409 protein-coding genes, 4 pseudogenes and 1 riboswitch (2 of these 414 running past the window's edge) are annotated in these 454,610 nt (G+C 71.9%); of the genes and pseudogenes, 208 read left to right on the forward strand and 205 right to left on the reverse strand.

All coding sequences use genetic code 11. The features are described from left to right. Both gnd and HD596_RS37895 read right to left on the reverse strand, forming a co-directional pair. Positions 1-820: the 5' portion of an NADP-dependent phosphogluconate dehydrogenase gene (gene gnd, locus HD596_RS37890; RefSeq protein ID WP_185074279.1), read on the reverse strand. The gene continues 605 nt to the left of window position 1, outside the view; 820 of the gene's 1,425 nt are visible here — the first part of the coding sequence; its start codon is at positions 818-820; its stop codon lies beyond the left edge, outside the window. 63 nt (positions 821-883) lie between these two features. Next, the gene (locus HD596_RS37895) at positions 884-1,576 is read right to left on the reverse strand and encodes an HAD family hydrolase (protein WP_185074280.1); all 693 of its coding nucleotides are present in this window, start codon (positions 1,574-1,576) and stop codon (positions 884-886) included. A 24-nt stretch (positions 1,577-1,600) separates the two neighbouring features. Here HD596_RS37895 and HD596_RS37900 point away from each other — a divergent pair, with 24 nt between their 5' ends. The 3 genes from HD596_RS37900 to HD596_RS37910 all read left to right on the forward strand — a co-directional run bounded on the left by HD596_RS37900 (position 1,601) and on the right by HD596_RS37910 (position 5,845). Further along, positions 1,601-2,239: an SDR family oxidoreductase gene (locus HD596_RS37900; protein ID WP_185074281.1), complete on the forward strand. Its 639-nt coding sequence runs from the start codon at positions 1,601-1,603 to the stop codon at positions 2,237-2,239. Between the two features lie 5 nt (positions 2,240-2,244). Continuing rightward, the gene (locus tag HD596_RS37905) at positions 2,245-3,279 is read left to right on the forward strand and encodes an aldo/keto reductase (protein WP_185074282.1); all 1,035 of its coding nucleotides are present in this window, start codon (positions 2,245-2,247) and stop codon (positions 3,277-3,279) included. Between the two features lie 82 nt (positions 3,280-3,361). Beyond that, complete coding sequence (locus HD596_RS37910; RefSeq protein WP_185074283.1) at positions 3,362-5,845, forward strand: ATP-dependent Clp protease ATP-binding subunit; 2,484 nt, start codon at positions 3,362-3,364, stop codon at positions 5,843-5,845. A gap of 59 nt (positions 5,846-5,904) precedes the next feature. On the opposite strand, the gene ptsP is transcribed toward HD596_RS37910, so the two are convergent. From ptsP to HD596_RS37945, 8 genes are read right to left on the reverse strand one after another with little or no spacing between them, the layout of a single operon-like run. Further along, positions 5,905-7,515 carry a phosphoenolpyruvate--protein phosphotransferase gene (gene ptsP, locus HD596_RS37915; protein ID WP_185074284.1) on the reverse strand — a complete coding sequence of 537 codons (1,611 nt, stop codon included), beginning with the start codon at positions 7,513-7,515 and terminating at the stop codon, positions 5,905-5,907. Beyond that, positions 7,508-7,789: an HPr family phosphocarrier protein gene (locus HD596_RS37920; RefSeq protein WP_185074285.1), complete on the reverse strand. Its 282-nt coding sequence runs from the start codon at positions 7,787-7,789 to the stop codon at positions 7,508-7,510. The genes ptsP and HD596_RS37920 overlap by 8 nt, the downstream gene beginning before the upstream one ends. A 10-nt stretch (positions 7,790-7,799) precedes the next feature. Next, positions 7,800-8,804 (reverse strand): zinc-dependent dehydrogenase, encoded by a 1,005-nt coding sequence (locus HD596_RS37925; RefSeq protein ID WP_185074286.1) that lies wholly within the window; start codon positions 8,802-8,804, stop codon positions 7,800-7,802. Further along, a complete protein-coding gene (locus HD596_RS37930; RefSeq protein ID WP_185074287.1) occupies positions 8,801-9,229 on the reverse strand; it encodes a PTS mannitol transporter subunit IIA in 429 nt (142 codons plus the stop codon). The genes HD596_RS37925 and HD596_RS37930 overlap by 4 nt, the downstream gene beginning before the upstream one ends. Further along, on the reverse strand, positions 9,222-9,530 hold the full coding sequence (locus tag HD596_RS60635; protein WP_221519691.1) for a PTS sugar transporter subunit IIBC family protein: 309 nt from the start codon (positions 9,528-9,530) through the stop codon (positions 9,222-9,224). Before HD596_RS60635 ends, HD596_RS37930 begins: the two co-directional genes overlap by 8 nt. Positions 9,531-9,533: 3 nt before the next feature. Then, positions 9,534-10,661, reverse strand: a complete 1,128-nt coding sequence (gene mtlA, locus HD596_RS37935) for a mannitol-specific PTS transporter subunit IIC (RefSeq protein ID WP_221519692.1) — start codon at positions 10,659-10,661, stop codon at positions 9,534-9,536. A gap of 32 nt (positions 10,662-10,693) precedes the next feature. Next, a complete protein-coding gene (gene pfkB, locus HD596_RS37940) occupies positions 10,694-11,650 on the reverse strand; it encodes a 1-phosphofructokinase (RefSeq protein ID WP_185074288.1) in 957 nt (318 codons plus the stop codon). After that, positions 11,647-12,408 carry a DeoR/GlpR family DNA-binding transcription regulator gene (locus HD596_RS37945; RefSeq protein ID WP_185074289.1) on the reverse strand — a complete coding sequence of 254 codons (762 nt, stop codon included), beginning with the start codon at positions 12,406-12,408 and terminating at the stop codon, positions 11,647-11,649. Before HD596_RS37945 ends, pfkB begins: the two co-directional genes overlap by 4 nt. Positions 12,409-12,496: 88 nt before the next feature. Between HD596_RS37945 and HD596_RS37950 the strand changes: the two genes are divergently transcribed. Further along, positions 12,497-13,351, forward strand: coding sequence for a D-alanyl-D-alanine carboxypeptidase family protein (locus HD596_RS37950; RefSeq protein WP_185074290.1), 855 nt, complete (start codon positions 12,497-12,499; stop codon positions 13,349-13,351). After that, positions 13,351-13,524, forward strand: a complete 174-nt coding sequence (locus tag HD596_RS37955) for a hypothetical protein (RefSeq protein WP_185074291.1) — start codon at positions 13,351-13,353, stop codon at positions 13,522-13,524. The genes HD596_RS37950 and HD596_RS37955 overlap by 1 nt, the downstream gene beginning before the upstream one ends. Before the next feature lie 131 nt (positions 13,525-13,655). On the opposite strand, the gene HD596_RS37960 is transcribed toward HD596_RS37955, so the two are convergent. Continuing rightward, positions 13,656-14,258 carry an SAM-dependent methyltransferase gene (locus tag HD596_RS37960; protein WP_185074292.1) on the reverse strand — a complete coding sequence of 201 codons (603 nt, stop codon included), beginning with the start codon at positions 14,256-14,258 and terminating at the stop codon, positions 13,656-13,658. A 92-nt stretch (positions 14,259-14,350) separates the two neighbouring features. Between HD596_RS37960 and HD596_RS37965 the strand changes: the two genes are divergently transcribed. Further along, positions 14,351-14,578, forward strand: coding sequence for a tautomerase family protein (locus tag HD596_RS37965; RefSeq protein ID WP_185074293.1), 228 nt, complete (start codon positions 14,351-14,353; stop codon positions 14,576-14,578). Between the two features lies 1 nt (position 14,579). On the opposite strand, the gene HD596_RS37970 is transcribed toward HD596_RS37965, so the two are convergent. From HD596_RS37970 to def, 5 genes are all read right to left on the reverse strand, one after another. Further along, positions 14,580-14,927: an MmcQ/YjbR family DNA-binding protein gene (locus HD596_RS37970; RefSeq protein ID WP_185074294.1), complete on the reverse strand. Its 348-nt coding sequence runs from the start codon at positions 14,925-14,927 to the stop codon at positions 14,580-14,582. Between the two features lie 10 nt (positions 14,928-14,937). Then, positions 14,938-15,354: a CBS domain-containing protein gene (locus HD596_RS37975; RefSeq protein ID WP_185074295.1), complete on the reverse strand. Its 417-nt coding sequence runs from the start codon at positions 15,352-15,354 to the stop codon at positions 14,938-14,940. Positions 15,355-15,440: 86 nt separating this feature from the next. Beyond that, positions 15,441-16,847 (reverse strand): pyridoxal phosphate-dependent decarboxylase family protein, encoded by a 1,407-nt coding sequence (locus HD596_RS37980; RefSeq protein WP_185074296.1) that lies wholly within the window; start codon positions 16,845-16,847, stop codon positions 15,441-15,443. Further along, positions 16,840-17,460, reverse strand: a complete 621-nt coding sequence (locus HD596_RS37985; protein ID WP_185074297.1) for a helix-turn-helix domain-containing protein — start codon at positions 17,458-17,460, stop codon at positions 16,840-16,842. The genes HD596_RS37980 and HD596_RS37985 overlap by 8 nt, the downstream gene beginning before the upstream one ends. Positions 17,461-17,467: 7 nt before the next feature. Next, positions 17,468-18,007 carry a peptide deformylase gene (def, locus tag HD596_RS37990; protein WP_185074298.1) on the reverse strand — a complete coding sequence of 180 codons (540 nt, stop codon included), beginning with the start codon at positions 18,005-18,007 and terminating at the stop codon, positions 17,468-17,470. A gap of 145 nt (positions 18,008-18,152) precedes the next feature. Here def and HD596_RS37995 point away from each other — a divergent pair, with 145 nt between their 5' ends. Next, positions 18,153-18,947 carry a class I SAM-dependent methyltransferase gene (locus tag HD596_RS37995; RefSeq protein ID WP_185074299.1) on the forward strand — a complete coding sequence of 265 codons (795 nt, stop codon included), beginning with the start codon at positions 18,153-18,155 and terminating at the stop codon, positions 18,945-18,947. A gap of 45 nt (positions 18,948-18,992) precedes the next feature. On the opposite strand, the gene HD596_RS38000 is transcribed toward HD596_RS37995, so the two are convergent. Beyond that, positions 18,993-19,508 (reverse strand): hypothetical protein, encoded by a 516-nt coding sequence (locus HD596_RS38000; RefSeq protein WP_185074300.1) that lies wholly within the window; start codon positions 19,506-19,508, stop codon positions 18,993-18,995. 89 nt (positions 19,509-19,597) lie between these two features. Further along, complete coding sequence (locus HD596_RS38005) at positions 19,598-20,524, reverse strand: hypothetical protein (protein ID WP_185074301.1); 927 nt, start codon at positions 20,522-20,524, stop codon at positions 19,598-19,600. A 130-nt stretch (positions 20,525-20,654) separates the two neighbouring features. Here HD596_RS38005 and HD596_RS65110 point away from each other — a divergent pair, with 130 nt between their 5' ends. Both HD596_RS65110 and HD596_RS38015 read left to right on the forward strand, forming a co-directional pair. After that, positions 20,655-21,590: a GNAT family N-acetyltransferase gene (locus HD596_RS65110; protein ID WP_185074302.1), complete on the forward strand. Its 936-nt coding sequence runs from the start codon at positions 20,655-20,657 to the stop codon at positions 21,588-21,590. 36 nt (positions 21,591-21,626) lie between these two features. After that, a complete protein-coding gene (locus HD596_RS38015; protein ID WP_185074303.1) occupies positions 21,627-22,388 on the forward strand; it encodes an arylamine N-acetyltransferase family protein in 762 nt (253 codons plus the stop codon). Positions 22,389-22,402: 14 nt separating this feature from the next. Here the strand turns inward: HD596_RS38015 and HD596_RS38020 are convergent, their stop codons facing one another. The 3 genes from HD596_RS38020 to HD596_RS38030 are packed head-to-tail and all read right to left on the reverse strand — an operon-like array spanning position 22,403 to position 26,693. After that, entirely contained in the window at positions 22,403-25,327 is a 2,925-nt protein-coding gene (locus HD596_RS38020) for a helix-turn-helix transcriptional regulator (RefSeq protein ID WP_185074304.1), read from the reverse strand. Then, complete coding sequence (locus tag HD596_RS38025; protein WP_185074305.1) at positions 25,309-26,058, reverse strand: nucleotidyltransferase domain-containing protein; 750 nt, start codon at positions 26,056-26,058, stop codon at positions 25,309-25,311. Before HD596_RS38025 ends, HD596_RS38020 begins: the two co-directional genes overlap by 19 nt. Then, positions 26,055-26,693: a nucleotidyltransferase domain-containing protein gene (locus HD596_RS38030; RefSeq protein ID WP_313045923.1), complete on the reverse strand. Its 639-nt coding sequence runs from the start codon at positions 26,691-26,693 to the stop codon at positions 26,055-26,057. The genes HD596_RS38025 and HD596_RS38030 overlap by 4 nt, the downstream gene beginning before the upstream one ends. Before the next feature lie 45 nt (positions 26,694-26,738). Between HD596_RS38030 and HD596_RS38035 the strand changes: the two genes are divergently transcribed. Both HD596_RS38035 and HD596_RS38040 read left to right on the forward strand, forming a co-directional pair. Next, positions 26,739-28,604 carry a propionyl-CoA synthetase gene (locus HD596_RS38035; RefSeq protein WP_185074307.1) on the forward strand — a complete coding sequence of 622 codons (1,866 nt, stop codon included), beginning with the start codon at positions 26,739-26,741 and terminating at the stop codon, positions 28,602-28,604. 74 nt (positions 28,605-28,678) lie between these two features. Continuing rightward, positions 28,679-31,516 carry an NACHT domain-containing protein gene (locus HD596_RS38040; RefSeq protein ID WP_185074308.1) on the forward strand — a complete coding sequence of 946 codons (2,838 nt, stop codon included), beginning with the start codon at positions 28,679-28,681 and terminating at the stop codon, positions 31,514-31,516. Here the strand turns inward: HD596_RS38040 and HD596_RS38045 are convergent, their stop codons facing one another. Together HD596_RS38045 and HD596_RS38050 are read right to left on the reverse strand one after the other, a co-directional pair. After that, positions 31,517-32,677: a sensor histidine kinase gene (locus HD596_RS38045; RefSeq protein ID WP_221519694.1), complete on the reverse strand. Its 1,161-nt coding sequence runs from the start codon at positions 32,675-32,677 to the stop codon at positions 31,517-31,519. Positions 32,678-32,679: 2 nt separating this feature from the next. Continuing rightward, on the reverse strand, positions 32,680-33,336 hold the full coding sequence (locus tag HD596_RS38050; protein WP_185074310.1) for a response regulator transcription factor: 657 nt from the start codon (positions 33,334-33,336) through the stop codon (positions 32,680-32,682). Positions 33,337-33,488: 152 nt separating this feature from the next. Here HD596_RS38050 and HD596_RS38055 point away from each other — a divergent pair, with 152 nt between their 5' ends. The 4 genes from HD596_RS38055 to HD596_RS38070 all read left to right on the forward strand — a co-directional run bounded on the left by HD596_RS38055 (position 33,489) and on the right by HD596_RS38070 (position 37,831). After that, the gene (locus HD596_RS38055) at positions 33,489-34,916 is read left to right on the forward strand and encodes a hypothetical protein (protein WP_246555136.1); all 1,428 of its coding nucleotides are present in this window, start codon (positions 33,489-33,491) and stop codon (positions 34,914-34,916) included. Positions 34,917-35,102: 186 nt separating this feature from the next. Then, the gene (locus HD596_RS38060) at positions 35,103-35,990 is read left to right on the forward strand and encodes a hypothetical protein (protein WP_313045930.1); all 888 of its coding nucleotides are present in this window, start codon (positions 35,103-35,105) and stop codon (positions 35,988-35,990) included. 23 nt (positions 35,991-36,013) lie between these two features. Next, on the forward strand, positions 36,014-36,922 hold the full coding sequence (locus tag HD596_RS38065) for a hypothetical protein (RefSeq protein ID WP_246555138.1): 909 nt from the start codon (positions 36,014-36,016) through the stop codon (positions 36,920-36,922). Positions 36,923-36,952: 30 nt separating this feature from the next. Continuing rightward, the gene (locus HD596_RS38070) at positions 36,953-37,831 is read left to right on the forward strand and encodes a hypothetical protein (protein ID WP_185074311.1); all 879 of its coding nucleotides are present in this window, start codon (positions 36,953-36,955) and stop codon (positions 37,829-37,831) included. Between the two features lie 229 nt (positions 37,832-38,060). On the opposite strand, the gene HD596_RS38075 is transcribed toward HD596_RS38070, so the two are convergent. Beyond that, on the reverse strand, positions 38,061-39,191 hold the full coding sequence (locus tag HD596_RS38075; RefSeq protein WP_185074312.1) for a UDP-N-acetylglucosamine--N-acetylmuramyl-(pentapeptide) pyrophosphoryl-undecaprenol N-acetylglucosamine transferase: 1,131 nt from the start codon (positions 39,189-39,191) through the stop codon (positions 38,061-38,063). A gap of 4 nt (positions 39,192-39,195) precedes the next feature. After that, a complete protein-coding gene (locus HD596_RS38080) occupies positions 39,196-40,035 on the reverse strand; it encodes a formylglycine-generating enzyme family protein (RefSeq protein ID WP_512699282.1) in 840 nt (279 codons plus the stop codon). A 190-nt stretch (positions 40,036-40,225) separates the two neighbouring features. On the opposite strand from HD596_RS38080, the gene HD596_RS38085 reads away from it, so the two are divergent. The 3 genes from HD596_RS38085 to HD596_RS38095 are packed head-to-tail and all read left to right on the forward strand — an operon-like array spanning position 40,226 to position 42,854. Then, positions 40,226-41,434, forward strand: coding sequence for a cytochrome P450 family protein (locus HD596_RS38085; protein WP_185074313.1), 1,209 nt, complete (start codon positions 40,226-40,228; stop codon positions 41,432-41,434). Between the two features lie 15 nt (positions 41,435-41,449). Further along, entirely contained in the window at positions 41,450-42,412 is a 963-nt protein-coding gene (locus HD596_RS38090) for a Ppx/GppA family phosphatase (protein ID WP_185074314.1), read from the forward strand. Positions 42,413-42,470: 58 nt separating this feature from the next. Further along, complete coding sequence (locus tag HD596_RS38095) at positions 42,471-42,854, forward strand: hypothetical protein (RefSeq protein ID WP_185074315.1); 384 nt, start codon at positions 42,471-42,473, stop codon at positions 42,852-42,854. Positions 42,855-42,886: 32 nt separating this feature from the next. On the opposite strand, the gene HD596_RS38100 is transcribed toward HD596_RS38095, so the two are convergent. Both HD596_RS38100 and HD596_RS38105 read right to left on the reverse strand, forming a co-directional pair. Further along, complete coding sequence (locus HD596_RS38100) at positions 42,887-43,318, reverse strand: ATP-binding protein (protein ID WP_185074316.1); 432 nt, start codon at positions 43,316-43,318, stop codon at positions 42,887-42,889. A gap of 90 nt (positions 43,319-43,408) precedes the next feature. Beyond that, positions 43,409-43,954, reverse strand: coding sequence for a TetR/AcrR family transcriptional regulator (locus HD596_RS38105; protein ID WP_185074317.1), 546 nt, complete (start codon positions 43,952-43,954; stop codon positions 43,409-43,411). Positions 43,955-44,004: 50 nt separating this feature from the next. Here HD596_RS38105 and HD596_RS38110 point away from each other — a divergent pair, with 50 nt between their 5' ends. Both HD596_RS38110 and HD596_RS38115 read left to right on the forward strand, forming a co-directional pair. Further along, on the forward strand, positions 44,005-45,639 hold the full coding sequence (locus HD596_RS38110; RefSeq protein ID WP_185074318.1) for an MDR family MFS transporter: 1,635 nt from the start codon (positions 44,005-44,007) through the stop codon (positions 45,637-45,639). Between the two features lie 94 nt (positions 45,640-45,733). Continuing rightward, positions 45,734-46,672 carry a GNAT family N-acetyltransferase gene (locus tag HD596_RS38115; RefSeq protein ID WP_185074319.1) on the forward strand — a complete coding sequence of 313 codons (939 nt, stop codon included), beginning with the start codon at positions 45,734-45,736 and terminating at the stop codon, positions 46,670-46,672. Positions 46,673-46,839: 167 nt separating this feature from the next. On the opposite strand, the gene HD596_RS38120 is transcribed toward HD596_RS38115, so the two are convergent. Genes HD596_RS38120 through HD596_RS38135 form a run of 4 tightly spaced genes read right to left on the reverse strand, consistent with a single transcriptional unit; the run spans position 46,840 to position 51,435 of the window. Next, on the reverse strand, positions 46,840-48,117 hold the full coding sequence (locus tag HD596_RS38120; protein ID WP_313045938.1) for an AAA family ATPase: 1,278 nt from the start codon (positions 48,115-48,117) through the stop codon (positions 46,840-46,842). Beyond that, positions 48,114-49,535, reverse strand: a complete 1,422-nt coding sequence (locus HD596_RS38125) for a hypothetical protein (protein WP_221520993.1) — start codon at positions 49,533-49,535, stop codon at positions 48,114-48,116. Before HD596_RS38125 ends, HD596_RS38120 begins: the two co-directional genes overlap by 4 nt. Before the next feature lie 2 nt (positions 49,536-49,537). Then, positions 49,538-50,668: a hypothetical protein gene (locus HD596_RS38130; protein WP_185074322.1), complete on the reverse strand. Its 1,131-nt coding sequence runs from the start codon at positions 50,666-50,668 to the stop codon at positions 49,538-49,540. Further along, positions 50,665-51,435: a hypothetical protein gene (locus HD596_RS38135; protein WP_185074323.1), complete on the reverse strand. Its 771-nt coding sequence runs from the start codon at positions 51,433-51,435 to the stop codon at positions 50,665-50,667. Before HD596_RS38135 ends, HD596_RS38130 begins: the two co-directional genes overlap by 4 nt. A 61-nt stretch (positions 51,436-51,496) precedes the next feature. Here HD596_RS38135 and HD596_RS38140 point away from each other — a divergent pair, with 61 nt between their 5' ends. Together HD596_RS38140 and HD596_RS38145 are read left to right on the forward strand one after the other, a co-directional pair. Next, on the forward strand, positions 51,497-52,042 hold the full coding sequence (locus HD596_RS38140; RefSeq protein WP_221519698.1) for a hypothetical protein: 546 nt from the start codon (positions 51,497-51,499) through the stop codon (positions 52,040-52,042). Between the two features lie 33 nt (positions 52,043-52,075). After that, positions 52,076-52,702, forward strand: coding sequence for a TetR/AcrR family transcriptional regulator (locus tag HD596_RS38145; RefSeq protein ID WP_185074325.1), 627 nt, complete (start codon positions 52,076-52,078; stop codon positions 52,700-52,702). Here the strand turns inward: HD596_RS38145 and HD596_RS38150 are convergent. The 5 genes from HD596_RS38150 to HD596_RS38170 are packed head-to-tail and all read right to left on the reverse strand — an operon-like array spanning position 52,656 to position 57,258. Continuing rightward, positions 52,656-53,489, reverse strand: a complete 834-nt coding sequence (locus tag HD596_RS38150; protein WP_185074326.1) for an ABC transporter permease — start codon at positions 53,487-53,489, stop codon at positions 52,656-52,658. The genes HD596_RS38145 and HD596_RS38150 overlap by 47 nt on opposite strands. Continuing rightward, positions 53,486-54,205: an ABC transporter ATP-binding protein gene (locus tag HD596_RS38155; protein ID WP_185074327.1), complete on the reverse strand. Its 720-nt coding sequence runs from the start codon at positions 54,203-54,205 to the stop codon at positions 53,486-53,488. Before HD596_RS38155 ends, HD596_RS38150 begins: the two co-directional genes overlap by 4 nt. Positions 54,206-54,227: 22 nt before the next feature. Then, on the reverse strand, positions 54,228-55,235 hold the full coding sequence (locus tag HD596_RS38160; protein WP_185074328.1) for a phosphotransferase family protein: 1,008 nt from the start codon (positions 55,233-55,235) through the stop codon (positions 54,228-54,230). Continuing rightward, complete coding sequence (locus HD596_RS38165) at positions 55,232-56,422, reverse strand: acyl-CoA dehydrogenase family protein (RefSeq protein WP_185074329.1); 1,191 nt, start codon at positions 56,420-56,422, stop codon at positions 55,232-55,234. Before HD596_RS38165 ends, HD596_RS38160 begins: the two co-directional genes overlap by 4 nt. A gap of 41 nt (positions 56,423-56,463) precedes the next feature. Continuing rightward, positions 56,464-57,258, reverse strand: a complete 795-nt coding sequence (locus HD596_RS38170) for a CPBP family intramembrane glutamic endopeptidase (RefSeq protein WP_185074330.1) — start codon at positions 57,256-57,258, stop codon at positions 56,464-56,466. 60 nt (positions 57,259-57,318) lie between these two features. Between HD596_RS38170 and HD596_RS38175 the strand changes: the two genes are divergently transcribed. Next, positions 57,319-57,663 carry a DUF6285 domain-containing protein gene (locus tag HD596_RS38175; protein ID WP_185074331.1) on the forward strand — a complete coding sequence of 115 codons (345 nt, stop codon included), beginning with the start codon at positions 57,319-57,321 and terminating at the stop codon, positions 57,661-57,663. Positions 57,664-57,705: 42 nt separating this feature from the next. Here HD596_RS38175 and mctP read toward each other — a convergent pair whose 3' ends face one another. After that, the gene (mctP, locus tag HD596_RS38180; RefSeq protein ID WP_313045947.1) at positions 57,706-59,313 is read right to left on the reverse strand and encodes a monocarboxylate uptake permease MctP; all 1,608 of its coding nucleotides are present in this window, start codon (positions 59,311-59,313) and stop codon (positions 57,706-57,708) included. Further along, entirely contained in the window at positions 59,310-59,519 is a 210-nt protein-coding gene (locus HD596_RS38185; protein WP_185074332.1) for a DUF3311 domain-containing protein, read from the reverse strand. The genes mctP and HD596_RS38185 overlap by 4 nt, the downstream gene beginning before the upstream one ends. 1,230 nt (positions 59,520-60,749) lie before the next feature. Here HD596_RS38185 and HD596_RS38190 point away from each other — a divergent pair. Beyond that, entirely contained in the window at positions 60,750-61,640 is an 891-nt protein-coding gene (locus tag HD596_RS38190) for an SDR family oxidoreductase (protein ID WP_221519699.1), read from the forward strand. 30 nt (positions 61,641-61,670) lie between these two features. Here the strand turns inward: HD596_RS38190 and HD596_RS38195 are convergent, their stop codons facing one another. The 6 genes from HD596_RS38195 to HD596_RS38220 all read right to left on the reverse strand — a co-directional run bounded on the left by HD596_RS38195 (position 61,671) and on the right by HD596_RS38220 (position 70,530). Then, positions 61,671-62,615, reverse strand: a complete 945-nt coding sequence (locus HD596_RS38195) for a helix-turn-helix transcriptional regulator (protein WP_185074334.1) — start codon at positions 62,613-62,615, stop codon at positions 61,671-61,673. Then, positions 62,597-64,183 (reverse strand): CocE/NonD family hydrolase, encoded by a 1,587-nt coding sequence (locus HD596_RS38200; protein ID WP_185074335.1) that lies wholly within the window; start codon positions 64,181-64,183, stop codon positions 62,597-62,599. The genes HD596_RS38195 and HD596_RS38200 overlap by 19 nt, the downstream gene beginning before the upstream one ends. A gap of 58 nt (positions 64,184-64,241) precedes the next feature. Further along, the gene (locus tag HD596_RS38205) at positions 64,242-67,763 is read right to left on the reverse strand and encodes an NIDO-like domain-containing protein (RefSeq protein ID WP_185074336.1); all 3,522 of its coding nucleotides are present in this window, start codon (positions 67,761-67,763) and stop codon (positions 64,242-64,244) included. Positions 67,764-67,892: 129 nt separating this feature from the next. Then, positions 67,893-68,516, reverse strand: coding sequence for a TetR/AcrR family transcriptional regulator (locus HD596_RS38210; RefSeq protein ID WP_221519700.1), 624 nt, complete (start codon positions 68,514-68,516; stop codon positions 67,893-67,895). Further along, positions 68,513-69,343 carry an oxidoreductase gene (locus HD596_RS38215; RefSeq protein ID WP_185074337.1) on the reverse strand — a complete coding sequence of 277 codons (831 nt, stop codon included), beginning with the start codon at positions 69,341-69,343 and terminating at the stop codon, positions 68,513-68,515. The genes HD596_RS38210 and HD596_RS38215 overlap by 4 nt, the downstream gene beginning before the upstream one ends. Next, the gene (locus HD596_RS38220) at positions 69,340-70,530 is read right to left on the reverse strand and encodes a cytochrome P450 (RefSeq protein ID WP_185074338.1); all 1,191 of its coding nucleotides are present in this window, start codon (positions 70,528-70,530) and stop codon (positions 69,340-69,342) included. Before HD596_RS38220 ends, HD596_RS38215 begins: the two co-directional genes overlap by 4 nt. A gap of 257 nt (positions 70,531-70,787) precedes the next feature. Between HD596_RS38220 and HD596_RS38225 the strand changes: the two genes are divergently transcribed. The 5 genes from HD596_RS38225 to HD596_RS38245 all read left to right on the forward strand — a co-directional run bounded on the left by HD596_RS38225 (position 70,788) and on the right by HD596_RS38245 (position 78,291). After that, positions 70,788-72,914 (forward strand): anthranilate synthase component I, encoded by a 2,127-nt coding sequence (locus HD596_RS38225; protein WP_185074339.1) that lies wholly within the window; start codon positions 70,788-70,790, stop codon positions 72,912-72,914. Positions 72,915-72,964: 50 nt separating this feature from the next. Further along, positions 72,965-74,155, forward strand: a complete 1,191-nt coding sequence (locus HD596_RS38230; RefSeq protein WP_185074340.1) for an amidohydrolase family protein — start codon at positions 72,965-72,967, stop codon at positions 74,153-74,155. Between the two features lie 85 nt (positions 74,156-74,240). Then, positions 74,241-74,975 (forward strand): FAD-dependent thymidylate synthase, encoded by a 735-nt coding sequence (gene thyX / locus HD596_RS38235; RefSeq protein ID WP_185074341.1) that lies wholly within the window; start codon positions 74,241-74,243, stop codon positions 74,973-74,975. A gap of 631 nt (positions 74,976-75,606) precedes the next feature. Continuing rightward, complete coding sequence (locus tag HD596_RS38240; RefSeq protein WP_185074342.1) at positions 75,607-76,725, forward strand: globin domain-containing protein; 1,119 nt, start codon at positions 75,607-75,609, stop codon at positions 76,723-76,725. A gap of 66 nt (positions 76,726-76,791) precedes the next feature. After that, entirely contained in the window at positions 76,792-78,291 is a 1,500-nt protein-coding gene (locus HD596_RS38245) for a sialidase family protein (RefSeq protein WP_185074343.1), read from the forward strand. Positions 78,292-78,360: 69 nt separating this feature from the next. Here HD596_RS38245 and HD596_RS38250 read toward each other — a convergent pair whose 3' ends face one another. Further along, positions 78,361-79,167, reverse strand: coding sequence for a helix-turn-helix domain-containing protein (locus HD596_RS38250; protein ID WP_185074344.1), 807 nt, complete (start codon positions 79,165-79,167; stop codon positions 78,361-78,363). A 131-nt stretch (positions 79,168-79,298) separates the two neighbouring features. Between HD596_RS38250 and HD596_RS38255 the strand changes: the two genes are divergently transcribed. The 5 genes from HD596_RS38255 to HD596_RS38275 all read left to right on the forward strand — a co-directional run bounded on the left by HD596_RS38255 (position 79,299) and on the right by HD596_RS38275 (position 84,083). Next, a complete protein-coding gene (locus HD596_RS38255; RefSeq protein ID WP_185074345.1) occupies positions 79,299-80,378 on the forward strand; it encodes a WD40/YVTN/BNR-like repeat-containing protein in 1,080 nt (359 codons plus the stop codon). Between the two features lie 3 nt (positions 80,379-80,381). After that, complete coding sequence (locus HD596_RS38260) at positions 80,382-80,681, forward strand: ubiquitin family protein (RefSeq protein ID WP_185074346.1); 300 nt, start codon at positions 80,382-80,384, stop codon at positions 80,679-80,681. Positions 80,682-81,693: 1,012 nt separating this feature from the next. After that, on the forward strand, positions 81,694-82,380 hold the full coding sequence (locus HD596_RS38265) for a gamma-glutamyl-gamma-aminobutyrate hydrolase family protein (RefSeq protein WP_185074347.1): 687 nt from the start codon (positions 81,694-81,696) through the stop codon (positions 82,378-82,380). 9 nt (positions 82,381-82,389) lie between these two features. Further along, positions 82,390-83,307 carry an alpha/beta hydrolase gene (locus HD596_RS38270; RefSeq protein ID WP_185074348.1) on the forward strand — a complete coding sequence of 306 codons (918 nt, stop codon included), beginning with the start codon at positions 82,390-82,392 and terminating at the stop codon, positions 83,305-83,307. After that, positions 83,301-84,083, forward strand: a complete 783-nt coding sequence (locus tag HD596_RS38275) for an enoyl-CoA hydratase/isomerase family protein (RefSeq protein WP_185074349.1) — start codon at positions 83,301-83,303, stop codon at positions 84,081-84,083. Before HD596_RS38270 ends, HD596_RS38275 begins: the two co-directional genes overlap by 7 nt. A 201-nt stretch (positions 84,084-84,284) precedes the next feature. On the opposite strand, the gene HD596_RS38280 is transcribed toward HD596_RS38275, so the two are convergent. Continuing rightward, on the reverse strand, positions 84,285-84,875 hold the full coding sequence (locus HD596_RS38280; RefSeq protein WP_185074350.1) for a class I SAM-dependent methyltransferase: 591 nt from the start codon (positions 84,873-84,875) through the stop codon (positions 84,285-84,287). A 127-nt stretch (positions 84,876-85,002) separates the two neighbouring features. Between HD596_RS38280 and HD596_RS38285 the strand changes: the two genes are divergently transcribed. The 12 genes from HD596_RS38285 to HD596_RS38340 all read left to right on the forward strand — a co-directional run bounded on the left by HD596_RS38285 (position 85,003) and on the right by HD596_RS38340 (position 99,135). Further along, entirely contained in the window at positions 85,003-86,595 is a 1,593-nt protein-coding gene (locus tag HD596_RS38285) for a sensor histidine kinase (RefSeq protein WP_246555143.1), read from the forward strand. Further along, on the forward strand, positions 86,592-87,266 hold the full coding sequence (locus HD596_RS38290; RefSeq protein ID WP_185074351.1) for a response regulator: 675 nt from the start codon (positions 86,592-86,594) through the stop codon (positions 87,264-87,266). The genes HD596_RS38285 and HD596_RS38290 overlap by 4 nt, the downstream gene beginning before the upstream one ends. 156 nt (positions 87,267-87,422) lie before the next feature. After that, entirely contained in the window at positions 87,423-88,019 is a 597-nt protein-coding gene (locus HD596_RS38295; RefSeq protein WP_313045959.1) for a phosphoribosylanthranilate isomerase, read from the forward strand. Beyond that, a complete protein-coding gene (locus HD596_RS65115; RefSeq protein ID WP_185074352.1) occupies positions 88,009-88,800 on the forward strand; it encodes a GNAT family N-acetyltransferase in 792 nt (263 codons plus the stop codon). The genes HD596_RS38295 and HD596_RS65115 overlap by 11 nt, the downstream gene beginning before the upstream one ends. Positions 88,801-88,900: 100 nt before the next feature. Continuing rightward, positions 88,901-89,482 carry a cardiolipin synthase ClsA gene (gene clsA / locus HD596_RS38305; RefSeq protein WP_185074353.1) on the forward strand — a complete coding sequence of 194 codons (582 nt, stop codon included), beginning with the start codon at positions 88,901-88,903 and terminating at the stop codon, positions 89,480-89,482. Positions 89,483-89,486: 4 nt separating this feature from the next. Then, a complete protein-coding gene (locus HD596_RS38310; protein WP_185074354.1) occupies positions 89,487-91,991 on the forward strand; it encodes a mannose-1-phosphate guanyltransferase in 2,505 nt (834 codons plus the stop codon). 270 nt (positions 91,992-92,261) lie between these two features. Further along, complete coding sequence (locus HD596_RS38315; RefSeq protein ID WP_185074355.1) at positions 92,262-92,774, forward strand: double zinc ribbon and FHA domain-containing protein; 513 nt, start codon at positions 92,262-92,264, stop codon at positions 92,772-92,774. A 67-nt stretch (positions 92,775-92,841) separates the two neighbouring features. Further along, positions 92,842-93,468, forward strand: coding sequence for a transcriptional regulator FtsR (ftsR, locus tag HD596_RS38320; protein WP_246555152.1), 627 nt, complete (start codon positions 92,842-92,844; stop codon positions 93,466-93,468). Between the two features lie 132 nt (positions 93,469-93,600). Then, on the forward strand, positions 93,601-94,071 hold the full coding sequence (locus HD596_RS38325) for a bifunctional nuclease family protein (RefSeq protein ID WP_090771501.1): 471 nt from the start codon (positions 93,601-93,603) through the stop codon (positions 94,069-94,071). A gap of 148 nt (positions 94,072-94,219) precedes the next feature. After that, the gene (locus HD596_RS38330; RefSeq protein WP_185074357.1) at positions 94,220-94,840 is read left to right on the forward strand and encodes a MerR family transcriptional regulator; all 621 of its coding nucleotides are present in this window, start codon (positions 94,220-94,222) and stop codon (positions 94,838-94,840) included. A 118-nt stretch (positions 94,841-94,958) separates the two neighbouring features. After that, positions 94,959-95,059: riboswitch (glycine riboswitch) on the forward strand. Positions 95,060-95,227: 168 nt separating this feature from the next. Then, the gene (gcvP, locus tag HD596_RS38335) at positions 95,228-98,053 is read left to right on the forward strand and encodes an aminomethyl-transferring glycine dehydrogenase (protein ID WP_185074358.1); all 2,826 of its coding nucleotides are present in this window, start codon (positions 95,228-95,230) and stop codon (positions 98,051-98,053) included. A 284-nt stretch (positions 98,054-98,337) separates the two neighbouring features. Next, a complete protein-coding gene (locus HD596_RS38340; protein WP_185074359.1) occupies positions 98,338-99,135 on the forward strand; it encodes a tetratricopeptide repeat protein in 798 nt (265 codons plus the stop codon). A 199-nt stretch (positions 99,136-99,334) separates the two neighbouring features. Here HD596_RS38340 and HD596_RS38345 read toward each other — a convergent pair whose 3' ends face one another. Beyond that, positions 99,335-99,685, reverse strand: a complete 351-nt coding sequence (locus HD596_RS38345; protein WP_185074360.1) for a hypothetical protein — start codon at positions 99,683-99,685, stop codon at positions 99,335-99,337. An 82-nt stretch (positions 99,686-99,767) separates the two neighbouring features. Here HD596_RS38345 and HD596_RS38350 point away from each other — a divergent pair, with 82 nt between their 5' ends. Next, positions 99,768-100,358: an alpha/beta hydrolase family protein gene (locus HD596_RS38350; protein WP_185074361.1), complete on the forward strand. Its 591-nt coding sequence runs from the start codon at positions 99,768-99,770 to the stop codon at positions 100,356-100,358. 1 nt (position 100,359) lies between these two features. Here HD596_RS38350 and HD596_RS38355 read toward each other — a convergent pair whose 3' ends face one another. Next, entirely contained in the window at positions 100,360-100,551 is a 192-nt protein-coding gene (locus HD596_RS38355; protein WP_185074362.1) for a DUF5999 family protein, read from the reverse strand. Between the two features lie 200 nt (positions 100,552-100,751). After that, complete coding sequence (locus HD596_RS38360) at positions 100,752-101,312, reverse strand: TetR/AcrR family transcriptional regulator C-terminal domain-containing protein (protein WP_185074363.1); 561 nt, start codon at positions 101,310-101,312, stop codon at positions 100,752-100,754. 114 nt (positions 101,313-101,426) lie between these two features. Between HD596_RS38360 and HD596_RS38365 the strand changes: the two genes are divergently transcribed. Further along, on the forward strand, positions 101,427-101,825 hold the full coding sequence (locus HD596_RS38365) for a hypothetical protein (RefSeq protein WP_185074364.1): 399 nt from the start codon (positions 101,427-101,429) through the stop codon (positions 101,823-101,825). A 90-nt stretch (positions 101,826-101,915) separates the two neighbouring features. Here HD596_RS38365 and HD596_RS38370 read toward each other — a convergent pair whose 3' ends face one another. The 3 genes from HD596_RS38370 to HD596_RS38380 form a co-directional block, all read right to left on the reverse strand. Continuing rightward, on the reverse strand, positions 101,916-103,304 hold the full coding sequence (locus HD596_RS38370; RefSeq protein ID WP_185074365.1) for an RNA polymerase sigma factor: 1,389 nt from the start codon (positions 103,302-103,304) through the stop codon (positions 101,916-101,918). A gap of 167 nt (positions 103,305-103,471) precedes the next feature. Then, positions 103,472-103,786: a hypothetical protein gene (locus tag HD596_RS38375; RefSeq protein WP_185074366.1), complete on the reverse strand. Its 315-nt coding sequence runs from the start codon at positions 103,784-103,786 to the stop codon at positions 103,472-103,474. A 44-nt stretch (positions 103,787-103,830) separates the two neighbouring features. Next, positions 103,831-104,976: an AMP-binding protein gene (locus HD596_RS38380; protein WP_185074367.1), complete on the reverse strand. Its 1,146-nt coding sequence runs from the start codon at positions 104,974-104,976 to the stop codon at positions 103,831-103,833. 81 nt (positions 104,977-105,057) lie between these two features. On the opposite strand from HD596_RS38380, the gene HD596_RS38385 reads away from it, so the two are divergent. Next, a complete protein-coding gene (locus HD596_RS38385; RefSeq protein WP_221521000.1) occupies positions 105,058-105,951 on the forward strand; it encodes an o-succinylbenzoate synthase in 894 nt (297 codons plus the stop codon). After that, a complete protein-coding gene (gene menD / locus HD596_RS38390) occupies positions 105,948-107,609 on the forward strand; it encodes a 2-succinyl-5-enolpyruvyl-6-hydroxy-3-cyclohexene-1-carboxylic-acid synthase (RefSeq protein ID WP_185074368.1) in 1,662 nt (553 codons plus the stop codon). The genes HD596_RS38385 and menD overlap by 4 nt, the downstream gene beginning before the upstream one ends. Here the strand turns inward: menD and HD596_RS38395 are convergent. Continuing rightward, positions 107,606-108,499, reverse strand: a complete 894-nt coding sequence (locus HD596_RS38395; RefSeq protein WP_185078974.1) for a 5'-3' exonuclease — start codon at positions 108,497-108,499, stop codon at positions 107,606-107,608. The two genes, menD and HD596_RS38395, sit on opposite strands and share 4 nt — an antisense overlap. Next, positions 108,499-109,761 carry a PP2C family protein-serine/threonine phosphatase gene (locus HD596_RS38400; RefSeq protein ID WP_185074369.1) on the reverse strand — a complete coding sequence of 421 codons (1,263 nt, stop codon included), beginning with the start codon at positions 109,759-109,761 and terminating at the stop codon, positions 108,499-108,501. The genes HD596_RS38395 and HD596_RS38400 overlap by 1 nt, the downstream gene beginning before the upstream one ends. Positions 109,762-109,894: 133 nt before the next feature. Here HD596_RS38400 and HD596_RS38405 point away from each other — a divergent pair, with 133 nt between their 5' ends. Together HD596_RS38405 and HD596_RS38410 are read left to right on the forward strand one after the other, a co-directional pair. Continuing rightward, complete coding sequence (locus HD596_RS38405) at positions 109,895-111,004, forward strand: M24 family metallopeptidase (RefSeq protein WP_313045980.1); 1,110 nt, start codon at positions 109,895-109,897, stop codon at positions 111,002-111,004. A 3-nt stretch (positions 111,005-111,007) separates the two neighbouring features. Then, positions 111,008-111,769 (forward strand): protein phosphatase 2C domain-containing protein, encoded by a 762-nt coding sequence (locus tag HD596_RS38410; RefSeq protein ID WP_185074370.1) that lies wholly within the window; start codon positions 111,008-111,010, stop codon positions 111,767-111,769. A gap of 18 nt (positions 111,770-111,787) precedes the next feature. Here HD596_RS38410 and HD596_RS38415 read toward each other — a convergent pair whose 3' ends face one another. The 3 genes from HD596_RS38415 to HD596_RS38425 all read right to left on the reverse strand — a co-directional run bounded on the left by HD596_RS38415 (position 111,788) and on the right by HD596_RS38425 (position 114,262). Then, positions 111,788-112,264 (reverse strand): hypothetical protein, encoded by a 477-nt coding sequence (locus tag HD596_RS38415; RefSeq protein ID WP_221519701.1) that lies wholly within the window; start codon positions 112,262-112,264, stop codon positions 111,788-111,790. A gap of 5 nt (positions 112,265-112,269) precedes the next feature. Then, positions 112,270-112,851, reverse strand: coding sequence for an RNA polymerase sigma factor (locus HD596_RS38420; RefSeq protein ID WP_185074371.1), 582 nt, complete (start codon positions 112,849-112,851; stop codon positions 112,270-112,272). Between the two features lie 73 nt (positions 112,852-112,924). Next, positions 112,925-114,262 carry a S8/S53 family peptidase gene (locus HD596_RS38425; protein WP_185074372.1) on the reverse strand — a complete coding sequence of 446 codons (1,338 nt, stop codon included), beginning with the start codon at positions 114,260-114,262 and terminating at the stop codon, positions 112,925-112,927. An 80-nt stretch (positions 114,263-114,342) separates the two neighbouring features. On the opposite strand from HD596_RS38425, the gene HD596_RS65120 reads away from it, so the two are divergent. The 4 genes from HD596_RS65120 to HD596_RS38445 all read left to right on the forward strand — a co-directional run bounded on the left by HD596_RS65120 (position 114,343) and on the right by HD596_RS38445 (position 119,291). Continuing rightward, the gene (locus HD596_RS65120) at positions 114,343-116,967 is read left to right on the forward strand and encodes a CHAT domain-containing protein (RefSeq protein WP_185074373.1); all 2,625 of its coding nucleotides are present in this window, start codon (positions 114,343-114,345) and stop codon (positions 116,965-116,967) included. Positions 116,968-117,077: 110 nt separating this feature from the next. Further along, positions 117,078-117,929, forward strand: a complete 852-nt coding sequence (locus tag HD596_RS38435; RefSeq protein WP_185074374.1) for a terpene synthase family protein — start codon at positions 117,078-117,080, stop codon at positions 117,927-117,929. A 273-nt stretch (positions 117,930-118,202) separates the two neighbouring features. Then, entirely contained in the window at positions 118,203-118,796 is a 594-nt protein-coding gene (locus tag HD596_RS38440; RefSeq protein ID WP_185074375.1) for a GTP-binding protein, read from the forward strand. Between the two features lie 24 nt (positions 118,797-118,820). After that, positions 118,821-119,291, forward strand: a complete 471-nt coding sequence (locus tag HD596_RS38445; RefSeq protein ID WP_185074376.1) for an Lrp/AsnC family transcriptional regulator — start codon at positions 118,821-118,823, stop codon at positions 119,289-119,291. Positions 119,292-119,332: 41 nt separating this feature from the next. Here the strand turns inward: HD596_RS38445 and HD596_RS38450 are convergent, their stop codons facing one another. From HD596_RS38450 to HD596_RS38475, 6 genes are read right to left on the reverse strand one after another with little or no spacing between them, the layout of a single operon-like run. After that, positions 119,333-120,319: an N-acetylglucosamine kinase gene (locus HD596_RS38450; RefSeq protein WP_185074377.1), complete on the reverse strand. Its 987-nt coding sequence runs from the start codon at positions 120,317-120,319 to the stop codon at positions 119,333-119,335. Further along, positions 120,319-121,578, reverse strand: coding sequence for a family 4 glycosyl hydrolase (locus HD596_RS38455; protein ID WP_185074378.1), 1,260 nt, complete (start codon positions 121,576-121,578; stop codon positions 120,319-120,321). Before HD596_RS38455 ends, HD596_RS38450 begins: the two co-directional genes overlap by 1 nt. Continuing rightward, positions 121,575-122,480 (reverse strand): carbohydrate ABC transporter permease, encoded by a 906-nt coding sequence (locus HD596_RS38460; RefSeq protein ID WP_185074379.1) that lies wholly within the window; start codon positions 122,478-122,480, stop codon positions 121,575-121,577. Before HD596_RS38460 ends, HD596_RS38455 begins: the two co-directional genes overlap by 4 nt. After that, complete coding sequence (locus tag HD596_RS38465) at positions 122,477-123,406, reverse strand: carbohydrate ABC transporter permease (protein ID WP_185074380.1); 930 nt, start codon at positions 123,404-123,406, stop codon at positions 122,477-122,479. Before HD596_RS38465 ends, HD596_RS38460 begins: the two co-directional genes overlap by 4 nt. Before the next feature lies 1 nt (position 123,407). After that, positions 123,408-124,754: an ABC transporter substrate-binding protein gene (locus HD596_RS38470; RefSeq protein WP_185074381.1), complete on the reverse strand. Its 1,347-nt coding sequence runs from the start codon at positions 124,752-124,754 to the stop codon at positions 123,408-123,410. 25 nt (positions 124,755-124,779) lie between these two features. Then, positions 124,780-125,976 (reverse strand): ROK family transcriptional regulator, encoded by a 1,197-nt coding sequence (locus tag HD596_RS38475; RefSeq protein WP_185074382.1) that lies wholly within the window; start codon positions 125,974-125,976, stop codon positions 124,780-124,782. 203 nt (positions 125,977-126,179) lie between these two features. Between HD596_RS38475 and HD596_RS38480 the strand changes: the two genes are divergently transcribed. The 6 genes from HD596_RS38480 (at position 126,180) to HD596_RS38505 (ending at position 135,489) form a co-directional block, all read left to right on the forward strand. Continuing rightward, on the forward strand, positions 126,180-128,648 hold the full coding sequence (locus HD596_RS38480) for a HelD family protein (protein WP_512699283.1): 2,469 nt from the start codon (positions 126,180-126,182) through the stop codon (positions 128,646-128,648). A gap of 985 nt (positions 128,649-129,633) precedes the next feature. Continuing rightward, positions 129,634-131,184 carry an apolipoprotein N-acyltransferase gene (gene lnt, locus HD596_RS38485; protein ID WP_313045993.1) on the forward strand — a complete coding sequence of 517 codons (1,551 nt, stop codon included), beginning with the start codon at positions 129,634-129,636 and terminating at the stop codon, positions 131,182-131,184. Beyond that, entirely contained in the window at positions 131,184-131,933 is a 750-nt protein-coding gene (locus tag HD596_RS38490; protein ID WP_185074383.1) for a polyprenol monophosphomannose synthase, read from the forward strand. Before lnt ends, HD596_RS38490 begins: the two co-directional genes overlap by 1 nt. Positions 131,934-132,024: 91 nt before the next feature. After that, positions 132,025-132,504 carry an FxsA family protein gene (locus HD596_RS38495; RefSeq protein WP_185074384.1) on the forward strand — a complete coding sequence of 160 codons (480 nt, stop codon included), beginning with the start codon at positions 132,025-132,027 and terminating at the stop codon, positions 132,502-132,504. A 52-nt stretch (positions 132,505-132,556) separates the two neighbouring features. Further along, positions 132,557-135,001, forward strand: a complete 2,445-nt coding sequence (locus tag HD596_RS38500; RefSeq protein ID WP_185074385.1) for a molybdopterin oxidoreductase family protein — start codon at positions 132,557-132,559, stop codon at positions 134,999-135,001. After that, complete coding sequence (locus HD596_RS38505; RefSeq protein ID WP_185074386.1) at positions 135,001-135,489, forward strand: hypothetical protein; 489 nt, start codon at positions 135,001-135,003, stop codon at positions 135,487-135,489. Before HD596_RS38500 ends, HD596_RS38505 begins: the two co-directional genes overlap by 1 nt. A 61-nt stretch (positions 135,490-135,550) precedes the next feature. On the opposite strand, the gene HD596_RS38510 is transcribed toward HD596_RS38505, so the two are convergent. Together HD596_RS38510 and HD596_RS38515 are read right to left on the reverse strand one after the other, a co-directional pair. After that, entirely contained in the window at positions 135,551-135,895 is a 345-nt protein-coding gene (locus HD596_RS38510; protein WP_185074387.1) for an RNA polymerase-binding protein RbpA, read from the reverse strand. Between the two features lie 124 nt (positions 135,896-136,019). Further along, positions 136,020-136,637 (reverse strand): hypothetical protein, encoded by a 618-nt coding sequence (locus HD596_RS38515; protein ID WP_185074388.1) that lies wholly within the window; start codon positions 136,635-136,637, stop codon positions 136,020-136,022. A 365-nt stretch (positions 136,638-137,002) separates the two neighbouring features. Here HD596_RS38515 and HD596_RS38520 point away from each other — a divergent pair, with 365 nt between their 5' ends. Continuing rightward, positions 137,003-137,746 carry a polysaccharide deacetylase family protein gene (locus tag HD596_RS38520; protein WP_185074389.1) on the forward strand — a complete coding sequence of 248 codons (744 nt, stop codon included), beginning with the start codon at positions 137,003-137,005 and terminating at the stop codon, positions 137,744-137,746. Between the two features lie 289 nt (positions 137,747-138,035). On the opposite strand, the gene HD596_RS60640 is transcribed toward HD596_RS38520, so the two are convergent. From HD596_RS60640 to HD596_RS38535, 4 genes are all read right to left on the reverse strand, one after another. Beyond that, on the reverse strand, positions 138,036-138,461 hold the full coding sequence (locus tag HD596_RS60640) for a hypothetical protein (protein ID WP_221519703.1): 426 nt from the start codon (positions 138,459-138,461) through the stop codon (positions 138,036-138,038). After that, complete coding sequence (locus HD596_RS60645) at positions 138,449-138,715, reverse strand: MerR family transcriptional regulator (RefSeq protein WP_221519704.1); 267 nt, start codon at positions 138,713-138,715, stop codon at positions 138,449-138,451. Before HD596_RS60645 ends, HD596_RS60640 begins: the two co-directional genes overlap by 13 nt. Before the next feature lie 566 nt (positions 138,716-139,281). After that, complete coding sequence (locus HD596_RS38530) at positions 139,282-139,797, reverse strand: Clp protease N-terminal domain-containing protein (RefSeq protein WP_376775969.1); 516 nt, start codon at positions 139,795-139,797, stop codon at positions 139,282-139,284. Positions 139,798-140,219: 422 nt separating this feature from the next. After that, complete coding sequence (locus tag HD596_RS38535) at positions 140,220-140,729, reverse strand: nuclear transport factor 2 family protein (RefSeq protein WP_185074390.1); 510 nt, start codon at positions 140,727-140,729, stop codon at positions 140,220-140,222. Between the two features lie 33 nt (positions 140,730-140,762). On the opposite strand from HD596_RS38535, the gene HD596_RS38540 reads away from it, so the two are divergent. Both HD596_RS38540 and HD596_RS38545 read left to right on the forward strand, forming a co-directional pair. Further along, entirely contained in the window at positions 140,763-141,302 is a 540-nt protein-coding gene (locus tag HD596_RS38540; RefSeq protein ID WP_221519705.1) for a winged helix-turn-helix transcriptional regulator, read from the forward strand. 1,120 nt (positions 141,303-142,422) lie between these two features. Further along, positions 142,423-142,602, forward strand: coding sequence for a hypothetical protein (locus HD596_RS38545; protein ID WP_185074391.1), 180 nt, complete (start codon positions 142,423-142,425; stop codon positions 142,600-142,602). Positions 142,603-143,744: 1,142 nt separating this feature from the next. Here HD596_RS38545 and HD596_RS38550 read toward each other — a convergent pair. The 6 genes from HD596_RS38550 to HD596_RS38575 all read right to left on the reverse strand — a co-directional run bounded on the left by HD596_RS38550 (position 143,745) and on the right by HD596_RS38575 (position 149,072). Continuing rightward, a complete protein-coding gene (locus HD596_RS38550) occupies positions 143,745-145,178 on the reverse strand; it encodes an MFS transporter (RefSeq protein ID WP_185074392.1) in 1,434 nt (477 codons plus the stop codon). Between the two features lie 131 nt (positions 145,179-145,309). Beyond that, entirely contained in the window at positions 145,310-146,107 is a 798-nt protein-coding gene (locus HD596_RS38555) for a glycerophosphodiester phosphodiesterase family protein (RefSeq protein ID WP_221521007.1), read from the reverse strand. Positions 146,108-146,145: 38 nt separating this feature from the next. Then, positions 146,146-146,685 (reverse strand): TrmH family RNA methyltransferase, encoded by a 540-nt coding sequence (locus HD596_RS38560; protein WP_185074394.1) that lies wholly within the window; start codon positions 146,683-146,685, stop codon positions 146,146-146,148. Beyond that, positions 146,682-147,272, reverse strand: coding sequence for a class I SAM-dependent methyltransferase (locus HD596_RS38565; protein WP_185074395.1), 591 nt, complete (start codon positions 147,270-147,272; stop codon positions 146,682-146,684). Before HD596_RS38565 ends, HD596_RS38560 begins: the two co-directional genes overlap by 4 nt. Before the next feature lie 144 nt (positions 147,273-147,416). After that, positions 147,417-148,313 carry a helix-turn-helix transcriptional regulator gene (locus HD596_RS38570; protein WP_185074396.1) on the reverse strand — a complete coding sequence of 299 codons (897 nt, stop codon included), beginning with the start codon at positions 148,311-148,313 and terminating at the stop codon, positions 147,417-147,419. Between the two features lie 312 nt (positions 148,314-148,625). Further along, positions 148,626-149,072 carry a VOC family protein gene (locus HD596_RS38575; RefSeq protein WP_246555154.1) on the reverse strand — a complete coding sequence of 149 codons (447 nt, stop codon included), beginning with the start codon at positions 149,070-149,072 and terminating at the stop codon, positions 148,626-148,628. Positions 149,073-149,119: 47 nt separating this feature from the next. Between HD596_RS38575 and HD596_RS38580 the strand changes: the two genes are divergently transcribed. Next, complete coding sequence (locus HD596_RS38580; protein WP_185074397.1) at positions 149,120-149,758, forward strand: TetR/AcrR family transcriptional regulator; 639 nt, start codon at positions 149,120-149,122, stop codon at positions 149,756-149,758. Between the two features lie 329 nt (positions 149,759-150,087). After that, positions 150,088-150,942: a hypothetical protein gene (locus HD596_RS38585; protein ID WP_185074398.1), complete on the forward strand. Its 855-nt coding sequence runs from the start codon at positions 150,088-150,090 to the stop codon at positions 150,940-150,942. Here the strand turns inward: HD596_RS38585 and HD596_RS38590 are convergent. Together HD596_RS38590 and HD596_RS38595 are read right to left on the reverse strand one after the other, a co-directional pair. Further along, entirely contained in the window at positions 150,935-152,131 is a 1,197-nt protein-coding gene (locus tag HD596_RS38590) for a chymotrypsin family serine protease (RefSeq protein ID WP_185074399.1), read from the reverse strand. The genes HD596_RS38585 and HD596_RS38590 overlap by 8 nt on opposite strands. 564 nt (positions 152,132-152,695) lie before the next feature. Beyond that, positions 152,696-153,325 (reverse strand): hypothetical protein, encoded by a 630-nt coding sequence (locus HD596_RS38595; protein WP_185074400.1) that lies wholly within the window; start codon positions 153,323-153,325, stop codon positions 152,696-152,698. Between the two features lie 650 nt (positions 153,326-153,975). Between HD596_RS38595 and HD596_RS38600 the strand changes: the two genes are divergently transcribed. The 3 genes from HD596_RS38600 to HD596_RS38610 all read left to right on the forward strand — a co-directional run bounded on the left by HD596_RS38600 (position 153,976) and on the right by HD596_RS38610 (position 156,848). Continuing rightward, a complete protein-coding gene (locus HD596_RS38600; RefSeq protein ID WP_185074401.1) occupies positions 153,976-155,379 on the forward strand; it encodes a DHA2 family efflux MFS transporter permease subunit in 1,404 nt (467 codons plus the stop codon). A gap of 63 nt (positions 155,380-155,442) precedes the next feature. After that, positions 155,443-156,432 (forward strand): aldo/keto reductase, encoded by a 990-nt coding sequence (locus HD596_RS38605; RefSeq protein WP_185074402.1) that lies wholly within the window; start codon positions 155,443-155,445, stop codon positions 156,430-156,432. A 35-nt stretch (positions 156,433-156,467) separates the two neighbouring features. Beyond that, a complete protein-coding gene (locus HD596_RS38610) occupies positions 156,468-156,848 on the forward strand; it encodes a DUF2255 family protein (protein ID WP_185074403.1) in 381 nt (126 codons plus the stop codon). Between the two features lie 258 nt (positions 156,849-157,106). On the opposite strand, the gene HD596_RS38615 is transcribed toward HD596_RS38610, so the two are convergent. Beyond that, entirely contained in the window at positions 157,107-158,129 is a 1,023-nt protein-coding gene (locus HD596_RS38615; protein WP_185074404.1) for a zinc-dependent alcohol dehydrogenase family protein, read from the reverse strand. A 298-nt stretch (positions 158,130-158,427) separates the two neighbouring features. Between HD596_RS38615 and HD596_RS38620 the strand changes: the two genes are divergently transcribed. After that, entirely contained in the window at positions 158,428-159,324 is an 897-nt protein-coding gene (locus HD596_RS38620) for a helix-turn-helix transcriptional regulator (RefSeq protein WP_185074405.1), read from the forward strand. A 250-nt stretch (positions 159,325-159,574) separates the two neighbouring features. On the opposite strand, the gene HD596_RS38625 is transcribed toward HD596_RS38620, so the two are convergent. Together HD596_RS38625 and HD596_RS38630 are read right to left on the reverse strand one after the other, a co-directional pair. After that, positions 159,575-160,192, reverse strand: a complete 618-nt coding sequence (locus tag HD596_RS38625) for an ATP-dependent Clp protease proteolytic subunit (RefSeq protein WP_185074406.1) — start codon at positions 160,190-160,192, stop codon at positions 159,575-159,577. Position 160,193: 1 nt separating this feature from the next. Beyond that, a complete protein-coding gene (locus HD596_RS38630) occupies positions 160,194-160,757 on the reverse strand; it encodes a ClpP family protease (protein ID WP_185074407.1) in 564 nt (187 codons plus the stop codon). 146 nt (positions 160,758-160,903) lie between these two features. On the opposite strand from HD596_RS38630, the gene HD596_RS38635 reads away from it, so the two are divergent. After that, entirely contained in the window at positions 160,904-162,115 is a 1,212-nt protein-coding gene (locus HD596_RS38635; RefSeq protein ID WP_313046015.1) for a sensor histidine kinase, read from the forward strand. Beyond that, on the forward strand, positions 162,112-162,756 hold the full coding sequence (locus tag HD596_RS38640) for a response regulator (protein ID WP_185074408.1): 645 nt from the start codon (positions 162,112-162,114) through the stop codon (positions 162,754-162,756). Before HD596_RS38635 ends, HD596_RS38640 begins: the two co-directional genes overlap by 4 nt. 14 nt (positions 162,757-162,770) lie before the next feature. Here HD596_RS38640 and HD596_RS38645 read toward each other — a convergent pair whose 3' ends face one another. After that, complete coding sequence (locus tag HD596_RS38645; protein ID WP_185074409.1) at positions 162,771-163,547, reverse strand: hypothetical protein; 777 nt, start codon at positions 163,545-163,547, stop codon at positions 162,771-162,773. A gap of 55 nt (positions 163,548-163,602) precedes the next feature. Here HD596_RS38645 and HD596_RS38650 point away from each other — a divergent pair, with 55 nt between their 5' ends. The 4 genes from HD596_RS38650 to HD596_RS38665 all read left to right on the forward strand — a co-directional run bounded on the left by HD596_RS38650 (position 163,603) and on the right by HD596_RS38665 (position 167,331). After that, positions 163,603-164,604 carry an AAA family ATPase gene (locus HD596_RS38650; RefSeq protein ID WP_185074410.1) on the forward strand — a complete coding sequence of 334 codons (1,002 nt, stop codon included), beginning with the start codon at positions 163,603-163,605 and terminating at the stop codon, positions 164,602-164,604. Between the two features lie 7 nt (positions 164,605-164,611). Beyond that, complete coding sequence (locus HD596_RS38655) at positions 164,612-165,544, forward strand: DUF58 domain-containing protein (RefSeq protein WP_185074411.1); 933 nt, start codon at positions 164,612-164,614, stop codon at positions 165,542-165,544. Next, entirely contained in the window at positions 165,541-166,488 is a 948-nt protein-coding gene (locus HD596_RS38660) for a VWA domain-containing protein (RefSeq protein ID WP_185074412.1), read from the forward strand. Before HD596_RS38655 ends, HD596_RS38660 begins: the two co-directional genes overlap by 4 nt. Positions 166,489-166,566: 78 nt before the next feature. Next, the gene (locus tag HD596_RS38665) at positions 166,567-167,331 is read left to right on the forward strand and encodes a sulfite exporter TauE/SafE family protein (RefSeq protein ID WP_185074413.1); all 765 of its coding nucleotides are present in this window, start codon (positions 166,567-166,569) and stop codon (positions 167,329-167,331) included. A 4-nt stretch (positions 167,332-167,335) separates the two neighbouring features. Here HD596_RS38665 and HD596_RS38670 read toward each other — a convergent pair whose 3' ends face one another. After that, a complete protein-coding gene (locus tag HD596_RS38670) occupies positions 167,336-168,172 on the reverse strand; it encodes an SDR family oxidoreductase (protein ID WP_185074414.1) in 837 nt (278 codons plus the stop codon). A 79-nt stretch (positions 168,173-168,251) separates the two neighbouring features. On the opposite strand from HD596_RS38670, the gene HD596_RS38675 reads away from it, so the two are divergent. Genes HD596_RS38675 through HD596_RS38695 form a run of 5 tightly spaced genes read left to right on the forward strand, consistent with a single transcriptional unit; the run spans position 168,252 to position 171,266 of the window. Next, a complete protein-coding gene (locus HD596_RS38675; protein ID WP_185074415.1) occupies positions 168,252-168,623 on the forward strand; it encodes a winged helix-turn-helix transcriptional regulator in 372 nt (123 codons plus the stop codon). 51 nt (positions 168,624-168,674) lie between these two features. Further along, entirely contained in the window at positions 168,675-169,646 is a 972-nt protein-coding gene (locus tag HD596_RS38680) for a helix-turn-helix transcriptional regulator (protein WP_185074416.1), read from the forward strand. 49 nt (positions 169,647-169,695) lie between these two features. Beyond that, complete coding sequence (locus tag HD596_RS38685; protein ID WP_185074417.1) at positions 169,696-170,319, forward strand: LysE family translocator; 624 nt, start codon at positions 169,696-169,698, stop codon at positions 170,317-170,319. Further along, entirely contained in the window at positions 170,316-171,050 is a 735-nt protein-coding gene (locus HD596_RS38690) for an alpha/beta fold hydrolase (protein ID WP_185074418.1), read from the forward strand. Before HD596_RS38685 ends, HD596_RS38690 begins: the two co-directional genes overlap by 4 nt. Before the next feature lie 3 nt (positions 171,051-171,053). Then, positions 171,054-171,266, forward strand: coding sequence for a hypothetical protein (locus HD596_RS38695; RefSeq protein WP_185074419.1), 213 nt, complete (start codon positions 171,054-171,056; stop codon positions 171,264-171,266). Here HD596_RS38695 and HD596_RS38700 read toward each other — a convergent pair. Together HD596_RS38700 and HD596_RS38705 are read right to left on the reverse strand one after the other, a co-directional pair. Further along, positions 171,263-171,685, reverse strand: a complete 423-nt coding sequence (locus HD596_RS38700) for an SRPBCC domain-containing protein (RefSeq protein ID WP_185074420.1) — start codon at positions 171,683-171,685, stop codon at positions 171,263-171,265. The two genes, HD596_RS38695 and HD596_RS38700, sit on opposite strands and share 4 nt — an antisense overlap. Continuing rightward, the gene (locus HD596_RS38705; protein ID WP_185078982.1) at positions 171,682-172,017 is read right to left on the reverse strand and encodes an ArsR/SmtB family transcription factor; all 336 of its coding nucleotides are present in this window, start codon (positions 172,015-172,017) and stop codon (positions 171,682-171,684) included. Before HD596_RS38705 ends, HD596_RS38700 begins: the two co-directional genes overlap by 4 nt. 65 nt (positions 172,018-172,082) lie before the next feature. Here HD596_RS38705 and HD596_RS38710 point away from each other — a divergent pair, with 65 nt between their 5' ends. Continuing rightward, positions 172,083-172,424 (forward strand): VOC family protein, encoded by a 342-nt coding sequence (locus tag HD596_RS38710; RefSeq protein WP_185074421.1) that lies wholly within the window; start codon positions 172,083-172,085, stop codon positions 172,422-172,424. Between the two features lie 12 nt (positions 172,425-172,436). On the opposite strand, the gene HD596_RS38715 is transcribed toward HD596_RS38710, so the two are convergent. Further along, positions 172,437-173,315 (reverse strand): SCO6745 family protein, encoded by an 879-nt coding sequence (locus HD596_RS38715; RefSeq protein WP_185074422.1) that lies wholly within the window; start codon positions 173,313-173,315, stop codon positions 172,437-172,439. Between the two features lie 33 nt (positions 173,316-173,348). Between HD596_RS38715 and HD596_RS38720 the strand changes: the two genes are divergently transcribed. Both HD596_RS38720 and HD596_RS38725 read left to right on the forward strand, forming a co-directional pair. Continuing rightward, entirely contained in the window at positions 173,349-173,918 is a 570-nt protein-coding gene (locus HD596_RS38720; protein WP_313046024.1) for a CGNR zinc finger domain-containing protein, read from the forward strand. A 72-nt stretch (positions 173,919-173,990) separates the two neighbouring features. Beyond that, positions 173,991-174,461 (forward strand): pyridoxamine 5'-phosphate oxidase family protein, encoded by a 471-nt coding sequence (locus HD596_RS38725; RefSeq protein WP_185074423.1) that lies wholly within the window; start codon positions 173,991-173,993, stop codon positions 174,459-174,461. Between the two features lie 10 nt (positions 174,462-174,471). Here the strand turns inward: HD596_RS38725 and HD596_RS38730 are convergent, their stop codons facing one another. Then, on the reverse strand, positions 174,472-175,236 hold the full coding sequence (locus tag HD596_RS38730; RefSeq protein ID WP_246555155.1) for an SDR family NAD(P)-dependent oxidoreductase: 765 nt from the start codon (positions 175,234-175,236) through the stop codon (positions 174,472-174,474). Positions 175,237-175,482: 246 nt separating this feature from the next. On the opposite strand from HD596_RS38730, the gene HD596_RS38735 reads away from it, so the two are divergent. After that, positions 175,483-176,784, forward strand: a complete 1,302-nt coding sequence (locus HD596_RS38735; RefSeq protein WP_185074425.1) for a lanthionine synthetase LanC family protein — start codon at positions 175,483-175,485, stop codon at positions 176,782-176,784. A gap of 92 nt (positions 176,785-176,876) precedes the next feature. Next, entirely contained in the window at positions 176,877-179,162 is a 2,286-nt protein-coding gene (locus HD596_RS38740) for a HelD family protein (RefSeq protein ID WP_185074426.1), read from the forward strand. 48 nt (positions 179,163-179,210) lie between these two features. Here HD596_RS38740 and HD596_RS38745 read toward each other — a convergent pair whose 3' ends face one another. Beyond that, a complete protein-coding gene (locus tag HD596_RS38745; RefSeq protein WP_246555156.1) occupies positions 179,211-179,597 on the reverse strand; it encodes a MarR family winged helix-turn-helix transcriptional regulator in 387 nt (128 codons plus the stop codon). 168 nt (positions 179,598-179,765) lie between these two features. Here HD596_RS38745 and HD596_RS38750 point away from each other — a divergent pair, with 168 nt between their 5' ends. Continuing rightward, positions 179,766-183,005, forward strand: a complete 3,240-nt coding sequence (locus tag HD596_RS38750; RefSeq protein WP_185074427.1) for an efflux RND transporter permease subunit — start codon at positions 179,766-179,768, stop codon at positions 183,003-183,005. A 99-nt stretch (positions 183,006-183,104) separates the two neighbouring features. Here the strand turns inward: HD596_RS38750 and HD596_RS38755 are convergent, their stop codons facing one another. Together HD596_RS38755 and HD596_RS38760 are read right to left on the reverse strand one after the other, a co-directional pair. Further along, on the reverse strand, positions 183,105-183,260 hold the full coding sequence (locus HD596_RS38755; RefSeq protein ID WP_185074428.1) for a hypothetical protein: 156 nt from the start codon (positions 183,258-183,260) through the stop codon (positions 183,105-183,107). Positions 183,261-183,967: 707 nt separating this feature from the next. Next, positions 183,968-184,174: a hypothetical protein gene (locus HD596_RS38760; protein ID WP_185074429.1), complete on the reverse strand. Its 207-nt coding sequence runs from the start codon at positions 184,172-184,174 to the stop codon at positions 183,968-183,970. Between the two features lie 71 nt (positions 184,175-184,245). Here HD596_RS38760 and HD596_RS38765 point away from each other — a divergent pair, with 71 nt between their 5' ends. Beyond that, the gene (locus HD596_RS38765) at positions 184,246-184,716 is read left to right on the forward strand and encodes a hypothetical protein (protein ID WP_185074430.1); all 471 of its coding nucleotides are present in this window, start codon (positions 184,246-184,248) and stop codon (positions 184,714-184,716) included. A gap of 66 nt (positions 184,717-184,782) precedes the next feature. On the opposite strand, the gene HD596_RS38770 is transcribed toward HD596_RS38765, so the two are convergent. Continuing rightward, positions 184,783-185,088 carry a hypothetical protein gene (locus HD596_RS38770; protein ID WP_185074431.1) on the reverse strand — a complete coding sequence of 102 codons (306 nt, stop codon included), beginning with the start codon at positions 185,086-185,088 and terminating at the stop codon, positions 184,783-184,785. A 219-nt stretch (positions 185,089-185,307) separates the two neighbouring features. Between HD596_RS38770 and HD596_RS38775 the strand changes: the two genes are divergently transcribed. The 3 genes from HD596_RS38775 to HD596_RS38785 are packed head-to-tail and all read left to right on the forward strand — an operon-like array spanning position 185,308 to position 186,723. Continuing rightward, positions 185,308-185,976, forward strand: a complete 669-nt coding sequence (locus HD596_RS38775) for a hypothetical protein (RefSeq protein ID WP_185074432.1) — start codon at positions 185,308-185,310, stop codon at positions 185,974-185,976. Beyond that, positions 185,958-186,479 (forward strand): hypothetical protein, encoded by a 522-nt coding sequence (locus HD596_RS38780; RefSeq protein ID WP_185074433.1) that lies wholly within the window; start codon positions 185,958-185,960, stop codon positions 186,477-186,479. Before HD596_RS38775 ends, HD596_RS38780 begins: the two co-directional genes overlap by 19 nt. After that, positions 186,454-186,723: a hypothetical protein gene (locus tag HD596_RS38785; protein ID WP_185074434.1), complete on the forward strand. Its 270-nt coding sequence runs from the start codon at positions 186,454-186,456 to the stop codon at positions 186,721-186,723. Before HD596_RS38780 ends, HD596_RS38785 begins: the two co-directional genes overlap by 26 nt. Before the next feature lie 154 nt (positions 186,724-186,877). On the opposite strand, the gene HD596_RS38790 is transcribed toward HD596_RS38785, so the two are convergent. Continuing rightward, complete coding sequence (locus HD596_RS38790; RefSeq protein WP_185074435.1) at positions 186,878-187,738, reverse strand: LLM class flavin-dependent oxidoreductase; 861 nt, start codon at positions 187,736-187,738, stop codon at positions 186,878-186,880. Between the two features lie 75 nt (positions 187,739-187,813). Here HD596_RS38790 and HD596_RS38795 point away from each other — a divergent pair, with 75 nt between their 5' ends. The 3 genes from HD596_RS38795 to HD596_RS38805 all read left to right on the forward strand — a co-directional run bounded on the left by HD596_RS38795 (position 187,814) and on the right by HD596_RS38805 (position 189,836). Continuing rightward, positions 187,814-188,305 (forward strand): MarR family winged helix-turn-helix transcriptional regulator, encoded by a 492-nt coding sequence (locus HD596_RS38795; protein WP_221519708.1) that lies wholly within the window; start codon positions 187,814-187,816, stop codon positions 188,303-188,305. Positions 188,306-188,652: 347 nt separating this feature from the next. Then, complete coding sequence (locus HD596_RS60650; protein ID WP_221519709.1) at positions 188,653-188,886, forward strand: MerR family transcriptional regulator; 234 nt, start codon at positions 188,653-188,655, stop codon at positions 188,884-188,886. A 392-nt stretch (positions 188,887-189,278) separates the two neighbouring features. Further along, positions 189,279-189,836 carry a nuclear transport factor 2 family protein gene (locus HD596_RS38805; protein ID WP_185074436.1) on the forward strand — a complete coding sequence of 186 codons (558 nt, stop codon included), beginning with the start codon at positions 189,279-189,281 and terminating at the stop codon, positions 189,834-189,836. 148 nt (positions 189,837-189,984) lie between these two features. Here the strand turns inward: HD596_RS38805 and HD596_RS38810 are convergent. The 3 genes and pseudogenes from HD596_RS38810 to HD596_RS38820 form a co-directional block, all read right to left on the reverse strand. After that, a pseudogene (locus HD596_RS38810) lies at positions 189,985-190,388 on the reverse strand (transposase); the annotation flags it as partial. Positions 190,389-190,686: 298 nt separating this feature from the next. Next, complete coding sequence (locus HD596_RS38815) at positions 190,687-190,887, reverse strand: DUF4236 domain-containing protein (RefSeq protein ID WP_225963178.1); 201 nt, start codon at positions 190,885-190,887, stop codon at positions 190,687-190,689. A gap of 372 nt (positions 190,888-191,259) precedes the next feature. Next, positions 191,260-191,424 (reverse strand): hypothetical protein, encoded by a 165-nt coding sequence (locus tag HD596_RS38820; protein WP_185074438.1) that lies wholly within the window; start codon positions 191,422-191,424, stop codon positions 191,260-191,262. On the opposite strand from HD596_RS38820, the gene HD596_RS38825 reads away from it, so the two are divergent. After that, positions 191,405-191,968: a hypothetical protein gene (locus HD596_RS38825; protein WP_185074439.1), complete on the forward strand. Its 564-nt coding sequence runs from the start codon at positions 191,405-191,407 to the stop codon at positions 191,966-191,968. The two genes, HD596_RS38820 and HD596_RS38825, sit on opposite strands and share 20 nt — an antisense overlap. A gap of 437 nt (positions 191,969-192,405) precedes the next feature. Here the strand turns inward: HD596_RS38825 and HD596_RS38830 are convergent, their stop codons facing one another. After that, positions 192,406-193,353, reverse strand: a complete 948-nt coding sequence (locus tag HD596_RS38830; protein WP_185074440.1) for a helix-turn-helix domain-containing protein — start codon at positions 193,351-193,353, stop codon at positions 192,406-192,408. Between the two features lie 764 nt (positions 193,354-194,117). Between HD596_RS38830 and HD596_RS38835 the strand changes: the two genes are divergently transcribed. Then, entirely contained in the window at positions 194,118-194,771 is a 654-nt protein-coding gene (locus tag HD596_RS38835; RefSeq protein ID WP_185074441.1) for a class I SAM-dependent methyltransferase, read from the forward strand. A gap of 15 nt (positions 194,772-194,786) precedes the next feature. On the opposite strand, the gene HD596_RS38840 is transcribed toward HD596_RS38835, so the two are convergent. Continuing rightward, positions 194,787-196,850: an AfsR/SARP family transcriptional regulator gene (locus tag HD596_RS38840; protein WP_185074442.1), complete on the reverse strand. Its 2,064-nt coding sequence runs from the start codon at positions 196,848-196,850 to the stop codon at positions 194,787-194,789. 441 nt (positions 196,851-197,291) lie between these two features. On the opposite strand from HD596_RS38840, the gene HD596_RS38845 reads away from it, so the two are divergent. Beyond that, positions 197,292-198,164: an alpha/beta fold hydrolase gene (locus HD596_RS38845; protein WP_185074443.1), complete on the forward strand. Its 873-nt coding sequence runs from the start codon at positions 197,292-197,294 to the stop codon at positions 198,162-198,164. Positions 198,165-198,307: 143 nt separating this feature from the next. After that, complete coding sequence (locus HD596_RS38850) at positions 198,308-199,504, forward strand: cytochrome P450 (RefSeq protein WP_185074444.1); 1,197 nt, start codon at positions 198,308-198,310, stop codon at positions 199,502-199,504. Between the two features lie 27 nt (positions 199,505-199,531). Here the strand turns inward: HD596_RS38850 and HD596_RS38855 are convergent, their stop codons facing one another. Beyond that, the gene (locus HD596_RS38855; RefSeq protein ID WP_185074445.1) at positions 199,532-200,782 is read right to left on the reverse strand and encodes an alpha/beta hydrolase; all 1,251 of its coding nucleotides are present in this window, start codon (positions 200,780-200,782) and stop codon (positions 199,532-199,534) included. A gap of 104 nt (positions 200,783-200,886) precedes the next feature. Here HD596_RS38855 and kstD point away from each other — a divergent pair, with 104 nt between their 5' ends. From kstD to HD596_RS38870, 3 genes are all read left to right on the forward strand, one after another. Continuing rightward, positions 200,887-202,644, forward strand: coding sequence for a 3-oxosteroid 1-dehydrogenase (kstD, locus tag HD596_RS38860; RefSeq protein WP_185074446.1), 1,758 nt, complete (start codon positions 200,887-200,889; stop codon positions 202,642-202,644). Between the two features lie 41 nt (positions 202,645-202,685). Then, the gene (locus tag HD596_RS38865) at positions 202,686-203,546 is read left to right on the forward strand and encodes an LLM class flavin-dependent oxidoreductase (protein ID WP_185074447.1); all 861 of its coding nucleotides are present in this window, start codon (positions 202,686-202,688) and stop codon (positions 203,544-203,546) included. A 71-nt stretch (positions 203,547-203,617) separates the two neighbouring features. Then, positions 203,618-205,456 carry a serine hydrolase domain-containing protein gene (locus HD596_RS38870; protein ID WP_185074448.1) on the forward strand — a complete coding sequence of 613 codons (1,839 nt, stop codon included), beginning with the start codon at positions 203,618-203,620 and terminating at the stop codon, positions 205,454-205,456. 8 nt (positions 205,457-205,464) lie between these two features. Here the strand turns inward: HD596_RS38870 and HD596_RS38875 are convergent, their stop codons facing one another. Together HD596_RS38875 and HD596_RS38880 are read right to left on the reverse strand one after the other, a co-directional pair. Further along, positions 205,465-206,367: a hypothetical protein gene (locus HD596_RS38875; protein ID WP_185074449.1), complete on the reverse strand. Its 903-nt coding sequence runs from the start codon at positions 206,365-206,367 to the stop codon at positions 205,465-205,467. A gap of 123 nt (positions 206,368-206,490) precedes the next feature. After that, positions 206,491-208,065, reverse strand: coding sequence for an MDR family MFS transporter (locus HD596_RS38880; protein WP_185074450.1), 1,575 nt, complete (start codon positions 208,063-208,065; stop codon positions 206,491-206,493). Positions 208,066-208,169: 104 nt separating this feature from the next. Between HD596_RS38880 and HD596_RS38885 the strand changes: the two genes are divergently transcribed. The 6 genes from HD596_RS38885 to HD596_RS38910 all read left to right on the forward strand — a co-directional run bounded on the left by HD596_RS38885 (position 208,170) and on the right by HD596_RS38910 (position 214,298). Further along, positions 208,170-208,751, forward strand: a complete 582-nt coding sequence (locus HD596_RS38885; protein ID WP_185074451.1) for a TetR/AcrR family transcriptional regulator — start codon at positions 208,170-208,172, stop codon at positions 208,749-208,751. A gap of 111 nt (positions 208,752-208,862) precedes the next feature. Beyond that, positions 208,863-209,708, forward strand: a complete 846-nt coding sequence (locus HD596_RS38890; RefSeq protein ID WP_185074452.1) for a shikimate dehydrogenase — start codon at positions 208,863-208,865, stop codon at positions 209,706-209,708. 9 nt (positions 209,709-209,717) lie between these two features. Beyond that, complete coding sequence (locus tag HD596_RS38895; protein WP_185074453.1) at positions 209,718-211,460, forward strand: bifunctional sugar phosphate isomerase/epimerase/4-hydroxyphenylpyruvate dioxygenase family protein; 1,743 nt, start codon at positions 209,718-209,720, stop codon at positions 211,458-211,460. A 9-nt stretch (positions 211,461-211,469) separates the two neighbouring features. Next, positions 211,470-212,117, forward strand: a complete 648-nt coding sequence (locus HD596_RS38900) for a TetR/AcrR family transcriptional regulator (protein WP_185074454.1) — start codon at positions 211,470-211,472, stop codon at positions 212,115-212,117. 112 nt (positions 212,118-212,229) lie between these two features. Further along, positions 212,230-213,525 carry an MFS transporter gene (locus HD596_RS38905; RefSeq protein WP_376775970.1) on the forward strand — a complete coding sequence of 432 codons (1,296 nt, stop codon included), beginning with the start codon at positions 212,230-212,232 and terminating at the stop codon, positions 213,523-213,525. Further along, on the forward strand, positions 213,522-214,298 hold the full coding sequence (locus HD596_RS38910; protein ID WP_185074456.1) for an N-acyl homoserine lactonase family protein: 777 nt from the start codon (positions 213,522-213,524) through the stop codon (positions 214,296-214,298). Before HD596_RS38905 ends, HD596_RS38910 begins: the two co-directional genes overlap by 4 nt. Before the next feature lie 524 nt (positions 214,299-214,822). On the opposite strand, the gene HD596_RS38915 is transcribed toward HD596_RS38910, so the two are convergent. The 3 genes from HD596_RS38915 to HD596_RS38925 form a co-directional block, all read right to left on the reverse strand. Next, on the reverse strand, positions 214,823-215,968 hold the full coding sequence (locus tag HD596_RS38915) for an RNA-guided endonuclease InsQ/TnpB family protein (RefSeq protein WP_313046049.1): 1,146 nt from the start codon (positions 215,966-215,968) through the stop codon (positions 214,823-214,825). Positions 215,969-216,106: 138 nt separating this feature from the next. Beyond that, positions 216,107-217,303 (reverse strand): cytochrome P450, encoded by a 1,197-nt coding sequence (locus HD596_RS38920; RefSeq protein WP_185074457.1) that lies wholly within the window; start codon positions 217,301-217,303, stop codon positions 216,107-216,109. Next, on the reverse strand, positions 217,300-217,986 hold the full coding sequence (locus tag HD596_RS38925; protein ID WP_185074458.1) for a TetR/AcrR family transcriptional regulator: 687 nt from the start codon (positions 217,984-217,986) through the stop codon (positions 217,300-217,302). The genes HD596_RS38920 and HD596_RS38925 overlap by 4 nt, the downstream gene beginning before the upstream one ends. 164 nt (positions 217,987-218,150) lie before the next feature. Between HD596_RS38925 and HD596_RS38930 the strand changes: the two genes are divergently transcribed. Further along, a complete protein-coding gene (locus HD596_RS38930) occupies positions 218,151-220,715 on the forward strand; it encodes a DUF7824 domain-containing protein (RefSeq protein ID WP_185074459.1) in 2,565 nt (854 codons plus the stop codon). Between the two features lie 664 nt (positions 220,716-221,379). On the opposite strand, the gene HD596_RS38935 is transcribed toward HD596_RS38930, so the two are convergent. Further along, a complete protein-coding gene (locus HD596_RS38935; protein ID WP_185074460.1) occupies positions 221,380-222,279 on the reverse strand; it encodes a hypothetical protein in 900 nt (299 codons plus the stop codon). A 341-nt stretch (positions 222,280-222,620) separates the two neighbouring features. On the opposite strand from HD596_RS38935, the gene HD596_RS38940 reads away from it, so the two are divergent. Further along, complete coding sequence (locus tag HD596_RS38940) at positions 222,621-223,808, forward strand: PucR family transcriptional regulator (protein WP_185074461.1); 1,188 nt, start codon at positions 222,621-222,623, stop codon at positions 223,806-223,808. Positions 223,809-223,833: 25 nt separating this feature from the next. On the opposite strand, the gene HD596_RS38945 is transcribed toward HD596_RS38940, so the two are convergent. From HD596_RS38945 to HD596_RS38960, 4 genes are all read right to left on the reverse strand, one after another. Next, a complete protein-coding gene (locus HD596_RS38945) occupies positions 223,834-224,697 on the reverse strand; it encodes a hypothetical protein (RefSeq protein ID WP_185074462.1) in 864 nt (287 codons plus the stop codon). 58 nt (positions 224,698-224,755) lie between these two features. Next, positions 224,756-225,199: a peptidase inhibitor family I36 protein gene (locus HD596_RS38950; RefSeq protein ID WP_185074463.1), complete on the reverse strand. Its 444-nt coding sequence runs from the start codon at positions 225,197-225,199 to the stop codon at positions 224,756-224,758. Between the two features lie 10 nt (positions 225,200-225,209). Further along, positions 225,210-225,584: a hypothetical protein gene (locus HD596_RS38955; RefSeq protein WP_185074464.1), complete on the reverse strand. Its 375-nt coding sequence runs from the start codon at positions 225,582-225,584 to the stop codon at positions 225,210-225,212. 355 nt (positions 225,585-225,939) lie between these two features. Beyond that, positions 225,940-226,272: an ArsR/SmtB family transcription factor gene (locus HD596_RS38960; RefSeq protein ID WP_185074465.1), complete on the reverse strand. Its 333-nt coding sequence runs from the start codon at positions 226,270-226,272 to the stop codon at positions 225,940-225,942. A 90-nt stretch (positions 226,273-226,362) separates the two neighbouring features. On the opposite strand from HD596_RS38960, the gene HD596_RS38965 reads away from it, so the two are divergent. Genes HD596_RS38965 through HD596_RS38980 form a run of 4 tightly spaced genes read left to right on the forward strand, consistent with a single transcriptional unit; the run spans position 226,363 to position 228,710 of the window. Next, positions 226,363-227,355, forward strand: a complete 993-nt coding sequence (locus tag HD596_RS38965; protein WP_185074466.1) for a zinc-dependent alcohol dehydrogenase family protein — start codon at positions 226,363-226,365, stop codon at positions 227,353-227,355. Between the two features lie 42 nt (positions 227,356-227,397). Beyond that, a complete protein-coding gene (locus HD596_RS38970; protein WP_246555160.1) occupies positions 227,398-227,955 on the forward strand; it encodes a TetR/AcrR family transcriptional regulator in 558 nt (185 codons plus the stop codon). Positions 227,956-227,972: 17 nt separating this feature from the next. Further along, complete coding sequence (locus HD596_RS38975) at positions 227,973-228,308, forward strand: cupin domain-containing protein (RefSeq protein ID WP_185074468.1); 336 nt, start codon at positions 227,973-227,975, stop codon at positions 228,306-228,308. A 12-nt stretch (positions 228,309-228,320) separates the two neighbouring features. Beyond that, on the forward strand, positions 228,321-228,710 hold the full coding sequence (locus tag HD596_RS38980; RefSeq protein WP_185074469.1) for a tautomerase family protein: 390 nt from the start codon (positions 228,321-228,323) through the stop codon (positions 228,708-228,710). Here HD596_RS38980 and HD596_RS38985 read toward each other — a convergent pair whose 3' ends face one another. Both HD596_RS38985 and dnaE read right to left on the reverse strand, forming a co-directional pair. Then, positions 228,711-229,031: a DUF6300 family protein gene (locus HD596_RS38985; protein WP_185074470.1), complete on the reverse strand. Its 321-nt coding sequence runs from the start codon at positions 229,029-229,031 to the stop codon at positions 228,711-228,713. It lies immediately after the preceding gene. Continuing rightward, a complete protein-coding gene (dnaE, locus tag HD596_RS38990) occupies positions 229,028-232,576 on the reverse strand; it encodes a DNA polymerase III subunit alpha (RefSeq protein WP_376776160.1) in 3,549 nt (1,182 codons plus the stop codon). Before dnaE ends, HD596_RS38985 begins: the two co-directional genes overlap by 4 nt. A gap of 58 nt (positions 232,577-232,634) precedes the next feature. On the opposite strand from dnaE, the gene HD596_RS38995 reads away from it, so the two are divergent. Next, positions 232,635-233,636 (forward strand): LysR family transcriptional regulator, encoded by a 1,002-nt coding sequence (locus HD596_RS38995; protein ID WP_185079473.1) that lies wholly within the window; start codon positions 232,635-232,637, stop codon positions 233,634-233,636. Between the two features lie 186 nt (positions 233,637-233,822). On the opposite strand, the gene HD596_RS39000 is transcribed toward HD596_RS38995, so the two are convergent. The 6 genes from HD596_RS39000 to HD596_RS39025 form a co-directional block, all read right to left on the reverse strand. After that, positions 233,823-236,822: a GH92 family glycosyl hydrolase gene (locus HD596_RS39000; protein WP_313046063.1), complete on the reverse strand. Its 3,000-nt coding sequence runs from the start codon at positions 236,820-236,822 to the stop codon at positions 233,823-233,825. Between the two features lie 69 nt (positions 236,823-236,891). Further along, a complete protein-coding gene (locus HD596_RS39005) occupies positions 236,892-238,496 on the reverse strand; it encodes an FAD-dependent oxidoreductase (RefSeq protein WP_185074472.1) in 1,605 nt (534 codons plus the stop codon). Next, positions 238,493-240,331 carry an MGH1-like glycoside hydrolase domain-containing protein gene (locus HD596_RS39010; protein WP_185074473.1) on the reverse strand — a complete coding sequence of 613 codons (1,839 nt, stop codon included), beginning with the start codon at positions 240,329-240,331 and terminating at the stop codon, positions 238,493-238,495. Before HD596_RS39010 ends, HD596_RS39005 begins: the two co-directional genes overlap by 4 nt. Further along, positions 240,328-242,208: a glycoside hydrolase family 127 protein gene (locus HD596_RS39015; RefSeq protein ID WP_185074474.1), complete on the reverse strand. Its 1,881-nt coding sequence runs from the start codon at positions 242,206-242,208 to the stop codon at positions 240,328-240,330. The genes HD596_RS39010 and HD596_RS39015 overlap by 4 nt, the downstream gene beginning before the upstream one ends. Further along, positions 242,205-244,289: a golvesin C-terminal-like domain-containing protein gene (locus HD596_RS39020; protein ID WP_185074475.1), complete on the reverse strand. Its 2,085-nt coding sequence runs from the start codon at positions 244,287-244,289 to the stop codon at positions 242,205-242,207. Before HD596_RS39020 ends, HD596_RS39015 begins: the two co-directional genes overlap by 4 nt. A 38-nt stretch (positions 244,290-244,327) precedes the next feature. Then, on the reverse strand, positions 244,328-245,263 hold the full coding sequence (locus HD596_RS39025) for a dihydrodipicolinate synthase family protein (protein WP_185074476.1): 936 nt from the start codon (positions 245,261-245,263) through the stop codon (positions 244,328-244,330). Between the two features lie 186 nt (positions 245,264-245,449). Here HD596_RS39025 and HD596_RS39030 point away from each other — a divergent pair, with 186 nt between their 5' ends. The 6 genes from HD596_RS39030 to HD596_RS39055 all read left to right on the forward strand — a co-directional run bounded on the left by HD596_RS39030 (position 245,450) and on the right by HD596_RS39055 (position 251,771). Further along, positions 245,450-246,499, forward strand: a complete 1,050-nt coding sequence (locus HD596_RS39030) for a LacI family DNA-binding transcriptional regulator (RefSeq protein ID WP_185074477.1) — start codon at positions 245,450-245,452, stop codon at positions 246,497-246,499. A 19-nt stretch (positions 246,500-246,518) separates the two neighbouring features. Further along, complete coding sequence (locus HD596_RS39035; RefSeq protein WP_185074478.1) at positions 246,519-247,448, forward strand: ABC transporter permease; 930 nt, start codon at positions 246,519-246,521, stop codon at positions 247,446-247,448. Further along, on the forward strand, positions 247,445-248,308 hold the full coding sequence (locus tag HD596_RS39040) for an ABC transporter permease (RefSeq protein ID WP_185074479.1): 864 nt from the start codon (positions 247,445-247,447) through the stop codon (positions 248,306-248,308). Before HD596_RS39035 ends, HD596_RS39040 begins: the two co-directional genes overlap by 4 nt. 87 nt (positions 248,309-248,395) lie before the next feature. Next, positions 248,396-249,946, forward strand: a complete 1,551-nt coding sequence (locus tag HD596_RS39045) for an ABC transporter substrate-binding protein (RefSeq protein WP_185074480.1) — start codon at positions 248,396-248,398, stop codon at positions 249,944-249,946. Next, the gene (locus HD596_RS39050) at positions 249,943-250,953 is read left to right on the forward strand and encodes an ABC transporter ATP-binding protein (protein WP_185074481.1); all 1,011 of its coding nucleotides are present in this window, start codon (positions 249,943-249,945) and stop codon (positions 250,951-250,953) included. The genes HD596_RS39045 and HD596_RS39050 overlap by 4 nt, the downstream gene beginning before the upstream one ends. Continuing rightward, positions 250,950-251,771 carry an ATP-binding cassette domain-containing protein gene (locus tag HD596_RS39055; RefSeq protein ID WP_185074482.1) on the forward strand — a complete coding sequence of 274 codons (822 nt, stop codon included), beginning with the start codon at positions 250,950-250,952 and terminating at the stop codon, positions 251,769-251,771. Before HD596_RS39050 ends, HD596_RS39055 begins: the two co-directional genes overlap by 4 nt. Before the next feature lie 20 nt (positions 251,772-251,791). On the opposite strand, the gene HD596_RS39060 is transcribed toward HD596_RS39055, so the two are convergent. The 6 genes from HD596_RS39060 to HD596_RS39085 form a co-directional block, all read right to left on the reverse strand. Then, positions 251,792-254,536 (reverse strand): helix-turn-helix transcriptional regulator, encoded by a 2,745-nt coding sequence (locus HD596_RS39060; protein WP_185074483.1) that lies wholly within the window; start codon positions 254,534-254,536, stop codon positions 251,792-251,794. A gap of 40 nt (positions 254,537-254,576) precedes the next feature. Beyond that, positions 254,577-255,788 (reverse strand): S1 family peptidase, encoded by a 1,212-nt coding sequence (locus HD596_RS39065; protein WP_185074484.1) that lies wholly within the window; start codon positions 255,786-255,788, stop codon positions 254,577-254,579. A 271-nt stretch (positions 255,789-256,059) separates the two neighbouring features. Beyond that, positions 256,060-257,367, reverse strand: coding sequence for a vanadium-dependent haloperoxidase (locus HD596_RS39070; protein WP_185074485.1), 1,308 nt, complete (start codon positions 257,365-257,367; stop codon positions 256,060-256,062). 79 nt (positions 257,368-257,446) lie between these two features. After that, complete coding sequence (locus tag HD596_RS39075; protein ID WP_185074486.1) at positions 257,447-258,334, reverse strand: phosphotransferase family protein; 888 nt, start codon at positions 258,332-258,334, stop codon at positions 257,447-257,449. A gap of 10 nt (positions 258,335-258,344) precedes the next feature. After that, the gene (locus HD596_RS39080) at positions 258,345-259,100 is read right to left on the reverse strand and encodes a maleylpyruvate isomerase family mycothiol-dependent enzyme (RefSeq protein WP_185074487.1); all 756 of its coding nucleotides are present in this window, start codon (positions 259,098-259,100) and stop codon (positions 258,345-258,347) included. Between the two features lie 120 nt (positions 259,101-259,220). Further along, the gene (locus tag HD596_RS39085; protein WP_185074488.1) at positions 259,221-260,468 is read right to left on the reverse strand and encodes an MFS transporter; all 1,248 of its coding nucleotides are present in this window, start codon (positions 260,466-260,468) and stop codon (positions 259,221-259,223) included. 323 nt (positions 260,469-260,791) lie between these two features. On the opposite strand from HD596_RS39085, the gene HD596_RS39090 reads away from it, so the two are divergent. Both HD596_RS39090 and HD596_RS39095 read left to right on the forward strand, forming a co-directional pair. Further along, positions 260,792-261,067: a hypothetical protein gene (locus HD596_RS39090; RefSeq protein WP_185074489.1), complete on the forward strand. Its 276-nt coding sequence runs from the start codon at positions 260,792-260,794 to the stop codon at positions 261,065-261,067. A gap of 108 nt (positions 261,068-261,175) precedes the next feature. Continuing rightward, the gene (locus tag HD596_RS39095) at positions 261,176-262,378 is read left to right on the forward strand and encodes a hypothetical protein (protein WP_185074490.1); all 1,203 of its coding nucleotides are present in this window, start codon (positions 261,176-261,178) and stop codon (positions 262,376-262,378) included. A 543-nt stretch (positions 262,379-262,921) separates the two neighbouring features. Here HD596_RS39095 and HD596_RS39100 read toward each other — a convergent pair. After that, the gene (locus tag HD596_RS39100; RefSeq protein WP_185074491.1) at positions 262,922-263,323 is read right to left on the reverse strand and encodes a hypothetical protein; all 402 of its coding nucleotides are present in this window, start codon (positions 263,321-263,323) and stop codon (positions 262,922-262,924) included. Between the two features lie 639 nt (positions 263,324-263,962). Then, the gene (locus HD596_RS39105) at positions 263,963-264,784 is read right to left on the reverse strand and encodes an aminoglycoside phosphotransferase (RefSeq protein ID WP_185074492.1); all 822 of its coding nucleotides are present in this window, start codon (positions 264,782-264,784) and stop codon (positions 263,963-263,965) included. 69 nt (positions 264,785-264,853) lie between these two features. Here HD596_RS39105 and HD596_RS39110 point away from each other — a divergent pair, with 69 nt between their 5' ends. Then, on the forward strand, positions 264,854-265,573 hold the full coding sequence (locus HD596_RS39110) for an aminoglycoside phosphotransferase family protein (RefSeq protein ID WP_185074493.1): 720 nt from the start codon (positions 264,854-264,856) through the stop codon (positions 265,571-265,573). A 462-nt stretch (positions 265,574-266,035) separates the two neighbouring features. Here HD596_RS39110 and HD596_RS66270 read toward each other — a convergent pair. Together HD596_RS66270 and HD596_RS39115 are read right to left on the reverse strand one after the other, a co-directional pair. Beyond that, positions 266,036-266,143, reverse strand: a pseudogene (locus HD596_RS66270) (YdeI/OmpD-associated family protein); the annotation flags it as partial. Next, positions 266,143-267,048, reverse strand: coding sequence for a LysR family transcriptional regulator (locus HD596_RS39115; RefSeq protein WP_185074494.1), 906 nt, complete (start codon positions 267,046-267,048; stop codon positions 266,143-266,145). The pseudogene HD596_RS66270 and the gene HD596_RS39115, both read right to left, overlap by 1 nt. A 168-nt stretch (positions 267,049-267,216) precedes the next feature. Between HD596_RS39115 and HD596_RS39120 the strand changes: the two genes are divergently transcribed. Further along, the gene (locus HD596_RS39120) at positions 267,217-268,500 is read left to right on the forward strand and encodes an MFS transporter (protein WP_221519713.1); all 1,284 of its coding nucleotides are present in this window, start codon (positions 267,217-267,219) and stop codon (positions 268,498-268,500) included. A 40-nt stretch (positions 268,501-268,540) separates the two neighbouring features. Here the strand turns inward: HD596_RS39120 and HD596_RS65125 are convergent, their stop codons facing one another. Together HD596_RS65125 and HD596_RS39130 are read right to left on the reverse strand one after the other, a co-directional pair. After that, a complete protein-coding gene (locus HD596_RS65125) occupies positions 268,541-271,711 on the reverse strand; it encodes a CARDB domain-containing protein (RefSeq protein WP_185074496.1) in 3,171 nt (1,056 codons plus the stop codon). Between the two features lie 246 nt (positions 271,712-271,957). Beyond that, positions 271,958-272,971 (reverse strand): zinc-dependent alcohol dehydrogenase, encoded by a 1,014-nt coding sequence (locus HD596_RS39130; protein ID WP_185074497.1) that lies wholly within the window; start codon positions 272,969-272,971, stop codon positions 271,958-271,960. 191 nt (positions 272,972-273,162) lie between these two features. On the opposite strand from HD596_RS39130, the gene HD596_RS39135 reads away from it, so the two are divergent. After that, positions 273,163-274,074 (forward strand): LysR family transcriptional regulator, encoded by a 912-nt coding sequence (locus tag HD596_RS39135; RefSeq protein WP_313046084.1) that lies wholly within the window; start codon positions 273,163-273,165, stop codon positions 274,072-274,074. Here HD596_RS39135 and HD596_RS39140 read toward each other — a convergent pair. Beyond that, complete coding sequence (locus tag HD596_RS39140; protein WP_185074498.1) at positions 274,044-274,835, reverse strand: aminotransferase class IV family protein; 792 nt, start codon at positions 274,833-274,835, stop codon at positions 274,044-274,046. The genes HD596_RS39135 and HD596_RS39140 overlap by 31 nt on opposite strands. A 149-nt stretch (positions 274,836-274,984) precedes the next feature. Between HD596_RS39140 and HD596_RS39145 the strand changes: the two genes are divergently transcribed. Then, positions 274,985-275,824 (forward strand): helix-turn-helix transcriptional regulator, encoded by an 840-nt coding sequence (locus HD596_RS39145; protein WP_246555163.1) that lies wholly within the window; start codon positions 274,985-274,987, stop codon positions 275,822-275,824. An 18-nt stretch (positions 275,825-275,842) separates the two neighbouring features. Here HD596_RS39145 and HD596_RS39150 read toward each other — a convergent pair whose 3' ends face one another. The 10 genes from HD596_RS39150 to HD596_RS39190 all read right to left on the reverse strand — a co-directional run bounded on the left by HD596_RS39150 (position 275,843) and on the right by HD596_RS39190 (position 290,022). After that, the gene (locus HD596_RS39150; protein WP_185074500.1) at positions 275,843-276,382 is read right to left on the reverse strand and encodes a sarcosine oxidase subunit gamma; all 540 of its coding nucleotides are present in this window, start codon (positions 276,380-276,382) and stop codon (positions 275,843-275,845) included. Then, complete coding sequence (locus HD596_RS39155) at positions 276,375-279,182, reverse strand: 2Fe-2S iron-sulfur cluster-binding protein (protein ID WP_221519714.1); 2,808 nt, start codon at positions 279,180-279,182, stop codon at positions 276,375-276,377. The genes HD596_RS39150 and HD596_RS39155 overlap by 8 nt, the downstream gene beginning before the upstream one ends. Then, positions 279,179-279,427 (reverse strand): sarcosine oxidase subunit delta, encoded by a 249-nt coding sequence (locus HD596_RS60655; RefSeq protein WP_221519715.1) that lies wholly within the window; start codon positions 279,425-279,427, stop codon positions 279,179-279,181. The genes HD596_RS39155 and HD596_RS60655 overlap by 4 nt, the downstream gene beginning before the upstream one ends. Before the next feature lie 10 nt (positions 279,428-279,437). Then, the gene (locus tag HD596_RS39160) at positions 279,438-280,649 is read right to left on the reverse strand and encodes a sarcosine oxidase subunit beta family protein (protein ID WP_185074501.1); all 1,212 of its coding nucleotides are present in this window, start codon (positions 280,647-280,649) and stop codon (positions 279,438-279,440) included. Next, entirely contained in the window at positions 280,646-281,902 is a 1,257-nt protein-coding gene (glyA, locus tag HD596_RS39165; RefSeq protein WP_185074502.1) for a serine hydroxymethyltransferase, read from the reverse strand. The genes HD596_RS39160 and glyA overlap by 4 nt, the downstream gene beginning before the upstream one ends. A gap of 14 nt (positions 281,903-281,916) precedes the next feature. Beyond that, positions 281,917-284,319 carry a GcvT family protein gene (locus HD596_RS39170; RefSeq protein ID WP_185074503.1) on the reverse strand — a complete coding sequence of 801 codons (2,403 nt, stop codon included), beginning with the start codon at positions 284,317-284,319 and terminating at the stop codon, positions 281,917-281,919. 163 nt (positions 284,320-284,482) lie between these two features. After that, entirely contained in the window at positions 284,483-285,454 is a 972-nt protein-coding gene (locus HD596_RS39175) for an ABC transporter substrate-binding protein (protein WP_185078988.1), read from the reverse strand. A 27-nt stretch (positions 285,455-285,481) separates the two neighbouring features. Continuing rightward, positions 285,482-287,479, reverse strand: a complete 1,998-nt coding sequence (locus HD596_RS39180) for an ABC transporter permease subunit (RefSeq protein WP_185074504.1) — start codon at positions 287,477-287,479, stop codon at positions 285,482-285,484. Then, entirely contained in the window at positions 287,479-288,537 is a 1,059-nt protein-coding gene (locus HD596_RS39185; RefSeq protein WP_185074505.1) for a quaternary amine ABC transporter ATP-binding protein, read from the reverse strand. Before HD596_RS39185 ends, HD596_RS39180 begins: the two co-directional genes overlap by 1 nt. A gap of 24 nt (positions 288,538-288,561) precedes the next feature. Beyond that, on the reverse strand, positions 288,562-290,022 hold the full coding sequence (locus tag HD596_RS39190; protein ID WP_185074506.1) for an aldehyde dehydrogenase family protein: 1,461 nt from the start codon (positions 290,020-290,022) through the stop codon (positions 288,562-288,564). Between the two features lie 222 nt (positions 290,023-290,244). Between HD596_RS39190 and purU the strand changes: the two genes are divergently transcribed. Then, complete coding sequence (purU, locus tag HD596_RS39195) at positions 290,245-291,108, forward strand: formyltetrahydrofolate deformylase (RefSeq protein ID WP_185074507.1); 864 nt, start codon at positions 290,245-290,247, stop codon at positions 291,106-291,108. 49 nt (positions 291,109-291,157) lie between these two features. Here purU and betA read toward each other — a convergent pair whose 3' ends face one another. Next, on the reverse strand, positions 291,158-292,795 hold the full coding sequence (gene betA / locus HD596_RS39200) for a choline dehydrogenase (protein WP_185074508.1): 1,638 nt from the start codon (positions 292,793-292,795) through the stop codon (positions 291,158-291,160). Between the two features lie 126 nt (positions 292,796-292,921). Here betA and HD596_RS39205 point away from each other — a divergent pair, with 126 nt between their 5' ends. After that, positions 292,922-293,695: an IclR family transcriptional regulator gene (locus HD596_RS39205; protein WP_185074509.1), complete on the forward strand. Its 774-nt coding sequence runs from the start codon at positions 292,922-292,924 to the stop codon at positions 293,693-293,695. Here HD596_RS39205 and HD596_RS39210 read toward each other — a convergent pair. The 8 genes from HD596_RS39210 to HD596_RS39245 form a co-directional block, all read right to left on the reverse strand. Then, positions 293,667-295,883: an FdhF/YdeP family oxidoreductase gene (locus HD596_RS39210; protein ID WP_185074510.1), complete on the reverse strand. Its 2,217-nt coding sequence runs from the start codon at positions 295,881-295,883 to the stop codon at positions 293,667-293,669. The genes HD596_RS39205 and HD596_RS39210 overlap by 29 nt on opposite strands. Further along, positions 295,880-296,992 carry an aromatic ring-hydroxylating oxygenase subunit alpha gene (locus tag HD596_RS39215; protein WP_313046100.1) on the reverse strand — a complete coding sequence of 371 codons (1,113 nt, stop codon included), beginning with the start codon at positions 296,990-296,992 and terminating at the stop codon, positions 295,880-295,882. The genes HD596_RS39210 and HD596_RS39215 overlap by 4 nt, the downstream gene beginning before the upstream one ends. 31 nt (positions 296,993-297,023) lie before the next feature. Continuing rightward, positions 297,024-297,647 (reverse strand): MBL fold metallo-hydrolase, encoded by a 624-nt coding sequence (locus tag HD596_RS39220; protein WP_185074511.1) that lies wholly within the window; start codon positions 297,645-297,647, stop codon positions 297,024-297,026. Between the two features lie 70 nt (positions 297,648-297,717). Then, entirely contained in the window at positions 297,718-298,803 is a 1,086-nt protein-coding gene (locus HD596_RS39225; RefSeq protein ID WP_185074512.1) for an S-(hydroxymethyl)mycothiol dehydrogenase, read from the reverse strand. Between the two features lie 14 nt (positions 298,804-298,817). After that, positions 298,818-299,990: an NAD(P)/FAD-dependent oxidoreductase gene (locus tag HD596_RS39230; RefSeq protein WP_185074513.1), complete on the reverse strand. Its 1,173-nt coding sequence runs from the start codon at positions 299,988-299,990 to the stop codon at positions 298,818-298,820. Further along, on the reverse strand, positions 299,987-300,337 hold the full coding sequence (locus tag HD596_RS39235) for a bifunctional 3-phenylpropionate/cinnamic acid dioxygenase ferredoxin subunit (RefSeq protein WP_185074514.1): 351 nt from the start codon (positions 300,335-300,337) through the stop codon (positions 299,987-299,989). The genes HD596_RS39230 and HD596_RS39235 overlap by 4 nt, the downstream gene beginning before the upstream one ends. A gap of 363 nt (positions 300,338-300,700) precedes the next feature. Then, positions 300,701-301,771 (reverse strand): DUF6348 family protein, encoded by a 1,071-nt coding sequence (locus HD596_RS39240; protein WP_185074515.1) that lies wholly within the window; start codon positions 301,769-301,771, stop codon positions 300,701-300,703. 295 nt (positions 301,772-302,066) lie between these two features. After that, positions 302,067-303,362: an alpha/beta hydrolase family protein gene (locus HD596_RS39245; protein WP_246555165.1), complete on the reverse strand. Its 1,296-nt coding sequence runs from the start codon at positions 303,360-303,362 to the stop codon at positions 302,067-302,069. Positions 303,363-303,521: 159 nt separating this feature from the next. On the opposite strand from HD596_RS39245, the gene HD596_RS39250 reads away from it, so the two are divergent. The 4 genes from HD596_RS39250 to HD596_RS39265 all read left to right on the forward strand — a co-directional run bounded on the left by HD596_RS39250 (position 303,522) and on the right by HD596_RS39265 (position 307,122). After that, positions 303,522-304,685, forward strand: a complete 1,164-nt coding sequence (locus HD596_RS39250; RefSeq protein ID WP_221519717.1) for a sensor histidine kinase — start codon at positions 303,522-303,524, stop codon at positions 304,683-304,685. Then, positions 304,682-305,350 carry a response regulator gene (locus HD596_RS39255; protein ID WP_185074516.1) on the forward strand — a complete coding sequence of 223 codons (669 nt, stop codon included), beginning with the start codon at positions 304,682-304,684 and terminating at the stop codon, positions 305,348-305,350. Before HD596_RS39250 ends, HD596_RS39255 begins: the two co-directional genes overlap by 4 nt. 236 nt (positions 305,351-305,586) lie before the next feature. After that, on the forward strand, positions 305,587-306,252 hold the full coding sequence (locus HD596_RS39260) for a maltokinase N-terminal cap-like domain-containing protein (protein WP_185074517.1): 666 nt from the start codon (positions 305,587-305,589) through the stop codon (positions 306,250-306,252). A gap of 54 nt (positions 306,253-306,306) precedes the next feature. Further along, a complete protein-coding gene (locus HD596_RS39265) occupies positions 306,307-307,122 on the forward strand; it encodes an alpha/beta fold hydrolase (RefSeq protein ID WP_313047625.1) in 816 nt (271 codons plus the stop codon). Positions 307,123-307,184: 62 nt separating this feature from the next. Here the strand turns inward: HD596_RS39265 and HD596_RS39270 are convergent, their stop codons facing one another. Continuing rightward, positions 307,185-307,568 (reverse strand): PPOX class F420-dependent oxidoreductase, encoded by a 384-nt coding sequence (locus tag HD596_RS39270; protein ID WP_185074519.1) that lies wholly within the window; start codon positions 307,566-307,568, stop codon positions 307,185-307,187. 179 nt (positions 307,569-307,747) lie between these two features. On the opposite strand from HD596_RS39270, the gene HD596_RS39275 reads away from it, so the two are divergent. Together HD596_RS39275 and HD596_RS39280 are read left to right on the forward strand one after the other, a co-directional pair. Then, positions 307,748-308,170, forward strand: coding sequence for a BP74-related protein (locus HD596_RS39275; protein ID WP_185074520.1), 423 nt, complete (start codon positions 307,748-307,750; stop codon positions 308,168-308,170). Positions 308,171-308,619: 449 nt separating this feature from the next. Further along, a complete protein-coding gene (locus HD596_RS39280) occupies positions 308,620-309,141 on the forward strand; it encodes a hypothetical protein (protein ID WP_185074521.1) in 522 nt (173 codons plus the stop codon). Between the two features lie 199 nt (positions 309,142-309,340). Here HD596_RS39280 and HD596_RS39285 read toward each other — a convergent pair whose 3' ends face one another. Beyond that, a complete protein-coding gene (locus HD596_RS39285; RefSeq protein ID WP_185074522.1) occupies positions 309,341-310,525 on the reverse strand; it encodes an MFS transporter in 1,185 nt (394 codons plus the stop codon). A gap of 263 nt (positions 310,526-310,788) precedes the next feature. After that, positions 310,789-314,415 carry a serine/threonine-protein kinase gene (locus HD596_RS39290; RefSeq protein ID WP_185074523.1) on the reverse strand — a complete coding sequence of 1,209 codons (3,627 nt, stop codon included), beginning with the start codon at positions 314,413-314,415 and terminating at the stop codon, positions 310,789-310,791. A 97-nt stretch (positions 314,416-314,512) separates the two neighbouring features. Here HD596_RS39290 and HD596_RS39295 point away from each other — a divergent pair, with 97 nt between their 5' ends. Beyond that, positions 314,513-315,661, forward strand: coding sequence for an acyl-CoA dehydrogenase family protein (locus HD596_RS39295; protein ID WP_185074524.1), 1,149 nt, complete (start codon positions 314,513-314,515; stop codon positions 315,659-315,661). An 8-nt stretch (positions 315,662-315,669) separates the two neighbouring features. On the opposite strand, the gene HD596_RS39300 is transcribed toward HD596_RS39295, so the two are convergent. Continuing rightward, positions 315,670-316,077 carry a DUF6010 family protein gene (locus tag HD596_RS39300; RefSeq protein ID WP_185074525.1) on the reverse strand — a complete coding sequence of 136 codons (408 nt, stop codon included), beginning with the start codon at positions 316,075-316,077 and terminating at the stop codon, positions 315,670-315,672. Between the two features lie 150 nt (positions 316,078-316,227). Between HD596_RS39300 and HD596_RS39305 the strand changes: the two genes are divergently transcribed. Further along, positions 316,228-317,178, forward strand: coding sequence for a GlxA family transcriptional regulator (locus tag HD596_RS39305; protein ID WP_185074526.1), 951 nt, complete (start codon positions 316,228-316,230; stop codon positions 317,176-317,178). Here HD596_RS39305 and HD596_RS39310 read toward each other — a convergent pair. Next, positions 317,145-317,423, reverse strand: a complete 279-nt coding sequence (locus tag HD596_RS39310) for a MarR family transcriptional regulator (protein ID WP_185074527.1) — start codon at positions 317,421-317,423, stop codon at positions 317,145-317,147. The two genes, HD596_RS39305 and HD596_RS39310, sit on opposite strands and share 34 nt — an antisense overlap. A gap of 63 nt (positions 317,424-317,486) precedes the next feature. Here HD596_RS39310 and HD596_RS39315 point away from each other — a divergent pair, with 63 nt between their 5' ends. Further along, positions 317,487-317,957: a nitroreductase/quinone reductase family protein gene (locus tag HD596_RS39315; protein WP_185074528.1), complete on the forward strand. Its 471-nt coding sequence runs from the start codon at positions 317,487-317,489 to the stop codon at positions 317,955-317,957. A gap of 93 nt (positions 317,958-318,050) precedes the next feature. Here the strand turns inward: HD596_RS39315 and HD596_RS39320 are convergent, their stop codons facing one another. After that, entirely contained in the window at positions 318,051-318,653 is a 603-nt protein-coding gene (locus tag HD596_RS39320) for a DUF6069 family protein (RefSeq protein ID WP_185074529.1), read from the reverse strand. 129 nt (positions 318,654-318,782) lie between these two features. Then, positions 318,783-320,291, reverse strand: coding sequence for a helicase HerA-like domain-containing protein (locus HD596_RS39325; protein WP_185074530.1), 1,509 nt, complete (start codon positions 320,289-320,291; stop codon positions 318,783-318,785). Between the two features lie 125 nt (positions 320,292-320,416). On the opposite strand from HD596_RS39325, the gene HD596_RS39330 reads away from it, so the two are divergent. Further along, positions 320,417-320,662 carry a hypothetical protein gene (locus HD596_RS39330; protein WP_185074531.1) on the forward strand — a complete coding sequence of 82 codons (246 nt, stop codon included), beginning with the start codon at positions 320,417-320,419 and terminating at the stop codon, positions 320,660-320,662. Then, positions 320,656-321,636 (forward strand): site-specific integrase, encoded by a 981-nt coding sequence (locus HD596_RS39335; RefSeq protein WP_185074532.1) that lies wholly within the window; start codon positions 320,656-320,658, stop codon positions 321,634-321,636. The genes HD596_RS39330 and HD596_RS39335 overlap by 7 nt, the downstream gene beginning before the upstream one ends. A gap of 16 nt (positions 321,637-321,652) precedes the next feature. Here HD596_RS39335 and HD596_RS39340 read toward each other — a convergent pair whose 3' ends face one another. From HD596_RS39340 to HD596_RS39360, 5 genes are all read right to left on the reverse strand, one after another. After that, complete coding sequence (locus HD596_RS39340) at positions 321,653-321,967, reverse strand: PepSY-associated transmembrane domain-containing protein (RefSeq protein ID WP_185074533.1); 315 nt, start codon at positions 321,965-321,967, stop codon at positions 321,653-321,655. 8 nt (positions 321,968-321,975) lie between these two features. Then, on the reverse strand, positions 321,976-322,305 hold the full coding sequence (locus HD596_RS39345) for a hypothetical protein (protein WP_221519718.1): 330 nt from the start codon (positions 322,303-322,305) through the stop codon (positions 321,976-321,978). A 74-nt stretch (positions 322,306-322,379) separates the two neighbouring features. Next, positions 322,380-323,039 (reverse strand): type II CAAX endopeptidase family protein, encoded by a 660-nt coding sequence (locus HD596_RS65130; RefSeq protein ID WP_185074535.1) that lies wholly within the window; start codon positions 323,037-323,039, stop codon positions 322,380-322,382. Continuing rightward, positions 323,036-323,755 carry an RDD family protein gene (locus tag HD596_RS39355; RefSeq protein ID WP_185074536.1) on the reverse strand — a complete coding sequence of 240 codons (720 nt, stop codon included), beginning with the start codon at positions 323,753-323,755 and terminating at the stop codon, positions 323,036-323,038. The genes HD596_RS65130 and HD596_RS39355 overlap by 4 nt, the downstream gene beginning before the upstream one ends. Continuing rightward, entirely contained in the window at positions 323,752-324,138 is a 387-nt protein-coding gene (locus tag HD596_RS39360; protein WP_185074537.1) for a PadR family transcriptional regulator, read from the reverse strand. The genes HD596_RS39355 and HD596_RS39360 overlap by 4 nt, the downstream gene beginning before the upstream one ends. Before the next feature lie 197 nt (positions 324,139-324,335). Between HD596_RS39360 and HD596_RS39365 the strand changes: the two genes are divergently transcribed. After that, complete coding sequence (locus HD596_RS39365; RefSeq protein WP_246555167.1) at positions 324,336-326,021, forward strand: HAL/PAL/TAL family ammonia-lyase; 1,686 nt, start codon at positions 324,336-324,338, stop codon at positions 326,019-326,021. A gap of 6 nt (positions 326,022-326,027) precedes the next feature. Here the strand turns inward: HD596_RS39365 and HD596_RS39370 are convergent, their stop codons facing one another. Further along, the gene (locus HD596_RS39370) at positions 326,028-326,201 is read right to left on the reverse strand and encodes a hypothetical protein (protein WP_185074538.1); all 174 of its coding nucleotides are present in this window, start codon (positions 326,199-326,201) and stop codon (positions 326,028-326,030) included. A 241-nt stretch (positions 326,202-326,442) separates the two neighbouring features. On the opposite strand from HD596_RS39370, the gene HD596_RS39375 reads away from it, so the two are divergent. After that, positions 326,443-327,639, forward strand: coding sequence for an RNA-guided endonuclease InsQ/TnpB family protein (locus tag HD596_RS39375; protein WP_185074539.1), 1,197 nt, complete (start codon positions 326,443-326,445; stop codon positions 327,637-327,639). 32 nt (positions 327,640-327,671) lie between these two features. Here HD596_RS39375 and HD596_RS39380 read toward each other — a convergent pair whose 3' ends face one another. Further along, the gene (locus HD596_RS39380; protein WP_185074540.1) at positions 327,672-328,424 is read right to left on the reverse strand and encodes a nitronate monooxygenase; all 753 of its coding nucleotides are present in this window, start codon (positions 328,422-328,424) and stop codon (positions 327,672-327,674) included. Between HD596_RS39380 and HD596_RS39385 the strand changes: the two genes are divergently transcribed. Together HD596_RS39385 and HD596_RS39390 are read left to right on the forward strand one after the other, a co-directional pair. After that, on the forward strand, positions 328,423-328,593 hold the full coding sequence (locus HD596_RS39385) for a hypothetical protein (RefSeq protein ID WP_185074541.1): 171 nt from the start codon (positions 328,423-328,425) through the stop codon (positions 328,591-328,593). The two genes, HD596_RS39380 and HD596_RS39385, sit on opposite strands and share 2 nt — an antisense overlap. A 105-nt stretch (positions 328,594-328,698) precedes the next feature. Further along, positions 328,699-329,154 carry an SMI1/KNR4 family protein gene (locus HD596_RS39390; RefSeq protein ID WP_313047626.1) on the forward strand — a complete coding sequence of 152 codons (456 nt, stop codon included), beginning with the start codon at positions 328,699-328,701 and terminating at the stop codon, positions 329,152-329,154. A gap of 42 nt (positions 329,155-329,196) precedes the next feature. Here the strand turns inward: HD596_RS39390 and HD596_RS39395 are convergent, their stop codons facing one another. Continuing rightward, positions 329,197-329,817: an L-threonylcarbamoyladenylate synthase gene (locus tag HD596_RS39395; RefSeq protein WP_185074543.1), complete on the reverse strand. Its 621-nt coding sequence runs from the start codon at positions 329,815-329,817 to the stop codon at positions 329,197-329,199. A gap of 162 nt (positions 329,818-329,979) precedes the next feature. Here HD596_RS39395 and HD596_RS39400 point away from each other — a divergent pair, with 162 nt between their 5' ends. Continuing rightward, positions 329,980-330,777, forward strand: a complete 798-nt coding sequence (locus HD596_RS39400) for a hypothetical protein (RefSeq protein ID WP_185074544.1) — start codon at positions 329,980-329,982, stop codon at positions 330,775-330,777. A 123-nt stretch (positions 330,778-330,900) separates the two neighbouring features. On the opposite strand, the gene HD596_RS39405 is transcribed toward HD596_RS39400, so the two are convergent. Further along, a complete protein-coding gene (locus tag HD596_RS39405; RefSeq protein ID WP_185074545.1) occupies positions 330,901-331,806 on the reverse strand; it encodes a LysR family transcriptional regulator in 906 nt (301 codons plus the stop codon). A 95-nt stretch (positions 331,807-331,901) separates the two neighbouring features. Between HD596_RS39405 and HD596_RS39410 the strand changes: the two genes are divergently transcribed. Together HD596_RS39410 and HD596_RS39415 are read left to right on the forward strand one after the other, a co-directional pair. Next, positions 331,902-332,792 (forward strand): alpha/beta fold hydrolase, encoded by an 891-nt coding sequence (locus HD596_RS39410; RefSeq protein ID WP_185074546.1) that lies wholly within the window; start codon positions 331,902-331,904, stop codon positions 332,790-332,792. A 69-nt stretch (positions 332,793-332,861) separates the two neighbouring features. Further along, positions 332,862-333,686: an LLM class flavin-dependent oxidoreductase gene (locus HD596_RS39415; RefSeq protein ID WP_185074547.1), complete on the forward strand. Its 825-nt coding sequence runs from the start codon at positions 332,862-332,864 to the stop codon at positions 333,684-333,686. A 337-nt stretch (positions 333,687-334,023) separates the two neighbouring features. On the opposite strand, the gene HD596_RS39420 is transcribed toward HD596_RS39415, so the two are convergent. From HD596_RS39420 to HD596_RS39440, 5 genes are all read right to left on the reverse strand, one after another. After that, complete coding sequence (locus HD596_RS39420) at positions 334,024-334,848, reverse strand: carbohydrate deacetylase (RefSeq protein ID WP_185074548.1); 825 nt, start codon at positions 334,846-334,848, stop codon at positions 334,024-334,026. Beyond that, positions 334,845-336,227, reverse strand: coding sequence for an MFS transporter (locus tag HD596_RS39425; RefSeq protein WP_185074549.1), 1,383 nt, complete (start codon positions 336,225-336,227; stop codon positions 334,845-334,847). Before HD596_RS39425 ends, HD596_RS39420 begins: the two co-directional genes overlap by 4 nt. Before the next feature lie 211 nt (positions 336,228-336,438). Next, the gene (locus HD596_RS39430) at positions 336,439-337,941 is read right to left on the reverse strand and encodes a CYTH and CHAD domain-containing protein (RefSeq protein WP_185074550.1); all 1,503 of its coding nucleotides are present in this window, start codon (positions 337,939-337,941) and stop codon (positions 336,439-336,441) included. 86 nt (positions 337,942-338,027) lie between these two features. Then, positions 338,028-338,459: a maleylpyruvate isomerase N-terminal domain-containing protein gene (locus HD596_RS39435; RefSeq protein WP_185074551.1), complete on the reverse strand. Its 432-nt coding sequence runs from the start codon at positions 338,457-338,459 to the stop codon at positions 338,028-338,030. Then, positions 338,447-339,130 carry a GAP family protein gene (locus tag HD596_RS39440; RefSeq protein WP_185074552.1) on the reverse strand — a complete coding sequence of 228 codons (684 nt, stop codon included), beginning with the start codon at positions 339,128-339,130 and terminating at the stop codon, positions 338,447-338,449. Before HD596_RS39440 ends, HD596_RS39435 begins: the two co-directional genes overlap by 13 nt. A gap of 81 nt (positions 339,131-339,211) precedes the next feature. Between HD596_RS39440 and HD596_RS65135 the strand changes: the two genes are divergently transcribed. Together HD596_RS65135 and HD596_RS39450 are read left to right on the forward strand one after the other, a co-directional pair. Continuing rightward, on the forward strand, positions 339,212-339,883 hold the full coding sequence (locus HD596_RS65135; protein WP_185074553.1) for a TetR/AcrR family transcriptional regulator: 672 nt from the start codon (positions 339,212-339,214) through the stop codon (positions 339,881-339,883). Between the two features lie 65 nt (positions 339,884-339,948). Further along, positions 339,949-340,602 carry a CAP domain-containing protein gene (locus HD596_RS39450; RefSeq protein ID WP_185074554.1) on the forward strand — a complete coding sequence of 218 codons (654 nt, stop codon included), beginning with the start codon at positions 339,949-339,951 and terminating at the stop codon, positions 340,600-340,602. Between the two features lie 127 nt (positions 340,603-340,729). Here HD596_RS39450 and HD596_RS39455 read toward each other — a convergent pair whose 3' ends face one another. Further along, a complete protein-coding gene (locus HD596_RS39455) occupies positions 340,730-341,485 on the reverse strand; it encodes a hypothetical protein (protein WP_313046137.1) in 756 nt (251 codons plus the stop codon). Positions 341,486-341,886: 401 nt separating this feature from the next. Continuing rightward, complete coding sequence (locus tag HD596_RS39460) at positions 341,887-342,630, reverse strand: beta/gamma crystallin family protein (RefSeq protein ID WP_185074556.1); 744 nt, start codon at positions 342,628-342,630, stop codon at positions 341,887-341,889. Between the two features lie 186 nt (positions 342,631-342,816). On the opposite strand from HD596_RS39460, the gene HD596_RS39465 reads away from it, so the two are divergent. The 6 genes from HD596_RS39465 to HD596_RS39490 all read left to right on the forward strand — a co-directional run bounded on the left by HD596_RS39465 (position 342,817) and on the right by HD596_RS39490 (position 348,887). After that, a complete protein-coding gene (locus tag HD596_RS39465) occupies positions 342,817-343,278 on the forward strand; it encodes a hypothetical protein (RefSeq protein ID WP_185074557.1) in 462 nt (153 codons plus the stop codon). A gap of 126 nt (positions 343,279-343,404) precedes the next feature. Next, a complete protein-coding gene (locus HD596_RS39470; RefSeq protein ID WP_313046141.1) occupies positions 343,405-344,991 on the forward strand; it encodes a flavin monoamine oxidase family protein in 1,587 nt (528 codons plus the stop codon). 14 nt (positions 344,992-345,005) lie between these two features. After that, positions 345,006-345,635, forward strand: a complete 630-nt coding sequence (locus tag HD596_RS39475; RefSeq protein ID WP_185074558.1) for a Rid family hydrolase — start codon at positions 345,006-345,008, stop codon at positions 345,633-345,635. A gap of 167 nt (positions 345,636-345,802) precedes the next feature. Beyond that, a complete protein-coding gene (locus tag HD596_RS39480; protein ID WP_185074559.1) occupies positions 345,803-346,432 on the forward strand; it encodes a TetR/AcrR family transcriptional regulator in 630 nt (209 codons plus the stop codon). Continuing rightward, the gene (locus tag HD596_RS39485; protein ID WP_185074560.1) at positions 346,429-347,319 is read left to right on the forward strand and encodes an ABC transporter ATP-binding protein; all 891 of its coding nucleotides are present in this window, start codon (positions 346,429-346,431) and stop codon (positions 347,317-347,319) included. The genes HD596_RS39480 and HD596_RS39485 overlap by 4 nt, the downstream gene beginning before the upstream one ends. Next, entirely contained in the window at positions 347,316-348,887 is a 1,572-nt protein-coding gene (locus HD596_RS39490; RefSeq protein ID WP_185074561.1) for an ABC transporter permease, read from the forward strand. Before HD596_RS39485 ends, HD596_RS39490 begins: the two co-directional genes overlap by 4 nt. Positions 348,888-348,894: 7 nt before the next feature. On the opposite strand, the gene HD596_RS39495 is transcribed toward HD596_RS39490, so the two are convergent. Then, entirely contained in the window at positions 348,895-349,353 is a 459-nt protein-coding gene (locus tag HD596_RS39495; protein ID WP_185074562.1) for a hypothetical protein, read from the reverse strand. Positions 349,354-349,504: 151 nt separating this feature from the next. Here HD596_RS39495 and HD596_RS39500 point away from each other — a divergent pair, with 151 nt between their 5' ends. The 3 genes from HD596_RS39500 to HD596_RS39510 all read left to right on the forward strand — a co-directional run bounded on the left by HD596_RS39500 (position 349,505) and on the right by HD596_RS39510 (position 353,333). Next, positions 349,505-349,711: a hypothetical protein gene (locus HD596_RS39500; protein WP_185074563.1), complete on the forward strand. Its 207-nt coding sequence runs from the start codon at positions 349,505-349,507 to the stop codon at positions 349,709-349,711. A 70-nt stretch (positions 349,712-349,781) separates the two neighbouring features. Beyond that, positions 349,782-352,445, forward strand: a complete 2,664-nt coding sequence (locus HD596_RS39505; protein WP_185074564.1) for a helix-turn-helix transcriptional regulator — start codon at positions 349,782-349,784, stop codon at positions 352,443-352,445. Positions 352,446-352,448: 3 nt separating this feature from the next. Next, positions 352,449-353,333, forward strand: coding sequence for an alpha/beta fold hydrolase (locus HD596_RS39510; protein ID WP_185074565.1), 885 nt, complete (start codon positions 352,449-352,451; stop codon positions 353,331-353,333). Here HD596_RS39510 and HD596_RS39515 read toward each other — a convergent pair. From HD596_RS39515 to HD596_RS39525, 3 genes are all read right to left on the reverse strand, one after another. Beyond that, positions 353,330-354,574 (reverse strand): aldehyde dehydrogenase family protein, encoded by a 1,245-nt coding sequence (locus tag HD596_RS39515; RefSeq protein ID WP_185074566.1) that lies wholly within the window; start codon positions 354,572-354,574, stop codon positions 353,330-353,332. The two genes, HD596_RS39510 and HD596_RS39515, sit on opposite strands and share 4 nt — an antisense overlap. Positions 354,575-354,711: 137 nt before the next feature. Beyond that, positions 354,712-355,362 (reverse strand): response regulator, encoded by a 651-nt coding sequence (locus HD596_RS39520; protein WP_185074567.1) that lies wholly within the window; start codon positions 355,360-355,362, stop codon positions 354,712-354,714. Next, the gene (locus HD596_RS39525; RefSeq protein WP_185074568.1) at positions 355,359-356,414 is read right to left on the reverse strand and encodes a sensor histidine kinase; all 1,056 of its coding nucleotides are present in this window, start codon (positions 356,412-356,414) and stop codon (positions 355,359-355,361) included. The genes HD596_RS39520 and HD596_RS39525 overlap by 4 nt, the downstream gene beginning before the upstream one ends. Positions 356,415-356,577: 163 nt before the next feature. On the opposite strand from HD596_RS39525, the gene HD596_RS39530 reads away from it, so the two are divergent. Genes HD596_RS39530 through HD596_RS39550 form a run of 5 tightly spaced genes read left to right on the forward strand, consistent with a single transcriptional unit; the run spans position 356,578 to position 361,121 of the window. Then, positions 356,578-357,078, forward strand: a complete 501-nt coding sequence (locus tag HD596_RS39530; RefSeq protein ID WP_185074569.1) for an EF-hand domain-containing protein — start codon at positions 356,578-356,580, stop codon at positions 357,076-357,078. Positions 357,079-357,113: 35 nt separating this feature from the next. Next, positions 357,114-358,547 (forward strand): class I adenylate-forming enzyme family protein, encoded by a 1,434-nt coding sequence (locus tag HD596_RS39535; protein WP_185074570.1) that lies wholly within the window; start codon positions 357,114-357,116, stop codon positions 358,545-358,547. After that, positions 358,534-359,364, forward strand: coding sequence for an SDR family NAD(P)-dependent oxidoreductase (locus HD596_RS62500; protein WP_185074571.1), 831 nt, complete (start codon positions 358,534-358,536; stop codon positions 359,362-359,364). Before HD596_RS39535 ends, HD596_RS62500 begins: the two co-directional genes overlap by 14 nt. Next, positions 359,361-360,545: an FAD-dependent oxidoreductase gene (locus tag HD596_RS39545; RefSeq protein ID WP_313046153.1), complete on the forward strand. Its 1,185-nt coding sequence runs from the start codon at positions 359,361-359,363 to the stop codon at positions 360,543-360,545. Before HD596_RS62500 ends, HD596_RS39545 begins: the two co-directional genes overlap by 4 nt. Before the next feature lie 24 nt (positions 360,546-360,569). Then, positions 360,570-361,121, forward strand: coding sequence for a hypothetical protein (locus HD596_RS39550; protein ID WP_185074572.1), 552 nt, complete (start codon positions 360,570-360,572; stop codon positions 361,119-361,121). On the opposite strand, the gene mltG is transcribed toward HD596_RS39550, so the two are convergent. The 5 genes from mltG to HD596_RS39575 all read right to left on the reverse strand — a co-directional run bounded on the left by mltG (position 361,108) and on the right by HD596_RS39575 (position 369,657). Beyond that, positions 361,108-362,040: an endolytic transglycosylase MltG gene (mltG, locus tag HD596_RS39555; RefSeq protein WP_185074573.1), complete on the reverse strand. Its 933-nt coding sequence runs from the start codon at positions 362,038-362,040 to the stop codon at positions 361,108-361,110. The two genes, HD596_RS39550 and mltG, sit on opposite strands and share 14 nt — an antisense overlap. Continuing rightward, complete coding sequence (locus HD596_RS39560; protein WP_185074574.1) at positions 362,037-362,549, reverse strand: SigE family RNA polymerase sigma factor; 513 nt, start codon at positions 362,547-362,549, stop codon at positions 362,037-362,039. The genes mltG and HD596_RS39560 overlap by 4 nt, the downstream gene beginning before the upstream one ends. A gap of 140 nt (positions 362,550-362,689) precedes the next feature. After that, positions 362,690-365,863 carry a S8 family serine peptidase gene (locus tag HD596_RS39565; protein WP_185074575.1) on the reverse strand — a complete coding sequence of 1,058 codons (3,174 nt, stop codon included), beginning with the start codon at positions 365,861-365,863 and terminating at the stop codon, positions 362,690-362,692. A 100-nt stretch (positions 365,864-365,963) separates the two neighbouring features. Continuing rightward, complete coding sequence (locus HD596_RS39570; RefSeq protein ID WP_185074576.1) at positions 365,964-369,053, reverse strand: TIM-barrel domain-containing protein; 3,090 nt, start codon at positions 369,051-369,053, stop codon at positions 365,964-365,966. 115 nt (positions 369,054-369,168) lie between these two features. Further along, positions 369,169-369,657, reverse strand: a complete 489-nt coding sequence (locus HD596_RS39575) for a hypothetical protein (protein WP_185074577.1) — start codon at positions 369,655-369,657, stop codon at positions 369,169-369,171. A 196-nt stretch (positions 369,658-369,853) separates the two neighbouring features. On the opposite strand from HD596_RS39575, the gene HD596_RS64110 reads away from it, so the two are divergent. After that, positions 369,854-373,690, forward strand: a complete 3,837-nt coding sequence (locus tag HD596_RS64110; RefSeq protein ID WP_281398297.1) for an AfsR/SARP family transcriptional regulator — start codon at positions 369,854-369,856, stop codon at positions 373,688-373,690. Positions 373,691-373,726: 36 nt separating this feature from the next. Here HD596_RS64110 and HD596_RS62510 read toward each other — a convergent pair. Further along, positions 373,727-374,068: pseudogene (locus tag HD596_RS62510) on the reverse strand (TetR-like C-terminal domain-containing protein); the annotation flags it as partial. A gap of 56 nt (positions 374,069-374,124) precedes the next feature. Between HD596_RS62510 and HD596_RS39585 the strand changes: the two are divergent. From HD596_RS39585 to HD596_RS62520, 3 genes are all read left to right on the forward strand, one after another. Continuing rightward, on the forward strand, positions 374,125-374,703 hold the full coding sequence (locus HD596_RS39585; RefSeq protein ID WP_313046158.1) for an erythromycin esterase family protein: 579 nt from the start codon (positions 374,125-374,127) through the stop codon (positions 374,701-374,703). 20 nt (positions 374,704-374,723) lie between these two features. Beyond that, positions 374,724-374,906, forward strand: a complete 183-nt coding sequence (locus HD596_RS62515; RefSeq protein ID WP_246555168.1) for an FAD-dependent monooxygenase — start codon at positions 374,724-374,726, stop codon at positions 374,904-374,906. Positions 374,907-375,037: 131 nt separating this feature from the next. After that, positions 375,038-375,244, forward strand: coding sequence for an aromatic-ring hydroxylase C-terminal domain-containing protein (locus HD596_RS62520; RefSeq protein WP_246555170.1), 207 nt, complete (start codon positions 375,038-375,040; stop codon positions 375,242-375,244). Positions 375,245-375,369: 125 nt separating this feature from the next. On the opposite strand, the gene HD596_RS39595 is transcribed toward HD596_RS62520, so the two are convergent. Further along, positions 375,370-376,629: a sensor histidine kinase gene (locus HD596_RS39595; RefSeq protein WP_185074579.1), complete on the reverse strand. Its 1,260-nt coding sequence runs from the start codon at positions 376,627-376,629 to the stop codon at positions 375,370-375,372. A 305-nt stretch (positions 376,630-376,934) separates the two neighbouring features. Here HD596_RS39595 and HD596_RS39600 point away from each other — a divergent pair, with 305 nt between their 5' ends. After that, positions 376,935-377,486: a hypothetical protein gene (locus HD596_RS39600; RefSeq protein ID WP_185074580.1), complete on the forward strand. Its 552-nt coding sequence runs from the start codon at positions 376,935-376,937 to the stop codon at positions 377,484-377,486. Between the two features lie 39 nt (positions 377,487-377,525). Here the strand turns inward: HD596_RS39600 and HD596_RS39605 are convergent, their stop codons facing one another. Beyond that, positions 377,526-377,957 (reverse strand): STAS domain-containing protein, encoded by a 432-nt coding sequence (locus HD596_RS39605; RefSeq protein WP_246557757.1) that lies wholly within the window; start codon positions 377,955-377,957, stop codon positions 377,526-377,528. Between the two features lie 142 nt (positions 377,958-378,099). Here HD596_RS39605 and HD596_RS39610 point away from each other — a divergent pair, with 142 nt between their 5' ends. Further along, positions 378,100-378,426: a helix-turn-helix transcriptional regulator gene (locus HD596_RS39610; protein WP_185074582.1), complete on the forward strand. Its 327-nt coding sequence runs from the start codon at positions 378,100-378,102 to the stop codon at positions 378,424-378,426. A gap of 90 nt (positions 378,427-378,516) precedes the next feature. After that, positions 378,517-379,437 carry an aminoglycoside phosphotransferase/kinase family protein gene (locus tag HD596_RS39615; RefSeq protein WP_185074583.1) on the forward strand — a complete coding sequence of 307 codons (921 nt, stop codon included), beginning with the start codon at positions 378,517-378,519 and terminating at the stop codon, positions 379,435-379,437. A gap of 100 nt (positions 379,438-379,537) precedes the next feature. Here the strand turns inward: HD596_RS39615 and HD596_RS39620 are convergent, their stop codons facing one another. After that, entirely contained in the window at positions 379,538-380,410 is an 873-nt protein-coding gene (locus HD596_RS39620; RefSeq protein ID WP_185074584.1) for a class I SAM-dependent methyltransferase, read from the reverse strand. A 69-nt stretch (positions 380,411-380,479) separates the two neighbouring features. Further along, positions 380,480-381,388 carry a helix-turn-helix domain-containing protein gene (locus HD596_RS39625; RefSeq protein WP_185074585.1) on the reverse strand — a complete coding sequence of 303 codons (909 nt, stop codon included), beginning with the start codon at positions 381,386-381,388 and terminating at the stop codon, positions 380,480-380,482. A gap of 384 nt (positions 381,389-381,772) precedes the next feature. Between HD596_RS39625 and HD596_RS39630 the strand changes: the two genes are divergently transcribed. The 7 genes from HD596_RS39630 to HD596_RS39660 all read left to right on the forward strand — a co-directional run bounded on the left by HD596_RS39630 (position 381,773) and on the right by HD596_RS39660 (position 386,840). Then, the gene (locus tag HD596_RS39630; protein WP_185074586.1) at positions 381,773-382,780 is read left to right on the forward strand and encodes a hypothetical protein; all 1,008 of its coding nucleotides are present in this window, start codon (positions 381,773-381,775) and stop codon (positions 382,778-382,780) included. 173 nt (positions 382,781-382,953) lie between these two features. Next, positions 382,954-383,499, forward strand: coding sequence for an RNA polymerase sigma factor (locus HD596_RS39635; protein WP_313046165.1), 546 nt, complete (start codon positions 382,954-382,956; stop codon positions 383,497-383,499). Beyond that, complete coding sequence (locus HD596_RS39640; protein ID WP_185074588.1) at positions 383,496-384,410, forward strand: hypothetical protein; 915 nt, start codon at positions 383,496-383,498, stop codon at positions 384,408-384,410. Before HD596_RS39635 ends, HD596_RS39640 begins: the two co-directional genes overlap by 4 nt. An 89-nt stretch (positions 384,411-384,499) precedes the next feature. After that, the gene (locus HD596_RS39645; RefSeq protein WP_246555171.1) at positions 384,500-385,132 is read left to right on the forward strand and encodes a TetR/AcrR family transcriptional regulator; all 633 of its coding nucleotides are present in this window, start codon (positions 384,500-384,502) and stop codon (positions 385,130-385,132) included. Positions 385,133-385,499: 367 nt separating this feature from the next. Continuing rightward, positions 385,500-385,982, forward strand: coding sequence for a hypothetical protein (locus HD596_RS39650; protein ID WP_185074589.1), 483 nt, complete (start codon positions 385,500-385,502; stop codon positions 385,980-385,982). Positions 385,983-386,061: 79 nt separating this feature from the next. Further along, positions 386,062-386,277 (forward strand): hypothetical protein, encoded by a 216-nt coding sequence (locus HD596_RS39655; protein ID WP_185074590.1) that lies wholly within the window; start codon positions 386,062-386,064, stop codon positions 386,275-386,277. A gap of 104 nt (positions 386,278-386,381) precedes the next feature. Next, complete coding sequence (locus HD596_RS39660; protein WP_185074591.1) at positions 386,382-386,840, forward strand: hypothetical protein; 459 nt, start codon at positions 386,382-386,384, stop codon at positions 386,838-386,840. A gap of 39 nt (positions 386,841-386,879) precedes the next feature. Here HD596_RS39660 and HD596_RS39665 read toward each other — a convergent pair whose 3' ends face one another. Continuing rightward, entirely contained in the window at positions 386,880-387,671 is a 792-nt protein-coding gene (locus tag HD596_RS39665; protein ID WP_185074592.1) for an SDR family NAD(P)-dependent oxidoreductase, read from the reverse strand. 86 nt (positions 387,672-387,757) lie between these two features. Between HD596_RS39665 and HD596_RS39670 the strand changes: the two genes are divergently transcribed. From HD596_RS39670 to HD596_RS39680, 3 genes are all read left to right on the forward strand, one after another. Next, positions 387,758-388,609, forward strand: coding sequence for a helix-turn-helix transcriptional regulator (locus HD596_RS39670; RefSeq protein WP_185074593.1), 852 nt, complete (start codon positions 387,758-387,760; stop codon positions 388,607-388,609). Positions 388,610-388,798: 189 nt separating this feature from the next. Next, entirely contained in the window at positions 388,799-389,461 is a 663-nt protein-coding gene (locus tag HD596_RS39675) for a DUF4097 family beta strand repeat-containing protein (protein ID WP_185074594.1), read from the forward strand. Positions 389,462-389,843: 382 nt separating this feature from the next. Beyond that, positions 389,844-390,857, forward strand: coding sequence for an MASE1 domain-containing protein (locus HD596_RS39680; protein ID WP_185074595.1), 1,014 nt, complete (start codon positions 389,844-389,846; stop codon positions 390,855-390,857). 117 nt (positions 390,858-390,974) lie between these two features. On the opposite strand, the gene HD596_RS39685 is transcribed toward HD596_RS39680, so the two are convergent. Beyond that, positions 390,975-404,279 (reverse strand): hemopexin repeat-containing protein, encoded by a 13,305-nt coding sequence (locus HD596_RS39685; protein ID WP_185074596.1) that lies wholly within the window; start codon positions 404,277-404,279, stop codon positions 390,975-390,977. A 331-nt stretch (positions 404,280-404,610) separates the two neighbouring features. Between HD596_RS39685 and HD596_RS39690 the strand changes: the two genes are divergently transcribed. Beyond that, complete coding sequence (locus tag HD596_RS39690; RefSeq protein WP_185074597.1) at positions 404,611-407,472, forward strand: hypothetical protein; 2,862 nt, start codon at positions 404,611-404,613, stop codon at positions 407,470-407,472. A 62-nt stretch (positions 407,473-407,534) separates the two neighbouring features. Here the strand turns inward: HD596_RS39690 and HD596_RS39695 are convergent, their stop codons facing one another. Then, positions 407,535-408,974 carry an AAA family ATPase gene (locus tag HD596_RS39695; RefSeq protein ID WP_221519721.1) on the reverse strand — a complete coding sequence of 480 codons (1,440 nt, stop codon included), beginning with the start codon at positions 408,972-408,974 and terminating at the stop codon, positions 407,535-407,537. Positions 408,975-409,275: 301 nt separating this feature from the next. Here HD596_RS39695 and HD596_RS39700 point away from each other — a divergent pair, with 301 nt between their 5' ends. Both HD596_RS39700 and HD596_RS39705 read left to right on the forward strand, forming a co-directional pair. Further along, the gene (locus HD596_RS39700) at positions 409,276-410,019 is read left to right on the forward strand and encodes a hypothetical protein (protein WP_185074598.1); all 744 of its coding nucleotides are present in this window, start codon (positions 409,276-409,278) and stop codon (positions 410,017-410,019) included. Positions 410,020-410,209: 190 nt separating this feature from the next. Then, on the forward strand, positions 410,210-411,424 hold the full coding sequence (locus HD596_RS39705) for a glycosyltransferase (protein ID WP_185074599.1): 1,215 nt from the start codon (positions 410,210-410,212) through the stop codon (positions 411,422-411,424). A 268-nt stretch (positions 411,425-411,692) separates the two neighbouring features. Here HD596_RS39705 and HD596_RS39710 read toward each other — a convergent pair whose 3' ends face one another. Further along, a complete protein-coding gene (locus tag HD596_RS39710; protein ID WP_185074600.1) occupies positions 411,693-412,859 on the reverse strand; it encodes a TolB family protein in 1,167 nt (388 codons plus the stop codon). A 161-nt stretch (positions 412,860-413,020) separates the two neighbouring features. Then, the gene (locus tag HD596_RS39715) at positions 413,021-414,421 is read right to left on the reverse strand and encodes an MFS transporter (RefSeq protein ID WP_221519722.1); all 1,401 of its coding nucleotides are present in this window, start codon (positions 414,419-414,421) and stop codon (positions 413,021-413,023) included. 84 nt (positions 414,422-414,505) lie between these two features. Between HD596_RS39715 and HD596_RS39720 the strand changes: the two genes are divergently transcribed. Next, complete coding sequence (locus tag HD596_RS39720; protein ID WP_185074601.1) at positions 414,506-414,898, forward strand: PASTA domain-containing protein; 393 nt, start codon at positions 414,506-414,508, stop codon at positions 414,896-414,898. Between the two features lie 20 nt (positions 414,899-414,918). Here HD596_RS39720 and HD596_RS39725 read toward each other — a convergent pair whose 3' ends face one another. Then, on the reverse strand, positions 414,919-415,335 hold the full coding sequence (locus HD596_RS39725; protein ID WP_185074602.1) for a RidA family protein: 417 nt from the start codon (positions 415,333-415,335) through the stop codon (positions 414,919-414,921). A 20-nt stretch (positions 415,336-415,355) separates the two neighbouring features. Further along, positions 415,356-415,967, reverse strand: coding sequence for a TIGR03086 family metal-binding protein (locus HD596_RS39730; RefSeq protein ID WP_221519723.1), 612 nt, complete (start codon positions 415,965-415,967; stop codon positions 415,356-415,358). 52 nt (positions 415,968-416,019) lie between these two features. Here HD596_RS39730 and HD596_RS39735 point away from each other — a divergent pair, with 52 nt between their 5' ends. After that, complete coding sequence (locus HD596_RS39735) at positions 416,020-416,532, forward strand: MarR family winged helix-turn-helix transcriptional regulator (RefSeq protein WP_313046182.1); 513 nt, start codon at positions 416,020-416,022, stop codon at positions 416,530-416,532. Here the strand turns inward: HD596_RS39735 and HD596_RS39740 are convergent. Further along, entirely contained in the window at positions 416,520-417,296 is a 777-nt protein-coding gene (locus HD596_RS39740) for an SDR family oxidoreductase (protein ID WP_185074604.1), read from the reverse strand. The genes HD596_RS39735 and HD596_RS39740 overlap by 13 nt on opposite strands. Before the next feature lie 199 nt (positions 417,297-417,495). Here HD596_RS39740 and HD596_RS39745 point away from each other — a divergent pair, with 199 nt between their 5' ends. Then, positions 417,496-418,386 carry a helix-turn-helix transcriptional regulator gene (locus tag HD596_RS39745; protein ID WP_185074605.1) on the forward strand — a complete coding sequence of 297 codons (891 nt, stop codon included), beginning with the start codon at positions 417,496-417,498 and terminating at the stop codon, positions 418,384-418,386. Positions 418,387-418,426: 40 nt separating this feature from the next. On the opposite strand, the gene HD596_RS39750 is transcribed toward HD596_RS39745, so the two are convergent. Together HD596_RS39750 and HD596_RS39755 are read right to left on the reverse strand one after the other, a co-directional pair. Next, positions 418,427-419,419 (reverse strand): alpha/beta fold hydrolase, encoded by a 993-nt coding sequence (locus tag HD596_RS39750; protein ID WP_246555172.1) that lies wholly within the window; start codon positions 419,417-419,419, stop codon positions 418,427-418,429. Further along, entirely contained in the window at positions 419,416-420,339 is a 924-nt protein-coding gene (locus tag HD596_RS39755; RefSeq protein WP_185074606.1) for a zinc-binding dehydrogenase, read from the reverse strand. The genes HD596_RS39750 and HD596_RS39755 overlap by 4 nt, the downstream gene beginning before the upstream one ends. An 88-nt stretch (positions 420,340-420,427) precedes the next feature. Here HD596_RS39755 and HD596_RS39760 point away from each other — a divergent pair, with 88 nt between their 5' ends. Continuing rightward, positions 420,428-421,372, forward strand: coding sequence for a LysR family transcriptional regulator (locus tag HD596_RS39760; RefSeq protein WP_185074607.1), 945 nt, complete (start codon positions 420,428-420,430; stop codon positions 421,370-421,372). On the opposite strand, the gene HD596_RS39765 is transcribed toward HD596_RS39760, so the two are convergent. Further along, entirely contained in the window at positions 421,355-422,053 is a 699-nt protein-coding gene (locus tag HD596_RS39765; RefSeq protein WP_185074608.1) for a GntR family transcriptional regulator, read from the reverse strand. The two genes, HD596_RS39760 and HD596_RS39765, sit on opposite strands and share 18 nt — an antisense overlap. A gap of 239 nt (positions 422,054-422,292) precedes the next feature. Between HD596_RS39765 and HD596_RS39770 the strand changes: the two genes are divergently transcribed. From HD596_RS39770 to acnA, 9 genes are read left to right on the forward strand one after another with little or no spacing between them, the layout of a single operon-like run. After that, positions 422,293-423,450, forward strand: coding sequence for an ABC transporter substrate-binding protein (locus tag HD596_RS39770; RefSeq protein ID WP_185074609.1), 1,158 nt, complete (start codon positions 422,293-422,295; stop codon positions 423,448-423,450). Positions 423,451-423,460: 10 nt separating this feature from the next. Next, the gene (locus HD596_RS39775; protein ID WP_185074610.1) at positions 423,461-425,209 is read left to right on the forward strand and encodes an ABC transporter permease; all 1,749 of its coding nucleotides are present in this window, start codon (positions 423,461-423,463) and stop codon (positions 425,207-425,209) included. Beyond that, entirely contained in the window at positions 425,202-426,302 is a 1,101-nt protein-coding gene (locus HD596_RS39780) for an ABC transporter ATP-binding protein (RefSeq protein ID WP_185074611.1), read from the forward strand. Before HD596_RS39775 ends, HD596_RS39780 begins: the two co-directional genes overlap by 8 nt. A 5-nt stretch (positions 426,303-426,307) precedes the next feature. After that, on the forward strand, positions 426,308-427,378 hold the full coding sequence (locus HD596_RS39785; protein WP_185074612.1) for an isocitrate/isopropylmalate dehydrogenase family protein: 1,071 nt from the start codon (positions 426,308-426,310) through the stop codon (positions 427,376-427,378). Next, positions 427,375-428,022, forward strand: coding sequence for an aspartate/glutamate racemase family protein (locus HD596_RS39790; protein WP_185074613.1), 648 nt, complete (start codon positions 427,375-427,377; stop codon positions 428,020-428,022). Before HD596_RS39785 ends, HD596_RS39790 begins: the two co-directional genes overlap by 4 nt. Next, positions 428,019-429,224: a 3-oxo-tetronate kinase gene (otnK, locus tag HD596_RS39795; RefSeq protein ID WP_185074614.1), complete on the forward strand. Its 1,206-nt coding sequence runs from the start codon at positions 428,019-428,021 to the stop codon at positions 429,222-429,224. Before HD596_RS39790 ends, otnK begins: the two co-directional genes overlap by 4 nt. Continuing rightward, the gene (gene otnC / locus HD596_RS39800; RefSeq protein ID WP_185074615.1) at positions 429,221-429,832 is read left to right on the forward strand and encodes a 3-oxo-tetronate 4-phosphate decarboxylase; all 612 of its coding nucleotides are present in this window, start codon (positions 429,221-429,223) and stop codon (positions 429,830-429,832) included. Before otnK ends, otnC begins: the two co-directional genes overlap by 4 nt. Next, positions 429,829-430,884, forward strand: a complete 1,056-nt coding sequence (locus HD596_RS39805) for an Ldh family oxidoreductase (protein ID WP_185074616.1) — start codon at positions 429,829-429,831, stop codon at positions 430,882-430,884. Before otnC ends, HD596_RS39805 begins: the two co-directional genes overlap by 4 nt. A gap of 52 nt (positions 430,885-430,936) precedes the next feature. After that, on the forward strand, positions 430,937-433,516 hold the full coding sequence (gene acnA / locus HD596_RS39810; protein ID WP_376775976.1) for an aconitate hydratase AcnA: 2,580 nt from the start codon (positions 430,937-430,939) through the stop codon (positions 433,514-433,516). On the opposite strand, the gene HD596_RS39815 is transcribed toward acnA, so the two are convergent. Continuing rightward, positions 433,464-434,216, reverse strand: a complete 753-nt coding sequence (locus HD596_RS39815) for a TetR/AcrR family transcriptional regulator (protein ID WP_185074617.1) — start codon at positions 434,214-434,216, stop codon at positions 433,464-433,466. The two genes, acnA and HD596_RS39815, sit on opposite strands and share 53 nt — an antisense overlap. A gap of 85 nt (positions 434,217-434,301) precedes the next feature. Here HD596_RS39815 and HD596_RS39820 point away from each other — a divergent pair, with 85 nt between their 5' ends. The 3 genes from HD596_RS39820 (at position 434,302) to HD596_RS39830 (ending at position 436,588) form a co-directional block, all read left to right on the forward strand. After that, positions 434,302-435,048 carry an SDR family oxidoreductase gene (locus HD596_RS39820; protein ID WP_246555173.1) on the forward strand — a complete coding sequence of 249 codons (747 nt, stop codon included), beginning with the start codon at positions 434,302-434,304 and terminating at the stop codon, positions 435,046-435,048. Between the two features lie 80 nt (positions 435,049-435,128). Then, positions 435,129-435,647: a pyridoxamine 5'-phosphate oxidase family protein gene (locus HD596_RS39825; protein ID WP_185074619.1), complete on the forward strand. Its 519-nt coding sequence runs from the start codon at positions 435,129-435,131 to the stop codon at positions 435,645-435,647. A gap of 41 nt (positions 435,648-435,688) precedes the next feature. Next, positions 435,689-436,588: a GIY-YIG nuclease family protein gene (locus tag HD596_RS39830; RefSeq protein ID WP_185074620.1), complete on the forward strand. Its 900-nt coding sequence runs from the start codon at positions 435,689-435,691 to the stop codon at positions 436,586-436,588. A 373-nt stretch (positions 436,589-436,961) separates the two neighbouring features. Here the strand turns inward: HD596_RS39830 and HD596_RS39835 are convergent, their stop codons facing one another. After that, a complete protein-coding gene (locus HD596_RS39835; protein ID WP_185074621.1) occupies positions 436,962-437,534 on the reverse strand; it encodes a dienelactone hydrolase family protein in 573 nt (190 codons plus the stop codon). Positions 437,535-437,780: 246 nt separating this feature from the next. Between HD596_RS39835 and HD596_RS39840 the strand changes: the two genes are divergently transcribed. Then, positions 437,781-438,704, forward strand: coding sequence for a phosphotransferase enzyme family protein (locus HD596_RS39840; RefSeq protein ID WP_185074622.1), 924 nt, complete (start codon positions 437,781-437,783; stop codon positions 438,702-438,704). Positions 438,705-438,736: 32 nt separating this feature from the next. Here the strand turns inward: HD596_RS39840 and HD596_RS39845 are convergent, their stop codons facing one another. Continuing rightward, positions 438,737-439,390 (reverse strand): TetR/AcrR family transcriptional regulator, encoded by a 654-nt coding sequence (locus tag HD596_RS39845; protein WP_221519725.1) that lies wholly within the window; start codon positions 439,388-439,390, stop codon positions 438,737-438,739. Between the two features lie 93 nt (positions 439,391-439,483). Here HD596_RS39845 and HD596_RS39850 point away from each other — a divergent pair, with 93 nt between their 5' ends. The 6 genes and pseudogenes from HD596_RS39850 to HD596_RS39875 all read left to right on the forward strand — a co-directional run bounded on the left by HD596_RS39850 (position 439,484) and on the right by HD596_RS39875 (position 445,000). Further along, a complete protein-coding gene (locus HD596_RS39850) occupies positions 439,484-440,713 on the forward strand; it encodes a metal-dependent hydrolase family protein (RefSeq protein ID WP_185074623.1) in 1,230 nt (409 codons plus the stop codon). Next, complete coding sequence (locus tag HD596_RS39855) at positions 440,710-441,564, forward strand: alpha/beta hydrolase (RefSeq protein WP_185074624.1); 855 nt, start codon at positions 440,710-440,712, stop codon at positions 441,562-441,564. Before HD596_RS39850 ends, HD596_RS39855 begins: the two co-directional genes overlap by 4 nt. A 13-nt stretch (positions 441,565-441,577) precedes the next feature. Continuing rightward, positions 441,578-442,873: an NAD(P)/FAD-dependent oxidoreductase gene (locus HD596_RS39860; RefSeq protein ID WP_221519726.1), complete on the forward strand. Its 1,296-nt coding sequence runs from the start codon at positions 441,578-441,580 to the stop codon at positions 442,871-442,873. A gap of 212 nt (positions 442,874-443,085) precedes the next feature. Next, positions 443,086-443,724: a hypothetical protein gene (locus HD596_RS39865; RefSeq protein WP_185074626.1), complete on the forward strand. Its 639-nt coding sequence runs from the start codon at positions 443,086-443,088 to the stop codon at positions 443,722-443,724. A gap of 155 nt (positions 443,725-443,879) precedes the next feature. Next, positions 443,880-444,276 (forward strand): annotated as a pseudogene (locus tag HD596_RS60660) (DUF2278 family protein). A gap of 286 nt (positions 444,277-444,562) precedes the next feature. Then, the gene (locus HD596_RS39875) at positions 444,563-445,000 is read left to right on the forward strand and encodes a DNA-binding protein (RefSeq protein ID WP_185074627.1); all 438 of its coding nucleotides are present in this window, start codon (positions 444,563-444,565) and stop codon (positions 444,998-445,000) included. Between the two features lie 160 nt (positions 445,001-445,160). On the opposite strand, the gene HD596_RS62525 is transcribed toward HD596_RS39875, so the two are convergent. Then, complete coding sequence (locus tag HD596_RS62525) at positions 445,161-445,430, reverse strand: hypothetical protein (protein WP_246555174.1); 270 nt, start codon at positions 445,428-445,430, stop codon at positions 445,161-445,163. Here HD596_RS62525 and HD596_RS39885 point away from each other — a divergent pair. After that, the gene (locus HD596_RS39885; RefSeq protein WP_313046205.1) at positions 445,411-445,878 is read left to right on the forward strand and encodes an SDR family NAD(P)-dependent oxidoreductase; all 468 of its coding nucleotides are present in this window, start codon (positions 445,411-445,413) and stop codon (positions 445,876-445,878) included. The two genes, HD596_RS62525 and HD596_RS39885, sit on opposite strands and share 20 nt — an antisense overlap. Before the next feature lie 313 nt (positions 445,879-446,191). After that, complete coding sequence (locus HD596_RS39890) at positions 446,192-446,584, forward strand: nuclear transport factor 2 family protein (protein ID WP_185074628.1); 393 nt, start codon at positions 446,192-446,194, stop codon at positions 446,582-446,584. A 257-nt stretch (positions 446,585-446,841) separates the two neighbouring features. Here HD596_RS39890 and HD596_RS39895 read toward each other — a convergent pair whose 3' ends face one another. From HD596_RS39895 to HD596_RS39920, 6 genes are all read right to left on the reverse strand, one after another. Continuing rightward, the gene (locus tag HD596_RS39895; RefSeq protein ID WP_185074629.1) at positions 446,842-447,630 is read right to left on the reverse strand and encodes a class I SAM-dependent DNA methyltransferase; all 789 of its coding nucleotides are present in this window, start codon (positions 447,628-447,630) and stop codon (positions 446,842-446,844) included. A 180-nt stretch (positions 447,631-447,810) separates the two neighbouring features. Further along, a complete protein-coding gene (locus HD596_RS39900; protein ID WP_185074630.1) occupies positions 447,811-449,001 on the reverse strand; it encodes a cytochrome P450 in 1,191 nt (396 codons plus the stop codon). A 250-nt stretch (positions 449,002-449,251) separates the two neighbouring features. Beyond that, positions 449,252-452,215, reverse strand: coding sequence for a S8 family serine peptidase (locus tag HD596_RS39905; protein ID WP_185074631.1), 2,964 nt, complete (start codon positions 452,213-452,215; stop codon positions 449,252-449,254). A gap of 172 nt (positions 452,216-452,387) precedes the next feature. Next, positions 452,388-453,266 (reverse strand): hypothetical protein, encoded by an 879-nt coding sequence (locus HD596_RS39910; RefSeq protein ID WP_185074632.1) that lies wholly within the window; start codon positions 453,264-453,266, stop codon positions 452,388-452,390. 76 nt (positions 453,267-453,342) lie between these two features. After that, positions 453,343-454,398 (reverse strand): CU044_5270 family protein, encoded by a 1,056-nt coding sequence (locus tag HD596_RS39915; RefSeq protein ID WP_185074633.1) that lies wholly within the window; start codon positions 454,396-454,398, stop codon positions 453,343-453,345. After that, positions 454,398-454,610: the final stretch of an RNA polymerase sigma factor gene (locus HD596_RS39920; RefSeq protein ID WP_221519728.1), read on the reverse strand. Its footprint extends 372 nt past the window's final position; only the last 213 of its 585 coding nucleotides appear in the window; its start codon lies beyond the right edge, outside the window — the gene reads right to left on this strand; it ends in the stop codon at positions 454,398-454,400. Before HD596_RS39920 ends, HD596_RS39915 begins: the two co-directional genes overlap by 1 nt.

The following is a 454,610-nucleotide window of genomic DNA, read 5'->3' on the forward strand; positions in this document are numbered from 1 at the left end:
GGTCGAGCGCGCTCTGCACGGTCCACCGGCCGGTGCCCTTCTGCTCGGCCTGGTCCACGACGACGTCCACGAACGGCTTGCCCGTCTCGGCGTCCACCTGGTCGAGCACCTCGGCGGTGATCTCGATCAGGTACGAGTCCAGCTCGCCCCGGTTCCACTCGCGGAACACCGAGGCCAGCTCGGCCGGAGTCGCGCCCAGGGCCTGGCGCAGCAGGTCGTACGACTCGGCGATGAGCTGCATGTCCGAATACTCGATGCCGTTGTGGACCATTTTCACGAAATGTCCGGCACCGTCGGGGCCGACGTGGACGCAGCACGGCACCCCGTCCACCTTGGCCGAGATGTCCTGCAGGATCGGGCCGAGCGCCTCCCACGACTCCTTCGAGCCGCCCGGCATGATGCTGGGCCCGTTCAGCGCGCCTTCCTCGCCGCCCGAGATGCCGGTGCCGACGAAGTGCAGGCCGCGCTCGCGCAGCGCCGCCTCGCGCCGCCGGGTGTCGTCGAAGTGGGCGTTGCCGCCGTCGACGATCATGTCGCCCGGCTCCATCAGGTCGGCGAGCTGGTCGATCACCGCGTCGGTGCCCGCCCCCGCCTTCACCATGATGATCGCCCGCCGTGGCCGCTTCAGCGAGGCCACGAAGGCGGCCAGGTCCTCGGACGGGACGAACGTGCCCTCCCCGCCGAACTCCTTGACCAGCTGCTGGGTGCGCCCATATGTGCGGTTGTGCACGGCTACCGCGTATCCGTGCCTGGCCAGGTTGCGGGCCAGGTTGCGCCCCATGGTGGCCAGGCCGGTGACGCCGATGTCTGCCAAGTCCATCTCAAGCTCCTTTGTGGGGGATACGCATGATCCAGCTCGGTGGTTCCAGGGGATATTCCAACATCAGTCGGACTGCCGGACGCCGAGTTCGTCGAGCCTGTCCAGCATGTCTGCCGGATCGGCGTAGACCCTGAAGGCGCCGGCGCGTTCGAGCTCGTCCCTGCCGTACCCACCGGACTGCAACCCGATGCCCAGCGCGCCGGCCCGGCGGGCGGCGAGCAGGTCCCAGACGCTGTCGCCCACCACCATGGCATGCGCCGGGTCCACCTGGACCAGTGCCGCACCGGCCAGGAACAGGTCGGGGTCCGGCTTCGCCCGGCGCACCATGTCACGCGTGATCATCGGGGTGTCGTCCGGCAGGCCCAGCATGCCCAGCGCGAGCCGCGCCGTGCGGGCGTACCCGCTGGTGGCGATCGCCCACGGCACGCCGCGCGAGGTCAGCTCCGACAGCAGCTCCGCCGCGCCGGGCAGCGGCCGGACGGAGTGGACCTGCTGCTCGTACGCCTCCATGTGGGTGGTCTGCAACTGGTCGATCTGCTCCCGCGTCAGCTTCAGCCCGGTCTCGCGCAGCAGCGCGCTGACGAACAGCCCGCCGCTCATGCCGATGCGCCGGTGGATCCGCCACACCGACAGGTCGATCCCCATGCTCGACAACGCCTGCCGCCACGCGATGACGTGCTGGTAAACGCTGTCTATCAGGGTGCCGTCCAGGTCGAACAGGAAGGCGGGCGTCGGGGCCTCCGGAAACTCGCTCATGGGTCCATGACACCATGAGGGACTATGCGGATCATCATCGCGGGTGGTCACGGGAAGATCGCCCTGCGCCTGGAGGAACGGCTCAAGTCCGGCGCGGCCGGCATCGTGCGCAATCCCGCGCATGTCGCCGACATCGAGGCCACCGGGGCCGAGGCCGTGGTGTGCGACCTGGAGCGGGCGAGCGTCGAAGAGGTGGCGGCGATCGTCGAGGGCGCCGACGCGGTGGTCTTCGCGGCCGGGGCCGGTCCCGGCAGCGGCGCGGCCCGCAAGGACACCGTGGACCGGGCCGCGTCCGTGCTGCTGGCCGACGCCGCCGAGCGCGCGGGGGTGCGGCGGTTCATCCAGGTCTCGTCCATGGGCGCGGGCAGGCCGCCGCAGGGTGGCGACGAGGTCTGGGCCGCGTACATCAAGGCCAAGACCGAGGCCGAGGAGGACCTGCGCGCCCGCGACCTCGACTGGACGATCCTGCGGCCCGGCCGGCTGACCGACGAGCCCGGCACTGGGCTGGTGCGGCTGGCCGCCGAGGTCCCGCCGGGGTCGGTGCCGCGTGACGACGTGGCCGCCGTCATCGTGGCCCTGCTCGAGGCCCCCGGTACGGCGCGCAGAACCCTGGAACTCGTCTCCGGGGACACCCCCATCAAGACCGTCGTTGGGACAGAGTGATTTCTGTGACTGAATACCGCGTACTTGGACGTACTGGACTCAAGGTCAGCCCGCTCTGCCTGGGGGCGATGATGTTCGGCGGGTGGGGCGAATCCGACCCCGCCGAGTGCGCCAGGATCATCGACCGGGCGCTCGACTCGGGGATCAACTTCATCGACACCGCCGACGTCTACGCCCAGGGCCAGTCGGAGGAGTTCGTCGGCCAGGCGCTCGCCAAGTCGGGCAGACGCGACGACGTGGTGCTGGCCACCAAGGTCCACGGCGCCATGGGCGAGGGCCCCAACGAGCGGGGCAACTCCCGCCGCTGGATCATCCAGGAGGTCGAGAACAGCCTGCGCCGCCTCGGCACCGACTGGATCGACCTCTACCAGATCCACCGGCCCGACCCGGCCACCGACATCGAGGAGACCCTCGGCGCGCTCACCGACCTCGTACGGCAGGGCAAGGTCCGCTACATCGGCAGCTCCACCTTCCCCGCGCACCAGATCGTCGAGGCCCAGTGGGCCGCCGAGCGGCGCTCGCTGGAGCGGTTCGTCTGCGAGCAGCCGCCGTACTCGCTGCTCGCCCGTGGCATCGAGGCCGACATGCTGCCCGTGGCCGAGAAGTACGGCATGGGCGTCATCGTGTGGAGCCCGCTGGCCGGCGGCTGGCTGAGCGGCCGCTACCGCAAGGGGCAGGAGCAGCCGCAGACGCGCAGGGCGTCCCGGCTGCCCGAGCGCTACGACCTGACCAAGGAGGTCAACCAGCGCAAGCTGGACGCCGTCGAGCAGCTCGCCGTGCTGGCCGAGGAGGCGGGCATCACGCTGGTCGAGCTGGCGATCGCGTTCACGATCAGGCACCGGGCGGTGACCTCGGCCATCATCGGGCCGCGCACCATGGAACACCTGGAGGGCCAGCTCACGGCCGCCGACGTGCGCCTGACCGACGACGTGCTCGACCGGATCGACGAGATCGTCCCGCCGGGCGTCACGCTCAACCCCGCCGACCGGGGCTGGCAGCCGCCGGAGCTGGGCGACGCGGGCCTGCGCAGACGTCCCTGAGCGAGCCCCAGGCTTTGCCTGGCGCTGGGCGTGACTTCCGGCATACGCGGTAGGGGTCCCCCGAATCGAGGGGGGACACGCTATGTCGTTTTTCGGTGGGGACCCGTTCAGAGGGTTCGAAGAGCTCACGGGCCGGGTGTTCGGTGGCATGGAGTCCTGGCCGCCGGCCCGGCCCGGCGTGCAGCGGGTGGACGTCGGCAGGCTGCTGTCCGCCTCGGCGAGGGAGGTCCTGGCGCGGGCCATGGACGCCGCCGGTCAGCGCGGCGCCCCGGACCTGGACGTGATCGACATCCTCGACGCCCTGACGGAGGACGACGCCATCCGCAACACGCTGCGCACGGCCGGGGTGGACGTGGGCCGGGTACGCGACCGCATCGACGAGGTGGCTGGGCCCGGCGAGGCCGGCGAGGCGCCCACCACGCTCTCACCGGCCGCCAAGAGAGCGATCCTCGACGCCCAGCGGATCTCGCGTGCCCTGCGGTCGTCGTACATCGGGCCCGAACACCTGCTGCTGGCGATCGCCGCGCGCCCCGACTCCCGCGCCGCCCGGATCCTTCAGGACCAGGGCGTCTCCGCGAACGAGCTGCAGCAGGCCATGATGGCCGCCCCACGCCGGACCGACGGCGAGGCGCGCCGCCAGAGCGACACGCCGACGCTCGACGAGTACGGCAGGGACATGACCGAGGAGGCCCGGCAGGGCCGGCTCGACCCGGTCGTCGGCCGCGAGGAGGAGATCGAGCAGGCCATCGAGGTGCTCTCGCGCCGCACCAAGAACAACCCGTGCCTGATCGGCGAGCCGGGCGTCGGCAAGACCGCGATCGTCGAGGGCATCGCCCAGCGCATCGTGAACAACAGCGTCCCCGACACGCTGAAGGACCGGCGCGTCGTCGGCCTCGACCTGACCGGCATGGTGGCCGGGACGAAGTACCGTGGCGAGTTCGAGGAGCGCATCAAGAAGGTCATCGACGAGGTGCGCGCGCACTCCGACGAGATCATCGTCTTCATCGACGAGGTCCACAACCTGGTCGGCGCGGGCGCCGCCGAGGGCGCCATGGACGCGGCCAACATCCTCAAGCCCGCCCTGGCCCGCGGCGAGCTGCATGTCATCGCGGCCACCACGATCGACGAGTACCGCAAGAACATCGAGAAGGACGCCGCGCTCGAACGCCGCTTCCAGCCCATCCTGGTCTCCGAGCCGAGCGTGGCGGAGACGGTCGAGATCCTGGCCGGGCTGCGGGACGCGTACGAGGCGCACCACCAGGTCCGCATCACCGACGAGGCGCTCGACGCGGCCGCGACGCTGTCCGACCGCTACGTCTCCGACCGGTTCCTGCCCGACAAGGCCATCGACCTCATGGACCAGGCCGCCGCCCGGGTGCGGCTGCGCTCGCGCACGCCCGGCGCCGACGTACGGGAGCTGGAGGAACGGCTCGACGCGCTGCGCCGGGACAAGGACCAGGCCGTCTCCGCCGAGGACTTCGACCGCGCCAAGGACCTCACCACGCAGATCGAGAAGATCAGGCCGGAGGTCGAACGCGCCAGGCACGGCACGGACAGCGTGCCCCTGGTCACGGTCGAGGACATCGCCGAGATCGTCTCCCGGCGCACCGGCATCCCGGTCACGCAGCTCACCCAGCAGGAGCGCGAGCGCCTGATGCGCCTGGAGGAGCACCTGCACGAGCGCGTGATCGGCCAGGACGAGGCCGTCATCGCCATCGCCGAGGCCGTACGCAGGGCGCGGGCGGGCCTGAAGGACCCCAACCGCCCGATCGGCAGCTTCCTGTTCCTCGGGCCGACGGGCGTCGGCAAGACGGAGCTGGCCAGGGCGCTCGCCGCGGCGCTGTTCGGCGGCGAGGACCACATGGTGCGCATCGACATGAGCGAGTTCCAGGAGCGGCACACGGTCTCCCGCCTCATCGGCGCGCCGCCCGGATACGTCGGGTACGAGGAGGCCGGCCAGCTCACCGAGGCCGTCCGCCGCCGCCCGCACGGCGTGATCCTGCTGGACGAGATCGAGAAGGCCCACCCGGACGTCATGAACATCCTGCTGCAGATGCTCGACGACGGCCGCCTCACCGACGGCCAGGGCCGCACGGTGGACTTCACCAACACGATCGTCATCATGACCAGCAACCTCGGCGCCCAGCTCATCCTGGACTCGCCGGGCGACGTCAAGGACCTCGAGGACCGGCTCATGGACCTGCTGCGGCACTCGCTCCGGCCGGAGCTGCTCAACCGCATCGACGAGACGATCGTCTTCAAGCGGCTGGAGAAGGAGCAGCTGCGCCAGATCGTGGACCTGATGCTGGAGCGCACCCGGCAGCGGCTGCGCGGGCAGGGCGTCACGCTGGAGGTCACGGACGCGGCCAAGGACTGGCTGGCCGAGCGCGGCTACCAGCCGGAGTTCGGGGCCCGGCCGCTGCGGCGCACGGTGCAGCGGGAGGTGGACAACCGGCTGGCCACGATGCTGCTGACCGGGGAGGTCGAGGAGGGGGGCAGGGTGACGGCGGGCGTCGAGGGCGACCACCTCACCTTCCGCGCCACCGCCCCCCAGCCCACCCCCTGAACCCTGACCGCCGCCCGTGGCCGGCGCCCCTTGGAGGAGACCGGAGGACGCGGGCGGGGTCAGGCGAGGGCCGTCGCGGCGCGTTCGCGGCAGTCGGCCAGCGTGAGGCCGGCCAGGGCCTCGCGTACGGCGGGGACGCACACGGGGGCCATGGACAGGCTGGTCACGCCGAGTCCCACCAGCAGGGGCGCGACCAGCGGGTCTCCGGCCGCCTCCCCGCACACCCCGACCGGCTTGCCCGCCTCCCGCCCCGCCTGGGCGCACATGGCGATCAGCTCCAGGAGCGCGGGCTGGCGCGGGTCGAGCAGGTCGGCGAGGGCGGAGTGCTGGCGGTCGGCGGCGAAGGTGTACTGGGCCAGGTCGTTGGTGCCGATGCTGAGGAAGTCCAGCTCCCGCAGCAGCTGCGCGGCCCGCAGCGCCGCCGCCGGGACCTCGATCATCGCGCCCACCCTGGCGATGCCCCTGGCGCGGGCGCGCCGCGCGAACCCGGCCGCCTCCTCCGTCGTGGTGACCATGGGCGCCATCACCCACGCCTCGGCGCCCGTCTTGCGGGCCGCCTCGGCGATGGCGTCGAGCTGGGTGTCCAGGACGTCCGGCAGCAGCCGGTCCACGCGCAGGCCGCGCACGCCGAGGGCCGGGTTCGGCTCGCCGGGCAGGCCGAGGAAGGGCAGGGGCTTGTCGGTGCCCGCGTCGAGCGTCCGCACGATCACGCTCTCCGCCTGCGCGAACACCTCCGCGTACGCGGCCACCTGCTCCTCGAAGGACGGCGCCGTCGTACGGTCCAGGAACAGGAACTCCGTCCTGAACAGCCCGACCCCCTCCGCGCCCGGCCGCAGGTCCTCGGCCGAGCCGATGTTGAGCAGCAGCTTCACCGGGTGGCCGTCCGCCGTCCGGCCCGGGCCCCGGCCGGCCGCCAGCCTGGCCCGCTCCGCGCGGTCGGCCTCCTGGACCTCGGCCGCCTCCTGCTCGGTGAGGCCGACGGCGAGCTCGCCGGTGCGGCCGTCCACGCCGACCACGGTGCCGTCCGGGACGTCCATGATCCCCTTGCAGGCCACCACGGCGGGCAGTCCCCGGCCGCGCGCCAGGATCGCGGTGTGGCTCGTCGGCCCGCCCCGCTCGGTCACCAGCGCCAGCACGTCCGGGCCCAGGCCCGCGGTGTCAGCGGGGGAGAGGTCCTCGGCCACCAGCACGTACGGGTGGCCAGGGGAGGGGAGCCCCGGCATGGGCAGGCCGAGCGCGAACGCCACGGCCCGATGCTTGAGGTCGTCGAGGTCGGCGGCCCGCTCGGCCAGGTAGCCGCCGAGCGCGGCCAGCGTGTCCCGGTGCTGCGCGAAGGCAGCGTCCAGGGCGTGGGCGGCATCCATGCCCTCCTGGGCCCGGCCCTGGGCGTCCTCCAGCAGCATCGGGTCGTCGGCGATCATGGCCAGCGCCTCGAGGATGTCCGCCGCCTCCCCCGAGGCGCCGGCGGCGCGCCGGGCGAGGTCGGCGGCGACCGCCTCCAGGGCGCCCGCGACGGCGGACGACTCGGCGGCGGGGTCGGAGACCGGGCGTGGCGGGGGCAGCGTCGGAGGGGCGGCCATCCGCATCGTCGGCCCCGCCGCCCGACCCTGGCTGACCCCGAGGCCGCTCAGAACCCCGCCCGAACCGGAGAAGGCGGGCCGGTCAGGCATCGAGGGCCTCTTCCGCGTCGAGGTCGCGCGAGAGCAGCGCCACCAGCGAGTCCAGCGCCTCCTCCGCTCCCGGCCCGTCCGCCTCCAGCGTCACCTCCGTGCCGCGTACGGCCCCCAGCGACAGCACGCCGAGCATGCTCTTGGCCGGGACCGCCTTGTCCCCGAGCCGCACCGTCACCGGCACCCCCAGCCGCGCCGCCGCCTGCACGAACAGCTTGGCGGGCCGCGCGTGCAGGCCGCTGGCAGAGGCCACGATCACCGTTCGCTGTGCCATCTCGAACCTCCTAGGGCTCAATAGTGACCTTGATGGCCGCGCCCCTGCTGACGAGGTCGATCCCGTCGAGCACCTGGGGCAGCGGCAGCCGGTGGGTGATGAGGTCGGACACCACCACGTCCCCCGAGGCTACGAGCCGCAGCGCCTCGGCGTTGTGCGCCGGGCTGGAGCCGTTGGCGCCGACGATGGTCAGCTCGCGGTAGTGCACGAGGTTGGAGTCGATGGTGACGAGCGGGTCGTCCTTGGGCAGGCCGCCGAAGAAGCTGATGCGCCCCTGCCGGGCCGCCATCCGTACCGCCTGCTCCTGCGCCGCCCCCGAGGCCGCCGCCGTGATCACCACGTCGGCGCCGCGCCCGCCGGTCAGCTTGAGCACCTGCTCGACCGGGTCGGCGTCGATCGCCGCGTCCGGGCGTACCAGCTCGGCGGCCATCGCCAGGCGCTGCGGGTTGACGTCCACGAGGAAGACGCGGGCGGCGCCGCGGGCCCGCGCGAGGCGTACGTGCAGGCAGCCGATCGGGCCCGCGCCCATCACCACCACGTCGTCGCCCGCCCCCACGCGCGCCAGCGACTGCCCGTTGAGCACGCAGGCGAGGGGCTCGGCCACCGACGCCTCGGCGAAGCCGACGCCCGGCGGGATGGCGTTGACGCCGTTCACGGCCAGCACCTTGGCCGGGATCACCATGTACTCGGCGAAGCCGCCGTCGTAGTGGTAGCCCATCGACTCCTGGTTCGGGCAGACGGTCAGGCGGCCGCGCAGGCACTCCGGGCAGGCGCCGCACGGGATCGCGGCGATCACCTGCACCCGCTCGCCCGTGTCCACGACCTCGCCGGCGATCTCGTGGCCCATCACGCGCGGCGGCCTGATGTGGTGGTGCCCGAACTTGAGGATCTTGGCGTCGGTGCCGCAGGTCGAGCAGTTCCGTACGCGGATCTTCAGCTCGCCGGGCCCGGCGACGGGCTCCGGCGCGTCCTCGATCCGGATGTCGCCGGGAGCGTGGAATCTGGCGACTTTCACGCTGTGAGCTCCTTCATCACTTGTGAGACTTCGGTGGCCTCGCGCAGCGTCCTGGCGCGGTCGGGGTCGAGCAGAATCTCGGCCAGCGCCGCCAGCAGCGGCACGTGCCCGTCGTCCTTGGCCGCGATGCCGACGCAGAGCGTGACCTGCTCGCCGTCCCAGTCGACGCCGCCGGGGAAGCGCACCACGCAGATGGCGTCGCGCTTGACGTCCTCCTTGGAGGCGTTGGTCCCGTGGGGGATGGCCACGCCCTCGCCGACGTACGTGGAGATCGTTAGCTCCCGTTCGAGCATCGCCTCGATGTACGGCTCCGCGACCGCCCCCACCTCGACCAGCACCTGCCCGCACCGGCGGATGGCCGCGGCGCGGTCGGGGGCGCTCTCGTGCAGCAGCACGGCCCGCGGGTCGAGCAGGCCGTCACGCATCGACGGTGCCGCCGTTCTTGATGGTGTTCACCAGCCGGGTCACCGCCGGGTCGCCGAGGAAGATCTGGAACGAGACCAGGACCTTCCCGGGGGCGGCGGCCCTGGCGCGGGCGGCCAGCCCGGCGTGGCACAGGACCACGTCGGCGTCGTCGGGGATGGAGTTGACGGGCGTGTGCTCCACGGTGACGCCGGTGTCCTTGAGCTGCTTGCGCAGCGTGGAGGCGAGCATCACGCTGCTGCCCATGCCCGCGTCGCAGGCCACGATGATCTTGTGGATGTCCTTGCTGTCGATGCCGGCCATGGCTCAGGCCTCCCTGTTGGCGGGTTCGGTGGCGGGTTCAGTGGGGGTGACGGCTTCCTGCGAGCCCTCCGGCTCGTCCTTCTTCTCGCCCCTGCCGAAGCCGAGCAGGATCGCGGCGACCGCGAACGACACGGCCGTGGCCACGAGGATCCCCAGGCTGGAGCCTAGCCAGCCGCCCTTCGGCGTGACCGCGATGTAGGCGAAGATGCTGCCGGGCGACGGCGTGGCCACCAGGCCCGCCCCGGTGACCATGAACGTGAACACGCCGGCCGCGCCGCCCGCGATGACCGCGAGGATGAGGCGGGGCTTCATGAGCACGTACGGGAAGTAGATCTCGTGGATGCCGCCGAAGAAGTGGATGATCATGGCGGCGGGCGTGCTCGGGCGCAGCTCGCGCGGGCCGAACAGCAGGTACGCCAGCAGCAGCCCGAGGCCGGGCCCCGGGTTCGACTCCAGCATGAACAGGATCGACTTGCCCGTCTCCGCCGCCTGGGCGACGCCGAGCGGGCCGAGCACTCCGTGGTTGATGGCGTTGTTGAGGAACAGGACCTTGGCCGGCTCGATCAGCACGGAGGCGACGGGGAGCAGGTTGTGGCCGATGAGCCAGCTCACCGCGTTGCCCGCGGCCGTGGTGACCGTCTGGACGATCGGGCCGATGCCGAACATCCCGACCACGGCCATCGCGCCGCCCACGATGCCGGCGGAGAAGTTGTCCACGAGCATCTCGAAGCCGGCCTTGGTCCGCTGCTCGGTGAACTTGTCCACATATTTCAGGATCAAGGCGGTGAGCGGGCCGATGATCATGGCGCCGAGGAACATCGGAGACTCCGTGCCCACCACGACGCCCATCACCGCCACCGCGCCCACGACCGCGCCGCGCTGCCCGTGCACCATCCGGCCGCCGGTGTAGGCGATGAGGATCGGCAGCAGGGTCGAGATGATCGGGCCGACCATCTTCGCGAGCGTCTCGTTGGGCAGCCAGCCGGTCGGGATGAACAGCGCGGTGATCAGGCCCCAGGCGATGAACGCGCCGATGTTCGGCATGATCATGCCGGCCAGGTGGCCGCCGATGCGCTGGATGGTGGCCTTGACACCGGTTCCGGTGACCGGGGGAGTGTAACTGTCGGCCATGGACTTGCTCCTTCGGGGGGATGAGCAGTTGATCAGCCGCTGTGCGGGACAAGGGGGGAGGCGAGGGGGCGGGACGGGTCGGGCGGGTGGACGGCGACGACGACGGGGTCGATGTCGGCGGGGCCGGGCATGCGGCTGCCGGGCAGGCGGACCGCCGCGGCGCCCCAGGCCAGCGCCCGCGCCAGGGCGTCCGGGCCGCGCCCGCCGCCGGCCAGGAAACCGGCCAGCATGGCGTCGCCGGCGCCGACGGAGCTGCGCGGCTCGGTGACGGCGGCCTCGCCGTACCAGATGCCCTGCTCCTCGACGAGCACCGCGCCGTCGGCGCCCAGGCTGGCCAGCACGGTACGCGCGCCCGCGGCCCGCAGCTTGCCCGCCGCCTCGACCACGTCGCCCAGGCAGCGGATGAGCATGCCGGTGGCGGCGGACAGCTCCTCGAGGTTCGGCTTGACCAGCGCGGGCGCGGCGCCGAGCGCGCAGGCCAGCGCCGGGCCGCTGGTGTCGACGGCCACGTGGATGCCCGCCCCGGCGAACCTGCGGCACAGCCGGGCGTAGACGTCGGCCGGGACCTCGGGCGGCAGGCTGCCCGAGGCGACCACCCAGTCGGCCTCGTGGGCGGCGTCGAGCACGGCGTCGGCGATCGTGTCCAGCTCCCCGGCCGACAGCGCCGTGCCGGGCTCGTTGATCTTGGTGATGGTGCCGTCGGGCTCGGCCAGGGTGACGTTGGACCTGGTCGGGCCGGCCACCGGGACGGTGACCATGTCGAGCCCCTCGGCCGCGAGGAGTCGTACGAGCTGCCTGCCCTCGTCGCCGCCGAACGGCACCACCGCCCGGCTCGCCACGGCGTTGGCCAGCAGGGCGCGTGAGACGTTGACGCCCTTGCCGCCCGGGTCGAGGTGGGCGGCGGCGGCGCGGATGACGGCGCCCCGGTCGAGCGCGGCGATCTCGATGGTGCGGTCGAGGCTGGGGTTCAGGGTCAGGGTGAGGATCACGCCCGGATCACCTCCGGGCCCGCCGCCGCCAGGTCGGCGGCGAGGGCGAGGTCCAGCCCGGTGTCGGTGATGAGCACGTCGATCTCGTCCAGGCCGGCGAACCTGGCCAGGTACGTGTTCGTGAACTTCGTGTGGTCGGCCAGCAGCACGCTGCGCTGCGCGGCCTTGACCATGGCCCGCTTGATCGCCGCCTCGGCCGGGTCGGGCGTGGTCAGGCCCCTGGTGAGCGAGCAGCCGTTGGCCGCCATGAAGGCCACGTCCACGTTGAGGTCGGCCAGCGGGCGCAGCGCCCAGTCGTCGACCGTGGCGAGCGTCTTGCCGCGCACCCGGCCGCCCAGCATGATCACGTGCAGGTTGGGGCGGGCGGCCAGGGCGGTGGCCAGCGGCGGCGAGTTCACCACGACGGTGAGCTCGCGGTCGGCGGGCAGCACCTTGACCAGCCGGCCCGTCGTGGTGCCCGCGTCGATGATCACGGAACCGTCCTCGGGCAGCTCGGCCAGCGCGGCCTTGGCGATGCGCTCCTTCTCGGCCGTCAGCACCTCGTCGCGGGCGGCCAGCGCGGGCTCGAAGCCGAGGCGCTCGACGGGGATCGCGCCCCCGTGCACCCGGCGCAGCACGCCCGCCCGCTCCAGCGACGTCAGGTCGCGGCGGATCGTCTCGGTGGTCACGTCGAGCTCGGCGGCCAGCGTCACCACGTCGACGCGGCCCGCGGCGCGCGCCCTCCGCAGGATCTCCTGCTGCCGTTCCTCGGCGTACATGATGTTGGTTCACCGCCGTTTCGGGTTGGTTTCATCTTTGTTTATACCCGCTTTGTTGGGCGGGTCAAGGCTTGGTAGGTATAGGCGAATGCGAAGCAAGCCCCTGGCCGCCGCGATGGCCGCCGTCCCCCTCGTCGTCGGGCTCGCCACGCCCGCCCAGGCCGCCCCGCGGGTGCCCCCGGGCACCACGGCGTCGTGGCTGGTGTTCGACCGGCAGGCGGGCAGGTTCGTGGCCACGCGCAACGCGCACCGGAAGTTCCGCTCGGCCTCGGTCGTCAAGATCCTCATCGCCATCGACTACCTGGAGCGGCGCAAGAGCGTGCCGGCCGCCGACGCCCGGCTGCTGAAGGTCATGCTGCGCTCCAGCGACGACGACGCGGCCTCGGCCTTCTGGGACCGCGCCGGCAAGGGGCAGATCATCGTGCGGATGGCGCGCAAGCTCGGCCTGTCCGACACCGCGCCGCCGCCCGCCTCCAAGCCCGGCTTCTGGGGCTACACCTCGCTGAGCGCGTACGACGTCGTGCGCACGTACCGCTACCTGCTCGACAGGGCCGAGCCCAGGGTCCGCGACACGATCCTGGGGCACCTGCGGCAGTCCACGCCGTGCGGCACCGACGGCTTCGACCAGAGGTTCGGCATCCCCGGCGCGGTGCCCCGGTCGTGGGCGGTCAAGCAGGGCTGGTCGGGGTTCGGCGACACGCCGCCCACGCGGTGCTCCGGCGCCCGGGCGATCGGCGCGCCCATCTCGTGGATCGCCCAGCGCGCCACCGGCTCGGGCGTGCCCGACTACGGCCGCCCGGTGCTGCACACGACGGGCCTGGTGGGCAAGGACGAGCGGTACGTCATGGCGGTGCTGACGGCGCACCCGGCGGGCGGCACGTGGGCCTCCTCGGTCACCCGCATCACCAAGCTGACGGGCGAGCTGTACCGAAGCCTGTCCTGATGGCGGGCCTGCCGCCCGCGACCGGAGGCCACCGCATCACCTGGGCCGAGGTGCCCGCCGGGGTGCGGACGGCGATCGAGGAGCTGCTCGGCGCCGAGGTGGTCGGCGCGGCCGGCCGGCCGGCCGGGCGGTTTCTCCGAGGGCCTGGCCGCCCGGCTGCTCCATGCCCATGACGACGGCACGTGGGTGGCCCTGGTGTTCGAGGACGTCGAGGGACGCCTGCCGGCGCCGGACGGCTCGCCCCGCTGTCGCGGTGGGCGGGCGATCATCTCGACGCGCTGATCGCGCTGGAGGAGGGGCCGCCTCAGAGGAACGTGAACATGCGCGCGGCCGGTTCGAGCGCGACCGGCGGCCCCGCGTAACGGTGGACGCCGACGCCGTACCCGTCGCTCTCCACCGTTACGCGGTCGAACCCGCCTTCCTCGAACCACTCGCAGATCCGCGGCACCAGGTCGGGCTCGCGCCGGTGCCGGGTCCAGATCACGGTGGCCTCGGGGGCGCAGAGCTGCGGCAGCAGGCCGACCGTGCGCCGGACGTCGTCGTCGCTCACGTTCCCGAACACGCCGCACACCAGCACCAGGTCCGCGGGCACCGCGCCGGCGTACGCGCCGAGCAGCGCCGCGTCCCCCCGCACCACCTCGACGCCCGCAGGGGCGGCCCGCCGGGCGGCGGCGACGTTGTGCTCGTCCAGCTCCACGAGCCGGGCCCGCACCTCCTCGCGCCTGGGATGCGCGGCGAGCACCGGGAGCAGGTCCCGGCCCTGGCCGGCGCACAGGCTCACCACCCGCGCGGCCCCCGCGTCGAGCGCGGTCCCGATCCACTTCCGCACCACCTGGAGCCGCCGTTCCAGGGGCGAGCCCGGCACGTCGTACGCGTCATGCCAGCCCGCCCAGTCCTTCTCCGTCATGATCGTCATGCTGACGGGTGGGCGGCCCGGCGGGCAAGCCGGGTTTGCCCCGGAGGGGCGGGGGCAGGTCCGCCGGAAGGAGGGGATAGTCCATGCCACTCATCAACGTGAAGGTCATCGAGGGCGTGTTCAGCGACGCGCAGAAGGCCGAAATGGTGGAGAAGCTGACCGACGTGATGGTCTCCATCGAGGGCGAGAACCTGCGCCCCCTTACCGTGGTCATCGTGGAGGAGGTCAAGAGCGGCGACTGGGGCGTCGGCGGGAAGCCGGTGACGGCCGCGGAGGCGAGGGCGCTGGCCGCCGGCCTGCGGCCCCGATGACCTATCGGGCCTGGGCCTGCTGTTCCAGGCGCACCTTCTTCGGCACGCACATCCGCCACGCCTCCAGGACCAGCTCCCGCATCTCGGCCGGGTCGAGGGCGTCCACGCGCGCCACCACCCAGTTGAAGCGCAGGTCGGACTCCCGCGGCATGAGAAACTTGTCCGGCTCGGCCGCCACCAGCGCCGCGCGCTCCTCCTTGGGGAACCCGAAGCCCATCAGCGTCTCGTCGCGCGAGAACGCCACGTAAACGATCTTGCCTACGCGGAACTTGACCCGGTCCCGGATGAGGTGCTCCGACGAGCGGGGGAGCGTGCGGGCGAACTGCCGTACATCGTCGACTGTGAACACGCGGCAAACGTTACTGGTTGCCCTCCGCGGCCGAAATGTCGGCGAGGGCCGAGTGCGGGTCGCGCTCCAGAGCCAGGTCGCCGAGGCTGACGATGCCGACCGCGCGGCCGTCCTCGAGCACCGGCAGGCGGCGGACGGCGTGCGAGCGCATGATCCGCACCGCCTGGTCGATCGTGGTGTCGGGATCGATGGCCTCGACGTACGGGCTGCACGCCTCGCGTACCGGCGTCTGGGGGGACTTCTCGGCCGCGACGACGCGCACCGCGATGTCCCGGTCGGTGATGATGCCCTGGATCCGGCCGTTCTCGTTGACGATCACGGCACCCGTGTCGTGGTCGCGCATCAGCGCGGCCGCCGCGCACACCGGCTGGTCGGCCTCGACCGCCGCCGGATGGTACGTCATGACCTCTGCCACGGTGTCGGCCATGGGAACCCTCCTGCAGATCCGTCAGGCCGACCTCCTACCCGGGCGGACGCGCGGCTCACCTGCCTTTGCCGGGTCTCTGCCTCCGGCTAGAGCGTCTTGGCCGCCAGGCGGATCTCCTCCAGCAGGACGGCCAGGTCGCGCTCGGTGGTGTCCGGGTGCAGGAAGCAGGCGCGCAGCGCGTCGCGGCCGCCCAGCCGGGTGCCGGTGATGAACGCGTTCCCGCGCGCCTGCACCACGCCCGGGATAGCCCGGTTGAGCGCGTCCAGCCCGTCGGGGCGCGGCCGGTACCGGAAGGCGGTGATCGAGGTGGTGACCGGCGCCAGCAGCTCGAAGTCGCCGGACTCCTCGACCATGGCGGCGAGCGTGCGGGCCAGCCCGGTCGTGTGGTTCACCAGGCGCTCGACGCCGGAGCGGCCCAGATGCGACAGCGTGGCCCAGGTCTTCAGCGCCCGGAACGGGCGGGTCTGCTCGGGCCCGTACTCGGAGAACCACCCCAGATCGCCCGCGTTCTCGTCGATCAGGTACGACGGCACCAGGCTGAACGCGGCCCGCGCCGCCCCCGGGTCGCGCAGCAGGGCACAGCCGCAGCCCACCGGGACGCCGAGCCACTTGTGCGGGTCGAGGGCCAGCGAGTCGGCCCGCTCCAGGCCCGCATAGTGCGGCGCGGCGCCGTCGGCCAGAACGCCGAGCGCGCCGTAGGCGCCGTCCACGTGGAACCAGAGCCCGTGCTCGGCGGCCACGTCGGCGATCTCGTCGAGCGGGTCGACCGCGCCGGAGTTGACGGTGCCCGCGCTGCCCGCCACGCAGAACGGCCGCAGGCCCGCCCGCAGGTCCTCCTCGACCATGACGCGGAGCGCGCCCACGTCCATCCGGTACGCGCCGTCCACCGGGACCACGCGGACCTGCCGCGATCCGAGGCCGAGGAGCTGGGCGGCCTTGTGCAGGCAGCTGTGGCCCTCCTCGGTGACGTACATGACCATGGGCGGCCGCCCGGACAGGCCCTCCTCGCGGGCGTCCCAGCCGTCGGCGAGCGCGGCCCGCTGGCGGGCGGTGGCCAGGCAGATCACGGTGGCCATGGAGGCGCCGCTGGTCAGCAGCCCGCCGCCCGGCGGGTGCGGGAACCCGACCAGCTCGGCCAGCCACCGCACCACCGCCCGCTCCAGGTGCGGGCCGGCGTGGTCGCCGCCGGCGCAGCTCGGGTTGAGGGCGGCGGCCAGCGGCTCGACGAGCACGCCCGCGGGGTTGGGCGGGGAGTTGACCCAGCCGAAGAAGCGCGGGTGGCCGTTGCCCATGGGGTACGGCAGCACCCGCGTACGGGCGTCCTCGAGCAGCTCGCCGAGGGGCCGCCCGCGCTCGGGCAGTTCCTGGCCGCTCAGCCAGGCCCGCTCGGCCTCCGGCACGGGCCGCCACACGGGCCGCTCGCCCAGCCCCGCCAGGTGCTCGGCGGCGATCCGCGCGGCCGCGGCCAGGTCGGTGGGGTCGAGATCAGCCATCGGAGGGTTCCTTCCAGGGGTCGTGCTGTCCGGCGCCACCCAGCTCCATGGCCAGGTAATAGACGCAGTCGACGGCGCCGTCGTTGGCGAAGGCGTGGCGGCAGTCGCCCGGGTAGTAGGCCGAGTCGCCGGCCGCCAGCTCGTACGGCCTGCCGTTGATCGTCAGCCGCAGGCTGCCGAGCTCGACCGCGAGGTACTCCCGCGACCCCGGCGCGTGCGGCGCGAACTCGCCCGCGTCCACGCCGGGCCCGAGGGTCGTCCGCATGAACTCGAACTCCACGTCCCCCAGCACCGGCGACAGCACGCGGCGCTCCCAGCCGGAGGGGTCGCGCAGGACCCGCTGCTCGGCGTGGCGCAGCACGCGCATCGCCGAGTGCGCCGGCTCGTCGAGCAGCCGGGCGATCGACGTGCCGAGCGCCGTGGCCAGCCGGTCGAGCACCAGCACCGTCGGGGTCTTGGCGCCCCGCTCGACCTCCGAGACCATGCTCCGGCTGATGCCGCTCAGGGCGGCCAGCCGCTCGACGGTCAGCCCGCGCGCCCGCCGCTCCGTGCGGATCCGCAGCCCGAGCTCGGCCATCGACAGGCCGCTCGACAGGACCCCTTCGCCTTCCATTCCTCCACTATAGCGATGCTTTGTCCGCGATAGTGGAGCGGGACTCCTCGTAGGCGGCCAGCACCCGCTTGCGGCGCTTGGCGGGCAGGCGGTCGATGTACAGGTAGCCGTCGAGGTGGTCGGTCTCGTGCTGGAGGCAGCGGGCCAGCAGTCCCGTCCCCTCGACCGTGACCGGCTCGCCGGCGGCGTCGAAGCCGTGCACGGTGGCGTGGTCGGGGCGGGGGAGCGGCGCGTACTGGCCGGGCACCGACAGGCAGCCCTCGTCGCTCGCGTCGAGATGGCGCTCGCCCACCTCCGGGAGCTCCAGGGTGGGGTTGACGACGACGCCCTTGTGGTGCTCCCCGTCCTCGTCTGGGCAGTCGTAGACGAACACGCGCAGGGCCACGCCGATCTGGTTGGCGGCCAGGCCCACGCCCTCCGCCGCGTACATGCTCGCGAACATGTCCTCCACCAGCGCCGCCAGCGCGTCGTCGAACCGGGTGACCGGCTCGCACGGGTGATGCAGCACCGGGTCACCGACGTGCACGATCGGCCGGACCTCTCCCACGACCAACGCCTCTCTCCGAATTTGCGAACGTTTCGCAAGAAAGTTTACGGTCTCTCCAGCGTCTCGCTATTCAAGACGTTTCTTCTTGGATGATGAGACAAGCGCTAGAGTGATCGGCGTCGGAGCGAAACGAAGGAGTTTGCCGATGAACGCCGTCTACACGCATGGCCACCACGAGTCCGTGCTGCGCTCGCACCGCTGGCGCACCGCCGCGAACTCGGCCGCGTACCTGCTGCCCCACCTCAAGCCGCACATGAAGGTGCTGGACGTGGGCAGCGGCCCCGGCACGATCGCCGCCGACCTGGCGGGCCTGGTCGGCCACCTGACGGCGTCGGAGGTGACCGAGGAGGCGCTCGAACTGTCCAGGGCCGAGATCACCGCCAGGGGGCTGGACAACGTCGACTTCGCCGTCGCGGACGCGCACGCCCTGGACTTCCCCGACGACACGTTCTGCGTGGTCCACGCGCACCAGGTGCTGCAGCACGTCGGCGACCCGGTGCGGGCGCTGCGGGAGATGGGCCGGGTGACCAAGCCGACCGGCTACGTGGCGGCGCGCGACAGCGACTACGCGGCGTTCGCCTGGTATCCGCTGCTCCCTGAGCTGGACGAGTGGATGGCGCTGTACCAGAAGCTCGCGCGGGCCAACGGCGGCGAGCCGGACGCGGGGCGGCGGCTGCTGTCGTGGGCCAGGGCGGCGGGCTTCACCGACGTCACCGCCACCTCCTCGACGTGGTGCTTCGCCACGCCGGAGGACCGGGCCTGGTGGGGCGGGATGTGGGCGGACCGGATCCTCGGCTCCGCCATGGCGGAGCAGGCCCTGTCGACCGGCGCGGCCACGGAGGCCGATCTGCGGTGGATCTCGCAGGGATGGCTGAAGTGGGCGGAGGCCGAGGACGGCTGGATCTCCATCACCCACGGGGAGATCATCTGCCGCGCCTGACGACGTCCGGCGCCGTGGCGCGCGTCCCCGGCACGCGGGGGCGGGTCACATGCCCAGGGTGTGGGCCCGCTGCCACTGGGGGTCGCGGTAGAGGACCATGTCCGAGCCGATCATCTCGTCCGGCGCCGACAGCATGGTGATCTCGCTCGCGGCCTGCATCTCCAGCAGCAGGTCGCGCACCCGCGGGCCGACCGGCAGCCGCCCGGCGGGCAGCCCCATCCCGGCCCGCACCGCGTCGGCGGCCTCCGACAGGTGGAACGGCCCGTCGAAGTTCGCCACGATCCCGCGTACGACGGTGATCGTGATGAGGTGCTCGGCCTCGGCGTAGGCGAGCTGCCAGATGACCTGCTCCTTGCGGCCCCCGGTGGCCGCGCACGCCGTGCAGCCGTGGGTCAGCCCGGGCGCCATCTCCTCCTGGCCGGATCCGAGGCAGACCGAGCACAGGCCGTTCTCGGCGGCGTGCAGCTCGGCCGTCATCCGCCCGGCGAGCACGGCGCCGCACTCGCAGGCGAACGCGTCACCCAGGATGCCGGTCTGCGGGAAGATCGCATGCGTCGTCACCGGGCCGACTCTACCGCCGCCCGCCGCCGTCCCGGGCACCCGGCGGCCTCCAGGACGGACCCGGCGGCCTCCAGGACGGCACCCGCACGTCAGCCGCGCATGTCCGCGAGCCCGTGCAGCCGGCGCAGGGCCTTGCGGGCCGCGGCGGAGACGCGCTCGTCGGGGTGGTGGTCGATGAGCACCCGCAGCACCTGCCCCGTCCACGGGTGGTCCCCGAACGCCAGGATCGCGATCGTCCCCGCCTGCTCGTCCGCGTCCATCCCCAAGGCGATCGACTCGATCACCTCGCCCGCCTCGCCCCCGAACTCCAGCAGCGCCGCCGCCATGTCCACGAACACCCAGGCGATCTCGTCCGGGGCGGCCGGGCGGTCCTCCCGCTCCGTCCTGGTGGCGATCACCGCCCCGAGCCCCGGCTCCTCCAGCAGCCCGGCCAGCGCCCGCCTGCCCTCCTCGCCGAAGTCCGACGACAGCAGCTCCACGCCGACCGCCCGGCTCAGCGGGCTCACCGTGGCCAGCGCCGAGGCGATCTCGGCCACCGCCGCGTCCGTGTCCCGGCCCTTGAGCCAGCCGGCCAGCTCCTCGCCGCGTTCGGCCTCCGGGTAGGAGCGCAGGCCGTGCAGCAGCGTGGCGGCGTCGGCGCCGGCGAGCGACCCGATGACCGGCACCTCCTGCCCGGTGGTCTCCGCGATGATCAGCCGCGCCGCCCACAGGCCGAGCCAGCTCAGCGTGTACGGCTCCGCCTGGCGTACCAGGCCCAGCCCGGTCAGCTCCTCGGGCACCTTGCCCGGATGCGGCTCGCGCGACAGGAACATCCTGATGAGCTCCAGCAGCAGCCTCTCGTCGGCGGCCAGCCGTTCGCGGCAGTGGTCCGCCCACAAGGCGAGCACCTCCGCGTCGGAGCCCTCCGGCTTCAGCTCCTCGGCCAGGGGCGCGGCACGGACGGCCGCCGCGAGCGTGGCCTCCTCGGGCAGCCGGATCGGGGGCTGCAGGGGCAGGGTGTCGTCGTAGGACCTCACGAGCCCATCCTGTCGCGATATTTCCGCTACAGTGCCCCGTGACGCCGAAAAGTCGGAAGAAAGGAGGCGCTGAGATGTTCGACACTACTTCGGGCGCTCACCGCGCCCGCTTCTACTTCTCGGAGGAAACGTGCTTTTCCGCACCGCGGTCGAGGATGATCTAGACCGCCTGCTCGGCTGCGTCGTAGACGAGTCCATCAGCTGGGCGCATCCCGAACGCCTGCTGTCGTTCCTGGAGAGCGGCAACTACCGCTACGACCGCATCTGGCTCGCCGTCGCCGACGACGGTGAGATCCTGGCCCGCGCCGTCTGGTGGGGCTTCCCCGACGGCGACAGCCCCCTCGCGCTCGACTGCCTCTACGTCCACCCGTCGGTGGACGATCGCGTGGGCCTGGCCGCCGAGCTGCTGCGCCGCGCCCACGACGCGTACGGGCAGGCGATCGAGTACCACGTGTTCGTCACCAACGGCTGGCGCGAGCACCCGAAGGCCGCGGCGGCCATCGCCTGGCGCTGGGAGGCGGCCGGCCGCGCCGGGCTGACCGAGGAGCTGGAACGGCTCCGGTACGAATGGACGGCCGGGCCCGTCCCCGAGCCGTCGGACCGGCTCGTCTTCCGCGGGGAGGACGACGACGAGGTGTTCGTGGAGGCGTTCCGCCGGGTGGCCGTCGGGACGCTCGACTTCCACACCCGCCAGGCCCTGGCCACGATGGACCCCCTGGAGCAGGCGCGCGAGGACGTCCGCGACAACCGGTCCATGCGGGGCGACCGGTCGTGGTGGCGGCTGGCGTACGACAAGAGCGGGGACCTCGTCGGGGTCGCCCTGCCGTCGGCCAACGACGGCGGGCCCGTGGTCGGCTACCTCGGCGTGGTGCCCGAGCACCGGGGCCACGGGTACGTGGACGACCTGCTCGGCGAGATCACCCGCGTCCATGCCGAGCGCGGGGTCCAGCGGATCGTCGCGGACACCGACTCCGGCAACGTGCCGATGGCCAGGGCGTTCGAACGCGCCGGCTACCGCAACTTCGCCATCAGGCTCGTCCTGTCGGCGAATCCCGTGAACGCGTGATGCGGGCGGGCCGTCGCGTACGCGATCGTCTTTCCTATGACATGGGACATCGACAAGCTCGATCTCGAGGCGTACCTGGCCAGGATCGGACACGACGGCCCGCTCGCGCCGACATATGAGACGCTGCGCGCGCTGCACCTCGCGCACGTGCGCTCCATTCCCTTCGAGAACCTCGACGTGGTCCTCGGCCGGGGCATCGCCATCGACGTGGGCAGCCTCCAGGACAAGCTCGTCACGGGCGGGCGCGGCGGCTACTGCCACGAGCAGAACCTGCTGTTCGCCGCCGCGCTCGAACGCCTCGGCTTCGTCCTTACCCGGCACCTGGCCAGGATCCGGCTGGGCCGCCGCCACCTGCCGCGCTCGCACGCCACGCTCACCGTCGAGGCGGACGGCCGCACGTGGCTGGCCGACGTGGGCTTCGGCGGGGAGGGGCTGGTGGTGCCGATCGCCTGCGAGGACGGGGCGACGGCGCGGTCCGGCCCGTGGGAGTGGCGGCTGGGCCGCGACGGCGACTTCTGGGTGCTGCACGCGGGCCCGACTGAGCTGTACGCGTTCCGGCCGGACGAGCCGCACTATCCCAGCGACTTCGAGGTGGCCAACTTCTACGTCGCCAACAGCCCGCGCTCGCCGTTCGTCCGCCACGTGCTGGCTCAGCGCACGACGGCCGACGCCCGCCTCCGCGCCGAGGACCTGGCGGCGGGCACGGCCGCGGAGCTGGCCGAGGGGCTGCGCGAGCGCCTCGGGATCGAGATCACCGAGGAGGACGCCCGCGAGCTGCTGCCGAGGCTCCGGGACTGATCGCGCGGGCCGGCTCATCGGCCGGGCTCATGCGCGAGCACCTGCCTGGTCAGCTCCACCCGGCTGTTCACTCCCAGCTTGGCGAACGCGTGGCGGAGGTGGCTGTCGATCGTGTGCGGCGACAGGAACAGGGCGGCCGCCGCCTCCCGGTTCGTCATGCCCCGGGCGACGAGCCGGACGACGCGCAGCTCGGAGGCCGTCAGCGCCGCCCACCCCTGCCCGGTCACCTCTCGCCGCGCCCTGCCCGCCGCGGCCCCGCACGACCGGTAGACCTCCAGGGCCTCCTCCCGCCGCCCCGCGTCCTCCAGGGCCGCCGCCAGCCCGAGCGGCCGCGGGGCGTTCCGGTACAGCTCGACGGCCTCCTCCAGCCTGCCCTCCGCATGCGCGAGCCCGGCCGCCAGGGACGTGACGCCGGGGTTGCGGCGGGCGAGGTCCCGCGCGCACGCGACCACCCGCGGATCCCTCCGCCACCGCGCCGCCGTCCACGGCTCCTGAACGATCAGGTACGCCAGCGCCCCGCCGAAGGACGGGCCCTCCTGCGGGGCGCCACCCGGGCCGGTCGCCCAGCCGAAGGGCGGGCCTTGCCGCGGGGCGCCGCCCGGGGCCGTCGCCTCGTCGAGGAGCTCGCGCCGCCACCGCAGCTCCTCGGCCACCAGGCCGGGCCCATCCCCGGCCAGCTCGCGGCCCCGGTCCAGGTATTCACGCGCCGCCTGCGTCTCGTCCCGCAGGAGCGCCACATGGCCGAGCACGCCGAGCAGCGCCGGGGCCAGCGCCATCGCCGAGAGCTGCCCGGCCACCCGCAGCCCCGCCTCGGCCTCGGCCGCCGCGTCGTCGAGCCGCCCCCGGGCCAGCAGCAGCTCGGACCTGAACCGGTGCAGCAGCGGCAGCGCCCACGCCGTGCCCAGCCGTCCGGCCTCCCGTTCGACCACGGCGTACAGGCTCTCGGCCTCCTCGAACCGGTCCAGCGCCACCATCGCCGCGCCCAGCCACAACCGCGGATGCCGGTGGGCCGCCTCGCCGCCCGCCGCGTCGGCCAGCTCCACCGACCGTTCGGCGTGCCGCAGCGCGCCGTCGAGGTCGCCCCGGAACAGCGCCACGGTGGATCGCGCCTGCAACCCCACCACCTGCGCGAACACCTCGCCCTCCGCGACCGCGCCGGCCGCCGCCTCCGCGGCCGCGTCGACCTCGCCCGTCATCATCAGCGCGTGGGCCCGTACGGCCAGCAGCCGCGCCCGCTCCCGCCCCGGCACGCCCGACCGGCCCAGCACCCGGCCGGTCCGCCGGATGACGCCCCGGTCGTCGCCGAGGTGCTTGAGCGCCTCGGCCAGTCCGAGCGCGACCTGCGCCTCCTCGGCCGCCGTGAGCGGGACGCCGAGGCCGTCGGCGAGCTCCCTGGCCTCACCCAGCCGCCCCGCCGAAGCCAGCAACCGCACGGCCCCCGCCACCAGCGGCGCGGTGCTGTGCTCGGTGTCGCGGGGGCGGGCCAGTTCGAGGGCGCGCAGCATCAGGTCGGCGGCGGCCGAGGGGGCGGCGGCCGTCATCTCCTCGGCCGCCGCCCGCAGCTCCCGGATCGCCGCCGCGTCCCCCGGCCGGGCGCCGTGCCTCAGGTGCTCGGCCAGCTCGGCGGGCGGCCGGCCTTCGGCCCGCAGCACGGACGCCGCCTCCCGGTGCAGCGCCGTCCTGATGGGCGCCCCGAGCCCGCCGTAGACGGCCTCCCGGATGAGGTCGTGCCGGAACGCCAGCCGATCCCCCTCACCGACGAGCGCGCCCGCCCCCACGGCCTCCTCCACGCGCCCGAACAGCGCCCCCGCCGGCACCCCCAGCACCCCCGCCGCCTCGTGCACCGAGAACGGCCGCCGCAGCACGGAGGCCGCCTCCAGCAGCCGCCGCGCCTCGGCGGACAGGTCGCGCAGCCGCCTCTCGACCGCCGCCACGAACCCAGCGGGCAACTCCACCCCGCCACCTGCCGCACCCACGACCGGGTCCGCGCCGCCGGCCGCTTCCACGACCGGGTCCGCGCGGCCCGCCACGCCCACGGCCGGTTTTACGCCGCCCGCCACGACCTCGGCCACGCCGCCGCGCACAGAAATCCGGCCCTCGGCGCGCAGCCCCGTCAGCACCTCCTCCAGCAGGAACGGGTTGCCGCCGCTGCCGCGTACCAGCTCCAGCACCGACGGGCCGGGCGCGGCGCCGAGCAGGCGCGCGCCCAGTTCGGCCGCCTCCTCCGGGCCGAGCGGAGACAGCGGCACGCGCCGGGCGCCCTCCTCGATGAGCCGGTCGATCGCCTCCTGCTCGGGCAGCGGCCGCCGGCCCAGCAGCCACACCACGGGGGACCCGGCCAGCCCCGGGACGAGCTGCCGCAGCGCCAGGCAGGTCAGCTCGTCCGCCCATTGCACGTCGTCCAGGACGATCGCCAGCGGCCGGGAGCGGGTGAAGCGCTCGACCGCCTCGCCGACCCGCTCGATCACCCGGAACCCGCCGCCCCCAAGCCCCGCGTCCCCGAGCCCCGCGTCCCCGAACCCCGCGTCCCCGAACCCCGCGCCCAGCGGTCCGTCACCGGAGGTGAGCGCGCGCAGCAGGGTGGACAGGGGAGCCACCCGGTCCAGCTCGGTGGCGCGGCCGAGCACCACCGCCGTCCCGCGCGCCCGCGCCCGCGCCGCGGCCTCCTCCAGCAGGCGGCTCTTGCCGATGCCCGCCGGCCCCTCCACCACCACGCACCCCGACCCCGCCGCCAGCACCCCGCCGACGACCCCGAATGCGTCCGCCCTGCCCACCAGCTCCCGGCCGACGCCCGCGAGCGCGTCCGGCCTGCCCGCCAAGTCCCCGCCGACGCCCGCGAGCGCGTCCGGCCTGCCCGCCAAGTCCCCGCCGACGCCCCCGGGTGCGTCCGCCCTGCCCGCTAGTTCCCCGCCTGCCGACGTCACGTCAGGGAGTCCCACCCGCGCACCCGCGCCCGCACCACCAGGTCGTGCAGTGCCGCCTCCGCCGTGGCCCGCTCGGGCAGGGCGGAGGAGTCACGCGCCGCCTCCAGCGCCGCAGTCATCCGCTCCACGTCCGCCTCCAGGCCGAGGGTGGAGGGCGCGCGCCCGTGCTCGGCCTCCGCCTTGGCCGCGACCAGGTCCGGCAGGTACGCCGGCCCGTACGCGTACAGGCGCGTCAGGTCCGCCTCCAGCTCGCCGGTCCGCATGAGGTGCGTCCCGGTGGCCAGCACGCGGAAGGTGTAGAGCAGCGGCTTGAGCTCCAGCCGCTTGGCGAACAGCCGCCACTGCGTCCGCGCGAACCCCAGGTAGTGGTGGGCGTGGTGCCGCGTCAGGCAGCCCGGGGCCAGCGCCACCAGCTCCTCGTGCACCGGCGACGACGTCACGACCAGCGGCGACAGCAGCTGCTCCAGCACATAGCCGTTGCGCCCCAGCAGTAACCGGCAGAACTTGGCCAGGTCGTGCGTCACCAGGTCGACCTCGACGCCGTCGCGCGTCCACATCCGCTCCAGTGTCTGCGGCCCGTGCCGCAGCCCCGCCACCTCCTCCACCGGCAGCACGTGCACGCCGCGCAGGTCCACGTCCGAGTCCATCGAGGGGAACCCGTACAGGTGCGCCCCGCTCACCGTCGAGAACACCAGCGGGTACGGCTGCTCGCCGGGGATCTCGGGCAGCCATCCGGGCAGCTTCACAGGTGCTCCTTCCGCACGCCGACCAGGAACTCCTCCACCCGCTCGCGGTCCGGCCGTCCGGGCAGCACGCTGCCGGCCGTGTCCACCTCGGCGGCCAGCTCGGCCCGCCAGGCGTCCACCGCCGCCCACGGCACCTCGCCGCGCCGGATCGCCAGCAGCCGGTCCCGATAGGGTCCCACCTGGACCAGGGGTTCGCCGTGGCGGATCAGGTGCAGGCCGCTGAGCAGCAGCCGGATCATGTGCATGGCCTGCTTCCACTTGGGCGCGTCCGGGTCGAGCCGGCGGAACTGCGAGTCGGCGTACCCGGCGAACGACTGCCGCGCCCGTTCCGAAAGGAAGGCCCGGCGCAGCTCGCGCAGCCGCCGCCCGGCAGGCGTGATCGCCTCCACCATGGGGGACCACAGGCACTCCAGCGCGGTGGGGTTCGCCTCGAGGGCGAGGACGCAGAAACGCTCCACCTCCCACGAGAACTGCTCGGGCAGCGGCCCGTCCCGGTGCGTCGCCGGTTTCTCCAGCCGCCAGAACGCGGCCGTCGGCGCCACGAAGACGCCCCGCCGGTCGGTGTCGGAGGCTTCCGTCTCGAGCCCGTACGCCCTCGACCCCATGACGACAGTAAGGATCATGTCATCGGTCACCCGGATATCTTGCGCCATGGGCCCGGGGACTGGTCTGATCGATAAGTGAGCGGTTATGACGAGGCTTACCGGCGCAGCATCGGGCGACCCGACGAGTTCTGGTCCGAGGCGGCACAGGGGATCTCCTGGGACGTGGCTCCGGCGACCGTGACGGCCGGCGGCCGGTGGTTCCCCGACGGGCGGCTCAACACCTGCTTCAACGCGGTCGACCGGCACGTGGCGGCCGGGCGCGGCGACCAGGCGGCGCTCATCCACGACAGCCCGGTGACCGGGGCGGCCCGCACGTACACCTACGCCGAGCTGCTCGACCAGGTGGCCAGGACGGCCGGCCTGCTGCGCGACCTCGGCGTGACGGCGGGCGACACCGTGGTGATCTACATGCCGATGGTGCCGGAGGCCGTGGTCGCGATGCTGGCCTGCGCGCGGCTCGGGGCGGTGCACTCGGTGGTGTTCGGCGGGTTCGCGGCCAGGGAGCTGGCCGTGCGGATCGACCACGCCAGGCCCAAGGTGGTGCTCTCGGCGTCCTGCGGCATCGAGCCGTCGCGGGTGGTGGCGTACAAGCCGCTGCTGGACGCCGCGCTGGAGCAGGCCGAGCACCGGCCCGCCAGGTGCGTCGTCCTGCAGCGGCCGCAGGCCGTGGCCGAGCTCGACGAGGGCCGCGACCTCGACTGGGCGCGGGCGGTGCGCGACGCCGAGCCGGCCGGCTGCGTCAGCGTGGCCGCCACCGACCCGCTCTACATCCTCTACACCTCGGGCACCACCGGCCTGCCCAAGGGCGTGGTGCGCGACAACGGCGGGCACGCGGTCGCGCTGCACTGGAGCATGTCCCACGTGTACGGCGCCGCCCCGGGCGAGGTCTACTGGGCGGCCTCCGACGTGGGCTGGGTGGTCGGGCACTCCTACATCGTGTACGGTCCGCTGCTGGCCGGCTGCACGAGCGTGCTGTACGAGGGCAAACCGGTCGGCACCCCCGACCCGGGCGCGTTCTGGCGGGTGGTGTCCACGTACGGGGTGCGCACGCTGTTCACGGCGCCGACCGCGATCAGGGCCATCAAGAAAGAGGATCCATCCGGCATTTTCGCGAAAAAGTGGGACCTGTCGGGGCTGCGTTACCTCTTCCTCGCCGGCGAACGCCTCGACCCCGACACCTACCACTGGGCCTCCGACCTGCTCGGCATCCCCGTCATCGACCACTGGTGGCAGACCGAGACCGGCTGGCCCATCGCCGCCAACTGCGTCGGCATCGAGCCGCTGCCGCTCAAGCCCGGCTCGCCCACCAAGCCCGTCCCCGGCTGGGACGTGCGCATCCTCGGCCCCGACGGCGAGGAGTGCCCGCCGGGCGTGGACGGCGCCGTCACGGTCAAGCTGCCGCTCCCGCCCGGCGCGCTGCCCACCCTCTACCGCGACGAGGCCCGCTTCACCCGCTCCTACCTGGAGCGCTACCCCGGCCACTACCTCACCGGCGACGGCGGCCACGTGGACGCCGACGGCTACCTCTACGTCATGGGCCGCATCGACGACGTCATCAACGTCGCCGGGCACCGCCTGTCGACCGGCGCGATGGAGGAGGTCATCGCCGCCCACCCCGACGTGGCCGAGTGCGCGGTGATCGGCGTGGCCGACGAGCTGAAGGGCCAGCTCCCCGTCGGGTTCGTGGTGCTGAAGGCGGGCGCCGAGCGGGACCCGGCCGAGATCGAGCGCGAGCTGACCGCCCTGGTGCGCGAGCGCATCGGCCCCGTCGCCGCCTTCCGCCGCGCCGTCGTGGTGGGCCGGCTGCCGAAGACGCGTTCGGGCAAGATCCTGCGCGCGACCATGCGGGACATCGCCGACGGCAACCCGTACACCACGCCCTCCACGATCGAGGATCCCGCGGCGCTGCCGGAGATCGAGGAGGCCGTGAAGCGAACATGACGGCCCGGTAACTTCCGCCGAAAGACCCGGTCGTACAGCGCATGATGGGACTCCCAGTCCCCGGGAGAAGGTACATGATCGAGACCCCCAGCTACGCCGACGCCCTGAGGATCCTCGGGTGCAAGGACGCCCGGCTCGTCAAGGTGGTCGGGTTCGCCGCGGCGGCGGCGCGTACCGGCTGGGCGCTGGCCGGGGCGGGGCAGCTCGTGACGGGCCTGGCCGACATGCGCAACAGCATCGTCGGCTACGGCGAGGACGTCGTGCGGCGCATGCCCGAGCTGAAGAGCGGCGTCGACCGGTTCACCCGCACCCAGCGGCTGGCCTCCGCACACGCGGTGATCGTCATCTCGGCCTACTTCGAGGCGCTCGGCGAGGCGAAGCTGCCGTTCACGCTCGACCAGCTCGACCGCGGCGGCAAGATCTCGCACGGCGTGCCGACCGCCGAGCGCTTCGCCCGGCTGGTGGCGAGCCTGCTGCTGGAGCGGCTGCCCACGCCCGAGCCGCACCTGCCCTACTCCGAGACCCGCCTCGCCGTGGAACGTGCCTACCAGCGCATGTCAGAGGCCATGGCCGGATACGTGGGCGGGCTGAGCGTCTGGGACGAGCTGACGGTCGACGACCAGCTCCTGCTGCCCCGCATGCTGGCCGAGGGCCCGCCCGCCCGCGCGCTGCGCATCTACGACGAGGACTACCGGTCGCTGGCGCTCGACAGCCACGAGTTCGGGGTGCGCAGCCTCGTCACCGAGAAGCCGCCGCCCGCCACGGCGCTGTCGCGGGTGGCCTGGCTGCTGGCCGAGCTGGCCCCGCCCCGGGTGGGCGACCGCCCGATGATCCACCGGGCCAGGATGGCCGCCAACGCGCTCGACCAGCCCCTCCTGCACGCCGGCAAGCTGCCCGAGGACGTCTGGCTCCCGCTGCTCGGCGAGGGCTACCTCAGCCCCCGCTTCCGGGTCGCCGAGCTGACCCAGGACGCCACGCCCGCGCAGCTGGACTGGTGGGCGGACCGGCGGCCGGTGCCCGACCCCGAGGCGTTCCTGGTGGGCCACCTGACCTCGCTGCGCGCCACCCAGGCGCCCCTGCTCGTGCTGGGCGAGCCCGGCTCGGGCAAGACCAAGCTCACCGAGGTGCTCGCCGCGCGGCTGGCCAGGTCGGAGTTCCTGCCGATCCGGGTCGAGCTGGCCGGGGTGTCCGCGCGGGCGAGCATCACCGAGCAGGTCGAACAGGCCCTCGGCACGGTGCTGGGGGAGGAGGTGGACTACGCCCGGCTGGTGACGGCCGCCGACGGGGCGATGCCGGTGATCCTCCTCGACGGGTTCGACGAGCTGGTCCAGGGTGGGGCCGACCGCCACGACTACCTCGAACGGGTGCGGGAGTTCCAGGCCGGGGAGGCGGAGCTGGGCCGCCCGGTGGCGGTGATCGTGACCAGCCGCACGGTGGTGGCCGACCGGATCAGGTTCCCCAAGGGACTGCTCGGGCTGCAGCTCCAGCCGTTCGACGACGACCAGGTGCGGCAGTGGCTGAACATCTGGGACCAGCGCAACCGCGGCCTGCTCGCCCGCCGCGACCTGAAGCCCCTGCCCGCCGAGGCGGCGCTCGTCCACGGCGAGATGGCCAGGCAGCCGCTGCTCCTGCTGCTGCTGGCCCTCTACGACGCGGGCAGCAACGCCCTCCAGCGCGACCACGGGCCGCTCGGGCGCGCCCGCCTGTACGAGGTGCTGCTGCGCGACTACACCGAACGCGAGACCGGCGGCGTGCGCCGGGTGGCCATCGACCAGGAGCTGGTCCTGCTCGGCGCGGTGGCCCTGTCCATGCTGGCGCGCGGCCGCCAGGTCATCACCGACGAGGCGCTCAACCGCGACCTGCCCGCCCTCTGCCAGGGCGGCGAGGACGACCTCGACGATGACGAGGCCCGCGTCGACTGGGCGCGCAAGGCCACCGAGCGCTTCTTCTTCGTGCGCAGGAACGGCCACGCCTTCCTGCACGCCACGTTCGGCGAGTTCCTGGTGGCCTGGCTGACCATGTACGCGCTGCGCGACCTCGACCGGCGCCGCCGCCTGGCCGGCGACGAGCCGCTCGCGCTGGTGCAGGCCGTGGACGACGACCTGCTGTACGCGGTCACGTCACACTCGTGCCTGGCCGAGCGCGGGCCGACCGTCGGGTTCGTCCTGGAGCTGCTGGACGAGGTGCCCTCCGCCGTCCGCGAGCGCTGCGTGGAGCTGCTGGCCGGGCTGCTGCGCCGGTCGCTGCACGAGCGGCCCCGCCGCCACTTCACCGGATTCCGGCCGGTACGCCACACGATGACCCGCCGCCTGGCCGCCTACTCGGCCAACCTCACCCTGCTCATCGTCTGCGCGTCCGAGCAGCCGGTCCGCGTGTCGTCGATCCTGCGCGGGCCCGACCACCTGGAGCAGTGGTCCTCGCTCAGCCACCTGTGGAAGGGGCAGCTCGGGCACGAGGGCTGGACCGGGCTGGTGAACGCCCTGTCGGCGCACCGCGTGATCGAGGACGGCCAGGAGGACGTCGTGCTCGGCGGCACCGGGACCGGCCCCGGGACCGGCACTGAGACCGGCGGCATGGGCGACGTCGTCGTCGCGGTCGCCACCGGCCACTCGGCCCGGCACCGGCGCCTGCTGGACCTGCTGGTCGCGGCGCTGGGGGAGGGCCGCTTCCTGCCGTACCGGGACCGCCTGGCCATCCTGGAGGAGCTGGTGCGGACCGTGGCCGTCCGGTCGCCGGCCATGCACCGGGCCCTGGGCGCGATGTGGACCGAGGACGGCGCCGACCACGCGCTGCTGAGGCCGCTGCTGCGCGCCATGCTCGCCGACCCGGCCGACCGGGTGGGCACCTGGGAGCAGCTCGTCAAGGCGGGCGTCCCGGAGACGGCGCTCTGGGAGATCCAGGGCCTGGACTGATCAGGACGTCCCGGCGGCGACGGGCAGCTCCACGCTGATGGTCAGGCCGCCTTCGTCCCTGGGCGTGGCCGTGACCGTGCCGTCGTGCGCCTCGGTGATCACCCGGACGATCGACAGCCCCAGCCCGCTGCCCCGGTCCGAGCGCAGCCGGTCGCCGTGCAGCCGCCGGAACGGCTCGAAGATCGTCTCGATCTCGTACGACGGCACCTGCAGCCCCGAGTTGGCCACGACCAGCTCCACCCGATCGGCCCGCCGCCGCGTGGTCACCCACACCTCGCCCTTGGCGTGGTTGTGCCGGATGGCGTTCTCCACGAGGTTCTGCACCAGCCGCTCCACCAGCACCGCCTCGCCGGCCGTCGGCGCGGGGTCGAGCAGCCGGTGCATGGTCACCTCACGCTCGGCCGCCTCGGCCGCCGCCTGGTCGAGCACGTGCTCGGCCACGTCCGCCAGGTCGAACGGCCGCCGGTCCAGCACCGCCTGCTCGCCCTCGGTCAGCGCCAGCAGGCCGTCGATCAGGCGTTCGTGGCGGGCGTTGACCAGCAGCAGCGACTCGCCGAGCCGCTTGACGTCCTCGGTCGCGTCCGGCCGCCGCACGGCCACGTCCACGAGCGTCCTGTTGATCGTGAGCGGGGTGCGCAGCTCGTGCGAGGCGTTCGCGACGAACCTGCGCTGGCCGTCGAACGAGCGCGCCAGCCGGCCGAGCATGGTGTCGTAGACGTCGGTCAGCTCCTTGATCTCGTCCTGGGGGCCGTCGTAGCCGATCCGCTCGCTCAGATTGTGACTCTGGGCGACCCGGCGGGCGGTGTCGGTGACGTTCCTGAGCGGGCGCAGCACCATGCCCGCCGCCCGCCAGCCGATCCCGAACGCCACGCCGGTGCCGGCGAGCACCGCGAGCCCGCCGGCGGTGCGCATGTTGGCCAGGACGCTGTCCTGGTAGGTGAGGTGCGTCTTGAGCGCGAACCCCCTGGCTATCTCGTACCCGTCCTGGTAGCGCGCGGAGTAGAGGCTGTAGCCGTCCCGCTCCACCCGGATCTCGTCGGGGGTGAACACGGAGGCCCGGTACTGCAGGCTCGTCTGGACGACGAAGTAGACGGCGGCCAGGCCGAGGGCGGCGACCACGAAGAACACGCCCCCGCTGACCAGGGCGAAACGCAGGCGCATGCTCATGGGATGCGGTACCCCGATCCCGGCACGGTCTCGATGACCTGCGGCTCGCCGAGCTTCTTGCGCAGCTTCATCATCGTGGTGCGGACCGTGTTCGTGAACGGGTCGATGTGCTCGTCCCACACCTTCTCCAGCAACGTCTCCGCCGAGACCACCGCTCCCTGGGCCCGCAGCAGCTCGGCCAGCACGCCGAACTCCTTGCGGGCCAGCGGCACGTACCGGCCCTCCCTGAACACCTGCCGGTGCGCCCAGTCCAGGCGCACCCCGGCGCGCTCCAGCATGGGCGGGTCGGCCCGCCTGGCCCGCCGCCCGAGCGCGTGCACCCGGGCCACCAGCTCCTCGAACGCGAACGGCTTGGGCAGGTAGTCGTCGGCCCCCAGCGACAACCCCGCCACCCGGGAGCGCACGTCGCTCGCGGCGGTCAGCATGAGCACCCGCACCAGCCAGCCCCGCTCGACCACGGCCCTGCACACCTCGTCGCCGTGCACCTGCGGCAGGTCACGGTCGAGGATCAGCACGTCGTAGTCGTGCACGCCGAGCCGTTCGAGCGCCGCGTCCCCGTCGTAGGCGACGTCGACGGCCAGCGCCTCCCCGCGTAACCCCTCGGCGATCGAGTCGGCGAGCATCCGCTCATCCTCAGCGACCAAAACGCGCACCCTGCCCCCAAAAAGATGTAAATGCCCGCCAGTCTGCTCTGGCCGGCATAACGCGCGCATAACCAGATTCGGTGACGTTCAGGTTATAGGTGGCGCACTGGACTGGCCCCCTTGAAGCCGGGATCCGCCCGGCTGTCTCGGGGGAGAACATCATGGCGCCCACGCTCGCGGGGCCACGTGACCACGGGCTGTTCGGGTGCGTGCTCGCCCTCGCCGCCGCGCTGCGCGTGCTGGTCATGCTGGGGTACGACACGGCGCGGCTCTACTGGTACGACTCGTTCACCTACCTCAACACGGCCGTGCACCTGCGGCCGCAGGGCGCGTTCCACCCGGCGGGCTACTCGTGGTTCCTGTGGGCGCTGCGGCCCTTCCGGAGCGTGGAGCTCGTCGCCGGGGTGCAGCACGCCATGGGGCTGGCCGTCGGGGTGATGATCTACCTGCTGCTGCGCCGCCGGTCGCTGCCCGCCTGGGGAGCGGCGCTGGCGGCGGCGCCGGTGCTGTTCGACCCGGCGTTCGTGCGCCTGGAGCACGCCGTGCTGTCGGACACGCAGGTGATCTTCCTCCTCGTGGCCGCGCTGCTGGTGCTCATGTGGCGCGGGGAGGTGTCCACGCGGGCGGCGGCGGTGGCGGGCGCGCTCCTCGCGCTGGCCGGTCTGACCCGTACCGCCACCGTGCCGCTGCTCGGCCTGGCCGCCCTCTACCTCCTGCTGCGGCGGACCGCGTGGCAGGCACGGTGGCGCGCGACCCTCGCCCTGGTGGCGGCGGGGGCGCTGCCGCTGGCCGCCTATGCCGGCTGGTACGCCCAGCACCACGGCAGGTTCGCGCTGAGCGGCTCGGACGGCGTCGCCCTGTGGGCCCGCACCATGACCTTCGCCGACTGCTCGGTCATCAAGCCGCCCGCGGACCAGGCCGCGCTCTGCCCGAACGGCACCGTCCTGGACGCCGCCTCCGAGTACGTCTGGGACCCGCGGGCCTCGCTCAACCGCCTGCCCGGCGACCGGTTCACCCACAACGACCTGGCCAGGGCGTTCGCGCTCAGGGCCATCGCCGCGCAGCCCCTGGACTACCTGCGCGAGGTCGTCCGGGACACCTCCCTCGCCTTCACCTGGGAGCCCGTCGCCCACCCGAAGCGCATGAGCCCCACCACGGCCTTCCAGCGGGGCTCCTGGCCGCTCCCGTCCGGCCAGCCCCTCGTGGAGCAGGTCAGGAAGGAGTACGACCCCGACATCCGGGGCATGCGGTCCGTCGAGCCGTTCGCCTCGATCCTGGCCGCCTACCCGTACCCGTGGTTCCTGCACGGCACGCTGTTCGGCGTCCTGCTGCTGGCCGGCGGGGCCGGCGTGGTGCTGCGCCCGCGCCCGGCGCTGCTGCCGTGGTCGTTCGCGGTGTTCCTGCTCGTGGCGCCGGTGGCCGCGCTCGACTTCGACCACCGCTACGTGCTGCCCGCCATCCCGGTCGCCTGCGTGGCCGCCGCCCTGGCCGTGCGGCGGCCGGCGCCGCGACGGGGGAGTGGTTACCCCCGTGGCTACGATCATGTCGCGCGCACGGAAGCATCGGTGAACGGCTCCCGCGCGTCCTGAAGGGGCGCGGCGGCCGCCGCGGTGCTGGTCGAGGCCGCCCTGACGGGCCCGGCCGGCCATGGAAGCGCTCCCGGATCGCCCCACCGATCTGCCCGGCTGACCTATTTGAGGCTGACACTCCATCGGAATGTTACGTAATATCCGTACATCACGAGCGTTGGGGGCGCCAGGGTGCCAGGACAGAGCGTGGGTGTGGTCATCGATCCCGGAGTGCCTCCGGAAGTAGCCGGACTGCTGCGTGCCAACGCCCCGCTGCTGTCCAGGATCAGGGCCGGGTGGGTGCCGCCCGCCGAGCCGCCTCCGTCCAACCGCAAGAGCCCCTCCAGCGCCATGCTCCTGGCCGCCACCCCCTTCGTGGTCGCGCTCATGGGCCTCCTGCTGGCCTCGCGGTTCGCGCCGGCCGGGTTCGTGCTGCTCGGCACGTACGTCTTCATCGTCCTCGTCAAGATCGCCTCCATGAGCGAGGTGCCCGAGGACGACCGGCCGCAGGAGCGCGGCGTGTACGAGCAGGCCCGCTGGTACGACGGCCGCTACCTGCTGCCCGAGGACTTCGACCAGGAGGCCAGGGCCGTCCTGACCCGGGCGCAGAAGGCCATCGGGTCCGTGCTGCGCTCCCACGTCAACGCCGAAGGACTGCTCGACGACGCCCGCAACGCCGTGATGCTGCCCGCCCAGGAGTGGGAGATCGCCCGCCTGCTCGCCAAGCTGTCGGCGCTGCGCCTGGAACACCGGGAGCTGCTGGCCAGGGGCATCGCGCCCGAGGTGGCCGCGGTCATCGAGCCGCTCGAACGGGCCCTGGTCAACAGCGAGGCCGCCGTCGTCGCCCGCGTGGAGGCGCTGGAACGTTACGCCGGCCACGTGGCCGAGGCCGAGCGCGCCTACCACGCCCGCGGCCAGATCGAGGAGCTGCGCGCCCGGCTGCCGCGCTACGAGGAACTGCTGGCGGAGTCCGGCGCGGACAAGCTCGCCGTGCCCGAGATCGAGCGCCTGGCCGAGGACGCCGACGTGCTCGAACGCACCTTACGGCGCAGCGTCCGGTCCGCCCACGAGGCGTTCCGCTATCTCGAAGGCTGACACTCGGACATAGGATCAAAAACGTGCCCGGACGTCATGCGAAGGTGATAGTCGATCCGGCGGTGGCCGACGACGTCGCGGCCCTCTTACGTGACAACCGCAAGCTCCTCCTGCGCATCCACTCCGGCTGGGTGCCCGCGCACAAGCGCCACCGCCCGCTGGTCGGCGTCGTGACCAGGCTGGCGGCCACCGGGACCGCCGCCGTCGCGGCCGTCTACGGCCTGGCCCTCTTCGTCGCCGGGCGCTACACCCCCTTCGCCGTGATCATGACCGGCGCCGCCCTGCTCGTCGTCAGCGTCCTGCTCAGGCCCAGGCCCGACGCCGAGGTGGAACGCGCGCACGCGCTGGAGCTGGCCGTCTACGACAGCGCCCGCAGGCACGAGGGCCGTTACGTCGTGCGCGAACACCTCGACGAACCCGCCAAAGCCCTCATGATCCGCGCCCAGACCGCCATCGACCAGGTCATGGGCTCCAGCGTCAACGCCGAGGGCCTCCTGGACGACGTGCGCAACGCCGTGATGCTGCCCGCCCAGGAGTGGGAGATCGCCCGGCTGCTGGCCAAGCTGTCGGAGCTGCGGGCCGAGCACGAGGACGTCGTCTCCGAAGGACTCACCCCCGAGGTGGCCGCCGTCGCCGAACCCCTCGCCCAGGCCCTCGACAGCAGCCAGCAGGCCGTGATCGCCCGCGTCGAGGCGCTGGAACGTTACGCCGGCCACGTCGCCGACGCCGAGCGCGCCTACCGGGCCCGGCACCAGATCGAACGCCTCAGCGCCAAGCTGCCCCGCTACGAGGAGCTCCTGGCCGAATCGGGCGCCGACGGGTCGTCCGTGCCGGAGCTGAGCCGGTTGTCCGACGACGCCGACCGCCTCGAACAGGCGCTGCGCGACAGCGTCAGCTCCGCGCACGAAGCTTTTCGCCACCTGAGGGGGTGATTTCGCTTAGGATCCGATTTCGTGGCGGATATGGTGGTAGACCCCGAGGTGCCGCCGGATGACGCGCAGTTGCTCAGGGAGAGCCGGCGGGTGCTGCTCAAGATGCGCCAGGGCTGGGTCCCCGAGTCGAGGCGGGCCATATCGATCGCGCAGTACCGGGTCATGGCGGCGTTCGGATCAGCGGCGCTCTTCGGCATGATGGTCGGCGGCAGCCTGGTCGGCCGGGGCCTCGGCCTGCTGATGATCGTCCTCCTGGGCATCCCCCTGATGATCGTGCTGTTCGTCCGCAACGACCTGTCCTTCGACGGCGAGGAGGAGGAGCACGAGCGGAAGGTCTACGAGCAGCTGCGCTGGTACGAGGGCCGCTACGTGCTCATCGACGACCTCGACGAGTCCTCCGCCCGCCTGCTCGCCCGCGCCCAGCGCGCCATCGCCGCCGTCACCGAGTCCCGGATCAACGCCGAGGGCCTGCTCGACGACGTGCGCAACGCGGTGATGCTGCCCGCCCAGGAATGGGAGATCGCCCGCCTGCTGGCCAAGCTGTCCGCGCTGCGCACCAAGCACAGGGAGACCGTGTCCAAGGGGCTCACGCCCGAGGTGGAGGCCGTGGCCGAACCACTCGCGCGGGCCCTCGACAACAGCGAGGCGGCCGTGCTGGCCCGCGTGGAGGCGCTGGAACGTTACGCGTCCAACGTCGCCGACGCCGAGCGCGCGTACCAGGCCCACCACCAGATCGAGGAGCTGAGAGGGCGGCTGCACCAGTACGAGGAGCTGGTGGCCGAGACGGGGGCCGACGGGTTCGCGGTGCCGGAGCTGGAGCGGCTGGCGCAGGACGCGGACCGGCTGGAGCAGGCGCTGCGGCGGAGCGTCACCTCCGCCCACGAGGCCTTCCGCTACCTCGACCCCTGACCCCTTCCACCGCGGAAGGACCTCAGCCGAAGCACGGGCCGTACTCCGGCTCGGGTCCTTCGGGGTGGGCGGCTCCGCGCCGGCGCCCCCCAGGGGGAGCGGGCACCCCTCCGGCCCCAACGCGGCGCACTCCGGCCGGTGCCCTTCGGGCCGTAGGAGGAGCGTTCGCGCGGGCGGCGACCCCCGCCTCGAAGGGATCCAGGCCGGCCTTCGGACGGGGGCGCAGGAGCTAGGCGGGGCGGGCGGTTTCCAGGAGGAGGTCGCACAGGGCGTCGGCGGCGTCCACGCGGCCCAGCTTGGCCGACGCCTGCCCCATCGTCTGGCGCAGCCCCGGGTCGGCCAGCAACGGCATCAGCTCGGCCAGCAGCTGCTCGGCCGTGGGATGCGGCTCCAGCAGGGCCCGGGCCGCCCCCGCCGAGACCAGGTACGCGGCGTTCTTGCGCTGCTCGTCCCCTCCGGTGGGGATCAGCGGCACCAGCACGGAGGGTTTGCCGATGGCGGTCAGCTCCGACACCGTCCCCGCCCCGCTGCGGGAGATCACCACGTCGGCGGCGGCGAACAGGTCGGCCAGCTCCCCGCCCACGTACGGCACCGGATGGTAGCGATCGGCCAGGTCCGCGGGCAGCGCCACTGCCCGCATCTGGTCGATCCATGCCGGCCCGCACTGGTGCACGACCTGCGCGTGCGGCAGCAGCCGCGGCAGGATCTCCGCGATCAGGGTGTTGACCTGCTTGCTGCCCTGCGCGCCGCCCGTCACGTAGATCAGCGGCACCTCGAACGTCAGCCCGAACAGGTCGTACGCCGCCGCCCGGTTGCCCTGCAGCAGCTCGGGCCTGATCGGGTTTCCGGTCACCACGGCCTTCGAGCGCGCGGAGGCGGGCAAATACTCCAGCGACGACTCGTGCGACAGCGCGATCCTGGTCGCCAGCCTGGCCAGGATGCGGTTGGCCAGCCCCACGACCGTCGTCTGCTCGTGCATCACCAGCGGCCGGCGGATCAGCTTGGCCGCCACCCCGATGGGCACCGCCACGTACCCCCCGGTCGACAGCACCACGTCCGGCAGGTAGCGGGCCGCGTGCCCCACCGCCTGCAGCACCCCGATCGGGATGCGGAAGACGTCGGCGATGTTGGTGCCCAGCTCCTTGAGGTTCGGACGGCGGCGCAGCTTACCCGTGGTGATCGCCTTGAACGGGATGCCGTGCTCGGACGTGATCCGCGCCTCCAGGCCGTTGGCGGTGCCCACCCAGAGCACGTCGTGGGGCACCTGGCGCCGCTGGACGGCCGCCAGGGTGGTCAGAGCCGGATAGGTGTGACCACCGGTGCCGCCGCCGGTGATCAACAGTCGCAGGGTTCGTGACATGCGATCAGACTAGGGCCGCACAGCGGAAACCCGTGTGCCCGGTGGAGGAGTCAGGCGTGTTGGAGGTCCGGGCGGCCACGCGGTAGCGGTTGCAGTAGGAATCGTGGCACATGTACGAGCCGCCGCGGATCACCTTCGCCGTGCCGTGCTCGGGACCGGCCGGGTTGTCGGCGGACGCCTCCCAGGTCGTGCCCCACCAGTCGGCCGTCCACTCCCAGACGTTGCCGGAGACGTTGTACAGGCCGTACCCGTTGGGCTGGAACGACTTGACCGGCACCGTCCCCTTGCTCGGCGCCGTCGGGAAGCGGCCCTGCCAGATGTTGCACCGCTGCCGCCCCTTGGGCGCCAGCTCGTCGCCCCATGGGTAGCGCTTGCGCTCCAGGCCGCCGCGGGCGGCCATCTCCCACTCCGCCTCCGTGGGCAGCCGCTTGCCCGCCCACGCGGCGTACGCGGTCGCGTCGTTCCAGGACACGTGGACGACGGGGTGGTTCTGCCGGTCGCCGGCCGACGACCCCGGGCCCTCCGGCGAGCGCCACGAGGCGCCCTCGACGCCCACCCACCAGGGCGCGCCGGGCACGCCGGCGTCCATCACCCCGCCCGTGGCGAACTGGGCGAACACGAATGACCAGCCGATCCGCTCGGCCTCCGTGACGTAGCCGGTCTCCTTGACGAACGTGGCGAACTGCGCGTTCGTCACGCACGTCGGATCGATCAGGAACGGGTCCAGCCGCACCTCGCGCACCGGCCCCTCGCCGTCCTCGGGCCGCCCGTCGGGGTCGTCGCCACCCATCAGGAACGTTCCGCCGGGCACGCGCACCATCCCGCGCGGCGCCTCCCGCCGCACGGCGACCACCGGCCCCGCGTCCGGCCCCGCGTCCGGCCCCGCGTCCGGCCCCGCGTCCGGCCCCGCATACGGCCCCGCATACGGCTGCGCGTGCGGCTGCGCGGCGGCGCCGTCTCTGCTCGGCCCACAGCAAGCGCTCAAAAGTCCCCCAAACGTGTCCGCGACACCATGGAAGGGTAGTCCCTGGAGCATGTCCACGATCACGCGGCTGCCACGGGCCACGGCCGCAGAGACCCTGGCCCTGGCCGCCGTGGTGGCGCTGCCGTCGATCGCGCAGGGCCCCGTCGCGCGCCGCCCGTACGCGGTGCGGCTGGCGGAGCTCGCCGACGCCGACGGCCGGGCGATCCGGCTGCTCGCCCGGCTGCGCGCCGAGCACGGCGAGGGCCCGCTGCTGGTCCGGGCGCCCGGACGCGGCTGGGTGATGCTGCCGCTGGCCCCGCGCGACGTGCGCGCGGTGCTCGACGACCGGGACTTCACCCCGGCGACCAGGGCGAAACGCGGCGCGCTCGGCCACTTCCAGCCCGACGGCGTGCTGATCACCCGCGACCCCGGCCTGCGCGAGCGCCGGCGCGCCCTGAACGACCAGGTGCTCGGCTCCGGATTCGCCCCCTTCGCCCGGGTCGTCGAGGAGGAGGCCGCCACGCTGCCCCGCCATGGGCTGCTGACCTGGCCGCGTTTCCACGCCACGCACTGGCGGATCGTGCGGCGCATCGTGCTCGGCGACGGCGCGCGGGACGACGTGATCCTCACCCGGCAGCTCGACCGGCTGCGCGTCGACGCCAACTGGTCGGATCTGCGCGGGCGCCGTACCGACGTGTTCAACGCCTTCCGGCGCCGGCTGGCCGGGCACCTGGCCCGGGCCGAGCCGGGCAGCCTGGCGGCCGGGCTGGCCCGCGCGCACGCCTCGGCCGACGTGCACCCCGAGGGGCAGGTGCCGCACTGGCTGTTCGCCTTCGACGGGGCCGGTGCCGCGGCCTACCGGGCGCTCGCGCTGGCCGCCGCCCACCAGGGGCCGGCGGATCCGAGGGCCACCATGCTGGAGTCGGTGCGGCTCTGGCCCACCACGACCGCCATCGTGCGCGAGGCCGTCGGCCCGACCGACTGGGACGTCCCCGACGGCACGACCGCGGTGATCTACAGCCCGTACGTGAACAGGGCCGAGCCCGGCGACACCTACCGCCCCGAGCTGTGGCGCGACGGCGGCGGCGAGTGGGCCGGCGTGCCGTTCAGCGCCGGGTTCGCGCGCTGCGCGGGGGAGGACCTCGTGCTGTTCACCGCCGCCACCCACCTGGACGCCGTCCTGCGTGAGCGCTCAGTCAGACCGTCCGTACGCTTGGAGGGGGCGCTGCCGGCCATGCTCAACCACTTCCGGCTCAACTTCGCTGTAAAAGCCGCATAACGGTAGCGTTTTCCCATGCGACTCGGCGTGCTGGACATCGGTTCGAATACTGTCCATTTACTGGTCGTCGACGCCCACAGGGGCGCCCGGCCCATGCCCGCCTACTCCCACAAGGAGGGGCTCCGCCTCACGGAGTACCTGGACGAGGAGAACCGGCTCCGTGCGGAGGGCGTCGAGCGGCTCGCCGCCTTCGTGGAGGGGGCCGTGCACCTGGCGGAGGACAAGGGGGTGGAGGACCTGCTGGCCTTCGCCACCTCGGCCGTGCGCGAGGCGGCCAACGGCTTGGAGGTCCTGGCACAGGTCGAGGAGCGCAGCGGCGTGCACATCGAGGTGCTGTCCGGCCGTGACGAGGCCAGGCTGACGTTCCTGGCGGTGCGCCGGTGGTACGGGTGGTCGTCGGGGCGGCTGCTGGTCTTCGACATAGGCGGTGGCTCGCTGGAGATCGCCTCCGGCGTGGACGAGGAGCCCGACGTGGCCGTCTCGCTGCCGCTGGGCGCCGGGCGGCTGACGCGTGACTGGTTCACCGCCGACCCGCCGTCCGCCGAGGAGGTCCGCAAGCTGCGCAGGCATGTACGCACCGAGATCGCCCGCACGGTCGGCGACGTCGTCAGGAACGGCGAGGCCGACCGCGCGGTGGCCACGTCCAAGACGTTCAAGCAGCTCGCCAGGATCGCCGGCGCGGCGCCCTCCAGTGACGGCCCGTACGTCTCCCGCCCGCTGTCCAGGCACGCCATGGCCGACTGGGCGGTCAAGCTGACCACCATGGGCGGCGCCGAGCGGGCCCAGCTGCCCGGCGTGTCAGAGGGACGGGCGGCGCAGCTCGCGGCCGGGGCGCTGGTCGCCGACGCGGCCATGGACCTGTTCGAGGTGGACCGGCTGGAGGTGTGCCCGTGGGCGCTGCGCGAGGGTGTGATACTGCGCCGGCTCGACATCCTGCCCGGGCGTTTCGACCTGCGCACCGACAGCGCGCTGGAGTAAGGACGATCTATCTCGGAAAAATGGCATAAACCGCTGGGTGCCGGGCATTCTCCGCCGAATGATGGAGGTGCTCGGCACGATCGGCTCTCTCGCCGTCGTGATCCTGCTTATCGTCCTGTCCGTGCTGGCCGTCGCGGTGGTCGCGCTGGTCGTCTTCGGCTGCATGGCCGGTGCGCTGCTGGCCGACTGGCGCGGCCTGTGGCGGCGGCTGACCAGGCTGGCCCGGGGCGGGCCGAGGCTGACGCTCAAGCGCAGCGGGGACGCCGTCCCCGCCCGGCTGCGGGCGCAGCTGAGCGGGAGCACGTCAGGGACACGCCGCCGCTTCCTGCTCGGCGCTCCCCGGCCCGGGGAGCGGGAGTCCAGGGAACACGGACCCGGCAGGGGATTCAGCGGTGCGCGGATCCGCGGGCATCGCCCGGTGGATCGGCACACGCGCCTTTGAACGAGAGAGGGGGGTGGGCCCGGGTGGGCCGGTCACATGGCCATGAGATAGAGCCCGGCCGCTCCCGGCGCGTACCGCAGCCGCTTCTCCAGGCAGACCACCGCGCCGTGCTCGTGCCTGTTGACGAATCGGATGTCGTCGGCGAGCGCGCGCATGATCAGCAGCCCGCGTCCGTGCTCGGCGCCCGGCTCGGGGTTGACGATCTGGTTGGGGTCGAAGCCTTCTCCGTTGTCGATGACCTTGATGACGCACCGGTCGTCGAGGACGGACGTGCTCACCGTGTAGTCGTCGCTCGGTTCGGCGTGCCTGATCACGTTGGAACACGCCTCGGTGAGCATGAGTTCGATGTCGTCTCGGATCTGCGGATCGACGCCGAGGGAACGCAGCGTACCGTCCAGCATCTGTCTTATCAGGGGGACGCTCGCCGCATCCCGGGGCAGTCGGAGCGCTATCGTGGCCTCCACCGGGCCTCCTCCTTCCGTCTGGATGCGTGTCCATCCCCTTCCCTCGTTACAGTGCGTCAATCGTCCCGTTAGAGGTTCGGAGTCCGAAAGCTATGGCTCCAGCAGGCGCATGGCGACCTCCAGGGAGGCCTTTTCCACCTCGTCCTCGGACAGCTTGCCCTCGTCGATCATCCATTTCCCGGCGTGTATCGCGAACAGCGCCGTCGCGCGGCTGACGCGCTCGACGGGCGTGGCTCCGGGCTCGTTCAGCTCGTTCACCAGCTCCATCATCAGCTCGCGGGTCTTGGTGAGCGTCGGATGGTCACGCAGAGCGGTCTGGTTGCGCTCCAGGAACCTGGCCACCCCGATGTGCTGGGTGCGCCGGATCCCCGCGGCGTAGCGCTCGACCAGCTCGCGCCGCGTCTGCGGCGTCTTCGGCTGGCTCCGGGCCCACGCGAGGAGCTCCTCCAGCTCGACCAGCCGGTTGCCGACCAGGCTCGTGACGATGTCGTCCTTGGTCTTGAAGTGGTAGTACAGGGCGGCCTTCGTCACTCCGAGCTCCTCGGCGATCTCCCGCAGAGACGTCGCCTCGTATCCCTGCTCGGTGAACAGCCGGAGCGCGATCTCCTGAATCCGGGTCCGAGTGTCTTCCCGCACTTCACACCTTTTCGACTTGACGGCCGGCAAGTAAGTATCTACTTTATTCTATGCTTGCCGGGCGGCAAGTAAGCAAGATCCAAATCGTAAGTGGGGGGTGTCTGGTGGCGGAGGCAGTCGGACGACGCCGCGAGGTCATGGTCGTTCTGCCGGGACTGATGTTAGCCATGGTCCTGGCGATGCTCGACAACATGATCGTGGGCACGGCCATGCCGCGCATCGTCGGGGAGCTCGGCGGTCTGACGCATCTGTCCTGGGTCGTCACGGCGTACGTGCTGGGCACGACCGTCTCGACGCCGATCTGGGGCAAGATCGGCGACCTGTACGGTCGCAAGACCATCTTCATCATCTCGATCGTCATCTTCATGGTCGGCTCCGCGCTCTGCGGCATGGCGGGTTCGTCGCTGCTCGGCGGGGCGGACGGCGGCATGGCCGAGCTGATCGCCTTCCGCGCGATCCAGGGGCTCGGGGCGGGCGGCCTGATCGTGAACGTCATGGCGATCATCGGCGACCTGGTGCCGCCGCGCGAGCGCGGCCAGTACCAGGGCATCATGGCCGGCGTCATGTCGCTGGCGATGATCGCGGGCCCGCTGGTCGGCGGCTTCATCACCGACCACCTCGACTGGCGCTGGGCCTTCTACGTGAACCTGCCGATCGGCGCCATCGCGCTGGCCATGATCGTGACGCAGCTGCACCTGCCGAAGCTGCGCCACGCCGGCGGCACCGTGCGTATCGACTGGGCGGGCGCGGGCCTGCTGTCCGTCGGCATCACCGCCCTGGTGCTCATCACGACCTGGGGCGGCAACGAGTACGCCTGGGGCTCCTGGCAGATCCTCACCCTCGTCGCGATCGCCGCGGTCACGCTGGCGCTGTTCGTCGCGGTCGAGCGGAAGGTCGTGGAGCCGATCATGCCGCTGCAGCTGTTCGCCAACCGCAACTTCACGCTGATCTCGATCATCGGCTTCCTGCTGGGCTTCGCCATGTTCGGCGCGATCAACTTCCTGCCGCTGTTCCAGCAGATGGTGCAGGGCTCGACGGCCACCAACTCCGGCCTGCTGATGCTGCCGATGATGGGCGCCGCCATGGTCGTGTCGCTGTTCGTGGGCAAGGCGATCACCGTCACGGGCAAGTACAAGATCTACCCGGTGCTCGGCGGGATCGGCATGGCCGTGGGCATGTGGCTGCTGTCCACGATGGACGTCCACACGTCCTCCTGGGTCACCGGCATCTACATCGCCGTGCTCGGCCTCGGCATGGGCTTCCTCATGCAGACCACGATGCTCATCGCGCAGAACAGCGTCGAGCAGAAGGACCTGGGCGTCTCCAGCAGCGCCACCACGTTCTTCAGGTCGATCGGCGGCTCGTTCGGCGTCTCGCTGTTCGGTGCGATCTTCAACAACCACCTCCTGTCGGAGCTGACCTCCCGCTTCGGCGAGCAGGCGGCCGAGCGGGTGGCCAAGAGCGGCGGCAGGATGGACCCCAGCGCGGTCGCCCAGATGCCCGCGCAGATGCGCACCGGGCTGGTGGAGTCGCTGGCGACCTCGATCTCCGGCGTCTTCTGGTGGGCCATCCTGTTCGCGGTCGTCGTGCCCGTGCTGGCCGCGTTCGTCAAGGAGATCCCGCTGCGCGGCGGCGCCCCGGCGCCCGCCGAGGACGAGCAGGCCGTCAGCCCCGCGGCGGGCTGAGCACCCGGCCGAGCGCGCCTCCGGTTCTGGCCTCGGGTTCAACCTCGGGAAAAATGGGAGGCGCGCGGCCGGTGTTTTGTGGACAATCCCCGCTATGCACCACACCCTCGGCCGGCCGCGCCTGGCAGACGCCCCGGCCATCCACGAGCTGATCGCCGCCTACGACACCGCGGTGATCGGCTCTCCCGACATGACGCTCGACGACGTCGCCGACGAGCTGGCCGAGCTCGGCTTCGACCGCGACAGGGACGGCTGGCTGGCCCGCGACGGCGACGGCCGCCTCGACGGCTGGGCCTGGGCGTGCCGCGTCGGCGACAGCGACACGGTGAACGTCGAGGTGATCGTACGGCCCGGCGTGACGGGCCTGGACGACCGGCTCTGGCCCCTGGTGATCGGCCGGGCCGGCGAGCTGGCCGCCGAGGCCGGCCACGACGGCGCCACCCTGCACATCGGCGTCTACCGCGCCGACACCGCCAAGCGGGCCACGGCCCAGGCGCGCGGTTTCGAGCCCGGCACCAGCTTCCACCGCATGCGCATCGACCACAGCACCGGGGGGTCAGCGGAGCCGCTCGCTCCGCTCGCCGGGCTGACCCTGCACACGGGGGAGAGCGAGGACGCGCGGCGCGAGGCGCACCGGGTGCACCAGGAGGGCTTCGCCGAGCACTTCGGGTTCGTACCGGTCGACTATGACGCGTGGTATTCGCGCCGGCAGTCGCAGTCCACGACGGACTGGTCCCAGCTCACCCTGGCCCGCCTCGACGGCCGCCCCGCCGGGGTGCTGATCGCCAACAACCAGTTCGTCCCGGACGAGGGCTGCGGCTACGTGGCCACGCTCGCGGTCGTCCCCGAGTTCCGCGGCCGGGGCCTGGGGCGCTTCCTGCTCCGCCACGCCTTCGCCGCCGACGCGGCGCGCGGCCGCAAGGGCACGATCCTGCACGTCGACTCCAACAACACCACCCCGGCGCTGGGGCTGTACGAGTCGGCCGGCATGCGCCCCGTCCTGGTCATCGACGTCTGGCAGCGCCGCGTCTGACGGCCCAGTCCGACGGCCCAGTCTGGCGGCCCGGTCTGACGGCCCAGTCTGGCGGCCCGGTCTGACGGCCCAGTCTGGCGGCACAGTCTGGCGGCCGCGTCTCGACGAGCTCGCGTCGCTGCCGGTCCACCTCGCCGAGGTCGGCGGTCAATGGCCCGTGCGGGGCGTCAGACGCGGTGGTGGGACAGGTGGTCGAGGATCGACTGGTTGGCCTCCCAGCCGTCGGGGAACTTGACCGGCACCCCCAGCTGCACCGGCTCCGCCGACGGGTGGGCGTCCAGGAGCTCGGCGATGCCCGCCCGGGCCACCACGACGCAGGCGTGCCGGTGCCGCGACGCCAGCACGCACAGCCGCCCCGACTCCAGGTGAAAGGCCGTGGCGTCGCGGCGGCCGGACAGCGGGTGCAGGACGATCGTCACGTCGTACTCGCGCCCCTGCAGGCGGTTGGCCGTGTCGACGGTGATCTCCGCCGGCACCCCGGCGGCCCGGATGGCGGCCACCTGGTCGCGGTGGGCGGCCCCGACCGCGATGCGGTCGGCCGTCACCGGCCGCTCGCCCTGCTCGGAGGAGGCCACGGCGCCGCGCTGCAGCAGGCGCTCGGCCAGCAGCGCCACCGCCTGCACCGCCTCCCCGTCGGTACGCACGGTGTGCCGGTTGGGCAGCTCCAGCAGCGCCCACCCCGACCGGGCGGCCTCCTCCAGCGCCCGGTCGTGCACGGTCCCCATGCCGCCGGTCACCAGCTCCAGCCGCCGGTCACCGTGCGACGTCCCCGACCGGAACCCGGTGAACGGGTAGAACGCCTGCGACACCACCGGCGCGGCCGAGGCCGGCAGGCGCCACGACACCGGCAGCCGGTGCACCGGGAGGTCCGGGTTGTGGCGCAGCAGCACCGACACCGCGCTCTGCAGCGGATCCCACGACAGCCCCGACCATCGGTCCCCGTCCACGATCGAGAACGGGTCGAGCTGCCCCGGATCGCCCACGAACAGCGCCCGCTCGAACAGCCCCGCGATCCGCAGCAGCTTGTCCGAGCGCATCTGGTACGCCTCGTCCACGATCGCCCACGGCCACACCCGGCCGCCGATCCAGGCCCACTTGTCGGCGGTCGCGATGACGATGTCCGGGTCGCCGAGATCCTGGATCCGGGTGCCGACCCGGACGCCGGCCAGCTCCAGCAGCCGCAGCGGCGGCACGTAGCCGCCGGCCGACAGCCGGCCCACGGTCAGGTGGGGGTGCTTCTCGGAGATGCGGGTCACCAGGTCGTCGACCTGCTCGTTCGTCTGGGCGACGATCATCAGGGGCTCGCCGGTCGCCGCGATGTGCGCCGCCGCCCGCACCACCAGCGTGGACTTGCCCGCGCCGGGCGGCGAGTCGACCACGACGCCGCGGTGCCGGGGCAGGTCGGCGAGGACGTTCCTGATGACCTGCTCCGGGCTGTCGGTCACGACCACTCCTCCTGGGCGTCCTCGTCGTCGGGCACGTACTCCTGCGGCGGCCCGCCGTGCGTCCACGGCGTGGCCTCCGAGTCGGGCAGGTTGGGGGAGCCCTGGAAGTCGTCGGTCAGCGAGGTGTAGCAGACCCGCTCGCCGATCTCGGGCACCGCCCCGGGCGCGGCCGTCTTGCCCCGGCCCATGCCCTTGGTGATCTTCAGGGTGACCAGGCCCTGGCCGGCCTCCACGAGCTCGGCGCCCTGGCCGCGGCGCTGCGGGGTGCCCAGCGAGGTGCCGGGCGCCAGGCGTACCGGGTCGTCGGTCTTGATCACCACCAGCGGGCGGAGCTTGCGGGAGCGGCCCTCGCCCTCGGTGTTGTCGGGGACGGTCTCGATCACCTCGCCCGCGAACGCCTCCCCGGTCAGCCGGTACTCGGCCATGACCAGGGGGTCGTCGTAGGCGCGCTGCACGTCGTACGCGGCCTGGGCCCGCTCCATGCGGGCCAGCTTGGCCGCGGCGGCCACCGCCCCGTCGCGCCTGGCCTGCGGCGGCGCGCCCTCGGCGATGTGCACCGCCATGCCGCTGAACGAGCCGCGGTCCTGCTCCCACCGCTGCGCGACGCTCGAGCCCGCCTCCAGCCCGGCCAGCAGGTCGACGGCCTGCCACATGAGCCGCCACGTGGGCTCGAGCTGGGTGCGCAGCGCCTCGGTGATGCGCTCGGGCGACTCGCTGTCCATCGCCGGCGCCAGCACCTCCGCGTCGAACCCCGGATCGGTCGCGGGCCCGGCCGGCGGCCAGATCAGCGGGTCCTCGGCCTCGTCGTCCGGCCCCCTGGTGATCCACGCCAGCAGCGCGGCCAGGTTGGCGTCCTCCAGCGAGCTCTGCCCGCTCGCCCAGTGCCGGCCCAGCTCCTCGGTCGCGGCCAGCATCATCGACGAGCCCGGGTAGGCGGCCCGCTCCGCGAAGTACGTCAGCCACCGCCCCAGCAGCGGCACCGCCTCGGGCACCGGATAGGGCCCGTCGGCCCGGCGGAACCGCGTGGAACGGCCGAGCAGCCTGGTGAAAGCCACCCCGGTCTGGTTGGGCACGATGAGCTGCGGCGCGTCCAGCACCCGCTCGTAGGGGTCGGCGTTCTTGCGCTCCACCGTCTCGGTGTCGGCCATGAAGCCCTCGACGTACGGCAGCAGCACCCCGGCCAGCTCGGCGGCCCAGGCGAAGCGCAGGTCGCGGTTGCGCGGCTGGGTCACCACGAGCAGGCGCGGCCGGTCCCGGTCGGTGCCGAGCATGGCGGCCAGCGGCGCGGCGGCCTCGCCCGACAGCTTGAGCGGGATGAACACCATCGGCCGGTCCGACAGGTGGCAGTGCCTGACGGTCGCGACGGGCTGCGCGATGCCCTCCTCCAGGGCCCGCAGCCGCGCGAGCGAGGTCAGCATGCTCACGTGAGGCACTCCCTGCGCAGGCGTTCGGCGTTGCGGAGCAGCCGGGCGATCTCCTCCTGGCCCTCGGCGGGGTCGCGGGTGCCGTCGGCCAGCCCGAGCGCCTCCGCCACCGAGGCCACCCCGCCCAGCTCGTCGCGCACCTGCCGGCCGAGCAGGTCGGAGGCGCCCTCCTGGCGGGCCTCGTCGCGGCAGAAGAAGCACAGGTCGCACGCGGACATGCAGTCGGGCGCGTAGCGGGCGGTCGCCCTGCGCAGCGCGTCGGCCAGCTCGGCCACGGGCCGGGTGGGCCGCCCGTCCTCGCCGGGCCGCAGGTCGAACGTGAGGTCGTCGGGCAGCCCTTCGAGCAGCCGGTCGAGCGTGGTCATCCGGGTGAGCTGGCGGCGCAGCACGGCCAGCTGCTTGCGCACGTCGACGAGGGTCGCGACGGGCCGGTTGGCGAAGTTCTCCGGGCAGACCAGGACCACGTCGTGCGAGACCTTCGCCGGGTCGTGGCCCAGCTCCTCCAGGAGCGTGCGCAGCGCCAGCACGTACACCGCCGCCTGCCGCGCGGCCGCGGCCACCGCCGCCGGGTCGGCCTGGCCGTCGATCACCGCGAACGACTTGACCTCCACGATGTGGAAGCGGCCGCCGAGCTGGAAGGCCACCACGTCGGGCTCCAGGTAGGCGGTGTGGCCGGCGATCTCCAGGGTGAGCAGCGGGTGGTCGTACAGCGTGCCCGCGTCCTGGCCCTCGCGGGCCGCGCGGTCGATCAGCGCGCGGGTGTGGGCGTGGCGCAGGTGGGCGCCGACGTTCTCGACGTCGTGGTAGGCGACCTCGGCGACAGGCAGGCGCAGCAGCTCGCGCAGCATCCGCAGCAGCTCCGCGCACCCGTCGGCCTTGACCAGCGCCTCGAACATGTTGCCGCGCGTGATCGCGAACGGCGACTGGCCGAACGGCGCGGGGAAGCCGAGGTGCCGGGCGGCGGCGTCCTTGTCGATGCCGGCGCCGTCGAGCAGGGCCCGGCGGGTGCAGCCGGGGTTGGCGGCCAGGGCCGCGATGGCGCGGGCGTCGTGCGGGCGGGGCGGCGTCGTGCCGCGCAACGCGTCAAGCCGCTGGATGTGTTCGCCTTCGCGCTTCAAGCCGCTCACTTCGCGTTCTCCTTCTTGATCGTGCTCAGCGTAGCGGCGCCGAACAGGCGGGCGGCGTCACCGAGCTGCGCCGCGGCGCGTTCTGCCAGCTCGGCGCGATCCCGCGTGTCGCGGTCGCCGTGCACGCGCAGCTCGGCGCGGGCCGCCTCGATCACCCGGTCCGGGTCGGGCGGGCCCAGCGTGCCGTCAGTGGCGCCGGGGATGTTCCTGGCCATCCGCAGGAGTAACCGGTCGGCCCGCCCGTCGGGCGACTCGTGCGAGGCCACCGCGATGGCGCAGGTCAGGAAGTCGACGCGGGGGCTGAGCGGGCCGACCACGCGCCGCTCCAGCGGCCAGGTGCTGAGCGTGAGCAGCCCGCGGGCGGGGGAGAGGCGGTCGGTCAGCGCGGCGCACAGGTAGTACGGCCGCCCGTGCGGCGACGACCGGAACGAGCGCTCCTCGTCCCTGCGCAGGCTGGTGAGCTGGGCACTGCGGATCGTGCCGCCGAAGAACGCGTCGCTGACGGCCACGACGAGCCGCGGCTGGGCGGCCGCGCCGAGCAGCCGCAGCCCCTGGTGCACCTGCTCGCGCACGGTCACCAGGCGCGGCGGCTCCGGCTTGGTCTGCGAGGGCTCGCCGCTCACGAGGGCGTCCCATTCGCGCTCCGCGGTACGCAGCTCGGCGCGCAGGGCGCGGGCCGTGGCGCCGTCCCTGACCCGCATCGCCTTGCGCACGCCCGCCCGGAGCTCGTCGATCCGCCGCTCGAGATCGTCCAGCCGGTCACTCATGGCGCGAGCGTACCAACAGTCCCAGTATTTTCCAGTAATTTCGCGATTTCGAGGCGAACGTGTGATCTACGACGTAAAGGCCGTCGCCCTGCCCGGGGACAGCGGCCTGACGTGCGTAATCGGCGTACGAGGCGGGGACGAAGGCGGTGTGACCCGTGAGAACCGACATCTGGTGGGAGCCGCCGCAGGCGTGGCCGCCCTCGTGCCCGTCTACTACCTGACCGAGGCGGCCGCCAGAGCCCTGCGTACGAGCAGCGCCACGTTCGGCCCGGCGCCCGCGGCGCTCGGCTACCTTGCCGCGGTGGCCGTCATCGTCACCCTCCTGACCGCCTGGCCCGCCGCGGCCCTCGGCTGCGGCATCCCGCTGGCGGCGGCGGGGGCCGTGTTCGCCCTCGACCTGAACGCCGCGCTCGGCGTGGCGGGCAGCCTGCCCTGGGCGCGGGAGGGCGGCCTGCCGTGGTCTCAGCCGGACGGCGTCCCCTGGGCCGAGCTGACCGAGCCGCCCGGCACGATGGCCGGGATGACCGGCCTCTACACGATCATCGGCGCGCTGCTGGTGCTCTCGGCGCTGCTGCCCGGCCGGCTGCGGTCCGTCCTGGGCAGGTGAGAGGCGGATTCCGGGGCGGCCTATCCTGGGCGGGTGAGTGGACGGGACCCCGACCGGCGCAGGGCGCTGCTCGACGCGGCCGACCGGGTCATCCTGGCCCAGGGCCCCGAGGTCTCGATGGCGGCCATCGCCGCCGAGGCCGGCATCACCAAGCCCATCCTCTACCGCCACTTCGGCGACAAGAGCGGCCTCTACCAGGCGCTGGCCGACCGCCACGTGCGTACGGTCATCGCCCAGCTGCGTCCCCAGCTCGTCGCCCCCGGGGCCGACCTGCGGGGCCGGGCGCGGGCGACCATCGGCGTCTACCTCGACCTGATCTCGGCCAACCGCAACCTCTACCGGTTCCTGTTCCACCGGGCCAGCGCCGAGGACTCCAGGATCCGCTCCCACATGACCGCGCTCGTGCGGGGGCTGGGCGAGGAGCTCGGCGGCCTGCTGGCCGGCGAGCGCGCGGTGGCCGACCCGGTGCGGGCGCAGGTGCTGGGGCACGCGTTCGTCGGCATGGTGCAGACGACCGGCGACTGGTGGCTGGAGCATCCCGAGGTGGACCGCGTACAGGTGGTCGAGGGCCTGGTGGACGTGATCGTCGCCGCGCTTGCCCCGCAGGCCGCCGTCAGTCCCCGAAACGGGAGAGCTTCCCGTGCCGCCGGGCGTATCTGAGCGCCCAGGCGAACAACCCCACCGTGCCGGCCAGGTAGACCACGTTGAGCGCGCCCGCCCAGGCCAGCCGGTCCCACGGCACCGCGCCGCCGCCCATGACCGCGCGCATGCCCTCGAACACGTGCGAGGCCGGCAGCAGCCACGAGATCGCCCGTAGCGGCTCCGGCAGCACCGAGATCGGGTAGAAGATCCCGGCCAGTGGCTGCACCACGAACACCAGCGACCAGGCGATCACCTGCGCGTTCTCGCCGAAGCGGAGCACCGCCGCGATGCCGACCAGGCCCAGCGACCAGCCGAGGACGAGCAGCACCGCCATGAACGGCACCAGCCCCACGCCCAGGCTCGTCAGCCCGAACCCGTACAGGCCGAAGGCCAGCCCGGCCATCACCGCGACCGCGAACGCCACCTTGCCCAGCGAGAACAGCACGAGCCCGGTCAGGTATTCGACGCTCGACAGCGGGCTGACCTGCACGTTGAGCAGGTTGCGCGACCAGACGTCCTCCAGGAACGCGATCGAGATCTCGTTGCTGGCCTTCTGCAGCACCTGCCAGAGCAGCACCGCCCCGAGCAGGAACGCCACCACGAACGGCACCCGCTGCGCCTGCAGGAACAGCGTCACGAAGCCCCACAGCACCAGCTCGACCGTCGGCCAGAACAGGATCTCGAACATCCTGATCGGGCTGCGCCGCAGCGCCGCGAAGTCGCGCCGGACCACGCCCAGGACGCGCGTGCGCCGGGCGGCCAGGCTCAACGGGGGCAGGGTCACGGGCAGGGTCACAGGGGTCATCCGCGTGCCACCTTCAGGAACACCTCTTCCAGGTCCTCGGCCCCGTAGCGGCCGGCCAGCTCCTTGGCGCTGCCGGCGGCCACGACGACGCCGTCCGACATGAAGTGGATCCGGTCGCACATGCGCTCGACCTCGCGCATGTTGTGCGAGGTGATCAGCATGGCGCTGCCGTTCTCCCTGGCCAGGCCGGACAGCAGGCCGCGGATGCGGTCGCCGGCGTCGGGGTCGAGGTTGGCCGTGGGCTCGTCGAGCACCAGCAGCCTGGGCGCGTTGAGCAGCGCCTTGGCGAGGTGCACGCGGGTGCGCTGGCCCGACGACAGGTCCATCACCTTGCGCCTGCGCAGCGGGCCCAGCTCGAACAGCTCGATCATCTCCGCCACCCGGCGGCGCGGGTGGCGCAGCGCGTAGAGCCGGGCGAACGCGTCGAGCACCTCGTGCACGTGCAGCACGCCGGGCAGGTCCACGTAGCTGGCGGCGAAGTTGACCTGGCTGAGCGTCTCGGTGCGGTGGCGGGCCAGCTCGAGGCCGAACAGCCGGATCGTGCCCGCGTCGGGGGTGATCAGGCCGAGCAGCATGTGGAGCGTGGTCGACTTGCCCGCGCCGTTGGGGCCGAGCAGGCCGACGACCTCGCCCTCGCCCACGGTGAGGCTGAGGTCGCGCACGGCGGTGACGCCGCCGAACCGCTTGACCAGATGGGACGCTTCCAGGATGGCCACCGGTCAAGCGTGCGGCCCGGGGTCACGCCGGGGCAACGGGTTTTCCGCGCAGCATGCGGAGCAGGTCCCACTCGTTCTCGCACGCGCGCCGGCCGATCGCGGCCAGCTCCACCGACCGGGCGCCGCCGCGCAGGTGCCGCATGGTCTGCATGACGCAGATGATCCCCCACTTGAGCACGCCGAACGTCTCCCACCAGCGCAGCGCGTCCCGGTCCACCGGGTGCCCGCCGGCGGCCTCGTACGCGTCGATCAGCTCGTCGTAGCCGCCGAAGCCGCCCACCGGCAGCGGTGAGCCGAACCGCCACGCCTTCACGCAGAGCCAGCCGAGGTCTTCGAGGGGGTCGCCGAGGTGGGCGAGCTCCCAGTCGAGCACCGCCCTGAGGCCGTCGGGCCCCACGACGAGGTTGCCGTTGCGGAAGTCGCCGTGCACGACCGTGCGGCGCGGGCCTGTAGACGGGCTGGCAGAGTGGCCGGGAGAGTGGCCCGCGGGGCGGTCGGCGGCCAGCCGGCGCAGCGCCAGCTCGAACACCGGGTGCGGCTCGCCCAGCAGGTCCAGCACGTCCCGCCAGCGCCGCAGCGGATCCGCCGCCTCCTCCCGCGCCTCCTGCGCCAGGCAGGAGGGCGGCATGCGGTGGATCGCGGCGAGGGCCCGCCCGCACTGCGCGGCCAGCAGGGGCCGGGCCGCGGCGTAGGCGTCGTCGCGCAGGATCTTGCGCGGGATGGTCTCCCCGGCCACGCGGGTCATGAGGATGTACGACTCCCCGGCGGCGACGATCGCGGGCACCGGCACCCCGGCGCCGGACGCGGCCCGCATGAGCGTGGCCTCCGACGCGAGCGGGGCGCCCGCCTCCAGCGCGACCCCAGGGGAGTCGAGCCGCAGGACCAGCTCGTGCCGCTCGTGCCGCTCGGGGCCCGTGACGACGTCGAGGGCCCAGGTCTCCCGGGACGCCCCGCCGGGCAGCCGGACGCTGAAGGGCACCGACGCGCCTGCCCCGAACACCTCGCCGACGATCTCGTGGAGCCGGGTCATCGCAGGCCGAACTCCCAGTTGCCGCCCGCCGCGTACTCGCCCAGGATGCGCCGCCCCACCGCGTCGACGTGCACCTCGTCGGGCCCGTCGTAGATCCGGCCGGCCCGCGCGTGCCGGTACATCCGATCCAGCGGCGTGTCGGGGGTGAGCCCGGCGGCGCCGTACACCTGGATGGCCCGGTCGATCACGTTGTGCAGCATGCGCGCCCCCACCACCTTGATCGCGCCGATCTCCACCCGGGCCTGCGAGCCGGCGTCCACCGCCTCGGCGGCGTGGAGGGTGAGCAGCCGGGCGGCCTGGATCTCGGCATAGGAGTCGAACACGTGCTGGCGCATGAGCTGCTTATTGGCCAGCGGCTCGCCGAACGCGGTCCGCTCCAGCAACCTGCGGCACATCAGGTCGAACGCCCGCTGCGCCTGCCCGAGCCAGCGCATGCAGTGGAAGATCCGTCCGGGCCCGAGCCGCCGCTGCGCGATGACGAACCCGTGGCCGCGCGGGCCGAGCAGGTTGGCGGCGGGCACGCGGACGTCCTCGTACCGGACCTCGCAGTGCGCCCCGTCGAGCCCCAGCACGGGCGTCTCGCGGACGATGCGGTAGCCGGGCGTGTCCGTCGGCACGAGGATCATGGAGAAGGCCAGATGCGGCGGCGCGTCCTGCTCGGTCCGGCACATGACGGTCGTGTACGCGGCCCGCGACGCCCCAGTAGTGAACCACTTGTGCCCGTTGATCACCCATTCGTCCCCGTCGAGCACCGCGGCGGTCCTGATCTGGGTGGGGTCGCTGCTGGAGATCGACGGCTCGGTCATGGCGAAGCTGGGCCAGATGTCACCCCGCACCAGCGGCTCGAGGTAGCGCTCGCGCTGCTCGGGGGAGGCGTGCTCGTGCAGCATCAGCGAGTCCTGCAGCGTGAACGTGCCCAGCGCGAGCTGCCCGTACTCGCTGCGCCCCTGCACCTCGTTGACGTAGACGTAGTCGAGGAACGGCAGGCCACCGCCGCCCAGCTCACGCGGGTGGCCGAGCGCCCACAGGCCCGCCTTCCTGGCCTCGGCCCGCAGCTCGTCCAGCGCCGCCGCGGCCTCGGGCCCGCCCGCGTGCAGCACCGGCTCGGCCGGCTCCACCCGCTCGGTCATGAACGCGTGGACGGCGTCGCGGATCGGCCGGACACCGTCGGGCACGGCGAAGCTCATGCAAGGATCTCATCCCGGAACCAGTTGCCCGGTCAATCACTTCACGGCAGCCAGCTCACGCGGCCGTGCAGGAAGGCGTACCCGACGAAGGCGACGGCGTCGATCAGCGTGTGCGCCACCACCAGCGGCATCGCGCGCCCCCAGCGCTGGTAGAGCCGCCCGAACACCACGCCCATCACGACGTTCCCGACGAACCCCCCGAAGCCCTGGTACAGGTGGTACGACCCCCGCAGCAGCGCCGACACCGCGACCGCCTTCCACGGCGTCCACCCGGCCTGCCCGAGCCGGTGCAGCAGGTATCCGGCGACGATCACCTCCTCCAGCACCCCGTTCTGCGCCGCCGCGAGCAGCAGCACCGGGACCTGCCACCACACCTGGGGGAGCTGGCCGGCGACGACGGTCAGGTTCACGCCCGTGGCCCACACGACGAGGTAGAACGCCAGCCCGGTGCCGCCGATCGCGGCCGCCAGCACCGCCCCGCGCACCGTGTCGCGGCCCTTCTCCCGGAAGTCCACGCCGATCGTGCGCAGCGACTCGCCGGAGCGCACCATCAGGTACGCCACCAGCGCGACCGGCGCCACGCTGATGGCGATGTCGGCCAGCTGCAGCGCCAGGTCCAGCCACGGCCGCCCGGGCGCCATCGACCGGACCAGCACGGCCTGCTGGCCCTTCAGCTGCTCGGGCGCCGTGAGCGAGCCGATCAGGCGCAGCAGCGCCAGCAGGCCGCTGGCGCCGAGCGAGACCGAGAACACGACGAACAGCTCGGCCCGGATGAGCCGGGGCCCGAGCGCCGGGGGCGGTCCCAGGGGAGAGGCGGTGGGAGACTCTGTGCGCATGGCCGCAGGCTAGCCGTTCATCGATCGGATGCGGGTAAATAGCGACTTGAGGGGAAATCGATGGAATCTGCTCCGCACGACGTGCCCACGGCGGCCCAGCTCGTGGCCGCCGTCCGCGACTTCCTCCAGAGCGACGTGCTCCCGGCCGTGGACGGGCGGGTGCGCTTCCACGCGCGGGTGGCGATCAACGTGCTCGGCATGGTGGAACGGGAGATCACGCTCGGGCCGGAGCAGGCGCGCGAGCACGCGGCGCGGCTGGCCGCGCTGGGCATGGCCGACGACGCCGAGCTGGCCGCCGCCATCCGCGAGGGCCGGATCGAGGACGACCACGCCCTCGTCACCGCCCTGGAGCAGGCCGTACGGGCGAAGCTGGCGGTCGCCAACCCCGCCTACCCGCAAGACTGACGGCCCGCCCCGCGCGTGGCGGGACGGGCCGTCAGCGGGGGATCAGTGCGAGCCGGTCAGGTCCAGGTCCTTGACCTTCGGGTCACCCTCGTCGGCGAAGTACTCGTCGCGGGCCGTCGCGTCCTTGCCGTCGGCCACCTTGGCCGCCCGGAACAGCAGCGTGGCCAGCGCCGCCACCACCACGTTCACGGCCAGCGCCACGAATCCGGGGTAGATCGTCATCTTGGTGTCGAAGCCGAAGTTCGACAGCGCGAACGCCGAGCCGCCGAAGTGCAGCTTGCCGCTGACGGGATTCGGGATGAGGTACAGCATCCACATGCCCGCCACCAGGCCGGCCGCCCAGCCCGCGATCAGCCCGCCCTTGTGGAACCAGCGCGTGTACAGGCCCAGCGCCACCGCCGGCAGCGTCTGCAGGATGATCACGCCACCGATGAGCTGCAGGTCGATCGAGAACTGCGGGTCGAGCGCCAGGATGCACAGCACCGCGCCCACCTTGACGAGCAGCGACACGATCTTGGAGACGTTGGCCTCCTCGCGGTCGCTGGCGTTCTTGTTGAAGTACTCGCGGTAGATGTTGCGGGTGAACAGGTTCGCCGCCGCGATCGACATGATCGCCGCGGGGACGAGCGCGCCGATGCCGACGGCCGCGTACGCGACGCCCGTGAACCAGTCGGGGAACATCTTGTCGAACAGCAGGGGCACGATCGTGTTGTTGTCGGCCTTGCCGTTGGTCATCACCGGCTTGACGCCGGCCGCGATGGCCATGAAGCCGAGCAGCGCGATCAGGCCGAGCACGAAGCTGTAGGCGGGCAGCGCGGACATGTTCCGCTTGATGACGTTGCGGTTCTTCGAGGCCAGCACGCCGGTGAGGCTGTGCGGGTAGAGGAACAGCGCCAGCGCCGAGCCGAAGGCCAGCGTCACGTACTGGAGCTGGTTGTTGGCGTTCAGCAGGATGCCGTCGCCCGGCGCCGGGCTGGCGTCGAACTTGGCCTTGGCAGCGTCGAAGATCGAGTCCCAGCCGCCCAGCTTGGCCGGGATGTAGATGACGGCCGCCAGGATCACGATGTAGATCAGCGTGTCCTTGACGAACGCGATCAGCGCGGGCGCCCGCAGGCCCGACTGGTAGGTGTACGCGGCCAGGATCGCGAACGCGATCACGATCGGCAGGTGCCCGGTGATGCCCATCGCCTTCAGCACCGACTCGATGCCGATGAGCTGGAGCGCGATGTACGGCATCGTCGCCACCAGCCCGGTGATCGCGATCACCAGCGCCAGGGTCGGCGACCCGAAGCGGGCCCGTACGAAGTCGGCGGGGGTGACGAACCCGTGCACGTGCGACACCGACCACATCCGGGCCAGCACCAGGAACACCAGCGGGTACACCACGACCGTGTACGGCAGCGCGTAGAACCCGATCGCGCCGGAGCCGAACACCAGCGCCGGCACCGCCACGAACGTGTAGGCGGTGTAGAGGTCGCCGCCCACCAGGAACCACGTGATCCAGGACCCGAAGCTGCGACCGCCGAGCCCCCACTCGTTGAGGCTGGCCAGGTCGGTCGGCCGCCGCCACCGCGCCGCCACGAACCCCATGACGGTGACCAGGAGGAACAGCAGCACGAAGACGACCAGCTCGGTCGTGTGCCCGCTCACTTGGTCATCCTGTAGACGATGGTCGTGGACACGACGCCGACGGCGATGAAGGCCAGCTGGAGCCAGTAAAAGAGCGGGAAGCCCAGCAGGCGGGGCTCGTCGGCGTTGAACAGGAACGTCAGCAGCGGCAGCACGATGGGCAGGATCAGCAGCCAGTTCCAGGGGCTGCGGTCGGTGCGTGGCTGCCCGGGTTCCCCGGTAGTCATCAACCCTCCGATGAGTGGATCTGGAGCCGGCTGTGACCGGTTCCTGACGGGTAGTCAATGGAGGGAGAGTAGCTTTACGGTGGTATTAATCCAAATGTCGGCAATATTACGGTTTGGCCTAAATCTTCATTCTTTGCCGACTGGTCACACGCGCCACCCCAGAAACCATAAACACCAGCCCGCCGCACGCCTCCCCCTGATCGCCGAATGGTCCCTTCCCCGCGACGAACGGTCCCGCACCCTTCGCCCACCGCCCCGCCGCCACCCGGCCGGCACCTAGCGCGACGCGCCGCGTGCCAACGCCCGAGCGTGGGGCGGCTCCGCCGCGACGTGGCGGGTGGCGACGTCCGGGCGTGGGGCGGCTCCGCGGCGACGTGGCGGGTGCCGACGTCGGGCTGTGGGGCGGCGCCTTCGTGGCGGCGTGGCGGGTGGCGACGTCGGGTTGTGGTGCGGTGGCTCCGTGGCGATGTGGCGGGTGGCGACGTCCGGGCGTGGTGCGGTGGCTCCGTGGCGGCGTGGCGCGTGCCGACGTCGGGGCGTAGTGCGCGGCGCTCCCGGGGCGTCGTGAGGCGGCGCTGCCGGGCGGCGGTGGGGGAGTTTGGAGGCGCCGCGTCGGCGGGCCGGGGTGCGGCGGGCTCCGGCGCCGTCGACGGTGCCCGGCCTTGTGGGGCGCGCTTTTCTGGGCAGTGCGCCGCGTGCTCGGGCGTTGCGGAGGGGCCGGTGCCGGACGGCGGGGTGGGTCGTCGTCGGACGGCGCTTGGGCGGCGGCGTGGGGCCATCATCGGGTGGCACGTGGCGACCGCTTGGCGTAGGGCCGTCGTGGGAGGGTTGGGCGGCGTTCGGGTGGCGGCGTGAGGTCGTCACCGGGCGGCACGTGGCGGGCTTACGCGGCGTGGGGCCGTCGTGGGGCGGCGCGTCGCGGGGGCGCGCCTCCGAGGGGCGAGCCTCGAGGAGCGCCTCGAGGCGCGCATCGAGGAGCGCGTGGAGGGCGCGCGTCGAGAGCGCGCGTCGCGGGTTCCGTGGCGTGGGGCGGTCGTGCGGGATCGCGCCGCGGGCCAGACGGTGTGGTCGGCGGCGGTTCCAAACGCGTGGCAGACGTCCCCCGGCTGGCCCACCAGGCGCGTCCAGGCCGCGAAGCCCACCCACGGTTCTACGGAAAGGCCGCGAAGCCCACCCACGTACGGAAAAACATGACACGAGATGTCGGCTATTCGAGGAACGATCGCCCACATGATTGCTTTGGTGGCGGGAGCGACCCGCGGAACAGGACGGGGCATCGCGGTCGCGCTGGGTGCGGCGGGCGCGACGGTCTACTGCACGGGCAGGAGCACGCGCGAGCGGCGCTCGGAGATCAACCGGCCGGAGACCATCGAGGAGACGGCGGAGCTGGTGACCGCGGCCGGCGGCACGGGCATCGCGGTCCAGGTCGACCACCTGGACCCCGGCCAGGTGGAGGCGCTGGCCGAGCGGGTGGAGCGCGAGCAGGGCAGGCTCGACGTGCTGGTCAACGACGTGTGGGGCAGCGACCACCTCTGGGAGTGGGACACCCCGGTCTGGAAGCACGACATGGACAAGGGCTTGCGGCTGCTGCGGCTGGCGGTGGACACGCACATCATCAGCAGCCGCCACATGCTCCCGCTGCTGATCAGGAACGAGGGCGGCCTGGTCGTCGAGGTCACCGACGGCACCTGGGCCTTCAACGAGACCCGCTACCGCGAGAACGTCTACTACGACCTGGCCAAGGTCTCGGTCAACCGGCTGGCCTTCGCCTGGTCGCGCGAGCTGCGCCCGTACGGGGGGACCGCGGTGGCGGTGACGCCGGGGTTCCTGCGCTCGGAGGCCATGCTCGACAACTTCGGCGTCACCGAGGACAACTGGCGCGAGGCGAAGGTGGACGTCACCTGGATGGTCTCCGAGACCCCCGCGTACGTCGGCCGGGGCGTGGCCGCCCTCGCCACCGACCCCGACCGGCAGCGCTGGTCCGGCAGGTCGGTCTCCAGCGAGGACCTGGCCGTCGCGTACGGCTTCACGGACGTGGACGGCAGCCGCCCGCGGGTGTGGAGCTTCATCACGGAGGTACGGGAGCCGGGCAAGGACACCGACCCGGCGGAATACCGCTGACGGGCCCCGCGCGCATTCCCCGGCCCTGGCTCAGGGCCGGTAGAGGGCCGCCATGCGGGCGGCGGCGTCGGCGACCAGCTCCCGCAGCTCGGGCGGGTCCAGCACCTCCGCCTCCGGCCCGAACCGCAGCACCTGCGAGAACGCCACCGGCACCGACTCCACCGCCAGCCGCACCGTCCCGTCCGGCCGGAGCGAGGCGAGCGCGTCGTCGAGCGCGGCCGGGTCGGCGATGTGCCGCAGCATCCGCACGCCCTGCTCGCTGAGCCGCAGCGTGACCACGTCCCGCAGCAGCGACCGGGAGAACTCCGCCGACCGCTCCGCCCAGAAGGCGGCCAGGTCGAAGGAGGGCTCCCGGTCGAACGGCTCGGCGAGCACGGACACCGCGCCGAACCGGTGCACCCGGAAGATCAGGAACCGGGTCCCGAGCCGCGCGGCCAGATACCAGGCGCCCGCCTTGAGCACCAGCCCGTAAGGCTCCAGCGTGCGCACGTTCCCCTTGTAGACGGCCGAGACGCGGCGGTCGTTCCACACGGCCCTGGCCAGCGGAGCGAGCGCCTCCGGCGGCGGGACGTCGCCGGCGAACCAGCCGGGCGCGTCCAGGTGGAAGCGCTGCGCCGCGACGGCCGGCGCGTCCCGCAGCGCGGGGGAGAGCGCGGCGGCGGCCTTCAGCCGGGCCGTGGCCGCCACCTCCTCCAGCCCCATCTCCCGCAGCGCCGCCGGCACGCCCGACAGGAACAAAGCCTCCGCCTCGGCCCGGTCCAGCCCGGTCAGCCGCGTCCGGTAGCCGTCCAGCAGCCGGTAGCCGCCGCCCCGCCCCCGGTCGGCGTAGACGGGCACGCCCGCCTCCGACAGCGCGAGCACGTCCCGGTGCACGGTCCGCTCGGAGACCTCCAGCTCCTTGGCCAGCTCCGCCGCCGTCATCCCGCCCCGGCCCTGCAGCAGCAGGACCAGCGACATCAACCGCGAGGCGCGCACAGCGGCAGCACCACGGCGGAGGGACGGTCAGGGGAGTGGAACACCTCGACGTCGGCGGGCACCATCGCGCCGTCGCCCCCGCCGAGGGGGTCGCCGTTGCCGGGGTTGCGGGCGATCGTCGGGTACGCCCCGGCCGCCACGTGGACCCTGATCCGGTGGTCGCGCCCGAACCGGTGCGCGATCGGCCACAGGTCCACGGAGACCCGCCGTACCCCGTCGAGGGAGTCCGACGCCGTAAGGCGGCGCACGCCCTCGCACACGTTGAACGAGCGCCCGTCCGGGTGCACGTCGCACACCCGCACCACCACGTCCACGTACGGCGTGCTCGATCGCACGAACAGCTCGCCCCGCACCGGCCCGATCATCTCCACGTCCGACTCCAGTGCCGCCGAACTGTACACCAGCACGTCGCGCCGCTGTTCCAGCCGCCGCTGATCGCGCGGCCGGGAGTCGCCGAGCAGGACCGGCCCGCCGATCACCGGCGTCGGATGGGAGGGGTGGTAGCGGAACCGGTCGGGCGGGGCGTCCTGGGGCCCGTCCGTCCCCAGCCCGAACCCGTGCTGCAGGTGCCAGCGCTGCTCCCGCATCCCCGGCACCGGCCAGTCGGGGAAGTCGCGCCACTGCTCGGCCCCCGTCACGTACAGGCGTACGGGGTCGGGCCGCAGCCCGGAGCGGTCGCCCAGCAGGTGCGCGCGGAACCAGGCCAGCGCCTCGGCCATGGCGGGCCGCCCATGCCGGGTGTCGATGTGGTACCAGGGCCCGATCGTCAGGTACGGCCGCCGCCCCGCGGCCCGCATCGCCGTGTAGTCCTTGAGCTGCCACGGCAGGAAGACGTCGTACCAGCCGCCCAGCATGGTGACGGCCGCGTCCACCTCGCCCACCTTCGGCGAGAAGTCACGTTTGTCCCAGTAGGGGACGTCCGGGTGGGCGTGGTGCATGAGCAGGTCCTGGTAGAACCGGAGCGGCCGCCCGGCCGAGGCCAGGTCCAGCTCGGCCACGGGGCGGCCCGACAGGACCGCCCTGCGGGTCAGCCGGGGCGCGGTCAGCACGGCGGCGCCGCCGAACCGGCGCGACATGCCGTCGGTGAGCGTGGTCCAGCTCAGCGCCGACTCCAGCGCGAACGCGCCGCCCACGTACGCCGCGTCCCTGAACTGGGAGGCGGTGATCTGCGTGGCCATGGCCTTCAGCTCGGGCCCGGCGTAGGGCGCGACGGCCCACTGCGTGTAGCCGAGGTAGGAGGGGCCGAACATCGCGAACGAGCCGCCGTACCAGGGCTGCTTGCGCAGCCAGGCGATGGTGGCCAGGCCGTCGTCGTGCTCGTCGCCGAGCGGGTCGAGCAGCCCGCCGGAGCCGAAGCCGCCACGGCAGCTCTGGATGACGACGTGGAAGCCCTGCCGCGCGAAGCCGCGGCCGAAGTACCAGCCGAACAGGCCGCGCCGGCCGTACGGGGAGCGCATCAGGATGGCGGGGGCCCGCTCGCCTCCGGCCGGGGCGTAATGGTCGGCCAGGAGTGTCACGCCGTCGGGCATCGGAACGGGAAGATCCCGCTGGAGCCGCACGCGTCTCATGTACTAACCAGTAACAGATGCCCCCGGGCCGTGACAGCCCGGGGGCACCCGTGGGCCGCTACGGGGTCGCCCGGTCCGGGCGCTCCGAGATGCGGACGGCGTTCACGATCGTGGCGCCCTGCCGGGTGGCGAAGCGCACGTTGAGCTGGCCGTCGGTGACCTTCACCGTGTACTGCCTGCTCACCGCCGTGTACGTGCCCGCCTCCAGGGCCAGGTCGAGCGCCGGGATCGCCAGCTGCCCCTCGACGAGGACGTCGAAGACCCGCTTGCCCGGCTGCGTGCTCTTCAGATCGGCGAAGTCCAGCTCGACGGTGTACGTGCCGGCGGGCACGTTGTCGAAGCGGTACTCCAGCATCTTCTCCCTGGCGGTCCTGAACAGCGCCTGGTCGGCGGTGCCCGCGATGGCCTTGGACGTGCTCGACGTGCCGGTGGAGGTGGCCACGTAGCCGTAGCTCCCCGCGGCGTACTTCTTGTCCGGCGTCCAGGTGTCACCGGCGCTGTCGACCACGTTCTTCGTGGCGCCCGTGTCGATGGCGACCTGCAGCTTCGGCACCACGACCGACACCTTGATCTCGATGGTCGGCTGCCGGCCGCTGGCCGACCGGACCAGCAGCGTGCCGGTCTTGACCGTGCCGGGCGCGACGCCGGCGCTGGAGAGCGTGGCCTTCAGCGTCACCTTCTGCCCCTTGGCCAGCTCGCCCGAGGCCGGCGTCGTGGCGAACCACGGCTCCGAGACCACCGTGTACGGCGTCGGCGAGCCCAGGTTCGTCAGCTCCAGCGTCCTCGTGCGGGTGGACCCGGCCGGCATCACCACGGTCAGCTCGCCCGCCGACGCGCTCACCTGGCCGGTGACCAGCGCCGTGTCGATCCGCGTCACCGTGGCGGGCGCGACCGTGACGGCCTTGGTGAAGGTGCCGTAGTGCTCCTTGGACACCACGACGTCGTAGTCACCGGCCAGCACCTGCCCGTAGAACGAGCCGTCCTCGCCGGTCGTGAACGTGGCCACGTCGCCCACCTTGACCGTCGCCCCGGCCAGCGGCCTGCCGTCGTTGGCGTCGGTGACCGCGCCGATGACCAGGCCGTGCCGGCTGGCCGTGAACGTCAGGCCCTGCCCCGTGGACAGCACCGGCTCCTCGTAGGAGTAGAGCATGGCGTCGGTGCCGCCCGCGTTCTCGATGCCGATGGTGGCGCTGGAGCCCTGCTCGCGCTCGCTGTCGATGTCCTTGTACCGGAAGGCGATCGAGCCGTCCTCGCCCAGCAGCGCCGAGAACGACACCCGCAGGCCGGAGGCGTTGTAGAAGGCGGCGTTGCGCCACTCCACCACGAACGTCCGGTGCGGCGCCGTGCCCGTCACCCCGGTGTAGACCCCGGCCTGGGCGTCCATGATGAGGTCGTCCCAGTACGGGTAGACCGCGTTGTTGGGCGTGGTCGTGGTCGGCAGCCGGCCGTTGCTGCCGGTGGTGACCCGGTCGGTGGCGAACGAGACGTACCCGTTCGTGCCGATCCACGCCTTGCCGTACCCCGTGCCGTAGAAGGGCACCTGGAACGGCAGCGTCACCTGCACGGCCTCGTCGTCGCCGCTCAGCGCCAGCTTCTCGGTGCCCGCCACGTACGCCTGGGCGCCGCTCTTGCAGGTGTAGCCGAAGTTGTCGCCGCGCAGCGGCAGCTCGATGTCCTTGGTCACCTCACCGGCCACCGAGACGGACGCCGTCGTGCCGCTGGAGCAGCGGGACACCGGCGTGACCTTCAGCTCGTAGTCGCCCTGCGGCAGCGTCAGGCTGTAGCGGCCCGAGGCGTCGGTCACGGCGCTCACCGGCGTGCCGGTGGCCTCCACCGTCGCGCCCGCCTCCGGCGCGCCCGCGGTGCTGACCGTGCCGGACACCACGCCGGACTGCAGCCTGGTCATGGACACGTCCGCGGTCGCGGCCTGCCCGGCCGCGATCGTGGCCGTCGCGCCCGCCTTCTCGTAGCCGAACTTCTCCGCGCTGACCTGGTAGTCGCCCGGCAGCAGGCGCGGCACGGCGTACGTGCCGTCCTGGCCGGTCGTCACCGTGCGGCTCAGCGGCCCCGAGACCGTGATCGTCACGCCCGCCACGGGCGCGCCGGCCGAGGTGACGGTGCCGCGCAGGTCGCCGAGGTCGTCGTGCGGCGCGGCCTGCACGGCGGCGTAGGTGTCGAGCCGGCCCTCGCCCCAGACGTTGTTGTCGGCCGCGGTGCCGCCGCAGCTGGTGTCGCTGACGTCGACGGCGGTGCTGTCGAGCAGCGGCCGGGTGGCCGCCACCTTGCCCTGCAGGCCGGGCGAGCCCGACCAGATCAGCGCGACCGTGGCCGCCACGTGCGGCGAGGCCATCGAGGTGCCGGTGAAGCTGCTGTAGGTGTTGCCCGGGGTCGAGGAGCGCACGTTGACGGCCGGGGCCGCGATGTTCGGCTTGATCTCGCCGTTCTCGCCCTCGCCCTTGCTGGAGCGGTTGTACAGCGCGTTGTTGATGTCGAAGCCGCCCGCGCTGTAGCTCTCGACGTACTGGCCGGGCGAGCCGCTGGTGCGGCAGGCGGGGCCCTCGTTGCCGTTGGCGAACGCCGGGAAGATCCCGGCCGCGACCCACGCCTCGACCGTCTCCTTGTACCAGGGGTCGTAGCCGTCGCCGCCCCAGGAGTTGTTGACGATGTCGGGGGCCAGGTCGGGCCGCGGGTTCTGGCCGTTCAGGTCGGTCGGCGCCAGCACCCACTGCCCGGCCGCCAGCAGGGAGGCGTCGGTGCAGGTGTTGACCTCGCAGCCCTTGGCGGCGATCCACTTGGCGCCGGGCGCGACGCCGATGCCGTTCGCGCCGACCATCGTGCCCATGGTGTGCGTGCCGTGGCCGTTGTTGTCGCACGGCGCGGCCGTCGGGCAGACATGCGCCGGGTCGAACCAGTTGTAGTCGTGCGTGAACGTGCCGTCCTGGTTCCTGCCCCGGTAGCTCTGGACCAGGTCGGGGTGGTCGAACTGGGCGCCGGAGTCGATGTGGGCGATCACGATGCCCTCGCCGCGGTTGCCCAGCTCGCTCCAGACGCGCGGGGCGTTGACCCGGTCGATGTTCCACTCGACCGCGACTTCTGATGTCGCCGAGTCCGCGACCTTGACCTTCGCCTCGGCCTTGCCGGGCGTCGGGTCCGGCAGCTTGACGGTGCGGACCGGCCGGATGCTCTCGACCTCGGCCAGCTTGGCGATCTCGCCCGCGAGCTTCGCGTCGGCGGTCACCCGTACGGCGTTGACGATCCAGTACGGCGTGTAGTCGGTGTGGCGGGAGTCGAGCAGCTTGCGCAGGCCCGCCTGGGAGGCGGCGGCCCGCTCGGTCTTGGCCTCGAAGACCAGCTCGGCCTTCGTGTCCTTGGCGACGGCCCGGCGGGCGCCGCTCAGGTCGGCCGCCCCTTTCATCCGGACCCAGAAGGTGGCCTTGTCGTCCTTGTCGAGCTGCGCCTGGACGGCAGCGTCGATCTTCGCAGGCTCCGGCGCGGCCAGCGCCGGGGCCTGCGGGACGCATAAGCCTGCGACGACGGCGATCCCGGCCAGGACCGCACGCCAGCGGGGGGTGTTGAGCACGCGACTCTCCTTCGAGTCCCTCGAGACAAGAGGTGATCTTTACGCCTCTGTCGAGAAGCGTGAAGAGATCGTGTCGGGAAAGCAAGAGGTGTCGCGAAATGTAACGTGACTGCCTGAAATGTAATCTGGTCAGCTGGTTTGTCGCCGGTAACCGACCTGCCGCATGATCGCAAGGAAGTACGCCTTGATCTCCTCGGCGCCCTCGTCGTCGGGACGGCCGATCAGATGGCCCGTCACCGCGCTGCTCAGCAGCTCCTGCACCACGTCCACGTCGAGCCCGGAGGGCAGCTCCCCGCGCTCGCGGGCCGCGGCCAGCGCCTCGCGCACCACCGCCGCCCGCCGCCCGCCGTTGGTCTCCCGGTACGTCCGCACCAGCTCGGGATAGTCGTCGACCGTGCCGAAGACCCGCCGCAGCAGCACCCGGTTGCGCGGCTCGGCGAGGTGCAGCGCCCATTCCTCGAACATGTGGTCCAGGTCGCGCCAGCCGGTGAACGCCGGGTCGTTGTCGTGCAGCGCCCACTGCAGGGTGCGCACCAGCAGCGCCGTCTTGTCGGCGTACCTGCGGTAGACCGTCGCCCTGGTCACGCCGGCCCGCTTGGCGACCTGCTCGATGCTGGTCTGCTGGGCGCCGTACTCGATGAGCAGGTCGAGCGCGGCCGCCAGGATGGCCGTGTCGGCCTCCTGGTTGCGCGGCCGTCCGGCCGGTCGCGCGGCTCGCGTGCCGGTCGTGCCGAGGTCGTCGGTGGTCATCATGCGCGGCGGGTCACCATCTTGTCGTAGAGGCGGTCCGGCAGGAGTCTATTGACCCACAGCAGCAGCCCGGCCAGGTAGCCGACGGCGTAGCGGGGCTTCGGGTCGCGCGCGGCCACGATCCGCAGGACGGCCCGGCCCACCACGCGCGGGTCCGACGCCCTGCTGCCCGGCCCGAACCCCGCCTCGGCCCGCCGCGCCATCCACTCGGCGTCGTCCGCGTACGCCCCGTGCCCCGAGATCTCCCGCAGCTCGCGCGGCGTGTCGTCGCCGAACTCGGTTTTGATGATCCCGGGCTGCACCACCACGACCCGCACCCCGAACCGCCCCACCTCCTCCCGGAGCGAGTCGGAATACCCCTCCAGCGCGTGCTTGGAGGCGTGGTACCAGGCGCCCAGCGGCAGGGCGATCTCGCCGCCGATCGAGGAGACGTTGACGATCGTGCCGGAGCGGCGCTCGCGCATGTGCGGCAGGACGAGCTGGGTCAGCCGGGCCAGGCCGAACAGGTTGACCTCGAACACCTGCCGCGCCCGCTCCATCGGCACGTCCTCGGCGGCGCCGTACACGGACGTGCCCGCGTTGTTCACCAGCACGTCGATGCGCCCCTGCGCGTCGACGACCGTCCGCACGGCCCGCTGCAGGTCGGCGTCGCTGGTCACGTCCGCGCCGATCGCGTGGCCGCCGGCGTCGCGGAGCACGTCCATCCGCTCCACGCGGCGCGCCAGGCCGTAGACGGTGTGGCCGGCGCGCAGCAGCTCCAGCGCGGTGGCGCGGCCGATGCCGGACGACGCGCCGGTGACGAGGCAGACCCTGCCCTTGACGCCGCTCATCCCTGCCCGTCCCAGGTCACCGGGAGGCTGTGGACCCCGTAGATGAGCATGTCGGTACGGAGCGGCACCTGCTCCGGCTCGACCGCCAGCCGCAGCGACGGGAAGCGCCTGAACAGCGCCGGATAGCCGGCCCGCATCTCCACCCTGGCCAGCTGCTGGCCCAGGCACTGGTGCACGCCGTGGCCGAAGCCCACGTGCCCGCTGGTGTCGCGGCGCAGGTCGAGGGCGTCGGGGTCGGGGAAGCGGTCCGGGTCGCGGTTGGCGGCCGGGGTCGAGATCGTGACCGTCTCGCTGGCCCTGACCAGCTCGCCGCCCAGCTCGACGTCCTCCAGCGCGGTACGAACCAGGAAGGGGATGATCGTGAGGTAGCGCAGCAGCTCCTCCACCACCTGGTCCACCCGGCCGGGCTCCTCGCGCAGGATCGCCAGCTGGCCGGGGTGGCGCAGCAGCGCGAACGTCCCCAGGGCGAGCATGTTGGCGGTGGTGTCGAGCCCGGCCCCCAGGAGCATGAAGCCGATGTTGGCCAGCTCCTCGTCGGTGAGGTCGCTCCTGGTCAGGCCGCTGAGCATGTCGTCGGTGGGCTCGGCCCGCTTGGCCACGACGAGGTCGCGCATGCGCGCCTGCATCGACAGGAAAGTGGAGATCTTCTGCTCCTGCGTGGCGTCCGGCCGCCCGAGGGCGGCGGCCTCGGCCATGAAGTCCGCCCTCTCCTCTCCGGGAACGCCGAGCAGCTCGCAGATCACCACCGCCGGAACGGGCGCCGCGAACGCCTCCACCAGATCGGCCGGCGGTCCCTGCCGCTCCATGAGGTCGAGCCGGTGCTCGGTGATCTCCTCGATGCGCTCGGCCAGCAGCCGCATCCTGCGCACCGTGAACTCGCCGGTGAGCAGGTGGCGGTAGCGGGTCTGCTCGGGCGGGTCCATCCCGATGAACATCCCGGGCGGGCTCGGCCGGCCCGGGCTCGTGCTCTCGATGGGGACGTGCCGCAGCTCGGAGCGCGCGCTGAAGCGGCGGTCGGCCAGCACCTCGCGCACGAGCGCGTGGCTGGTAACCAGCCAGCCCAGGTGGCCGTCCGGGTAGGCCAGGCGGGTGATGGGGGCGCTGGCGCGCAGCTCGGCGAGGCCGTCGGGAGGGTCGAACGGGTTCGGCCGCGCGGTGGGGAGGGTGATCGCCTCGATCTCGGACATCCTGGGTCTCCTCTCGATCACATGAATACAGTACAGGTCTGTATTCAAACTCCCGCACTCGGGGGGTGGGTCGGCGTTGCGCGATCATGGTCCGCCGGTTAACCTGTTCGCATGCGAAGTCACGCTCAGCTCCAGAGGTGGCGCCGCTCCTAGGCGGCGCGTGTTTCGCATTCCTCAACGGACGGCCGCCCCGGATGGCGGCCTTTCGCGTGTCCGCCCCCGGGGCTCGATCATTTGACGTGGTAAAGGGGCAGGAAGTGGAGACGAGCGGATATACCACCGCCGGGGGCATCGGTGTCGAGCGCGAGGCGCGCGAGGTGGACGAGGCCGCACTCGAAGAGATCGTGACCGCGCTCGGGCACAGGCGCGGTGGCGCGTTCTCCTCGGGCATGGACTACCCGGGCCGTTACAGCCGATGGGCCTTCGGCTACGTCGACCCGTGCCTGGAGCTGGTCGCCAAGGGCCGCGTCATCTCGGCGACCGCGCTGAACGAGCGCGGCAGGGTCGTGCTGCCCGCCGTCGCCTCCTGCCTGCTGGCCGCCGGCAAGCCGGTCGCCGAGCCGACGCCGGACCACGTCGAGGTCTACGTCCCCGAGTCGGAGGACCTGCTGCCGGAGGAGATGCGCAGCCGCCGGCCCACCGTGTTCACCGCGATCCGCGAGGTCATCGCCGCCTTCAAGGGCGACGACGCGCACCTCGGCCTGTACGGCGCGTTCGGCTACGACCTGGCCTTCCAGTTCGAGCCCATCAGGCAGGAGCTCGTCCGCCCCGACGACCAGCGAGACCTCGTCCTCCACCTGCCCGACCGCATCGTCGTGATCGACCGGCAGCGCGAGTCCAGCATCGAATACCGCTACGAGTTCACCGTCGACGGCGCCACCACCCGCGGCCTGGAGCGCACCGGCGCCACCGCCGAGCCCGTCACCCCCGGCGAGCTGCCCGACAACCCCGTGAAGGGCACCTACGCCAAGGTCGTGGCGGCCGCCAAGGAGCGGTTCAAGCGCGGCGACCTGTTCGAGGTCGTGCCCGGCCAGGTCTTCCACGCCGCCTGCGCCGACCCGTCGGCCTTCTACCGCAGCCTGCGCCAGAGCAACCCGGCGCCGTACGAGTTCATCATCAGCCTCGGCGAGGGCGAGCACCTGGTCGGCGCCTCGCCCGAGATGTACGTCCGGGTCAGCGGCGACCGCGTCGAGACCTGCCCCATCTCCGGCACCATCGCCCGCGGCAGCAACCCGGTCGAGGACGCCGAGGCCATCCGCACCCTCCTGTCCAGCGTCAAGGAGGAGTCGGAGCTGACCATGTGCACCGACGTCGACCGCAACGACAAGTCGCGCATCTGCGTCCCGGGCACGGTCAAGGTCATCGGGCGCCGCCAGATCGAGCTCTACTCCCGCCTGATCCACACGGTCGACCACATCGAGGGGCGGCTGCGGCCGGAGTTCGACGCGCTCGACGCGTTCCTCACCCACATGTGGGCCGTGACGGTCACCGGCGCGCCCAAGACGTGGGCCATGCAGTTCATCGAGGACCACGAGGCCACGACCCGCAGGTGGTACGGCGGCGCCATCGGCTTCATCGGCTTCGACGGCTCCATGAACACCGGCCTGACCCTGCGTACCGCCCAGATCAAGAACGGCGTGGCGACGGTCAGGGCCGGGGCGACGCTGCTGTTCGACTCCGACCCCGAGTCGGAGGAGCGCGAGACCGAGCTCAAGGCCAGCGCCCTGCTCGGCGCCCTGGCCGCGGTCAACCGGCCGGGCACCGTCCCGGTCCCCGAGCCCAGGCCGCAGCCGGGCCAGGGCATGAAGGTGCTGCTCGTCGACCACGAGGACTCCTTCGTCAACACGCTGGCCGACTACTTCCGCCAGGAAGGCGCCGACGTGGTGACGCTGCGCCACGGCTTCCCGAACCACATGATCGACGACATCGCGCCCGACCTGGTGGTGCTCTCGCCGGGGCCCGGCTGGCCGTCCGACTTCGGCATGTCGGCGCTGATCGACCAGATCTACGCCCGCGACCTGCCGGTCTTCGGCGTCTGCCTGGGCCTGCAGGCCATGGTCGAGCAGGCCGGGGGCACGCTGGAGCTGCTCGGCTACCCCGAGCACGGCAAGCGCGGCCAGGTCTCGCGGATCGCCGACAGCGCGCTGCTGGAGGGGCTGCCCGACGAGTTCACCGCGGCCCGCTACCACTCGCTGCACGCCAAGCAGCCCGGCGTCGTCGGCTTCGCCGCGACCGCGCTCACGCCCGACGGCAACGTCATGGCGATCGAGGACGTCGAGCGGCGCCGCTTCGCCGTGCAGTTCCACCCCGAGTCGATCCTCACGCAGGAGGGCGGCGCGGGCGCGAAGATCATCGCTAACGTGCTGCGCCTGTCCCGCAGATAACTACGGTAAAACCGCCGCGGGAGCGTGCGGAGCTCCCCTAGAGTCTCCGCATGCTCCCCGTAGACCTGCCCGGCACGGTGCGTGACGCGCTGCTCGCCCCGCTCGTCGACCACCACTGTCACGGGGTGCGGCGCGACGACCTGAGCAGAGCCGAGTTCGAGCTGCTCATCAACGACGGCGGCAGCCCGGCGCCGCCCGGCACCACCCACTTCGACGCGCCGCTCGGGGTGGCCGTGCGCCGCTGGTGCGCGCCGCTGCTCGACCTGGAGCCGCACACCCCGCCGGCCGTCTACGTCTCGCGCCGGGAGGAGCTGGGCGCGCCCGAGGTCAACCGGCGGCTGCTGGCCGGGGCCGGGGTGGTGGCGTTCCTGGTGGACACCGCGCCGGCGAGCATGAGCCCGGCAGATATGAGCCCGGCAGATATGAGCAGGGCGGACATCGACCTGCTGACCGCCACCGAGATGGGCCGCCACGGCGGGGCCGCCGCCGACGAGCTCGTACGGATCGAGCAGATCGAGCGGGACGTGGCCGAGGACGCGCCGCTGGCCGTGGACTACCTGGACGGCGTCGGCGAGCAGCTGACCGCCAGGGCCGCCCGGGCGGTCGGGCTGAAGACCGTCATCGCGTCGCTGTACGGCCTCGACTTCGACCCGGCCAGGCCCACCAGGGGAGCGGTGATCGCGGCGGCCAACCGGCGGCTGGCGGACCCCAAGCAGCCGCTGACGGACGAGGTCCTGCTGCGCCACCTGCTCTGGAGCGCGATCGACGTGGCCAGGGAGCGGGGGCTGCCCGTGCAGTTCCACACCGGTTTCGGCGGCTCGGGGCCCGACCTGCACCGCACCGACCCGGGCCGGCTGGGCGCGTTCGCCAGGATGCTGCAGCCGGCCGGCGTGCCGCTCATCCTGCTGCACTGCTACCCGTACCACCGCCAGGCCGCCTACCTCGCCGGCGTCCACCCGCACGTCTACGTGGACGTCGGCCTCGCGCTCCCGCACACCGCCGCCGCCTCGGCCAGGGTCGTGGAGGAGCTGCTGGAGCTGGCGCCGTTCCACAAGCTGCTGTTCAGCTCCGGCTGCCACGGCGTGGCCGAGACGTGCTACCTGGGCGCGCTCTACTACCGGCAGGCGCTCGGCGCGGCGCTCGGGTCGCGCCTGGCGGCGGGGGAGTGGAGCGCCGCGGACGCCGCCCGGATCGCCCACATGATCGGCTCGGGGAACGCCCGGCGCGTCTACCGCCTCTGACTCCCGGGGGGCGACTCGCGCCCGGCGGCCTCGACCTGGTTTGCTGGGGGCCGTCACAACACCCGACCTGAGCAGGGGGCTCTCCGTGGGAACTGTCGAACCCGAGGCCGAGATCACGTTCCGCAGCGACGTGGACGTGGAGCTGGTGAAGGCCGCCGCGTCGGACGCCGACGTGCTGTGGGCCGCGCGCGTCTCCACGAAGGGTGAGAGCTCTCTGGAGGAGATCGAAGCCGATCCCCAGCGTTCCAAGGGCCTCATCAACTACCTGATGCGCGACAGGCACGGCACGCCTTTCGAGCACTCTTCCATGACCTTCTACGTCAGCGCCCCGATCTTCGTTTTCCGCGAATTCATGCGGCACCGGACCTTTTCCTATAACGAGGAGTCCGGCAGGTACCGGAAGTTGACGCCGGTTTTCTACGTGCCCGGGCCCGACCGGAAGCTGGTGCAGGAAGGAAAGCCCGGCAAGTACGTGTTCCTGGACGGCACCGCCGAGCAGCACAAGCTGGTGACCGAGGCGACCCAGGAAAGCTACCGGCAGTCCTATCAGGCCTATCTGGAAATGCTGGAGGCGGGGGTGGCGCGCGAGGTGGCCCGTACGGTGCTGCCGGTGGGCCTCTACTCCTCGATGTACGCCACCTGCAACGCCCGCGCCCTGATGAACTTCCTGTCGCTGCGGGTCAAGCGCGAGGACTCCACGTTCCCGTCGTTCCCGCAGCGTGAGATCGAGATGGTCGCCGAGAAGATGGAGGCCCTGTGGGCGGAGCTCATGCCGCTGACCCACGCGGCGTTCGAGGCCAACGGGCGGGTCTGCCCCTGACCTCGGCTCAGGGCAGGCGGGACGTGGTCTCGCTGATCAGCTGAGCGAGGATCGACGCGGTCGCGGGGTGGGCGTCGAGGAGTTCGTCCAGGCGGGCCCGCCACGCGCCCGCCTCGGCGTAGATCGCGTCCGCCGCCGTGGCTGCCGCCGTGGCCGCCTCCGTGGCCGCCTGCAGCCGCCTGCAGCCGCCTGCGCGTCTCGCTCAGCCGCAACTGGTACATGCGCCCCAGGTGGTGGCCGACGGTGTCGCTGAGCCACCAGTAGGCGTCCGTGTTCGCCGCGGAGACGAAGGTCCGGGCGCCTTCCCAGGCCACGCGCCGGGGATGGAGGACTGCCATGGCGGGATGGTACGCCCCTCGCACCGGGACGGGAATGACCCGAGCGATACTCCACCGGCAAATACGATTTTTCCTCGCATTTTCCGTCCGAAATTCGCATCCAAAGAGTGATGAGGTGGTTCGCTTCGCACCGTATTGAGGAGAAACGGTTGTGACGCGTCATCAGTGGTGTAAGACTCAATTTTGAGCGCATCGGCTGTCCGGGGAGGGGCCGCGCGCTCAAGACCCGGAGCCGTCAGGGAGGTGAACGACACGACCGGAACCCGATTCCGGTCCATAGGTGGGGTTGGTAAATGTCGTTGAATCCGCGCCTGGTAAAAGAGAGTTTCTCCGTCATCGAACCGGTGGCCGACAAGGCGACGGCCTACTTCTACGGCCGGCTGTTCGCCGAGAGCCCGCATCTGCGGGGCATGTTCCCGCCCGCGATGGACGTCCAGCGGGACCGCCTGTTCAGCGCGTTGACGCGCATCGTGTGGAGCCTGGACAGCCCGGACAGCCTCGCGGCGTACCTGGGCCAGCTGGGGAGGGACCACCGCAAGTACGGCGTGATCGCCGAGCACTACACAGCCGTCGGCAACGCCCTGCTCGCCACCATCCGCCGCTTCGCCGCCGAGATCTGGAACCACGAGATTGAGGCCGCCTGGGTCGCCGCCTACACGGCGGCCGCCAATCTCATGATCGAGTCGGCCGAGTCCGACTCCGGGGTCTCGCCCGCCTGGTGGCCGGCCGAGGTCATCGACCATGAGCTGCGCCACCGCGACATCGCGGTCCTCACGTTGCGGCCGGTGGAGCGGCTGCCGTACACGCCGGGCCAGTACGTCAACGTGCAGACCGCGCGCTGGCCGCGCGTCTGGCGCACGTTCTCCATCGCGAACGCGCCGCGCGCCGACAACACGCTCAGGCTGCACGTCCGCTCGGTCCCCGGCGGCTGGGTGTCCACCACGCTCATCAGGCACACCCGCATCGGCGACACGCTCCTGCTGGGCCCGCCGATGGGGACGATGGCGCCGTGCGAGAGCAGCCTGCGCGACGTGCTGTGCGTGGCGGGCGGCACCGGCCTGGCCCCGCTGAAGGCGATCATCGAGCACATCATCGCCTCGGGCCGCCGGCCCAACATCCACCTGCTGTACGGCGCGCGCACGGTCGAGGAGCTCTACGACCTGCCCGACCTGATCAGGATGGAGTCGTCGTTCCCCTGGCTGCGGGTGCTGCCCGTGGTGTCCGGCCAGCCCGGCTACGACGGGATGCGCGGCCACCTGCCCGAGGTCGTGCAGCGCTTCCACTCCTGGGCCGAGCACGACGTGTACGTGTGCGGCCCGCCCGGCATGGTCAACGAGACCGTACGCCGCCTCCAGATCGACGGCGTGCCCCTGTCGCGCATCCACCGGGACATCGTCCAGGCCGAACGCTGACAGATCTTGACACTTCGGGTCGAAAGGTGCGAGGTGGAGGATGACACGCCAACGTGGAGGTGGACTGTGCCATCCCCCGCCAGGCGCCGAGGAATCGGCGGGCTGCTGACCCTGGTGCTCCTCCTGGCCCCGCTGCCCGCCCTGGCGTCGTCGGAGGCGGCCGTCCCGCTGACCGAGCTGGGCACCGGCGCCCGCACGGGCACTCAGGCTGGTCCTGACACCTTCCACGCGGGCACGACGGTCGTGGCCGCCCAGCAGATCGGCAGGTTCTTCGACGGCGGGGCGTCCGGCATCGCGTACGCGACCTCGCCCGACAACGGCGCGACCTGGGCCAGGGGCGTGCTGCCGGGGCTCACCACGTCCGGCGGCGGTGCGTACGGGCGGGTCAGCGACCCGTCGGTGGCCTACGACGCCCGGCACGGCGTCTGGCTGATCTCCTCGCTGGCCCTCACCGACGAGGACGGGGTCAAGGGGGCGGCGGTACTCACCAGCCGCTCCACCGACGGCGGCCTGACCTGGGGCGATCCCGTCACGACCGCCGTCGCGGGCGGGGGCGACCTGGACAAGAGCTGGGTCGTCTGCGACAACGGCGTCCGCAGCCCGTACTACGGCCGCTGCTACGCGGTCTACGACGACGTCACGGCGGGCAACGCGATCAAGGTGGCCCGCTCCTCCGACGGCGGCCTGACCTGGTCCCAGACCGACCCGTCCGCGAGCGGACAGGACGTGGCCGGGACCCGCACCTCCACGAGCGGAGAGGGCGTGGCCGGGACCGGCACATCCGCGAGTGGGCAGGGCGGGCAGCCGGTCGTGCGGCAGGACGGCGCCCTCGTCGTGCCGTACCTGAGCAACGAGGGGCAGATCCGCTCCCTGCGCTCCCGCGACGGCGGTGAGAGCTGGGGCCGCAGCGTGCTCGTCGCCACCGTGCAGCGGCACAGGGTCGCGGGCGGGCTGCGGGCCGCGCCGCTGCCCTCGGCGGAGGTGGACGCCGCCGGCACCGTGTACGTCGCCTGGTCCGACTGCCGCTTCCAGCTCAGCTGCGGCGGCAACGACATCGTCATGAGCACCTCGGCCACCGGCGCGGAGTGGAGCCACATCCTGCGCGTCACGGACGACGGCGGCGACCACTTCATCCCCGGCCTCGGCGTCGACCCCGCAGGCGCGGGCGAGACGGCCAGGCTGGCGCTCGCCTACTACCGCTACCCGACCGCCGCCTGCACGGCCGCCACCTGCCGCCTCACGGTCGGCTACACCTCCTCCACCAACGGCGGCGCGAGCTGGTCGGCCCCCGTCGAGCTGCACGGGCCGATGGAGCTCGGCTGGCTCGCCGGCTCCGCACAGGGCCGCATGGCGGGCGACTACATCTCCACCTCGGTCGTCCCCGGCGGCAACGCCCATGTGGCCTTCACCGCCGCGGCGGCACCGGCGCACGGGGCGTTCGACATGCGCACCTACACCGTCACGGGCGGGCTGCCGATCACCGGCGGCGGCCGCCCCACGCTCGCCATCGAGGCGCCGATCGCCGCCGGCGAGGAAATCCCCGGCCCACCCACCCCCGCCCGCTGAAGCGCCCGGCCCGCTCGTTGAGGCGTCCGGCCCGCCCGCTGCCCCGCCGGTGCGGAGGCGGCCGGCCCGCTAACCTCCCATGCCCTGGTGGAACGCGGCCGCGGTCTCCTCGTCGTTCGGCCAGAACGTCTCGATGGCCAGCTCGGAGACCGTCACGTCCACCGGCGTCCCGAACGTCGCGATCGTCGTGAACATCGACAGCACCCGGTCACCGGCCGCGATCCGCAGCGGCACCAGGATGTCGGCGGGGCCCGGCACGTGCGCCACGTTCAGATCCACCCCCGGATACTCGTACGAGGCCAGCTCGTCGTGGAGCGCGGCCAGCCGCGCGTCGCCCGACCCCTCGGCCTGCCTGCGCAGCTGGTAGAGCAGGTGCGCCCGGACCTCGGCCAGGTTCAGCAGCCGGCCGCCCATCGCGTCGGGGTGCAGCGAGAGCCGCATCACGTTGATCGGCTCCTTCAGCAGCTCAGCGGGCACCCCGTCCATGAACATCGCGGCCGCCGAGTTGGCCGCCACCAGGTTCCAGGCCGCGTCCACCACGACCGCCGGGTACGGCTCGTGCCCGGCCAGGATCTTGTCCAGCGCCTGCCGTACGACCTCCATCTCCGGGGCACGGACCTCGCGCTCCGGATAAACCGGAGCGAACCCGGCGGACATCAGCAGCCTGTTGCGCTGCCGCAGCGGCACGTCCAGCTCCTCGGCCAGCTTCATCACCATCTCGCGGCTCGGCCGGGCGCGCCCGGTCTCCAGGAAACTGATGTGGCGGGCCGAAACGTCGGCCTCGATGGCCAGGTCCAGCTGGCTCACCCGCCGCCGCTGCCGCCACGAACGCAACAACTCACCAAATGTCTCTTCATTGACGGCTACTGCTCCCATGCCCGGCACAGTAGCCGCTGGAGGGAAGCGTCACGATTACCTGCCGGGTAATGCGGCTTCGCGGACGGAAACTCCCCGAGACTGTCGGTCCTGCGTGGCACGATGGCCGCAGACCAACAAGGGAGCACGCCATGAGTGACACACTGCTCGCGATCGGCACCCGCAAGGGCCTCTTCCTCGCCCGTTCCACCGGCGGCGGTCCGTTCGACGTCGAGCCGATCCAGTTCTCGACGGTCGGGGTCCACTCGGTGGCGATCGACACGCGAGGCCCCTCGCCCCGGCTCCTGGCCGGGATCGAATACGGTCATTTCGGTCCGTCCGTCATGTATTCGGACGACCTCGGGAAGACCTGGAAGGAGGCGGAGCAGCCGCCCATCGCCTTCCCGGAGAAGACCGAGGCGACCCTGACCAGGGTGTGGCAGCTCGCGCCCTCGCCGTCCGAGCCGGGCGTGGTGTGGGCCGGGGTCGAGCCGGGCGCGCTGTTCCGCTCGGAGGACGGCGGCGTCACCTACCGGCTGGTCGAGGGCCTGTGGGAGCACCCGCACCGGCCGCAGTGGCAGCCGGGCGGCGGCGGCCTGTGCCTGCACACCATCGTCCCGCACCCTACCGACCCGCAGATCATGGGCGTCGCGATCTCCACCGGCGGCTTCTACCGCTCCTTCGACGGCGGGCTGTCGTGGGAGGCCGCCAACCGCAACATCCGGGCCGCGTTCCTGCCCGAGGGGGCGCAATATCCGGAGTTCGGGCAGTGCGTGCACAAGGTCGCCATGCACCCCTCCCGGCCCGAGCGGCTCTACCTCCAGCACCACTTCGGCGTCTACCGCAGCGACGACTTCGGCGGGGCCTGGCACGACATCGGCGCCGGCCTGCCGTCCGACTTCGGCTTCCCGATCGCGGTCCACCCGTCACGGCCCGACACGGTCTTCGTGCTGCCCCTGACGGCCGACATCGACCGCACCCCGGTCGGCCACCGCTACCGCGTCTTCCGCAGCGACGACGCGGGCGGCACGTGGCAGCCGTTCGGCTCGGGCCTGCCCGAGGGCCCCGTGCACGCGGCCGTGCTGCGTGACGCGATGACGGCCTCGGAGGCGGGGGTGTTCTTCGGCACGCGCGACGGCGAGGTCCACGGCTCGCGCGACGGCGGCGAGACCTGGTCACCGGTCGTCCGCCACCTGCCCGACGTGCTCACCGTGCGCGCGGCGGTGCTCTAGCCGATGGTCACCATGGTGGTCTTCGTGCTGCCGGGCATGCTGCGGCGATGGGTGAGCGGGCGCTCGGAGGTCAAGGTCTTCGCCGTGGCCGCCGACCGCGACTCACCGCCCACCCTGGGGGCGGCCCTCGACATGCTCCGGCGTACGCATCCGCTGCTGGAGGAGCGGCTGCGCGACGAATACGGGCGGATCCGCCGGCACATCAACATGATCGTGTGCGGCGAGGACGCCCAGGGGCTCGGCTACCTCGACTGCGCCCTCCCCCCGGGCGCCGAAATCTACGTCACCCCCACCCTCACCTGACCCACCCGGGCTCACCCCGGTACGCCGGCCCCACCCCCCTCATCACCCCACACCCGCTCTGGCCCACACCCGCTCTGGCCCACACCCGCCCTGGCCCGCACCCGCCCTGGCCCGCACCCGCCCTGCCTACACCTAGGTACACCGGCCCCGCCCAGGTGCGCCGTCCCTGCCCGGGGCCCCACTCAGGTGCGCCGTCACTGCACTCCAGCCGTGGCCCGCCGCTCCGCAACTCAGCGCTCCACCGCCGCACCGCCTTCGAGGGAGCGCCGCCAGAGCGCCGGGGCGGGGCGGCTGGAAGCGAGGAGGGCGCTCGAGCGCGGCCGCCGGCCGGCGCACCCCCAGGTGCTCGGATCTTGTTGTGACACGCCGTGCCGTCCCGCCGCGCCGCCGTGCCGTGTCGCCGTGCTGTCCCGTCGTGCCGTCCCGTCGCGATGCCGTGCTGCGCCGCCGTCCCGCCGCCTCACACCCGCGCTGCCGCCCCGCTCCGCGCTGCCGGGCCGCGCCGCCTCACACCCCGCACCGCCGTGCCCGCCGCCCCGCGCCGCCCGGCAGCCCCGCCGTCTCGCCGCCCCGCGCCCCACGCCCCGCGCCCACGCCGCCGTGCCGTGCCGTCGCACCGCGTCCCCCGCCTCGCCCCGCGCTGCCGCCCCGCCGTGCCGTCCCGTGCTGCGCCGCCATGCTGCGCCGCCGGTCCGTGCCGTCCCGCCGCCTCACGCCCGAGCTGCCGCCCCGCCGTGCCGCCGCTTCGCCCCGTCGCGTGCCGTCCCGCCGCTTCGTCGTGCCGCCCCGCCGCCCCACCATTGCGCTGGGCCGTGCATCTCCGCTTCGTGCATCCCCCCGTCGTGGGTGGAGGGGTGGGGCGGAGGGGTGGGGCGGCGGGGTGGGGACAGAAGTGGTAGATCTTTGGGAGACCTGACATATCGGAAAGACCTTGCGCCATGATGGGGGCGTGCGGCCGTCATCTTGACAGGCTGATGGCGGCACGGACTCCACCTTGCCCCCTGGAGATCGCATGTCCCGACCGCTGATCGGCATCACCGCCTACTTCGAAGCCGCCCGCTGGAGCGACTACGTACGCGAGGCCGTACTGTCGCCCCCCACCTACGCCAGGGCGGTCGGGCGGGCAGGGGGCGCCCCCGTGGTGCTCCCGCCGATCGGCACCCCCGCCATCGAGGACTACATCAGCGGCCTGCGGGGCATCGTCCTGGCCGGCGGCGTGGAGGTCGGCGCGGGCAACTACGGGGGCGAGCCCGACGAGCGGGTGGCCGAGCCGCAGCAGCACCGCGACCGGTTCGAGTTGGCGCTGGCCAGGGCCGCCGTCCGCGCCGACCTGCCGATCCTGGCCATCGCCAGGGGCATGCACGTGCTCAACGTCGCCCAGGGCGGCACGCTGATCCCCTGGCTGCCCGAGGTGCTCGACAGCGACCGCCACGGCGAGCCGGGCGCGACCCACACGATCCAGGTCAGCGTCTCCAGCAAGCTCGGCAAGGCCGTGGGCGATCGGGTCGAGGTCAGCGCCCCCCACCACCAGTCCGTACGCCGCCTCGGCACCGGCCTGCTGGCCGTCGCCTGGGCCGAGGACCAGATCGTCGAGGGGATCGAGTTGCAGGGGCACAGGTTCGGCGTGGGTGTTCAGTGGCATCCGGAGCGTGACGGAGATGCGCGGATCTTCGATGCGTTCATCGAGGCGGCCCGATAGGCTGCGATCATGCCGCTGCATCCTCAGGCGCGGGACTATCTCGCCCGCTACGTGCCGGACGCGGGCACCGACTTCGACGCGTTCGGCCCGGAAGAGATCCAGGAGACGCGCGCGCAGCCCGACCGGGTGGCGATCCACCGCGGCCCGCTCACCAAGCTTCCCTTCGTCCGTGACGAGCAGGCCGAGGGCGTGCCCATCAGGATCTACCGCGCCGACCCCGGCGACGGCGCGCTGCCCGTCGTGGTCTTCTTCCATGGCGGCGGCTGGGTCTACGGCGGCGTCAAACGGAGCGACCGGCTCTGCCGCGACCTGGCGATCCGCACCGGTGCGGTGGTGGTGTCCGTGGACTACCGGCTCGCCCCCGAGCACCCGTTCCCGGCCGCCGCCGACGACGCGTGGACGGTCGTGCTCGACCTGTTCGCCCGGCCGGCCTTCTACCAGGGCAACGGCGGCGTCGCGGTCGTCGGCGAGGGCGCGGGCGGCAACCTGGCCGCGGTCGCCGCCTGGCAGGCCCGTGAAGCCGGGCTGGGCCTCACCCACCAGGCGCTCGTCTGCCCGGTGCTCGACCTGGCCATGGACCTGCCCAGCCACAGCGAATACGCCAAGGGCTACGGGCTCGAGGCCACCGAGCTGGCGTGGTACGCCCGGCAGTACGCCGGTGACGCCGATCCCGCCGACCCGCGGCTGTCGCCGCTGCGGCTGCCCGACGTGGCAGGCCTGGCGCCCGCGACCGTGGTGACGGCCGAGTACGACGTGCTGAGGGACGAGGGCGAGCACTACGCCCGGCGCCTGGCGGAGTCGGGCGTGCCCGCGGACAGCCGCAGGTGGGACGGCGTCGTGCACGGCTTCTTCGGCCTGCCCGGCCTGTTCGACCAGGCCGTCGAGGCCCGCGAGTACGTCGCGGAGCGGCTGCGGGGATCATGGTGACGTACGACAAGCTCAAGCTCGACACCCCGGCCGACGGCGTCCTGCGGGTCACGATCAGCGAGCCGGGCCGGCTCAACGCCGTGGACGCGACCGCCCACCGCGAGCTGGGCGAGATCTGGCGCGACGCCGACCGGGACGACAGCGTCAGGGCCGTCGTCGTCAGGGGAGAGGGCGGGGCGTTCTCCGCGGGCGGCGACCTGTCCATGATCGAGGACATGACCCGCGACCACGCGACCAGGCTGCGCGTGTTCGCCGAGGCCCGCGACATCGTCTACAACGTGCTCAACTGCTCCAAGCCGATCGTCTCGGCCATCCAGGGGCCGGCGGTCGGCGCGGGGCTCGCCGTGGCCCTGCTGGCCGACATCTCCGTCGCGGGCCGCACGGCGCGGATCATCGACGGGCACACCAGGCTCGGCGTCGCGGCCGGCGATCACGCGGCCATCGTGTGGCCGCTGCTGTGCGGCCTGGCCAAGGCGAAATACCACCTGCTGCTGTGCGAGCCCGTCACGGGCGAGCAGGCCGAGCGGATGGGGCTGGTCAGCCTGTGCGTGGACGACGACCAGGTGCATGACAGGGCCATGGAGATCGCGGTCAGGCTCGCCTCGGGCGCTCAGGAGGCGATCAGGCTGACCAAATACTCGCTCAACAACTGGCTGCGCCTGGCCGGGCCGTCGTTCGACGCGTCACTGGCCATGGAGTTCCTCGGCTTCACCGGCCCCGACGTGGTCGAGGGCGTGCGCGCGGTGCGGGAGAAGCGGCCGCCGTCGTTCGGCTGATCCGGGGGTGTGCTTCCCCCGAGCCCGGGTAGCGGGACCTGGACGGGGCGGCCTGGTAGCCGCGCGGATGCCGAGGGCTTGTTCACCGAGGCCGAGAACGTTGCTCCGGGGACGAGGCAGAGACTCACCCCGGCTTGCGCGCACCACGGCCGCCTCCGCCGAATCTTTGCCAGGAACTTACGGGCCCCTTTATGGGCCCTTTTACGGGCGGGGCCGGCGGGCGTTGAAGACGAAGGCCGGCGGAGTGTTGCGCCACACCGTACGCCCCGCCACGACCTCCTCGAACCGCTCGGCCAGCAGCGCCCGGAACCGGCGCGCCGAGCTCAGCGGGATGGCATGAATGTAGGAGAACGTCGTGAACGCCGCACCGGGGCTCATCACCGACGTCACCGCACTCAGCAGCGCATGCTGCAACTCCTGCGGGAACGCCGCCCACGGCAACCCGCTCACCACCACGTCCGCCTGCTGCAACCCGCGCTCGGCCAGCAGCTCGCCCAGCCGCGCCGCATCGGCGTTCACCACGTCCACGGCCGGGAACCGGGCCTTCAGGAGCCGCGCCATGGGCTCGTTGACCTCCACGGCCAGGTGGTGGCCGCGGCCTCCCAGCCGCTGCTGGATCTCCTCCGTGAACGGGCCCGTGCCCGGGCCGAGCTCGACCACGGTCGGTTCGCCGCGCTCGGGGATCGGGGCGCAGACAGCCGAGGCCAGCCGCCGCGAACTGGGCGCGACCGCCCCGATCGTGGCCGGCGCCCGGAGAAACTGGCCGAGAAAAAGTGCGGTGTCGTTGGGCATGCCCCGAACCTAAGGCAAGATCGCGGGTGGACGCTCCGTCCTCCGGGCGGATCTCCGGCCACTTGGAGGAGGCGGGGTCCTCCGCGAGGAGGACCCCGCCGGCAAGCTCCATGGATACCGTGTGTCCATGCGTTGGCGTGGTGTGCCGCTGGATGTCCTGCTCGCGGTCTCAGGTGTGGGCCTGGACCTGTTGACGACGGCGCACGCGGGCGACACCAGATACCTGCCCGCCGAGATGAACCTCCCGATGGCGCTGCTGGTGGGCCTGCCCATGGGGCTCGTCCGGCGCCGGCCGGTGCCCGTCGCGCTCTACCTGGCCGGGCTGCTGGTGGTGACCGACCAGCTCGAGTCGTTCACGTCCAACACGGCGCAGATCCTGGTCTGCGTGGCGCTCGGAGTCGTGGGATACCGCTCCGGCTGGCGGGGCACTCTGCTCGCCGTGGCCGCCGCGATGGGCGCGACCGCGCTGAACATCGTCGACCCCGGCATCCCGGTCGTCATGAACACCTGGGTGTACTCGATCTTCCTGGCGGTCTTCCCGGCCGTGCTCGGGGCGTACCTGCGCGGCTCGGCGGGGCCGCTGGAGGAGCGGGACGTCACACCCGACGCGCTGCTGGCGGCCGGCGGGGTGGCGATCACCGTGCTCAGCACCTGGACCTCCTGGCACGCGGGCACCCAGCCCGTCTGGGTGGTCGGCCTGCTCGCCGTGGTCGGCGGCCTGTCGCTGGGCATCGCCCGGCGGCTGCCCGGGGTGGTGTTCCTGCTGCAGGGCGCGCTGCTCGTCTCCGCCGACACCTATCTCAACCAGGTCGTCAACACCTGCGTGATCCTCACGCTCATCGCGATCGGCGTGTTCGCGATGCGGGTGACCTCCTGGGCGTGGACGATCGTCGCCTACGCCGCCGGCTGCATGCTGACCGCGATCGCCGTCGTCGGCGAGCAGACCCAGACCACGCCGTTCCGCGTCGGGATCCTCATGACGCTGGTGGCCACGCCCATCGCCATCGGCCGCTACCTCGGCATGCGGCAGGCCGCGGCCGCCGCCGAGCGGCTGCGCGCCGAGGAGGCGGCCCGCGCGGCCGTCGCCCAGGTACGCGCCGACCAGCTCGCCGAACGCGAGCGCATCGCCCGCGACGTGCACGACATCGTGGCCCACCACGTGGGCGCCATGGTCCTGCGGGCCAGCGCCGCCCGCTACACCGCCCCCGACGGCCCCGTCGCCGACGCGCTCAGCGACATCCGCGAGACGGGACACCAGGTGCTGCAGGACCTGCGTGACCTGCTCGACCTGCTGCGCGACCCCGAACGCCAGCCCGACCTGCTGGCCAACCCCGCCGACGTGGTCCGCGAGTCCGCCGAACGCATGGCCGCCGCCGGGCTCGTCGTCGACCTCGAACTCGACCCCGCCACCGACCGGGCGCCCCTCATCGCCCGGGCCTCCGCCGCCCGCATCGTCCAGGAAGGACTCACGAACGTGCTCAAACACGCCGGCCCCGGCACCCGGGTCCGGGTCAGCGTCACCCCCTCGGCGGAGGGGCTGTCCGTACGGATCCGCAACGGCCGCCCGCCCACCGTGGTCGAGCGCCTGCCCTCGTCCGGGCGCGGCCTGGCCGGCATGCGCGAACGCGTCCGCACCCTCGGCGGCACCCTCTCCGCCGGGCCCGACGGCGAGGGCGGCTGGCTCCTGGCCGCCAGCCTCCCGGCCAGGAGCGTCGCATGATCCGCGTGCTGGTGGCCGACGACCAGGCGCTGGTACGGGCGGGCGTGCGGATGCTGCTGCAGGCCACCGGCGACATGGAGGTCGTGGGGGAGGCCGTGGACGGGGCCGAGGCGGTCCGCCTGGCCGAGCGCCACCTGCCCGACGTGATCCTCATGGACCTGCGCATGCCCAGGGTCGACGGGCTGGAGGCGATCAAACGCGTGCTCGCGGGCCGGCCGGGCGCCCGGATCGTGGTGCTGACGACGTTCGCGGACGACGCCAACGTGTACGCGGCGCTGCGGGCCGGCGCGGTCGGATTCCTGGTCAAGGACGACGAACCGGAGCGCATGGTCGACGCCGTACGCCGGGCGGCGGCCGGGGAGCAGCTCCTGGCGCCGTCGGTGCTGCGGCGGGTCGTGGAGCGGTTCCTGGACGCCGAGGAGCAGGCCGCCGCGCCCCCGCCCGCCGGGTTGACCGAACGCGAGCTGGAGGTGCTCGCCCTGGTCGGCACCGGGCTGTCCAACGCGGAGATCGCGGAGGAACTGCACGTGGGCGTGACGACGGTCAAGACCCACATCGCGGCGGCCATGGAGAAGCTGGGCCTGCGTAACCGCATCCAGGCCGCCGTCGTGGCCCACCGCACCGGCCTCGTGGACGCCTCCTTCCGCCCGGTACGCCTGCCGCGCCCCTGACCCCGCCCCCTGACCCCGCGCCCCTGACCCCGCCCCCTGACCCCGCCCCCTGACCCCGCCTCACTCGTCCGCCGGACGGGGGACGGCCGCTCATCCTCCGGGCGGACCGGCCCTGCCTGGTCACCGCCGGCCCCCGCCGCCGCTAGGGTCGGGGGTGTGGTGTATGTGAAGATCTGCGGGTTGAGCGAGCCCGAGCATGTGACCACCGCCGTGGAGGCGGGCGCGGACGCGATCGGGTTCGTCATGACCCGCAGCCCGCGCAGGATCGCGCCCGAGCGGGCCGCCGAGCTGGCCGCGCTGGTGCCCGACCACGTGCTGACCGTGGGGGTGTTCCGCGGCGAGGACCCCGACACGGTGCGGGCGGCGGCGCTGGCGTCCGGCGTGCGGGCCATCCAGCTGCACGGCAGGCACCCGCACGGCGACTTCACCGCGCTCAAGGACCTCGGCCTCCGGCTGATCAGGGCCGTCGACGCGGAGGCCGACCTGCGCTGCGGGGCCTACGACGAGGACCTGCTCCTCGTGGACGCGCCGCACGCCGGCTCCGGGCAGGCGTGGGACTGGGCCGCCGTCCGCGGCCGCGCGTCGGGCCAGTGGCTGCTGGCCGGCGGGCTCACCCCCGCGAACGTGGCGGAGGCGATCGCGGCGGCCGCCCCATGGGGCGTCGACGTCTCCAGCGGCGTGGAGACCGCGCCCGGGGTGAAGGACCCGGCGCTCATCCGGGCGTTCCTCGAGACGGTACGGCGTGCCGGCTGAGCCCTCCGCCGACCTGGCTCGCGCGGTGGGCTTCCAGCACGCCTTCGCCCGCCGCAGGACGCCCCGGGAGGTGACCGTGCCGGGCGGGTTCGCGGTGCTCGACGAGCGCTATCCCGGCTCCCACGACGACAACAAGCTCATCGCCGGCCCCGGGCCGGTCCCGCGGACGCCGCGGGAGGCCCGGCAGGCGGCGGAGCGGCTGCTGCGGGCGGCCGACGAGGTGCTCGCCGAGCGGGGGCACCGGCTGGTGTGCGTGGACGACGACCGGCTCGGTACGGTGCTCGCGCCCGCGTTCCTCGCCGCCGGCTATGAGCACGAGACGAACCTGGTCATGGCCTTCCGCGGCACGACCCCGCCCGCCTCCGCGGCGGCCGAGCGGCTCTCGCCGGCCGAGCTGCTGCCGGTGCTGCGGCGCGACTGGCGCCACACGCTGCCGCAGGCGCCGGACGAGGTGATCGACGGGCTCGCCCGGCGCGTGGAGGCCCGGCTGCGGGGCGCCGACGCGGTGAGCTTCTGGGGCGTACGCGCCCCGGACGGGGAGATCGCCGCCCGGGCCGACCTGTACGAGCACGGCGGCGTCGCGCAGATCGAGAGCGTCTTCACCGGCGCGGACCACCGGGGCAAGGGGCACGCGCGCGCCCTCATGACCGCGCTGCTCGCCCGGGCGGCGGAGGCCGAGCTGATCTTCCTGGTGGCCGACGCGGCCGACTGGCCGAAGGACTTCTACGCCGAGCTCGGCTTCGAGGAGCTGGGCCGCACCCACGCCTTCCTCCGCACCTGACCCACCGCCCGTGAGCCGTCCGGGGTGGGCGGGAAGGGCGGAAATGTGAGCGCCCGATGCGGGGCCGCTGTGTCAGAGTTCCACGCAGTAGGGTCTGCTCGTGAGCGAAACTTCCGCCGAGGACCGGATCTGGACGGTTCCCAACCTGCTGAGCTTCCTGCGACTCCTCGGCGTCCCCGTCTTCCTCTGGCTGGTCCTCGGGCCCAAGGAAGATGGATGGGCCATCGCGATCCTCGCGGTGGCCGGTTTCACCGACTGGCTCGACGGAAAGATCGCCCGCGCCTTCAACCAGACCAGCCGGCTCGGCCGGATCATCGACCCCGCCGCCGACAAGCTCTACGTCTTCGCCACCATCGTCGGCCTGCTGCTACGCGACGTGATCCCATGGTGGCTGGTCGTGGTCATCCTGGGACGGGAACTCTTCGTCGCCTGTTTCATCCCCGTACTTCGCAAACATGGCTACAAGGCACTTCAGGTGCATTACCTGGGCAAGGCTGCCATGTTCAACCTCATGTACGCCTTCCCTCTCCTCTTCCTTGCCTCCCACACGGGGTGGTATGCCGATATAGCACGAATTGTCGGGTGGGCATTCGCGCTTTGGGGAACGGGTCTGTACTGGTGGGCAGGCGTGTTGTATGTGGTACAGGTGCTGCAACTCGTAACCTCGGCCAAAAAGGAGTGATCGGGTGAAGGCGGTCGTCATGGCAGGCGGAGAGGGAACTCGGCTGCGTCCCATGACCGCCAACCAGCCCAAGCCCCTGCTACCCGTGGCCAACCGCCCGATCATGGAGCACGTGCTGCGCCTGCTGAAGCGCCACGGCATCACCGAGACGGTGGTCACGCTCCAGTTCCTGGCGGCGCTCGTGCGCAACTACTTCGGCGACGGCGACGAGCTGGGCATGAGCCTCCAGTACGCCACCGAGGACGTGCCTCTCGGCACGGCGGGCAGCGTCAAGAACGCCGAGGACCGGCTCCGCGACGACCGTTTCCTGGTGATCTCCGGCGACGCCCTGACAGATATCGATTTAACCGACATGATCCGGTTTCACCGTGAAAATTCGGCACTTGTGACAATCGGTCTCAAGCGCGTGCCGAACCCCCTCGAATTCGGGATCATCATCGTGGACGACGAGGGACGCGTACAGCGCTTCCTCGAGAAGCCCACCTGGGGCCAGGTCTTCTCCGACACCGTCAACACCGGCATCTACATCATGGAGCCCGAGGTCCTCGACGCCGTCGCCGCCGGGGAGCCCGTCGACTGGTCCTCCGACGTCTTCCCCGCCCTCCTCGACCGCGGCGCCGCCATCTACGGCTACGTGGCCGACGGCTACTGGGAGGACGTCGGCACCCACGACAGCTACTTCAAGGCCCAGGCCGACGCCCTGTCCGGCCGGGTCAACCTGGAGATCGGGGGGTTCGAGCTCTCGCCGGGCGTCTGGGTCGCCGACTCGGCCTCGGTCGACCCCGACGCCGTGCTCAAGGGCCCGCTGCTCATCGGCGACTACGCCAAGGTCGAGGCGGGCGCGGAGCTGCGCGAGTACACCGTGCTGGGCAACAACGCCGTCGTCCGCGAGGGCGCCTTCCTGCACCGCGCGGTCGTCCACGACAACGTCTACCTCGGCCCCGGCGCCCACCTGCGCGGCTGCGTCGTCGGCAAGAGCACCGACATCATGGCCGGCGCCCGCATCGAGGAGAACGTCGTCATCGGCGACGAGTGCGTCATCGAACCCGAGGCGTACGTCACCAGCGGCGTCAAGGTCTACCCGTTCAAGACCATCGAGGCCGGCGCGGTCGTCAACACGAGCGTCATCTGGGAGTCGCGCGGCCAGCGCAACCTGTTCGGCCCGAGAGGCGTCAGCGGCCTGGTCAACGTCGAGATCACCGCCGAGCTGTGCGTCCGGCTGGCCAGCGCGTACGCCACCACCCTCAAGAAGGGCGAGTACGTCGTCACCTCCCGCGACTGCTCCCTGGCCGCCAGGGCGCTCAAGCGGGCCGTCATCGGCGCGCTCACCGCGGGCGCGATCAACGTCCTGGACCTGGAGGCCGCCCCGCTGCCGGTCACCCGCTTCCACACCGCCCGCGAGTCGGCCGCGGGCGGCATCACGCTGCGCACCACCCCGGGCGACCCGCAGAGCGTGGACATCGTGATCATGGACGGCCGCGGCGCCGACCTGCCCCCGGCCGCCCAGCGCAAGCTGGAGCGGGTCTTCTCCCGGCAGGAGTTCCGGCGCGCGTTCCCCGGGGAGATCGCCGAGCTCACCTATCCGGCCAGGGCCGTCGAGGACTACACCCACGAGCTCCTGCGCCACGTGGACGTGGGCGACGTCAGGGACATGAAGGTCGTCGTGGACTGCGCGGGGGGCACCTCCTCGCTGGTGCTGCCCACGCTGCTCGGCCGCGTCGGGGTCGAGGTGCTCACCGTCAACGCCCGCCTCGACGACGTCTCGCCCACCGAGACGCTCGCCGAGCGCCGCCGCGACCTGCAGCGCCTGTCGGAGCTGGTCAGCTCGTCGCGGGCGGCGTTCGGGGTCCGGTTCGACCCGGTCGGCGAGCGCATCGCCCTCGTGGACGAGATGGGCCAGCTCATCAACGACGAACGCTCCCTGCTCGTCGTGCTCGACCTCGTCGCCGCCGAGCGCAGGGGCGGCCAGGTGGCCCTGCCGGTCACCACGACCAGGGTCGCCGAGCAGGTCTGCCGCTTCCACGGCGTACAGGTGCAGTGGACCTCCACCGCGCTCGACGCCCTCACCTCGGCCGCCGCCGGCCCCGACATGATCTTCGCGGCGGACGGGCGCGGCGGCTTCGTGGTGCCGGAGTTCAGCCCGGCCATCGACGGGCTGGCCTCGTTCATGCGCCTGCTCGGGCTGGTGGCCCGCACCCGCCTGTCGCTCAGCCAGATCGACGCCAGGATCCCCGAGGCCAAGATGCTCAAGCGCACGATCCCCACGCCGTGGGCGGCCAAGGGGGCGGTCATGCGCTCGGTCATCGAGGCGGCGGAGGCCGAGCACGAGGGCCGGCGCATCGACACCACCGACGGCGTGCGGGTGGCCCACGACGACGGGAGCTGGGTGCTCGTGCTGCCCGCCGCCACCGAGCCCGTGACCGATCTGTGGGCCGAGGCGGGCGACATGGACGGCGCCCAGGCCCTGCTGGAACGGTGGGCCCGCATCGTGGAGCAGGCCGCCATGTGAACAATGGTCACGGAGAGTGACGAAAAAGCCATTGCGGTTGACGCGCCCAGACAGTGCGGCAAGATCGTAATGTAGAAACGCGCGGCGGCATGGACCACGGGGCGGAAGCGGCGGTAACTTTGTCTGCGTCCAAACCGCAGTCCAGTGCCCCGCCTTGACCTTTGCCGCTGATCAGCGTATGTTGCGGCATTCGCAAACTTGAAAAAGCGAAGCGAGGCGCGTCTTTGAGCACCGTCGCCGCGTCTTCGCGGTAGGAGGCCGAGCCGATCGATGCCGAGCGTCTACTGCACGCAGTGCGGGCACGCCAACCCCGAGGATGCCCGTTTCTGTTCCCGCTGTGGGTCACCGCTGACCAGACCCGAGGTCTCCGGGGACACCACGTCGACGATCTCCATCGCGGGAATCGAGGCATACGAGGCTGAGGCAGGCGACATGCTCCTGGCGGAGCGGGCCCTGGTCGAGCAGCTGCCGCCCGGCACAGCGCTGCTCACGGTGACCAGGGGCCCCAACCAGGGGAGCCGTTTCCGGCTGGACAAGAACCTCACCACGACCGGGCGCCATCCGGAGAGTGACATCTTCCTCGACGACATCACGGTCTCCCGCCGCCACGTCGAGTTCTACCGCCATCCCGGCGGCCAGTTCTCCGTGCGCGACGTGGGCAGCCTCAATGGCACCTACGTCAACAGGGAGCGCATCGAGGAGGTTCCCCTGCACTCCGGAGACGAGGTGCAGATCGGCAAGTTCCGCCTCGTCTTCCTGATGCGGACCCACGCCGGCGCATGATCGGGCCGAGCGAGCGACTCGTGGACGCCTGGGAGGTCACATGACCTCCCAGGCGGCACGCTCTCACATGAGCATCGGGGAGGTGCTCGCGCTCCTTCAGGGCGAGTTCCCCGATGTGACGATCTCCAAGATCCGTTTCCTGGAGGGTGAGGGGCTGATCGAGCCCGAGCGCAGCCCGTCCGGCTACCGTAAGTTCACTCACCTGCACGTGGAGCAGCTGCGCTTCATCCTGCGCGAGCAGCGCGACCATTACCTGCCGCTGCGGGTGATCAAGGACAGGATGGCCGAGAGCTTCGGCCGCCCGCGCGCCGTACAGGAGAACAAGGAGGTCCGGCTCAGCCGGGCCGAGCTGCTCGAGGCGGCGGAGATCGACGACGAGACGCTCACCGAGCTGGAGGACTACGGCCTGCTCGCCCCGGTGGCCAGGCGCTACGACGAGGAGGCCCTCAACGTGGCCCGCAGCGTCGGCGCGCTGGCCCGCTTCGGCCTGCGCGCCCGCCACCTGCGGGCGGTCAAGGCCGCGGCCGAGCGCGAGTGCGGGCTCGTCGAGCAGACCGTCGCCCCCATACTCAAACGGCGGGCCCCCGGCGCCATCGGGGAGGCCGACGAGGTCGCCAGGGAGCTTTCCACACTCCTGCTCGACCTGCACGCATCCCTTGTGCGGTCGGGGATCCGGTCCGTACTGGGGCGCTGAGACCCTGGCGAGCTGGGAGGCGGAGGCGCATTCCATGCCCGCCGGGTGTTACGTTGAATTGCAGTAGCCAGTCAGCAGTAGCGACCCGCAAATAGCTGTGCCGGGTGACCGGTCAGGAATACGGAGCAGCCCGTGTTGCAGATGGAGGTCGTGGGCGTTCGAGTTGAAATGCCCACAAATCAGCCGATCGTCTTGCTCAAGGAGGCACACGGGGAGCGGTTCCTTCCTATATGGATTGGCATGACCGAGGCGACCGCCATCGCCCTGGCCCAGGCGGAGGAGCCACCGCCGCGGCCGCTCACCCACGACCTCTTCCGAGACGTGCTGAGCGCTCTGGGCGTCGGCCTGCGAGCGGTCAACATCGTCGCCCTGCGCGACGGCATCTTCTTCGCCGACCTGGTGTTCTCCAACGGCGTGGAGGTGAGCGCGCGGCCGTCCGACTCGATCGCGCTCGCCCTGCGCACCGGAGCACGCATCTTCGCCAGCGAGGAGGTCGTCCAGGAGGCCGGGGTGATCATCCCGGACGACCAGGAAGACGAGGTGGAGAAGTTCAGGGAGTTCCTTGACACGATCACTCCCGAAGACTTCGGCAGGGCGGGGTAGGTATTTCGGTGCATTTACGCTTCACGACGCGCCGAGCCGGATCGTTGACTGAGCATGGTCACGGTCCTACGGTGCAAGTGAAACCCGTGGTCGCCCTTTTACGAACCCCCAGATCAGGCCACGGGATGAGAGAAAGCCGGAGGTCCGCGTGGCGGTCAGCAGCGGCGAGGGAAAGACGGCCGGCCAGGAAGATCCGGTTCGGCGCGAGAGCGCGCGGCAGCGTGCCGGGGAGCAGGGCCTGCTCTTCGACGAACAGCCGGCGTCGCTGCCGGCGGACATCGGATACCGCGGGCCCACGGCCTGCGCGGCGGCCGGCATCACCTACAGGCAGCTCGACTACTGGGCGCGCACGGGCCTCGTGGAGCCCACGATAAGAGCCGCGCAGGGCTCGGGCTCGCAGCGGCTCTACAGCTTCCGCGACATCCTGGTGCTCAAGGTCGTCAAGCGGCTCCTCGACACCGGGGTGTCGCTGCAGCAGATTCGTACGGCCGTGCAGCATCTGCGTGACCGCGGGGTCGCCGACCTCGCGCAGATCACGCTCATGAGCGACGGCGTCAGCGTCTACGAGTGCACCTCGGCCGACGAGGTGATAGACCTGCTCCAGGGCGGTCAGGGCGTGTTCGGCATCGCGCTCGGCCGGGTCTGGCGAGAGGTCGAGGGTTCCCTCGCGGAGCTGCCGGGGGAACGAGCGGCGGTCGAGGACACCGTCCCGGCCGACCACCCCGCTGACGAGCTCGCCCGCCGCCGCCGTGCGCGGCGCCTCAGCTAGCACACCCCCTCCTGCCGTGGGCCGCCGGACGCGGCCCACCGGGCAATCCGCACATAACGCATCACCGGGGAAATTCATGCGTAACGCGGAGGGTTGTAATCTAGGACAGCAAGGCTGACGACCCCGTGCGGGAGAGTCCTTGAGACCGCCGTGGTCTCAGGGCGCCGAAGGAGCAACCCTCCCCGGAATCTCTCAGGCACCCTGTACCGCTCGGGTGAGGCAACTCTGGAAAGCAGGCGCACCCGCCAGGCGCGCCTCACCGACGGTGCAAGCCCCAGTCCCGGGGTGAAGCTCTCAGGTCGCGGTGTCGCCGCGCTGACAGAGGGGGAGATCCGGCACTCGCCCGCGCCACGGCGCCGGTCTCCATAGCCTCGGGAGGCACTGTCCATGACCGACCTGTCAGCTCCGCCGTTCTCGTCCAGGCACATCGGCCCATCCGCTGCCGAGCAGCAGCGCATGCTCGAGGCCGTGGGCTTCGAATCCGTGGCGGATCTGGTGGCCGTGGCCGTCCCGGAGGCCATCAGGGCCAAGGACCGGCTCCAGCTGCCCGCCGCCGTCGGCGAGGCCGAGGCCATCGCCGAGCTGCGCGCCCTGGCCGGGCGCAACCGCGTGCTCACCTCCATGATCGGCCTGGGCTACCACGACACGATCACGCCCGCCGTCATCCGGCGCAACCTGCTGGAGAACCCGGGCTGGTACACCGCCTACACCCCGTACCAGCCGGAGATCTCGCAGGGCCGCCTCGAGGCGCTGCTGAACTTCCAGACCGTCGTCTCCGACCTGACGGGCCTGCCCGTCGCGGGCGCCTCCCTCCTCGACGAGGCCACGGCCGCCGCCGAGGCGATGACGCTGGCCCGCCGCTCGGGCAAGTCCAAGAGCAGCGTGTTCGTGGTGGACGCCGACGCGCTGCCGCAGACCAAGGCCGTGCTCGCCACCAGGGCCGAGCCCCTGGGCATCACGCTGGTGGAGCACCCCCTCGACGGCGAGCTGCCCGAGTGCTTCGGCGTGCTCGTCCAGTACCCGGGCGCGTCCGGCCGGCTGCGCGACTTCCGCGCCGTGGCCGCCGCCGCGCACGAGGCGGGCGCGCTCGTGGTGGCCGCCGCCGACCTGCTGGCCCTCACCCTCGTGGCCGCGCCCGGCGAGCTGGGCGCCGACATCGCGATCGGGTCCTCGCAGCGGTTCGGGGTGCCGTTCGGGTTCGGCGGGCCGCACGCGGCCTACATGTCCGTACGCGAGGGCCTGCAGCGCCAGCTCCCCGGCCGCCTGGTGGGCGTGTCGGTGGACGCCGACGGCGACCCCGCGTACCGGCTGGCCCTGCAGACCCGCGAGCAGCACATCCGCCGCGAGAAGGCCACCAGCAACATCTGCACCGCGCAGGTGCTGCTCGCCGTCATCGCCAGCATGTACGCCGTCTACCACGGCCCCGAGGGGCTGCGCCGGATCGGCCACCGGGTGCACCGGCACGCCGTGGCCCTGGCCGACGGGCTGCGCCAGGCGGGCCTGGAGGTCGTGCACCGCGAGTTCTTCGACACCGTGCTCGTACGCGTGCCCGGCCGGGCCGCCGAGGTGGTCGCCGCCGCCGTCGAGCAGGGCGTGAACCTCTGGCGGGTCGACGACGACCACGTGTCGATCTCCTGCGACGAGAAGACCGGCGCCGCCGAGGTCGCCAAGGTGTGGGCCGCCTTCGGGGTGGACCGCACGGACGTGACCCTCGAGAGCGACGCGCTGCCCGCCTCGCTGGCGCGCGAGTCCGCCTACCTGACCCACCCGGTCTTCCACAGCCACCGCTCCGAGACCGCCATGCTGCGCTACCTGCGCAAGCTGCAGGACAAGGACATCGCGCTCGACCGCTCCATGATCCCGCTCGGCTCCTGCACCATGAAGCTGAACGCGACCACCGAGATGGAGCCGATCACCTGGCCCGAGTTCGCCGCGATCCACCCGTACGCGCCGGACGACCAGGCCGAGGGCTACCGCGAGCTGATCGGCACGCTGGAGGGCTGGCTGGCCGAGGTCACCGGCTACGACCGCGTCTCCATCCAGCCGAACGCCGGCTCGCAGGGCGAGTTCGCCGGGCTGCTGGCCATCCGCGCCTACCACCGCGCGGGCGGCCACGGCGAGCGCGACGTCTGCCTCATCCCGTCCTCCGCCCACGGCACCAACGCCGCCAGCGCGGTCATGGCGGGCATGCGGGTCGTGGTCGTGGCCTGCGACTCCGACGGCAACGTGGACCTGGCCGACCTCGACGCCAAGATCGACAAGCACCGTGACCGGCTGGCCGCGATCATGGTGACGTACCCCTCGACGCACGGCGTGTACGAGGAGACGATCACCGAGGTGTGCGCCAAGGTGCATGAGGCCGGCGGCCAGGTCTACGTGGACGGGGCCAACCTCAACGCGCTGGTCGGGCTGGCCAAGCCGGGCGAGTTCGGGGCCGACGTGTCCCACCTCAACCTGCACAAGACGTTCTGCATCCCGCACGGCGGCGGCGGCCCGGGCGTCGGACCCGTCGCGGTCCGCGGCCACCTGGCGGCCTTCCTGCCCGGCCACCCGCTGCACGACGGCACGCCGGTGGGTCCCGTCTCGGCGGCCCCGTACGGCTCGGCCGGGATCCTGCCGATCTCGTGGGCCTACATCCGGATGATGGGCTCCGAGGGGCTCACGGCGGCCACCGAGCAGGCCATCCTGTCGGCCAACTACCTGGCCAGGCGCCTCGCCCCCTACTACCCCGTGCTCTACACGGGGCGCGGCGGGCTGGTGGCCCACGAGTGCATCGTCGACCTGCGGCAGATCACCAAGGAGACCGGGGTCACCGTGGACGACGTGGCCAAGCGGCTCATCGACTACGGCTTCCACGCGCCGACCATGTCGTTCCCCGTGGCGGGGACGCTGATGATCGAGCCGACCGAGAGCGAGGACCTCGGGGAGCTCGACCGGTTCGTGGAGGCGATGATCGCCATCCGCGGCGAGATCGACAAGGTGGCGTCGGGGGCCTACGACCCGGCGGACAACCCGCTGCGGAACGCGCCCCACACGGCCGAGTCGGTCAGTGCCGACGAGTGGGCCCACCCGTACACGCGGAGCGAGGCCGCCTATCCGCTGTCGTCGCTGCGGGACGGGAAGTACTGGGTGCCGGTGCGCCGGATCGACCAGGCCTACGGGGACCGGAACCTGGTGTGCTCCTGCCCGCCGCTGGAGGCGTACGAGGACTAGGAGCCTGGCGGCGGGGGTCCTCGTCGCTTCGCGCACGAGGACTAGAAGCCTGGCGGCGGGGGTCCTCGTCGCTTCGCGTACGAGGACTAGGAGCCTGGCGGGCGCGGCTCCATCACCGCGCCCGCCCGCACCGATCGCGCGCTCCCGATGGCGTGGGGGAGCGGAAGGGCGTGCGGATCGCGGGCGCAGGCGTCCGAAGCCGGTCAGTCCTTCCGCGTCAACTGAGCAGACATGATCGCCAGAAATGGTTAGGCTCGGTGCGACCGTCGCCAGAAGGAGCTCTCTTGACGTCCTCAGAGCTGGAGACCCCGCCCCTCGACGCCGCCCGCCGCCTGGCCGAACGCGGTGATCTCGATGGCGCCGCCGCCATACTCGCCGAGCTGGTCGCCGACCCCCACGGTCCGGACCGGGCCCAGGCCGCGGTGGGGCTCGCCGTGGTGCTGGAGGAGCGCGGCGACGTGGAGGCCGCCAGGGCCGCCGCCAGGACCGCGCTGGCCACCGGGCACCCCGAGTACGCCGCCCAGGCCGCCTGCCACCTGGCGCAGGGGTTCGAACGGGAGGGCCGCGCCGAGCAGGCCAGGGCCGCCTGGCAGGCCGTCCTGGGGGTCGGCACGGCCGCGTACGTGCCGCTGGCCCACCTCGCGCTGGCCCGGCTGGCGACGGCCGCCGGCAACCTGGACGAGGTCGAGCAGGAACTGCGGGCCGCCATGGAGAGCGGCGACCCGGGCGTCGGCGCGCGGGCGGCACAGGAGCTGGCCGATCTGCTGCTGGAGCACGGGGAGCCGGGGGCGGCGGCGGACGTGCTCCTGGACGCGCTGGAGGAGGCCCCGGCCGAGGAGGTGCCGGGGCTGCGGGTCCAGCTCGGGATCGCGCACCTGGAGCTGGCCTGCGCGGAGTTCGCGGAGAGCGTCGAGTACGGGGCCGATCCCCAGACCAGCGCCCTGGCCATCGAGCTCCTGGCCCGTACCCTGCCGCTGCGGGGGCGCGCCGACGACGCGGGGCGGGTGTGGTCGTACGGGCTGGAGCACGAGGACCAGACCCTCGCCGCCGAGGTCCGCCTCCGCTACCACCGCGACGCCTGACACGCCCGACGCGCCTGACGCCTGCTCGAATGGGCGACGGCGGGCGCGAGACGCCTGACGCACGCGCGAATGACGCCCTGGCCCACCTGCGTCCGCTTGACGCGCCCTCGGCGGCCCCCGACGGGGAGAGAGGCGGCCGGGCAGGGGAAGGGGCGGGGGCGCTCCCGTAGGCCTCCGCCGTGTGCATATCCGCCCGGCGTCAGTTGCGGCGCATGATGGCCGCGGCCGAGGCCACGTTGATGACCACGATCGCGATCCAGGTGATCGTCAACCCCACCAGCCCCGCGTTCCCGGCCGCGATGGCCGTCAACGGGATGCCGATCCCCATGGAACCCAGCGCGATCGGGATCATCGCCGCGCCCGGAGGGCTCTTCTGCCGGTGCGGCGCGGCGCCGTGGTGGTCCAGCTCGGCCCGTACGCGGGCGGAGATCGTGGCGTCGAGCCGCTCCACGAACGACTCGACGAGCGCGGCTTCGTACTCGGGACCGAGGTCCCGGCGGGCGTCCAGGGTGGCCTGGAGATCATCCCGGATGGGGCGCTTATCTGGCATGACAGCAATCATCCATCGCCCGCGCCACGCCGTCATCCAACCTGAGAGCTAGGGCGCGATCCTCCCCAGGTACGGTGCTGGCATGGAGGTCATGACCCCGCGAGGGCCCGCGCTCGTCCAGGTGGACGAGGTGGCGGACCCGCGGCTGCTGCTGGTGCTCACCCACGGTTCGGCCGGGGGAGTGGACGCTCCCGACCTGCTCGCCGTACGGGACGCCGCGCTCAAAGCGGGGGCCGTCGTGGCCATGGTGACGCAGGCGTTCAGGGCGGCGGGGGCGCGGGCGCCGGGGTCGCCGGTCAGACAGGACGAGGCGTGGGAGATCGTCCTCAAGGAGGTGCGCACGCTCTGGCCGGGGCTGCCGCTGGTGCAGGGAGGGCGGAGCAACGGGGCGCGGGTCGCCTGCCGTACGGCCGGGGCGGTCGGCGCGGCGGCCGTGGTGGCGCTGGCCTTTCCGCTGCACCCGCCGGGGAAGCCGGAACGCTCCAGGGCCGACGAGCTACGCGGCGCCGGAGTGGACGTGCTGGTGGTCAACGGGGACCGGGATCCGTTCGGCGTGCCGGACGCCGCTGACGCGGCACGCCTGGTGGTGCTGCCGGGGGAGGGACACGACCTCAAGAAGGACCCCGCCCGAGTGGGCGAGGTCGTGGCGGAGTGGATAGCCCACTACGCCTAGTTCACGCCGCGCCGACCACGGGGCGGTGTGGTGCGATGGCGGCACCGCTGGGAAGCAGCTCCCCGGTGTCCTCGAACAGGACGACACCGTTGCAGAGCAGGCTCCACCCCTGTTCGGGGTGGCAGGCGAGAGTGCGTGCCTTCTCGCGGTCGGGCGCCTCGGCATCCGGACAGGCCGGGTCGTGCGGGCACATCGGCGTGCCTCCGATATCTCGTGGGATGCTCCCGTTTGGAGGGTCGGGAGCCGGCTCGGGTAATTGTTCTGGCAAGTGTGCGACGGATGTCACACTCCCGGACATAGTCCATCAGGACTGTTACAGAAGGGATCCCCGTTCGTGTGACCTTCGACACAGCGTGCCGTATGCAGGATAACGGTCCAAGCGCGACACGCGCACTACGTTTGCAATCCCTTGAGCAGAGCGTCGAGTCCGCGCTCGAAATCGATATCGGCTCTTTCGTCCCTCCTGACCCATTCGTCAACTTCGGGATCGGCCCAGCCCGACTGCTGCACCTCGACGGCCACGCTGCCGAACACGAAGGCCCTCAGCGCCCGCACGGCCTCCGCCGCGTCGGGCATCCCGCCGTCGGCGAGCTGCTCGGTCTGCTCCTTGATGGCCAGGGCCGTGGCGCCCTTGGGGGGCTTGGTCAGGGCCAGCGCCAGCACGCCCGGATGCTCGCGCAGCAGCTCCCGCCCCGCCCGGCACCAGGCCCTGGCCGTCTCCTGCCAGGTGGCCGCCTGCTCGACGCGGACCGCGGTGACGTGCTCGGCCAGGGCGTCCATCAGCGCCTCCTTGCCCCTGGGCAGGTGATGGTAGATGGCCATGGCCTCCACCTCCAGGGCGTCGCCCAGCCGACGCATGGTGAGCCGGCGCAGGCCCTGGCTGTCGGCGATGTGCAGGGCAGCCTCGATGATGCGCTCGCGGGAGAGCGGGACGGGCGGTCTCTTGGCGGGCATGGAGATCATCTTACTTCGTAAAGCCGGTCGCGCCGGGTCGATTTCCCGCTGTGTCGTACGACGGCGTAACCTTGGCGGTTGAACGAGTACCGGCTGCGTGAAAGGGCAGGGTCGATGGCGTTTTTTCGTCCGAGGGTGAGCCGGGAGGCCGAGGTTCGCTACCACGCGGACCAGGAGATCTCCAAGAGCTTCCCCGAGTTGCTCGACAAAGCCCGGCAGGCCGAGGAGACGCTGCGTGAGCTGCGCGCCGCGGCGGCGGACGAGATCGAGCTGTTGGCGGCCGGGCGGGCCTTCGACCGCGCGCTGACCGACGCCCTGCGCGCCGCCGAGGCGGGGCAGCGGGCCACGTTCGGGGTCAAGGCCTACGACGACCGGATCGCGCGCCGCAAGGCCAAGGCGACGCCCGCCGGGTCGATGTGGACGGCCGAGGTCGACCGGCTGCGCACGCTGCGCGAGGAGAACCGGATGTGGGGGATCCCGCGCGTGCCGCGCCCGGTGCCCGCGACCCTCTGACGTCCTGCCTCCTACGGGCCTGAAAGCCCCGGCAACGGGCATGAAGAAGCCCCGGCACAGCCTCCCTCGTTGTGCCGGGGCTTCGGGTTCTCAGCTCGCCCAGTCCAGCAGCGGGCGGGTGTTGCTGGGGTGGCGGAGCTTGGAGAGCGACTCCTTCTCCAGCTGGCGGATCCGCTCCCGGGTCAGCCCCAGGTGCTTGCCGATCTCGTCCAGCGTGTGGGGCTTGCCGTCCACCAGGCCGAAGCGGAGCGCCATGATCTTCGACTCGCGGGGCGAGAGGTTGTTCAGGACGCCGCGCAGCTGGTCGCCCAGCAGCTGACGGTCCACGATCTCCGAGGCCTCGGGCGAGTCGACGTCCTCGATGAGGTCGCCGATCGTGGTCTCCCCGTCCTCGCCGATCGTGGCGTTGAGCGAGATCGGCTGGCGGCTGGTGCGCAGCAGCTCCTCGATCTGGTCGGGGGTCTTGTCCAGCTCGACGGCCAGCTCCTCGGGCGTGGGCTCGCGCCCCAGGCGCTGGTGCATGTCACGCTCGATGCGCGACAGCTTGGACAGCATCTCCAGCACGTGCACGGGCAGCCGGATCGTACGGGCCGAGTCGGCGAAACCGCGCTGGATGGCCTGCCTGATCCACCACATGGCGTACGTGGAGAACTTGAAGCCCTTGGTGTAGTCGAACTTCTCCACGGCCCTGATCAGCCCCAGGTTGCCCTCCTGGACCACGTCCAGCAGGGACATGCCGCGGTCGGTGTACTTCTTGGCGACCGACACCACGAGCCGGAGGTTGGCCTCCAGCATGTGGTCCTTGGCCCGCTTGCCGTCCTCGACCACCATGAGGAGGTCGTCCTGGACGGAGACGGGCAGGTCGGGCTCGATCTCCAGCTTGTACTCGGCGTACAGGCCCGCCTCGATCCGCCGGGCCAGCTCGACCTCCTGCGCCGCGGTGAGCAGCGTGCGGCGGCCGATGGACTTGAGGTAGGTGTGCACGGAGTCGCCCATGGCCGACTGGGTGTCGTCCAGGTCGATCTGCTCGTTCTCGATCTCGGCGTCCTCGGCGCTCAGCGCGAGGTCCTCCGGCACGTCCTCCTCGTGCTCCGGCTTGGGCTCGGGGCGGGTCACGGCCCTGGCGGCCGCCTCCGTGGCGTTGACCGCGCCGTTCTTGGCCGGGCCGTTCTTCGCCGCGCCGTTCCTGGACGGGCCGGTTTTTGCCTCCCCGGCCTTGCGGCCGGTAGTGTTTGCACGCGCAGGCTTCCTGGAGGTCTTCTTCGCGGCGGTCTTGCTGAGAGACGGCTCGTTCTCGGCGGCCAGGCTCACACCGCTCTCCGAGAGCTCGCGCAGGATCGTGCGGCCTTCAGAGGGGCTGATACCCGCGTCGGCGAACGCGTCGCGCAGCTCCGCGAGAGAAAGGTGACCCTGGGCTCGCCCTCGTTCAATGAGTTGGTCGAGAGTCGCAGATGGGGTCGCTACGGCGGTTCTGGGCATGAGGACACCTCCTCCGTACGGAGTCGAAGCGATCAGGCAGGTTGTGGTGGGGCGGCTTCTGTCCGCACGGCGCACCAGTATCAATAACGCCAATCGCTGTCATTTGTTCCCGGTGAGACAAAAAAGGGGCGGATCGCCCAATGGACGAACCGCCCCTCCCGTCAGTCCTATTCCCGGATCTTGATCTCCCCAGGCGACACCTCGGGCATGGGCATCGGCTGGGCGTCCTGCAGACGCTGGTCCGTCCAGTAGTCGACGACCGCGTCGGGGTCCGGGTTGACATCGCGGGAGACCACGGTGCCATCGTCGCTGGTCGTGGGCGTCGGGGCCGACGTCGGCGGCAGCTTCTCCACCACGGCTCGGGTCTCCTTCGCGACCTGGTCGAGCTTGCCCGCCGAGGCGGCCGCCGCGACTGAGGCGCCCCCGACGACGATGACGCCGACGACGGCCGCGGATGCCCACATCTTGCGGGTCTGATCCATGAAGGCTCCCTCCCTCTCCCCAACTAAGACGCAGCCGCAACTCATCAGGTTCCTGCCCGGAGCCGGACGAAGTCGGTCTTCCCGTTCGGCAGCAGCGGTAGCTGGGACACCAGGCGCAGGCTGCGCGGGGCAGCGTGAGGGGGAAGCCTATCGCGGCAGAACGCCCTCAATTGAGGAAGCGTGAGTGGCGTGTCGGGATTGGCGGGCACCACGATGGCAGTGACCAGTTCGCCCCACTCGGCGTCGGGCGTGCCGATCACGGCCACGTCGGCCACCTCCGGGTGGGTGCCGAGCACCTGGGCCACGGCGGCGGCCACCACCTTCTCGCCGCCGGTGTTGATCACGTCGTCGGCCCGGCCCAGCACGCGCAGCCGGCCACCGGCCATGTCGCCCAGGTCGGAGGTGCGGAACCAGTCGCCGTCGAACGGGTCGGCGGAGCCGAAGCGGTAGCCGGAGAACAGCACGGCCCCGGCGATCCTGATCAGCCCGTCCTCGCCGATCTTGACCTCCACGTTGTCCAGGGGCCGGCCGTCGTAGACGCAGCCGCCGCACGTCTCGCTCATCCCGTACGTCGTCACGATCCGGGCGCCGAGGTCGCGGGCCCGCTCCAGCAGCCCCGGCCGGGGCGCGGCGCCGCCGAGCAGGATCGTGCGGAACCCCGACAGGTCCGCCCCCAGCTCGACCAGCCGGTGCAGCTGGGTGGGGACGAGGGAGACGTGGTCGGCCCCGGAGCCGAGCACCTCGTGCGGGTCGAACCGGGCGTGGATGATCGGCTCGCTCTCCGACAGCAGGGCGCGTACCAGGACCTGGAGGCCGGCGATGTGGGCCACGGGCAGGCAGCACAGCCAGCGCTCGCCCTTGGCGGCCGCCACGCGGCGCAGGGAGGCGGCGGCCGAGGCGCGCAGGGCGGTGGCCGACAGCAGCACGCCCTTGGGGGCGCCGGTGCTGCCGCTGGTGGCGATCACGACCGCCACGCCGGAGGGGACGCCCTCGCCGTCGCTCCGCGGCTCGCCGTCCACGTGCGTGGGGCGCAGCGCGGCCACGGCCGCTTCGGACTGGCCCGGGGCCAGGGGGAGCACGGCGGGGCCCGCGCCGCTGAGCGCGTCGCGGATCGCCGTGTACAGGGCGGGTCCCGGAGGCTGCACAATGGCATGCAGCGGACGGTCCGGATGCGACGGGTTCCTCCACATGCTCGTAAGGTTAGTGGCGACAGGTCGGACAGAGGCGCAGGGAGGGTCGTGACGCGTTCTCCCGTGGTCTTCCGCATCCCCATGCGCACCCGCTTCCGTGGACAGACCGTCAGGGAAGGCGTGCTGCTGCACGGTCCCGCCGGCTGGGGGGAGTTCTCTCCCTTTCCGGAGTACGGCCCGCGCGAGTGCGCCCGCTGGCTGGCGTGCGCCCGCGAGGCGGCCTTCGAGGGCTGGCCGGCGCCGGTGCGCGACAGCGTCCCCGTCAACGCGACCGTGCCCGGCGTGGGGCCCGAGCAGGCCCATGACATCGTCCGGCGCTCGGGCTGCGGCACGGCCAAGGTCAAGGTGGCCGAGCGGGGCCAGACCTTCGACGACGACGTGGCCAGGGTGGAGGCCGTACGCGACGCGCTCGGGCCGGCCGGCCGCCTGCGGGTCGACGCCAACGGCGCCTGGGACGTGGACGAGGCGGTGCGGCGGCTGAAGCGGCTCGACCGGTTCGACCTGGAATACGCCGAGCAGCCGTGCGCCACGCTGGAGGAGCTGGCGGCGGTGCGGCGGGCCTGCGACGTGCCGATCGCGGCCGACGAGTCCATCCGCAGGGCGGAGGACCCGCTGCGGGTGCGCGCGGCCGAGGCGGCCGACATCGCGGTGGTCAAGGTGCAGCCGCTCGGCGGGGTCCGCGAGGCGCTCAAGGTCGTGGAGGCCTGCGGGCTGCCCGCCGTGGTCTCCAGCGCCGTGGAGACGTCCGTCGGGCTGGCCGCGGGGCTGGCGCTGGCGGCGGCGCTGCCGGCGCTGCCGTACGCGTGCGGGCTGGGCACGATGGCGCTGCTGGCGGGCGACGTGGTGGACGACTCCCTGGTGCCGGTGGAGGGCTCGCTCACGGTACGGCGTCCCTCGGTGGATTTTCAGCATTTGTCGGCTTTTGAGATTGAATCTCCCCAGTGGCTTCGCCGGATGCAGGAGGCGTCACGTTGAACCCCGCTACCGCACTGGCCACGGTCCTGGTCGACGAGCTGGTGCGCTGCGGCCTCACCGACGTGGTGCTGGCCCCCGGCTCGCGCTCCGCCCCCCTGGCGCTGGCGCTGCACGCCGAGTCGCGGGTGCGCCTGCACGTGCGCATCGACGAGCGGTCGGCGTCGTACCTGGCCCTGGGGCTGGCCAAGCGCGGCGAGCGGCCGGTGGCGCTGATCTGCTCGTCCGGCACGGCCGTGGCGAACTTCCACCCCGCGGTGATCGAGGCCAGCGAGTCGGGCGTGCCGCTGCTGCTGCTGACCGCCGACCGGCCGCCCGAGCTGCGCGGCACGGGCGCCAACCAGACGATCGACCAGATCAAGCTGTTCGGCTCGGCGACCCGCTGGTTCGCCGAGGTGGGGGTGCCGGAGGACCGTCCCGGCCAGGTCGCCTACTGGCGCTCGCTGGCCTGCCGCGCCTACCAGCGCGCGTCGGGCCCGTCCGACCCGGGGCCCGTGCACCTCAACCTGGCCTTCAGGGAGCCGCTGATCCCCGACGGCGACACCTCCTGGTCCGAGCCGCTCGACGGCGGCGGCAACGGCCCGTGGGTGCGGGCCAGGGTCGCGCCCCCGCCCGTCGCCCTGCACATCGCGCCGACCAGGCGCGGCGTGCTGGTGGTCGGCGACGGCGCCGCCAACGTGCGCCGGTACGTGGCGGCGGCGGGCATGGCGGGCTGGCCGGTGCTGTCGGAGCCCAACGGCGGCGGCCGCTACGGCGACCACGCGATCTCCACCTACCACTACCTGCTGGGCACGCCGGAGTTCGCCGACACCCACCGGCCCGACGTGATCGTGACACTGGGGCGGCCGGGGCTGTCCAGGCCGCTGCTGTCGTGGCTGAAGCGGGCCGGGGAGCACATCGTGGTGGCGCCCGACCTGGGCCGCTGGCCCGACCCGACCCGTTCGGCCACGCAGGTGGCGCAGGCCGTGGAGATCCCGGTGGCGGCCGGCGACGACTCGTGGCTGCACGCCTGGCGGCAGGCGGACGCGGTGGTCAGGTCGGCCACGGACGCGGTGCTGGACGCCTCGGGCACGAGCGAGCCGCGCCTGGCCAGGGACCTGGTGGACGCGCTGCCCAACGGCGCGCTGCTGTTCTGCGGCTCCTCGATGCCGATCCGCGACCTGGACCAGGCGATGCGGCCGCGGCGCGGCATCAGGCTGATGGCCAGCAGGGGCGCCTCCGGCATCGACGGCGTGGTGTCCGCGGCGATGGGCGCGGCGCTGGCGCACAACGGCCCCTCCTACGCGCTGATCGGCGACCTGTCGTTCCTGCACGACCAGAACGGGCTGATCCTCGGGCCCCGCGAGCCCCGGCCCGACCTGTGCTTCGTGGTCGTCAACAACGACGGGGGCGGGATCTTCTCGCTGCTGCCCCAGGCGGCGGTGCGCGACCCGTTCGAGCGGGTGTTCGGCACGCCGCACGGGGTGGACCTCGCGTACGTGGCGGCGGCCACGCGGACGCCGTACACGCTGGTGGAGGACATCTCCGACCTGTCCAAGGCGCTGCGCGGCGAGGGGCCGCGCGTGGTGGAGGTGCGCACCGACCGCGAGGAGAACGTCCTCGTGCACGCCCGCCTGCGCGAGGCCGCGCAGGAGGCCGTCCGCTCCTACCTGGAGAGCTAGCGGCTCAGCACGTCGAGCAGGCGGTTGAGCGGGCCGTCGATGCCGTGGCGGTCGGCGAGGGCCACGAGGGCCTCGGGGTCGCGCGGCTTGGCCGGCAGGGTGAGGTCGGTGTCGGGCAGCGGCGCGTCGTGGGCAACCTTGACGACGGCGGGGGCGGCGCTCAGGTAGTCGCGGGCGGCGTCCAGCTTGGTGCGGGCGCCCGCGGGGAAGCCGGCCGTGACGCCCGCGTCGAGGGCCTGGAGCAGGGCGTCGAGCGAGCCGAAGCGGGTGATGAGGGCGGCGGCGGTCTTCTCGCCGACGCCGGCCACGCCGGGCAGGCCGTCGCTGGGGTCGCCGCGCAGGGTGGCGAAGTCGGCGTAGGAGCGGCCGGGGATGCCGTACTTGGCGGTGACGAACGCCTCGTCCACGATCTGCAGGTTGCGGATGCCGCGGGCGGTGTAGAGCACGCGTACGGGGCGGGCGTCGTCGACGAGCTGGAACAGGTCGCGGTCGCCGGTCACGATGTCCACGGCGCCCGGGGCCCTGTGGGTGAGGGTGCCGATGACGTCGTCGGCCTCGTAGCCGGGCGACTCCAGGCGGGCGATGCCGAGCGCGTCGAGCACGTCCTGGATGACGGCGATCTGCGGGACGAGCGCCTCGGGGACCTCCTCGGTGTCGCCGTGGGCGACGCGGTGCGCCTTGTACGTCGGGATCGCCTGGACGCGGAAGGCGGGCCGCCAGTCGGCGTCCATCGTGGCCGCGAGCTCGGTGGGGGAGTGCTGGCGGACGAGAGTGGCGATCATGTCGATGAGTCCGCGCACGGCGTTGACCGGGGAGCCGTCCGGGCCCTTGATCGACTCCGGCACGCCGAAGAAGGCGCGGAAGTAGAGCGACGGGGTGTCGAGAAGCATCAGCACGGGTCTATGGTCGCACCCCTGACGAGCGGTTCCGTGCTCTGTGCCGGTATGGAGACCGCCAGCAGGCAGGCGTCGTCCTCGGGGTTCGGGCCGCCGATGTCGGCCAGGAGGTGGTCGAGCCCGGCGTCCAGCTCGCGGGCGGGCACGTCGCGGGCGGCGGCCAGGACCAGGTCGAGGCCGACGTCGATGTCGCGGGTGCGCCGCTCGACCAGCCCGTCGGTGAACAGCAGCAGCAGGTCCCCGGGCAGCAGCCGGGTGGTGGCCAGCTCGTACGGGCGGCCCGAGGTGGCGCCGAGCAGCACGCCGCGGGGCTGGTCGAGCTGGCGGGCGACCCCGTCGCGCACGAGGATGGGCGCCAGGTTGCCCGCCTGGCCCCAGGCGAACACCCGGGTCTCCGGGTCCAGATGGCCGATGATCGCCGTGGCGGTGGTCTCCTTGAGCTGGTGCAGGACGAGGTCGTTCAGCAGGGTGAGCAGCCGGTGGGCGGGCAGGCCGGTCATGGCCAGGCCGACGAGGGCGTGGCGGAGCTGGGCCATGTGGGCGATGGCGGGCAGGCCGTGGCCGGAGACGTCGCCGATGGCCAGCAGCAGCCGGCCGTCGGGGGCGGGCGCGGCCTCGAACCAGTCGCCGCCCAGGCTCGCGGTCTTCTCGGCGGGCACGTACCGGACCGCGATCGTGGTGTGCGGCAGGTCGAGGCATCCGACATGCTCGGGGAGTATGGCCTCGCGCAGGGCCAGCATGACGTGGCGCTCCTCGGCGGCCTGCTCGCGGGCCTCGAGGAGCTGGCGGCGCGACTCCGACATCATGCGCTCGGCGCGGCGGCGGCCGGTGATGTCCTGGATGACGCCGTGCAGGCCGATGGGGCCGCCGGGGGCCATGAGGGGTTCGAGGACGACGCGCAGGTCGCGCAGCTCGCCGCGGCGCCGGATGCGGAACTCGGCCTGGACCGGCTCGACGCTCTCCACGGCCGACCACAGGAGCCGGTCGAGCGTGCCCATGTCCGCCTGCTCGACGTGCTTGGCCAGGTCGGGCAGGGCGATCGGGCCGTCGGCCGGGTCGCGGCCGAAGATCAGGTAGACCTGGTCGGACCAGATCGTCTCGCCGCTGTGCATGTGCCATTCCGCCCAGCCCATGTTGCCGAGCCGCTGGGCGTGCGCCAACCGTGCGGCGAGCATCTCGGCGTCGTTCTCGGAGCCAGTGTGGCCTTTGTTGCTGTTGTGGCCGAGCGGCTCGGCCGCGCCTGCGACGTCGACCATGGTCCCACTTTCAAAGATGGACAATTGACCCTACACTACGTGATCAATCTTGAACGGAGTGTAGCGGGGGCTTGCCGTGTTGTGAGAGCTTTTCGCGGATTTTAGGCGGCGCGGTCCGAGTAGATTATGGGCTGTGACGTCCTCAGATCTGTATCCCGTGTCCCGTCTCACCGCCGTCCAGGAGGCCACCGCCAAGGCCGGTCTCGACGCCCTTTTGCTGACGCCCGGCCCCGACTTGCGCTACGTGAGCGGCTACGAGGCCAAGCCGCTGGAGCGGCTGACGTGTCTCGTGGTGCCCGCCTCCGGCGAGCCGTACATGATGGTGCCCCGGCTGGAGCTGCCCGCGGCGCAGGCGTCGCCCGCCTCGCGGCTGGGGCTGGAGTTCGTGGCGTGGGACGAGACCGACGACCCGTACGCCATCGCGGCGGCGCGGCTCGGGCAGGTCGGGAAGGTGGGCCTGGCCGACCGGATGTGGGCCATGTCGTCGCTGCGCTTCCGCGAGGTGCTGCCGGGCGCGGAGCAGGTGCTGGCCGGGACCGTGCTGAGGGAGCTGCGCATGCGCAAGTCGGCCGCCGAGGTGGCGGCGCTGCGCGAGGCGGGGGAGGCGATCGACGCGGTGCACCGGCGGGTGCCGGAGTTCCTGCGTGCCGGGCGCACCGAGCGCGAGGTGGGCCGGGACATCGCCGAGGCGATCCTGGCGACCGGCCACTCGACCGTCGACTTCGTCATCGTCGCCTCCGGGCCCAACGGGGCCAGCCCCCACCACGACGTCTCCGACCGGGTGATCCAGGCCGGGGAGCCGGTCGTGGTGGACATCGGCGGGCAGCTGCACAACGGCTACTGCTCCGACTCGACGCGCACGTACAGCGTCGGCGAGCCGCCCGCGGACTTCGCCGCGTACTACGAGGTGCTGCGGCGGGCCCAGGACGCGGCCTGCGCGGCGGTGCGGCCGGGCGTCTCCTGCGAGTCGATCGACGCGGCCGCCCGCGACATCATCGCCGAGGCGGGCTACGGCGAGTACTTCATTCACCGCACCGGCCACGGCATCGGGATCGAGACGCACGAGGAGCCGTACATCGTCTCCGGCAACGGCGAGCCGATGGAGCCCGGCTTCGCGTTCTCCGTGGAGCCCGGGATCTACCTGCCCGGCAGCCACGGGGCGCGGATCGAGGACATCGTGGTCTGCACCGACACGGGCGCCGAGCGGCTCAACAACACCCCGCGCGACCTCGTCATCGTGTAGACGGTGTTCGCGAAGGTCACCTGGGCCAGCAGGCCCGGGTCCGGGCGGCCCAACGAGGACCTGGTGCTCGCGGGGCCGTCGTGGATCGTCGTCCTCGACGGGGCGACCGCCGCGCCCGGGGTCGCCGGCGGGTGCGCGCACGACGTGCCGTGGCTGGTGGGGCGGCTCGGGGACGCGCTGGCGGCGGGGCTGAGCGCCGATCACGACCGGCCGCTGGCGGAGATCCTGGAGGCGGCCATCGAGACGACGATGGCCGCCCATTCCGGCACCTGCGACCTGGACGATCCCGACTCGCCGTCCTCGACGGTGGCCATGGTGCGCGCAGGCCGGAACGGGGTCGAATATCTCGTGCTGGGCGATTCGCCCGTCGTCTTCTCGCTGGCGGGCGGCGGGGTCCGGGTGGTGAGCGACGACCGGGTCGAGGGCCTGCCGGGCGGGCGGCCGTACACGGTGGAGCTGGTGCGGCGGATGCGCAACGCGCCCGGCGGGTTCTGGGTGGCGGGCAGCCGCCCGGAGGCGGCCCGGCAGGGGCTGTGCGGCGTCGTGGCGGACGCGCGCGGCGTGGGCGTGCTCACCGACGGGGTGTCGCGGCTCGTCGAGTGGTACGGGTGGAGCTGGCGCGACCTCGTGACGGCGCTGGACGGGCAGGGGCCCGAGGCGGTGATCGCGGCGGTCAGGGAGCGGGAGCGGCGCCGGGGGCCCGTACGCGGGAAGCGGCACGACGACGCCACCGCGGCCTGGACCCGGGTCGGCGCCCGGCACTGAGGTGTGGGGGCCAGGCGGTCAGATGAGGATCCAGGTGGTCACCACGGGGCCGCCGTGACCGGGGCTGACCCGCAGCCGCAGCGGGCCGGGCGCGAGCTCGCCCGTGGTGAACCGGCCCAGCTCGTCCGCGCACACCGGCGTGCCACCGTCCCGCCGCTGCACCACGATCTCGGCGGGCCTGCCGCCCGACACCCGCCCCACCAGCCGCCGGCCGGTCACCTCCAGCTCCACGACGACCTCCCCGGCGGCGAACGACAGCAGCCGCGCCCGGCCCCCGCCGCGCACCCGGGTGGCCGACAGCTCCTCCCACGAGTCGAACGTCAGCTCGGCCAGCTCCGCGTCCAGGGACCTGAGCGCGTAGGCCAGCATCGCCTCCTCGAACAGCCCGGCCGGGACCGGGTCCAGCCGCTCGGCCGCGGCCCGCAGCCGCTCCTCCAGCTCCAGGTCCCCGTCATCCATGGAGCCGTCCATGGCGCCGTCCATGGCGTCGTCCACGCCGTTCACCCCCGGATGCCGTTCACGCCGCGCCGGTTCATCAGGGCGGCCAGCCGCTTGAGGCACCGGCCCCTGTTGGGGCCGATGCTGCCGACCGGCATGTCCAGCCCGTCCGCGATCTCCTGATAGCTCGGCCGCGGCTCGGCGATGAGGACGCGCAGCAGCCGCCTGCAGCGCTCCGGCAGCTCCTCGAACGCGCTCCACAGCTCCTGCTCGCGCGCGGCCTGCTCGCTCGCCTCCTCGGCCTCCAGCAGCAGGAGCTCGGGCGAGCGCTCGTCGGCGTGGAGGCCCATCAGCTCCAGGTCGCCGACCGGCAGGGCCCGGCCGCTGGTGCGCAGGACCCGCAGCGCCTCGTGCCTGGCGGTGCTGGCCAGCCAGGAGCCGGCCCGCTCGGGCTCCCGGAGCCTGGTCAGGTGCTCGGCGAAGCGGTACCACGTCGTCTGGCACACGTCCTGGGCGTCGGAGTCGTTCACGAGGTAGCCCCGCGCCACGGCCCACACCAGCCCGCTGTAGCGCTGGTAGAGCTCCTTCCACGCCCCAGCGTCGCCGTCCGCGGCAGCCGCGACCAGGGTTGCGGTGTCGTCCACTGCGGCGGCTCCCTATATCTGGGCGGGAAGCCCAATATATTTCGCATACCGCCGCCGGGCTGGCAACTCGCCATCATCGGAGAAAACCGCTCAGATCCGGTACGGACAGCCGCCCCGCGAGGAGCTGCGCCGCGGCCACCCGCGAGGACACCTGCTCCTGCGACATGCGGGCCGCGATCATCCCGGCCACGATCGGCGTGGCGAACGACGTGCCGCTCCAGGCCGCCAGGCCGGTGAAGGTGGCCTTGTCGCCCTCCTGCAGCGTGGCCAGGCAGGTGCAGCCGGGGTAGTGGGCCGGGTCGGCGAAGCGGCAGGTGGTGCGGTGCGGGTAGCCGTACTGGTAGGGGCCGGAGGTGAAGGCGTTGACCAGGCGCTCGCCCGGCGCGTACACCGTGACCCAGTCTCCGTGGTTGCTGAAGCAGGCCCGGCCGAGCCCGTCCTCGCGCAGCGCGCCCACCGACAGCACCGCGTCGCCGGAGGCGTTGACCGGCTCCGTGGCGAACGCGGCCGGCCAGAACGGCAGCGTCTCGCCGTCGTTGCCCGCCGCGGCCACCAGGAGCGTGCCGGGGTGGGCGGCCAGCTCGTCCACGAAGTCGGCCAGGCCGAGCAGCGCGCTCGCGTCGGCGGTCCTGGTGCCGGCCGACAGGGAGACGATGTCCGGCCAGCCGTGCTCGTCCAGGATCCCCAGCAGGGTCTGGCCCAGCTCGTCCTCCAGGGCGGCGCCCGCGTACGGGAAGGCGTTGTAGACGCGCACGTCGGCGGCGGGCGCCACGCAGCGCAGCACGCCGGCGATGAACGTGCCGTGGCCCACGTACGGCTTGATGAGGCCGTCGGGGTCGAGCTCGTCGCCCGGGGCGGTGACGTCGCCGTCCACCTTGGGAATGTTCGGGATGCCCGAGCTCCCGGCCAGCCACTGGTGGTCGAGGTAGTCGTGGACGAGGCCGGTGTCGAGGACGGCGACGCTCACCCCCGCGCCGCGGTCGCGGCCGGACAGGGGCGGGTTGAGCGGCCCGGCGCTCGGGACCGGCTCGTCGCCGGGGCACAGGTTGACGCCCGCGACGGTGACGAAGTGGACCAGGCTCGACGCGATGTCCTCGCGGGCGAGCTGCTCGACGGTCCGGTGCAGGTCCCTGGAGCCGACGGCGAGCCGGCGCGTGGAAATCCGACCGGCGCTTCTCGCCCCGGCCACGCGGACCGCGTCGGGGCCCGGCTGCAGGCGCTGGACGGCGGCGGCGGCCCGGCCCGCGTCGGCGTCGCGCACCAGGACGTGCCCGGCGAGGTGGGCGAACCGCGGCTGCACCGCGGATCCCGGCGCGGCCCCTTCGGGACCCGCGACCGCGCGCATGCCGTCCGGCAGCGCCGCGTTGAGTATCTCCAGCTGCTCCCAGAACCGGGTGTCCGACGGTGTCATCCCCACCTCTTTCCTCCTGGCGTACGTATGTATGAGGCATCACCGGGCCTGCTGATACAGCAGGGGTCTACGATCGTTCCGTGTCCCGGGAAGATCCGCATGACCTGCTGGCCATGGTCTTCGCGAGACCCCGGGAGGCCCTGGCGGCCGCCAGGGCGCTGCTGGCCGACGGGAGCGGGCCGTACGAGTCCTCGATCGCCAGGCAGGCGCTCGGGATCCTGCACCGCGAGTTCGGCGACCTCGAGGCGGCCATCGGGGAGCTGCGGCATGCCGTGCGCCTGGCACGGCGCTCCGGCTCGGCCGACCGCGAGACCGACGTGCTGGCCACGCTGGGCATCGCGCTGCTGCAGTCCGGACGTACGCGGGCGGGCCTGTCGGCGCTCGACCGGGCCGCGACACGGGCGGACGGCACGCGGGCGGACGGAACGACGAGGGCGCGGGTGCTGTTCCGCCGCGCGGGCGCCCGGTGGATCCTGGGCCGGCACGGGCCGGCCCTCGACGACCTGCGCGACGCGGTGCCCGCGCTGCTGGCGGCCCGCGACACGGTGTGGGCGGCGCGGGCGCTGACCCTGCGCGGGCACGTCCAGCTCGCCCTCGGCGCCGTCCAGCCCGCCGACGCCGACTTCCGCACGGCGCAGGACATGCTGGGCCCTACCAGGCAGGAGCACGACTCGGCGGTGGCCGTCCAGAACCGCGGGGTCGCCGCGTTCCGCACGGGCGATCTGCCCGCGGCGCTCGCCCTGCTGGACGAGGCGGAGCGGCGCTTCCACGCGCTCGGCACGCCGATGTTCGACCTGGTCGGCGACCGGTGCGCGGTCCTGCTCGCCGCCGGGCTGGCCCGCGACGCGCTGGAGCACGCGGACGGAGGGCTGCGGCTGCTGGCCCGGCTGCGCGGCCAGGCGACCCGGCGCGCCGAGCTGCTGCTCATCGCCGCCCGCGCCGCCCTGCAGAGCGGCGACCCGGCCACCGCCGGCGAGCGGGCGGGGGAGGCCCGCCGGCTGTTCGCCCGCCAGCACCGCGCGTGGTGGTCCGAGCACGCCCGCCTGATCGTCCTGCAGGCCGAGCACGCCACCCCGGGCGCCCCGGCGCGGCGGGCCGCGCTGGGCGAGGCCCGGCGGCTCGCCGCGCGGCTGGCCGGGCTGGGGTCACCGGAGGTGTGGCAGGCCCACCTGGTGGCGGGACGGATCGCGCTCGCCCTGGGCGAACCGGGCGTGGCCGAGCGGCACCTCGCCAGGGCCGCCGACGTCCGGCACAAGGGCCCCGCCACCTCCCGGGCGGGCGGCTGGCTGGCCGAGGCGCTCCGGGCGGAGGCGGCCGGGGAGCCGCGCCGCCTGCTGCACGCCTGCCGGGCCGGTCTGGCGCTCATCGAGGAGCACCGGCTCACGTTCGGCTCCTCGGAGCTGCACGCGCTGGCCACCGCCCAGGGCGCGGAGCTGGTCACGCTCGCCCAGCGGCACCTGCTGCGCATGGGGCGGCCCCGCCGGCTCCTGGCCTGGACGGAGCGCTGGCGGGCCACCTCGCTCGCCGTGCCGGCCGTGAGCCCGCCCGAGGACGGCGAGCTCCTGGCCCGGCTCGCCGCCCTGCGGCAGGCCGAGCACCTGCTGGCCCAGGCCCGCCAGGACGGCGCCGCCTCCGCCGCGGCCCTGGAGCGCGACCGCAGCCGCCTGGAGTCCCGCGTGCGGTCCGCCACGCTCCAGGCCAAGGGGCGTTCGCGCGGCGAGCGCGAGCGCCGCGACGACGACCGGACCGGGCGGCTCCTCGACGCCCTCGGCGGGGGCCGGCTGGCCGAGCTGGTCGCGGTGGACGGCACGCTGCACGTCCTGCTCTGTGGCGACGGCACCGTGCGCCGCCACACCGCAGGCCCCATGGACCGGGCCGTCGCGGAGGTCGAGTTCGCCCGCTCCAGGCTGCGCCGCCTCGCCTACGAACGCGACCCCGACCGGGGCGAGCTCCACGACCTGGGCGCCCGGCTGGAGCGGGCGGTGCTCGGCCCGGTCGCGGACCTGCTCGGCGGTCTGTCCGGCGGGGCGGCGCCGCTGGTCGTGGTTCCCCCCAGCACCCTGCACACCATCCCCTGGGGTCTGCTGCCGTCCCTGCGCCGCCGGCCCTTCACCGTCGCCCCCTCCGCGGGCGCATGGCTGCGCGCCAGGTCCGCGCCGCGCCCCGACGGCGGCCGCATCGTCCTCGTACGCGGCCCGGGCGTCGCCCACGCCGACCGCGAGGTACGCGAGATCGCCCGCCTGTACGCCCAGGACGACCGCGAGGTGTCCCTCCTGGAGGCGGGGCGCTCCACCGCGCCCGCGGTGCTTTCGGCCATCGACGGCAGCCTGCTCGCCCACCTGGCCGCGCACGGCACGTTCCGGGCCGACAGCCCGCTGTTCTCCTCGCTCCACCTCGACGACGGCCCCCTGACCGGCTACGACCTCGAACGCCTGCGCCGCGCCCCCCACCACCTCGTCCTGTCCAGCTGCGACTCCGGCCAGATGGCGGCCGTCGGCGCCGACGAGCTGCTGGGCCTGGCCACCGCCCTGCTCCGCCTCGGCACCGCCGGGATCGTCGCCAGCGTCGTCCCCGTGAACGACGAGACCGCCGTGCCCGTCATGCTCGGCCTGCACGACGGCCTGCGCCGCGGGCTCGGCCTGGCCGAGGCGCTCTGCCGGGCCAGGGGCGACGACGTGTCGTTCATCGCCATCGGGGCAGGCTGATCGGGCCATTGATGGGAAGCGCGCGATCATGAAACAATTCCCTAACAGATGGGTATCGGGGTTTGGGGGACGGTCGCCCATGATCCGCGAGCTGATCGAGCGGCCCTAGGATGGCGGACGACGGGCTGGACGAGGCGTTCGAGCTCGGCAGGACCTGCGCGCTGGCCGCCGAATGCGGCCGGGACCTGCGGCGCTGCGCCCAGATGTACGGCGGGCTGTTCCCCGCGGCGGCCTTCGGCGCCGAGTCCTACGCCGCCCTGACCCTCTCCACGGCCTTCAGCGCCCCCTGGGCCAGCGCCGAGCGCCTGAAGGTGGCCAACCGGGCCGCCCTGTGGGTCCTGGCCGTGGACCGCCTCGTGGACCACACCGCCACCACCCGCGAGCAGGTCGACCGGCTGATCCGCGAATGCCTGTCGGTCGCCGACGGCGCCGTGCCCCGCACGGCGGCCACCCGCTTCCTGGCCGACCTGCGCGACGAGCTGGACACCGTCAAGGAGTTCGGCGAGCTGCGGTGGATCTGGCGTGACCAGCTCGCCGAGACGCTGACCGGAATGGGCCGGGCGTGGGTGTGGCGGGACACGCGGGCCGTCCTGACGCTGGAGCGCTTTCTCGACAACGCCGACAGCCGCGGCTCCTGCTTCGTGGACGTCTCGCACTGGATCTACACCGCCGACGACTGGGCCAGGACCCACCTGGAGGACCTGCGGGCGGTCAGCAGGCAGGTCCAGCGCTACCTGCACCTGCTCGGCGACATGGCCTCCTACCGCAGGGACATGAGCTGGGGCGACCTGAACGTCCTGGCGCTCGGCGTCAGCCGCGCCGAGGTCACCGAGGCGATGGCCGCCCTGGCCCGCCAGGCCGCCGGGCTCATCGAGCCGGTACGGGCCGGCAGCCCCCGCACCGCCGCCTACCTGCGCCGACAGATCGGCTTCAACGCGGGTTTCGTCGGTATTTCGGGCTGAGGACGGGCACGCTAATGTGCCTGTCGGATTCCCTGACAGACCGGCTTGACAGATTGACCGTCAGATCTACGAATAAGGGCGCGCCGGGCGACAAAACGTGACATTTTGATTCTTGTAAAAGATTGCGGCTTGAGTGGAAAATGTGGCGTTGCTAGGGTGTCTGGATGCCAGGCATGTGGAGCGACCTTCTCAACACACCTTGACAGGTACCACTGACCACGGCACCTCAGGGGCGGGGTTGCGCATGCGCGGGAGAGGTACAGGCGGTGCTGGATGGAATTCGGTCGCTCTGACCGTTGGCGGCTGCCGACCGCGATCAAGATCTTGATCGCGGGGGGTTTCGGTGCGGGCAAGACCACCATGGTCGGCGCCGTGTCCGAGACCCGGCCATTGCGTACGGAAGAGGCGCTCACCCAGGTAGGGAGCCACATCGACGACCTGTCGGGCGTCGAGAGGAAGCTCACCACCACCGTCGCCATGGACTTCGGCCGCATCACCATCGCCAACGACTACATGCTCTACCTGTTCGGCACGCCCGGCCAGGAGCGGTTCTGGTTCGTGTGGGACGAACTGGCCATGGGCGCTCTCGGCGCCGTCGTGCTGGCCGACACCCGCCGCCTCGACGACTGCTTCCCGGCCGTCGACTACTTCGAGAAGCGCGAGCAGCCGTTCATCGTGGCGCTCAACTGCTTCGACGGCTCGACGCCGTTCACGGTCGGCGAGGTGCGCTCGGCGATCGGCCTGGAGCCGGAGATCCCCATCGTGCGCTGCGACGCCCGCAAGAAGGACTCGGGCCGGGAAGTGCTCATCACGCTCGTCGAGCACGCGATGCGCATGGGGGCCTCGCCCGTCGGGACCATGTCGTGACCATGACCGGCTAACCTTTTGGCGATGGAGGAGATCGACCGCCGGATCGTCACGCTGCTCGCCCGCGACGGCCGCATGAGCTTCACCGACCTGGCCAGGGAGACCGGGCTCTCGGTCTCGGCGGTGCACCAGCGCGTACGCCGCCTGGAAAAGCGCGGGGTCGTGCGCGGCTACGCCGCGATCATCGACCATGAGGCGGTCGGGCTGCCGCTGACCGCGTTCGTGTCGATCAAGCCGATCGACCCGGCCGCGCCCGACGACGCCCCCGAGCGGCTGGCCCACCTGACGGCCATCGAGGCGTGCCACAGCGTGGCGGGCGACGAGAGCTACATCCTCAAGGTCCGCGTGGCCTCCCCGACGGCGCTGGAGGACCTGCTGCAGCAGATCCGCGCCTCGGCCAACGTCTCGACCCGCACCACGGTGGTGCTGAGCACCCCGTACGAGCACCGGGCCCCCGAGGTGGACGGCGAGCTCCCTTCCGGCCCGGACGCCTGACCACCCACCCCGGCATCGCCACGACCCGATCAGGGGGCGCCTCAGCCCCGGCCAGGCGGCTCGTAGCGGGCGCGCAGGCGGGCCTTGGCACCCTCGGCCGCCCCCAGGTGCTCCAGGCCGAGCAGGCCCGCGCCCACGATCGGGGGCAGGTCGGCCAGCACCGGCTTCGCCCGCGGCGTCCGCACCGCGAAGGACGAGTCCAGCAGCGACGTCAGCAGCGGATCGCGGGCCGTCAGCATGCCCCCGCCCAGCACCACCTCGGTCGGCGTCTCCAGCAGGCCGAGGCGGCGCAGGCACACCTCCGCCATCACCGTCACCTCATCCGCCTGCCGCTCCACCAGCGACCTGGCCACCGCGTCCCCGTCCCCGGCCGCCGCGAGCACGCCCGGCGACAGCTCGTGCAGCAGCTCCTCGCTCACGCGGCCGAAGTGCACCTCCAGCACGAGCTCCGCGACCGTCGCCGTGCCGAAGTGGGAGGTGATCAGCCCGGTCAGCGTGGTCGGCACGCCGCGCCCGTCCTCGGCGCGGACCGCGTGCCACAGCGCCTCCTCCGCCAGGCCCTGGCCGCCGCCCCAGTCGCCGCTGATGCGCCCGAGGGCGGGGAAGCGGGCCACCGCGCCCGTGGGGGAGACGCCGACCGCGTTGATGCCGGCCCCGCACACCACCGCCACCCCCCACGCGGCCGACGCCCCGGCCCGCAGGAGCGCGAAGGTGTCGTTGCGCACCACCACGTCCGGGCCGAACCCCCTGGCCGCGAACTCCCGCGCCAGTGCCTCCTCCTCGACCGGCAGGTCCGCCCCCGCCAGGCACGCCGACACGTGGTCGAACCCGCCCTCGGGCACCACCTCCGGATCCAGCGCGTCGAGAGCGCTCCGCACCACGCCCACCGCCGCCGCCACCCCGTCGCGCTGCGGCGCGAACGGCCCCGAGCGGCCCGTGGCGAGCACCTCGCCGTGCTCCGAGACCACCGCCACGTCGGTCTTGCTGTTGCCGCCGTCCACCGCCAGCACGAGCCGCGGGCGCCCCACTAGCCCACCGCCCACGGCAGATGCGCGCGGTTCGCCTCGAGGAGCAGGCCAGTCAGCTCCTCGGCGATCTCGTCCTGCCCGACCAGCGGATGGGCGAGCAGGGCGTCCCGCACCCGGTCCGCGCCGCCGTGCAGCGCCGCGTCCAGGGCCAGGCGCTCGTACGCGGACACGTGCGCGATCAGCCCGGCGTACAGCGGCTCGACCGGCGGCACCGGCAGCGGCACCGCGCCCCCGGCGCCGACGGCCGCGGGCACCTCGATGACCGCCGCGTCGTCGAGGAACGGCAGCGTGCCGCCGTTGCGAACGTTCACAATCTGGACGTCGCCCCGGTCCCCGAGCAGCGAGGCGATCAGCGCCACCGCCGCCTCCGAGTAGAACGCCCCGCCGCGCTCCGACAGCAGCTCCGGCTTGGTCACCACGGCCGGGTCGGCGTACATCTCCAGCAGCCGCCGCTCCAGCGCCGCCACCTCGGCCGCCCGCGACGGCTTGGCGCGCTGCTCGCGCACCACGGCGTCGTGCGCGTAGAAGTAGCGCAGGTAGTAGGAGGGGACCGAGCGCAGCCGCTCCAGCAGCCCGAGCCGCAGCCCCAGGCTGTCGGCGATCTCCTGCCCGTGCGAGCGCAGGATGGCCGGCAGGACGTCCTCGCCGTCCAGATGGACCGACCGCTCCCAGGTCAGGTGGTTCAGCCCGACGTGGCCGAGCGAGACCCGCGCGGGCTCCACCCCCAGCCAGCCGGCGAAGCTGCGCTGGAAGCCGATCGCCACGTTGCACAGCCCGATCGCCCGGTGCCCGGCGTCCAAGAGGGCGCGGGTGACGATGCCGACGGGGTTCGTGAAGTCCACGATCCACGCCTGCGGCGCGAGCGCGCGTACCACCGAGGCGATCTCCAGCACGACCGGCACCGTGCGCAGCGCCTTGGCCAGCCCGCCCGCGCCCGTCGTCTCCTGCCCCACGCAGCCGCAGCGCAGCGGCAGCGTCTCGTCCACCTCCCGCGCCGCCTGCCCGCCCACCCTGAGCTGGAACAGCACCACCTGCGCCCCCGCGACCCCCTCCTCCACCGAGGAGGTGGCCAGCACGCGCGCCGGGTGCCCCGCGTGCGCCAGCATCCGCCGCGACACGCCCGCCACCAGCTCCAGGCGCGCGGCGTCGGGATCTATCAGGGCGATCTCCGTCACCGGCAGCTCGTCGCGCAATCGCGCGAAGCCGTCGACCAGCTCAGGCGTGTACGTCGAGCCGCCCCCGACCACGGCCAGTTTCAACCCTTCACTCCCGTCAAAGTCACGCCCTCGATGAACACTCGCTGGGCGAAGAAGAACACGATGATCACCGGTGCGGTCACCAGCAGCGTGGCGGCCATGGTGAGGTTCCACTGCACGCTGTGGAACGCCTTGAACGTGGCCAGGCCGAGCGACAGCGTCAGGTGGTCCTGCTCGACGCCGGCGTACAGCAGCGGCCCGTAGTAGTCGTTCCAGCAGTAGAAGAACTGGAACAGGGCGACCGCCGCGATGGCCGGGCGGGCCATCGGCAGGACCACCCTGACGAGGGTCGTGAAGTCGGAGCAGCCGTCCACCCTGGCCGCGTCGGTGTAGTCGCGCGGGATCGTGACCAGGAACTGCCGCAGCAGGAAGATCGAGAACGCGTCCCCGAGCAGCATCGGCAGGATCAGCGGCCACAGGCTGTCCGTCAGCCCCAGCCGCGCCCACACCAGGTAGATCGGCACGGCGATGACCTGCGGCGGCAGCATCATCGCGGTGATCACCAGCAGGAACGCCAGCCGCCGCCCCGGGAAGCGGAACTTCGCCAGCGCGTACGCCACCGGCACCGACGACACCACCGTGAACACCGTCCCGAGCACCGCGTACATGAGCGTGTTGGCCGTCCACCGCAGCAACATCGACTTCTCGAACACCGTGGCGAAGTTGTCCCAGTTCCAGCTGCGCGGCCACAGGTCGCTGGTGAGCGCCTGCTGGTCGGTCATCAGCGCGGTCAGCCCGATGAACACCACCGGCGCCAGGAACATCAGCGCCAGCGCGACGGCCAGGGCGTGCGTGGCGATCCACACCAGCACCCGCCGCCTGCGGGCCCGGACGCCGTCCCGCCGGGCGTGCGCCGCCACCGGGCGGGGCGGCGCTGTGCCCGGGTCGACGATCGTGGCACTCATGACGCCTCCTCGGCCCTGCGGAACTGCCGCAGCAGGATCAGCGTGAAGATCATCGAGGTGGCGAACAGGAGCAGCGCGAGCACGCACGCGTACCCCATGGAGTAGTCGCGGAAGCCGACCTGGAACAGCCACTGCGGCAGCGTCAGCAGCGACTCGTCCGGATAGCCGGGCGAGAACGAGCTGCCCGGCGAGTCCGTCTCGCCCGAGGCCACCCGGGAGGCGATCATCGCCTGCGTGAAGTACTGCAGGGCGTAGATGACGTTCGTGACCAGGGAGAACATCAGCACGGGCGCGATCGCGGGCAGCGTCACGCTGCGGAACTGCCGCCACGGGCCGGCCCCGTCGATGGCCGCGGCCTCGTACAGGTGCCTGGGCACGTCCAGGAGCGCCGCCATGAAGATCACGACGAGCTGGCCGCAGCTCCACAGCGACAGCAGCGTCAGGCTCGGCTTCGACCAGGCCGGATCGCCGAACCAGTCCGGCCCCCGGACGCCGAACAGGGCCAGGAACTGGTTCCACGGTCCGGTCGCCGGGTTCATCAGGAAGACGAACGTGATCGTGCCGGCCGCCATCGGCACCAGCGACGGCAGGTAGAAGATCGTGCGGAACAGCCCGACGCCGGCCTTGAGCCGCACCACGAGCTGCGCCAGCGCCAGCGAGCACAGCACGGTCGCCGGCACCATGATGACCACCAGCCACAGCGTGTTCTTCGCCGAGGTCAGCACCCTGGGGTCCTGGAGCAGGTAACGGTAGTTGTCCAGGCCGGCGAACTCGAGGGTGTACATGTCGTAGCGGTGGAAGGAGAAGTAGACCGTGGACAGCAGCGGGTAGACGAAGAAGACCGACACCCCGGCGATCCACGGCGACAGCCACACGAGGGCCCGCAGGCCCTCGCGGCGCCGCCACACGTCAGCGAGCGCGGCCACCTCAGCCCCCGGACAGCTTCAGCTTGTCGTCGATCTGCTTGTCCACGCCCTTCAGCCCGGCGTCCAGATCCGGTACGGAGCCCTTCTCCCACTTGGTCATGAACGTGCTCATGACCTCCTGGTTGAAGACGCTGTTCACGCTGGCCGGGATGGTCGAGGTCTTCGGGTGGGCGAAGATGTTGAGGAACGTCGTGAAATTGGCGTCCTTGGCCAGGTCGGGGGACTCCATCGACGCCTTCGTCGTGGGCACGTTGCGCAGCGCGTTCGACAGCGTCACCAGCGAGGCGGTGTCGGTGGTGAGGTGCTTGACCAGCTCCCACGCCTGCTGCGGGTGCTTGGCGCCCTTCGGCACGCCGATCACGGTGCCGGCGGTGAAGCCGCTGCCGTACAGGTCGGGCCGGTCGTCGGCGACGGGCAGGGGAGCGGTGCCGTAGTCGAGGTCCTTCGCCTCGTTGGCGATCATGGCGTTACGCCACTCGCCGTCCAGGACCATGGCCACCTTGCCCTGGTAGAACGGGTGCTTGGCGCTCCACTCGTCGCCCAGGCTCTTGCGGAACTTCTCCAGGTTGGCGTAGCCGTACCAGTCGACGAGCTCCTTCTGCCAGGTCAGCAGCCGCTTCCAGGCCGGATCGGAGCCGATCGCCGAGGTGCCGTCGTCGTTGTACCACTTGGCGCCCACCATGGGGGCCAGGTGGGTCGGGCTGTTCTCGTAGTACTGGACGCTCGGGATGAACCCGGCCACCTTGATCGTGCCGTCGGCGTCGCGCACGGTGAGCTTCTTGGCCAGCGCGGTCAGCTCGCTCAGCGTCTTGGGCGGCTGCTCGCCCTTCATCAGCGCCTTGTTGTAGTAGAGCCCGTACGCGTCCGCCAGCAGCGGCAGCGTGCACTGCCTGCCCTCGAAGCCCGAGTACGAGCGCGCCACCTCGGGCAGCACCGACAGGTCGATCCCGTCCTGCTTGATCACCGGGGTGAGATCCTGGAACGATCCCGACCTGCACCATTGGGCCACGCTGTCGGTGGTGAAGGACGCCGCCACGTCGGGCGCGTTCCCGCCCCGGATGGCCTGGGTGATCTGGTCGTCCTGCACGTTCTTGACGGCCTTGACGGTGATCTGCGGAAATTTCTTGTTGAAGCCCGCGATGGCCTCCTCGAACGCCTTGACCTCGGCGTCCGTGGAGAATCCGTGCCACAGTTCCAGCGTGGCCGCCGGGAGCGCCTGCGAGGCCGAGCCCGAGGGCCTGGGCTGGGCGCCGAGCGAGGGCCCTGCCTGTTTGTTGGCTGTGCACCCGGTCAGAGTGCTTGCGGCCAGCGCGAGAACCGCGGCGACCGACAGAGGGACGAAGCGCACGGGGGGTGCCTCCTGCCGTGGTGGATCATGTCGGAACGGTTGAGCTGAAGACCTCTTCACGTACGGTGGCAAGAGCCAGATCCAGGGCGCCGGCGAGGACGGGGTTGCCCTCGACGCTCGACAGCCGGACCCGGGGCTGCGGGATGGTGAGCGCGTGCAGCTCGTGTTCGACCAGCTCGCGCAGGGTCTCGCCGCCCGACAGCACGACGCCGCCGGTCAGCACGATCAGCCCGGGGTCCACGACGGACGTGATCGCGGCCAGGCCCACCGCCAGCCGGGCGGCGATGTCGCGCAGCCCCGCCCTGGCGTCGTCGGCCTTCTGGCCCTTCCCCCCGGCCGCCCGCACGGCGTTGGCGACCGCGTGCCGGAAGTCGCCGCCGCGCACGCCGTACGAGCGCAGCAGCTTCAGCACCGCCGGGCCGCCGGTGAGCGCCTGGTAGCCGTGGTTGGCGTAGCGGCCGGCCTCGCGGGCCGTCTGCGCGCCCGGGGTCGGCATGTAGCCCACCTCGCCCGCGCCGCCCGTGGCCCCCCTGTGCATCCGGCCGCCCAGCACGATGGCCGAGCCGATGCCCTCGTCGGCCCACAGCAGCACGAAGTCCTGGTGGCCCTGGGCCGCCCCGTGCGCCTGCTCGGCCACCGCGACCAGGTTGACGTTGTTCTCCACGTCCACCGGCACGCCCAGGCCCGCGCTGAGCGTCGGCACCAGGTCGGGGATCTGCCAGCCCGGCACGTCCTTGGCGGCCGCGTACCCGAGCGTGCCGGTGGACGGGTCGATCGCGGCCTGCACCCCGATCACCACCCGGCGCAGCTTGTCCGGCGGGCTCGCGCCCTCCAGGGCCGCGTTCAGGCGGTCCACCAGCTCGCCGTGGGGCCGGCGCGGGGTCGGGAGCGTGTGCTCGCCGACGATCGCGCCGGTGATGTCGGCCACCTTGGCCTCGATCCGGTCGGGCGTGACGTCCAGCGCGGCCACGTACGCCGCCGCCGGGTTGATCCGGTAGACCTCCGCCGTACGCCCCGGCAGGCCCTCCCTGATGCCGTCGAGCACGACCAGCCCGGCCTCCTGCAGCCGGGCCAGGAGCTGCGACGCCGTCGGCTTGGACAGCCCCGTGAGGGTGCCGATCTCGGGGCGGGTCAGCGGACCGCGTTCGAGGAGTGCCTGCAGGGCGGCGCGATCGTTGATGGCACGTAGCAGACTGGGGGTCCCCGGTACCGGACCGCTCACGGATGGGCTCCTTGCGAGTTAGGAAACTTTCCTAACTCGGAACATAGGGAGTCGGGCCCCGCGGGTCAAGAGCGGGGTGCAGGTGAAACCAAGCCGTAACAAGGAAAGAGATCGGGGGGGAAGAAAGGAGGTGGGAGTGCCTCAACAGGCGTGCTAATGTCGTCGTTTGTCGTAACAACAAGCAGAATGGCCCGGAGTGTCCCATTAACCACAATAACGGTCAGGCGGCAACTCGTCAAACAGAGCTCGCCAGGGAGCAGGCGTACGTCACCCGACTCTACGACCGCCTCGACGAGCTGCGCGAACGTACCCAGCGGCAGCTCAAGGAGGTGCTGGCCACGGGCGCCGTCGGCACGATGCAGAACAGGTCGGAGCGCGACACGTTCGCCGACATGTACGCCTCCAGGCTCGCCCGGCTCTGGGCGGTCGAGCGCGGCCTGGCTTTCGGTCGCCTCGATCACGTCGACGAGGGCCGGCTCTACATCGGCAAGCTCGGCATGACCGACGACGAGCAGCTGCGCCTGCTCATCGACTGGCGCGCGCCGGTCGCGCAGCCGTTCTACCGCGCCACCCCGGCCGCTCCGATGGGCGTGACCAGGCGCCGCCACCTGCAGACCAAGGGCCGCGCCGTGATCGGCGTCGACGACGACCTGCTCGACCTCGACTCGCTCACCGACGACGACCGCGCCACGCTCAACGGCGAGGCGGCCCTGCTGGCCGCGCTCGACGAGCGGCGCACCGGCCGCATGCGCGACATCGTGGCGACCATCCAGGCCGAGCAGGACCGCGTCATCCGCAGCGACCTGAACGGCGTGCTGGTCGTGCAGGGCGGCCCCGGCACCGGCAAGACGGTCGTCGCGCTGCACCGCGCCGCGTACCTGCTCTACACCCACCGCGAACGGCTCGAGCGGCGCGGCGTGCTCATCCTCGGGCCCAACCTCACCTTCCTGCGCTACATCGAGCAGGTGCTGCCCTCGCTCGGCGAGACGGACGTGCTGCTGTCCACGGTCGGGGAGCTGTACCCGGGCGTGACCGCCACCGCCAGGGAGCGGCCCGAGGTGGCCGCGCTCAAGGGCGACGCGCGCATGGCCGAGGTGATCGCCAAGGCCGTACGCGACCGGCAGCGGGTGCCGCGCAAGCCCGTCGAGCTCACTATCGGGCGCATCACGCTCACCATCGACCGTCCCATGCTCGACGCCGCGCGCAACAAGGCCACCCGCTCCCGCCGGCCGCACAACCAGGCGCGCGCCGTGTTCGTCCGGTCGTTGCTGAACGCCCTGGCCAGGCAGCAGGCCCGCAAGATCGGCAAGGGGCTCATCGACGACGACGAGCTGGCCGACCTGCGTGAGGAGCTGCGTACCGAGCCGGTGGTCAAGTCCGCGCTCAACCGGCTGTGGCCGTACCTGACGCCGCAGCGGCTGCTGCTCGGCCTGTACGGCTCGCCCGAGCGCCTCGGCTACGCCGCCTCCGAGCTGAGCCCGCAGGAACGCGCCCTGCTGCGGCGCGACGGCGGGGAGTGGACCGAGTCGGACGTGCCGCTGCTGGACGAGGCCGCCGACCTGCTCGGCGAGATCGACGAGCAGGTGCTGCGGGCCAGCGCGATGCAGGCCGAGGAGGAGCTGGCCGCCGCCAGGCAGGCCGAGGAGCGCGAGCGCGAGGCCGAGCTCGCCTACGCGCGCGAGGTCCTGGAGCTGACCGGGCTGTCCGACGTCATGGAGGCCGAGCGCCTGGCCGAGCGCCAGCGCGGCGAGGGCCCCTACCTCACCACCGCCGAACGCGCGGCGGCTGACCGCACCTGGGCCTACGGGCACGTGATCGTGGACGAGGCGCAGGAGCTGTCGCACATGGCGTGGCGGGCGGTCATGCGGCGGTGCCCGACGCGGTCGATGACGATCGTCGGGGACATCGCGCAGACCGGGTCGGCGGCCGGGGCGCGGTCGTGGGAGGAGGTCCTCGACCCGTACGTGGCCGGGCGGTGGCGGCAGGAGCGGCTCACCGTCAACTACCGCACGCCGGTGGAGCTGATGGCGGTGGCCGCCCGGGTGCTGGCCACCATCGACCCCGCCCTGCAGGCGCCCACGTCCGTGCGCGAGCTCGGCGTGGAGCCGTGGTCGGCGCCGCTGACGGCGCTGGCGGAGCTGGTCAAGGCCGAGGTGGGGGAGGGCGGCAAGGTCGCCGTGGTGGTGCCGGACGCGCTGCTGGAGTCGCTGGGGGCGGAGGTGGCCGCCACGGTGGCGGGCGCGGTGGTGGTGACGCTCGGCTCGGGCCGGACCGGGAACGCCGGATCCGGGTCGGGACGTACGGCGGCGCGGTCCGGCGCGGACCCGGCCGGTGCGGGCACGTCCGGCGCGGACCCGGCCGGTGGGGGCACGTCCGGTGCGGGCCCGGCCGGGGTGGCGGTGACGACGGGCGTGGGGCGGGCCGGGGCGGCGGCGGCGCTCGACGCGCCGGTGGCCGTGATGGGGGTGGCCGACGCGAAGGGGCTGGAGTTCGACTCGGTGATCGTGGCCGAGCCGGACCTCATCGCCGCCCAGTCGCCACGAGGCCCGAGCGACCTGTATGTTGCTCTCACCCGCGCCACGCAACGGCTCGGAGTGGTGCACGAGCGGCCGCTGTCGCAGGCTCTGAGAGGCTTGCCGAGCCGCTCCCCGGCGTCCGCAAATGACCTTTGACCGGCTTACGCGCCATGTCCTACCTGCGAAAACTTGATGTTTCTGCTGATCGGGACACGGTTGACATCTGAGGTGGAGTCGGTAGTTTGCTGCGCAGTCCAGCACGGGACTTGGCCGGTTGGCCGTCTCTGACATCGTCGGATCCTGCGTCCGTGACGGAGTGTGACTCCGTCCACACAGCCAGGTGCAGGGCCGTCGGTCCGTCGAGTCGGGGCACCCCAACCGGGCGGGGGGTTGGACCCGGGACGGGTCCGGGAGCCCAGTAGACAACGGAATTCCGAGCTCGCCGCCGACGAGACGGGTCCGGTCCGAAGGGTTTCCGGGCCCTCTTCCCGCTCTCGTGCGCAGGACCGACATGTGCGCCGGGTGGTCCCGTAGGCCGCGGGATCACCCTGCCGCCTCCCGGCGGGAAACGCCGTTTCTTTCGATCTTCCGGTGCTGCGCTGGCTTCGGGCGCCCCTGCGGGGCGGTAGCGTTTTCGCAAGCAGGCGTGCGATTCGGCGGAGGAGACCCCGGAGTGGTTCAGGAGAGAGCGAGCCTACCGCCCGTCCCCGGGCGTGAGCCGGCTCGCGCCGACACCCCGGACGCGACGCTCGCGAACGCGGCGCTTTCGGACGCGGTGCTTTCGGACGCGGTGCCTGCGGATGCGGTGCCTGCGGACGGCCCCGAGCCCACCGCCGCCCCTGCCCCCGAAGCCTCACCCGAAGGGTCACCTTCACCCGACGCCGCATCCCCCACCGACTCGACGCCCGAGCCCGCCGCGACGTCCGCTGCCGCGCCAGCCGCCGCCGTGCCGTCCGATGCCGTGCCTGCCCCCGACGCTGCACCCGCGTCCGAAGGGGCGTCCCTGGCCGATGCGACGCCTGCGTCCGATGCGACGTCCCCCACCGCCCCCGGGCCCGTACCGCCAGTCGCTCCCGATGCCGTACCTGCCCCCGACGCTGCACCGGCGTCCGATGCCGCACCCGTGACCGGGAGGGCGGCTGTGCCCAAGACGGCGAGGCCCGACGGGGTGGAGCCGGGGCGGGTGCTGTGGGCCCGAGTCGTGGCGGGTGTGGTCGGCGGGGTGGCGTTGTACACCGCGTTCCCGTCGCTCAACTGGTGGCCGGCCGCCCCGATCGGCGTCGGGCTGATCGTCGCCTCCCTCTACGGCACCCGCCCCAGGAGAGCCGCCTGGCTCGGCTACCTGATCGCCCTGGTGTTCCTGCTGCCCACCCTCGCCTGGGTGCGGCCCATCGGCGACGACGTCTGGCTGATGCTGGTCGCCACGGAGAGCGTGTTCTACGCCGCCATGGCCGCCCTGGCCGCGCTGGTGTTCAGGCTGCGCGCGTGGCCGTTGTGGTTCGGCGGGCTGTGGGTGGCCATGGAGTGGGCCCGCAGCCAGGTGCCCATCGGCGGGTTCCCGTGGGCGAGGCTGGCGTTCAGCCAGAGCGAGTCCCTGTTCACGCAGTACGCCGCGCTGGGCGGCGCGCCGCTGGTGTCGTTCGCCGTGGCCGTGTGCGGCGCCCTGCTGGCCTACGCGGCCCTGGTGCGGCCCAGGGCCGAGGGCGTGTGGCGCAGGGCCGTGCCGGCGGTCCTGGCGCTGGCCGTGCCGGTGCTGACGCTGGCGCTGCCCAGGCCGGGCGACGAGGGGCGGACCGTCAACGTCGGCATCGTCCAGGGGAACGTCCCGGGAAGGGGCATGGGCTTCCTGGGGGACGAACCCGCCGTTGTCCTGAAAAATCATGCCAACGAGACGAAGCGCCTGGCCCAGGCCGTACGCGAAGGAAAACTCCCCAGACCCGACGCGGTCGTCCTCCCCGAGAACTCCACCGACATCGACCCCTACCAGGACCCGTACGCCCGCGAGATCATCCAGGACTCCGTCCGAGACGTCGGCGTCCCGACGCTGATCGGAGCGGTGGTCGCGATCGGCGAGGACTCCCGCGCCACCCGCAGCCTCGTCTGGGACCCGGTGACCGGCCCCGGCGCCTACTACGACAAGCAGCACCTGGTGCCGTTCGGGGAGTACACGCCGTTCAAGGAGATCGTCCTGGCCCTGTGGGAGCGGGCGAGCCTGGTCGGACGGCAGTCGGTCCCGGGGGACAAGCCGGGCGACCTGAAGCTGGGCCCGATCACGATCGGCGCGGTCAACTGCTACGAGGTGGCGTACGACGACACCGTGCGCGGCACCGTACGCGCCGGAGGCACGGTCCTGGCGATGCAGGCCAACAACGCCACGTACGCGCTGTCGAACCTGCCGACGCAGCAGCTGGCCATGTACAAGCTGCGGGCCGTCGAGCACAACAGGGCGGTCGTGGCCGCCGCCACCACGGGGATCTCCGCCTACATCCGACCTGACGGTAAGGTCTCCTGGCAGACCCGCGAACTGGTCGCGGACATGAACGTGGTCAAGGTGCCCGTACGCACCCAGGAAACGATCGCCACCGCGGTGGGGGCGCTTCCTGAGTGGGCATTGATGGTGATGGGAGCGGCGGCGGCAGGAGCCGCCGCGTGGCGGGGCAGGCGGCGAGGCGATCGGATGAGGAACGAGTGATGGTGGAGACTCTCGGCCGGGTGCTCGTCGTCGTACCGACCTACAACGAGCGCGACAATCTGCCCATGATCGTGGAGCGGATCCGGGCGGCGCTGCCGGAGGTCCACGTGCTCGTGGCCGACGACAACAGCCCCGACGGCACCGGCGAGGTGGCCGACGGGCTGGCCGACGGCGACGACCACGTCCACGTCCTGCACCGGGAGACCAAGCAGGGCCTCGGCGCGGCGTACATCGCCGGGTTCCGGTGGGGGCTGCGGGAGGGCTACGACGTCCTGGTCGAGATGGACGCCGACGGCTCCCACCAGCCCGAGGAGCTGCCCAAGCTGCTCGAGGCGCTGGCCGACGGCGCCGACCTGGCGATCGGGTCGCGTTACGTGCCCGGCGGCAAGGTCGTCAACTGGCCGCACCGGCGCGAGCTGCTGTCCAAGGGCGCCAACCTCTACACTCGCGTGATGCTCGGCCTGCCCGTCCGCGACGCGACCGCCGGGTTCCGCGCCTACCGCGCCGCCACCCTGGAGAAGGTGGGCCTGTCCGGCGTGGAGTCGCAGGGTTACTGCTTCCAGGTCGACCTCACGCTGCGCACGTCCAGGAACGGGCTGCGGGTGGTGGAGGTGCCCATCACGTTCGTGGAGCGTACGGTGGGCAAGAGCAAGATGAGCGGCAAGATCATGTCCGAGGCGCTGTGGCGCATCGGCCTGTGGGGCGTCACGGGCCTGCCCAAACGGCTGCGCGGCGGCGGCCACCACTAGCGGCGGCCACCACTAGGCGGCCGGGCGGAACGCTTTGCGGCCGTCGGCCGTTGTCCCTGGTGTAACGCGCTGGTGCGGAATCGAGGAAACGATGCGGCTGCTGCTCTTCCTGGCCTTCCTGGTCGTCCCCGTCCTGGAGATCTGGCTGCTCATCCAGGTCGGCTCGGTGATCGGCGGGCCCGCCACCGTGGCCCTGCTCATCGCCGACAGCCTGCTCGGCGCCTGGCTGGTACGCCGCGAGGGGCGCAGGGCCTGGCGGGCGCTCCAGGAGGCGATCGGCTCCGGCCGGATGCCCGAGCGCGAGCTGGCCGACGGCGGCCTGGTCCTGGTGGGCGGCGCGCTGCTGCTGACGCCGGGCTTCTTCACCGACGTCTTCGGGTTCCTGTGCATCCTGCCGTTCACGCGGCCCATGATGCGCCGCCTGGGCTCCTGGTTCTTCGAGCGCCGGGTCAAGCGGCTGGCCGCGAGCTCCCCGTACGCGAACCTCTTCCCGCCCCAGCAGCAGGACGTGAGGGTGCCGGACGGCGGCCGGGTGGTGCACGGCGAGGTCATCCGCGAGGACCGCGACTGACCGTCCCGGTACGGGGCATGCGTCCGGGATCTGACGACCCCCGGGAGGACGCATGCCGTACGTGGACAGGATCGCCGAGCCATGGGGGACGCGGACGCCGTACGGGCCGGGAGAGCCCTGGCCGGTCCGCGTCGACTCCTTTCTCGAGAGCGGGCTGCGCGCGCAGGACGTGGAGCGCTGGGTGCAGAGCGCGACGATCCTGCACAGCAACGGTGACGGCCTGGACATCGCGGTCAAGGACGGACGTGTCGTCGGGGTGCGCGGGCGCGCCCAGGACCGCGTCAACCACGGCCGCCTCGGGCCGAAGGACCTGTACGGCTGGCAGGCCGCCAACGCGCCCGACCGGCTCGTACGCCCCCTCGTACGCGAGAACGGGCGCCTGGTCGAGACCGACTGGGACACCGCGATGGACCGCGTGGCCGGCCACGCACGGGAGCTCCTCGACGAGCACGGCCCCAGCGCGATCGGCTTCTACACCACCGGCCAGCTGTTCCTGGAGGAGTACTACACGCTCGCGCTGATCGCGCACGGCGGCATCGGCACCAACCACCTGGACGGCAACACCCGGCTGTGCACGGCGACGGCGGCGGCCGCACTCAAGGAGTCGTTCGGCTGCGACGGGCAGCCCGGCTCCTACACCGACGTCGACCATGCCGACGTCATCGCCCTTTACGGGCACAACGTCGCCGAGACGCAGACCGTCCTGTGGGCGCGGATCCTCGACCGGCTCGCCGGCCCGAACCCGCCCGCCCTCGTCTGCGTGGACCCGCGCGAGACCCCGGTCAGCCGGGCCGCCGCCGTGCACCTGGCCAACCGCCCCGGCACCAACGTCGCCCTGATGAACGGCCTGCTCCACGAGATCCTGGCCAACGGCTGGATCGACGAGCGGTACGTGCGCGAGCACGTGGTCGGGTTCGAGGAGCTGGAGAAGCGGGTGCGCGACTTCACGGTGGAGGAGGCCGCGCGGATCTGCGACGTGCCCGCGGACGCGCTGCGCGAGGCCGCCCGCCTGATCGGCACGGCGCGGCGCCTGCTGTCCACCGTCCTGCAGGGCTTCTACCAGGCGCACCAGGCGACCGCCGCCGCCGTGCAGGTGAACAACGTCCATCTCGTACGCGGCATGCTCGGCCGGCCCGGCTGCGGCGTGCTGCAGATGAACGGCCAGCCCACCGCCCAGAACACCCGCGAATGCGGCGCCGACGGCGACCTGCCGGGTTTCCGCAACTGGTCGAACGACGCCCACGTGCGCGACCTCGCCCGCGTCTGGAACGTCGATCCCATGGACATCCCGCACTACGCGCCGCCGACCCACGCCATGCAGATGTTCCGTTACGCGGAGGAGGGCTCGATCCGCTTCCTGTACGTGACGGGGACGAACCCGGCGGTGTCGCTGCCGGAGCTGGCGCGGATCCGGTCGATCCTGTCCCAGGAGCGGCTGTTCCTCGTCGTACAGGACATCTTCCTGACCGAGACCGCGCAGCTGGCCGACGTGGTGCTGCCCGCCGCGACCTGGGCGGAGAAGACCGGCACGTTCACGAACGCCGACCGCACCGTGCACCTGTCGGACAAGGCCGTCGAACCGCCCGGCGAGGCCCGCCCCGATCTGGACATCTTCCTCGATCTCGCGCGCCGGCTGGACCTTCGCGACAAGGACGGCGCGCCGCTGGTGAAGTGGAGCGACGCCGAGGGGGCGTTCGAGGCCTGGAAGGAGTGCTCGCGCGGCCGTCCGTGCGACTACAGCGGCCTGTCCTACGCGCGGCTGCGCGGGAGCGGCGGCGTCCAGTGGCCGTGCGACGACGGCCACCCGGAAGGGACCGAGCGCCTGTACGCCGGCGGCCGGTTCTGGAGCGCCCCAGACTACTGCGAGGGCTACGGACGCGACCTGGTCACGGGGGCGCCGCTGTCGGACATCGAGTACAAGGCGCTCAACCCCGACGGCAAGGCGATCATCAAGGCCGCCGAATACGTGCCGCCGCACGAGGAGCCGGACGGCGACTTCCCGTTCTGGCTGACGACCGGGCGTACCATCTACCACTTCCACACCAGGACCAAGACCGCGCGGGCGCCCCAGCTCCAGCGGGCCGCCCCGGAGCCGTGGGTGGAGATGTCCCCGGGCGACGCCGCGCGCCTGGGCTTCGCCGAGGGCGACCTGCTGGAGGTGGCCACGGCCCGGGGCGCGGTACGGGCGCGGCTGCGGGTCACCTCGATGCGCGACGGGGTGATCTTCCTGCCGTTCCACTACGGCTACTGGGACCGCCCGGACGGGGCCGGTCCCGGGGACTCGCCCGGGCGGGCCGCCAACGAGCTGACGATCACGGACTGGGATCCGGCCTCCAAGCAGCCCGTCTTCAAGACCGCGGCGGCCCGGGTCTCGCTGGTGATGGCCTCCTCCGGCACCCCGTCCCCGGCGCCGACCACCGCGGCCTCCCGCCCCGTCTCCGCCGACGTCCCCGCGACGGCCGGAGGCGCCGACGCGCAGGCCGAGGAGGTCATGTGATGAAGCTCGACCTGGTGATCCGCGAGCTGCACCGGTCGGAGAGCGAGCTGGCCCACCTGCTGCTGCGGATGTCGGAACGGCACAAGAGCGACCACGAGACGTACCACGTCGCCCGCGACCTGGCGGGCTGGTGCCACGACCACGTCCGCGAGCTGGCCGAGGCGGGCAAGGAGCACGGCCTGGACCTGGACCCCTCCCATGACGTCTCCGTGGCGGCACGCCTGCGCGAGAAGGCCCGCGAGAAGGCCTCGGAGTGGCTCGGCCGCCGCTCCGAGCCCGGCCTGCTCCTGCTGGCCGACCTGCGTCACCTGTACCTGGCGGCGTCGGAGGTGTCCCTGGACTGGGAGCTCCTGGCGCAGGCCGCCCAGGCGGCGAAACAGCGGGAACTGCTCGCGCTGGCGCAACGGTGCCATCCGCAGACGCTCCGGCAACTGCGGTGGGCGAACGCCCGCCTCAAGGACTCGGCCCCCCAGGCCCTGCTGTCCTGACGGGCGCGGGCATGAAGAAACCCCCGGGCGGGTAGCCCGGGGGTTTCACCGTGAGAGGAGGTCAGGCGCTCTTACGACGCTGGGCCCGCAGAACCGCGAGCCGCTCGTTGAGCACCTCCTCAAGATCTTCGATCGACCGCCGCTCCAGGAGCATGTCCCAGTGTGTCCGCGGGGGCTTCACCTTCTTGGACTCCGGCTGCTCGCCGTCCACCCGTACCGCGGTCGCGCCGCACATGCGGCACTCCCAGGTCGCGGGGATCTCAGCCTCGGCTGCAAGCGGAACCTCGAAGCGATGGCCCTTAGGACAGGTGTAGGACACCTCCTGGCGCGGGGCCAGATCCGTGTTACGGTCGTTCTCGTAGCTGGTTGCCCCGAGCCGGGTGCCACGAAGCGCGCGCTCGCCCATGTCTAAATGCCTCCTACAGGGCCCCCTTGCGTGGGGGGTCTGTCTCCCACGGTGTCTAACGCTTGGTACCGTGATGGGATTCCCATCCACGGGGTGATCCAATCGCGCTTGGGGCGTCGGTTCTTCACACAGTCGCCGATCGGGCCCGCGTCCCCCCTGTGACCAGGGCCGCCGCCAGCCAGAGCGCGCCAATCATGATCAGCGCGCCGTGCGCGATCCGCAGCGGGTACGGGCCGAAGAACTGCGGGATGAACAGCACGAACCCCATCGCCAGAGCCGTCCCGCTCCACTTGGGCAGCGTTCCGGACCGCCAGACGGCGATCGCGGCCATCACCGCGCCGACGGCCAGAACCAGCAGCCCCACGGCGAACATGGTGATCGCGACGGGCCCGTACCTGAACTCCTCGGCCAGTTCCATCAGCGCGGGCGCCTGGTCGTGGAGGGAGCGCCGGGCGATCACGTTCAGGCCGAAGTCCTCGGCGCCGTAGTACGGGAGCGTCAGCCCCGCACCCACCCAGGTCACGGCGGCGGCGCGCAGGGAGAGGCGGTCGCCGAGCACCTGGTGCAGCCCGAGCACGGCCAGGCCGAGCAGCACGAAGCCGAGCATGGCGGCCGCGTGGCCGGCGACCCACGCCGTGGAGGCCATGGCGGTGGCGTCGTCGCCGGAGGGGCGGATGGCGGGATAGGCGAGGAAGAGGATGCCGGCGGCGGCGAAGGCCAGGGAGGTGAGCCTGGGGGCCATCAATGCTCCTTGAAGAGGGCGTTGCTCTTTAGCGAGAGCAATGCTCTCTCTTTGAGAAGGTGATGTCAAGAGCAGTGCTCTCTCTTCGGATCGGTGAACCTCCAGGGCGCGGCCTGGTGTGGGCTCCCGTGCGGCCTGGTCGGGCTTCCTGGGCCCGGCAAGCGCTGGCGGACCGCCCCACTTGTAGAAGGAAGCGACGGCGGCACGCTTGCGCTTAAGGGTGGCCGGCGACAGATCGACGAGCTCGGCCGGGAACGCGCGAACCGGCGCGGCGGACAGTTCGCCGATCTACCGACGGCCACGTGAAGTTCCGGCTCCGCACGCCGCTTCGACACGGCGGCCCGGTCATGGTTCCATGACCTTCCATGATCGCCCACTCGTCCGGCAAGAGCAGCTCCCCGGCGACCCCGCGCCGCAGATGGCGGATCGTGCTCCCGGCTGTCATGGCAGTGCTCCTGCTGGCCGCCTTCGGCCTCTACCGGCTGGCCAACGCCCGCACCTTCCAGCTGGCCGGACAGCTCACCGCCCGGGTCGAGACCTCGGAGAAGGTCGTCGCCCTCACCTTCGACGACGGTCCGGACGAACACACCCAGGAGATCCTCGACGTCCTCCGGAAGGAGAAAGTGCGCGCCACCTTCTTCGTCGTGGGCTCCCACCTGCAGGCGCGGCCCCAGGACGGCAGAGCGCTCGTGACGGCCGGGCACGAACTGGCCAACCACACCTACACCCACCGCCGGATGGTGTTCGTCGCTCCCGGCACGGTCGCCGACGAGATCGAGCGGACCGACGCCCTCATCCGGGCCGCCGGCCAGCGGGGCACCGTCTACTTCCGGCCCCCGACGGGCAAGAAGCTGCTGACGCTCCCCCTCTACCTCGCCGACCACGACCGGCACACCGTCATGTGGGACATCGAGCCCGACTCGGGCCGCACCCCCACCCCCGCCGAGCTCGTGACCGAGGTCCGCGCGCAGGCCAGGCCGGGCTCGATCATCCTGCTCCATCCCTGGTACGCCAGCGGCGCGAACACCCGCGCGGCGATCGGACAGCTCATCGCCGCCCTGCGCGGCGACGGCTACCGTTTCGTCACCGTCTCCGAGCTGCTCGGCTGAGCCCGACGTCGCCGTCCCGACCGTGAATCCCGCCTCCACCCACGACGCGCCGTCCGCCCTTCCGGCGAACGCATTTGGAGGGGAAAGCACACACCCGAGCGGGAGGTGGGCCATTCTTCGCGGGTTATGCCCTCACGTTCTTCCCCGGCGTACGCGCTGCCGCCGAACGCCTCAGGCGAGACGAACGAGCCGCCCCGATCAAGCAAGGCGAGCCGGGGATACAGCCGCCGGGCTCAATCAGGCGGAGTCTGGTGCGCGATGTCGATACCGGCCGAGCCGCAGATGCGCCTCAACCGACGCGTTCAGCGAGCTCAGGCCGGCTTCTGCTGCGCTCCATAGCGTGGGCGATCAGGCTGTGCCGGATGGCACCGTCGGTGCGGTCCTGAAGCGCGGCCGGTACGGGCAGCAGCGAGGGGTGGGCGAGATAGTGGTCGGCCCATGCTGTGGCGAGTTCGTCGACCCGGTGGTCCTCCGGTTCCCACTCGACGGCGCGCGACATGCGTCTGATCAAAGACAGGTACCGCGGGTCGTCGGGGCCGCGCTTGACCCGGGAGATGTGGTCGTCGAAGCCCCCCGGCCATGCGCACTTCGTCCTGGGTGAAGCCGAGTTCGGCGGCCACCTTGTCAGCTTCGCGAGAACGCGGTCGGGCAGCATGGCGCGGTCGCCGGTGGCGAGCCGGTGCAGCGTGTCACGCTGTGCAATCAACTCGTCCATCCGGTCGTTGAGGCGCCGTTCAACGTCGACGAGCGCGGCGGTGAAGCGGTCAGGTCGGCGTCGCGGATCGCCCCGATCTCGGCCGGCGGCCGGACCTGGACCAGCCGCAGCAGGTCGGCTGATCCGGAGCACCGGTAGCCAGAGTTGTCGCGGCGCGGCTCGTTGATCAGGCCGTGCTCGTGGTAGTGCCGCGCGGTCTTCCCCGTGACGCCGGCGAAGGCCGCCGCTTGGCCGATCGTGACGCCGTCCGTCATCCGCTCTGCCAGCCTCGTGATCGTGGGGCGCTCGACAGCTCGCGAACCGCGTCAGCAACGGTACGGAAGTCCTTGCGCAGCATGTTGCCATGGTTACTGGCGACCTGCGCTCACGCCTCGAACGAAGCAGGTGCAGTCGAACGCCTCGATCGGCCGCGGCCCGCCGTCGTAGGTGATATGCCGGTAGCCACTACCGGGTTCGGCGATGAGCCGCCGGCCAGTATCGCTGACTGGCGAACTGGCCGTTGAGGTAGAGCACAGAAGGGCCGGGTTCGCCATGTCGTCACGGCCAGCGCGGTGTCGTCGATCGGCACCATGCCAGTCCAGGCGTTCAAGTGGACACCCGTTCAGCGTGCGCCCTGACCTAAGGTCAGCCCCAGGGCGACCCACGCTCACCAGCGCAGGTCAGTCACCCAGTCCGCTCGAGGCATCGCACGTTGCGGTGCCTCGCACCTCGGAGACTGCTGAGGATGGTCGGCAGGTCCCTCGCGCCATCGGTCCCTCAACCCAGGGTGTCGTCTGGCGGCAACCGCCCCACCTGCGAGCCTCTGATCGCTTCCGAGCGCCTATTTGGCCACGTGCTGCTGGACGAGTTCGTCTGCGGCGGGCCCGACATGTTCAAGGTCGACCCCGAGCTCGACCAGCACCTGGGCTGCCACACTCGCACCATCCCGGATGAGCCCGAGCAGGAGGTGCTCGGTGCCGATGTAGTCGAGGCCCCGCTGCAAGGACTCCTGGTTCGACAGCTGGAGGGCTTCGCTGGCCGACGGGGTGAACGGAAGGTATCCCGACGCAACGGATTGGCCTCGGCCCTGGCTCTCCTCCACCTGCCGGCGCAGGTCTTCAAGGCTCAGGCCCATGTTCTTGAGGACCGTGGCGCCAACGCCCTCACCTTCACGGATCAATCCGAGGAGAAGATGCTCGGTACCGATGTAGTCGTGGTTGAGCATTTTGGCCTCGTCCTGAGACAGGACGACGACACGCCGCGCCCGATCGGTCAACTTCTCAAACATGCTGCCACTCCCCGCGAAGCAGTTGGTCAGGGCCATCGTCCCCGCCAGAGCGAGCGGGGCAAACGACATTCCAGCCATTCTCGCGGACACCCACCATCGGTGGCACGGGCAAGGCGCGTCGGCGGGGGCATGGCGGAGTGGGGGAGGCGGCGGGGGCAGACGGAGCGGGGGAGGCGGCGGGGCAGGCGGCATTCCGGCCCTTCCCGCGGGTGCCCGCCATTGGCGGCGCGGGAGGGGCGGAGTGGGGGAGCCGGGGGCAGGCGGAGCGGGGGAGACGGCGTGGCGGGCGGCATTTTCACCTTTCCCGCGGGTGCCTGCCATCGGTGGCGCGGGCAAACCGGCGCAGCGTGGCAGCGCCGTGGGAAGGGGCCGTCGGAAGGGGCGGCGTCAGCGTGGGAGGGGATGCCTGTGGGAACGGCATGGAAGGGGACAGCGTGGGAGAGGGTGCCCGTGGAAGCGGCGGCGCTGCCAGGGCACCTGTGGTGGGGCGTCTAGCGGGGACGCTTGCGGGTCAGGAGCGGGACCAGGGTCCTGTCGCCGAAGCGGGTCATCACCGCCAGCGGCTTGACGGCGGCGGCGACCAGCCAAGGGAGGCCCGGTCTGCCGGTGGCGCGCGCCAGCCCGGGACCGAGCGCGGCCATCATCGCCGTCAGCCCCGGCAGGGGCCGGATCCACATGGTGATCTCCTCGATCAGCCCGTCCTCACCCACCTCGACCACCGCCGCCTCGTGGATCTCCTGACGTCCCAGCCGGGCGGTCGCGGTCAGGGCCCGCGTACGTTCGTCGCCGACGTCCTTCTGGTACCGCAGGTCCGACAGCACGCCGAACACGACCGAGAACAGCTCCCGTACCTGCTCCTTGCCCTTAAAGGCGGCATTGGCGCTGAGCGGCGAGCGGAAGACCACGTCGTCGGCGAGCGTGGCGACGAGGGCGTCGACGTCGTGAGCCTCGCCGGCCCGGCGGTAGGCGGCGGCAGGTGAGTCCTGAATGTGAACTATCATGAGTTCACTTTATCAACCCCCTATCCTGGGTCCATGAACAGGTTCGGTGAGATGCACTGCTCCATCGCCCAGGCCGTCAGCGTGGTCGCCGAGCCGTGGACACCGCTGATCCTGCGCGACCTGTTCCTGGGCCTGCACAGATTCGACGACCTGGCAGAGGACCTCGGCATCTCGCGCAACCTCCTGACCCGCCGCCTGGAACATCTGGTGGCCGCCGGCGTGGTGGAGAAGCGGCCGTACCAGGAACGTCCTGTGCGCCACGAGTACGTCCTCACCGAGGCGGGCCGCGACATCGTGCCCGCCCTGCTGACGTTGATGGCTTGGGGCGACCGCTGGTCCACGCCGCCGGGCGGCCCGCCCGCACTCCTGGTGCACTCCTGCGGCGAGCGCTTCACCCCTGTCGTCACCTGCCCACACTGCGGCGGCGAGGCCACCGCGGACACAGTCTCAGCCGTACGCGGCCCAGGCGCGGCCCAGGGCCCCGGCACCATGCTCCTCGCAGCACATCATCACCGAAGCACCCCGCCGTCTCCCGCAACCAGCCCACCGGCCGCACCGCCGCGACTGAACTGAGCCCCCGGACCTCGTAGTGAGGGCGTCGGCCGCACCGCTGCAACTGGACTGAGCCCCTGGGCGTCGTTGTTATGGGCGCCGGCCGCACCGTTGCGGCCCGAGGGCGTCCCTGGCCGTCGCGACCAGATCGCCGACCGCGCCGTCGCGGCCACAGGTAGTCCCTTTGAGGGCGCTGGCCGTACCGTCGCGGTCTGAGGGCGTCCCTGGCCGTCGTGAACAGGTCGCCCGCCGCGCCGTCGTGGCCGCAGGTGATGGGGGCACTGGTTGCTGCGCCGACGGGATCAACGAGTCCGGCTGTGCTGCCGTGGTCCAGCATCGCGGACGGTCGTGACCGGAGTGCCGCCCTGGACGGCTTCCGGGATTGGGGCGTCCGCCTCCTGATGAGAGACCTCTCATCCGCCGCTAACGAAGGCGCCATCGTAGGCCCGCAGGCTGAGAACCGGCAGCGTACGGGACTACCGACGGGAGACGCCGATGAGACGGGGACCACGATGGCTCCTGCTGGCCGTCACCGTCGCGCTCGCCCTGGCCGTCACGGCGGCGCCACCAGGGCGGCGGGAGGCCCGGGCGGCGACGCCGCTCGGCACGGTCCAGTTCGCCGCCGCCTCCCCGGATGACGACGGAGGCGATGACGATGACAGGGAGGGCGACGATGGGGACGGCAAGGCGGCGCGCACGGGTCCGGCAAGGGACCGCCCAGGCGTCGGATCAGGCGAGGGCTCAGGACCAGGCAAGGGTTCGCACTCTCCCTCCGACAGCGGGCGATCAAAGGCGGGCCCACGAGTACGACCGTCCCCCTCCAACGGTTCGAGGAGCGGCGAGGGGCAGAGTGCCTCGCCTGGCCCCGGGCCCGCGGGCACCGGTGACGCGACACACACCTCCCGCGGCACCGCAGGCCCGCCTGCACCGCGCACCAGCGGAGACCCGCGGGCGCACGACGGAGGCTCACCGGCGCGAGGCGGGCCGGATCTGCACCCCCATGGTGGACCGGATTCTCCTGCGTCGGGCGGCGCCGCTTCACCGCCCTGGAAAGGCGAAAACGGACCCGCGCTACGAGGCGTCGGCGGCTCGCAGATGCCGCACAACGGGGTTCCGCTCTCCAGGAGGGCCTCGCCGGCTGGTGGCGCCGCCATGCTTCCCCAAGGGCCTGGTGGCGCCGCCATGCTTCCCCAAGGGCCTGGTGGCGCCGCCATGCTTCCCCAAGGGCCTGGTGGCGCCGCCATGCTTCCCCAAGGGCCTGGTGGCGCCGCCATGCTTCCCCAAGGGCCTGGTGGCGCCGCCGTGCTTCCCCAAGGGCTAGGCCATTCCGACAGCTCGACCGCGCGGCCCGGTACAGGCTCGCCACCTGCCGCGGCAGGCTGGTCGTCTGGTGGCGCCAGCTCGCCACCTGGCGGCGTGGGTTCGTCGTCTGGTGGTGTCGGTTGGCAAGTTGGCGCCGCGGGTCGGTCGCTTGGTGGTGCCGGCTCGCCGTCTGGCACCGTGGGCCGGTCGACTGATGGGCCGGGTTCGCCGTCTGGCGGCGTGGGCTTGTCGCCTGACGGGGCAGGTTCGACGCCTGGCGCCGCAGGCTGGTTGCCCGGTGGAAGAGGTTCGCTGCCTGGCGGCGTGGGCTGGTCGCCTGACGGTGGGAACGGGCCGTCAGAATCTGGGGCTTGGGGGTCGCTGGAAGGTCATGGAGGCTGGTCGTCCCTCGATGGTGCCGAGGGGTGGCCGCCCTCGCACGACGTCGACGGCGCGGCGGCTCGACCCGGCGACGGTGGCTCGTCCGTTCTGCCCGATAGTGGCGGTTGGCCTGGCGACGACAGCTCGCCGACCCCGGAGGAATCCTCGTCTCCCGGTACTAGCGTGCCTGGTGTTCCCGGCGCGCCCGATGGTACGGGTGCGCCGGGTCCCGATGCCGAGCGCACCACCGGCAACTCGTACGGCAACGGCCATGGGGGGTGGTGGGTGCTGTTCGCCATCGTGGGCACGGCCGCCCTCGCAGGGACGGCGTTCTGGATCGCCCACAAGCTCGGCCCCCGCCCCGCCCCTCCCGCCGACTCGAGTTCTGAACCCCCGCCTGACCCCAGCCCCGATCCGCCACATGGCCCAAGCGACTGAACCCTCCTACCCAGCCGCCCGCCGTCCAGTTCGCCCGCCGTCCAGTTCGCCCGCCGTCCAGTTCGCCCGCCGTCCAGTTCGCCCGCCGTCCAGTTCGCCCGCCGTCCAGTTCGCCCGCCGTCCAGTTCGCCCGCCGTCCAGTTCGCCCGCCGTCCAGACCACCCAGCCGCCCGCTGTCCGGCCGCCCGCTGGAGGCCGCCGAACGCCGGGGATGACCCCGGAGGCCGGTTGCTCATGGGGGCAGGAGGGTGTGGACTGGCCCGGGGCGCGTCCACGTGTGATGACGCCTCGGGTCACCGCTTCCCTGGGAGCGGGTGCGAGGGGTTCGCCCGGTGGCCGGGGTCAGATGCGGTCGGGGACCTCGTTGCCGGCTTGGCGGATCGCCTTGGGGAGGTTGGTCAGGGCCAGGAGGACGAAGCCGATGACAAAGAAGATGATCATGGACAGGATGGCGATCCGGTAGCTGTTGGTCTGCTGGAGCGCGATCGTGACCGTCAGGGAGCCGATGAACGCCGAGCCCTTGTCGCTGATCTGCAGCAGGCTGAAATACTCGGCCTCCCGCCCCTTCGGGATCACCTGCGAGAACAGCGAGCGCGACAGCGCCTGCGTGCCCCCCAGCACGATCGCGATCGCGAACGCCATCAGATAGAACTGCAGCTCCTGCCCCTCCTCGACGAACAGCGCCGCCACCACGATCGCCGTCCACAGCACCAGGCTGGCGAGCACCGTGCGCTTGGTGCCGATGCCGCGGGCCAGCCAGCCCAGCAGCAGCGCGCCGAAGAACGCCACGAACTGCACCATCAGGATGGCCGTGATCTGCACCGTCTTGTCGAGCTTGAGGGCCTCGGAGGCGAAGGCCGCGCTGTTGCCGATCACCGTCTGCACGCCGTCGTTGTAGATCAGGTACGCCACCAGGAACAGCACCGTCAGCGGATAGCGGCGCATCTCGCCCAGGGTGCGGGCGAGCTGGCGGAAGCTGCCGCCGACCGAGCGCATGGCCGTGGTCTCGTGGACGGGCACGGGACGGTTGCGCAGCCGCAGCAGCGGGATGATCGTGAAGATCGCCCACCACAGGCCGGCCGACATCATGCTGATGCGCACCGCCATGCCCTCGGCGACCCCGAGGCTTTCATGCTGCGTGTAGAGGACGAGGTTGAGGGCCAGCAGCAGGCCGCCGCCCAGATAGCCGATGGCCCAGCCACGCGAGGACACCCTGTCGCGCTCGGCGGCGGTGGAGATCTGCGGCAGGAACGAGTCGTAGATCACGACCGAGGAGCCGTAGGCGAGGTTGGCCAGGATGAACAGCACCCCGCCCAGCATGTAGCGGTCGCCCTCGACGAAGTACAGGGCCATCGTGGCCAGCGCCCCGACGTAGGCGAAACCGCCGAGCATCTCCCGCTTGCGCCCGGTGTGGTCGGCCAGCGCGCCCACCGCGGGCAGCACCACGATCTGCAGGAACACCGCGATCGTCAGCGTCAGCCCGAAGAACGCGGCCGGCCTGATGTCGGCGCCGAGCACGTCGACGAACCCCAGATCCGGGTAGCGCTCGACCAGCGCGTCGAAGCCGGCCATGCACGTGTCGGGGGCGATGTTCGGGAAGTCCTTGGCGCAGGCCGCGGTCTTGGCGACCGGGATGAGGTACGGGCCGAGGAAGACCGAGATGATCGTGGTGTAGAAGGCGGAGTTGGCCCAGTCGTAGAAGTACCAGCCGCGCTGCTCGCGCCTGCGGGCTGCGGGGGAGTCGTCGAGGGCCGCGGGGGGTGCGGGTACGGGCATGGTGTCGAGTCGCTCCTATGCGGCCGGGTGGTCCGGCCTGCAGGCTTATGGGGCTTTCTTGGCTTCTTGCGGCTGGTGCGCCGTGCTCCCGATGCTCGCTCGTGCTGCGGAGCCCGGGCGGTCCGGCCGGGTTACGCGGCCAGGCTGCCGGGATGCCACTGGCCGCGGCGCTCCAGGACGGTGCGCAGGCCGGAGACGTTGTCGGTCATGAGGCCGTCCACGCCCAGGTCGAGCAGGTGTTCCATGCGTACGGGGTCGTTGACGGTCCATACGTGCACCTGCATGCCGATGGCGTGCGCCGTACGTACCAGACTCCGGGTGGTCACCCGCAGCCCGCGGAAGCCCACCGGCACCTGCGCGCACGGGACGCCGGCGCGCGACAGGCGGGCCAGCAGGCGGCCGTAGCCGGAGGTGGACGCGGCGGCGCGCAGCGCGGCGACGCCGCGGGGGCCGAGCGCCGAGCACACCTCCCTGCCCATCGCCACCCTGGCCAGCGTCAGCCGCTCGTCGGAGAAGGAGGTCAGGCAGATACGGTCATAGGAGTTGGTACGCCGGATCGCCTCGGCCAGCGGCGCGATGGCGGCGGCCTCCTTGACGTCGATGTTGAAGCGGATCTCGGGCCAGGTGCCCAGCAGGTCCTCCAGCAGCGGGATCTCGTGAACGCCGCCGATGCGGGCCTGCCTGACCGCCCGGTAGGGCAGCTCCGAGATGCGGCCCCGCTGGTCGGTCACCCGGTCGAGCGTGTGGTCGTGGAAGGCGAGCAGCACGCCGTCGGAGGTGGCGTGCGCGTCGGTCTCCAGATAGGTGTAGCCGAGCCCGACCGCCCGCTCGAAGGCCGCGACGGAGTTTTCCGCGCCCTCGGCGGCGCCTCCGCGATGCGCGAAGGCCAGCGGGCCCGGATGGTCGAGAAAGGCGAATCGACGACTCAGCACGTCCTGAGTATGCCTTCCGTGGGTGAACGGTTCGGTTACGGTTCGAGGAGATTCTCCCACTCCTGGCGGCGAGCCTCGGACAGCGCGATGGCGGCGGCCACCGCCACGTTGAACGACCCGACCCGCCCGACCTGCGGGATGTAGCAGACGCCGTCCACGGCGTCGAGCAGCGCGGGGGAGCAGCCGTGGTCCTCGCTGCCGACCACCAGGCACACGTCGCGGCCCAGGCCGGCGCGGTGCAGCGGCACGGCCTCGGCGGTCAGCTCGATGGCGTGCACGGTGTAGCCCTCCGCCTTGGCGGCCTTGACCGCCTCGGTGGCCGGGATCGGCTCGTGCCACTTGACCAGGCGTTCGGTGCCGAGCGCGGTCTTGCCCGCTTTGGGGTTGGTCGGCGGGGTGGCGTTGCCGGCGAGCCAGATCTCGTCCACGCCGAACGCGGCGGCGCTGCGGAAGATCGAGCCGATGTTGAACGGGCCGGTGACCGACTCGATGATCATGGCGAGGCGGTTCTGGGTGTTCCTGCGCCAGGTGCGGTTGAGCCGCTTGACGTCGGTGGGGCGCAGTTGCCTTCTCATCGGGTCACCTTCAGGATCCGGTAGGCGGCCCGGCTGGCCTCTCGGGAGGCCAGCCAGCCCTGCTCGCCGAGCCAGCGCTGCAGGGAGTCCGAGCCGAGGTGTTTCTGGACGACCAGGTAGGCGACGCCGTCGGGAGTGAGCCGCGTCAGCCATCTGGTGAGCATTTCGTGGAGGGCCTGCTTCCCAATACGGATCGCAGGATTAGACCAGATTGCCCGAAATTTCACGTCATCTGGTACTTCATCGATATGTGCTGACCGTACTTTGTAAAGGCCTGCAGTCTCGGCGTTCCTGGCGGTCAGCTCCAGGCTGCGCCGGTTCACATCGACGGCCCATACAGTCGCCTCGGGCGCCCGGGACGCCATGGTCAGCGCGATCGGCCCGTACCCGCAGCCCAGGTCGAGCAGATCGCCCTCCTGTGGCGGCGGCGGGACGGTCTCCAGCAGGATGCGCGTGCCCACGTCGACCCGTTCCGGCGAGAACACGCCGCTGTCGGTCTCCAGCCGCAGGTGCAGATCGGGCAGGACCAGGTCGACGGAGCCCGGCTTGCTCGCTGCCTTCGGCTGTTCGGAGAAGTAGTGGGCCACGTCGCAAAACGTTACCGGACCGGCCCGGATCCCCGACCCACGCGGCCGCTCCGGCCGTCGCGGCGGTCCGGAACACTATGGACACCACCCGGGGCCGATGAGCCGCGGCGCGCAAGCACGTATCCGGGTCGCGGCCGGCGCGGATCAGGCGTCCGCGATGCGGGTCTGGTCGCTTTGCCGGGCTGGTTCGGGCTGTTCGACTGTGGAGGCCCAGCTGGCGAGGAGGGTGAGCGCGTCGTGGGCCGCGGTGCCGGGTTCGGCGCTGAAGGCGGTGAGGGTCAGGCCGGGGTCGGCGGGCAGGGGCATGGCCTCGAAGGGGAGGCTGATGTCGCCGACGACGGGGTGGTGGAAGTTCTTGACGCCGGTGAGGTGCAGGCGGACGTTGTGGGCGGCCCACAGGGCGCGGAATTCTTCGCTGCGCGTGGCGAGTTCGCCGACGAGGTCGGTCAGCGCCCGGTCGTAGGGGTCACGGCCGGCTTCGGTACGCAGCAGGGCCACGGTCGTGTGGGCGGATTCGTCCCAGTCAGGGTAGAAGTCGTGGGCGCGGGGGTTGAGGAAGCGGAACCGGGCGAGGTTGACGGGCCGGACCGGGTCGTCGAAGACGGGTGCGTACAGGGCCCGGCCGAGCCGGTTGGCGGCCACGATGTCCAGGCGTCCGTTGCGGACGTAGGCGGCCGCCTCGGTCATGGAGTCCAGGAGGCGCTGGATGCCGGGCCGGATCTGCTGCTGGGTGGGGCGGCGGCGGGTGCGGGGGCCGGCGTTGGCGGTTCGGGCCAGGTCGAACAGGTGGGCGCGTTCGGCTTCGTCCAGCTTCAGGGCGCGGGAGAGGGATTCCAGGACGCTTTCGGACACGCCGCTCAGGTTGCCTCTTTCCAGGCGGGCGTAGTATTCGGCGCTGACGCCGGCGAGCATGGCGACCTCCTCCCGGCGCAGCCCAGGGACGCGCCGGTGGCCGCCATAGGCGGGCAGCCCGGCCTGCCGCGGGGTGATCTTGGCTCGCCGCGAGACCAGGAACTCGCGGACCTCACTGCGGTTGTCCATGTCTTCGCAGAGTAGGCCGGATTCCGATGTTGTGGGGTGTTCTGCCAGTACAGGGAACAGCAGGAACTCTTTGCGGCCCCCCGTTGGGGCGGCCATCGGCCGGGGCGCCCGGTCCACGTGCCACCCGAACCCGACCCTTCGCCGACCGAACTGCGCAAGGTGGTTGTGAACCGTCCTGAAGGGGATGCGGTGGTACGAGCGGGGTGCACGAAGTGGTCATTGACTGTCCGGCTTTGCGTGGTCCAGCAGGTGGCCTGCAGGCACGCCGGTCGCTGCGCAGCACCTCAAGGACATGGCCCCCGGGATCGAACGTTATGGCCGAGGTTCTTGCTGTTCGGAACCCTGGCCGGGTTGCGGGTGGGGGCTGTAGAGGCGGATCTCGATGCCGTCGGGGTCGTGCAGCCCGACCAGTACGTGGCCGACGGCGCCGGTGACGATGCCGCCGTGCGGCTCGCCCAGTTCCTCCAGCCGGCCGTGCCACGCCGCCAGCTCGGCCCGGCCGGGCACGCATAGCGCGATCGGGTCGAAGCCGGCCAGGGCGGCGGCGCGGGCCGGGTCGCACCGCAGGGCCAGCTCAACCGTCCCGGACGGATCCTTCAGGGCGACGCCCATGAGCGTGCCCTCCTCGACGAACTCCAGATGCACCGCCAAGCCGAGCACTCGCTCGTACCAGTCCCGGCTGAGTGCGAGGTCGCTCACCGGGAGCTTGATGTGGTGGAAGCCGGTCAACGCCATGTCCATGGCCACCTCCAAGGTCATTCGCTAGAGCCAACTCTAGTGAGACTCTTTAGAGTAGGCTCTAGCGAATGAGCGATGGTGTCAAGAGTGCCCCCGGAACTCGCCGGGCCGCCCAGGCGCGGGCGACCCAGCGCCGGATCGTCGAGCAGGCCCGGGAACTGTTCGCGGCGAAGGGCTACACGTCGACCACGCTGGAGGAGATCGCCGCCGCGGCCGGGGTCGCGGTGCAGACCGTCTACTTCCACTTCGGCAACAAGGCCACCGTGCTCAAACAGGTCGTCGACACCCTCGCGGTCGGGGACGACGAGCCGATCCCGGTTCTGGACCGCCCCTGGGTCCAGCAGGCCCGCGAAGCCGTCGACGGACGACAGGCCCTGGCGATCTGGCTGGGCGGCAGCCGTACCATCTTCACCCGCCTCGCACCCATCATGAAGATCGTCCGCGACGCCGCCGGCAGCGACCCCGAGATGGCCGCCCAATGGGCTACCAACCAGCAGCAGCGCTACATCGCCCACCAGGCACTGGCCGACCTGCTGGCCGACAAACACGCACTACGCCCACAGCTCACCCGGCGCCAGGCCGCCGACATCATCTACGCCCTCATCAGCCACGAAGTCTTCTACCTGCTCACCATCGAGCGCGGCTGGTCCTCCGAACAATGGCAGACGTGGGCCACCGAAACCCTCGCCACCACACTCCTGGCCTGACCAGGCAAACGGCTCGGACGAGTGGCCCTGTGTCAAGCAGCCGCCGGTTGATCTTGTTTGCGACAACCCTCTCGCCCGCTGGTTCGGCAAGCCCGCCGACTGATTTCGCCTGAGCAACCGAAAAGGCCTGGAAGCACGCGATAGCGCCACCCCAGTCGTCGGAACCCGCCCGGTAGGCGGACGCGTGCATCCACGACATCCACCCGTCGATGCCTCCGCGACGCCCCGGATGCCCCTACAGAAACGCCTGATCAACACAGGCGTGAATGGATACGCCTGATTCTCCCAGCCGTTGTACGGCACTGCAGCCGGTCGCTATGTTGGAGGGTATGGGTAAAGTCCGAGGAAGGGCGATATTAGCGCTCCTGCTGGTGTTTTCGGCGGCATGCGGAAATGCCCCGCAGGCGATGACCCAAAAGCGTATGCCAGCCGATATCCCCCCGAAGGTCCTTGACGATTGGGCGACCTTTCCGGTTGATCGGGCTCCACGGCCACTGCTGATCATCGGCGATCTCCCGGCAGTCGGCGGGCCGGAGCATATGTCGGATGGGCTGAAGACCATAATTCGGAATCGGGCGTTCACCCGTAAATTCGGCCCCGTTGAAACGCCTCCGGGAAGGGCCCGGGTGGAGCTTCCGGACGGCCCGGCCGAGTTGCCGCTGGTCTCAGCCGAGGAGGCGTTCGCGGCAATGACCAGGCCGGCCTCGGATGCCGCGGAGGTTGTTCGGGCAGAGCTGGGTGCGGCTTCGTTCGGCACCGACAGGGGCGGTGTGAAGCTGCCGGCCTGGCTGTTCTTCGTGCGGGGATCCGACGTTCCGGTGGCCTGGCCGGCGATCGGAGTGGCCGCGCTCTGGAAGCCGGGTGAAATTCGAGCGACCGCGGTGGCGGCGGATGCCAGGCTGGCATCGGATGGGCGCTCGTTGGCGGTGAGCCTGCCCGGCCCGCCCCCACCGTGCCCAGGCCAGGAACCGGTCACGTACCAGACGCAGGTGATCGAATCGGAGCGAACGGTCGCCGTTGGTGTGCGGGCCGACGGCGTCCCCGCCGAGGACTGCGTCAGGCCCGCACTCGGCCGGATGATCCGTTACGACTTCGTACTGAAGAGCGCGCTTGGCGGCCGTGTTCTGCTCGACCTGCAGGGCGGCGTCATCCCCGTCACCTGGCCGCCGTCGGCCATCAGGTGATCGGTGTCACGCCGAAATCGCGCCAGGCGGTGCCGAAGTCCTGATAGGTCATCGCGTTTCCGCCGCAGCCCGTGATCGTTCCCTTGGCGATGACGTCGGACGACCCGGACAGCGTGAACACCGGGCCGCCGCTGTCGCCGCCCTGGCAGGCGGGCGATCCGTTGGTGCGTTCGGAGTAGATGAGGTCGGTGTAGCACTCATAGTTGCCGTACACGTCGTTGCCGCAGGTGGTGGCGGTGAAGTTGCCGGAGTTCTGAATGCTGCAGACGGCTCCGCTGCGCGAGCCCGAGTGGCAGACGTACTCGCCGGAGTAGGCCCAGTCCCAGCCGACCACGCCCTTGGTGAATTCGCCACCGGTGTTGAGGCCGCCAGGAACCCCGCCGTCCCAAATCCGGCTGCCGGCGTCGGTGGAGATCAGCAACAGGTCGTGCGAGACCTGTTCCTGGGTCGCGGTGCCGACGAAGCGGCTGTCGTTGCCGTTGTTGAAACCACCGTTGGTTCTCCCGCAGTGGCCGGCCGTGAGGAGATATTCGGCGCCGCCGGCCACGACGCCGAAGCCGGCGGTGCAGAAGCTGTTGTTGTCGTTGTTGTTGATGCGCATTCCGCCGTAGAAGGGCGCGGTGTCGTCGAGCCGGCCGGCCGGGGTGATCCGCTCGTGCTGCACGACGCGCACGGGGACGGCGATGTCCTGGAGGATGGAGGCCTTGTCCGCCTGGTTCGATTCCGTCTGCACGACCAGGCCGCTGCCGTCGACAGGGATCACCACGGTGTGGAACGGCGAGGCGGGGTTGGCCCGCATGCGCGCGACCACGGCGGCTGAAGCGGCTTCGAGCTCGGCGAGCGAGTGCGGCGCGCGCCTGGTCTGAATGGGCGCTTCCTGTCTCGCGGAGGCGATGGCGGTTTGGACGGCGGCGGGCGGCGAGCCCTTCCACCAGAGGACGACCTGGCCGTCCTGGAGCGCGATACCGGCGAATCCGGGGGCCTTGGTGCGTTCGACGGCCCAGCGGATCCTGCTCGCGGCCTGCTGGAGGGGTATTTGGGCGATGAGTTTGTCGCGGTCGCCCGGGGAGATGTAGCTGAACGGGGTGGACTCCTTTTGGACTCCCGGCTTTTCGTCATCGGCGGACGCCGCCGAGCCGAAACCGAAAGTCAGCGTGCCGGCGAGGATGATTGCGAATAATCGCTTCACTTTCCGGACCTCCGATGGTCATGGCACATTACTGGTTCATATGACCCCTAGAGATGGTGCACATAAAGAAATAACTCGTCAACTCTTGTCTTATTGCTTGGCGTGTGCTGTCGTGGCCGGTGTGCCGAACCCCGATTTTGTGCGATCTTGGGCGATGGTCGGCGGATGGTGCTGCCAGAGGAGTGCGGTGGTTCTAAGAAACAGCCCCTGAGTTTCCGGCTGAAGGTCAGGGTCCATAACGGGCCGCAGGTGAAGAGGTACGGGGAGCGGCCGAGACGGCCTGTGGGCACGCGTGGATGATCCGGGACGCCTACGGCTGATCAACATTGACACCGGCCCGTAGCCCGAGGTCGTCACGACCCACCAGGCGTCCGATTCGGACACCGTGTTCGGCATCTTCTCCATGCTCGGCTACCGCTTCGCTGACCTGGGCGACCGGCGGTTCTGGCGCGCTGACCTGCCCGACGGGACGGGGTCGTCGTACGGGCCGCTGGAGGTGATCGCCCTCTCCCATCAGCGGGGCACCTGCTCCGACGGATCCTGCGCCATTACTCCGGCCCGGCCTCAGACTGCGGTCGGTGCGGGGGTGAGGCGGCGGGAGCGCCAGAAGGGATAGCCGACCGCCGTGAGGAGGAAGAAGAGCGGGGCCGGGTGGCCGAAGACGAAGAAGGCGAGCGCGAAGTCGGCCACGGGCACCGCGAGGACGAAGTACGGGAACCAGGCGGGCGGGGTGGGCGACGGCACGGGCTTCGCAGTCCATGGGGTGCGCTTCCACGGCTTGGCGATCGAGAGCCAGCCCTGGAAGGCGATGGCCGAGGCCATGAGCAGCGTGCCCACGGGCATCGCCAGGGTGGCGACGGCCTCGCCCTCGGCGAGCGCGGTCAGCGCGGGGCTGAGCACGAAGATGGCGACGTTGAGCTGGATCAGCGAGATGACGGCCTTCAACAGCACCCACCAGTACTGGAAGTAGCCCCACCGGGTGAGCGCCGAGAGCATGAAGCCGGTGAAGAGGGACCCGTTGGCCAGGTGCACCAGCACGTTCTCGTCGAGCAACTCCGCCATCACGTATGCGTCGCGGTCGCCGGTCGCCATGCCGTACACGTTCAGGGTGAACAGGGCGAGCGCCTGGCTCATCCAGCCCACCGATGTCAGCACGTGCAGCCACACCAGCAGGTTCCGGTTCGTTCGACCCATCGCTCACCTTAAGAGTAGACAGCCTATATGTAGACAGCCTACTCTTCACTGGCCTTTTATGGTCGCCGCAACGGTCCTCGCGGGACCAGGGCGCTCGGTCTGGGCTACGTTGTCGATGGGCTTCCGGTCCAGGTGGACTGGTACATCCATCCCGCCTGCGATAAGGAGCAGGCGGCCGCCATGGTGGACACGACGGTGTAAAGACCTTGCTGGACGTGGCGTTCGGCAAGGTGGGCAGCCAGGCCCCGCCCTGTGGCGCGTCCGGTGAGCCGGGTGAAAGGGCAGGTGAATCTTGACCTTGACCGGCCGGTGCCGTCCCCGGCGGATGCCCCGCCGAAGTGCTGCGGTCGTCCGGGCCGCGTGACCGGGCGTCGGGGCTCGCCGTCGAACGCGATGCATCCGCCCCGGTCCAAACCCGGTGTGGGGTGGTCTGCCAGTACAGGCAACGACAGGGACTCCCTCGCCACGCCCACCTGCGGTTTCCTGGTTGATGCCCAGGTCCTGAGGAGCGGCTGCCCGCCTCCCGCCAGGCCGGCGAGACGTGCCGCGCCATGAACGTACGGCGCGCCCGTCACCGTGTGTCCCCAGCCAGAGCAGCCCGTCCGTCTGTCCGCTCCGCGTTGCGAAGAGTTGCGAAGAGATCACCGCTGATGCCCACCACCCGCACTGTATGCCCCACCGTCGCCGCCGACGCCGACCGGCCGCATGCCTCGGCCGGTCGCGCGCTGGTCGCCGCCGTGCTCGGATTCTTCGTCATCACCCTCGACGCGGTCATCGTCAACGTCGCCCTGCCATCGATCCGGAACGACGTCGGCGGTGGCATCACCGGGCTGCAGTGGGTCGTCGACGGCTACACGCTGATGTTCGCCGCGCTGCTGCTGTCCTCCGGTTCTCTGGCCGACCGCGTCGGAGCGCGCCGGGCCTTCGGCGTCGGGGTAGCGATCTTCGCCCTCGCCTCGGTGGCCTGCGGCCTGGCGCCGAATCTGGGCGCGCTGGTGGCCGCCCGCCTCTTCCAGGGCGCGGCGGCCGCGGTGATGATGCCCTCCTCGATGGCGCTGATCGGGCACGCCTACCCGGACCCGGTCCGGCGGGGTCGGGCGGTCGCGGTGTGGGCGATGGGCGGCGCCGTCGCCTCCTCGTGCGGTCCCGTCCTGGGCGGGCTGCTGACCATGCTCAGCTGGCGGCTGATCTTCTTCATCAACCTGCCCGTCGCCGTGGCGGCCCTGATCCTGCTCGCCCGCACGCGGCGCTCGCCCCACCGGCGCGTCCCCTTCGACTGGCCGGGCCAGGTCAGCGCGGTCCTGGCGATGGGCGGGCTGACTTACGGCGCGATCGAGGCCGGTGCCGCCGGGTTCGCCGCGCCCCGGGTGATCGCCGCGTTCGCGGTGGCGGGCGTGGCGCTCGCCGCCTTCCTCGCGGTCCAGGCGCTCCGCACCCACCCGATGGTGCCGCTGGACCTGTTCGCCTCCCGCGCCGCGACGGTCAGCGTCGTCGTCGGCTTCGCGTTCGTCGTCGGTTACTACGGGCTGCCGTTCGTGATGAGCCTCTACCTCCAGCAGGTGCGGGGTCTGTCCGCCCTGGCCGTCGGAGCGGCGTTCGTCCCGATGATGGTCATCGGCGCCATCGTGACCCCCTTCAGCGCGCGCATCACCGAAAGGATCGGTACGCGGGCACTCATCAGCACCGGGCTGGCCCTCATGGCGGCGGGCCTGTCGATCCTCGCCCTCGCGCCCGCCTCGACACCGGTCTGGGCCCTGGCCGCCCTGATGGTCCCGATCGGACTGAGCGGTCCGCTCGTGATGCCGCCGATGACCGCCGCCCTGCTGGACGCCGTCCCGTCCCACCGTGCCGGGGTCGCCGGCGGCGTGTTCAACACCAGCCGGCAGGTCGGTGGTGCCCTGGCCGTCGCGGTCTTCGGCGCGCTGCTCGCGCAACCGAGCGGCTTCCCGCACGGCCTGCGTACCAGCCTGCTCATCGCCGCCGCGGCCGCGCTGGCCGCCGCGGCCGCGAGCCGGCTGCTCAGAGCCGCCCTCACAGCCACGCATCCGGACTGACCGTGAACGCCACCAATCCAGGCCATCACGATCAGTGGTGAACGATCGACTAAGGAGCTGACCATGGAGAAGCGAACTCTCGGACATGATCTCGAGGTCTCGGCGCTCGGCCTCGGCTGCATGGGCATGAGCCAGAGCTACGGCCCCAACCCCGGCACCCGGCAGGAGATGATCGCGCTCATCCGGGCAGCGGTGGAGCGCGGCGTCACGTTCTTCGACACCGCCGAGGTCTACGGGCCGTTCGTCAACGAGCGACTGGTGGGCGAGGCCCTCGCTCCCGTCCGCGAGCAGGTCGTGATCGCCACCAAGTTCGGGTTCGCGTTCGACGCCGAGGGCCGCCAGAGGGGGCTGTCCAGCCGGCCCGAGCACATCCGGCAGGCCGTCGACGGCTCGCTCCAGCGGCTCGGCGTCGACGTGATCGACCTGTACTACCAGCACCGCGTCGACCCGCAGGTGCCGATCGAGGACGTCGCGGGAGCGGTCAAAGGGCTCATCCAGGACGGCAAGGTCCGGCACTTCGGCATGTCCGAGGCAGCCGCCGGCACCATCCGCCGCGCCCACGCCGTCCAGCCCGTGACCGCCGTGCAGAGCGAGTACTCCCTGTGGTGGCGCAGGCCCGAACAGGAGGTCCTGCCGGTCCTGGCGGAACTCGGCATCGGCTTCGTCCCCTACAGCCCGCTCGGCAAGGGGTTCCTCACCGGCACCGTCAATGACGCCACCACCTTCGACCGCAGCGACATCCGCGCGAGCATCCCGCGCTTCACCGCCGAGGCGAGGAAGGCGAACCAGACGCTCGTCGATCTCCTGGGCGCCATCGCCCAGGAGAAGGGCGCCACACCCGCGCAGATCGCGCTGGCCTGGCTGCTGGCCCAGCACCCGTGGATCGTCCCGATCCCCGGCACCCGCCGGCTGGAGCGACTGGCGGAGAACATCGCCGCCGCCCACGTCGAGCTCACCACCGACGACCTCGAACACATCGGCGGCACCGCCGCGAAGATCGACATCCAGGGCGCCCGCTACCCCGAACACCTCGAACGCATGACCGGCCTGTGACCTCGCCATCACCATCAGGGGGAAGGACATCTGTCATGGCTTCATGGACCAGGGACGAGCTCGCCCGTATCGGCGCGGCGGAGGAGCTGCAGATCGCGCCCGTCCGCGACGACGGCACGCCGCGCGCACCGGTGCCCATCTGGGTCGTCCGTGACGGCGACGACCTCTACGTCCGCTCCTACCGAGGCAGCGACGGCGCCTGGTACCGGACGGCCAGAGCCGGCCACCACGCCCACATCGCCGCCGGCGGCATCGACAAGGACGTCGCCCTGGCCGAGGAGAACGATCCCGGCATCAACGACCGGATCGACGCGGCGTACCGCACCAAGTACCAGCGCTACGGCAACACGTACGTCATCCCCATGGTCGCCGCCAAGGCCCGAGCCACCACCCTGAAGCTCCTGCCGCGATCATGACCCCCGGCCGTCGGCCGCCCCGCCGCCGGCGAGGACCCGGACGCGGCCAAGCGGCCGGCGTTCGGTCGTCCGTGCGCTTTCGGCCGACAACTGTGACGGCTAAGCCTTCGAGGCGCTTGAGCTGTTCGAGCGGTGCGTCGTAGGTGCCGATATGGAGGGTGCGAGCCTCACAGCAGGGCTTCGGCGGTGGCGCGGGCTCTTCTCCGGAAGCCCGCCCTCGCCACGTCGCGGGGGGCTTCCGGAGGAGGGCGCCCGGGCTCACGGCTGCAGGAGGGTCTTGATGGCGCGGCGTTCGTCCATCGCCTTGTACCCCTCGGCCGCCTGCTCCAGGGGCAGGGTGAGGTCGAAGACCTTGCCGGGGTCGATGGCGCGGTCGCCGATCAGCCCGATCAGCTCGGGCAGGTACTGGCGCACCGGGGCCGGGCCGCCGTGCAGGTGCACGTGGGAGAAGAACAGCTCCTCGCCGGGCAGCGCGACGTCGTGGGCGACGCCGACGTAGCCGACGTGCCCGCCGGGGCGGGCGGAGCGGATGGCCTGCATCATCGACTCCTGGGTGCCGACCGCCTCGATCACCGAGTGCGCGCCCAGACCGCCGGTCAGCTCCTTGACGCGGGCCACGCCCTCGTCGCCGCGCTCCGTGACGAGGTCCGTGGCGCCGAACTCCGGAGCCAGCTTCTGCCGGGGCTCGTGCCGGCTCATCGCGATGATCCGCTCCGCGCCGAGCTGCCTGGCGGCCAGTACGGCGAGCAGGCCGACCGCGCCGTCACCGACCACGGCCACCGTCTTGCCCGGGCCCACCTCGGCGGCGACGGCGCCGAACCAGCCGGTGCCCAGCACGTCGGAGGCGGCCAGCAGGCTCGGGATCAGGTCCGGGTCCGGCAGGCCGGGGGTGGCCACGAGGGTCCCGTCGGCCAGCGCGATGCGCGCGTACTGGGCCTGCGCGCCGGTGGCGGCGGCGAACTCCCGATGGACGCAGGACGTCTGGTAGCCGGCCCGGCAGAGCTCGCAGGTGTTGTCGGAGGCGAAGAACGAGCCGACCACGAACTGCCCCGGCTTGATCGTGCGGACCTCGCTGCCGACTTCCTCGACGATGCCGACGTACTCGTGGCCCATCGGGGTGGGCTGGTTCACCGGTTCGATGCCGCGGTAGGGCCACAGGTCCGAGCCGCACACGCAGGTGGCGGCCAAGTGGATCACCGCGTCGGTGGGCTGCTCGATCCTCGGGTCGGGGCGGTCCTCGACGCGTACGTCGCCCGGGGCGTACAGAACTGTTCCACGCATGGTGGATCTCCTTGCTGTGACGTGCTGTGCGTGCTCAGGTCGTGAGCCGGATGGCGGCGCCGGCCCTGGCCGGGCGCCCACTGGACGAGCCGTCCCCGGTGCCGCCGGGCGGAAGGCGCGCATGATCACTCTGCTGCGGCTCCGGTGAACACAGGCGGCCCATCAGGGAACGGCGCAACGCCATCTCTCATGACAACGTCCAGGAAACCGGCTGTATCGCGCGGGCGGGAGGTCGCGTTTATCGGGGGGACAACCTCTACCCCCCTTCCGCCCCCGGCCGCTGCCTACAGTGAGAGACGTGCACGACAATCGAGACGAGATCCGCGCCTTCCTCGCCAGCCGGCGCGCCAAGATCACGCCGGAGCAGGCGGGGCTGGCCCCCGGCGGGCGCCGCCGGGTGCCCGGCCTGCGCCGCGAGGAAGTCGCCGTGCTGGCCGGCGTGAGCACCGACTGGTACACCCGTCTCGAAAGAGGCCACATCAGCGGCGTCTCCGACGACGTCCTGAACGCTGTCGCCCGCGCCCTGCAGCTCGACGAGGCCGAACGCGCCCACCTGTTCGACCTGGCCCGCGCCGCCGGCACCGGGCACCGCCCCCGCCGCCCCGCCCGCAAGGTCCGGCCCGGGCTGCAGCGGATGCTGGACGCCATGAGCGACGCCCCCGCGATCATCCGCAACGGCCGCATGGACATCCTGGCCGCCAATCACCTCGGGCGCGCCATGTACTGGCCGGTCTACCAGAGCCCGCGCCCCGCCACCGCCCAACCGCCGAACATCGCCCGCTTCCAGTTCCTCGACCCCGCCGGGCCCGACTTCTTCCCCGACTGGGAGACCGCCGCCGACATCACGGTCGCCCTGCTGCGTACCGAAGCCGGCCGCGACCCCTTCGACAAGGGCCTCACCGACCTGATCGGCGGGCTGTGCACCCGCAGCGCGGACTTCCGCACCCGCTGGGCCCAGCACAACGTCCGCCTGCACCACTCCGGCGCCAAGACCTTCCACCACCCCGCCGTCGGCGACCTCACCCTCGACTACGAGTCCATGGACCTGCAAGCCGACCCCGGCCTGAACCTGACCGTCTACACCGCCGCCGCCGGCACCCCCTCCCACGACGCCCTGCGCCTCCTGGCGAGCTGGGCCGCCACCCTCGCCGACCACCCGCAGGACACCGGACCCTCACCCATCAAACGCAGCTGACACACCCGCACCGCCCCGGCCGGGCCACCACCGGTGCCGAGTCGTGCTCCCACGCCGTCCGGCGGCGACGCCGGCCCATTGCGGGGAGGCGACGGCTGCGCCATGGAGCGGTGGACGCTCACGCGTGCCAACAGCCGCTTGCCGGTCGCAAGGTCAGGACCACTCGTCCGCGGAGGTCGCCGGCGTCGATGAGCCCGCCGCCGTCGGGCCCCCCGGCCCGGCCTCCAACCCGGGGCCGGGGGAGGGGTGGTCAGCGGGCGGGGGTCAGGGTGCGCTTTCTGGAGGCGAAGATGTCGTCCACCAGCCTGTACGTGCGCGCCTGCTCCGCCGTGAAGATCCGATCCCGCTCGATGTCCTTCCTGATCTCCAGGATCCCCCGCCCCGTGTGCCGGGCCAGGATCTCCTCCTGCTGGTCGCGCATGCGCAGGATCTCCCTGGCGTGGATCTCCAGGTCGCTGCCCTGCCCGCGGCCGCCCTCGGTGTGGGGCTGGTGCAGCAGGACGCGGGCGTGCGGCAGGGCGGCGCGCTTGCCGGGCGAGCCCGCCGCCAGCAGGACCGCCGCGGCCGAGGCCGCCTCGCCGATGCAGACGGTCTGGACCTCCGGCCGGATGAACTGCATGGTGTCGTAGATGGCCGTCATGGCGGTGAACGAGCCGCCGGGGGAGTTGATGTAGAGGCTGACGTCCTGGTCCGGATCGAGCGACTCGAGCGTGAGCAGCTGCGCCATCACGTCGTTGGCCACGGTGTCGTCGATGGGGGCGCCGATGAAGACGATCCGGTCCTCGAAGAGCTTGTTGTACGGGTTCATCTCCTTGATGCCGTACGACGTGCGCTCCGTGAACGAGGGCAGCACATAGCGGCCGCTCATATCAGTTCATCCCTTCTGCGATGTGGTCGACGATGCCGTAGTCGAGCGCCTCCTGGGCGGTGAACCACCGGTCGCGGTCGGAGTCGGCCTGGATGCGCTCCAGCGGCTGGCCCGTGTGGTGGGCGATGATCTCGGCCATCCGGCGCTTGGTGTAGAGCATGTTGTCGGCCTGGATCTGGATGTCGCTGGCCGAGCCGCCGATGCCGCCGAGCGGCTGGTGCATGACGATGCGGGAGTTGGGCAGGGCGTAGCGCTTGCCCTTGGCGCCCGCCGTCAGCAGCACCTGCCCCATGGACGCGGCGAACCCCATGGCCACCGTCGCCACGTCACACGGAATGAACTGCATCATGTCGTAGAGCGCCATCCCGGCGGTCACGGATCCGCCCGGCGAATTGATGTAAAGCGTTATGTCGCGGTGTGGGTCTTCGGCCGCCAGCAATAGGAGCTCCCCGCAGAGCCGGTTGCAAATCTCGTCGTCGACCTCCTGGCCGAGGACCACGATCCGCTCCTTGAGCAGGCGCTGGCTGAGCTGGTCGGGCCAGGCCGCACGCTGGGTCTCCGTCATGACGCGGTCGCCTTTCTGCGCTGGGTATTTCCGAGAAAAACGCTAGACCCGGCGGCTCTGAATTCCGCGCTCATTTCGCTGGGGGCGCATTTTTCTAAGGGCGCATTCCACCGAGAGCGAATAACCATCGACATACAATCGCGGATGTGAGAAGGAACCTGCCCCGCCGATGGGCGTGCCTCATCCTGGGCGGCGCGCTGCTGATGCCGTACATGATGGTCGGCGTCCTGATCGCGGCCCAGTCGCAGGGCCAGAGCGCCAACCTGCTGCTGCCCATTCAGATCGGCGTGTTCGTGGCGGTGCTGCCGGTGGTGGCCGTCACCGGGCTGTTCCTGCCGATCCGGGCGCTGGAGGTGAACGCGGCGCAGGGGCTGCTCGGGGCGCACGTCGAGACCCCGCCCAGGCAGGCGGGCCGCACCTGGCAGGAGCGGCGCCGGACCGCCGCGTGGTTCACCCTGCACCTGGCGATCGGCGGGCTGCTCAGCGGCTCCACGCTGGCCATCGTGCCGTTCACGCTGGTCACGCTCGCGCTGCCGTTCGCCGGGCGGGCGACCCCGGTCATCGGCGTCGTCGTGGAGCCGGGATGGCCCGCGCTGCTGTGGCCGCTGGGCGGGCTGGCGCTGCTGGGGGCGCTGGTGGCGACGGTGGCGGGCGCGGGCGAGCTGCTGGCCAGGCTGGCTCCCGTCCTGCTCGGCCCCACCCCGGCCGAACGCCTGGCCGCCGCCGAGCACCACGCCCGTACGCTCGCCGAACGCAACCGGCTGGCCCGCGAGCTGCACGACTCGGTCGGGCACGCGCTCAGCGTCGTCACCCTGCAGGCCGCCGCCGCGGGACGGGTCCTCGACCGCGACCCGGAGACCGCCAGAAAGGCCCTGGCCGCGATCGAGCAGTCGGCCCGCACCGCCCTGGAGGACCTCGACCACGTCCTGGGCGTCCTGCGTGAAGACGACAGCACGGACGTTCCCGCCGAAGGCGGAAGGGACAGGGCGCCGCAGGCCACGCTGGCCGACCTGGACGAGCTCGTGGCCGCCTCGGGCGCTCAGGTGCGGCAGGAGGTGGGCGACCTGTCCGCCGTGCCCGCCGTGGTCTCCCGGGAGGCGTACCGCATTCTCCAGGAGGCGCTCACCAACGCCATCAAGCACGGCCACGGCCCCGTACGTCTGGCCGCCGCCGTTCAGGACGACGACCTGAGGCTCGAGGTCACGAACCCGGGACGGGTGAGCGGCGGCGGTCCCGGAGGCAGGGGCGTGACGGGGATGCGCGAGCGCGTCCGGCTGCTGCGCGGCGACCTGGACGCGGGTCCCACGGAGGCCGGATGGAGCGTCACGGTACGCCTGCCGCTACGGTCGAGCCCATGACGCTCAGAGTCGTGATCGCCGACGACGAGGACCTCATCCGCACCGGACTGCGGATCATCATCGACGCCGAGCCGGACCTGACCGTGGTCGGCGAGGCCGCGGACGGTGCCGCCGTCCTGCCCCTGGTCCGCCGCGAGCGGCCCGACGTCGTCCTCATGGACGTACGCATGCCCGCGCTCGACGGCATCCAGGCCACCGAGCGCCTGCTGGCCCTGGACGCGCCGCCGAAGGTGCTGGTGGTGACCACGTTCGAGAACGACGACCACGTCTACGACGCGCTGCGGGCCGGGGCCAGCGGGTTCCTGCTCAAGCGCACCAGGCCGGACGATCTGATCAAGGCGGTCAAGCTGGTCGCGGCGGGGGAGTCGCTGCTGTTCCCGGCCGCGATCCGGGCGCTGGCCGGGCGCCGGCCCCCGGGCCCGGGACGGGTGGCCGGGATCGACCGGCTGACCGGGCGTGAGGGCGATGTGCTGCGGCTGATGACCAAGGGGCTGTCCAACAACGAGATCGCCGCCGAGCTGGTCGTCAGCCAGGAGACGGTCAAGACGCACGTGGGGAACGTGCTGGCCAAGCTGGGCGCCCGCGACCGGACCCAGGCCGTGATCGCCGCCTACGAGTCGGGCTTCGTCTCACCGCGCTGAGCCGGCCCGCGCGGCTAACGGAAGAGCGGGGACTCCTCGCCCATCTCGTCGCCGGGTGTCTGCCCGGGCGTGACCTGCCCGCTCTCCGACGGGGAGGGCGACGTCGACGGCGAGGGCCGCGGCTCGGGGCTGGCCGGCGTCGGCGGCGGCGTCGGCACGAACACCGTCGGCGGCAGCTGCCGGGGCTGCGGCTCGCTGTCGCGCCGGCCCAGCAACATCAGCAGCAGGATCGCCGTCACCAGCATCAGCAGCAGCAGCAGCGCCAGCGCGGCCATCAGGACCCGCTTGCGGGTCTCGGTGAGCGGCCTGCGCTGCCGCGTCGGCCCCGGCAGCGCCGGCGCGCGGTCGGTCAGCCAGTACGGCACGAAGTCGGGCCCGTGCGCCTCGCCGATGAACGTCCCGCCCACCATGACGGGGTCGAGGAAACGCTCGGCCCCGGGCCGGCCGGGCACGTACGGGACCGCCACCCAGGGCGCGTGCCCGCCGTCGAAGGCGAGCACCTCGGGCGTGTCGTCCAGCACCGCGCCCCGCGACCGCCCGGAACGCCCGAGCCAGCCGCGCAATCCGGACCGTTCGCCCCTGGCCTCCCTGACCGCGGTCACGAACCGGTCACGGGCGGCGGCGTCGAGCGCGGCCCCTCGCGTGAGCACGGCGAGCGACACCGCTCGCCCGTCGGGTCCCTGGCCGAGGTACACGAACCCGGCCGGGGCAGTGTGCAGGCGGGCCTGGACCACGTAGGGTCCCAGCCGGGGTGGATCGCCGAACTGCAGGGGACTTGCCACGTTTGCCATGAAAGCACAGACGTGGCGTCGTGCACGTTTGCGGCGCGTTTGGTGGAATGGCGTCATGAGCGTCGCCGAAGAGTTGCCAGGCGGAAACGACGCGGCACTGCTGCGTCAAAGTCTCGACGAGGTCCGGCGTGTCATCGTCGGCCAGGACCACATGGTCGAAAGGCTCATCGTGGCCCTGCTGGCCCGCGGGCACTGCCTGCTCGAAGGAGTCCCAGGCGTCGCCAAGACCCTCGCCGCCTCCACCCTGGCCACTGTCGTGGGCGGCACGTTCGCCCGTATCCAGTTCACCCCCGACCTCGTGCCGAGCGACATCATCGGCACCCGCGTCTTCCACCCCTCCAACGAGAAGTTCGATGTCGAGCTCGGCCCCGTGTTCGTCAACTTCCTGCTGGCCGACGAGATCAACCGCGCCCCCGCCAAGGTCCAGTCCGCGCTGCTGGAGGTGATGGCCGAGCGGCAGGTCACGCTCGCCGGCGTCACCCACCCGCTGCCCAAGCCGTTCATCGTGCTCGCCACCCAGAACCCGATCGAGTCCGAGGGCGTCTATCCGCTGCCGGAGGTGCAGCGCGACCGGTTCCTGTTCCGGGTACGGGTGCCGCACCCCAGCGCGCACGAGGAGCTGGAGATCCTCCACCGGATGAGCGTCAAGCCGCCGGTCCCCGAGCGGGTGCTCGACCCGGACAAGCTGCTGGCCCTGCAGGAGGCGGCCGAGCAGGTCTCGGTGCACCAGCTCGTCGCCGACTACGTGGTGCGGCTGGTCATGTCCACCCGCAGCCCTGCCGACTACGGCCTGCCCGACCTCATCGACACCATCGAGATCGGCGTCAGCCCCCGGGCCACGCTGGGCCTGGTCTCGGCCGGGCGGGCGCTCGCCCTGCTGCGCGGCCGCGACTACCTGCTGCCCGACGACGTACGCGACGTGGCGGTGGACGTCATGTCGCACCGGCTCATGCTCACCTTCGACGCCCTGGCCGACGGCGTCGACCCGGAGCAGGTCGTCAAACAGATCCTGCAGGCCGTGCCCCCGCCCCTCGTCGTCTGGAACCAGAACCGGTGAGCGGCCTGTGAACACGGCGGAACAGGCGCTCAGGCGGCTGGAGCTGACGGTCACCCGGCGGCTGGACGGGCTGCTGCACGGCGCCCACCAGGGGCTGCTGCCGGGGCCGGGCAGCGAGGCCGGCGACAGCCGCGTGTACGTGCCCGGCGAGGACGACGTGCGCCGCATGGACTGGGCGGTCACCGCGCGCACGACCGTCCCGCACGTACGCGACCTGATCGCCGACCGGGAGCTGGAGACCTGGGCGCTGGCCGACCTGTCGCCCAGCATGGACTTCGGCACCGCCGACACCGACAAACGCGACCTGGTGGTGGCGGCGGTCGGCGCGATCGGGTTCCTGTCGAGCAGGATGGGCGACCGGTTCGGCGCGCTGGTGCTGCACGACGAGTACGTGCACCGCATGCCCGCGCGCACCGGCCGCCCGGCCCTCTACGGGCTGCTGCACTCGCTCATGGACGCCCCGCGCGGCCGGATCGTGCCCGACCCGCCCGACCTGGCCGAGGCCATCGAGGTGCTGTCGGCCAGCCGCAGGCGGCGCGGCGTGCGGCTGATCGTCTCCGACTTCCTCGACGCCCGCCCCAGCCTCGACCCCGACGCCGAACGCCCCTGGGAGCGCCCCATCAGGCGGCTGGCGGCCCGTCACCAGGTGCTGGCGGTCGAGGTGATCGACCCGCGCGAGCTGGAGCTCCCCGACGTGGGGAGGGTAGCGTTCACCGACCCCGAGAGCGGGAAGGTACGCGAAGTGCATCTTTCACCCAAGGTTCGGCAAGCGTACGCGGAGGCGGCCGCCCTGCAGCGCGAGGGCACCCGCGTGGCGCTGCGCCGCGCCGGCATCGCGCACCTCGTGCTGCGTACCGACCGGGACTGGGTGTTCGACATCGCGCAGTTCGTCCTCCGCCAGCGCCGCATGAGCCACCTCGCCCACAGGAGACCTACGTGACATTCTTGGCCCCCGGCTGGCTCTGGCTGTTCCTGCTGGTGGGGCTGCTGGTGGCCGGGTACATCGTCTCGATGTTCGCCCGGCGCCGCTACACCGTGCGCTTCACGAACCTGGCCCTGCTCGACCTCGTCGCCCCCGCCGGCCCCGGCTGGCGCCGCCACGTCGGCCCCGCGCTGTTCCTCCTCATGATGGCGCTCCTGGTCGTCGGCGCCGCCAAACCCGCCGACCAGGTACGCGTGCCGCGCGACCGCGCCACCATCATGATCGCGCTGGACGTGTCGCTGTCCATGGACGCCGACGACGTCCAGCCCAACCGGATCAACGCCGCCAAGGCCGCGGCGCAGGCGTTCGTCAGGGAGCTGCCGGACCGCTTCAACGTCGGCGTGGTGTCCTTCGCCCGCTCCGCCAACGTCGTCATCTCGCCCACCACCGACCACCAGGCCGTGGGCACCGCCATCGGCACCCTCACCACCCGCCCGGGCACCGCGATCGGCGAGGCCGTCTTCAACTCGCTCGACTCGCTGCGCTCGTTCGACCAGCAGGCCGCCACCGACCCGCCGCCGGCGGCGATCGTGCTGCTGTCCGACGGCGACAACACCTCGGGCAGGTCCGTGAACGAGGCCATCGACGCCGCCCAGCAGGCCCGCGTGCCGGTCTCCACGATCGCGTACGGCACCCAGGAGGGCACCGTCAACATCGACGGCCGCCCGGTGAACGTGCCGGTCAACAAGCAGACCCTGCAGTCGCTGTCCGACGGGACCAGCGGCCGGGCCTACACGGCCGAGTCCGGCAGCGAGCTGCGCGAGGTCTACGAGCAGATCGGCACCTCGCTCGGCTACAAGCTGGTCAACCAGGAGATCACCCAGTGGTTCATCGTGGCCGCGATCCTGGCCGGGCTGCTGGTGGCGGGCGCGGCGGTGCTGTTCGGCTCCCGGATCCCCTGACGTCACCCCTGCCTCGAAACCGCTTGCTGTACGACTTGTACACTCTTGGGGTTTCTTGGGGGAAATCGGGGGAGTGGCGTGCCGCTGGAGCAGGTCCTGGTGTTGCTGGTCGCGGCGGCAGGGGCGGGATGGGTCGACGCCGTCGTGGGCGGGGGCGGGCTGGTGCAGCTCCCCGCGATCTTGATGACGGGGCTGCCCACGGTCGAGGCGATGGCCACCAACAAGCTGTCGTCGGTCTTCGGCACCACCTCGGCGGCCGTCGCCTACGCCCGCTCCACCAAGATCGACCGGGAGGTCGCGCTCCCCGGCGCGTGGCTGGCCGTGCTGAGCGCCGGGCTCGGGGCGTCGGCCGCGGCGGCGATCTCGGCCGAGGTGCTGCGGCCCCTCGTCATGGTGGTGCTGCTCGGGGTGGCCGCGTTCGTGACGCTGCGGCCCGCGCTCGGGGCCGTTCCGGTGCCGCACCTTCGGACCCGCGGCCGGGTGCTGGCCGCGGTGGCGGTGGCCGGGGTGGGGATCGCCTTCTACGACGGCATCATGGGGCCGGGCACGGGGACGTTCCTCATCATCGCCTTCACCGCCATCCTCGGGCTGGACTTCGTCTCGGCCTCCGCGTCCGCCAAGATCATCAACGTGGGGACGAACCTCGGGGCGCTACTGGTCTTCGGGCTCCAGGGGCACCTGAACTGGGGGCTCGGGCTCGGCATGGCCGTGTGCAACGTGGCCGGCGCCCAGCTCGGCGCGCGGATGGCGCTCAAGCGGGGCACCGGCTTCGTGCGGATCGTGCTGCTGTGCGTCGTGGTGGCCCTGGTGGCCAGGCTGGCATGGCAGCAGTTCGCAGCCTGACGGGCTAGGCCAGGAGCGAGCGGACGTACTCGCCGATCGGCTGGGTGGGGCGGCCGGTGAGGTCGCGCAGCGTGCCGGGGGTCTTGGAGAGCCAGCCGCGGGCGATGTTGACGTCCACGTCCGCCATGATCTCGGCGAACGGCGCGGGCAGGCCGGCGCCGGTCAGCACGCGCGCGTACTCGTCCTTCGGCAGGTCCTGGTAGACGACCTCCTTGCCGGTGACCGCGGCGATCTCGGCGGCCAGGTCGGCCCGGCTCCAGGTCGTGTCGCCGGACAGCTCGTACACCTTCCCGTCGTGGCCCTCGCCGGTCAGCACGGCGGCCGCGGCGGCGGCGTAGTCGGCGCGGGAGGCGGAGGCGACCCGGCCGTCGCCGGCGGCGCCGTGCACGGCGCCGAGCTGCGGGGCGGCCGTGATCGTCGCCTCGTAGACCTCGTTGTACCAGTTGTTGCGCAGGATCGTGTACGTCACCCCGGACGCCTTGATGTACTCCTCGGTCGCCCGGTGGTCGGCGGCCAGCAGGGCCTCGGTGGTGTCGGCGGCGGGCGCGCTGGTGTAGACGAGCGTGGCCCCGGCCTCCTTGGCGGCGTCCACGACGGTCGAGTGCTGCTGCAGGCGGTTGGGGTCCAGGCCGGAGATGAGCAGCACCCTGGTGGCGCCCCGCAGCGCGCTCCTGACGGTCTCGGGCCGGTCGTAGTCGGCCTGGCGCACCTCGACGCCGAGGTCGGCGCCCTTCTCCGGGGTGCGCGCGGCGGCGACGATCTGCTCGGCGGGGACGCGCTTCCTGAGCTCCTCGACCACCAGCCGGCCCAGCTGCCCGGTGGCTCCGGTCACCACGATCATGATTTCTCCCTGTTCAGTACCAGCGGTTTGGTTAGTACTTTCTATCAGAAAGTACCCACGAACGCGTACGCTGGTTTTCATGGAGGAGTTCGAAGAGCTGGTGGCCGATGTCTTCTCGCGCCGGTGCACCTCTCGCTCAGTGCTGGAGACGATCACCGGCCGCTGGGCGATCCTGGCGCTGGTGGCCCTGTACGAGGGGCCCTACCGCTTCAACGCGCTGCGCCGCCGGGTCGACGGGGTGAGCGAGAAGATGTTGTCCCAGACCCTCCACGCGCTCGAACGCGACGGCATGGTGCTGCGCGTGGCCGAGTCCTCGATCCCGCCCAAGGTCGAGTACAGCCTCACCGAGCTGGGCCGGGAGGCCGCCGAGCGGCTCATCCCCCTCCTGGAGTGGGTGGAGGATCGCATGCCCCAGGTGGTGTCCTCCCGGGAGGAGTACGCCGCCCGCTGAACGCCCGCTCGCCCGCAGGCCGCTTCCCTACGGCTTTCCTACAATGGGGCCATGCGTGCCAGCCGCCTGCTCTCGCTGCTCCTGCTCCTGCAGTCGCGCGGCCGCATGACCGCGCCTGAGCTGGCCGAGGAGCTGGAGGTGTCGGTCCGCACGGTCTACCGCGACGTGGAGGCGCTGTCGGCGGCCGGCGTGCCGGTCTACGCCGACCGGGGCCCCGCGGGCGGCTACCAGCTGCTCGACGGCTACCGCACCAGGCTCAACGGGCTGACCGCCGAGGAGGCCTCCTCGCTGTTCCTGGCGGGGCTGCCCGGTCCGGCGGCCGAGCTGGGGCTGGGCGAGGTGGCCGCCGCCGCGGAGCTGAAGCTGCTGGCCGCGCTGCCGCCCGAGCCGCGCTCGCACGCCTCGCGGATGCGCGAGCGGTTCCTGCTCGACGTGCCGAGCTGGTACCGCTCGGCCGACGACGTGCCGCATCTGAGCGAGGTGGCCGAGGCGGTGTGGGACCAGCGGCCGCTGCACATGACCTACCGGCGCTGGGGGCAGCAGGAGGTCGACCGGGTGATCCACCCGTACGGGCTGGTGCTCAAGGGCGGCTCCTGGTACATGGTGGCCGCGCCGCCGGGCGGCAGCGCCCGCACCTACCGGGTGGCGCGGATCCTGACCGTGGAGACGCTGCCCGGCCGCTTCCCCTGGCCCGAGGGGTTCGACCTGGGCGGGTTCTGGCAGGGCTACGCCAAGGAGTTCCGCGAGCGGATGTACACCGCCGAGGCCGTCATCAGGCTCGCCCCCGGCCGGGGTGAGCTGCTGGCGTACACGATGGGCTCCGACGTGGTGGGCGCCGCGCTGGCCGCGGCCGACGGGCCCGATCCGGAGGGCTGGCTGACGCTGACGGTGCCGATCGAGTCGATCACGCACGCGCGCTGGCTGCTGCTGCGGATGGGGGCGGACGTCGAGGTGCTGGGGCCGCCGGAGCTGCGGGCGCTGATGTGCGAGGCGGTCGCCGAGCTGCGCAAGCTGTACGAGTAGGCCGATAACCAGGCGACTCACCGGCATGGTTTCTGGGAACATGCCGCCCATGTATCTACTCGCTTTCGTGGGCGCGTGCGTCCTGGTCGCCATGGCGCCCGGGGTCAGCACGGCCATCATCCTGCGCCAGACGCTGCGCGCGGGCCGCGGCTCCGGCATGGCCGCCACCCTGGGCAACGAGACCGGCATCCTGCTGTGGGGGCTGGCGGCCGCCTTCGGCCTGTCGGCGCTGCTGGTGGCCTCGCAGCTGGCCTATGACGTGATGCGCGTGGCCGGCGCCGTCGTGCTGGTCGTGATGGGCGCCCAGGCGCTGTGGCAGGCCCGCAAGGGCGTCCCGGCGACCGGCACGGAGGCCGAGGAGGTGGCGGTGCCGGGCCGGCGCGGGCCGTACCTGGCGGGCCTCGGGACGTGCCTGGCCAACCCGAAGGCGGCGGTGTTCGCGATGTCGTTCCTGCCGCAGTTCGTCGCGCCCGGGCAGAACGTGCCGGTCACGCTCGCGACGCTGGCCGTCGTGTGGGTGCTGGTCGACCTGGCCTGGTACGGGCTGCTCATCTGGACGGTGGCCAAGGCCAAGGCGGTGCTGGGACGGCCCGCGGTGCGCCGGCGGCTGGAGCAGATCTCCGGCGTGGTGCTGATCGGGCTGGGCGTGCGGCTGGCGGTGGAGTCGCGATGACGATCTGGCACTCCGAGCGGGGCACGGGCGAGCCCGTCGTGCTGCTGCATTCGACGGCGGTCGACTCGGGCATGTGGGACGCGCAGGTGGAGGCCCTGTCCGAGCGCTTCCGGGTGATCACGGTGGACTTCCGGGGCTACGGGCGCAGCCCCTACCGGTCGGACGGCCCGTACAGCGACAGTGACGACGTGGCGCGGCTGCTGGCCGCGCTGGAGGTGAGCCGGGCGGCGCTGGTCGGCTCGTCGGGCGGGGGCCGGGTCGCGCTGGAGCTGGCGGCGGCCGGGCTCGCCGGCCGGCTCGTGCTGCTGAACCCCGTCTCCGACCTGGCGCCCACGCCGGACCTGCGGGCCTACTGGGACGAGGAGGGGCGCCTGCTGGAGGCGGGCGACGTCGAGGGGGCGGCGGAGCTGAACGCGCGCACCCTGCTCGGGCCCGAGGCGTCGCGGGAGACGTTCGGGCGCGTGGTGGCGATGCAGCGGCACGCGTTCGAGGTGCAGCTGGCCGCCGATCCGGAGCCGTCGCAGGTCGAGAAGGAGGTCGTGCCGGCGGAGATCGACGTGCCGGCGCTGGTCGTGGCCGGCGCGCACGACCTGCCGTACTTCCAGGACAGCGCCCGCCACCTGGCCGGCGCGCTGCCCCGGGCGCGGTTGGTCGAGCTGGAGTGGGCCGGGCACCTGCCCGCCCTCGAACGTCCCGAGGAGATCAACCGGCTGCTCCTGGACTACCTTTAGGGCATGACGAACGACCTGGCGACCCTCCTTCGGCAGGCGCAGGACGACGACCCGCTGCTGGCCCTGCACGCCACGACCGCCCTGCGCCGCGAGATCGAGCGTCTGGAGGCGGTCCAGGTGCGGCGGGCCAGGGTGGCGGGGCTGGCCTGGGCGCAGATCGCCGACGCGATCGGGGTGAGCAAGCAGGCCGTGCACAAGAAGTACGGCCGCCGCTAGCCCGTCCACCGGCCGGCGAACCAGCGCAGCACGATGTTCCAGGAGTAGCCGCGCCGGATGCGCCCGGCCACGTCCGGGGGCAGCGTGTCCAGGCCGCGGTGCTCCAGCAGCACCTCGGTGCCGCCCTCGACCGGGCTGAAGGCCACCTCGATCTCCATCCGGCCGCCCTCGTTGAGCAGGTCGGCCCAGACCAGGCGGCGCGGCGGCTCCCAGGCCACGATCCTGCCGGTGTCGACGTGGCCGCCGTCGGACCACAGCTCGCGCAGGAAGCCGTCCTCGAAGCGGATGGCGACCGCGCGGGCCGGGTCGACCCAGCTGTGGCGGCCGCGCACGTACCAGCTGTCGATCTCGTCGGTGAAGATCCGGAACGCGGTCGCCGGGTCGACGGGCACGGTGACGCTGGCCTGGACGGAGTTCACCGGCTGCGCTCCACGTGGTCCTTGAACGAGCCGAGCTGCTCGGCCCAGAACGCCTGCACCTGGTCCAGCCACGCCTGCAGCGCCGCGAACGGCTCCTGGCGCAGCGTGTACAGGCGCAGGCGGGCGTCGCTGCCCCCCGCCTCCGCCTGCACGAGACCGCCCGCCCGCAGCACGCGCAGGTGCCTGCTGAGGGCGGGGGCGCTCATCTGGACGGCCTGCGCCAGCTCGCCGGCCGGGCGCGGGCCTTCGCGCAGCAGGTCGATGACCTTGCGCCGGGTGGGATCGGCGAGCGCGGCCAGCGTCGCGTCGATTTCGTTAACGTTGGTGTTAATTGTTGCCTGCTTCCGTTAGGCTGTTAACCCTTAACGCTAGAGGCAATTATTGCGGAGGTGCATACATGAGTGTCGAGCTGGGCTACTACACGCTGTCCGTGGCGGACCTGGACCGGGCGGCCGCCTTCTACGGGGCGCTGTTCGGCTGGCAGTTCAGGCGCGAGCACGAGACGTACCTGCACGTCACGAACACGGCCGTGCCGATGGGCCTCGTCGCGCGCGGGCCCTCCTCGCAGCCGAACCTCTACTACCACGTCACCGACATCGACGCGGCCGTCGAGCGGGTGCGGGAGCTGGGCGGCGGCACCGGCGAGATGTACGACAGCAAGTCGGGGCGCGGCTGCACCTGCACCGACGACCAGGGCACGGAGATCAGCCTCTGGCAGCCCGCCCCCGGCTTCGAGTAGGCCGGGTTCTCCTTAGTCCGGGGCCTTGACGGTGGCGATGCCGAGGGTGCTGGTCATCGGTAGCAGCCCGGCCTCGAAGACCGCGCCGAGGAACGGCGAGGCCAGCTGGGCCAGCCGTTCGGCGCGCTCCTCGCCGAGCAGCCGCCACGGCTCGGCGGCCAGCCGGTCGGTCATCCGCTCGACCTGGTCGCGCAGCGCCCGCCCCCGCTCGGTGGCCTGCCCGTCGGGGCCGACGAGGCCGCGGGCGGCCAGCCGCTCCTGGGCGGCGTCCCACTCCTGCTCGCTCCAGCCGCGCCCGGCGAAGTTCGGCACGGGGGCGGCGCCGATCGTGGCGAACGACACCAGCGCCTCGCAACCGTCCAGCTCCGCGGCCTGCAGCGCCGCCAGGTGGCCGTCACCCCGGTGCTCGCGCAGCACGGTGGCGGCCTGCCAGAGCACCAGGTGCGGCTCGTCGGGCCAGCGCAGGTCCAGGTTGGCCGCGGCGAACGGCCGCCCGGCCACGCTCACGCTCTCGGCGGCCCGCCTGACCAGCTCCGCCGCCTCCAGCGCCGCATCCACCGTCACCTTGTCGCCCAGCAGATCGCGGTACGTGCGGTCGACGGCGGCCATCCGGGCCTCGAGCACCCGCTCGGGCGAGGCGACCTCCCACACGGCCGGCACGTGCTCGGCGATCATCCGCGGGCTGAAGCTGTAGTACGCGGCGGTGGCCAGCCGGCTGCCGGCCCGCCCGAGCGGGGCCGTGCGGTAGGCGAAATAGCTCGGCCAGCGCGACTCCACGTCGTAACCGAGCGCGCCGGCCTCCGCGAACGCCTGGGGCGAGAAGTACAGCACCGCGTGGATCGGCTCGAGCTGGTGCCACATGCGGCGGGCAAGTCTGGACGCTGCGCTCATCACAATCCCTCACTGTCTAGGTAAGCTATGCCAGTGACGATAGAGGCTTGGCGCATCACTGGTCAATCGCAAATAGACAGTTATGTCGGGAGGTGGGCGGAGCTGGCCGTCCTGCTGGTGAACGAGCTGGCCGTCACCCGGGCCCGCGGCCGCCCCGTGGACCCGCCCGCCGACCGCCGGGCCGCGCTGGAGGCGGCGTTCGCCCAGCAGGGCCGGCCCACCGGCCGGGCGCTGACCGGCGCGGACGCCGACCGGCTCGCGGGCGTGGCCGCCGAGCTCCACCCGGCCTTCACCGGCGACGTCGCCGCCCTCAACGCGGCCCTGGTGCGCCACGCGGCCGTGCCCAACCTGCACGGCGACCCGCCCGTCCTGGCCTTCCACGCCCCCGGCGCGGACCTGGTCGACGCCTGGGCCGCCGACGCCGGCACGGCCCTGGCCATGGTGATCGGCGTCGGCCAGGGCCGGCGGCTGCGGACCTGCGAGGCGGACGGGTGCGAGCTGGTCTTCTTCGACGTCACCAGGAACGCCTCGCGCAGGTTCTGCGGCCTGTCCTGCCAGAACCGCGCCAAGGCCAGCGCCTACCGCGCCCGCCGCCGCACCTGATCCCGGACCCTGATCACGGGCCCGGGGCACGCGCTCCGCGTTCTGTCGGTGGCGGCGGGCATGATGGCGGCCATGGCTTCATGGCAGGAGTTCGAGCAGCAGGCGGCGGAGCTGGCCGGGGTGGCGCGGCGGCTGATGGCGGCGTACCGGCACAAGGTGCTGGCCACGCTGCGCAAGGACGGCTCGCCCCGGGTCAGCGGCATCGAGACCAGCTTCCGGGACGGCGAGCTGTGGACGGGGTCGATGCCCGGGGCCGTCAAGGCGGCCGACCTGCGCCGTGACCCGCGGATGGCGATCCACGTCACCTCCAGCGCCCCCGAGGGGGACGACCCGTCGTCGTGGGAGGGCGACGTGAAGCTGGCCGGGCGGGCGGTGGAGATCACCGATCGGGAGGTGCTGGCGTCGTTCGGGCTGCCGAGCGAGGAGTCGCACCTGTTCCGGATCGAGCTGACGGAGGTGGTGCGGACACGGGTCGAGGGCGACGAGATCGTCATGGACTCCTGGCGCGAAGGGGTGGGGCTGCGCCAGATCCGCCGCAAGTGACCGTTTCCGGCTAGTGGACGGAGAAGCCGCCGTCCACGAAGAGCATCTGCCCCGTGACGAACGCGGAGGCGTCACCGGCCAGGAAGACGGCCGCGCCCGCGAAGTCCCCGGGCAGGCCGTTGCGGCCGACCATGTGGCGGGCGGCGAGCGCTTCGACGCGGCCCGGGAGGGCCTGGGCGGGTTCGGTCAGCGGGGTCAGCACGAAGCCGGGGATGATCGTGTTGACGCACACCCCGCGCGGCGACCACGCCTCGGCCTGGGAGCGGGTCAGGCCGGCGATGGCGGCCTTGGCCGTGCCGTACGCGCCGCTGTCGCCGAAGGCGCTGATGGACTGCTGGGAGCCGAGGTTGATGATACGGCCCCAGCCGCGGGCGGCCATCCTCGGGCCGAAGTGCTGGCCGAGGAGGTAGGGGGCGGTGAGGTTGACGGCGATGGTGCGCTCGTAGTCCTCGACGGTGAGCTCGGCCATGGGCTTGCGGATGTTGTTGCCGGCGTCGTTGACGAGGATGTCGACGTCGCCCGCCGTGGCGCACACCCGCCGGACGTCGTCGCGGTCGGCGAGGTCGGCGCTGATCCAGGAGGCGGAGACGCCGTGCTCGCGCAGGCGGGTGACGGCCTTGCCGAGCTCGTTCTCCCTGCGGGCGACCAGCACGACCTCGGCTCCGGCCCGGCCGATCGCCTCGGCGATGACGTACCCGATGCCGGAGCTGCCGCCGGTCACCAGGGCGCGCCGGCCGTCGAGGGAGAACAGCTCCCGCAGATAGTCAGACATCATCGGACAAGCTAGCACCCCGAGGCAGGGTGAAGGCCGGGTCCCGCGACGCGGGGCCCGTGGCGGGGTACCACAACAGGCGAGAACACCATCGACCGGCGGTTGCGCGGGCTGGGCGAGGGGCGTGGTGGCGCGTACCGCGTGACCCGCCCCGTCCGGCGCGGCCACGGCCGGGCCGATTGGCGGGCGGCGTGGGATGGGGGAGAATGTGAGGTCGTCCACTGACCGGGAAGAGCCCTCGGGTGCGTCATGAGCCTGGATCCGCGCCGCGCGTCCGCCGGCGACCCGCTGAGTGCCGCGATCGGGGCCGCGCGGTGGATCAGGACGGCGGCCGCGGGCGACGCGCGGGCACGCCACTGGGTGGCCAACCCTGACCCGCGGGGCCGCTCCGCGCTGACGCCCGAGCCCGCCTCCCTGTACGGCGGCGCGGCCGGCATCGTGCTCTTCTTCCTGGAGCTGGCCGCCGCGACCGGGCGGGAGGAGTACCTGGAGGACGCCCGGGCGGGCGTGCGCTACCTGGTCGAAGCCGGCCCCGGGGTGGGCGACGTGACCTTCCACCATGGCCTGGGCGGGATCGCGGTCGCGTTGTGCGAGGCCGGGTGGGTGCTGGGCGACGGCCTGGCCGAGGAGGCGGCCGCGGCGGCGCTGGACCGGGTGGCGCGGGCGGCGCGGCCGATGGACGGCGGTCCCGGCTGGTCGGGGGACCCGGCGCAACGGGGCGACGGCGGTGTCGTGCTGGCGCTGCTGCACGGCGCCGCGATGCTGAGGATGCCGTCGTACGCGGAGCTGGCGGCCGAGGCCGGGCTGCGGGCGGCGCGGCTGGCGGTGCCGGGGCACCGCTTCGGCGACTGCGAGGGCCTGCCGGCGGACGCGGTCACGCCGGGGTTCCTGGCCGGTACGGCGGGGACGGCGTTCCTGCTGGCCCGCCTGTACGGGGTGAGCGGGGACGGCCGGTTCCTGGAGGCGGCGCACAGGGGCGCGGATTTCGTACGCTCGGTCAGCGCGCTGAGCGGCCGGCGCGCGCTGGTGCCGCACCATCTGCCGCAGGGGCGGGGGCTGCACTACCTGGGGTTCTGCTCGGGCTCCGCGGGCGTGGCGCGGATGTTCGTGGAGCTGTACCGGGCCGGGGGCGACCCGGCCGATCTGGAGTGGGCCGAGCGGCTGGCCACCGGGATCGTCACGAGCGGGGTCCCGGGCCGGCGGGTGCCCGGGCTGTGGGACACGGCCTGCCAGTGCTGCGGGCTGGCGGGGCTGGTGGAGCTGTTCGTCGGGTTGTGGGCGGTGACGGGGCGGGAGGCGTACCTGACCTTCGCCCGGACGCTGGGCGAGCACCTGGCGGGCAGGGCGAGCGGCGACGGCGGGGGCCTGCGGTGGTATCAGGCTTTTGAGCGGGTACGTCCCGGCGTGGTGAGCGCGGACACCGGGTACATGGCGGGCGCGGCGGGCATCGGCGCGGCGCTGCTGCACCTGGAGGCGGCGGGGCGGGGACGGCGGGTGATCCTGCTGCCGGACAATCCGTTCCCGGCGATCCCGGGCATGCTGCCCGAATAAAGGAGATTGCGCGCACGCTCGCGCGGCGTTAAGCTCGATTGCCCAATTTAGGCAAAGGCTCGACAATCCTCCTGTTAGGAGTATACCAGCGAATGGCTAATCGTCAAGATGGTCTTGCGGAAGCCCTTGACAGCGAACAGCGCACTGTGTCGTCGCTGTACGGCAGGCTCGACGTCGCCAGGGAGCGGGCCCAGGCGGCGCTGCGGGAGGTGTACGCCAGGGCCGGCGGCAGCCGCCAGGCGATGGTCGAACGCGAGGCGATGGCCTCGGAGCAGGCCAGGAGGCTGGCCCAGCTGAACGCGGTCGAGCGGGGCCTGTGCTTCGGCCGCATCGACGACGGCGCGGGGCGGAGCACGTACGTCGGCAGGATCGGGCTGCGCGACGAGGAGCACGAATCGGTCCTCATCGACTGGCGGGCGCCGGCCGCGCGGCCGTTCTACGTGGCCACGGCCACCGACCCGGGCGGGCTGGTACGCCGCAGGCACCTGCACCTGAAGGACCGCACGGTGGTCGGCATCGACGACGAGGTGTTCGACCTGGAGGGGATGAGCGACGGCGACCGGCGCACGCTCGTCGGCGAGGCGGCGCTGCTGGCGGCGCTGCGCCGGGGCAGGACGGGCCGGATGGGCGACGTGGTGGCCACCATCCAGACCGAGCAGGACCGGGTGATCCGCGCCTCGCTGCAGGGCGCGCTGGTGGTGCAGGGCGGCCCGGGCACCGGCAAGACCGTGGCGGCGCTGCACCGGGCGGCGTACCTGCTCTACACCCACCGCGCCACGCTCGAGCGGCGCGGCGTGCTGGTGGTGGGGCCCAACTCGATGTTCCTGCGCTACATCAGCCAGGTGCTGCCGGCGCTGGGGGAGACGCAGGTGGTGATGACCACGGTCGGGGAGATGTTCCCGGGGGTGCGGGCGAGCGCGTCCGACGGGCCGGCGACGGCGGTGGTCAAGGGTGACCCGCGGATGGCCGACGTGGTCGCCCGCGCGCTGGAGCTGCGCCAGCGCGCGCCCGAGGGCGATCTGGTGGTCGAGCTGGACGGGCTGAACCTGCGGGTTCCGCACGAGACGTGCGTGCGGCTGCGCGACCGGGCGCGGGCGGTGCGGCTGCCGCACAACATGGCGCGCAAGCTGTACGTCACCGAGCTGCTCAAGGAGCTCGCCAAGGCCGAGGCGCGGGCGCTGGAGGAGTCGCTGCACATCGAGGAGCTGGTCATCGAGGGCGAACCGGAGCTCGCGCAGCCGCTCGACCTGGAAGGCGACCTGGACGAGCTGGACCTGGAGCTGGCCTCGCGGCGGCTGTGGGGCGAGCCGGAGATCCGGCGGGCGGTGGACGACCTGTGGCCGGAGCTGACGCCGCAGCGGCTGATCTCGGAGATGCTGGCCTCGCCGGAGACGCTGTGGTCGGTGGCGCCGTCGGGGCTGGACTGGCAGGAGCTGCTCCGCCCGGTGGACGCGCCGTGGACGGCCGGGGACGTGCCGCTGCTGGACGAGGCGGCCGAGCTGCTGGGCGAGGACGACTCGGAGCGCCGGGTGGCGTCCAGGCGGGCGTCGCAGGAGCAGGCGTCGGAGGAGCTGTACGCGCGGGAGGTGCTGCAGGTCACGGGGGTGCTGGAGGAGGGCATCTTCGAGCGGGCCGACGTGCTGGCCGAGCGGCACGCCGACGAGGGGCTCGGGCTGACGACGGCCGACCGGGCGGCGGCGGACCGGACGTGGGCGTACGGGCACGTGATCGTGGACGAGGCGCAGGAGCTGTCGGCGATGGCCTGGCGGATGATCATGCGGCGGGTGCCGGCGAAGTCGCTGACCGTCGTGGGCGACCTGGCCCAGACGGGGTCGGCGGCCGGGGCGCGGTCGTGGGGAGAGGTGCTGGACCCGTACCTGGAAGGACGCTGGCGCGAGGAGCGGCTGCTGGTCAACTACCGCACGCCGGTGGAGATCATGACGGTCGCGGCGGACGTGCTGCGGGCCTTCGCGCCCGACCAGGAACCGCCCGAGTCGGTGCGTGAGGGCGGCTCGCGGCCCCGCGCGGCGCGCCTGCCGGTGGCGGCGCTGCCGGGGCTGGTGGCCGCGGAGCTGACCTCGATCGGCGAGGGCCGGGTGGGCGTGGTGACCTCGGACGCGCGGCATGCGGAGGTGGCCGCGCTGTTCCCGGAGGGTGACCTGGACGCGCCGGTGGTGGTGCTGACGGTGCGGCAGGCCAAGGGGCTGGAGTTCGACGCGGTCGTGGTGGTGGATCCGGCGGGGATCCTGAGCCAGTCGCCGATGGGGGGTCAGGACCTGTACGTGGCGGTGACGCGGGCCACCCGGCGGCTGACGGTGGTGTACGAGGGGGAGCTGCCGGAGGTGCTGTCCCGGCTGACTTCCGAATCTACAACGTAAAGGCGCCGGCCTTCGGCTCCCGGTCGACGGGGAAACCGGGAGCGCGGGTCAGTCGTTGTAGAGCTTGTCGGCCACCGCGCGGATCGTGCGGGTGATCTGGTCGAGGGAGCGCAGGGTCTCGGTGTCGAGGTGGTCCAGGATGCGGCGATAGTGTTCGAGCCCGGAGTTGTGGATCTCCTCGATCAGGGCGGTGCCGGCGGGGGAGAGCTCGACGCGGCGGACGCGGCGGTCGTGGGGGTCCTCGTGGCGGGTGACGAGCCCGTGGGCGACGAGCCGGTCGACGAGGCCGGTGACGGTGCCGAGGCTGACGCCGAGGTGGTGGGCGAGCTCCTGGCCGGAGGCGGAGCCGTTGAAGGCCAGGAGCATGATGACGTGGAGTTGCCGCATGGTCAGGTTGGAGGTGAACAGCGGGGACTGCTGATGCTGGGCGAACATCCGCCCCATGCCACGCTGTGTTTCGCTGATTCGACGGATCAGGTCTTCGCGTTCGTCGCTCACACTCACCTCTCGCTTCCTGAGAAGGTTATCAGGAAAGCTCAATCTGTCTAAATATTCGTTCGAGGCGAAGTGTTAGTCTGGGGCGAACTCTTGGAGGGGACGCCTATGACCGCATTCGCCCGGTTGAGCCTGGTCAACCGCAGCCTCGTGATATTGGTGGCGCTCGTGCTCAGCGCGTTCGGCGCGTTCACGATTCCGCAGTTGAAGCAGCAGTTGCTGCCGTCTTTGAGCTTCCCCGGCGCGTTCGTGGTCGCGGCCTACCCGGGTGCCTCGCCCGAGATCGTCGAGGACCAGGTGACGAAGCCGATCGAGGACTCGTTCCAGGGCCTGGACGGCATGGAGCAGATGACCTCGACGTCGAAGGAGGGCCTGGCGCAGATCCAGGTGGCCTTCGAGTACGGCACGGACGTCGAGTCCTCGCTGAACAAGATGCAGCAGGCCGTCAGCCGGCTCTCCCTCCCGGACGGGGTGGACCCGCAGGTCGTGGCGGGCAACACCGACGACATCCCGGTGGTGGTGCTCGCGGTGGGCGACGGCGGCGACGAGCGGGCGATGGCCGACAAGCTGCGCCGGATCATGGTGCCGGAGCTGCAGAGCGTGGAGGGCGTACGGGAGGCGTCGGTCACGGGCACCCGCGACGAGGTCGTCACGATCGAGCCGGACACCGAGAAGATGGCGAAGGCCGGGGTGTCGGCCTCGCAGATCCCCGACGTACTGAAGGCGAACGGCACGCCGATCCCGGCGGGCACGCTGACCGCTGACGGCAAGTCGCTCACGGTGCAGGTGGGCGCGCGGGTCGACTCGGTCGCCAAGCTCAAGGACCTGTACCTGACCCCGGCCCAGCCGGCGGCCACCCAGCCACAGCAGCAGCCGAGCCAGGCCCAGGCGCGCCCGCAGACCGGGCAGCCCGGCCGTCCGGGCCAGTCCCCGGCGGCCCTCGCGCAGCAGCAGGCGCCCAAGCCCAAGCCGCTCAAGCCGGTCAAGCTGGGCGACGTCGCCGAGATCAAGCAGGGGCTGGCGGACGCGACGACGATCACCCGTACGGACGGCAAGACGAGCCTGGGCGTGTCGGTGACGATGGTGCCCGACGGCAACGCGGTGTCGATCTCGCACGACATCAGCGAGAAGCTGCCCGAGCTGACCAGGGCGCTGGGCGACAGCTCGGACACGGCGGTGTCGGTGGTGTTCGATCAGGCGCCGTACGTGGAGGAGTCGATCCGGAGCCTGACCACCGAGGGCCTGCTGGGTCTGGCGTTCGCGGTGCTGGTCATCCTGGTGTTCCTGCTGTCGGTGCGTTCGACGCTGGTGACGGCCGTGTCGATCCCGCTGTCGGTGGTGATCGCGCTGATCGTGTTGTGGGCGGGCGACTATTCGCTGAACATGCTGACCCTGGGCGCGCTGACGATCGCCGTGGGCCGGGTGGTCGACGACTCGATCGTGGTGCTGGAGAACATCAAGCGACATCTCGCGTACGGCGAGGCCAAGCTGCAGGCGATCCTGACGGCGGTACGCGAGGTGTCGGGCGCGGTGACGGCCTCGACGCTGACGACGGTGGCGGTGTTCGCGCCGATCGCGATCGTGGGCGGCATGGTGGGCGAGCTGTTCCGCCCGTTCGCGATCACGGTGGCGGTGGCGCTGCTGGCCTCGCTGGTCGTGTCGCTGACGGTGGTGCCGGTGCTGGCGTACTGGTTCCTCAAGGCGCCGAACCTGACGCCGGAGCAGGCGCGCAAGCAGCGCGAGGAGGCCGAGGCCAAGGAGCTGCGCTCGCCGCTGCAGCGGGCCTACCTGCCGGTGCTGCGGTTCGCGACGCGGTTCAAGCTGGTGACGATCCTCATCGGCGTGGCGGTGTTCATCGGCACGATGGGCCTGGCCGGCGGGCTGCAGACGAACTTCCTGGACTCCTCGGGCCAGAACACGATCTCCCTGTCGCAGAAGATGCCGGTCGGTACGGACCTGGCGACCACGGACAAGGCCGCCCAGCAGGTCGAGGGCGTGCTGAAGGACCTGGACGGCGTGGAGACGTACCAGGTGAACGTGGGCGGCGGCAACGCCATGCAGGGTGGCGCGGTCGGCGGCGGCGCGGACCGGGCGTCGTACTCGGTGACGGTCAAGGACAGCGCCGACCCCGACAAGGTGCAGCAGGAGCTGCGCGAGCGGATCGACGGCCTGTCGGGCGTCGGCGAGGTCACGGTGGGCGGCGCCGGCGGAGGCGGGTTCTCCTCCGACACGATCGATGTGATCGTGCAGGCGCCCGACGCCGAGACGCTGCGCACGGCGACCGACACGGTCAAGACCGCGATGGGCGAGGTGTCGGGGCTCACCGAGGTGTCCTCCAACATGGAGACCAGCGCGCCGCGGGTCGAGGTCGTGGTGGACCGGCAGGAGGCCGCGGAGCGGGGCCTGTCGGAGGCACAGGTGGGGCAGGCGGTGGCGCAGGCCTTCCGCGGCGCGCCGCTGGGCCAGATCACCCTCGACGGCCGCTCCAGCGACCTGGTGCTGCGCGGCGCGGACGCGCCGGACGACATCAAGGCGATCAAGGACCTGAAGCTGCCGACGGCGGCGGGCATGGTGAAGCTGTCGACGGTCGCGGACGTCAAGGAGGTGGCCGGGCCGACGCAGGTGACGCGGATCGACGGCGAGCGTTCGGCCACGGTGTCGGCCAAGGCGGCCGACGCCGGCAACCTCGGCGCCGTGACGCAGTCGCTGACGACCAAGCTGAGCGGCCTGTCGCTGGCCGCGGGCGCCACCTACGAGATCGGCGGCGTGTCGGCCCAGCAGTCGGACGCGTTCTCCGACCTGGGGATCGCGATGCTGGCGGCGATCGCGATCGTCTTCCTGATCATGGTGGCGACGTTCCGCAGCTTCGTCCAGCCGCTGATCCTGCTGGTGTCGATCCCGTTCGCGGCCACGGGCGCGATCGGGCTGCTGGTGGCCACCGACACCGCCCTGGGCGTGCCGGCGCTGATCGGCATGCTGATGCTGATCGGCATCGTGGTGACCAACGCCATCGTCCTCATCGACCTGATCAACCAGTATCGCGAGCAGGGCATGGGCGTGGTGGAAGCGGTCATCGAGGGCGGGCGGCGCAGGCTGCGGCCGATCCTGATGACGGCGGTGGCCACGATCTGCGCGCTGACGCCGATGGCGCTGGGGGTGACCGGCTCGGGCGGGTTCATCTCGCAGCCGCTGGCGATCGTGGTGATCGGTGGTCTGATCAGCTCGACGCTGCTGACCCTGGTGCTGGTGCCGACGCTATACACGATGGTGGAGCGGGCGAAGGAGCGGATGCGGCGCAAGCCGGCCGAGCCCAAGCACGAGGCGAAGGTCCTCACCCCGACCTCCTGACAGAGGCGGCGCTCTTTGCCCGGCGGGGTCACCACACCCCGCCGGGCCTTCGGCGTTGTCCGGCAGGAACTTCCAGCGCACGATCATGGCGGCCGTCTCTCAGGTGGAGAAGGGCGTGGCCAGAGCGATCCTCGTGTGGAAGTACTCGCGGTTCGGCCGTAACCGGATGACCAGCTCAACCTGGCCAGGCTCGAAGCGGCGGGCGGCGAACTGGTCTCGGCCACGGAAGAGGTAGCCGTGCCGGCGCCGCCGCACGGAACCCTTTCCTCGACATGGAGCGCACGCAGCCCTCGTCCACCGAGACCACGCGCGGCCTGCCGAAGGCCGAAGTGGACCGCATGCTCGCTCGCTCCAAGGCCGAGGCCGAGGCCGACAAGACAGCGGTCGCGCACGACGACGGTCGGGCCGCCGCGGCGAGGGTACGTGACACCGCACGGGCCTACGCGACGCTGTGCCTGATCGTCGTGACGGCCTGCCGAGTCGGCGGCGTGATCGAGTACCGCCTATCGTCCCTTGGATGGGACGCCGGCCACCATGTGATCGACCTACCCGTGAAGGGCCCAGCAGGGGAGACGCAGCGCCTTGCCGTCCCGCCGTACGCCAGCGCCGCCCTCGACCGGTACATCGCGCTGCGCGGCGACGACGAAGGCGCACTCGTTCCGTACGGACACCGGCAAGCCACTTCATGCCCGGGACCGGCACAAACTTCGCTCGCATCTGGCCCGACAGCGACGCGTCCATCCGCCTGCACTCCGGTACCAGCCCGGACGGGACCCCGCCGCAGCGAGGTGATCCAGCGCGGCGACGCGTGGCGCATGCACATGGTGCAGACCTCGGACGGCCTCGCCGGGTGGCGGCTACCTGTTCGCGCAGCCCGAGCAGGCGGAGGTTGGCTACAACGACATCCAGGACCGGTTGAACCGGTTCCTGTTCCACCACGGCGGTGCTGGGAGCGCGACGGGCTACACAACGTTCCGCGGCACGTGGTCGTACGAGAACGGCGCGGGCATGGTGATGTTCACTCGCAACCTCATCACGGCGGCGGCCTCGCATTTCGTGGCGTTCAACGTGACGATCGCGTCCACGCCGCGTGTGGTGATCACCGCGGACAACCCGAGCCCGGCCCGGCTGGTGCTGCACGTGGCCTCGCCCGGTACGACCGGTTTCACCTTGCGATCAGACGAGACCTCGACGCGACGCTGCTGTACGTGCGGACCTGGCGACAACATGGAGTGGCGTGATGAGCGTGCGCACGTGGCGGGTCACCCGTGTCGAAGAAGGACCGGACGCGTGGGCGTTCCTGTACGACCCGGTGGACGGCGACGGCGGCACGTTCGCCTTCGGCATCCCGAAGGACGCCTTCGAGAACCGCATGGCCGAACACGGCCTGGAGTCCCTGGACGAGGTGATCGAGGCGCTGCTGTATGAGCCGCTGCTGTCGTGGATGCACGCCGGGGGAGACCCCCGGCGCGCAGGTCAAGCTGGAAGGGGACGCGGCCTCGGCACGGGCCCGGCTGCAGCAGCAGATCGCCGCCTGCCGGCAGAAGTACGGCCAGGTCATCACGAGTCCGCCCGCGGCCGCATCCGGCCAGTCGGCCCGAGCGGCGGCCGATCCGGTGCGGAGAACGCGGTCCTGTCCGCTGCCGTGGACCAGCTACAGGCGCGTGTCAATCAGCCGAACGACGACGTAGCCACCACCGCCAGCGACTGACCGGAACGAGAGCCGCCGTCATGCCATATCTGGCCTCCGGCAAATCTCGTGGGAGGCGGATCAAGCTCAGAAGCCGCCGTAGTCCCCACCGCCGTAGTCCCCACCGTCATCACCGCCGCGGCTGTCGTCACCGCCGCTGTTGTCTCGATCCCGGTCGTCATCCTGGTCGTGCTTGCGCTTCTGATGTTCATCGAGAGCGTGGTGGGCGTGGCTGAACCCTTCACGAATGCCAGCCTGAGTGGCGGCGTCCCGTACCGTAGTTCCGTAAGTGCTCTTCTTCTTTTTCTTCTTGGACTGCTGCTCTCTGGCCTGCCGAACAGTGACGTCTGCCGCCACCTTCGCGGCCTTTGCGGCGATGAAGAGTTCAAGCATCAGGTCACCCACTTTGTGAGCTGCTAGCACCGAGATGGCGCTGATGTCAGCGTGCGGGGACACCGATCCGTTGCACAAGGACGCCTCGGCTAGCTATGCCTAACCACTCTCACGAATGGGATCCGGGACAGAGGGTCACACAGGCGGCTGATCCAGCCGCGCTTCATCCAGATTGGCCACGCCCCTCATCACACCACAACATGACAAGGGGGCTTCGTCGTGCAGGTCGCCATTCCAGGCGAGCCTATGCAGTACGGGCTGCGTCTGGTCGCCCACCAGGCTAACGGACCACGTCTCGGCGTGCTTGGGCAGCACCTCGGATTTGAGGCCGGGATGCCCCACAACGACGTGTCGTCGCTGCGGCTGTCGTATCCATCCGGGGCGGCCGGCGGGAGCCGGCTGGAATCTCCGGTGGAGATCGCGCTCGAGTACGCGGCGTCGGCCGGGTGGGTCGAGCCTGCGAACGCCCGCTTCTTTAGGATCAAGCGGGGCGGGGACATCGCCGACCGGACAGGGACCCGCGCCTTCGAGTGCCCGGGGTATGCATGGATGACGCGCAAGTTGGTGCTCTACCTGGGGGTGCAGCCGCTGGTGGAGAGAAAGAGGCCGTTCAACGGGGTGAGCGCGGGCGCGATCCTGCGGACCATGGTGAATGAGGCCCACGCCAGGGGGACCTTGCCGGGCCTGGCGATGGATTTCACACCGACGCACGACGGCGCCGGTGATCCGTGGGACAAGGTGCTGACGATCGCGCTCGAACCGGGCGCGGACCTGCTGGCGCTGCTGCTGAACTTGTCCGAGCAGGGCATGATCGACTGGCAGATGAGAGGGATATCGATCAGGCGCCCGATGACGTCACCTTGGAGGGCATGTCGTCGGCGATTCTGATCGCGGGCGAGAACAGTCTGTCGGTTGAGGTGACCAACCCGACCGCGACCGTGCCGTGGGGGCGCTGGGAGACCTATCAGAAGCAAGGCGGCGTGTCCGATCAAGGGACGGCGATCCTGCTCGGCCAGGCCGCGCTGGAACGGGCGTCGGAGGAGCGGGTACAGCTCACCCGCCAGATCAGGCCGTACGCGGCCCGCTGGCTGCCGTTCGAGGATTACCGCGTCGGCGATTTCGTGCTCGCACCTGGCGACGGCGCGGCCATGGAGAGCCTGCGCGTCCGCCAGATCACGCTGTCGTCCGGAGCGGACGGCGTGATCGGCGGGAATCTGGTGCGCAATGACAGGTTCTTGGAGACCGACTCAAGTTGGCCCGTCAGGCCGCGGGCATCCTCAACGGCGGCATCGCCTCTGGCGGGTCCGGCGCCGACCCGGCCCCTGAGACGTCGGGCCGCGTCCCGGCCGCGCGACGGGCCTCATCGTGGAGCCGCTGGCCCATGTCGATGAGCACGGTTTCGCCCGCGCGCAGGTGACCGCTTCGTGGGGCGCGGTCGGCACCGTCGTGGCCGCAGTCGCCCTGGACGTGGACGGTTACGAACTGTACGGCCGCTTCAACGCGGCCGGGCAGGTGTGGCGGCAGGTCACTGCTATCCAGGGGGGCGATACTACCGCCACGTTCTCCCCGCTGCCGGTCAATCAGCAGTGGGTTTTCAAGGTTTCGTGCAGGCATCTGGCGCCGGTTTCCGCCTGATGCCGCCGGCCGGCAGACGGGACCTGATCGTGGCCACCCACCGGCACCTGGGCGCGCCACTGGTTATCGTCTGGTTACCTGCCTACGCGCCTGAGCTCAATCCCGTCGAGGGCGTCTGACCGCCGGCCGTAGCCACGCCAACTTCGACGTGCGCTCAGGCGGAAGATGCGGAGGACGAGGTGGTAGCGGCGCGTAGAGCCGGGAGGACATTCGTGGCCAAGCGTTCCGCCTGTTCGCGCGGGTTCGGGCCGATCGGCGTGAAGTTCATTGAGGTGAAGCCCAGGTCGACGAAGCCGGCGAGCCGGTCGGTCACCTCCTGCGCCGAGCCCGCCACCACCGCCCCCTCATCCGCGCGGCCGCCGATGTGGAAGGAAACGTTGTAGACGCACTCCACGGCACGTCCGTGGGACAGGACGCGCTCCCTCATGCGGGCCGCCTGCTCCGGTGGGGCGAAGCCGAGGGACGGGATCCAGCCGTCGGCCAGCCGGCCGGTCGCCTCCAGTGCCCGCTTGCCGTACGTGCCGAGCCAGATCGGGATGGGGCTGTCGGGCTTCGGCTCCATCGCGGCATCGTACGTGTGGTATCGGGTGCCCTCGAACGTAAAGCGTGGTTCTGACCAGAGGCCCCGGATGATGTGGATCGCCTCTACCATGCCGTCGACCTTCTCCCGGGCTGTGGGCACCCCCAACCCGAACGCCCGGAACTCCTCGTCCGAGTAACCGCCCCCGAGCCCCAGGATCAGCCGGCCGCCGGAGAGCCGGTGCAGGGTCTCGGCCATTTTGGCCACCATCGCGGGCGATCGGTACGGCACTCCCAACACCCGCGTGGCGACCCTGATCCTTGAGGTGGCGACCGCGATCCAGGTCAGCATTGTCCACACCTCGTACGATGGCTCGCTCCCGCAGGGATGGTCCGAGGCCGAGACGAAGTCGAATCCGAGCTCCTCGGCCGCCCGCGCGTCACCTGCCGGGTCGGCCCCCGGCGCCGCCGAGGTCGAGATGTTCAATCCGAACACGATCACTCCCAGGTCTATGGTTTACATGTAAACCTAGACTTGGAGTTGGTTACACGTCAACTAAACTCGGCCGGCATGGAGCCACGCTGGTTGGATGACGCCGAGTTCGCGGCCTGGATCGGTTACCGGAGGATGCGGCTGCTCCTGGACGCGCAGGTCAGCCGGGATCTCATGCGTGACACAGGGTTGTCGGCCCCCGACTACGACGTCCTTTCGGCGCTGACGTCCATCGAGGATCATCGGTGGCGGCTCACCAAACTGGCCGATCGCATGCTCTGGTCGAAGAGCCGCCTGTCACGGCACATCTCCCGGATGGAGCAGCGAGGGCTGGTCAGGAGGGAGGAGTTCGAGGGGGACGCGCGAGGAGCGATGATCGTGCTGACTGAGGGCGGGCTGCGCGCCATCCAGGAGGCCGCTCCGGCTCACGTCGAGTCTGTCCGCCGCCATTTCATCGACCTGCTTTCCGCCGAGCAGATCCAGGCGCTGGGGACGATCGCCGCGACCGTCCTCGCTCACCTGTCGGAAGCCGGGACGATTCCAGAGGCTCGAGGCGAAGATCCCGTGTGATGTATGTCCGCGATATCCGCTTTACCGGCGCTCACCATCGAGCAGCCACATCCTCACGGCTTTACGCCCAAAGCAAGGACCTGCTCGGCCTGACCCAATACCGCGTCCGCGAGTGGACACCCTGGCATCGGCAACGTCACCACCGTCATGCTCGCCCTGGCCTTCCTCGCCGTCACCCAGGCCGCCTTCCCGACGACAACAACGCCCCTGCCGACCAGGGAAAGACCGACAGGCACCGCCACAATCACCATGAGCAGCGCTCCCGAGCCCATGCCCCCTACCCTCGCTGGCGGAGATCCGACGCGTCCTGGCCCGGCAGTTCATCCCCGCCACCAACACCATCGAGCATGTCCTGGCTTGGCCGGCCTTCCGCCGCCGCCACCAGGCGCGCGCCCGGCTCAGCCACTACCGCCGACGGGAAGATCCACTACCTCAAGTGTTGCCTGCGCGAAGGTCTGCTCCCACCCGGCGAGCGCACCGGCAGGAACCAAGCGCTCTTGGAGGTCGGCGGGCTGTCCGTCGCCAGTGTGCAGGCGACGCTGGTCGCGATCGACGAGCAAGTCTCCACCCACACGTCCTGAGCCTCGCGCAGCATGGCCTGCCGACCGCCAAGAGCAGCGGGGACGAGAGGGCCGGGGAGTGGGCGTCGGTGCCGGTGCGGCGGGTGGTCGAGGAGCGCGGCCGGCGACTCAGCCCGGGCATCCCCTGGTGGAGGCGTTGGTCAGCGCCCCTATGCGCATATGACGAGTTGGAAAGGCTCGAGCTGATCCGAGCATGAACTGGAGATCACCGGGCTGTCGTTCCGGGATTCGAAGCAGGCCTGCGCCTCCTCGCCCTCCATACGCTGTGGCCGTTGTCCACGGATGCCCGGCCATCCGGTTGTGCAGCGCGGCCATCTCCTCGGTCACACGGCGAACTCGACTGGCATGGCATTTACAGCATCTTTCGGTTACCTCTGCTCTAATCCCATTTCATGATCGACAGACAGCACATGTGGATGTCCAATGGCCCTTCCGCGCAGAGGCGTGAGGCCGAGACTCGACGGGTCCTGCTCGGGGCCGCCGTCAGCGCCCTCGCGGGCGCAGCCGTACTGGCCACTCCGACACGCGCTTCGGCGAGCGTCTCCGCACAGGGCACCGGTAGTGCACGGCGCGTGGCCGATCGGGCGATGGACCGCTTCGACCACGGCTGGCGCACCGGGGAATGGGACCCGTTCCTGGCCATGTTGACGCCCCGCTTTTCCTTCTGGTTCCCAGAAGGCCAGTGGCGAGGGCGCCACGAGGGCGAGGCCGGGCGGCGCGCTGTCGAAGCATGGGCGCGGTTCCACGCGGACAACGGCAATCGTGTTCACGGCCGGCGAAGCAACGTGACGACCATGGGCGACCGAGTCCTGTACGAGTACGACTCCCGCGGCGCTTCGCCCTCCACGGCCGGCTATCTGAATTGGGAAACGATCATCGTCGGGGTGACGGGTGAGCGTATCAGCGCTTTTCACGAATACTGGGGGAATATTCCGCCGACTGGTGAGTGAGATCCCGATGTCCGCCTCGGGCGTTCGAGATTGATCCAAGGCACTGCGGCCCCCGCCGGACTGACCCTGTGAAGGGAGCGGAACCGGCGGGCGGGCGCCGTCAGTTGTCGAGCGGATGCGTGGGTGCTCACCGAACCCATGGTCTGTATCTGGGCCGTAGGTGACTGACCGGTTCGCTGCCGCCGCGTACGGCGATCAGTGGCAGGTCGACCGGGACGGCCAGCACGTAGCCGAGCTGCTGATCGCGGCAGCAGGCCCGCGGGTCGGGCGCCCGTAACCGGAGTCGCCGCACAGGTGGCGAAACGGGGTGTCGGCCGCGATCTCCTCCTTCATCATCTCGATCATCAGGTGCGGCTTGATGGCGAAGACCACCTCGTCAGGAACCCCAGCTTGGCTACGCCGTTCCGGATCTGCCGCCCAGGCATCGGGGAGGTGCAGCCGCCGATTGACGAAGGCGCCCCTGGCCGCGGAGGCGTAGGTGAGCATGGGTATGACCTGGCAGTTCTCGACCTGTCCGGTCAGCCCGCAGTACTGGTGGGCCACCCCTGCCGAGGGGAAGCGCAGTGACGCGCGAGCCGCCGATGTGGAGACGGTCGGTCCGTTGTGGCAGGAAGTGACCAAAGCGCCCTATCTCCCCGCCAGGGAGATGGGGCGCTCTGTCGTTGGCGGTCCCTGACCTGGAACGAAACCGTTCACGATCAGCGGCAGTGAGGCATCCAGGCCTGCCACATTCAGCACACCATCGTCCTGTGACCGCCTGCGGCGGCCATCGACGCCATGACGATGCGAGCGTCACAGGTGACCATGCGCCGGTAAGCGTCGATACTCGGTTCTTTGCCGCCCGAGGCGGTCAGTGGCGGGTACTGGTCTTGCGCCAGGTGAAGCCGCCGGGCAGGTTGATCGACAGCGTACGGCGGCCGTCGGCTGTGCGGGTCACCCGGAACAGCCGGTTGCCCCAGCTGTGGCCGACGCCGCGGCGGGACAGGTTCAGCCGGAAGGGGCCGAATTTGATCGACTTGCGGTAGCTCCAGCCCATATCGCTTTCCTCCATCGGTCTCGCATGTAGCCCTCCAGCTACCCGATCAAAGCGCGATATATCGGCTTTGGTAAGGATTCGGCAATGGCGGCACGGGGGTATGGGGCTCCGGCCGAGTGCCTAGCCGACCTGGGAGCCGGCCGTACGAGAGGGCGGTCGGAAGGGGTCGAACCTCTCCCTGTGTGGCAATCGACCAGATTCGACCCGTGCCTTCGTGATCACCTGCTGGAGGGCGTGATGGTCGGCTCGCCGAGCCGGTTCGGGAATGCGCCGATGTGGAAGCGGCATTCGGCCGTGACCCAGGTGATGCGGATAATCTCGTGCATGACGTGGCCGTGTTCCTGGCCCAGGGCGTTGAACCCGCCTGCAGTTCGTCAGTGATCTGCTTCAGTTGTCGCCCTCGGACTGGCCGCGGAGCCGGAGCTCCGCCTGGGTGAACTGGCGGTGCTGCCGCAGCCGGACGGGGAACGTTTCGCCGAAATCAGTACGTGAAATCGTGACAATCGTGTGCGGCGTGCTGAAAACTGAGTAGGTGGCCACCTTCATCGCCATTGCGGGCCTTATGTTTGCCGCAGGCAGCTTTGTGTACGACGCATTGGGCTACCACCGCAAAGATCGAAAAGGCCCGACGACCACGGCGACACAACCGTCTCACCTCGCCCCGCCCTCTTACTCCACAGATCCACCGGTGCACAATCATCCACAGCAGCCGGCGCAAGGCATCTCTTGGCCCGAAGCTGCATATCCGCCGCAGCGGTCACCCAGGCCTCGATCGTTGGGCTTCAATAAGCAGCCGCCACGGTGGGTGTTTGTCAGCTCCTGGGTCATGGCCGGGTTGATCGTAGTTGGAGAGGTGGTGGGTTACCTGAATCGGGGCCACGATCTCGGCTGGCTGGGCCTCTCGGCCGCCGGTGCCTGCCTTGCTGTCGCCGTCCCCTTGGTCATTCGTCTCGGCAGAACTGCTGACGACGATTACATCGGTCCGGTCATCGGGGTTCTGTTCTGGGTGCTTGTCGTGCTCAGCGTCGCATCCTTTTTCCCGGAGTGGACACTTCTGGAGTTCACCTGGGAGGGTGGTCATCTCCGGATTCTGTAAGTAGAAGTCTCCCGACGACGGCGTATCTCGCTCGCCTGCTCGCCGAGGCGGTTCAGGAACACCGAGGGATGCCCGGAAAGCAGCGCTATCCCTGGCGTTCGGAGGCCGACCCTACGGGATGCGAAAGAAGTCGCTGTGGGATGGTCGGTGGCCACTACAACCCGTCGCGTCGAGGCGGCCAAGGAGGCAGCCGGGGTGGAAACCGTTCCGTCCGGCCCGAGCACCACCGTCGGCGTGTCGTGCTCGGCGCGGCGCTTGCGGGACCGACCAGCGCAACCGCGGCGACCGTTGGCAATGCCAGCACTGCGAACTTTCTCAGAAACTTCATCGTGCCCTTCCTGCCAGGCGAACCTGCGCTCCTTGTGTGGTTTTTGGCTTCTTCGCTCAAGGGTGCGGGCTGTGGTCGGGCCTGTCGTTACGGGTGAGCGCACAGCTCTTTAGTCTGAGTGCACTGTCGCGGACTGCTCGCGGAATTGGCGTGGCGGCAGCCCGTACGCGCTGCGGAAGGCCTGGCTGAAATGCGCATGGCTGGTGAATCCCCACCGGGCTGCGATCGCGTTGATCGGGCGGGTGGCCAGACGGGGATCGGCGAGATCGCGCCGACATTGTTCCAGGCGGCGTTCGCGGATCCAGCCGGCGACGGTGTGTCCCTCCTGCTGGAACAGTTTGTGCAGATAGCGCAGGGAAATGTGATGGGCGGCGGCGATCGCGTCCGGGGTCAGGTGGGGGTCGCCCAGGTGATTCTGGATGAAGGCGTGGATCTGGGCCGTCAGCGCGCGCCGCCGGGTGTGGGGTGGCACCCCGCTCTCGGCGTCGAGCGCGTTCGCCAGCACCAGGGTCAGCACATCGAGGGTGAGGGTGGACAGCCGGGAGGTCTCCGACGGGCTGAGGTCGGGCATGTGCCGGGCGAGTTGCAGCAGGAACTGTGACGACAGCGCACCGATGGCCTGGGTGCCGGGGATGCGCACGGCACTGAGGCGCCGCAAGTCTCGAGCAGGCAAAGGCAGCAGCGAACGCGGGAAATGCAGGAGCATCACCTGGCTCACCGGAATATGCGCCGCATGCTCGACCTGGTAGGGACGCGAGGCGTCGACCAGGACCAGATCCCCCGAGCCGAGGTCCGTGTGCCGGCCGTTCTGCGTCACCGTGCTGCCGCCGCTCACGGTGCAGGCGAGCTCGAACAGTTCGGGGTCGGCCTGCTGGATGAGCTTGGGCGTGCGGTGGGCAGCGGGCGTCCTCTCCTTCGCGGTGCGACCGGCCAGGTCACCGCCTCGGTCGTTCGTGCGGATGGCACGGCGATCGTCGTTGTCGCCGCCCGCATGGCGCTGCCGCCGGCCGTCCCCCGGCGCGTGGACCCAGGGCGCCGTCTCGCCGGGGGACAGCACTCGCTCCCGCTGTCGGCCTGGTCGCGGCCCCACCGGGCGGTCGGACTCAGCACCCCGGGCCGCCGAAGGTCCGACCGGTCGGATGGCGGATGTGGGAAGGAGGGCGGATATGGGTGTGCCGACCGGATCATGACCGGAGCTCTACCGCTGAGCTTTGCGCGCCAGAGCCGCGCAGCGGGGACTTGAACCCCGCGACCGCCGGTGCCGGGAGATAACCGAACGACTTCGACCCGCCCTCCCCCCCTGATCGTCCGCTCTGCCGGAGGCACGGATATGGGACTCCGGCCGGGTGCCCAGCCGATCTGGGCGCCGGCCGCACGGGAGAGCGGCCGGAAGGAGTCGAACCTCAGGTAACCGACCAGATTCGACCCGTGCCACCGGCAAAGCTGACGAGGGGACCGGTGAGGTCCGGAGAAGGCACGGATATGGGATGTTCACCGGTATTAGGTGCTCTGCCCAACTGAGCTACCGGAACATTGCCCCGGGCAGGACTCGAACCTGCGACCGCCCCATTGTGAGTGGTAACCGACGAACTTCGACCCGTACTCGCACCAGGCCCCACGGACGTGAGGGACTAGCGAGGTAAGACGCTAGCGAAGTCCGCGGCCGATCTCGATCCATTTTCATCCGATCGTGGTCATCCGTCGCGGCTCGCCAAGCCGGTCCAGGAACGTGTCGATCTCGGTCGGGCGGGTGGTGTCGTCGGTCGTCAGCAGCGGGTAGCCGGCCGCGGCCGTGAATGATGATCGCTAGGGTTGGTCGTCATGGCGCTGCTGTCTCACCTTGACCGTTTCAACAAGCGGCATCCGTGGAGCCACAACGACCACTACGGTGGCTGGGTCGTCGGCCAGGTGGTCGCGTCGGGGGCCGGTCACGTTCTTGACGTCGGGTGCGGGACGGGCAACCTTGCCGCCCTGCTCCGCCGCCGCGTCGCTACCGTCACCGGGCTCGAACCCGACCCCGCGACCGCCCGCGCCGCGGCGGAGCGCTTCGCCGACGATCCTGCGGTCACCATTGTCCAGACCGATTTCGCCGGGCGTGACCCGCAGCGGCGCTGGGACGCCGTCACCCTCGTCGCCGTCCTGCACCATCTTCCGCTGGTGCCCACGCTGCGGGAACTGCGCGGCTGTCTGGCCCCGGGCGGGCGTCTCGTGGTCGTCGGCTGCTACCGCGAGGCGGGGCCCGCCGATCTGCTCGCCGCCCTGCCCGCCATGGTCGCCAACCCGGTCATGGGGCTGGTCAAGCACCCAGCCCGCGCCGACGTGCCGCCCCTGCACATGACGGCGCCGACCGCCGAGGCGCAGGAGACGCTGGCCGACATCAGGGCCGCGGCCGCGCGGGAGCTGCCCGGCGCTCGGGTCCGGCGTCGCCTGTTCTGGCGGTACACCCTGGTCTACGACGCCCCCGCCGGGGCCTGAGGGTTTGGGGAGCACTCAGCGGAGGAGATCGAGGTGCTGGGAGACCGGGCCCAGGGTGAGGAGGCCGCTGCCCGCTCCGGCCAGCTCCGCCGCCGCGGGTGTGAGCGCGGTCCGGGCGCGCGCCATCGTCTCCCTGTCGCCGACGGCCGCGGCGGCCCGCGCGACCAGGCACCACATGGCCTCCAAGAGCAGGTCGCGCGGTGGGTCGGGTACGTCACGCAGCTTCGCCGCAGCCTCGCGGCGGTGTCCGAGCCTGAGGAGGAGCAGCGGGCGCGTCCACGGCTCGTACGGGCCGAAGTCGGCGCTGTCGTCGGCCGAGGCGGGTGAGGGGTGGCGCAGGCGCAGGCACAGGAGGACGAGCGGCAGGAGACCGTGCTCCAGGCCGGGCATGCCGGCGCCGTCCAGCCGGGAGGCGGCGGATCGGTAGGCCGCCTCGACCTCCTGCGGCGGGGCCTGGCCGGTCGCGTCGAGGCGCAGCGCCCGATACCACTGGGTGAAGACGCTCACCAGCGGCAGCTCGTGCCGCGCGGCCAGCTGATCGGCGGCGGCCGCGTGGGCGTCGGCTCCGGCGAAGTCCGCGAGCGCGCTGCGGGCTTGGAGGCGGATGAGGTGGCCGAGGACCTCGTAGGTGGCAAGGCCGTGCCGGGCCGACAGCGCGATCAGCTCGGTGCCGATGGCGTCCCGGTGGGGTGCCAGGCCCGTACGGTGGAACGTCTGCATGAAGACGCCGTTGAGCGCGAACGCCAGCAGGCCCGGATCGTCCAGGCGGCGGGCGAGCAGCTCCGCCTCCCTTGCGGTGGCGGGGCCGCGCGGTGAGTTCGTACCGCGGGATTCCAGCGCGATGGTGGCCAGCAGGCGGGCTCGCACCGCGTCACGTGCCCCCAGCGGGGAACGCACGCCGTTCGCGGGGGTGACAGCGGCGCCGTGTGAGGCCGCAGCCGCATGCTCCGGGACAGGGGGCGTGACCGCCCGGGTAGCGGCCTTGCCTGGTGGGAGTGCGCACGATGGGAGGGCGGCGAGGGTGCGTTCGGCGGCTGCGATCACGTGGGTCGCCTGGTCGGGGTCGTCGAGGCGGGTCCAGATCGCCGGTACGTCGTAGGCGCCGATGACGCGGGCCGTCAGCTCCACGTCCCCCAGTTCCTCGGCCGCCGCGATGGCCGCCACCCGGTGTTCGCGGGCCGCCCGCAGGCCGCCGCCACCCGTCACCGCGAGGTCGCGCATCAGCCCCACCGTCGACTCCAGCCGGGCGCGCGCACCCGTTGGCACGCTGCGGTCGTAGGCGGCGGCGGCCCGCGCCCACACCGTGTCCGCCGGGCCCTGACCGCCGGGGGCGAGGTGCGGGGCGTGATGGAGGATGTCCGCCTCCAGACGGCTCAGCCCGGGGCCGGGGTCCACGCCCAGGTGCTCGACCAGCAGGTCCCGTGCCCGGCGCAGCACCGCGAGCGCGTCGCCCTGGCGGCCGGTACGGTACAGCGCCAGAGCAAGCAGCCGCCAGCCCTCCTCCCGCCAAGGATGTTCGGCGACGTGCGTGTCCAGGTCGGGGACCGCTTCCCCGGCCAGTCCCAGGTCCAGCCGGGCCTCGGCCTGGCGTTCGACGGCGTGCAGCCGCAGCTCCGTCAGCCGGGAGCGTTCGGTACGGGCCCAGGGCTCGTCGGAGAAGTCGGCGTAGGCGGGCCCGCGCCACCATCCCAGCGCCTCCTCGACCCGGGGGAGCACGTCCGCGGGCGTCCCCGCGGTGGTCACCGCCCGTTCGAAGCGCCAGGCGTCCACCGCGTCCGGCTCGGCGCGCAACGCGTACCCCGGCCCCTCGGTGACCAGCAGCCGGGCCGGGGACCTGGGCGGGCGCTGCGGCTCCAGCGCCCGGCGCAGCGCCGCCACGAACGTGCGCAGCGCGCCCACCGCGTCCGGCGGCGGGTCCTCCCACAGGTCCGTCACCAGGTGGGCGACCGGTACGACGCGCCGGCGGGCGACGATGAGCCGGGCCAGCACCGCGCGATGGCGCGGCCCCTTCAAGGCGATCGCGTCCCCGGCGCCGTCCCAGGCGGCCACCGGCCCCAGCACGCCGAACCTCACCTGCACCGCTCCCGTCACCCCCTTCTACTGGTCATGCTGACGGACCGATCCGTCGGCCACCGGCCGCGCTTGTGGCAGGTGGCCCTTTGCGTCCCGGCCGCGTCCCGGCTGCGTCTCGGCGTCGAGCGGGCAGGCGCCCGAGCGGGCTCGCGCCGCCTCGGCCCAGCCGTGCCAGGCGGGTGGCCCGCTCCCGGTCGCGGGCCCAGTCATGGGTCGCATCCGGGTACGGCCGCGTCGCACCCCTCTCAGAGAGGACGACGTTCCGGCGGCCTGGTCGCGTAGCCCGCGTCAGGCGGCAAGCCCCGCACACCGGTAGCGCCGCTCCACGCAAGAGCAGCCGGTCAGATGACCTCAGGCCACGGTAGCGCGCTGATCGGATGCTCATTCACACCCGGCACGCTGGAGCCCGCCCCCACCGGAACCAACTGACCGAAAGAGAGCGCCATCGTGGTCATCGAAGGCTTCACCTATCACCGCGTCCCCGTCGCCGACGGCGTGTCGCTCAGTGCGGCCGTCGCGGGGGAGGGCAGCCCGATCGTGCTGCTGCACGGCTTCCCGCAGACGCACCTCATGTGGCGGCATGTCGCCGCCGACCTGGCCGCCGACCATATGGTCATCTGCCCCGACCTGCGTGGTTACGGCGCCAGCGACAAACCCGCCGAGACCGGGCCCGGCACCTACGCCAAGCGCACCATGGCCGCCGACGTCGTGGCGCTGGCCCGCGCGTTCGGGCACGAGCGGTTCGCCCTGGCCGGGCACGACCGCGGCGCCCTGGTGGCCTTCCGCGCCGGGCTCGACCACCCGGCGGCGATCAGCCACCTGGCCTGCCTGGACGTGCTGCCGACCGTGGACATGTGGGACGTGATGCGCGGGGCGTCGGCGGCGGTCGGCTTCCACCTCTACCTGATGGCGCAGCCGCCCGGGCTGCCGGAGGCGATGATCGCGGCCAGTCCGGACGTGTTCTTCGGCCACTTCCTCGACGGCTGGACGGGCGACGCGGGGGCGATCCCCGCCGAGGTACGTGCCGCGTACCTGGAGGCCTGCCGCGAGGCGATCCCCTCGATCGTGGCCGACTACCGCGCCTCGGCCGGTATCGACGCCGACCACGACCGGGCCGACCGCGAGGCGGGCAGGCGCCTGGAGATGCCGGTGACGGTGCTGCAGCAGGACTGGGGCGCCGCCCTCGGCTACGACGCGGCGGCGCTGTGGCGGGCGTGGGCGCCACGGCTGCGGCACCTCACCGTCGGCCACGGCCACTTCATGGCGGAGGAGGCGCCCGCCGAGGTCGCCAAGGTACTGCGGGAGCTGCTGGCTCGCTGAGACCCGGCTGGACCGGCCAGGGCAAGGACTCGAACGCCGGAGGTGACTACAACACCCTGCCGTGGAGGTCGGCCCTGCTCCGGGCCTGAAATCGATAGACTTCTATCGTTTTCAGGCCACGGTCGATCCCCTGAGGAGCTGGCATGAGCGAGCCTGTAACCCTGCCCCTGTACATGCGCCGCAACGCGTTCGACCCCGATCCCGAGGTCGCGGTGGCGCGGGACAAGGACGGCGTCCGGCGGGAGAAGACCCCGTTCGGCCTCGACATCTGGATGGTCAGCCGCTTCGCGGACGTCAGGGAGGTCCTCGGGGACTCCGGGCGCTTCAGCAACGCCCAGCGCAACGTCTTCAGGGCCCCGGGCATGCCGGCGGTGAGCCCCGAGGAGATCGAGCGGCTGCGGGCGGGCAACCTGCTCGCCTTCGACCCTCCCGAGCACACCCGGCTGCGCCGGATGCTGACGCCCGAGTTCACCATGCGCCGGATGCGCCGCCTGGAGCCGCGCATCCGGGACATCGTCACCGAGCACCTCGACGCCATGGAGGCCGCCGGGCCGCCCGCCGACCTGGTCTCGGCCTTCGCCCTGCCGGTCCCGTCGCTGGTGATCTGCGAGCTGCTCGGCGTCCCGTACGCCGACCGGGGCGACTTCCAGCGCCGTTCCGGGAAGATGCTCGACGTCTCGCTGCCCGTGCAGGAGCGGGCCGCCGCCCAGCTCGAGTCGCGGGCCTACATGGCCGAGCTGGTCGCCCGCACCCGGGCCGAGCCGGGCGAGGACCTGCTCGGCATGCTCGTACGCGAGCACGGCGACGACCTGAGCACCGACGAGCTGGCCGGCATCGCCACGCTGCTCCTGCTGGCCGGCCACGAGACCACCTCCAACATGCTCGGCATCGGCACCCTGGCCCTGCTGCGCCACCCCGAACAGCTGGAGCTTCTCAGGCGGGAGCCCGAGCGGATCAACGCCGCCGTGGAGGAGCTGCTGCGCTGGCTCAGCATCGTCCACACGGGCACGTTCAAGGTCGCCACCGCCGACACCGTGCTGGCCGGGCAGCCGATCGCGGCGGGAGACCTGGTGATGTGCGCCCTGCCCGCGGCCAACCGCGACCCGGCCTACATCGCCGACCCCGACCGGCTCGACATCGGCCGCGGCGACATGGGGCACGTGGCCTTCGGCCACGGCGTGCACCACTGCCTGGGCGCGCCGCTGGCCAGGATGGAGATGCAGATCGCCTTCCCCGCCCTCTTCGAGCGCTTCCCAGGGCTGCGGGAGGCGGGGGAGCCGGCCGAGTTCCGCGCCTTCAACGTGGTGTACGGGCTGCGCTCCTTCATGGTGGCCTGGTGATCGGGGGCGCCGTGGGTCCCCGGCGCGTCAGGCGTTGGGGCAGCGGGGCGGGGCCGTGCCGTAGGCGTACTGGAGGAAGTCGACCAGCATGGCGGGCCAGGAGTTCCAGTCGTGGCCGCCCGTCCCGTAGCAGTAGCGGTGGCCGACGCCCAGGCCGGTCAGGGTCTGGTCGAAGACGCTCGCGTACGACCCGAGTATGGCCTCGTTCACCGAGAGGGCCTCGGTGTTCGCCGGGGACGTGGTGCTGTAGGCGCACTCCGCGGGTGCCGGGCCGTGGCCGTCGCCGAGGATGTACTGGCCCGAGGAGTCGCGCGGCAGCGACCGGCAGCCGCCCGCGTACAGGCCCAGCTTGCCGCTGAAGGGCGCGTACTTGCCCTGCGTCACGAGCACCGCCGGGTTGGCGGCGGGCCAGTCGAGGTCTCCCGAGGCGCTGGTGGTGTGCGGCCCGAACAGGGTGTCCAGCCGATAGACGAGCTGCTGCTGCTGGTCGAGCACGGGCAGCGCGCCGTCGTACTTGTTGACCCGGTACGGCCCCAGGTCCAGCAGGGTGATCGCGGCCCCGGCCTGCCACATCGAGTCGGAGATCGTCCGCTGGGCGGGCTTGCCGCGCAGGTCGATGCCCGGCGAGAAGGCGCCGATGACGGAGAACACGTCGGGGTGCGCGGCGGCGTACTTCAGCGTGCCGAACCCGCCCATCGACAGCCCCGCGAGGCCCCGCCCCGACCGGTTGGCGATGGTGTTGAAGTTGGCGTCGATCCACGGGATGAGCTGGGAGATGTGGTACGTCTCCCACTTCGGCGCGAAATATCCGTCCGTACGCCCGGCCCAGTCGCTGTACCAGCCGGTCATGCCACCGGTCGGCATCACCACGATGCCGTCGTAGGGACGGCCGGGCGTGTTGCGGATCAGCGACACGAGGTCGGTCTTGGTCGTCCACTCGTCGTAGTTGTCGCCGCCGCCGTTGATGAGGTAGAGGGAGCGGTAGCGGGTGCTCCTGGCGGGGTCGTACCCGGGGGGCAGGTAGACGCGCACGCTGATCTCGTGGGCGAGCGGGTCGATCGCGGGGGTGCCGCCGGCCGCCTGGAAGATCGCCGTGGAGGTCATGACGACGTCGCGCAGCTCGGAGCCGTCGTTCTGGAGATGTCGCTCGACCCGCAGGCAGGTGATGCCGTGGCCGCTGGGCTGGGGGAGCGTGGTGGAGCACGTCTCGGCGTACGCCGTCGTCGCGGGCGCCACGAGCGCCGCGGCGAACAGGAGCACGGCGGCTAACCGTCGCATCGCATCTCCTCTACGGGACCGCCCCGATCATCACCAGGCTTTGGCGGTCACGTCAACACCCTGTCGCATTGACAGTGAAAACAACCAAGCGCATGCTTGCCGACATGGTCGAATCCAGCCTCACCCCCCAGGGCCAGAGCCGGCGCGCCCTGTTACGCGGGGCCGCCGTGGCGGGCGGCGCAATGGTCGCGGGCGCCGCGCTGGGCAGCGCGCCGGCCCGTGCCGAGGTCGAGTACGACGTCGTGGTGGTCGGCGCCGGAGCCGCCGGGATGACCGCGGCACTGACGGCGGCCAAACGCGGGCTGCGCACCGTCGTGGTGGAGAAGGCCCCGACGTTCGGCGGCTCGGCCGCCCGATCGGGCGCCGGCATCTGGATCCCGTGCAACGAGGTCATCCTCGCCGCCGGCGTCCAGGACACCCCCGCCAAGGCCGCCGCCTACCTGGCCCGCGTCGTCGGCGACACCGTGCCGATCGAGCGGCAGCGGGCCTTCCTGTCGGCGGGGCCGGCGATGATCTCGTTCGTGATGCGCAACAGCCCGCTGCGCTTCCGGTTCATGGAGGGCTACTCCGACTACTATCCGGAGTTCCCCGGCGGCATGCCGAACGGGCGCTCCATCGAGCCCGCCCAGCTCGACGGCAACATCCTCGGCGCCGAGCTGGCCCGCCTGAACGGCCCGTACATCCAGACCCCAGCGGGCCTGGTGGTCTACAGCGCCGACTACAAGTGGCTGACGCTGGCCGCCGTCAACCCCAAGGGCCTCGAGGTGAGCGCCGCGTGCCTGCTGCGCGGCACCGAGGCCGCGCTGCGCGGCGAGAAACCGCTGACCATGGGCCAGTCCCTGGCCGCCGGCCTGCGCGCGGGGCTGCTCTCGGCCGGCGTGCCGGTGCTGCTGAACACCCCGCTGCTCGACCTCAAGGTCGAGTCCGGCCGCGTCACCGGCGTCGTCACGCCCGGCGGCCTGGTCAGAGCCAAGCGCGGCGTGATCGTCGGCTCGGGCGGGTTCGAGCACAGCGCGGCCATGCGCACGGAGTTCCAGCGCCAGCCCATCGGCACGAGCTGGACCGTCGGCGCCAAGGAGAACACCGGCGACGGCATCGAGGCCGGCGAACGGGTCGGCGCCGCGCTGGACCTGATGGACGACGCCTGGTGGGGCCCGGCCATCCCGCTGCCCGGCCAGCCGTACTTCTGCCTGGCCGAGCGCACCCTGCCGGGCTGCGTCCTGGTCAACGGCAACGGCGTGCGCTTCGTCAACGAGGGCGCCCCCTACAGCGACGTCGTCCACGTCATGTACGACCGCAACGGCCCGGGCCAGCCGCACATCCCCGCCTGGCTCATCGTCGACCAGAACTACCGCAACAAGTACCTGTTCCGGGACGTCGCGCCGCTGCTGCCGCTGCCCGACGAATGGTTCGCCGGCGGCGCCGCGTACAAGGCGTGGACGATCGAGCAGCTGGCCCAGAAGATCGGCGTCCCGCAGGCGGCGCTGCGCGGCACCATCGACCGCTTCAACGGGTTCGCCACGACCGGCAAGGACCTCGACTTCCACCGCGGCGACAGCGCCTACGACCGCTACTACGCCGACCCGCTGGTCAAGCCGAACCCGTGCCTCGCGCCGCTGTGGCTGCCGCCCTTCTACGCGTTCAAGATCGTCCCAGGGGACCTCGGCACCAAGGGCGGGATGCGCACCGACGCCCGCGCGCGCGTGCTGCGGGCCGACGGGTCGGTCATCCCCGGCCTGTACGCCGCCGGCAACGCCAGCGGAGCCGTCATGGGCCACAGCTACGCCGGCTCCGGCTCGACCATCGGCCCCGCCATGACCTTCGGGTACGTGGCCGCCAACGACATCGCCGACACGCCTTAAAACGATTGCCGTCCCCCGCCGCGGAGCAGCAGCATGGCGGGATGCGCTTCTCGATCAACATTCCGAACTTCGGCGACTTCGCCGACCCCAGGACCGTCGCCTCGGTGGCCGTCGCCGCCGAACAGGCGGGCTGGGAAGCGCTGTTCGTCTGGGATCACGTCGTCCACGTCAAGAGCAGGCGCCGGGCGTTCGGCGACCCCTGGATGCTGCTGACGGCGGCGGCGCTGGCGACCACCCGGATCAGGCTCGGCACCCTGGTCACCCCGGTCGCCCGGCGCCGGCCGCAGCAGCTGGCCCGCCAGGTCGCCACGCTCGACGCGCTCAGCGGCGGCCGGGTGATCTTCGGCGCGGGGCTGGGCGGGCCGATCGAGGACGAGTACGGCAGCTTCGGCGAGCCCACCGACCCGGTCGTGCTCGCCGAGCGCCTCGACGAGGGCCTGGACCTGCTGGCCCGCTACTGGAGCGGCGAGCCGGTCACCCATCACGGGCGGCACTTCCGGGCCGAGGACGTGGCCCTGCTGCCGCCGACCGTACAGCGCCCCCGCCCGCCGGTCTGGGTCGCCGGGTTCTGGCCCAACCGCAGGCCGATGCGCCGCGCCGCACGCTGGGACGGCGCGGTCCCGCTGTTCGGGCCGGGCTCGCACGGCTACGGCCCGCCCGTCGACCAGGTGCGGGAGCTGGCCGCGTACGTACGCGAGCAGCGCCGCGACGACGGCCCCTTCGAGCTCGTCGTCGGCGGCGTCAGCCCCACCGGCGCCGCCCAGGCCCGCGACCTGCTCGGCCCGCTCATGGACGCGGGCGCCACCTGGTGGGACGAGCGCCAGCCGATCGACGGCGCCGACCTGGACCGGCTCGCGCCCGTGCTGCGCCGCATCGAGCAGGGCCCGCCCACCGTGCGGTGAATCGATGACTCTCTGCGGTCTGCCATGATTCAAACGCACTTTGTCACCATTGCCCCTGAGGAGTTTCCCCCTTGGACCGCAGACATTTCCTCACCCTGACCGGCGCCGCGGGCCTGGCCGCCGTGGACCTCGCCCGGCCGGCGCTGGCGGCGAGCTACCCGTTCGGCGACGCGGGCGTTCCGGATGAGCTGCATGCCAAGATGGGGGAGCTGACGCCGTACGGCGTCACCACCGTTGCGTTCACGCCGTCCGGCGGCTGGGTGATCGTCACCCAGGACGGCCGCTATTTCGCCCGTGGCGTGCCCGACGCGTGTTTCGCCGAGCTCGGCAAGATGGTCAAAGCCGGCGCGAAGATCCACTGCGTGGCCTTCCCGCCGGAGGGCGGCGACCGCTGGGTGATCACGAGCGACAAGGGGATGGCGGCCCGCGGCCTGCCGCAGGCGTGCCACCAGCGCGTCAGCGACTCCTACACCGCCGGCCGGCAGGTCGTGCACGTCGCGTTCCCGCCGGGCGGCGGCGACCGCTGGGTGGTGGCCGACACCACGGGCTTCTACGCCCGGGGCGTCGACGACGAGTGCTACCAGATGATGCGCAACCTGACGCAGGGCGGGCGCCGCCTGACCCGCGTCGCCTTCCCCAAGGGCGGCGGGTGGGTGGCCGTCGCGCAGGACGAGTTCCACGCGCGCGCCATCGACGACGCCTGCTTCAAGAAGCTGAACGAGCTGGCCGCCGGCGGCTGGCAGCTGCACAACGTCGCCTTCTCCGCGGCCGGCGGCTGGGTGGCGAGCACGCGCGGCAAGGTGCCGGCGCTGCCCGCCGACCGGGTGTGGCAGGTCGAGAACGCGGTGGGCGGCGCGACCATCTGGCAGCGGATGAACGCGTGGAAGACGCCCGGGGTGGCCGTCGCGGTGGTGGTCGGCAACAAGATCGCCTGGTCCACCGGGTACGGCTGGCTGGAGGCCGGCAGCGGCGCCGCCGCGCACCCCGAGACCGCCTTCCAGGCCGCCTCCATCAGCAAGGCCGTGGCCGCGGTCGGCGTCATGCGCCTGACACAGACGCTCAAGCAGCCCCTGACCGGCGACATCCGGCCCCACCTGGGCTGGACCCTGCCGCTGCGCTCCTGCGTCACCTCGACGGCGGTGCCGACCATCGACCGCGTGCTCACGCACCGGGCCGGCGTCATCGGCCGCGGCTCCACCTCCCCGGCCGACGCCTGCACCGGCTTCGACGCCGGCGGCGGCGGCTTCGCCGGCTACGGCCCCGGCGCGACCGTGCCCTCGCTGCTGCAGGTCATGAACGGCGCGGGCAACTCCCCGAAGATCGAGCTCACCACGGCCCCCGGGGCCGAGTTCCACTACTCGGGCGCCGGGTACGTGCTGCTGCAGCGGATGGTGGAGCAGAAGAGCGGCCTGTCGCTGGCGGCGTACATGGACAAGGAGGTGTTCGGGCCGCTCGGCATGAAGAACAGCTCCTACGCGCTCTCGCCCGGCTTCGAGCTGGCCGCCGGCCACACCGCCACCGGCACGGTGATCCCCGGCAAGCGCAACCGCTACCCGGAGTCGGCCGCCGCCGGCCTCTACACGAACGTCCTCGACCTGTGCCGCATGGTGTGCTACCTCAACAAGGCGTGGACCGCCTCCGGCGACATCGCCGGGCCGCTCACCAGGACCTCGGTCCGCACGCTGCTCACCGCGGGGCCCGAGCCCACCATGGGGCGGGGGTTCTTCATCGCCGGCTCGGGGACGAAGAACTTCTCCTACACCCACGACGGGTCCAACTACGGTTTCAAGTCCGTGTTCAAGGGTTATCCGGAGCTGGGCGCGGGGTACGCGATCCTGGCCAACGGCAACAACATGAGCCTGGTCAACGAGATCGCCGCCGCGGTCCGCTCGGTCTACGGCTGGGCCTGACGCGGTCCTCAGCGACCCTTGGGGCAGGACTGCTTCCTCGGGACGTTCAAGGTCTCAAGCCTGATCGACCCGTCGGCCGGAAGGGCGATGGCCCGGGCTTCGGGGGCGGTGCCCCAGCAGTAGGGCACGACGAAATACTGCTGGTTGGACTCGATCAGGAGGCGCAGGCCGGTGTACTGGTAGGGGAACTCCGCATTCGGGTCCTTGAGCGAGGCCTCCTTGATTCCCGGGGCATACAGATTCAGCCGCTGTGACGCGTAGACCACCACGGCCACCAGTCTTTGTTCCGGGTGTTCCCGGATCTCCTTGGCCTCCGCCCTTCCTATTGTCCGTGCGCGGTCGTCCATGTACCAGAGCGTCGGGAGCAGCAAGAGGGCCACGAGGGCGGTGCGCTGGACGATCTGACCCGCGGAGGAAATCACCAGGCCGGAGCTGAGCCTGGTGTACAGGTAAAGGCTGTAGACCAGCAAGATCGCGCCGAGGCTCAGGAAGAAGGGCTTGGCGAAGGGGGGCGGATTCAAAGATCTGGGCCAATGATCCGCAATGGCCACCAAGGCCACTACGAGGCTGACGGCTCCGAGCGTGACGAGGACCCAGACGGTCCGCATCAGAGCGGTGCGATGCCAGGCGGTGAACCGGATCAGTATCCCGTGCACCAAGGGCGCCGCCAGGAGCACCATGAGGGCCACCGCCAGTGGCTCGTCAGCCACCGGGATGCTACGAATCACGTACTCCTGGAAGGTGAAGCTCAGCATGCTGGTGTTGACCCCGAGCTCCGTGTACATGGTGTTGAGGCGGATATTCCCGATATACATCAGGAGCGACCCGATGAAGGTGGTCGGCCCGACGATCTGGGCGATTATGCGACCCACCCTGGTGATGTCCTGGCCGAGCCTGTCGTCGTCGCCCACATCCGCCACTGGACCCTCCCCTCGATCCTCGCCGACCTCCTCTTACCGCGCCGGGATCCGCCCCACTCCGGAGCAACCCGCGGATGACCGTGAACTGGCGAACAATTGCCGCGGAACCGCAGGTCAGGCGTTCGCCGGGGCCTGCTCCTTGGCGGGCTCGGGCAGGTCCAGGCTGTCACGCAGCCTGGCCGGCTTGAGGAACGCCGCGGCCACGAGGCCGACGACGGCGATGGCGGCCGAGATGAGGAAGATGTGGCCGGTGGCGTCGCCGTACGCGGACCTGACGATCACCTTGATCGGCTCGGGCAGCGCGGCGAGGTTGAGGCTGCCGCCCGCCGCCTGACCGCCCGCCGGGATGCCGGCCTTGGCCAGGCCCTCGGCGATGTTGGACGCCACCCGGTTGGCCAGGACGGCGCCGAGCACCGACACGCCGACGGTGCCGCCGAGCGAGCGGAAGAAGGTGATCGCGCCGCTGGCCGCGCCGATCTCGCGCAGGTGGACGGTGTTCTGGATGACGAGGACGAGGTTCTGCATCGACATGCCCACGCCGACGCCCACGGCCAGCATGTACGCCGAGATCAGCACCATGGAGGTCTGGTGGTCGATCGTGGCCAGCCCGGCGAAGCCCAGCGTCAGGACGACCAGGCCGGCCAGGATGTACGGCTTGGTCTGGCCGCTCCTGGAGACCATCCGGCCGCTGATCGTCGAGGAGAGCAGCACGCCGGCCATCATCGGGATGGTCAGCAGGCCCGCGGCGGTCGGGCCGTACCCGCGCCCGATCTGGAAGTACTGGCCCAGGAAGACCGAGCCGCCGAACATCGCCATGCCGACCGCGAGGCTGGCCAGGATGGCCAGAGCGGGGGTGCGCCTGCTGATGACGTGCAGCGGCACGACCGGCTCGGTGACCCGGGACTCGACCCAGGTGGCCAGGGCGAGCAGGAGGACGCCGCCGCCCGCCATGGCCGCGGTCTGCCAGGACAGCCAGTCGAACTCGTTGCCGACGAAGGTGACCCAGATGAGCAGGGCGCTGACGCCGGCGGCGATGAGGGTGGCGCCCCAGTAGTCGATGCTCACGTCCGAGCGCCGTACGGTCTGCACGCGCAGGGTCTTGGTCAGCAGCGCGAAGGCGACGACGGTGAACGGCACGGCGATGAAGAAGCACCAGCGCCAGCCCAGCCAGGAGGTGTCGGCGATGAGGCCGCCGAGCAGCGGGCCGCCGACGGTGGCCACGGCCATGACCGCGCCGAGGTAGCCGTTGTAGCGGCCGCGCTCCTTGGGAGTGATCATCGCGGCGATGATCACCTGGGTGAGGATCTGCAGGGCGCCCATGCCCAGGCCCTGGATCGCGCGGAAGGTGATGAGCTGCCCGGTGTTCTGGGCGAAGCCGCAGGCCAGCGAGCTGACCATGAAGATCACGATGGAGATCTGCAGGAGCAGCTTCTTGTTGAACAGGTCGGCCAGCTTGCCCCAGATGGGGGTCGAGGCGGTCGAGGCCAGCAGGGAGGCCGTGACCACCCACGTGTACTGCGACTGGCTGCCGTCGAGCGCGCCGATGATCTGGGGGAGCGCGACCGAGACGACCGTGCCGCTGATCATCGCGACGAACAGGACGAGCAACAGGCCGCTGAGGGCCTCCAGAACCTGGCGGTGGGCCATCGGCTCCGCCGCCGGCGACGGCGCTGCCGTCTGTGCGCTCATGCGCGAACCTCCAAATGTGTACGTGGGACCGGGACACCATACATGCTCAATGGGAAACTTTGCGCACTGGGCATCTATTCCCGCCGGGTAAGCTTGCCTGCGTCATGGACAGCACAATGGGCTTGCGCGAGCGCAAGAAGGCCGAGACCCGCAGGGCGGTGCACGAGGCCACGCTGCGGCTGGCGATCGAGCATGGCCTGGACAACGTCACGGTCGAGGCCATCGCCGACGCCGCCAACATCTCGCGGCGTACGTTCTCCAACTACTTCGACGGCAAGGAGGAGGCGCTGCTCTACGGCGACGAGCAGCGCCTCCTCGAGCTGGTGCGGCGGGTGCGCGAGCAGCCGCCCGAGCTGTCGGCCTGGCAGGCGCTGCGCAGCGCGCTCGACATCTTCGAGGTCGAGACCGTCGCCTCCGACCGGGAGTGGCAGGTGCGTACGAGGCTCGTCATGCGCCACCCCTCGCTGCTGGCCAGGCAGCTGACCAGCCGGATGCGGCTGGAGCGGGAGCTGGGCGAGGCGGTGGCCGGGCGTGAGCAGGCCGGGGGCGTCGGACCCGCGGTGATCGCCGCCGCCTTCCTGGTCGCGATGCGCATCGCCACGCAGAAGTGGCTCGACGACGAGACCCGGACGATGCGGGAGATCACCGAAGAGGTGCTGGACCAGATGGCCCAGCCGTTCGCCTGACCCCGGGCCGGGTAAGGGCCGGTGGCGACCCTCGTGTAGCCAGCTAACTCACTAGTACGTACATTAGGAGGCGTCCACGCACCTGTCCCATCCGCCGGAGAGGAAGAACTGATGGCCTCGTTCCTGACCGGGCTGGTCGGCTCGGGCATCGGCCCCTCGCTCAGCCCGCCGCTGCACGAGCGGGAGGCCGTCCACCACGGGCTGCACTACGTCTACCGCCTGCTCGACACGGACGTGCTCGGGCTCGACGTGGGGGAGCTGGTACGCACCGCCCGCCGCCTCGGCTACGACGGGCTCAACATCACCCACCCGTGCAAGCAGAGCGTCATCCCGCACCTGGACGACCTGTCGCCGGACGCCCGCATGCTCGGCGCCGTCAACACCGTCGTGTTCGACGGCGAGCGCGCCATCGGGCACAACACCGACTGGACGGGGTTCGCCGAGTCGTTCGCCCGCGGCCTGCCCGACGCGCCCACCCGCCGGGTCGTGCAGCTCGGCGCGGGCGGCGCGGGGGCGGCGGTCGGGCACGCGCTGCTCACCCTGGGCGCCGACCGGGTCACCCTCGTCGACGCCGATCACGGCCGGGCGGTGCGGCTGGCGGCGGAGCTGAGCTCCCGCTTCGGCGCCGGCCGGGCCCGCGCTGCCACCCGCGACGAGCTGCCCGGACTGCTCGCCGAAGCCGACGGGCTGGCGCACGCCACGCCGACCGGCATGGCCCACCACCCGGGGCTGCCGCTGCCCGCGGCGCTGCTGCGCCCCGGCCTGTGGGTGGCCGACATCGTGTACCGGCCGCTGGAGACGGAGCTGCTCAAGCAGGCCCGGGCGGCGGGCTGCCGGACGCTGGACGGCGGCGGCATGGTCGTCTTCCAGGCCGCGCACGCCTTCCGCCTGTTCACCGGCAGCGAGCCCGACACCGAGCGCATGCTCGCCCACCTGACCGACCTGGTGACCGTCTGAGGAGAAGTCATGCGCAAGTCCATCGCCACCGTGTCGGTGAGCGGCACGCTGACCGAGAAGCTGGACGCCATCGCCGCCGCCGGGTTCGACGGCGTGGAGATCTTCGAGAACGACCTGCTGGTCTGCCCGCTGCCGCCCGAGGAGATCCGGGCCCGCGCCGCCGACCTGGGCCTCTCCATCGACCTCTACCAGCCCTTCCGCGACTTCGAGGCCGTGCCCGCCGACCTGCTGGCCCGCAACCTGCGCCGCGCCGAGCACAAGTTCCGGACCATGGAGCGGCTGGGCGCCGACCTGCTGCTGGTCTGCTCCAACGTCTCGCCCGAGGCGATCGGCGACGACGAGCTGGCCGCCTCACAGCTGCGGCTGCTCGCCGAACGGGCCGCCGAGCACGGGATCCGCATCGCGTACGAGGCGCTGGCCTGGGGCCGGCACGTCAACGAGTATCTGCACGCCTGGCGCCTGGTGCGCCTGGCCGACCACCCGAACCTGGGCACCTGCCTGGACAGCTTCCACATCCTCTCGCGCGGCTCCGACCCGATCGGCATCGAGGCGATCCCCGGCGAGAAGATCTTCTTTCTCCAGCTCGCCGACGCGCCGCTGCTGGCCATGGACGTGCTGCAGTGGAGCCGCCACTACCGCTGCTTCCCCGGCCAGGGCAACTTCGACGTGGCGGGGCTGGTCCGGCACGTCCTCGCCGCCGGATACACCGGCCCGCTCTCGCTGGAGGTGTTCAACGACCACTTCCGCCAGGCCGGCACCGCCCGCACGGCCCGCGACGGCATGCGCTCGCTCATCGCCCTGGAGGACACCCTGTACGGGGCCGCCCACCCGGCCGTCCCCACCGGGTTCGCCTTCGCCGAGCTGGCCCACCCAGAGCTCGAGGACGCGGGGGCGCTCGGCGGGGTGCTGGCCGCGCTCGGCTTCCAACGTACCGGGACGCATCCCACCAAACCCGTCGAGCTGTGGGAGCAGGGCGGGGCGCGGCTGCTGCTGAACGCCACCGGCGGGGATCCCGCGCTGGTCGCCATCGGGCTCGACAGCCCCGACCCCGGCGCGGCGGTCAAGCACGCCGAGTCGCTGCTGTCGCCGGTCCTGCCGCGCGAGCGCGCGCCCAGGGAGGCGCGCCTGGACGCCGTCGCCGCCCCCGACGGCACCGAGATCTTCTTCTGCGGCACGGACTGGCTCGACGACTTCCGTCCCTCGGGGCCGGTCGCCGGCGAGATCACCCGCATCGACCACGTGGCCCTCACCCAGCCGGTCCACTATTTCGACGAGGCCGAGCTGTTCTACCGCACCGTGCTCGGCCTGCGGCCCCAGGAGAGCCTGGAACTGCCCGACCCGTACGGGCTGCTGCGCAGCAAGGCGATGTCGGCCGCCGAGGGCGCGGTCCGGATGGTCATCAACCTCGCCCAGGTCGGCACCAGGGACCTGCCGTGGCAGCACGTCGCGCTCGCCTGCGACGACGTCGTGGCCGTGGCCCGCCGCCTGCGGGCCGGGCACCCGGAGCTGCTGCTGCCCATCCCCGCCAACTACTACGACGACCTGGAGGCCCGCTACGACAACGTCGACCCCGAGCTCAGGGAGCTGGGCGTGCTGTACGACCGGGACGCCCACGGCGAGTTCCTGCACCTGTACACCGTCACCGTGGGCCGCGTCTTCTTCGAGCTCGTCCAGCGCGCGGGCGGCTACCAGGGGTACGGCGCAGGGAACGCCCCGATCCGGCTCTCCGTGCAGCACGCCCGACCTCACTAAGATGACCGAATGACCACGCAACCCGTCGCCTCCGAACGCCAGCGGGACGCCGAGCGCACCAAGGCGGAGATCCTCAAGGTCGCCCAGCAGGAGTTCGCCCGGCACGGGTACGCGGGCGCGCGCGTGGACGAGATCGCCGAGCGCATGCGCACGACCAAGCGCATGATCTACTACTACTTCGGCAGCAAGGAGCGCCTCTACATCGCGGTCCTGGAGAAGGCCTACACCGAGGTCCGGGCGATGGAGCGGACGATCGACGTCGAGCACCTGGCCCCGGTGGAGGCGATCCGCACCCTGGCGGAGCTGACCTTCGACCACCACGACCTGCACCGCGACTTCATCAAGCTCGTCGCCATCGAGAACGTCCACCAGGCCGAGCACATCCGCAAGTCGGAGGTGCTGGCCAACCTCGGCACGCCGGTGCTCGACGTCATCTCGCGCATCCTGGACGCGGGGCAGGCCTCGGGCGAGTTCGTGACCGACGCCGACGCGATCGACGTGCACATGATGATCAGCTCGTTCTGCTTCTTCCGGGTGGCCAACCAGCACACGTTCGGGGCGCTGTTCGGGCGCGACATGACGGCGCCGGAGCACCGCGACCGGCTGCGGCGGATGGTGGGCGAGATGGTCGTCGCCTACCTCCGCGGTCAGGCCTGACCCACCGTCGTGCAGGTAACCGTCTGGTAACGCCCTTGTAATGTACGAACCGGTGAGTTAGTTTCCTGCCACTGCGCTACGCCATCCCCCCGTGAGGAGCATAATCGTGACGGTGCAGGGCAAACCTCGCAAAGCGGCTATAGCTGCCTGGATCGGTAGTGCCTTGGAGTACTACGACTTCTTCATCTACGGCACCGCGGCCGCGCTGGTCTTCAGCAAGATCTTCTTTCCGTCCAGCTCCCCCGCCACGGGCACGCTCCTGGCCCTGGCCACCTTCGGCGTCGGCTACCTGGCCAGGCCGGTCGGCGCGTTCGTGCTCGGGCACGTGGGCGACAGGTTCGGCCGCAAGAAGGTCCTGGTCAGCACCCTGGTCATGATGGGCGCCTCGACGTTCCTGGTGGGCTGCCTGCCCACCTACGACCAGGTCGGAGTGCTCGCCCCGGTCCTGCTCGTGGTGCTGCGCCTGCTCCAGGGCTTCTCCGTCTCCGGCGAGCAGGCCGGCGCCAACTCGATGACGCTCGAACACGCCCCCGAGAACCGCCGGGCCTACTACACCAGCTTCACGCTCAACGGCACCCAGGCCGGGCAGATCATCGCCACCGCGATCTTCCTGCCGATCGCCGCGCTGCCCGAGGACCAGCTGCTGACCTGGGGCTGGCGGGTGCCGTTCTGGCTGAGCATCGGGGTGGCCGCGGTCGGGCTGGTCATCCGCCGCACGCTGGAGGAGACGCCCGCCTTCGAGCAGGAGGTCGCCACCGACAACGTGGCCAAGATGCCCCTGGCCGTGCTCTTCCGCGAGCAGTGGCGGGACGTGCTGCGCGTGGTCGTGGCCGCGGTCATCGCCTCGGTGAGCACGATCTTCACCGTCCACGCCCTGTCGTACGCCGTCAACACCATGCACCTGGAACGCGGCCCCATGCTGTGGGTGGGCGTGCTGGCCAACGTCGCCGCCGTGATCACAATCCCGCTGTGGGGGCGGCTGTCGGACCGGATCGGCCGCAAGCCCGTCTTCATCGGCGGCTCGCTGGGGTGCGCGGTGCTGATGTTCGCCTACCTGTGGTCGATCTCCACCGGCGGCTACGCCCTGATCTTCGTCGTGGGCATCCTGATGTTCGGCGTCGTGCACAGCGCTACCAGCGGCGTCTGGCCGTCGTTCTACGGCGAGATGTTCACCACCAGGGTCCGCCTGTCGGGCATGGCGATCGGCACCCAGCTCGGCTTCGCGATCGCCGGCTTCGCGCCGACCCTGGCCACGGCGCTGGCGGGCACCGGCCCGGACAGCTGGCTCGGCGTGTCGGTCATCACCGCCGTCCTGTGCCTGGTCAACGTGGCCGCCGTGGCCACGGCCCGGGAGACCTACCGCGTCCCCACCGAGCAGCTCGGGCTCAAGGGACCGGTGCGGGTGTGACCGGTTTCCGCGTGTACGCCCTGCGCTACGCCGAGCGCGACGCCCGGCGTGGCGAGCACTTCCACGGCTACGACACCCGGGGAGCCGAGCCGCACCCCACCGCCTACTACGTCTGGCTGGCCGTCAACGACGAGCACACGGTCGTCATCGACACCGGCATCGGCCGGGCCCGCGCCGAGCGGGCCGCGGGCCTGCGCTACCTGGCCTCGCCGGTGGAGGCGCTGGCCCGGCTGGACGTGGCGGCGGGCACCGTCGATCACGTGGTGCTGACCCACCTGCACTACGACCACACCGGCACCGCCAGGGAGTTCACCTCCGCCCGCTACGTCCTGCAGCAGGCCGAACTGGACTACTGGACGGGGCCGTGGGCCGAGCGCGTCACGGGCGAGCGCTGGCTGCTGAACGACGACGACCTCGCCCACCTCCAGGCCGCCCGCCGGGACGGCCGCGTGTCCCTGCCCGACGGCGACGCGACCGTGGTGCCCGGCCTGAGCGTGCACCTGGTGGGCGGCCACACGGCGGGCATGCAGGTGGTACGCGTGCGCACCGCCCGCGGGCACGTCGTGCTGGCCTCCGACGCGAGCCACTTCTACGAGAACATCGAGGGCGACCGGCCGTTCCCGATCCTGCACAGCATGACCGGCATGTACGGCGCCTTCGACCGGATCAAGGAGCTGGCCGACGGGCCCCACCTGGTGGTCGCCGGCCACGACCCGGAGGTGCTCAAGCGCTTCCCCCTGCTGGAGCCGGACATCGCGGAGATCACCGGCTGACCCGCCCCCCGCTCGCGGCGCGGCGGCTTACGGCCCCCGGACCCCGCCCGCGAGCACGCCGACAGCGCCTAGCCGCGCTCGCTACGCCGCGTCGCTGAAGGCGGCGCGTGGGGCGGAGCTGTGCCTTTGGAGCGGCGGCCCCGGGTGGCGGCGGCGGGCAGGCGGGGTCACAGGCCGAGGTAGATGCGGCGGACCTGCGGGTCGTCGCGGAGCTCGGCCGAGGCGTGCGCTTCCAGCTCTGGGTGTAGGCCCCGAGCAGGAGGTTCTTCTCGACGCTCAGGCCGGGGAAGTCGTGCCGCCCCTCGGGCACGTAGCCGATGCCGTGCCGCACCAGGGTGTGCATGGGCGCGCGCAGCAGGTCGTGCCCGCCGAAGCGGATCGCCGGCCCGCGGTCCTTCGGTGAGCCACTGGCCGGCGACCAGGCAGCCGGTGTCGTGGATTGCGTTCGTGACTCCTCCGCTCCCTGAAGGGAGCGGCTTCTCGCTAAGCCGCTTGCACAGCCTCACGAAGGGCAAGCCCTGCCCTCAAGATGTTGATCGCGCGTTCACGTCGGCGTGCGCCTCGTGCCAGCACCCCGTACATCGGAAGACGGCCTGGCTGACGCGGTTGTCCTTCGCGCAGTGCCCGCAGCGCGAGCACGTACGGGAGGTGTTGGCCGGGTTCACCGCGATCAGCTGTCGACCGGCGCTTTCAGCCTTGTGCGACAGGATCGTCAAGAACGCCGACCAGCCCGCGTCGAGAATGCTCTTGTTCAGCCCGGATTTAGCCGACTGGCCGTTGGGCAGGTAGCCGCCTTCGCCGTCCGGTTTCGGCGCGGCACGCCGGGTCATGCCCGCCACGTTCAGCGCTTCATGCACGATCACGTCGTAGCCGCGAACCAGCGCGAGCGCGGCCTTGTGCGCCGAGTCGAGGCGTTGCCGCCGCACCTTGGCGTGCAGGGCCGCCACCCGTGCGACGGCCTTCCTGCGCCGCGTGGATCCTCGTTTCTTACCGGCGAGGTCCCGCTGGGCTGCTGCCAGACGGCTCGCGGAGGTGGCGAGGTGGCGCTGGTTGTCGAGGTGGTCGCCGTCGCTGGTCGTGGCCAGCCAGGCGACACCCATGTCAATACCCGCGACCGCGCCCGTGGCGGGAAGGGGGTGTGCGGGCACCTCATCGCACGACAGCACGACGAACCAGCGGGCGCCTTCCCGCTTGACGCTGATCGTCTTGACGGTGCCGAGCACCCGGCGGTGCTGGTGGACCCGCACATGCCCGATGCCCTGCAGACGGACGTAGGTCGCTGTCGGGTGCTCGGGTTGGGAGTGCCACCGGCAGCCGTCGCCGTCCTTGGGCCACTCGACGGTGTCGAACGAGCCCCGGCCCTTGAAACGCGGGAATCCTGGCGTGCGGCCTGCTTTGACGCGGTCGAAGAACGCCCGGTACGCCTTGTCCAGCCTGCGCAGGGTGGCCTGCTGGGAGGAGAACGACCACCGGCCCTGACCGCCGGGGTCGTCGGCGCGGATGTGCTTCAGATCGGCCGACTGCTCGCCGTAACGCACCGCCACCCCGGCTTTACGGTAGGCCGTACGGCGGTGTTCGAGAGCCGCGTTGTACAGCGTGCGGTGCTCTTCCAGGCAGGCGGCCAGTGCGGCGGCCTGCTTTGCGGTGGAGCACAGGAAAAACTTGAACACGCTTGGTAACGAGACCACCACGATATCGGCCGGCACCGACAAACCCGGAAGGACAAGCACTTCGTCCGGCACCTGCTCGGCGGCGTGAAGTCCGTCATGGGCATGGCGCCCTTCTGCCGCTGAGCGGGTGCCGGCGGGTCACCAGGTGACGGGGAGCTCGTAGACGCCGTAGACCTGGCCGTCGTGCTTGAAGGGGATCTGCTCCAGCTCCGCCGCCAGGCGCAGGGTCGGGACGCGCCGGTACAGCGTGCTGTAGGCGACCTGCAGCTCCATCCGCGCCAGCGGCTGGCCCAGGCACTGGTGGACGCCGAAGCCGAAGGCCACGTGACGGCGGGCGTCGCGGCGGATGTCCAGCTCGTCGGGGTCGGGGAAGATCGAGGGGTCGCGGTTGGCGATGTCGTTGGCCATGATCATGCCCTCGCCCGCGCGGATGACCTGGCCGCCGATCTCGATGTCCGCCAGCGCGACCCGGCGGCGGCCGCTGTGGGTGATGTTGAGGTAGCGCAGCAGCTCCTCCACCGCGCTGGCGACCAGCCGCGGGTCGTCGTTGTGGCGCAGCAGGGCTAGCTGGCCTGGGTGCCGTAGGAGGGCGAGCGTGCCGAGGGCGATCATGTTGGCGGTGGTCTCGTGCCCGGCGATCAGCAGCAGCACGCCCATCTGGGCGGCCTCACGCCGGGTCAGCTCGCCGGCCCTGACCCGCTCGGCCAGCTTCGACAGCAGATCGTCCGCCGGGTCGGCGAGCTTCTCGCCCATCAGGGAGTCCAGGTACTCGAACAGCCTCGCACTGGCGGCGGCCCGCTCCTCGGGCGTCGCGCTGCGCCTGATAACCGTCTTGCTGTTCTCCTGGAAGAAGTCGTGGTCGGCGTACGGCACGCCGAGCAGCGCGCAGATCACCAGCGAGGGCACCGGCAGGGCGAACGCCTCCACCAGGTCCACCGGGTTCGGGCCGGCCAGCAGCTCGTCGATCAGGTCGTCGACGATCTTCTGCACGGCCGGGCGCAGGGACTCCGTCCGCCTGACGGTGAACTGGGCCTGCACCATCCGCCGCAGCCGGGCGTGCTCGGGGTCGTCCATCATGATGAAGCTGATCGTGCCGCCGGCGCCGATGCGGGGCGCCTGGATCGGGTAGCCGGGGCGGGTGACGTCGGCGCTGACCCTGGGGTCGGCCAGCAGCGCCCGCTGCTCGGCGTACCTGGTCACCAGCCACGGGGTGCTGCCGTCCCACAGCCTGACCTTGGCCAGCGGCCCCTCCTCCTGCAGGGTGCGCAGGGGCGGCGGCGGGTCGAACGGGCAGCCCGCCGCTCTGGCCATGGGAAACTCGTGGATCTCGGTCATCGCCGGCTTCCTTTGCGTGAGGTGGTCCGGCCGCCGGGCCCCATGATGGGTGCTGTGACAGGTGCTGTCCACAGTCCGACGGTCGCGTCGATCAGCCCGGTCGCCGCGTCGTGCCAGCTGGCACGGGGCGTGGGCGTGTCCTCGGCCAGCGCGCGTTCGCGCTCGGCGCACACGTGCGCCATGAGGTGGCTCGTCATGTCCCTGCGCTCGGCCCGCACCTCGGGCGGCAGCTCGGGCAGGCACCGTCTCAGCTCGCCGAGGATCTCGACGAGCGCGGGGGAGGTCAGCGCGGTGTCGATCATGATGTCGCGCAGGACGGGGTCGGTCATCACCTGCGCGCCGAACCGGGCGAACCACGTGGGGTTGCCCATCTCGTCCAGATGCTCGGTGACCGGGCGCACCAGGCACGCCACCCAGTCGCGTACCTCGCCGGACCCGGCGGTCTCGGCCAGCATGCGGCGGCGGATGCGCTCGATCCGCTCGGTGTGCTTGCGCACGATGGCGCGTACGAGGTCGGTTTTCGTGCCGAAGTGGTAGCCGACGGCGGCGTTGTTGCCCTGCCCGGCGGCCTCGCTGACCTGCCGGTTGGACACGGCGAACACCCCGTGCTCGGCGAACAGCCGCTCGGCCGCCGTCAGGATCTGCTCGCGGGTCGCGCCGGCCCGCTCAGCCCGCACCGTCATAGCCGCCCCGGCCCGGAGATTCGGCTCTCACCGCATCCTTGACTCACCATGACCTCCCCGAGTCGGCCCCCTCCTGTCAGCCAATCAGGTGCGGGTAGGTAAGTCAAGCGACTGATTTAATACTCTGGCCGAAAGTGTCGGCGGCGCTGGTTAATGTCCCCGCTGTGGATCACTGGGGAGAGATCGAGAAGCTGATCGTGGCCCGCCGGGCCGACCGGCTCGCCGAGCGGGTCAAGGCGCTGGACGAGCAGGGGCGCAAGGAGGTCGCCGCCCGATTACCGGAGCTGCTGAAGGAGCTGCGCGGCCGGTTCGACCGGTGGGACGACGGCCTGGTCGACTACGGCAGCGCCTTGCGGGTGGCGGGCGCGGGCACCTTCGGCGGGGCGGCGGCCGTGGCGTCCTGGCTCTACCGGCGCGACTTCGCGCCGCAGTGGGACGGCCCCGACACCGACGTCGCCCTCGTCCTCGCGGTGCTCGCCGACCGGCCCGCCGCCTGGCGCGCCGATCTGGCCGAGCGGCTGGTGCTGCGCATGCGCGTACCCGACGACCGCGGCATGGAGCTCGCCCTGGCCCTGCTCCGCGAGACCGGCATCGAGCCGCCGCCGCACGAACCGCTGGTGGCCGGCTGGGTGAGCCGTGAGCCGCCGCGGTCCCTGTCCGACGACCCGCTGCTCGACCACCTGCTGCCGCGCCTGTTCGAGGCGCAGGGCGTGGGCCGGGCGCTCCAGTGGGAGAAGCAGCCGCAGCGGGGCTGGCTGGGGGCGCTGCTGCGGGCGGCCGAGTCGGGCCGGGCGAAGCGCGAGTCGCTGATCGACGGCTGCGTGCGCCGCTTCCTGCTCGGCGGCACGGCCATCGACCTGCGGTTCTTCGTACGCCTGCACGAGGCGCTGGATCCCTCGCCCGCCGAGGCGGCCGCCCGCGCCCGCGACTACCTGCGCCTGCTGCCTGCCTCCCCGGGCCCGGTCGCCGAGCTGGCCGTGAAGCGCTTGCGCGCCTGCGGCGAGCTCGGCGCCGACGACCTGGCCGAGGCGTGGGAGTCGCTGCTGTTCCGCCCCGAGCGCAAGCTGGTGCGGGCCGGGATGTCGTGGCTCGACCGTTCCGTGCGGCGTGCGCCCGAGCTCGCCGGCCTGATCGCCGCGCCGCTGGCCAGCGCGTTCGCCGCCGACTCGGCCGAGCTGCAGGAGAAGGCCGTCGAGCTGGCCGTCGCCCACGCCGCCCGCATGACCGAGGAGGGGCGCGCCACCCTACGCGAGGCGATCGAGCTGCTCCCGCCCCACCTCGGCCGGCGGGCCGCCACCGCCTTCGCGGGCGGCAGCGTCGCCGAGGCCGAGCCCGCGTTCGTGCCCCCGCCGCTGCCCGCGGCGCCCGAACGCGCCGTCGCCTTCGCACCGCCGATCGAGTCCGTCGAGGAGCTGGTGAGGGACGGGACCCGCTCCTGGCAGGCCTGGGAACGGCGGCTGGCCGGGTTCGTCGCGCTCGCCGCCCGCGACCGGGCGGGTGTGGTGGCGGAGCTGCGCCCCCGGCTGATCGGCGGGCCGCACTGGACGTACCACCTGGAGAGCTGGGATCAGGTCGACCAGTGGTTCGAGGGCGCCACGCGTTCCCTGACCGGAACCGCGGCCGCCCAGCGCGCCTGGCTGCGCTACATGCCGAAGTCCCGGTTGGCCGCCCCGCTCCGGCTGCTGCTGCATCGCGCGGCCGAGATCCTGCGGGCCGTCGAGGAGGACACCCTCCCGCCGCTGCTGCTGGCCACGCCCACGCACAGCACCGGGCACGTGGCGGCGGCCGAGCTCGTCCGGCGGCTGGAGGTGATCGAGGCGGCCGGGGCCAAGCCGCTGGCCGCCGACCTCCAGCAGGCGCTGCTGCGCCTGCCGCGCACCCCGGATCCCGAGGCCATGCGGCGGGCCGCGCGCCTGACGTCCGGCGCGGGCCGCATCGTCGCCGCGTGGACCTGCCCGGAGGTCGCGATCGAGCTCGAGTGGAGGTGCAGCCACGGAGGCGAAGACCACGACTGGCACGATCGGAGCCACCACCACGACGTACGCCTGGTGCCCTCGGCCACCGCCGCCCCCACCGGGCTGCCGCTGGTCGACCTGATGCTCAGCGTCCCGGAGCACTCCGGCGACGCCGAGCACCGGGCGTGGTGGCCCTCGATGCTGCCCTCCCACCGCGAGGTCGCCGCCGCGTACCTCACGTCCCACGTGCTCAGGCGCTACTGGGTGGAGGACACCGTCGGGCCGGAGCAGGCCCGCGAGCTCGCCCGCGCCGAGGGGCCGGTCGGGACGGCGTTCGCGGTCGTCCTCGCCCGGGTCCTGGGCGACCCGCGGCTGCCCGAGTCGGTCGACGTCCTGCTGGAGACCGCCGCGCGGGACGAGCTGCCCGCGGCGGAGGTCGGCCGCCAGACCGGGCTCCTCGTGGCCGGCGGCGAGGTCCGGATGATCGACATGATCGCCGGGCTGGAGGCCGCGGCCCGGCGCGGCGCCCACGCGCACGTGTGGCGGATCGCCGCCACCGCCCTGCCCACCCTGCTGCCCGCGCCGGGCGAGCGCCCCCGCAACGGCCTGGCCGCCTTCGTCGCCCTCGCCGCCGCGGCGGCCGAGTGGTCCGGGGCGCGCGGCGAGATCCCCGAGGTACGCGCCATGGCGGCCCGCAGGGGCGGCAGCGGCCTGCTGCGCGAGATCCGCCGGCTGCACGACCTGCTCACCGGCGACGACGGCCAGGAAGGATGACCATGGCCAGACGATCCCGAAAGACCGGACACTGGCGCACCCGGCACGACGAGGGCCACGCCCTGCGGTTGGAGCTCGGCGACCTCGCCCGCGCCGCCGCCGAGCCGGGCTGGGCGCGGCTGGAGGTCCGCCGCGCCCAGGTCGGCCCGTACGCGCGGACCACGCTCACCCGCGACGGCCGCGAGATCGCCGCCGAGGGGCTGGACGAGCCGTTCCAGCGCCTGCGCGAGCTCTCCTACAAGGCCGATTCCGGCACCTGGTTCACCTGCGAGCTGACGTTGTCGTCCGGCAGCCGGGGCTACACCTGCCGCGTCGACTCCTCCGTGGCGCCGTTCGAGGACGTGCCCGCGCCGGCGGCGCTGGCGGAGCTGACCACGTTCCCCCGCACGGAGCCGCCCGGCTGGCTGCTGGCCGCGCTTCCGACCGCCGCGCCGATCGGCATGCCCACGACGTACGGCGCACACCACGACTGGTGGGGCGACGACCGCTCCGACCGCCGTCCGCCGCCGCCGATCCACGGGGACGTCGCCTACGTCCCGGCCGCGGGCATGACCTGCCGCGACTTCGGCCACAGCGACGAGCACCGCCAGCGCGCGGTCTTCCTGGCGGAGTCGGCCGGCGACGACGAGTCCGAGCACCTCTACGTGATGAGCTACGAGGAGGTCTACATGGTGGCCCGGCACGGCTTCCGCGGCACCGACGCGGGCATGCGCTCCATCACCCTGGACGGGGCGGCGCTCCGGTTCGAGCTGACCCCCGAGGCCGCCGACGCCCTGGGCACCGAGACCACCTTCGAGGCCCGCCTCGAACTGCCGCCGGAGACGATCGCCGAACTGCGCACCGCCCTGCGCGCCGTCCTCGGCCCCGTCGCGCAGGCGCCGGAGCTCATCGGCTTCTGAGGGAGGGAAACCCCTCGAAGGGCCGGGCGCCGCACGCCCGCCGCGCCGGTCAGGATCGCCTCCGCGCCGGCCAGCCCGGCGACGATGTTGACCCGCCGGCCCGAGGGCGCCGCCGCCGGGCGGTCGCAGTAGTGGTCCTGGGGGAAGTACGGGAAGTGCCGCGCAATCCAGAGCAGCCGTCTGCCGTTGCGCGTCGCGTCGAACGCCTGGACGTGCCGGACGAGCTCGGTGTGTCCGTCGGGGTAGCGGCAGCGGAAGCATCCCTCGTGCTCGTCCCACAGCTCCCGGGCGATCGCGTTTCTGATGGTGCGGGCACGGGAGCGCAGGTCGCCGACCGGCAGCCGCGCGCCGGACACCTCGGACAGCTCGGCCAGCCGGTCGAGGCACCAGGCGCGTTCGGCGTTGGGGCTGGCGACCACGTGCTCCCAGCCGCTGCTGCGCATCTCCAGCAGGTTGTACTGGTCGCCGTAGTCGCGTAGTGCCCCCGCCGGGGCGGATCGGGCGTCCAGCCCCTCGACGAGGGCGTGGAGCTGGGTGACCAGGGCGGGGGAGATGCCGTGGTGAGCGGCGACGGCGGTAGCGAGGGTGACCAGCGACCGGCCGCTGTAGGCGTACGGGACGCCGAGGCCCGTGCCGTCGGGGGCGATCGCGTAGTTGCCGGTCACCCTCTCCGGTGGGGAACGGGATTGAGCGGGGTGCCCGGGACCACCATCGCGGTGATCGCGTCCGCCCGCAATTGTTCCTCCGGGGGCAGTTTTCCCGCGCCCGCATCCCGCGCAGCATCGGTTGAGCACATCCCGCGACAGGATGACGATCGCAAGGGAGCGCTCAATGGCACCACCGCAAGAAGATCAGCGCCGGCGGCCGACACCCAGCTCGTGCTCGTCGGGGTGCACGCCTTCACCCCGAACGTGATCCCGGCCTCGGTGGCTCAGCTTGTGGTGCCGTACGCGCGGGCGCCCGATGGAACGGCGCGGATGGCGGCCGGATGCGAAGGAGATCCGATTTGGGCAACCTGTTCCGGACCTTACGCAGCAGCCTGGATGCCAATGCCCGGCGTGCGGTCGAGGTGTACACCCGCGAGCTCGCGGATTACCGCAGCCTGGCCGCTGAGGCCCGGGGGTCCGCCGCGATGCTGGACTTCGCGGTGATTCTGCGGCACCGCACCATCGAGCTGGCCGCGGAGGACCAGCCGTACACCGGGCAGGACGAGGCGTACATGGCCTCGGTCGGCGCGGCGCGGGGCGAGGTGGGCGTCTCGCTGGCATCCCAGCGGCAGGTTCTGCTGCTGCACGCCAATCTCACGCTGCGCGAGATCCACGAGGCGGCGGGCCCCAACGACCTCGGCGACGTCATGCGCATCCTCGGGTGGATCGCCCACCACGGCCTCACCGCGCAGAACGCCTACACGCGCGGATACCTCAAAGGCCAGGAGCGCTTCCTGCCTGCCGTGGCCAGGATCCAGATGCTCGCCCGGATGCTCCTCTCCGACGACCTCGCCGCGCCCCAATTGGCCTGCGAACTCGACCTGCCGATGCAGGACCACTACCTGGTGACGATCGCCCGGATCCCCGGCGGCCGGCACGACAACCTGCGGCGCGACGAGGTCGTCAAGACGCTGCTGACCCGCCACCGCTTCCCGCTGACCTGGCACAGGCCGGATGAGTTCGCGGCGCTGGTGCCGTGCGGCGGCGACGACCCGATCGACGGGCAGGCGGCGGCGCGCTCCCAGGCGCTGTCCCTGATCCGCGACTTCGCCGAGCTGTCCGGGCCCTGTTCGGCCGGCGTGGCCCCGGGCCGGGCGCACGCGCTGGCGGACGCGCTCTCGCTGGCCCGCAAGGTCTGCGAGGCGGCACCCGTGGAGAGCGTCCCCCGCCAGGTGTACAGCGTGGCCGACGTGTTCGCGGAGTTGGGGGCGGCCCAGATGCCGCAGGTCGACCAGTGGCTGCGCGAGCTGACGGGGCGGCTGGCGAGCGGTCCCGACCTGGTGGCTACGCTCGACGCCTACTACCGCAACGACATGAACCGGATGTCCACCGCGATAGCGCTTCGCGTGCACCCCCGCACCCTCGACTACCGGCTCAGACGGGTTCGCGAGCTGGTCGGGATCGAGCCCGGCTCAACCCGCGGCGTACGGGTGCTGAGCACCGCCGTCACCCGCATCCTCGCGGAGGCCTGGGACAGCCGGCCCTGACGTCGGCGCGGGCCCGTTCACGCTGTCAATCGGCCGGGGAACCGCTGCTCGGGACCCGCATCTCGGCGGCGAGCGTCTCCTGGGCGAGACGCAGGGTGGTCTGGTTCGCCCGCCTGGCTCGCTGGAGGGCGGCGGCGTTCCGGTCGATCATCGTGCGCTGGTAGGCGCTTTCGACGGAGAGCCAGACGCCCACCAGGTTGGTCCGTTTCTTGCAGGCGAGGTCGGTCCGGGTGGTCGCGAGCTCCCTCTCGGACGTTCCGTCGCGGAAGGCCGGGTCGGCTATGGGGTCGAAGGGGGTGGCGTAGGAGTGGCCGGCGGCACGCATGCAGGCCGACCACTCCTTGACGGCGGCTTGGACGCGGCGATCGGCGCGGGAGCGCTGGAAGCTGAGCATGGACAGGTGCTGGGGAAGCGAAGGGTCGGCGTCCGCGGGAGCCATGGCGAGGGCCTTGCGCGCCTGCTCCTGGCAGCCGCCCGGCGGGGCCTGGTCACCGGTGCCGGTGATGACGGCGATGGTGGCGGGGTCCAGGTCCGGGGTCTCGGGCGGGTGCCGGGCCGGGTCGCGGGGACCGAGGCCGTAGCCGTAGGAGGCGGCGTCGGCCGCGTCGGTGAGGCCGTAGCGGCGTTCCATCCACGTTCGGGGGCCGACCAGGGGGCGGGGGGAGGAAGTGATGGGAAGGGCCCGGCCGTGGCGCCGCGCGCAGCGGATGAGGAGGACGCGGTAGGCGTTGGTCACCGTGAGGATCTGGGTGGGGGAATGCTGGTAGTCGTCCAGCGGGAGGCGAAGGGCGGCGCCGTCCGGAGCGATGGTGTCGCTCGGGCGGGCCTGGGCGCACGATGCGGTGAGGGCCGTGGCGGCTGCCAGCAGGGCGGCGAGGTGGGGGCGCATGGTGTCTCCCAGCAGGGCGGCGGCCGCGGGCACGTGCCCGCGGCCGCCGGGAACGGGGTCAGTTCCAGTAGTGCGATTCGGAATTGTTCGCGAACGTGGGCGCGGTGTTACCGTAACCGCCCGGTATGAGTTGTCCGCACTGGCCGGACTGGTAGGTGTTGGTGCAGATGTAAGCGTTCAGGAACAGGTGCGCGTTGATGGCGGACTCGTCATTGTTGGCGATGAATCCGTTTGCTGTGCTGGCGGACCAGTCAGGGTGCCCGGTCGTGTCCATGTACGTGAAGTCCGCCATGCGGCCGGTCAGGTTCTGGTTTTCCCAGACGCACAGGTCGTACCAATTGCAGACGCCGTCCTCCATGGTCCCGGAGATGGCCGGCTTCTGGAGTTCGGTGGAAACTTTGGACTTTTCGAAGTAGGACGGCTCCGGCGCCGCTTTCGCCGGGAGGGAGAACAGGGCGAGGGTGCAGAACGTCAGGAGCATTCCGATGACGGCGCGTCGCATCGTGATCCTCTCAGCAGGCGAGGGTGACTTGGGGGGTGGTGCCGTTCATGACCAGTGGGGACCCGGCGTAGCCGGCCTTGGTGAACACGGCGGTGCCGCCGGCGAAGTACGTGTTCGTGGTGCCCTGGCAGGGCGCGCTGGAGTAGTGGATCCCGTAGTTGGCCGGGTTGTAGCGCTTGGTGGTCGTGGTGGTGGACCCGTCCTTGTAGAGGTTGAGGTACAGGTCGATCGAGTCGACGACGGCGGTGCACTGCACCTCGATCTCGGTACGTACGTCGTTGTACAGGGTGTTGACGTACGGGATGCTGAGATAACCGCCGCAGTAAATGGTGTCCGCCGGCGCGTTGACGCCCTTCGGGGTGTCGGCCTTTCTCGTGAGGGTCATCGTGAACGACTGGGTGGCGCCGCCTTTGAGGGGAACGGACGGCCTTTCCGGAGCGGCGTGGGCCGCGTTTCCCATAAGGGCGACTGATAACGCGAGAGCGACGGACAAAACAAGTGCGCGAAGACGTGTGGACATTTCTGTGCCTCCCAGGGAAAAGGGGATTCGAACTGCCTCCCCTATGGTGATCGACTGCCCTGGATGCGTCTTCGTGATATTGCGTAAAACTTCCTGTCAAGCTTTGCCTGGATTTGTAACAGGGGGTGAAGTGCCGTGTCGGAGCTACCGTCCCCGGGGAAGCCGATCACCGCCCGGGAGGCGTCCTCGGGCGGCGGGGTGCGTGGCGGAGGTAGTGGGTTCAGCCGGCGAGAGGATGGGCGGCGCGGGCCTGGGGGGTGGTGAGGGCGGCGAGGAGTCCGGGGAACGCCTGGTCCATCTCGTCCCGGCGCAGGGTGTTCATCCGTGCGGTCCCGACGTAGTACTGCCGGATCAGGCCCGCCTCGCGCAGCACGTTGAAGTGGTGGGTGGCGGTGGACTTGCTGACCGGTATGTCGAAGTCGCCGCACTTGATGTCCTCGCCGGCGGCGTCGAGCTGCAGGACGATGCTCCGGCGTACCGGATCGACGAGGGCCTCCAGCACCTGCTGGAGGCCGAACTGCGACACCTCGGGGTGCGGCGGTGTACGTCCCATGGAGCAATAGTACGACAGACATCGAAGTTTGACGACGATCGTACTTCTCTCTACAGTGAGCCGCATTCACAGGGAGAGAGGGACGGTGTCATGACGAGGACTGTGCGGTTCCACGAGGTCGGCGGGCCCGAGGTGATGCGGCTGGAGGACGTGGAGCCGGGCGAGCCGGGGCCGGGCGAGGTGCGGATCCGGGTGGACGCGATCGGGGTCAACAGGGCGGAGGCGCTGTTCCGGAGCGGCCGGTACATCGAGCCGGTCAAGCGGTTCCCGGCCGGGCTCGGCTCCGAGGCCGCGGGCGTGATCGAGGCGGTCGGCCCGGGGGTGACCGGGTTCGAGGAGGGGCAGGCGGTCAGCGTCGTGCCCAACTTCTCCTACAACGACTACGGCATGTACGCCGAACGGGCGATCGCGCCGGCGAGCTCGCTCGTGCCGCGCCCCGACGGGGTGGACGCGGTCTCCGGCGCGGCGGTGTGGATGCCCTACCTGACGGCCTACGGCGCGATGGTGGAGGTCGGCGGGATGCGGGCGGGCGACGTGGCGGTGGTGAACGCGGCCTCCAGCAGCGTCGGCCTGGCCGCGATCCACACGGCCAACCGCCTGGGCGCCACGCCGATCGCCGTCACCCGCACCGATGCCAAGAGGCAGCGGCTGATCGAGGAGGGCGCGGCCGAGGTGATCGTCTCGGACGAGGAGGACGTGGCGGGCCGCATCCTGGCGCTGACCGGCGGCCGGGGCGCCGAGTACGTCTTCGACGCCGTCGCCGGACCGGGCGTGACGGAGCTGGCCAGAGCCGTGGCGGCGGACGGGACGCTGTTCCTGTGGGGCGCGCAGAGCGGGCAGCCGACGCCCTATCCGGGGTTCGACCTGGGCATGCCGGCGCTGAACCTGCGCACGTACACGGTGCATGAGATCACCAGGGATCCGCGGCGGATGTGCCGCGCCGCGGCGTTCGTCGCCTCGGGGCTGCGTACCGGGGCCTTCCGCGCGGTGGTGGACCGCCTGTTCCCGCTGGAGGAGATCGTTCAGGCGCACCGGCACATGGAGTCCAACACCCAGTTCGGCAAGATCGTCGTCACGACCTAGTTGCCGTCTGTACCTACTAGTATGTACGCTCGTGGTGTGGACATGAGGGAACAGCTGATCGAGAGCACCCGCGAGCTGCTGTGGGAGCGCGGATACGTGGGCACCTCGCCGAAGGCGATCCAGCAGCGGTCCGGGGCGGGCCAGGGCAGTATGTATCACCACTTCCGTGGCAAGCCCGACCTGGCGCTGGCCGCGATCACCCGCAGCGCCGAGGAGATGCGCGCCCGCGCGGAGGCGGAGCTGTCCGGGCCGGGCAGCCCGATCCGGCGGATCACCGCCTACCTGAGCCGGGAGCGCGACGCGCTGCGGGGCTGCCCGGTCGGCCGCCTGACCCAGGACCCGGACGTGATGGCCGATCCCGAGCTGCGCCGCCCGGTCGAGGAGACCTTCTCCTGGCTGCGGGCCCGGCTCGCCGCCGTCCTCGCCGAAGCACGGGCCGGGGGCGAGCTCGCCGCCGGGCCCGACCCGGCGGCCACCGCCACCGCGCTGGTCGCGGTGCTGCAGGGCGGATACGTGCTGGCCCGCGCCGCCGCCGACGCGGAGGTGTACGCGCAGGCCGTCGACGGCGCCCTCGGCCTGCTCGCCGGGCACGTCCGGTGAACGAAGGGAGCACCCCCATGAGCGCCATCAACCGCGAGCACCTGGTGACCGGCGACCTGACCGGCCGGCCCGGGCGGATCGACCGGGTGGAGACGCACCGGGTCACCCTGCCGCCGGGGGCGGCGAGCGGCCCGCACACCCACCCCGGCGGCGTCGCCGGTTACGTCACCGCCGGCCGGATCGTGTACGAGCTCGACGGGCACCCCGCCCAGGAGCTCCGCGCCGGGAGCGCCTTCTTCGAGCCCGCGGGCGCGACCGTCCGCCGCTTCGACAACCTCTCGGCCACCGAGCCGGCCACGTTCGTGGCCAGTTACCTGCTCACCGGCGACCAGCCGCTGATCGAATCGCTGTGAAAGAAGGAACCCATGCCCTTTGTCCGTATCGACGCCCTCCGCGCGGACCGGCAGCGGCTGGAGGCCCTGGGCCGGGCCGTGCACGACGCCCTCGTGGAGGCCATCGGCATCCCGAAGGACGACCTGTTCCAGGTGCTCACCAGCCATGACGGCACGCGGGGCACGTTCCGCTACGACGACGGCTACCTCGGCATCCACCGGGACGACGACCTCGTGTTCGTGGCCGTCACCATGCGCGCGGGACGCACCGCCGAGCAGAAGCAGGCCCTCTACCGCAGGATCGCCGAGCTGGCCGAGGAGTACGCGGGCACCGAGCCGCGCAACGTGTTCGTCACGGTCACCGAGAACTCGCTGCTCGACTGGTCGTTCGGCGAGGGCGTGGCGCAGTACGCCGGCAGCTGACTACAGCTCGCCGCGGTACCAGGCTTCGGTCTCGTCCGCCAGCGCGTTCTCGTCCGGCCGCGGGGGCCGGGCCCGCTCGGCCCAGTGGCGCAGCCCCCGCGCCACCTGGGTGGCGTGCTCCGGCCGCACGGATCCGTACACGGTGAAGTACGTGACGATCGGTCCGGCGGCGGGATCGCCGGCGTCGCAGCGGGCGCACAGGAGGACCTCGCTGACGCCCCGGACCTCGTTCCCCGCCGCGTTCGTCCAGGTGTGCGGCAGGCGCAGCACGGCGAGGACGCTGTCGGCGCGGCAGCGGGGGCAGGGCCGGTCGCCGGTCACGCTCCGCCGATCGCGTCCGCGCCGAGCAGCGCCTTGACGTCGCCGTAGAGCGCCGGTTCGGCGGTGACCCGGAACGGCTGGAGGTTCAGCAGCACGCTCCTGGCGCCGGGGCGGTGCAGGCGCACGTGTACGGGCGCGCGGCCGGGATGGGTGGTCAGGATGTGCTTGAACTCCTGGACGAGCCGTGGGCTCAGCTGGGTCTCCTGGATCGAGATCACCACGGGAGGCTCGGTGTCCGCCCGGGAGACGTCGAGGAGGGTGATCTCCTCGCCGTACACGCTCATCGTCTCGTCGCGGACGTTGATCCGGCCCCGCACGGAGATCACGCGGTCCTGGGCCAGCGCCTCGCCGTACAGCGTGTAGGTCTTGGGGAAGACGAGCACCTCCATGGCGGCGTCGTGGTCCTCGAGGGTGACGATCGCCCACGGGCTGCCCTGTTTGGTGACCTTGCGCTGCAGGCCCGAGATGATGCCGCTGATGCGGGTCGCCCCCTCCTGCCGCCCCGAGGCCAGCAGGTCGGCGAGGGTGGTGTCGCGGTGGGCGTCCAGGACGCGTTCGGCGCCGTCGAGCGGGTGGCTGGAGACGTACAGGCCGAGCATCTCGCGCTCGAAGGCCAGCAGGGTGACGCCGTCCCACTCGCCCTCGGGGATCGCGATGGAGAAGGCGTCGCTCTGGCTCGGCTCCCCGAACAGCGAGTCCTGGCCGCGGGCCTCGTTCCGCTTGACGTCGATGATCGCGTCCACGGCCTGTTCGTGGACGGCGACCAGGGCCTTGCGGTGATGCTCCAGGCTGTCGAACGCGCCGGCCTTGGCCAGCGACTCGATGACGCGCTTGTTGCACACGGCCGTCGGGACCTTGGCGAGGAAGTCGTTGAAGTCGGTGTAGGGGCCCTGGGCCTCGCGGGCGGCGACGATGGCGTCCACGACGCCGGCCCCGACGTTGCGTACGGCGCCCAGTCCGAAGCGGATGTCGGTCCCGACGGCGGCGAAGTCGAGCCGGCTGGCGTTGACGTCCGGGGGCAGCACTTTGATGCCCAGGCGGCGGCAGTCCGACAGATAGATGGCCATCTTGTCCTTGTCGTCGCCGACGGAGGTGAGCAGCGCGGCGAGGTACTCCTGGGGGTGGTTGGCCTTGAGGTAGGCGGTCCAGTAGGAGACCAGGCCGTACCCGGCGGTGTGGGACTTGTTGAAGCCGTAGCCGCTGAAGGGGACGAGGACATCCCAGACCGCCTTGATCGCCTCGGCGGAGAAGCCGCGCCCGCTCATGCCGGCGGAGAAGCGGTCCCATTCGGCGTCCAGGACCTCCTTCTTCTTCTTGCCCATGGCCCGGCGCAGCATGTCGGCGGCGCCGAGGGAGTAGCCGGCCAGCTGCTGCGCGATGGCCATGACCTGCTCCTGGAAGACCACCAGGTGGTAGGTGTCGCCCAGGATGGGCTCCAGCGCCTCCTCCAGCTCGGGGTGGATCGGCTCGACCGGCTGCTTGCCGGTCTTGCGCAGGGCGTAGTTGGTGTGGGCGTTCATCTCCATCGGCCCGGGCCGGTAGAGCGCGTTCACCGCGGCGATGTCGGTGAACGTGGTGGGCTGCATGAGCTTCAGCAGGACCCGCATGCCGCCGCCGTCCAGCTGGAACACCCCGAGCGTGTCGCCGCGCGCCAGCAGCCGGTACGTGGTGGCGTCGTCGAGCGGGATGTCGAGGATGTCGATGTCGACGCCCTTGTTGGCCCGGACGTTGGCGATCGCGTCGCCGATCACCGTGAGGTTGCGCAGGCCGAGGAAGTCCATCTTCAGCAGGCCCATGTCCTCGGCCTGGGTGAAGGGGAAGCCGGTCACGACCGGGCCGTCGGCCTTGGGCTTGACCAGCGGGATCACGTCGATCAGGGGCTCGCTGGACAGGATCACGCCCGCGGCGTGGATGCCGGTGCCGCGGGTGAGGCCCTCGATGCCGGCCGCGGTGTCGAGCACCCGTTTGACGTCGGGGTCCTGCTCGTACATCTGGCGCAGCTCGGCCGCCTCGCCGTGCCGGGGGTGGCCCTTGTCGTGGATGGCGGCCAGCGGGATCTCCTTGCCGCCGACCGCCGCCGGGAACGCCTTGGTGATGCGGTCGCCCAAGGCGTACGGCAGGCCCAGCACGCGGCAGGAGTCCTTGACGGCGGCCTTGGCCTTGATGGTGCCGAAGGTGACGATCTGGCAGACGCGGTCGTCGCCGTACTTGCGGGTGACGTAGTCGATCATCTCGTCGCGCCGCCGGTCGTCGAAGTCGAGGTCGACGTCCGGCATGGAGATGCGCTCGGGGTTGAGGAAGCGTTCGAAGATCAGTTTGTGCTCGATCGGGTCGAGCTGGGTGATCCCCGTGCAGTACGCCACGATCGACCCGGTGGCCGAGCCGCGCCCGGGGCCCAGGCCGATGCCGCGCTCCCGGGCATGGCGGCAGATGTCGGCCACCACCAGGAAGTAGCCGGGGAATCCCATGGCCTCGATGACCGACAGCTCGTAGTCGATGCGGTCGAGCACCTCCTGCGACGGCCGGCCGTAGCGGCGGCGGGCGCCCTCGAGGGTCTCCTTGCGCAGCCAGCTGGCCTCGCTCTCGCCCTCGGGCACGGGGAAGCGCGGCGTCAGGTCCCGGTGGGCGAACACCTCGCCGTAGTCGCCGACCCGCTCGGCGATCAGCAGCGTGTTGTCGCAGGCCCCCGGCACCTCGGCGTCCCACAGCGCGCGCATCTCGGCGGCGGACTTGACGTAGTAGCCGCTGCCGCCGAACCGGAACCGGTCGGCGTCGGCCAGCCGCTTGCCGGTGCCCACGCACAGCAGCGCGTCGTGCGCCGGGGCCTGGCTCTCGGTGACGTAGTGCGAGTCGTTGGTGGCCAGGGGCGGCAGGCCGAGCTCCTTGCCGAGCTTGAGCAGCTCGTCGCGGACCCGGCGCTCGATGGGCAGGCCGTGATCCATCAGCTCCAGGAAATAGTTGTCCCTGCCGAAGATGTCGCGGTAGCGGGCGGCGGCCTCGACGGCCTGGGCGTACTGGCCGAGTCGCAGCCTGGTCTGCACCTCGCCGGACGGGCAGCCGGTCGTGGCGACGATGCCCTGACCGTACTCGGCCAGCAATTCATCATCCATGCGCGGATATTTCTGGACATGGCCTTCCAGCCAGGCCCGGGACTGCAGCCGGAACAGGTTCCGCAGGCCCTGCGCCCCCGTCGCCCACATCGTCATGTGCGTGTACAGGCCGCGCCCGGAGACGTCGCCGCCCTCGCCGGTCTCGTCGTTGGAGCGGCGCAGCGCGAGGTTGTCGCTGTAGTACACCGGCTGCCGGTGGCGCCGCGAGAGCGGGGCGACGTAGCTCTCGATGCCGATGATCGGTTTGATCCCCGCCTTGCGCGCGGCCTGGTAGAACTCGTACGCGCCGTGCACGTTCCCGTGGTCGCTCATCGCCACCGCCGGCATCCCCTGCCGGGCGACCTCATCCATCAACAGCCCGACCTTGGCCGCGCCGTCCAGCATGCTGTATTCCGTATGCACATGGAGATGCACGAAAGATCCCACCGAGACCACGCCCCCTGGTTGTAGGCTCACCCGCGAACCCGAGCATTCGACCCGAGAGCAGGCCCGGTTGTCCAACAAGCGACACACCGAAGAACCACAACCAGCAGTGGTCGATGAGGCGGCGTACGACCTGGACCTCGCCACCGTCCGCGCCTTCGTCGTCATCACCGAGGACCGCTACTTCAGCGAGGCCGCCGCCAGGCTGGGCATCAGCCAGCAGGCCGTCTCCAAGCGGATCGCCAAGCTCGAGGCCGACCTCGGCGTACGGCTGTTCTCCCGCACCCGCACGGGGGCCGACCTCACCGAGGACGGCAAGGCGTTCCTGCATCACGCCCGCGCCCTCGTCGGCATCGCCGACCAGGCACGCGAAGTCCTGCGCGGCCGGAACCGCTCGCTGCGGGTCGACGTCATGGACACCCGGATGCACTCCAGCGACCTGATCCGCAAGTTCCACGAGACCGTCGAGAACGCGGACGTCGAGGTCATCACCTCCAACGGGCTCAGATCGGCACGCGGCGCGCTCGCCCGCGGGGCCGTCGACGCCGCCTTCGCCCGCGTCAGCGGGACGCTGGAGGACGACCTCCGGCACGTGCCGGCCTACCTCGACCCCGTGCACCTGCTGGTCGGCCGCGACCATCCGCTCGCCGGCCTGCGGGAGGTGGAGGTCGAACGCCTGTCCGGGGTGACCGTGTGGATGCCCGGCAACGTCCCGGGCAGCGAGTGGGCCGAGTTCTACGGTTTCCTGAGCGCCGCGTTCGACATCCCGCTCGACACGGCGGGGCCGGATTTCGGGTGGGAGTATTTCACCGAGGAGATCGCCTCCGGGGGACGCGTCGGGTTCGTCGGGGGGCGGCTGCGGATGCCCTGGCACCCGGGCACCGTCCAGGTCCCGGTCGTGGCGCCCGCCCCTGTGTACCCGTGCTCGCTGATCTTCCACCGGCACAGCCATCACCCGGTGCTGGCGCGGCTCGTGCGGTATGTCACGGACAACTACCAGCCGTTCGACCCGCGCCGCCAATGGCTCCCGGACCCCGACCGCGCGGCCTTCACCACGGCCGCCGGCCGCTGAGGGGAGCGCCTCGCCGTCCCAGCACGACCGCCGGGGTCACGGTGCTGCTCGGCGGGCTCAAGGCGGCCCTGAGTGCGGATCGCGGGTGTCGCCGCCGTGCGGGTGCGCGACGTCCGGCGCCTGACCCACACCTGCGAGTGCCCGCCCGAGCCGTGCCCGGTCGGGTGGGGCGGGCACGGTGAGGGGTCAGTGGCGTGTCGTGAGGGCGAAGAGCTTGACGTTGGGCGTCGCCGCGCTGGTGAACGAGACCGCCTCCCGGGCCGGGTCCGCCGGCACGGACACCCGCCAGATGCTCACCCTGCGCCCGTCGGCGGTGTTGTTGACGTTGTACCGGGTGTCGGCCGTGATCGCCGCCTCCTCGCCGAAGTGCGGTGACGCGCTCGCCCAGTCGGTCACCTTCAGCGGGGCCGTGGCGGTCGTGCCGTCCGCGTAGGTGATCGTGAGCTCGGTCTGCTGGTCCCCGTTCACGGCCGTGACCAGCAGGTCGAGGGCCTGGTAGCGGCCCGGCGTGAGGTAGGTGCGCTGGCCGCGCAGGCTGTGGAAGTTGCCCGCCGTGCCCCTGGTCTCCGGGATCAGGTAGGCGCCGCCCGACACGGTGCGCAGGCCCGGCTCGGGCAGCTGCTCGGCCGGGAAGCTCCAGCCCTTGCCGTCCAGGTTGCCCTGGGGCTTGGCGTCCGTGGTGGCCACGCCGTCCACGTCGTACTGGAGCCTCTGGGCGCAGGAGGAGCCGGACGGCTCGCACGCGGCGGGCAGGTTCGGGATCGGGGCGCCGGCGGCGGGGACGCGGTCGACGGGGAGGTCGCCGGGCGCGGTCGCCCACGAGGTGTCGGGGGTGGCGCCGACGGTGACCACGACGTCGCCGCCCTGGTTCAGCAGGGACTCGGGCAGCCAGGAGCGCGTGTACGCCCGGCCGTTGACCCGCACGTCCTGGACATAGACGGCGTCGGGGCCGGCCTGCGGGGCGCTCACCGTGATCGTGCGGCCGTTGCCGCGCTTGATCCACGCCTTCGGGAACATGGGGCTGGACAGCAGCATCTCGGCCCGGCTCGGCGTCTGGGGGTACATGCCGAGCGCGGCGAAGACGTACCAGGCGGACATGGTGCCGAGGTCGTCGTTGCCGGGCAGCCCGCCGGGGCCGGTCCGGTACACCAGGGACGCCATCGCGCGCACCGTCTCCTGGGTCTTCCACGGCCGGCCGAGCGCGTTGTAGAGCCACGGGACGTGGATGCCGGGCTCGTTCGTCGGGTCGTAGCGGAAGCCGTCGCCGCCGGTCGCCCACGAGCCGTCGGCGCGGTGGAAGAACGTGTCGAGCCGCTTGGCCGCCTGCTCCCGGCCGCCCATGGCGGCGGCCAGCCCCGAGACGTCGTGCTGGACCATCCAGGTGTAGGTGGCGCTGGTGCCCTGCGCGAAACCGGCGTCGGAGGTCGCCGAGAACGGCCACAGCCAGGTGCCGTCGGCCTTGCGCGCCTGCTGGTAACCGCCCTCCGGCCCGGCCGACGGGTTGAACGTGTTACGCCACCAGCTCGCCCGCGGCATCAGCAGGTCACGCTCGGCGGTGCGGCCGAGCCGGCCCGCCCAGTCCGCGAGCGCGAAGTCGGCGGTCGCGTCCTCCAGCGTCTCCGCCGCGCCGCCCCAGCAGTGGCAGGTGTCCTGGGGCGCGTAGCCGAGCCGCAGGTATTCGGCCAGGTTCGGGCGCTGGCCCTCGCACTGCCCCGGGCACCCCTTGTCCGACAGGCCGGACGGGTGCGGCACGGTCGCCTGCGCGAGCAGGGAGTCGAAGGCGCCGCGCACGTCGAAGTTGCGCACGCCGAGCGCGTAGAAGCCGGCGAGCGCGGGGGCCGACGGGTCGCCGGTCATCACGTGGGTGGGGCCGTTGACGTGCACCCAGCGGTCCCAGACGCCGCCGTTCTGCCGCGCCAGGTTGTACAGGGACTGGGCGTAGTCGCCGGCGACCCGCGGTTCGAGCAGGGCCAGGAGCTGGGTGTGCGCGCGGTACTGGTCCCAGCCGGAGAAGTTGCCGTACTGGACGCCCTGCCCGCGGGCCAGCCGGTGCACCTTTCCGTCGCTGCCGAGGTAGGTGCCCGCGACGTCGCTGGTCACGTTGGGCTGCAGGTAGGCGTGGTACATCGCCGTGTAGAACGTGGTCAGCAGGTCCGCCGAGCCGCCGGCCACCTCGACCGAGCGCAGCCGCTCGTTCCAGGCGCGGGTGGCGCGGGCGGCCACGGACGCGACGTCGTCCCGCCCGGAGATCTCCTCGGCCAGGTTCTGCCTGGCCGCCGCCAGGCTGGTGTAGGAGATGCCGACCTTCATGCGGACGTCGGTGCCGTCGAAGGTGACGTACCCGCCGGAGCCGCGGCCCGCGCGGTCGGCGCCCGTGGCGTAGCCCTCGCCGCCGCTCGCCGTCGTCGTGCCGGGGCGCAGCTCGCCGTTGACCCAGGTGCCGGTGGCGGCGAAGGCGCGGTCGAAGGAGGCGGCGAAGTGCAGCCGGTAGTAGCTCTTGCGGTTGTTGACGCCGCCGTTGGCGCGGCGGCCGCAGAACGCGCCGGTCAGCACCGAGCCGGTGACCGTACGGGTGGCCGGGTCGATGGCGATCTCGGCGTCCTCGCTGCCGTTGAGCGAGTTGGACACCCGGAACAGCAGGCTGGCCGGCGAGCCCTCCGGGAAGGTGAACTGGCCCACGCCCGCGCGGGTCGTGACCGCGAGGTCGGTCCTGACGCCGGAGTCCAGCGTGACCGTGTACCGGCCGGGCCGCGCGCTCTCCTTGTCGTGGCTGAACGTGCTCGCGTAGATCGCGTCGGTGGTGTCCGCGGTCGGCGAGGAGGTGACCTGTCCGGCGAACGGCATGATCGGAACGTCACCGGCGGCACCCGGATGGCAGCCCGCCCCGTTGACGTGCGTGAGCGCGAAGCCCCGCACGCGGGGCGTGTTGTAGGAGTAGCCGTTGGCGCCCGCGGCGTTGGTCTGGTCGCCCGCCGTGTTGGTCGGGCTCCACGAGATCATCCCGAACGGCAGGACGGCGCCGGGATAGGTGTTGCCGCCGTTGGCCGATCCGATCAGCGGGTCGACGTGGCGTACCGGATCGGTGACCTTGGCGGGGGAGTGGGCTGCGGCTGCCGGGACGGCGACGGCCGTGCCGAGCACCGTGCCGATGATCGCGGCGGCGAGCCACGAGCGGGGAGAGAACACGTCGTGATCACACCGGCTCACATTAACTGAGCCATGAACACGTACGTAAGACCAAAAGTCCGGAAGTGGTCAGTATCCCCTCACCTGAGGCCAGGCCAGCTCGAACCCGTCGGCGACCAGCTCGGCCTGGAACCGTTCGAGAGCGGCGGGATCCTCGTGGACCTGCGCCGGTTCGAGCCGGTTGTCCAGGCAGTGCGCCGCCAGCGCGCCGGCCGCCTCGCCGGCGTTCCACTCCACCGGGTGCAGGCGGTAGCAGCCGTTGGTGATGTGGGTGGTGCCGAGGTTCTTCCCGGCGGCCAGCACGTTGCGCACGCGGACCGGCAGCAGCGCGCCCAGGGGGATCTGGAACGGGCAGCTCGCCACGTCGATGTAGTTGTCGCCGCCGGTGGAGGGGTGCAGGTCGATGCGGTACATCCCGACGCCCACGGTGTCGTGGTAGGCGACCGCGCCGTGCTCGCCGCGCACCGCCAGCGACAGGTCGTGCTCCACGATCGTGCGGCGGGCGCGGATGCGCCGCGACTCGCGGATGTAGGGGCTCTTGGCCAGGCCGTCGGCGGTGCCCATGACGTCGGGGCGCAGCCGCAGCCCCGGCCAGCCGGTGCCGCCGTCGGGCCGCGGCGCCTCGGTCTGCAGCCAGTACAGCATGCTGAGCGCCTGGTCCCGCGCGCCCTGGAGATGCCGGGCCCGCTCGTCCTCGGTGACGCCGATCAGCGGTCCGGGGAGGTAGTCGATCTGCGGCCAGTTGACGACGACGACGTCGCTGACCGCGAACCCGGGCTCGAACACCTCGCGGCACAGGATGCGCCGGAACACCCACAGATCCGTGTCGCCCGGGTCGCGGCTCTGGTCCGCGACGACCGGCTCCGACGAGGCGTGCGGCACGAACACGCGCGGCTTCGGCTCCAGCGTGCGCGGGTCGGGCGCGACGAGGCTGAGCAGCCGGTCCGGCCAGAACGGCGGCCGGTAGTCGCGCCAGAAGGCGTAGTCCTTGGGCCGGTCGACGGTGTGGTCCTCGCCGGCGCGGTGCTCGACGGCGAAGACCCAGGAGAACGCCTGCATGTTGCCCGGCTGGGCCTGCGCGGGGGCGCTGGGCTCGCCGGTCTCCGCGGCCGACTCGAAGCCGGTGACGTGCTCGATCCCCGCCAGGGGCAGCAGGTCACCCAGCTCGGTGGCGTCGAGCACGTACGCCGCGCGCACGTGGAACGGTTCGCCGTCCGGGCCGGCGAAGGTCACCCCGGTCACCCGGTCGCCGTCCACGTCGGCGGCCACCGGCCGGTGCAGGTAGCGGATCGTCAGCCGCCCGGCGGACAGGTACGGGCCGACCATGCCGGCCAGCACCGCGGCGGCCACCCGCGGCTCGCAGCAGAGCCTGCTGACCGTGCCGCGCCCCGGGTTGAGGTCGGTCGCCTCCCGGGACTCCCGGGTCAGCGGGTACCAGGTGCGGTAATGGTCGCGGATGGCCGTGCGCAACCTGCGGTAGGAGCGGGTCGCGCCGAACTGCTCGATCCACGGATGCTCGTCCGGCGGCACGCCCTGGCTGGTGAGCTGCCCGCCCAGCCAGTCGGTCTCCTCGGTGAGCACGACGGTCCGGCCGCGCCGCAGCGCCGCCAGCGCCGCGGCGACCCCGCCCATCCCGCCCCCGACCACCAGGACGTCCGCCTCGGCGCCGCTCAAATCACATCACCCTTCTCGAAGAAGTCGACCTCGCCGCGTTCCATGAGGACGATGAGGCTCAGCAGTGCCCCCCAGGTCTGGAACGGCTCGCTGTTGGGCTTGTCGCAGGCGCCGCCGTGGACGCTGGAGTAGTTCTCGTGGACGTGGCGGTGCTCGTTCCATTCCTTCAGCACGAGCCGGGAGCTGCCTTCGGCGAGCCACGCGGCCGCGGGCCGTTCCCCGGCGCGCAGCAGCCCCAGGTAGACGAGGAAGTTCACCGGCGGCCACGCCCGTCCCGCCCAGTAGCTGCCTTCGCCGACGTCCACGGGCTCGTCGCGGGGCGAGGTGGGCAGCAGCCATTCGCCGCCGAAGCCGTCGTCGGTCATCAGGAGCCCGGACACCATGCGCCGGGTCCGTTCCCCCGCGCCGACGCCGGCCAGCAGGGGATAGAAGCTCATCGTGGACAGCCGCTCGGTCGGCAGCCCGGTGTCGGTGCGCCTGCTGCGGTAGACGCCGCTCGGCTCGTCCCACAGGGACTCCATCGCCGCCACGACGACCGCGTGCCGCTCGCGCAGCTCCGCCGCGGCCTGCCGGTCGCCGAGGGCGTCGGCGAGGTCGGCCAGCGCCTCGCAGTCGGCCGCGTACAGGCTGTTCAGCCCCACGTCGTGAGCGGCGAGCAGGCTCTTGGCCTGGTCGAAGGGCACGTCCTCGAAGACCGGGTGGTTGTCCCAGCCGGTCTCGCAGGTCGCGCCGAAGTGCTGGTGGATGCGGGGGATGTCCTGCGGTGAGGGGAACTCGGGGTCGAAGTACGTCGAGCCGGCGCACAGCAGGTCACCGTCCCGGCGCACCCGCCACCACCAGCGGTTCCAGGACAGCAGCGGCTCGAAGCACTCCTCCAGGAACCACCGGTCGCCGAACCGGCGATAGAGCTCCCGGACCACCAGCGAGCCCACCGGCGGCTGGGAGCCGTCGTGGGTCTTGCGGCCGGTGCCCTGCTCGACGTTGGGGACGAAGCCCTCCGGGGTCAGGGCCCGCAGCATCTCGACGGTGTTGACGTAGGCGAGCTCCTTGCTCGACACGGCCGCCAGCAGCGCGTTGAAGAAGGCGTCCCAGCAGAACAGGGCGTAGCCGCCGCGCTTGCCCACGTTCCAGAGCCGGCTGACGGTCGTGATCACGCGGGAGCGCGCCGGTTCGTAGATGGTGTTCCAGGAGATGGCGTCCCTGACGATCTCGCGGTGCTGCGCCAGGGGGTCGGTGCCGGCCGCCCCGATCGCGGCCGAGGCGCCGGCGACGATCCGCGCGATCTCCGGCAGGTCGCGGGCGCGGCCGGTGCTGATCCCGACCGCGCCGGTCAGCTCCATCGCCAGGTACGGCCCGTCCACGTCGGTGTAGGGGTCCTCGACGTGCGGGGCCGTGCAGAAGACCTGGACGGCCCCGCCGGGCCCCTCGGCGGTGATCCGGCCGCCCGCGCGGGTGACGGAGCCGGGCCGGTTCCACAGATAGGCGACGCCGACGGTCAGCAGCGCGCTCTTGCGCTGGTTGGCGGTGGGCGTCACGAGCACGACCAGGTCGTCGCCCGCGTGCGCGGTCTGCACCCGGATCGTGATGCCCGCCCACGTCACGGTCGTCTCGGTGTAGCCGCCGTCGTAGGCGTGCCGGCCCAGGGTGACCGTCTCCGCGCCCTCGGTGCGGCGGCCGATCTGGGCGGCACGCAGCGACGTGCCCCGGTAGTACTCCTTCAGGCCGAGGGACAGGCCCAGCGCGTCGGGGAGGAGCACCTGGGTGAGCACGCTGCGCGTGTCCCAGGTGTTCCACCCTCGGGCGAGCGAGGCCTGCACATGGGCGTAGTTCGTCATGTGTTCCTTCGGGTGGGAATCCATACGCGCATGGCGTGCGGGCCGCGGTTGGCCCAGGCGTAGTAGGGGATCAGCGTGAGTTCCGCAGGCCGCGCCGCCGGGGCCGGCTGCCCAAGGGGCCGGTAGGGGGACTCGGCGGGCCCGCTTTCGAGCACGCCATCGGCTCGGAGCACGGTCACGCCGTCGAGGAGGTCCGGCCGGTGCTCGGGCCGGGGCGGCGTGGCGGTGTCGATGCGCAGGTCCTCCAGGACGACGCCGGACGGCTGGTCGGGCTGCTCGATCGCGTAGACCAGCGGTCCACGGGTGACGGCGACGCACCCCCGGGTGGCGTCCATGCGGTCGTCGGCCACCATGAACCGGGCGGGCATGGGCATCGCCAGCACCACCCGATCGCCGGGCCGGAACACCCTGCGGACGCGGGCGTAACCGCCGCACTCCACCGGCTTGCCGTCCACGGTGGCGCCCTCGGCCCAGTCCGGTACGCGCAGCGCCAGCTCCATCTCGCGCGACGGCGCCTCGCGCACGGTCACCGTGACCAGGCCGTCCCACGGATACTCGGTGTCGACGTCCACGGCGAGCCCACCCGAGGCCAGCGCGCTCCGGGCGTACAGGTGCACCTGGAGGCCGTCCTGCGTGCCGGTCGCCAGGTACGTGGGCAGGGCGGCCAGCGTACGCATGACGTTGGGCGGGCAGCACGCGCAGTTGAACCAGGGACGGCGGCCGTGCGCCGGCGAGCGCTGCACGTCTGCCCGCGCGCCGGTCCGCCGGTGCAGCGTGTTGACGTAGAAGTAGTCCGCCTCGGCCAGCGACACCGCGGGCAGGACGGCGTTGTACAGCAGCAGCTCGATCTGGTCGGCGTAGACGGACTCGCCCGTGGCCAGCAGCAGCCGCCACGCCCACTGCATCGCCCCGATCCCGGCGCAGGTCTCCGCGTACGCCCGGTCGGGCGGCAGCTCGTACGCCTCGCCGAACGCCTCGCCGTCCCAGCGTGCGCCGACGGCGCCGGTGACGTGCTGCTTGCGGCGGCGCATCACGTCGTACTGCCGGCGCATCACGGCCAGCAGCTCGGTGTCGCCGGTCTCGATGGCGACGTCGGTGGCGCCCGCCGCAAAGTAGACGGCGCGCACGGCGTGCCCCTCCACCGTCTCCGCCTCGCGCACGGGCAGCCGGTCGGAGTAGTGGGCGGGGTCGCCGTAGTGCGAGGGGTCGAAGCCCGGTTTGGCGGCCCGGCCGTGCCCGCGGGCCTCGACGAAGTGGCGAGCCAGGTCCAGGTACCGTCGCTCACCCGTCTGCCGGTACAGCTCGACGAGCGCCATCTCCACCACGGGATGGCCGTCCAGCTCCTCGCGCAGGCCGGGGCCGAACGTGCCGGCGAGATGGTCGGCCAGCCGGGTGGCGACCCGCAGCAGCTCCGTCTCGCCGGTCGCCCGGGCCGCCGCCACGGCCGCCTGCATCAGGTGGCCGGCGCAGTAGTGCTCGTGGCTCGTCCACAGCCGCGCGTACGGCTCCTCGCCGCGGACCTGGATGGCGGAGTTGAGGTACCCGTCCTCTCGCTGCGCGGTCGCGATCGTCCGGCCGAGCGTCCGCAGGCGGTCCAGGAGCGCCTCGTCGGGGCTGCGCGCGTACTCCCAGGCGACCGCCTCCAGCCATTTGTAGACGTCGGAGTCGCGGAAGCTCGCACCCTGGGCTTCACCGGCGGCCTCACCCGCGGCGATGCGGAGATTGCCGATGTTGCCCGCTTCGACCAGCCGTTCGTGTCCGAGGGGGATCGCGGCCCGGTTGGCCTCCAGCCGGCGGGCCCAGAACCCGCCGGTCACCTGGCTTGCCGGGAGCGGCCGCAGGACCACCGCGGCGGCCGGACTCGGGACGGCCGTCATAGGGGCGCCTGCCGCCGGAACCGGACGGCGTCGGCGATGACGTAGCCGTCGGCCGCGTCGCTGAGCTCGACGTATCCGGCGAGGCCGGCCTTGAAGGAGAAGGTGCCCAAGGACGTCCACTCGCCGGTGCGGGGGTCCGGCACGCCGCGGTTTTGCTGGTTGACGGTCACCGAGGTGGTGCCCGCGGCGTGGTGGACGACGTACGTGGCGTTGGTCGCCCGGTTGGGGTCGGCCGTGTAGGAGACGAGAACCTCGTACCGGTCGTCGCCCGGGAGCGCCGGCCGCCACCGCGCCACGTTCGCGCCGGTGCCCTTGGCGTGCGTCACGTAGTTGAACCCGTAATAGCCGGGGACGCTTCTGCCGCTCGGCCAGGTGCCGGTGACCTCGAAGCCGAGCCCGCCGTTGTCGACGGTGACCTCGTCGCGGACGTCCGGCGAGGCGGACGCCCGGACGAGGCTGAGCTGGTCGAGCGAGAGGGTCGTGCCGCCGCCCCGGCCGGGGCCGGCCAGCGTGAAGCGGATGGTGTGCCGGCCGGGCCGCAACGACATCCGGCCCAGCAGCGCGACGTCGTAGCCGTCGCCGCGGTAGGCCGTCAGGTCCAGCGTGGACGTGCGTGGCTTCTTCCCGTCCACGGTCACCGTCATGAGTCCACCGCCCGCTGACCGGTAGTAGCGCAGCCATAATTCGTGCGTACCGTCGTGGGCGACGGTGAAGGGATACTCGATGTAGTCGCCGGTCGCGGCGGGGACGAAGAGCGCGCGGGCGCCGCCGCGCGCGGTGGCCTCGAGCACCACCGACACCTGCCCGCCTGACCGGCGGGCGCGCACCGCGGGGACACCCAGGTCGTGCGTGCTCTCGGTCAGCTTGGGGCCGGTGGCCAGGCTGTCGCGGCCCCGCGTCAGCCACTCCAGGTTGAAGCGGGCGGCGGCCACGCGGCGCGGGGTGCCGTCGAGGTCGCCGTCGCAGCCGTACAGGAGCACGATGGTGCCGTCGGACAGGGACGCCAGGTCCGAGTAGTACCCCCGGCCCGGGTTGATCGACCGGCTGTACCTGAAGGAGTGGCCTTCGTCGTAGCTCACCGCGACGGTCATGTTCCAGCGCATCGGCGCGTCCGGCCGGCTGAACAGCACGCGGTTGACGTCCTGGCTGCCCGGCCCGCCCGTGTGGCGGACGAAGCCGGTGTCGACGCCGTTGAAGAGGCCGGGGCTGAAGTCCATCCTGGGCGGCGACCAGGTCAGGCCGCCGTCACCGCTGACCGCGATGTCCCGGGGCCAGTCGTTGCCCGAACCGGGCCGGCTGCTCATCACCACCGTGCCGTCGTCGCGCTGCACCAGCCGGGCCTCCCCGACGACGGGGTAGCCCTCGCCCATCGGCACCTCGCCGCCGGACTGCCAGGTGCGGCCGTGGTCGTCGCTGTAGACGGTCGAGACGCCGTAGTGGCGCTCCGCCGTGGGGACGCCCGTGATGATGGTCCGGTGCGAGACCGTCAGGAGCAGCCGGCCCGAGTCGAGCTGGATGCCGTGACCCGGCCCCGGACCGTGCATCGCCCAGTCGTACGTGAAGTGGTCGAAGAGGCTGGTCAGCTCGCGCCGCTCGCTCCAGGTGGCGCCGCCGTCCGTGCTGGAGATGACGTAGAAGGTGCTGGAGTCGGCGGAGCAGCTGGTGTTCTCCGGCAGCCGCACGCAGAGCCCGTGGAAGAGGAAGACCTCGCCCGTCACCCGGTCCACCACGAAGGTGGGGTTGGACCAGCACTGGCCCTCATCGGCGAGCGCCACCGCCTGGGACGGGCTCCAGGTCTGTCCCTTGTCGGTGCTGCGGCGGACGAGCAGGTCGTGCGGTCCGGCGTCGCAGTTCTCGTGCCGGCCCTCGGTGCAGGCCAGGATCGTGTCGTCGGGCAGTACGGCCAGGCCGTACACGTGATAGCTGGCCAGCGGATCCACGGCGGAGTCCCACAAGGTGGCCTCCGCGAAGAACGGCTCGGCCGCGGCCGGCGCGGCCGCGGCGGGGGAGGGCAGGGCGGCCGCGGCGGCGCCTGCGGCGAGCCCGAGGGCGAAGGCCCGCCGGCTGATGGGCATGGTCATGCGACTCTCCTCGGCAGGAGCTTGGGGGGTGTTCAGGTCTATCGCGGGTCGAGTGGTCCTACGAGGTCGTGGATGCGGGCCAGCGCGGCGCGCAGCTCGGTGAGCTCGGTGTCGGTGAGAGGCAAGAACGGCGCAGCGGCGTGCGGCGGGCAGAGCCCCAGCAGGTGGAGCGCGGTCTTGATCACGACCACCCCGCTGACCCCGGGGCGGACCCCGAAGAGCGCGGCCAGCCGGTCGACGTCGTGCTGCAGCGCCGCCGCGGTGGCGTGGTCGCCGCCACGGCCGGCCTTGAGCAGGTCGGCGCAGAGCGCGGGCGCGAGCATGCCCACCCCCGGCACCAGCCCGGCGGCCCCCATGCGGAGCCCGTCGGCCAGCCGCCGTTCGGCACCCTGGGCCACCTGGAAACCGGGACGCTCCCCGGCCAGGGCGCAGAACCCGGCGAACAGGGCGGCGTCCCCCGAGCTGTCCTTCAACCCGATGATCGCCGGCTCGTCGAGCAGGCGGCGCATCACGGACATGGGGACGGGGTTGCCGGTGTACCCGGGGCTGTTGTAGACGACGACGGGGCGGCCGTGGCGGGCGATGTCGCGAAAGTGCGCGTACAGCTCGTCCTCGGTGTGCCGGAAGTAGGACGGCGCGAGCACGACCACGGCGTCCAGGTCGAGCTCCGCCAGGCGGTCCATGCGCCGCAAGGTCTCCCTGGTGCCCGTGCCGGCGGCGGCCACCATGACCCGGGCGGGCGCCCCGGCCAGGTCGCGCCACATGGCGGACACCTCGACCGCGTACGCCCGGACGTCGCCGGCCGGCAGCAGCGGGCCCTCGCCGTTGGTGCCGGCCAGCATCAGCGTGGTGACGCCGCCGGCCGCGAGGTGGGCCAGCAGCGGCCGGACGGCCGGCGGGTCGGGCCGCCCGGACGGGTCGAGCGCGGTGACGAGCGGGATGATCAGTCCGGAGACCGGATGGTCGGTATCCATGGCACCTCCCTCGGCAAACGCTCCGGACGGTATCCTGCGATCCCCGCGGGACGCCAGATGCTAATGGGTATTAGTAATTCTCTCCGGTTTCCAGCGTTCTTTTTCGCCTAGGTACATTGACGCCTCACAGGAGTGAGAGACACACTTTGCGTTCATCGGGTTAGGCGCATTAGCAGGAGGCCCCGGATGAGTCGCGGACCAGTGCGGAGGCCGACCCAGGCCGACATCGCGCGCCTCGCGGGGGTGAGCCAGGCCACCGTCTCGCTCGTGCTGAACGAGCGTGACTCCGACGTCCGGATCAGCCAGGCGACCCGGGAGCGGGTGCTGGCGGCGATCCGCGAGTGGGGCTACGTCGCCAACGCCTCGGCGAGATCCCTCGCCGGCGGCCAGAACAAGATCATCGGAGTGTTCACCTTCGAGCCGGTCTTCCCGACGACCAGCGTCGACTTCTACTTCCCGTTCCTGCTCGGCATGGAGCAGGCGGCGGCGGAGCTCGGCTACGACCTCCTGCTGTTCACCAGCCTCGGCGGCGAGCGGCAGGTCTTCCGCGACGGGTCGACCCGGCTGTCGCTCGCGGACGGCGCGCTGCTGCTCGGGCGCGACCCGAACGTCGAGGAGATCCAGCGGCTGCGCGACACCGGCTTCCCCTTCGTCTACGTGGGGCACCGGGAAGTGTCGGGGGCGCCGGTCTCCTATGTGGCGGCCGACTACGCCACGGCGACGCAGCAGCTCACCGAACGGCTCTTCGAGCTCGGGCACAGGCGCGTCGCCTACGCCCGGATCGGTGACGGCGACGCCCAGCCCAGCCGGGACCGGGAGAAGGGGTTCCGGCGGGCGATGCCCGCCGGTGAGGCCCGGCGGCTCACCGGCCCGGTGTGGACGCTGGAGTCCGCCGACGACGTGGCGGGCCTCCTGGCGGAGATCCGGCACGGCGGCATCACCGCCGTGGTCGCCGAGCAGGTCCTGCTGGCGGAGGAGCTCCTGGCGTGCGCGGAGCGGCACGAGCTGTCGGTCCCGGACGATCTGAGCATCGTCGTGCTGGGCGACTCCACCGGCGCGCGCCGCACCGGCACGCCCTGGACCGGCCTGGTGGTCCCCCGGGAGCAGATGGGCCGGCAGGCCACCCACCTGCTGGCGCGGCTGCTGGAAGCGACCGAGCCGGATGCCCGCAGAGAGAACGTCGAGTGCCCCCTCACGCCGGGCGCGACCGTGGCCCCACCAAGGAGACAGCAGTGACCGAACCAGGAAAGCCCACATGATTAGGGTCATCGTCAAACGACTGCTGGTGGGCGTGCTGGTGATGTGGGGCGCCGCCTCGCTCATCTTCCTCATCGTCCGGGTCGCCCCGGGCGATCCGGCCACGATCCTGCTGGGCCCGGACGCGAGCCGGGAGCAGGTGGCCGAGCTCACCGGGAAGCTCGGGCTCGACCGGCCGGTGTTCAGCCAGTACCTCGGCTACCTCGGCGAGGTGGCCCGGTTGCAGTTCGGTGACTCCTACCGGTTCGACCGGCCGGCGATGTCGGAGGTGTTCGAGCGGCTGCCCGCGACCGCCGACCTGATGCTCGCCTCCACCGCCATCGCCGTCTGCCTCGGCCTCGTGCTCGGACTGCTGGCCGGCGCGCGCCCGGGCGGCGCCGTCGATCGGCTGGTCAGCGCGGGCACCATCGCCCTGCAGTCGTTCCCCACCTTCTGGGTGGGCATCATGCTGATCCTCGTCTTCGCGCTGGCCTTGCGCATGCTGCCCAGCGCGGGGGCGGGCTCGCCGGCGCACCTGGTCCTGCCGGCGTTCACGCTGGCGCTGCCGTTCACCGCCATCGTGGCCCGCCTGACCAGGACCAGCGTCGCGGAGACGATGCGCGAGCCGTACATCCAGACGGCCCGGTCCAAGGGGCTCACCGAGCAGCAGGTGCTGCTCGGCCACGCGCTGCGCAACTCCCTCATCCCCGTGGTGACCATCGTCGGGCTGCACATGGGCGGCCTGATGGGCGGCGCGGTCGTGGTCGAGAACGTCTTCGCCTGGCCGGGGCTCGGCACGCTGGTGGTCGACGCGGTCTCCAACCGTGACTACGCGGTCGTGCAGGCGGCCACGTTCCTGATCGCGGGCATCGTGATGCTGTTCAACCTCGTCGCCGATCTGCTGTACTCCCAGCTCGACCCGCGCATCAAGCTGGACGGTGCGGCATGACCGCCGTCGCCGGCGCCATCCGCCGGCCCGTGGTGCGCGGCCGGTGGCTCAGCCGGATCCCGTACGCCGTGCTCGCCCTGTACATCGTGGTCGCCGGGGTGGGACCGCTGGTCATCGACTACAACCCCGTGCGCGTCTCGCTCGACGACCGGCTGCTCGTTCCCGGATCGCGGCTCGCGTCCGGAGGCGTCGCCTGGCTCGGCACCGACGGCCTCGGCCGCGACGTCCTCGCCCAGGTCGTCTACGGCGCCCGCACGTCGATGATCATCGGGGTCGCCACGGTCGTCGTCTGCTGCGTGATCGGCGTGAGCGTCGGCATCGCCGCCGGCTACTTCCGCGGCTGGCTGGACACGGTGCTCGCGCGTGGCATCGACATCCTGCTCGCCTTCCCGGCGATCCTGCTGACCATCGTGATCGCGGGCGCCTTCGAGCGCAGCGTCCTGGTGGTGGTGATCGCCCTCTCGGCGACGGCCTGGATCTCCTTCGCGCGGGTCACCCGCGGCGTCGCCCTGTCGATGCGGGAGCGGGCCTGGATCGACGCGGCCCGCGTGCTCGGCGTACGTCCGGTGGCCATCCTGGTCCGGCACATCCTGCCGCTCACGGTCGGCCCGATCGTCGCCCTGGCGACGCTGGAGTTCGCCCTCGTCGTGCTGGCCGAGGCCGGGCTCAGCTTCCTCGGCATCGGCCTGCCCGGCACGGCGGTGTCCTGGGGCCAGACCATCGCGAACGGAAAGCAGTATCTCGAAACCGCCTGGTGGATCTCCACGCTGCCCGGCGTCGCGCTGTCGCTGCTGATCATCAACATCGGGATCCTCGGCGACCAGCTCACCGCCCGATACGGCCGCGGACACCTCCGGTGAGGCGGCGACCGTCGTACGGCCGGCACACATCCCCTTCCATCACGAGCACCCCCCGAAGAACCATCCCCGGAAGGCGGGAAGACGTCCATGACCAGACCCCTTGCCTCAGGTAGGCCGCGGCGCGCGGCGCTGGCCCTCATCGCCGCCGCGGCCCTCGTGCTCAGCGGCTGCAGCGCCGCCACCGGCGGCGGCACGGGCGGCGGCACCGGTGCCGGCACCGGTGGCGGCGAGATCACCGTCGCCGGCACCTACGCGATCGAGAGCCTCGACCCGGCCAGCCCCACGGGCGGCAGCGCCACCGGCACGCAACTGGCCTCCAAGGCGATCTTCAGCCGCCTGGTGCGGCCCCGCCCGGACGGCACCCTGGAGGGCGACCTCGCCACCGCGTGGAAGCCCGACGGCTCCGCCTCGCAGTGGACGTTCACACTGCGCCAGGGCGTGAAGTTCAGCGACGGCAAGCCCGTCACCGCGGACGACGTCGTCGCCTCGTTCAAGCGGATGTTGGATCTCAAGAGCACGAACGCGGCCAACTTCGCCGGTTACACGATGACCGCCTCGTCGCCCACCGAGGTCGTGCTGAAGGCGCCGAAACCGGATGCGGCGGTTCCGTACAAGCTCGCCATCTTCTACGTGCTGCCCGGCAGCCTGACCGGTGAGAACCCGGCGTTCTTCCAGAACCCGGTGGGGTCGGGGCCGTTCAAGGTGGAGAAGTTCGACCCGTCCGGGACGCTCGTGCTCGTGCCGAACCCCGGCCACTACGGCGGCGCGCCGCAGGTCAAGCGGGTGACCATCCGCAAGATGCCCGAGCTCGCGGCCCGGCTGACCGCGCTTCGGACCGGCGAGGTGGACCTCGCCTGGGGCATCCCCGACGACCAGCTCGCGGGGCTCCAGCGAGACTCCAACCTCAAGGTCGAGACGGTGCCGAGCACCGCCGTGTTCACCATGTGGTTCAACTCCTCCGCGCCCGCGCTGAAGGACGCCAAGGTGCGGCGGGCGCTGTGGCAGGCGGTTGACTTCGCGACCATCATCAAGCGGCTCTATCCGCAGACGGGCACCCTGGCCGACGCCCCGGTCTCGCCCGTCACCCTCGGCTACGTCCCCCAGGAGCCCGTCCGCTACGACCCGGCCGCGGCGAAGGCCGCGCTGACCGACGCCAAGTTCGACTTCTCCACCAAGCTGCGGCTGCAGTTCGCCAACGCCGAGTTCCGGCCGTTCAACCAGGCCATCGTCTCCGACCTGCAGAAGATCGGCGTCCAGGTGGACCTGCTGGAGAAGGAGCAGGCCGTGTTCACCAAGGACCTGCTCGCCCTGAACTGGGACATCAACTTCCAGCAGCTGTCGAACCCCACCTTCGACGCGGCCAACACCCTCGGCCGGCTGTACCCCTGCGCGGCCAAGCGCAACGGCTACTGCAACCCCGAGCTCGACAAGCTGCTCGCCGCCGCCGGGGCCAGCTCGGACACCGGCGAGCGGGTCAAGCTGTACGGCGAGGCCAGCAAGATCATCTGGCAGGACGCGGTCGGCATGTTCCCGATGGCGGTCAAGTACGCCTACGCCTGGAACCACCGCGTCACCGGCGTCACACCGGACCCCAACGGGCTGCCGGACTTCGCCGGCGTGCGGGTCAGCAGCTCATGAGCGGCGTGCGGACCCCGGTCGAGGCGCCGGTCGAGGTGGACGGGCTGCTCGAGGTGGCCGGGCTGGTCGTCGACCTGCCCGGCGCCCGGGGCCCGGTCCGCGTCGTCGACCGGGTGACGTTCGACATCCCGCCGGCGACGACGGTCGGGCTCATCGGCGAGTCGGGCAGCGGCAAGACGATGACCGCGAACGCCGTCATCGGCCTGCTCCCGGAGGGCGCGGCGACCGGCGGGGAGCTGCGCTGGCGGGGCGAGGACCTGCTGAGGGCGAGCCCCGCCCGCCGGCGCCGGCTGCGGGGCCACGAGATCGCAATGATCTTCCAGGACCCGCTGGCCGCGCTCAACCCGACCCAGACGATCGCCCGCCAGGTGGGCGAGATCCTCCGCCGCGCCGGCCGCCCCCGCGACGAGGTGCGCCGGCGGGTGCTCGAACTGCTGGAGCGGGCCGGGATCCCCGAGCCGGCCGGCAGGATGCGCAGCTACCCGCACGAGTTCTCCGGCGGGATGCGGCAACGGGCCATGATCGCCCTCGCCCTGGCGGGCAGCCCGGCGCTGCTGCTCGCCGACGAGCCCACCACCGCGCTGGACGTGACCGTCCAGGCGCGCATCCTGCGCCTCCTGCGCTCCATCCAGCAGGACGAGGGGCTGGCGATGCTCCTCGTCAGCCACGACCTGCGGGTGGTGGCGCACGTAGCGCACCAGGTCGTCGTCATGTACGCGGGCCGGGTCGCCGAGCGCGGCCCCACCGCGGCGGTGCTGGCCCGGCCGGCTCACCCGTACACCCGCGCACTGGTCGACAGCGTGCCCGCGGTGCGCACCCGTACCGCGCTGGCCCACCCGCTGCCGGGCACGCCGGCCACCCCGGCGAACCGCCCGCCGGGGTGCGCCTTCCACCCCCGGTGCCCGCTGGCGCGCGAGCGCTGCCGCACCGAGGAGCCGGAGCCCAGAACCGTCGCGCCCGGCCGGTGGGCCGCGTGCCATTTCGCCGAGGAGCTGCTGCAGCGATGAGCGCCGATCTGCTCCAGGTGCGGGACCTGCGGGTCAGCTTCGGCCGGCGTACCGCGTGGTTCCGGCCGCGCTCCGCCCGCCGGGCCGAGGATTTCGTCGCGGTCGACGGCGTGAGCCTCACGGTGGCCCCCGACGAGATCGTGGGGGTGGTCGGGGAGTCGGGGTCGGGCAAGACCACGGTGGCCCGCGCGATCGTCGGCCTCGTCCGGCCCGACTCCGGGGCCGTCCTGCTCGACGGGGTGCCCGTGGGGCCGGTCGGGCGGCGTACCACGGCGCAGCAGCGTACCGCGCAGATGGTCTTCCAGGACCCGCGGTCGTCGCTGAGCCCGCGCATGACCGTCGCCGCGATCATCGACGAGGCGTGGCGCACCCATCCGAGCGCGGCCCCGTCCGGCGACCGCACCGCGGCGCTGCACCGCCTGCTCGACGACGTCGGGCTCGACGCGAGCGTGGCCGGGCAGCGGGCGGCCGAACTGTCCGGCGGGCAGTGCCAGCGCGTCAGCATCGCCCGCGCGCTCGCGGTCCGGCCCCGGCTGCTGGTGTGCGACGAGGCGGTGTCCGCCCTGGACGTGTCGGTCCAGGCGCAGATCCTCCGGCTGCTGGTCGACCTGCGCGAGCGCCACCATCTGGCGATGCTCTTCATCTCCCACGACCTCGGCGTGGTGCACCAGATCGCCGACCGGATCGCCGTCATGCGCCGGGGCGTGGTGGTGGAGGAAGGGCAGGCGACGGACGTGCTGGGGGCGCCGCGGCACGAGTACACCCGCAGCCTGCTCGATGCCGCCCTGGAGCTGTCCGGCACGGATCCCCGCGAGTAGGCTCGGGCTCTCGTCAGGGGTCACGGCCGGCCGGTGGCCGCAGGGGTTCCGAAATCCAGATGGTCGAGTTGGGTTCGGGAGGTTATGCCGAGTTTGGGGTAGGCCTTGTAGAGATGCTGCGCCACAGTTTTGGGGCTGAGGAAGAGCTGCCGGGCGATGTCGCGGTTGCTGAGGCCGGCCGCTGCCAGCCGTACGACCTGGAGTTCCTGGGGCGTGAGCCGGTGCGGGCTCGCGGCGTCCGTCCCGTGTCCCGGCCGGGGCTCGCCGGCGGCGTCCAGTTCGGCCCGCGCCCGGTCCGCCCACGGTCGTGCGCCGAGGTCCTCGAAGATCCGCAGGGCGGTCCTGAGCTGGATCCCCGCCCTGGCCCGGCTGCGCCGCCTGCGCAGCCACTCGCCATAGGCCAGGCACGTCCGGGCATGCTGGTACGGCTGCGCGCACCGTTCGTGGAGCTCGATCGCGGCCTCGAAGTGCTGCCCCGCGTCACCGCCCGAGGTCGTCATGGCTCGGCAGCGCAGCGCCATGGCCGAGACCCAAGGTCTCCTCACCGTCCGGTCCCACTCCATGAGCGTCCGTAGCGACCGCTCGGCGACCTCGGTCCGGTTGGCGCGTACCCCCGCCTCGATCAGGTCGGCGGCGCACCACACGGCGACGATGGGGTGCCGCGTGGACTCCAGATGGCCGACGGCGTGCGCCGCGCGCCCCATGCCCAGCTCGAGCAGGCCGAGCGCCCATGTGCTGAGCGCCCCGGCAGGTACCACTCCGTGGTCGTTTCCATAGCGGATACCGGCCTCGGCGAGCATGCGGCACCGCTCGTGGTCACCGCTGATCGCGGTCAGCCAGGCCAGCAGGCCGCCGAGATGGGCGAGGCGGTGGAGCTGACCGGTGTCGCGGCCGAGGTCGTAGCCCTCGGTGGCGCTGGTGAGCGCGTCCAGATGCCGTCCGCCGAGCAGTTGCGCCTCAGTGATGATCTCGAGCGCATGTGGCAGCATCCCGACCATTCCGTGCGTCCTCGCGTGCTCCGCGACGGGCTCGGCCAGCTCCAGCGCGATCGTGTCCTGTGCCGTGATGAGGGCGAGTGAGGCCGCGAGGAGACGTTCGGCGGGCCGATGAGCCGGCACGTGGTGCGCCGCCGCGATCAGCTCGTGAATAGGGCTTCCGACGCCTCCTCTGCCCGCCAGCAGATCGGCCATCGCCCGCATTGCCCTGACCAGCGGCGTCAGGCCCGAGCCCGGTGGCACGTCGATGAGGCTCAGCCGCTGCGCGGCATCGTGCGCCCGGCCGGCGTCACCGCTGAAGGAGAAGGTCCGGATGGAGTGGGCGAGCATCAGCGCGGCGCGCTCGGGGTCGGTGCGCTCGATGGATTCGGCGCTCTTCACCAGGACCTCTCCCGCGTCCGACGGGAAGCCCAGCTCGAACTCCACGGCGGCGCGCACCCTCGCCAGACCGGCCAGCCGGGCGGGGTCGTGAGTGAGGGGCTCGGCGCGACGCGCGAGGTCACGCGCCTGCCCGAGCTGACCTGACTGGACCGCCGCCTCGGCCGCATAGGAGAGCCGCAGGCCGCGCTGGCGGCGATCGGCGGTCAGGTGGGCGGCCCGCTCGTAGGCGGCGGCCGCGGTGGCGTACCCGCTCCGGCCGCCCGCACGGTGGGCCACCCCTTCGAGGGCGGCCCCGATGGCGTCATCGGAACGGGTGGCGGCCAGGGCCAGGTGCCAGACCCTGCGGTCGGCGCCCTCGCCGTAGGTGAGCAGGACGTCGGCGAGCGCGCGGTGCGCCGCGCAGCGGCGGGTGAAGGGCGCGCCCTGGTAGACGGCCGACCTGACCAGTGGGTGCCGGAACGTCAGCAGGCCACCGTCGATCCTTATCAGGCCGGCGGTCTCGGCCGATTCAAGGGCCCGCTCGGCTCCGGCCTGCCCGTCGGCCAGCTCCGCGGCTCGAAGGACCAGTTCCAGGTCGCCCGTGTCGTCGGCGGCCGCGAGGAGCAACAGGCGTCGCACCGCCTCCGGCAACGCGTCGACCTGGCGGTGAAACGTCTCGTGCAATTTCCGGGTGACCGGCAGAGGGGCCTGCGGGGCGCCGAGACCCTGCGGATCGGCGGCCCCGGCCGTCTTTGCGAACTCGATCAGCGCGAGCGGGTTGCCGAGCGCCTCGTTCATGATCCGTTCGCGCAACTGTGGAGCGAGCCCGGGCGCCCGTTCACGCAGCAGCGCTTCGGCGGCGGCCGGCTCCAGCCCCGTCAGCCGGAGCTCGTCGAGCCCCGCGAGCGCGGACCAGTCGTCCCTGGCGGCGAACAGCAGCACCACGCCCCCGGCGGTCAGCCTGCGGGAGGCGAAGACCAGCGCGTCCGCGGACGACCTGTCCAGCCATTGCGCGTCGTCGATCAGGCAGAGCACGGGACCGCTGCCGGCCAGCAGCGTCAGGACCGCGAGGCCGACCAGGAACCGGTCCCCGGTGGCGGGGCCGAGCCCCATCGCGCCGCGCAGAGCGGCCGCCTGGGTGCGCGGCAGCTCCTTCAGCCTGTGCATGACGGGCTGAAGGAGCTGGTGCAGTCCGGCGAACGGGAGTTCGGCCTCGGATTCCACGCCGTTGGCCCACAGCAGGCGTACGTCTTGCGCGGCGTCGCGCGCGTACTCAAGCAGCGCGGTCTTGCCGATGCCCGGCCCGCCCCTGATGATCAGCGCGCCGCATCCGCCGTCCGCCATGCCGGCCAGCAGCCCGTCGACGACCTGTCGTTCCCGCACCCTGCCCGTCAAGGACGCCCCGCGCACAGTTGATCATTGTGCCGCCTTCTTGGCGCCCTGGCCAGAGTCAGGGCAGCACGCGGGGAAAGATGCCGGGGAAGGCGTCGAGGGCGTCCCACACGTCGGTGAAGTACTCCCGGCAGTCGCCCGAGCCGTCCAGGTTGCTGCCGCCCGAGTGGATGCCCTTCACCTGAACGCGGCCGTTCGACATGACGTAGTACGTCGGGCCTCCCGAGTCGCCGTGGCCCGTGCACGTGCCGGTCTTGGAGCCGGCCACGACATTGCGGACGGTCTCACCGCCGCTGTAATTGATGTTGATGCCGTAGTTGTAGACCTTCCACCCGCAGAGCTCGCCCCTCTTGTAGCCGCTGTTGCAGTACGTGTCGCCCACCTGGGCGCGGCGCGGCGCGAGCTGGCCGATGATCGAGGTGTAGGGGTTGCTGACGGATCCGCGGTAAATGTAGTAGCCGCTGGTCCCGTTGGGGATCTCGATCAGCGCGAGGTCGCCTCTGAACTCACTCTGGCCGGGCAACAGCGTGGATCCGCGCCCGTCATACCAGTTCTCCCTGGTGTTCTCGCTGACCCAGCCCATGTAGTCGGTGTCGTTCCCGTTGAAGAAGAAGCCGCCCTTGGGAGCGCAGTGGCCCGCGGTCAGCATCCCGGACTTGTCGCCCGGCAGCCAGACGGGGATGCCGGAGGAGCATCCGACCACGTTCCCGTCGGGGGACTGGCGGATCGTCATCTCCGCGGCTCCGCCCCAGTTGTCGGGTCCGTCGTCGGAGCGGCTGGACTTCGTGGGGTTGAAGGCGGGATCGACCTCGACGGCGAACGCGTCGGCTCCGTACCGTGCCGTCAGCGCCTGGAGCATCGCGTCGGTGGTCTTGTTCACCGTGACGATCACCCGGTTGTGCTCGGCGTCGATGCGGGTCATCCGGATGGCCTGCGCATCGGGGACGTCCGCCGCCGGCTCCCCGATCGCGCCATCCTTGATCTTCTCCAGTGCGGCCTTGCTCCGGGTGACCGGCCGCTGGACAACGTCCTTCCCCTGATCGGCGGCCAGGCGGTTGCCGGTGCCGGTCACCGTACCGAGGACCACCTGGCCCGTCTTCGGGTCCACCCACGGCTCGCCGAAGTCGTCGGGGTGCTGCTCGGCCAGCTTCCGCGCCCTGTCCAGAGCCAGTGCCGTGGGCTCGGGCAACGTCTTGACATCGGCCGGCTGCGGCGACAGCAGCACGGGCCCGGGTGGCGGCGCCGCCGAGGCGAGCGCCGCTGCGGGCATGGTGCTCACCACGGTGAGAGCTAAGGCTGTGGCCAGACCTATGGTTCTTCTGCGCACGCGTTCCTCCACGTTCCCGAGAGCCCGAATGGCGACCAATCTAGGGACATGGCAGGCAAATCGAATGAGGAGCGTAGCCTCAAAAACCGTGCACGCCGGCCCGCTGGAATAGGTAACCGGCCGCGAGGTGGATCTTCGGTGAGCAGGGCGACGATCCGTTCGAGGCCGGCCTCCACCGCGTCCGCGGCCTCGCGCGAGCAGGCGGGTGCCGAGGTCATTTCCTCTTCGGTCTGAAGTAGTGCGCGACCATGAAAGCAGTGACTTTCTTGCCGATCTTCGCGCCTTCGACGTCGGCCGTTCGGGTATGGATTCCGCCCCAGATGCGGGCTTCGACGACCTCGGCCAGCGCCTGCGAGAAACTGCGGAAATACCTGGTGGTACCCGAGGCGGCGCTGTAGCCGCTGAAGGGGATGTCGTCGCGGCCGAAGAAATACGCCAGCGCCGACATGCTCGCCGCCGTGAAGCAGGTATGTCCGGACGTGTAGTCGGGGTGCGGCGGTGTGACGAGCAACGGCGTCCAGCCGGGATCGGCCGCCGTGCCCGGATTGCCGTCGGTGTCGGCCAGGCGGATCGCGGTGACCGGCCGCCAGAAGTTCCAGGCTGCCTTCTCGTTGTAGCAGGCGATCGTGGCGTCGGCTTCGGCCAGGTCGACCATCGCGAACATCCGCGCCGTCTGCAACGTGTTCAGCTGCCGCTTCGTCGCCAGCTGGCGCTTGATCTCCCATTCGGCCAGGTGCCGGTCGTGCCACCAGATCGCGGCTTGTGTCTGGTCGGCCGTCCTGACCGTGCTGGTCGCCGAGCCGATGGACTTGACCTCGTTGAAGTCCCGGGCGTACCGGCGGCTGGTGAGCGAGGGCGGGCCGGACGTGCGGAACATGGAGGCGCTGCGGAGAAGGAACGGTTTGAGGTCACCGACCCAGGCTCCGTCGGAGGCGAACGCGGGTGGCGCCGGCCGCCACTGACCGGGCTGGGTGCCCACGGTCCAGGTCTGGTCTCCGAACGCGCCGTCGTTCTGCCGTGCGGCGTTCATCGCAGTGGCCGCCTGAGTGCCCACGGTGATTCCGCGCTGCTTGGCGGTACCGTCGGGAATCACGGCCAGCGCCTCGTCGTACTGCGTCTTCAGCCTCGCTTGCTGTTCCGGGAACAGAGCGTTCAGCACGAGGAAGCCCGCGGTCGCGACGGCGGCGTCCGTCGACTCGGTCCCATCGGCAGGCGGCGCGATCAGGTATGGCTGATAGGGCGTGCCGGCGATCGCGTTCACGGCGTCGTACACAGCTCCGTGGACCATCGCGAAGCTGCGCGCCTGGACCTGTGGTTGCTGGCCGGCAACGTCCCAGATCGCCGTCTGGGCGTTTCTGTCCCAGACGATGACGGCATTGGGAGGCGTGTCCGGAGTCGACGCGTTCGCGAACGACGAGCCGAGTCCGGTCGGAGACCCGACGGCGATGACTCCGGCGACGGATAAGTGAACGGCCTTGCGCCGGAGGACGCCTGTCCATCCGGCGTAACGTAATTTGACCATGCTGGGAAACTACTCCGGCTGCCGCTGTTCGAGCCAGTGCTCGAACAACCGCCACGTCGGCAACCAGGCCGGCCTGACCTCACGGCGCGGCCAGCTCGAGGACGCGTCGTACGGCGGTGTCCGCGCGGGCGGGGTCGGGTGACTCGGAGAGGAAGACGAGGGCGAGCATCACCGCCGCGTCCAGCCGGCACAGCAGCGCCAGCGGCCCGGCGTCGGGCGGGGGCTCGGCGTGACGCGCGTAGCCGGCGCGCAGCGCCTCGAGGTCGAGCTGGTTCTCCGGGAGCCTGGCGAACTCTCCCAGGCGTCCGAACTCCAGGGCGGGGTGGGCGTGCAGGGCGTTCGACCAGTCGAGGAGGGCGCGTACCCGGCCCTGGTGGCAGCGGACGTTCGCCCTGCGGACGTCCAGGTGGAGCAGGGCGCCACGGCTGAGCGGCGCGGCGATCGGGAGCAGCCGTCCGGGGGAGGGCGGCGGTGGCCAGCCGTCCCTGAGGCGGCCGATCTCCCTCCAGCGGCGCAGGATTCGGCCGACCAGGAGCCGGGGCGCCGGCAGGTGTTCGGCGGCGACGGGTCGCGGTCCGGGGAGCGGGAGCGCGTGGAGGCGCGCCAGGAGCTCGCCGAGCTGGAAGGAGTCCAGCTCCGATCCGTCGTCCTCCACGTAGCGGCTGATCAGGAGGTCCGGCTCGGCGGGGGTCTCGGCGAGGACGAGTGCGACGGGCTCGGCCACGGGGAGCCCGTGGTCGCTCAGCAGGCGGGTGAGCCGGTGTTCCTGGCGCAGCAGGGCGCGGGTGTCCACCCGAGGGTCGTTGGCGTTGGAGTCGAAGCGGCGCTCGCCGACGCGGACGGCGACCGGGCCCCCGCCGTCGGCCGGCCGGCCGACGAAGACGGAGAACTCCAGGCCCCGCCCCAGCGGTTCGAGGCCCGTGATGCCGAGGCCGGCCAGGCGCTCCTCCAGGCTGGGCCTGCTCATGGGGCCGGACTCAGCCGTCCTCCTCCTCCAGCCAGAACCCGGACCGCTCCAGCCACCGCTCCAGCAGCGCCGAATCCCCGGAGATCTCGACCTGCGGCGCGGGCCGCCGGTAGACGAACAGCAGCAGCTCGCTCACCGGCCCGCGAACCGCCACGGAGGCGTCCCCCTGCCCGCGCCTCCAGGCGGGCGCGTCCCCGCCGAGGTCGACCAGCCACTCGCCGTTGAAGCTCAGCGCCCGCCCGGGGCCGAGCAGCCCGTGCCCCTCGTACGCCTCCGGCACGCAGCTGAACCCCAGCCACTCCTCCAGCCCTTCGGCGGCGACCTCGTCGTCCACCTCGAAGCCGGCGCCCAGGGCGAACGCGGCGTCGGCCCGGTGCAGCACGGTCTCGAACAGCGCCCGCCGCGCCCAGAACGCCGGCGTGTCCAGCCCCTGCGGCGTCCACACCGGCCCCTCGGCCCCTTGCAACGTCTGCGCCAGCCGCTCCGCGCCCTCCCCGAGCCAGGGGTCGAGCTCGCTCGCCACCTCGTCCGTGTACGCGTCGAGGTCGTTGATCCGCTCGTCGGAGACCGGGTCCACGGACCGCGTCGCCACGACCGTCTCCATCCAGCGATGCACCTCGCCGACGTGCCGCAGCAACTGCCCCAGAGACCACCCGGGGCAGGTGGGCACGGGCGTCTTCATGTCCGCGTTCTTGATCAGCGATCGCAGCAGCTCGGTCTGCCCGGCGATCTCGGCCCGCATCCGGTCGTAGCTCAACAGGGACATGCCCGCCACCCTAGAGGCGATCAGGCAGCCTCAGCAATCGCTTTCCGGCGCGCGGGGATCGAGCTGAGGGCTTGAAGCACCTCGCGCCACAGCCGTCGCGCGAGGCCGGCGGGCACGAGCTCAGGTTTTCTCGGGGTGGCGCTGGCGTACCGGTGTGGCGAGCGCGATCAGCGCCAGCAGCAGGCAGGACGCCCCCGCGACGACGAACACCGTCGTCGCGCCGTAGCGCGCGGCGCCCCAGCCGAGCGCGGCCGCGCCCACCGGACCGAGCGAGAAGTGGATGGTCCAGAACGCCGACGTCACCCGGCCCAGCAGGTGCGGGGGTGTCACCTGCTGCCGCAGCGACATGGAGTTGATGCCGGCCAGGCTCACGCACGCCAGGTAGAGGGCCATGATGGCGGCTACGCCCCACACGGAGCCGGCCAGCCCGAGGCTGAGGATGGCGAGGCCCGACACGATCTGCGCCCCGATCCACAAGGGCCCGAACCCGAGCATCCGCCGCATCCGCGCCACCAGCGCCGAACCGGCCATCGTGCCGACCGCCCCGACCCCCAGCACGACGCCCACCACGGAGTCCGGCTGGCCGAGGTCGTGCTTGAGCCGGTAGATGACGATGTCTGTCAGCCCGAGCGTCATGAAGATGAAGAACGACAGCAGGATGGTCAGTGTGCGCAGCACCGGGTGCCGGAGCAGGAACTCCGCCCCGGCCAGCAGCTCCCGCCACGGCCGCCGGCCGGGCGTGGGCTCCACCGGCTCGACGGTCTCGACGGCGTACCGGGAGGCGTGGGTCAGCAGGACGCCGAGCGCGGACAGCCCGAAGCTGGCGGCGTTGATGGCGATCGCGGCGGTCGGGCCCAGGTGGCCGCTGACCACCCCGGCCAGGGTGGGGCCGAGGATGCCTGCCGCGGCGGCCGTGGCGTACAGCATGCTGTTGGCCTCGGTGACGCGTTTCTCGCCGGCCAGGCCGCGGACCGCCGCGACGTACGTGACCTGGAAGACCATGCCCACGGCGGCGGCCAGCGGCAGCACCGCGTACAGCAGCCAGACGTGCTGTCCGAACGTCCAGGCCACCGGGATCGCGACGTACAGCAGGAGCCGGATGACGTCGCAGGCGATGAGCAGCCTGCGCCGGTCGAACCGGTCGGCGAGCACCCCCGCGAACACCCCGGCCGCCACCGACGCCGCCCCGGACACGCCGGTGAGCAGCCCCATCTGGGCGACGGAGCCGGTGACGTCGAGGATGAGGAGGGGCACCGCGATGAGCGCGAACGAGTCGCCCGCCACGGACAGCGTCTGGGCACACCAGAAGATCAGGAAGTCACGGTCTCGCCACAGCGACCGGCTCACCGGCCGCGCGTCAGCGCGCATCGCCCACGGGGCCTGCCTGGGATGATCGGTATGCGCCGAGGCGGGAGGAAATCACGCGCGCAACACTATCCCTCCCGGTCCAGGCCACGCCGCTCATTTTCCGGCCCCGCGTCGGCCCCGCGTCGGCCCCGCGTCGGCACCGCGTCGGCCCCGCGCGAGCACCTCCGGCGCGGCTGCGGCGCGGCTGCGGATCGTGCGCGGATGCGGCCATCGGCGCGTGTTCGCCACGCCGACGGGTCGTCCTCACTCCCTGAGGACGCGGTCTTCCACGAGATGAGCGACGCCCGCAAACCGGGCCAGCTCGTCCTCGGAACCTCGACAGCATGGCCAAGGCCGCCCGGCACGCCGTGGTGCTGCGTGGCCGCTGGGCGGCGACCGCCACGACGGAGCTCGCCCCGGCCGCCGACGTCGCCCAGCTCGGCGCGCACGCCGTCGAGCACGGCGAGCACAGCCCCGAGATCGCCGAACGCGACTGGTGGCGGCACGCCGTGGTGAGCCTGACCCGCGACGCGACCACGGGCAGCCCGTACGCAGGCCAGCCGACCCACCACGGCGCGGGCCGCGTGCCGGACCTGTGGCAGTCTGGCCGCGGCGGGTAATGGACGCCAGTGGGGCACCCCCTAGGGCCCCCTACGATTCCACCACGGGTCCCCTACGCATTCCCTGGGCCATGTGCGCGGCTGACCGGCGATGGTACGAAAGCGTTCGTGACCAAGCGAAACATATTATCCCTGACGTCCAGCAGAATTCTCGGCGCGGTCGCGCTCACCGCGGGCCTGGCGACCGCGGCCCCGGCGGGTGCGACGGCTGCGCCGGTCTGGGACCACCTGTCCTTTCCCTACGGGTACACCGAATCCGAGAAGCAGCTCAAGGAACTCAACGATGTCGCCGCGCTGAGTGGCGCCCAAGCTTGGGCTGTGGGGCAGGTGCGGATGGAGGGCCGGCCGTATCCGCCGCCGGGTGTGGTCTGCCCCGACCTGTTCCGCTGGAACGGTCAGAAATGGGTGAACGACCGGCCGGATATCACCTGCCGGGGCGCGCTGACCTCGGTGTCGGCCGCCGCGGAGAACGACGTGTGGGCCACCGGTTCGACCATTGCCTACCACTGGGACGGTACGGCCTGGACCCTCATTCCGTACCCGACCGAACAGAACAACCCTTTCTACCTTGATGATGTCGCCGCGGTGGGTGGCACTGCCTTCGCGGTCGGCAGGTCCGAGCAGTCGAGTGGTGAGGTTTCCACGGCGGGTGTGATCCGCTGGAACGGTACCGCCTGGCAGAAGATGAGCCTCCCGCCGCTCGCGGGCAACACCGACCTGAGCGCGGTGCATGCTCTGGCGCCGGACGACGTCTGGGCGGTCGGCACCACCAACCGCTACGGGCCGAGCGCCGATGCGCACACCCTGGTGCTGCACTGGGACGGCCACACCTGGTCCCGGCTGCCGGATCCGCCGAAGGAAGCGCTGGTCGAGACCACCCTGGACGCGGTGGCCGCGCGGCCCGGCGAGGTGTGGGCGGCCGGTCAGCGGACCACCTACGAGGCCAACGGCTTTTCGGTCAAGAAGCGCGAGGCGTTCGCCATGCGTTGGAACGGTGGCGAGTGGACGGTGACGCCGGTCCCGGCGACCACTGGCTGGTACGGATCCTCCGTCACTTCGCTGGCCTGGAACGGCACCGAGGTGTGGGCCGGAGGCAGCGGGCAGGACGACGCCACCGCGCGCAGCGTCGGTGTGTTGCTGCGCTGGGACGGCACGGCCTGGCAGCAGGCGCCGAAACCGCCGCTGCTCGACGACTACCGGATCAAGCAGCTCGGCGCTGTGCCGGGCGGCGGCCTGTGGGCCACCGGCTACGGCACCCGGGAGACCGACGAGTACGCCAAGGGCCAGTTCCTGGCCCGGGTCACCGGCTGAACCTTCCTGCCTGCGATGGCGTGGGGTGAGGTGCGCGAGCTGACCGCTGCGTCGAACGCCCTGCGCGCTACCGCGCTGTGGCGGGCATGGGGACGATCGGCGCCGCAGGGGCTCCTTCGCCGGCCCCACGGCATCGAGCACGATCTCCTCGGACCTCGGGATGCGGAGCCCGGCCGCGCCGACGAGCGCATCGGGCCCATCCCGGTACGGGAGTCGGCCCTCGGGAGACGACCCTGCCGCTCGACTAAAGGGTCACCCACCGCTTGAGGAGACGCACGCCGATCGGAAGGAACGCTCCGCTATGGTGAGGCGCCTGTCAGGAACTCGTCTGCGTTCGAGGACCTGCGCCTGCACCCGCGCACGGATTCCTTCAACTACAGGATGAGGAGTCCGAGTACCCGCGCGCTTTGAAGGAAGGCCTTCGCGCGAGCCCGCATCGGGGGGCGGGCCCGCCCGCTGCCCCCGACCGGAGCGCGAGGGACGCTGGATGCGGTTCCTCGCGCAGGGACTCCAGAGTCGGGGGTCCGTCCCAGGACGGCAAGTTCAGGAGTGGGTGGCGCGGATCTCCGTCACGGTGAACTCGTCGACGATGTGCCGGTTCTGCACCAGAAACCCCACCACCCCCGCCACCGCTTCCGAGCCCAGTGCCGCTCTGACACGTGCGCTCAGAAGGTAGACAAGGGGCGTCGACGGCTGGGTGAGAGTGAGGCCGCGGTCGTGGCGGTGCACGTCCTGCAGCGCCCTGATGGGAATCGGCCGCTCGGTGGTGAACCACGCCGCGACCTCCCACAGCGGCTCTGCAGGATCGACGTCGGCACTGGCGTGATAGCAGGCGACGCAGCCGTGCCTGGCATGCTGACCATGCCGGCAGGTCCACTGGGCGACGTCGGCCGGGCTCTGGGCATGGGCGCTCAGGACGGCTGCTTCGGTGACTCGGCGGCGCACCGGTTTTGACCGCTCCTCCCGCGGAGTGACAGAGTCGCTGGTGATGATCGGATCCCTTCGCGGCTACATCCCAATACGTGAGAGCCTAGCCTCGTTACCAGGTCGGAGCCCGGCTCAGTGGTGACGGTAGCGGCAGAGGAGGTCCGGCCGCATCAACCAGGCCGGTGCTGGTTCAGCTCATCTGGGTTTGCGACCAGAGCGATCGCCAGGTGACCAGCGCGTGCAGGGCATCGGGCACGCCCGGGTGCGGTTGCCGGTCCGGGGTGATGCGCAGGACCTGCGGTTCGGGCCAGCCGCTCGCCACTGCCTGGCGGCGCTCCTGGTCGACGGACCGCTCACCGTCGCCTGTGATCTCAGGCGTCCGACAGCGCCTTCGGCCGCGCGTCAGCGCGCATCGCCCACGGGGCCTGCCTGGGATGATCGGTATGCGCCGAGGCGGGAGGAAATCACGCGCGCAACACTATCCCTCCCGGTCCAGGCCACGCCGCCCAATTTCCGGCCCCGCGTCGGCACCGCGCCGACCCCGCGTCGGCACGAGCGTCGGCACTGCGCGAGCACCTCCGGCGTGGCTGCGGCGCGGCTGCGGATCGTGCGCGGGATGCGGCCATCGGCGCGTGTTCGCCACGCCGACGGTCGTCCTCACTCCCTGAGGACGCGCTCTTCCACGAGGTGAGTGACGCACGCGAAGCGGGTCAGCTCGTCCTCGGGAACGCGGCCCGCCCAGACGACCGTCGTGGCCAGCCGGAAGATGAGCGCGCGTGCCAGCAGGTGAAGCCCTTCGCGGCCGGGCAGGACGGCCTCGACGAGCTCCGGGTCCGCGCGGTGGTAGAGCAGCCCGTCCGCGACCACGACGGCCTCGGCGTACCCGACCGGCCGCCAGTACGGCGAGAAGTCGATCACGACGGGTGGCCGTCCGGGATGGAACAGCACGTTCCCGGTCAGATCCCCGTGAACGAGCTGGCTGGGAGCCGCCACGGGACCGGCGAGCTCGCCCAGCCTGGCCAGCAGCTCATCGGCGTTGGACGACCGAGGCGGAGCCGCCTCGCCCCAGGCGATGCGATCAGCGGCCGCCCACGGATCGTCGCGCCGGTCGAGCAGGGCCGGGCGCGGGAGGTGCCGCAGCTCCCGATGGAACGCCCTGCCGGCGGCGATCAGCGACTCCCACCTCCCGGCGGGCCCCTCCCGGCCTTCCAGGAACTCCGAAGCCGTCCATCCCTCGACCACGTAGGCCCCGTCGCGGGAGCGGAGCGGGCGAGGGACCCGGAAACCGGCCGCGGGGGACAGGCCCGCGAACACCCGCGCCGACCATTCCGCCTCCTCCACGCTGTCCACGGGTTTCACGACCGCGTCCCCGGCCCGGAAGCTCCGTCCCCGGCCGCCGGCGAGCGGGCGGACGGGCGCGGCCAGCCCGAACGCCGCCAGCATGCCGGGCGGCGGCTCCGTCACCATCCCCAAGATCATGGTGGCCATCGTGCCGGATGGCCGGTCCGCCACGCACCCCGATTTCCGGCTGAGGGCACCATGGTCGTCATGACCGAGGAACCGCTCACCGGCGGGAACAACGCCACGGAAGTCGTACGGGTCGGCGACACGGTCCGGCGCGCCCGCGACGCCGGGGCCGCGTTCGCCGCACGGGTGCTCGCCCGGCTGGAGTCGGCCGACTACCCCCACGCGCCACGCCACCTCGGCATCGACGAGCAGGGCCGGGACATCCTGACCTTCGTCCCCGGCACCACCACCGACCACCCCGCACAGCGGGCGCCCGGCGCGTACGCGGCCGGCGGGCGGATGCTGCGCGAGCTGCACGAGGCGACCGCCGGGCACGTCCTGGCCGCCGGGCGGGAGTGCGTGATCCACGGCGACCCCGGCCCGTTCAACACCATCTTCCGGCAGGGCCTGCCGGTGGCGTTCATCGACTGGTCGTCCTGCCGTCCCGGCGACCGGCTCGAGGACCTGGGGTACATGGCGTGGACCTGGTGCATCCTGTCGCAGGCCGGGGTGCCGCCGGTCGAGCAGGCCGGGCACCTGCGGGAGCTGCGCGACGGCTACGGCCCGGTCGAAGCGGCGCGGCTCCTGGACGCGATGGAGGGCGCGCAGTCGCGCATCGTCGACGCCGAGACGGCCAACCTCGACAACCCGACGCTCACCGCCGCACGCCGCCACCACGCGGAGGCGGCCGTCGCCTGGGCCACGGCCGACCGCGCGTTCGTGCGGCGGCACCGGGCGCTCTTGCTGTCCGCACTGAGGTAAGGCCCACCGCGAAAGCCGCGCGCTGCTGCTGGACGCACTGCGGTAGGGGCGGCGTCGAAAGCCGCAGCGGCACGGGCGCTGCGGTGCTGAGCGTCAGCACCGGCACCAACCGCTGGTGGACGCGCCGTCGTGCTGGGCGCGGGCACCAACTGCTGCCGTCCGCACCGCGGTGAGGGGCGCCGCGAAGGCCGCGGCGCCCCTGGCGTGTCAGTTGCCGCGCAGCACCGTCGTGGCCTTGTTGCCGGCGTAGTCCTCCAGCACCGCGACCACCTTGCTGCCCGCACTCGACATGGTCACCGTCTCGGCGCGCCAACCGGCTCTACTGGCTCGACAAGGGCTACAAGTCCGGCAAGCCGGGCGCCTGTAACACCTGGACGGCGAGCTCTTCCAAGGTCGCCTGAACCGGATCGCCGGCCACCGCCCCCGGCGGTGGCCGCCAGCCGTCAGACGGTGCCGGGAGGCGGCCTTCGGGCAGTAGGTGGACTCGTCGCGGCGGCGGGCCATGCCGTCGATCCACCCGTAGCACAGCGCCTCCTGCGGGGCCTGCTCGTAGGTGAGGCTGGTGGGCATCAGACGTGCCGGCCGAGAACCTCGCGTACGAGCTCGCGCAGCCACACGTGCGCGGGGTCCACGTCGTAACGGGGATGCCACGCCTGCGACACCGTCATCTCCGGCAACGCGAACGGGATCGGGAACGTCGCCAGCCCCAAGGCCTCCACCAGCGGCCGGGTCAGCCGTTCCGGCGTCATCCCCACCAGGTCGGACTGCCGCACCGCCAGCAGCGACGCCTCGAACGTCGGCACCGAGCCCGCGATCCGGCGCGTCAGCCCCATGCCGGCCAGGATCTCGTCCACCGGGCCCTCGTCGCGGCCCCGCCGGGTGGCGATCACGTGCTCGGCCGCCGCCAGCCGCTCCGCCGTGACCGGCCCGTCGAGCAGCGGGTGCCCGGGACGGACGACGCCCACCGCCCGGTCCGTCACGATCGGCTCGACCCGCGTCTCCGGCGCCGGGTCCGAGATCACGGTCACCTCCAGGTCGGCGCTCCCGTCACGCAGCGCTTGCGCGTCGCCGTACCCCTCGGGAATGAAGTGGAAACGCACCCCGGGAGCCGACGTGGCCGCCTCCGTCAGCAGCGCCACGCCCATGGCCGTGATCACCGCGTCCGAGGCCAGGATCGTGAAGCGCCGTACGAGCGTGGCCGGGTCCAGCCGGCCCGGCGGCGTGAACACCTTCCTGGCCGCCTCGACCAGCGCCCGTACCTCCTCCCGCACGGCCAGCGCCCGCGGCGTGGGCACCATCTGCCGCCCCGAGCGCACCAGCACGGGATCGCCCATCGCCTTGCGGATGCGGCCGAGCGTACGGCTCATGGCCGGCTCCGACAGGTGCAGCCGCTGCGCGGCGGCCGAGACGCTGCCCTCCTCCAGCAGGACGTCCAGCGCGATCAGCAGGTCCAGACTCGGTTGCGTCTGACGCATATATCACCTGAAAAAGATGCATTTGAGGTTAAGTCACGGCCGAGTTTACGGTGAATTCCGCGGGAGGCCTCCGCTCGACTCATCACCCATCTCCGAACCCGGGGGTTTCGCATGTCCGCAACCACGTTAGAGACCGGTCATCCCGCCCGGACGCGGATCATGGCCCTGATGGCCTCCTCCGTGATCCTCGCGGTCGCCCTGGTCGCCGCCGTCAACCTCGCCATCCCCACGCTCGCCGCGAGCGAGCTGCGCCCGTCACCGTCCCAGATCCTCTGGATCGTGGACGCCTACGTCATCGTCTTCGCCTGCCTGCTCATCCCCGCCGGAGCGGCCGGTGACCGGTTCGGCCGCAAGGGGGTGCTGCTGGCGGGCCTGGGCGTGTTCGCGGCAGGCTGCCTGCTGGCCGCGCTCGCACCGGACGTCGGCACGCTGATCGCCGCCAGGGCGGTCAGCGGCGCCGGCGCGGCCCTGGTGATGCCCGCCTCCCTGGCCCTGACGGTCGGCGTCTACCCGGCCGCCGAACGCGGGCACGCCGTGGCCGCGTGGACCGCCGCCACCGGCGCCGCCGGGGTGGTGGGCAACGTGGGCGGCGGCGCGGTCATGGAGTACCTGCCGTGGCGGGCCCTGTTCGGCGTGCCGGTGCTGCTGGCCGGGGTGCTGGCCGTGCTGGTCGCCGTGCTGGTGCCGCGGGCGCCCCGCCTGGCGTCGACCCCGCTGGACCTGCCGGGGACGGTGCTGCTCACGGCCGCGTCCGTGGCGCTGCTGGCGGGGGTCATCGAGGGGCCCGAGGACGGTTGGGGGAGCGGGTTCGTGCTGTCGGCGTTCGGAGCGGCGGCCGTGCTGTTCTGCGTCTTCGTCGGGCACCAGCTCCGCGCGCCCCGGCCGCTGCTCGACCCCCGGCTGTTCGCGCTCCCGCGGCTGCGGGCGGGGACGCTGGGCGTGGCGGTGACGTTCTTCGGGCTGTTCGCGATGTTCTTCGTCAACGCGCGCTTCCTGCAGGAGGTCAAGGGCTTCTCGCCGCTGGTCACCGGCGTGGCCATCGTGCCGCTCGTCCTCCCCATGATCGTCCTGTCGCGGCTGTCCGCCCGCCTGCCCGCGCGGCCGGCCGTCCCGGCCGGGCTGGCGGGGATCGTGGCGGGGCTGGTGCTGCTGTCGTTCGCGGACGCGGCCCTGCCGTACCCGGTGTACGCGGCCGGCCTGGCCGTCATGGGTGCGGCCATGGGGGTGTGCCTGCCGGTGCTCTCGCACGAGATCATGGCGGCGCTGCCGCGCGAGCGGGCCGGGCTCGGCTCCGGGCTCAACAGCGCCACCCGCGAGCTCGGCAGCGCGGTCGGGGTCGCCGTCATGGGCACGGTGATGGCCACGTACGGGATGAGCGCCGGCTACCGCGTCGTGGCGGCCGTGGTCCTGGCCGGCGGCGTGCTCGTCACCTGGTGGCGCACGCGGGACTGAGACCTGGCCCGCCGCGGGATGCCGCGGCGGGCCGGCCGGCTCAGTAGCGTTCGCTGAGGTTGAGGTTGATCTCAGTCAGTACGGTCGTCGCCTTGGTGTACGTGAGCAGGTGTGCGAGGTCGTCCGGCAGCAGGAGCGTGGCCTGCGCGTGGCGGGCGGCCTGGGCCACCGACTTCAGCTCCAAAGCGGCGGCGACCAGCGAGGAGATCTTCGTCGCCGCGTTGATCCGCCGGTCGGCGAGGTTGAGGTAGGTCGTCAGCAGCTGGGCCCGGAGGAGATCCGGCTCACTGATCGAGAGGGCGAAGACGGCGTTCACCTCGGCCCGGGTGAGCGCGCCGTCCGGGGCCGAGCCGTCGGCACCGTCGAAGCGGGCGTCGGTCGCCTGGATCCGGGCCAGGAGTTCGGCGCTCTGCCGGTCGGGGTGGAGCTGCCAGAAAAGCTGCGGCCACGGGTCACGGGTGGGCGGCACCTCGGTGACGGTGGTCGAGGCCGTCGCAGTCACGGGCTCGTAGACGCACCCGTTCCCGTTCCGGTACGCGACCGAGGCGGCGTCGGGCAGCTCGTTCCCGGCGGCGAACAGCAGGCTGGGCCGGGCCGTGAACCGCACCCCGGAGGTCGCGCCGCCGTCGATCGACCCGAGCGACCAGGTGAGCGTGGTCGTGCCGTCCGGGTTGGCGGTCACCGACGAGGGCTTGGGCCCGGTGCCCTGGTCGAGGGCCCGGCTGTAGGCGACCTCGGCCGGGAGGGTGTCGGTGAGGGTCACGCCGGTGGCGGTGCCGCTGCCCGCGTTGGCGACCTTCAGGTCGATCGTCATGGCCTCGCCCGCGTTGACCGTCCGCGGCGCGGTCTTGGCCAGGGTGAGCTTCGGGGCGTGCACGGTGGTCTCGGCCCTGGCGGTGTTGTTGGCGGTGTTCGCCTCGGCTCCGCCGCCGGCGTCCTTGGCGGTCGCCGTGGCCGTGTTGGCCAGGACGGTCCCGTTGGCGGTGTCGCAGGGGATCGGGTAGGTGAACGCCTCGTTCGTGGACGCGCCCGCGCCGAGGTAGGGGACCTGGCGCGTCTGGGCCGGGCCGCCGGGCGGGGTGTCGGTCAGGCCGATCGCCGTCGCCGCGCCGGTGCCGACGTTGTCGAGTTTCACCTGGTACGTCAGGGTGTCGCCGGGTTCGGCGTCGCGCTTGTCGACGCTCTTGGTCGTGGCGAGGTCGGGATCGTACTGGTTGAAGAAGGAGATCTCCTGCCGCAGGACCATGGGGAAGTCGAGCTCGTTCTCCGGAGCGCCGCCGGCGCCGGTGCAGGTCGGCGCGGTCACCGGGTAGTTGCTGCAGGCTTTCCCCTTGCTGTCGGGCGAGTCGCCGGCCCGGAACCTGATGGCCGCCCAGTCGTTGTGATCCGTGAGGGGGAGGATGCTCTTGCCGCCGCTGCCGTTGATGTCCACGCTCACCGAGGTCGAGTCGATGATCGGGGCGCCGGTGCCCGGAGTGGTGTTGTCGTTCCAGTTGAGCGGTCCGTTGCCGATCCCCGCCCGCCAGGGCCTGACGGAGCTGCCCGGGTGGGCGAGGTTGTCGGTCGTCCAGAACGTGTAGTCGGTGCCGTCGCCTATCCCATTGCTCTCCATGAGTGAGGTCTCGAACAGCGGGGGAAGCTTTCCGGTCGAATACCCGATGCGGGTCGCCCCGGTTTTCCAGACCCCGATGTCGTTGACGAGCAGGGGCGGCGGGCTGTTGGGGATGCCCGACTGGAAGAAGTAGTTCATGACGCTGAGGTAGTTGGGCTTGAAGTTGTCGTCGCCGGTGTCGCCGCCGTGGGCCAGGCCCAGCGCGTGCCCGAGCTCGTGCATGAGGGTGCCGGCCTGGTCCTGAACGGTGCCGACCTCGGCGTCGGCCTTGCCCGTGGTGGTATCGAGCACCTGCAGGTCGGTGCGATGCGCGCTGGTGGTGTCGCAGGTGCCGTCGTCGCCTACCTTGATCGCTGTGCCGACCGTCTTGTCGTCGCCCGCCGGCTTCGTCTGCAGGACGCCGTCGCCGCCGTAGTCGACGCCGAAGTCCGCCACGCATGTGGTCCGCCACGAGCCCAGGGTGACGAGGAAGTCCTTGTTGTTGTCCCTCTGGGGCTCGCAGCACTCTCCTGAGGTCCCCGGGGAAGCCTTGCTCCCGTTCGTGCCGGTGACGATGAGGTCGTGCGCGAAGATCGCATAGTGCGCGTACAGGGACAGCTCGTGGGGGAGGTGGTCATTGCGAGCGGAGACGAACTCGGTGTCGTTGACCAGTCCGATGGCCGGTTGTTCGGTGAGTCGCGCGCCCGGGATGTAGACGAAGTCGACGCCGTCAGGGCGCGCTCCGTACGGGCACGGACTCGCCGCTCGGACCGGAGCGTTCTTGAAGGCGTCCCTGACCAGGGCGATCGCGGCGGCCTTGGGCTGGTGGGTGTGCCTGGCGTCGGCCATGTAGTCGACCTGCAGGATGATCGTCTTACGGCACGGGTCGGCGCCCAGCGCCGGCAGGTCGGCGAGCACCGCGCCGCTGCGGTCGCGTATCCCCGAGAGCTCGATGATGTCGGGGATGCCGTCCTTGTCGGTGTCGGGAAGGTCGGTGGTGACCGTGATGCCGATCCTGGCCTTCCTGCCGTCGTTGTCCTCGGGGAAGCCGCTGTCGCCGTTGCCCTCGACGCAGGTCTTGCCCCTGAACTCGCCGGAGGTGTCGATGCAGGGCGTGCCGAAGACGATGCCGTCCCCCGACAGGGAGCCGGAGCGGAGGTCGTAGACGAGGTCCAGCTCGACGTCCTGGGGCTGAGGGCTGATGTCCATCCTGTCGTCGTTGGTGCGCAGGCCGTTGTCCCAGTCCCACAGGCTGACGGTGATGTTCACGGTCGGCTTGTCGCCGGGCAGGTCCGACTTGGTGAAGACCCAGCCGTTGGGCGCCTCGGGCAGGCCCTTGGGTGAGAACTCGTCGTCCTCGATCCGCGGGCCCTCCTCGAGCGGCCCGTCGGCGATCCTGACTTTCGGGTAGTAGTCCCCGTCGCCCCCGTCTCCGAGGAATCCGTCGTCGGGGTTCTCGAGCTGGCGGAGGTAGTCGATGGAGAAGGTCAGGCCGATGTTCGGGGCCGCCGCCGCCGCGGCGGGCGTGGTCAGGGCCGGGATCGATGCGGCGAGCAGCGCGCCGATCGCCCCGAACGCGAGCCGCCGGCGCCACGTTCTCGCTCCAGGTGTGAAGCTCACGGTCGTTTCCTCCAGGAGAGTTCGCCTTGCGGAGGATCGTCCGGCTTCTGTGCCGCCCGCGCATGAGTAACCCCTACTCATGTCGGGCCGCCGCGCCCTACGTCTGCGGGATCTCGATGCGTACCGGATCGCCGGGGGCTCTCCCGGGAGCAGGGCGGCGATCGTGCCCGCGCGGGGACCGTGGCGCCCATCGGCGTCGAGAACGGGGAGCGGCCGGGCCGTCCTGAGATCGGGCGGTCGCCGGGCTCACCGTCGCGGATCGATGTGGATCTTCGGGCCGGGTCCGGCGTCGGCCGGGCGGCGGCCGGCCAGGATGTCGGCGGTCTCGGCCAGGCCGACGGTGGCGGCCACGAGCGGGCGGGCGTCGACCGAGCCGTCGGCGTAGGCGGCGATGGTCCCGGCCAGCCCGGCCGAGCCCCCGAGGATGCCGACCGCCGTGACGTCCTTGAGGAGCAGCGCGCGGGTGTCGAGGGTGCTCGGGGTGCCGGCCAGGCCGATGTAGACCACGCGCCCGGCCGGCTCGACGAGGTCGAGCGCGAGCGCGGGCAGCTCGGGCGCGTTGGAGGCGTCGATGACGGCGTCCCAGCGCAGCTCCGGCAGTGACGGCCGGGTCCACGTGCCCGTGAAGCCCAGGGATCGGGCCAGGCGCAGCCCGTCGAGGTCGCGGCCCAGCAGGTGGACCTCGATCCCCTGGGAGCGGGCGAACAGCGCCGCCAGCAGGCCGATCGTACCCGTGCCCAGGATCAGCAGCCGCTCGCCGGGCCGCAGGCCGGCACCGTGGACGGCGCGCAGCGCGTTGCCGCCGGGCTCGACCAGCGCGCCCAGCGTGAGGTCCATGCTGTCCGGCAGCGCGTGCAGCGCCGTCGCCGGCACGGCGAGCCGCTCGGCCAGCGCTCCCGAGCGGCCGAGGCTGATGCCGATCTCCGACAGCTCGGCGCAGACGTGGTGGCGGCCGGCGCGGCAGCGCTCGCAGTGCCCGCAGCCGAGCATGGTGTCACCGGTGACGCGGCGGCCCAGCCAGCCGGCGTCCACGCCTTCGCCCACGTCGGTGACGCGACCGCACCACTCGTGGCCGGGGCGCAGCGGGTACCACGACCGTCCGGTGTGCAGGTAGCTCATCTCGCCGGTGAACAGCTCCATGTCGGTGCCGCACACCCCGGCCCGCTCGACGTCCACGACCACCTGCCCGGGCGCGGCGACCGGCGGCTCGACCTCCTGGACCTCGGCCTTGCCCGGGCCGGTCAGAACCAGCGCGCGCACTACCGGGCTCCGGCGATCCGCGGGCGACGGCCGCTGATGCCGGCGTGGTGGACGGGTTTCTCGGTACGGGGCGCAGATACCAGCACGTTCCGAAGGCTAGACCACTGTTCCGAAAAGCGGAAGTTTTCTGGACGATCAATGAGTCCGGCGCATATTTTGCACACCGGGCGATCGTGACCCACGATTGATCCGTGGAGCTGCAACAGATGCGCTATGTGGTCGCGGTGGCGGAGACGGCGAACTTCACCCGTGCCGCCGAGCGCTGCCGGGTCGTCCAGTCCGCGCTGAGCCACCAGATCGCCCGGCTGGAACGAGAGCTGGGCGCCCGGCTCTTCGACCGCACCAGCCGCCGCGTCACGCTGACCCCCGCGGGCGAGGCGTTCCTGCCCGCCGCCCGGCAGGCCCTCGACGCCGCCGAACGGGCTCGCGCCGAGGTGGCGGCGGCCTCCGGGGAGCTTCGCGGCCGGCTCGCCATCGGCGCCATCCCCACCGTCACCGCGGTCGACCTGCCCAGCGCGCTGCAGACCTTCCACGTGCGCCATCCGCAGGTGCGGATCACGCTGGGCGTGGGGGCGAGCGACGAGCTGGCCGAGCAGGTCCGGCAGGGCGCCCTGGACATCGCGTTCCTCGGGCTGCCGCCGAGCGTGCGGCCGAAGGGCGTACGGGGGCTCGCCCTGGCGCGGGGCGAGCTGGTCGCGGTGGTGGCGCCCGGCCACCACCTGGCCGATGCGGCGGGCGTGGACCTGCAGCGGCTGTCGGACGAGGTGTTCGTCGACTTCCCCGCCGGCACGGCGGCGCGTGCCCAGTCGGACGAGGCGTTCGCGGCCGCCGGCGTCAGCCGCGAGGTCGCCTTCGAGATCACGAACGCCGACCTCATGGCGCGGCTGGTCCGGCTGGGCCTGGGCGTCGCCATGATGCCCGCCGCCTTCGCGCCCGAACTCCCCGGCGTGCACGTCGTCGAGCTCCGCGACCCGCCCACCCGGGTGGAGCACCTGATCTGGAGCCGCCTGCGCCCCTCACCGGCCGCCGCCGCGTTCCTGGACGTCCTGGACCTCCGGGCGGAAGGGACGGATCAGGGGGCGGCCGGCGGTTCGGCCTGGTAGGCGCGGTGCAGCAGCCGTACGAAGGGCTCCGCCTCCGGCAGGGGCACGGAGCCGATCCGGTGGACGGGCACGCCCGGCGTCCACGAGTTCATGACCGCGGCCCCGGCCAGGGCGGGCAGGTCGGCGAGGGTGATCTCCCGGGCGCGCTGGGGGACGCCGAGGCGATCGAGTTGCCGGCGGACGGCGGCCATCGTGGTCCCGACCAGCATGTCGGCCACGGGCCACACCACGGCGGTGCCGTCCCAGAAGGCCAGGTTCCAGATCGAGCCCTCGCTGAGCCGGCCGCGGCGGTCGACGAAGGCGGCGTCGTCGAAGCCCTGGCCGGCGGCCTGGCGGAGGACGTACGTCTTGGCCACCTCGCCGACGTGCTTGACGGCGGGCAGGAAGCGTTCGTGCTCGACCGTCGCCAGCGCCAGCGGGCCCGCCGGGCCGGAGGCGGCCGGCCCCGTACGGACCAGCACCTCGGGCTCCGCCTCGGACACGGTGAACTCGCCCGCCGGTGAATGCACCGTGGCCGTCAGCGAGACGTCGGCCGGACCGGCCCGCAGCGCCGCCCGCAGGTAGGAGCGCACCCGATCGTCGGGCACCGCCCGGCCGAACAGCTCCACCGAGGCGCGCCGCAGCCGTTCCAGGTGCAGGTCGAGGCCGCGGACCCGGCCCGCGCGCACCTGCATGGCGGTGAAATGCGCGTAGCCCGCGAAGGCGAGCGGCGCCAACTCTTCGGCGGTCGCGGGACGGCCGTTGCGCTGAGCGACGAACATTGAAAAATCCCCCTTTAGATGGCGATCAGGGGAATCGAGCCTGCCGCAGGTCGGCCGGATCGCCCAGAGCTCTGCTCCGCGTACGACGGCTGGTCCTACTACTGGCAGGGTCAGCCTCGTTCGCCATCATGTGCGTACTATCGGAGGTTATGAGCGAAATCGGCGAGTTCCTGCGCAGTCGCCGGGCGCGGCTGCGGCCGGAGGACGTCGGCCTGCCGGTCTTCAACCGGCACCGGCGCGTGCCGGGGCTGCGCCGCGAGGAGCTGGCCCAGCTCGCCGGCGTGTCCGTCGCCTACCTCACGCGGCTGGAGCAGGGCAAGGGCAACAACGTGTCGGCCGAGGTGATCGGGGCGATCACGCGCGCGCTGCGGCTGAGCGACACCGAGCACGAGCACCTCACGCGGCTGGTCAAGTGCCGGGACCGCAGGAAGTACGGGCCACCCCCGCTGCAGCCCGTGCGCACCGCGCTCGGGCAGATGCTGGCCTCCCTGGAGGGGGTCCCCGCGTACGTGACGGGGCCCCGCTCGGACATCCTCGGCTGGAACCCGATGGCGGCGGCCCTGTTCGGAGACTGGGACCGGCTGCCGGCCCAGGAGCGCAACTGGGCACGGCTGGTGTTCCTGGAGCCCGGCCATCGGCGGCTGTTCGCGGACTGGGAGGCCAAGGCCGCCGACGTGGTCGGCGCTCTGCGGCTGTACGCCGGCTGCTATCCCGACGATCCGCGGCTGCTGACGCTCGTGGGCGAGCTGTCGGTGAAGAGCGGGACGTTCCGCCGGCTGTGGGCCGGGCACGACGTGAAGGAGAGCAACCACGGCACCCGGCGCCTGCGTCACCCGCTGGTGGGCGAGCTCACGCTCTCCTTCGAGTCGCTCCGGCTGCCCGACGACCCCGAGCAGTCCCTGACCGTCTACCACGCCCCGCCCGGCTCGGCCGCGGCGGAGAGCCTGCGGCTGCTGGCCGGCCGGGACGCCGCCGTCAGCATTCGATGACGTTGACGGCCCCGATGCTCACGTCACGTACTCCGTCGCCGCGTCCAGCAGCCACTCCGCCAGGTAGGCGGCGAAGGACGAGCGCACCAGCACCAGGAACCCGTCCTCCCGGGGGACGAGCCCGACCTGCGCCCGCGCCAGCATGGTCTGCGCGCACCGGCCCGGCCCGAACCCGCGCGGATGCAGGTCGAGCGCGCAGCCGTGGGCGAGCAGGTCGCGCGCCCTCGGCCCGCCCACGAACAGGGTGGTGCGCTGCGCCGAGACGTCCACGATCGAGCCGTGCCGCTCGCCGAGCTCCTTGCGCAGCAGCTCGGGCCGGTATCCGGGCGGCGCGATCACCAGCCACTCGTCCGGCCCCAGCCAGGCCACGGTGACCTCGCCGGAGGTCACCGCGGTGTTCGGCTCCACCGGCAGCGGGACGCCGAGGTCGGTCCCGGGGGCCACCCGCACGTTGACGTGGGTGAGGAAGGGGATCTCCCGCAGCGTCAGAGCCCCGCCGCGCGAGGCCGCCTCGAAACGGCCGGCGAACGCCGCGGCCGGACTCCTGCGCTCAACCATCGCGACGCGCTCCTTCGGGGTCGTACAGGACGTGGGACGTGACGGTCACCGGCACCATGGCGTCGCCCACGGGCGCGTAGAGCCGCTCGCCGTGGCGCGAGTGCCCGCCCTTGAGCAGGGCCAGCGCGAACGTACGGCCGAGCGCCGCGCTGCGGTAGCTGGAGGTGACGTGGCCCAGCATGGGCACCGGCGGCTCGGGCAGCTCGGCGCAGGCCACCAGGTGGGCGCCCTCCGGCAGCAGGAAGGCGTGGTCGTCCGGCAGCAGCCCGACGAGCTGCTTGCGGTCGGGACGCGAGGTGTCGGCCCGGGCGTGGGAGCGCTTGCCCACGAAGTCGGGCTTCTTCTTCGACACCACCCACGACATGCCCAGATCCTGCGGCGTGACGGTGCCGTCGGTGTCCTGGCCGACGATCGGGTAGCCCTTCTCGGCCCGCAGCACGTGCATCGTCTCGGTGCCGTAGGGGGTGACGCGGCCACCGGACATGATCGCGGTCCACAGGCGGAGCCCGTCCCAGGAAGTCACGTTGATCTCGTAGGCCAGCTCGCCGGAGAAGCTGATGCGGCACACCCGGGCGGGGATCCCGGCCACCTCGGCCGCGCGCCAGGTCATGAACGGGAAGTCGGCCGCCGAGACCGCCAGCTCGGGCGCCAACGACGCGAGCACCTCGCGCGAGCGCGGCCCGACCAGCGCGACCGTCGCCCACTGCTCGGTCACCGAGGTGAGGTGCACCCGCAACGACGGCCACTCGGTCTGCAGCCACTCCTCCATCCAGTCCAGCACCGCGGCGGCGTTGCCGGTCGTGGTGGTGACCAGGAAGTGGTCGGCGGCCAGGCGGATGACGGTGCCGTCGTCGAAGACCATGCCGTCGGCCCGGCACATCACGCCGTACCGGATCGAGCCGACGGCCAGCGAGCTCATCAGGTTCGTGTAGAGCCTGTCGAGGAACTCGCCCGCGTCCGGGCCGATCACGTCGATCTTGCCGAGCGTGGAGGCGTCCATCGCCGCCACGTCCTCGCGCGCCGCCCGGCACTCGCGCAGCACCGCGGCCTCCATGTCCTCGCCCGCGCGCGGGTAGTACCACGGCCGCCGCCACTGCCCGACGTTCTCGAACAGTGCCCCGTGCTCGACGTGCCACTCGTGCAGCGCCGTCACCCGGACGGGGTCGTGCAGGGCCCCGCGGTCGCGCCCGGCCAGCGCCGCGAAGCTCACCGGCGTGTACGGCGCCCGGTAGGAGGTGATCCCGACCTCGCCCACCGGCACACCGAGCGCGTGGGCCACCACGGCCGAGGTCAGCAGCCCCGACGTCTTGCCCTGGTCGTGCGCGGTCCCCGCGGTGGTGTAACGCTTGACGTGCTCCACCGAGCGCAGCCCCGCGCCGGTGGCGCGCAGCACGTCGGCCGCGGTCACGTCCCGCTGCAGGTCCACGAAGTGCCCGCCGAGATCGTCCGACGGCACCAGCCAGTACGGCGTCCCCCCGGGCCCCGGGGCCACCGGCCCGCCCTCCCCGGCGCCGTCCGCCAGGCACCCCTCCAGCGTGAACACGCCCCGGGCGGCCCCCACCACGCGGACCTTCTGCCGCGAGACCCCCGGCACCAGCGCGGCCAGGTCCTCGTCGTAGCGCAGCGTCCCGCCCGCCTGACTGAACAGGTGCACCACCGGGTTCCACCCGCCGGACACCAGCAGCAGGTCGGCCGCGATCTCGGTCCCGCCGGCCAGGACGGAGGAGACCTCGCCCGCGCCCCTGGCGGCCTCGACCGCCTGCCCGGCCAGCACCTCGATGCCGCGCCGCCGCGCCTCGGCCGCCGGCCCGGGGGAGGGGCGCACGTCCACGACCGCCGCCACCTCCAGGCCCGCGTCCGCCAGGTCGAAGGCGGCCTCGTAGGCGCTGTCGTTGGTGGTGAAGACCACGGCCCGGCGCCCGGGCAGCACGCCGTACCTGACGGCGTACGTGCGCGCGGCCCCGGCCAGCATCACGCCGGGCAGGTCGTTTCCGGCGAAGGCGATGGGCCGCTCGTGCGCGCCGGTCGCCAGCACGACCCGGCCCGCCCGGATGCGCCAGATCCGCTCCCTGGCCACGTGGGCGGGGGCGGCCGCGCCGAGGTGGTTCGTGCGGCGCTCGACGGCCATCAGGTAGTTGTCGTCGTAGTAGCCGAAGACCGTGGTGCGGCGCAGCACCCTGACGTCCGGCAGGCGCTCCAGCTCGGCCGCCACCGCCGCCGCCCACTCGTGGCCGGCCAGCCCCTCTCCGGCCGGCCCCTGCCCGGTCGGCCCCTGCCCGGTCGGCCCCTGCCCGGCCGGCCCCTGCCCGGTGGGCAACCGCTCGGTGGTGCCCAGCAGGCTGCCGCCCGGCCGGGGCTGCTCGTCGGCCAGGATCACCCGGGCGCCGTCCCCGGCGGCGGCCCGGGCGGCGGCCAGCCCCGCCGGACCGGCGCCGACCACGAGCACGTCGCAGTGGGCGTGCACGGCGTCGTAACGGGCCGGGTCCGGCTCGGCCGCCAGGCGGCCCCGGCCGGGCAGGCTGCTCGCCACGAGCCCGTCGTACAGCTCGACCGTGGTGGCCGGCCGCATCGGCTCGGGGAAGGGCCGCTCGATCTGGACGACCGCGTTGGGCTCCTCGCTGCCCGCGGCGAAGATGCCGCGCGGGCGGCCCAGCTTGACGCTGGTCGCGGCCCGGCGCGCGCCGTTGGCCAGCAGCGCGGAGGCCAGGGTGTCGCCGGGGTGTCCGGTCAGCTCGCGGCCGTCGAAGCGGAAGCGCAGCGTGCCGCCGCGGTCGATCAGCCCGCCGGTGGACAGCCTCATCGGGCCTCCAGGATCTCGTTGGTGGCGGTGTCGCGGACCAGGTCGAACCAGCGGCGGCAGCCCGCCGCGTGGCTCCACCGTTCGGCGAAGGGGCCCTTGGGGTTGTCGCGGAAGAACAGGTAGCGCGCCCACTCCTCGTCCGACAGCGCGGCCGGATCGGCGGGGTAGGCGACGTGGGCCTGCCCGCCGTAGTGGAACTCGGCCTCGTCGCGGGGGCCGCACCAGGGGCATGGGATCTGCAGCATCGGCGGCTCCTCAGTGCGCGACCGCGGCGGCGCCGTGCTCGTCCACGAGCGCCCCGGTGGTGAATCGGTCAAGGGAGAAGGGGGCGTTGAGCGGGTGCGGCTCGTCGTTGGCCACCGTGTGCGCGAAGCACCAGCCGACGCCGGGCGTCGCCTTGAAGCCTCCGGTGCCCCAGCCGCAGTTGAGGTAGAGGTTCTCGACCGGGGTCAGGCCGACGATCGGCGAGGCGTCGGGCGAGACGTCCACCACGCCGCCCCACGTACGCAGCACGTGCGCGCGGGCGAAGATCGGGAACAGCTCCAGCGCGGCGGCCATCTGCCGCTCGATGATGTGGAAGGCGCCGCGCTGCCGGTAGGAGTTGGCCGCGTCGATGCCGGCGCCCATGACCAGCTCGCCCTTGTGCGCCTGGCTGACGTAGACGTGCACGGCGTTGGACATGACGACCGTCGGGTGCACGGGTTCGAGCAGCTCGGACACCAGCGCCTGGAGCGGGTGGCTCTGCAGCGGCAGGTCGATCCCCGCGGTCCTGGCCACGACCGAGGTGTGGCCCGCCGCGCACAGCGCGACCCGGCCGGCCGAGATCGTGCCCCGGGTGGTCTCCACGCCGGTGACCCGGCCGTCGCTCACCCGCAGCCCGGTGACCTCGCAGTGCTCGATGAAGTCCACGCCGAGTGCCGCCGCGGCGCGGGCGTACCCCCAGGCCACGTGGTCGTGCTTGGCGATGCCGGCGCGGGGCTGGAAGGTGGCGCCGAGCACGGGGTAGCGCACGCCGGGCGAGATGTCCACGATCGGGCACACCTCGCGGACCTGCTCGGGGTCCAGCCACTCGGCGTCGACGCCGTTGAGCCGGTTGGCCTCGACGCGGCGCACGCTGTCGCGTACGTCCTGGAGGCTGTGGGCGAGGTTGAGCACGCCGCGCTGGCTGAACAGCAGGTCGTAGCCGAGCTCCTCCTCCAGGCCCTCCCACAGCTTGAGCGCGTGCTCGTAGATTCCGGCGCTCTCGTCCCACAGGTAGTTGGAGCGGATGATCGTGGTGTTGCGGGCCATGTTCCCGCCGGCCAGCCACCCCCGCTCCAGGACCGCGATGTCGGTGATGCCGTGGTTCTTGGCCAGGTAGTAGGCGGTGGCCAGGCCGTGCCCGCCGGCTCCGACGATGACCACGTCGTAGGAGCGCCTGGGCTCGGCGGCGCCCCACAGCCATTCGGGGTGCTCGGGCGGGTTCATCGCGCCTCTCCGTACAGCGGATGCTTGCCGGCCAGGACCTCGACCCGGTCGCGCAGGAACGACAGGTCGGCCTCCGGTGCCAGCGCGGTGGCGATGACGTCGGAGACCTCCGCGAAGTCGGCCGCCTCGAAGCCGCGCGTGGCCAGCGCCGGGGTGCCGATCCGCAGGCCCGAGGTGACCATGGGCGGTCGCGGGTCGAACGGCACGGCGTTGCGGTTGACCGTGATCCCGGCCGCGTGCAGCCGGTCCTCGGCCTGCTTGCCGTCCAGCGCGGACTCGCGCAGGTCGACCAGGACCAGGTGCACGTCGGTGCCGCCGGTCAGCACCTTCACGCCCGCGGCCGCCGCGTCGGGCGCCAGCAGCCGGTCGGCCAGGATGCGGGCGCCCTCCAGCGTGCGGCGCTGCCGCTCCCTGAACGCCTCCCCGGCGGCGATCCTGAACGAGACCGCCTTGGCCGCGATCACGTGCTCCAGCGGGCCGCCCTGCTGGCCGGGGAAGACCGAGGAGTTGATCTTCCTGGCGAGCTCCTCCGTCGACAGGATCACCCCGCCGCGCGGGCCGCCGAGCGTCTTGTGCGTGGTCGTGGTCGTGACGTGCGCGTGCGGCACGGGGGAAGGGTGCAGCCCGGCGGCCACCAGCCCGGCGAAGTGCGCCATGTCCACCATCAGGTACGCGCCCACCTCGTCGGCGATCCGGCGGAAGGCCGCGAAGTCCAGGTGCCGCGGGTAGGCCGACCAGCCGGCGATGACGAGCCGGGGGCGGTGCTCGCGGGCCAGGCGCTCGACCTCGTCCATGTCCACCAGGTGGTCGCTCTCGCGCACGTGGTAGGCGACCACGTGGTACAGGCGGCCGGAGAAGTTGATGCGCATCCCGTGCGTCAGGTGGCCGCCGTGGGCCAGGTCGAGGCCGAGGATGGTGTCGCCGGGCTCCAGCAGCGCGGCCATCGCCGCGGCGTTGGCCTGGGCTCCCGAGTGCGGCTGCACGTTGGCCGCCTCCGCGCCGAACAGCGTCTTGACCCGGTCGATGGCGATCTGCTCGATCACGTCCACGTGCTCGCAGCCGCCGTAGTAGCGCCGGCCAGGGTAGCCCTCGGCGTACTTGTTGGTGAGCACCGAGCCCTGGGCCGCCATCACGGCGGCGGGCGCGAAGTTCTCCGAGGCGATCATCTCCAGCGTCGAGCGCTGCCTGGCCAGCTCGGCGCCGATCAGGGCGTGGACCTCAGGGTCCACCACGTCCAGGGGGGTGTCGATCATATGAGGTCCTTTCCCTAACCGCGCAGCCGGGTCATCGCCGGGTCGAAGAGCGGCTCCTCGGCCACGAGGGCCGGGACGCGCTGGTCGAAGTAGCCGATGTGCAGGGCCTGGCCGGGGCTCGCGAGCGAGGCGGGCAGCCAGGCGTAGGCGATGCCGCGGCCGACGGTGTAGCCGTAGGCGGCGCTGGTGACGTAGCCGACGGCCCGCTCGCCGTCGTAGACCGGCTCCTTGCCCATGACGACCTCGTCGGTCAGCAGGCAGGTGAGCTTCCTGCGCACCGACTCCTTGCGCTCCAGCAGCGCCCGGCGGCCGACGAAGTCGCCCTTGTCCAGCTTGACGGCGAAGCCGAGGCCGGCCTCGTACGGGTCGTGCTCGAAGGTCATGTCGGTGCCGAAGGAGCGGTAGCCCTTCTCCAGGCGCAGGCTGGTGAAGGCGCCGCGGCCGCCGGCCAGCACGCCGTGCTCCCGGCCCGCGGACCAGAGCGTGTCCCAGAGCTTGAGCCCCATGTCGGCGGTGGTGTAGATCTCCCAGCCGAGCTCGCCGACGTAGGACAGGCGCAGCATGGTGACGGGCACGTTGCCGACGAACCCGCGGGCGCCGCGGAAGTACTTCAGCGCGGTCAGGTCGATGCCGGTCAGCGGCTGGACCAGGTCGCGGGCCCTCGGCCCCCACACGCCCACGCAGCAGGTGCCGGCGGTGATGTCGCGGATGAACACGTCGGCCGGGCGGTGCCGCTCCAGCCAGTCCAGGTCCAGGTTGCCGTTGGCGCCCAGCTGGAAGCGGTCGGGGCCGAGCCGGGCCACGGTGACGTCGCTGCGGATGCCGCCGTCGGTGTCGAGCAGCAGGCAGTACGTCACCGAGCCGACCGACTTGTCCACGTCCCCGGTGGTGATCCGCTGCAGGAACGCCGGCGCGCCGGGGCCGCTGACCTCCAGCCGCTTGAGCGCGCTCATGTCGTACAGCGCGACCGCCTCGCGGGTGGCCTGCGCCTCGGCGCCGACGATCGGCGACCAGTACCGCGCGGCCCACGGGCCGGGCGTGGGGATGTCGCGCCCGTCCAGCAGCGGCGCGTTGGCGTCGTACCACTGCGGGCGCTCCCAGCCGGAGGCCTCCAGGAAGACGGCGCCCAGGTCCCGCTGGCGCGGGTGGAAGGGGCTCAGCCGCAGCGGGCGCGGGTGCTCCATCGGCTGCAGCGGGTGGATGATGTCGTAGACCTCGACGTAGTTCTGGCAGCCGCGCTCGCGCACGTAGTCGGGCGCGAGCTGGTGCGGCTCGAACCGGTTGACGTCGCACTCGTGCAGGTCGAACGTGGAGCAGTGGCCGTCGACCAGCCACTCGGCCATCGCCCGGCCGACGCCCGCGGAGTGGGTGACCCAGACCGCCTCGGCCACCCAGAAGCCCTCGACGTCGGGGGACTGCCCCATCAGCGGCAGGTGGTCGGTGGTGAAGGAGAACAGCCCGTTGATGCCGGACTCGATCTCCGCCTTCTGCGTGTCGGGCAGCAGCGCCCGGGTCTCCTCCCAGGCGTCGGCGAAGTCGTCGGGGGTGAAGGTGAGCACCGACGGCATCACCTCGGCCTCGTCCACCGGCAGGATCTCGTCGGCGGTGATCGGCATCGGCCGGTGGCCGTAGTAGCCGATGCCGAGCGTGTCGAAGCGCTCGCGGTAGTAGAGGTCGGCGTCCTGGTGGCGGAGGATCGGCCGGGTGGCCTCCTCGGTCTGGCCGGCCAGCCCAGGCACCGGCCCGGTCCAGGCGAGCTGGTGGGCCAGCGGGGTGAGCGGCAGCTCCATGCCGGCCATGCGGGCCACCTTCGGGCCCCAGATGCCGGCGCAGCACACGACCACCTGGGCGGGCAGGTCGCCGTGGTCGGTCACCACCGCGCACACCTTGCCGTCCTGGATCCTGATGTCGAGCACCTCGTGCCTGGGCAGCACCCGCACGCCGCGTTCCCGGGCCCTGGCCAGCTGGGCGTCCACCGCCTTGACCGCCTTGGCCAGCCCGTCCGTCGGGACGTAGAGCCCGCCGAGCACCTTGGCCTCGTCCAGCAGCGAGTGCTTGGCGACGCACTCCTGCGGCGTGAGCAGGTGGGCCTCGAGCCCCCACGCGACCGCCCAGCCGTGCCTGCGGCGCAGCTCGGCCAGCCGCTCCGGGCCGGTGGCCACCTCGAGCCCGCCGACCTGCAGGAAGCTGTCCAGCTCGACGAACTTCTGCGCGGTGTAACGGGCCATCTCGGTCATCGTCTTCGACCCGTTGACCTGGAAGACCAGGCCGGGGGCGTGCGAGGAGGACCCGCCGGTGGCGGGCACGTCCCCCTGGTCGACGACGGTGACGTCGGTCCAGCCTCGGGCGGACAGCTCGTCGGCCAAGGCCGCGCCGACCACGCCCGCGCCGATGATGACCACGCTCGGGCCCGTCATAGCCACCTCCGTTGTTGCGGTATATGCAACTAAACGCGCTTTCCGCAACAAGCGTCGCTCGCCGCATTCCGGGTGTCAAGAGGCATTCCGTACGCTGACCGCACACGTACGCCCGGCCCGATCGCGGCAGGACGATCGGGCCGGGCGCACGGCGCGGGAGCGGTCAGGTCGCGGGGAGCCAGGCCTTGACCTTGTCGGGGTTGGCGGCGACCCACTTGGCGGCCGCCTCCTCGGGCGTCAGCTTGTCCTCGGCGATGTACCTGGCCACGAGGTTCTGGTCGTCGTTGGTCCAGGTGAAGTTCTTGACCAGGGTGTAGGCGGGGCTGCCCGAGTCGGCGAACCTCCTGCTCACGATCTTGTCCAGCTCGTACGGCGGGTAGTCGCACGCCACCTTGGCCGCGTCGGCGTCGCACCCCTTGGTGTAGGCGGGCAGGTCGACCTTGACCAGCTTCACCTCGGACAGGAACCACTGCGGGTCGTAGAAGTAGCCGATGAGCGGCGTCTGCTGCTTCTCCGCCTGCCGGAAGGCCGTGATGAGTGCCGTCTCGCTGCCCGCGTAGACGACCTTGTAGTCCAGGTCGAGGTTCTTGACCAGCGCCGCGTCGTTGGTGACGAAGGACGGGTCGCCGTCGAGCAGCTGGCCCTTGCCCTCGGACTCGGAGGTCTTGAACAGCGAGGCGTACTTGTTGAGGTTCTTCCAATTGGTGATGTCGGGATATTTCTTGGCCATCCACGGCGGCACGAACCAGCCGATGACGCCCTTGTTGCCGGTCGGCCCGGCCGAGACGGCGACCTTCTGCTCGTCGATGTACTTCTTCTTCAGGTCGTCGTGGGCCCAGTTCTCCACGACCGCGTCGACCTCCCCGGTGGCGAAGCCCTGCCAGGACACCTCCTCCTTCAGGTCCTTCTTCACCACCTTGCAGCCGAGGTTCTTCTCCGCGACGTGCGCGATCACCGCGGCGTTGGCCTCGTAGCCCACCCACGGGTTGACCGCGAGGTTGAACGTGCCGCACGCCGTGCCGCCTCCCGCGGCCGCCTGCTGGGTTTCGCCGACCTTCGCTCCGCTGCACGCGCTGAGCAGGAGGCCGCCGCCGGTCACGAGCGCGAGCGCCCTGATCCTGCCGCTTGTCGACATCGCCACCTGGTCCTCCTGTGTTTCCTGTTATTTCCGCGCCGGCCCTCCGTGGGCGGCGGCGTTTGCCCGCTGCGTGGCGGCGCGCATGACACGGTCGAGCACGATGCCGAGCACGACGATCGCGATCCCGGCGGCCAGCCCCTTCCCGCGGAGCTCGTGCTGGGAGAACCCGGCCACCACGTCGTAGCCGAGCGCCCCCGCGCCCACCAGGCCGCCCACGACGACCATCGAGAGCACGTAGATGAGTCCCTGGCTCGCGGCCAGCGTCACGCCGCTGCGCGCCATCGGCAGCTGCACCTTGGAGATCAGCTGCCAGGTGCCCGCCCCGGCCGAGGTCGCCGCCTCCACCGTGGTGGGCGAGACCCGCCTGATGCCCTCGGCCACCAGCTTGATCGCCACCGGTGCGGCGAAGACCACGGCGGCGATGATCGCGGTGAACCGCGTCGGCCCGAACAGGCCGAGGATGGGCACCAGGTAGACGAAGGCGGGCATGGTCTGCCCCGCGTCGAGCACGGGACGCAGCAGGGTGTCGGCCCGGTCGCTGCGGCCCATCCACACGCCGGCGACCACTCCGAGCACCATCACCAGGATGGTCGCGACCAGCGTGGAGGCCAGCGTCACCATGCTGTCCTGCCAGAGCCCGAGCGCCAGCACCACCAGCAGCCCGACGGCGGTGACCAGCGCGGCCCGCGCGCTGCCCACCAGCAGGGCCACGGCGACCGCCACCAGGCAGACCAGCCACCAGGGGGAGCCGGTCAGCAGGGCCTCGAACGGGTTGAGCAGCCCGTTGGTGAGCGCGTTCTTCAGCGCGTTGGTGTAGGTCACGAGGCTGTCCTGCACCCAGGCGCTGCCAGTGTCCGCGGCCTGGCGCACGTAGGAGCCGACGTTGGCCTCGATGGGGAAGTCCGCCGCCCAGAGGTAGGTGTACGACTGGTACGCCAGCACGGCCGCCACCCCGAGCACGCCCGCCACCTCTATGCGGCGCCACCGCGCGGAACGCAGCCGGCCCGCGCGCCGTTCTTCCTCCACCCGCCGGCTGGCGGCCGAGGTCACCCGGTCGAGCACCACAGCCATGATCACGATCGCCAGGCCGGCGTTGAAGGCGGTCCCGACGTCCAGCGTCTGCAGCGCCTTGAGCACGGTCTTGCCCAGGCCGGGCGCGTCGATCAGGGCCGCGATGGTGGCCATGGACAGCGCCGCCATGATGGTCTGGTTGACCCCCACGATGATCGTCTGCTTGGCCATCGGCAGCCGCACGTGCCTGAGCGCCTGCGTGGGCGTGGCGCCGAGCGACGCGCCCGCCTCCATCGTCTCGGGGGAGACCTGCCGGATGCCGTGCGCGGTGATGCGGATGGCCGGCGGGACCGCGTAGATCATCGTGGCCACGGTCGCGCTGGCCGGGCCGATGAGGAAGAACAGCGTCAGCGGCGCCAGATAGACGAACGTCGGCATCGTCTGCATGAAGTCGAGCACCGGCGTGACCAGCCGCAGGAACCGGTCGCTCAGCCCCGCCCAGATCCCGAGCGGGATGCCCACGGCCAGCGACAGCGCGACCGCCGTCAGCGTGAGGGCGAGGGTGTCCATGCTCTCCTGCCACAGCCCGAGCAGGCCGAAGGACAGGAAGCCCGCGGCCGCCAGCGCCGCCACCTTCCTGTTGCCGTACAGCAGGGCGACGGCCGTGGCGATCGCCACCACGCCGAGCCAGCCCAGCACCGGCAGGGGGCGGCCGAAGGACGGCTGGCTGATCAGCGCCTGGACGAAGGTCACCGCGTCGTCCAGGAAGAGCCGAATGTAGTTGATGAAGTAGAGGAAGAACGGGTTGGTGTTGCGGCTGTCGTCGATGACGTCCATGGCCTGGCTGAGGTCGCGGTGCAGCGGCGTCAGCTCGGCGCCGCCCAGCTGCTGGGTGTCGCGCCCGCCGAACACCGCCCAGCCCACCACCCAGGCCGCGACGACCAGGGCCAGCAGCAGCCTGCGGTCGGGCAGCTTGTGCAGCCTGGCCGCCACCGCCGTGACGGCCGCCATCAGTGCTGCCCTCCGGCGATCACTTCGAGGATCTCCGCGCTGGTGACCACGCCGAGCAGGCCGCCGTCCCGGACCACGCGCACCGGGCGGTCGGCCGACAGCACGGCGTGCACCGCGTCGCGGATGACCACGTCGGGGCCGAGCTCCGGCCCGTCGAGCGGCTCGCCGTCCAGCGGCGGGCGCATGACCCACGACAGCGTCAGCACGTGCGAGCGCGGGACGTCGCTGACGAAGTTGGCCACGTACTCGTCGGCGGGCGCGCCCACCACCTCGTCGGGCGTGCCGACCTGGACCAGCTCGCCGTCGCGCATGATGAGGATCCGGTCGCCCAGCTTGAGCGCCTCGCTCAGGTCGTGGGTGATGAAGACCATCGTCTTGCCCACCTCGTGGTGCAGGCGGATGACCTCGTTCTGCATCTCGCGCCTGATCAGCGGGTCCAGCGCGGAGAACGGCTCGTCGAACAGCAGCACCTCGGGGTCGGCCGCGAGCGCGCGGGCCAGGCCGACGCGCTGCTGCATGCCGCCGGACAGCTGGTCGGGGTAGGAGTTCTCGAAGCCGGTCAGCCCGACCAGCCCGAGCACCTCGCGGGCCCGCTCGTAGCGCTCCTTCTTGGGGGTGCCCCGGATCTCCAGCCCGAAGGCCACGTTCTCCAGCACGCACCGGTGCGGCAGCAGCCCGAAGTGCTGGAAGACCATCGCCATCCGGTGCCTGCGCAGCTCGCGCAGCTTGCGGGCGTCGGCCGTGCGGATGTCCTCGCCGTCGAGCACGATCTCGCCCGCCGTGGGCTCGATCAGCCGGGTCAGGCAGCGCACCAGGGTGGACTTGCCCGAGCCCGACAGGCCCATGACGACGAACACCTCGCCCCGCCGGACCGAGAAGGAGACGTCGCGGACCGCGGCGACGCAGCCGGTCTGCTCCTTGAGCTCCGCGCGGCTCAGGGCGCTGCCGACCACGCGGCCGGCCTTGGGGCCGAACACCTTCCACAGGCCTCGGACGTCGAGAATGGGGGGTGCCTCGGTGTTGAGCGGTCTGCTTTCGGTCAGTGACGGGACGGTCATGACCACCTCTTCGTCGTCGGAGCGTCAGTTCTCTGGGAACCACCGCTGTGGGCGCGGTCGGATGTTCTGCCAGACGTGCTTGATCTCGCGGTACTCGTCCAGGCCGGTCGGGCCGAGCTCGCGGCCGTTGCCGGACTGCTTGAAGCCGCCCCACTCGGCCTGCGGCACGTAGGGGTGGTAGTCGTTGATCCACACCGTGCCGTGCCGCAGCCGGCCCGCGACCCGCTGCGCCCTGCCGGCGTCCTGGGTCCAGACCGCACCGGCCAGGCCGTACTCGGTGTCGTTGGCCAGGCGGACCGCGTCGTCCTCGCTCGTGAAGCGCTCGACGGTCAGGACGGGGCCGAAGGACTCCTCGCGCACGACGCGCATGTCCTGCTTGCACTCGTCCAGGACGGTGGGCCGGTAGAAGTGCCCGGGCCCGTCGAGGCGGCGCCCGCCGCAGCGCAGCACGGCCCCCTCGGCCAGGCCCGCCGCCACGTACTCCGCGACCTTGGCCAGGTGCGCGGCGGAGATGAGCGGGCCGGTGTCGGCGTGCGGGTCGAAGGGGCCGCCCAGGCGGATCCGCTCGGCCCGCCGTACGACCTCGTCCACGAACGCGTCGTGCAGGGAGTCCTCCACCAGCAGGCGCGCGCCGGCCGAGCAGACCTGGCCGGAGTGCAGGAACACCGCGGTGAGCGCGAAGTCGACGGCCGTGTGGAAGTCGGCGTCGGCGAAGACGATGTTGGGGTTCTTGCCGCCCAGCTCCAGCGCCACCCGCTTCACGGTGGCCGCGGCGGCGGCCATGACGCGCCGCCCGGTGGCCAGGCCGCCGGTGAAGGAGACCATGTCCACGTCCGGGTGCTCGGCCAGCGGCGCGCCCACCTCCGGGCCGGTGCCGAGCACGAGGTTGGCCACGCCGTCCGGCAGCCCGGCCTCGGCCAGCGCGCGCATCAGCAGGATGGCCGTGCTGGGGGTCAGCTCGCTCGGCTTGAGCACGAACGTGTTGCCCGCGGCGAGCGCCGGGGCGACCTTCCACGTGGTCTGGAGCAGGGGGTAGTTCCACGGCGTGATGAGGCCGCAGACGCCGATCGGCTCGTGGACGATCCGGCTGATCGCGTCGTCGCGGCCGGTGTCGACGACCCGGCCCGCGTCGGTGCCGGCGACGCCGGCGAAGTAGCGCAGGCTGGCCACGCAGTCGTCGATGTCGTACTCGCTCTCCACCAGGCGCTTGCCGGTGTCGCCCGACTCGGCGCGGGCGAAGGTGTGGCGGTCGCGTTCCAGCAGGTCGGCTACCTTGTACAGCAGCGCGCCGCGCTCGCGGGCCGGCGTCGCGGGCCAGGAGCCGGTGTCGAAGGCGCGCCGGGCCGCGGCGATCGCCGCCTCGGTGTCCGCGGCCGTCCCCTCGGCCACGGTGGCCACGAGGCTCCCGTCGGCGGGCGAGTGGATGCGCCGCTGACCACCGGCGAGTGGCCTGGTCCACGCGCCCGCGATGTAGAGCTCGGTCATCGGCACACCCTCGATAGTTGCGTATCGCGCAAGGCACTGCTTAATGAGGAACAGGATTGACTCGTCTTCGAGCATTCGTCAAGGGTTTGCTGGAATCACTGGCCAAATACATACGTTGTGATGAGGTTTGACCTTCTTGCCCCTTGACGTGGTAGTTCCCTGCCCTCAGTCTGTTGCGTATAAATCTCTTCTTTGCGTCATACGCAACACCGGGAGGGTGTGATGTCCCCACGTCCCGACCCTGGCCGCGAGTTCATCCTCACGGTGTCCTGCTCCGACAAGCCGGGCATCGTGTACGCGGTCAGCAGCTTCCTCGTCCAGCACGGCGGGAACATGCTGCAGAGCAAGCAGTTCAACGACCGCAAGGGTGGCGGCTTCTTCATGCGCGTGCACTTCGCCGCGCAGGACGAGATCGAGCGGTTGCGCGAGGGGTTCACCTACGTCGCCGACTCCTTCCAGATGAACTGGCAGCTGAAGGACGCGGCCACGCCCACCCGCACGCTGGTCATGGCGTCGAAGTTCGGGCACTGCGTGAACGACCTGCTCTACCGCCGCCAGGTGGGCGCCCTCAACATCGAGATCCCCGCGATCGTCTCCAACCACCCCGACCTCGAGCCGCTGGCCGCCTCGTACGGGGTGCCGTACCACCACGTGCCCGTCACGGCCGCCACCAAGGGCGAGGCCGAGGCGCGGATCCTGGAGCTGGCCGAGGAGTGCGACGCGGAGCTGGTGGTCCTGGCGCGCTACATGCAGATCCTCTCCGACGACCTGTGCAAGCGGCTGGAGGGGCGGGCCATCAACATCCACCATTCCTTCCTGCCGGGCTTCAAGGGCGCCAAGCCGTACCACCAGGCGCACGAGCGCGGCGTGAAGCTCATCGGGGCGACCGCGCACTACGTCACGGCCGACCTGGACGAGGGGCCGATCATCGAGCAGGACGTGGCCAGGGTGGACCACGAGCTCGACCCCGAGGACCTGGTCGCGGCCGGCCGCGACGTGGAGGCACAGGTGCTGGCCAGGGCCGTGAAGTGGCACAGCGAGCAGCGCGTCCTGCTCAACGGCGACCGCACGGTCGTCTTCCGCTGACGTTCCGCGCACGAAAGGGCGGTGGGGGAGTGCCCCCACCGCCCTCGCGTCATGCCCGGTGGCGGTAGAACTCGGTCGTCTGGGGCGGCAGCGGCGTGTTGCCCAGGATGAGGTCGGCCGCCTTCTCCGCCAGCATCATGACCGGCGCGTAGATGTTGCCGTTCGTCACGTACGGCATGGCCGAGGCGTCCACCACGCGCAGCCCGTCGACGCCGTGCACCCGCATCGTGTCCGGGTCGAGCACGGACATCGCGTCCACGCCCATCCTGGCCGTGCACGAGGGATGCAGGGCGGTCTCGCCGTCCTTGGCCACCCAGTCCAGGATCTCCTCGTCGGTCTCCACGGACGGCCCGGGCGACACCTCGCCCGTGCTGAGCGCGGCCAGCGCCGGCGCCCCGAGGATCCTGCGCGCCACCCGGACGGCCTCCACCCACTCGCGCCTGTCCTGCTCGGTGGACAGGTAGTTGAAGCGCAGCGCGGGATGCCGCCGCGGATCCGCGCTCTTGATCTTCACCGAACCGCGGGCGTCGGAGTACATGGGCCCGACGTGCACCTGGTAGCCGTGCCCGCCCGCCGGCGCCGAGCCGTCGTAGCGCACGGCCAGCGGCAGGAAGTGGAACATCAGGTTGGGGTAGTCGACCTCGTCGTTGCTGCGGACGAAGCCGCCCGCCTCGAAGTGGTTGGTCGCCCCGGGCCCGCCGCGCAGGAACAGCCACTGCGCGCCGATCCAGGGGTGGCGCCACTTCCGCAGGTTCGGCTGCATGGAAATCGGCTCGCGGCAGCCGTGCTGGATGTAGACCTCCAGGTGGTCCTGCAGGTTCTCGCCCACGCCCGGCAGGTCGTGCACGACGTCGATGCCGAGCTCGCGCAGCTCCTTGGCGTTGCCGATCCCGGACAGCTGCAGCAGCTGCGGCGAGTTGATCGCGCCGCCGCACAGGATGACCTCGCCCGCGCGGACCCGGCCGCCGTCGAACTCGACGCCGACGGCCCTCGTCCCGTCGAAGATGACCTTCGTCACCAGCACGCGCGTCTTGACGGTCAGGTTGGGCCGCTTCATGACCGGGTGCAGGTACGCCCTGGCGGCGCTGAGCCGGCGCCCGCGCCGGATGTTGCGGTCGAAGCGGGCGAAGCCCTCCTGGCGGTAGCCGTTCACGTCGTCGGTCAGGGGGTAGCCGGCCTGCTGCACCGCCTCGAAGAACGCGTCGTACAGCGGCGTGCTCGCCGCCCCGCGCTCCAGCACCAGCGGCCCGCCGTGGCCGCGCCACGGCGTGCCGGGGTCGGCCAGGCAGTTCTCCATGCGCTTGAAGTACGGCAGGCAGTGGGCGTAGTCCCAGCTCTTCATGCCGGGATCGGCGCCCCACCGCTCGTAGTCCAGCGGGTTGCCGCGCTGGAAGATCATGCCGTTGATGCTGCTGGAGCCGCCGAGCACCTTGCCGCGAGCATGATAGATCCGCCGGCCGTGCATGTGGGGCTCGGGCTCCGACTCGTAGCGCCAGTCGTAGAAGCGGTTGCCGATGGGGAAGGGCAGGGCCGCGGGCATGTGGATGAACACGTCCCACGGGTAGTCCGGTCGGCCCGCCTCCAGGACGAGCACTCGCGTGGCAGGGTCCGCGGAGAGCCGGTTCGCCAGCGCGCTGCCGGCCGAGCCGCCTCCGACGATGACGAAGTCGTATTGATGTGACGTCATGGTGCCTCGTCTCGCTCGCGCGTTTGGCCAAATCGTAGCGTTATACGCATTGCGTTTCACTACTCGCAACAGGAGATCTTTTGGTCCTGGTTAGACGGAGTTCCCTCCAGCACTTAGAGTTTCGCTATGGGCAACGATTCGGGCAGCGGGGGCGTGCAGTCGGTCGATCGGGCGATCAGCGTGCTGGAGATCCTCTCCCGGCGGGGCGAGGCCGGGGTCAGCGAGGTCGCCGCCGAGATCGACGTGCACAAGTCGACCGCGTTCCGGCTGCTCGGCGCGCTCGAGGCGCGCGGCCTGGTCGAACAGGCCGAGGAACGCGGCAAATACCGGCTCGGCTTCGGCATCATCCGCCTGGCCGGCGGCGTCAACACCCAGCTCGACGTCACCCAGCGGGCGCGCCCTGTCTGCCAGCGCCTGGCGGAGGAGATCGGCGAGACGGTCAACATCGCCGTGCTCCGCTCCAGCTACGCGGTCAACCTCGACCAGGTGCGGGGCGCCTCGGCGGTCACCGCCTACAACTGGGTCGGCCAGATCACGCCGTTGCACGCCACCTCCAGCGGCAAGGTGCTGATGGCCCACCTGGACGAGCGCCAGCGTGACCGGGTGCTGTCCGACGGGGCCCTGGAGTCCTTCACGCCCCGCACCGTCACCGACCTCGACCGGCTCAAGGAGCAGCTGACCGAGATCAAGCGGACCGGCTACGGCTACTGCCTGGAGGAACTGGAGGAGGGGCTGAACGCCATGGCGGCGCCCATCCGCTCCTACCACGGCGACGTCGTCGCCGCGGTGAGCGCCTCCGGCCCCGCCTACCGCTTCACCGCCGAGCGCATGCACGAGCTCGCTCCCGTCCTGATCGAAGGGGCCGACGAGATCAGCCGCCGCCTCGGGTACGCCGGCTGAGCCGTACCACGATGCTCTTGGAGGTCGGGGTGTTGGAGGTCTCGGCCACCGAGTCGAGCGGCACCAGCACGTTGGTCTCCGGGAAGTAGGCGGCGCAGCAGCCGCGGGCGGTCGGATAGGCGATGACTCTGAACCCCTCGGCGGTGCGCTCGCCGTCGGGCCACTCGCTGACCAGGTCGACCACGTCCCCGTCTGCCAGGTCGCGCTCGGCGAGGTCGTCCGGGTGGACGAAGACCACCTTGCGGCCGTTCCTGACGCCGCGGTAGCGGTCGTCGAGGCCGTAGACGGTGGTGTTGTACTGGTCGTGGCTGCGTACGGTCTGCAGCAGCAGCCGCCCCGGCGGCACCCGCAGGACCTCCAGCCGGTTGACGGTGAAGCCCGCCCTGCCGGTGGCGGTGGGGAAGCGGCGCTCGTCCCTGGGCGCGTTGGGCAGCGCGAAGCCGGCCTCGGCGCGGCCGTTGAAGTCCTCGAAGCCGGGGATCACCCGCGCGATGCGGTCGCGGATCGCGGCGTAGTCCCGCTCGAAGTCCGCCCACGGCTCCTCGCCGAACAGCTCGCGGCCCAGCCGGGCGACGATCGCCACCTCCGACAGCAGGTCGGGGGAGGCGGGCGCGAGCCGGCCGCGCGAGGCGTGCACCAGCCCCATCGAGTCCTCGACGGTGACGAACCCGGCCGGGTCGCGCTCGGTGCGGCCCAGCGTGGGCAGGATGAGCGCCCGCTCGCCGCACACCGCGTGCGAGCGGTTGAGCTTGGTGGAGACCTGCACGGTCAGCCTGGTACGGCGCAGCGCCGCCTCGGTGACGCGGCTGTCGGGGGTGGCGCGCACGAAGTTGCCGCCCATGCCGACGAAGACCTTCGCCTCGCCGTCGCGCATGGCCCGGATGGCCTCGACCGTGTCCAGCCCGTGGTGCCGGGGCGGCTCGAAGCCGAACTCGGCGGCCAGCGCGTCCAGGAACTCCTTCGAGGGCTTCTCGTAGATGCCCATGGTCCGGTCGCCCTGGACGTTGGAGTGGCCGCGCACCGGGCACAGGCCCACGTTGCCGCGCAGCAGCTGGAAGTTGACCACCTCGCGGATGGTGGCCACCGAGTTGCGGTGCTGGGTGAGCCCCATGGCCCAGCAGACGACGACGGATTTGGCGTTCCTGACGTCGCGGGCCGTCTCCTCCAGCTCCCGCCGGGTCAGGCCGGTCGCCTCCAGCACCTGCGCCCAGTCCAGGCCGGTCAGGTGCGCCTTCCACGCCTCGAAACCGGTGGTGTGCTCGGCGATGAACGCCTCGTCGGCGGTGTCGAGCAGCAGCAGCGACAGCGCCTGGAACAGCGCCAGGTCGCCGTTGAGCCGGATCTGCAGGAACCGGTCGGCCAGCGCGGTGCCCGCGGCCAGGCCGGACGGGCGCTGCGGGTTCTTGAAGCGCAGCAGCCCGGCCTCCGGCAGCGGATTGACCGCGACGATCCGCGCGCCGCCGCGCTTGGCCTTCTCCAGGGCGGAGAGCATGCGGGGGTGGTTGGTGCCCGGGTTCTGACCCACCACGAAGATCAGGTCGGCCCGGTGCAGGTCGTCGAGCGACACGGTGCCCTTGCCGATCCCGATCGTCTCGGTGAGCGCGGCGCCGCTGGACTCGTGGCACAGGTTGGAGCAGTCGGGCAGGTTGTTGGTGCCGAACCGGCGCACCAGCAGCTGGTAGGCGAAGGCCGCCTCGTTGGAGGTGCGGCCCGAGGTGTAGAAGACCGCCTCGTCGGGGCCGTCCAGCGCGCGCAGCTCGGCCGCGATCATGCCGAACGCCTCCGCCCAGCCGACGGGCTCGTAGTGGTCGGCGCCCGCGGGCTTGTACATCGGCTCGGTCAGCCTGCCCTGCTGCCCCAGCCAGTAGTCGCTCATCCCGGCCAGCTCGCTCACCGGATGGGCGGCGAAGAACTCGCGGGTGACGCGCCGGGTGGTGGCCTCCTCGGCCACCGCCTTGGCGCCGTTCTCGCAGAACTCGGCCGGGCTGCGGTGCCCGCCCTCCGGCCAGGCGCAGCCGGGGCAGTCGAAGCCGCTCTTCTGGTTGACGCGCAGCAGCGTCAGCGCGGTGCGGCCGATCCCCATCTGCCGCTGGGCGATGCGCAGGGCGTGGCCCACCGCGGGCAGGCCGCCCGCCCAGTCCTTGGGCGGGCCGGCCGTCAGCCGTTCGTCGTCGTGGTGCTCGTTCACCCGATGCGGTCCTGGACCCAGTCGTGGAAGGCGCCGATGTGGTGCTCGCTGGGCACCAGCACGCCGCCCTTGGCGTACGTACGCGAGCCCATCTGCGGCTGGCACCGCTCGCACGCCTCGAAGTCCTGCTCGTTGACCCGGTGGAACAGCTCCACCGACTTGTCCAGGTCCTTGCCGCTCGCCACGACGCCGGGCAGGTAGAGCCAGTCGCACTCGACCACCGTGCGGTCCACCGCCAGCGGGAACATCCGATGCACGATCACGTGGTCGGGCACCAGGTTGACGAACACCTGCGGCTTGATCGTGATCGCGTAGTAGCGGCGGTCCTGCTCCTCGCTGACGCCCGGGATGCGGTCGAGCCCCTCCGACCCGTCGACGGTGAAGCCCTGGATCTCCTCGCCGAACTCGGCGCCGTGGCCGACGAAGTACTGGGCCGCGTAGCCGTCGGCGAACTCCGGCAGCACCTCGGTCAGCTCGGGATGGATCGTGGCGCAGTGGTAGCACTCCATGAAGTTCTCGATGATGAGCTTCCAGTTCGCCTTCACGTCGTAGACGATCCTGCGGCCCACCTCCAGGCCGGCCACGTCGTAGTTGTCGAGCATCTCCAGCGAGCCGAGCCGCTCGGTCACCGCGCCCAGCACGTCCTCCTCGAACGAGGGCGGCTCGTCGGCCAGGCACACCCACACGTAGCCGAGCCACTCGCGCACGTGCACCTTCACCAGGCCGTACTCCACCCGGTCCAGGTCGGCCATCTTGGTCAGGTTGGGCGCGGCGATCAGCTTGCCGTCCAGGTCGTAGGTCCAGGCATGGTACGGGCACTGGAAGGCCCGCTTCACCTCGCCCGACTCCTCCGTGCGCAGCGTCGCGCCGCGATGGCGGCAGACGTTGAAGAACGCGCGCACCGACATGTCGCGCGCCCTGGTGACGAGGATGCTCTCGGAGCCGACCTGAACGGTCTTGAACGCGCCCGGCTTGGGCAGGTCGGCCGAGCGCACCACGCAGAACCACATCGCCTCGAAGATGTTCCGCTGCTCCGCGGCGAAGATCTCGGGGTCCACGTAGTAGCGACCGGGGAGGGTGGGGATCACGCTTGACGTGGTGGCGGTCACGGGCAGTACTCCTCTGAAACGGGCCGGGTGGTCAGTGCCCTCGGCGGATCCAGTCCTCGAGCTGCGGAGCCTCGGCTCCGATGCTGGTGTCCTCACCGTGTCCGGTGTGCACCACGGTCTCGCCGGGCAGCGTCAGCAGCGTCCCGCTGATCGACGAGATGATCGTCGGGAAGTCGCTGTACGACCTGCCCGTCGCGCCGGGGCCGCCCTTGAACAGGGTGTCCCCGGAGAACAGCACGCCGAGCTCCGGCACGTACAGGCACACCGCGCCCGGCGCATGCCCCGGCGTGTGCAGCACGTGCGCGGCGGAGCCGCCCACCCGCAGGAGCTGCCCGTTGGCCAGCCGCCCGCCGGGCGTGGCCGACTGGTGGGCCAGCTTCCACAGCACCTCGTCGTCGGGGTGCAGCAGCACGGGGGCGCCGGTCAGCGCGGCCAGCTCGGGCGCGGCGTTGACGTGGTCGTCGTGCGCGTGCGTGCACACGATGGCGCTCACCCGGCGATCGCCCACGGCCGCGGCGATGGCGGAGGCGTCGTGGGCGGCGTCGATGACCAGCACCTCCCGGTCGTCGCCCAGCAGCCACACGTTGTTGTCGACCTCCCACGTCCCGCCGTCCAGGCTGAACGTGCCCGAGGTGACCAACTGCTCGACCCGCACTACTGTGCCTCCTTGGCCGTGCTCCGCCCGGCGGTGCTGTGATGGATGTCCTCGCTCCGCTGCGGATCCATCACAGCGCCACCACGGAACGCAGCACCTCGCCGCGGTGCATCTTGGCGAAGGCGTCCTCGACCTCGTCCAGGGCGATGGTCTCGCTGACGAACGCGTCGAGGTCGAGGCGTCCCTGCAGGTAGAGGGAGATCAGCATGGGGAAGTCGCGGCTCGGCAGGCAGTCGCCGTACCAGCTGGACTTCAGCGCGCCGCCGCGGCCGAACACGTCGAGCAGCGGCAGCTCCAGCGTCATCTCCGGCGTCGGCACGCCGACGAGGACCACGGTCCCGGCCAGGTCGCGGGCGTAGAAGGCCTGCTGGTACGTCTCCGGCCGGCCGACCGCGTCGATCACGACGTCCGCGCCGAACCCGCCGGTCAGCTCCCTGATCGCCGCGACCGGGTCGCCGTCCTTGGCGTCCACGGTGTGCGTCGCGCCCAGGCCGCGGGCCCACTCCAGCTTCCTGCCGTCCACGTCGACCGCGATGATCGTCGTCGCGCCGACCAGCCGCGCGCCCGCGATGGCCGCGTTGCCGACGCCGCCGCAGCCGATCACCGCCACCGAGTCGCCCCTGCTGACGCCGCCGGTGTTCACCGCCGCGCCGAGCCCGGCCATCACGCCGCAGCCGAGCAGGCCCGCCGCGGCCGGGGAGGCGGCCGGGTCCACCTTGGTGCACTGGCCCGCGGCCACGAGCGTCTTCTCGGCGAACGCGCCGATGCCCAGCGCGGGGCTGAGCGGCGTGCCATCGGCCAGGGTCATCTTCTGGGTGGCGTTGTGGGTGGCGAAGCAGTACTGCGGGCGGCCGCGCAGGCAGGCCCGGCACGAGCCGCACACGGCCCGCCAGTTGAGAATCACGAAGTCGCCGGGCGCGACGTCGGTGACCCCGTCGCCGACCGACTCCACCACGCCGGCCGCCTCATGGCCGAGCAGGAACGGGAAGTCGTCGTTGATGCCGCCCTCGCGATAGTGCAGGTCCGTGTGGCAGACCCCGCAGGCCTGCACCCGGACCAGCGCCTCGCCGGGCCCCGGGTCCGGCACCAGGACGGTCTCCAGGCTGACCGGCTTGCCCTTGCCGGTCGCGACGACCCCGCGTACTTCATGAGCCATGACTCACTCCTGTCTCAGCCGACCTGAACCGGCGCCGTTTCGAGCTGCCGCCGCCAGCGGGTGAACAGCCGTACCTGGTTGAGCCCGAGGACCGCCACCGGGCGCTCGCCCTGCCGGTAGACCGCGAGGAAGCTGTGCCCGAACGGGTCGCCCTCCTCCACGCTGACCGTGTCCGCGTCCGCGGCGTCCCCGATGAACTGGATCTTCACGTCGAACTGGTCGGACCAGATGTAGGCCGGCCGCCGCGCCTCGGCCCGGGCGGTGCCGCCGGACAGCAGCGTGGCCGCCGCGACCGAGGCCCGCTGCCGGGCTCCCGTCCAGTGCTCGATCCTGTCGTGCCTGCCCCGGACAGGGTCGAACCAGGCGGCGCAGTCGCCCACGGCCACGATGCCGGGGACGGAGGTGCCGCCCGCCTCGTCACACAGTACGCCGTCGCCCAGGTCGAGGCCGCTGCCCCGGAGCCAGTCGATCGCGGGCACGGCGCCGATCCCGACGACCACGACGTCCGCGGGCAGGTGGGTGCCGTCCGCCAGCCGTACCCCGTCCACCCGGTCCGCGCCGGTGAGGCCGGACACGACCGTGCCGGACAGCAGCCGCACCCCGCGCCGCTCGTGCAGCGCGGCCAGCGCCTCGGCCATCGGCACGCCCACGACGCGGGCCAGCGGCGCCGGGCCGGATTCGACCAGCGTCACGTCCAAGCCGAGGTCGCGGGCGGTGGCGGCGACCTCGGCACCGACGAAGCCGCCGCCGATCACCACCAGCCGCCGGCCCGCCGCCAGGTCGGCGCGCAGGGAGCGGGCGTCGTCCAGGGTGCGCAGCGTGTGCACGCCGGCCAGGTGCCTGGCGGCGGGGAGCCTGCGGGCGGTGGCGCCCGTGGCGATGACGATGCCGTCGGCCCGCACCGAGGTGCCGTCGCTCAGCTCGACGCGGCGCTCCACGGGGTCCAGGGCCACGGCGGCCACGCCTAGCCGCCACTGCGCGTCCAGTTCCTCGCCCTCGCCCTCCAGGGCCAGGTCGGCCTCGGCCAGGTCGCCGCGCAGGAAGTCCTTCGACAGTGGCGGGCGGTCATAGGGGCGGTGGCGCTCGTCCCCGACCAGCACCAGCCTGCCCCGGTACCCCTGGGCGCGCAGCGCCCTGGCGGTCAGCAGCCCGGCGAGGGAGGCGCCGACGACGCAGATCGTGTTCACACCTGCCCCTTGACGGTGACGCCCGGCGGCAGGTTGGGTGGCGCCTCGGACTGCTTGACATAGATGACGCCGTCGTCGACCACCACCTCGTGCGTGCGCACGGGGCGCTTGGCCGGCGGCGCGTCCACCTGGCCGGTGCGCAGGTCGAAACGCGAGGCGTGCAGCGGGCACTCGATCTCGCACCCCTCCAGCCAGCCGTCGGCGAGCGAGGCGTCCTGGTGGGTACAGGTGTCATCGATGGCGAAGATCTCGCCGTCCTCGGTGTGGAAAACCGCGATCGGCGGGTCGGCCTCGACGCGAAGGGCCTCGCCTCGAGGGAGTGACGCCAGTGGGCACGCTGGGATCATCCTGTCACCCCGGTTTCGTAAAGAGAAACGTCTAGCGCTATACGCAACAGAGTGAGGGCGGGACAGGGAGATGTCAAGGCTGATTTGTCGGACTTAAACCCCAGTGTCCGGCCCATCGACCGGCGGGCGCGGCCTGCCGCTTCATGACGCGACGGAAGGTGCCGACGGCGACACCGGCGAGGTGACGCGGCAGGCCGTCGGGCATGGCGAGGCCGACGACGGCCGGCACACCGCAGGGGCGCGCATGATGCCGGGCGCGTCGAGGTCGATGCCGGTGCCGCTCGGCACGGTCCGACGGAGTTCGCAGGCGAGCATGCCCTCGCCGCAGCCGACGTCCAGGGCGCCCCGGACAGCCGCCGGAGGCTACGCGTTGCCGGCAGGCACGAGCAGGCCGAAGACCCGCACCGCGACCCTGCCGTCGGGCAGCGGTGCCGGGCTGCCCGCCACCGCCGCCTCGCCGGCGGGCCACCGCTCGCTGTCCAGCAGCACCTCATTGGTCTGGAGCCGCCCGTCATGGTGGGCGATGAACAGCCGCAGCGCGTGCACCTTCCGCGTGAGCGGCTCGGCGCGCAGCACCTCCAGCAGCCGGTCGACGAGAGGCTCGGCGGATGGCACCGACCGGTCGGTGAACAGGTTGAGCTGGGCCCCCAGCACCAGCTCGAACGCGCCGCTCGGGTGCTCGTACCGCTCCCGCTCGACCTGGCCGGAGGCGGCGCCGGGGCGCAGGAGGCCGTCGACGATCGGGTGCAGCGCCCCGAGCCTGAACCTGCTCACCGCCCCGCCGATCGCCTCACGCCAGGTGGCGCCGTGCCCGGCGAAGCTCTCCACCAGCCATGGCCGGGCCAGCGCCGGGTGCGACACGGCGAAGTCGACCTGAGCCATCACCACGCCGGCCGGCGCGGGATGCACGAACAGCTCCGCGCCGACCGCCGTCCCGCCGTCGAGCGGTACGCCGTGCCCGCGGAGGAAGTCCTCGAACGCGGCGCGCGGCGAGGGCACGCCGCCGTCGCCCTGCCCGACCGGTTCGAGGTCCTTGACCAGCGAGGTCTCGCCGAGCATCAGGTCCGACAGCTCCGACCCGGCGTACAGCGCGTTGTTGATCGCGTTGAACTCGGCGCTGCGCATCGCGATCCGCCCGACCTCCTCACGGCCGGCCCGCTGCGCGCGGTCCGACGCCGCCACGAACACCGGCTCGGCCGAGAGGCTCACCCGCCCGCTGGGCGTCACCAGCCCCTCCGGGTACGAGACGTCCGGCAGCAACCGCCGCGTGTACGCCATCGGCAGGAAGATCAGCAGCCGCTCGGCCAGCCACGGCTCGACGCCGGCCCCCGTCAGCCGCTCCCATACCTCCTCGTCACGCGGCGGCTCCTCACCCGCGCAGAACGCCGCGATCCCCACCTCGACAGCGGCGTCGAACCCCACCGATCCGATCATGGCGCAACCCTACTTCCGGCCCCCGTCCAGCTCGAACCGCACTGGTTTTTCAGGGGAACTGCGCCCAGGCCTCGACGACGTGGCAGCCCTGGGGATCACCGGAAGCGGCGGAGGCCTTGGTCACCCATGGGCCGACGATCGTTCTCGTGTAGGGGTAGTGAGCCGAGGAGCATCGCGCCGGCTGCCGCGGCAGCTTACGCGTTTCGTGCTGTCGCTTGCGCGTGATCGGAGGACAGGGTGCCAGGAGGGCATCTACCGGCCATTTCGTTCGGAGGGCAGCCCCTGCGCCACGGGCTCAGGGGATGCGGGAGACCTCGGGGAAGCGAGTGTCGGGACCCTCGAACAGGCGGGTCGGCCTGCCCCGCAGGTGCAGGTCGAAGAAGGCCCCGACGTAGGCGCGCTGGGCCGCCACCGAACGGCCGGGATCGATCGTGCCCACGTAGTCCGCGAGCGGCACCTTGGGGAGCCTGGCCGCGATCTGCGGCAGCAGCGGCTGCAGGTCGGTGAACGAGCCGTGGGCCGCGCCCTTGAAACGCAGCTCCCGCTTCCACCCGGTCGAGGCCCGCCAGAACGACTTCCAGCTCGGCTCGCTGTCACGCGTGTGGGTCTCGGCCGCCAGTTGCAGGAACGGCCTGGTCACGCCGCGCCTGGCCACCGGGCCGACATAGGAGCCGTCGAGGTTGACGGCCGCGTCCACGCGGGCGTCGTCGCGGGTCAGCTGCGCGGCGACCGACCCGCCCAGCGACTGTCCCAGTGCCCCCACCCGCGAGGCGTCGGGCGTGCCGAGCATCCCCTCAGGCAGCCCGCCGCCGATCGGGCGGCCGTGGGCCAGGGCGGTGACCTGGTCCAGGACGTACCGCAGGTCCGCCAGGCGCGCCCGCGCGTGGCCGGCCAGCAGCTTGGCGATGACCTTCGGCGTCAGCTTCGCGGGCAGCGGCAGGGCGCGTACCAGGCGCCGGCCGGGGAACTCCACCTGGTCGGCCTCGTAGGTGTGGTCGACGGTGACGACCAGGTAGCCGCGCGAGGCCAGGTCCTCGACCAGGGTGGTGCCCAGCGTGCGCGGCCCGCCGTCCCCCGAACTGAACAGCACCACCGGCAGCCTGCCCGCCCGCCGCTCGACCGGCGCGCCCACGCGGGCGTGGGTACGCGTGGCGGCCCAGGCGACGGCGCCCTTGGCGACGCCCAGGGGCGGCGCCGAATGCCGATCCCAGTCGGCGGCGGCCAGCGGCGCCATGTGCGGCGCGACCGGCCCGCCGCCCGCCGCCGGGTACCACAGGCTGACCATCAGCTCCCGGTACGGCCTGGCCGCCACCAGCGGATCGGGCCGCGAGCGGTCCACCAGCCGCATGGCCACGGTCCCGACCGGATACGGGCCGCCGGGCGCGGGCAGGCTCACCCCGATCGGGCTCGCAGCGGCGTCGGCACCGGACGCGGGCAGGCTCACCCCGATCCGGCTCGCGGCCTCGGCACCGGACGCGGGCAGGGCCAGCGTCAGCACCAGCACGGCCGGCCCGGCGACCTTGCGCGCGGCTTTCGAGACAGCGGACGAACCGGCGGCCCCGGCCCTCATCGCCAACATGACAACGGACATGCGGAAGCTCCTCCATCGGAAACGGGATGTCCGACAGGCTGACAGCCGGCACGTCCACCGGACAGCGGCGGAGGTAGCACGCCCGCCTGCGACTTTCGGATGACGGTCGTCCCCGAGGAGGAGCGGGAACGAACCCGCAGGACAACTAGGGTGAAGCGCATGAACCCAGCCGACCGTCCGGCGGCCCGCCTCACCGCGCTGAGCCGATGGTCGACCGTGCCCGCCGACGCGCTGCCGGCGGCCGCGCTGTTCCTGGTCACGCTCGGACCCGGCCAGGTGCTGTCCGGCCCCCCATGGCTGCTCGCGCTGCAGACGGCGCTGGTGGCGCCGCTGGCCTGGAGACGGCGCGCTCCGATGACGGTCCTGGGCGCGATCGGCCTCGCCGCCGCCGTCCAGTGGGCGCTGGACGTACAGCTTCCCGCCGACGCCGCCCTCCTGGTGGCCCTGTACACGGTCGCCGCGCACCGCCCGTGGCGCCACACCCTGGCGGCGGCGCTCGCGTTGCAGGCCGGGGTGCTGCTGGCCGCCGCCCGCTGGGCGCCGCCCGGCCAGTTCCCCTTCACGGTGGCCGCGCTGAGCGCGATGGCGGCCGCCGCCCTCATGGCCGGCCGGTGGATGCGGGTACGGCGGGCGTACGTGACCTCCCTGGAACGCGACCGCGAGCAGCGGGCCCGGCTGGCCGTCGCGGAGGAACGCGCGCGGATGACCCGCGACATGCACGACATCGTCACCCACAACCTGTCGGTCATGGTGGCGCTGGCCGACAGCGCCGCATACGTCCGCCACAGCGCGCCGGACCGGGCCGCGGCGGCGATGGAGCACATCGCCGCAACGGGCCGCCAAGCCTTGCAGGACATGCGCCGCTCCCTGAGCCCCGTCACCTCGGGCGAGGACCGCCTCGACGAGCCGCTTCAGCCCGCGCCCGGGATCGCCGAACTCGGTCCGCTGGCCGAACGGATGCGCGCGGCCGGGCTGGCGACGTGTGTCCGGGTGGCCGGTGACGCCGAAGCGGTGCCCGCCGCCGCCCAGCTGACGATCTACCGGCTGGTTCAGGAGGCGCTGACGAACACGCTGCGGCACGCGTCCGGGGCCCGCGCCGATGTACGGGTCGAAGTGTCGCCGAGCCGGGCCGAGGTGGAGGTCGTCGACGTTCGAGAGCCGGCTGCCCCAGGGCCCCTCGACGCCGGGATGCGGGGCCATAGGCGCGGGATCGCGGGCATGCGGGAACGGGTGGCCGCCTACGGCGGGAGCCTGGACGCCGGGCCGGTGACGGGCGGCGGATGGCGGGTGCTGGCCGTGCTGGACCTGGGAGCGCCACGATGATCCGGCTGCTGATCGCCGACGACGAGTCGCTGCTGCGGATGGCCTTCCGCATGGTCTTCGAGGCCGAGCCGGACATGGAGGTGGCCGGGGAAGCGGACGACGGCGAGCAGGCGGCCCGGCTGGCGCGGCACCTGCGCCCGGACGTGGTGCTGATGGACGTGCGCATGCCCGGCCTGGACGGCATCGAGGCCACCCGCAGGATCGTGCGCGACAGCCCGCGCTCGCGCGTGCTCATCCTGACCACCTTCGATCTGGACGAGTACGCCTTCGCCGGGCTGAAGGCCGGAGCGGCCGGGTTCCTGCCGAAGAACACGCGGCCACAGGAGCTGCTGAGCGCGATCCGTAACGTCGCGGCGGGAGAGGCGGCGCTGTCGCCGCGCGTCACGCGCCGCGTGCTGGAGAGGTTCGCGCCGCAGATGACGCCGGGGCCCGCCGAGCGGGACGAACGGCTGGCGCAGCTGACCGCGCGCGAGCACGAGGTGCTGGTGCAGGTGGCGCGCGGGCTGTCCAACGCCGAGGTCGCCGCGGCGTTGCATCTGGCCGAGGCGACGGTCAAGACGCATCTGAGCCGCGTACTGGTCAAGCTCGGGCTGCGGGATCGCGCCCAGGTGGTGGTCTTCGCCTACGAGAGCGGCCTCATCCACCCCGCCGCCCCCGACCGCTGACCACCGCGCCGGCGCCCAGCCGTCCGCCGTACGGTGCCGGAGAGCGGGCTACCTTCGACACCCTCGACCGCGGCGGAGAGGAGCGGAACATGCTCATCCGCTCCTCCACTCGGGACCTTGAACGCCAGGACGTGGGCGACGACGCAGGCGAGGAGCGTCAGGCACACGTAGAACGGTCACCTGCTCCGCATGGGAGCATGTGAAGGTCGTTCCCCCAACGGAAGAGAAGTCCCCGCATGGCCGTCATCCACCGCACCGACCTCAAGCCGACCAAGCTGGAACTGCTCACCTCCTGGCTGCCCTCCCGCCCGTGGTACTCGAGCGGCGCGGGCGACCCGGAGCTGGTCAAGGCCGGCGGCTTCCGGCTGGACGACCCCCAGGGTGAGGTCGGGATCGAGTTCATGGTGGTCACGGACACCTCGGACACTCAGCCGGTCAGCTACCTGGTGCCGCTCACCTATCGCGGTGCCCCGCTCGACGGGGCGGAGCACGCCCTCGTCGGCACCATGGAGCACGGGGTGCTGGGGCGGCGCTGGGCCTACGACGGCTGCCACGACCCGGTGCTGGTCGCCCAGCTGCTGGCCCTGATCGAGGGCCGCGTCCAGGCCCAGGACCAGAACATTAGCGACACCCCCGACCGGGAGGTCACCCGCTCCTACATCGGAGGCGGCCTCGCCCTCACGGACTTCTCCGCCACTGCCATCGACGACCACGAGGGCACCGAACTGCCCGCCCCGGACGGCACGGCCCTGCGTCTGCACCGGGTCCTGCGTCCCGCCCCGGACGACGCCGCTCTCCTCCCGCCGCAAGCGACTGGCCACGTCGCCGGCGCCTGGCAGCTGCCGGACGGCACCCGCGCTCGGGGGCTGTTCGTTGCCCTGCACGCCGGCCGTCGTGCCTGAGGTGTGACCAGTAGTTCTACGGAAGGCGCCGCTACGGACGAGCCGATCGTGCTGGTGATGGGTTCGATGTCGCAGGGGGTCCTGTGGCCGGAGGAGTTCGTCGGGCGGCTGACCGCCGGTGGTCGCCGGGTGGTCCGGTACGACCATCGCGACACCGGCAGGTCGGCCACGGTGGACTTCGAGGAGGAGCCGTACACCTGGAGCGACATCAAGGACGATGTGTTGCGGGTGATGGACGCGCATGGCCTGGACAGCGCGCACCTGGTGTGCCATTCGGCGGGTGGGCTGCTGGGGCAGTTGATCGCGGTGGAGTGGCCGGAGCGGGTGCGGACGCTCACGGTCATCGGGTCCTCGCCGCTGGGTGGGGGTGAGGGGTTGGTGATCATGCGGGCGTTGATGGGTCAGCCGCAGCCGGAGGGGAGTTTGCCGGGGCCGGTGCCGGAGTTCGTGGCCCATTACCAGGGGTTGATGGCGGGTCCGCCGCCGGTTGGTCGGCGGGAGCGGATCGAGGCGATGATCGCTGAGCAGCGGGTGCTGCACGGCACCGCGCTGCCGTTCGATGAGGACGCCGCCCGCCGTCTGCAGGAGCGCGTCTATGACCGGGCGCGGGATCCGGATGCGGTGGTGAACCACCGGCTGGCCGCGATGGCTCGGCCGGATTTCGAGCCGGTGGGTGTGCTGGACCAGGTGAAGGCTCCGACGCTGGTGATCGAGGGCACTCACGAGCGGGCCAAGCCGGGTCATGGCGCGATCATCGCCGAGGCGATCCCGGGGGCGCGCTTGATGATGGTCGAGGGCATGGGGCACACGCTGCCGCCGGAGGTGCATGAGGAACTGGCCCGGGCCATCCTCACTCACACAGCCGCGTGACGCACCGCTTGTACGCCCAGACGGCCGCACGACTGACCGCCGAGGGTCGTACAGGCGGTGGCTCAGCTCATACCGACGGTCTGCCGCTCGGGCTCGATGACCGCGACGACGCGTTCCTCTTCTCGGCCATAGGGCCTGCCGATGTACTTCGTCGAGATCTGGTCGATGATCTCCCAGGCCGTGTCGCCTTCGAGCCATTCGACGACCCGCCCGCGGACGATGACTGGCTGGAACGGGTTGTCGGCGGGCGTGATGGAGAGCGCCACCCGCGGGTCGCGGCGCAGGTTGCGAGCCTTGCGCGACTGTGGACCGGTGAGGAAGACGATGTGGTCTCCATGGGTGCCGACCCAGAGCGGGACGGTGTGGGGCGAGCCGTCCGGCAGAACGGTGGCGAGGTGGGCCAGCGAAGTGCTGTCGAGGACGCGGCGTACGTCGGGGTTGAGCATCTTGCTTCTCCTTGCGGCGGAGTTCCTTGAAGAGACGCTACGACGATAACACGCGAAGTTCCCTAAGGGAACTCCAATCGATGTGGGATCAGCCTCTTAACTCTGAGCAATGATTGAATTACTTTGAGTAGCGGACGGGTCGCGAAGTGCGACCTCCTCTATCGGAGGTGCCCACCCCCATGCCACGCATCCTCACCAAGATCGCCGCCGCTCTCGCATCGGTTGCGATGCTCGCCCTCGCCTGCCCCGCTCAGGCGGCCGAAAGAGCCAACTTCGAGTTCACCGACATCTCCGGCGAAAGATTCGTCGTCCAGCTCACCGACCCGGAAAAGATCGCACACGCCCGCGACCTGCTCGCCGGCACGACCCGTGACGAGCCCCACCTGCTCGGGCGGATCATCAAGCGTCCCGTCGCCTACAACCCGCGCTGGAGCTACCACTACGACCCCAGCACGGTCACCTTCTTCGACATGGCGATCGAAGTCTGCGACGCGACGATCCCCTACGTCGAAGACCACCTGGACGAGGCCGGCGGCGCGTTCCTGCCCGGCCTCTACTGGTGTCCATGGACTTCCCGGCTGGTGCGCGAGCTGCCCGCCTAGCCATTCCTCAGCATCCGGTCCCGCGCCCGGATCCTGGGCGCGGCACCCACTCGACACGCCTTCCGGCACCTGGCCGGCCACCGCTGGGAGACAATGATCGTCTCCTCTGCCCGCCATCCGACCTCGCCCTGCCACGAAGGAGGCCAGATGCATCTCGCCCCGAGATGGACGCGGCGGGTGGCCTGGTCCCGCGTCCCAGCGCACGTGTCGTGCTGATCGACGCCGCCGACCGGCTCCTGCTGTTCTCCAGCGGCGACCAACGCGACGGCACGCTTCGCTGGTACACCCCGGGCGGCGTGCCGCCCTGCTTGCCGACGGCCCGCCCCGCCACCCGATCCTCGTCGACGGCTGACCGATCGCCGCAAGAGCCGACCCGTCTCCGAATCTCCCCACACGGGCGATACGTCTGATCGGGTCATTTGTCGTAGTCGGGGCGTACCCTGCCCACCATGAAGGACACGCACACACCGCTCGATGGCGAGCGATGGCAGCCTGGAGATCTTGTCGTCGATGCCGAGGGTGGCCTGTTCACCCGCGCGAGTGCGCAGGACCAGGACAGCGGCCGGCCGTGGGGACATCCGTCCGGGGCGACCCGTCGTCGCGATGGCAGCGTTCATGTGCCGGACGGCGAGGTGGCGGAGACGGTCCCCGTCCGACCGCTCACGCTTCTGCTCCGCGACGGCCAGCCGGCATTGCCCGCCGCGCCCGCGAACGCTTCCGCGGTGCTCGGCACCCAAGCCCAGCAGACCGCGACCTTGGCCGGTGTCGGTGGCTTGTTCCTGGCCGCCACCGCTTTCGACCCCGACGGCGCCGGCGACCCGAGAGCGGCCAGGCTGCGCGCGGACCTGCTCGACACCGTCGTGGTGGTGGACAGCGAACAAGCGCTCGCAGCGATGTTCGGCGGGGCCGCCGATGGGTTGCTGGTGGAGCTGGCGGAATGGCATCGGCGAAGCGTGGAGGAAAGCGCCTGAGCGGTCACAGACCCTTGCGGGCCCCCGGTTCGGGTGATGCGCAGGGAGCCCGCAGAATGTCTCACGGCCTCAACGCGAGGAAAGCGGGAAGGCTAGATGACTTTTTCCAGAAAGTGAGAAGGAAGCCCTCCCATGGCCTCGCGATCTCCACGCTACCAGGCGGGGTTCGGCTCGCGCAGCCTCAAAGAGGCGACCGCGCTCACCGCTGGCGAGGAAGCCGCAGCACGGCAGCGGAGAGCACCGCGACCAGCGCGAGCCCCGCCGGCGCCATGGCCGCCGCGCCGCCCCCGGCGTCGAACAGCCGCCCGACGACGAACCCGCCGGTCAACGCGGCCACCCCGGCGACGAAGCTGAGCAGCCCGAAATAGACCCCGAACCGCCCGGACGGCGCACACCGCGTGACGGTCTGGAACAGCGCCGACTGCATCAGCCCTTGGGCCACCCCGTGCAGCACCGCGGCCACCAGGAGGACGGCGGGGTGACCGCCCTCGCCGGAGGGCATCGCGAGCAGCGCCAGATAGCCGAGGCCGGCGCAGACCAGGCCGCTTCTGAGCACCCAGGGACGTTCGCCTCGCCCGCCGGCCGCGCACCAGGGCTGGACCGCGGCCATGGCGACCGCCACCACGCAGAAGAACAGGGTCGTCGAGCCTGCCCCGACCTCCTTGAGCGGGACCACGGTGACGATCTGGTCGGCGAGGAGCGTACTCGGTGCGGCGGTCAGGGCGAAGCGCCGGAAATCCCGGTCCCGGAGCACCGCCGACACGCCGCCGGTGAGCCCGCGCACGTCGAGACGGGCGCCTGCCCGCGCCGCGGCGCCGCGTTCGGCCGGCAGCAGCAGGAACAGTACGGCGCCGACCGCCCACGCGCCCGCCGCCGCGGCGGACAGCAGCCCGAATCCGCCGGCCAGCAGGGCCAGCCCGACCGGTGGGCCGGCCACCGCGGCCGCCTGCCCGGCGACGACGTAGGCCGCGAAACCCCTCGCCCGCCGTTCGGGCGGCACCCCGGCCAGCAGGGACTGGGCGGCCGGATGGAACAGCGCCCCGCCCACCGCCAGGACCACGGCCGCGCCGAGCAACCCGGCCGGCCCGTCGATGACTCCCAGCAGGGCGAAACCGGCCGCCCGCAGGGCGCACGCCAGCGCTCCCGCGCGGGCCGGTCCCACCGCGTCGGTGATCGCGCCGGCCGGCAGGAACAGCATGTTCTGCAGCGCCACGCGCACCCCGAGCACCACGGCGATGGTGCCGGCGAGCAGGCCGAGGTCGTGGCGCAGGTACGCGACCAGGTGCGCCATCACCGCGAAGAACCCGATCGAGATGGCCAGCTGCACCCCGACGACGACGGCGAGCACGTGGCGGCCGTGGCCCGGCGGGCGCACCCGGGGCATGGGGTCCCCGGTGAGCGGTCGGCCGGGATGCGGGGCGGACGTACTCGGCGCCATGGGCCGGGTCGTTCTCACGAGCGCGACGCCTGCCGGAGGACGTCGAGGCGCTGCGGCTCGGCCGGCCCCTCATTCTCGATCTGCACCGCAAGAGGAGAGCAGAAGCCGCCGGGCCATGTCCAATATCGACATGTGGTCCGGGGGATAACCAATTCAATATCGATGCTGGTGGCCCGGACCGCGGCGCGGCGGCTGACGAGCTGACCCACCTAAGCGGGACAGACCTCCCGGTAACCCACGTCGGCTCCCACGTGCTCGCGCCACTCCGCCTGGGTGAGCCGGCGGCCCGCCCGCTCGCACACGGCCCGGACGGCCGCCGCCGGGTCGACCGGCAGCTCCTGGAACGCGCCGTCGATCCCCACCACGCGCAGGGCCGCGCCGTCGGCCGTGAAGGCGAGCGCCGGCATGGGGTCGTCCAGCCCGTACGGATCGAACGCCCCCGTGGTCACGGTCCAGGCGGCGCCGAGCTGCCGGCCCGCGACCGTGTCGAACAGCGTCACCCTGGTGTCGTGGGCGATCGCCAGGATCCGCCCGTCGGGGGAGAACCTGGCCCCCACGACGTCTCCCGGCACCCTGAACACCTGACCCGTCGTACGCCAGGTGCGGGTGTCCCACAGGACCACCGCCCTGCTCCCGTACGGCGAGGCGCCGAGCGGGCCCTTCGGCGCGAGGACCATCCACCCCTCCGCCAGCGTCCCGGGGCCTTGCGCACGGGGGAGCACCTTGCGGGAGACCAGGTCGATGACGTCGGCGCCGCCGGGATCGGCGGTGACCAGGAACCTGCTGTCGGAGCTGAAGGACAGCGGGCCGCCCGCGACCGGGCCGAACCGCATGACCTGTTCGCGCCGCGCGACGTCGAAGACGACGACCTCGCCCGCGCCGTAATAGTCGTTGGCCATGCCCGTGCTGAGGGCCAGCAGCCGGCCGTCGGGGCTGATCTGCATGTCCGTCCTGGTGTCCGCCGACTGCAGGGGCAGCCGGCCCAGCTTCCGCCCGGATGCCGCGTCCCAGAACGTGGGTCCCGTGGTGAGATCCTCCGAGGAGATCGTGACGACCGTACGCCCGTCGGGGCTGACCCGCATGAGGGGCTCGCCCTTCCTGGCGACGCCGAGCCGCCCGGCCTCGGTGAAGCCGGGCACCGACCAGCCGCGCACGGTGTCGCCCGTCCGGGCGAGCAGCAGGCTTCCCGAGGCGGCGAACCGCGTCTGCGCGGCGCCGGCGGGCACGACCCGCCGGGGGGCGGTCAGCCGGCTGATGTCGTAGGTGGTCACCTGTCCGGCGTCGTCCAGGATGCTCAGCGTACGGTTCCCGGGGCCGAACCGCGGCGATCCGACGATCTTGGACGTGACGGTGAGCCGCAGGAGCGGGGCCGCGTCGCTCAGCCGCCACAGGGTGACGCGGCCGCCCGCCCAGTTGTCGAAGGCGATCAGGAAGCGGCCGTCGCCGCTGAAGACGGCTTCGGTGGACTGGCCGGGGAAGCTGCGCGGGTCCCGCGTGCCGGTGGACAGGCTCCACAGCGTCGTGCCCTTCTGCCCGCCCACAGCGGCCAGCGCGCCGTCGGGGCTGATGGCCGTGACCTGACCCGGCAGGCCACGGCCGGGGAGCCGCTTGCCCACCGGGGCACCCCCTCCGGGCAATGTCCGCAGCGCCGTCACGGTGCTGTCCTCGGTGATCTCCAGGGCGGCGAAGCGGTCGCCGGGACCGACGCGCGCGTTGCTCAGGTAGCCGTCCTGCTTCTCCAGCGCCCGCCGCGCCACGTTCCACAGCCCGACGTACGGGCCGCCCAGGTTGGCACGTACGACGATGTAACCCCCGCCGGGGCTGAACTCCAGGCTCTCCGGGCGGCCGCTGTGGTCCGCCGAATCCCCGGGCACCCAGCCGCCCCCGCCCAGCCGCCGGCCGGTCCGCAGGCTCCACAGCTCCAGCCCGCCGTCCCCCGCGAGCGCCAGCGTGTCACCGTCCGGGGCCATCGCGGCGGTGACGGGCGCCTCGCCGATCCCGCCGAAGGTCCTGACCGGCCGCCCCGTCGCCACGTCGTAGGCGGTCACCCGGCCGGCGCCCGCGCTGACCAGCGTCCGCCCGTCCGCGCTCAGCGCCCGCCCTTCGTTGGCCGGAACGGGATCCGTGAAGACCGACTGCTCCTGCCGGGCCAGCGAGCTCAGCACCGCCGAGCGCGCCTCGGGTACCTGCGCGATGCGGTAGGCCGCCACGCTGAGCAGCATCGCCTTCACCGGGTCGGTCCCGCGCAGCGCGTCCGCCTGGAGCGCCACCCGCCGCGCCGCCGCCTGCGCCCGCTCCTCGGCCAGGCGCCTGCCGGCCTCGTCGCTCCTGAGCGTCTGCTGCCAGGCGAGGGTGCCGGCGGTGAGCGAGGCGACGAGCAGGACCGCCACGCCGGTGGTGACCAGGCGCCGCAGCCTGCTCTGCCGCGCCGCCCCGGTCCTGCTCGCCTCGACGAACTCGCGCTCCGTGGTGTTCAGGGTCAGCTGCGTGGCGGCGGTCCACTCCAGCGCTTGGCGCAGGGCGGTGCCGCGGAGGAGGTCCTCGGAACGGCGGCCGTCACGGGCCCAGCGGCGGGCGGCCTCGCCCAGCTCGCGGTGGCGGCCGAGCGCGTCCCGGTCGCCGGTCACCCACTCGTGCAGCCGGGGCCAGGCGTACAGCAGGGCGGCGCTGCCGATGACGACCCCTTCTCCCTGGCGGCGGACCAGCGTGGCCTCCTCGAGCGCGGCCAGAACCCGTTCGGCGGCCTCCTGCCGTACCTCGATCAGCTCGTCGAGAGTGGCGGTGCGCGGCACCTCGTCGCCGTCGCGTACGTCCACCAGCCGCAGCAGCAGATCGCGCGCGACCTCACGCTCGGACGCCGGCAACCCGGCGTAGAACCGCTCGGCCACCGCGCCGAGCGCCGGGCCGGCGGTCGGCCCGCCGGCAGGCCGCACCCCCGCGGCGGCCTGGGCGCCCTCGGCCAGCGTCGCACGCCCGCCCCCGTGCCCGCCCCCGTGCTCGAGCCCGTCCCCGAGCCCGTCCCCGCCTCCGCCTCCGCCGCCGAGCAGCGTCAGCAGCAGGCGCTGCGCGGAAGGGCGCGCGGCCGGGTCCTTGGACAGCGCGGCGCGCACCAGCTCGCGCAGCCCCTCGGGCAGGACCTCGACGTCAGGGTCGTGGTTGAGCAGCCGGTTGATGACCGCGATCGTCGTCGGCGCGGTGAACGCGTCGCGCCCCGTCGCGGCGAACAGCACCACCGAGCCCCAGGCGAACACGTCGGCCGCCGGCTCGGCCCGGCCCCCGGAGAACAGCTCCGGCGCCATGTACATCGGGGTCCCGGCCAACTCGCCCGTCGAGGTCATCGACAGGCCCGCGGCCCGGGCGATGCCGAAGTCGATCACGCGTGGCCCGTCGGGCCCCATCAGGACGTTCTCCGGCTTCAGGTCGCGGTGCACCACGCCCGCCTGGTGGATGGCGGCCAGCGCGGTGGCCACGCCCACGGCCAGCCGGTGCAGCGGGTCACCCGAGAACGGCGACCCCTCCGCCACCGCCGCGCGCAGGCTCGGGCCGGGCACGAACTCGCTGACGATGTGGGGCCGCTCGCCTTCGAGGTCGTGATCCAGGATGCGGGCCGTGCAGAACGAGGCCACCTGCCGCGCGGCGGTCACCTCCCGGGTGAAGCGCCGGCGCAGCGGAGAGTCGCCGGACAGGTACGCGTGCAGAACCTTGACCGCCACGCGGTTGGCCGCCTCGTCGTAGCCCTCGTAGACGACGCCCTGGCCGCCCGAGCCGAGCCTGCTCGCCAGCCGGTAGCGGCCCAGCCTCGACGGATCCCCCGGGCGCAGCGGGTCTGCTGTCATGATTCCTTAGATGCCCGATCGCCCCGGCCGGTTCGGGTGGCGGGCCTCCCGGGCCAGGTGGGGAGGGCTCCGCACGAGCAGCACAGGAGGCAGGAGCATGCTCACCACCGAGGAACAAGCCGTCGTCGACACGGTCCGCGACTTCGTCGAGCGCGAGGTCCGGCCGGTCGCCCGCGACCTCGAACACGCCGACGCCTACCCGGACGAGCTCATCGAGCAGATGAAGCGGCTTGGCGTCTTCGGCCTGGCCATCCCCGAACCCTGGGGCGAGGCCCCGGTGTCCATGCCGTGCTACGCCCTGGTCACCGCCGAGCTCGCCCGCGGCTGGATGAGCCTGGCCGGCGCCATGGGCGGGCACACCGTCGTCTCCAAGCTCGTCCTCGCCTTCGGCACGCCGGAGCAGAAGGACCACTACCTGCCCAGGATGGCCACCGGCGAGATCCGCGCGACCATGGCCCTGACCGAACCCGGCGGCGGCTCGGACCTGCAGGCCATGACCACCACCGCCCGACCGGACGGCGACGGGTACGTGGTCAACGGCGCCAAGACGTGGATCACCAACGCCCGCCGCTCCCGGCTGATCGCCCTCATGTGCAAGACCGACCCCTCCGCGCGGCCGCGCCACAAGGGCATCTCCATCCTGCTCGTCGAACACGGGCCGGGCCTGACCGTCTCGCGCGACCTGCCCAAGCTCGGCTACAAGGGCGTCGAGAGCTGCGAGCTGGTCTTCGAGGACTACCGGGCACCGCGCACCGCCCTGCTCGGCGCCGAGGAAGGCCGCGGCTTCGCGCAGATGATGAAGGGCCTGGAGGTGGGCCGCATCCAGGTCGCCGCCCGCGCCCTGGGGGTGGGCCGCGCGGCGTTCGACGACGCCCTGCGCTACGCGCAGGAGCGGGAGAGCTTCGGCAAGCCCATCTGGAAGCACCAGGCCGTCGGCAACCACCTCGCCGACATGGCCACCGACCTCACCGCCGCCCGCCAGCTCATCCTGCACGCCGCCGAGCGCTACGAGAGCGGCGCGCGCTGCGACATGGAGGCCGGAATGGCGAAGCTGTTCGCCTCCGAGGCCGCCATGAGGGCCGCGCTCAACGCCGTACGCATCCACGGCGGCTACGGCTACTCCACCGAGTTCGACGTGGAACGCTACTTCCGCGACGCGCCGCTCATGATCGTCGGCGAGGGCACCAACGAGATCCAGCGCAACGTCATCGCCGCCCAGCTGGTCAAACGCGGCGGGCTGGACTGACCGGGACCCTATGCCTGCGGCGCGGCGGGCTTGCGGGCGCGGAGCCACCGGAGGATCGACGGCCCGCCCGCGAAGCACCACAGCGCCACGACCGGGTCGCAGATGGCGCAGCCGAAGGAGGAAAGGGCGGAGAAGGGCAGGATGGGGTTCCCCTGGAGGTGATGCAGGACGTCCCAGGCCGTGTGGAGCAGCCAGCCGGCGCCGATCCAGGTCCAGCTGTCGAGCCCCCGGTAGGCGACGTAGGTCATGACGACCGGCAGGACGAACTCCCAGTACCCGAGCCCGCCCCCGCTGAGGTAGGCGGCGCCCGCCCCGCCCACCAGCACGGCGTTGACCTGGCGCCGATGCGGCTCGGGGATCAGGGACAGGAGACAGACGCAGATCAGCCCGATGACGATCGGCATGATGACGGACATGGGGAGTGGCGATCCATTCTGAGGTAGGGGTTCTCCGGTTCTCGCAGCGCAACGCTAGAGCGCGCGGCCACGGCTCCCCAGGGGCTGGATCGACAAACTCCAACGGGTTCTCGCCATCCGGCCGAACCCGCGAGCGCCTACCGTGTCCTCATGCACACGGTGGCGGTCCTGGCTCTGGACCATGTGGTGGCGGCCGACCTGGCGACGCCGATCGAGGTGTTCGGGCGGGCCCGGCTGGCGGACGGGCGGAGCCCGTACCGGATCCTGGTCTGCGCCGCGACGCCGCAGGTGGCCGGCGGCGCCTTCACGCTCATCGCCCCGCACGGCCTGGCGGCGCTGCGGGAGGCGGACACGATCGTCGTGCCGGGCTGCTCCGAGCAGGCCGGCCCGCCCGCGCCGGAAGTGCTCGACGCGCTGCGGGCGGCGGCCGCCGCCGGCACCCGGATCGCCTCGATCTGCGCGGGGGCGTTCACCCTCGCCGCGGCCGGGCTGCTGGACGGGCTGAGCGCGACCACGCACTGGGCGGCGGCGCACCGGCTGGCCCAGCGGTTCCCGCTGGTGGACGTGCGGCCGGACGTCCTGTACGTCGACAACGGCCAGATCCTCACCTCCGCCGGGGCCGCCGCCGGCCTGGACCTGTGCCTGCACATCATCCGGCGGGACTTCGGCTCGGCGGTCGCCGCGGACTCGGCCCGGCTGTCGGTGATGCCCCTGGAACGGGAGGGCGGGCAGGCGCAGTTCATCGTCCACGCCCAGCCGCCGGTGCCTCAGGGGTCGCTGCTGGAGCCGGTGCTGTCCTGGATCGAGGAGAACCTCGCCCAGGAGGTGACATTGGCGGAGATGGCGCTACGCAGCGGGATGAGCGAGCGGACCTTCAGCCGCCGCTTCCGCGAGCAGACCGGCACCACGCCGTTGCAGTGGCTGCTGCGCGCACGCGTACGGCGGGCGCAGTTCCTGCTGGAGAACACCGACCACGGCGTGGAACGCGTCGCCGCGCAGGCCGGGTTCGGCTCGGCCACCGCGTTCCGGGAGCGGTTCAAGCGCGTCGTCGGCGTCACGCCGCAGTCCTACCGCTCCTCCTTCCGGACGAACGCCTCCTGACCCTGCCGGAGGCCCGCGGAGGTCAGCGGTGATCGGCGCAGCCCGACGCCCGGCACGGCTGATCGCTGGGCGAGGCCGCGCCGCTCGGCCCGGTTCATGAGGCCGGTGAGCGCGGCCTTCTCCACGCCGAAGCATTGCGCGAGCTCCGCCATGCCCCGGGGGCCGTCGAGCAGGACGCACAGGAGCCTGGCCTGGACGGGGGTCAGGTCGTGGCGTTCGGAGAGGCGGGTATAGATGCCCTGCACCAGGGTGGAGAGGTGGTGCAGCGCGGTGGCGACGTCCGTGAGCCGACCGATGATGGAGATCGCATGAGCTTCGACACCCCCGCGGGCACCCGAGGCGCCCGCCAGCCGGCCGGCAGGGCGTTCCGATGGCTGAACACGCTGATGGCCAGACGGCTCCGGCGCAAGGGCGGCGGGACGTTCATGGGCTTCAACGCCCTGATCCTGACGACCGTCGGCCGCAAGAGCGGGCTGGAGCGTACGACGCCGGTCGGCTGGTTTCCCGGGAAGGACGGCAGCTGGCTGATCGTGGCCTCGGCGGCCGGAGCGGCCGGGAACCCGGCGTGGTACTACAACCTCGCCGCCCACCCCGACCGGGCGCGGATCGAGGTCGACGGCCGCACGGTGCCGGTGGTCGCCGAGCAGCTCCACGGTGCGGAACGCGAGCAGGCCTGGCAGCAGATCACCGCCGCCGCGCCCCGTTTCACCCAGTACCAGGTGAAGACCGACCGGGAGCTGCCGATCATCCGCCTGGCGCCCCGACCCGGCGGAGAATGAGCGGGACCGCTCGGCGTGCTGGCGCGCCTGCCGGCGGCACTGGGGCGAAGCCGGTCAGTCGTACGGGTTGTGGTCCCGGCGCTCGTATCCGCGCTACTCGTACTCGCGCGACCGCTCGTACCGGGGCTGCTCGTATCCGCGCTGCTGCTCGTAGCCCCGCTGGTGGTCGTATCCCCGGGGCTGCTGCTCGTACCCGCGGGGCTGCTCGTACGGGTACGGCCCCTGATCCGGCACCTCCTCGATGGCCGTCCGCCCGATCGAGGCCAGCAGCGAGACGATCGCGACGCCGATGATCAGGTTGATGACCGCCGTGGCGATCTGCGGGACGAGGGCCGCGGAGTTCATGAACGGAAGAAGGGTGATGATGACGGTGCCGAGCCCGGCGATCCAGCCGAAGAACCTGTTCGGCTCGGGGGTCGACAGCATGAGGATGTAGAGCAGCAGCGTGGCGACGAGCGCCAGGGCGGCGGCCGAGATCGCGTATCCCGTGGTCGCCGCGCTGCCGTAGGCGGGCGCACCGTCGGGGGTCAGGACGCGGATGCCGAGCAGGCTCTTGCTGATCATGACTCCGACCACCACGATCAGGGCGGCCACCACGGCGGCCGCCACGCCGCCGCCCCACACTCGCGCGGGATTCACCCTTTGCCGGGCCGGAGCCGGGCGGCGATCGTAGCCGTCGTGGGAGGGGTATGACATGCGAATCACCCTTGTCGCGGATGCTGATCAGGCACTTCGAGCACCTTACACGCGCCGTCAAGAGGGTAAGGCCGCTTTCCGCTCCAGGCTGATCACTGTCGGTCACCTTCGGGCCGGACGCGCTCCGGGTCAGCGCCGTCCGCGGCGGGCGGTGCCGAAGATGGATCTGGTGATCTCCCGGCCGAGGGCGGAGGCCGCCGACCGCGCCATGGAGCGGAACTCCTTCGACTCCAGCACGCTCTCCAGCACGGACCGGCTCGGCTCGGGCTTCCGCTCGGTGGGCCTTTCCGGCTCGGCGGCGGGTTCCCCGGCCTGCTGCTGTTCGGCCAGCTTGGCGGACAGGATCTCGTAGGCGGACTGGCGGTCGACGGCCGTACCGTACTTCTGCTGCAGCGGCGAGGCGGTGATGACGCCCTGGACCATGTCCGGGCTCGACGGCGCCATGAGCGTCCGCGGGGCGCGCAGGCGCGTCCAGGCCACGGGGGTCGGCGCGCCCGTCTCGGACAGGACCGTGACCACGGCCTCGCCGATGCCGAGCTCGGTGAGCAGCCGCTCCAGGTCGTAGGAGGACGCGGGGAAGGTCGAGACGGTGGCCTTGAGCGCCTTGGCGTCCTGGGGGGTGAAGGCGCGCAGGGCGTGCTGGACGCGCGCGCCGAGCTGGGCCAGCACGTCGGACGGCACGTCGTTCGGCGTCTGGGTGACGAAGAAGACGCCGACGCCCTTCGACCGGATCAGCCGCACGGTCTGGGTGATCGACTGCAGGAACGCCTTGGACGCGTCGTCGAACAGCAGATGCGCCTCGTCGAAGAAGAACACGAGCTTCGGCTTGTCCACATCGCCCACTTCGGGCAGCACCTGGAAGAGGTCGGCGAGCAGCCACATCAGGAAGGTGGAGAACAGCTGCGGCCGGTCCTGCACGGCGGGCAGCTCGAGAACGGAGACCATGCCCTTGCCGTCCGCGGTCACCCGGAGCAGGTCGCGCACGTCGAACTCCGGCTCGCCGAAGAACGCCTCCGCCCCCTGCGCCTCGAAGTTGGTCAGCGACCGCAGGATGACGCCCGCCGTCGCCGCCGACAGCCCGCCGATCCCGCTCAGCGCCTCCGGGGTGTCGGTCAGGTACCGGATGACCGCGATCAGGTCCTTGAGGTCGAGCAGGGGCAGCCCGTGCTTGTCGGCGAAGTAGAAGATCAGGCCGAGCGACGACTCCTGCGTCTCGTTGAGGCCGAGGACCTTGGCGAGCAGGGTCGGCCCGAAGGCGGTCATGGTGGCGCGGATCGGGATCCCGGTCCCCAGGCCGCCCAGGGAGAAGAACTCCGCCGGGCAGGCCATGGGCTGCCATGCCTGTCCCACCTCGGCGGCCCGCCGGGTGACGCGTTCGGAGGTCGTACCCGGCGAGGCGAGCCCCGACAGGTCGCCCTTGATGTCGGCGAGGAAGACCGGGACTCCCTGGGCCGCGAGCTGTTCCGCCATGAGCTGGAGGGTCTTGGTCTTCCCCGTCCCGGTGGCGCCGGCGACCAGGCCGTGCCGGTTCAGCATGCCGAGGGAGATGCGGATCTGTTCCGAGGGGTCGGCGGTGCCGTCCTCTCGCACCAGGGCCCCGAGCTCCAGCGCCGGTCCCTCGACGTCGTACCCCTTCATCGGCTCTCCCCGTTCGGCATCCCCCACACTGTTGTTACCCATTGTGATGCATATGTCACGGAAAAGAGTGACAAGTCGATCCGCCGGCAGATCGTCACCTGCAGGCGAGGTGACCACGTCCGGGTGTGCCGCCGGCGGTGACGGCATGCGGCCGGGCGATCGATGGCAGGCGACGCCAGTCCGTCTCCATCCATGAGAAGATCAACACAATGATGATTGGTCTGACTGCCGGCTGCGGCGGCTATGTCTTCGCGACGGCCGCAGCGATCGCGATGGCCGCGTCGCCGACGTGCGGCCATGCGGCTCTGCCGTGCGCCACCGGCGCGGGACGACCCCGCACCGCCGAGGTCTCACCGGCGCGCGCGTGGTGAGCATGTCGTACGCGCCCGCTGGAGGAGCAGACGCGCCGGCCGGCGAGGATCCGGCCGGCACCCGGGCCGCGCGCCGTGGCGTGCCCGGGACGCCGCCTCCGCGCGCGGAAGCCGTACCTGGCGTCGGGCAGATCGCCGGATTGCGGCCCCGCGCCGACGTCGAGCTCCTCGACGCCCTGGACCGTCACACCCGGCGTACGGTGGCCGCCTGGCTGCTGGAGCGGCCCAGCACGGCCACGCGGCAGGCGTGCCTGCAGACCCTGGCCGGGTTCCTGCGCTGGCTGCAGGCCACGGAGCCGCACGTGGGGCTGCTCGCCGCCACCGGCGCGCACCTGGACGCCTACTGCGAGCAGGCCCGGATCGGCGCGCTCACCGTCGGTGTACGCAACCCCGGCCGGGCCCTCTCCGGCGCCACCGTGGCCAGGAAACACCGCGCCCTGTCCTCTTTCTACTGGTTCGCCTGGTCGATCGGCGCGATCCGGCAGGGCGACGGCGGCTCGGCGCCCGCCGGCGAGCCCCAGCCGCTCGCGATCACGCGCGACGAACGGCGGCTGCTGCGCCTCGGCGCCTCCCGGCTGGCCGCGGACGGCCGCGTGGCGGAGGCGGTGGCCGTCGCCCTGATCGAGGCCACCGGCGCCAGCGTGGCCACGCTGGCCGGTCTGACCAGCGAGGACCTGCACGCCGTGGGTCACGGGTCGAACAACCCGCTGGTGCTCGTCACCATGCGCGACGATCGAGGGGACGTCGTCACCTTCCCGGTCCCCACCTGGGTCCATCCCTGGCTGAAGGCGTTGAGCTCCACCCGGGCCGCCGGCGATCTGCTGATCAAGCAGGGCGACGGCCAGCCGGTGAGCGCCGGCTGGCTCACGGCCGCCCTCCGGGACGCCGGGTCCGCCGGCGGCATCCCGGCGTCGCGGGCCAAGCTGCTGCACCCGCGCAAGCTCCGCGCCGGCACGGCCACCGCACCGGCATGAGCGCGTGCGACCTGGCTCAGCGCGTCTCGTAGAACGTCTGCGCGTCCGGCCTGGCGGTCACCCGGCCCGATTCCGGATCGATCACGTAGGTCATGTCCGGACCCAGTTCCACGCCGGGATCCGGATGCGCGACGGCAAGGCGCTCCCGGGAGAGACCGGACGGCACTTGCGCCAGAGCCGCCTCGGCCAACTGCTCCGTGGCCAAGGCCGCGTCCGAGCTGACGGCGAGGTGCTGGTGCAGGTGGACGACCCGGGAGGACTCGACGTCGTACACCAGGCACCACTGGTGGTGCGGCTCCGCGCCCTCCCGCGCCTCGAAGTGGGATTCCATCACTCCTCCTAAGACCAGAAGGTCAGCATCCACCGCGCGGCGGCCCGCGAGTCGACGGCCAGCGCCCCGAACGTGATGCTCGTGACATTCCTTCGGAAAGCATTCGGATTGAAGACGCCGATCGCCTCGATGTCCCAGTTCTCGACCCCGCTGGCGCTGACGATCTGAGTGATCGCGCACTTCGCCACATGGAATTCCTTGTTCAGCACCCAGTCCTCGATCAAGGCGATCTCCGCGAAAGTGTCGCGGTTGGCGACCTGAACAGTGACCGTGTGGCTGAATGTCCCGTCGAAGTCCCGCGCCCACAGCCAGCTTCCACTCTGTCCAGTGACTGGCACGCTTACCCCCCGGTTGCCGCGATCCCAGACGGTTCGGAATCATCCCCCCGCCTGTCCTGCGGAAACGTCGTGACCTAGGCGTTGGCGAGGATGATCAGGTTGGTGATGGCGTGGGCGCCGGCGCACAGCGGCAGGTTGCGGCGCCACCAGTAGAGGCCGACGAAGAGCACCGATCCCACGGCGACCATGGTGAGCGTGGTGGCCCAGCCCGAGCCGGGTACGTGGGAGCCGACGAACACCACGTACGACACGAGCGCGGCCGGCCAGACCCGCCGGGTGAGGTCGATGAGGCGTTCCATGAGGAAGCCCCGGAAGAAGAGCTCCTCGACGATCGCCGCGTTGACGATCAGGTGGACGCTCTGGACGACCGACAGACCGGCCATGATCTGGCCCGACTGCGACGACTCCTGGCCGGAGCCCCCGCCCGCGAGGAGCACGTACAGGGCGACGCCGGCCACCAGCGCCAGGACGGCCAGCCCGACGGTGATCAGGACGTCCCGCGGGCGCGGGGCGCGCACTCCCACCGACGACAGCGGGCGCTTCTCCACCGCCAGGACGAAGCCCAGCAGCAGCGCGGCGGCGAGCCAGCGCGACAGCAGGACGACGTCGAAGTTCACCGTGTCGCCGCCGGCCGTCAGCCAGAGCGCGCGCTGCACCCCGGTGGGGACGAACCACAGCGCCACCCCGACGGCCAGTGCCACGAGGGGCGGAACGCGCGGGCCGGCGGGGTTCACCGGGTCTGCCCGGCGGGGACGGCGGCCACGACCTTGGTCCCGACCAGGCGATCGAGCAGCCGTCGCCGGTCGCCCCACAGGACGGGGGCCCAGTCCAGCCAGGCGAACGGCCCCAGCAGCAGGCTGAGCCTGCGCACGATGCCGGCGACCGGATTGACGCGCAGCCCGGCCTCGGTCACCACCCGTAATTTCATGGCGCGCTTGCCCGGCGTCGTGCCGGTCCACGCCTCCAGCAGCCCCAGGCCGACGATCGACCAGGCCAGGGCGAGCGGGACGCCCAGGGTGTAGAGCAGCCCGGCGGCGTCGTAGGCGGCGACTGCGCACCCCTGGGGTGCGGAGGACACGCAGACATCGCCGACCTTGACGTACACGTAGGGCGGGAACGCCAGGCTGAACCCGCCTGCCTGCTCCGCCACCCGCGCCAGCCCCTGGACGAGCAGCGCGATCGTGACGCCGACGAGCGGCAGGTTGTCGATCAGTACGGCGACGAACCGCACGTCCACGCGGGCGGGCGGCGCGGGATTGGACTCGGCGAAGGCGGCCGCCGCCTCCTCCGGGGTGCCGAGCCGGCTCAGGGCCTCGGCCAGCTCGCCCGCCTCCGCCGCGTCGGACAGGTGATCGACGAGCTCCGCCTTCGCCCTCTCCCGGGCCGGACCGGTCAGGTGCCGTCCGGCCCTTTCCGCGTAGTCGTCGATGATCTGCTGTTCGTCGCTCATTCCTGCACCTCGCCAAGGGTGTCGAGTAGCTGTCGCATGGCGTCCACCAGGCCGCTCCACTCGGCCCGCAACATGGCGAGGTATGTGCGACCGTCCGGGGTGATGACGTAGTACTTGCGCGGCCTGGCCCGCCCTTCCGCCTCCCAGGTCGCGAGGATGTGGCCGGCGTCCTCGAGCCGGTGCAGCAGCGGGTAGAGCGTGCCCTCCTTGACCTCCAGGACCCCCTCACCCGCCTGCCGCAGCAGCTTCAGCAGCTCGTAGCCGTACCGGCGGCGGACGTCGAGGACGGACAGCACGGCCAGCTCGGTCGTGCCCCGCGCGAGCTCGCGGCGCAGGCGGGCGACGGTGGCCGAGCCCGGTGCCCCCTCGGTGTCCTCAGGCATACCAGCAATGTACGACCCGATGCCTTGCGTGACAAGGTATCGGGTCGTATCAGGATCAGGCCGGCGGCGACCTGTCACAGACCGGTCGAGGCTGAGTCAGCATTTGTCCCGCCATTGCCGAGCCGTCTTCTACGCCGTCCCGTCCCGTGTCTAAAAGGGAGCGTTGCTGATCCGCGTCGCGAAGGCCGGGGGACACGTTGACCACCAAACTTGGACGTACAGCCGCCGGTGCGGCCCTGATCGTCGCCATGCTCGTACCGGGCCAGGCCGTCGCCACCCCCGAAAGCCCGCCCGCGGCGGCCGCGCCGCCGCGTCCGCTGACCCTGGTGCTGGACGGAAGCTCGTTCTCGCTCCGGGACGCCTTCGCGGTCCTCGCCGGCCGCCCCGTCACCGCACAGCTCGCGGCGACCGTGCCGGCGACCATGAACCAGACGCGGCAGGGGGCGCTGGCCGCCCTGGCCAACCAGCGCGTGTACGGCTGGAACCAGGCGCTCGGGCCGCTGAAGGACCGCCCGCTCTCGCCCGAGCAGGCCGAGCAGTTCCAGCGCAACGTCCTGCGCTCCCACGCCGCGGGCGTCGGCGAGCCGCTGCCCGACAACGTGGCCAAGCTGGCCCTGATCCTCAAGGCGAACCAGATGGCCAGGGGAACGTACGGGGTGCGGCCCGAGGTGCCGCAGCGCCTGCTGTCCATGGTCAACGCCGGAGTCATACCGCGCATGCCGCAGATCGGGTCGCTGGGCACCGGGGACCTGCAGCCGCAGGCCGCCGCGGGGCTCGCGGCGGCCGGCGAGAACGCGCCCGTACGCTACCTGGGCCGCGAGGGGCCCGCTTCCGAGATCCTGCCGCAGGCCGGGCTGCCCAGGGACTTCGTGTTCCAGGCGGGGGAGGCGCTGCCCATCATCAGCGGCAGCACCGTCGTGGCCGCCATGCTGATGAACGCCGTCTACCGGGCCACCACGCTCGCCGACCAGGCGGAGGGCGCCTTCGCCCTGTTCATGGAGGCGACCAGGGCCGAGCAGGGCTCGCTCGACGCGCGTACCCACAAGGAACGCCACATCCCCGAGGAGGACGCGGTGGCCACGCGGCTGCGCGCGATGGTCGCGGGCTCGGGCTGGATGACGGAGGAGGGCCGCAAGCGCCTCGACCCGGCGAACTACGAGCCCCGCATCCAGGACGCGGTCTCGGTGCGCGCGGCGCCGCACATCCTGGCCGGCCTGCGGCACGCGCTGGCCGAGGCACGCCGCGCCCTGGTGCGCGAGGCCAACTCCTCGACCTCCAACCCGCTGGTCTTCCTGCGGCCGGACGGGCAGGGGTACGAGTTCGTGATGGGCGGCAACTGGGACGCCTCCGTCATGGGACACCTGGCCGACACCCTGAACGCGGAGATCACCGACGTCGGGGTGCTGTCGCAGGAGCTGTCGGGGCGGCTGCTGTCGCCCAGGTGGAGCTACGGCCTGCCCGCCAACCTCGCCGGCGGGACCGTCGGCCTCAACTCCGGCATGGTGCAGGTGCAGACGGTGGCCGCCGCGCTGGTCCCGGAGATGCAGGTCAGGGCCACACCGGCGGGAACGCTGTCCCGGCCGGTCAAGGACGGGCAGGAGGACCACAACACGATGGCGATGGCCTCGGTCAGGCACCTGCAGCAGAACCTGGACCGGCTCGGGGTCGTCCTGGCCGTCCAGTACATGATGGCGGCCCAGGGCATCGACCTCATCGCGCAGAAGATGCAGGGCCTGCCGCTCGGCGCCGTCACGCGGTCCCTGCACGCGGAGCTCCGGCAGCACATCGCGCCTCTGGGCGACGACCGCTACCTGACTCCGGACCTGGAGCGCGCCGTCTGGCTCGTACGCAACCGCCGCCTCGTGCCGTCCACCGCCGCCTGACGCCGCTCACCCGGACCGGTCCCGTCGATCTTGCGCCCGCTCTCTGCCCGCGCGGGCCAGCGCGTTCTCGGCCTGCGCGGCCAGGCGGGCGACGAGATCGGCCGCGCCCGGCAGGTCCGTGATGAGGTCTACGGCCTCGCCGGCCCACACCGGCAACGGGGGTACCTCCCCACGCGCCACGGCCTCCCGGTACTCCTGCCTGGCCTCGGAGTCCGCGGCCAGGTCCGCCTCCCGGCCCAGCCATCAGAGTCTCCCGAGGGAACCGTCGTCTTCAGGCGACGGGGGGAATGGGGAGCGGGAGGGCCGCCACGGCCAGAGGGTGCCTTGACCTGTCAGGTCCGCGGGTCACAGATGTCCTTCCGGGTTTTGTCGGTGCCGGCCGATATCGTGGTGGTCTCGTTACCGAGCGTGGGGGGTGGGTGTGCGCAGGTCGTTCAAGTTCCTGCTGCGCCCCACCGGCAAGCAGGCCGCCGCGCTCGCGCAGTGCCTGGAGGACCACCGGGAGTTGTACAACGCGGCTCTTGAACACCGCCGTACGGCCTACCGTAAAGCCGGGGTGACGGTGCGTTACGGGGAGCAGTCGGCGGAGCTGAAGCACATCCGCGCCGACGACCCCGGCGGTCAGGGCCGGTGGTCGTTCTCCTCCCAGCAGGCCACCCTCCGCAGGCTGGACAAGGCGTACCGGGCGTTCTTCGATCGCGTCAAAGCAGGCCGCACGCCAGGGTTCCCGCGTTTCAAAGGGCGAGGCTGGTTCGACACGGTCGAGTGGCCCAAGGACGGTGACGGCTGCCGGTGGGACTCCCAGCCACACCACCCGGCCGCGACCTACGTGCGGTTGCAGGGCATCGGTCATGTGCGGGTCCACCAGCACCGCCGGGTGCTGGGCACCGTCAAGACGATCAGCGTCAAGCGGGAAGGCGCCCGCTGGTTCGTCGTGCTGTCGTGTGATGAGGTGCCCGCACCCACCCTTCCCGCCACGGGCGCGGTCGCGGGTGTTGACGTGGGTGTCGCCTGGCTGGCCACGACCAGCGACGGCGACCACCTCGACAACCAGCGCCACCTCGCCACCTCCGCGAGCCGTCTGGCAGCGGCCCAGCGGAAGCTCGCCGGTAAGAAGCGAGGATCCAAGCGGCGCGGTAAGGCCGTCGCGCGGGTGGCGGCCTTGCACGCCAGGGTGCGGCGGCAACGCCTTGATGCGGCGCACAAGGCCGCGCTTGCGCTGGTTCGCGGCTATGACGTGATCGTGCACGTAGCGCTGAATGTGGCGGGCATGACCCGGCGTGCCGCGCCCAAACCGGACGGCGAAGGCGGCTACCTGGCCAACGGCCAGTCGGCTAAATCCGGGCTGAACAAGAGCATTCTCGACGCGGGCTGGTCGGCGTTCTTGACGATCCTGTCGCACAAGGCTGAAAGCGCCGGTCGACAGCTGATCGCGGTGAACCCCGCCAACACCTCCCGTACGTGCCCGCGCTGCGGGCACTGCGCGAAGGACAACCGCGTCACCCAGGCCGTTTTCCGGTGTACGGGGTGCGGGTTTTGCGGGCACGCCGACGTGAACGCGGCGATCAACATCTTGAGGGCAGGGCTTGCCCTTCGTGAGGCTGCGCGAGCGGCTTAGCGAGAAGCCGCTCCCTTCAGGGAGCGGAGGAGTCACTGATCGATGAACGGGTGGCCGAGAGTACGGGCGGTGTACTTCGACGGCCCCGTGGAGCCGCGGGCGATGTCCAGCACGCGGCTGGTGTCCTGCCCGCGGCCCTCGACGATCGACCTGGCGATCGAAGGGTCGACCAGGGCCTCGGCGGTGGCCTGGAAGCGGGTGCCGATGAGCGCCCCGGCGGCGCCCAGAGCCAGGGCCGCGGCGACGCCGCGACCGTCGGCGATCCCTCCCGCGGCCAGCACGGGCACCGGCGCCACCAGGTCCACCACGATCGGCACGAACGGCAACGTCGAGCGTCCATGCCGGGCCCCGTGCCCGCCGCCCTCGGTGCCCTGCGCCACGATGACGTCGGCGCCCACGTCCACCGCCTGCCGGGCCTCCTCCAGGTCGGCGACCTGAACGATCAGCGCCGTGCCGGAGGCCCGGACGCGCCCGGCGAACGGACGCGGATCGCCGAAGGACAACATCACCGCCTTGGGGCCGTGCTCCAGCACCCGCTCGACCGCGCCGACCTCGATCGCCCACGCCTGGAACCCGACACCCCACGGCTTATCGATGTTCCGCGTGACGATCGGCAGCTCACGGGCCAGCCAGTCCGGGTCTCCGTTCCTCGAGCCCAGCAGCCCCAGCCCGCCGCCGTTGGAGACGGCCGCGGTCAGTGCCCCACCGGCCGAGCCGCCCATCGGGGCCAGCGCGATGGGATGCCGCACCCCGAACATCTCCGTGAACTCCGTCGTCAATGCCATGATCGCCATCATCGCTCATCGCTCATCGACGGCGGCCTCACCACCGTTCCCGGTGCAGGTCGTGGTGCGGCTGGGATATACGGACGGCGAAGCCCGTTCTCCCCTTGCCGTAACCGATCTCGTCGATGATCGCTTCCGGATACCCTGCCGGACGTGCGGCGATCAATGACTCCCCGGACGGCGTGGCTCGCGCTTAGCGCAGCGGCCCGCCGCAGCCTGACCCGCTGGGGCGCGGCGGGATGCGCGCTCGTCCTGCTGGCCTCCGGCGGCGGACATCGCGGCGGCGGAGGCCGAGATGGGCCTGCGCTTTCCCGACGACCTGCGCGCGTCGCTGCTGCGGCACGACGGCTCAGTCTTCCTCGACGACACCTGGGCCTCCGGCTTCCTGGGCAACTCGAACGCGAGCGTCGCGGAGATCCTCGACAACTGGCGGGGCCTGTGCGAGATCGACGGCGACAACGAGGGGGACGGGAGCGACGCTGACGCGCGCACGGAATGGTGGGACGGGCGCATGCTGGCCGTCGGCGCCGACGGCATGGGGAACCATCTCGTGGTCGATTCGGTGCAGCGTGACGTCGGCACGACCGACCACGAGGGCAGCATGAGCTCCCTGCTGAGGGCCACGGCCGACGCCATGAGAACGGCACGTCCATCGGCTACTGGAAGCCCAGGGCGGCCGCCGGCGAAGTGGAGCGGGACATCGTCGATTCAGCCCCCTGAGCTTCCGTAGGAAGCGGCGCCGGACTGCGGTAGGTCGACCAGGGCCGGTCGCCTATTCGAACAGGGACGTGTCTCCCGTGCCCCGGCGGAGAATCTCGGGTTCCTCCTGCGAGAAGTCGACGACGGTCGTCGGAGTGGCGCCGCATTCGCCGGAGTCGATGACCGCGTCCACCACGTGGTCGAGCCGCTCCTTGATCTCCCAGCCCTGCGTCGATGGTTCGGTCTCGCCGGGCAGCAGCAGGGTGCTGGAGACGAGCGGTTCGCCGAGCTCGGCCAGCAGCGCCTGGGTGACGACGTGATCAGGGATGCGGACGCCGACCGTCTTCTTCCGGGGATGCAGCAGCCGCCGCGGCACCTCCTTGGTCGCGGGCAGAATGAAAGTGTAACCGCCGGGAGTGGCCGCCTTGACCTGGCGGAACAGCGCATTGCTCAGGTGAACGAACTGGCCGAATTGGGCGAAGTCGCGGCATACCAGGGTGAAGTGGTGGTCGCTGCCGAGGCCGCGGATCTCCCTGATCCGGTCGAGGCCCTCCTTGTTGCCCGGTCGGCAGCCGAGGGCATAGCACGAGTCGGTGGGATAGGCGATGAGCCCGTCCGCCCGCAGGATCTCGGCGATCTGGCTGATCAGGCGAGGCTGGGGATTGTCCGGATGAAGATCGAAATATCTGGCCACGCCTCGGATCTTAGGGGCCGGCGCCATGGCACGACAGGCGGCCCCAGGGCCGTACGGTCTCGCCCTCCGGCAGCTTCTCTGCGATTCAAGATGTTCTGATCTTTCGGTGGCCGCAGCCGGCCCGTGTTCCGGACGTGATCCGCTCGCGGAAGGATCACCATCATGAGAAGGGTGATCACAACTTTGGTGGCCTGCGGTGCTCTGCTGGCGGGCGCTGCTTCCGCGCAAGCAGCGACTACGGACCCTGTACAGGCGCTGAAAGCCGTTCTGGCACCCGGACACGGCATGCATGTCACCGAGACAACCACCCTCTTAGAGGGCGCCGACGAACGGGCGGAACGCCGGCGCAAGGGGATCTTCGAGTTCAACGCCAAGGGCGAGATCAAAGCGCTGGACGTCTCCACCACCGGAGGCGAGTACGGGCGCGAACGGGTCATCGGCTTCAACCACGACATTGGCGGCACCAGCTATCAGTCCGGCGGTCTCGTTGGGAAATTGCTGAAGAAGGGCAAGACCTGGTGGGAGGATCGTCACCAGTTGCACCTCTGGCACACCGCGCTGCTCGGCTATGACGAGCAGCTCGTCAACCCGGCCGAGTCCGCGACCCTGGCCGCCCTGCTGAAGAACGGGCAGCGGAGCGGGACCACCGTCACCGGCGCGATCACCTTCAGGGAGCTCAAGCGGGTCTCCCGCTGGGCGGAGCACTCGAACCACGCCGGCTGGGATCTGGACGCGAGGCTCGCCTACACCGTCACGCTGACCTCCGCGGGCCTGGTCAGCAGGGTACAGAGCACGTTCACGTTCACCGACGGACTGGACGAGCTGATGGGCAAGACCCTCCACGTCGACACTCGCTACAGCCGGTGGGGCAGCAAGGTATTGATCAAGGCGCCGGACCCCCGCAAGACGACTCCCGAGCTATGCATCAAGGACATCTGCAACTGGCGCCTTCCGGGCTGACGACGCGAGGGGTGGGCGAGCTCCATCCGAGGAGCCGGGGACGCCTTCGGGAGCAGGGGGTGGAGGCACGGCCACGGCCGGCCTGTGGGGCGTGCAGGTTCCGGCAAGCTCAAGCCGTATGTGTCAAGCGCCGGCCGGCGGCGGTGGGAGCTCGGCCGCGACCTCGACGGCGATCTCGATGGCCCGGCGGGCAAGCGGCGAGTGGGTGCGTCCGGCCCGCCAGTGCAGGTAGATCTCCCGTGGCGGCGGGGACGGCCGGAGCTCGTGGATGCGGAGCCTGTCGTCGGAGGGGACGTCGGCGCCGCGGATGGCGAGCCAGGGGAGGATCGCCGATCCCAGGCCGGCTCGCACCATCGACAGCACGGTGTCGTTGACCGCGGTGCGGAAGACGACCTGCGGACGGGCGCCGCTGCGGGCGACTGCCTGTTCCATCGAGGGCTGGTCGCAGGTGAGCGGCCAGGCCACCATCGGTGTGCCGTCGAGGAGGTCCAGCGGGACCGGGCCGGCGGGGAAGGTTCCGGCGCCCGCCACCAGCAGGTACGGATCGTCGAGCAGCTTGACGTGCTCGACGTCGCCCTCGATGGGGCCGTCGTAGAAGAGCAGGTCAAGCTCGCCGATCTGGGGCTGCTCCGGCTCCTCCTCCGACAACCTGATGTCGCAGAAGGGGTGCTCGTCTCGCAGCCGCCGTACGACCGACGGCAGGATGACGTTGGACACGCTCTGGAACGTGCCGATGTCGATCCGGCCGTCTCCCGCCTTGAACCGGTCCACGGCGTCGGCCAGCGCCTCCGCCTTCGCCAGCAGTTCGCGACCCTGGCTCAGGACCACGGACCCGAGTGGGGTGATCCGCACCGGCTTGGGACCGCCCGGACGGTCGAACACCGGACCGCCGACGGCCTTCTCCAACGCCGCGATCTGCTGGCTCACCGTCGACTGGGTGTACCCGAGACGGGCCGCCGCCCGGCCGAACGATCCCTCGTCGGCGATGGCGGCCAACGCCGCCAGGTGGCGCAGTTCGAGGTCGATCACGCTTTGCAGCGTAGCAACTATATCGCCTGAAGCGATCAATATGATGATAAATCATCGCTTTTCACGATGGAGGCCCCGGCTCTAGCGTGCCAGACATGACCACTCGACAAGCACACGGCGAGCGACTTCTCAAGATCAACGGCGTCGAGCTCTGCGCCCAGACCTTCGGCGACCCTGCCGCCCCCGCCCTGCTGCTCATCGGCGGCGCCGAGGCGTCGATGGACTGGTGGGACGACGAGTTCTGCGAGCGCCTCGCCGCCGGCGGGCGGCACGTCATCCGGTACGACACCCGGGACACCGGCCGCTCCACGACCTTCCCGCCCGGCGAGCCCCCGTACGGAAGCGAAGCCCTCCTCGCCGACGCCGTCGGCCTGCTCGACGAACTCGGCATCGCGGCCGCCCACATAGTCGGCGTCTCCATGGGCGGCGGCATCGCCCAGCACCTGGCCGTGCACCACCCCGGCCGCGTCGCCTCCCTGACGCTCATCGCCACCAGCCCCGGCGGGCCCGGCGGCCCGGACCAGCCCGACCTGCCACCGATGAGCGCCGAACTGGCGGCGCGGTTCGCCGAGGGCGGCGACGAGACGCCCGACTGGTCCGACCGGGAGGCCGTCATCGCGTACTACACCGACGGCGAGCGCACCTTCGCAGGCACCATCCCCGTCGACGAGGAGCGGATGCGCCGCGTCGTCGGCCGCGTCTGGGACCGCAGCCCGTCCCTGGCGTCGGCGCAGAACCACTGGCAGCTCGACGGCGGCGAGCCCGTCCGCGCCCGCCTCGGTGAGATCGCGGCGCCCACGCTGGTACTGCACGGCACCGCGGACCCGCTCTTCCCGTACGGGCACGGCGAGGCGCTGGCACGGGAGATCCCCGGAGCACGGCTCGTCCCGCTCGAAGGCATGGGGCACCAGATGCCGCCGCCGGAGCTCTGGGACACCGCGATTTCAGAGATCCTTTCCGTCTCCGAAGCCCGGCCGGCCACGTGACCTGCCGAGGCCGGCGGCGGAGCGGATGGCTTCACCTCGGCCCTGGTACGGCAGGAAGGAGTTCGCCCCATGAACCGGCTGCGTTCGGCCCTGTGGCTGCCGCTCTTCGACGACCTCGCCGATCCGCGGGTGGTGGCGCGCCTTGCCGCCGACGCTGAGGAAGCCGGGTGGGACGGCTGCTTCGTGTGGGATCACCTGTGCTGGCGGGCGCCGGTCCGGCAGGTCGCCGACCCGTGGATCGCGCTGGCGGCGATCGCGACCGCGACCGAGCGGCTGCGGCTCGGCCCGATGGTGTCGGCGCTCGCCCGCCGGCGGCCGGTCAAGGTGGCGCGGGAGACCGCGACGCTGGACCGGCTCAGCGCCGGCCGCCTCATCCTCGGTGTCGGCCTCGGAAGCGACCGGTTCGGCGGCGAACTGTCCAGGACCGGCGAGCAGCTCGACGACCGGCGGCGCGGGCGGATGCTCGACGAGTCCGTGGCGATCCTGGCCGCCGCCTGGTCCGGCGAGCCGGTACGTCATCGCGGCGAGCACTACACCGTCGACGACATCACGTTCCTGCCGCGGCCGGTGCAGCGGCCCGGCGTGCCGGTGTGGGCCGCCGGATTCCCCGGGAACGTCAAGCCGATCCGCCGGGCCGCCCGGCTCGACGGCTTCTTCCCGGTCAATCTGGAGCACCCGGACCAGCTCGCCGAGGCCGTCGCCACCCTCACCGAACTGCGACCCGGCCACATGGCCTCGTACGACATCGCCATCAGCCTGCCCTCCGACGCCGACCCGCTGCCGTACGCCGCCGCCGGCGCGACCTGGTGGCTGACCGAGTTCGACCCGGGTGTACGGCTCGACACGGTGCGCGGCGTACTCCGCGACGGCCCGACGAGTCCGGGCGGCGATTGACGCGGCCGGCGCCCGCGACGCCCTCGTCAATCTGCGGATGGTGAAGGATCTGGGCGCCGACCTGGACGCCGCGGCGACGGCTCGTGCTCTCGACCGGCTGCTGGCCCTGCTCGACGACCATGACACCGGCGAGGCGTGTGGTTCGACTCCCGCGCCTGGCTGGTCATCGCGCCTCGGCGCTGGCTTCGGCTCGTCGCGGGAACGTCGGGAGTGGCCCTGTCTCTACGCCCGCACGACGCGCCGCTCACCCAGCCTCGTCGTCGCGGCCCCGCCGCCCGGACCAGGCCGGCCACCTCGCCGGGGAGTGAAGGCCGTGGCCCGCGCATCCGCCGGCCGTCTACCAGCCTCCGACGACCTCCACGCGCTCACTCTCCAGGGCGCGGTGCCACATCGGGTCACGCAGCAGCCGCGCCTCCCAGGCCCGCACGATGCCGTCCGGCCCCGGGAGCGCGTCCTCCCGGGACGGGTGCAGGAACAACTCGCTCGTGCCCTCCGGGAGGGCTGCGAGCCGGCGGAGGTAGTCGTCCCGCAGCTGCTCGTAGGAGCCGAGCTCGTGTGCCGTGCGCCGGTTGGTCGCGATCGTCTCCGGGATGGACACGCCGAGCGCGTCGGCGAGCGCGATGGCGTGCTCGTGCGCTGCCGCGAGCGGCGGCGGGAGCGGCCCGCCGAAGTACGGTTCCGGGTCCCGGGGCAGCCGGAAGGCGAGGCCGTGGCGCGCGCACCACTCGAGCGACTCGGCGAGCCACGATCTGCCGTGCAGGCCGTAGAGGGTGCCGGCGTGGGAGTCGGCCGCATCCGGTACGAGGCCCCGCTCGCGCATCCAGTGCAGCTGCGCGTCCGCCTCCCGTACGACGTCCTGGGCCTCGCCGCGGGCCCCGAGGACCAGCGGATCGTCACTGAGTGTCCCGTCCGGATCGACGAGGCTCGCCGAGTCGTTGAGGGGCCGCCAAGGCGGGAGCCCGCGCTCGCTCGTGAGCGTCACGTGCAGCCGGGGTACGACGCCGAGCTCCCGGACCTGGCTCGCCGCTCGTTCCGCGGCCGGTGAGACGCAGATGAGCGTCGTCGCGCTGACGTGCCCCTCGGCGAGCAGTGCGACGATGACCTCCGTCGTCCCGGGTTCCCGGCCGAGATCGTCGGCCGTGATCACGACGCGGCGGGTCATCGGGGACGCTCCACGGCCGACTCGTCACCGGGAACGGGGGGCGGCGGCTCGGCCGCCTCGGGCGGTGTCTCGATCGGGACCGAGACGAGTCGCGCCGCGACCGCGCCGATCGCCGTCAGCACGAACGGGTACGCGCATAAGTACACCCGGAACGCGAGCCCTGGATCGGTACCGGGGTCGTCGCCCGAGTTGTAGCCGAAGAACACGCCCAGCGAGGTGAGCGCGAGCCCGGTCACGATCCCGTTCAGCCGGGTGAAGAAGCCGAACGCGGACAGGAAGAGCCCCTCGCGGTGCTCCCCGTTTCGCGCTGCGTCGGCGTCCAGCACACGCGCGACGATGAGATCGTTCGTGGCGAGCATTCCCGACCACCCGGCCCCGACGAGCACGCCCGCGGCGATCGCGGTGACGAGGTCGGTGGCGAAGAACAAGGCGGCGAAGCTGACCGCGAGGACCGCGAAGGCGAGCCGCCAGGTCCACAGGGCGCCGCGACGGGCGACGACGCGCGTCCACAGCACGAGGCCGCCCGCCGAGACGAGGATGACGATGCCCTGGAGGTAGAGCGCGTTCCCGACCGGGAGCCCGAGCGAGTAGCGGACGTACAGCTGGATGCCCGCGAGCACGAGCGCCATGGCCGTGCCGTAACAGGCGCCGATGAGCCCGACCGACCAGAACATCGGGTTGCGCACGATCGACCACACGCTGGCAAGCAGCAGCGGCCGCTCGCGCGTGGAGTAGCGGGGACGCTCGCGTGCGCCGAGCGCCATGAACACGATCACGACGAGCGCGACCGTGCCATAGATGATCGCTGTGGTCTGGAAGCCCCGGGTGGATTCCTCGGTGCCGAACACGTTCGTCGTGAGCAACGGGGTGACCGCGAGCGAGATCACGAGCGCCACGAGCTGGAAGCCCTGGCGCAGACCGTTGGCGACGGCCCGGTCGCGCTCCTGGGGGTACAGCTCGGGGAGCAGCGCGCCGTAGTTGGCGTTGAGCATCGAGTCGAAAGCCTCGCACAGGATCGCGAACACCGCGAACCAGAGCACGAGGCCGGCGCCCTGCAGCGAGGTCGGCGCGGAGAAGAACGCGATCATGCAGGCCGCGAGCATCGGCGCGCCGACGAGCAGCCACGGGCGGCGCCGGCCGAACCGGCTTCGGGTGCGGTCGGAGAGGTGGCCGAGCAGCGGGTTGTCGAGCGCGTCGATGACCGCGTAGATCACCATGACCACGCCGTAAGCGCGGACGTCGAGCCCGAGAATGTCGACGTAGAAGAGGATCATCGATCCCTTGATCATGTTGATCGGGATGGAGGTGCCGAACATCCCGACGGCGTAGCGCCACGCGGGAGTCCGCCCCGGGGCGGAGGCCGTACCGGACTGGGACACGCGATCACCTTCCTTGCCGAAGCCGAAGCCGACCCTGCGCGGCGTTACCTTCGCACTCGAAGGAGAACGGCAGGTGAAGAGGAATCGCGCCACGCCGGACGCCGACTGCCGATCCGGTCCCGATGTCTCTGGTCTGCGATCCCGGGCATGCCAAGAACATGCCCGGGCGCACGACGGACTACGCTGCCGCCGGTGATCGCTCGCTCTCCGGTCAGCGGTTCTCGAGCGTGCGCACCCGCTTGGTGGCCTTGTCCAGGACCGGGGCGAGGTCGTGCGTTGTTTCGGTGGCCTCTTCGCGTTCGGCGTCGAGGAGGATGCCGAGGGTGAACGCGTCCTCCGCCGACAGCCCGGGGCGCGTGCCGAGCCGGATCAGCCAGTCCTGGGCGACCAGGGCGTCCTGGCGACTGCCGAGGGTCTCCTGGAGCTTCTCCGCCTGTTTGGCGAGCTTCGTGGCGGGCTTGCCAAGGATGTCCGCGGTGGCTTCGGCGGTGTAGCGGGCTCGTTTGGCGGCCTTGCGGGTGGAGTGCAGCATCCGGTCGCGCTCGGCGCCCTCGGGAAGGCGTTCGGCCCGGCCGTACCTGGACTGCACCTTGCGCCAGCTGCCCGCCAGCAGGCCGGGCAGCACCCGGGTCGCCTTGCGGTGGGCCCGGCCGCGGAAGGGCGGGTCGGCGATGAAGTCGTCGAGAGCCGCGAGCACGGCGAAGTAGCGGGGGCCGCGCAGCGTGTGCTTGAGGGCGCGCCTGGCCTCGCGCTCCTCCGCGGCCAGCCGGTCCAGGCTCTCCCGGCCCGCCCGGCTCTCCATGCGGCGTTCGGCGAGGTGGCGGTCGAACCGGGCCGTGAGCACCTCGAGGTCGCGTACGGTGCCGAGCTCGCCGGCCAGCCACTTCAGCTCCGCCTCCAGCTCGGCGACCCGTTCGCGGTCGAGCAGCCGCGCATGCGTGCGCAGGACGCTGCGGATCCGCCGCACCGCCACCCGCATCTTGTGCACCGTGTCATCGTCGTGATCGGCCAGCTGCACCAGCGGGTCGTAGGCGAGCACCTGCCCGCGCTGCCGCTCCATGTACGCCATCAGCGCCGCCCCGGCACTGCGCCCGCCGCGGCCGGACTCGGGGGCGAGCTCGTCGCCCAGCACCCGCGCCAGCTTGGACGGCGACGTCGAGGTGACGGCCCCCGCCTCGCACAGCTTCTCCTCCAGGGCGTCCAGTACGTCGGCGGGCCCGTCGAGCAGCTCCACCTCGATCTCGCGCCATGACACCGGCCGCCGATCCAGGCCGCCCGTCAGCCGCCGGCCCTCCACCACGTCGTCGCTGACCTCGGCCAGCGCCACACCGTCGCGGTCGTGCAGGGTGCGCGCGGTGCGATCGGTCTCCAGGGTGACGACCGGTACGAGCTCGCGCCCGCGTACGAACGCCGCCACGAGGCTGGCCAGCCCGGCGGGCACGGGGCGCGCGCCCGCTCCCAGCGGTGCGTGCACTTCCCGCCGGCCGCCCTTGACCAGGGGCAACTTGAGATGCCACCCGGCGTCCTGACCGCCCTCGCGACGGCGCAGCGTGACGCCGTGCCTGGCCAGCGCGAGGTCGGGGGTGTCGACGTAGTCGGCCACGAGTCGCCACGTGTGCGGCTCGTCCAGCGTGACGTCGGGGCCCGCCAGGTCCTCGATCGCGATCGCGCCGTCGACATCGTACTTGCGTTCGATCTCTACGTGGTTCGCCATCGTCACTCTCCTCGGCGTGCGGGAATCAGGTGAAACCACCCCACTACCCGCCATATCCATCGAACACTTCTCGCCGTCCGGCGCCGTCAGAGGGCGTAGTTGCGCAGGACGGCGAGTGCCTGAGGGCCGTACGGGCCGCTCGCCTTCGGCGTCGTGTCCGCGGGCGACAGGCGGCGGGCGCCGACGCGGCAGAACTCGGCGGCGGAGCCGCTGATCGTGGACGGCGCAGAAGGGTCGCCGAAGCGCCAGAGCTCGCCGTCGGGATAGGGGATGCCGAGCGGGTCGGTGACGTCGTGGGCGTGGGCCCAGTGCTCGGCCAGGCGGGTGGTGGCGAGAGTCGCCGGGGAGAGCGAGGTGGCGACCCAGGACAGCCGGGCGCCTTTGGGCTGGGACCGCAGGGCCTCCGGCGTCGCGAAGGCGACCGTGCGCCAGCGCCGCAGGAGCGCCGCGGGGGCGATGCTGGTGGAGCACGGGAAGGCCGGGAACGAGCCGGCACGTCCTGGTATCAGCTGTCCCATGGGGTGACGATGGCTACCTGCGGGAACAGCGTGTCAACCGCCTCCAGGAGGATCAGGGCTCCTGCTATCCCGACGATCCAGCGCAGGGTTGAGCGGGATCCGGAGGAGAGCCTGTCCCGCCACCGTTCGAACCGTTCCCGCGTCCGTCCGCCCAGGGCCGCCCAGGCGAGAAGGAGCAGGAGGCCCGGAAGCACCATGATGGTCACGTACCCGCCCAGCAGCGGCGACCATTGGGCGGCGGTCAGGCCGGCCGAGGTCATGATGGCGATCGCGCCGAAGTACGGCACGGCGGTGGCGAACTCGAACAGCCAGGTCCCCAGCCCCAGCAGCAGCATCGCGCGCATGGTGAAGGAGCGGGCCCGGATGGATGCGCGCTCGGGGGTCCTGTCGCGGATGAAGTAGCTCCCCACGATGAGCGCGGCGCCGAGGGCGGCCTGCCCCCAGGCCCACGCGTTGCCTTCCATCCGTGGCGCGAGCGCGCCCATGCCGAGCATGAGCAGGACGCCCAAGGCGAAGTACGCGATCGCGACCGATCCGAGGTACACGGCCAGCAGCGCCCCTACCCGGGGCGGCCGGACCAGCAGCAGATAGAGAGTCATCCCGATGACGGTGGGACTCAGCGTGTCGAGCAGGGCCAGTCCGAGCACCGCGCCAATCGTCTCGATCGACACACCCGTCTCCCTCCGGGAGTCAACGATCCGTAATAACACGCTCGTGCGAATTAAAATAGCACATGTGTGTTAGCATGTGGCGTGCCGCGACTTGTTGATCATGACCAGCGGCGGGCAGAGCTCGCCGAGGCCGCCATCCGGGTGATCCTGCGCGAAGGGCTGGCCGGCGTGACCGTCCGCGGAGTCGCCGCCGAAGCCGGCTGGTCCACCGGGTCCCTGCGGCATTACTTCGCCAATCAGTACGAACTGCAGGCCTACGTCGTCCAGGCCACTACCGACACCCTCCGCCGGCGGGTCCTCCCGCGCGTCCAGCGGCCCCGCACGCAGGGCTCGATGGTCGATCAGATCGCCTCGATCATGGCGGAGATGCTGCCGTTGGATGACGAGCGGCGCGAGGAGTACGCGCTGTGGTCGGCGATCGTGGAATGGGAACGCCGGCACCCTCCGGAAGGAGGCTCTGCGACGTGGAACGACCAACGGGCGCTGCACCGCCAATGCGTCGCCGCCCTGCGCGGACACGAGCCGGCCCGCGAACTGGACCAGGCCATGCTCCCGCACCGTGACGCCCAGGTGGAGCTCTGGGCGGCGATCCTGCACACGTTCGTCGACGGGCTCGCCTCCCAGATCGTGAACACGCCGGGGCAAGTGTCCGCCGACACCGCCGCACAGCTGCTGCGTTCCCTGCTGGAGGCCGTACCTCGTGCCCGGCCGGACCAGCACGCGCACCGACCGTCCCCGCGGACAGCTGAGTAGGGCCTACTCAGGCGCTCGCCCGGGAGTCGCCGTTTCACTGGAGGCTCAACGAAGGGAGTCCTCCGATGAGCGATCTGTCACCATCCATCCGGCGGCGGCCCCAGCTCCCCGCCGTGCTGTCGCGCAGCGGCCGCCTGCTCGGTGCCGCCGCCCTCGGCCTCGCGGCGCTGAGCGCCGTGGAGAGCGCCCCGGCCACCGCCGCGCCGAACTGCGCCGCCGCATCGGCGTATTACGACCAGGCTCCCACCAGCGGCAACCTCACCATGGTGCGGCAGGCGCTGCACTGCCTCATCGACGACGAGCGCGCCCGGGCCGGGCTGGCCCCGCTCACGCGCAACAGCCAGCTCGACGCCGCGGCGGCCGCGCACGCCGGCGCCGCCGCGACCCTGAAGTGGTGGCGGCCGGGCGCGGACTCGCACACCAACCCGCAGACCGGCTCGACGCCGTACAGCCGGATAACGGGCGCGGGCTACTGCCCGAACCCGCTGTCCTGGGCCTACGCCGAGACCACCTACACCGGCTGGGGCGGGTCGGGCACGCCGCGGGCCGCCGTCCATTGGTGGGTGTACGTCAGCACGTACGGCCACCGCCAGATCGTCCTGAGCCCGACGCTGACCGACGTGGGCATCGGCGCGGCGGCGGGGGCGGCGGACCCGGCCGGCGCGGGCGCGGCGGGCGGCGGGACGTTCGTGGTCGACTATGGGCGCTGCCAGCGCTAGCCGGGCCGGGCCGTCGCGGGCGGCAGCGTTCCCGGCCGGACCTCGACCAGGCGCCCCGGCCGCCAACAGCTCCCGCCTCCGGCGGCGTGCGACCGGGCCGGTCGTCTGGCCCGGTCGCGGAGGTGGGTCAGCCGGGCGGCACGATCCCGTTCTTGGAGACGGGGACGGCCAGTTGCGCGGCGCCGGCGATCCTGAGCTCCTCGGGGGGCAGGTTGCCCAGCACCGGGTTCAGGTGTTTCAGGGTCAGCGGCACCGGAGAGATGGCCGGGCTGGTCACGTCGAACTTCTCCAGGTCGATCCAGCGTACGACGTCGAGCACGTCCGGCGGGATCTCGTCACGGGCCTTCTGCACCGGGACGCAGAGCTGGCGGGCGGCGGTGACCTGGACGGTCCCGGTGGGGATCTGGTTGACCAGCACGGGGTTGAGCTGAGTGAGGGTCAGGGGCAGGTTCATGGACGGGTTCGGCTGGTGCGCGTAACACAGCAGGTCGATGTGCGAGATGACGCGCAGGATGTCCGGGGCCGGGACCACGCCGTTCTTGGCGACCGGCACGCACAAATGCTGCGGCACGTTCAGCGTGACGCTGATGCCCGGCACGTTCTGCAGGACCGGGTTCAAATGGCGCAGCCCCAGATTCTGGTTGATCGAGGGCCCGGTCACCCGGTAGCACGACAGGTCGACGAACCTGATGTAGTCGAGGACATTCGGCGGTGGGATGACGTTGTTCTTGGCCACCGGGACGCAGAGTTGTTCGCGCTGGCCCAGCGTGACCTGCACGGTCGGCAGGTTGCCGAGCACGGGGTTGAGGTGGCGCAGCACCAATGTGGTGGCCGGCGGCTGGTACGAGGTGGTCTTGAAGCACTCAAGGTCGAGATTCGACACGAATTCCTTAGGCGTCGGCAGGGCCAGGGCCGCTGCGGGCGGTGCGGCGAGGAATGCGGCGGCGAATATCGCGAGGCCAGCGGATAAGAGACTTCTTATTGTTATTCTGCTGCGGGGATTTGGGGTGCCCTTTTCGTTCATCTGCCCTCCAGATATGGCTGGGGTGTTTGCTCTGACTGTGCGCGCGGATATCCGGCTTGACAAGGCAGGTGTCCACAATGTGCCACGGGTTTGCAAACATGCATGTCCGGGATTTTTGAGCGGTCTGTAATTTCGGTCGGGTGCCCTGCCGATTCCTCATTCCGCCCGCCATCGTTTTTGCCGCGAGCCCGCTCGCGCAGAGCGGGCTCGCGGGTCCCGGCGGCCTTCTCGCTACGGCTCACCGGGGTGGAGGGGTCGGGTCAGCCCAGGTTCCAGACAGAGGAGATGCGATCGTTCCATCCGCTGGGGACGAGGGTCGGGATGTCGGAGAAGGGCTGGACGAACAGGGAACTGCCGCCGAAGTTGATGTGCTCGTAGTAGCGGACGGCGTTGTTGGTGCTGCCCATGGAGCTGATGACGTCGTTCCAGTCGTGCAGGTGCAGCGGGCCGTGGTGGACGCTGGTCAGGTCGTTGTGCGCCTGCCGGGCGCCGCACCAGAACCAGTCGCCGGCGTAGTCCACGTGCTCGAACATCTGGACCTGGCCCTGCGTCGCCGGGCGGGGGTCGGCCGCGCGCAGTTGCGAGGCCGCCCACACCGCGCCGTTGAGCGCGCTGTCGTCGGTCAGCGCGACCAGGCGCTCGGTGCCGTAGATGTAGGTCAGCGGACGGCCGTCGAACCGCGACAGGTCGCGGGGGTCGTGCTCGACACCGTCCACGACCACCGCCATGGCGGGCGCCGGGTGGGTGACGGGCTGGGTGGCGTGCTGGGTGGCGTGCTGGGTGGCGGCGGTCGCGGGCCTGCTCAGCGCCTGGGCCGCGTCCATCCTGATGGGCGGCGCGGAGCGGGGCGCGTTGACCGCCTTGCTGACGAGCCCCTCCAGCGTGGTGATGCCCCGCTCGCGCAGCAGCGCCAGCACGTCGGCCTCGTTCAGGCCGCCGACGTGGTCGGAGAACTCCAGGAACCGCTCGATCTCGCGGCGGGCCGGGGTAGAGATGCTTGTCACGGGTTTGCCTCCCCCTGTGAGTGGTGCGAACTCCTTCATGGTCGGGTGGCGCGGCGACCTGGGCATTCCCCAGTGTTGGGGATGGTGTTCATGGTCAATGCCGCCATGAGTTCGCGGGCTCCATCTTGAGCGGGGCAAGTGCCGGGCTTGATCGGCTGTTGGGCTCGCGGCCCGTATGGTCCGGACATGCTTGGAGACACCGCTGGGGCGGACGCGGCCGCACCGTGGGGCGCTGCGGGGATATCGTTGATCGGCATCGTGGTGCTGGGGGCCTGCTCGGCACTGATCCGGTGGAGGGCCCGGCGGCGTGCCGCCCGCCGGGAACGAGCGCGCCAGGCCGCCCTGCAGCTGGCCGCGGCGGTCGAGGACGTCCGCACCGGCATGCGCGACGCGACGACGCGGCACGAGCGCGGCGTCGCCCTGGCGCGGTGGCGATCCCGCTGGATGTACGCCGCCGCCATGATCGCTCTCGTCGATCCCGCCGTCGCCAAGGACGTACGGGCACAGGGACGACGCCTGTACGCCGACCTCATGGCCGTCGAGGTGCACGGCACGGCCTGGCCGGTCGGCGGCATGCGGCGAGAGTCGGGCCAGCTCCTGCACGCCAGCGCCCGCGACCTCTACGCCCGCTGCTGCAGCCGAGACTGAGTCCTGAAACCTCACTTTCCGCTACAAACGCGATGATCTGCTTGCAACGTACAAAAAACACACCGCCGGATGAACGGCAACAAAACGGACCCAGACTCACCTCCAGCAAAATCTTGGAGGTAAGTGTTGGGCTACAACAGACGCGATTTCCTGTCCGCCGTCGGTGTTTCCGGCGGGGCAGGCGCGCTCTTCGCGACCATGGGCGCCCTCGGGCTCGCGCCGTCCGCCGAGGCGGCCGCGAAGGGGACCTTCGACCCGCCACAGCAGTCCGACTTCTCCCTCACCGGCCGGTCCGCGAAGAAGGTCGTGATCCTCGGCGCGGGGATAGCCGGCCTCGCCACGGCGTACGAGCTGGGCAAGGCGGGCTACGACTGCACGATTCTGGAGGCGCTCGACCGGGTGGGCGGCCGGAACTGGACCATCCGCGGCGGCGACCGCGTGACCGAGCTGGACGGCTCCACGCAGGTCGCGAAGTTCGGTGACGGCGTCTATCTCAACGCGGGGCCGGCCCGGCTGGCGCAGTGGATGGTCACCATGGACTACTGCCGCGAGCTCGGCGTCGACCTGGAGGTCTTCACCAACTCCAACGCCCAGGCCTACATCTACCACCAGAACATGCGCGCCCCCGTCCGCTGGCGTACCGCCAAGGCCGACGTGTACGGGTACGTCTCGGAGCTGCTGTCGCGGGCGACCGACGCGGGGGCGCTGGACGCCGCGCTCACGGCGCAGGACAAAGAGCGCCTGATCGCCTTCCTGTCGAGTTTCGGGGCGGTGGGGGACAAGGCGAGCGGATTCAAGTACTCCGGAGGCACCCGCCGCGGCCACAGCGTGAACCCGGGCGCGGGCGACCAGCCGGGCACGGTCCTCGGGCCGGTGCCGTCGCTGTCGGAGGTGCTGGCCAGCGGCGTCGGGCAGCGGTTCGCCTTCGAGTTCGGCTACGACCAGGCGATGCTGATGTTCCAGCCGGTGGGCGGCATGGACGCGATCCCGCGGGCCTTCGCCGGCAGGATCGGGCGGCAGCGGATCCGGCTGCGCGCCAAGGTCACCAGGATCACCGATCTGCCGGACGGCGTGGAGGTGGAGTACGAGGACCGCCACGGCCGTACCCAGAAGATCAAGGCGGATATGTGCGTCGCGGCGATGCCCCCGCACATCCTGGCCAAGACGGCGCACAACCTCGGCCCGGAGGTCCAGGCCGCCCTCGCCACCCCGACCGCCACGAACGCGGGCAAGATCGGCCTGGAGTACCGCCGCCGCTGGTGGGAGGTCGACGAGGACATCTACGGCGGCGTCACCGCCACCGACCTCGACCTGGCCACGATCTGGTACCCCTCCTACGGGTACGGCTCCTCGCGCGGCATGGTCGTCGGCTACTACAACTTCGGCGCCCAGGCCGACGCGTACGCCGCGCTGAAGCCGGCCGAGCGCGAGCGCCGCGCGATCGAGCAGGGCATGAAGATCCATGGTGCGAAATATCGCGACGAACTGGCGTCGTCGGTGTCCATCGCCTGGAAGCTCCAGCCGCACATCGAGGGCGCGTGGGTGGGCTGGCCGTCCCGGCAGGGCGCGTACCAGCTGCTCGGCAAGCCCGCCGGGCACGTGTACTTCGCGGGCGACTGGCTGAGCTACATGATCGCCTGGCAGGCGGGAGCCCTGGAGTCCGCCCGCAAGGTCGTCACCGAGCTGCACCAGCGCGTCCTGAGCACCTCCTGAGAGGACACCTCCGCATGAAGATCCGCACCATCGCCCTCCCCGCGGCCGTCGTCCTCGTCCTCGGCACGGGTACGGCTGCCGCCGCCCCCACCTGGTCGCCCCGGCCGCAGGAGGTCAAGCCGTTCCTCCCCGAGGGCGCCACCAACCCGGCGATCGCCGACGGGGTGGCGCTCGGGAAGCAGGTGGCCTCGTACACCGCCAGCGGCCTGGGACCCGCGGCGGGCAACCCCGCGGCCCCCGCCGACTCTCCCGAACGCTACGTCGACTTCCCCGGCGCGGCCCTGCCTCCGGGGGTCACCCTCACCGAGGCCCAGGCCCTCAACGTGCTCAAACGCGTCAAGGCCAACCTCACCGCGGCCGGGCTGGGCCTGGCCGACGTGGTCTCCATGCGCGCCTACCTGGAGAAGCCGCCCGGGGCCGAGTCGGCGGACTTCGCCGGCTGGAACCGCGCCTACCGCCAGTTCTTCGCCAACACGGACCTGGCCACCGGCCGGCCCGTACCCGTCCCGCTCGGCACCGCGCCGCCCGCCCCGCCCATGGAGGTCAACCCGGCCCGCCCGGCCCGCGTCACGATCGAGATCGCCAACCTCCCGGTCGCGGGCTGGCTCGTCGAAGTGGAGGTCGTCGCCGCCTACCAGCACTGACCTCGGCGCTGCCGAGGCTGGTGTGGGCTCTGTTGTTCAAGGGAAGAAACATGAAGGCGCCGCCTCTGCTCACGCACTGAAAAGAGGCGGCGCTGTTTCGTTCTCCGCCTCCGGCCGATTGTTGAACGCTTGCATGGCATCCAATACATCTGTATAGAATGCTGGACGTGCGACCAATTTCTGAAGAGGACCTGACCACGCGCGCCCGCATCCGCGACGCCGCGATGGCGTTGTTCGCCGAGCAGGGGGTCAAGGCCACCACGATCCGCGGGATCGCCGAGGCGGCCAGGGTCTCGCCCGGCCTGGTGCAGCACCACTTCGGCACCAAGGAAGCGCTGCGGCAGGCCTGCGACGAGTACGTCCTCAGCTACGTGCGCGAGCAGGTCACCGCCGGCGTCACCGACCGCAACCTGGAGAAGCCCGAGTTCATCGAGAACGTCCACCGCACCGCGCCGCCCCTGATGAAGTACCTCGGCCGCGCGCTCGTGGAGGGCTCCCCGGCGGCCGCCACCATGTTCGACGACCTCGTGACCGTGACGGAGCAGCATCTCGCCAACGATGATCAGCACTCCGAGGCCGACCACCGCGCCCGCGCGACCGTGCTGACGGCGATGAAGCTGGGCATCACGGTGCTGCACGAGCACGTCTCCCGCGCGCTCGGCACGGACCTTTACGCCCCGCAGGGCGCGCTACGCGTCGGCAAGGCCCAGCTCGACCTGATCAGACCCGAATTCCTTGGCCGCGAGCTGTTCGAACAGGCGCGTACGGGGCTGGAGAAGTTCGAGGGACAACAATGAACGCCGCAGTGCGCGCCGACGGCCTGGTCAAGACCTTCGGCCAGGCCAGGGCCCTGGACGGGCTCGACCTCACCGTCAGGACGGGGGAGGTGCACGGCTTCCTCGGCCCCAACGGCGCGGGCAAGACCACCACGATCCGCATCCTGCTCGGCCAGATGCGCGCCGACGGCGGCCGGATCGAGTTACTGGGCGGCGACCCGTGGCACGACGCCACCGAGCTGCACCGAAGGCTCGCCTACGTGCCCGGCGACGTCACCCTGTGGCCCTCGCTGACCGGCGGCGAGGTCATCGACCTGCTCGGCAGGGTGCGCGGCGGCCTCGACCCGCGGCGGCGCGCCGAGCTGCTGGAGCACTTCGAGCTCGACCCGCGCAAGAAGTGCCGCACCTACTCCAAGGGCAACCGGCAGAAGGTGGCGCTGGTGGCCGCCTTCGCCTCCGACGTGGAACTGCTGGTCCTGGACGAGCCGACCTCGGGCCTGGACCCGCTGATGGAGGCCGTCTTCAACGACTGCGTCCTGCGGGAGAAGCGCGACGGCCGCACCGTGCTGCTGTCCAGCCACATCCTGTCGGAGGTCGAGACGCTGTGCGACCGCGTCAGCATCATCCGCGCCGGCCGTACCGTCGAGTCCGGCAGCCTGGCCGACCTGCGCCACCTCACCCGCACCTCGGTGACGGCCGAGCTGATCGGGCCCGCGCCGGGGCTGGCCGCGCTGCCCGGCGTACACGACCTGACCGTGGACGGCGCCCGGCTGCGCTGCCAGGTGGACGGCGACGCGCTGACCGCCGTGCTGGGCGAGCTGGCCGGGGCGGGCGTGCGGACGCTGACCACGCAGCCGCCGACGCTGGAGGAGCTGTTCCTGCGCCACTACGAGGGAGCCGCCGCATGACCGGCACCCTGACCCTGATCCGGCTCATCCTGCGCAGGGACCGCGTGCTGCTGCCGGTGTGGATCGCGATCAGCGCGCTGCTGCCGGCGAGCATCGCCTCGGCCACCACCGACCTGTACGCCGACCAGGCCGCCCGCGACGCCTTCGCGGCGGCCTCGGCGAGCAACCCCGCGCAGCTGGCCACGCGCGGCCACATCTACGACGCGAGCGTCGGCGGCCTGACCGCCTGGACGCTCGGCTCGTCCCTGGCGCTGATCGGCGGGCTGGTCAGCATCCTGCTGGTGATCAGGCACACCCGGGTCGAGGAGGAGACCGGCCGGCGCGAGCTGCTGTCGTCGGGTGTCATCGGCCGCCACGCCCCGCTGGCCGCCGCGCTCGCGGTCGTGCTGGCCGCCAACCTGCTGCTCGGCCTGCTGTCGGTGGTCCCGCTGGTCGCGGGCGGCCAGCCCGCGGGTTCCTCGCTGCTGTTCGGGCTGTCCACCGCCGGGGGCGGCTGGGCGTTCGCGGCCGTGGCCGCGGTCACCGCGCAGCTCACCGCGTCATCCGGTACGGCGCGCGGCCTCGCGATCGCCGCCGGCGGCCTGCTGTTCGCGCTGCGTTCGCTGGCCGACACCGGCGGCATCGGCTGGCTGGCGTGGCTGACGCCGTTCGGCTGGGTCCGGCTGACCAAGCCCTACGCCGGCGACCAGTGGTGGGTGCTCGGGCTGATCGCGGCGGCCGTCGCCGCCGTGGCCACGGCCGCCTTCGCCCTGTCCACCCGGCGTGACGTGGCCGGCGGCCTGGTGCCCACCCGCCAGGGGCCCGCCACCGGAGGGCTGCCGGGCGCGTTCGGCCTGGCCGGGCGGCTGCACCGGGGCACGCTCGCGGGCTTCGCGATCGGGTTCGGCCTGCTGGGGGCGCTGCTCGGCGTGTCGGCGCGCGGCCTGGACAGCCAGCTGGACACGCCGCAGTTCCAGGAGCTGGCCGCGACCGTCGGCGGCGCCGGCGCCCGCATCTCGGACGTGTTCTTCACCTTCGTGATGTACGTGCTCAGCCAGCTCGTCACAGGGGCGGCGCTGGTGTCGGCGCTGCGCGCCCGCGGCGAGGAGGCGGCGGGCCGGGCCGAACTCCTGCTGTCCACCCCCGTCGGCCGGCTGCGCTGGGCGCTGAGCCACCTGGTGTTCGCCATCGTGAGCCCGGCGCTGCTGCTGGCCGTGCTGGGCGCGGCGGCGGGGCTCACCTACGACGGCGACGTGGCCCGCGTCGCCGGGGCCACGCTGGCGTACCTGCCCGCGGTCTGGACCGTGGTCGGGATCGCGACGCTGCTGTTCGGCCTGCTGCCCCGGCTGGCGGTGGCCGTGAGCCGGACCGCGCTCGGTCTCTTCCTGGTCGTGGATCTGCTGGCGGAGTTCAAGCTGGCCGGCGGGATCGTCCTGAACCTGTCGCCGTTCGTGCACGTGCCGGCGATGTTGCTGGGCGGCTCCTCGTCGGCGGTGGCGCCGCTGCTGGGGCTGACCGCGGTGGCCGTCGCCCTGGCCGCGGCGGGGCTGGCGTTCCTGCGCCGCCGCAATCTGGTGCCCTCCGCCTGATCCCCGCTCAGGCCTCCGCCGCGCCCTGGCCGGCCCTGGCGGTCGCGGCGGCGTGCTCGTCGTCGGTCATGCCGAGGTGGGGGTAGCTCTGGTGCAGGTCGTGCTGGTCGTCGGCCCACCGGAGGTAGTCCCGCCGGACGGTCAGCTCGTCGGAGTCGACGATCCGGGCGATGTCGGCCCAGGAGGCCCCCGCCTGCAGCGCGTGATGGACGTGGGCGGGATGGCGTACGGTACGCGCGATGCACTCCGCCAGCGCCAGCAGCTCGAGGTGCTCGGCCACGGTGAGCGCGGGCCGGTCGTCGGCGCCGTGCCGGGCGGGGTCGTAGCTGCCCCGGGTCACCAGCTCGACCCGGGCGCGAGCCGCCGCGTCCTTGGCGGCCAGCGCGTTGTAGCGCTCAAGCTGCCGGCTGACGGGCATGTCGAAGCGGGCGTCGCGCCAGGACGTGATGGGCTCGGGCGTGGTCATGGCGACTTCTCCAGGGTTGTCGGTGGGCCGGTTTCCGGGCGTCTCAAGTACACCCCATTCCGGGCCGAATGCGGCGGCAGGAATATTGTCGGTGGCGTCGGGCAGGGTGGGTCCCGCAACCGTTCACTCGAGGACCTCCGGAAGGGCTTTCATGACAGCCGACCAGCCGCTCACCTGCTCCACCTGCCAGGGCGTGATCGTCACGGCGCAGGACGGCGCCTATACGCCTGCCCGCGGGCGGCTGATCGTCACCAACGGCTACTGCCGGGGACAATGCTCCGCCAACCCGCCCCAACCCGCCGCGAGCACGGCACCCGCGCCCGCCGACCGGCCGGAGCCCGCGCCCGTCAACCCGTGAGGCTCTGGCGTTTCTCCCGCGAACGCCGGCCCGCCGGGAGTGTCCGGAGGTGGGCATACAGTGGGCGCTTGTGCTGTTCGGAAGATCGGCGGAGATCGCCACCATCGATGATGTGATCTCCCGGGCCCGCGAGGGCGCGGGCGATGCCCTCGTGCTCCGGGGCGAGGCAGGGGTGGGCAAGACGGCCCTGCTCGACCTGGCGGCCTCCCGGGGCGGGTCCATGCGGGTGCTCAGGACGACCGGCGTCGAGCCCGAGTCCGACCTGGCCTTCGCCGCGCTGCACCAGCTGCTGCGGCCGGTCGCCGGGCTGCTCGACACGCTGCCGGGGCCGCAGCGCGAGGCGGTGCGCGGGGCGCTCGGGCTGGGCGGAGGCGCGTCCGGGGACCGGTTCCTGCTGGCGGCCGGGGTGCTGTCGCTGCTGGCCGAGGCCGCCGCGCCGGACGGGCTGGTCTGCGTGGTCGACGACTTCCAGTGGGTGGACCGGGCCTCGGCGGACGCGCTGCTGTTCGCCGCCAGGCGGCTGGCCACGGAGCGGATCGCGATGCTGCTGGCCGTACGCGGGGACGCGCCGGTGAAGGGGGTGCCGCCGCTGCGGCTCGGCGGCCTGCCGGAGCCGGCGGCGGCCGAGCTGCTCGACGCCTCGATGCCGCCCGCCGTCAAGCGGGAGCTCGTGGCGGCCACCGGTGGCAACCCGCTGGCCCTGCGCGAGATCGTACGGCGGTTGCGCCCCGGACAGCTCGCGGGCCGTGAGCCGCTGCCCGATCCGCTGCCCGGCGGCACGCAGCTGTTCGGTGAGCAGGTGGCCGCGCTGTCGGATGACGCCCGGCTGGTGGCCCTGCTCGCGGCCGTGGAGAGCGACCTCGACCTGGTGCTGCGCGCCAGCGGGGCGGTGGAGGCGGGGCGGGGGGCGTTGCATGAGCTGGAGGTCGCCGGGCTGGTGCGGGTCGAGGGCGCGTCCGTACGATTCCGCCACCCCCTCATCCGCTCGGCCGTGCACGAGGCCGCGGCGCCCGCGTCCCGCCGGGCGGCGCACGAGGCGCTGGCCGGGCTGTCAGAAGGCGACCGCCGCGCCTGGCACCTGGCGGCGGCCGCGCTCGGCCAGGACGAGAGCGTCGCCGCCGCGCTCGCCGACACCGCCGACCGGGCCCGCGACCGCGGCGGCTACGGCGACGCCGCCACCGCCCTGGCCAGGGCCGCCGAGCTGACCCCGGCGCCGCACACCCGGGCGGTCAGGCTCAAGGACGCGGCCATGGCCGCCTGGCTCGGCGGCCGTCCGGGGCAGGCGGAGTCCCTGCTGGCCGAGGCCCGCGACCACGCGGGCGGGGACCGCGCGCTGGAGATGGAGATCGCCCAGCTGCGGGGCAGGTTCGAGCTGAACTCCGGCAGCGCCGCCGAGGCGGTGCGCATCCTGGCCACGGGCGACAGCCTGGACATGCTGGCCGACGCCGCCGAGGCGGCCTCGTACGTGGGCGACACGGCCGCCATCGCCGAGATCGGGCGGCGGGCGGCGGCGTTCCCCGAGGGGTTCCTGCGCGACGTGCTGGCCGGCATCGGCCTGATGCTCTCGGACGGCACCGGGCACGAGCTGCTCAGGCGGGCGCTGGACAGGACCGGGGAGCTGACGGAGGCGGCCGGGTTCCTGTGGGCGACGGCGGCGGCCAGTTACCTGGGCGAGGCCGATCTGGCGGCCGACCTGGCCGCCCGGGCGGGCCGGGTGGCCAGGGTGTCGGGGATGGTGGGGCAGCTGCCGGTGGTGCTGGAGTTCGTGGCCACCGGCGAGCGGATCGCCGGTCGGCTGGCGGAGAGCCAGGCCCTCTCCGAGGAGGGGCTGGAGCTGGCCCGCGAGGCCGGGTACGCCAACACGGTGGCCGCGCACCTGGCCAACCTCGCGGTGCTGGCGGCGCTGCGCGGCGAGGAGGAGACGTGCCGCGGGCACGCTCAGGAGGCGCTGGCCATCGCGATCCCGCACCGGGTGGGCCTGCGCGCGGGGGTGGCCGCGTACGCGCTGGCCATGCTCGACCTGGGGGCGGGCCGCTTCGCCGCCGCGCACGACCGGTTCACCGCGATCGCGGCCGCGGGCCCGGGGGCCGGGCATCCGACGGTGGTGTGGCGCTCGACGCCGGATCGCATCGAGGCGGCCGTGGGCGCGGGCGACCTGGAGGCGGCGCGGGCGGCGCTGGAGGCGTACGAGCGCTGGTCGGCACAGGCGGCCACCGCGGAGTCGCGTGCGCTGCTGACCCGGTGCCGCGCCCTGGTCGGCGCCGGCCCGGAAAAGGAGCTGCCGGGACAAGAGCTGGAGGAGGCGCTGCGGCTGCACGCGAACCCGTACGAGGCGGCCAGGACCGCCCTGCTGCTGGGCGAACGGCTGCGCCGCGCGCACCGGCCCGGCGAGGCGCGGCCGCATCTGCGGGCCGCGCTGGAGACGTTCCGGCGGGCGGGCGCCGAGCCGTGGGCGCGGCGCGCGCACGGCGAGCTGCGGGCGGCGGGCGAGAGCGCCGAGCCCGCCCGCGGCCCGGCGCTGGACGCGCTGACCCCGCAGGAGCTGCGCATCGCGGGCCTGGTCGCCGACGGCCTGTCCAGCAAGGAGATCGCCGCGCAGCTGTTCCTGAGCCCGCGCACGGTCGAGTACCACCTGTACAAGATCTATCCGAAGCTGGGCATCGGTACCCGTACGGAGCTGGCGCGGCTAGTAGTTCTACAGAAGGCGCCCGTATCCGGGGACGGCATGCTCTGAGTCATGCAGAACGTGGACATCTGGAGTGAAGAGTTCGGCGCCGCTACGGACGAGCCGATCGTGCTGGTGATGGGTTCGATGTCGCAGGGGATCCTGTGGCCGGAGGAGTTCGTCGGGCGGCTGACCGCCGGGGGCCGTCGGGTGGTCCGGTACGACCATCGCGACACCGGCAGGTCGGCCACGGTGGACTTCGAGGAGGAGCCGTATACCTGGAGCGACATCAAGGACGATGTGTTGCGGGTGATGGACGCGCATGGTCTGGACAGCGCGCATCTGGTGTGTCATTCGGCGGGTGGGTTGCTGGGGCAGTTGATCGCGGTGGAGTGTCCGGAGCGGGTGCGGACGCTCACGGTCATCGGGTCCTCGCCGCTGGGTGGGGGTGAGGGGTTGGTGATCATGCGGGCGTTGATGGGTCAGCCGCAGCCGGAGGGGGGTCTGCCGGGGCCGGTGCCGGAGTTCGTGGCCCATTATCAGGGGTTGATGGCGGGTCCGGCGCCGGTTGGTCGGCGGGAGCGGATCGAGGCGATGATCGTTGAGCAGCGGGTGCTGCACGGCACGGGGCTGCCGTTGGACGAGGATGCCGCCCGCCGTCTGCAGGAGCGCGTCTATGATCGGGCGCGGGATCCGGATGCGGTGGTGAACCACCGGCTGGCCGCGATGGCTCGGCCGGATTTCGAGCCGGTGGGCGTGCTGGACCAGGTGAAGGCGCCGACGCTGGTGATCGAGGGCACTCACGAGCCGGCCAAGCCGGGTCACGGCGCGATCATCGCCGAGGCGATCCCGGGGGCGCGCTTGATGATGGTCGAGGGCATGGGGCACACGCTGCCGCCGGAGGTGCATGAGGAGCTGGCCCGGGCCATCCTCGCGCACACCTCCGGAGCGAGCTAGGAACGTCCGCTCGGCACGACCACGTACTGCCGCAGGTACAGGTCCCGGAAGCTCACCGGGCCGCGCGGGCCGGGCACCCGGTCGATGTTGATGCCCGTCTCCGGCAGCCGCAGCAGCTTGAAGCCGTCGAGGAGCCGGGTGGTGGAGTTCCAGAACACCCCCGAGCCGGCGTAGGCGTCGATGAACTCCGCGGCGGCCGCCGGATCCTCGGTGGCGACGGCGGCCGCCAGCCCGGAGGTCTCCTCGTTGGCGATCCGGGCCGCGTGCAGCGGGCCGTCGGCGGCGTCGACGGTCACGGTGGCCGCGCGCTCCGGGTCGAGCGACCACTCGTATCCGCGCGGGTGGTCGTGCGGCGGCAGGGACGCGCCGATGCCCAGCCGGTCCAGGACCTCCAGGACGCCGGGCAGCCGCTCGTCGTAGCAGGACCGGTCGATGAGCAGCAGGTTGAGCCGGTTGCACACGCCCAGCCGGTCGAGGCTGTCGGCGATGAGCCGGTGGACGGTGTCGTCGTCGGCGGCCGGGTGGATGTAGAGCACGCCGCCGCCGTCGGCGTGCGCGAGGGTGCGCACGCCGTGCCGGGCGGCCTCGCGGCCGAGATCGCGGGTGCTGTCGCCGCTGCCGCGCAGGATGACCAGCGGGATGAGCTCGGGCAGCGACACCAGCGCGTACGCCGCCGAACGGTCCCCGCCGGGCACCAGCTGGACGGCGTCCGGGTCGAGGCCGGCATCGGCGAGAGCCGGTGCGATCACGTGCTCCACGATGGCCCGGGACGAGCGCAGCGCGGCCGAGCCGGTGCGCAGGACGCCCGCGTTGCGTGACTTGAGGAACTGGGAGGCGATGTCGAGGGTGACGTTGGGGCGTGCTTCGAAGTTCGCGCCGATCACGCCGACGGGCCGGCGGCGTTCCAGCAGGGTGAGCTGGTCGGGGCGTTCTTCCAGGACCCGGTCGCGGGGCTCGTGCGGCACGTCCGCCAGGATGCGGAGCTCCGCGGCCATGCCGTCCAGCCGCCCGCCGGTCAGGCGCAGGCGGTCCTGGAGGGCGGGGGACATCCCGGCGGAGACGGCTGCGGCGAGATCCTCCTCGTTGGCGGAGACGAGGGTGTCTCGTGCGGTGCGCAGCCGCTCGGCCATGCCTCGTAGCGCGGTGTCGATGTCGGCGTCCGTCGCGCGTTCGAGAGCGGGGGAGCTCTGTCGAGCCCGGATCGCGCAGGTGCGCACCGCGTTGTCGGTGGAGCTGGTCAAGGGCGTCCTTTCGCCGGCGGGGCACGGGAGCGAGGTGAAGACGATCGTAGCATTGTTCAACAATCCCCTTATTGAACGCCGACGAACTCCGGCCCCGCCACGTACGCGGTGGCGGCCGCCTCGCTGAGCCCCGAGCCTCAGCCGGAGGACTGCGCGTCGCGCAGCAGCAGGGCCGCCTGCACCCGGTTGGCGCAGTTCAGCTTGGCGAGGATGCGGCTGACGTAGGTCTTGACGCTGGCCTCGGTCATGTGGACGTGCCGGGCGACCTCGGCGTTGGACAGGCCCTGCGCCACCAGGGCGAGAACGTCGGCCTCGCGTGCCGTGAGCGCGGCCAGCCGGTCGGCGGCGTCGCGTTCGCGCTCGCGTCCGTGCTCGCCGGCGCCCGGTGCCGCCAGGTCGAGCACCTGGCGCGCCACGGCCGGCGACAGGTACGCATGCCCGGCATGAGCGGCACGGACCGCCCGGATCAGCTCGTCCGGGGCGCACGTCTTCAGGACGAAACCGGCCACGCCCTGCCGTACCGCCCGCCGTACGTTGTCCTCGTCGCCGAAGGCGGTGAGGAGCACCACGCGCGGCCCCGCCAGCTCGGCCGCGGCGGCCAGGCCGTCCAGCACCGGCATCGCGATGTCCAGGAGCGCGACGTCGACGCGGTGCCGGTGGGCGGCCCGCACCGCCTCGCGCCCGTCCGCCGCGACGGCCACCACCTCGATGTCCCCGGCCGATTCCAGGACGGTACGGATGCCGGCGGTGATGAGGGGCTCGTCGTCGGCGATCAACGTCCTGATCACGCGGTGGCCCCCGCGAGGGCCGGCACCAGCGGGAGCATCGCGACGAGCCGGAACTCGCGCGGCTCGGCGTGGACGCGCAGCAGGCCCCCGGCCGCGGCGACGCGCTCGGTCAGCCCGCGCAGGCCGCTCCCGCCGCCGGAGGAGGGGCGGCGGTGGGGGACCGGGTTCGTCACAGAGATCAGGAGGGCGTCGGGCTGCCAGTCGAGCGACACGGTGATCGGCAGGCCGGACGCGTGCTTGACCGCGTTGGTCAGCCCCTCCTGGACGACCCGGTACGCGGCGTGGGCGGCCCTCGGATCGGCGAGCGGGACGGCCTCGCCGGACGTCTCGAACACCACCGAGGCGCCCGCCGCCCGGGACCGTGCGACGAGGCCCTCGATCTCCTCCAGGCCGAGGACGTCGTGGCCGCGCAGCGCGTTGACCACCTCGTGCAGCTCGGCCGCGGCGGCGCGGGCGGTGTCGGCCAGGCCGCGCACGGCCTGCCGCTGGTCGGCGGGCAACTGGCCCACCTCCAGCGCGGCGGCCCGCACGGAGACCAGGCTGAGCAGGTGGCCGAGCGAGTCGTGCATGTCGTGGGCGATGCGCAGCCGTTCGCGGAGCCGTTCCTGCTCGGCGACGAGGGCCTTCTCCCGGCGCTGGTGCTCGCGCTCCTGGGCCACGTACCGGCCGGCCAGCAGCGGCAGCGCGGTCAGCAGCGCGACGCGGGCCAGGGTGATCCACGGATCCTGCTCGCCGGGGGAGCGCTCCTCCACCAGCAGGAGAACGCACACGTACGCGGTGAAGGCGCCCGCCGTCACGACGACGTCCCGGCGGGTGGAGATGCGCTGCCCTGCCTGGAAACCGGTGCAGGCGAGCAGGGCCAGCGACGCGCCGGTGAGCACCGCCAGCGCCAGCGCCGCGAGGAAGGACGCGAACGGCCGGCGGTCCGCCGCCGCCATGGTGAGCGCGTAGGCGGCGGCGTACGCGGCCAGCGCCGGCCCCTGAGTCCCGTCCAGCCACAACAGCGCCGTGTCCGCGGCCACGACCGCGGCGACAAGCGCATACCTCGACATAGGTCCTCACCCTACTCATTGCCCCATCGGCTCGGACATCCGATCAACTACGCATGGTTGCAGGATCATCACGTAGGGTAGTTGCAGGATTGTCGACCCCCAGTCGACAGGTCCCCATCCCTCCCACGTGATCACGGGATCGCGAACCGAACGGAGAACCCCCATGTCCCTTTCCGCCACGGACCGCCTGCGGATGCGCTTCGACCTCCTCGACGCGGACGGCAGCACCACGCTGACCTCCGCCGACTTCGAGCTCTTCGCCTCGCACGTCTGCCGCGTGCTGGGCGTGCCCGCCGGCTCCCCCAAGGCCCGGGCGCTCTCGGAAGGATGCCGGCGCTTCTGGGAAGGGCTGGCCGCCGCCGCCGACCGGGACCAGGACGGGCAGGTGACCTTCGACGAATACCGCTCCTTCTCCCACAACGGCTCCTGGTTCACCGAGCACGGTGAGGCGTACGCGGCGGCGGTCTCCACCGTCTGCGACCTGGACGACGACGGCCTCATCGAGCGCGACCACTTCCTCGCCCTCCACAGCGCCGGAGGTTTCCCGCTGACGTACTCGACGAAGCTCTTCGACGAACTGGACGGCGGGACCGGCCAGGTGAGCACGGACGGCTTCGCCGCGTTCCTGCGGAAGTTCTACACCAGCGCCGACGACCTGATCTGACGAGCTGATCTCACCGGGGACAGGACCGCGCTCTCATGCTGGTGTGCAGCGATCGCACGATCAGCCGTGCCGAGTTGACCGCGCTGGCGGACGGACGGGCGGCCAGGCTCGCGGCCCGCGGGATCGGCCGAGGCGATCTCGTCGGGCTGTGCCTGCCCAACGGCTGCGAGTGGGTGGTGACGTACCTGGCGCTGGCCCGGCTCCAGGCGTGCTGCGTGCCGCTCAACGCGGCCTCGGCCGTCGCGGAGATCACCCATGTGATCCGCGACAGCGGGCTGCGCGCGCTGTTCGTGTCCGCCGAGCGGGCCGAGGCGCTGGCGGGGACGTACGCGGACCAGGTGCTGCTCTGCCCGGACGGCGCGATCCCCCGGGACCGGGCGGCACCGGAGCGCGGGCCCGGGCATGCGGCGCCGGCCGGTGCCGCCTGCCTGGCCTACACCTCGGGGACGACGGGGTCGCCCAAGGGGGTGATCCAGACGCGGCGGGCGGTTCGCGCGGGTGGCGCCAACCTGGCGGCACGCCTGCGCCTCGGCCCGGAAGACCGGGTGGTGACCGCGCTGCCGCTGGCGCACACCTATGGGACGAACGTCATGAACGCGGCGCTGGACAGCGGCGCGGGCCTGATCCTGCTGGAGCGCTTCGACGCGGCGGCGATGCTGGAGCGATCGGCCCGGCACGCGGCGACGGTGGTGGCGGGCGTGCCGACGATGTACCGGCGGCTGCTGTCCGAGCCGGAGGGGCGGATGCCCCGCTCGCTGCGGTGCGGCCTGTCGGCCGGCCAGTGCGCCGGGGAGGACCTGGCCATGGCCTGGGAGGAGCGCACCGGCGCCCCGTACGTGGAGGGATGGGGAATGACGGAGCTGGGCGGCATGGCCACGCTGGCCGCGCCGGAGCTGGCCGGCCGCCACGGCACCGCCGGCACGACGCTGCCCGGCGTCCGGCTGCGGGTGGAGGCGGGCGGGCGCGTGGCGCCGCCCGGCACGCCGGGAGAGCTGCAGGTGCACGGCCCGATCGTCACCCCCGGCTACTGGAACGCGCCCCGGCAGACCGCCGCGGCGATCGGCGTGGACGGGTGGCTGCGGACCGGCGACGTCGGCGTCATCGCCGCCGACGGGCGCGTCCGGATCGTCGACCGGATCAAGGACGTCGTCCTGTGCGGCGGCTATTCGGTGTTCCCGGCCGAGCTGGAACGTGCCATCCGCGGGCATCCGGCGGTTCGTGACGTCGCCGTCGCCGGGGTGCCCGATCCGGTCCTGGGCGAGATCCCGTGCGCGTGGGTGGTGGCGGAGCACGGGGCCGCCCCCGCCGCAGAAGAGATCATCCGGCACTGCCGGGCGCTGCTGGCCGCCCACAAGCTGCCGCGCCGGGTGGTCCTCGTCCCTGGCCTGCCGCTCACCGCGAACGGCAAGGTCGACAAGCGTGCCCTGACCTCGACGACCTCCGGAGGCAATCCGCATGTCGCTGACTGATCGGCTCCGGCTGAGCGGCCGTACCGCGCTCGTCACCGGGGCCTCGCGGGGCATCGGCGCGGCCGTCGCCCGGATGCTCGCCGCCGCGGGCGCGGACGTGGCCGTGCTGGGGCGCTCCCGCCAGGACCTGGAGGGGGTCGCCGCGGCCGTACGGTCGCACGGCCGCCGGGCCGTGGTGGCCGAGTGCGACGTCACCGACGCGGCCCAGATCGAGACCTCGTGCGCCACCGTCGAAGAGCGGCTCGGCACCGTGGACCTCCTGGTGAACAACGCGGGCGGGCCCGTCTTCCAGGCGTCGGTGCTGGACGTCCGCGACGACGGCTGGGAGCGGGTGCACAACCTCAATCTCACCAGCGCCTTCCGCTTCGTCCGGCGGCTGGCGCCGGCGATGGCCGAACGGCGCCAGGGGGTCATCGTCAACATCTCCTCGATCGCGGTGGCCCGGCCCTGGCCCGAGATCGCCGCCTACGGAGCGGCCAAGGCCGGGCTGCGGCACCTCACCCAGACCCTCGCGGGCGAGCTCGGGCCCCACGGGGTGCGGGTGAACGCCGTCAGCCCGGCGTGGATCGACACCGCCGTCAACCGCGCCTACCTCGCCGACCCCGCGCTGTCGGAGTCGGCCCTCGACCTGGTGCCGCTGGGCCGCTGGGCGAGCCCGGACGAGGTCGCGACGGTGGTGACGTGGCTGGCCTCGCCGGCGGCCTCCTTCGTCACCGGGGCCGACATCCCCGTCGACGGGGGCTTCGCGGTGGCCATGCCCTCGCGGGCGCGGGCCGCGCTGAGCAGGGTACGTCCACCCGAAGGAGCCAGGTCGTGATCGACGGACCGCTCATCGTGGGCGCGGGCCCCGTGGGGCTGTCGGCCGCCCTGCTGGCGCGAGCCCGGGGGCTGCCCGCCCACGTGCTGGAACGGCTGCCGGAAACCACGCCCAAGCCCGGCAGCCGGGCGATCTTCCTGCACCGGCAGACGATCCAGACCCTCGCGACGGCCTCCCCCGTCCTCGCCGACCACGTGCTGAGGGAGGGCCTGGTGTGGCCGGGCCGCCGGACGTACTGGGCCGGGCGCAGGGTCCATCACCGCCGCTACGAGCCGGTGCCTCCGAGGCTCGCGCCGTTCGTCAGCCTCCCGCAGCCCAGGGCGGAAGAGCTGCTCCGCGAGGCGGCCGTGCGGGCCGGCGTCATCTTCTCCTGGGGCGCGCGGGCCGACGAGGTGACCCTCCTGGACACCTCCGTCCTGGTCCGCGCGGCCGACGGCAGGCAGTGGCGCTCCCCGTTCGTCGTCGCGGCGGACGGCGCCGGATCGGTCGTGCGCCGCCGACTGGGCATCCCGATGGACGGCGACGGCGGCGGCGACGCGTTCGTCGTGGTGGACGTCGCCGACGATCCCGCCCGGCCGCTGCCCGCCGAGCGGGTCTTCCACTACCGCCATCCGGAGGCCGGGGGCCGCAACGTGCTCATCGTCCCCTTCGCCGGCGGCCACCGCGTGGACCTGCAGTGCCGCGACCGTGACGATCCCGCGGCGCTCGCCGCCGACCCCTGCGACTGGCTCCGGCCCCTGCTGCCGTCCGGCCACGCCTGCGAGGTCACCTGGTCCTCCCACTACCTGTTCCGCCAGGCGGTCGCGCAGACCTTCACCAGGGGCCGGGTCCTGCTGGCGGGGGAGGCCGCGCACCTGTACGCGCCCTTCGGCGCGCGCGGGCTCAACTCCGGCATCGCCGACGCGGCCGCCGCCGTCGACGCGATCGTCAACGCCGGCCTCGGCCCTGACGCCGCCCTCGGCGCGCTCGCCGACTACGACCGGGTGCGGCGGGCCGCCGCCGAACGCAACCGCGCGGCCGCGGGCAAGGCGCTGGCCCACCTGACCGCCGCCGGCCCGCACCGCCAGGCCGCGCAGCGGGCCGCCGCCCTCGCCGCCCGGGTGCTGCCGCGCGCCGGGACCTGGCTCGACAGCAAGCCGTTCGGGCCACGCGACGCCGGGATCCCCGGCAGCCTCTACTGAACGTCCGTCCCCCGCGAGGTTCCCATGAAGCCCCCAACGATCACGCCGTCCGTCAGCGCCGAGATCTTCACCGACCCCCGGACCCAGGCCCTCCTCACCCATACCGGCAGCACCACCTGGCTGCTCGAACGCCTCCTGGACGAGCGCGTGAACGTCCACACCATGGAGGTGTCCCGCGCGGCCGTGGACCGGACGTGCCCCGAGGCGGCCGCGCCGCTCGGCCTGGCCGCCGCTGCTCCCGTCCTGGTCCGCCGCACCACGCTCGCCGTCGCGCGCCACCAGGTCTCCCGCAACCTCGTCCTGGCCCCGCTCGGCCGGCTGGTCTGGGCCGAGCACCTGCTGCGCTCGTGCGCCATGCCGCTGGGACCGCACCTGCCCCAGTCGCACGAGCGCCGGCCGCTGGGAGTCGGCCTGGACGCGTGGGGTCCCGGACGCGCCGCCGTCTCCAGGTCGTACCTCGTCATCGACCCCGGCAGCGCGCAGCCGGCCCTGTTCATCCGGGAAACCTTCAACCCGGACCTGTTCGACCCCTCGACGACGGGCCCGGGGGAAGCGGCGCCGGTCACCTGCCCTTGAGATTCTTGCGGTACTCCTCGATCAGCGCCATGCGCTCCGATTCGGTGGTGGCGAACTTGGTGACGCGCTTCTTCGGGTCGGTCACCACGTAGTAGAGCCAGGTGCCGCGGGCCGGGTGCAGCGCGGCCCTGATGGCCTCGGCCCCGGGGCTGCCGATGGGGCCGGGTGGCAGGCCCCGACGCCGGTAGGTGTTGTACGGCGACGGGCTGCGGACATCCTTGAGCGTCGCCTCGACGCCGTACTTGTTCAGGCCGTACAGGACCGTGCTGTCGACCGCCAGGCGCATTTTCCGGTTCAGCCGGTTGTAGATGACCCGGGAGATCTTGGCCATGTCCTCGTCCCTGCCCGCCTCGGCCTGGACGATGCTGGCGATGGTCACGATCTCCAGCGGCGTCCTGCCGGCCCGCCTGGCGCCGTCGGCCAGGCCGGCGGCCTCGGCGGCCTCCTCGAACCGGGCCACCATCGGCCGCAGGATCTCGGCCGGGCTCGCGGTGGGGGAGAACTCGTAGGTGCCGGGGAAGGCGAACCCTTCGAGCCTCCGCCCGGCGTAGGACGGCAGGCCGAGTGCCGTACCGTCCTTGGCGGCCCGCTCGAACTCCGCCACCGGCCTGCCGGTGAGCCGCGACAGCTCCTCGAACAGCTGCGAGAGCCGCATCCCCGCCGCCACGTTGACGGTCGCCCCTGCCTGGAGCGAGGCGGCCGGGCGCGGGACGGTGTCACCGGGGGCCGGCGCCGAGATCTGCTGGACCACCAGGGTGGATCCCACCACCATGGCGGCGACGGCCGTGGCCGCCACCAAGGCGAGGCCCCGGCGGCGGGGGCGGCGCTCGCGGAGCCGCAGGAACCGGTCCGGCGCGGGCGGCCGCTCCTCGTCGGCCATGTCGGAGAGGGTCTCGCGCAGCAGGTCCTCGATGTTCATCCGAACTCCCTCACGGTGGTCAGTTCAGGCGCCGTCTTCTTCAGGCGTTCCAGCGAGCGGTAGATCTGGCTGCGTACCGACCCCACCCGGACGCCGAGCAGGTGCGCGATCTCGGTCTCGGAGAGGTCCTCGAAGTAGCGGAGCACGAGCATGGTCCGCTGCCGGGAGGTGAGCCGGGCCAGGGCCGCGCGCATCACCAGGCGAAGGTCCGCGACGTCGGCGTGCCCGGCTTCGGTCCGCTCGGGCGGTCGTCCGGTGGGCAGCTCCGCGACGCGTGAGCGCCGCCGCCACCAGCTCACCTGCTCGTGGTACATGACACGGCGGACGTATCCCTCGATGGCGGCCGGATCGCGCAGACTGCGCCATTTCGCGGCCGTCTTGACCAGGGCCGACTGCACCAGGTCCTCGGCGGTGTGCCGGTCACCGGTCAGCAGGTAAGCGGTGCGGAACAGCGCCCCTGATCGGTCGATGACGAACTTTCGGAAGTCCGCCTCAAATCCTGGATCCACCCGTCCTCCTCGCGACGTTCACGGGCAAGGACGCGAGCGGCACGTCGATCTATGCCGGCCCGGCCCAGGTTTCTCGGCGGCACGAGCCCGCCCCCCGGACGGCGCCGGGGCGGCGGGCTCTGAACGGGCCTCCTGCGGGCTCAGCCCGTCGTGACGATCCGGTAAGCCCTGATCACCGTCTGCTCCACGGCATTGCCGGCCAGGTCGGCGGACCTGGCCCGCAGCGACACGAATCCGTCGCCCGCGGGATGCCGCAGCATCACCCGTGAGCCTTTCACCTCCGCCTTCGCCCAGGTGGCGCCGTCGTCGTAGGACACCTCGACGGTCGTCTCCCGGGGGCGTCCCGCCGAGCCGCCCGGCTGCGGGCGCACGGAGAACGGCACGGTGAACGGCCGGCCGGCGGGCGCGGCGTTCTCCGCGTCCAGCGCGGGGGCGAACGTCACCACGGAGACCGGCAGCCGTACGGCGCCGTCGGCGGCGCTCGCCGAACGGAACGTCCACGCGAGCGACACGCGCGTGCCGAGCACGGCGGGAGCGCCGCGTTCGGCCTCGGCCACCAGCCGGTATCCAGCCTCGCCTGCCGGCACCTCGAAACGGGCCTGAAGGCCGGCCGCCTCGCCGACGCGCTCGCCGTCGCGATAGAGGGTCAGGTGCTCGGTGGCGCGGGAGGACCAGCCGAGCGAGCCCCGCCCGTCGCCGAACATCCACAGGTCGGCCGAGATCACGTCACCGGCCCGGGAGAGGGCGCCGCCGTCCTGGTCGCCCGCCGGCAGGGACGGGCCGAACACGCCGCGGTTCCACCGCTCCGTCGTGACCCGGCCCGGCGGGTAGCGGTGGAAGGCCGACTCGAACTGGTTGACCCGCCCGTCCGCGCCGTACTCCCACAGGTAACGCTGCCAGCGGATGCCGTCGCCGGTGTTGACGTGCTCCGTCCGCACCGAGGGGGTGATGACCGGGTCGGGAGCCAGATAAGTCGTGATCTTCCCGTCGCGCGGCCAGGCCCGGCTCGCCGCCTCGGCGGTCGCGCCGGGCAGGTGGCGCGCGTAGTCGGTTCGCAGGGCGGCCAGCGGCTCCCGCGTCGTGTCACGCCGGAACCCGGTCACGATCCGGCCCCGCTCGAACCAGGCCATCCGGTACGTGTCGGCCCCCGCCCAGTGAGCCGCCACCATGGTCAGCAGCCCCTCGTAGTCACGGTCGGGCCCGAGCTGCGCGGTGAACATGCGATCGAACCGCTTGCCGAGCCATCCCCTGCTCCGCGGCGTGCCGCTGGGACCGCGCCACTGGTAGACGACCTGGCCGAGCTTCAGCTTCGCGTCGGCGCCGGGCGCGGTGACGTCAAGCGGCCGGCCGAGCCGGGCGTCGGCGTCCACCGTCCGGTCGGCGTCGAGGCGCAGCTCCGGGTGGACGAGCAGGGTGACGCCGTCCTGGCTCAGCACCGTCGTGCCGAGCAGCCACCTGCCCTTGGGCAACCGCAGCGTGGTCGTCTCCGAGCCGCCCAACAGCGCGATCGGCAGCGCCTCGGCGTCCAGCCGGACGATGCTCGCCTCGAAGTCGCCGGTGGGAACGCCCGCCCTGTCCGTGTGCCTGATCGTCAGGTTGTAGCTCTCGACCTCCTTCTCCACCGCCACGGGCGTGCTGACGGTGACGCCGCCGGCGCCGGAGGCCACGACGTACCCGCCGAGGACGCCGTCGGGCCCGCCGGCACCGGTGTCGGCGGTGACGGTGGCCTCCGCCGTGCCACCCGCGGGGACGACGATCGTGCCAGGTGACACCGTGAACGCCGCGGCCCCGCGGACGCCGAGCGTGAGGGTGAGCGGCGTGCCGGAGTGGTTGCGGTAGACCAGTTTCCTGGTGACCGCCTCGTCGTCGCCGTGCGGCCACTCCTGCCGGGGGAAGCCGATGCCGGCGGGTTCGGCGGTCACGCTCTGGAGCGTCGCGCGAGCGGCGTTCACCCGGCCCGCGCCCTGCCCGTACACGTTGACGGTGGGGTTGGGCTCGGCCGAGCCCATGAGGGCGGCCTTCAGCGTGTCCGCCTTCCAGCCCGGATGCTCACCGGCCAGCAGGGCCGCGACACCGGCCACGTGCGGGGTGGCCATGGAGGTGCCGGATCTGGTGACGTACGAGCCGGTGCCGGGGCTGTCCTTGCTCCGGGCCGCGGTGATCTCCGCGCCGGGGGCCGTGATGTCCGGCTTGAGCCCGTCGTCACCGACGCGGGGTCCGCGGCTCGAGAACGACGCCGGCTCGTCCGCCTTCGTCACCGCGCCCACCGCGAGCGCGGCATCCGCGCTGGCCGGGGACGACACCGACCGATCGGCCCCGGCGTTGCCCGCCGCCACCACGAACAGCGTGCCGTACCGCTCGGTCAGCGTCTGGACCGCCTGCTCCATCGGGTCGGTCTCCGGCGTGTCCACGGTGCCGAGGCTCATGTTCACGACCTGGGCGCCCTGCTCGGCCGCCCACTGCATGCCGGCCAGGATCGCCGAGTCGGAGCAGCGGGCGGATTCGCACACGCGGCCGTCCAGCAGGACCGCGTCCGGAGCCACGCCGCGGTAGCGCCCGCCGGAGGCGGCCCCGCTGCCGGCGATGGTGGCGGCGACGTGCGTGCCGTGGCCGACGAGATCGCGCTCGTCCGGCTCCTCGGTGAAGTCGCGTCTGGCCACGACCTTGCCGGCGAGGTCCGGGTGGGTCGCGTCGATGCCGGAGTCGAGCACGGCCACCTTCACGCCCTTCCCGGTGTGGCCGCGGGCCCAGGCGTCGGGCGCCGCGATCTGCTTGACGCTCTGGTCCAGCGACACCTGCCTGAACCCGTCGAGCCAGACCTTGCCGCGCGCCCCGAGCAGCCCGGCCCGGCCCGTGGCTCCGGCCAGGTCCCGCCAGAACCGCGTCGCCTGCGCGCGTTCCTCCTGCACGGCGTAGCCGCCGACCGCGGGCAGCGCAGCGGACCGGGCGCTCCGGGCGAGGGAGGCCGGCCGCTCCGCCCCGGTGACGATGAGCGGCAGCGAGCCGCGGCGGTCGTCGTACCCGTACTCGAGCAGCGTCGTCACATCGAACAGCCGCTCGTCGAGGCGCCCGGCCCTGAGCAGCGGGAGCGCGTCGCCGGGGACCACGCGTAACCGGCCCGCGTCCCGGCTGGTGTGGAACATGACCTCGTCGCGGCCCTCGCCCCGCTCGACGAGCACGGCGTCCGGGCCCACGACGGTCACCCGGTCACCCGTGATCAAGGTGACGCTCCGGGCCTGCGCCCCGGCCGCGCTCGGCTGCCCCGCCTGCGCGGTGGGCGAGGTGGCGAGCGCGGCCGCGGTCAGCAGTAACACCCCGGCCGCTCTGGCTCCTTTACGCACTGTGAAGCTCCTGATCGTCGACAGTGGATCACTGGGTATCTGCCGATACGACCATTCGCGTTCACGCGGTTGGTCACCTGTAGGTGAAGGTGACCGGGTTGCGCCGGGGGAGCGTGACGGTCAGGGTACGGGTGGCGGTGTCGTAGTCGTAGGCGTTCGCGGGCAGGTCGGTGGGCGGTGCCGCGTTGCGCAGCGAGAGGGTCCACTGGCGGCCGGTCGTCTTCCCGCTGATCCTCACGGTGTGCCGCCCGCCCGACTCCGCGTACCGGATCCTGGTCTTGTCGTGCAGCGTGACCGAGCCTGAGGCCCCCGCGGCGATGGTGACGGTCATCTTGTCCTCGGCGGTCCGGGTCGGCACGATGCCCCCGGCCCTGACGAACACGGGCATCGTGTCGAGGCCGGTGGTGACGCTCCGGGTCGTGCCGCCGCTGTAGGTCTGGCCGGTGAAGTAGTCGGTCCACTGCCCCGGCGGGAACCACACCGAGGTCGTGGCCGTGGCGCCGGGCGTCGTCACGGGGGCGACCAGGAGATCGGGGCCGTAGAAGTACTGGGTGGCGGCCGCGGCGTAGGCGGCCTCCTCTTCTGGATATTCCAGATATGTCGGGCGGACGATCGGGACGCCGGTGGCGCTGGCCTCCTTGGCGAGCGTGTACGTGTACGGCACCAGGCTCTCCCGCAGGTTGAGGAACTTCTTCGCCGACTCCTTCGCCGCGGTCCCGTACTGCCAGGGCAGCCGGTCGCCATGGTTGCTGTGCAGGCGGTCGATCGGCTGGAAGGTGCCGAACTGGACCCACCGGGCGTACAGGTCGTCGGGCAGCTTGGTGGTCCGCCTGGTCTGCCCGTTCTCGACGTAGGTCTCCGCGCCCGGCAGGCCCGTGGTGTCGTTGTGGCCGCCGATGTCGTGGCTGATGGCCGCCATGCCGGTGGCCGCCGACTCGGCTGGCGTGGATCCGACCTCGACCCGCAGGGTGCCCCAGGTGGAGGACGTGTCGCCGGTGAAGTGGAGCGTGGTGCGCTTGTCCGCCCACGGGCCGGTCGGCAGGCCGGAGCGGCCGGCGTACGAGCCGGTCTGCAGGGAACCGTAGGCGCGCGACATCACGAACCCGCCGTTGGCCGCCGCGTACTGCTGGTTGATCCAGGCGTCAGGGGTCACGCCGGGCAGCGAGGACTGCGAGGCGTCGCAGCACCAGTCGAGCCACCAGAAGTCGTTGCCCTGCTGGTCCATGGTCCTGTGCAGGTCCATGTACGCCTTGAGCTGGTCGGGGTCGCCCCAGTCGAAGGTGTGGCAGTCCGGCCCCGCCGCGCCCGCGCAGCCGCCCCTGCGGAGCTTGCCCTTGGCCGTGGCCTGCGCCTGGGCGAACTGGGGGTCGTCGCCGACGATGCTGGGGTGGGTGTTGAGCGTGTTGTGCAGCCCCTGGGCGGCGGACCAGTCGAAGAAGCCCTTCGGGTCGGGGAACTTCGCCCGGTCGATCTGCCAGCCGCTCCACGTGTTCGGCGACTTGAAGTCCGTGTCGGTGACCAGGACGTCCAGCGGGACGCCCTCGGAGCGGAACCTGGGCAGGATCGTGTTCTGGTAGTCGGCCGCGGTGCGGTCGATGTACTCGGAGTACCACACGCCGTACGCCCATGGGGGCAGCAGCGCGGGCGGGCCGGTCAGGGTGGCCAGGTCCGACAGGGCCCGCTTGTAGTCGCGGCCGAAGCCGAAGAAGTAGCCGTCCTGGTAGGGCCGCTGCGCGGGGCGCTGGGTGACCGTCCGCGTGGCGGGGTCGTACAGGGCCGAGGGGGTGTCGTCGAGCAGGTACCAGCCGTCCTTGTGCAGGAGGCCGGGGGTGGTCGGCGGGTCGCCGCGGTCGCCGTTCACGCCGTCGAGGCTGCGCCGGTACCCGCCGAGAGGAAGGTGCGGCGGGGGCGCGGACGTGCCGGTGGCGGTCACGGCGAGCGTGTCGGGGTTGACGCGGCAGGCGGTCGGGCAGCTCAGGGTGATGTCGTTCGTGCCCGCCTTGAGGGTGACCGGGAGGGAGGTCGTCGCCCAGGTGTCCCAGTCGGCCGTCGTGGGGAAGGTCAGTTGCCCGGTGGTGGAGCCCGCCGTGACGGTGGCGGTGCGGGTCTGGTGCAGGCCGTCGCCGCCGACGCCGTTGGCGTACCGGACGTGCAGCGTGTACGTGCCGTCGGCGGGGACGTTCACCAGCCGGGCGGCCACGCCGGCGCCCTGGTTCAGCTCGGCCACGAACCCCCTGCCGGAGTAGCCCGCGTGGTCCTCGGCCACCTTCGCCGTGCCGGCCGGCCTGCCCGCCTCGGCCTCGCAGCTCACCCCGTACGCGCAGTCGACGGTCGCCCTGGCCGACGTCGGCGGGTACGCGGCGCCGGGCGGCAGGAGCGCGACGCTGTCGATGTTGACGTTGCCGGAGTCCGTCGCCGCGCGGGTCAGCGTGATCGTGTGGCGGCCCGCGGCGAGCTGGAGCGCGGGGGTGGTGAGGGCCCAGGTGTCCCAGTTCGCGGTCGCCGGCAGGGTCACGGTCCCGGCCGCGCCGCCGTCCACCGACAGGCTCAGGGTACGGGTGGTGTGCTGGCCGTCGCCGCCCACCGCGTTGGCGTAGCGCATGGCGAACTGGTACGCCCCCGCGGCCGTGACCTCGACGTCGGCGGACAGGGAGTTACCCGTCCCCTCGAACCCGGCCAGGAACCCCGCCCCGGTGAACCCCGCGTGGTCGGTGGCGACGGCCAGGCCGCTGTAGGGCAGGTCCTCGGCCTCGCACAGGGCTCCGGCGGGGCAGGTCAGCTGCTGCCACGGCGCGGCGGTGACGGTCCTGAGACTGACCGACAGGTTGCGCGGGGTGAACGGGCCGGAGCCGACCTGGTAGCGCAGGGTGAGCGCGCTCGTCCTGATCGTGAGCCAGCCGTTCGACGTGCTGGTGGTGAAGGGGGTGGGCGCGAACGCGTCACGGCCGACCGCGTTGAACGTCGGCGCGTCGACGAACTTGGCGTCGCCCGCGTACTCGGTCCGGATCAGCGTGGGGGAGAGCACCTGGAAGCGGGCGTTCCCCGAGGTCACCGCCTTGATCCGGGTGTCGTGGGCCGCCCCCGCCGGAGCGGGGGCGACGGCTGACATCGCCGCCGCGATGATCGCGGCGGCGGCGATGCGCTGGAAGGGGCCTGATCTCATGACGACTCCCGACCGAATCTGATCGCTTTGTCGCCACTATCGACCAATGCGGGGGCCCTGACAAGATCGAGGGCGTCTAATCGGTCAGGAACGGACGCATCTCAATCGGAGACGGCTACAGGCCGGTCATCACGAGCCTGATGTAGTAGGAGTAGTAGGTGTCGTCGGTGCCGGTGATGGTCTTCGTCAGGCCGACGCTCTGCCCCGGGGAGAGCGTGGCGCAGACCGAGCCCTGCGCGGTGATCGAGCCGAGGCTGGTGCCGCTGCCGACCAGCGGCGGGGTGACCTCGCGCACGCTGAAGAGCGCCGAGCCGGCGGAGCTGATCGTGGCGCTCGGGCTGCCGAACGAAGCGGTGTAGGCGCGGGCGCCCGCCCACATGTTGACCCAGGTGTTGCCGGCGGGATACATGATCCCGCCCAGGTTGATACGGATCTCGTCAACGTTGTCGGACTCGTCCACGTTGTTCGCGTCGATGTAGTCCAGTTCCACCCGGCACGTCGAGGCCCTGGCCGCCGCGCCGGCGGGCGGGGCCACGGCCAGCGCCGCCGGCACGGCCAGGGCCGCCGTCAGGGCGAGCGCGGGGATCAGTTTGTGAGTGCGCATGCTGTTTTCTCCTCCGGTGTGACGTGTGCTGCGCTCGCTGTCGCGAACGCGGCATCAGCGTGGGGCAGGCAGCGTGAGCGCACCGTGAGCGCACCGTGAGCGCAACGTGAGAGCCCAGGTCAGTGACCCAGAGCACGTTCCATGTGCGCCTTTTGGCACAGCCGCGCGGCCGGGGCGCGCCTACCGTGCTGCTTCTATGGGAGACTCGCTGACCCTGCTGCTGCTCGGTCCGCCGGAGCTGGCCGTCGGAGGGCGGCCGGTGCGCATCCGCGCCGCCAAGACGCGCGCCCTGCTCTGCTACCTCGCCGCCACTCCCGGCCCGCGACCGCGCTCGGAGCTGGCCGCGTTGTTGTGGGGCGAGCGGCCCGACGCCAACGCCCGGGGCAGCCTGCGCCTGGCGCTGTCGGAGCTGCGCAAGGAGGTGGGCGGGTGGCTGGACATCACCCGCGAGCACGTACGCTTCCACGCCGGCGACGGCTGCTTCGTCGACCACGGGCGCCTGGCCCAGACGCCGACCGTGGCCGAGGCGCTGCGCTTGTGGCGCGGCGACTTCATGGACGGCGTGTGGTTCTGCGACGCGCCGGCGTTCGGCGGCTGGCTGGAGTCGGAGCGCGGGCGGACCCGGCTGCTGCTGCGCGAACTCCTGCTGCGGGGCGGCTCCGCGCCGCCGGACCAGCTCGTACGGCTGGCGCGGCTGGTGGCCGGGCTGGATCCGTACGACGAGGAGGCGCACCGGGTGCTGATCACGGCGCTGGCCCGTGGCGGGAACCGGGGCGCGGCGCTGGCCTGCTACGACGACCTGCGGCGGAGGTTGGCTGACGAGCTGGGGGTGGAGCCCGCGCCGGAGACGGCGGCCGTCCTCCGGCAGCTCGTCACCCCTGCACTCGCGCCGGAGACAGCGGCCGTCGGCCGGCAGGTCGCCATCCCTGAACGCGCGGCGGAGGGGACGGCCGTGGGCCGGCAGTCCGCCGCCCCCCTACGCGCGCCGGAGGGGACGGCCGTCGGCCGGCAGTCCGCCACCCCCCTACGCGCGCCGGAGGGGACGGCCGTCGGCCGGCAGTCCGCCACCCCTCTACGCGCACGGGAGACGACGGCCGTCGGCCGGCAGCTCGCCACCCCTGAACGCGCGCCGGAGGGGACGGTCGTCGGCCGGCGGTTCCGGGCCGCGCCGCCCGTACCCCGCACCGACCTGTTCGGCCGGGAGCCGGAGATCCGCGAGCTGCGCGCGCTGCTGGCCCGCGAACGCCTCGTGACCCTGCTCGGTCCCGGCGGCGTCGGCAAGACCCGCCTGGCCATCGCCGTCGCCACGCCGTCGTCCGCGTTCGTGTCCTTCGCCGGGGTGGCCCCGGAGGCGGCCGTCACGACGCTCGCCCGGCGTCTCGGCGTGGACCTCTCGCCGCAGCGCCCTGCCCTCGACCTGCTGCTGGCAGCCCTGACCGGCCGCGAGCAGCTCCTCGTGCTGGACAACCTCGAACACCTGCCGGCCATCGACCCCGTCATCGCCCGGATCATGCGTACCGCTCCGGGGATACGGATCCTGGCGACCAGCAGACGCCGCCTGGACGTGCCCGGACAGCTGACGTTCGAGGTGGCGGGCCTGCCGGGCCCGGAGGCCGAGGCGCTGTTCGCGTCCAGGGCCGTACGGGCGCAACCGGCCTTCGACCCCGGCCCGCACGCCGTCCGGGTCGCCGCGATCTGCGCCGCCGTCGGCGGCCTGCCCCTGGCCATCGAACTGGCGGCCGGCCTGCTGCGCGCGGTGCCGCTCGCGGAGCTCGCCCGGCACCTCGGCGTGGACGCCGGCCTGCTGTCCGCCGACGGGCCGGCGGCCCGGTCGCGGCACGCCTGCATGCGTACGGTCTTCGAGACCTCCTGGCGGCTGCTCGACCCGGCCGGGCAGGAGGCGCTGGCGGCATTGTCGGTGTTCAGTGGCGGCTGCACGCTGAGTGCCGCGCTGGAGGTGGCCAGGACCACGCCGCACGTGCTGGTCCACCTGGTGGATCACAGCATGATCCAGCTCACCCCGTCCGGCCGCTACGTCCTGCACCCCCTCATCCGGCAGTTCGCCGCCGGACACCTGGACCCCGGGGAGCGCCGCGCGGTGCGCGAACGGCACGCCGCCCACTTCACCCGCCTGCTCGACCGGTACGCCGCCGCCCTGCAGGACGCCTCCGACGCCGAGGCCACCCGCGTGCTGGGTGTGGAGATGGACAACATCCGCCTGGCCTGGGAGGCGTCCGGCCGGCCCGGCTTCCTCGACCGCTACTGGCTGTTGTGCCTGCGCCTACGTCTGTACGAGGAGTCCGGCGCCGTCGTCCTGCGGCACCTCGCCCGTACGCGCGAGGCCCCGTACCTTCGGGGGCGGTGGTTGCGGATGGCGGGGGTGAGCGAGCACCAGCTGGCCAGGGAGGGCGAGTCCACCCGCCTGGCCAGGGCGGCGCTCGACACGATGGGCGAGCCGCTCCCGACGTCCGGCCCCGGCCTCGCCACCGCCATCCTGACAGCCGCCGCCCGCCGGCCCCTCCAGGGGCTCCTCCACCGGCCTCTCCACGAGCCCCTCCACGGACTCCTCTACCGGCTCCTCCACGGGCCCCTCCGCTGGCTCCTCCGCCGGCTCCTCCCGTGGGCCCTGCCGGTCCGTCGCTCGGGCGCCTCGGCGCAGGCCGGGGTGGCGCAGGCCGGGGTGGCGCAGGCCGGGGTGGCGCAGGTCGAGGTGGCGCAGGCGCTGTCGTTCCTGGCGCGGCTGGCCTACCACCAGCAGGACCTGCCGACCATGCTGGCCGCCTCGTTACGCCAGCTCAACGCCGCCGACCGGACGCCGGACGCGGCCCTGCACGCGGAGGCGTACGCGAACTTCGCCACCATCGCCCGCCTCGCCGGACGCCATCGCCTGGCCACCCGCTACGGCGCCCTCGCCGATCGATCGCTGAGCGCCATCGGCCACCCGACCGAGCCGGCGAGCCGCGCCCGCCTGGCCAGGGGCCTGGATCTGCTCGCGGCCGGGGACTTCGAGGCGGCGCGCGCCTCGTTCGCCGAGTGCCGGGCCAGGACAGTCGACCCCCGGGTGGCGGAGAACTGCGCGGGGATGCTCGCCGAGACGGCCCTGTGGCGTGGCGACTTCGAGCAGGCGGCGGAGCTGTTCGCCGACACGGCCGAGCAGGCGGCCAGGCGGGTGGGCGGCGACGACATCGGCCGCCACTGGTGCCTGATCGGCCAGGTCGAGGCGCTGCTGCGGCTCGACGGGACGAGTGCGGAGCGGATCGGGCAGGTGCTGGCGGCGGCCCGCGCGTCGACCGACCGGCGCCGCTCCCACGAGCAGCGATTCGGCCTGCGTGACGGCACGGTCATGCCGGTGATCCAGGAAATGCGCCTGCTCACGGCCGCGGCCCGCCTCGGGCAGATCGGCCCCGGGCAGGCGCTCACCACGGCGCTCGAACTGGCCGCCCGCCTGCCGGCGGGCCAGCGCGGCATGCTGGAGTGCTGGTCCGGCCTGGCCGAACTGCTCGTGTCCCTGCCCCCGGACGCCGCCATGGCGCGTCGCCTCGACCGGCACCTGGCCAGGTTCCAGTCCCACCACCCCGGCGCCGCGGCCCGCATCGGCTGGGCCCGCGCCCTCGTCCTGGCCCACGGGGGACGGCGGAAGGCCGCCGGGAAAGCGGCGGAAGAGGCCATGCGGGCGGCCGAACGGTTCTGCGCATCGTACGATCACCGCAGGGCGAAGGAGCTGGCCGAGCGCTCCGCCGGCAGCGGGGATCGCTCGTCGGGGCGGGAGACGGGACGACCGATCCCGTCAGGTGTCACCGGCCCACGTGGATTCGCCGAAGGCGCCGTGGGACGGGGGCTTGGCGAAGGCGCTGTCGGACGGGGGCCCGGCGAAAGTGCCGTCGGACGGCCGCTTGGCGAAGGCGCCGTCGGACGGGGATTCGGTGAAGGCGCTGTCGGACGGGGGCTCAGCGAGGGTGCCGTCGGACAGGCCTTCGGTGAAGGCGCCGGCGGACGCGGCGAGGGCGGCGGTTCTGGCCGCGTGCTCGGGTAGGCGCGGGTCGGGTGCCGTGCGGAGGAGCAGCAGCCGGTGGTAGACCGGCGCGGTGGCGGAGACGAGCAGCCGCCGAGCGTCGATGTGCGGCCGGAGTTCACCGCGCCGGATCGCCCGGCTGACGATGATCTCGCACTGGGCGTAGCGGTCCTCCCGCAGCCGTTGCTGGGCGCGGTCGGCCTTCTCGGAGCGGAACGAGGCGGCGATCAGGGCCGTGACGATCGGCGGATGCGCAGTCAGGGATGCCTGGATCTCATGGTTCAGCGCTGCCAGGTCGCCGGTCAGCGAGCCGGTGTCCGGGGGCTGCCAGTCTTCCTCGCCCGCCGCGTCGAGCACGTCGGCGAGCAAGCCGCCGACGTCCCCCCAACGCCGGTACACCGTCGCGGTTCACGCCCGCGCGCGGCGACGGCGTCCACGGTGAGCCCGTCATAACCGTGCTCGCCGAGCTCCGCGCGGCCGGCTACGGCTTCCGCGCCATGGCCGGCCTGTACGCCGGGAACGGGCTGACCGCCGACACCTCGGCCCGTGACGTCTACATGGCCGGGTCGGTCCTGTGGCATCTGGAGCGCCTCGAACCTGGGACCCGGGTCGTACTGGCGGTCCACAACGCCCACATCCAGACGGTGCCGATCTCCTTCGACGGTCACCTCACGGGGCTCCCGATGGGGCAGCACCTGCGGCGCGTTCTCAGCGACGAGTACTTCGCCCTCGCCCTGACGAGCATCACCGGCCACACGGCCGATATGCGCCCCGACGAGAACGCGCGCTTCGGTTTCGCCATCGATGACACCGCGCTGGAGGCACCCGAGCCGGGGAGCGTCGAAGCCGCGTTCGCGGATGCCGGCCTGGGGCTCAGCGCCGCCGACCTCCGCCGGGCCCGCCAAGAGGCCGTCGCCCCGGGTCCCGACCGCATCCGGATACAGAGCGCCTACCTGCACACCCCCGTCCTCGACGCGTTCGACGGCGTCCCCACCACCCCGACCTCCACCGTGGCCGACGACGTCGCAGGTTGAGACCTCACCCATGACGCACGATGGGAAGGGCCTGGAACCTGGCCGCCGACCTGCACGGCTGGGCGCCGTCCGGGCTGCTGGACACGTACCCTGCCGAACGCCACCTCGCCGGCGCCCGCACCATGCTGCACGCTCGAGCCCAGGTGGCGCTGCGGCGCGGGCACGATGCCGCCGCCGAAGCGCTCCGGACTACTCACCGATGAGCAGCCGCTGCGCCGCAGGGGAGCGCTGGTCGCCGGCGCCGACATCCGCTACCCGATGCCCGGCTCCGGCCACCACGGGCTGGCCGGCACCTTCGCCCCCGACCTCACCCGCCATACCGACCGGCATCGCGGTGCACACCGCCGACCGCCCGGACCTGCGCCAGATCGCCCGAGACTGGCGGCATCCCGTCGAGATCCGCACCGCCAAGACCGACCACCGGCCGGCCGACGCCCTGCTGATCCGCCCGGACGCCCACATCGCCTGGGCGGCGACCATCGACGAACCCGCCGCGCCCGCGCTGCGAGAAGCACTCTTCGGCTGGTTCGGCACGCTCTGAAACGACGGACTTCGCGTTCTCTCCGCGGATGGCCGAAACCATCGCGATCACGTGCTCGACGTCCGGCGGGTTCGGATGACACCGCCTCCGCACCCGACAGGCTTGGTGTTCCGCGGAAGGCGACGCTAGGGCGCCAGGGGAAGGCGCACCTCGAAGCAGGCGCCGCCGTAGGCGGAGTCCAGGACGGCGATGGTTCCCGAGTGGGAGCGTACGACGTCGGAGGCGATCGCCAGGCCCAGACCGGTGCCGCCGTGCCCGCGGCTGCGGGCCGTGTCCAGCCGGGTGAACCGTTCGAAGACCCGCTCGCGATCCGCCTCCGGGATCCCCGGGCCGTCGTCGCGGACCGCCATGACGGCCTGCGTCCCATCGCGGCGCACCTCGACCTCGACCTGTTCGCGGGCATGCCGCTGGGCGTTGTCCAGCAGGTTCGTCAGTACGCGGGTGAGCTGGCTGGACACCCCCTCCACCGTGACACCTTCCGCCAGGCTCGCCCGCGGCGGGATCCGATCGGCGCGCCGGTCCAGTTCGGTACGGGTCAGGTCCGCCAGGTCCACCTTCTCGCGCGTCATGGACGCGCTGGACCCGAGCCCGGCGAGCATGAGCAGATCGCCCATGATCGCCTGCAGCCGGTCGACGTCGCCCAAGGTCTCGGTGAGCAGCCCATCGACGTCCCGGCCCTGCGGATGCAGCTGGGCCTCCTCCAGCTTGACCCGCAGCCCGGCCAGCGGGGTGCGCAGCTCGTGCGAGGCGTCGGCCACGAACCGCCGCTGTTCGTAGGTGGCCCGCTCCAGCCGCAGCAGCGTCTGATTGAGCGTGCGGATCAGCTTGGCGATCTCGTCGTCGCCTTCCGGCTCGGCGATGCGATCGCTCAGATGGTTGAGGGTGATCGTGGCGAGCTGGGACCGGACGGCCTCCACGGGCCGCAGGATGCGCCCGGTGACCTCCCATGCGATCCACCCGACGCCGGCGGTCAGGACGGCGGCCTGCGCCGCCACGATGGCGTTGACGAACGTGGTGGACGTCAGCGTCGTGGTGCGCCGGGCGGCGTAGATGATCGGGGACCCCGGCCCGTCCGCCTGGAGCGCGGTGATCCGCAGGCAGCCGGGCGAGGCGTTGGCACAGGTCTGGCTGTTCTCCATCGAACCGCCGGAAGAGGGCACCAGCTTCGCCATCGGCTCGCTGCCGGCCGCCGGGGACGTGGCGAGCACATGCCCATTGGGACTCACCACCTGCAACAGATCGACGCCGGGCACCGACGGCTTGATCGCGCGAGGCAGGACCCCCGCGCGTACGGCGGCGGCCGCCACCACCGCCTGTTGCTGCGTGTCCTGCCAGGCCAGATCGGCGATCGCCTCGGAGATCATCTTGCTCATCACCAGGGCCATGGGTATGAGCACCATCAGCGTGCAGACGACGCTCAATATCGTGAGCCGCCCGCGGATCGACCGAGGGCGCAATCTCGACAAAAAGGTGCCCACATCCCCAAAGTAGTGAAACGGTCCTGGACCATGACCATGCTGGGGGAAAGCCTCGGCCAAGTCTCCGCGGACGGCAGGCCTCACCCGCCGGCGTGAGTGGATTCCCTCGTACGAGGGAGGCGCGCCATCACCCTTCACGGGAGCCTTGCGGCGTCACAGGTGTTCGACGTCTGGGAGGTCGTATGGCTGCTTCAATGCGGGTTCGGAGGGCGGTGTATCTGCTGCTGTGCGGGCTCGTGCCGTGGGCGGGGGTGAAGACGGTGTGGACTCTTGGCGGCGATGCCCTTGGCGTGAAGGGAGAGGCCTGGCTGCGGGGGGTCGAGAGCGATGGGGATGCCGTCTATCAGGCGCTGGCGGCCGTCGGCATCGATCTGACGGTGCTGGCGGCGCTGCTCGGCGTGTTTCTCGCTCTTGGACTGGTGCATCGGTGGGGAATGATCTTTCCGCGGTGGACCCTGTTCCTCGCCGGGCGGCGGGTGCCTGCCGTCCTGCCCCTGGTTCCGGCCTGGGGGGTGGGGCTGTGCCTCGGGGCGTACGGGGTCGTACTGCTGGTCATGGCGCCGCTCAGCCTCGTCGGGGTGATTTCGCGGTTCAGGCCACCGGCGCCCTTCACCAGCAGCGAGGACGTGACGTGGATGATCGTGTTCGGCGGGCTGGCCTTCGGTGGGCTCGGGGGTGCTCTTGTCGTGGGGGCGTGGTCCTACGGACGGCGCGTGTCTGCGGCGAAGCGGGCCGCCGCGGACTCGCTCGACCGCCACCGGTAGAAGCCGAACCCCAGCCGCAACGATGGCCAGAGCGTCAGGTCATGCCGCGGACCGCGGCATGGGATCGATCAGATCGGCGGCCAGCAGCGCCTGGTCAAGCGTGGAATGGGTGTGCAGCAACTGGCCGACGCCCGTGAGCTCCAGGAGGCGCCTCACCCGTTCGTGCGGGGCGGCCAGGTGCAGGCCGGTGCCATGCTCCTCTTGTCGTTGGTGCTGCTGGATGAGCAGATGCAGGCCGGAGCTGTCCATGAAGCTCACCCCGGACAAGTCCAGCACCAGGGGCAGCCCGGCATCCGGATGCTCACGCTCGATGTAGGCGGCCAACTGGGCGACGGTGGCGGCATCCACCTCGCCCCCCACCTCGATGAGGGTGCCGCAGATCACGGCTCGGCTGCTCAGGTTCAGCGAGGGGACGTCAGCCATCCGCGCGGCCGGGTCCTCGGCATGGCGGCCGGCCGCCTGCTCACACATCACGTATCCGCCTCCTCGATCGGTATGGGGACTTGGGTGGCGCTCTCAACCGTAAACCCTGAAGAGGGTTACATGAAAGAGCTTTCATTGTAAACTCTGAGCCAGTCACTGATCCGATACCGCCCGTGAAAGTGTGAGTGCCATGCAGACTGGTCACGAGACCCCGGCCTGGACCTTTCTGACCCACCACGCCCGCGTGCTGCTGGAGATCGCGCGAAATCCCGAGATACGACTGCGCGAGATCGCCTCCTGGATCGGCATCACCGAACGCACCGTGCAGAACATCGTCAACGACCTGCACGACGCCGGATACCTCACCCGCGAACGAGTCGGCCGCCACAACCGCTACACCCTCAACGCCGACCTCGACTTCCGCTACCCCACCGAGGCCGGCATGCCGGTGCGCCGCCTGATCGCCATGTTCACCGACCGCGACCTGCCCGAGGGCCAGCCGTCGAATCAGCCCTAGAGCGCGCCTGGTCGTGGTCAACCATCGGCCCCCAACACTGCGGCTCAGGCGACATCCGGCGCGCTCGGGTGCCTATGGCACAGTTTCATCGTGCGGTTTGACGATCTGCCGGACTGGCTACCGGCGTGGTGTCTGGACCATCTCGGGGACCGACCCGCCGGCGTGCTGTTCCGGGAACAATCGATGTCGACGGTGTTCGGCCTCCGGTTGGCCGGCGGTACGGACGTCGTGGTCAAGGCCCGCCCCGACGACGGCCGGGCGGGGTCATGTGTCACGGCGCAGGCCCGGCTGGCCGAGAACGGGTTCCCGTGCGCCCGCCCGCTCACGCCTCTCGTCGCTGTCGGTCCCCTGGTCGTGCACGCGGAGGAATTCCGCCCCGGAGGAGAGGTGTTGCGCGGAGACACGCCGGACATCGCTGTGCGCTACGCGGAGGTCTTCGCCCGGCTGATGACCGCACTGGCGAACGTCGCCGTCACGCCGCCGCTGCCGAATCCGCGCTGGGTGCGGTGGGATCACACCGACCCCGGCCTGTGGCCGTCGATCGAGTCACTCGACGAAATGGACCAGAGCCCCGTACCCGCCTACGTCATGGACACCGCCGGCAGGGCCCGCCGGCGAATGCTGGCCGCCGACCTGCCCTGCGTGCTGGGCCACGCCGACTTCGAGGCGCACAACCTCCGCTGGCTCGACCAGCAGGTGTGGACGGTGCACGACTGGGACAGCCTGGCATGGCAGCCGGAAGCTGCCCTGGTGGGAGCCGCGAGTGCGGTGTTCCCCAAGATGGGACCGGCCACCCTGCCGCCGATCGAAAGCACCGAGGCGTTCCTGGCCGCGTATCAGGACATTCGGGCCCGCTTGTTCACCGCCGAAGAGCAGCAGGTCGCCTGGGCGGCCAGCCTGTGGACGGCAGCCCACGACCTCCGATGGGAAGCACTCCACGGCTACACCGCGGTGTCCGGCAGAGCACTCCGGACACAAGCAGCCGAACGCCTCCGCCGAGCGAACGCCTGACACCCCGACAATTGCAGCGATGGCCGCTCCCATGCGGGTGTTTGACCCGGCCGCGAACGCCGGACTCAGCCAGTCCATCGCGGCGGCCGTGGAGAGCTGGCTAGCGCTGAAAGTGCCAGAACAGCATGGACGGCGTCCCCGCGATGACCGCGTGCGCCGCCTCGGGTGCCAGGTCCCACAGACCCCACGGCCACACCTCCCACGGTTCCAGGACGTCGGTCCTCTCGCGCGGCTCCCCTGAGGCGTGCAGTGGCTCCTCGCAGCGCCGCACCTGGAGCCCCGCCGCCAGCGCGGCTCGTACGTAGTCACCGACCAGGTGGCGGTACGTGGCCACCCTTCCCGGACGGCCGTCCGGCAGCCGTACGGACGGGACCACTCCCCGCGCCACGCCCTCGGGATGGATGTCGGCGATCACCACATGCCCGCCGGACCGCAGCACCCGGGCGAACTCGGCCAGCACCGGGTCCAGCACGCGCACATGCGTCAACGCCAGCGAGCAGACCACCAGGTCGACGGACTCGTCAGGCAGCGGCAGGCACGACAGCTCGCCCAGCTGGAACTCCGCCTCCGGCACCCGCCGGCACGCCCGCTCCAGCATGTCGGACGAACTGTCCACGCCGCGCACCCGATGGCCGCGACCGGCCAGGTAAGCCGCCATCCTGCCGGTGCCGCACGCCGCGTCCAGCGCGTCACCGGCCGGCAGCTCGTCGACGATCTCCCTGATGAACGGCTCGTCGAGGGCGAAGGCGGAGTTGGCCCCGTCGTAGGTCTGTGACCAGATCCGGTAACCCTCCACGGTGTCCACGCGGGCCACCTCGACGGCGGCCTCGGCCAGAGAGTCGTCATCGAGGAACTTGCGGATCTCGGCCAGGCGCGCCTCGACGAAAGCGCGGTCGTGCCCGCCGGTGAAGGCCCGCATCAGGGCCATGCCCTCCAGGCCGAGCACGTACGCCAAAGGATGCTCGTAGATCACCGGGCCACGCTAACGGCGACCGCCAGCGGAAGCCACAGAATTTCCAACCGAATCTGAGGGACGCCGGGATCAGCGGTGTGCCCGCAGGGCGGCCAGCGCCCATGCGAAGGCCGGGACCGCCGGCGGGGCCGGCTTGTCGCCCTTGAGGATGCTCAGCAGCTGCCAGTACCGCTCCACCCGGGGCTCGGCGACCATGTCCAGCCACGCGATCAGGGCGGCGGTCTCCTCGGCGGAAAGGCCGTCGGGGATGATCTGCTTCAGGATCGCTCGCGCCCCGGCCGATTCCGGCGCGATGCCGCGCGACAGAGCGGCGCCCGCGTGCTCCAGGACGAGGGGCCGGAGGTTGAGGCCGTACTCCAGGCGGTTGTCGTCCTCGCCGCTGAGAACCATCTCCCGGACCGTATGCCGGAAGCTGTCGTCGCCCACCAGTTCGGCCAGTTCCACCCACGCGGTGATCTGTTCGGAGGTGGGGTCCTCGGGGAGGTCCGGCGGCAGGTCGCGCATCCACCCCGCGACCAGCGCCGCGTCCTCGTCGAGGACGCCGGCGAACGCGCGGTCGACGAAATCGTCGATGATCTGCTGACGTTCCCGGGCCGACAGCCGGGCCAGCGCGTTGATCAATGCAATCTCCTTGGTCGAGCTGTCACGGTTGGCGAGAACGCGCAGGACGGACCGGCGGATCTTCAGGGTGCGGATCTCGGCGTCGAGCGCTCTGACGTGCAGGTCCGCCACTTCGCTCAGCGTGGCCCGCTGCTCCAGCACCTGCTGGACGGCGTCAAGACCGAGCCCGAGATCGCGCAGTGTCCGGACCAGGTCCAGCCGCGCGACCGCCTCCGCGTCATAGAGCCGGTACCCGCCCTCCGACCTCCGGGCCGGGGGGACGACGCCGCGATCGGACCAGAAGCGGATCGTGCGCGCCTGCAGCCCCGTACGCCGGGCCAGTTGCCCGATCGTGTAAAGACCCGTCACGTCGTTCATGGCTCGAATCTGCACCTTCCACCTGGTGGAACCGCAAGCGTTCTGCCGAAGATTCGTGCGATCACGATGGGACACTTTTCGGCTGCGCCATGTGGTCATAAGAAATCGCCCGAAACGCGGAGGCTCCCCGGCACACTACGTGGTGCCGAAATATCGCCCCTGCCGCCGGACGGCACGGGCGGGACTCGTAACCGACCCCGATCGGAGCACGACATCAAGACATCGCACCCCCACGACGTCGAGAATCGCCGACGCTCACCCCTCGTCCGCGCGTTCGCCCGGAGCTCCTTCTCCGCCGCCGTCACCCTCGTCCTCCTCGCCGCCGCCCTCTCCGCGAGCGTCGTCACCGGCGCCGACTTACGTACGCGCGGTTCGGAGGCGGTCGTGAACGCCATCGACGCCCGGCCCAACGACGGCTCCGGCTACTGGCCGGACTTCTCGAACACCGGCTACGCCAACACGCCGGCCAACGCCGGAGGGCTGGGCCTGGGCGCGTACCCGGGCAAGCTCACCGACTACGAGCCGGGCATGAGCGACGACAGACCGCTGCGGCTCGAGTTCCCGGACAACAGCGTCATCTCCTTCAAGCGCTTCCTCGCCAGGAAGGTGCTGATCTACGGCGACAACCTCACGTTCGTCGGCTGCCTGTTCGAGGGCACCAGCCCCAACGACAACCTCGTCCAGATCTACTCCGACAACAACATCAAGTTCCTCTACTCGACGTTCAAGCCGAGCTCCTACGCGATGCCGCCCGGCAACGACGGCACCGTCTCGTCGTCCCACACCAAGCCCGGCACGCCCTTCGACGACTCCTGGCAGCTCGCCACGACCATGAAGGAAGCCGTGGCCGTCATGGACCACAACGACATCTGGGGCAACGCCGGCATGATCATGGTGACGGGCTTCCCGGACCGCCCGTCGACCTGGACGAACAATTACATCCACGACATGGCCGATACGTCGCACGACGAATACCACCATGACGGCATAGGCCCGCAGAGCGAAGGCAACGGCGGCCCCATGATCGTCCATCACAACACCCTGGCCTCCCTGGGCAACACCAACGCCCTGGCCCTGCAGGGCAGCGGCGTGTACGACCACATCTCGTTCACGGACAACTACGTCTCCGGCTGGGGCTACGCGATCAGCATCGGTGTCGTCAACAACGCCACGAACATCACCGTCACCGGCAACATCTTCTCGGCCGAACTCGAACAGCTCTACGGCTTCCTGTACGGCAACATCTGGGGCGGATCGGCGCGCGGCTCCACCTGGCGCCGCAACCTCATCCAGGCCCGTACGGGAGACGACAACCAGAACTTCACGACGGCCGACCACGGCAGATACCTGTGGCCGACCGGCGAGACCCACGCCACCGACTACACGGGCTGAGCCCCTTCCCTCCTGACGCCGGCCGCCCGCTTACCGCGAGCCACTCCGGACCGGGGAGCGGCGCGGCCGCGCGAAATTCTCCGCTTCCGGGCGAAATGATCGGGGCGCCTCCACCCATGAAAGGGGCGTTCGTACCCGTACCGAAGTGGAGGACGTCACGATGGGAACCGCCTGTGTCAGATGACATCCACAGGTTCGAAGCGGTCTACCGGGCGACCTACGACCAGATCATCGCCTACGCCGGACGCCGCTGCGACTCTCCGCAGGACGCGGCCGACGTGGTCGCCGAGACCTTCGTCATCGTCTGGCGCAAGATCGACGAACTGCCTCCGGGCGCGCAGGCGAGGCTCTGGGTCTACGGAGTGGCCCGCAACGTGCTGGCCGACCACCGCCGCAGCGCGTTGCGCCGCCGGGCGCGGCACCGGCACCTCGACGCGGAGATGGCCGACCTCTACGGCGATCTCGCCGACCGCAGCGTCGAGAGGAACGCGATCGCCCAGGCGTTCGCGACGCTTCCCGAGGACGACCGCGAGCTGCTCGCGCTGGTCGCGTGGGAGGGCCTGGACCGCAGGGAGATCGCCGCGATGCTGGGGCTCTCCCGCAACGCCGTCCGTATCCGGCTCCACCGCGCGCGCAGACGCCTGTCCCGGGCGCTCGAGGTAGCCGACGTTCGATTCACGCCGACCGACGCGGTCGTTCCCACGGGGAGATCACTATGAGGGACATCGACGAGATCAACGAGCTGCTGAGGCCGCTGGCCCGGATCAGTCCGGACGAACCAGGCGGGCGTGCCGGCGGCGCCCGCGCGCAGGCGCTGTTCGCCGACATCATCGCTCAGGAGCGGGACACGACGACGGCGGCGGCGCTCCTACGACGCCCGCGCGGGCGTCGCTTCGGGCCTCGCTTCGGGCATCGCGCGCTGCTCGGGCTCGCCGCCTCCGCCGTCCTCGCCCTCGGCGTCGTCCTCGGACCGAGCCTGCTCGGCGGCGCCGCGACCTCCTACGCCAACTCCGCGGTGGAGATCCACGAGGAGGCCGGCACCTACGTCGCCCGGATCAAGGACCCCTACGCGGACCAGCGGAAGTTCTCCGAGGCGTTCCGTTCCCTCGGCCTCAACGTCGAGCTCAGGGTGATCCCGGTCTCGCCCAGCGCGGTCGGCGAGATCGTGAGCCTGGGTGGCGGCAACACCCCGGTGAACGTGCCCATCGGGGCCCGCAAGGAGCCGGCGGACTGCGATCTGGCCGACAGCGGCTGCTTCATGGTGGTGACCGTCCCGGCGGCGATCAAGGGCACACCCGACGTGGTCCACTTCGAGCTGGGCAGGCCGGCCAAGCCGGGGGAGTCCTACGAGAACAACTGGCAGTCGGCCACCCGTCCCGGAGAGCCGCTGGCCGGCGTCAAGGTGAGCGGCCGGACCGTCGACGACGTGCTGGCCGAGGTCGGCAAGCACGGCCTGACCGCGGAGTTCCGCCGCGTCGTGGTCCATGAGGGCGGGTACACGGTCGAACCACTGGCCGCGGATCAGGTGGGCGGCGACTGGATCGTGTTCAAGGTCATACCTGCGCGTGCGGGCGTGGTCGGCCTGGAGGTCACCGCCGAGCGCCAGACGGGCCTCGAGTACGCGGACTGAGCACCGGAACCCTGGAAGCGCAGCAGGTGGCTGGTCAGGTCGTACAGGCGGTGGGCGGCGGCCGGGCCGAGATTGCCGGTGCCCATAGAATGTCAACGATCGATGACCTGGCAAGGGGGCTCGCGTTGCAGAAGAGGGACAGGGAAGCCACCCGGGCGCGCCTGCTCGAGGCCGCCAGGCTGCGCTTCGCCCGCGAGGGCTACGACGCCACCAGCGTTCGCGACATCGCCAGGGACTCCGGCGTCGACGCCACCCTCATCTTCCGCTACTTCGGCTCCAAGAAGCAGCTCTTCGACCAGGCCACCGCCGCCGACCTCCCCGCCGACCTGCTCGAAGGCCCCCAGGAGGAGCTGGTCGCCCGGATGGTGCGCACGGTCGTCGACCACGACTGGAGCGAGTACGGCGGCGAGCACCCCCTGGTCGCCATGCTGCGTTCCTCGGCCCACGAGGACGCCCGCCGGCGCATCCGCAGGGAGGTCTGCGACACCTACGTCAACGCCCTGCGGGACCTGGCCGAGGGCGAGGATGCCGAGTTGCGGGCCGAATTGCTCAGCGCCTGGATGGTCGGCATCGGCATCCTGCGCTCGGTCGTGGCCACCCCCGCCCTGGCCGAAGCGCGGGCCGCCGACCTGGCCCCGCACATCGAGACCGTCGCCACGGGCCTGCTGGGCCGTCCCATGTCAGGAACCGTGGATCAACGGGGCGAGTCCAGCCGAACCTGACGCCCCCCGGCTCGGCCTCGCCCGCCGCCCCGACGGCTCGGACGCCGCCCCCGCCTCCGAACGCGACCGGCTCCGCCTCCCACGCTCCGGGAACGATCTCGGCCTCGTCGCCGTGGGCCGGAGATGCGGCGTGACCCGCCGGCCGCTAAAGTTCGCGATCAAGAGTGTGTTGCCGCGCCTGCGATGTACCCCCGTCATCTCATCCGCCCAGCACGTCGGCAGTTGCCAGAGCGATGACCAGAGGACGTGGGTGGCCAGCCAGAGCAGAGGACGGCCGGGCTGGCTCCATGTCGGCGCGCTCGAGGATCGCGTCCACAGGGCATGGGGTCCGGGCACGTTCCCTCCCGCCGAAACCCTGGTGGCGATCATGACGTTGTCCGCGGTCCCGCGCGCCCTGGGCACGCGGCTGGCCGCTCACCTGAACGGCGGGATCGTCGTGGGACCCGGCGCCGTGCCGGACTTACCCGGCTTCGAGCATTTACGGGGCATCCCGCTGCCCGTTCAGCAGGGCGGATGGGAGCGCAGCGCCGGCGTTTACGACCCGAGGCGGCGCATGATCGGGGTGGGCAGCGTGCCGTCGCCGTCGGCGAGCGTGGCGGGCCACGAGCTGGGGCACGCGGCCGACGACATGGACGGCATGCCGTCCCGGACCCCGTTCTGGACGGCCCTGCATGCCGCGAGCGCCGACCGCCTCGCCCCGCCCTACCGGGCGGCGGTCACCGAGCTGTACGCCGAAGCCTTCGCCTGCGTGCTGGTCCGGCGGGCCCGGCGGCTCATCCAGCTGTTCGGCGATGAGCAGGCGGCCCAGCAGGCCTACGCCTGGTTCGCGGGGCGATACGGGATCGGCTGAGCAGACCCCTGCCGACGGCACAGCGGGCCGCTATGCTGGGCAGAGAACCGTGGCAGATGGGACGGAGGGGATGAAGCACATGACCGCGATCATGCTGGCCGGCGGCGTCCTTCGCGTCCCGACCTCCACCGTGCTGCCCGACGGCACCCGTATCGACGGCACCAGGGACATCACGCCCGACTCCCCGGACTACCACGAGTGGCTGCCGCACGCGATCGGCGAGGAAGCCTCCTGGCACGGTGACCGTGACGACGAGGACATCCTGCGGCGCTGGCGGGCAGCGGCCAGCGCCTGATCAGCCGGCTTGCAGGCGCCGTGCAAGCGCCACCTGATCGACTACCGCCATCACAACGGACCAGGCCGGCTCATCAGGCCCGCCTATCAGCTTGAGGAAGAACGATGGCATCGGTCGTCTTCGGGGCAGTCGCCGTCATCGCACTGATCGTGGGCGTGGTGCTGTTCCTCGTGTTGAGGCGGAAGCCGCACACCCGGGTCGGGGCATACGTCAGCGCGGGCTTCATCTTCCTGGCCGCAGGCTTGCTCGCCATGGGCTCCCTCTCGTTCGCGAGCCTGGAATCCGCTGCGCTGCGGACCTTCACGCCGCAGGAGCGCGCGGCCGCGGTGCCGTGCCACGCGGCGGTCCTGGGGGCCGAGGAGACGTCCAACAAGCTCAACGGACGCTACATCTGGACGTTGCGGCTTCGCGTGACCCCCCAGACCGGCGAGCCTTACGAGATCGAGCGCACGGCCCGGCTCACCTCGTCCATGGGGGAACGCCTGGAGCGGGGGAACGTCGTGCTCGCCTGCCTGGTGGCCCCCGCCGACCACACCCGGATCGAGATCGCGGCCCTGGCCTGAGCCGTCCTTCGGCCGGCATGGGAAGGCGGGGGCCGGCGTTCAGGCGCGTGCGCCGCCGTCCACCCTGAGGACGGTGCCGGTCACGAAGGAGGCGCGGTCGCTGAGCAGCCAGGCGGCGGCCTGGGCGATCTCGTCGGGATCGGCCGCGCGGCGCAGCGGCGTCTGGGCCTTGAGCCGCTCGACGAGGCCGGGGGAGTGCTCCTCCCACGTACGGATCATCTCGGTCGACGTGTGGCCGGGCGCGATCGCGTTGACGCGGATTCCTTCGGGGCCGTACGTGATGGCGGCCGACTCCGTGAGGCTGTTGACGGCCCGCTTCATCGCCCCGTAGGCAGGCAGCTGGGGGTTGCCCATGAGGCTGCCGACGCTGGAGTTGTTGACGATGGCTCCCGTGCCGGCGGTGGCCCGGATGGCGGCGATCTCGGCGGTCATGGCCAGCCACGGGCCCTTGAGGTTCACGGTGTAGAGGCGGTCGAAGTCGGCCTCGTCCACCTCGTCGATCGGGCCGGGCGGCGTGATGGTCGCGCCGTTGTTGAAGGCGACGTCGAGCCGGCCGTACAGGTCCACGACGCGATCCACGGCGGCGCGCACACTGGCCGCGTCGGCCAGGTCGCACACCACGTAGCCGGCGGTGCCGCCCGCCGCCCGTACCTCCTCGGTCACCGCTTTCAGCTGTTCCTCCGTACGGGCCGCGAGCAGCACCCGGGCGCCCTCCCGGGCGAACAGCCGCGCCGCGGCGGCGCCGATGCCGCGTCCGGCGCCGGTGATGAAGGCGACCTTGCCGGCCAGCAGCCCCATGGACGTGTCGTTGGCGGGAATGGTGTTCTGCATGACAGTGAGCCTGCGCCAGCGTGCCGGGCTTATCCAGGTACAACCGGTACATGCCTGGACCGCGCATATTCGTGCAAGCTGGGAGTATGGACAGACAGGAACTGGCGGCCTTCCTGCGGAGCAGGCGCGAGCGGATCGTCCCCGCTGACGTGGGGCTGCCTGCCGGGCCGCGCCGCCGCACGCCCGGATTGCGCCGCGAGGAGGCGGCGCAGCTGGCCTTCATCTCGACCGAGTACTACACCCGGCTGGAGCAGGCCCGCGGGCCCCGCCCGTCGCAGGAGGTGCTGGCCGGGCTGGCCCGGGCCCTGCGCCTGTCCGACGCCGAGCGCGACCACCTCCACCGCCTCGCCGGCGCGCCGCCCGCCCGCGCGCCGGGGCCCTCGCGCGAGGTCCGCCAGAGCATCCTCGACCTGCTGCGGCGGCTCCCGCAGGCCGCCGCGATCGTGACGTCCGCGATGTACGAGATCATCGCCTGGAACGACCTGGCGGCCGCCCTCATGGAGGACTTCTCCGCCCTGTCACGGCGCGACCGCAACCTGGTGCGCCGCGTCTTCCTTGGCCCGCATCCTCAGGGACGGCGGTTGTACGGGGTGTCGGATGCGGATGGGTTCGCCCGCCTCTCGGCCATCCACCTGCGCGCCGCCGCCGCCCGCTACCCTGACGACCCCGAGGTGGCCGAGCTGGTGCGTGAGCTCCACGAGGGAAGCGAGGAGTTCGCCCGCCTGTGGGACTCCCACGACGTGGCCGGCGCCCCCGCCATGACGAAGACGTTCCAGCATCCGCTGGTCGGCCCGGTCACCGTCAACTGCGACGTTCTCGACATCACCGACCGGGACCAGCGGGTCGTGATCTACACCGCCGTCCCCGGCTCGCCGTCCGAACAGGCCCTGCGCCTGCTGGCGGTCGTCGGCACGCAGCGCATGGATGTTCCTACCTGAGATTGCCGGTCAGATCCCCACGGGCGGAGGCGAGGGCCACGCGCCGGTCTCGCCCTGAACGCAAGAAGCCCGACCGGGCTGCCCCCGGCCGCCGTATGTCAGCGGCGGCGTCAGGACGGCGACGGCCCGGTATCAGAGCGGTCGGCGATGGTGGACATCGAAACAAGAGCGCAGCACAAGGAGCACCTGATGCAGAAGTTCGACACCCCCGCCGCCATCTCCGCCGTCCTGGACATCCCCGCCGGCCGCGTCCACTTCATCGCCGCCGACCGGGCCGACACCACGGTCGAGGTCCGTCCCACGAACGCCGCCAAGAGCCGCGACGTGAAGGCGGCCGAGCAGACCACGGTCGAATACGCCGGCGGCGTCCTGCGGATCGAGACGTCGGTGAAGAACCAGTACCTCGGCCCGTCCGGATCCATCGACGTGACGGTCGAGCTGCCCGCCGGTTCCCGTATCGAGGCGAAGGCGGGCGCCGCCGAGCTGCGGACCGTCGGCCGTCTCGGTGACGTGGCCTTCGACGGCGCCTACCGCCAGGTCAGGCTGGAGGAGACCGCGAGCCTGCGCCTGACCGCGACCGACGGCGACGTCGAGGTCGGCCGGCTGGGCGGCCCGGCGGAGATCAGCACCGCACGGGGCGACATCCGCATCGCCGAGGCCACCGGCGGCAAGGTCGTGCTCCGCACCGACGCCGGCGACATCTCGATCGCCGCCGCCGCCGGCGTCTCGGCGGCCCTGGACGCCGGCACCGCCCACGGCCGCATCACCAACGCCCTCAAGAACGACGGCACCGCCGAACTGGACATCCACGCCACCACAGCCAGCGGCGACATCACCGCCCGCAGCCTGTGACCCACAGCCCGGTGACGGCGGACGGCCCCGGTCCATCCATGCGGACCGGGGCCCTCCACCCGGGTTCGGGCGACCAGACGTGAAGTAGCCGAGTGACCAGGGTGCCCTTCGCGCCCCCCGGCACGGGCCCTGCACGAGACGGTTGGACGGCGGTGGGTACCCGATCGACGGTGACGAGGACTGACCTGCGGTCGGCGCGCTGCAGTCAGTTTCCCCGTCGGGCCGCGGCAGGGCATCCTTTCCGTTTTCTAGGTCTATATCGCCTTTGGCGTATATGTCGATTACCTGGCCTTTAGTCCCTCCTGGTGGGTTTATGACTAGTTTTGAAGCAGGGCGTATGCGCTAGGCCGGGCACCGATTCGGTCGGGCCGGAGGTGTTCCTATGAGGGCTGTCGCCGTCCACCACGGGCTACGGGACCATGCCATGACGGTCGTGAAGATCCTCGCCGTCGCGATCGCCTATTTCGTGGCCGCCAAGCTCGGGCTGCAACAACAGCTGGTCCGAGGGCAGGTGACGCCGCTGTGGCCCTCGACGGGCATCGGGCTGGCCGCCCTGCTCCTCCTCGGCCTCCGGATCTGGCCGGGCATCACCCTCGGCGCCTTCCTGGTCAACGTGTCGATCGGGCCGACGATGGCCGCCGTCCTGGGCATCTCCATGGGCAACACGCTCGCGCCGGTCTGCGCGTACCTCCTGCTCGAACGCGTGGGCTTCCGCATCGAACTGGACCGGCTGCGGGACGCGCTCGCCCTGGTGTTCCTGGGCGCCTTCGCCGGGATGCTGGTCAGCGCTACCGCGGGCGCCGGCTCGCTGGTGCTCGCCGGCGGGCTGCGGCCCAGTGACTTCTGGTCCACGTGGTCGGTGTGGTGGACGGGTGACGCGATGGGCGTGCTCGTGGTCACGCCGCTCCTGCTCGCGAGCCGTACGACCCGGATGCCGCGGGCCGCCCACCCCCTCCGCTGGGTCGAAGGGGCGGCGCTGCTGCTGGGCACCTTCCTCGTCACGCTGGCGGCGACCGTGGGCCCCATCAACCTGCTCTTCCTCGTCTTCCCCTTCCTGATCTGGTCCGCGCTGCGTTTCCAGCTCCTCGGGGCCGCGGCGTGCGCGCTGATCGCGTCGACGGTGGCGATCGTCTCCGCCGCGCACCACTTCGGCCCGTTCGCCCAGCACGACCTCCTCCTCAACATGGTCGCCCTCCAGGCCTTCAACGGCTCCGCGGCGCTGACCGCGCTGCTGCTCGCCGCGATCATCGCCGAGCGCGACAAGGCCCACCGGAACATCAAGGACGTCTGCGCCCGGCTCAACGAGGTGGCGCACCGGCTCGCAGGCGACAAGAAGCTGGTCATCCGGCTGCCGCCCCCACGCGCTGGAGAGCGCAGCAGGGATCGGTCGCCGTAGCCGGCCTCCCGACCAGGGGTTTCGGGTGAGCACCGGTTGCGGCGGATGACTCATTTCGAGGATCCCGTAACCTTGCGCGCCCCCGGACGGGACCGGCCGGGGGCGCGGGAGAGCCCGCTAGCGGGCGCGGTAGGACACGATCAGGCCGAGACCCTGGAGAGCGGACTTGTCGCCTTCCAGGACCAGGCGCCAGGTCCCGGCGGTGAGGCCGGGGGTCGGCAGGAGCTTGCCCTCGGTGAGCGCCAGGCGTCGTTCGCCGTTGAGGAGGAAGCGGGCCGAGCCGTCGCCGGCCGGCGAGTACAAGGCGTACACGCCGGTGATGGCGCGGCCGGTCATGCCGGGGAACATGTCCGGCGTGAACGGGAGGGTCAGCGTGTCGTCGGCGCCGTCGACGAACGTGGACCACTCTTCGGGGAACTCCGCCGGGACGTCGCAGTAGCGAGCCGTGGCGTAGGGCTTGAGCATGCCCTTGACCGCGCCGGCGAAGAGCTCACCGCCCTGTTCGGCGGAGTACTTCAGGGTGACGGTGACGTCCAGGAGCTGCGGGTTGCCGCCGGACGGCAGCTCCAGGCGCCACCGGGAGACCGCGCCGGTGCCCTCGAAGGGGAGGTAACGGTCGTCGTCGTAGCGGAGCTCGAAGAGGCCGTTGTTGTCCTTGTACTCCTCCAGGTCCGACAGGGCGATCTGCTGGCCGCCGCGCCAGTCGGCGCGCAACGTCGCCGGCATCGGGCCCTTGGGGTCGAGGAGGTACTTGACGGCCTTGGGATCGGCCGCGAGCACCGTCCTGCTGTCCAGCTGGGTCAGCACGGCGTTGAGAGCGAGCGGGCCCTCCGGGCCGGTGAAGGTGACCGATACCGTCTTGACGCGCCGACGGTAGTGGCCGGGGAAGTCGCGGTCGAAGAGGGCCTCGGTCAGGGCGAACTCGCAGCGGCCGGTGGTGCGCAGGCTGAGCGCGGCCACCGGGTCCAGCGCCAGCAGCGACACCTTCTTGATGATCTCCAGGCCGCGGCGGTCGCTCTCGACCCACGCCTTGCCCAGCCGCTCCAGGTCCACTCCCAGGCTTTCCGCGGCGAGCAGGCCGTTGCGCCGGCTCTCCCAGTAGAGCGGCTGGATGTAGTCGGCCTCCCCTTCGGGGACGCCCCGCTCGTACTGGAAGGACCGCTGCGCGGCGCGCGCCATGTCGTACGCCATCGCGTAGGTCTGGAAGTACAGCCCGGACAGCCGCCCCGACATCCACTGGTACAGCTGGAGATTGGTGAACTTGCCGGTCATGAAGGCGCCGACGGCCTCCTGATTGGCGATCTGCTGATCCAGGATCTGCAGCTCGCGCTGGGCGGCCTTGAGCCGGAGCTCGGCGGCCTTCACCTGGTGGCCGAGCTGCTCCAGGTCGTTGCGGGCGACGGCGAGCTGGAAGGTCCAGTCGCCCACCATCCGCTCCTGCTCGGCGCGGATGCCGAGCAGCTCGCCGATGACGTTCAGCGCCTCGGCCGCCGACGACGAGGCCTCGCCGCCGTGCTCCAGGGCCTCGGTCACCTGTTCCCGGCCCAGCTTGGTGCCCATGATGAACAGGCCCAGCAGGACGTCCGGCAGGCCGGAGGCGATGGCCGCGCCGGCCTGGAAACCGGTCGCGACGACGTGGGCGACCACCGCCGCGGACATCATGCCGAGCTGTGCCTGCTCCAGCGGCGTCAGCCCGGCGGCGATCAGCCCCTCGTAGTGCTCGACCCGGTTCTGCGCGCCCTGCTCGCTGACCCGCACCTCGCTCAGGCCCTGGGCGGCGATCTCCACCTCCGCCTCGCGCACGGCACGGGTGAGGGCCAGGATCGTGCCCTCGTGCCGGTTGTTGAGCAGCGCCAGCTCCTCGGAGTCGCGGCGCTCCAGCACGCTGAGCAGGTCGCCGCCGAACTGCCGCAGCTTGTCCACCAGCTCCTGCGCCTTGCGGAAGACGGAGGAGAAGCGGTAGTGCGGCACCGGCAGGGTCGCGGCGGCGGCGAGCCGGTCGAGCGACGCTCCCGCCGCCGCGCCGCGCACCAGCGCCATCACGTCGGCCGGCGGCTCGAACAGCGGCAACGGCCGGCTGACGCCCATGATGTCGAGCGAGGCCCGGATCTTGCGCAGCCGGTCCTCGACGCGGTCCCAGTACTCCAGGAACACGCCGTTGGCGGGGACGTGGAAGTACGGTCCCGCGACGCTGGCGTGCACCTCGCCCGCCTTCTCCAGCATCGCGCCGCCCGCGGTGAGCTCGGGCAGCCCGTCGTCCTGGGGCGCCCGGCGCAGCTGCTCGTAGGTGAGCGCGGGCGAGAGGGACCGAGGGCCGAGGTCCTCGGGCGGCCGCTCGCCGAGCAGGTCGTAGGCGAAGATGTAGAGCATCCTGGCCTCGTCGACGCTCTCGGCGGTGTACTGCCTGAAGAGCAGGTCACCCCAGTCGAGCAGGTTGTCGACGTACGCCATCACGACCGCGCGCCGGTAGGCCGGCGGCCGCAGCTCGGCGATCGCGTGCGGGTCGAAGGGATCCTCCAGGTACGCCTTCAGCAGCGCGGCCCGGTCACCCATGAGATCGTACTGCTGGCGCAGCCGCCCGAGCAGGGCGATGCGTTCCAGCAGGCCCTTCAGCGCCGGCCCGGCCTCCGGCGGCACCTCCAGCGCGTTGAGCGCCTCCTCGATCGGCGGCAGTCCGGTGGTTGAGGGCCCGCCGGTCGGCAGCTCGGCGAGGTAGCCCTTCTCGGTCTCGCTCAGCTCGCGCTGGTGCTGGAAGGCGGGGGCCATCGGCGCCACCCTGACCAGGATCTCCTCCAGGTCGGCGGCCGGCTTGCCCACGTCGGCCCCCCGGCCGGCGAGCTCGGCCAGGTCGTCGCGGCAGCTCTGGACCAGCGCCGCGACGTCCGCCGCCAGGAACGGCAGGAAGCGCCAGTACCGCGGCCTGGTGGGGTCGAAGACGTACTCGTACCAGGTGCGGGCGTCGTCGAAGCGCTGGGCGGCGTTGAGCGCCTGGGCGATGAGCGTGGGGGCGTGGAAGAAGACCTCCCAGTAGTAGATGCCGTTGCCGCTGTTGAAGTCCAGGTGCGTGCCGGCCGGCACGCCCTGCTCCGCGGTCGACTCGGTGACCATGATCGTGGTGGCGTCGGAGACCCGCGTGCTGAAGGCCGGCAGCTCGTCGATCTCCTGGATCTCCGGCGCGAGCAGCGCGGGCACGCCGCCCTCCAGCAGCGCCTTGTTCAGCCTGTACGCCGTGCTGGAGGTGAGCCTGATGACCTCGTGCGGCAGCGCGGCGATCTCGTACGGCCGCTGGACCTTCACCGCCGAGGGGTAGGTGACGTACGTGGACCCGAGGAACAGGTAGAGGTCGGTGCTGTCGAGCACGCCGTCCAGCCCCTCCTCCCAGCCGCCGGGCAGGCCGCCCCAGTTGCCGCTGACAGGGGAGAACTCCGTCATGGACGACAGCTCCTCGCCGGGCCGCAGCACCGTGTAGTCCTGGCCGCTGAAGACGTAGCGCAGGCCCGCGCGCCGGAAGACGGCCCGGACGCGGCGGCTCATGGGCTTGGGGTAGCCGGGGTCGGCCAGGGCGTCCGGGACGCCGTCCTTGAGCGTGTAGCGGACGTACTCCAGGTTCCTGGCCAGGAACAGCGTGGGGTTCGCGCCGCCGGTGCCGGCGACGACGTAGGCCGCGTCCACGCCCTCGTCGGTGATGACCGTCCTGGCCACGCCCAGGGTCTTGATGGGGGACGGCTCGCTCTGGACGTAGTCCCTTTCCTTGGGCCCGTTGCCGGATTGTCCCCGGCCCTTGCCGGGTTCCTCGCGGGTGATGGACAGGTAGGTGTGGGTGTCGTTGTTGAAGAAGTAGACGCTCTCGCCGTGGCGGAAGGGGGCGCTGACGGGGCCGGACTGCGGCAGGCCGTCTCTGTTGCCGCGCAGCTGGAGCGTGCGCTCGTTCTGGCCGTCCCAGCGCCGGTAGGAGTCGCCGTTCACGACGAAGACCTCGTCGCCGCGGAAGAGGACCGCCCCCACCGGCGTGCTGCCGGTCGCCCATGGCGGCTGGAAGGTCTCCAGCGCGTTGCCGGGACGGGTCCGGCGCACCCACACGTGCTGTCCGGCCGAGTGGTAGTACTCCGCGCCGTCAGCGTCGACGGCGGCGGCGTCCACCCTGTCCCACTGCGGGAAACCCTCTTCGTTCCCCTTGATCGGCTTCGGGTAGCCCACGTCGATCCTGCCGAAGGGGGCACCGGAGTACCGGTAGTAGGACGCGCCGGAGAACAGGTAGAGGAACCCGTCCCTGACGATGGCCGCGTCGGCCACGGCCCTGTCGTTGTACAGGGGGGTGGCGATGTGTCCCCAGCGTTCGGCCGTCGCCGGCTTGCCGAGGCGGGTGGCGGTCGTCCGCGTCTTGGAGACCTCCACGTAGTAGGGGCCCAAGCCGTTCTCGCCGATGTTGTTGAAGAAGTACCTGACACCGCTGGGCAGCTCGACCGCGGCGTGGATCGGGGACCACACCGGCAGCTTGTCGGGATTGCCGCTCAGCTGCCGCGGCTCCTCGCCGCTGCCCTGCGGGGCGATCGGCCGGCACAGGAAGCTGCCGCCCTTGTGGTCGACGCTCATCCACGGGTCGCTCTCGGCCCCGGCCGGCACGGCCAGCTGCACGACCTTGGACGCGTCCACGGGCTCGTTGAAGATCTGCTCCAGCCGGGACGGCCGCACCGGCTCGGGCACGCCCTCGGCGCGGATCGCGTACAGCTCGGGGGTCAGCGCGAACGCCGACTGCACCTTGTCCGGGCCCTCCGGCCTGGCGACCGTGTACGTGCAGGTGATCAGGATGGTGTCGTGCGTGCCGCCGTCGGGCACCGGCACGGTCGCGGACGCCTGGACGTACAGGCTGACGCCGTCGACGGGCGCGTCCAGCACGTCCTCCAGGGGCAGGACCTGCGCGGGCACCCATTCGCCGTTGAGGTTGCGGAAGGAGTAGTTGACGCGCACCCGGTACTTGGGCGGCGGCGGCGTGAGCGTACGGCTGTCGCCGCTCTGCTGCTCGGTGAGCGTGGTCTGGGCGCCGGGCTCGGGCGCGACCGCCTCGGCCGTGGGCCAGAAGACGAAGATGCGGCCGAAGGCGTGCACCGGGTAGACGATCTCGGCCTCGACCTGCGCGTCGACCTTCAGCCACGGCTGCCAGGTGGCCGACAGGCGCCCGTCGTCCCTGAACTCCGCCTCGCGGCAGTAGTAGCGCCTCGGCTCGGTCCTGGTCCTGCCGAACAGCACCAGCCGCCGCACGCCCGCTTCGGCGCCGTCCGCGGTGTAGACGTAACCGCCGGCGATCGCGAGCCTGGAGACCTCGGTGTACTCGTCGAGGTAGCGCTTGTAGGCCTGCTCCACCTTCTCCTGGGTGATCTCGCCCTGCAGCAGGTCGTCCTCCAGGGCACGGAAGGCGGGCGTCTTGGAGCCGCGCAGCTCGGGGCGCAGGTAGTTCTCCGGGTAGAGGAAGACCTTCCTGTTGGCCTCCCACAGGCGGTAGTTCTTCAGCCACGCCCACCAGGTCCTGATCCGCCGCCGCGTCTCCTCCGGGTCCCGCCCGTCCGGGACCTTCACCCGCTCCAGGTCGAGCAGGTAGCGGTGCACGTAGAGCTGGACGGCCGCGATGGCCTCGCGCACCCGTGAGGTGCGGCCCTGGCCGCCCATCTCGACGTCGGCCAGGAGCTTGTCGTACAGCTCCGCCGGGGTGCCGGGGGCGATCGAGACGAGGGCGTCGCGCTTGAGCACGTTGATCTCGTCGTGGACGGCGGCCGACAGCGCCTCCCACTCGCCGGCGTGCAGGCGCTCCATGATCCCGTAGAGGGCGGTGTTCGCCGCCTCAAGGGAGGGCGCGTCGCCGAAGGAGGGCTGCCACACGCCGGTGTAGAGCGTGGACGGGGCGTCCCCGAGCCGGCCGGTGAGCGTGAACAGCTCGGCCAGGCGGAGCAGGAACTCCACCTCGAAGCGGTCCTCCTCCCGCCGCACCGGCGCGGCGCTCGCCGCCGCGGCCGCGATGGCCTCGGGCTCGGCGGTCAGGAGCGCGGCGTTGCGCTTGGCCCACCTGATCTCGTCGACGTCCCAGCCGAACAGGTCCGCCAGGTAGGCGTACGGGTCCTGCACCACGGCCGGCGGGTCCAGCAGGAAGGCGGGCAGGCCGTCCGGGTGCCGGCGGGCGAGGTCGATGAACCGGGAGATCGTGTGCACGTCGCTGAGCCGGTAGTCGGCCGTGCCGCCCCAGCGGTAGCGGAACCGCTGCGGGTAGGTGCGGTCCACCTCGTGATAGCCGCGGGAGTAGCGTACGTATTCGTCGCCCTTGCACAGGTACGTGCGGCCCTCGAAGACGAACGCGCCGTCCACGCCCGACTCGAAGCGGCCCGGCAGGTCGCCCCAGTCGTCACGGACGGTACGCGGGTGACCTTCCGCCACGAACTCGAACGCGTCCGGACGGTAACGGACGTACTGCTCGCCCTTGAAGGCGTACAGCTCGCCGGTCGGCGCGGCGAAGGCGGCGTCGACCAGCCTGTGGCCGGAGTCGGCGAAGGCGTTGCGCACCTTGCCGAACAGGGCGTTGACGGGCCGCGCGGCCGGCTCGCCGACCCGCAGGCAGAGGTCGCCCTTGATCAGGTGGACGGTGCCGTGGGGGCCGGGGGTGCGGAAGGCCGCGTCGAGGCCGTCGGCGAAGTCCGCGGGCGGGTCCTGCATGCGCAGGTCGAAGGCGAGGCCGGGCAGGATGGCGCGGGGGTAGCCGTCGTCGGCGTACTCGTACTCGGTGCCGGTGTAGCGGACGTACTGGTCGCCGGAGAACAGGTAGGTGTGCGCGCCGGTGACGATCGTCGCGTCCACCTTCTCCCTCTCCACGAGGTTGTTCCTGACGCGGCCGAAGACGGCGAGGTCGCGGGTGGCGGTCGCGGCGCGGGAGACGACGTGCCAGGAGCCGCCCGCGAAGAGGTAGGCGGTGCGGCCGTTGGCGACGGCGGCGTCGATCGTGCCGCCGGTGACCGCGTCGTCGAACGACTCCGGCAGGTTGGCGAAGGCGGCCTCGCGGCGCAGGTTGCCGACGATCTTCTTCGGGTAGCCGGGATCGATGTAACGGTATTCGGAGCCGGTGTAGCGGACATACCGGTCGCCGGAGAACAGGAACGTCGTGTCGTCGCCGAAGACGCAGGCGGCGTCGATCCTGGCGGTCGCGTCGTCGGGCACGAACGGATTGGGCGACCTGCCCCACCGGTCGCGGATGACGGCGAGCGGGGCGAAGTCGTGCCCGTCATGGCGGGAGTACTGCTCGGAGAGGAAGAAGTACGTCGAGCCGTCCGGCGCGGTGAACGCCGTGCGCAGCGCGTCACCGTCTTCCCTGCTGGATTCGAGGACGTGCTCGAAACCGGGCCAGAGCCGCTCGATCGGGCGCGGGTAGGACCAGGCGCCGGCCCTCTCGTCGTACTGCAGGCACTGCTCGCCGTGCAGCAGCAGCATGGTGTCGCCCGCGAACAGCACCGCGTCGGGCACGGGGTGACCGGGTACGCGGTATTGCTCGGGCACCTGCCAGAAGCTCTCGTCGGCGAGTTGCGGCTCGCCGTCGGGCTCGGTGTAGTCCGTGCCGGAGTAGACGAGGTAGCGCATGCGGCCTTCCTCGTCGGGCGACTCGAAGACGTAGGTCTTCGTGCCGCGGACGTACGCGAGCGCGACGTCGTCCAGGCCGCCCCAGTGCTCGGAGATGAGCCGGGGCTCCCCGTCGATGGTCAGGCCGGGGTTGGGGGCGGCAGTGTCGGCGGGGCCGGGGTCGGCGTAGACGACGAACTGGTCGCCGCTGAACAGGTAGGTCCTGCCGTCCCTGGCGACAAACGCCGCGTCCACCTTGTTGTCCTGATAAATCGTGTTACGCGGCTTGCCCCACTCCTCGGCGAGGAGGTACGGCCTGTTCAGCCGCGTGTTGACGCAGTTCGGCCCCTTGAACAGGTACGTCGTGCCGTCGGCGCCACGCAGCACGGCGTCGAGCCCGCGCCGGAACTCCTCCGGCGCCGCCCGCAGCGACCGCGGCGTACCGGTCTCCTGCACGAACCCGCGGCCCTCGACGGCCTCGACGCCCGCGCGATGGCGCCAGCCGCCGCCGTCCTCCGCCAGCAGTTTGCCGTCCTCCAGGAACGCGCAGCTCAGCCCGATCGACGAGGGGTCGTCGTAGCGGCGGTAGAGGCCGTCGGACACGATGTGGCAGCGGCCGGCGCGGAAGAGGTGGACGTTGCGGCGGTCGGCGAAGGCGGCGTCCACGCCGTCGAGCGTGACGTCCAGGGCCGCCATCCCGGGCTCGCGCGACAGCGCGGACAGGGCCGCCGGATAGCCGTCCTGCACGTACTCGAGCTCCGTCCCCAGGTAACGCACGTACTGGTCGCCGGAGAACAGGTAGACGTAGTGGTTGTCCACCTTCCTGCCGTCGATCTCCTCCGTCACGGTCCTGGCCAGCGCGGCGTCCACCAGGCCCGTCCGGGCGATCCTGTTGACCACGTTGCCCCAGTACGCCGGGACGGAGGCCGGGTAGCGGTCGTCGGCCCTGGTGTAGTCTCCGCCGGAGAAGCGGAGGTAACGGTCGCCGCAGAAGACGTAGGTCCGGCCGTCCTTGCCGACGAAGGCGGCGTCCACCCTGGTGAAGGGCAGCAGGCTGTCCCAGTGCTCGGCGATCGTGCGCGGCTCCGACCACCAGCGGTGCCGGGCGTCGGACACCACGAAACGCTCGCCGGCGAAGAGGTACGTCCGGCCGGTGCCGTCGGTGAAGACCGCGTCGATGACCGCGAAGCGGGGGTCGGCGGCCAGCGAGGCGGGCAGGTTCCACCAGTTGTCGGAGACCGGCTTGGGGTAGCCGGGGTCCGGGGTGGCGTAGTCCCTGGTGGAGTAGCGGACGTGGAAGTGGCCGCCGTCGGCGTGCACCTGGATGTGCAGCGGGTTCCGGTGGAGCGTCAGCGCGATGCCCTGCTCGGTGCCGACGTGCCACTTCCGGTACTCGTCCGTGCCCTCCGAGGTGACGGTGGCGTTCTCGGCCAGGGTCAGGCCGTGCTCCAGGAAGTGGCGGCGCAGCGCGGGCGACAGGCGGCCCTCGTTCAGCTCCGGCTCCTGGGCGAGCGGCACGTCGAACAGGTGGCCGCCCTGGCCGAACAGGTACGTCCTGCCGTCCATCACGAAGGCCGCGCCGACCTTGCGCAGCCCTCCCCAGTCGCGGGCGATCCCGCGCGGGTAGCCGAGGTCGACGACGGCGTAGTCGGCGCCGGAGTAGCGGATGTACCTCTCGCCGCTGAACAGGTACGTCTTGCCGTCCATGCCCACGAGCGCGGCGTCCACCGCGCCGCCGGCCAGCACGTCGGCGACCCTGCCCCAGCGCTCGGCCGTCGGCTGCGGCACGCCGGCGCCGGAGGCGGTGAAGGAGACCGTCCTGCCGTCCTTGAACAGGTGCACCATCCCCGAGACGGGCTCGGTGAAGGCCGCCTCGACGCCGGTGTGGAACTCGCCGGGCAGGCGGGCGAACTCGGTCTCGATGCGCCGCGGATAGCCGTCGTCCACCCGCACGCCGTCGTTCTCCACGCTGTCGGTGTAACGGACCACCTGGTTGCCGCTGAACAGGTACGTCCTGCCGTCGGGGCCGGTGAACGCGGCGTCGAGGCCCTGCGCGCCGTCGAAGGCGTTGCGGATGCGGCCCCACCGGGCGGAGATCGGCTGCTCCTGCCCGCCGATCTCGAAGTAGCGGCCGCCCGCGAACAGGTGGACCCGCCCGTCCACGTCCTGGAAGGCCGCGTCGAGCGCCCCGGTGAACGCCTCGGGCAGCGGCGCGTCGTGGCCCTCGGCCTGCCACCATTCGGCGACGCCGCGCGGGTAACCCTCGTCGACTGTCGTGAAATCGGGGGTTGAGTAACGGATGTACTGGTCAGCGCAGAAGAGGTAGGTCCTGCCGTTCTCGTCCACGTACGCGCTGTCGATCCGGCGCGGCGCCTCGAAGTTGTTCCTGACCTTGCCCCACAGCTGGTCACGGGGCGCCCAGCGGATGCTGCCCGGCTCCTTGACGAACAGCCGCGAGACCTCCCGATCGGGGACCTCGTCACCCCGCTCGACGGCGCGGCCGATGATCCACTCGGCGCCGTCGGGGAAGGCGAAGGCGGCGTCGACCCGGGTCAGCCCGGTGAACCGGGGCGACAGCTCGGTCAGCGCCTTGGACCTGGGGTCGAGCAGGGCGTAGGTGTCTGCGGAGTAGGCCCAGTAGACGTCGCCGGCGAACACGTAGATGCGGCCGTCGGAGCTGCGCAGCACCGCGTCGACGACCTCGACGCCCGGCGGCAGGGCCAGGGGCTCGGGGTACTTGCCGGTCAGGTCCTGGTCGTGGAAGGCGACGGCGACCTCGGTCCCGTCCATGCCGAGCTTGCCGGCCAGCAGCGCGAAGCGGCGGATGCGCTCGTACGCGGCCTGGAAGTGCGGATCGGACAGGCGCCGGGGGACGGCGATGACCGGCGGCAGGAGGATCTCCATCGCCTCGGGCAGCCCGCCGGCGACGCCCGCGCAGATCGCCGCGGCGCTCTCCTCGGGCACGCCGAACGCGTCGGCCAGCGCGGAGGTGAGCGCCTCCCGCTGCTGCCCGGCGCGCTTGTCCAGCGCGGCGGTCACCTCCTCGACCGCCTCGGCCACCGCCACGGCGACCGCGTGCAGCAGGAAGAACACGTCCCGTTCGAAGTCCTCCAGCCCCTGCAGGGCGAAGCTGACGACGTTCGCGGGGTTGGCGAAGAAGGGGACGGCCTCGCGCGGCACGGACAGGCCGTCGGTGAGGTGTCCCTGCGCGATCAGCTTCTCGACGACCAGGCCCCGCTGCTCGTCGTCGAAGCCGAGCTCGCCCAGCGCCTCCAGATGGATCCGGTACGGCCGCTCGTCCTGCGCGCACTCGGCGACCCGCCGGGCCACGACAGCGGTCTCGGCCGCGGTGAACCCGTCGCCGAGCGTCTCCACCTCGGCGACCGGCCAGCCGTCGCTCAGACAGACGCCCTCCATCGCGGCCATCGCCCGCTGCGCCATCGCCAGGTCCGCCACCTCGGCGAAGTCCTCGGGAGTGAAGGTGTAGAGCTCGGACTCCAGCTCGCCGATCTGCCGTTTCACGGCGTCCAGCACGGCGTTGCGGTGCGGGTACTCGGGCGGCAGCGCGAAGTCGGCGGGCTGGAGCGCGGCCAGCGTCTGCTTGTCCAGGTAGCGGCCGTTCTCGTCGATGTAGCCGTTGAAGCGCAGCCCGTCCATCAGCCTGGCCAGCCGCGCCTCGCTGAGCCGCAGCCCCGCGAGAAGCCCGGGGTCGAGGACGAGCGGCTCGGAGCGGAAGGCGTCGACGCGCCGGCGCAGCAGGGCGAGCACCTCGGGGGCGACGTCGGACAGGCCGGCGTTGACGCGGAACGCCTCGAGGTTCTCCTCGTCGGCGAAGAACGCCGGATCCTGGACGGCGCCCTGCTCGTCGACGTACCCGTGGTAGGTCAGGTTGTCGTACAGCTCGTCGAGCTGCCCCTGGGACAGGTTGCCGACCGTGGCCAGGTCGGAGGGGTAGAAGGACGAGGTGCCGTTGCCGACGCTGTTGATCAGCTTGAACAGCGCCTCCTTGAACGGCACGAAGTCCCGCTCCAGGTTCAGCGCGTAGTCGGTCTCGGGCAGGCCCTCGGTGACGAGCGTGCCGTCGGCGCGCAGCCGTCCGCTGAACAGGAGCTGCGCGTGGATCTTGCCGGCCAGGCGCTCACCGAGCCCCAGCCCGACGAGGTCGTCGTCGACGACCATGCCGAGGGAGGTGACCGCCTCGTGCGCGGCCACGGCCACCTTTTCAGGGTCGAGGCGCAGCAGGCGGGCGTCGCGTTCCGACACCACCGCGCCGGTGTGGGTCGCCAGCACGTCGTGTACGGCCTGCGCGGCCCGCGGCCCGAAGCGCTCGCCCTCGAACATGGCCGGCTCCATGGCCACCGCCTGGAACCGCTGGTCGAGCCCCTCCAGCACCGCTAGCTGGTCATCCCCGCCGGCCCCGCTGGACCCGCTCCCCAGGATCTCGGCCAGTTCCTGGGCGCCGAAGCCGCTGTCCTGCATCCACCGGGCGACCGCGAGCAGCGTCTGGGCCAGCCACAGGCCGGAGGCCGGGTCGCCGCCCTCCAGGATGCGGTAGCAGTCCTGCGTCTTCGGCTCGACCCCGCCCAGGAGGGAGAACGTGGAATACCGCCACAGCGACGGGTCGCTCTCCAGCACCCCCAGCAGGTCGAACAGCTCGCCGGCGGACATGCCGAGCGCCGAGGTCAGCCTGCCGGTCCGCCGCAGCAGCGCGATCTGCGACGACCCGATCGCGGCGCGGTCGAACGGGCTCGGCTCCAGGGCGCTGTAGCGGTCGCGGTAGCGCCGCACGGTCTCCGTGATGTCGCTCTCGGAGGTCCCGATCCCGATGGCCAGCTTGCGGCGGTACTCCTTGTTGTGCGGGCCGAGGAGGTCGCCCGACATGGCGGGCAGCTCCTCGGGCACCGGCTCCACCTCGGCCACCAGCCCGCACACCGCGTCTACGGTGAGGTCGTAGCCCTGCCGCAGGTGCACGACGAGCGCGGTGGTCCGCAGCGCCGCCGCGTCGAGCGTGCCCCCGCAGCACGTGGTCAGGATGCGGTCGAGGTCGCCGAGGCCCAGCCCGGTCCCCCTGGCCAGCCGGACGATCCGGCTGATCCGGTCGTACCAGCCGGAGGTGGCCCCCTCCAGCCGCGTGCCGTCCGGCGACAGGGTGACCGGCCCGCTGCCCTGGTTGACGTAGGAGTCCTTGGGTGGCCGTACGAGGTCTTCCGGCTCGCCCAGCAGCTCCCGCAACTCCAGCGCCGACAGGCCCGTCACCTGCTTGAAACGTTCCACATCCGCGAGCGAGGACAGCCGGTCCTGCGGCGCGAGCCCGTAGAAGGCCTTGATCCGCGCCTCGTCCGCCGGCGACGTCAGATGCGTGACGGCCTCCGCGGACAACCCCAGGAACAGCCGGGCCACCGTGTCGGCGTCGGCCACCGGAGCGAAGATCCGGTAGAGCTCGTCCGGTCCGGTCCTGAGATGCCGGAGGTAGGTCTTGAACCGCTCCTCGTCCAGCGAGAACGGCATCCCGAACGGGTGCTCCAGCCGCTGCCGCATCCGCTCGTACGGCTCGTCCCCGGCGAGCTTCTCCAGCAGCTCGATGACGATGTCCAGGTAGGGAGACTCGCCGAAGGTGTTCTCCCCGTCCAGGAGGACCCTCTTCAGGTCGGCGCGCCGGTCGTCGCCGAGCAGCGACGGCTGCTCGAGAACGGTCTCGATCAGCCCCAGGAGATCCGCGAGGTAGGCCCCCGGCGAGTAGACCGTCCTGGCCTCGTCCTCCTGCCGATGATCGAGATTCGTGTCGTCGAACAGTTCCTCGTAGCTCGGGAGCAGCTCGTTGCCCGCCATGCGTCCCCCCTCAGAGAAGCCTGCGTAATCCGGACCGATCCCACAGAGCGGTCCGCGCCCCCACAGATACAAGCTCAGAAACCGCGCCACGAATATGGCGACCGAGCCACCTGTCCTCATCCGGCCAAAGGCGGATGTGGCGGACTGGGAACCTTTGCACGCCCGGCCAAAAGGTGGACGATCGATCGGTCGTCAGGCATGGGGGAGCCTTGAGAAGAACGGCTGGGGGGTCATGAAGAAGACAGGGCCGAGCACCGGCACGTCCAAGAACAAGCGTCAGCGCAGGCGGACGATCGGCGGACCAGAAAAGATCAAGCCTGGCATATCGGATATGCCTGACTTGCCTATCACGAAGCGTGACGTGTCCGTCGCCTCCGCGCCGGTCTCCACATCAACGCCGCCGGGCTGGCAGGAGTTCACCGAGAAGCCCGACTCGACCACCGCCAACGTGGTGGCGAGGGCGCTGCAGGACAGAACGTTCTCCATGCAGCGCATGGCCGGGATGCTGGCCCAGCGCTCGGCGTCCGAGCGCGGCACGATGTCCCGGCTCATCGTGTCGCAGCTCAGAAGCAACGCCGCCCTCGACTTCCTGAAGGCGACCGCCGGGGTTCGTCTCGTCAAGCCCAAGACGCCCCAGCAGCAGGTGCCGCAAACAGAGGACGGTGGCGCGCCGGGCCGCAACGAATCGCTCGAGGCGCTCGACCTCGCCGCGCCGGGCAAGGGCGCCGTCGACCTGGTCGAGCTCGCGAAGCGCGTCGACGACGCGGACGACGCCTCGTCGATGGCCTACCTCAAAAGGGTGTTGGCTGACGTCAACTCGATCAGCAGCAGCAAGGAGCCGTACTCGCGGCTGCGTCGCACGGCGCTCGGGCAGGAGGTGGTCGCCGGGCAGGCGCACATCGTCGAGCAGGTGGGCTTCCGTACGGCGAGCAGCAAGCGCGTCGCCCAGGGCGGCCTGTCGACCCAGAGCGACATCGAGTCCAGCTACTGGCGCACGTCCTTCGACGGAGCCCTGAAGAAATTCGTGGCGAAGCTGCAGGCGGGCGGCAAGCTGAAAGAGGGCGACATCCTGGTCAACAGCCCGCGCGTGCTGCGCAAGCTGGAGATGGTACTGGACCGGAAGGTGCTGGCCAAGCTCAAGATCCAGCCACTCAAGGGGGAGACGGGCATCAGCGTGCTGAGCGGCGCCACCGGCTCCTTGAACTGGAAGGAGATCCTGGAGGGGATCGGCGCGACGCCGTCGGCATACCAGCTCTTCGAGCTCGTGGACGCGGACCAAGTCCCGTATGGGCCGAAACAACAGGTCGACACGTACGCCGACCTCGCGCAGCTCATCACTTCCAGCGCGTTCTCCCGCCTGCAGGACATCGCGCGCGGGAAGGGCGAGCTGGCGCCGGTGTGCGCCATGGTCGAGCATCTCCTGCTCGGCCTCACCGACAAGTTCGGCCCGGACCGCTTCGACGTGCTGAGCGCCGACGCTCTGCGCTCGCTGAGCCGGCTCCTCGACATCGTCGTCGAGGATCCGAACCCGTCGTCGGCGTTGCGCGCGGTCGACCTCATGATGGACGAGATCGCCGTCGTGCTCGCCGTGACCAAGAACTACAAACGTGTCGACTATTGGAACACGATGCGGGACGTCCTGCTGAAGCGGGCGCCGAGCATCAGGCCGTACGTCGTCGGCAAGGAGATCGAGCTCAGCAGCCACCTCATGACCAGCGGCATGGACGCGCTCGGGACGGCGCTGTACATCGCGCTGTCGTCGCGGGGCACCGCGCAGGTCTCGCGTGCCACCGAGAAGGTCGACTACTTCGAGACCGGGATGCTGCTCGGCAAGCTCAAGAAGGGGGAGACGGCGAAGCCGCGCAAGGATGTCGTGGTCGCGGCGCTGAACCCGAGCACGCCCTTCGAGCCGCCCTCGACGAAGAACCTCGTGGACGGCGTACTCGGGGGTCTGAAGGCACGCAAGCGGGATGACCCGCCGTTCGCGCTGATCCTCGACACCACCGTCGAGGACGGGCTCGACCCGTCCACCGGCCGGACCCGGCTCGACGAGGTGCTCAACGGCCTGAAGGACGCCATCGCCGACGGCGGCCTCGAGGTCTTCCTGTGCAAGAGCTTCCAGAAGTACGCCTCCTTCGGCACCGGCAAGGTCGCCGCCGGCGACCTCACGGTGTTGACGAAGAAGGGCGGCTACGCGTCCCAGCGCACGCAGGCTGAGGCGCGGTTGCAGGAGCTCGACCTCGATCTCGCCCGGCATGACGAGGGGCAGCTCGTGATACACATGCTCAAGCACGGCAATCAAGACGAGCAGGCGCTGATGCGCAGCGCCGCCGGCAACGCCGAGTTCGTGAACAAGTTCTGCTGGCCGGTCACGCATACGGACCTGGGATCTCCGTACGTGGACGGCATCCCCTTGCTCCTGCGCTCGAAGCCCGGGGGCGAGATCGCCGCGCTGTTCGACAAGCTCGCCCTGGTCGATTCGCGCGGCAGCTTCTCGTTCCTGCGGACGTCGTTCGTCGACCTGATCCCGGGGCCGTGGGGAGTGCTACCGGAAGATCAAAAAGAGGACTGGTACACGCGCATCAACACCGGCCACGAGTCGAAGCAGACGATGGTCGAGTACTTCTACGCGTTCGGCCACCTGGTGACCGGCATGCCCCCTGGCGCGAAGGAGCCGACGACGCAGGACAGTCTCAGCAACCTGACCAAGAGCCTGAAGGACCACTGGAACGCACTTGGCGGTGTCAAAGACGAGGACGATGCCGACATCGCGCGGTACCGGGGCAGCATCATGGCCTCGTACTGCGCGTACGCGTGCCAGAACATGATGGTCAAGGCGAACGTGCTGCCGATGCTCGTCGCGTTCTTCGCGACGCCGACGACCGGCGTCTCGATCGAGACCCGGCGCTATCTCGCCGGTGAGCTGCTCTCGCGGGCGAATCTCTTGAAAACCCTCGATACCGGCACCCTCACGGAGCTGTGTGATCGGGCGATGGCGGATTTCAAGATCCCAGGCCTGGACAAGCCCGACGCGACCGTCACCCTCGCGGCGCTGTGCCGCGCGGCGGAGGTCCTCCCCGGCTGGTCGATGAAGCCCTTCGCCCAGGCGCTCAAGGACAAGCTCAAGCCCGGCGGCGATTCGAAGGAGGCGCGGCGGCTGCTCGAACTCATCGAAGGAGCCCTCAAAGCCTGAGGCCGGCGGGGCGTTGGCGATGGAACCCTGGCCGCCCTGACGCTCGGCGGCCAGGATTCAGGTCAGGAGCAGGCGGGCGGCTGCAACCGGGCGGCCGTGCGCTCCTGCTTCGGCTGGGCCGCCGTCTCCTGGGAGCCGAGGAGCGCGCGGGTGAGTGCCTGGCCGTCGCCCGCCATCGCCTGCAGCGCCGTGTCGAAATGATCGTCGGTGAGCACCCGCTCGTCCGAGCGCAACGCGACCAGGATGACCCGGCGCAGCAGTTCTTTGATGAACGACGCCGTGACCCCCTCGGTGGCGGCGACCACCTTGGCGGTGTCGGCGACGATGGGCCGGTTGCGGGCGTACAGGCGGATCAGGCGTTCGCGCGCCGCCGCGTCGGGCGGCGGCACCTCCACCGCGAGGTCCACCCGGCCGGGCCGCTGCACCAGGGCCTTCTCCAGGACCTCCACCCGGTTGGTGGTCAGGACGAACGTCACGTCGACGTCGCCGCTGATCCCGTCCATGGCGTCCAGCAGGGAGAACAGCAGCGGGCTGGTCTCGTGGTGGCTGCGGTCCTCGGCGATCAGGTCGACGTCCTCGACGACCACGATGGACGGTTGCAGCTTGCGCGCCACCGCCACCGCATAGTCGATCTTGCGCATGGCGGGTCCGGTCATCAGCAACGCCGTGTGCTCGCGCAGCCGTCCGATGAGGTAGCGCGTGGTGTGGGTCTTGCCGGTGCCCGGCGGGCCGTACAGCAGCAGGCCCCGCCGCAGGTGCTGGCCGGCCTCGGTGAGGCGGTCGGCGTGCTCGGCGATGCCCACCACGTGCTCCTCGATGGCCTCCAGCCGTCCTTCCGGCAGGACCACCTCCTCGGGGTCCAGCTCGGGGCGGGGCAGGAAGGTGAGCAGTTCGTTCTCCCTGTGCTCGCTGAAGCCGAAGCTGAGCACCTGGCCGCGGAACGGGTCGTTGTCCTGTTTGAGCCGGTTCACCTCGTCGCGTACGGCGCTCGCCACGTCCCGCCGGGCCGCCAGCACGGTGAGCAGGCTGTGGGAGTCGTAGTCGTCCTTGTTGCTCAGCCCGATGAGCACCGGCGTGCCGTCGGGCGCGGCCGTGGCGACCAGGCCGAGTTGCACGACCTCGATCGTGGTGTCGGGGCCGATCGGGGCCGTGCCGTAGTCGGGGCGGCCGAGCATGCGGCTGCCCTCGCGCATCGCCGCGAGCAGCATGTTGATGATGCTCTCCCAGCGCCGCTCGCCGCCCACGATGCCGAACCACTGCGCGCCGGGGGAGTGGGCGTCCAGGTAGAGGTCGGCGGCGGTCTGCAGCGCGGCGTGCTCGTAGAGCCGGTACTTCTCCTCCACGACGACCACGTCGCTGAGCGGGCAGCCGAGGTGCTCGGTCACCTTGGCGACCAGCGGAGAGGTGGCGTTGGCCTCGCCGATCCGTTCGGCCACCGCGGTGTAGACCTGCCGCAGGCTCTCGGCGAGCGCTCGCGCGTCGGCGAGTTCGATGTCGGTCACATCATCCATCATCGCGATCGGGGCGGATAAATGCGCCCGATTAATCGCCGGCGTCCGTACGCGGCCACCGTGGAGTCACCCTTCCACGGACGGCACTCGGACGCGTGCCACTCGCCGCTCTTCCGGCCGCTAGACAAGGCGGGGGGACAGCCTTGATCGACTCGACGGTCCTGGCTCGCTAAGGTGAGGCGCCCCCTCATCCCACCGCGGCTGGAAGTGTCACGTGATCTCTCGTTACCGTCTGGGCCTTCCGGCTCTCCTCCTCACCGGCCTTTATCTTGGTGCGCTGGCAGTCGCCGCGGTGATCGCGCTCACCTCTGGCGGTCTCGGCCTGTTATGGAGCCTGACCCTCTTCACGCCGGTGGACGAATCCATCCCGGCGACGTGGCCGAACGTGCTCGTCATGCTGGTGGCGGGGCTGCCCTGTGCCTGGGCGCTGTGGCAGTGCCTGCGCGGGCCGCTGGCGGGGCCACCGCCGGAGCAGGGCCGAGCCGTACGGCGGCTGCGGATCGCGCTGTACGCCGCGGCGGCGTACGGACTGATCTATCCGCTCATGTCCGACTGGTTCGGGGCCGCGATCCTCGACATCGCGTCGATGGCGGCGCTCGTGGTGCTGTTTCCGCCCGTGCTGGGCTCAGGCCTGCGGCACGCGGATCAGGTTCGGATCGTGGGCTTCCTGGGGTACGGGGGCGTCAGTGCCCAGTTCGCGCTGGCGCTGGCCGGCCTGCGTATGCCCGGCTGGCTCGCGCTGATCTTCGCCGGGGCAGCACTGCTCTGGGCGATCCTGATCCTGCGGGCGCAGCGGGAGGACGGGCGCTGGACGCGGTCCACCGTCCGGTACGGCACCGCCGGCCTGGTGTTTCCCTTCGTGTCGCTGCCGGTGGCCACGGTGCTCGGAGACCTGGGAACCGTCTATGCCGACGCCACTGGGGCATTCGATGTCCTGTTCACGGTCTGGCTCGCCCGTTCGGCCCACGAGCTCGCGAGACCGACGCAGCCCGCCGGGACCGCCGCGGGCGCTGAGCAAACAGCCATCCAGCCGTAGGTGACGCCGGAGCGCTGGCGCGTGGCGGCCTGCGCTCCATCCACTCGCGCCGGAAAACGGCAAAGGCAAGGAGACCCCGCTCCTTGCCACTTTCAGGTTATAGCGCACTGGGGGGCTTGCGGCAAGACCCGGGTCGTGCTTCAAGATGGGCGGCCGAAGCCAGAACACCTGCGGAAATGGGGGATCCGATATGCGTGTGGTGTTGACGACGTGGGGATCGCGCGGAGACGTCGAACCCTTGGCGGCACTCGCGGTACGGCTGCGCGAACTCGGTGCGGAGGCGCGAGTGTGCGCGCCCCCGGACGAGGACTTCGCGGAGCTGCTGGCGCGCGTCGGCGTCCCGCTGGTGCCGCTGGGCCCCACGGTGCGCTCCGTGGTCGCCGGTCCGAAGCCGCCCTCCGCCGAAGTCGCGTTCCGGCTCGCTCCCGAGCTGGTCGCCGCCCGGTTCGACACGCTCACCAAGGCCGCCGAGGGATGTGACGCGCTGCTGGCGACCGGCCTGATGCCGGCCGGCGCCCGGGACGTGGCCGAGAAGCTCGGCATCCGGTACGTATGCGCCTGCTTCCATATCCTGGGACTGCCCTCGCGGCACTTCCCTCCGGGGGCGCGGCCGGGCAAGCAGTCCCCGGCGGGCGAGACCGACAACCGGGTGCTGTGGGAGCAGGACGCCCAGCGGGTGAACGCCTTGTACGGCGAGGCGCTCAACAGCCATCGGGCGGCGATCGGCCTGCCGCCGGTGGACAACGTCCGCGACCACGTCCTCACCGACCGGCCGTGGCTGGCCGCAGACGAGACCCTGTGCCCGTCGAAAGGCCTGACGGACCTCGACATCGTCCAGACCGGGGCATGGATCCTGCCCGACGAACGCCCGCTCCCGGAGGAGCTGGAGGCGTTCCTGGACGCCGGCGCACCACCGGTGTACGTCGGCTTCGGCAGCATGGCCGCGTACGCCCCGAAGGACGTCGCCAGGGTGGCCATCGAAGCGATCCGCGCGCAAGGCCGCCGCATCCTGCTCGCCCGCGGCTGGGCCGACCTGGCCCTGATCGACGACCGGGACGACTGCTTCGTCGTCGGCGAGGTCAACCAGCAGGCGCTGTTCCCCCGGATGGCCGCCGTCGTGCACCACGGCGGCGCGGGCACCACGACGACGGCCGCCCGGGCCGGCGCACCCCAGGTCGTGGTGCCCCAGATCGCGGACCAGCCGCATTGGGCCGCCCGGATAGCCGAGCTGGGCATCGGCGTGGCACACGACGGTCCGACCCCGACCGTCGAGTCCCTGTCAGCCGCGCTGACCACGGCCCTGACCCCCGAGACCCGGGCACGAGCCAAGGCGGTGGCGGGCACGATCTCCACCGACGGGGCGACGGTGGCCGCGAAACTACTCCTCGACCCAGCCACCCGGTAAAGGCCGCCCGCGTCCGCGTGAACGCCTGCTCAGGCCGGAGAGCCGGCCGACGCAGCAGGCCGTAGCGAGCGCTCGCAGGCGGCGGCCTCGACCGGTGCACGCACGTGGCCCGGAACCCGGCCGTCGCCGCCTCGGCGCCAGCGCGATCAGCAGGTTCGACGGGCGGGCCCTGAGGTGCCGAGCAGGCAGAACGGTCGGCCACCTCGGACCCGCTCGTACTTGGCCAGGGTGCGGGCCACCGCGAGTGGGACGGCCGCGAGGCAGCCGGTCACCAGGCTGCGCGCGGCGAGTCCCCCTCGCCCGGACGCTCGCCGACGGTGATCGGCACCGAGGTGACCGCGCCGTCGGTGAGGCCGACCTGGTAGGCACGCCACTCGTGCGTGTACAGGAGGTGCTCACCGGTCCCGTCGACGGTGAAGCGCAGGGTCAGCGAGGCGTCGTGCGGCAGCTCCGGGCGGGCCAGGACCTGCGCCGGTCCGCCTGTCACGGGGACGCGTTCGACGGTGTGCCCGGAGGCGTAGATCAGCGCGCTGCCGTCGGGGGTGTGGGCGAGCGACTCGATCGGCGTGGCGCCCGTGGCGTTCTTGATGATCTGGTACGTGGTGCCGTCCGGGTCGGCGGCCAGGCGGGTGAGGTCGAGCGAGGCGATGGCCCGGCGACCCAGCACGTAGGCGAGCGAGCGGCCGTCCGGAGCCCAGGACAGGCTGCCCAGCATCGGGTGCGTCATCGTCCTCCAGTCGCGGCGCCGGCCGGTGGCGACGTCGAGCACGGAGATCTTGGCGCCGCCTCCGATGAGCGGCGTGGCGTAGGCCAGCCGGGTGCCGTCGGCGCTGAGGGCGAGGTCCTGGACCACCCTGAGGTCGTCGGGGTCGGTCTGCGTGATAGCCACCGGCCTCCCGGGGCGCCCGTCCTCGCCGAGGCGTACCAGGAAGAAGCGGATCTCCGGACTCTTCGGCTCCGTCCAGCCGGCGATGGCGAACGTCCGGTTGTCCCGGGCGGCGGCCACGAGCTGCCAGGAGCTGGAGATACCGGGCGGCAGCGGGATGTTCGCGATGAACGCCCCGGTCGCGGCGTCGTGCACGGCGGGCGGCACCGGCGTGAAGACGCCGGTCTTGGAGTTGCCGGGGAAGTGGACGAGCGGAGTTCGCGCGGAGACGAAGAACCGGGGCCGGCCCGTCGCCGGCAGGGGCGCTCCGGTCGCCATCGGCTCGGTCAGGGAGGTTGCCAGGGGGAACGGGTGCCGTACGGGACCCGAGGACGTCATGTGCGAGGGCCGTGGCGGGAGCAGCGTGGCCGACGGCTGCGGCGGGGACGCCGGTGGCCGGGTCGCGCCGACCAGCGACACCCGGTCGGCGGCCGGATCGGCGCAGCCGGCGACCAGGACGGCCAGGACCAAGCCCGCCAGCGTGGCGGACGCACGGGCACGGGAGGACATGCGTTGATCATCGTATGAAAACGGCTTCTTGCCCAACCGCGGCGCCATACGGAGGGAGACGGTGGGGTCGCCCAGGTGGTGGACGCGTCCCGACGGCTCGGCACCATCGCGGAACTCGGGAGGCGGCACGATCCGGCGTCGTCCTGCATCTGCCGCACAGGTCATGACCCCGGTGCGGCGCCATGCAGGCTCACGCGGCCGGTCACCTCGTCGCCGGCGGTTCGGGGGAGAAGCAGCGTGGGGATCGCCAGGAGCGCCAGGATGATCGAGAGGAGGACGAACGCCACCCGGTACGGCCCGGCGGCGCCCGCCACCCCGGGTACCGCCTCGCCCAGCCGTACGAGCAGCGCGCCGATCGCCACGCCGAGGCCCGCGCCCAATTCCTGCAGCGTCGACAGCAGCGTGTTGGCGTGGTTCATCCGGTCCTGGCCGACGTCGGCGAAGGCCACGCTGTTGTACGCGGTGAACCCCGTCGACCGTACGATCCCGCTCACCAGCAGCAGCACGAGGATGACGGGCAGCGGCGTCGTGGGTTCGAGGAACGCCATCCCCACCAGGCACGCGGCGCCGATCACGATCGACCAGAGCAGGACGGTACGGATCCCGAGCCGGCGCATCAGCGGCGTGGTGGCGGGCTTGATCCCGACGTTCCCCACGAACAGTGCGATCACCACCAGCCCGGCCTGCGCCGCCGACCAGCCGAACCCCACCTGGAACAGCAGCGGCAGCACGAAGGGGACCGCGATGATCACGCCGCGATAGACCGACCCGCTCGCCGCCGTGGTCCGGAACGTCGTCACCCGCAGGATCCGCAGGTCGACGATCGGGCGTGGAGCGCGCAGCAGGTGCCGTACCGCCAGCCCCAGACCGGCGGCGGCGACCACCAGCGCCACCGCCGTCGACGGGGTGAAGCCGGAGCCGAGCCCCTCCAGCGCCACGATCAGCCCGGCGACGCCCACCGCCATGAGGGCGAACCCGGCGCGGTCCAGCGGGTCACGGGCGTCGGCGCGCAGGTCGGGCACGATCCGCAGCGCCACGACCAGCGCCGCCAGCCCGAGCGGCACGTTGATCACGAAGATCCACCGCCAGGACGCGTAGTCGGCCAGCAACCCGCCGACGACCGGCGCCAGCACCGGCGCGAGCAGGGCCGGCCAGGTCAGGTACGCGATCGCCCGGACCAGATCGGACTTCTCCGTCGTCCGCAGCACCACCAGCCGCCCGACCGGCACCATCAGCGCCCCGCCCGCCCCCTGCACCACCCGCGCGGCGGTGAGCGCGGGCAGCGTCGGGGCCAGCGCGCAGCCGAGCGAGGCCAGCACGAACAGCACGATCGCCACCGTGAACACCCGGCGCGGGCCGAACCGGTCGGCCAGCCAGCCGCTGATCGGGATCAGCACCCCGATGGTCAGCACGTACGCGGTGATCGCGACGTTGACGTCGATCGGCGCGATCCCGAGCTCCGCGGCGATATGCGGCGCGGCGGGCGTGATCACCGTGCCGTCGAGTATCTCCATGAAGAACGTGCCGGCGACCAGTAAGGCCAACCCTCTCTGGAATTCCACGTCGGCAAGGGTATAGACGGCACAAAACCGGATATTCCCCACCCTCCCATCGCTGCGGGGAGACGAACGCGTAGAAAGGAGGATGTGAACCGATCGGAAGTGCCGTTACTCGCCACGTTCGTGGTCATGGGCCTCGCGGTGACCGCGGCGCTCACCACGCTGGTGCTGGGCGGACCGGACGAACCTGCCCCGCCTGTCGTCCCCCTTCCGGCGACGGTCGCGCCGTCCTTCTCGAAGGCCGACGTCGTCACGATGCCTGAGCTGTGGTTCAAGGAGGCGGACGACGCGCGCGCGGAGATCGCCGCGCTCGGGTTCACCGCGAAGGTCATGAGGTTGAACCCCGAGGGGATCGCCGATCCGAAGGAGTGGGTCGTGGCCGGCCAGTCTCCGGGGCCGGGAACCTGGCTCTCGAGCGCCGTGCCGATCCTCCTGCACGTCGTCCCCGAGGAGACGGTGTCACGGCGCCCGGCTCCGTGAACTTCGAGATCCGGCGCCGGTCAACTGCCCGCTGACGGGAGCACGGCGACGGCTTCGACCTCGACGAGCTGGTCCTGGTAGCCGAGCACGGTCACGCCGAGCAAGGTGCTGGGCACGTCGTGCCCGCCCATGTACTCCCGGTAGACCTTCCAGACCGTGCCCAGGTCGCTCTGCCGGGAGGAGGCCACGTAGACCGTGGTCTTGACGACATCGGTCAGCGACGCGCCCGCCCCTTCGAGCGCGGTCACGAGGTTGCGCATCACCTGATGAGCCTGGCCGGCGTAGTCGCCGACCGCGACGGTCGTACCGTCGAGATCGAGGGGACACGCGCCGGCCACCCAGACAGAACGCACCGGCGCGTCCGCGACCGCGGCATAGGCGTACTCCACCTGCTGCGTGAGCTGGTCGTTGCGGATCAATCTGACGCTGCTGCTCATTTCAAGCTCCATTCCGGGGATTATCGGGGCCAGCTCGGCGAGCGGCCCAGGATTGCCACGATCTCATCCAGTCGCGACCCGTCCGACCACGGGAGCGCCGGCGCGAAGGCCGCCCCGGGCGCGAGGCGCGCCTGGCCGCCGGGTACGGCTCGCGCCACGGCGAGCGCGGCCTCCAGCAGGTCCGGCGGGAAGTCGACCTCGACGTCCAGCGCCTTGGCCAGATCCCAGGAATGCACCACGTAGTCGATGAAGTGGAAGCTGATCGCCTGCGCCCCGGGGAAGGCGCTCCCGCTGGTGAACTCGGGCAGCGGGAACCTCCGCTCCAGCACGCCGGCGGCGGCGAAGGCCGCCATGACGTGTTCGGCCGAGGCCCGGTAGCTCGCCACCGGGTCCTCGCCGAGGGAACGAAGCTTCCACCCGGCGAGATCGCCGTCTCCCCTGGAGGCCGCGGCGAAGCCGTAGTGCTGCGTGGCCATGTGCGCGAGCAGGCCGTACACGGTCCATCCGAGGCAGGGCGTCGGACGGGACAGATCGGCGGGCCGCACCCGATCCGCCAGCTCGACGCTGGCGCGCACGGCCTGCGCGTCGAGCGCGACCAGGTCGCCCTTCGTCAGGAGCTCATTAATATGCATTCGCATATGATCTGCAAGTGCTTATCATCTGTCAACCGGATACCTTGGACCTGTGACGGCCCGCCCCGACCTCGCCGAGATGATGCATCCTCTCCTGCAGTCGCTCATCGCGGCCGAGCTGCCGGTGCTGGCGGCGCACGGGGTCTCCATGTGGGGCTACGCCGTGCTGGGCGCCCTCGACGACGGCTCCGTACGTACCCAGGCCGCTCTGGCCGAAGCGATCGGCGCCGACAAGACCCGCATCATCGGCACCCTCGACAAGCTGCAGGCGGCCGGGCTGATCACCCGCGACCCCGACCCGCGCGACCGCCGCGCGCGGATCCTCACGATCACCGCCGAGGGCCGCGCGGTGCGCAGATCGGTGCGGACCGAGATCCAGGCCAACGAGGAGCGCCTGCTCGCCCGCCTGCCCGAGGCCGACCGGCACGGTTTCCTCCGCGCCCTGCAGGCGCTCCACCAGCTGCCCCGCGAGCAGATCACCGAGAGGTCTCCGCTCGACCGGCGGCCCACCCAGCGATCGAACGCGGCCCACGACCGCCGAGGAGCGGCCGATCAGCTGGGCTGACCGGTGGGCATGATGGTGACCTGCTGAAGGTTCACCCGCGGCGGGAGGCTCGCGAGGAACCCGACGGTCTGGGCGACGTCCTGCGGCGTGAGCCACTCCATCGTCTCCCTGGCGCCCTCCAGCCACGCCCGGGCCCCCTCGTCGGTGACGTGACTCTGCAGCTCGGTCGCGACGATGCCCGGCTCGATCGCGGAGACCCGTACCTTCTTCGCGCCCAGCTCGACCCGCAGGTGGCGGGAGAGATGGGTGACATACGCCTTGGTGCCGGAGTAGACGGCGAAGTTCGGGAAGATGTTCTGGGCCGCGATCGACGAGGTGTTGATCAGGTCGGCCACCCCGCGCTCGGCGGCGGCCTTCACCAGCTGAGGAGTGAACGCGGCGATGGCGTTCATCAGACCGGTGACGTTGAGGTCGATCTGGCGCTGCCACTGGGCGGTGGCCAGCTCCTCGATCGGCGCGGGGAGCATGACGCCCGCGTTGTTGAACAGCAGGTCGGCGCCGCCCAGCTCGGCCGCCACCCGGTCGGCGGCCGCTTGTACCGCCGCCGCGTCGGTGACGTCGACGGCCAGGGCCAGCGCCCGGCCGCCGTTCTTCTCGATCCGGGCGACCAGGCCGTCCAGCCGCTCGGCGCGCCGCGCCAGGACGACGACACGGGCGCCCAGCTCGGCCAGGTGCTCGGCCGCCGCCTCGCCGATGCCGCTGGAGGCGCCGGTGACGACCGCGACGCGGCCGGTGAGGGGACGGGCGGAAATCTGCGTGGTCATGGTGCGTACCTTCCGAAGTGCGGTGAGATCAGCGGGGGCCGCGGCGCGCATCGCCGCGAGCTCCCTCATCAGGACACCACCCGCCAGGCACTCGCAGACCGTCACAACGGGCCCGGACCAGGCAGGTCTCCGCGAAACTGGTACTGTCAGGGCCACCCTGGTGAAGACCGGGCATGCCAGGCTTGGCCACACTGGAGACATGGACCGAAGCAGCGAGATCGCCGACTTCCTGCGCTCACGGCGCGCCGCGATCACCCCCGAAGGGGCCGGGCTGCCCTTCGACGGGCGCACCCGCCGGGTGCCCGGGCTGCGCCGCGACGAGGTGGCCCGCCTGGCCGGGGTCAGCACCGAGTACTACACCCGGCTCGAGCAGGGCCGCGGCGGCTCCCCGTCACCCGAGGTCGTCGAGGCGCTCGCCCGGGCCCTGCAGCTCAACCCCTCCGAGCGCGAGCACCTCACCAACCTGCTGGTCCGCCCCGCCGACGCGCGCCGGGCGCCGGTCAGCCCGCAGCGGGTCAGGCCGGGCCTGCACCTGATGCTGCACACCCTCGAGCACGTGCCCGCCTTCATCCTCGGCCGGCGCACCGACGTCCTGGCCTCCAACCGCCTCGCCCGCGAGGTGCTGACCGACTTCGACGCCCTGCCCGCGCCCCGGCGGAACCTGGCCCTCTACTACCTGCTGGACCCCCAGGCGCGCGAGAGGGTCGGCGACTGGGCGCGGATCGCCGCCGAGACCGTCGCCGTCCTGCGGCTGGAGGCCGGCCGCCATCCCCACGACCGCCAGCTGGCCGACCTCGTCGGCGAGCTCACCCTGAAGTCACCCGAGTTCTCCACCTGGTGGAACGACCACCGCGTGCTGCGCCGCACCCACGGCGCCAAGACCTACCACCACCCCCTCGTCGGCGACCTCCACTTCTCCTACGAGTCCTTCCAGACACCCGGCGACGTCGACCAGACCCTGTGCGTCTACAACGTCGAACCGGGCTCGGCCACCGCCCAGGCTCTTCAGCTTCTCACCAGCTGGACGGCGCCGCAGCAGCAGGCACACCCCCGGCCCGAGCCCCACACCCCGACCACGGGAGCGCCATAACTCACCGGGGCATGTCGTACGCGCGGGCGGCCCCGGAGCGTCAGGTGAGTGCCGCGGAGATCCAGTCGGCCGCCGCCGCCAGCCAGTCGGGGCGGGCGTTGCCGAGCAGGTGATCGCCGTGCGGGATGTGCAGGTACTGCCCATGTGGTGCCAGGCGGGCCAGCGGCTCGCCGTCGGTCACGCCGGGGATGACGTCCTGGCCGCCGTCCACCACCAGCAGCGGGCAGGCGATCCGCGGGGCGAGGGAGGACAGATCCACCTGGCCGGCGAAGCGGCGGGCCGCTTCCTCCCCGGCGGCGCGTTGGACGAGCAGGTCTCGTACGAGGGGCGGCAGGCCGTCCCAGTGCAGGCGGAAGGGGCCGCTGACGGCGACGGCGGCCGCGACGCGGGGTTCGCGGGCGGCGCTTTCCGCGACGTAGTAGCCACCGAGGCTGAGCCCGAAAAGTCCCACTCGCTCGGCGCCGAGCGCGTCGATGACCTGACCGATGACGCGGTGGTAGTCGGCGCGGACAGCGGTGGTGGCCGCGAGCACGCCCTGTCCCGGCCCGTCCATGGCGAACACGGCCATGCCCCGGCACAGCAGGGCGTCGATCACATCGTGGAACTCCTCCTTGCTGGAGTCCAGGCCCGGGACCACCACCGTGACAGCGGCGGCGCCGGCCGAGCCGCGCAGCCAGCCGGCGAAGCCCGGCCCCTCGATCCGGCGCGCCACCGGCTCCAGCAGGTCCAGTGCCCGGCCCATGGCGGTGTCCGCCTCGGCGGCCGCGAGCGCGCGCTCGGCGTTCGGCCCCAGGGTGGCGAAGTGGAACCAGCGCGCCGCCACCTGGAGGTGCCGGCCTGCCGAGATCGCGGTGGACGCCCGCCCGGCACGCGCCAGATGCCCGCGCGCGGCCCGCATGAGGGCCTCGCCCCACTGCTCCAGGTCGGCCAATTCGCCCGTGACACGCAGGTACTCGTGCGGGTCCAGCCCGGCTCCGGTCGCGCGCGACAGGTTGGCGGCGGCGAAGTCGGCGGCGCTCATCGTGGCGCTCATCGTGGTGCTCCGATCGTCAGTACGGCCTTGCCGCGGATGCGGCGTTCCCGAAGGTCGATCAGGATCTCGGCGGTCCGGCTCCAGTCGGCGCGACGGCCGATCTCCGGGTGCAGCCGGCCACCGGCCACCAGGCGTACCAGCGTGGCCAGGTCGGGACCGTACGGCGCGCCCGCGTAGTGGAAGTGCCGGATCACCGCGTTCTCGGGCCCGGCGAGCAGGTCGAAGAAATCCACCGTCGCCGGCGTACGGCCGGCCTGGCCGAACCAGATCAGCGTGCCACCCGGCACCAGCCGGGCCAGCGCGGCCGCCGGCGCGCCGCCACCGGTGGACTCCAGCACCACGTCGAACGGCCCCTCCGCCGCACCCACGTCGTGCACGATCGCCACGGCACCCAGCTCACGCAGGCGCGCGCCGCGCTCCGCCGTCGCGGTCACCGCGGTCACCTCCGCCCCGGCCGCGGCGGCGATCTCGGTCAGGTAGTGCCCGACCCCGCCGGAGGCGCCGGTCAGCAGCAGCCGCCTGCCTGTCACGGCGCCGGCCGCGCGGAGCAGCCGGAGCGCGGTGATCCCGGCCAGCGGCAGGGCGGCCGCCTGGACCGCGGTGACCTCGTCGGGCAGGACGGCGATCGAGTGGGTGGGCACGGTCGCGTACTCGGCCCAGCCGCCCATCGGCGGATGGCCCACGACCCGGGTGCCGGCGGGCGGCCCCGAGCCGTCGGCGGCAGCCTGCACGACCAGGCCGGCGACGTCCTTCCCCGGCAGCAGGCCGGGTTTCGGGGCTTCCAGCAGGAACGTCTCCCCGCGATTCGGCGCGAACGCCTCGACCTTGACCAGCACCTCGTCCGGGGCGGGCACCGGCTGGGCGTCCTGGGCGAACTCCACCGGCCGCGCCGCCTCCCCGGTAGGGATCAATCTACGCATGCGGCAATGAAACCGGCATCCGGCTCGCGTGATCCAACAACGGGCGCGACAGGCTGACAACCATCGGTTGTCGCCTAAGGTGACAGGCGTGGACCTCGACCTGGCGCAGGTGCGCGCGTTCGTGCTGGCGGCCGAAGAGCTGCACTTCGGCCATGCGGCCGAGGAACTGTCCATCTCCCAGCAGGCGCTCTCCAAGCGGATCGCCCGCCTGGAGTCCAGGCTCGGCATGCGCCTGCTCGACCGCGGCGGCCAGGGGGTGCGGCTCACCGAGGCGGGGCGGCGCTTCCTGGAGCCCGCCCGGCAGGCGCTGGCCGCCGCGGACGTGGCGGTGGCGACGGTGCTGGACGCGCACCGCCCGCTGCGGATCGACGTGTGGGGTCACCTGTACGCGCCCATGCGCACGGTGGCGCAGGTGGCGACCGGCGAGCCCCGGCTGGAACCGGGGCACGGCCGCGACCTGCCCTCGGTGATCGCGGGGCTGCTGCACGGCGACATCGATGCCGCCTTCGGCCGCGTCCACGCGCCGCTGCCCGCCGGGCTGACGCATCGCCTGGTACGGCTGGAGCCCGTGGACGTCATCCTCAGCGTGGACCACCCGCTGGCGGACGCGCCGGAGATCCGCCCGTCGCAGTTGCGCGACAGCGTGCTGTGGACTCCTGGGGCGCTGCACCGGCTGGACTTCCTGCACCGATTCGCGGAGTCCTTCGGCATCGCCGACCGTGCCGAGGGCACGAACCTGGGACTGGACCACTTCCTGGCCGATCTGGCCGCCGACGCGCGCCGCTTCAGCCTGCTGCCCGCGGACGTGCCTCTGCCGCATGGCCCGGCGATCCGCTCGGTCCCGCTGGTGCGCCCCACGCCCCTGTACGCCTGGTCGCTGCTCTGGCGCGGCGACGACGGTCATCCGTTGCTGAGGGCCCTGGTGAGCGCCTTCGTGGCGGAGGCCGAGCGGAACCGGTGGCTGGAATACGACCCCGTCCGCGACTGGCTGCCCGAACCCCACCCGCCGCCAGGGTCAGGGCGAAGCGTCTGAAGGTTCGGCGTGGTGCTTGCGCAGGCGCCAGGCGGCCTGGGCGCCCAGGCTGGTGTCGATGTGCTCATGCATGACGGCCGCGGCCGACTCCGCGTCGCCCGCGATGACGTACTCCAGCAGGGCCTCGTGCTCGGCGGCCTTGCGGTCGCGGGCCGCCTGGCCGCGCTCGACCTCCAGGGCGAGGCGGCGGTAGCGGTCGGCCTTGTCCCACAGGCCGTCGAGGGTCTGGATGAGCAGATCGTTGTGGGAGGCCGAGTAGAGGGCGGCGTGGAACCTGCGGTGGGCCACGAGCTGCTCGTAGTCAGGGTTGCCGGGCAGCGGCTTGAGGCCCTCGTGGGCGGCGCGCATGGCGGCGATGTCGGCCTTGGTGCGCCGTTCGGCCGCCAGCCCGATCGCCAGCGGGTCGAGGGAGCGGCGCAGCTCCAGCAGGTCGCGGGCCTCCTCCGCGGCCAGGGGGGCCACGCGGGCGTCGCGGTGGGCGTCCAGCTCGACCAGCCCCTCGCTCTTGAGCCGGCGCAGCGCCTCGCGCAGGGGAGTGGTGCTGATGCCGATGTCGCGGGCGAGCTGCGCCTGCGCGATGACGGAGCCGGGAAGCAGCTTCCCGGACAGGATCAGCTCCTTGACGCGCAGATAGGCATAGTCCGCCTTCGTCGTGTAGAGCTCGGCCGCTGATTCGCTCATCGCTGTCCTGTCTCGTCGGTGACCGTTATAACCTACACCGTCACCCGGACCTGTCGGCAAGAGTGGGGACATCTCATCAGCGGCTCAGAGCACCGGATTGTGGCCGCTATAAGGCATCTAAGAGGCTCTTCGCGTTACATTCCGGAAACGAGGGCTTGACGTCATAGGTTATAACGAAGCAGAGTGTGCGGCATCGCAGGCGACGGCTGGTCGGTCGCGCCTGGTCTAGGAGGAAGCACATGACCACCTTCCACCCCACGTTCCGCGCCCTGGGCGTCGCCGTACTCGCACTCGGCCTCCTCACGGCCTGCGGCGGTGGAGGCAGTGACGGAGACGCGGCGGCGAAACAGCCGCCGCCGAACTCGATCGCGACGGGACAGGCCCCGTCCTACTACCCGAGCGAGTACGCCCAGCTCATCGAGGCGTCCAGGAAGGAGGGCGGCACCCTCACCATCTACTCCAACACCGACCAGGAGAACTGGGCGCCGATCTTCCGCGACTTCGAGAAGAAGTACCCCTGGGTGACGAAGATCGCCGCCAACAACCTGGACAGCGACGAGGTGTTCCAGCGGGTGCTCAGCGAGCAGGCCACCGGCAACTCGCCCGCCGACCTGGTCGTGTCGAACGCCGCCCAGGCATGGGCCGACTTCGCCGCCCGGCCGGGAACCCTGATGGAGTACGCCTCGCCGGAGAAGGGCAAGCTGCCGGACTTCGGCGAGCTGCTGCCCAACGTGTACGCCATGTCCGCCGACCCCCTGGCGATCGCGTACAACACCTCGCTGCTGCCCGAGAAGCCGACCGGGCTGAAGAGCCTGGCGGCGATCATCGCCAAGGACCCCGCCCAGTACAAGAACAAGATCACCACCCGGGACGTGAGCGGCGCGTTCGGCTTCACCGTCTCGCACGCCTTCGCCGAGGCCCGCCCCGACGCCTGGACCTCGCTGCAGTCGGTGCTGCCGCTGGCCAGGCCGGAGACGTCGTCCGGCACCCAGCTGGAGAAGATCACCTCCGGCGAGTACGTGGCCGGCTTCTTCGTCAGCGCCGCCCCGGCCTACCCGGTGGTGGCCAAGAGCGGCGGGCTGCTGGCGATCTCCTTCCTCGACGACGGCACGGTCGTGCTGCCGCGCGGCATCGGCATCGCCGCCAAGGCGCCGCATCCGGCGACCTCGAAGCTGTTCGTGGACTTCGTGCTGTCGCAGGAGGGCCAGCGGGCGGTGGCCGAGGGCGGGCTGACCTCCTACCGCGACGGCGTCGCGACCGGCGACGGCCTGCACACCTACCAGGAGCTGGTCCAGGCCGTCGGCCAGCCCAACATCATCCTCGCCAAGTACGCGAAGGTCCCCGACGCCGAGGTCAAGTCGTTCACCGCCAAGTGGAACGGCCTGCTCGGCCGCTGAGAGGAACCCGATGACCACCCTTTCCCCGCCGCGTCCGCCGGCGCACCCACCGCCGCGCTACCGCAGGCCGCTGGGGCTGGCCCGGGAGAGCTGGCTGCAGTACGCCGTGCTGCTCCTGCTGGCGGCCCTGGTGCTGGCGCCGGTCGTCCCGACGCTCTACCAGTCCTTCCTCGACCGCCCCCTGTACGAGGCGGGCGGCGTGCTCGGCGCCGGCAACTACGTGCGGCTGTTCACCGAGGCGGGATTCGGCCGCGTCGTGCTCAACACGGCGCTGTTCGCGGGGCTGACCACCGTGCTCAGCCTGCTCATCGCGGTGCCGATGGCCGTGGTCGTGGTGCGCACCAAGCTGCCCGGCGGCCGCGTGTTCGCCGCCGCCATGCAGTGGCCGTTCTTCATCTCCTCGCTCATCCTCGGCTTCGGCTGGATCACCATGTACGGCCCGGCCGGGTTCGTCAGCGTCGAGGTACGCCGCCTGCTCGGCTTCCTGCCGTGGAACCTCTACTCCATCCCCGGCATGGCGCTGACCGAGGCCGTGGCGCTGGCCCCGATCGTCTACACCTTCTGCGCCGGCGCGCTGCGCCAGAGCGACGCCTCGCTGGAGGCCGCCGCCCAGGTGTGCGGGGCCGGGCCGCTGCGCATCCTGCGCTCGGTGATCCTGCCGCTGCTGCGCCCGCCCGTCGTCTACAGCTCGATCCTGGTGGTCAGCATGTCGGTGGAGACGCTGAGCGTGCCGCTGCTGTTCGGCCAGCCGGTGCGCATCGACGTCTTCTCCACCTTCCTGTACCGCAACGGCCTGCAGTCCATCAATCCGGACTACGGGGTGCTGGGCGCGGCGTCCGCGATCATCCTGCTGGTCACCGTCAGCCTGGTCGCGCTGCAGGCCAAGCTGCTGAAGAACGCCCAGCGGTTCGTCTCCGTCCGCGGCAAGGCGACCCGCCCGCGCCCCCTGGACCTCGGCCGGCTGAAGTGGATCAGCATGGCCGCCATCGCCTTCTACGTGGTGATGGGCGCCCTGGTGCCGATCGGCGGGCTGGTCTTCCGCTCCTTCACGCAGGTGTTCACGCCGCTGCAGTCGCCGTTCAAGACCCTCACCGGGGACAACTACGAGCGGATCTTCACCTATCCGGTCTACGTGCAGTCCATCGTCAACAGCCTGCTGGTCGCGGCGATCGGCGCGGTCCTGGTCAGCGCGCTGTCGCTGGTGGCGGTCATGGTGGCCAGGCGCTCGACCTTCCGCTTCGCCCGCGCGGTGGAGTATCTGGCGCTCGCCCCGCAGGCCATGCCCGGCATCATCGTCGGCATCGGCCTGTTCTGGGCGCTGGCCTTCGCCCCGTTCGGGCTGGGCACCCTGATCCAGGGCACGCTGTGGGCGCTGATCATCGGTTTCGGGTTGCGCGCGCTGCCCAGCGGGTTCGGCTCCATCTCGCCGTCGATCATGCAGATCGGCCGGGAGCTCGACAACGCCGCCCGGGTCTCCGGCGCCGACTGGGTGCGTACGTTCACCCGCATCCTGGCGGCCCTGCTGCGGCCGGCCTTCGCCGGGGCACTGATCCTGACGTTCGTCACGCTGCTCAAGGAATACTCGCCCGCGGTGTTCCTGGGCTCGGCCGACTCCAACATCATCGGCACGACCATGCTCGAGCTGTGGGTGCAGGGCAACACCGGCTCCGTGGCCGCGCTGGCCAGCCTGCAGATCGCCATCACGGCGACGTTCGTCGGGCTCGCCGGACTACTTCTCAAGGGGCGTAAAGATGCCTGAGGTCAAGGTCGCCAACCTGTCCAAGCAATTCGGGGACAACGCCGTCCTGCGTGACATCTCCTTCACCATCGCCGACGGCGAGTTCTTCACGCTGCTCGGCCCCAGCGGCTGCGGCAAGTCCACCACCTTGGCGTGCATCGCCGGCCTGGAGCGGCCGACCGCCGGCAGCATCGCGGTCGGCCCGGCCACGTTCGTCGACGCCGGCACGTTCGTGCCGCCCGAGGGGCGCAACCTCGGGATGGTGTTCCAGTCGTACGCGCTGTGGCCGCACATGACGGTCGCCCAGAACCTGGCCATGCCGCTCAGGATCCGCAAGGTGGACCGGCGCACGCAGGACGAGCTCATCACCGAGGCGCTCGGCAAGGTGGGCCTGGCCGAGCTGAAGGACCGCTACCCGCACCAGCTGTCCGGCGGCCAGCAGCAGCGCGTCGCCCTGGCCCGCGCCCTGGTCTACTCGCCCAGCGTGCTGCTGCTGGACGAGCCGCTGTCCAACCTGGACGCGCAGCTGCGCGAGCAGGCCCGCGCCTGGCTCAAGCGGCTGCAGGAGGAGCTCGGCATCACCACCGTGTACGTCACCCACGACCAGGAGGAGGCCCTGGCCCTGAGCGACCGCATCGCGGTGATGTCCAGGGGCGACATGGTGCAGATAGGCACCCCGAAAGAGATCTACGAGACCCCCGCGACCGCCGAGGTGGCCGCGTTCGTCGGCCGCTGCAACTTCCTCACCGGCACCATGACCGGCCCGGCGGAGGTGCGGCTCGACTGCACCGGGCAGACCGTCACCGTCCCGGAGGGCGCCGCGCCGGGCGGGCGCGTCACCGTGGCCGTCCGCCCCGAACGGCTGGAGATCCTCCCGCCCGGCCGCAGCGCCCCCGCCGACGTGAACGTGCTCACCGCCGAGGTGCTCACCAGCTCCTACATCGGCTCCCGCTACGAGTACGACCTGCGCCTGGGCGACCACGTCATCCAGGCCGAGACCGCCCGCCCGGGGCTGAGCGGCGAGGTCACGCTCGTCGTCGAGCCCGACTCCTGCCTGCTCTACCCGACCACCGACGCCCTGCCCGAGGACGTCGCAGCACTCGTAAGGACGTAAATTTCGTGACTTCCTACCGTCTTGGCGTACTCGAAGGCGACGGCATCGGCCCCGAGATCGTCCCCGCGTCCGTCCTGGTCGTGGACGCCGCGCTGGCCGCCGCCGGCGCCTCGCCCGCCGAGTGGGTGGACCTGCCCCTGGGCGCCGCGGCCATCGACACGCACGGCGACGCCGTACCGGAGTCGACGCTGACCGCCCTCGAAGGGCTGGACGCCTGGCTGCTCGGCCCGCACGACAGCGCCGCCTACCCCGAGCCGCACCGCTCCAAGCTCAACCCCAGCGGCACCATCCGCAAGCGCTTCGACCTGTTCGCCAACATCCGCCCGGCCAAGTCCTTCGACGGCGCCGACGCCGTCGTCCCCGGCACCGACCTGGTCATCGTCCGGGAGAACACCCAGGGCTTCTACGCCGACCGCAGCACCTACAAGGGCAGCGGCGAGTTCATGCCCAGCCCCGACGTGGCCATCGCCATGGGCATCATCACCCGGCCCGCCGTCGAGCGGATCGCCGTCGAGGCGTTCGAGCTCGCCTCCCGCAGGCGCGGCAGGCTCACGATCGTCCACAAGGCCAACGTGCTGAAGCTGACCACCGGCATGTTCCGCGACGTCTGCCGCGAGGTCGCCGCACGCTATCCGGACGTGGCCGTGGACGACTTCCACATCGACGCGATGACCGTGCACCTGGTGCGGCGGGCGGACGACTTCGACGTGATCGTCACCGAGAACATGTTCGGCGACATCCTGTCCGACCTGGCCGGCGAGATCGCCGGATCGCTCGGCATCGCCCCGTCCATCAACGCCTCCCACGAGCGCGCCATGGCCCAGGCCGCGCACGGCTCCGCCCCCGACATCGCCGGCCGGGACGTCGCCAACCCCATCGCGATGATCCTGTCCAGCGCCATGCTGCTCGACTGGCTCGGCGCCCGCCACCAGGACCCCGCCCTGGTCCAGGCCGCCGCCCTGATCGAGACGGCGGTGGCCGGCACCGTCCGGGGCGGCACCCGTACCCGGGACATGGGCGGCACGGCGGGCACCCGGGCGTTCGCCGAGGCCGTGGCCGCCGGCGTGAAGCGATGAACCCGACGATCGCGGTCGTCAACGCCACCCCGGCCTCCATGCGGCCCGCCGCCGACGGGCTCGGCGAAGGGTTTCCCGAGGCCAGGGCCTGGCACCTCCTGGACGACCGGCTCGTCACCGAGGCCGACGCGGCCGGCGGCATGACACCCGCGCTGACGCGCCGCATGCTCGCCCTCATCGACTACGCGGTCCGCGGCGGCGCCGACGCGGTGCTGCTGTCCTGCTCGATGTACGGCCCGGCCGCCGGGCTCGCCCAGCGGCTGCACGAGGTGCCGGTGACGGGCTCGGACGAGGCCATGTTCGCCGACGTCGCCCGCCGGCGGCCCGGGACCGTGCTCGTGCTCGGCTCGCTCGGCTCCGCGGCGGCGGACTCGGCCCGGCGGCTCAGCGAGGTGGCGGGCGGCGTCGAGGTGCGCGCGATCGCGGCGCCGGGAGCCGTGGCCGCGGCCGCCGCCGGCGACTGGCCGGACCTGACCGACGCGCTCGCGCGGGCCGCCGCGCCCGGCCTCGACGGCGTCGAGCTGGTCCTGCTCGGGCAGTACTCGATCAGCCCGGTGCGCGCCGAGCTGGCCGACCGGCTCGGCCTGCCGGTGCTGAGCCCGCCGCTGGCGGCGGCCCGGGCGTTGCGCGAGGCGCTGGCATGAGCCCGTCGCTGGGCTGCGTGGCCGACGACTACACCGGCGGCACCGACGTCGCCGCCGCATTGCGCCGGTCGGGCCTGCGTACGGTGCTGATCTTCGGCGTCCCCGGGCCCGCGACCGTGCTCCCGGACAGCGACGCCGTCGTGGTCGCGCTCAAGACGCGCTCGATCCCGGCCGAGGAGGCGGTCGCCGCGTCGCTCGCCGTTCAGCGGTGGCTTCGCGAGCGAGGGGTCCGCCGCCTGTACTTCAAGTACTGCTCCACCTTCGACTCCACCGACCAGGGCAACATCGGCCCGGTCGCCGACGCGCTGACCGAGGCGGCCGGGGCCGGCCTGACCGTGGTGTGCCCGGCCGCTCCCGAGCACCGCCGCACCGTCTACCAGGGGCACCTGTTCGTCGGCGACCGGCTGCTGTCGGAGTCGTCGATGCGCCACCACCCGCTGACGCCGATGACGGACCCCGACCTGGTCCGCGTCCTGGGACGGCAGACCCCGCACCGCGTCGCGCTGGTCGCGCACGAGACGGTCCGGCGCGGAGCCGGCGCGGTGCGCGCGGCACTCGACGCGCTGCGGTTCCAGGGCGTCCGGTACGCCGTCACCGACGCCCTCGACGACCGCGACCTCGACGTCATCGCCCGCGCCAGCGCGCACCTGCCCGTCATCACGGGCGCGGCGGGGCTGGCCGGAGCCTTGGAGACCGCCCGGCACGAACAGGCCATGCCCGCCCTCCCCACGGGACCGGGGATCGTGCTCGCGGGCAGCTGCTCGGCCGCCACGCTGGAGCAGGTGGCCCTGGCCCGCCGGCACCTGCCCTCCCACCGGCTGCGCGCCGGGCGGGACGGGCTGGTCGAGGAGGCCCTCGGCTGGCTGGAGGCCACCCTCGCGGAGCAGGGTCGCGCCATGGTCTACTCCTCGGCGCCCCCCGAGGAGCGCTCGCCTGGCGCGGCCGGGCTGCTGGAGCGGGCGCTGGCGGCCGTCGCCGCCCGCGCCGCCCGGCTCGGCGCCCGGCGCATCGTCGTCGCCGGCGGCGAGACCTCCGGCGCCGTGGTCAACGCGCTCGGCGTGACCGGGGCGGTGGTGGGCGCCGAAGCCGACCGGGGAGTCCCCTGGCTGCTCACCACCGGCGACCCGAGCCTGGCCCTGCTGCTCAAGTCCGGCAACTTCGGCCGTCCCGACCTGCTCGTCACAGCTCTGGAAGCACCATGACCGATATTTCCTCGCAGATCGCGGAGCTGGGCGCGTCCCTGTTCCACCGGCGGCTGACGCACGGCCGTACCGGCAACCTCAGCGCCCGCGCCGGCGATGCCTTCCTCATCACCCCTACCGGCGGCTCGCTCGGCGACGTCTCGCCCGGCCGGCTGTCGCTGGTCAGCCTGGCGGGCGAGCACCTGGACGGGCCGCGCCCGTCGAAGGAGGCCTTCCTGCACGCCGCCCTCTACCGCGCCCGCCCGGACGCCGGCGCGGTCGTCCACCTGCACAGCACGTACTCCGTCGCCGTGTCCTGCCACGACGGCCTCGACCCGGACGACGTGCTGCCGCCGCTGACCGCCTACTACGTGATGCGCGTCGGGCGGCTGCCGCTGCTGCCGTACCACGCGCCCGGCGACCCGGCGCTGGGGCCGATCGCCGAACGGGCCGCCCGCACCGCGCACGCGCTGCTGCTGGCCAACCACGGGCCCATCGCCGCCGGCGCCGACCTCGCCGCCGCCGCGGACGTCGTCGAGGAGCTGGAGGAGACGGCGCGGCTGTGGCTGCTGCTGCGCGACCGCCCCGTCCGGCCGCTCACCCCCGAACAGATCAGGAGCCTGTCGTGATCCCCGCCTCCCAGCTGACCTCCTTCGGGATCGAGGTCCTGACCTCGCTCGGCGTCCCCGAACCCGACGCGCGGCTGGTGGCCGACAGCCTGGTCACGGCCGACGCGTGGGGCCACCCCTCGCACGGCATGCTGCGCCTGGAGTGGTACGCCGACCGCCTGCGCTCCGGTGCCATGCGCGCGGTGACCGAGGTGGCCACCGTGCTCGACGGCGGCGCCGTCGCCGTCCTCGACGGCCGCGACGGCATCGGCCAGGTCGTCACCGCGTACGCGGCCCGCGACGCCGTACGCCGCGCCGGCGAGCACGGCGTGGGCGTGGTCGCGGTCCGCGACAGCAACCATTTCGGCACCGCCGCCTACTTCACCCGCATGATCGCCGCCGAGGGCTGCGTCGCCCTGCTGACCACCAACGGCAGCCCCGCCATGGCCCCGTGGGGCGGCCGGGAGAAGAGCGTGGGCGCCAACCCGTGGTCCATCGCGGTGCCCGGCGGCCGGCGCGGCCCGGTCGTGCTCGACATCGCCAACACCGTCGTCGCCCGGGGCAAGATCTACGCCGCGCTCGAACGCGGGCACGCCATCCCCGAGGGCTGGGCCCAGACGGCGGACGGCGTCCCCACCACGGATCCCGCCCTGGCCGTCGGCGGGCTCATCCTGCCCATGGCCGGGCACAAGGGGTACGGCATCTCGTTCATGATGGACGTGCTGTCGGGCGTGCTGACCGGCAGCTCGTACGCCACCGACGTGGCCGGCCCGTACGTGCCCGACCGCCGCAGCGGCTGCGGCCACCTGCTGCTCGCGCTGCGCCTCGACGCCGTGGCCGACCCCGCCGGCTACGCCCGCCGCCTCGACGACCTCATCGACCGCACCAAGGCCGTGCCGCTCGCGCCCGGCTTCGACGAGATCTTCTATCCCGGCGAGATCGAGGCCCGCAACGCCGGCGAGGCGGCCCTGGCCGGAGTGCGCCTGCCCGGCAAGACCCTCCAGGGCCTGCGCCGGCTCGCGCAGGCGTGCGCCGTCCCGCAACCCGCCTGGATGAACGCGTGTTCGTCGTGACCGGGCAGCGCAACCCCTTCTGCCATCCCGTCTCGCTCCAAGGGCAGGCCACGTGACCGACTTCCTCACGGTGGGATCTCGCCGTTACCGCATCCACACCGTCGACGCACCCGCGCGCTTGCCGTACAGCCTGCGCATCATGCTGGAGAACCTGCTCCGGCACGCCGCGCCCGCCGAGCAGGTGCGGGCCCTGACCGGATGGCGGCCGCGGGCCGGCCGGACCGCCGCCGTGGACCTGCATCCCGCCCGGGTGTTCCTGCACGACACCAACGGCGTGCCCGTGCTGGCCGACCTGGCCTCCATGCGGGACGCCATGGCGGCGCTCGGGGGCGACCCCGGCTCGGTCAACCCGGCCATCCCCGCGGAGCTGGTCATCGACCACTCCATCATCGCCGACGTGTTCGGCAGCCGCGACGCCCTGGCTCGCAACGCCGACCGGGAGTACGAGCGCAACGCCGAACGCTACCGCTTCCTGCGCTGGGGCCAGGCGTCGCTGCGGGGCTTCACGGTGGTGCCGCCGGGCAAGGGCATCATGCACCAGATCAACGTGGAACACCTGGCCCGGGTGGTCATGACCCGCGGCGATGAGGCGTACCCGGACCTGTGCCTGGGCACCGACTCGCACACCACCATGGTCAACGGGCTCGGCACGCTCGGCTGGGGCATCGGCGGCATCGAGGCCGAGGCGGCCATGCTGGGCCAGTCGGTGTCCATCCTCGTGCCCGACGTGGTGGGCGTGCGCCTGCACGGCGAGCTGCCGGTCGCCGCCACCGCGACCGACCTGGTGCTGACCCTCACCGAGCGGCTGCGCGACCACGGGGTGGTCGGCAAGATCGTCGAGTTCCACGGGCCGGGGGTCACCGCACTGCCGGTGACCGACCGGGTGACGATCTCCAACATGAGCCCGGAGTTCGGCTCCACGGCCGCGCTGTTCCCCATCGACGCCGAGACGATCCGCTACCTGCGCTTCACCGGCCGCGACGGCGAGCACGCCGACCTGGTCGAGGCGTACGCCAGGGCGCAGGGGCTGTGGCACGAGCCGGACGCGCCGCCCGCGTACACCGCCGACCTGGACCTCGACCTGGCCACCGTCGTCCCGTCCGTCGCGGGCCCGCGACGCCCCCAGGACCGCATCCCCCTGGAGGGGGTGAAGGCCGCCTTCCGCGCGCAGGAGCGGCCCCCTGCCGAGGCCGGCCGGGAGATCACGCACGGGACCGTCGCCATCGCCGCCATCACCTCCTGCACCAACACCTCCAATCCGTCGGTCATGGTCGCCGCCGGGCTGCTCGCCAAGAAGGCCGCCGAGCGCGGGCTGAGCGCCAAACCATGGGTGAAGACCACCCTGTCGCCCGGCTCGCGCGTCGTCATGGACTACTACGGCGAAGCGGGCCTGACCCCCTACCTGGAGCGGCTCGGGTTCACGCTGGCCGGGTTCGGCTGCATGACGTGCATCGGCGCCTCCGGCCCGCTCGTCGAGGAGGTGTCGAAGGCCGTGGCCGAGCACGACCTCGACGTGGCGGCGGTCCTGTCCGGCAACCGCAACTTCGAGGGCCGCATCCAGCCCGAGGTGCGCTCCAACTACCTCGCCTCGCCGCCGCTCGTCGTCGCCTACGCCATCGCCGGCACCATGGACCTCGACCTCACCACCGAACCTCTCGGCACCGACCCCGGCGGCCGTCCCGTCTACCTGCGTGACCTGTGGCCCGCCCCGGAGGAGGTGCGCGCGGTCATCGAGCGGGTGATCAGGCCGGAGATGTTCGCCCGCGCCTACGCCGACGTCCTCGACGGCGACGAACGCTGGCAGCGCCTGGACGTCGCCAGCTCCGCCACCTACCCCTGGGACCCCGCCTCCACGTACGTGCGCCGCGCCCCCTACCTCGACGGCATGTCGCCCGAGCCGCCGCCCGTCGCCGACATCACCGGCGCCCGCGTCCTGGTCAAGCTGGGCGACTTCATCACGACCGACCACATCTCACCGGCCGGGGCCATCCTCCCGTCCAGCCCCGCCGGCCGCTATCTCGCCGGCCTCGGCGTGCCACGCCACCAGCTCAACACCTACGCCTCCCGCCGCGGCAACCACGAGGTCATGATGCGCGGCGCCTTCGCCAACGTGCGGCTGCGCAACCAGCTCGTCCCCGGCACCGAAGGCGGTCTCACCGCCGGCTTCCTGGACGGCGGCGCGATCACCACCGTGTACGAGGCCGCCCGCGCCTACCAGGAGGCCGCCGTGCCGGTCGTGGTGCTGGCCGGGGAGGGCTACGGCGCGGGCTCCTCCCGCGACTGGGCGGCCAAGGGCCCCGCGCTGCTCGGCGTGCGAGCCGTCATCGCCAAGTCGTTCGAACGCATCCACCGCTCCAACCTGGTCGGCATGGGCGTCCTGCCGCTGCAGTTCCCGCCCGGCGAGGGCCCGGACGAGCTCGGCCTCACCGGCCGGGAGGTCATCAGCGTCACCGGCCTGGCCGCGCTCGACGGACCGCGGCTCCCGCCCACCCTGACCGTCACCGCCGGCGACGTCACCTTCCAGGCCCGCCTCCGGCTCGACACGCCCCGCGAGGCCGACTACTACCGGCACGGCGGAATCATGCCCTATGTCCTGCGGGGCCTGCTGGCGTCTGCGCGCCGATCCCGTTGAGCACCCGATCCAGCCCGTGCTGGAAGCGCTCGGCGGGGGACAGGTGCGCGGTCCTGGATTCCTGTACGGATCGGCTGAACAGGGGATAGTCGCCCGACTCGACGATCCGCCGCACGTAGGGCCCGATGTAGTCGCGCTTCCAGCGCTCCGGGTCCAGGCCGGTACGGCGGGCCTCCTCCAGCCAGCCGATCTCGCGGCGGATCGCGCTGTGGACGTAGTCGTTCACCATGCCGACGAAGCCGGTCATCTCGTCGATGTCGAGGCCGAGCCCGTCGAGCGCGCCCAGGGCGAACTCGTGCACCCGCAGCAGCTGCGGACCCAGGGTGGGGCGGCCGCCGAGCAGCGGGGTCAGCCAGGGATGGCGCAGGCCGGCGGCCCGCGTCCCGTGGGCGACCAGGGACAGGTCGCGGCGCCAGTCGCCGGACGGCTCGGCGGGGAGGTCGAGCTCGCCCATCGCCAGGTCGATCATGAGGTCAAACAGATCATCCCGTTTCGGTACGTAGCGGTAGAGCGACATGGCGCCGGTGCCCAGCTCGGCCCCGATCCGGCGCATGGTCGCGGCCTCCACCCCCTCGGCGTCGGCGATCCGGACGGCCGCCCGGGTGATCTGCTCGCGGCTGTAGCCGGGCCGCCGCCCGGGTCCCGAACGCTCCAGGCGCTCGGGCCGCATCCAGATGCTGATCAGTTCCTCGTCGGACATGGCCTCTCCCTGACTTGCGTACACAGTACTCGAATAGCTAGGGTCCGATTTCGAGTACGAGGTACGCAAAATGAGGGGATCGGCAATGACCTTGACGGGTAAGACGGCGCTCGTAACCGGCGCCAGCAGGGGGATCGGCCGGGCCGTCGCCACCCGGCTCGCCCAGGAGGGCGCCCGCGTCGCCGTCCACTACGGCAGCAACGAGGCGGCCGCCAAGGAGACCGTCGCCGCCATCGAGGCGGCCGGAGGGCAGGCGTTCGCCGTACGCGCCGAGCTGGGCGTGCCGGGCGACGCCGAAGCGCTGTGGGCCGGCTTCGACGCCCACGCCGACGGCCTGGACATCCTGGTCAACAACGCGGGCATCCTCGGCGACCAGGCCGAGATCGACGGCGTGACCAGGGAGGGCTTCGAGCGGCTGTTCGCGGTCAACACGACCGCGCCGTTCTTCATCACCCAGCTCGCCCTGCCGCGGCTGCGGGACGGCGGCCGGATCATCACCATCGGCACGATGCTGACCCGGGGCGCGGCCATGCCGCGGGCGATCGGCTACGCCATGTCCAAGGCGGCGCTCGACGTGCTGACCACCGCGCTGGCCAAGCAGCTCGGGCCGCGCGGCATCACGGTCAACACCGTGGCACCGGGCGTCATCGACACCGACATGCACGAGGGCCGCCTGGTCGGCGAGGCCCTGGCCTGGCTGTCGTCGCAGTCGCCGCTGGGCCGGCTGGGCACGCCGCGGGACGTCGCCGGCACGGTGGCCTTCCTGGCCGGCGACGACAGCCGCTACATGACCGGCCACCGCCTGGACGTCTCGGGCGGGACGACCATGTGACCCGCGGCGATGAGTTTCGTGCCGGGGGCCGGTCTACCTGTACGACCGCGCCATACCGCTCACCGCTCGGAGGGGTTCCGATGACCGACCAGCTGCCCGTCGAGGTCACCAATCTCGACCGCTACGACCACGACGCGCTGCCGTGGGACCGCGCCCACGCCGTGCTCACCAGCTCGTCGGGGGCGGACATCACCTGGTTTCTCGGCACCGTACGGCCGGACGGCCGGCCGCACGCCGCGGGGGTCGGCGCCGTCTGGTACGACGGCGCCCTCCATTTCACCACCGGCCCGGGCGCCCGCAAGACCCGCAACCTGCAGGCCGATCCGAACTGCACGATCTCCGTCAGGCTCGACGGCATCGACCTGACCCTCGAGGGCACCGCGCACCGGGTCACCGACGCCGCCACGGTCGAGCGCGTGGCGGCCGTGTACGCCGAGCTCGGCTGGCCCGCGACCGCCGAGGGCGACGCGATCACCGCGCCGTACAGCGCGCCCAGCGCGGGCCCGGCGCCATGGCACCTCTACCGCTTCTCGATGAGCGTCGCGTTCGGCGTCGCCACCGCCGAACCGCACGGAGCCACCCGCTGGCGGTTCGCCTGAGCGCTTGCCGCCGGCAGGCGGCGCATGTTTGACTCGGCCGGGTGTCCGCCAGATCATCGGCTGCGCGGCTGCCTCATGAGCCCGGCGTCTACCGGTTCCGCGACCGGCGCGGCCAGATCCTCTATCTGGGGCGCGCCACCGACCTTCGCAGCCGGGTGCAGTCCTACTGGGGCGACCTGCGCGATCGCCGGCACCTGACGCGGATGGTCGCCCGGATCGCCCGGATCGAGGCGGTGGCGTGCGACTCGGTGCACGAGGCCGCATGGCTCGAACGCAACCTGCTGGAAGCCGGCCTGCCCCCCTGGAACCGCACGCACGGCGTGGAGACGTCGATCTACATCGTGGTCGACCCGCGTCCGCGCACCGCCGGGGTGCGGACGAGCCATGTCGCACGGTTCGACGGGGTCGTCGGCTTCGGCCCCTATCTCGGCGGGACGAGAGCACGGCAGGCGATCTCGGGGCTGCACCGGGCGTTCCCGCTGTCGTACACACGTGATCGGCTCACTGGGGCCGAGCGCGACATCGCGGCGAGTCGCGGCATCGGCCCGCGGTCCAGGGAACGGCTGGCGGCGGCCGTCATCGCCGCGCTCGACGGGACGGACGCCGGGGCCGTGCGCGAAGAGCTGACCGCGGCGCGCGATCGTGCGGCGGCGGCGCTCAACTTCGAACTGGCCGCTCGGATCCAGGAAGAGCTGGCCGCGTTCGCATGGGTGACGAGCGTGCAGCGCGTCACCGTCGAAGGCGGCGGCGACCAGGACGTATGCGGGTGGGCGGACGGTCTGGCCGTCACGTTCGCCATCCGGGGCGGGCGCCTGATCGGGTGGGAGCAGCGCGAATGCGGTCGCTCGGCCGTCGCCCGGGGGAGCGCCGGCACGCCGCCTGAATGGGCCGAGTTCGCCCGGCGCAACGCCGAGCTGGCGGCGGCGCTCATCCGCGGCTGAACGCGTCCGGATGGCCGCGTCGAACTCCTCCTGCTCGCGCAGCCGCGCCGGGGCCATCAGGTGCACGGCGCTCACGTTCTCGCCGATCACCTTGGCCAGCTCGCCGGTCCGGCGCCGGGAGAACCAGCCGATCGGCACCCGCCCCAGCCGCGCGGCCAGCCGGCGGCGGAACGACAGCTGCACCTGACTGTCGAGAACGTGCCCGATCCCGGACGAGGCGGCCGTGAACAGCACGCGTAATGACACCCGCCGGATCATGCGCCGGTTGCGGCTCTCATGACCGGAAATTCTCGTCCAGCCGCCGTTCGGGGCCGTCCCACAGGCGGAGTCATCTCAGACGGCAACCGGCGGGACGACCGATGAGGCCCGCCGGTTACAGGTCGGCGACGAAGTCCAGCGCGATGGCCCAGGCGCGCTCGGCGGCCTGGGCGTTGTAGTCGGGCAGGTCAGGGTCGGTGAACAGGTGGCCGACACCCGGATAGCGGAAGACCTCCACCTCGGCCCGCGCCCGGCGCATCCGGATGTACCAGGCGTTCAGCCAGTCGGCGGGCTCGTAGGTGTCCGGATCGGCCACGTGAAGCTGGACCGGCAGATCCTCGGCCGAGACATCATCGGCCATGTCGGAGGTGCCGTGCATCAGCAGCAGCCCTCGAGACCGCTCGTCGCCCACGGCGAGGTTCTGCGCGATCGCGGCGCCGAGCGAGAAGCCCGCGTACACCAGGCCGTCGGCGGACCACGGGGCGGCCGCGGTCACGGCCCGCTTCAGCAGCTCGTCGCGGCCGATCTCTTCCTTGATCGCGGTCCCCTCCTCGGGCGTGTCGACGACCCGGCCGTCGTACAGATCGGGGACGTGCACCTCGTGGCCGGCCGCCCGGAACCGGTCAGCGGCCTGGTGGACGGCGGGCCGCAGGCCGTACATCGAGTGCAAGAGGAGAACTCGCGCCATGCGAGGCAGCTTAGCCAGCGCCCGGGGTCGTGCCGACGCGGCGAGCGCGAAGCCGTACCACCTGGTCGTCGCCGCCGCTCATCGACCTCCCCCGGCACAGTCCATGTTCCCGGCGCTGCCGCAGCCACCGCCGCGCGCAGGCACTCCCGCCCCTTCGCGTCCCGGTTCGCCGAGCGGCCGCGGGAACGCTCGGCGTGCGCACCTGCGGGGTTGCCGAGGGCCGCGAGTGAGGAGACCATGGCCCGCATGCCGTGGGGAGGGGTCGTGGACGAGGCGATGCGGGCGGTGGCGCGGGCGTACGGGCTGGGGGAGCCGGTCGGGTCGGCCAGGTACGCGGCGCGCGGCGAGCTGGGCCGGATCTGGCGGCTGGACACCGCGCGCGGTTCGTGGGCCGTGAAGGAGTTGCTCGTGCCCGCCGAGGAGAGCGCCGCGCGGCAGGACGCCGCGTTCCAGCTGGCCGCCGGGAAGGCCGGGGTGCGCCTGCCGCGGCACGTCACGACGGTTGAGGGTGACGTGCTGTTCGACGGGAGGTGGCGGGTCTACGAATGGGTGGATCTGGTGCCGGGCGAGGTGGTCACGGCGGCCGAGCTCGGCGTGGTGACGGCCGGGCTGCATCAGGTGGGGCATCCGGCGTCGGGGCCGGTGGCGCCGTGGTTCTCCGAGCCGGTCGGCCGGGCCGCATGGGAGGAGCTGGTGGCGGCCGGGGGTGAGTGGGCGCCGGCGCTGGAGCGGGCGCTTGCCGATCTCGTCGCGCTGGACGCCCTGGTCGCTCCGCCCGGCGCCCACATCACCACCTGCCATCGCGACGTCAACGCGGAGAACGTGTGCCGGGCGGCCGACGGCGGCGTGATCGTGCTGGACTGGGAGAACTGCGGGCCGGCACGCCCGGCGTGGGAGCTGGCGGGAATCCTCGCCGATCTGCCCCTGGAGGACGCGGTCGCGGCCTACCGTGCCTATCGGGGCGCGGGTGGGCCCGCCGTGGTGGCAGAGCCGGCCGACTTCTCGATGGCGATCGTGGTGCAGGGGCATTTGCTGGAGTTCTACGCCAGGCGTGCCCTGTCCCCTGAGGAGTCCGAGGAGAATCGCGGCAGGGCCCGCGACCGGTTGCACGCGATGCTCGACCGGCCGCTGACGCCGTCGAGGATCGACCACATCCTGGCGGCGCTCTGAGCCTCTCCCTGCTCCGGCGGCTTCGCTTCATCTCATGCACCATGACGACCACGCGCCGGTGCGGGACGGCCTGGTTGAGGGTGCGGGCGTGCTCCATCGCCTGAGTGAACACCGGCCGCGTTGCCGGGGAGCATGCGCAGGATCAAGTCGACGGCGTCCTCCGAGTGGACTCCTGGAGTCAGGACTTCCTGTAAGAGCAGGCCGCGGATCGCGGCAACGGCGACGGTGGCCATGGTCAGCGCTTCCCCGGTGTCGTGCCCTTCGCGTTCCGCGAGTGAGGCCAGCATTTTGGTCAGGTCGTCGAGCGAGTCGATGAACTCGCGGAAGTCCTCCGGCCTGTACGCGGCCAGTCCTACGACGTGGAAGAAGCCGCGGACACGCGACAACTGCTCCGGGCGGGTGTAGGTCCGCCAGATCGCCACAACGAGGTCGGCGAAGGTGCCCTGCCGGGCGGCTGCGAAAAGGGCCTCGTTGTCACGAGATCGCTGTGCCTTGAGCATGGCCGCCAGGACGCCCGGGAGTGACCCGAAGTGGTATCGCAGGAGGGCGTGGCTGGTCTCGGTCCGGGCGGCGATCTCGCGGAGCGACATCTCCGGTGAGGGAAGGGCCTCGTCGAAGGTGTCGAGGAGCCGGGCCAGGAGGCGCTCGCGTGCGTCGCCTTTGCGTTCCGTGGTTGACAGGATCACACCTACAGTTTATCCATTGGAAAAGATTGCTGGCGCCGCCGTATTGCTTCGTACATGGTCGCAGTCAGCTCGCGGCGGCGGAGGGAACAACTCGTGGGACGTTTGCAGGTGGTCGGCGCGGTGGTCGCCGACGGGACGGGGCGCGACCCCATAGACGTCGACGTCACCGTCGAAGACGGGCGGATCATCCAGCTCGGGGCCTCCGACGACGAACCCGGCGAGCGGCTCGACGCCGGGGGACTGACGATGACGCCCGGCCTGATCGACGCGCACGTTCACCTGGGCCTGTCGAGCCCGATCCAGCCGCAGTTCTCGTTCCAGATCAGTGCCGCCGAGATCGCGGCGGACATCTTCGCCACGGCCGGCGCAGCGCTTGACGCCGGCTTCACGACCGTCCGGGACACCGGCGGGATCGACGGTGGCGTCGTCACCACGATCGCGAAGGGCAAGGTCAGGGGACCGCGCGTCCTGTCGTGCGGACCGGTGCAGTGCCAGATCGGTGGGCACGGCTACTACGGAGCCGACTGGGAACCCACCGAGCTGTGGAGCGGCCATCACCTTCCGGGTCTGTGTGCCCTGTCCATGATGTCGGGCAACGCGGACGAGCTGCGAGGCAACGTACGTGAGGCCTTCCGCCGCGGAGCCTCCTTCCTGAAGCTCTGTGTGACCGGGGGAGTGGTCAGCGCTCACGACCGGCTGACCGACACCCAGTTCACCGTGGAGGAGATCGCCGTCGCTGTGCAGGAAGCCGCGGCACGGGGCACTTACGTGACGGTTCACGCCCACAACAATGAGGGCATTCGGAACGCGGTCGAGGCCGGGGCGCGCTGTGTCGAGCACGGCACCGACCTCGATGAGCCCACGGCCACCTTGATGGCCATGCGCGGGGTCGCCCTTGTGCCCACGTTCGCCGTCGTCGAGCGACTGCTGCACGACTCCGCGGAAGCCGGCCTCGGCGAGTCGGTCCGCGATCGTGTGCTGGGTGTCCGTGAGCGGATGACCGAGGCGCTCGCTGCCGCCAAGGAGGCCGGAGTGCGGATCGGGCTGGGTTCCGATCTCATCGGTCCGGCTCAGGCCCGTCGCGGCAAAGAACTCAGCCTCCGCGCAGCCCTCGAGACGCCGATGGAAGCGCTCGTGGCGGCGACCCGGACCAACGCCGACATCCTCGGCCTGTCCGGCCAGGTGGGTGTCATCACTCCTGGCGCGCAGGCAGACCTCGTTCTTTGGAACGGCAACCCGCTCGAAGACCCAGAACTGTTCTCCGACCCCACCAACGCCGTCCTCGTAATCCAGGCTGGCCAAATCGTGAAGGACCTCAGATGAGCACCATGTGGCAGGGCTGCCTCGCCCACACCGACTACTTCGAGATGCGCTCCAGCGGTGGGCACGACTACGGCGTCTGGGTCACCACGCCACCGCGCTACGACCCTGCCACGGCGCAAGCGCCTGTCGTGTACGTGCTCGACGGCAATTGGGCCGTGGGCATGACCGCCCCACTCATCGTCACGCAACTGGACCCCATGCAGTCGATTCAGCCCTACGTCCAAGTCAGCGTGGGTTACGCAGGCGAGGAGGCAGAGCACTGGGAGCGGTTGCGCAACCGCGACCTCGTGCCCCCCGGCGAACCCATCGCGAAGGAGTACATCGATGCCGTGGAGATGGGGGTCGAAGCGGGCACGATGACTCGCGAGCAAGCCGACGCCTACCTCGCTGAATTGAGCGACAGCCGCGGGGATATGTTCCTGAACTTCCTTACCGACGACCTGCACCCGCGGATCGAACGCGACTACGGCACCGCCCCGAGCGGTCACGGCCTCTTCGGCTATTCCTACGGCGGACTCTTCAGTCTCTACGCCTGGCTCACCAACAGCACCTTCTTCGAGAGCATCGGCGCGGGCAGCCCCGGCATTGTCAATGCGGACAGTCAGGTCTTCGCTCGTCTTCAAGCAATGGGTGACACCCTGCCTGCTACCAAGCTTCACGTGACCTTCAACGACCGAGAGATCCTCGGAGACGTGGCGGTCTACCAGAATCTCGCGAAGAACGCGGCCACGTTCCTTCACCGCCTCACCTCACGCAGCGGATCCGTCACCAGCGCACTCATGCACGAAACGCACGTGACTGGGCTGCAGGCCTCGTTCCTCAGTTATCTCAGGACCTGCCGTGCCCGGTAAGCGCACGGACGTCGTGGTGATCGGGTCGGGGGTGATCGGCGCGTCGGTCGCCTTGGAACTCGCCCGCCGTGGCTGGCAGGTGACGGTGGTCGACAAGGCCGGGGGCGCCGGCCACGGCTCCACGAGTGCGTCCAGCGCGGTGGTGCGGTTCAACTTCTCCACCGCCGCGGGCGTCGCCACCGCCTGGGAGGCGCACTTTGGCTGGAGGTCGTGGGCGGAGCACCTTGGCCGCGACGTCGGGCCGTTGGCTCGGTACGTACGGTGCGGGATGGCGATGCTGGACGTGGACGTGGCTCCTCGGTCGGTGTACCTGCCGTTGTTCCAGAACGCGGGTATCCCGTTCGAGGAGTGGACGAGTGTGGACCTGTCGGAGCGGATCCCGGGTATCGACGTCGGCAGGTACTGGCCACCGAAACCTATCGACGACGACGGGTTCTGGGCCGAGACCGAAACCACGCTGGGTGCCGTGTACACACCTGATGCGGGGTTCGTGAACGATCCGCAACTGGCGGCGCAGAATCTGGCCGCCGCCGCGCGGGCACACGGTGCCGAGTTCCGGTTCCATACGTCGGTGCGCGGGATCGAGCGGGCTCATGGCCGGGTCGCCGCGGTGACACTCGCGGACGGGAGCAGGATCCCCTGCGGCGTGGTGGTCAACGCCGCAGGCCCATGGTCGACCCGCATCAACGAGCTGGCCTCGGTCGGATCCGATTTCACCGTGGGATGCCGGCCGTTACGGCAGGAGGTCGCGCACGTCACGGCCCCCGTGGGTTTCGGCGCCGACAACGGCGCCGACAACCGTGCCGGGATCTGCGTCGCGGACCTGGACCTGGGTATCTACCTGCGCGGTGAGGCCGGCGGGGGACTGCTGGTGGGTGGTACGGAACCGGAATGCGACCCGCTGCAGTGGGTGGACGACCCGGATACCGTCACCGCGCATCCGACGCCGGCGGTGTTCGAGGCCCAGGTGACGAGGGCTGCGCGACGGCTACCGGCGTTGGAGATACCGAATCGGGCTCGCGGGGTCGTGGGAGTCTACGACGTCACCGACGACTGGACACCGATTTACGACCGTACGGAGCTGGACGGGTTCTACGTCGCCATGGGGACGAGCGGCAACCAGTTCAAGAACGCGCCGGTCGTCGGCAAGTTCCTCGCCGCGATCATCGAACAGACCGAGAACGGCGTAGATCACGACGAACGGCCGGTACGATTCGTCGGCGAGCACACCGGCCTGGCCATAGACCTTTCGGCGTTCTCCCGCAAGCGTCCCCGCGGCACCGAGAACTCGGGCACAGTCCTGGGCTGATGCGCCTTCTTGGCATCTCGTCCACTGATGTCATCCGCCTGGGATTCGTCGGCTGAATCCGTACGGCTCCGCTGAGATCGTCCTTGCAGATCAGCCCTGCCACCCGGGTCTCCACGCCACGATCGACGGGTGATCGCAACCGCCGCAAGGCGCCCGGACCACTGCAAGCCGTGCTCAATCCCTGCGCAAGGCGCCACCCTTAGCGTCGCAGCGTGTTCAAACGACTGGTTCTCGGCGCCGCCCTCACTGCGGCTGCGACACTGACGCTCTCCTCCGTCGGCCCCGCCTTCGCCGCTCACGCTTCGGCGCGGACGCCCGCGCCCGGCACGGTGGCGAACAAGCTGTTCCGCGCCTGGCTGGCCGCCGACCGCGCGGCCGCGGCGAAGGCGGCCACCCCCGCCGCGGTCAAGACGATCTTCACTTATGTCTACCGCGCGCCCGATCGCTTCGACGGCTGCTCCAGCAACGTGTGCCGGTTCGTGCACACAAGCGTGCGCGTACCCGGCGGGCTTGACGGCATCGCGATGGTGATCACCGGCTCGAAGGTCAGCAAGGTCTACCTGTCGCGGCACATCACCGAGCCGCCCACCGTGGCCAAGCACCTCTTCGCCGCCTGGAAGCGCGGCGACGAGTACAGCGGCCTCGAGGTCGCCACTTCCGCCACGGTGCAGAAGCTGTTCAAGGTCACCTACGACCCGCGCGGCGCCACCCACTTCTTCCAGGGCTGCAGCAAGGAACCGCAGGGCTACTCGTGCGCCTACTCCTATGAGGGCGGCGCGATGCTGATGCACGTACGCGGCTCCAGGAACGCCGGCTACGAGGTTCGTTCGATCTCCTACCTGGCCGACTGAGGGGAGAGCAGTCAGGGACCTGCCAGGGCGACTTCAGGCGGCCACACGCGATCGAAGACCCGCCCGGACTGGTTTCGACGACAGGTCCTCCAGTGCCGCACCCGCACTACCAGATCCACCTCACCGACGCCGCAGGGACCGATTACAGGGTGGCGGTGAACGTGCAATCGCAGCAGGCCCCCTCCGAGCTGCTGTACCTGGCGGCCGAGGACTTCCGCCACCCCGTCGTCCAGCTGCTTCCGGCCGCCGGCAGCGGGTGGACGCCGCTGGCGTCCGCGCCCGGCGGGGCCGCCTTGGATTTCATCCGCGGCAACCTGTTCGACCCCGCCGCGATGCGGCCGCTGCCGCCCGAGCTGCGGGGCCGACAACGACCTGGCCGACCGGCTCGACCACTTCGTGCAGCGTGCGATCGGCGACCCTGACGCGCAGGTGTTCGTGTTGGGCGAGCGGTGGGGTCCCGAACCGCACCGGGCATGCCATCGAGACCGCGCCCGCCCGGCCCGCCGGTGGCGAAGAACCGGTGTGAATTTCGGCCGCGCTGGTCAACCCTGACGGACCGGTGCCCGAGCGCGAGACCGTCACACTGATCAACGCCTCGCCCGATCCGATCGACTTGCGGGGCTGGCACCTGGCGGATCGGGCCAAGCGCACGCTCGCGTTGCCGGCCGGGCCGCTCGCGGCCGAGCGAGCACCTCACGGGCCTCGCCGTTCGCACGTGGGACAGCTCATCGGGGCACTGCTCCGCGTCCACCTCAGACGATCGTTGACTGCGGCTTTTAAACAATCCGTTTAAAACGAAAAGTTGACATCAGTTCGAGTGCTGCGGCATTGTGAGCGCATGCCTACAGATGCCGATCACCACCTCGATCCCTTCACTCCTCCGCATCCGGAGCAGGCGCGGGCGCAGCGCGTGCACGCGTCCCTGTTCCGGATCGCCGAGCGGCACGCGGTCACCGATGAGCAGCGGGGACGGCAGGTGCATGCGTCGGCCATCGGCCCGCACGAGGCCGTCAGGCTCGTGGCGTTTCTGCTCAGCGGAGCCGCACGGCTCGATGATGGCGAGCCGGAGGTCGATCACGCCGACATCACCGCGGCGTTGAGCCTCCTCCCGTTGGTGCGCGGGGAACTGGACGCGCTGGAGGTGGGGCTGCTGGAGATGGCGCGGGGGCGCGGCATGACGTGGCAGGAGATCGCGTTCGGGCTCGGGCTCGGCACCGCGCAGGCCGCCAGGCAACGGCACGAACGCCTCGCGGATCGTGTCGAGGGACTGGAGTAGCACGGGTCTCTAACATCACCGTCCGTGCCTGCGAGGGTCGAGGCCAGCCCGCTCAGCCTCATCGTCCGTGCCCGCGAGGTGCACAGCACGGGACCACCACCGTCCGCAGGCGAGGACCTGAGCGGGGCGACGCCTGTTGACGGCAGTGTCGACGCGCGGGTCAAGCCGGGCCGGGGGTCGCGCTGTGCGACGCCGTATCGATCACTTCGTCCAGGACCTCGCGGGAACGAATCAGGTCCATGATCATGCGGTTGATGCGGTCGCGTTGTGTGGCGTTGGTGACCGGCGGCAGCCGTGGGATCGGCGCGGGATAGCGAAAGAGCTGGCTGACGCGGGGGCGGCGGTGGCGCTGACCTACGTTCAGGCAGCGGACCAGGCGTGCGAGGTCGCCAAGCGGATCGAGGCCGACGGTGGCAAAGGCCGCGGTCATCCAGGCAGACCTGGCCCATCCGGAGTCCGCGGCGGAGGCGGTGGAGCAGACGGTACGGGAGCTGGGTCGTATCGACATCCTGGTGAACAACGCGGGCTTCCTCACCTACGGCCCGCTGGCGGAGGTGTCCGCCGCGGAACTGGACCGGGTGCTCGCCGTGGATGTCCGGTCGGTCTTCCTGGCCGCCCAGGCCGCCGCCCGGCACATGGGCGACGGCGGGCGGATCATCAGCATCGGGTCGTGCTTCAACGGGCGCGTTCCCGGCTCGAACTTCGTGCTGCAGGCGATGGCCAAATCCGCGCTCATCGGGCTGACCAAGGGACTTGCCCGGGAGCTGGGGCCGTTCGGGATCACCGCCACCATCGTGGACCCGGGCCCGATCGACACCGGCATGAACCCGGCCGACGGCGAAACCGCCCTCGCCGTGGACGGCGGGTACACCATCTGAACAGCGGGCCGTCCCCGTCCACCTGCCGCCTGTCCGGCCGCGAGTGGACGGGGGCTCGATCGTGCTGGCAGCGCACGGCTGCGGGAGTCGCAGAGGAACCACCCCTGCTTTCGAGGAGGGGGTGGGGTGCCGGCGGCGAAGTTCGAGGCGGTCTGTCCGCGTCTGGATGAGCGGCAGCGGCGATCGCCGGCTGACGAAGGCGCCGGCCGCGCCGCCCCGAGCTCCGCGCGGCGGCTGGTGCTGGATCGGCCGCAGCCGGATGAACGCGCCCCGGCTTGACCTTGTCACCGGCGTCAGCGTTTACCTTCGCGACATGAGCGCTTCGGATCGGGTCACCCTCCTCAAGTACGACCAGAGCTTCTTCGACGCCCTGGTGGCCGGCGATCCCGCCGCTCTGGAGGAGCTGCTGGCGGACGACTTCATCCTGGTCGGGGTCGAGGACGGGGCCGTCGCCGACAGGAGGGTCCTGCTCGACCTGGTGGCCTCCGGCTCCCTGCGGTTCCCGCGGATCCACTCGTTCCCGGACGAGGCGATCGTCCGGGTCATCGGCACAGTGGGCATCGTCGTCGGGCGTACCGGCATGAACTTCACCAACCCCGACGGCACCACGTTCAGCGCCGGAAGCCGCTACACCCACGTCTACGCCGCCGACGCCCCCGGCGGCTGGCGCCTCGTCTCCGCCCAGGGCACCGCGATCAAGGCTTGATCCGCGGCCCGAGCGCGGACGCCTGCGAGGTGGGTTTGGGTGGGTTGCCGCCTCTAGCCGGGGGCGCCGCGTCGAGCCGGGCCGCCGTGTCTCGCAGGCGTCGTGCGTGGAGTGCCGCCTGACCTGGGCAGATGGCTCCGAGGTGGCCGGGCAAGGGTGGGAGCGCAGGGGCGGGCCGTCGTGTGGGCGGGGCGGCACGCGTCGCGGTCATCGAAGGGGTCATCGCCCCAGCGAGTGCGAGCGTCCTGAATGGCACCTCATACGGTCAGATCGGACCGGCGGGCGACGTACAGGATCCGGTCGTGCTCGTCCTCGTCGGCCGGGTCCCGCGCCGAGGTCCCCACCAGCCCGTGGGCGGCCACGACGCGCAGTCCCGACCGCTCGGCCACCTCGCGCACCGTCCGCTCGGAGTGGTGCCGTTGCACGTGGCGCATCGACAGCCGCTCCCAGCCCGCGCCGTTCCGTTCGAACAGGTCGAACTGCGTGATCACGACCGCGTCCGCCTCGATCCGCGGCGACTCCGCGAACCAGGCCACGTACCGGTCGCCCCGGTCGGCGATCGTGGGGACGCCGAACATGCGGCGGTAGTAGCCGATGGTGTTCAGGTCGAAGAGCAGCACCCCGTCCTCGGTGAGCTGGTCGCGCGCGGCCGTCAGCGCCTGTCGCAGCTGGTCCGTATCGGTCAGGTACGTCATCGGCACGTCCACACAGGCGACCACGTCGAAGCCGGTCAGCCCGGGCGGGGGCTCCTGCAGCCGTCCCACCAGGAACCGGATCTCCTCGGCCCCGGGCCGGCGGCGGGCCGCCGCCACCATCGCGGGGGACAGGTCGTAGCCGGTCACCTCGAACCCGTGCTTGCGGAAGGCCACGCTGCTGCGGCCGGTTCCGCACCCGGCGTCCAGGAGCCGCCGTCCGCCCGATCCGTACCGATCGGCCGCCTCCACGAAGCGGGCCACCAGGCTGGAGGTGTCCATCCGCGCGTTCAGCTCGTCGTAGCGGGCCGCGATGCCTTCGTAGGCGGCCAGCGTCTCGTCCACGTGCGCCATGCGTGCCTCCTGTGTGCGGGGTCCCGCCGCGTCGCGAGCCGTGCCGGGCCGTCGGGCCCGGCACGGCCGACGGAGATGGACTACCAGATGAACCATGCCTGCCGGTTGATCCGGCGGCCGGTGACGCGGCGCAGCAACTTCCTCATGGTGCTCACCTCCTCTCCTGACGACCGGGGGCGGTCAGGTCTGGCGCGGGGTCCGGCGCAGCTGGAACGTGGGAGGGGTGATGATGCCCGCGACGTGGGGCTGTCCGCGACCGCCGCGTACCTCCAGACGGGCGCCGTCGGTCACGGCGGCGAGCAGGTCGGAGGCCAGGTTGCGGGCGACGACGGCGCCGGCGCAGGTGAACGGGCCGCCGCCGAAGGGCAGCCAGGGCCCGCGGGGACCGGGGCCGTCCCACCTGCCGGGCCGGAAGCGGGTGGCCTGCGGCCAGTGCCGTTCGTCGCGGTGCAGCAGGTAGGCGCAGACTGACACGCTTTCTCCCGGTTCCAGCCGTACGCCGCCGACCTGGTGGGCACGGAGTACGGGGCGGCCCATCAGCCAGGCCACCGGCCACAGCCGCAGCGACTCCCGTACGGCCGACTCCGCCGGCACGGTCGCCAGGTCGACGCCGTCGGTCGCCGCCGCCAGCAGCGCCCAGGCGACCACGTGGCCCACGGGCGCCACCGAGGTTCGGAACAGCAGCAGGTACACCTGCGCGAGCTGGGCGGCGGGCGTGTCGGGCGGGGCGGCCTCGAGTATGGCGTCCAGCAGGTCGCCCGGCGGGCCGGGGCGCGGACCGGCCCGCCGGGCGAGCACCTCGCCGGCGAGCGCCCGCACCACGCGCGCCCACAGCGCCCGCCGCATCAGGCCCGCCAGCCGGCCGCCGGGGCGGATGAGGACGTCGTTCCGCACCACCTGCGCCATCAGCTCCCGCAAGGGCGGCGGGCTGTCCGGCCGCAGCAGCGCCTCGGCCAGGAACCGGTACGTGGCGGCGCGCCCGGCCGAGGGCCACTCGCTGACCTCGCCGAGCTCCGCCACCACGGCGGGCAGCCGCTCGCGGCGCGCGGCCAGGTGGGCGCGTAACGTCGCGCGGGCCGCCCGCCCGATCGCGACCTGCGTCTCCCGAGGCTCCAGCCGGCCGCCGCGGACGTGGAAGAAGTCGGACACGTCGTCGTAGTGGCCCTCCTCGTCGTGCAGCACCCGCAGGGCCTCCGCCGGATCGGCCACGCACAGCGACCCGTCGTCCGGCAGCCGGAACACCGGGCCCCGCTCGCGGGCCGCGTGCTCGACGAACCCCAGCGGGTCCCGCCGGTACCACCGCGCCGCCCCGCCCGGCCACGGCCGCGTCCCGCCGGCAGCGGCCCGATCCGGTTCTCCGACCGTCGTCATTCCCGCCTGCCCCATGCATCCGTGATCTCGCCGCCTGCCGGTACGCCGTGACGGTGGCCGGGACGACACCAAATCAGGAATAGTGCCGGTTAATAAGTGAACGGTGAGGAGTATCGCCACTGAATTTACAGAATTGGTGGAATCTCGGCAATGAATGCGTTGCGTGGTAATGGCATTACGAAAGCGTGAAATGGCATTTCAAGGGCGCGCCGCCGTAACGGCGCGCCCGGAGCCCGCTACAGTGCAGGCGTCATGAGCCGACCGCCCAGGCGCGGGTGATCGTCTGGACGACGCCCGCCCCCGACTGGTCGCCGGCCGTCGCGCGGAGCGAGACGTGGCCCGCGCGCGGGTTGGTCACCAGCGCGGTCCACCCGTCGCCGGTGCGTACGACGGGCACCGCCCGCCACGTCACGCCGTCGTCGGTGGACGCCTCCAGCGCGAGCCCGCGCACGGCCGACTCCGGCGCGCCCGGATCGCGCTCCACCCGGATCGGCACCCTGGTGACCGAGCCCGGACGCGCCCGGTTGGCCGCGTCGAGCCCGGCTGGCGCGAAGCGGACCGCCATCAGCGGCAGCCCCTGCGCCTTGTCCGTGTGCTGCGAGCGGAACGACCACACCGCCTCCACCGCGGTGGACAGCGCGCCGGGCCGCTTGGCGGTGGCCGTCAGCGTGTAGGCCGCGGACTCGGGCGGCAGCATCGCGACGAGCGTGCAGCCCTCTTCGAAAGTGCACTCCGCGACCGGCGCCCGCGTCACGACCGTGCCCTCACGGGCCAGCACCAGTTCGCCGGTGGCGGCCGTGTCCATGCCGGTGCGCCCCGCCTCGCCGTCGGTGAACAGCCGCGCCGCGCTGAAGAAGAGCTCGTCTTCGGTACGGCCGCCGCTCGGCGTGGCGAACGACGGGCCGGCCACCGCGCCGTTCCACATCTCCCGGGGAGCCTGGGGCGCGATCTCGGAGGTGATCTCCCAGGTGCCGCTCCTGACGAGGGACATCCACCGCAGTCCGGGAGTGCGGTGATGGGTGAGCGTGCCGGGCAGCGGCACGCTGACGGGCACCATCGCCCACGCCGAGGCGCCTTCGGAGGCCTGCACGCCCACGAGGACCTCCGCGTCCTGCGCCGTCCCCGTCGCCCGGTACGTGGCGGAGGTCCGGGTCAGCTCCTTGACCCGCCCGGCGTAGCCGGGATCCTCGGGCAGGCCGCCCTCGCGGTGGTCGACGAGGTCGTAGCGGTGGCCCGGCCTGGACCAGACGCTTCTGCTCATGTACGACAGGCCCGCCTGCCGGACGGGAACGACCTGGTAGCGCGTGCCGGGAGACTCAAAGGGCACCAGGGCGATGGACCAGGAGCCGTTGGACACCCGCTGCTCCAGGGTGTCGGCCTGGACGGCCGCGGGATCGTCGAGCGTGTAGCGGATCTCCTTGCCTTCGCGGGCGTCCAGGGTGAGCTCGACGTCATGGTCGGTCACGCTCACCGGGCGGTGCGCGAGGGTGTCCAGGCCGGGCTCGCCCAGGTTCATGAAGACGTTCCACTCGCCCTTGGTCAGGCGCGCCGTCAGGCTGCCCTCGATGTCGAGCCAGCGCTCCTCGCCGGTCGCCAGGTTGTAGATCACGCCGAAGCCGCTCGTGGGTGCTCCGTCGGAGCCCACGGCCTTGACGGACAGGTCGTAGGACTCGGGCTCCACCCAGGCGTTCGCGAGCGTGCGAACGCTCTGCCCGCCGCCCGTGGCGGTGACGACGCCGGGGTAGTCGCCCGGCGCCTTGCCGGTCGCGTCGAGGGTCAGCGTGAGCTGGGCCTGCCCGCGCGCGGGCACCTCGAGCTCGTCCACCGGCAGCTTCAGCGCCTCGCCCTCGGTCTTCAGGTCCAGCGTGACCGGGCTGTCGCCGGTGTTGTGGTAGGTGACCGTTCTCGTGGTCACCCGGCCGCCGGGGGCGCCCCACAGGTGGGCGGAGGAGACGCTGACGGGCTCGGCCATGATCGTACGCTCGGTGGCGGCGACCAGGTCGACGCGCCCGCCACCCTGGTCGAAGATGCCGCTGCCGGGTTTGGCCGATTCGACCAGCGCCGCCTTGATCCGCTCGCCGTTCCAGTCGGGATGCTGCTGGGCGATGATGGCGGCGGCCCCCGCGACGTGCGGCGCCGCCATCGACGTCCCCTTGTGCGCGACGTGGCCCCCGCCGAGCTGGGCGGCCACGATGTCGGTTCCGGGCGCGGAGATGTCCGGTTTGACCGCGTGGTCGAACGAGCGCGGGCCCCGGCTGGAGAAGTCGGCCGTCCGGTCGTCGCGGTCCACCGCCCCCACGGTGAGCGCCGCGTCCGCGCTGCCCGGCGAGTTCACGGTGCCGGGACCGCCGTTGTTGCCCGCGGCGACCACGAAGAGCGTGCCCTTGGTGGCCGACAGCGTGTTCACGGCCAGTTCGAGCGGGTCGAGGCCGGGGGTGTCCTGGCCGCCGAGGCTCATGTTGACCACCTTGGCCCCGGCCTCGCCGGCGGCCCACTCCATCCCGGCGATGATCGCCGAGTAGGAGGCTCCGAACTCGTTGCCGACCTTGCCGACGGCGAGAGTGGCCCCCGGGGCCACGCCGCGATACTTCTGCCCGGCCCCGGCGACGATCGAGGCCACATGGGTGCCGTGGCCGAAGTCGTCGCCGTCGGGGTAATCGGTGAAGTTCTTGGACTTGGTCACCACGTCCTTGAGATCGGGGTGGGTGGCGTCGTAGCCGGTGTCGAGCACGGCCACCGTGACGCCTTTGCCGGTCAGCCCCTTCTCCCAGACCTGGGGAGCGCCGATCTGCTTGACGCTCTGGTCGAGGGCGAAGGGGACCAGGGCGTCGAGCCAGATCTTGCCCGGCCGGGCGCGGGCCGAGGTGAGTTGCCGCCACGTCTGGGCGGCGGTGTCCTTGCGGATGCCGCCCGCGGTCAGGCCGAGATCGGCGAAGCCGCGGGCCTGCCCGGCTCCCGCGGGCAGGCTCGACTGGCTGATGATCGGGATGTCGGGGCGGTCGGCGTCGCCGTACCGGGAGGAGAGCAGCCCGGTCACGTCGAAGAGCCGTACGTCGAGGACGCCGCGCGCGATCAGCGGCGCGGCGTCGGAGGGGATGACGATCAGGTGGCCGTCACGTTCGCGGATGGTGAAGCGCACGCGCCTGCCCTGTGCGGGCTCGACGCGATGGCCTGAGGCGCTCACCACGACCTTGTCCCCGGTCAGCAACGTCACCGTTCCCGCGGCCGGAGGAGGAGTTCCGATGGGAGCCGGGGGAGGCGCTCCGGGGACCGGGGGTGCGCCTAAGAGCGCCAGCGAGAGCAGGACCTTGATCATACGTATGCCTTTCTGCTACGTGAGGGCGGGCCGCTCGGGGTGCTGCGAGCGGCCCGCCGTTACCGTCCGGTCAGATGACCTTGCGGTAGATCCGGGACGGGATCGCCTGGGCCGCGCCCTCCCTGCCGAACTCCTGGTAAACCCGCGACGTGATCTCCACCGCCTTGGGCGCGTAGGCGGGGTAGAAGGCCTTGCCGCACTCCAGGTCCTTCAGCGCCGCCTTGATCTCCTTGGCCAGGTACGGCCTGGCCTCCTCCGGCTTCAGGTTCGGCCGGAAGATGACGGTCTTGCCCTTCGGGGCCTTGGGCAGTTCGCCCTTCCAGGCCTTCCTGGCGACCTCCGAGGCCTGCCGCACGATCTTCGTGTGGCTCAGACCGTCCAGCGCCGTCGGCCTGGTCTCCCCGACCCCCAGGCACGTGGCGAACTGCTTGCCCAGCCGTACGAGCTCCTTGTCCTGGTCGAGGACGCTCAGCGACTTGTTCACCGCCGCTTCGAGCTGGTCGTAGTAGTCCTCCTGGGAGGTGACGGTCTTGCCCAGAGCCTCCTTGACCGCCTGGGAGAAGCAGGACTCGTCGGTGGCGCGCCACTTCTTCAGCTCGGCGGCCGGGAGGGACATCAGCGTCTTGTTGTTCGGGTTGTCCGGCGAGGTGGGGTTGACGACCTCGTCCTTGGGATAGACGTTCGGGGACCAGACGCCGAAGCCGTACTTGGCCCGGTACGTCCGCAGCGCCTTGAGGTCACCCGCGAGCCGCTCCCGCTCCCCGGGCTGCCACTGGCGCTGGGGCGCCAGTGCGGCCACGTAGGTGAAGCCCTGCTCCGTCATGCATGCGACGCGCTTGTCCTCCATCTGCCGCTGCTTGTCGTACGCGGCGTCGTCTCCGGGCGCCGCGGCGAGAGCGCCGAACGAACCGGCGAGCAGGGTGGCCGCGACGGCCTTGGCGATGAACATAGGTGTGCTCCTTCGTCGAAATGTGGGCATGCGAAACTGAACTCCCGGCCGAACAGGCCGGATCAGGGGGAAGGTCTCAGCAGGGGATCTTCATGCGGGACGCCTTCGGAGACACCTCGGGCAGGCCCGGGACGAGGTCGGCGGCGAGCACGGCGACGCCGTTCACCGCGCCCTTCTTCTCGAAGTACTCGCCCTCGGGCAGCTTCACCTTGTCGGCCTCGGTGATCACCGTGCGCTCGCCCAGGTAGTGATAGGTCTGCCGGTCGAAGATCAGCTCGGACCGGCGGCCGTCGCCCTCGTCCATGGCGACGGCCAGCCCGGGGCGGCCGGAGACGTCCACGGCGTCGCGGATGAGCACGATGCCGTCCAGCCCGGCGGCCACCTGGTAGAGCGCGGCGCCCAGGCTGGGCCGTACCACGGACTCGCGGATCAGGCCCTGGAGGGAGGTCCAGATGCGTAGCGGCTCCTCGCCCGTGTCGGCCACGATCTTCGCGCGCACCTGGGCGGGATCCGTCGGCCAGGCGCCCAGCCGGGCGTAGGCCGGGTGGCCGGGGCAGCCCGACGACTCGTAGAGGACGTCCTGGACGCCGCGGTCCCAGAAACGCCGGGGGGCCGGCCCGGTGGCCGACAGGGCCTGCTCGCGGCTCAGCCAGGGCTTGCCCACGTCGGCGGCCTCCCAGCGCTCCTCGTTGACCAGCACCTTGGTGTACTGCAGCGCGCCCGCCTCGTCCTTGGTGTACAGGCTGCGCTGGGAGAAGGTCTTGGTGTGGACGTACTGGCCGCGGGACGGCACCGTGTCAGGCCGGCCGGCGGCGGCCCGCGCGGCCAGGGTGAGCAGCGCCTTGGCGTCGGCCGGCGGCGCGGCGAGCAGGTGCCCGGGGGTGCGCGGGGCGGAGCCGCCCAGGCCCACCTCGGTGACGAGGATGCCGGCGGTGAGCGTCACCGCCATCGCGCCGACCAGCACCACGCGCCGGACCGGCAGCGCTCTGACCCACCTGCGGCGCGGACGGCCGACCTGGGACGCCTGCGCCTCGTGGGCCTGCCGGAGGAAGCGGTCCCGCCCCGCCGCGGCGGCCTGCGGCGTGGGGTCCGGCTCCGCGAACACGGCCTCGATCAGCTTGAGCTCTTCCATCACCACTCCTTCATCGGGTTGACGTCGCCCAGGGCGGTGCGCAGCTTCTTTCTCGCCCTGTTGATCCGGGACCCGACGGTCCCGACGGGTATGTCCAGCGCAGTGGCGATCTCCTCGTAACCGAGCCCGCCGAACACGAGCAGGAACACCGCGTCGCGATCGCCCTTCGCCAGCCCCTTCAGCCCGCGTACCAGCTCCGGCCTGCTGGCCTC

The organism is Nonomuraea jabiensis (genome assembly GCF_014204795.1).
GTDB lineage: Bacteria > Actinomycetota > Actinomycetes > Streptosporangiales > Streptosporangiaceae > Nonomuraea > Nonomuraea jabiensis.

Excerpts from the sequence above, each read along its gene's own strand:
- HD596_RS37895 (WP_185074280.1), bottom strand. The coding sequence starts at position 1,576 with ATGAGCGAGTTTCCGGAGGCCCCGACGCCCGCCTTCCTGTTCGACCTG.
- HD596_RS37900 (WP_185074281.1), top strand. The coding sequence starts at position 1,601 with ATGCGGATCATCATCGCGGGTGGTCACGGGAAGATCGCCCTGCGCCTG.
- HD596_RS37910 (WP_185074283.1), top strand. The coding sequence starts at position 3,362 with ATGTCGTTTTTCGGTGGGGACCCGTTCAGAGGGTTCGAAGAGCTCACG.
- ptsP (WP_185074284.1), bottom strand. The coding sequence starts at position 7,515 with ATGCCTGACCGGCCCGCCTTCTCCGGTTCGGGCGGGGTTCTGAGCGGC.
- HD596_RS37920 (WP_185074285.1), bottom strand. The coding sequence starts at position 7,789 with ATGGCACAGCGAACGGTGATCGTGGCCTCTGCCAGCGGCCTGCACGCG.
- HD596_RS37930 (WP_185074287.1), bottom strand. The coding sequence starts at position 9,229 with ATGCGTGACGGCCTGCTCGACCCGCGGGCCGTGCTGCTGCACGAGAGC.
- HD596_RS60635 (WP_221519691.1), bottom strand. The coding sequence starts at position 9,530 with ATGGCCGGCATCGACAGCAAGGACATCCACAAGATCATCGTGGCCTGC.
- mtlA (WP_221519692.1), bottom strand. The coding sequence starts at position 10,661 with ATGGCCGACAGTTACACTCCCCCGGTCACCGGAACCGGTGTCAAGGCC.
- HD596_RS37945 (WP_185074289.1), bottom strand. The coding sequence starts at position 12,408 with ATGTACGCCGAGGAACGGCAGCAGGAGATCCTGCGGAGGGCGCGCGCC.
- HD596_RS37950 (WP_185074290.1), top strand. The coding sequence starts at position 12,497 with ATGCGAAGCAAGCCCCTGGCCGCCGCGATGGCCGCCGTCCCCCTCGTC.
- HD596_RS37955 (WP_185074291.1), top strand. The coding sequence starts at position 13,351 with ATGGCGGGCCTGCCGCCCGCGACCGGAGGCCACCGCATCACCTGGGCC.
- HD596_RS37960 (WP_185074292.1), bottom strand. The coding sequence starts at position 14,258 with ATGACGGAGAAGGACTGGGCGGGCTGGCATGACGCGTACGACGTGCCG.
- HD596_RS37965 (WP_185074293.1), top strand. The coding sequence starts at position 14,351 with ATGCCACTCATCAACGTGAAGGTCATCGAGGGCGTGTTCAGCGACGCG.
- HD596_RS37975 (WP_185074295.1), bottom strand. The coding sequence starts at position 15,354 with ATGGCCGACACCGTGGCAGAGGTCATGACGTACCATCCGGCGGCGGTC.
- HD596_RS37980 (WP_185074296.1), bottom strand. The coding sequence starts at position 16,847 with ATGGCTGATCTCGACCCCACCGACCTGGCCGCGGCCGCGCGGATCGCC.
- HD596_RS37985 (WP_185074297.1), bottom strand. The coding sequence starts at position 17,460 with ATGGAAGGCGAAGGGGTCCTGTCGAGCGGCCTGTCGATGGCCGAGCTC.
- HD596_RS37995 (WP_185074299.1), top strand. The coding sequence starts at position 18,153 with ATGAACGCCGTCTACACGCATGGCCACCACGAGTCCGTGCTGCGCTCG.
- HD596_RS38015 (WP_185074303.1), top strand. The coding sequence starts at position 21,627 with ATGACATGGGACATCGACAAGCTCGATCTCGAGGCGTACCTGGCCAGG.
- HD596_RS38040 (WP_185074308.1), top strand. The coding sequence starts at position 28,679 with ATGATCGAGACCCCCAGCTACGCCGACGCCCTGAGGATCCTCGGGTGC.
- HD596_RS38045 (WP_221519694.1), bottom strand. The coding sequence starts at position 32,677 with ATGCGCCTGCGTTTCGCCCTGGTCAGCGGGGGCGTGTTCTTCGTGGTC.
- HD596_RS38055 (WP_246555136.1), top strand. The coding sequence starts at position 33,489 with ATGGCGCCCACGCTCGCGGGGCCACGTGACCACGGGCTGTTCGGGTGC.
- HD596_RS38070 (WP_185074311.1), top strand. The coding sequence starts at position 36,953 with ATGGTGGTAGACCCCGAGGTGCCGCCGGATGACGCGCAGTTGCTCAGG.
- HD596_RS38075 (WP_185074312.1), bottom strand. The coding sequence starts at position 39,191 with ATGTCACGAACCCTGCGACTGTTGATCACCGGCGGCGGCACCGGTGGT.
- HD596_RS38085 (WP_185074313.1), top strand. The coding sequence starts at position 40,226 with ATGTCCACGATCACGCGGCTGCCACGGGCCACGGCCGCAGAGACCCTG.
- HD596_RS38090 (WP_185074314.1), top strand. The coding sequence starts at position 41,450 with ATGCGACTCGGCGTGCTGGACATCGGTTCGAATACTGTCCATTTACTG.
- HD596_RS38095 (WP_185074315.1), top strand. The coding sequence starts at position 42,471 with ATGATGGAGGTGCTCGGCACGATCGGCTCTCTCGCCGTCGTGATCCTG.
- HD596_RS38110 (WP_185074318.1), top strand. The coding sequence starts at position 44,005 with ATGCTTGCCGGGCGGCAAGTAAGCAAGATCCAAATCGTAAGTGGGGGG.
- HD596_RS38115 (WP_185074319.1), top strand. The coding sequence starts at position 45,734 with ATGCACCACACCCTCGGCCGGCCGCGCCTGGCAGACGCCCCGGCCATC.
- HD596_RS38125 (WP_221520993.1), bottom strand. The coding sequence starts at position 49,535 with ATGCTGACCTCGCTCGCGCGGCTGCGGGCCCTGGAGGAGGGCATCGCG.
- HD596_RS38135 (WP_185074323.1), bottom strand. The coding sequence starts at position 51,435 with ATGAGTGACCGGCTGGACGATCTCGAGCGGCGGATCGACGAGCTCCGG.
- HD596_RS38150 (WP_185074326.1), bottom strand. The coding sequence starts at position 53,489 with ATGACCCCTGTGACCCTGCCCGTGACCCTGCCCCCGTTGAGCCTGGCC.
- HD596_RS38160 (WP_185074328.1), bottom strand. The coding sequence starts at position 55,235 with ATGACCCGGCTCCACGAGATCGTCGGCGAGGTGTTCGGGGCAGGCGCG.
- HD596_RS38165 (WP_185074329.1), bottom strand. The coding sequence starts at position 56,422 with ATGAGCTTCGCCGTGCCCGACGGTGTCCGGCCGATCCGCGACGCCGTC.
- HD596_RS38170 (WP_185074330.1), bottom strand. The coding sequence starts at position 57,258 with ATGCGCACAGAGTCTCCCACCGCCTCTCCCCTGGGACCGCCCCCGGCG.
- HD596_RS38175 (WP_185074331.1), top strand. The coding sequence starts at position 57,319 with ATGGAATCTGCTCCGCACGACGTGCCCACGGCGGCCCAGCTCGTGGCC.
- HD596_RS38185 (WP_185074332.1), bottom strand. The coding sequence starts at position 59,519 with ATGACTACCGGGGAACCCGGGCAGCCACGCACCGACCGCAGCCCCTGG.
- HD596_RS38190 (WP_221519699.1), top strand. The coding sequence starts at position 60,750 with ATGATTGCTTTGGTGGCGGGAGCGACCCGCGGAACAGGACGGGGCATC.
- HD596_RS38200 (WP_185074335.1), bottom strand. The coding sequence starts at position 64,183 with ATGAGACGCGTGCGGCTCCAGCGGGATCTTCCCGTTCCGATGCCCGAC.
- HD596_RS38210 (WP_221519700.1), bottom strand. The coding sequence starts at position 68,516 with ATGATGACCACCGACGACCTCGGCACGACCGGCACGCGAGCCGCGCGA.
- HD596_RS38215 (WP_185074337.1), bottom strand. The coding sequence starts at position 69,343 with ATGAGCGGCGTCAAGGGCAGGGTCTGCCTCGTCACCGGCGCGTCGTCC.
- HD596_RS38220 (WP_185074338.1), bottom strand. The coding sequence starts at position 70,530 with ATGTCCGAGATCGAGGCGATCACCCTCCCCACCGCGCGGCCGAACCCG.
- HD596_RS38230 (WP_185074340.1), top strand. The coding sequence starts at position 72,965 with ATGCTCCCCGTAGACCTGCCCGGCACGGTGCGTGACGCGCTGCTCGCC.
- HD596_RS38240 (WP_185074342.1), top strand. The coding sequence starts at position 75,607 with ATGTCGTTGAATCCGCGCCTGGTAAAAGAGAGTTTCTCCGTCATCGAA.
- HD596_RS38250 (WP_185074344.1), bottom strand. The coding sequence starts at position 79,167 with ATGGGAGCAGTAGCCGTCAATGAAGAGACATTTGGTGAGTTGTTGCGT.
- HD596_RS38255 (WP_185074345.1), top strand. The coding sequence starts at position 79,299 with ATGAGTGACACACTGCTCGCGATCGGCACCCGCAAGGGCCTCTTCCTC.
- HD596_RS38260 (WP_185074346.1), top strand. The coding sequence starts at position 80,382 with ATGGTCACCATGGTGGTCTTCGTGCTGCCGGGCATGCTGCGGCGATGG.
- HD596_RS38265 (WP_185074347.1), top strand. The coding sequence starts at position 81,694 with ATGTCCCGACCGCTGATCGGCATCACCGCCTACTTCGAAGCCGCCCGC.
- HD596_RS38270 (WP_185074348.1), top strand. The coding sequence starts at position 82,390 with ATGCCGCTGCATCCTCAGGCGCGGGACTATCTCGCCCGCTACGTGCCG.
- HD596_RS38275 (WP_185074349.1), top strand. The coding sequence starts at position 83,301 with ATGGTGACGTACGACAAGCTCAAGCTCGACACCCCGGCCGACGGCGTC.
- HD596_RS38280 (WP_185074350.1), bottom strand. The coding sequence starts at position 84,875 with ATGCCCAACGACACCGCACTTTTTCTCGGCCAGTTTCTCCGGGCGCCG.
- HD596_RS38285 (WP_246555143.1), top strand. The coding sequence starts at position 85,003 with ATGCGTTGGCGTGGTGTGCCGCTGGATGTCCTGCTCGCGGTCTCAGGT.
- HD596_RS38290 (WP_185074351.1), top strand. The coding sequence starts at position 86,592 with ATGATCCGCGTGCTGGTGGCCGACGACCAGGCGCTGGTACGGGCGGGC.
- HD596_RS38315 (WP_185074355.1), top strand. The coding sequence starts at position 92,262 with ATGCCGAGCGTCTACTGCACGCAGTGCGGGCACGCCAACCCCGAGGAT.
- ftsR (WP_246555152.1), top strand. The coding sequence starts at position 92,842 with ATGAGCATCGGGGAGGTGCTCGCGCTCCTTCAGGGCGAGTTCCCCGAT.
- gcvP (WP_185074358.1), top strand. The coding sequence starts at position 95,228 with ATGACCGACCTGTCAGCTCCGCCGTTCTCGTCCAGGCACATCGGCCCA.
- HD596_RS38345 (WP_185074360.1), bottom strand. The coding sequence starts at position 99,685 with ATGCCAGATAAGCGCCCCATCCGGGATGATCTCCAGGCCACCCTGGAC.
- HD596_RS38350 (WP_185074361.1), top strand. The coding sequence starts at position 99,768 with ATGGAGGTCATGACCCCGCGAGGGCCCGCGCTCGTCCAGGTGGACGAG.
- HD596_RS38355 (WP_185074362.1), bottom strand. The coding sequence starts at position 100,551 with ATGTGCCCGCACGACCCGGCCTGTCCGGATGCCGAGGCGCCCGACCGC.
- HD596_RS38360 (WP_185074363.1), bottom strand. The coding sequence starts at position 101,312 with ATGCCCGCCAAGAGACCGCCCGTCCCGCTCTCCCGCGAGCGCATCATC.
- HD596_RS38365 (WP_185074364.1), top strand. The coding sequence starts at position 101,427 with ATGGCGTTTTTTCGTCCGAGGGTGAGCCGGGAGGCCGAGGTTCGCTAC.
- HD596_RS38370 (WP_185074365.1), bottom strand. The coding sequence starts at position 103,304 with ATGCCCAGAACCGCCGTAGCGACCCCATCTGCGACTCTCGACCAACTC.
- HD596_RS38375 (WP_185074366.1), bottom strand. The coding sequence starts at position 103,786 with ATGGATCAGACCCGCAAGATGTGGGCATCCGCGGCCGTCGTCGGCGTC.
- HD596_RS38380 (WP_185074367.1), bottom strand. The coding sequence starts at position 104,976 with ATGTGGAGGAACCCGTCGCATCCGGACCGTCCGCTGCATGCCATTGTG.
- HD596_RS38385 (WP_221521000.1), top strand. The coding sequence starts at position 105,058 with ATGCGCACCCGCTTCCGTGGACAGACCGTCAGGGAAGGCGTGCTGCTG.
- HD596_RS38395 (WP_185078974.1), bottom strand. The coding sequence starts at position 108,499 with ATGCTTCTCGACACCCCGTCGCTCTACTTCCGCGCCTTCTTCGGCGTG.
- HD596_RS38400 (WP_185074369.1), bottom strand. The coding sequence starts at position 109,761 with ATGGTCGACGTCGCAGGCGCGGCCGAGCCGCTCGGCCACAACAGCAAC.
- HD596_RS38425 (WP_185074372.1), bottom strand. The coding sequence starts at position 114,262 with ATGACACCGTCGGACACCCGGTTCTGGGAGCAGCTGGAGATACTCAAC.
- HD596_RS38435 (WP_185074374.1), top strand. The coding sequence starts at position 117,078 with ATGGCGGACGACGGGCTGGACGAGGCGTTCGAGCTCGGCAGGACCTGC.
- HD596_RS38440 (WP_185074375.1), top strand. The coding sequence starts at position 118,203 with ATGGAATTCGGTCGCTCTGACCGTTGGCGGCTGCCGACCGCGATCAAG.
- HD596_RS38445 (WP_185074376.1), top strand. The coding sequence starts at position 118,821 with ATGGAGGAGATCGACCGCCGGATCGTCACGCTGCTCGCCCGCGACGGC.
- HD596_RS38460 (WP_185074379.1), bottom strand. The coding sequence starts at position 122,480 with ATGAGTGCCACGATCGTCGACCCGGGCACAGCGCCGCCCCGCCCGGTG.
- HD596_RS38490 (WP_185074383.1), top strand. The coding sequence starts at position 131,184 with ATGGTGGAGACTCTCGGCCGGGTGCTCGTCGTCGTACCGACCTACAAC.
- HD596_RS38495 (WP_185074384.1), top strand. The coding sequence starts at position 132,025 with ATGCGGCTGCTGCTCTTCCTGGCCTTCCTGGTCGTCCCCGTCCTGGAG.
- HD596_RS38500 (WP_185074385.1), top strand. The coding sequence starts at position 132,557 with ATGCCGTACGTGGACAGGATCGCCGAGCCATGGGGGACGCGGACGCCG.
- HD596_RS38505 (WP_185074386.1), top strand. The coding sequence starts at position 135,001 with ATGAAGCTCGACCTGGTGATCCGCGAGCTGCACCGGTCGGAGAGCGAG.
- HD596_RS38510 (WP_185074387.1), bottom strand. The coding sequence starts at position 135,895 with ATGGGCGAGCGCGCGCTTCGTGGCACCCGGCTCGGGGCAACCAGCTAC.
- HD596_RS38515 (WP_185074388.1), bottom strand. The coding sequence starts at position 136,637 with ATGGCCCCCAGGCTCACCTCCCTGGCCTTCGCCGCCGCCGGCATCCTC.
- HD596_RS38520 (WP_185074389.1), top strand. The coding sequence starts at position 137,003 with ATGATCGCCCACTCGTCCGGCAAGAGCAGCTCCCCGGCGACCCCGCGC.
- HD596_RS60640 (WP_221519703.1), bottom strand. The coding sequence starts at position 138,461 with ATGGACGAGTTGATTGCACAGCGTGACACGCTGCACCGGCTCGCCACC.
- HD596_RS60645 (WP_221519704.1), bottom strand. The coding sequence starts at position 138,715 with ATGACGGACGGCGTCACGATCGGCCAAGCGGCGGCCTTCGCCGGCGTC.
- HD596_RS38530 (WP_376775969.1), bottom strand. The coding sequence starts at position 139,797 with ATGTCGTTTGCCCCGCTCGCTCTGGCGGGGACGATGGCCCTGACCAAC.
- HD596_RS38535 (WP_185074390.1), bottom strand. The coding sequence starts at position 140,729 with ATGATAGTTCACATTCAGGACTCACCTGCCGCCGCCTACCGCCGGGCC.
- HD596_RS38540 (WP_221519705.1), top strand. The coding sequence starts at position 140,763 with ATGAACAGGTTCGGTGAGATGCACTGCTCCATCGCCCAGGCCGTCAGC.
- HD596_RS38550 (WP_185074392.1), bottom strand. The coding sequence starts at position 145,178 with ATGCCCGTACCCGCACCCCCCGCGGCCCTCGACGACTCCCCCGCAGCC.
- HD596_RS38560 (WP_185074394.1), bottom strand. The coding sequence starts at position 146,685 with ATGAGAAGGCAACTGCGCCCCACCGACGTCAAGCGGCTCAACCGCACC.
- HD596_RS38570 (WP_185074396.1), bottom strand. The coding sequence starts at position 148,313 with ATGGACAACCGCAGTGAGGTCCGCGAGTTCCTGGTCTCGCGGCGAGCC.
- HD596_RS38575 (WP_246555154.1), bottom strand. The coding sequence starts at position 149,072 with ATGACCTTGGAGGTGGCCATGGACATGGCGTTGACCGGCTTCCACCAC.
- HD596_RS38580 (WP_185074397.1), top strand. The coding sequence starts at position 149,120 with ATGAGCGATGGTGTCAAGAGTGCCCCCGGAACTCGCCGGGCCGCCCAG.
- HD596_RS38585 (WP_185074398.1), top strand. The coding sequence starts at position 150,088 with ATGGGTAAAGTCCGAGGAAGGGCGATATTAGCGCTCCTGCTGGTGTTT.
- HD596_RS38595 (WP_185074400.1), bottom strand. The coding sequence starts at position 153,325 with ATGGGTCGAACGAACCGGAACCTGCTGGTGTGGCTGCACGTGCTGACA.
- HD596_RS38600 (WP_185074401.1), top strand. The coding sequence starts at position 153,976 with ATGCCCACCACCCGCACTGTATGCCCCACCGTCGCCGCCGACGCCGAC.
- HD596_RS38605 (WP_185074402.1), top strand. The coding sequence starts at position 155,443 with ATGGAGAAGCGAACTCTCGGACATGATCTCGAGGTCTCGGCGCTCGGC.
- HD596_RS38610 (WP_185074403.1), top strand. The coding sequence starts at position 156,468 with ATGGCTTCATGGACCAGGGACGAGCTCGCCCGTATCGGCGCGGCGGAG.
- HD596_RS38615 (WP_185074404.1), bottom strand. The coding sequence starts at position 158,129 with ATGCGTGGAACAGTTCTGTACGCCCCGGGCGACGTACGCGTCGAGGAC.
- HD596_RS38625 (WP_185074406.1), bottom strand. The coding sequence starts at position 160,192 with ATGAGCGGCCGCTATGTGCTGCCCTCGTTCACGGAGCGCACGTCGTAC.
- HD596_RS38630 (WP_185074407.1), bottom strand. The coding sequence starts at position 160,757 with ATGACGGAGACCCAGCGTGCGGCCTGGCCCGACCAGCTCAGCCAGCGC.
- HD596_RS38640 (WP_185074408.1), top strand. The coding sequence starts at position 162,112 with ATGACGCTCAGAGTCGTGATCGCCGACGACGAGGACCTCATCCGCACC.
- HD596_RS38645 (WP_185074409.1), bottom strand. The coding sequence starts at position 163,547 with ATGGCAAACGTGGCAAGTCCCCTGCAGTTCGGCGATCCACCCCGGCTG.
- HD596_RS38650 (WP_185074410.1), top strand. The coding sequence starts at position 163,603 with ATGAGCGTCGCCGAAGAGTTGCCAGGCGGAAACGACGCGGCACTGCTG.
- HD596_RS38670 (WP_185074414.1), bottom strand. The coding sequence starts at position 168,172 with ATGATCGTGGTGACCGGAGCCACCGGGCAGCTGGGCCGGCTGGTGGTC.
- HD596_RS38675 (WP_185074415.1), top strand. The coding sequence starts at position 168,252 with ATGGAGGAGTTCGAAGAGCTGGTGGCCGATGTCTTCTCGCGCCGGTGC.
- HD596_RS38680 (WP_185074416.1), top strand. The coding sequence starts at position 168,675 with ATGCGTGCCAGCCGCCTGCTCTCGCTGCTCCTGCTCCTGCAGTCGCGC.
- HD596_RS38685 (WP_185074417.1), top strand. The coding sequence starts at position 169,696 with ATGTATCTACTCGCTTTCGTGGGCGCGTGCGTCCTGGTCGCCATGGCG.
- HD596_RS38690 (WP_185074418.1), top strand. The coding sequence starts at position 170,316 with ATGACGATCTGGCACTCCGAGCGGGGCACGGGCGAGCCCGTCGTGCTG.
- HD596_RS38695 (WP_185074419.1), top strand. The coding sequence starts at position 171,054 with ATGACGAACGACCTGGCGACCCTCCTTCGGCAGGCGCAGGACGACGAC.
- HD596_RS38710 (WP_185074421.1), top strand. The coding sequence starts at position 172,083 with ATGAGTGTCGAGCTGGGCTACTACACGCTGTCCGTGGCGGACCTGGAC.
- HD596_RS38715 (WP_185074422.1), bottom strand. The coding sequence starts at position 173,315 with ATGAGCGCAGCGTCCAGACTTGCCCGCCGCATGTGGCACCAGCTCGAG.
- HD596_RS38725 (WP_185074423.1), top strand. The coding sequence starts at position 173,991 with ATGGCTTCATGGCAGGAGTTCGAGCAGCAGGCGGCGGAGCTGGCCGGG.
- HD596_RS38730 (WP_246555155.1), bottom strand. The coding sequence starts at position 175,236 with ATGATGTCTGACTATCTGCGGGAGCTGTTCTCCCTCGACGGCCGGCGC.
- HD596_RS38735 (WP_185074425.1), top strand. The coding sequence starts at position 175,483 with ATGAGCCTGGATCCGCGCCGCGCGTCCGCCGGCGACCCGCTGAGTGCC.
- HD596_RS38740 (WP_185074426.1), top strand. The coding sequence starts at position 176,877 with ATGGCTAATCGTCAAGATGGTCTTGCGGAAGCCCTTGACAGCGAACAG.
- HD596_RS38745 (WP_246555156.1), bottom strand. The coding sequence starts at position 179,597 with ATGTTCGCCCAGCATCAGCAGTCCCCGCTGTTCACCTCCAACCTGACC.
- HD596_RS38750 (WP_185074427.1), top strand. The coding sequence starts at position 179,766 with ATGACCGCATTCGCCCGGTTGAGCCTGGTCAACCGCAGCCTCGTGATA.
- HD596_RS38765 (WP_185074430.1), top strand. The coding sequence starts at position 184,246 with ATGAGCGTGCGCACGTGGCGGGTCACCCGTGTCGAAGAAGGACCGGAC.
- HD596_RS38770 (WP_185074431.1), bottom strand. The coding sequence starts at position 185,088 with ATGCTTGAACTCTTCATCGCCGCAAAGGCCGCGAAGGTGGCGGCAGAC.
- HD596_RS38780 (WP_185074433.1), top strand. The coding sequence starts at position 185,958 with ATGTCGTCGGCGATTCTGATCGCGGGCGAGAACAGTCTGTCGGTTGAG.
- HD596_RS38795 (WP_221519708.1), top strand. The coding sequence starts at position 187,814 with ATGGAGCCACGCTGGTTGGATGACGCCGAGTTCGCGGCCTGGATCGGT.
- HD596_RS60650 (WP_221519709.1), top strand. The coding sequence starts at position 188,653 with ATGTCCTGGCTTGGCCGGCCTTCCGCCGCCGCCACCAGGCGCGCGCCC.
- HD596_RS38805 (WP_185074436.1), top strand. The coding sequence starts at position 189,279 with ATGATCGACAGACAGCACATGTGGATGTCCAATGGCCCTTCCGCGCAG.
- HD596_RS38815 (WP_225963178.1), bottom strand. The coding sequence starts at position 190,887 with ATGGAGGAAAGCGATATGGGCTGGAGCTACCGCAAGTCGATCAAATTC.
- HD596_RS38820 (WP_185074438.1), bottom strand. The coding sequence starts at position 191,424 with ATGGCGATGAAGGTGGCCACCTACTCAGTTTTCAGCACGCCGCACACG.
- HD596_RS38835 (WP_185074441.1), top strand. The coding sequence starts at position 194,118 with ATGGCGCTGCTGTCTCACCTTGACCGTTTCAACAAGCGGCATCCGTGG.
- HD596_RS38850 (WP_185074444.1), top strand. The coding sequence starts at position 198,308 with ATGAGCGAGCCTGTAACCCTGCCCCTGTACATGCGCCGCAACGCGTTC.
- HD596_RS38855 (WP_185074445.1), bottom strand. The coding sequence starts at position 200,782 with ATGCGACGGTTAGCCGCCGTGCTCCTGTTCGCCGCGGCGCTCGTGGCG.
- kstD (WP_185074446.1), top strand. The coding sequence starts at position 200,887 with ATGGTCGAATCCAGCCTCACCCCCCAGGGCCAGAGCCGGCGCGCCCTG.
- HD596_RS38865 (WP_185074447.1), top strand. The coding sequence starts at position 202,686 with ATGCGCTTCTCGATCAACATTCCGAACTTCGGCGACTTCGCCGACCCC.
- HD596_RS38880 (WP_185074450.1), bottom strand. The coding sequence starts at position 208,065 with ATGAGCGCACAGACGGCAGCGCCGTCGCCGGCGGCGGAGCCGATGGCC.
- HD596_RS38885 (WP_185074451.1), top strand. The coding sequence starts at position 208,170 with ATGGACAGCACAATGGGCTTGCGCGAGCGCAAGAAGGCCGAGACCCGC.
- HD596_RS38890 (WP_185074452.1), top strand. The coding sequence starts at position 208,863 with ATGGCCTCGTTCCTGACCGGGCTGGTCGGCTCGGGCATCGGCCCCTCG.
- HD596_RS38895 (WP_185074453.1), top strand. The coding sequence starts at position 209,718 with ATGCGCAAGTCCATCGCCACCGTGTCGGTGAGCGGCACGCTGACCGAG.
- HD596_RS38900 (WP_185074454.1), top strand. The coding sequence starts at position 211,470 with ATGACCACGCAACCCGTCGCCTCCGAACGCCAGCGGGACGCCGAGCGC.
- HD596_RS38920 (WP_185074457.1), bottom strand. The coding sequence starts at position 217,303 with ATGACCGAGATCCACGAGTTTCCCATGGCCAGAGCGGCGGGCTGCCCG.
- HD596_RS38925 (WP_185074458.1), bottom strand. The coding sequence starts at position 217,986 with ATGACGGTGCGGGCTGAGCGGGCCGGCGCGACCCGCGAGCAGATCCTG.
- HD596_RS38945 (WP_185074462.1), bottom strand. The coding sequence starts at position 224,697 with ATGCGCCCCCACCTCGCCGCCCTGCTGGCAGCCGCCACGGCCCTCACC.
- HD596_RS38950 (WP_185074463.1), bottom strand. The coding sequence starts at position 225,199 with ATGCGACGCGCCGTCATCGGAATGCTCCTGACGTTCTGCACCCTCGCC.
- HD596_RS38955 (WP_185074464.1), bottom strand. The coding sequence starts at position 225,584 with ATGACCCTCACGAGAAAGGCCGACACCCCGAAGGGCGTCAACGCGCCG.
- HD596_RS38960 (WP_185074465.1), bottom strand. The coding sequence starts at position 226,272 with ATGGGACGTACACCGCCGCACCCCGAGGTGTCGCAGTTCGGCCTCCAG.
- HD596_RS38965 (WP_185074466.1), top strand. The coding sequence starts at position 226,363 with ATGACGAGGACTGTGCGGTTCCACGAGGTCGGCGGGCCCGAGGTGATG.
- HD596_RS38970 (WP_246555160.1), top strand. The coding sequence starts at position 227,398 with ATGAGGGAACAGCTGATCGAGAGCACCCGCGAGCTGCTGTGGGAGCGC.
- HD596_RS38975 (WP_185074468.1), top strand. The coding sequence starts at position 227,973 with ATGAGCGCCATCAACCGCGAGCACCTGGTGACCGGCGACCTGACCGGC.
- HD596_RS38980 (WP_185074469.1), top strand. The coding sequence starts at position 228,321 with ATGCCCTTTGTCCGTATCGACGCCCTCCGCGCGGACCGGCAGCGGCTG.
- HD596_RS39010 (WP_185074473.1), bottom strand. The coding sequence starts at position 240,331 with ATGACGAACTACGCCCATGTGCAGGCCTCGCTCGCCCGAGGGTGGAAC.
- HD596_RS39015 (WP_185074474.1), bottom strand. The coding sequence starts at position 242,208 with ATGACGGCCGTCCCGAGTCCGGCCGCCGCGGTGGTCCTGCGGCCGCTC.
- HD596_RS39020 (WP_185074475.1), bottom strand. The coding sequence starts at position 244,289 with ATGACCATGCCCATCAGCCGGCGGGCCTTCGCCCTCGGGCTCGCCGCA.
- HD596_RS39025 (WP_185074476.1), bottom strand. The coding sequence starts at position 245,263 with ATGGATACCGACCATCCGGTCTCCGGACTGATCATCCCGCTCGTCACC.
- HD596_RS39030 (WP_185074477.1), top strand. The coding sequence starts at position 245,450 with ATGAGTCGCGGACCAGTGCGGAGGCCGACCCAGGCCGACATCGCGCGC.
- HD596_RS39035 (WP_185074478.1), top strand. The coding sequence starts at position 246,519 with ATGATTAGGGTCATCGTCAAACGACTGCTGGTGGGCGTGCTGGTGATG.
- HD596_RS39040 (WP_185074479.1), top strand. The coding sequence starts at position 247,445 with ATGACCGCCGTCGCCGGCGCCATCCGCCGGCCCGTGGTGCGCGGCCGG.
- HD596_RS39045 (WP_185074480.1), top strand. The coding sequence starts at position 248,396 with ATGACCAGACCCCTTGCCTCAGGTAGGCCGCGGCGCGCGGCGCTGGCC.
- HD596_RS39050 (WP_185074481.1), top strand. The coding sequence starts at position 249,943 with ATGAGCGGCGTGCGGACCCCGGTCGAGGCGCCGGTCGAGGTGGACGGG.
- HD596_RS39055 (WP_185074482.1), top strand. The coding sequence starts at position 250,950 with ATGAGCGCCGATCTGCTCCAGGTGCGGGACCTGCGGGTCAGCTTCGGC.
- HD596_RS39065 (WP_185074484.1), bottom strand. The coding sequence starts at position 255,788 with ATGCCCGCAGCGGCGCTCGCCTCGGCGGCGCCGCCACCCGGGCCCGTG.
- HD596_RS39070 (WP_185074485.1), bottom strand. The coding sequence starts at position 257,367 with ATGGTCAAATTACGTTACGCCGGATGGACAGGCGTCCTCCGGCGCAAG.
- HD596_RS39075 (WP_185074486.1), bottom strand. The coding sequence starts at position 258,334 with ATGAGCAGGCCCAGCCTGGAGGAGCGCCTGGCCGGCCTCGGCATCACG.
- HD596_RS39080 (WP_185074487.1), bottom strand. The coding sequence starts at position 259,100 with ATGTCCCTGTTGAGCTACGACCGGATGCGGGCCGAGATCGCCGGGCAG.
- HD596_RS39085 (WP_185074488.1), bottom strand. The coding sequence starts at position 260,468 with ATGCGCGCTGACGCGCGGCCGGTGAGCCGGTCGCTGTGGCGAGACCGT.
- HD596_RS39090 (WP_185074489.1), top strand. The coding sequence starts at position 260,792 with ATGGCCAAGGCCGCCCGGCACGCCGTGGTGCTGCGTGGCCGCTGGGCG.
- HD596_RS39105 (WP_185074492.1), bottom strand. The coding sequence starts at position 264,784 with ATGATCTTGGGGATGGTGACGGAGCCGCCGCCCGGCATGCTGGCGGCG.
- HD596_RS39110 (WP_185074493.1), top strand. The coding sequence starts at position 264,854 with ATGACCGAGGAACCGCTCACCGGCGGGAACAACGCCACGGAAGTCGTA.
- HD596_RS39115 (WP_185074494.1), bottom strand. The coding sequence starts at position 267,048 with ATGCGTCAGACGCAACCGAGTCTGGACCTGCTGATCGCGCTGGACGTC.
- HD596_RS39120 (WP_221519713.1), top strand. The coding sequence starts at position 267,217 with ATGGCCTCCTCCGTGATCCTCGCGGTCGCCCTGGTCGCCGCCGTCAAC.
- HD596_RS39140 (WP_185074498.1), bottom strand. The coding sequence starts at position 274,835 with ATGTTCGTCGCTCAGCGCAACGGCCGTCCCGCGACCGCCGAAGAGTTG.
- HD596_RS39145 (WP_246555163.1), top strand. The coding sequence starts at position 274,985 with ATGAGCGAAATCGGCGAGTTCCTGCGCAGTCGCCGGGCGCGGCTGCGG.
- HD596_RS39150 (WP_185074500.1), bottom strand. The coding sequence starts at position 276,382 with ATGGTTGAGCGCAGGAGTCCGGCCGCGGCGTTCGCCGGCCGTTTCGAG.
- HD596_RS39155 (WP_221519714.1), bottom strand. The coding sequence starts at position 279,182 with ATGAGGCTGTCCACCGGCGGGCTGATCGACCGCGGCGGCACGCTGCGC.
- HD596_RS60655 (WP_221519715.1), bottom strand. The coding sequence starts at position 279,427 with ATGCTGCAGATCCCATGCCCCTGGTGCGGCCCCCGCGACGAGGCCGAG.
- HD596_RS39160 (WP_185074501.1), bottom strand. The coding sequence starts at position 280,649 with ATGAACCCGCCCGAGCACCCCGAATGGCTGTGGGGCGCCGCCGAGCCC.
- glyA (WP_185074502.1), bottom strand. The coding sequence starts at position 281,902 with ATGATCGACACCCCCCTGGACGTGGTGGACCCTGAGGTCCACGCCCTG.
- HD596_RS39170 (WP_185074503.1), bottom strand. The coding sequence starts at position 284,319 with ATGACGGGCCCGAGCGTGGTCATCATCGGCGCGGGCGTGGTCGGCGCG.
- HD596_RS39175 (WP_185078988.1), bottom strand. The coding sequence starts at position 285,454 with ATGTCGACAAGCGGCAGGATCAGGGCGCTCGCGCTCGTGACCGGCGGC.
- HD596_RS39180 (WP_185074504.1), bottom strand. The coding sequence starts at position 287,479 with ATGGCGGCCGTCACGGCGGTGGCGGCCAGGCTGCACAAGCTGCCCGAC.
- HD596_RS39185 (WP_185074505.1), bottom strand. The coding sequence starts at position 288,537 with ATGACCGTCCCGTCACTGACCGAAAGCAGACCGCTCAACACCGAGGCA.
- HD596_RS39190 (WP_185074506.1), bottom strand. The coding sequence starts at position 290,022 with ATGACCGAGCTCTACATCGCGGGCGCGTGGACCAGGCCACTCGCCGGT.
- purU (WP_185074507.1), top strand. The coding sequence starts at position 290,245 with ATGTCCCCACGTCCCGACCCTGGCCGCGAGTTCATCCTCACGGTGTCC.
- betA (WP_185074508.1), bottom strand. The coding sequence starts at position 292,795 with ATGACGTCACATCAATACGACTTCGTCATCGTCGGAGGCGGCTCGGCC.
- HD596_RS39205 (WP_185074509.1), top strand. The coding sequence starts at position 292,922 with ATGGGCAACGATTCGGGCAGCGGGGGCGTGCAGTCGGTCGATCGGGCG.
- HD596_RS39225 (WP_185074512.1), bottom strand. The coding sequence starts at position 298,803 with ATGGCTCATGAAGTACGCGGGGTCGTCGCGACCGGCAAGGGCAAGCCG.
- HD596_RS39235 (WP_185074514.1), bottom strand. The coding sequence starts at position 300,337 with ATGATCCCAGCGTGCCCACTGGCGTCACTCCCTCGAGGCGAGGCCCTT.
- HD596_RS39240 (WP_185074515.1), bottom strand. The coding sequence starts at position 301,771 with ATGATCGGATCGGTGGGGTTCGACGCCGCTGTCGAGGTGGGGATCGCG.
- HD596_RS39245 (WP_246555165.1), bottom strand. The coding sequence starts at position 303,362 with ATGTCCGTTGTCATGTTGGCGATGAGGGCCGGGGCCGCCGGTTCGTCC.
- HD596_RS39250 (WP_221519717.1), top strand. The coding sequence starts at position 303,522 with ATGAACCCAGCCGACCGTCCGGCGGCCCGCCTCACCGCGCTGAGCCGA.
- HD596_RS39255 (WP_185074516.1), top strand. The coding sequence starts at position 304,682 with ATGATCCGGCTGCTGATCGCCGACGACGAGTCGCTGCTGCGGATGGCC.
- HD596_RS39260 (WP_185074517.1), top strand. The coding sequence starts at position 305,587 with ATGGCCGTCATCCACCGCACCGACCTCAAGCCGACCAAGCTGGAACTG.
- HD596_RS39270 (WP_185074519.1), bottom strand. The coding sequence starts at position 307,568 with ATGCTCAACCCCGACGTACGCCGCGTCCTCGACAGCACTTCGCTGGCC.
- HD596_RS39275 (WP_185074520.1), top strand. The coding sequence starts at position 307,748 with ATGCCACGCATCCTCACCAAGATCGCCGCCGCTCTCGCATCGGTTGCG.
- HD596_RS39280 (WP_185074521.1), top strand. The coding sequence starts at position 308,620 with ATGAAGGACACGCACACACCGCTCGATGGCGAGCGATGGCAGCCTGGA.
- HD596_RS39285 (WP_185074522.1), bottom strand. The coding sequence starts at position 310,525 with ATGCCCCGGGTGCGCCCGCCGGGCCACGGCCGCCACGTGCTCGCCGTC.
- HD596_RS39290 (WP_185074523.1), bottom strand. The coding sequence starts at position 314,415 with ATGACAGCAGACCCGCTGCGCCCGGGGGATCCGTCGAGGCTGGGCCGC.
- HD596_RS39295 (WP_185074524.1), top strand. The coding sequence starts at position 314,513 with ATGCTCACCACCGAGGAACAAGCCGTCGTCGACACGGTCCGCGACTTC.
- HD596_RS39300 (WP_185074525.1), bottom strand. The coding sequence starts at position 316,077 with ATGTCCGTCATCATGCCGATCGTCATCGGGCTGATCTGCGTCTGTCTC.
- HD596_RS39305 (WP_185074526.1), top strand. The coding sequence starts at position 316,228 with ATGCACACGGTGGCGGTCCTGGCTCTGGACCATGTGGTGGCGGCCGAC.
- HD596_RS39315 (WP_185074528.1), top strand. The coding sequence starts at position 317,487 with ATGAGCTTCGACACCCCCGCGGGCACCCGAGGCGCCCGCCAGCCGGCC.
- HD596_RS39320 (WP_185074529.1), bottom strand. The coding sequence starts at position 318,653 with ATGTCATACCCCTCCCACGACGGCTACGATCGCCGCCCGGCTCCGGCC.
- HD596_RS39325 (WP_185074530.1), bottom strand. The coding sequence starts at position 320,291 with ATGAAGGGGTACGACGTCGAGGGACCGGCGCTGGAGCTCGGGGCCCTG.
- HD596_RS39340 (WP_185074533.1), bottom strand. The coding sequence starts at position 321,967 with ATGGAATCCCACTTCGAGGCGCGGGAGGGCGCGGAGCCGCACCACCAG.
- HD596_RS39355 (WP_185074536.1), bottom strand. The coding sequence starts at position 323,755 with ATGAGCGACGAACAGCAGATCATCGACGACTACGCGGAAAGGGCCGGA.
- HD596_RS39360 (WP_185074537.1), bottom strand. The coding sequence starts at position 324,138 with ATGCCTGAGGACACCGAGGGGGCACCGGGCTCGGCCACCGTCGCCCGC.
- HD596_RS39385 (WP_185074541.1), top strand. The coding sequence starts at position 328,423 with ATGATCGCCATCATCGCTCATCGCTCATCGACGGCGGCCTCACCACCG.
- HD596_RS39380 (WP_185074540.1), bottom strand. The coding sequence starts at position 328,424 with ATGGCATTGACGACGGAGTTCACGGAGATGTTCGGGGTGCGGCATCCC.
- HD596_RS39400 (WP_185074544.1), top strand. The coding sequence starts at position 329,980 with ATGAGAAGGGTGATCACAACTTTGGTGGCCTGCGGTGCTCTGCTGGCG.
- HD596_RS39410 (WP_185074546.1), top strand. The coding sequence starts at position 331,902 with ATGACCACTCGACAAGCACACGGCGAGCGACTTCTCAAGATCAACGGC.
- HD596_RS39415 (WP_185074547.1), top strand. The coding sequence starts at position 332,862 with ATGAACCGGCTGCGTTCGGCCCTGTGGCTGCCGCTCTTCGACGACCTC.
- HD596_RS39420 (WP_185074548.1), bottom strand. The coding sequence starts at position 334,848 with ATGACCCGCCGCGTCGTGATCACGGCCGACGATCTCGGCCGGGAACCC.
- HD596_RS39430 (WP_185074550.1), bottom strand. The coding sequence starts at position 337,941 with ATGGCGAACCACGTAGAGATCGAACGCAAGTACGATGTCGACGGCGCG.
- HD596_RS39435 (WP_185074551.1), bottom strand. The coding sequence starts at position 338,459 with ATGGGACAGCTGATACCAGGACGTGCCGGCTCGTTCCCGGCCTTCCCG.
- HD596_RS39450 (WP_185074554.1), top strand. The coding sequence starts at position 339,949 with ATGAGCGATCTGTCACCATCCATCCGGCGGCGGCCCCAGCTCCCCGCC.
- HD596_RS39465 (WP_185074557.1), top strand. The coding sequence starts at position 342,817 with ATGCTTGGAGACACCGCTGGGGCGGACGCGGCCGCACCGTGGGGCGCT.
- HD596_RS39475 (WP_185074558.1), top strand. The coding sequence starts at position 345,006 with ATGAAGATCCGCACCATCGCCCTCCCCGCGGCCGTCGTCCTCGTCCTC.
- HD596_RS39485 (WP_185074560.1), top strand. The coding sequence starts at position 346,429 with ATGAACGCCGCAGTGCGCGCCGACGGCCTGGTCAAGACCTTCGGCCAG.
- HD596_RS39490 (WP_185074561.1), top strand. The coding sequence starts at position 347,316 with ATGACCGGCACCCTGACCCTGATCCGGCTCATCCTGCGCAGGGACCGC.
- HD596_RS39495 (WP_185074562.1), bottom strand. The coding sequence starts at position 349,353 with ATGACCACGCCCGAGCCCATCACGTCCTGGCGCGACGCCCGCTTCGAC.
- HD596_RS39500 (WP_185074563.1), top strand. The coding sequence starts at position 349,505 with ATGACAGCCGACCAGCCGCTCACCTGCTCCACCTGCCAGGGCGTGATC.
- HD596_RS39510 (WP_185074565.1), top strand. The coding sequence starts at position 352,449 with ATGCAGAACGTGGACATCTGGAGTGAAGAGTTCGGCGCCGCTACGGAC.
- HD596_RS39525 (WP_185074568.1), bottom strand. The coding sequence starts at position 356,414 with ATGTCGAGGTATGCGCTTGTCGCCGCGGTCGTGGCCGCGGACACGGCG.
- HD596_RS39530 (WP_185074569.1), top strand. The coding sequence starts at position 356,578 with ATGTCCCTTTCCGCCACGGACCGCCTGCGGATGCGCTTCGACCTCCTC.
- HD596_RS39535 (WP_185074570.1), top strand. The coding sequence starts at position 357,114 with ATGCTGGTGTGCAGCGATCGCACGATCAGCCGTGCCGAGTTGACCGCG.
- HD596_RS62500 (WP_185074571.1), top strand. The coding sequence starts at position 358,534 with ATGTCGCTGACTGATCGGCTCCGGCTGAGCGGCCGTACCGCGCTCGTC.
- HD596_RS39550 (WP_185074572.1), top strand. The coding sequence starts at position 360,570 with ATGAAGCCCCCAACGATCACGCCGTCCGTCAGCGCCGAGATCTTCACC.
- mltG (WP_185074573.1), bottom strand. The coding sequence starts at position 362,040 with ATGAACATCGAGGACCTGCTGCGCGAGACCCTCTCCGACATGGCCGAC.
- HD596_RS39570 (WP_185074576.1), bottom strand. The coding sequence starts at position 369,053 with ATGAGATCAGGCCCCTTCCAGCGCATCGCCGCCGCCGCGATCATCGCG.
- HD596_RS39575 (WP_185074577.1), bottom strand. The coding sequence starts at position 369,657 with ATGCGCACTCACAAACTGATCCCCGCGCTCGCCCTGACGGCGGCCCTG.
- HD596_RS64110 (WP_281398297.1), top strand. The coding sequence starts at position 369,854 with ATGGGAGACTCGCTGACCCTGCTGCTGCTCGGTCCGCCGGAGCTGGCC.
- HD596_RS62515 (WP_246555168.1), top strand. The coding sequence starts at position 374,724 with ATGGGAAGGGCCTGGAACCTGGCCGCCGACCTGCACGGCTGGGCGCCG.
- HD596_RS39595 (WP_185074579.1), bottom strand. The coding sequence starts at position 376,629 with ATGGCCCTGGTGATGAGCAAGATGATCTCCGAGGCGATCGCCGATCTG.
- HD596_RS39605 (WP_246557757.1), bottom strand. The coding sequence starts at position 377,957 with ATGTGTGAGCAGGCGGCCGGCCGCCATGCCGAGGACCCGGCCGCGCGG.
- HD596_RS39610 (WP_185074582.1), top strand. The coding sequence starts at position 378,100 with ATGCAGACTGGTCACGAGACCCCGGCCTGGACCTTTCTGACCCACCAC.
- HD596_RS39625 (WP_185074585.1), bottom strand. The coding sequence starts at position 381,388 with ATGAACGACGTGACGGGTCTTTACACGATCGGGCAACTGGCCCGGCGT.
- HD596_RS39640 (WP_185074588.1), top strand. The coding sequence starts at position 383,496 with ATGAGGGACATCGACGAGATCAACGAGCTGCTGAGGCCGCTGGCCCGG.
- HD596_RS39645 (WP_246555171.1), top strand. The coding sequence starts at position 384,500 with ATGTCAACGATCGATGACCTGGCAAGGGGGCTCGCGTTGCAGAAGAGG.
- HD596_RS39650 (WP_185074589.1), top strand. The coding sequence starts at position 385,500 with ATGACGTTGTCCGCGGTCCCGCGCGCCCTGGGCACGCGGCTGGCCGCT.
- HD596_RS39655 (WP_185074590.1), top strand. The coding sequence starts at position 386,062 with ATGACCGCGATCATGCTGGCCGGCGGCGTCCTTCGCGTCCCGACCTCC.
- HD596_RS39660 (WP_185074591.1), top strand. The coding sequence starts at position 386,382 with ATGGCATCGGTCGTCTTCGGGGCAGTCGCCGTCATCGCACTGATCGTG.
- HD596_RS39665 (WP_185074592.1), bottom strand. The coding sequence starts at position 387,671 with ATGCAGAACACCATTCCCGCCAACGACACGTCCATGGGGCTGCTGGCC.
- HD596_RS39670 (WP_185074593.1), top strand. The coding sequence starts at position 387,758 with ATGGACAGACAGGAACTGGCGGCCTTCCTGCGGAGCAGGCGCGAGCGG.
- HD596_RS39675 (WP_185074594.1), top strand. The coding sequence starts at position 388,799 with ATGCAGAAGTTCGACACCCCCGCCGCCATCTCCGCCGTCCTGGACATC.
- HD596_RS39680 (WP_185074595.1), top strand. The coding sequence starts at position 389,844 with ATGAGGGCTGTCGCCGTCCACCACGGGCTACGGGACCATGCCATGACG.
- HD596_RS39685 (WP_185074596.1), bottom strand. The coding sequence starts at position 404,279 with ATGGCGGGCAACGAGCTGCTCCCGAGCTACGAGGAACTGTTCGACGAC.
- HD596_RS39690 (WP_185074597.1), top strand. The coding sequence starts at position 404,611 with ATGCCTGACTTGCCTATCACGAAGCGTGACGTGTCCGTCGCCTCCGCG.
- HD596_RS39705 (WP_185074599.1), top strand. The coding sequence starts at position 410,210 with ATGCGTGTGGTGTTGACGACGTGGGGATCGCGCGGAGACGTCGAACCC.
- HD596_RS39710 (WP_185074600.1), bottom strand. The coding sequence starts at position 412,859 with ATGTCCTCCCGTGCCCGTGCGTCCGCCACGCTGGCGGGCTTGGTCCTG.
- HD596_RS39725 (WP_185074602.1), bottom strand. The coding sequence starts at position 415,335 with ATGAGCAGCAGCGTCAGATTGATCCGCAACGACCAGCTCACGCAGCAG.
- HD596_RS39730 (WP_221519723.1), bottom strand. The coding sequence starts at position 415,967 with ATGCATATTAATGAGCTCCTGACGAAGGGCGACCTGGTCGCGCTCGAC.
- HD596_RS39740 (WP_185074604.1), bottom strand. The coding sequence starts at position 417,296 with ATGACCACGCAGATTTCCGCCCGTCCCCTCACCGGCCGCGTCGCGGTC.
- HD596_RS39745 (WP_185074605.1), top strand. The coding sequence starts at position 417,496 with ATGGACCGAAGCAGCGAGATCGCCGACTTCCTGCGCTCACGGCGCGCC.
- HD596_RS39750 (WP_246555172.1), bottom strand. The coding sequence starts at position 419,419 with ATGAGCGCCACGATGAGCGCCGCCGACTTCGCCGCCGCCAACCTGTCG.
- HD596_RS39755 (WP_185074606.1), bottom strand. The coding sequence starts at position 420,339 with ATGCGTAGATTGATCCCTACCGGGGAGGCGGCGCGGCCGGTGGAGTTC.
- HD596_RS39765 (WP_185074608.1), bottom strand. The coding sequence starts at position 422,053 with ATGAGCGAATCAGCGGCCGAGCTCTACACGACGAAGGCGGACTATGCC.
- HD596_RS39770 (WP_185074609.1), top strand. The coding sequence starts at position 422,293 with ATGACCACCTTCCACCCCACGTTCCGCGCCCTGGGCGTCGCCGTACTC.
- HD596_RS39775 (WP_185074610.1), top strand. The coding sequence starts at position 423,461 with ATGACCACCCTTTCCCCGCCGCGTCCGCCGGCGCACCCACCGCCGCGC.
- HD596_RS39780 (WP_185074611.1), top strand. The coding sequence starts at position 425,202 with ATGCCTGAGGTCAAGGTCGCCAACCTGTCCAAGCAATTCGGGGACAAC.
- HD596_RS39790 (WP_185074613.1), top strand. The coding sequence starts at position 427,375 with ATGAACCCGACGATCGCGGTCGTCAACGCCACCCCGGCCTCCATGCGG.
- otnK (WP_185074614.1), top strand. The coding sequence starts at position 428,019 with ATGAGCCCGTCGCTGGGCTGCGTGGCCGACGACTACACCGGCGGCACC.
- otnC (WP_185074615.1), top strand. The coding sequence starts at position 429,221 with ATGACCGATATTTCCTCGCAGATCGCGGAGCTGGGCGCGTCCCTGTTC.
- HD596_RS39815 (WP_185074617.1), bottom strand. The coding sequence starts at position 434,216 with ATGTCCGACGAGGAACTGATCAGCATCTGGATGCGGCCCGAGCGCCTG.
- HD596_RS39820 (WP_246555173.1), top strand. The coding sequence starts at position 434,302 with ATGACCTTGACGGGTAAGACGGCGCTCGTAACCGGCGCCAGCAGGGGG.
- HD596_RS39825 (WP_185074619.1), top strand. The coding sequence starts at position 435,129 with ATGACCGACCAGCTGCCCGTCGAGGTCACCAATCTCGACCGCTACGAC.
- HD596_RS39835 (WP_185074621.1), bottom strand. The coding sequence starts at position 437,534 with ATGGCGCGAGTTCTCCTCTTGCACTCGATGTACGGCCTGCGGCCCGCC.
- HD596_RS39840 (WP_185074622.1), top strand. The coding sequence starts at position 437,781 with ATGCCGTGGGGAGGGGTCGTGGACGAGGCGATGCGGGCGGTGGCGCGG.
- HD596_RS39855 (WP_185074624.1), top strand. The coding sequence starts at position 440,710 with ATGAGCACCATGTGGCAGGGCTGCCTCGCCCACACCGACTACTTCGAG.
- HD596_RS39875 (WP_185074627.1), top strand. The coding sequence starts at position 444,563 with ATGCCTACAGATGCCGATCACCACCTCGATCCCTTCACTCCTCCGCAT.
- HD596_RS62525 (WP_246555174.1), bottom strand. The coding sequence starts at position 445,430 with ATGACCGCGGCCTTTGCCACCGTCGGCCTCGATCCGCTTGGCGACCTC.
- HD596_RS39890 (WP_185074628.1), top strand. The coding sequence starts at position 446,192 with ATGAGCGCTTCGGATCGGGTCACCCTCCTCAAGTACGACCAGAGCTTC.
- HD596_RS39895 (WP_185074629.1), bottom strand. The coding sequence starts at position 447,630 with ATGGCGCACGTGGACGAGACGCTGGCCGCCTACGAAGGCATCGCGGCC.
- HD596_RS39900 (WP_185074630.1), bottom strand. The coding sequence starts at position 449,001 with ATGACGACGGTCGGAGAACCGGATCGGGCCGCTGCCGGCGGGACGCGG.
- HD596_RS39910 (WP_185074632.1), bottom strand. The coding sequence starts at position 453,266 with ATGTTCATCGCCAAGGCCGTCGCGGCCACCCTGCTCGCCGGTTCGTTC.
- HD596_RS39915 (WP_185074633.1), bottom strand. The coding sequence starts at position 454,398 with ATGGAAGAGCTCAAGCTGATCGAGGCCGTGTTCGCGGAGCCGGACCCC.